At 63.3% G+C, this 461373-nt stretch carries 404 protein-coding genes, 6 tRNA genes, 3 rRNA genes and 5 pseudogenes (2 of these 418 running past the window's edge); 276 read left to right on the top strand and 142 right to left on the bottom strand.

Annotated elements, in window-relative coordinates:
• The 16 genes from BJY26_RS17010 to BJY26_RS16935 all read left to right on the top strand — a co-directional run.
• A 16S ribosomal RNA gene (locus tag BJY26_RS17010) occupies window positions 1–880 on the top strand; it begins 659 nt to the left of the window's first position.
• Between the two features lie 450 nt (window positions 881–1330).
• A 23S ribosomal RNA gene (locus BJY26_RS17005) occupies window positions 1331–4505 on the top strand.
• 120 nt (window positions 4506–4625) lie between these two features.
• A 5S ribosomal RNA gene (gene rrf, locus BJY26_RS17000) occupies window positions 4626–4742 on the top strand.
• The 16S, 23S and 5S rRNA genes sit together here, the layout of an rRNA operon.
• A 165-nt stretch (window positions 4743–4907) precedes the next feature.
• Window positions 4908–6020, top strand: a complete 1113-nt coding sequence (locus BJY26_RS16995; protein ID WP_179429371.1) for a hypothetical protein — start codon at window positions 4908–4910, stop codon at window positions 6018–6020.
• The gene (locus tag BJY26_RS16990) at window positions 6017–6859 is read left to right on the top strand and encodes an HAD-IIA family hydrolase (RefSeq protein WP_179429370.1); all 843 of its coding nucleotides are present in this window, start codon (window positions 6017–6019) and stop codon (window positions 6857–6859) included. Before BJY26_RS16995 ends, BJY26_RS16990 begins: the two co-directional genes overlap by 4 nt.
• Window positions 6856–7020: a hypothetical protein gene (locus BJY26_RS16985; RefSeq protein WP_179429369.1), complete on the top strand. Its 165-nt coding sequence runs from the start codon at window positions 6856–6858 to the stop codon at window positions 7018–7020. Before BJY26_RS16990 ends, BJY26_RS16985 begins: the two co-directional genes overlap by 4 nt.
• Window positions 7017–7808 carry a TlyA family RNA methyltransferase gene (locus tag BJY26_RS16980; RefSeq protein WP_179429368.1) on the top strand — a complete coding sequence of 264 codons (792 nt, stop codon included), beginning with the start codon at window positions 7017–7019 and terminating at the stop codon, window positions 7806–7808. Before BJY26_RS16985 ends, BJY26_RS16980 begins: the two co-directional genes overlap by 4 nt.
• Window positions 7805–8713, top strand: coding sequence for an NAD kinase (locus BJY26_RS16975; protein WP_179429367.1), 909 nt, complete (start codon window positions 7805–7807; stop codon window positions 8711–8713). Before BJY26_RS16980 ends, BJY26_RS16975 begins: the two co-directional genes overlap by 4 nt.
• A complete protein-coding gene (recN, locus tag BJY26_RS16970; protein WP_179429366.1) occupies window positions 8710–10443 on the top strand; it encodes a DNA repair protein RecN in 1734 nt (577 codons plus the stop codon). Before BJY26_RS16975 ends, recN begins: the two co-directional genes overlap by 4 nt.
• A 28-nt stretch (window positions 10444–10471) precedes the next feature.
• Window positions 10472–11668 carry a putative cytokinetic ring protein SteA gene (gene steA, locus BJY26_RS16965; protein ID WP_179429365.1) on the top strand — a complete coding sequence of 399 codons (1197 nt, stop codon included), beginning with the start codon at window positions 10472–10474 and terminating at the stop codon, window positions 11666–11668.
• Between the two features lie 50 nt (window positions 11669–11718).
• Complete coding sequence (locus BJY26_RS16960) at window positions 11719–12708, top strand: copper transporter (RefSeq protein ID WP_179429364.1); 990 nt, start codon at window positions 11719–11721, stop codon at window positions 12706–12708.
• Entirely contained in the window at window positions 12705–13601 is an 897-nt protein-coding gene (locus BJY26_RS16955; RefSeq protein ID WP_179429363.1) for a hypothetical protein, read from the top strand. Before BJY26_RS16960 ends, BJY26_RS16955 begins: the two co-directional genes overlap by 4 nt.
• Entirely contained in the window at window positions 13598–15250 is a 1653-nt protein-coding gene (gene murJ / locus BJY26_RS16950; RefSeq protein WP_179429362.1) for a murein biosynthesis integral membrane protein MurJ, read from the top strand. Before BJY26_RS16955 ends, murJ begins: the two co-directional genes overlap by 4 nt.
• A 46-nt stretch (window positions 15251–15296) precedes the next feature.
• Window positions 15297–16286, top strand: a complete 990-nt coding sequence (locus BJY26_RS16945; protein ID WP_179429361.1) for a nitrilase-related carbon-nitrogen hydrolase — start codon at window positions 15297–15299, stop codon at window positions 16284–16286.
• Window positions 16283–17314: an agmatine deiminase family protein gene (locus BJY26_RS16940; RefSeq protein ID WP_179429360.1), complete on the top strand. Its 1032-nt coding sequence runs from the start codon at window positions 16283–16285 to the stop codon at window positions 17312–17314. The genes BJY26_RS16945 and BJY26_RS16940 overlap by 4 nt, the downstream gene beginning before the upstream one ends.
• The gene (locus tag BJY26_RS16935) at window positions 17311–18540 is read left to right on the top strand and encodes a glycosyltransferase family 4 protein (protein ID WP_218852479.1); all 1230 of its coding nucleotides are present in this window, start codon (window positions 17311–17313) and stop codon (window positions 18538–18540) included. Before BJY26_RS16940 ends, BJY26_RS16935 begins: the two co-directional genes overlap by 4 nt.
• Before the next feature lie 70 nt (window positions 18541–18610).
• On the opposite strand, the gene BJY26_RS16930 is transcribed toward BJY26_RS16935, so the two are convergent.
• A complete protein-coding gene (locus BJY26_RS16930; protein ID WP_179429359.1) occupies window positions 18611–19600 on the bottom strand; it encodes a LysR family transcriptional regulator in 990 nt (329 codons plus the stop codon).
• Between the two features lie 81 nt (window positions 19601–19681).
• Here BJY26_RS16930 and BJY26_RS16925 point away from each other — a divergent pair, with 81 nt between their 5' ends.
• From BJY26_RS16925 to ddaH, 19 genes are all read left to right on the top strand, one after another.
• Window positions 19682–20785 carry an aminotransferase class V-fold PLP-dependent enzyme gene (locus tag BJY26_RS16925; RefSeq protein ID WP_179429358.1) on the top strand — a complete coding sequence of 368 codons (1104 nt, stop codon included), beginning with the start codon at window positions 19682–19684 and terminating at the stop codon, window positions 20783–20785.
• A 4-nt stretch (window positions 20786–20789) separates the two neighbouring features.
• Window positions 20790–21752, top strand: a complete 963-nt coding sequence (locus BJY26_RS16920) for an ABC transporter permease (RefSeq protein WP_179429357.1) — start codon at window positions 20790–20792, stop codon at window positions 21750–21752.
• Between the two features lie 11 nt (window positions 21753–21763).
• Complete coding sequence (locus BJY26_RS16915) at window positions 21764–22729, top strand: ABC transporter permease (protein ID WP_179429356.1); 966 nt, start codon at window positions 21764–21766, stop codon at window positions 22727–22729.
• Window positions 22726–24816: an ABC transporter ATP-binding protein gene (locus BJY26_RS16910; RefSeq protein WP_237249144.1), complete on the top strand. Its 2091-nt coding sequence runs from the start codon at window positions 22726–22728 to the stop codon at window positions 24814–24816. The genes BJY26_RS16915 and BJY26_RS16910 overlap by 4 nt, the downstream gene beginning before the upstream one ends.
• A 71-nt stretch (window positions 24817–24887) precedes the next feature.
• A complete protein-coding gene (locus BJY26_RS16905) occupies window positions 24888–26606 on the top strand; it encodes an ABC transporter family substrate-binding protein (protein WP_179429355.1) in 1719 nt (572 codons plus the stop codon).
• A 198-nt stretch (window positions 26607–26804) separates the two neighbouring features.
• Window positions 26805–28079 (top strand): glycosyltransferase, encoded by a 1275-nt coding sequence (locus BJY26_RS16900; protein ID WP_179429354.1) that lies wholly within the window; start codon window positions 26805–26807, stop codon window positions 28077–28079.
• A gap of 11 nt (window positions 28080–28090) precedes the next feature.
• Window positions 28091–29809: a CTP synthase gene (locus tag BJY26_RS16895; protein ID WP_179429353.1), complete on the top strand. Its 1719-nt coding sequence runs from the start codon at window positions 28091–28093 to the stop codon at window positions 29807–29809.
• A 29-nt stretch (window positions 29810–29838) separates the two neighbouring features.
• On the top strand, window positions 29839–30492 hold the full coding sequence (locus tag BJY26_RS16890; RefSeq protein ID WP_179429352.1) for an NUDIX domain-containing protein: 654 nt from the start codon (window positions 29839–29841) through the stop codon (window positions 30490–30492).
• On the top strand, window positions 30489–31451 hold the full coding sequence (gene xerD / locus BJY26_RS16885; RefSeq protein WP_179429351.1) for a site-specific tyrosine recombinase XerD: 963 nt from the start codon (window positions 30489–30491) through the stop codon (window positions 31449–31451). The genes BJY26_RS16890 and xerD overlap by 4 nt, the downstream gene beginning before the upstream one ends.
• Window positions 31452–31461: 10 nt before the next feature.
• Window positions 31462–32340 (top strand): ParA family protein, encoded by an 879-nt coding sequence (locus BJY26_RS16880; protein WP_179429350.1) that lies wholly within the window; start codon window positions 31462–31464, stop codon window positions 32338–32340.
• Between the two features lie 14 nt (window positions 32341–32354).
• Window positions 32355–33251: a segregation and condensation protein A gene (locus BJY26_RS16875; protein ID WP_244953912.1), complete on the top strand. Its 897-nt coding sequence runs from the start codon at window positions 32355–32357 to the stop codon at window positions 33249–33251.
• Window positions 33244–33906 carry an SMC-Scp complex subunit ScpB gene (gene scpB / locus BJY26_RS16870; protein WP_179429348.1) on the top strand — a complete coding sequence of 221 codons (663 nt, stop codon included), beginning with the start codon at window positions 33244–33246 and terminating at the stop codon, window positions 33904–33906. Before BJY26_RS16875 ends, scpB begins: the two co-directional genes overlap by 8 nt.
• Window positions 33906–34751, top strand: a complete 846-nt coding sequence (locus BJY26_RS16865; protein ID WP_179429347.1) for a pseudouridine synthase — start codon at window positions 33906–33908, stop codon at window positions 34749–34751. Before scpB ends, BJY26_RS16865 begins: the two co-directional genes overlap by 1 nt.
• Window positions 34752–35879, top strand: a complete 1128-nt coding sequence (locus BJY26_RS16860) for a prephenate dehydrogenase (RefSeq protein ID WP_179429346.1) — start codon at window positions 34752–34754, stop codon at window positions 35877–35879.
• Between the two features lie 19 nt (window positions 35880–35898).
• Window positions 35899–36564, top strand: coding sequence for a (d)CMP kinase (gene cmk, locus BJY26_RS16855; protein WP_179429345.1), 666 nt, complete (start codon window positions 35899–35901; stop codon window positions 36562–36564).
• Entirely contained in the window at window positions 36548–37225 is a 678-nt protein-coding gene (locus tag BJY26_RS16850) for a lysophospholipid acyltransferase family protein (protein ID WP_179429344.1), read from the top strand. The genes cmk and BJY26_RS16850 overlap by 17 nt, the downstream gene beginning before the upstream one ends.
• Window positions 37226–37274: 49 nt before the next feature.
• Window positions 37275–38795 (top strand): ribosome biogenesis GTPase Der, encoded by a 1521-nt coding sequence (der, locus tag BJY26_RS16845; RefSeq protein WP_179429343.1) that lies wholly within the window; start codon window positions 37275–37277, stop codon window positions 38793–38795.
• Window positions 38792–40252 (top strand): APC family permease, encoded by a 1461-nt coding sequence (locus BJY26_RS16840; RefSeq protein ID WP_218852478.1) that lies wholly within the window; start codon window positions 38792–38794, stop codon window positions 40250–40252. The genes der and BJY26_RS16840 overlap by 4 nt, the downstream gene beginning before the upstream one ends.
• A gap of 76 nt (window positions 40253–40328) precedes the next feature.
• Window positions 40329–41099, top strand: a complete 771-nt coding sequence (gene ddaH, locus BJY26_RS16835) for a dimethylargininase (protein WP_179429342.1) — start codon at window positions 40329–40331, stop codon at window positions 41097–41099.
• A 102-nt stretch (window positions 41100–41201) separates the two neighbouring features.
• Here the strand turns inward: ddaH and BJY26_RS16830 are convergent, their stop codons facing one another.
• Window positions 41202–41648 (bottom strand): MarR family winged helix-turn-helix transcriptional regulator, encoded by a 447-nt coding sequence (locus tag BJY26_RS16830; protein WP_179429341.1) that lies wholly within the window; start codon window positions 41646–41648, stop codon window positions 41202–41204.
• 58 nt (window positions 41649–41706) lie between these two features.
• Between BJY26_RS16830 and BJY26_RS16825 the strand changes: the two genes are divergently transcribed.
• The 6 genes from BJY26_RS16825 to BJY26_RS16800 all read left to right on the top strand — a co-directional run bounded on the left by BJY26_RS16825 (window position 41707) and on the right by BJY26_RS16800 (window position 48376).
• Window positions 41707–42813 carry an ABC transporter substrate-binding protein gene (locus tag BJY26_RS16825; protein ID WP_179429340.1) on the top strand — a complete coding sequence of 369 codons (1107 nt, stop codon included), beginning with the start codon at window positions 41707–41709 and terminating at the stop codon, window positions 42811–42813.
• A gap of 77 nt (window positions 42814–42890) precedes the next feature.
• Window positions 42891–44279, top strand: coding sequence for an APC family permease (locus tag BJY26_RS16820; RefSeq protein WP_179429339.1), 1389 nt, complete (start codon window positions 42891–42893; stop codon window positions 44277–44279).
• 51 nt (window positions 44280–44330) lie between these two features.
• A complete protein-coding gene (locus BJY26_RS16815) occupies window positions 44331–45335 on the top strand; it encodes an acetamidase/formamidase family protein (protein ID WP_179429338.1) in 1005 nt (334 codons plus the stop codon).
• A 180-nt stretch (window positions 45336–45515) separates the two neighbouring features.
• A complete protein-coding gene (hutH, locus tag BJY26_RS16810; protein ID WP_179429337.1) occupies window positions 45516–47069 on the top strand; it encodes a histidine ammonia-lyase in 1554 nt (517 codons plus the stop codon).
• Window positions 47070–47187: 118 nt separating this feature from the next.
• A complete protein-coding gene (locus BJY26_RS16805; protein WP_179429336.1) occupies window positions 47188–47460 on the top strand; it encodes a hypothetical protein in 273 nt (90 codons plus the stop codon).
• 73 nt (window positions 47461–47533) lie between these two features.
• Entirely contained in the window at window positions 47534–48376 is an 843-nt protein-coding gene (locus tag BJY26_RS16800; RefSeq protein ID WP_179429335.1) for an alpha/beta fold hydrolase, read from the top strand.
• Between the two features lie 15 nt (window positions 48377–48391).
• Here the strand turns inward: BJY26_RS16800 and BJY26_RS16795 are convergent, their stop codons facing one another.
• Together BJY26_RS16795 and BJY26_RS16790 are read right to left on the bottom strand one after the other, a co-directional pair.
• Window positions 48392–50563 carry a RecQ family ATP-dependent DNA helicase gene (locus tag BJY26_RS16795; protein ID WP_237249145.1) on the bottom strand — a complete coding sequence of 724 codons (2172 nt, stop codon included), beginning with the start codon at window positions 50561–50563 and terminating at the stop codon, window positions 48392–48394.
• Window positions 50564–50805: 242 nt separating this feature from the next.
• Window positions 50806–51561 carry an IclR family transcriptional regulator gene (locus BJY26_RS16790; RefSeq protein WP_237249146.1) on the bottom strand — a complete coding sequence of 252 codons (756 nt, stop codon included), beginning with the start codon at window positions 51559–51561 and terminating at the stop codon, window positions 50806–50808.
• A 237-nt stretch (window positions 51562–51798) separates the two neighbouring features.
• Between BJY26_RS16790 and hutU the strand changes: the two genes are divergently transcribed.
• From hutU to BJY26_RS16745, 9 genes are all read left to right on the top strand, one after another.
• Window positions 51799–53454, top strand: a complete 1656-nt coding sequence (gene hutU, locus BJY26_RS16785; RefSeq protein ID WP_179429333.1) for a urocanate hydratase — start codon at window positions 51799–51801, stop codon at window positions 53452–53454.
• On the top strand, window positions 53454–54674 hold the full coding sequence (locus tag BJY26_RS16780) for an allantoate amidohydrolase (protein ID WP_179429332.1): 1221 nt from the start codon (window positions 53454–53456) through the stop codon (window positions 54672–54674). The genes hutU and BJY26_RS16780 overlap by 1 nt, the downstream gene beginning before the upstream one ends.
• On the top strand, window positions 54671–56005 hold the full coding sequence (locus BJY26_RS16775; RefSeq protein WP_179429331.1) for a formimidoylglutamate deiminase: 1335 nt from the start codon (window positions 54671–54673) through the stop codon (window positions 56003–56005). Before BJY26_RS16780 ends, BJY26_RS16775 begins: the two co-directional genes overlap by 4 nt.
• A 71-nt stretch (window positions 56006–56076) precedes the next feature.
• On the top strand, window positions 56077–57255 hold the full coding sequence (gene hutI / locus BJY26_RS16770; RefSeq protein WP_179430040.1) for an imidazolonepropionase: 1179 nt from the start codon (window positions 56077–56079) through the stop codon (window positions 57253–57255).
• 111 nt (window positions 57256–57366) lie between these two features.
• A complete protein-coding gene (locus BJY26_RS16765) occupies window positions 57367–59040 on the top strand; it encodes a class I adenylate-forming enzyme family protein (protein ID WP_179429330.1) in 1674 nt (557 codons plus the stop codon).
• A 12-nt stretch (window positions 59041–59052) separates the two neighbouring features.
• A complete protein-coding gene (locus BJY26_RS16760; protein ID WP_179429329.1) occupies window positions 59053–60288 on the top strand; it encodes a beta-ketoacyl-[acyl-carrier-protein] synthase family protein in 1236 nt (411 codons plus the stop codon).
• Window positions 60289–60440: 152 nt separating this feature from the next.
• Window positions 60441–61433: a L,D-transpeptidase family protein gene (locus tag BJY26_RS19430; protein WP_237249147.1), complete on the top strand. Its 993-nt coding sequence runs from the start codon at window positions 60441–60443 to the stop codon at window positions 61431–61433.
• Between the two features lie 46 nt (window positions 61434–61479).
• Window positions 61480–62799: an MATE family efflux transporter gene (locus tag BJY26_RS16750; protein ID WP_218852783.1), complete on the top strand. Its 1320-nt coding sequence runs from the start codon at window positions 61480–61482 to the stop codon at window positions 62797–62799.
• Window positions 62796–63989: an MFS transporter gene (locus tag BJY26_RS16745; RefSeq protein ID WP_237249148.1), complete on the top strand. Its 1194-nt coding sequence runs from the start codon at window positions 62796–62798 to the stop codon at window positions 63987–63989. The genes BJY26_RS16750 and BJY26_RS16745 overlap by 4 nt, the downstream gene beginning before the upstream one ends.
• Here the strand turns inward: BJY26_RS16745 and BJY26_RS16740 are convergent.
• A complete protein-coding gene (locus BJY26_RS16740) occupies window positions 63979–65043 on the bottom strand; it encodes a DUF2330 domain-containing protein (RefSeq protein WP_179429327.1) in 1065 nt (354 codons plus the stop codon). The two genes, BJY26_RS16745 and BJY26_RS16740, sit on opposite strands and share 11 nt — an antisense overlap.
• Before the next feature lie 126 nt (window positions 65044–65169).
• Between BJY26_RS16740 and BJY26_RS16735 the strand changes: the two genes are divergently transcribed.
• Complete coding sequence (locus tag BJY26_RS16735; protein ID WP_237249149.1) at window positions 65170–65979, top strand: HpcH/HpaI aldolase/citrate lyase family protein; 810 nt, start codon at window positions 65170–65172, stop codon at window positions 65977–65979.
• A gap of 17 nt (window positions 65980–65996) precedes the next feature.
• Here the strand turns inward: BJY26_RS16735 and BJY26_RS16730 are convergent, their stop codons facing one another.
• Window positions 65997–66764, bottom strand: a complete 768-nt coding sequence (locus tag BJY26_RS16730; RefSeq protein WP_179429325.1) for an IclR family transcriptional regulator — start codon at window positions 66762–66764, stop codon at window positions 65997–65999.
• 179 nt (window positions 66765–66943) lie between these two features.
• On the opposite strand from BJY26_RS16730, the gene BJY26_RS16725 reads away from it, so the two are divergent.
• From BJY26_RS16725 to BJY26_RS16710, 4 genes are read left to right on the top strand one after another with little or no spacing between them, the layout of a single operon-like run.
• Window positions 66944–67771: a substrate-binding periplasmic protein gene (locus tag BJY26_RS16725; RefSeq protein ID WP_179429324.1), complete on the top strand. Its 828-nt coding sequence runs from the start codon at window positions 66944–66946 to the stop codon at window positions 67769–67771.
• A 6-nt stretch (window positions 67772–67777) separates the two neighbouring features.
• Entirely contained in the window at window positions 67778–68419 is a 642-nt protein-coding gene (locus BJY26_RS16720) for an amino acid ABC transporter permease (protein ID WP_179429323.1), read from the top strand.
• A gap of 9 nt (window positions 68420–68428) precedes the next feature.
• A complete protein-coding gene (locus BJY26_RS16715) occupies window positions 68429–69091 on the top strand; it encodes an amino acid ABC transporter permease (RefSeq protein ID WP_179429322.1) in 663 nt (220 codons plus the stop codon).
• Window positions 69088–69870: an amino acid ABC transporter ATP-binding protein gene (locus BJY26_RS16710; protein WP_218852476.1), complete on the top strand. Its 783-nt coding sequence runs from the start codon at window positions 69088–69090 to the stop codon at window positions 69868–69870. The genes BJY26_RS16715 and BJY26_RS16710 overlap by 4 nt, the downstream gene beginning before the upstream one ends.
• 7 nt (window positions 69871–69877) lie before the next feature.
• Here the strand turns inward: BJY26_RS16710 and BJY26_RS16705 are convergent, their stop codons facing one another.
• Genes BJY26_RS16705 through BJY26_RS16675 form a run of 7 tightly spaced genes read right to left on the bottom strand, consistent with a single transcriptional unit; the run spans window position 69878 to window position 76018 of the window.
• Complete coding sequence (locus BJY26_RS16705) at window positions 69878–70726, bottom strand: SDR family NAD(P)-dependent oxidoreductase (protein WP_179429321.1); 849 nt, start codon at window positions 70724–70726, stop codon at window positions 69878–69880.
• A 2-nt stretch (window positions 70727–70728) separates the two neighbouring features.
• The gene (locus BJY26_RS16700; RefSeq protein WP_179429320.1) at window positions 70729–71379 is read right to left on the bottom strand and encodes an FMN-dependent NADH-azoreductase; all 651 of its coding nucleotides are present in this window, start codon (window positions 71377–71379) and stop codon (window positions 70729–70731) included.
• Window positions 71380–71400: 21 nt separating this feature from the next.
• On the bottom strand, window positions 71401–72273 hold the full coding sequence (locus BJY26_RS16695; protein WP_179429319.1) for an ABC transporter permease: 873 nt from the start codon (window positions 72271–72273) through the stop codon (window positions 71401–71403).
• Window positions 72260–73240 (bottom strand): ABC transporter ATP-binding protein, encoded by a 981-nt coding sequence (locus BJY26_RS16690; RefSeq protein WP_237249150.1) that lies wholly within the window; start codon window positions 73238–73240, stop codon window positions 72260–72262. Before BJY26_RS16690 ends, BJY26_RS16695 begins: the two co-directional genes overlap by 14 nt.
• Window positions 73237–74298: a LolA family protein gene (locus BJY26_RS16685; RefSeq protein ID WP_179429317.1), complete on the bottom strand. Its 1062-nt coding sequence runs from the start codon at window positions 74296–74298 to the stop codon at window positions 73237–73239. The genes BJY26_RS16690 and BJY26_RS16685 overlap by 4 nt, the downstream gene beginning before the upstream one ends.
• A gap of 39 nt (window positions 74299–74337) precedes the next feature.
• The gene (locus BJY26_RS16680) at window positions 74338–74946 is read right to left on the bottom strand and encodes a gamma carbonic anhydrase family protein (protein ID WP_179429315.1); all 609 of its coding nucleotides are present in this window, start codon (window positions 74944–74946) and stop codon (window positions 74338–74340) included.
• A gap of 25 nt (window positions 74947–74971) precedes the next feature.
• A complete protein-coding gene (locus tag BJY26_RS16675) occupies window positions 74972–76018 on the bottom strand; it encodes an LLM class flavin-dependent oxidoreductase (protein ID WP_179429313.1) in 1047 nt (348 codons plus the stop codon).
• Between the two features lie 220 nt (window positions 76019–76238).
• On the opposite strand from BJY26_RS16675, the gene BJY26_RS16670 reads away from it, so the two are divergent.
• Window positions 76239–77183 (top strand): cytochrome b/b6 domain-containing protein, encoded by a 945-nt coding sequence (locus tag BJY26_RS16670; RefSeq protein ID WP_179429311.1) that lies wholly within the window; start codon window positions 76239–76241, stop codon window positions 77181–77183.
• On the opposite strand, the gene BJY26_RS16665 is transcribed toward BJY26_RS16670, so the two are convergent.
• The 3 genes from BJY26_RS16665 to BJY26_RS16655 form a co-directional block, all read right to left on the bottom strand.
• The gene (locus BJY26_RS16665; RefSeq protein WP_179429309.1) at window positions 77170–77703 is read right to left on the bottom strand and encodes a hypothetical protein; all 534 of its coding nucleotides are present in this window, start codon (window positions 77701–77703) and stop codon (window positions 77170–77172) included. The genes BJY26_RS16670 and BJY26_RS16665 overlap by 14 nt on opposite strands.
• A 115-nt stretch (window positions 77704–77818) precedes the next feature.
• Window positions 77819–78046: a DUF5652 family protein gene (locus tag BJY26_RS16660; protein ID WP_179429307.1), complete on the bottom strand. Its 228-nt coding sequence runs from the start codon at window positions 78044–78046 to the stop codon at window positions 77819–77821.
• Between the two features lie 105 nt (window positions 78047–78151).
• Entirely contained in the window at window positions 78152–79222 is a 1071-nt protein-coding gene (locus BJY26_RS16655; protein WP_179429306.1) for a saccharopine dehydrogenase NADP-binding domain-containing protein, read from the bottom strand.
• Window positions 79223–79343: 121 nt separating this feature from the next.
• Between BJY26_RS16655 and BJY26_RS16650 the strand changes: the two genes are divergently transcribed.
• The 5 genes from BJY26_RS16650 (at window position 79344) to BJY26_RS16630 (ending at window position 85327) form a co-directional block, all read left to right on the top strand.
• Window positions 79344–79910, top strand: a complete 567-nt coding sequence (locus BJY26_RS16650) for a TetR family transcriptional regulator (RefSeq protein WP_179429304.1) — start codon at window positions 79344–79346, stop codon at window positions 79908–79910.
• A 137-nt stretch (window positions 79911–80047) separates the two neighbouring features.
• The gene (locus tag BJY26_RS16645; RefSeq protein WP_179429302.1) at window positions 80048–81856 is read left to right on the top strand and encodes a PAS domain S-box protein; all 1809 of its coding nucleotides are present in this window, start codon (window positions 80048–80050) and stop codon (window positions 81854–81856) included.
• Entirely contained in the window at window positions 81853–83520 is a 1668-nt protein-coding gene (locus BJY26_RS16640; RefSeq protein WP_218852475.1) for an NAD(P)/FAD-dependent oxidoreductase, read from the top strand. The genes BJY26_RS16645 and BJY26_RS16640 overlap by 4 nt, the downstream gene beginning before the upstream one ends.
• A gap of 10 nt (window positions 83521–83530) precedes the next feature.
• Window positions 83531–84139, top strand: coding sequence for a TMEM175 family protein (locus BJY26_RS16635; RefSeq protein WP_179429300.1), 609 nt, complete (start codon window positions 83531–83533; stop codon window positions 84137–84139).
• Window positions 84140–84175: 36 nt separating this feature from the next.
• Entirely contained in the window at window positions 84176–85327 is a 1152-nt protein-coding gene (locus BJY26_RS16630; RefSeq protein ID WP_179429298.1) for a GDSL-type esterase/lipase family protein, read from the top strand.
• Here the strand turns inward: BJY26_RS16630 and BJY26_RS16625 are convergent.
• Window positions 85324–85479: a DUF2200 family protein gene (locus tag BJY26_RS16625; protein WP_218852474.1), complete on the bottom strand. Its 156-nt coding sequence runs from the start codon at window positions 85477–85479 to the stop codon at window positions 85324–85326. The two genes, BJY26_RS16630 and BJY26_RS16625, sit on opposite strands and share 4 nt — an antisense overlap.
• Window positions 85480–85608: 129 nt before the next feature.
• Complete coding sequence (locus BJY26_RS16620) at window positions 85609–86022, bottom strand: MarR family winged helix-turn-helix transcriptional regulator (RefSeq protein ID WP_179429296.1); 414 nt, start codon at window positions 86020–86022, stop codon at window positions 85609–85611.
• A 115-nt stretch (window positions 86023–86137) separates the two neighbouring features.
• Between BJY26_RS16620 and BJY26_RS16615 the strand changes: the two genes are divergently transcribed.
• The 5 genes from BJY26_RS16615 (at window position 86138) to BJY26_RS16595 (ending at window position 91770) form a co-directional block, all read left to right on the top strand.
• Entirely contained in the window at window positions 86138–87088 is a 951-nt protein-coding gene (locus BJY26_RS16615) for a PEP/pyruvate-binding domain-containing protein (RefSeq protein WP_179429294.1), read from the top strand.
• Between the two features lie 209 nt (window positions 87089–87297).
• Window positions 87298–88782 (top strand): PEP-utilizing enzyme, encoded by a 1485-nt coding sequence (locus tag BJY26_RS16610; RefSeq protein ID WP_218852473.1) that lies wholly within the window; start codon window positions 87298–87300, stop codon window positions 88780–88782.
• Window positions 88779–90164, top strand: a complete 1386-nt coding sequence (locus BJY26_RS16605; RefSeq protein ID WP_179429290.1) for an MFS transporter — start codon at window positions 88779–88781, stop codon at window positions 90162–90164. The genes BJY26_RS16610 and BJY26_RS16605 overlap by 4 nt, the downstream gene beginning before the upstream one ends.
• Window positions 90165–90190: 26 nt before the next feature.
• A complete protein-coding gene (locus tag BJY26_RS16600) occupies window positions 90191–90769 on the top strand; it encodes a DUF47 domain-containing protein (RefSeq protein ID WP_237249152.1) in 579 nt (192 codons plus the stop codon).
• Window positions 90769–91770 (top strand): inorganic phosphate transporter, encoded by a 1002-nt coding sequence (locus BJY26_RS16595; RefSeq protein ID WP_179429288.1) that lies wholly within the window; start codon window positions 90769–90771, stop codon window positions 91768–91770. Before BJY26_RS16600 ends, BJY26_RS16595 begins: the two co-directional genes overlap by 1 nt.
• Window positions 91771–91787: 17 nt before the next feature.
• Here the strand turns inward: BJY26_RS16595 and BJY26_RS16590 are convergent.
• A tRNA-Pro gene (locus tag BJY26_RS16590) sits at window positions 91788–91861 on the bottom strand.
• A gap of 165 nt (window positions 91862–92026) precedes the next feature.
• Here BJY26_RS16590 and BJY26_RS16585 point away from each other — a divergent pair.
• The 10 genes from BJY26_RS16585 (at window position 92027) to BJY26_RS16540 (ending at window position 100903) form a co-directional block, all read left to right on the top strand.
• On the top strand, window positions 92027–92899 hold the full coding sequence (locus tag BJY26_RS16585; protein ID WP_179429287.1) for a DUF881 domain-containing protein: 873 nt from the start codon (window positions 92027–92029) through the stop codon (window positions 92897–92899).
• Window positions 92900–93232, top strand: coding sequence for a small basic family protein (locus tag BJY26_RS16580; RefSeq protein WP_179429286.1), 333 nt, complete (start codon window positions 92900–92902; stop codon window positions 93230–93232). It begins immediately after the preceding gene.
• The gene (locus BJY26_RS16575) at window positions 93229–93975 is read left to right on the top strand and encodes a DUF881 domain-containing protein (RefSeq protein ID WP_179429285.1); all 747 of its coding nucleotides are present in this window, start codon (window positions 93229–93231) and stop codon (window positions 93973–93975) included. Before BJY26_RS16580 ends, BJY26_RS16575 begins: the two co-directional genes overlap by 4 nt.
• 129 nt (window positions 93976–94104) lie before the next feature.
• Window positions 94105–94497 (top strand): glycine cleavage system protein GcvH, encoded by a 393-nt coding sequence (gene gcvH, locus BJY26_RS16570; RefSeq protein ID WP_179429284.1) that lies wholly within the window; start codon window positions 94105–94107, stop codon window positions 94495–94497.
• Between the two features lie 38 nt (window positions 94498–94535).
• Window positions 94536–95024 (top strand): FHA domain-containing protein, encoded by a 489-nt coding sequence (locus BJY26_RS16565; RefSeq protein WP_179429283.1) that lies wholly within the window; start codon window positions 94536–94538, stop codon window positions 95022–95024.
• Window positions 95009–95746: a transcriptional regulator FtsR gene (gene ftsR / locus BJY26_RS16560; RefSeq protein WP_179429282.1), complete on the top strand. Its 738-nt coding sequence runs from the start codon at window positions 95009–95011 to the stop codon at window positions 95744–95746. The genes BJY26_RS16565 and ftsR overlap by 16 nt, the downstream gene beginning before the upstream one ends.
• A 53-nt stretch (window positions 95747–95799) precedes the next feature.
• Entirely contained in the window at window positions 95800–96273 is a 474-nt protein-coding gene (locus tag BJY26_RS16555) for a bifunctional nuclease family protein (protein WP_179429280.1), read from the top strand.
• A 14-nt stretch (window positions 96274–96287) separates the two neighbouring features.
• On the top strand, window positions 96288–97676 hold the full coding sequence (locus BJY26_RS16550) for a class II 3-deoxy-7-phosphoheptulonate synthase (RefSeq protein ID WP_179429278.1): 1389 nt from the start codon (window positions 96288–96290) through the stop codon (window positions 97674–97676).
• On the top strand, window positions 97673–98734 hold the full coding sequence (locus BJY26_RS16545) for a threonine aldolase family protein (protein ID WP_179429277.1): 1062 nt from the start codon (window positions 97673–97675) through the stop codon (window positions 98732–98734). Before BJY26_RS16550 ends, BJY26_RS16545 begins: the two co-directional genes overlap by 4 nt.
• A gap of 270 nt (window positions 98735–99004) precedes the next feature.
• On the top strand, window positions 99005–100903 hold the full coding sequence (locus BJY26_RS16540; protein WP_179429276.1) for an HNH endonuclease signature motif containing protein: 1899 nt from the start codon (window positions 99005–99007) through the stop codon (window positions 100901–100903).
• Between the two features lie 82 nt (window positions 100904–100985).
• On the opposite strand, the gene pknB is transcribed toward BJY26_RS16540, so the two are convergent.
• Window positions 100986–102884: a Stk1 family PASTA domain-containing Ser/Thr kinase gene (gene pknB / locus BJY26_RS16535; RefSeq protein ID WP_179429275.1), complete on the bottom strand. Its 1899-nt coding sequence runs from the start codon at window positions 102882–102884 to the stop codon at window positions 100986–100988.
• 77 nt (window positions 102885–102961) lie between these two features.
• Window positions 102962–104323 carry a lytic transglycosylase domain-containing protein gene (locus BJY26_RS16530; RefSeq protein ID WP_179429274.1) on the bottom strand — a complete coding sequence of 454 codons (1362 nt, stop codon included), beginning with the start codon at window positions 104321–104323 and terminating at the stop codon, window positions 102962–102964.
• A gap of 182 nt (window positions 104324–104505) precedes the next feature.
• Here BJY26_RS16530 and BJY26_RS16525 point away from each other — a divergent pair, with 182 nt between their 5' ends.
• Window positions 104506–104859 (top strand): Rv2175c family DNA-binding protein, encoded by a 354-nt coding sequence (locus BJY26_RS16525; protein WP_237249206.1) that lies wholly within the window; start codon window positions 104506–104508, stop codon window positions 104857–104859.
• A gap of 198 nt (window positions 104860–105057) precedes the next feature.
• On the opposite strand, the gene BJY26_RS16520 is transcribed toward BJY26_RS16525, so the two are convergent.
• Both BJY26_RS16520 and BJY26_RS16515 read right to left on the bottom strand, forming a co-directional pair.
• A complete protein-coding gene (locus tag BJY26_RS16520; RefSeq protein ID WP_179429272.1) occupies window positions 105058–106152 on the bottom strand; it encodes a polyprenyl synthetase family protein in 1095 nt (364 codons plus the stop codon).
• Window positions 106149–106658, bottom strand: coding sequence for a hypothetical protein (locus tag BJY26_RS16515; RefSeq protein WP_179429270.1), 510 nt, complete (start codon window positions 106656–106658; stop codon window positions 106149–106151). Before BJY26_RS16515 ends, BJY26_RS16520 begins: the two co-directional genes overlap by 4 nt.
• Before the next feature lie 75 nt (window positions 106659–106733).
• Between BJY26_RS16515 and dinB the strand changes: the two genes are divergently transcribed.
• Both dinB and BJY26_RS16505 read left to right on the top strand, forming a co-directional pair.
• Entirely contained in the window at window positions 106734–107981 is a 1248-nt protein-coding gene (gene dinB / locus BJY26_RS16510; protein ID WP_179429269.1) for a DNA polymerase IV, read from the top strand.
• A gap of 106 nt (window positions 107982–108087) precedes the next feature.
• Window positions 108088–108471 carry a DUF3040 domain-containing protein gene (locus BJY26_RS16505; RefSeq protein ID WP_179429268.1) on the top strand — a complete coding sequence of 128 codons (384 nt, stop codon included), beginning with the start codon at window positions 108088–108090 and terminating at the stop codon, window positions 108469–108471.
• Here the strand turns inward: BJY26_RS16505 and BJY26_RS16500 are convergent.
• The 3 genes from BJY26_RS16500 to BJY26_RS16490 are packed head-to-tail and all read right to left on the bottom strand — an operon-like array spanning window position 108419 to window position 112898.
• Complete coding sequence (locus tag BJY26_RS16500; RefSeq protein ID WP_179429267.1) at window positions 108419–110674, bottom strand: transglutaminase TgpA family protein; 2256 nt, start codon at window positions 110672–110674, stop codon at window positions 108419–108421. The two genes, BJY26_RS16505 and BJY26_RS16500, sit on opposite strands and share 53 nt — an antisense overlap.
• Entirely contained in the window at window positions 110671–111867 is a 1197-nt protein-coding gene (locus tag BJY26_RS16495; protein ID WP_179429266.1) for a DUF58 domain-containing protein, read from the bottom strand. The genes BJY26_RS16500 and BJY26_RS16495 overlap by 4 nt, the downstream gene beginning before the upstream one ends.
• Before the next feature lie 8 nt (window positions 111868–111875).
• Window positions 111876–112898, bottom strand: a complete 1023-nt coding sequence (locus tag BJY26_RS16490) for an AAA family ATPase (protein WP_218852471.1) — start codon at window positions 112896–112898, stop codon at window positions 111876–111878.
• 370 nt (window positions 112899–113268) lie between these two features.
• Between BJY26_RS16490 and mraZ the strand changes: the two genes are divergently transcribed.
• The 35 genes from mraZ to murA all read left to right on the top strand — a co-directional run bounded on the left by mraZ (window position 113269) and on the right by murA (window position 149372).
• Window positions 113269–113700 carry a division/cell wall cluster transcriptional repressor MraZ gene (gene mraZ, locus BJY26_RS16485; protein WP_179429265.1) on the top strand — a complete coding sequence of 144 codons (432 nt, stop codon included), beginning with the start codon at window positions 113269–113271 and terminating at the stop codon, window positions 113698–113700.
• A 272-nt stretch (window positions 113701–113972) separates the two neighbouring features.
• On the top strand, window positions 113973–114959 hold the full coding sequence (gene rsmH, locus BJY26_RS16480) for a 16S rRNA (cytosine(1402)-N(4))-methyltransferase RsmH (RefSeq protein WP_179429264.1): 987 nt from the start codon (window positions 113973–113975) through the stop codon (window positions 114957–114959).
• Entirely contained in the window at window positions 114956–115570 is a 615-nt protein-coding gene (ftsL, locus tag BJY26_RS16475; protein ID WP_179429263.1) for a cell division protein FtsL, read from the top strand. Before rsmH ends, ftsL begins: the two co-directional genes overlap by 4 nt.
• Complete coding sequence (locus tag BJY26_RS16470) at window positions 115567–117339, top strand: peptidoglycan D,D-transpeptidase FtsI family protein (protein WP_179429262.1); 1773 nt, start codon at window positions 115567–115569, stop codon at window positions 117337–117339. Before ftsL ends, BJY26_RS16470 begins: the two co-directional genes overlap by 4 nt.
• Window positions 117339–118895: a UDP-N-acetylmuramoyl-L-alanyl-D-glutamate--2,6-diaminopimelate ligase gene (locus BJY26_RS16465; protein ID WP_237249123.1), complete on the top strand. Its 1557-nt coding sequence runs from the start codon at window positions 117339–117341 to the stop codon at window positions 118893–118895. The genes BJY26_RS16470 and BJY26_RS16465 overlap by 1 nt, the downstream gene beginning before the upstream one ends.
• A 14-nt stretch (window positions 118896–118909) precedes the next feature.
• On the top strand, window positions 118910–120358 hold the full coding sequence (locus tag BJY26_RS16460) for a UDP-N-acetylmuramoyl-tripeptide--D-alanyl-D-alanine ligase (protein ID WP_179429261.1): 1449 nt from the start codon (window positions 118910–118912) through the stop codon (window positions 120356–120358).
• On the top strand, window positions 120355–121440 hold the full coding sequence (gene mraY / locus BJY26_RS16455) for a phospho-N-acetylmuramoyl-pentapeptide-transferase (RefSeq protein ID WP_179429260.1): 1086 nt from the start codon (window positions 120355–120357) through the stop codon (window positions 121438–121440). The genes BJY26_RS16460 and mraY overlap by 4 nt, the downstream gene beginning before the upstream one ends.
• Window positions 121422–122930 carry a UDP-N-acetylmuramoyl-L-alanine--D-glutamate ligase gene (gene murD / locus BJY26_RS16450; RefSeq protein ID WP_179429259.1) on the top strand — a complete coding sequence of 503 codons (1509 nt, stop codon included), beginning with the start codon at window positions 121422–121424 and terminating at the stop codon, window positions 122928–122930. Before mraY ends, murD begins: the two co-directional genes overlap by 19 nt.
• A 1-nt stretch (window position 122931) precedes the next feature.
• Window positions 122932–124203, top strand: coding sequence for a putative lipid II flippase FtsW (gene ftsW, locus BJY26_RS16445; RefSeq protein WP_179429258.1), 1272 nt, complete (start codon window positions 122932–122934; stop codon window positions 124201–124203).
• Entirely contained in the window at window positions 124203–125300 is a 1098-nt protein-coding gene (murG, locus tag BJY26_RS16440) for an undecaprenyldiphospho-muramoylpentapeptide beta-N-acetylglucosaminyltransferase (protein WP_179429257.1), read from the top strand. Before ftsW ends, murG begins: the two co-directional genes overlap by 1 nt.
• Window positions 125297–126724, top strand: coding sequence for a UDP-N-acetylmuramate--L-alanine ligase (gene murC / locus BJY26_RS16435; protein ID WP_179429256.1), 1428 nt, complete (start codon window positions 125297–125299; stop codon window positions 126722–126724). The genes murG and murC overlap by 4 nt, the downstream gene beginning before the upstream one ends.
• The gene (locus tag BJY26_RS19655; protein WP_179429255.1) at window positions 126721–127656 is read left to right on the top strand and encodes a cell division protein FtsQ/DivIB; all 936 of its coding nucleotides are present in this window, start codon (window positions 126721–126723) and stop codon (window positions 127654–127656) included. Before murC ends, BJY26_RS19655 begins: the two co-directional genes overlap by 4 nt.
• A gap of 132 nt (window positions 127657–127788) precedes the next feature.
• Complete coding sequence (ftsZ, locus tag BJY26_RS16425) at window positions 127789–128979, top strand: cell division protein FtsZ (protein WP_179429254.1); 1191 nt, start codon at window positions 127789–127791, stop codon at window positions 128977–128979.
• Between the two features lie 3 nt (window positions 128980–128982).
• Window positions 128983–129711 carry a peptidoglycan editing factor PgeF gene (gene pgeF, locus BJY26_RS16420; RefSeq protein ID WP_179429253.1) on the top strand — a complete coding sequence of 243 codons (729 nt, stop codon included), beginning with the start codon at window positions 128983–128985 and terminating at the stop codon, window positions 129709–129711.
• Between the two features lie 124 nt (window positions 129712–129835).
• Window positions 129836–130363, top strand: coding sequence for a cell division protein SepF (locus BJY26_RS16415; RefSeq protein ID WP_179429252.1), 528 nt, complete (start codon window positions 129836–129838; stop codon window positions 130361–130363).
• Window positions 130364–130501: 138 nt separating this feature from the next.
• Window positions 130502–130801, top strand: a complete 300-nt coding sequence (locus tag BJY26_RS16410; RefSeq protein ID WP_179429251.1) for a YggT family protein — start codon at window positions 130502–130504, stop codon at window positions 130799–130801.
• Between the two features lie 176 nt (window positions 130802–130977).
• The gene (locus BJY26_RS16405; protein ID WP_179429250.1) at window positions 130978–131847 is read left to right on the top strand and encodes a DivIVA domain-containing protein; all 870 of its coding nucleotides are present in this window, start codon (window positions 130978–130980) and stop codon (window positions 131845–131847) included.
• A gap of 94 nt (window positions 131848–131941) precedes the next feature.
• Window positions 131942–132517, top strand: a complete 576-nt coding sequence (lspA, locus tag BJY26_RS16400) for a signal peptidase II (RefSeq protein ID WP_179429249.1) — start codon at window positions 131942–131944, stop codon at window positions 132515–132517.
• Window positions 132510–133436 (top strand): RluA family pseudouridine synthase, encoded by a 927-nt coding sequence (locus BJY26_RS16395; RefSeq protein ID WP_179429248.1) that lies wholly within the window; start codon window positions 132510–132512, stop codon window positions 133434–133436. The genes lspA and BJY26_RS16395 overlap by 8 nt, the downstream gene beginning before the upstream one ends.
• A gap of 299 nt (window positions 133437–133735) precedes the next feature.
• On the top strand, window positions 133736–135832 hold the full coding sequence (gene rho / locus BJY26_RS16390) for a transcription termination factor Rho (RefSeq protein ID WP_179429247.1): 2097 nt from the start codon (window positions 133736–133738) through the stop codon (window positions 135830–135832).
• Window positions 135833–136022: 190 nt separating this feature from the next.
• Complete coding sequence (gene prfA / locus BJY26_RS16385) at window positions 136023–137120, top strand: peptide chain release factor 1 (RefSeq protein WP_218852470.1); 1098 nt, start codon at window positions 136023–136025, stop codon at window positions 137118–137120.
• 5 nt (window positions 137121–137125) lie between these two features.
• Complete coding sequence (gene prmC, locus BJY26_RS16380; RefSeq protein ID WP_179429246.1) at window positions 137126–138034, top strand: peptide chain release factor N(5)-glutamine methyltransferase; 909 nt, start codon at window positions 137126–137128, stop codon at window positions 138032–138034.
• Between the two features lie 32 nt (window positions 138035–138066).
• Entirely contained in the window at window positions 138067–138813 is a 747-nt protein-coding gene (locus BJY26_RS16375; RefSeq protein WP_179429245.1) for an L-threonylcarbamoyladenylate synthase, read from the top strand.
• Window positions 138814–139974, top strand: a complete 1161-nt coding sequence (locus BJY26_RS16370; RefSeq protein WP_179429244.1) for an MraY family glycosyltransferase — start codon at window positions 138814–138816, stop codon at window positions 139972–139974.
• Between the two features lie 2 nt (window positions 139975–139976).
• On the top strand, window positions 139977–140486 hold the full coding sequence (locus tag BJY26_RS16365) for a Cg1360 family ATP-synthase-associated protein (protein WP_179429243.1): 510 nt from the start codon (window positions 139977–139979) through the stop codon (window positions 140484–140486).
• Between the two features lie 198 nt (window positions 140487–140684).
• Window positions 140685–141530: a F0F1 ATP synthase subunit A gene (gene atpB, locus BJY26_RS16360; protein WP_237249125.1), complete on the top strand. Its 846-nt coding sequence runs from the start codon at window positions 140685–140687 to the stop codon at window positions 141528–141530.
• 80 nt (window positions 141531–141610) lie between these two features.
• Window positions 141611–141847, top strand: a complete 237-nt coding sequence (gene atpE, locus BJY26_RS16355; protein WP_308191272.1) for a F0F1 ATP synthase subunit C — start codon at window positions 141611–141613, stop codon at window positions 141845–141847.
• A gap of 11 nt (window positions 141848–141858) precedes the next feature.
• Entirely contained in the window at window positions 141859–142404 is a 546-nt protein-coding gene (locus tag BJY26_RS16350; RefSeq protein ID WP_179429242.1) for a F0F1 ATP synthase subunit B, read from the top strand.
• A complete protein-coding gene (locus BJY26_RS16345) occupies window positions 142404–143216 on the top strand; it encodes a F0F1 ATP synthase subunit delta (protein WP_269151227.1) in 813 nt (270 codons plus the stop codon). Before BJY26_RS16350 ends, BJY26_RS16345 begins: the two co-directional genes overlap by 1 nt.
• Before the next feature lie 59 nt (window positions 143217–143275).
• Window positions 143276–144907 (top strand): F0F1 ATP synthase subunit alpha, encoded by a 1632-nt coding sequence (atpA, locus tag BJY26_RS16340; protein ID WP_179429240.1) that lies wholly within the window; start codon window positions 143276–143278, stop codon window positions 144905–144907.
• Between the two features lie 40 nt (window positions 144908–144947).
• Window positions 144948–145859 carry a F0F1 ATP synthase subunit gamma gene (locus BJY26_RS16335; RefSeq protein ID WP_179429239.1) on the top strand — a complete coding sequence of 304 codons (912 nt, stop codon included), beginning with the start codon at window positions 144948–144950 and terminating at the stop codon, window positions 145857–145859.
• A 26-nt stretch (window positions 145860–145885) separates the two neighbouring features.
• Entirely contained in the window at window positions 145886–147340 is a 1455-nt protein-coding gene (atpD, locus tag BJY26_RS16330; protein ID WP_179429238.1) for a F0F1 ATP synthase subunit beta, read from the top strand.
• Window positions 147341–147607 carry a F0F1 ATP synthase subunit epsilon gene (locus BJY26_RS16325; RefSeq protein WP_179429237.1) on the top strand — a complete coding sequence of 89 codons (267 nt, stop codon included), beginning with the start codon at window positions 147341–147343 and terminating at the stop codon, window positions 147605–147607.
• A gap of 10 nt (window positions 147608–147617) precedes the next feature.
• Window positions 147618–148073, top strand: a complete 456-nt coding sequence (locus BJY26_RS16320; protein WP_179429236.1) for a DUF2550 domain-containing protein — start codon at window positions 147618–147620, stop codon at window positions 148071–148073.
• A 9-nt stretch (window positions 148074–148082) separates the two neighbouring features.
• Entirely contained in the window at window positions 148083–149372 is a 1290-nt protein-coding gene (gene murA / locus BJY26_RS16315) for a UDP-N-acetylglucosamine 1-carboxyvinyltransferase (RefSeq protein ID WP_179429235.1), read from the top strand.
• A 24-nt stretch (window positions 149373–149396) separates the two neighbouring features.
• Here the strand turns inward: murA and BJY26_RS16310 are convergent, their stop codons facing one another.
• The 3 genes from BJY26_RS16310 to nucS all read right to left on the bottom strand — a co-directional run bounded on the left by BJY26_RS16310 (window position 149397) and on the right by nucS (window position 151725).
• Complete coding sequence (locus BJY26_RS16310; RefSeq protein ID WP_179429234.1) at window positions 149397–149720, bottom strand: putative signal transducing protein; 324 nt, start codon at window positions 149718–149720, stop codon at window positions 149397–149399.
• Between the two features lie 76 nt (window positions 149721–149796).
• Window positions 149797–151011, bottom strand: coding sequence for an N-acetylglucosamine-6-phosphate deacetylase (locus BJY26_RS16305; RefSeq protein WP_179429233.1), 1215 nt, complete (start codon window positions 151009–151011; stop codon window positions 149797–149799).
• A gap of 18 nt (window positions 151012–151029) precedes the next feature.
• Window positions 151030–151725: an endonuclease NucS gene (gene nucS, locus BJY26_RS16300; protein ID WP_179429232.1), complete on the bottom strand. Its 696-nt coding sequence runs from the start codon at window positions 151723–151725 to the stop codon at window positions 151030–151032.
• 46 nt (window positions 151726–151771) lie between these two features.
• On the opposite strand from nucS, the gene BJY26_RS16295 reads away from it, so the two are divergent.
• Window positions 151772–152095, top strand: a complete 324-nt coding sequence (locus BJY26_RS16295) for a hypothetical protein (protein WP_179429231.1) — start codon at window positions 151772–151774, stop codon at window positions 152093–152095.
• A gap of 41 nt (window positions 152096–152136) precedes the next feature.
• Here BJY26_RS16295 and BJY26_RS16290 read toward each other — a convergent pair whose 3' ends face one another.
• From BJY26_RS16290 to BJY26_RS16280, 3 genes are all read right to left on the bottom strand, one after another.
• Window positions 152137–152520: a DUF952 domain-containing protein gene (locus tag BJY26_RS16290; RefSeq protein ID WP_179429230.1), complete on the bottom strand. Its 384-nt coding sequence runs from the start codon at window positions 152518–152520 to the stop codon at window positions 152137–152139.
• Between the two features lie 3 nt (window positions 152521–152523).
• Complete coding sequence (locus BJY26_RS16285; protein ID WP_179429229.1) at window positions 152524–153654, bottom strand: AI-2E family transporter; 1131 nt, start codon at window positions 153652–153654, stop codon at window positions 152524–152526.
• 206 nt (window positions 153655–153860) lie between these two features.
• Entirely contained in the window at window positions 153861–155342 is a 1482-nt protein-coding gene (locus tag BJY26_RS16280) for a coiled-coil domain-containing protein (protein WP_179429228.1), read from the bottom strand.
• Between the two features lie 187 nt (window positions 155343–155529).
• Here BJY26_RS16280 and BJY26_RS16275 point away from each other — a divergent pair, with 187 nt between their 5' ends.
• The 9 genes from BJY26_RS16275 to BJY26_RS16235 all read left to right on the top strand — a co-directional run bounded on the left by BJY26_RS16275 (window position 155530) and on the right by BJY26_RS16235 (window position 161941).
• On the top strand, window positions 155530–156720 hold the full coding sequence (locus tag BJY26_RS16275; protein ID WP_179429227.1) for an acetyl-CoA C-acetyltransferase: 1191 nt from the start codon (window positions 155530–155532) through the stop codon (window positions 156718–156720).
• A gap of 133 nt (window positions 156721–156853) precedes the next feature.
• The gene (locus BJY26_RS16270) at window positions 156854–157435 is read left to right on the top strand and encodes an alternate-type signal peptide domain-containing protein (protein WP_179429226.1); all 582 of its coding nucleotides are present in this window, start codon (window positions 156854–156856) and stop codon (window positions 157433–157435) included.
• A gap of 6 nt (window positions 157436–157441) precedes the next feature.
• The gene (locus tag BJY26_RS16265) at window positions 157442–158020 is read left to right on the top strand and encodes a hypothetical protein (RefSeq protein WP_179429225.1); all 579 of its coding nucleotides are present in this window, start codon (window positions 157442–157444) and stop codon (window positions 158018–158020) included.
• Complete coding sequence (locus BJY26_RS16260) at window positions 158017–158601, top strand: signal peptidase I (RefSeq protein WP_179429224.1); 585 nt, start codon at window positions 158017–158019, stop codon at window positions 158599–158601. The genes BJY26_RS16265 and BJY26_RS16260 overlap by 4 nt, the downstream gene beginning before the upstream one ends.
• Window positions 158598–159308 carry a hypothetical protein gene (locus BJY26_RS16255; RefSeq protein WP_179429223.1) on the top strand — a complete coding sequence of 237 codons (711 nt, stop codon included), beginning with the start codon at window positions 158598–158600 and terminating at the stop codon, window positions 159306–159308. The genes BJY26_RS16260 and BJY26_RS16255 overlap by 4 nt, the downstream gene beginning before the upstream one ends.
• Window positions 159305–159880 (top strand): TasA family protein, encoded by a 576-nt coding sequence (locus BJY26_RS16250; RefSeq protein WP_179429222.1) that lies wholly within the window; start codon window positions 159305–159307, stop codon window positions 159878–159880. Before BJY26_RS16255 ends, BJY26_RS16250 begins: the two co-directional genes overlap by 4 nt.
• A 14-nt stretch (window positions 159881–159894) precedes the next feature.
• Window positions 159895–160962 (top strand): S24/S26 family peptidase, encoded by a 1068-nt coding sequence (locus BJY26_RS16245; RefSeq protein ID WP_179429221.1) that lies wholly within the window; start codon window positions 159895–159897, stop codon window positions 160960–160962.
• A gap of 74 nt (window positions 160963–161036) precedes the next feature.
• Window positions 161037–161342 (top strand): thiamine-binding protein, encoded by a 306-nt coding sequence (locus BJY26_RS16240; protein WP_179429220.1) that lies wholly within the window; start codon window positions 161037–161039, stop codon window positions 161340–161342.
• Window positions 161339–161941: a CDP-alcohol phosphatidyltransferase family protein gene (locus tag BJY26_RS16235; protein ID WP_179429219.1), complete on the top strand. Its 603-nt coding sequence runs from the start codon at window positions 161339–161341 to the stop codon at window positions 161939–161941. Before BJY26_RS16240 ends, BJY26_RS16235 begins: the two co-directional genes overlap by 4 nt.
• A 70-nt stretch (window positions 161942–162011) precedes the next feature.
• Here BJY26_RS16235 and BJY26_RS16230 read toward each other — a convergent pair whose 3' ends face one another.
• Window positions 162012–163628 carry an MDR family MFS transporter gene (locus BJY26_RS16230; RefSeq protein WP_218852468.1) on the bottom strand — a complete coding sequence of 539 codons (1617 nt, stop codon included), beginning with the start codon at window positions 163626–163628 and terminating at the stop codon, window positions 162012–162014.
• Window positions 163629–163765: 137 nt separating this feature from the next.
• On the opposite strand from BJY26_RS16230, the gene BJY26_RS16225 reads away from it, so the two are divergent.
• Complete coding sequence (locus tag BJY26_RS16225; protein ID WP_179429218.1) at window positions 163766–164350, top strand: TetR/AcrR family transcriptional regulator; 585 nt, start codon at window positions 163766–163768, stop codon at window positions 164348–164350.
• A gap of 9 nt (window positions 164351–164359) precedes the next feature.
• Here the strand turns inward: BJY26_RS16225 and BJY26_RS16220 are convergent, their stop codons facing one another.
• The 3 genes from BJY26_RS16220 to BJY26_RS16210 form a co-directional block, all read right to left on the bottom strand.
• On the bottom strand, window positions 164360–165541 hold the full coding sequence (locus tag BJY26_RS16220; RefSeq protein WP_179429217.1) for an anhydro-N-acetylmuramic acid kinase: 1182 nt from the start codon (window positions 165539–165541) through the stop codon (window positions 164360–164362).
• A gap of 10 nt (window positions 165542–165551) precedes the next feature.
• Window positions 165552–167063, bottom strand: a complete 1512-nt coding sequence (locus tag BJY26_RS16215; protein ID WP_179429216.1) for a glycoside hydrolase family 3 protein — start codon at window positions 167061–167063, stop codon at window positions 165552–165554.
• Window positions 167064–167090: 27 nt separating this feature from the next.
• Window positions 167091–167163, bottom strand: a tRNA-Arg gene (locus tag BJY26_RS16210).
• A 42-nt stretch (window positions 167164–167205) separates the two neighbouring features.
• Between BJY26_RS16210 and BJY26_RS16205 the strand changes: the two genes are divergently transcribed.
• The 3 genes from BJY26_RS16205 to BJY26_RS16195 all read left to right on the top strand — a co-directional run bounded on the left by BJY26_RS16205 (window position 167206) and on the right by BJY26_RS16195 (window position 171358).
• On the top strand, window positions 167206–169008 hold the full coding sequence (locus BJY26_RS16205) for a dynamin family protein (RefSeq protein WP_179429215.1): 1803 nt from the start codon (window positions 167206–167208) through the stop codon (window positions 169006–169008).
• Window positions 169005–170615: a GTPase gene (locus tag BJY26_RS16200; protein WP_179429214.1), complete on the top strand. Its 1611-nt coding sequence runs from the start codon at window positions 169005–169007 to the stop codon at window positions 170613–170615. Before BJY26_RS16205 ends, BJY26_RS16200 begins: the two co-directional genes overlap by 4 nt.
• Window positions 170616–170806: 191 nt before the next feature.
• Window positions 170807–171358: a single-stranded DNA-binding protein gene (locus BJY26_RS16195; protein ID WP_179429213.1), complete on the top strand. Its 552-nt coding sequence runs from the start codon at window positions 170807–170809 to the stop codon at window positions 171356–171358.
• Window positions 171359–171502: 144 nt separating this feature from the next.
• Here BJY26_RS16195 and BJY26_RS16190 read toward each other — a convergent pair whose 3' ends face one another.
• Both BJY26_RS16190 and BJY26_RS16185 read right to left on the bottom strand, forming a co-directional pair.
• Window positions 171503–173431 (bottom strand): ABC transporter ATP-binding protein, encoded by a 1929-nt coding sequence (locus BJY26_RS16190; RefSeq protein ID WP_179429212.1) that lies wholly within the window; start codon window positions 173429–173431, stop codon window positions 171503–171505.
• A complete protein-coding gene (locus tag BJY26_RS16185) occupies window positions 173428–175158 on the bottom strand; it encodes an ABC transporter ATP-binding protein (protein WP_179429211.1) in 1731 nt (576 codons plus the stop codon). The genes BJY26_RS16190 and BJY26_RS16185 overlap by 4 nt, the downstream gene beginning before the upstream one ends.
• Before the next feature lie 154 nt (window positions 175159–175312).
• On the opposite strand from BJY26_RS16185, the gene BJY26_RS16180 reads away from it, so the two are divergent.
• Together BJY26_RS16180 and ettA are read left to right on the top strand one after the other, a co-directional pair.
• Window positions 175313–175852 carry a DUF6993 domain-containing protein gene (locus BJY26_RS16180; RefSeq protein WP_179429210.1) on the top strand — a complete coding sequence of 180 codons (540 nt, stop codon included), beginning with the start codon at window positions 175313–175315 and terminating at the stop codon, window positions 175850–175852.
• An 84-nt stretch (window positions 175853–175936) separates the two neighbouring features.
• Window positions 175937–177619 (top strand): energy-dependent translational throttle protein EttA, encoded by a 1683-nt coding sequence (gene ettA / locus BJY26_RS16175; protein ID WP_179429209.1) that lies wholly within the window; start codon window positions 175937–175939, stop codon window positions 177617–177619.
• Window positions 177620–177720: 101 nt separating this feature from the next.
• On the opposite strand, the gene BJY26_RS16170 is transcribed toward ettA, so the two are convergent.
• Window positions 177721–178623, bottom strand: a complete 903-nt coding sequence (locus tag BJY26_RS16170; RefSeq protein ID WP_179429208.1) for an acyl-CoA thioesterase — start codon at window positions 178621–178623, stop codon at window positions 177721–177723.
• A gap of 101 nt (window positions 178624–178724) precedes the next feature.
• On the opposite strand from BJY26_RS16170, the gene BJY26_RS16165 reads away from it, so the two are divergent.
• Window positions 178725–179276 (top strand): acyl-CoA thioesterase, encoded by a 552-nt coding sequence (locus BJY26_RS16165; protein WP_179429207.1) that lies wholly within the window; start codon window positions 178725–178727, stop codon window positions 179274–179276.
• A gap of 10 nt (window positions 179277–179286) precedes the next feature.
• Window positions 179287–179937 carry a DUF8185 domain-containing protein gene (locus BJY26_RS16160; protein ID WP_179429206.1) on the top strand — a complete coding sequence of 217 codons (651 nt, stop codon included), beginning with the start codon at window positions 179287–179289 and terminating at the stop codon, window positions 179935–179937.
• A 52-nt stretch (window positions 179938–179989) separates the two neighbouring features.
• On the opposite strand, the gene BJY26_RS16155 is transcribed toward BJY26_RS16160, so the two are convergent.
• Both BJY26_RS16155 and BJY26_RS16150 read right to left on the bottom strand, forming a co-directional pair.
• Window positions 179990–180424, bottom strand: a complete 435-nt coding sequence (locus BJY26_RS16155) for a globin (protein ID WP_179429205.1) — start codon at window positions 180422–180424, stop codon at window positions 179990–179992.
• A gap of 2 nt (window positions 180425–180426) precedes the next feature.
• Entirely contained in the window at window positions 180427–181440 is a 1014-nt protein-coding gene (locus tag BJY26_RS16150; protein WP_179429204.1) for a mechanosensitive ion channel family protein, read from the bottom strand.
• 101 nt (window positions 181441–181541) lie between these two features.
• Here BJY26_RS16150 and BJY26_RS16145 point away from each other — a divergent pair, with 101 nt between their 5' ends.
• Complete coding sequence (locus tag BJY26_RS16145; RefSeq protein ID WP_179429203.1) at window positions 181542–183587, top strand: 4-alpha-glucanotransferase; 2046 nt, start codon at window positions 181542–181544, stop codon at window positions 183585–183587.
• 52 nt (window positions 183588–183639) lie between these two features.
• Here BJY26_RS16145 and pepN read toward each other — a convergent pair whose 3' ends face one another.
• A complete protein-coding gene (gene pepN / locus BJY26_RS16140; RefSeq protein WP_218852466.1) occupies window positions 183640–186198 on the bottom strand; it encodes an aminopeptidase N in 2559 nt (852 codons plus the stop codon).
• Window positions 186199–186359: 161 nt separating this feature from the next.
• Here pepN and BJY26_RS16135 point away from each other — a divergent pair, with 161 nt between their 5' ends.
• The gene (locus BJY26_RS16135; protein WP_179429201.1) at window positions 186360–186998 is read left to right on the top strand and encodes a mycothiol-dependent nitroreductase Rv2466c family protein; all 639 of its coding nucleotides are present in this window, start codon (window positions 186360–186362) and stop codon (window positions 186996–186998) included.
• A 115-nt stretch (window positions 186999–187113) separates the two neighbouring features.
• Here the strand turns inward: BJY26_RS16135 and yczR are convergent, their stop codons facing one another.
• Window positions 187114–188547, bottom strand: a complete 1434-nt coding sequence (gene yczR, locus BJY26_RS16130; protein WP_179429200.1) for a MocR-like transcription factor YczR — start codon at window positions 188545–188547, stop codon at window positions 187114–187116.
• Between the two features lie 92 nt (window positions 188548–188639).
• Between yczR and yczE the strand changes: the two genes are divergently transcribed.
• Both yczE and BJY26_RS16120 read left to right on the top strand, forming a co-directional pair.
• Window positions 188640–189272 carry a membrane protein YczE gene (yczE, locus tag BJY26_RS16125; protein ID WP_179429199.1) on the top strand — a complete coding sequence of 211 codons (633 nt, stop codon included), beginning with the start codon at window positions 188640–188642 and terminating at the stop codon, window positions 189270–189272.
• A gap of 25 nt (window positions 189273–189297) precedes the next feature.
• A complete protein-coding gene (locus tag BJY26_RS16120) occupies window positions 189298–189780 on the top strand; it encodes a ribose-5-phosphate isomerase (protein ID WP_179429198.1) in 483 nt (160 codons plus the stop codon).
• Window positions 189781–189796: 16 nt separating this feature from the next.
• Here BJY26_RS16120 and BJY26_RS16115 read toward each other — a convergent pair whose 3' ends face one another.
• The 3 genes from BJY26_RS16115 to BJY26_RS16105 all read right to left on the bottom strand — a co-directional run bounded on the left by BJY26_RS16115 (window position 189797) and on the right by BJY26_RS16105 (window position 191318).
• Window positions 189797–190270, bottom strand: a complete 474-nt coding sequence (locus BJY26_RS16115; protein ID WP_179429197.1) for a Fur family transcriptional regulator — start codon at window positions 190268–190270, stop codon at window positions 189797–189799.
• A 91-nt stretch (window positions 190271–190361) separates the two neighbouring features.
• Window positions 190362–190829 carry a Dps family protein gene (locus BJY26_RS16110; RefSeq protein WP_179429196.1) on the bottom strand — a complete coding sequence of 156 codons (468 nt, stop codon included), beginning with the start codon at window positions 190827–190829 and terminating at the stop codon, window positions 190362–190364.
• A 415-nt stretch (window positions 190830–191244) separates the two neighbouring features.
• Window positions 191245–191318: transfer RNA gene (locus tag BJY26_RS16105), tRNA-Gly, on the bottom strand.
• A gap of 134 nt (window positions 191319–191452) precedes the next feature.
• Here BJY26_RS16105 and BJY26_RS16100 point away from each other — a divergent pair.
• The 5 genes from BJY26_RS16100 (at window position 191453) to clpX (ending at window position 195993) form a co-directional block, all read left to right on the top strand.
• A tRNA-Pro gene (locus BJY26_RS16100) sits at window positions 191453–191526 on the top strand.
• A 92-nt stretch (window positions 191527–191618) separates the two neighbouring features.
• Window positions 191619–193004: a trigger factor gene (tig, locus tag BJY26_RS16095; protein ID WP_179429195.1), complete on the top strand. Its 1386-nt coding sequence runs from the start codon at window positions 191619–191621 to the stop codon at window positions 193002–193004.
• Window positions 193005–193220: 216 nt separating this feature from the next.
• Complete coding sequence (locus BJY26_RS16090) at window positions 193221–193859, top strand: ATP-dependent Clp protease proteolytic subunit (protein ID WP_308191273.1); 639 nt, start codon at window positions 193221–193223, stop codon at window positions 193857–193859.
• Between the two features lie 36 nt (window positions 193860–193895).
• The gene (locus BJY26_RS16085) at window positions 193896–194567 is read left to right on the top strand and encodes an ATP-dependent Clp protease proteolytic subunit (protein ID WP_269151231.1); all 672 of its coding nucleotides are present in this window, start codon (window positions 193896–193898) and stop codon (window positions 194565–194567) included.
• A 142-nt stretch (window positions 194568–194709) separates the two neighbouring features.
• Window positions 194710–195993: an ATP-dependent Clp protease ATP-binding subunit ClpX gene (gene clpX, locus BJY26_RS16080; RefSeq protein WP_179429193.1), complete on the top strand. Its 1284-nt coding sequence runs from the start codon at window positions 194710–194712 to the stop codon at window positions 195991–195993.
• Between the two features lie 74 nt (window positions 195994–196067).
• Here clpX and valS read toward each other — a convergent pair whose 3' ends face one another.
• Window positions 196068–198767: a valine--tRNA ligase gene (valS, locus tag BJY26_RS16075; RefSeq protein ID WP_179429192.1), complete on the bottom strand. Its 2700-nt coding sequence runs from the start codon at window positions 198765–198767 to the stop codon at window positions 196068–196070.
• Window positions 198768–198895: 128 nt separating this feature from the next.
• Here valS and BJY26_RS16070 point away from each other — a divergent pair, with 128 nt between their 5' ends.
• From BJY26_RS16070 to ndk, 5 genes are all read left to right on the top strand, one after another.
• Window positions 198896–199672, top strand: coding sequence for an SDR family oxidoreductase (locus BJY26_RS16070; RefSeq protein ID WP_179429191.1), 777 nt, complete (start codon window positions 198896–198898; stop codon window positions 199670–199672).
• 443 nt (window positions 199673–200115) lie between these two features.
• Window positions 200116–203373: an isoleucine--tRNA ligase gene (ileS, locus tag BJY26_RS16065; RefSeq protein WP_179429190.1), complete on the top strand. Its 3258-nt coding sequence runs from the start codon at window positions 200116–200118 to the stop codon at window positions 203371–203373.
• 3 nt (window positions 203374–203376) lie between these two features.
• Window positions 203377–204813 carry a bifunctional folylpolyglutamate synthase/dihydrofolate synthase gene (locus tag BJY26_RS16060; RefSeq protein WP_179429189.1) on the top strand — a complete coding sequence of 479 codons (1437 nt, stop codon included), beginning with the start codon at window positions 203377–203379 and terminating at the stop codon, window positions 204811–204813.
• Window positions 204810–205280 (top strand): DUF4233 domain-containing protein, encoded by a 471-nt coding sequence (locus BJY26_RS16055; RefSeq protein ID WP_237249131.1) that lies wholly within the window; start codon window positions 204810–204812, stop codon window positions 205278–205280. Before BJY26_RS16060 ends, BJY26_RS16055 begins: the two co-directional genes overlap by 4 nt.
• 44 nt (window positions 205281–205324) lie before the next feature.
• A complete protein-coding gene (gene ndk, locus BJY26_RS16050) occupies window positions 205325–205747 on the top strand; it encodes a nucleoside-diphosphate kinase (protein WP_372465389.1) in 423 nt (140 codons plus the stop codon).
• A 34-nt stretch (window positions 205748–205781) separates the two neighbouring features.
• Here ndk and BJY26_RS16045 read toward each other — a convergent pair whose 3' ends face one another.
• Window positions 205782–206477 carry a vitamin K epoxide reductase family protein gene (locus tag BJY26_RS16045; RefSeq protein WP_237249132.1) on the bottom strand — a complete coding sequence of 232 codons (696 nt, stop codon included), beginning with the start codon at window positions 206475–206477 and terminating at the stop codon, window positions 205782–205784.
• Between the two features lie 312 nt (window positions 206478–206789).
• On the opposite strand from BJY26_RS16045, the gene BJY26_RS16040 reads away from it, so the two are divergent.
• The gene (locus tag BJY26_RS16040) at window positions 206790–210083 is read left to right on the top strand and encodes an Rne/Rng family ribonuclease (protein WP_179429188.1); all 3294 of its coding nucleotides are present in this window, start codon (window positions 206790–206792) and stop codon (window positions 210081–210083) included.
• Between the two features lie 457 nt (window positions 210084–210540).
• On the opposite strand, the pseudogene BJY26_RS16035 reads toward BJY26_RS16040, so the two are convergent.
• A pseudogene (locus BJY26_RS16035) lies at window positions 210541–211473 on the bottom strand (integrase core domain-containing protein); the annotation flags it as partial.
• Window positions 211474–211668: 195 nt separating this feature from the next.
• On the opposite strand from BJY26_RS16035, the gene BJY26_RS16030 reads away from it, so the two are divergent.
• The 12 genes from BJY26_RS16030 to BJY26_RS15975 all read left to right on the top strand — a co-directional run bounded on the left by BJY26_RS16030 (window position 211669) and on the right by BJY26_RS15975 (window position 221388).
• Window positions 211669–212256 (top strand): GNAT family N-acetyltransferase, encoded by a 588-nt coding sequence (locus BJY26_RS16030; RefSeq protein WP_179429187.1) that lies wholly within the window; start codon window positions 211669–211671, stop codon window positions 212254–212256.
• Between the two features lie 58 nt (window positions 212257–212314).
• Window positions 212315–212647, top strand: coding sequence for a chorismate mutase (locus BJY26_RS16025; protein ID WP_237248758.1), 333 nt, complete (start codon window positions 212315–212317; stop codon window positions 212645–212647).
• A gap of 253 nt (window positions 212648–212900) precedes the next feature.
• Window positions 212901–213209 (top strand): 50S ribosomal protein L21, encoded by a 309-nt coding sequence (rplU, locus tag BJY26_RS16020; protein WP_179430022.1) that lies wholly within the window; start codon window positions 212901–212903, stop codon window positions 213207–213209.
• Between the two features lie 34 nt (window positions 213210–213243).
• Entirely contained in the window at window positions 213244–213501 is a 258-nt protein-coding gene (gene rpmA / locus BJY26_RS16015) for a 50S ribosomal protein L27 (RefSeq protein WP_179429186.1), read from the top strand.
• Between the two features lie 119 nt (window positions 213502–213620).
• Complete coding sequence (gene obgE, locus BJY26_RS16010; RefSeq protein ID WP_179429185.1) at window positions 213621–215255, top strand: GTPase ObgE; 1635 nt, start codon at window positions 213621–213623, stop codon at window positions 215253–215255.
• Window positions 215252–216412 (top strand): glutamate 5-kinase, encoded by a 1161-nt coding sequence (gene proB / locus BJY26_RS16005; protein ID WP_179429184.1) that lies wholly within the window; start codon window positions 215252–215254, stop codon window positions 216410–216412. The genes obgE and proB overlap by 4 nt, the downstream gene beginning before the upstream one ends.
• 16 nt (window positions 216413–216428) lie before the next feature.
• Window positions 216429–217766, top strand: a complete 1338-nt coding sequence (locus BJY26_RS16000) for a glutamate-5-semialdehyde dehydrogenase (protein ID WP_179429183.1) — start codon at window positions 216429–216431, stop codon at window positions 217764–217766.
• 77 nt (window positions 217767–217843) lie between these two features.
• Window positions 217844–217993 carry a hypothetical protein gene (locus tag BJY26_RS15995; RefSeq protein WP_179429182.1) on the top strand — a complete coding sequence of 50 codons (150 nt, stop codon included), beginning with the start codon at window positions 217844–217846 and terminating at the stop codon, window positions 217991–217993.
• Window positions 217994–218596 carry a nicotinate-nucleotide adenylyltransferase gene (gene nadD, locus BJY26_RS15990; protein ID WP_179429181.1) on the top strand — a complete coding sequence of 201 codons (603 nt, stop codon included), beginning with the start codon at window positions 217994–217996 and terminating at the stop codon, window positions 218594–218596.
• Window positions 218589–220358 carry a hypothetical protein gene (locus tag BJY26_RS15985; RefSeq protein WP_179429180.1) on the top strand — a complete coding sequence of 590 codons (1770 nt, stop codon included), beginning with the start codon at window positions 218589–218591 and terminating at the stop codon, window positions 220356–220358. The genes nadD and BJY26_RS15985 overlap by 8 nt, the downstream gene beginning before the upstream one ends.
• Before the next feature lie 26 nt (window positions 220359–220384).
• On the top strand, window positions 220385–220774 hold the full coding sequence (gene rsfS / locus BJY26_RS15980; protein ID WP_179429179.1) for a ribosome silencing factor: 390 nt from the start codon (window positions 220385–220387) through the stop codon (window positions 220772–220774).
• Window positions 220771–221388: a histidine phosphatase family protein gene (locus BJY26_RS15975; RefSeq protein ID WP_179429178.1), complete on the top strand. Its 618-nt coding sequence runs from the start codon at window positions 220771–220773 to the stop codon at window positions 221386–221388. The genes rsfS and BJY26_RS15975 overlap by 4 nt, the downstream gene beginning before the upstream one ends.
• On the opposite strand, the gene BJY26_RS15970 is transcribed toward BJY26_RS15975, so the two are convergent.
• Together BJY26_RS15970 and BJY26_RS15965 are read right to left on the bottom strand one after the other, a co-directional pair.
• The gene (locus BJY26_RS15970) at window positions 221385–222479 is read right to left on the bottom strand and encodes a glycosyltransferase family 4 protein (RefSeq protein ID WP_179429177.1); all 1095 of its coding nucleotides are present in this window, start codon (window positions 222477–222479) and stop codon (window positions 221385–221387) included. The genes BJY26_RS15975 and BJY26_RS15970 overlap by 4 nt on opposite strands.
• Complete coding sequence (locus tag BJY26_RS15965) at window positions 222476–223339, bottom strand: alpha/beta fold hydrolase (protein WP_179429176.1); 864 nt, start codon at window positions 223337–223339, stop codon at window positions 222476–222478. The genes BJY26_RS15970 and BJY26_RS15965 overlap by 4 nt, the downstream gene beginning before the upstream one ends.
• Before the next feature lie 121 nt (window positions 223340–223460).
• On the opposite strand from BJY26_RS15965, the gene BJY26_RS15960 reads away from it, so the two are divergent.
• Window positions 223461–223536 (top strand) — tRNA-Ala (locus tag BJY26_RS15960).
• Window positions 223537–223817: 281 nt separating this feature from the next.
• On the opposite strand, the gene BJY26_RS15955 is transcribed toward BJY26_RS15960, so the two are convergent.
• From BJY26_RS15955 to BJY26_RS15945, 3 genes are all read right to left on the bottom strand, one after another.
• Window positions 223818–225278, bottom strand: a complete 1461-nt coding sequence (locus BJY26_RS15955) for a hypothetical protein (RefSeq protein ID WP_179429175.1) — start codon at window positions 225276–225278, stop codon at window positions 223818–223820.
• Complete coding sequence (locus BJY26_RS15950) at window positions 225271–226263, bottom strand: hypothetical protein (protein WP_179429174.1); 993 nt, start codon at window positions 226261–226263, stop codon at window positions 225271–225273. The genes BJY26_RS15955 and BJY26_RS15950 overlap by 8 nt, the downstream gene beginning before the upstream one ends.
• 91 nt (window positions 226264–226354) lie before the next feature.
• A complete protein-coding gene (locus tag BJY26_RS15945; RefSeq protein WP_179429173.1) occupies window positions 226355–227767 on the bottom strand; it encodes an MDR family MFS transporter in 1413 nt (470 codons plus the stop codon).
• Window positions 227768–227825: 58 nt separating this feature from the next.
• Between BJY26_RS15945 and BJY26_RS15940 the strand changes: the two genes are divergently transcribed.
• On the top strand, window positions 227826–228431 hold the full coding sequence (locus tag BJY26_RS15940) for a TetR/AcrR family transcriptional regulator (protein ID WP_179429172.1): 606 nt from the start codon (window positions 227826–227828) through the stop codon (window positions 228429–228431).
• A gap of 102 nt (window positions 228432–228533) precedes the next feature.
• Here BJY26_RS15940 and BJY26_RS15935 read toward each other — a convergent pair whose 3' ends face one another.
• Window positions 228534–228698, bottom strand: coding sequence for a hypothetical protein (locus BJY26_RS15935; RefSeq protein ID WP_179429171.1), 165 nt, complete (start codon window positions 228696–228698; stop codon window positions 228534–228536).
• Between the two features lie 185 nt (window positions 228699–228883).
• On the opposite strand from BJY26_RS15935, the gene BJY26_RS15930 reads away from it, so the two are divergent.
• Window positions 228884–229882 (top strand): tetratricopeptide repeat protein, encoded by a 999-nt coding sequence (locus BJY26_RS15930; protein WP_179429170.1) that lies wholly within the window; start codon window positions 228884–228886, stop codon window positions 229880–229882.
• A gap of 23 nt (window positions 229883–229905) precedes the next feature.
• Here BJY26_RS15930 and BJY26_RS15925 read toward each other — a convergent pair whose 3' ends face one another.
• The gene (locus BJY26_RS15925; RefSeq protein ID WP_237248756.1) at window positions 229906–231015 is read right to left on the bottom strand and encodes a YeiH family protein; all 1110 of its coding nucleotides are present in this window, start codon (window positions 231013–231015) and stop codon (window positions 229906–229908) included.
• 116 nt (window positions 231016–231131) lie between these two features.
• Here BJY26_RS15925 and BJY26_RS15920 point away from each other — a divergent pair, with 116 nt between their 5' ends.
• From BJY26_RS15920 to BJY26_RS15875, 10 genes are all read left to right on the top strand, one after another.
• The gene (locus BJY26_RS15920; protein WP_179429169.1) at window positions 231132–232049 is read left to right on the top strand and encodes a LysR family transcriptional regulator; all 918 of its coding nucleotides are present in this window, start codon (window positions 231132–231134) and stop codon (window positions 232047–232049) included.
• Between the two features lie 16 nt (window positions 232050–232065).
• A complete protein-coding gene (locus BJY26_RS15915) occupies window positions 232066–232893 on the top strand; it encodes a crotonase/enoyl-CoA hydratase family protein (RefSeq protein WP_179429168.1) in 828 nt (275 codons plus the stop codon).
• 74 nt (window positions 232894–232967) lie between these two features.
• Entirely contained in the window at window positions 232968–233633 is a 666-nt protein-coding gene (locus tag BJY26_RS15910; protein WP_179429167.1) for a hypothetical protein, read from the top strand.
• Window positions 233634–233694: 61 nt separating this feature from the next.
• The gene (locus tag BJY26_RS15905; protein ID WP_179429166.1) at window positions 233695–234504 is read left to right on the top strand and encodes a dienelactone hydrolase family protein; all 810 of its coding nucleotides are present in this window, start codon (window positions 233695–233697) and stop codon (window positions 234502–234504) included.
• Between the two features lie 25 nt (window positions 234505–234529).
• Window positions 234530–235084, top strand: a complete 555-nt coding sequence (locus BJY26_RS15900) for a type 1 glutamine amidotransferase domain-containing protein (protein WP_179429165.1) — start codon at window positions 234530–234532, stop codon at window positions 235082–235084.
• Between the two features lie 135 nt (window positions 235085–235219).
• Window positions 235220–236296, top strand: a complete 1077-nt coding sequence (locus tag BJY26_RS15895) for a cytochrome c oxidase assembly protein (RefSeq protein WP_218852464.1) — start codon at window positions 235220–235222, stop codon at window positions 236294–236296.
• A 92-nt stretch (window positions 236297–236388) separates the two neighbouring features.
• A complete protein-coding gene (locus BJY26_RS15890) occupies window positions 236389–237519 on the top strand; it encodes a type III polyketide synthase (RefSeq protein ID WP_179429164.1) in 1131 nt (376 codons plus the stop codon).
• Entirely contained in the window at window positions 237512–238231 is a 720-nt protein-coding gene (locus BJY26_RS15885; RefSeq protein WP_237248757.1) for a class I SAM-dependent methyltransferase, read from the top strand. The genes BJY26_RS15890 and BJY26_RS15885 overlap by 8 nt, the downstream gene beginning before the upstream one ends.
• Window positions 238224–239375 carry an FAD-dependent oxidoreductase gene (locus tag BJY26_RS15880; RefSeq protein ID WP_179429163.1) on the top strand — a complete coding sequence of 384 codons (1152 nt, stop codon included), beginning with the start codon at window positions 238224–238226 and terminating at the stop codon, window positions 239373–239375. The genes BJY26_RS15885 and BJY26_RS15880 overlap by 8 nt, the downstream gene beginning before the upstream one ends.
• Before the next feature lie 121 nt (window positions 239376–239496).
• The gene (locus tag BJY26_RS15875) at window positions 239497–240504 is read left to right on the top strand and encodes an SGNH/GDSL hydrolase family protein (protein ID WP_179429162.1); all 1008 of its coding nucleotides are present in this window, start codon (window positions 239497–239499) and stop codon (window positions 240502–240504) included.
• A 185-nt stretch (window positions 240505–240689) separates the two neighbouring features.
• Here BJY26_RS15875 and BJY26_RS15870 read toward each other — a convergent pair whose 3' ends face one another.
• Window positions 240690–241850, bottom strand: a complete 1161-nt coding sequence (locus tag BJY26_RS15870) for a Gfo/Idh/MocA family protein (protein WP_179429161.1) — start codon at window positions 241848–241850, stop codon at window positions 240690–240692.
• 207 nt (window positions 241851–242057) lie between these two features.
• Here BJY26_RS15870 and BJY26_RS15865 point away from each other — a divergent pair, with 207 nt between their 5' ends.
• From BJY26_RS15865 to BJY26_RS15840, 6 genes are read left to right on the top strand one after another with little or no spacing between them, the layout of a single operon-like run.
• Window positions 242058–243650, top strand: coding sequence for a peptide ABC transporter substrate-binding protein (locus BJY26_RS15865; protein WP_179429160.1), 1593 nt, complete (start codon window positions 242058–242060; stop codon window positions 243648–243650).
• An 18-nt stretch (window positions 243651–243668) separates the two neighbouring features.
• Window positions 243669–244898, top strand: coding sequence for an ROK family protein (locus BJY26_RS15860; protein WP_179429159.1), 1230 nt, complete (start codon window positions 243669–243671; stop codon window positions 244896–244898).
• A gap of 17 nt (window positions 244899–244915) precedes the next feature.
• The gene (locus BJY26_RS15855) at window positions 244916–245839 is read left to right on the top strand and encodes an ABC transporter permease (RefSeq protein WP_179429158.1); all 924 of its coding nucleotides are present in this window, start codon (window positions 244916–244918) and stop codon (window positions 245837–245839) included.
• Complete coding sequence (locus BJY26_RS15850; protein ID WP_179429157.1) at window positions 245836–246738, top strand: ABC transporter permease; 903 nt, start codon at window positions 245836–245838, stop codon at window positions 246736–246738. Before BJY26_RS15855 ends, BJY26_RS15850 begins: the two co-directional genes overlap by 4 nt.
• The gene (locus tag BJY26_RS15845) at window positions 246735–247742 is read left to right on the top strand and encodes an ABC transporter ATP-binding protein (protein WP_179429156.1); all 1008 of its coding nucleotides are present in this window, start codon (window positions 246735–246737) and stop codon (window positions 247740–247742) included. Before BJY26_RS15850 ends, BJY26_RS15845 begins: the two co-directional genes overlap by 4 nt.
• A gap of 11 nt (window positions 247743–247753) precedes the next feature.
• The gene (locus BJY26_RS15840) at window positions 247754–248779 is read left to right on the top strand and encodes an ABC transporter ATP-binding protein (protein WP_308191205.1); all 1026 of its coding nucleotides are present in this window, start codon (window positions 247754–247756) and stop codon (window positions 248777–248779) included.
• 152 nt (window positions 248780–248931) lie between these two features.
• On the opposite strand, the gene BJY26_RS15835 is transcribed toward BJY26_RS15840, so the two are convergent.
• Entirely contained in the window at window positions 248932–250032 is a 1101-nt protein-coding gene (locus BJY26_RS15835; protein ID WP_179429154.1) for a fatty acid desaturase family protein, read from the bottom strand.
• A gap of 69 nt (window positions 250033–250101) precedes the next feature.
• A complete protein-coding gene (locus tag BJY26_RS15830; RefSeq protein ID WP_179429153.1) occupies window positions 250102–250842 on the bottom strand; it encodes a GAF and ANTAR domain-containing protein in 741 nt (246 codons plus the stop codon).
• Window positions 250843–250876: 34 nt separating this feature from the next.
• On the opposite strand from BJY26_RS15830, the gene BJY26_RS15825 reads away from it, so the two are divergent.
• On the top strand, window positions 250877–251377 hold the full coding sequence (locus BJY26_RS15825) for a hypothetical protein (protein ID WP_179429152.1): 501 nt from the start codon (window positions 250877–250879) through the stop codon (window positions 251375–251377).
• The gene (locus BJY26_RS15820) at window positions 251361–251987 is read left to right on the top strand and encodes a DNA-3-methyladenine glycosylase I (RefSeq protein ID WP_244953910.1); all 627 of its coding nucleotides are present in this window, start codon (window positions 251361–251363) and stop codon (window positions 251985–251987) included. Before BJY26_RS15825 ends, BJY26_RS15820 begins: the two co-directional genes overlap by 17 nt.
• On the opposite strand, the gene BJY26_RS15815 is transcribed toward BJY26_RS15820, so the two are convergent.
• From BJY26_RS15815 to eno, 4 genes are all read right to left on the bottom strand, one after another.
• A complete protein-coding gene (locus BJY26_RS15815; protein WP_179429151.1) occupies window positions 251916–253478 on the bottom strand; it encodes a MutS-related protein in 1563 nt (520 codons plus the stop codon). The genes BJY26_RS15820 and BJY26_RS15815 overlap by 72 nt on opposite strands.
• On the bottom strand, window positions 253475–254998 hold the full coding sequence (locus tag BJY26_RS15810) for a MutS-related protein (protein WP_179429150.1): 1524 nt from the start codon (window positions 254996–254998) through the stop codon (window positions 253475–253477). The genes BJY26_RS15815 and BJY26_RS15810 overlap by 4 nt, the downstream gene beginning before the upstream one ends.
• Before the next feature lie 91 nt (window positions 254999–255089).
• On the bottom strand, window positions 255090–255689 hold the full coding sequence (locus BJY26_RS15805; RefSeq protein WP_179429149.1) for a histidine phosphatase family protein: 600 nt from the start codon (window positions 255687–255689) through the stop codon (window positions 255090–255092).
• 14 nt (window positions 255690–255703) lie between these two features.
• Window positions 255704–256990, bottom strand: a complete 1287-nt coding sequence (gene eno / locus BJY26_RS15800) for a phosphopyruvate hydratase (protein ID WP_179429148.1) — start codon at window positions 256988–256990, stop codon at window positions 255704–255706.
• Between the two features lie 298 nt (window positions 256991–257288).
• Here eno and BJY26_RS15795 point away from each other — a divergent pair, with 298 nt between their 5' ends.
• The 4 genes from BJY26_RS15795 (at window position 257289) to BJY26_RS15780 (ending at window position 262908) form a co-directional block, all read left to right on the top strand.
• Window positions 257289–258530 carry an MFS transporter gene (locus BJY26_RS15795; protein WP_179429147.1) on the top strand — a complete coding sequence of 414 codons (1242 nt, stop codon included), beginning with the start codon at window positions 257289–257291 and terminating at the stop codon, window positions 258528–258530.
• A gap of 86 nt (window positions 258531–258616) precedes the next feature.
• Entirely contained in the window at window positions 258617–259699 is a 1083-nt protein-coding gene (moaA, locus tag BJY26_RS15790) for a GTP 3',8-cyclase MoaA (RefSeq protein WP_179429146.1), read from the top strand.
• A gap of 27 nt (window positions 259700–259726) precedes the next feature.
• Window positions 259727–260605 (top strand): formate dehydrogenase accessory sulfurtransferase FdhD, encoded by an 879-nt coding sequence (gene fdhD / locus BJY26_RS15785; RefSeq protein ID WP_179429145.1) that lies wholly within the window; start codon window positions 259727–259729, stop codon window positions 260603–260605.
• Window positions 260602–262908 (top strand): FdhF/YdeP family oxidoreductase, encoded by a 2307-nt coding sequence (locus tag BJY26_RS15780; protein ID WP_179429144.1) that lies wholly within the window; start codon window positions 260602–260604, stop codon window positions 262906–262908. Before fdhD ends, BJY26_RS15780 begins: the two co-directional genes overlap by 4 nt.
• A gap of 110 nt (window positions 262909–263018) precedes the next feature.
• Here BJY26_RS15780 and BJY26_RS15775 read toward each other — a convergent pair whose 3' ends face one another.
• Together BJY26_RS15775 and BJY26_RS15770 are read right to left on the bottom strand one after the other, a co-directional pair.
• The gene (locus BJY26_RS15775; protein ID WP_179429143.1) at window positions 263019–263363 is read right to left on the bottom strand and encodes a DUF6457 domain-containing protein; all 345 of its coding nucleotides are present in this window, start codon (window positions 263361–263363) and stop codon (window positions 263019–263021) included.
• A 61-nt stretch (window positions 263364–263424) separates the two neighbouring features.
• On the bottom strand, window positions 263425–264873 hold the full coding sequence (locus BJY26_RS15770) for a glyceraldehyde-3-phosphate dehydrogenase (protein WP_179429142.1): 1449 nt from the start codon (window positions 264871–264873) through the stop codon (window positions 263425–263427).
• A 225-nt stretch (window positions 264874–265098) separates the two neighbouring features.
• Between BJY26_RS15770 and BJY26_RS15765 the strand changes: the two genes are divergently transcribed.
• From BJY26_RS15765 to BJY26_RS15745, 5 genes are all read left to right on the top strand, one after another.
• Window positions 265099–266121 carry a 3-oxoacyl-ACP synthase III gene (locus tag BJY26_RS15765; RefSeq protein WP_179429141.1) on the top strand — a complete coding sequence of 341 codons (1023 nt, stop codon included), beginning with the start codon at window positions 265099–265101 and terminating at the stop codon, window positions 266119–266121.
• Window positions 266115–268793, top strand: a complete 2679-nt coding sequence (locus BJY26_RS15760) for an alpha/beta fold hydrolase (protein WP_179429140.1) — start codon at window positions 266115–266117, stop codon at window positions 268791–268793. Before BJY26_RS15765 ends, BJY26_RS15760 begins: the two co-directional genes overlap by 7 nt.
• A complete protein-coding gene (locus BJY26_RS15755; protein ID WP_179429139.1) occupies window positions 268790–269758 on the top strand; it encodes an NAD-dependent epimerase/dehydratase family protein in 969 nt (322 codons plus the stop codon). Before BJY26_RS15760 ends, BJY26_RS15755 begins: the two co-directional genes overlap by 4 nt.
• A gap of 95 nt (window positions 269759–269853) precedes the next feature.
• Entirely contained in the window at window positions 269854–270687 is an 834-nt protein-coding gene (locus tag BJY26_RS15750) for a hypothetical protein (protein WP_179429138.1), read from the top strand.
• Window positions 270684–271943 (top strand): ROK family transcriptional regulator, encoded by a 1260-nt coding sequence (locus BJY26_RS15745; RefSeq protein WP_179429137.1) that lies wholly within the window; start codon window positions 270684–270686, stop codon window positions 271941–271943. The genes BJY26_RS15750 and BJY26_RS15745 overlap by 4 nt, the downstream gene beginning before the upstream one ends.
• An 8-nt stretch (window positions 271944–271951) precedes the next feature.
• On the opposite strand, the gene BJY26_RS15740 is transcribed toward BJY26_RS15745, so the two are convergent.
• On the bottom strand, window positions 271952–273910 hold the full coding sequence (locus BJY26_RS15740) for a hypothetical protein (protein WP_179429136.1): 1959 nt from the start codon (window positions 273908–273910) through the stop codon (window positions 271952–271954).
• On the bottom strand, window positions 273911–275335 hold the full coding sequence (locus BJY26_RS15735) for an aldehyde dehydrogenase family protein (RefSeq protein ID WP_179429135.1): 1425 nt from the start codon (window positions 275333–275335) through the stop codon (window positions 273911–273913).
• A gap of 223 nt (window positions 275336–275558) precedes the next feature.
• On the opposite strand from BJY26_RS15735, the gene BJY26_RS15730 reads away from it, so the two are divergent.
• Both BJY26_RS15730 and BJY26_RS15725 read left to right on the top strand, forming a co-directional pair.
• Window positions 275559–276920, top strand: a complete 1362-nt coding sequence (locus tag BJY26_RS15730; RefSeq protein ID WP_179429134.1) for an MFS transporter — start codon at window positions 275559–275561, stop codon at window positions 276918–276920.
• Window positions 276921–276942: 22 nt separating this feature from the next.
• Complete coding sequence (locus BJY26_RS15725; RefSeq protein WP_218852463.1) at window positions 276943–277665, top strand: PIG-L deacetylase family protein; 723 nt, start codon at window positions 276943–276945, stop codon at window positions 277663–277665.
• Window positions 277666–277884: 219 nt separating this feature from the next.
• Here the strand turns inward: BJY26_RS15725 and BJY26_RS15720 are convergent, their stop codons facing one another.
• On the bottom strand, window positions 277885–278940 hold the full coding sequence (locus BJY26_RS15720) for a glutathione S-transferase family protein (protein ID WP_179430016.1): 1056 nt from the start codon (window positions 278938–278940) through the stop codon (window positions 277885–277887).
• A gap of 106 nt (window positions 278941–279046) precedes the next feature.
• Between BJY26_RS15720 and BJY26_RS15715 the strand changes: the two genes are divergently transcribed.
• The 3 genes from BJY26_RS15715 (at window position 279047) to BJY26_RS15705 (ending at window position 281561) form a co-directional block, all read left to right on the top strand.
• Window positions 279047–279934 carry an Fpg/Nei family DNA glycosylase gene (locus tag BJY26_RS15715; protein WP_179429133.1) on the top strand — a complete coding sequence of 296 codons (888 nt, stop codon included), beginning with the start codon at window positions 279047–279049 and terminating at the stop codon, window positions 279932–279934.
• Window positions 279935–279981: 47 nt separating this feature from the next.
• Window positions 279982–281028 (top strand): FUSC family protein, encoded by a 1047-nt coding sequence (locus BJY26_RS19650; protein WP_179429132.1) that lies wholly within the window; start codon window positions 279982–279984, stop codon window positions 281026–281028.
• Between the two features lie 176 nt (window positions 281029–281204).
• Window positions 281205–281561, top strand: coding sequence for a Fe-S oxidoreductase (locus BJY26_RS15705; protein ID WP_179429131.1), 357 nt, complete (start codon window positions 281205–281207; stop codon window positions 281559–281561).
• Window positions 281562–281583: 22 nt separating this feature from the next.
• On the opposite strand, the gene BJY26_RS15700 is transcribed toward BJY26_RS15705, so the two are convergent.
• Window positions 281584–283341 carry an AMP-dependent synthetase/ligase gene (locus tag BJY26_RS15700; protein WP_179430015.1) on the bottom strand — a complete coding sequence of 586 codons (1758 nt, stop codon included), beginning with the start codon at window positions 283339–283341 and terminating at the stop codon, window positions 281584–281586.
• A 404-nt stretch (window positions 283342–283745) separates the two neighbouring features.
• On the opposite strand from BJY26_RS15700, the gene leuS reads away from it, so the two are divergent.
• The 3 genes from leuS (at window position 283746) to nadE (ending at window position 288777) form a co-directional block, all read left to right on the top strand.
• On the top strand, window positions 283746–286247 hold the full coding sequence (gene leuS / locus BJY26_RS15695; protein ID WP_179429130.1) for a leucine--tRNA ligase: 2502 nt from the start codon (window positions 283746–283748) through the stop codon (window positions 286245–286247).
• An 89-nt stretch (window positions 286248–286336) separates the two neighbouring features.
• Entirely contained in the window at window positions 286337–287803 is a 1467-nt protein-coding gene (locus BJY26_RS15690) for an NAD-dependent succinate-semialdehyde dehydrogenase (protein WP_179429129.1), read from the top strand.
• Window positions 287804–287955: 152 nt separating this feature from the next.
• Window positions 287956–288777 (top strand): ammonia-dependent NAD(+) synthetase, encoded by an 822-nt coding sequence (gene nadE, locus BJY26_RS15685; RefSeq protein WP_179429128.1) that lies wholly within the window; start codon window positions 287956–287958, stop codon window positions 288775–288777.
• A gap of 113 nt (window positions 288778–288890) precedes the next feature.
• Here nadE and BJY26_RS15680 read toward each other — a convergent pair whose 3' ends face one another.
• Window positions 288891–289901, bottom strand: a complete 1011-nt coding sequence (locus BJY26_RS15680; protein WP_179429127.1) for a type IV toxin-antitoxin system AbiEi family antitoxin domain-containing protein — start codon at window positions 289899–289901, stop codon at window positions 288891–288893.
• A 224-nt stretch (window positions 289902–290125) separates the two neighbouring features.
• Here BJY26_RS15680 and BJY26_RS15675 point away from each other — a divergent pair, with 224 nt between their 5' ends.
• From BJY26_RS15675 to BJY26_RS15640, 8 genes are read left to right on the top strand one after another with little or no spacing between them, the layout of a single operon-like run.
• Entirely contained in the window at window positions 290126–291415 is a 1290-nt protein-coding gene (locus tag BJY26_RS15675) for an MFS transporter (RefSeq protein WP_179429126.1), read from the top strand.
• A gap of 25 nt (window positions 291416–291440) precedes the next feature.
• The gene (locus BJY26_RS15670; protein WP_237248784.1) at window positions 291441–292154 is read left to right on the top strand and encodes a maleylpyruvate isomerase family mycothiol-dependent enzyme; all 714 of its coding nucleotides are present in this window, start codon (window positions 291441–291443) and stop codon (window positions 292152–292154) included.
• Between the two features lie 3 nt (window positions 292155–292157).
• Window positions 292158–292796, top strand: coding sequence for a hypothetical protein (locus tag BJY26_RS15665; protein ID WP_179429124.1), 639 nt, complete (start codon window positions 292158–292160; stop codon window positions 292794–292796).
• Between the two features lie 35 nt (window positions 292797–292831).
• Window positions 292832–294460, top strand: coding sequence for a bifunctional 3'-5' exonuclease/DNA polymerase (locus BJY26_RS15660; RefSeq protein ID WP_237248763.1), 1629 nt, complete (start codon window positions 292832–292834; stop codon window positions 294458–294460).
• 60 nt (window positions 294461–294520) lie between these two features.
• A complete protein-coding gene (locus BJY26_RS15655) occupies window positions 294521–296074 on the top strand; it encodes an FAD-binding oxidoreductase (protein WP_179429123.1) in 1554 nt (517 codons plus the stop codon).
• A gap of 41 nt (window positions 296075–296115) precedes the next feature.
• On the top strand, window positions 296116–297009 hold the full coding sequence (locus BJY26_RS15650) for a DegV family protein (protein ID WP_179429122.1): 894 nt from the start codon (window positions 296116–296118) through the stop codon (window positions 297007–297009).
• 57 nt (window positions 297010–297066) lie between these two features.
• Window positions 297067–298092 carry a ComEA family DNA-binding protein gene (locus tag BJY26_RS15645; RefSeq protein ID WP_179429121.1) on the top strand — a complete coding sequence of 342 codons (1026 nt, stop codon included), beginning with the start codon at window positions 297067–297069 and terminating at the stop codon, window positions 298090–298092.
• Complete coding sequence (locus tag BJY26_RS15640) at window positions 298092–300479, top strand: ComEC/Rec2 family competence protein (RefSeq protein ID WP_179429120.1); 2388 nt, start codon at window positions 298092–298094, stop codon at window positions 300477–300479. The genes BJY26_RS15645 and BJY26_RS15640 overlap by 1 nt, the downstream gene beginning before the upstream one ends.
• Before the next feature lie 561 nt (window positions 300480–301040).
• On the opposite strand, the gene BJY26_RS19640 is transcribed toward BJY26_RS15640, so the two are convergent.
• From BJY26_RS19640 to BJY26_RS15605, 8 genes are all read right to left on the bottom strand, one after another.
• Window positions 301041–301187, bottom strand: a complete 147-nt coding sequence (locus BJY26_RS19640) for a hypothetical protein (RefSeq protein ID WP_308191210.1) — start codon at window positions 301185–301187, stop codon at window positions 301041–301043.
• Window positions 301124–301342, bottom strand: coding sequence for an aldehyde dehydrogenase family protein (locus tag BJY26_RS19635; RefSeq protein WP_308191207.1), 219 nt, complete (start codon window positions 301340–301342; stop codon window positions 301124–301126). The genes BJY26_RS19640 and BJY26_RS19635 overlap by 64 nt, the downstream gene beginning before the upstream one ends.
• A gap of 106 nt (window positions 301343–301448) precedes the next feature.
• Window positions 301449–302594 carry an NAD(P)/FAD-dependent oxidoreductase gene (locus BJY26_RS15630; protein ID WP_179429119.1) on the bottom strand — a complete coding sequence of 382 codons (1146 nt, stop codon included), beginning with the start codon at window positions 302592–302594 and terminating at the stop codon, window positions 301449–301451.
• A gap of 30 nt (window positions 302595–302624) precedes the next feature.
• Window positions 302625–303389: an amino acid ABC transporter ATP-binding protein gene (locus tag BJY26_RS15625; RefSeq protein WP_179429118.1), complete on the bottom strand. Its 765-nt coding sequence runs from the start codon at window positions 303387–303389 to the stop codon at window positions 302625–302627.
• Between the two features lie 9 nt (window positions 303390–303398).
• The gene (locus tag BJY26_RS15620; RefSeq protein ID WP_179429117.1) at window positions 303399–304277 is read right to left on the bottom strand and encodes an amino acid ABC transporter permease; all 879 of its coding nucleotides are present in this window, start codon (window positions 304275–304277) and stop codon (window positions 303399–303401) included.
• Window positions 304278–304292: 15 nt separating this feature from the next.
• Window positions 304293–305243 carry an ABC transporter substrate-binding protein gene (locus BJY26_RS15615; RefSeq protein WP_179429116.1) on the bottom strand — a complete coding sequence of 317 codons (951 nt, stop codon included), beginning with the start codon at window positions 305241–305243 and terminating at the stop codon, window positions 304293–304295.
• A 34-nt stretch (window positions 305244–305277) separates the two neighbouring features.
• Window positions 305278–306384 (bottom strand): NAD(P)/FAD-dependent oxidoreductase, encoded by a 1107-nt coding sequence (locus tag BJY26_RS15610; protein WP_179429115.1) that lies wholly within the window; start codon window positions 306382–306384, stop codon window positions 305278–305280.
• Window positions 306385–306655: 271 nt separating this feature from the next.
• On the bottom strand, window positions 306656–307360 hold the full coding sequence (locus BJY26_RS15605) for a GntR family transcriptional regulator (protein ID WP_179429114.1): 705 nt from the start codon (window positions 307358–307360) through the stop codon (window positions 306656–306658).
• A 782-nt stretch (window positions 307361–308142) separates the two neighbouring features.
• Between BJY26_RS15605 and BJY26_RS19425 the strand changes: the two genes are divergently transcribed.
• Complete coding sequence (locus BJY26_RS19425; RefSeq protein WP_269151099.1) at window positions 308143–308709, top strand: NUDIX domain-containing protein; 567 nt, start codon at window positions 308143–308145, stop codon at window positions 308707–308709.
• 1281 nt (window positions 308710–309990) lie between these two features.
• Here the strand turns inward: BJY26_RS19425 and BJY26_RS15595 are convergent.
• Window positions 309991–310539 (bottom strand): hypothetical protein, encoded by a 549-nt coding sequence (locus tag BJY26_RS15595; protein WP_179429112.1) that lies wholly within the window; start codon window positions 310537–310539, stop codon window positions 309991–309993.
• Window positions 310540–310893: 354 nt separating this feature from the next.
• Between BJY26_RS15595 and BJY26_RS15590 the strand changes: the two genes are divergently transcribed.
• Window positions 310894–311043, top strand: a complete 150-nt coding sequence (locus tag BJY26_RS15590; RefSeq protein WP_179429111.1) for a hypothetical protein — start codon at window positions 310894–310896, stop codon at window positions 311041–311043.
• A gap of 857 nt (window positions 311044–311900) precedes the next feature.
• Here BJY26_RS15590 and BJY26_RS15585 read toward each other — a convergent pair.
• Both BJY26_RS15585 and BJY26_RS15580 read right to left on the bottom strand, forming a co-directional pair.
• Window positions 311901–313313 carry an MFS transporter gene (locus BJY26_RS15585; protein ID WP_218852461.1) on the bottom strand — a complete coding sequence of 471 codons (1413 nt, stop codon included), beginning with the start codon at window positions 313311–313313 and terminating at the stop codon, window positions 311901–311903.
• 21 nt (window positions 313314–313334) lie between these two features.
• A complete protein-coding gene (locus tag BJY26_RS15580; RefSeq protein WP_179429110.1) occupies window positions 313335–314180 on the bottom strand; it encodes an amidohydrolase family protein in 846 nt (281 codons plus the stop codon).
• 71 nt (window positions 314181–314251) lie between these two features.
• On the opposite strand from BJY26_RS15580, the pseudogene BJY26_RS19760 reads away from it, so the two are divergent.
• Both BJY26_RS19760 and BJY26_RS15575 read left to right on the top strand, forming a co-directional pair.
• Window positions 314252–314431 (top strand): annotated as a pseudogene (locus tag BJY26_RS19760) (helix-turn-helix domain-containing protein); the annotation flags it as partial.
• Between the two features lie 60 nt (window positions 314432–314491).
• A complete protein-coding gene (locus tag BJY26_RS15575) occupies window positions 314492–315157 on the top strand; it encodes a substrate-binding domain-containing protein (RefSeq protein WP_237248766.1) in 666 nt (221 codons plus the stop codon).
• Window positions 315158–315650: 493 nt separating this feature from the next.
• Here BJY26_RS15575 and BJY26_RS15570 read toward each other — a convergent pair whose 3' ends face one another.
• Window positions 315651–316418, bottom strand: coding sequence for a TrmB family transcriptional regulator (locus tag BJY26_RS15570; protein ID WP_179429108.1), 768 nt, complete (start codon window positions 316416–316418; stop codon window positions 315651–315653).
• 130 nt (window positions 316419–316548) lie between these two features.
• Between BJY26_RS15570 and BJY26_RS15565 the strand changes: the two genes are divergently transcribed.
• Both BJY26_RS15565 and BJY26_RS15560 read left to right on the top strand, forming a co-directional pair.
• Window positions 316549–317643 (top strand): carbon-nitrogen hydrolase family protein, encoded by a 1095-nt coding sequence (locus tag BJY26_RS15565; protein ID WP_218852459.1) that lies wholly within the window; start codon window positions 316549–316551, stop codon window positions 317641–317643.
• Window positions 317636–318973: an MFS transporter gene (locus BJY26_RS15560; protein ID WP_179429107.1), complete on the top strand. Its 1338-nt coding sequence runs from the start codon at window positions 317636–317638 to the stop codon at window positions 318971–318973. Before BJY26_RS15565 ends, BJY26_RS15560 begins: the two co-directional genes overlap by 8 nt.
• 339 nt (window positions 318974–319312) lie before the next feature.
• On the opposite strand, the gene BJY26_RS19225 is transcribed toward BJY26_RS15560, so the two are convergent.
• From BJY26_RS19225 to lysA, 5 genes are all read right to left on the bottom strand, one after another.
• The gene (locus BJY26_RS19225; RefSeq protein WP_237248767.1) at window positions 319313–319645 is read right to left on the bottom strand and encodes a type I restriction endonuclease subunit R, EcoR124 family; all 333 of its coding nucleotides are present in this window, start codon (window positions 319643–319645) and stop codon (window positions 319313–319315) included.
• A 932-nt stretch (window positions 319646–320577) separates the two neighbouring features.
• Complete coding sequence (gene panF, locus BJY26_RS15550) at window positions 320578–322080, bottom strand: sodium/pantothenate symporter (protein ID WP_179429106.1); 1503 nt, start codon at window positions 322078–322080, stop codon at window positions 320578–320580.
• A complete protein-coding gene (locus BJY26_RS15545) occupies window positions 322073–322402 on the bottom strand; it encodes a DUF997 family protein (RefSeq protein WP_179429105.1) in 330 nt (109 codons plus the stop codon). The genes panF and BJY26_RS15545 overlap by 8 nt, the downstream gene beginning before the upstream one ends.
• 5 nt (window positions 322403–322407) lie before the next feature.
• Entirely contained in the window at window positions 322408–324021 is a 1614-nt protein-coding gene (locus tag BJY26_RS15540; protein ID WP_179429104.1) for an N-acyl-D-amino-acid deacylase family protein, read from the bottom strand.
• Window positions 324018–325505 carry a diaminopimelate decarboxylase gene (gene lysA / locus BJY26_RS15535; RefSeq protein WP_237248768.1) on the bottom strand — a complete coding sequence of 496 codons (1488 nt, stop codon included), beginning with the start codon at window positions 325503–325505 and terminating at the stop codon, window positions 324018–324020. The genes BJY26_RS15540 and lysA overlap by 4 nt, the downstream gene beginning before the upstream one ends.
• 108 nt (window positions 325506–325613) lie before the next feature.
• On the opposite strand from lysA, the gene BJY26_RS19630 reads away from it, so the two are divergent.
• Window positions 325614–327176, top strand: a complete 1563-nt coding sequence (locus BJY26_RS19630; protein ID WP_179429103.1) for a PucR family transcriptional regulator — start codon at window positions 325614–325616, stop codon at window positions 327174–327176.
• Window positions 327177–328456: 1280 nt separating this feature from the next.
• Here BJY26_RS19630 and BJY26_RS15525 read toward each other — a convergent pair.
• Window positions 328457–329767: a type III PLP-dependent enzyme domain-containing protein gene (locus tag BJY26_RS15525; RefSeq protein WP_179429102.1), complete on the bottom strand. Its 1311-nt coding sequence runs from the start codon at window positions 329765–329767 to the stop codon at window positions 328457–328459.
• A gap of 283 nt (window positions 329768–330050) precedes the next feature.
• On the opposite strand from BJY26_RS15525, the gene BJY26_RS15520 reads away from it, so the two are divergent.
• The 3 genes from BJY26_RS15520 to BJY26_RS15510 are packed head-to-tail and all read left to right on the top strand — an operon-like array spanning window position 330051 to window position 332835.
• The gene (locus tag BJY26_RS15520) at window positions 330051–331295 is read left to right on the top strand and encodes an aromatic amino acid transport family protein (RefSeq protein ID WP_179429101.1); all 1245 of its coding nucleotides are present in this window, start codon (window positions 330051–330053) and stop codon (window positions 331293–331295) included.
• A complete protein-coding gene (locus BJY26_RS15515; protein WP_179429100.1) occupies window positions 331295–332209 on the top strand; it encodes an acetamidase/formamidase family protein in 915 nt (304 codons plus the stop codon). The genes BJY26_RS15520 and BJY26_RS15515 overlap by 1 nt, the downstream gene beginning before the upstream one ends.
• Complete coding sequence (locus BJY26_RS15510; protein WP_179429099.1) at window positions 332194–332835, top strand: response regulator; 642 nt, start codon at window positions 332194–332196, stop codon at window positions 332833–332835. The genes BJY26_RS15515 and BJY26_RS15510 overlap by 16 nt, the downstream gene beginning before the upstream one ends.
• Window positions 332836–333196: 361 nt before the next feature.
• Here the strand turns inward: BJY26_RS15510 and BJY26_RS15505 are convergent, their stop codons facing one another.
• Window positions 333197–334138: a LysR substrate-binding domain-containing protein gene (locus BJY26_RS15505; RefSeq protein ID WP_179429098.1), complete on the bottom strand. Its 942-nt coding sequence runs from the start codon at window positions 334136–334138 to the stop codon at window positions 333197–333199.
• Window positions 334139–334216: 78 nt separating this feature from the next.
• Between BJY26_RS15505 and BJY26_RS15500 the strand changes: the two genes are divergently transcribed.
• From BJY26_RS15500 to solA (BJY26_RS15490), 3 genes are read left to right on the top strand one after another with little or no spacing between them, the layout of a single operon-like run.
• Complete coding sequence (locus tag BJY26_RS15500) at window positions 334217–335569, top strand: MFS transporter (RefSeq protein WP_179429097.1); 1353 nt, start codon at window positions 334217–334219, stop codon at window positions 335567–335569.
• A gap of 27 nt (window positions 335570–335596) precedes the next feature.
• Window positions 335597–336790 carry an N-methyl-L-tryptophan oxidase gene (solA, locus tag BJY26_RS15495; protein ID WP_218852458.1) on the top strand — a complete coding sequence of 398 codons (1194 nt, stop codon included), beginning with the start codon at window positions 335597–335599 and terminating at the stop codon, window positions 336788–336790.
• 49 nt (window positions 336791–336839) lie between these two features.
• The gene (gene solA / locus BJY26_RS15490) at window positions 336840–337967 is read left to right on the top strand and encodes an N-methyl-L-tryptophan oxidase (protein WP_179429096.1); all 1128 of its coding nucleotides are present in this window, start codon (window positions 336840–336842) and stop codon (window positions 337965–337967) included.
• 1080 nt (window positions 337968–339047) lie between these two features.
• On the opposite strand, the gene BJY26_RS15485 is transcribed toward solA (BJY26_RS15490), so the two are convergent.
• The 3 genes from BJY26_RS15485 to BJY26_RS15475 are packed head-to-tail and all read right to left on the bottom strand — an operon-like array spanning window position 339048 to window position 341923.
• Window positions 339048–340088: a phosphotriesterase family protein gene (locus BJY26_RS15485; RefSeq protein WP_269151100.1), complete on the bottom strand. Its 1041-nt coding sequence runs from the start codon at window positions 340086–340088 to the stop codon at window positions 339048–339050.
• Window positions 340085–341137 carry a DMT family transporter gene (locus BJY26_RS15480; protein ID WP_179429095.1) on the bottom strand — a complete coding sequence of 351 codons (1053 nt, stop codon included), beginning with the start codon at window positions 341135–341137 and terminating at the stop codon, window positions 340085–340087. The genes BJY26_RS15485 and BJY26_RS15480 overlap by 4 nt, the downstream gene beginning before the upstream one ends.
• A gap of 27 nt (window positions 341138–341164) precedes the next feature.
• Window positions 341165–341923 (bottom strand): glutamine amidotransferase, encoded by a 759-nt coding sequence (locus tag BJY26_RS15475; RefSeq protein ID WP_179429094.1) that lies wholly within the window; start codon window positions 341921–341923, stop codon window positions 341165–341167.
• Here BJY26_RS15475 and BJY26_RS15470 point away from each other — a divergent pair, their 5' ends adjacent.
• Complete coding sequence (locus tag BJY26_RS15470) at window positions 341924–343051, top strand: LacI family DNA-binding transcriptional regulator (protein WP_244954207.1); 1128 nt, start codon at window positions 341924–341926, stop codon at window positions 343049–343051.
• 2 nt (window positions 343052–343053) lie between these two features.
• Window positions 343054–344139: a M20 family metallopeptidase gene (locus BJY26_RS15465; protein WP_179429092.1), complete on the top strand. Its 1086-nt coding sequence runs from the start codon at window positions 343054–343056 to the stop codon at window positions 344137–344139.
• A 479-nt stretch (window positions 344140–344618) separates the two neighbouring features.
• Here BJY26_RS15465 and BJY26_RS15460 read toward each other — a convergent pair whose 3' ends face one another.
• A complete protein-coding gene (locus BJY26_RS15460) occupies window positions 344619–345767 on the bottom strand; it encodes a C45 family autoproteolytic acyltransferase/hydrolase (protein ID WP_179429091.1) in 1149 nt (382 codons plus the stop codon).
• A 157-nt stretch (window positions 345768–345924) separates the two neighbouring features.
• Here BJY26_RS15460 and BJY26_RS15455 point away from each other — a divergent pair, with 157 nt between their 5' ends.
• The 6 genes from BJY26_RS15455 to BJY26_RS15430 all read left to right on the top strand — a co-directional run bounded on the left by BJY26_RS15455 (window position 345925) and on the right by BJY26_RS15430 (window position 353861).
• On the top strand, window positions 345925–347346 hold the full coding sequence (locus BJY26_RS15455) for an amino acid permease (protein ID WP_237248771.1): 1422 nt from the start codon (window positions 345925–345927) through the stop codon (window positions 347344–347346).
• A 71-nt stretch (window positions 347347–347417) separates the two neighbouring features.
• On the top strand, window positions 347418–348677 hold the full coding sequence (locus tag BJY26_RS15450) for a pyridoxal phosphate-dependent aminotransferase (protein ID WP_179429089.1): 1260 nt from the start codon (window positions 347418–347420) through the stop codon (window positions 348675–348677).
• Window positions 348678–348752: 75 nt separating this feature from the next.
• A complete protein-coding gene (locus BJY26_RS15445; protein ID WP_179429088.1) occupies window positions 348753–349646 on the top strand; it encodes a MurR/RpiR family transcriptional regulator in 894 nt (297 codons plus the stop codon).
• Between the two features lie 1158 nt (window positions 349647–350804).
• On the top strand, window positions 350805–351149 hold the full coding sequence (locus BJY26_RS15440; protein ID WP_179429087.1) for a hypothetical protein: 345 nt from the start codon (window positions 350805–350807) through the stop codon (window positions 351147–351149).
• Window positions 351150–352814: 1665 nt separating this feature from the next.
• The gene (locus BJY26_RS19625; RefSeq protein ID WP_342354678.1) at window positions 352815–353108 is read left to right on the top strand and encodes a helix-turn-helix transcriptional regulator; all 294 of its coding nucleotides are present in this window, start codon (window positions 352815–352817) and stop codon (window positions 353106–353108) included.
• Window positions 353109–353255: 147 nt separating this feature from the next.
• Window positions 353256–353861 carry a DUF5134 domain-containing protein gene (locus tag BJY26_RS15430; RefSeq protein ID WP_179429085.1) on the top strand — a complete coding sequence of 202 codons (606 nt, stop codon included), beginning with the start codon at window positions 353256–353258 and terminating at the stop codon, window positions 353859–353861.
• A 584-nt stretch (window positions 353862–354445) separates the two neighbouring features.
• Here BJY26_RS15430 and BJY26_RS15425 read toward each other — a convergent pair.
• Window positions 354446–355975, bottom strand: a complete 1530-nt coding sequence (locus BJY26_RS15425; RefSeq protein ID WP_179429084.1) for an FAD-dependent monooxygenase — start codon at window positions 355973–355975, stop codon at window positions 354446–354448.
• 88 nt (window positions 355976–356063) lie between these two features.
• Entirely contained in the window at window positions 356064–356504 is a 441-nt protein-coding gene (locus BJY26_RS15420; RefSeq protein WP_179429083.1) for a MarR family winged helix-turn-helix transcriptional regulator, read from the bottom strand.
• Window positions 356505–357144: 640 nt separating this feature from the next.
• On the opposite strand from BJY26_RS15420, the gene BJY26_RS15415 reads away from it, so the two are divergent.
• The 4 genes from BJY26_RS15415 to BJY26_RS19205 all read left to right on the top strand — a co-directional run bounded on the left by BJY26_RS15415 (window position 357145) and on the right by BJY26_RS19205 (window position 360793).
• On the top strand, window positions 357145–357726 hold the full coding sequence (locus BJY26_RS15415; RefSeq protein WP_179429082.1) for a hypothetical protein: 582 nt from the start codon (window positions 357145–357147) through the stop codon (window positions 357724–357726).
• Window positions 357727–357911: 185 nt separating this feature from the next.
• A complete protein-coding gene (locus BJY26_RS15410; RefSeq protein WP_218852456.1) occupies window positions 357912–358451 on the top strand; it encodes a nucleoside deaminase in 540 nt (179 codons plus the stop codon).
• A 513-nt stretch (window positions 358452–358964) separates the two neighbouring features.
• Complete coding sequence (locus BJY26_RS15405; protein WP_179429080.1) at window positions 358965–359858, top strand: class I SAM-dependent methyltransferase; 894 nt, start codon at window positions 358965–358967, stop codon at window positions 359856–359858.
• A gap of 578 nt (window positions 359859–360436) precedes the next feature.
• Entirely contained in the window at window positions 360437–360793 is a 357-nt protein-coding gene (locus tag BJY26_RS19205; RefSeq protein WP_237248773.1) for a phosphotransferase, read from the top strand.
• A gap of 400 nt (window positions 360794–361193) precedes the next feature.
• Here BJY26_RS19205 and BJY26_RS15395 read toward each other — a convergent pair whose 3' ends face one another.
• The 3 genes and pseudogenes from BJY26_RS15395 to BJY26_RS19755 all read right to left on the bottom strand — a co-directional run.
• Window positions 361194–361361, bottom strand: a complete 168-nt coding sequence (locus tag BJY26_RS15395) for a hypothetical protein (RefSeq protein ID WP_179429079.1) — start codon at window positions 361359–361361, stop codon at window positions 361194–361196.
• A 420-nt stretch (window positions 361362–361781) separates the two neighbouring features.
• Window positions 361782–362741 (bottom strand): aminotransferase class I/II-fold pyridoxal phosphate-dependent enzyme, encoded by a 960-nt coding sequence (locus tag BJY26_RS15390; RefSeq protein ID WP_237248774.1) that lies wholly within the window; start codon window positions 362739–362741, stop codon window positions 361782–361784.
• A 150-nt stretch (window positions 362742–362891) separates the two neighbouring features.
• Window positions 362892–363056 (bottom strand): annotated as a pseudogene (locus tag BJY26_RS19755) (winged helix-turn-helix domain-containing protein); the annotation flags it as partial.
• Between the two features lie 81 nt (window positions 363057–363137).
• Here BJY26_RS19755 and BJY26_RS15385 point away from each other — a divergent pair.
• The 4 genes from BJY26_RS15385 (at window position 363138) to BJY26_RS15370 (ending at window position 368511) form a co-directional block, all read left to right on the top strand.
• On the top strand, window positions 363138–363788 hold the full coding sequence (locus BJY26_RS15385; RefSeq protein WP_179429077.1) for an FMN-binding negative transcriptional regulator: 651 nt from the start codon (window positions 363138–363140) through the stop codon (window positions 363786–363788).
• A gap of 112 nt (window positions 363789–363900) precedes the next feature.
• A complete protein-coding gene (locus BJY26_RS15380) occupies window positions 363901–365223 on the top strand; it encodes an MFS transporter (RefSeq protein WP_179429076.1) in 1323 nt (440 codons plus the stop codon).
• Complete coding sequence (locus BJY26_RS15375; protein WP_218852454.1) at window positions 365213–366805, top strand: amidohydrolase; 1593 nt, start codon at window positions 365213–365215, stop codon at window positions 366803–366805. Before BJY26_RS15380 ends, BJY26_RS15375 begins: the two co-directional genes overlap by 11 nt.
• A complete protein-coding gene (locus BJY26_RS15370; protein ID WP_342354676.1) occupies window positions 366787–368511 on the top strand; it encodes a thiamine pyrophosphate-binding protein in 1725 nt (574 codons plus the stop codon). The genes BJY26_RS15375 and BJY26_RS15370 overlap by 19 nt, the downstream gene beginning before the upstream one ends.
• 830 nt (window positions 368512–369341) lie before the next feature.
• On the opposite strand, the gene BJY26_RS15365 is transcribed toward BJY26_RS15370, so the two are convergent.
• The 19 genes and pseudogenes from BJY26_RS15365 to BJY26_RS15275 all read right to left on the bottom strand — a co-directional run bounded on the left by BJY26_RS15365 (window position 369342) and on the right by BJY26_RS15275 (window position 391104).
• Window positions 369342–370085: a sulfite exporter TauE/SafE family protein gene (locus BJY26_RS15365; RefSeq protein ID WP_179429074.1), complete on the bottom strand. Its 744-nt coding sequence runs from the start codon at window positions 370083–370085 to the stop codon at window positions 369342–369344.
• Between the two features lie 146 nt (window positions 370086–370231).
• Window positions 370232–370981, bottom strand: a complete 750-nt coding sequence (locus tag BJY26_RS15360) for an HpcH/HpaI aldolase family protein (protein WP_179429073.1) — start codon at window positions 370979–370981, stop codon at window positions 370232–370234.
• A complete protein-coding gene (locus BJY26_RS15355) occupies window positions 370968–371789 on the bottom strand; it encodes a creatininase family protein (RefSeq protein ID WP_179429072.1) in 822 nt (273 codons plus the stop codon). The genes BJY26_RS15360 and BJY26_RS15355 overlap by 14 nt, the downstream gene beginning before the upstream one ends.
• Before the next feature lie 70 nt (window positions 371790–371859).
• Entirely contained in the window at window positions 371860–372666 is an 807-nt protein-coding gene (locus BJY26_RS15350) for a carbon-nitrogen hydrolase family protein (RefSeq protein WP_179429071.1), read from the bottom strand.
• 148 nt (window positions 372667–372814) lie between these two features.
• A complete protein-coding gene (locus BJY26_RS15345) occupies window positions 372815–373738 on the bottom strand; it encodes a LysR family transcriptional regulator (RefSeq protein WP_179429070.1) in 924 nt (307 codons plus the stop codon).
• Between the two features lie 41 nt (window positions 373739–373779).
• Window positions 373780–375429, bottom strand: a complete 1650-nt coding sequence (locus tag BJY26_RS15340) for a dipeptide ABC transporter ATP-binding protein (RefSeq protein WP_179429069.1) — start codon at window positions 375427–375429, stop codon at window positions 373780–373782.
• Entirely contained in the window at window positions 375430–376281 is an 852-nt protein-coding gene (locus tag BJY26_RS15335; RefSeq protein ID WP_179429068.1) for an ABC transporter permease, read from the bottom strand.
• A complete protein-coding gene (locus BJY26_RS15330; protein WP_179429067.1) occupies window positions 376278–377225 on the bottom strand; it encodes an ABC transporter permease in 948 nt (315 codons plus the stop codon). The genes BJY26_RS15335 and BJY26_RS15330 overlap by 4 nt, the downstream gene beginning before the upstream one ends.
• Window positions 377226–377246: 21 nt before the next feature.
• The gene (locus tag BJY26_RS15325) at window positions 377247–378578 is read right to left on the bottom strand and encodes an ABC transporter substrate-binding protein (protein WP_179429066.1); all 1332 of its coding nucleotides are present in this window, start codon (window positions 378576–378578) and stop codon (window positions 377247–377249) included.
• A 2059-nt stretch (window positions 378579–380637) separates the two neighbouring features.
• The gene (locus tag BJY26_RS15320; RefSeq protein ID WP_179429065.1) at window positions 380638–381435 is read right to left on the bottom strand and encodes a DUF6602 domain-containing protein; all 798 of its coding nucleotides are present in this window, start codon (window positions 381433–381435) and stop codon (window positions 380638–380640) included.
• Between the two features lies 1 nt (window position 381436).
• A complete protein-coding gene (locus BJY26_RS15315; protein WP_179429064.1) occupies window positions 381437–381925 on the bottom strand; it encodes a M67 family metallopeptidase in 489 nt (162 codons plus the stop codon).
• On the bottom strand, window positions 381922–383325 hold the full coding sequence (locus BJY26_RS19620) for a ThiF family adenylyltransferase (protein ID WP_179429063.1): 1404 nt from the start codon (window positions 383323–383325) through the stop codon (window positions 381922–381924). Before BJY26_RS19620 ends, BJY26_RS15315 begins: the two co-directional genes overlap by 4 nt.
• Window positions 383322–384299 carry a nucleotidyltransferase domain-containing protein gene (locus tag BJY26_RS15305; RefSeq protein ID WP_179429062.1) on the bottom strand — a complete coding sequence of 326 codons (978 nt, stop codon included), beginning with the start codon at window positions 384297–384299 and terminating at the stop codon, window positions 383322–383324. Before BJY26_RS15305 ends, BJY26_RS19620 begins: the two co-directional genes overlap by 4 nt.
• A gap of 215 nt (window positions 384300–384514) precedes the next feature.
• Window positions 384515–384736, bottom strand: a pseudogene (locus BJY26_RS19750) (transposase); the annotation flags it as partial.
• Window positions 384737–385745: 1009 nt separating this feature from the next.
• Window positions 385746–386414, bottom strand: a complete 669-nt coding sequence (locus BJY26_RS15295; protein WP_237248776.1) for a TVP38/TMEM64 family protein — start codon at window positions 386412–386414, stop codon at window positions 385746–385748.
• A gap of 164 nt (window positions 386415–386578) precedes the next feature.
• A complete protein-coding gene (locus BJY26_RS15290) occupies window positions 386579–387016 on the bottom strand; it encodes an NmrA family NAD(P)-binding protein (protein WP_179429060.1) in 438 nt (145 codons plus the stop codon).
• The gene (locus BJY26_RS15285; protein ID WP_179429059.1) at window positions 386971–388302 is read right to left on the bottom strand and encodes an enolase C-terminal domain-like protein; all 1332 of its coding nucleotides are present in this window, start codon (window positions 388300–388302) and stop codon (window positions 386971–386973) included. Before BJY26_RS15285 ends, BJY26_RS15290 begins: the two co-directional genes overlap by 46 nt.
• A gap of 58 nt (window positions 388303–388360) precedes the next feature.
• Window positions 388361–389593, bottom strand: coding sequence for a D-mannonate dehydratase ManD (manD, locus tag BJY26_RS15280; protein ID WP_179429058.1), 1233 nt, complete (start codon window positions 389591–389593; stop codon window positions 388361–388363).
• Between the two features lie 77 nt (window positions 389594–389670).
• Entirely contained in the window at window positions 389671–391104 is a 1434-nt protein-coding gene (locus BJY26_RS15275) for an MFS transporter (RefSeq protein ID WP_179429057.1), read from the bottom strand.
• A gap of 192 nt (window positions 391105–391296) precedes the next feature.
• On the opposite strand from BJY26_RS15275, the gene BJY26_RS15270 reads away from it, so the two are divergent.
• The 4 genes from BJY26_RS15270 to BJY26_RS15255 are packed head-to-tail and all read left to right on the top strand — an operon-like array spanning window position 391297 to window position 395560.
• A complete protein-coding gene (locus BJY26_RS15270) occupies window positions 391297–392004 on the top strand; it encodes a FadR/GntR family transcriptional regulator (protein ID WP_179429056.1) in 708 nt (235 codons plus the stop codon).
• The gene (locus tag BJY26_RS15265) at window positions 391994–393046 is read left to right on the top strand and encodes an Ldh family oxidoreductase (protein ID WP_179429055.1); all 1053 of its coding nucleotides are present in this window, start codon (window positions 391994–391996) and stop codon (window positions 393044–393046) included. The genes BJY26_RS15270 and BJY26_RS15265 overlap by 11 nt, the downstream gene beginning before the upstream one ends.
• Window positions 393033–394553 (top strand): mannitol dehydrogenase family protein, encoded by a 1521-nt coding sequence (locus tag BJY26_RS15260; RefSeq protein ID WP_179429054.1) that lies wholly within the window; start codon window positions 393033–393035, stop codon window positions 394551–394553. The genes BJY26_RS15265 and BJY26_RS15260 overlap by 14 nt, the downstream gene beginning before the upstream one ends.
• Before the next feature lie 2 nt (window positions 394554–394555).
• Window positions 394556–395560 carry a zinc-binding dehydrogenase gene (locus tag BJY26_RS15255; protein ID WP_179429053.1) on the top strand — a complete coding sequence of 335 codons (1005 nt, stop codon included), beginning with the start codon at window positions 394556–394558 and terminating at the stop codon, window positions 395558–395560.
• A gap of 128 nt (window positions 395561–395688) precedes the next feature.
• On the opposite strand, the gene BJY26_RS15250 is transcribed toward BJY26_RS15255, so the two are convergent.
• Window positions 395689–396372 (bottom strand): hypothetical protein, encoded by a 684-nt coding sequence (locus tag BJY26_RS15250; RefSeq protein WP_179429052.1) that lies wholly within the window; start codon window positions 396370–396372, stop codon window positions 395689–395691.
• A 600-nt stretch (window positions 396373–396972) separates the two neighbouring features.
• On the bottom strand, window positions 396973–397770 hold the full coding sequence (locus tag BJY26_RS15245) for an SDR family oxidoreductase (protein ID WP_179429051.1): 798 nt from the start codon (window positions 397768–397770) through the stop codon (window positions 396973–396975).
• A gap of 536 nt (window positions 397771–398306) precedes the next feature.
• Here BJY26_RS15245 and BJY26_RS15240 point away from each other — a divergent pair.
• Entirely contained in the window at window positions 398307–398462 is a 156-nt protein-coding gene (locus tag BJY26_RS15240; RefSeq protein WP_179429050.1) for a hypothetical protein, read from the top strand.
• Window positions 398463–398482: 20 nt separating this feature from the next.
• On the opposite strand, the gene BJY26_RS15235 is transcribed toward BJY26_RS15240, so the two are convergent.
• Window positions 398483–400147 (bottom strand): HAD family acid phosphatase, encoded by a 1665-nt coding sequence (locus BJY26_RS15235; RefSeq protein ID WP_218852453.1) that lies wholly within the window; start codon window positions 400145–400147, stop codon window positions 398483–398485.
• Between the two features lie 138 nt (window positions 400148–400285).
• On the opposite strand from BJY26_RS15235, the gene BJY26_RS15230 reads away from it, so the two are divergent.
• The 4 genes and pseudogenes from BJY26_RS15230 to BJY26_RS15215 form a co-directional block, all read left to right on the top strand.
• On the top strand, window positions 400286–401146 hold the full coding sequence (locus BJY26_RS15230; protein WP_179429049.1) for a formate/nitrite transporter family protein: 861 nt from the start codon (window positions 400286–400288) through the stop codon (window positions 401144–401146).
• 104 nt (window positions 401147–401250) lie between these two features.
• Entirely contained in the window at window positions 401251–401904 is a 654-nt protein-coding gene (locus BJY26_RS15225) for a PAS and ANTAR domain-containing protein (protein ID WP_179429048.1), read from the top strand.
• 5 nt (window positions 401905–401909) lie between these two features.
• Window positions 401910–402842, top strand: a complete 933-nt coding sequence (gene ku / locus BJY26_RS15220) for a non-homologous end joining protein Ku (protein WP_179430006.1) — start codon at window positions 401910–401912, stop codon at window positions 402840–402842.
• 24 nt (window positions 402843–402866) lie between these two features.
• Window positions 402867–404723 (top strand): annotated as a pseudogene (locus BJY26_RS15215) (transketolase); the annotation flags it as partial.
• Window positions 404724–404763: 40 nt separating this feature from the next.
• On the opposite strand, the gene BJY26_RS15210 reads toward BJY26_RS15215, so the two are convergent.
• Together BJY26_RS15210 and BJY26_RS15205 are read right to left on the bottom strand one after the other, a co-directional pair.
• A complete protein-coding gene (locus BJY26_RS15210) occupies window positions 404764–405738 on the bottom strand; it encodes an LLM class F420-dependent oxidoreductase (protein ID WP_179429046.1) in 975 nt (324 codons plus the stop codon).
• Window positions 405739–405813: 75 nt separating this feature from the next.
• Window positions 405814–408198 (bottom strand): ATP-dependent DNA ligase, encoded by a 2385-nt coding sequence (locus BJY26_RS15205; protein WP_237248778.1) that lies wholly within the window; start codon window positions 408196–408198, stop codon window positions 405814–405816.
• A 212-nt stretch (window positions 408199–408410) separates the two neighbouring features.
• Between BJY26_RS15205 and BJY26_RS15200 the strand changes: the two genes are divergently transcribed.
• Genes BJY26_RS15200 through BJY26_RS15190 form a run of 3 tightly spaced genes read left to right on the top strand, consistent with a single transcriptional unit; the run spans window position 408411 to window position 411198 of the window.
• Window positions 408411–409211, top strand: coding sequence for an SDR family NAD(P)-dependent oxidoreductase (locus tag BJY26_RS15200; RefSeq protein WP_179429045.1), 801 nt, complete (start codon window positions 408411–408413; stop codon window positions 409209–409211).
• Between the two features lie 42 nt (window positions 409212–409253).
• The gene (locus BJY26_RS15195) at window positions 409254–410429 is read left to right on the top strand and encodes an NAD(P)/FAD-dependent oxidoreductase (RefSeq protein WP_179429044.1); all 1176 of its coding nucleotides are present in this window, start codon (window positions 409254–409256) and stop codon (window positions 410427–410429) included.
• Between the two features lie 16 nt (window positions 410430–410445).
• A complete protein-coding gene (locus BJY26_RS15190; RefSeq protein WP_179429043.1) occupies window positions 410446–411198 on the top strand; it encodes an OBAP family protein in 753 nt (250 codons plus the stop codon).
• Here the strand turns inward: BJY26_RS15190 and BJY26_RS15185 are convergent.
• The gene (locus BJY26_RS15185) at window positions 411195–412301 is read right to left on the bottom strand and encodes an FUSC family protein (protein ID WP_237248779.1); all 1107 of its coding nucleotides are present in this window, start codon (window positions 412299–412301) and stop codon (window positions 411195–411197) included. The two genes, BJY26_RS15190 and BJY26_RS15185, sit on opposite strands and share 4 nt — an antisense overlap.
• 166 nt (window positions 412302–412467) lie before the next feature.
• Between BJY26_RS15185 and BJY26_RS15180 the strand changes: the two genes are divergently transcribed.
• Window positions 412468–412704: a DUF1660 family phage protein gene (locus BJY26_RS15180; RefSeq protein WP_179429042.1), complete on the top strand. Its 237-nt coding sequence runs from the start codon at window positions 412468–412470 to the stop codon at window positions 412702–412704.
• Between the two features lie 94 nt (window positions 412705–412798).
• Window positions 412799–414607, top strand: coding sequence for an MFS transporter (locus tag BJY26_RS15175; RefSeq protein WP_179429041.1), 1809 nt, complete (start codon window positions 412799–412801; stop codon window positions 414605–414607).
• A gap of 17 nt (window positions 414608–414624) precedes the next feature.
• Here the strand turns inward: BJY26_RS15175 and BJY26_RS15170 are convergent, their stop codons facing one another.
• The 5 genes from BJY26_RS15170 to BJY26_RS15150 all read right to left on the bottom strand — a co-directional run bounded on the left by BJY26_RS15170 (window position 414625) and on the right by BJY26_RS15150 (window position 419175).
• Complete coding sequence (locus BJY26_RS15170; protein ID WP_179429040.1) at window positions 414625–415005, bottom strand: ArsR/SmtB family transcription factor; 381 nt, start codon at window positions 415003–415005, stop codon at window positions 414625–414627.
• Window positions 415006–415126: 121 nt separating this feature from the next.
• A complete protein-coding gene (locus BJY26_RS15165) occupies window positions 415127–415396 on the bottom strand; it encodes a hypothetical protein (RefSeq protein WP_179429039.1) in 270 nt (89 codons plus the stop codon).
• Between the two features lie 122 nt (window positions 415397–415518).
• Window positions 415519–416622 carry an enolase C-terminal domain-like protein gene (locus BJY26_RS15160; protein WP_179429038.1) on the bottom strand — a complete coding sequence of 368 codons (1104 nt, stop codon included), beginning with the start codon at window positions 416620–416622 and terminating at the stop codon, window positions 415519–415521.
• 29 nt (window positions 416623–416651) lie between these two features.
• The gene (locus tag BJY26_RS15155) at window positions 416652–417224 is read right to left on the bottom strand and encodes an acetate uptake transporter family protein (RefSeq protein WP_179429037.1); all 573 of its coding nucleotides are present in this window, start codon (window positions 417222–417224) and stop codon (window positions 416652–416654) included.
• 208 nt (window positions 417225–417432) lie between these two features.
• Window positions 417433–419175 carry a glycoside hydrolase family 15 protein gene (locus BJY26_RS15150; RefSeq protein ID WP_179429036.1) on the bottom strand — a complete coding sequence of 581 codons (1743 nt, stop codon included), beginning with the start codon at window positions 419173–419175 and terminating at the stop codon, window positions 417433–417435.
• A gap of 143 nt (window positions 419176–419318) precedes the next feature.
• Between BJY26_RS15150 and BJY26_RS15145 the strand changes: the two genes are divergently transcribed.
• The 10 genes from BJY26_RS15145 to nrfD all read left to right on the top strand — a co-directional run bounded on the left by BJY26_RS15145 (window position 419319) and on the right by nrfD (window position 431388).
• Entirely contained in the window at window positions 419319–420362 is a 1044-nt protein-coding gene (locus BJY26_RS15145; RefSeq protein ID WP_179429035.1) for an SDR family oxidoreductase, read from the top strand.
• A 196-nt stretch (window positions 420363–420558) separates the two neighbouring features.
• Window positions 420559–420918, top strand: coding sequence for a hypothetical protein (locus BJY26_RS15140; protein ID WP_237248780.1), 360 nt, complete (start codon window positions 420559–420561; stop codon window positions 420916–420918).
• Window positions 420915–421532, top strand: a complete 618-nt coding sequence (locus tag BJY26_RS15135) for a gluconate 2-dehydrogenase subunit 3 family protein (protein WP_179429033.1) — start codon at window positions 420915–420917, stop codon at window positions 421530–421532. The genes BJY26_RS15140 and BJY26_RS15135 overlap by 4 nt, the downstream gene beginning before the upstream one ends.
• The gene (locus BJY26_RS15130) at window positions 421532–423157 is read left to right on the top strand and encodes a GMC family oxidoreductase (protein ID WP_179429032.1); all 1626 of its coding nucleotides are present in this window, start codon (window positions 421532–421534) and stop codon (window positions 423155–423157) included. The genes BJY26_RS15135 and BJY26_RS15130 overlap by 1 nt, the downstream gene beginning before the upstream one ends.
• Window positions 423158–423214: 57 nt before the next feature.
• The gene (locus tag BJY26_RS15125; RefSeq protein ID WP_179429031.1) at window positions 423215–425023 is read left to right on the top strand and encodes a thiamine pyrophosphate-requiring protein; all 1809 of its coding nucleotides are present in this window, start codon (window positions 423215–423217) and stop codon (window positions 425021–425023) included.
• Window positions 425024–425056: 33 nt separating this feature from the next.
• Window positions 425057–425326: a DUF7218 family protein gene (locus BJY26_RS15120; protein ID WP_179429030.1), complete on the top strand. Its 270-nt coding sequence runs from the start codon at window positions 425057–425059 to the stop codon at window positions 425324–425326.
• Between the two features lie 37 nt (window positions 425327–425363).
• Window positions 425364–425951 (top strand): cysteine hydrolase family protein, encoded by a 588-nt coding sequence (locus tag BJY26_RS15115; protein WP_342354675.1) that lies wholly within the window; start codon window positions 425364–425366, stop codon window positions 425949–425951.
• A gap of 9 nt (window positions 425952–425960) precedes the next feature.
• Complete coding sequence (fdh, locus tag BJY26_RS15110; protein WP_179429029.1) at window positions 425961–429254, top strand: formate dehydrogenase; 3294 nt, start codon at window positions 425961–425963, stop codon at window positions 429252–429254.
• Window positions 429251–430309 carry a 4Fe-4S dicluster domain-containing protein gene (locus BJY26_RS15105; RefSeq protein ID WP_179429028.1) on the top strand — a complete coding sequence of 353 codons (1059 nt, stop codon included), beginning with the start codon at window positions 429251–429253 and terminating at the stop codon, window positions 430307–430309. Before fdh ends, BJY26_RS15105 begins: the two co-directional genes overlap by 4 nt.
• The gene (gene nrfD / locus BJY26_RS15100; RefSeq protein WP_179429027.1) at window positions 430306–431388 is read left to right on the top strand and encodes an NrfD/PsrC family molybdoenzyme membrane anchor subunit; all 1083 of its coding nucleotides are present in this window, start codon (window positions 430306–430308) and stop codon (window positions 431386–431388) included. The genes BJY26_RS15105 and nrfD overlap by 4 nt, the downstream gene beginning before the upstream one ends.
• A gap of 13 nt (window positions 431389–431401) precedes the next feature.
• Here the strand turns inward: nrfD and selD are convergent, their stop codons facing one another.
• The gene (gene selD / locus BJY26_RS15095) at window positions 431402–432415 is read right to left on the bottom strand and encodes a selenide, water dikinase SelD (protein ID WP_179429026.1); all 1014 of its coding nucleotides are present in this window, start codon (window positions 432413–432415) and stop codon (window positions 431402–431404) included.
• Between the two features lie 74 nt (window positions 432416–432489).
• Between selD and BJY26_RS15090 the strand changes: the two genes are divergently transcribed.
• The 3 genes from BJY26_RS15090 to selB all read left to right on the top strand — a co-directional run bounded on the left by BJY26_RS15090 (window position 432490) and on the right by selB (window position 435747).
• Window positions 432490–432584 (top strand) — tRNA-Sec (locus BJY26_RS15090).
• A gap of 35 nt (window positions 432585–432619) precedes the next feature.
• Complete coding sequence (gene selA / locus BJY26_RS15085; RefSeq protein ID WP_179429025.1) at window positions 432620–433939, top strand: L-seryl-tRNA(Sec) selenium transferase; 1320 nt, start codon at window positions 432620–432622, stop codon at window positions 433937–433939.
• A 2-nt stretch (window positions 433940–433941) separates the two neighbouring features.
• The gene (gene selB / locus BJY26_RS15080; RefSeq protein WP_179429024.1) at window positions 433942–435747 is read left to right on the top strand and encodes a selenocysteine-specific translation elongation factor; all 1806 of its coding nucleotides are present in this window, start codon (window positions 433942–433944) and stop codon (window positions 435745–435747) included.
• Between the two features lie 23 nt (window positions 435748–435770).
• Here the strand turns inward: selB and BJY26_RS15075 are convergent, their stop codons facing one another.
• Together BJY26_RS15075 and BJY26_RS15070 are read right to left on the bottom strand one after the other, a co-directional pair.
• Complete coding sequence (locus BJY26_RS15075; protein WP_179429023.1) at window positions 435771–436388, bottom strand: PepSY domain-containing protein; 618 nt, start codon at window positions 436386–436388, stop codon at window positions 435771–435773.
• A 113-nt stretch (window positions 436389–436501) separates the two neighbouring features.
• Window positions 436502–437257, bottom strand: a complete 756-nt coding sequence (locus BJY26_RS15070; RefSeq protein ID WP_237248781.1) for a GAF and ANTAR domain-containing protein — start codon at window positions 437255–437257, stop codon at window positions 436502–436504.
• 232 nt (window positions 437258–437489) lie between these two features.
• On the opposite strand from BJY26_RS15070, the gene BJY26_RS15065 reads away from it, so the two are divergent.
• From BJY26_RS15065 to BJY26_RS15050, 4 genes are all read left to right on the top strand, one after another.
• Entirely contained in the window at window positions 437490–438338 is an 849-nt protein-coding gene (locus BJY26_RS15065; protein WP_179429021.1) for a DUF1206 domain-containing protein, read from the top strand.
• Window positions 438339–438608: 270 nt separating this feature from the next.
• Entirely contained in the window at window positions 438609–440747 is a 2139-nt protein-coding gene (locus BJY26_RS15060; RefSeq protein WP_179429020.1) for a catalase, read from the top strand.
• A gap of 39 nt (window positions 440748–440786) precedes the next feature.
• Window positions 440787–441626: an SDR family oxidoreductase gene (locus BJY26_RS15055; protein WP_179429019.1), complete on the top strand. Its 840-nt coding sequence runs from the start codon at window positions 440787–440789 to the stop codon at window positions 441624–441626.
• A 31-nt stretch (window positions 441627–441657) separates the two neighbouring features.
• Window positions 441658–441813 (top strand): hypothetical protein, encoded by a 156-nt coding sequence (locus tag BJY26_RS15050; RefSeq protein ID WP_179429018.1) that lies wholly within the window; start codon window positions 441658–441660, stop codon window positions 441811–441813.
• 30 nt (window positions 441814–441843) lie between these two features.
• On the opposite strand, the gene BJY26_RS15045 is transcribed toward BJY26_RS15050, so the two are convergent.
• Window positions 441844–442287: a Dps family protein gene (locus BJY26_RS15045; protein ID WP_179429017.1), complete on the bottom strand. Its 444-nt coding sequence runs from the start codon at window positions 442285–442287 to the stop codon at window positions 441844–441846.
• A 230-nt stretch (window positions 442288–442517) separates the two neighbouring features.
• On the opposite strand from BJY26_RS15045, the gene BJY26_RS15040 reads away from it, so the two are divergent.
• Window positions 442518–442931 (top strand): DUF4190 domain-containing protein, encoded by a 414-nt coding sequence (locus BJY26_RS15040; RefSeq protein WP_179429016.1) that lies wholly within the window; start codon window positions 442518–442520, stop codon window positions 442929–442931.
• A gap of 115 nt (window positions 442932–443046) precedes the next feature.
• Here BJY26_RS15040 and BJY26_RS15035 read toward each other — a convergent pair whose 3' ends face one another.
• The gene (locus tag BJY26_RS15035) at window positions 443047–444186 is read right to left on the bottom strand and encodes a glutathione-independent formaldehyde dehydrogenase (protein WP_179429015.1); all 1140 of its coding nucleotides are present in this window, start codon (window positions 444184–444186) and stop codon (window positions 443047–443049) included.
• Between the two features lie 18 nt (window positions 444187–444204).
• Window positions 444205–444879: an HhH-GDP family DNA glycosylase gene (locus BJY26_RS15030; protein ID WP_179429014.1), complete on the bottom strand. Its 675-nt coding sequence runs from the start codon at window positions 444877–444879 to the stop codon at window positions 444205–444207.
• A 183-nt stretch (window positions 444880–445062) separates the two neighbouring features.
• On the opposite strand from BJY26_RS15030, the gene ligM reads away from it, so the two are divergent.
• From ligM to BJY26_RS15010, 4 genes are all read left to right on the top strand, one after another.
• Window positions 445063–446469 (top strand): vanillate/3-O-methylgallate O-demethylase, encoded by a 1407-nt coding sequence (gene ligM, locus BJY26_RS15025; RefSeq protein WP_179429013.1) that lies wholly within the window; start codon window positions 445063–445065, stop codon window positions 446467–446469.
• Window positions 446470–446503: 34 nt separating this feature from the next.
• Window positions 446504–447367 (top strand): methylenetetrahydrofolate reductase, encoded by an 864-nt coding sequence (locus tag BJY26_RS15020; RefSeq protein ID WP_179429012.1) that lies wholly within the window; start codon window positions 446504–446506, stop codon window positions 447365–447367.
• Window positions 447364–447954: a PadR family transcriptional regulator gene (locus BJY26_RS15015; protein WP_179429011.1), complete on the top strand. Its 591-nt coding sequence runs from the start codon at window positions 447364–447366 to the stop codon at window positions 447952–447954. The genes BJY26_RS15020 and BJY26_RS15015 overlap by 4 nt, the downstream gene beginning before the upstream one ends.
• 97 nt (window positions 447955–448051) lie before the next feature.
• On the top strand, window positions 448052–448654 hold the full coding sequence (locus tag BJY26_RS15010; protein ID WP_179429010.1) for a DedA family protein: 603 nt from the start codon (window positions 448052–448054) through the stop codon (window positions 448652–448654).
• A gap of 63 nt (window positions 448655–448717) precedes the next feature.
• On the opposite strand, the gene BJY26_RS15005 is transcribed toward BJY26_RS15010, so the two are convergent.
• Complete coding sequence (locus BJY26_RS15005; RefSeq protein WP_179429009.1) at window positions 448718–449065, bottom strand: carboxymuconolactone decarboxylase family protein; 348 nt, start codon at window positions 449063–449065, stop codon at window positions 448718–448720.
• Window positions 449066–449109: 44 nt separating this feature from the next.
• Window positions 449110–449562, bottom strand: a complete 453-nt coding sequence (locus BJY26_RS15000; protein ID WP_179429008.1) for a carboxymuconolactone decarboxylase family protein — start codon at window positions 449560–449562, stop codon at window positions 449110–449112.
• Window positions 449563–449639: 77 nt separating this feature from the next.
• Between BJY26_RS15000 and BJY26_RS14995 the strand changes: the two genes are divergently transcribed.
• The 4 genes from BJY26_RS14995 to holA all read left to right on the top strand — a co-directional run bounded on the left by BJY26_RS14995 (window position 449640) and on the right by holA (window position 454029).
• Entirely contained in the window at window positions 449640–449996 is a 357-nt protein-coding gene (locus BJY26_RS14995; protein WP_179429007.1) for a cupin domain-containing protein, read from the top strand.
• Window positions 449997–450067: 71 nt separating this feature from the next.
• Window positions 450068–450910, top strand: coding sequence for an ATP-binding cassette domain-containing protein (locus tag BJY26_RS14990; RefSeq protein WP_179429006.1), 843 nt, complete (start codon window positions 450068–450070; stop codon window positions 450908–450910).
• A gap of 26 nt (window positions 450911–450936) precedes the next feature.
• A complete protein-coding gene (locus tag BJY26_RS14985; RefSeq protein WP_179429005.1) occupies window positions 450937–452985 on the top strand; it encodes a YhgE/Pip domain-containing protein in 2049 nt (682 codons plus the stop codon).
• A gap of 42 nt (window positions 452986–453027) precedes the next feature.
• Window positions 453028–454029, top strand: a complete 1002-nt coding sequence (holA, locus tag BJY26_RS14980; RefSeq protein WP_237248782.1) for a DNA polymerase III subunit delta — start codon at window positions 453028–453030, stop codon at window positions 454027–454029.
• Between the two features lie 11 nt (window positions 454030–454040).
• Here holA and BJY26_RS14975 read toward each other — a convergent pair whose 3' ends face one another.
• The 4 genes from BJY26_RS14975 to BJY26_RS14960 all read right to left on the bottom strand — a co-directional run bounded on the left by BJY26_RS14975 (window position 454041) and on the right by BJY26_RS14960 (window position 456350).
• Entirely contained in the window at window positions 454041–454475 is a 435-nt protein-coding gene (locus BJY26_RS14975) for a hypothetical protein (protein WP_179429004.1), read from the bottom strand.
• 88 nt (window positions 454476–454563) lie between these two features.
• Window positions 454564–454824 (bottom strand): 30S ribosomal protein S20, encoded by a 261-nt coding sequence (gene rpsT / locus BJY26_RS14970; RefSeq protein ID WP_179429003.1) that lies wholly within the window; start codon window positions 454822–454824, stop codon window positions 454564–454566.
• A gap of 68 nt (window positions 454825–454892) precedes the next feature.
• Window positions 454893–455525, bottom strand: coding sequence for a type II toxin-antitoxin system PemK/MazF family toxin (locus BJY26_RS14965; protein WP_237248783.1), 633 nt, complete (start codon window positions 455523–455525; stop codon window positions 454893–454895).
• Between the two features lie 6 nt (window positions 455526–455531).
• Window positions 455532–456350: an endonuclease/exonuclease/phosphatase family protein gene (locus tag BJY26_RS14960; RefSeq protein WP_179429002.1), complete on the bottom strand. Its 819-nt coding sequence runs from the start codon at window positions 456348–456350 to the stop codon at window positions 455532–455534.
• 173 nt (window positions 456351–456523) lie between these two features.
• Between BJY26_RS14960 and lepA the strand changes: the two genes are divergently transcribed.
• Window positions 456524–458356, top strand: coding sequence for a translation elongation factor 4 (lepA, locus tag BJY26_RS14955; protein WP_179430000.1), 1833 nt, complete (start codon window positions 456524–456526; stop codon window positions 458354–458356).
• Window positions 458357–458600: 244 nt separating this feature from the next.
• On the opposite strand, the gene BJY26_RS14950 is transcribed toward lepA, so the two are convergent.
• Complete coding sequence (locus tag BJY26_RS14950; RefSeq protein ID WP_179429001.1) at window positions 458601–460037, bottom strand: carboxylesterase/lipase family protein; 1437 nt, start codon at window positions 460035–460037, stop codon at window positions 458601–458603.
• Between the two features lie 67 nt (window positions 460038–460104).
• Here BJY26_RS14950 and hemW point away from each other — a divergent pair, with 67 nt between their 5' ends.
• The gene (hemW, locus tag BJY26_RS14945) at window positions 460105–461331 is read left to right on the top strand and encodes a radical SAM family heme chaperone HemW (protein WP_179429000.1); all 1227 of its coding nucleotides are present in this window, start codon (window positions 460105–460107) and stop codon (window positions 461329–461331) included.
• 3 nt (window positions 461332–461334) lie between these two features.
• On the opposite strand, the gene BJY26_RS14940 is transcribed toward hemW, so the two are convergent.
• A protein-coding gene (locus BJY26_RS14940; RefSeq protein ID WP_179428999.1) for a DUF4870 domain-containing protein crosses the window boundary here: on the bottom strand, window positions 461335–461373 show its 3' portion. Its footprint extends 444 nt past the window's final position; the window shows 39 of its 483 coding nt (coding positions 445–483); its start codon lies beyond the right edge, outside the window — the gene reads right to left on this strand; the stop codon is at window positions 461335–461337.

Raw genomic sequence — 461373 nt, 5'->3', positions numbered from 1 at the left:
CTGGAATTCCTGGTGTAGCGGTGAAATGCGCAGATATCAGGAGGAACACCGGTGGCGAAGGCGGGACTCTGGGCTGTTACTGACGCTGAGGAGCGAAAGCATGGGGAGCGAACAGGATTAGATACCCTGGTAGTCCATGCCGTAAACGTTGGGCACTAGGTGTGGGCCGCATTCCACGTGGTCTGTGCCGCAGCTAACGCATTAAGTGCCCCGCCTGGGGAGTACGGCCGCAAGGCTAAAACTCAAAGGAATTGACGGGGGCCCGCACAAGCGGCGGAGCATGCGGATTAATTCGACGCAACGCGAAGAACCTTACCAAGGCTTGACATACACCGGAAGACTGCAGAGATGTAGTTGCCCTTTGTGGCTGGTGTACAGGTGGTGCATGGTTGTCGTCAGCTCGTGTCGTGAGATGTTGGGTTAAGTCCCGCAACGAGCGCAACCCTCGTTCTATGTTGCCAGCACGTGATGGTGGGAACTCATAGGAGACTGCCGGGGTCAACTCGGAGGAAGGTGGGGATGACGTCAAATCATCATGCCCTTTATGTCTTGGGCTTCACGCATGCTACAATGGCCGGTACAAAGGGTGGCGATACCGTGAGGTGGAGCGAATCCCAGAAAGCCGGTCTCAGTTCGGATCGTAGTCTGCAACTCGACTACGTGAAGTCGGAGTCGCTAGTAATCGCAGATCAGCAATGCTGCGGTGAATACGTTCCCGGGCCTTGTACACACCGCCCGTCAAGTCACGAAAGTCGGTAACACCCGAAGCCGGTGGCCCAACCCCCTTGTGGGGAGGGAATCGTCGAAGGTGGGACTGGCGATTGGGACTAAGTCGTAACAAGGTAGCCGTACCGGAAGGTGCGGCTGGATCACCTCCTTTCTAAGGAGCATCACTATTGAAGTGGCCATGGCTCGTGCCGAGTGTGTGCGGGGGTGGTTTGCTCATGGGTGGAACAACACAATCGTCGGATTCCTCACGTTGGGGGCCGGCGCCTACGAACTCTAGTACGCCGATGATTAGTTTGCCGTGATGGTGGATTGGTTGTCTGGTTGGAACGGCATGGTGGGTGCGGGTCTGGTTGAGGGGTTATCGAATAAGACACACTATTGGGGTTCTGGGAGAACAGGCGACTGTTTTTTCCTGGTGACGGGCCACCTGTCGGATGTCCAGTGTTTTTCGCTGGTTGGTCGGGGTGGGGTTGTTTGTGGTTTGAGAACTGTATAGTGGACGCGAGCATCTTTTGAAGAAAAGTGTGCACGCAAATGGTGGGGGCTGCTTCGTGTAGTTTCCTGTTTTTGTGTGTGCGTTAATATTTTTCTTTGTTTTTGTGGTCAAGTTTTTAAGAGCATACGGTGGATGCCTTGGCATCAGGAGCCGAAGAAGGACGTAGGAACCTGCGATAATCCTCGGGGAGTTGGTAACCGAACGGTGATCCGAGGGTGTCCGAATGGGGAAACCCCGCCAGAGCGCGTGCGTGTCTGGTGACCATCGCCTGAATGTATAGGGCGTGTGGGGGGAACGTGGGGAAGTGAAACATCTCAGTACCCACAGGAAGAGAAAACAAGAGTGATTCCGGGAGTAGTGGCGAGCGAAACTGGATGAGTCTAAACCGTGTCCCGTGTAAGCCGGTAGGCGTTGCGGGTGCGGGGTTGTGGGACCGCGTGGCTAGTTCTACCGGGCTGGCGAAGTGATAGTGATGCGGATAGTCGAAGCGTTTGGAAAGGCGTACCGGAGCGGGTGATAGTCCCGTAGGCGAAATCTGTGTCCTGCTTTTGCGTGGTATCCCGAGTAGCACGGGACTCGTGTAATCCCGTGTGAATCTGCCAGGACCACCTGGTAAGACTGAATACTCCCTGATGACCGATAGCGGACAAGTACCGTGAGGGAAAGGTGAAAAGTACCCCGGGAGGGGAGTGAAATAGTACCTGAAACCGTGTGCTTACAATCCGTCAGAGCCTGGGCAGTCCTTGAGTGGGCTGGTGGGTGATGGCGTGCCTTTTGAAGAATGAGCCTGCGAGTTAGCGGTGCGTGGCGAGGTTAACCCGTGTGGGGTAGCCGTAGCGAAAGCGAGTCCGAAGAGGGCGCCCGAGTCGCGTGTCCTAGACCCGAAGCGGAGTGATCTAGCCATGGCCAGGGTGAAGCGACGGTAAGACGTCGTGGAGGCCCGAACCCACTTCAGTTGAAAATGGAGGGGATGAGCTGTGGTTAGGGGTGAAAGGCCAATCAAACTCCGTGATAGCTGGTTCTCCCCGAAATGCATTTAGGTGCAGCGTCATGTGTTTCTTTCCGGAGGTAGAGCTACTGGATGGCTAATGGGCCCAACAAGGTTACTGACGTCAGCCAAACTCCGAATGCCGGGAAGTGTAAGCATGGCAGTGAGACGGTGGGGGATAAGCTTCATCGTCGAGAGGGAAACAGCCCAGACCACCAACTAAGGCCCCTAAGCGTGTGCTAAGTGGAAAAGGATGTGGAGTTGCGAAGACAACCAGGAGGTTGGCTTAGAAGCAGCCATCCTTGAAAGAGTGCGTAATAGCTCACTGGTCAAGTGATTCCGCGCCGACAATGTAGCGGGGCTCAAGTACACCGCCGAAGTTGTGGCATTCACGCATGACCCTAGCGTTTTCCTGCGGGAGAGTGTTCAGGGGTGTGGATGGGTAGGGGAGCGTCGTGTGGGCAGTGAAGCTGCGGTGGAAACCAGTGGTGGAGCCTATACGAGTGAGAATGCAGGCATGAGTAGCGAAAGACGGGTGAGAAACCCGTCCGCCGAATGACCAAGGGTTCCAGGGCTAGGCTAATCCGCCCTGGGTAAGTCGGGACCTAAGGCGAGGCCGACAGGCGTAGTCGATGGGCAACGGGTTGATATTCCCGTACCGGCGAAGAACCGTCCATATCGAATCCGGTGATACTAACCATCTGAAGCATCCATCAACCCGTGCACTTGTGTACGGGAGTGGGTGTGGAGCGTGGGACCTGAACCGGTAGTAGGTAAACGTATTAACGGGTGTGACGCAGGAGGGTAGCTTCCGCGTGCCGATGGTTGTGCACGTCTAAGCGTGTAGGGAGACGTTCAGGTAAATCCGGGCGTCGGGTCTTTGGTGACCGGTCCTGAGACGTGATGGTGACCGCCTTTGTGGCGGGAAGTGAGTGATCCCATGCTGCCGAGAAAAGCATCGACGTGAGGTTCTAGCCGCTCGTACCCTAAACCGACACAGGTGGTCAGGTAGAGAATACTAAGGCGATCGAGAGAATCGTGGTTAAGGAACTCGGCAAAATGCCCCCGTAACTTCGGGATAAGGGGGGCCAAGCGCGTGATATCGGACTTGCTCCGTGAGCGCGTGTTGGCCGCAGAGACCAGGGAGAAGCGACTGTTTACTAAAAACACAGGTCCGTGCGAAGTCGTAAGACGAGGTATACGGACTGACGCCTGCCCGGTGCTGGAAGGTTAAGAGGACCTGTTAGCCGGCTTTTGGCCGGCGAAGCGGAGAATTTAAGCCCCAGTAAACGGCGGTGGTAACTATAACCATCCTAAGGTAGCGAAATTCCTTGTCGGGTAAGTTCCGACCTGCACGAATGGCGTAACGACTTCTCTACTGTCTCAACCACGAACTCGGCGAAATTGCAATACGAGTAAAGATGCTCGTTACGCGCAGCAGGACGGAAAGACCCCGTGACCTTTACTACAGCTTGGTATTGGTGTTCGGTGCGGCTTGTGTAGGATAGGTGGGAGACTATGAGGCCGGCACGCTAGTGTTGGTGGAGTCATCGTTGAAATACCACTCTGGTCGTTCTGGATACCTTAACTTCGGACCCTGATCGGGTCCAGGGACAGTGCCTGGTGGGTAGTTTAACTGGGGCGGTTGCCTCCTAAAGAGTAACGGAGGCGCCCAAAGGTTCCCTCAGCCTGGTTGGCAATCAGGTGTCGAGTGTAAGTGCACAAGGGAGCTTGACTGTGAGACGGACGTGTCGAGCAGGAGCGAAAGCTGGGACTAGTGACCCGGCCGTGGATTGTGGAATCGCGGTCGCTCAACGGATAAAAGGTACCACGGGGATAACAGGCTGATCTTGCCCAAGAGTCCATATCGACGGCATGGTTTGGCACCTCGATGTCGGCTCGTCGCATCCTGGGGCTGGAGTCGGTCCCAAGGGTTGGGCTGTTCGCCCATTAAAGCGGTACGCGAGCTGGGTTTAGAACGTCGTGAGACAGTTCGGTCCCTATCCGCTGCGCGCGGAGGAAATTTGAGAAGGTCTGTCCTTAGTACGAGAGGACCGGGACGGACGAACCTCTGGTGTGCCAGTTGTCCTGCCAAGGGCACGGCTGGTTGGCTACGTTCGGAAAGGATAACCGCTGAAAGCATCTAAGCGGGAAGCCTGCTTCAAGATGAGATTTCCAGACACCCTCGTGGTGTGAGAGGCTCCCTATAGACGATGGGGTTGATAGGCCAGGCGTGGAAGCACAGTAATGTGTGCAAGCTGACTGGTACTAATAAGCCGATAACTTACCCACAAAACACTATTTCTTCTGAAATACAAGAAATGACGCGTCCACTATACGGTTCCCGAAACACAACCAACTATCCACTACCACAACAAGTGAATACGTGAGAGTTGATCGTTTCGATACAGTTACGGCGGCCATAGCGGTAGGGAAACGCCCGGTCCCATTCCGAACCCGGAAGCTAAGCCTACCAGCGCCGATGGTACTGCATGGGGGACCATGTGGGAGAGTAGGACACCGCCGAACACCCATTAGTGAGGGCCCCCTGGACTACGTCCACGGGGCCCTCACTCACATCCACACACCAAACCGTCCACCACTCGGCGACTAGGCAAATACCGACACCGGTAAGGTGGGTGCAGCGCCCCGAACGGTGCGCGGAAGCTGAAATTTCATAGGGAGAGGGACAGTTTGTCTCCGAAGGACTCATACGACGACCGCTCAGGACACAGATCGGGGCCGCGCTCGGGGCCGCGTTCCGGGCCCCGGGACGGCGGACGGCCGTCCAAGTCCGGCAAACGGTTCGACGGGCGTCGCTTTGACGATAAGCCAGGATCGGGTGATGGTCGGCGCCGGGAGTCCGACCACTCCCGCCGTGACGACAAGCCCCGCCGCGATGACAGGCCCCGGCGTGACGACAGGCCCCGCCGCGACGACAGGCCCCGGCGAACTGACCGAGGCGGACGCCCCGGGGCACGCCGCGACGACAAGACCTTCGAACAAAAGAATTCCCGGCCTCCTCAATACGCCCGGGACGAATTCCGCGCGCCACCCATTCCCGACGACATCACCGGCCGCGAACTCGACAAAGCGGCACGCGCCGAACTGCGCGGCCTGTCGAAAGAGAACGCCGAGCGCGTCTCGCAGCACCTGGTTGCCGCCGGCCGCCTGCTCGACACCGAACCCGAACTTGCCTACCTGCACGCCAAGGCCGCAGTGCGCCGCGGCGGCCGGATACCCGCCGTCCGCGAAGCCCTCGGCATCGTCGCCTACACCCTGGAGAAGTACGACGAGGCCGTGCGCGAACTGCGCACCCACCGCCGGTTGAGCGGCTCGACCCACAACCTGGCACTGCTTGCCGATGCCGAACGCGGCCGCGGCAAACCCGACAAGGCCATCGAGATGCTCGGCGACCTGCCGGACGACCTGCCCGAACCCGGGCGTATCGAACTGGTACTGGTTGCCGCCGGCGCGTATGGCGATAAAGGCGATATCGCCAGCGCCCGCAAGCTGCTCGAACGCGAGAACTTGCTCGGCCGACCCAGCGGCCAGCTGGTCCGGCTGCAATCCGCCTACTCGGACGTGTTGCACATCGCCGGCGAACACGAGGAGGCCGAGAAATGGGAAAAGCTCGCCCGCCGCACCGCGTCGTCGGCCGACATCCTGTTCGGCGATGAGGAACCGGACCCCAACGAAGGTATCGAGATCCGCGACCTCGAAGCCGATAGTGACGAGGCCGATGCCGAAGGGGCCTCTCGCGACGAACGGCGCGACGAACGGCGCAGCGAACGGGGCCGAGAATGAGTCGCCTGGTCGACGGCTACGACTTGGTGCTTTGTGATCTCGACGGCGTACTCTACGCGGGGCCGGAGCCGATCCCCGGAGCGGCGGAAACGCTGTCCGCGCTGGCCGAGGCGCACATCCCGGTCCGGTATCTGACCAACAACGCCTCGCGGACGCCGTCCGCCGTGGCCGAACAGCTTGCCGGGTTCGGCATTGATGCGTCCGTCGACCAGATCGTCACCTCGGCCCAGGTGGCGGCCCGCAGCCTCGCGCAGGCGCACCCGGCCGGCAGCGCCGTCCTCGTGATCGGCGGACAGGGTCTCATCGACGCAGTCGCCGAGGTCGGGCTCGCGCCGGTATTCAGCGCAGACGACGGCCCCGTCGCAGTCGTGCAGGGCTTCGACAAAAAGCTGGGCTGGGAGCAGTTGGCCGAAGCCGCGTACGCCGTGCGTTCCGGTCTGCCCTGGACGGCCACCAACGTCGATGCCACGCTGCCCACCGAGCGCGGCATCGCCCCGGGCAACGGCACGCTGATCGACGTCGTGGCCACCGCAACGCGGCAGCGACCCACTGTCACGGGCAAACCCGAACCGCTGATGTTCCACGAAGCGGCTCGCGAGGCCGGTGCACGGCACCCCCTCATGGTGGGCGACCGGCTGAACACGGACATTGCCGGCGCGGTTCGCGCCGGCGTCGACTCGCTCCTGGTACTCACCGGCGTCGACCACCCCGACGGCCCGGACGCGTTCGATGACGGTGAACGTCCCACCTACATCGCCGAATCCGTGTCAGGCTTATTGCAGCCGGCGTTATCGCCGAGCGACTACTTTTCCGACGGCCAGAAAGGGGACGGGCAGTGACCGAACCGACCGGCGACGACACCATCGACCGAATAGTGGCAGACGCCCGCGAGGTTGCCGACCGCCCGCTTGCCGAACAGCCGGACGCATATCAGAACGTGTATGAAGAACTTGCCGCCAGGCTGTCCGATCAGCCGGGGGCCGGCCGGCCCGGGCAGTGACCGAGCGGCTCGACGTCGAACTGAACCGGCGCGGCCTGGCCCGGTCCCGCACGCACGCCGCGAAACTGATAGCGGACGGCGCCGTCACGGCCGCCGGCCGCGTGGCACGCAAACCGTCGACTCCCGTGGACGCCGACACCACCATTACCGTCGAGAGCTCCGACAACTACGTTTCTCGCGCCGCGCACAAACTGGCCGGAGCGCTTGACGACTTCGGCATCGACCACCTGGCCGGCCGCGTACTGGACGCCGGCGCGTCCACCGGCGGGTTCACCCAGGTCGCGTTGGAACGCGGTGCGGATGCGGTGATTGCCGTTGACGTCGGCCACGGACAACTTGCGCCGAGCCTCGAGGCCGACGGCCGGGTGACCTCGCTGGAGGGCAAGAACGTGCGCACCCTGGCTCCACGCGACATCGGCGGACCCGTCGACACGGTCGTCGGCGACTTGTCGTTCATCTCATTGACCCTCGCCCTTCCGGCGCTCATTGCCTGCAGTACGCCCGGCGCGTCCTTGTTTCTCATGGTCAAGCCCCAATTCGAACTCACCCGCGCCGATTTGGACGGGCACGGCGTCGTCCGAGATCCGTCCGCGCGCGCCCGGGCCGTGCGCTCGGTGGCCGCCGCCGCCAATGCCCGCGGCCTCGTCGTCCGCGCCGCCGCCCGGTCGAAGCTGCCCGGCCCGAGCGGCAATAACGAGTATTTTCTCTGGCTGACGTTTTCCTCCGAGCCGGCGGCAAGTATGTTCGACCTAGACGAGTTTCTCGAGAGTGTGGAGGGGGTCCGATGAGTCGACGCGTACTCGTTTTGGCGCACACCGGCCGGATGGACGCGGTGCACGCCGCCGGATCCGTGCGACGCGGACTCATCCAGGAAGGCCTCATCCCCGTCATGTTGGCCGACGAGCTCGCCGAACTGGACGCCGCCCAAGGCGCCGTTCCCACCGAAGTGCTCGGCGACTCGCCCGAAGACCTCGACGGCATCGAAGTCGGAATGGTCCTCGGAGGCGACGGCACCATTTTGCGCGCCGCCGAAATCGTCCGCGAAAGCTCGGTGCCGCTGCTGGGCGTGAACCTCGGCCACGTCGGCTTCCTGGCCGAAAGCGAACGCGAAGACCTCGACCTGGCCGTTCGCCGCGTTGCCGCGGGCCATTACACAGTTGAAGAACGCATGACTCTTGACGTGCAGGTCTACGTGGACGGATCGCGGACCGCCAGCACCTGGGCCGTCAACGAAGCCACCGTGGAAAAAGCCGGCAGTCAGCGCATGCTCGAAATCGTGCTCGAGGTCGACGGCCAGCCGTTGTCGACGTTCGGCTGCGACGGCGTCGTCCTGTCCACACCGACCGGTTCCACCGCCTACGGATTCTCGGCGGGCGGCCCTGTCGTGTGGCCGGCCGTGGAAGCCTTGCTGATGGTGCCGCTCAGCGCACACGCGCTGTTCTCCCGGCCACTGGTCGTGGCGCCCACCTCGGTGCTGGCCGTCGAACTGCTGCAGCGGACCGACGGTTCCGGCGTGTTGTGGTGCGACGGACGCCGTACCGTCCCGTTGCCGCCCGGCGCGCGCGTGGAAGTGCGCCGATCCGACGTGCCGGTCCGCCTGGCCCGGCTCAGCGAGGGAACCTTCACCGAACGTCTCGTGGCCAAATTCCAGCTGCCCGTCACGGGATGGCGCGGCCCGGAGAGCACGACATGATCGAAGAACTGACGCTGCACGATCTCGGGGTGATCAGCTCGGCCCGGATCGACCTCGGCGCCGGGCTGACGGTAGTCACGGGCGAGACCGGCGCCGGAAAGACAATGGTCGTCACGGCGCTGGGATTGCTCCTGGGCGCCCGGGCCGATGCCGGCGCCGTGCGCGCCGGAGCCGACCAAGCCGTCGTCGACGGCCGGATCCGCCTGACCGAAGGCACCGAGATCTTCGACGCCGTCGCCGGACGGATCGATGAAGCCGGCGGCAGTCTCGATGACGACACCCTCGTCATGTCCCGCTCCGTCCAGAGCACCGGCCGCTCGAAAGGGCACGCCGGCGGACGCTCGGTGCCAGCCGGCGTGCTTGCCGATCTGGGCGACAAACTCGTCACGGTGCACGGTCAATCGGATCAACTCCGACTCAAGTCCGCCGCCTCCCAGCGTGAGCTGCTCGACAGGTTTGCCGGCGACGAGTTCGCCGCAACGCTCGGGGACTACCGGGAGAAATACGACAGGCTCTCCGAAGTGCATGCCGAACTTCGGACGTTGCGAGACGAATCGGCATCCCGAGCCCGCGAAGCCGATATGCTCCGGTTCGGCATCGAGGAGATCGATACCGTCAACCCGGAGCCGGGCGAGGACAACGAACTCAAGGCACGGTCGATCCGGCTGTCGCATACCGAGGAGCTCCGCCAGGCCGCGCAGCTCGCCCACGACGGGCTGACCGGCAGCGAACTGGCCGAGGCCGAATCCGCCGCCTCGCTGGCCGGCGCCGCCGCCCGTGCGCTCGACTCGGCAGGAGCTCACGACGACCAACTCGCCGCGCTGGCGGAACGGTGCCGCGATCTGGAATTTCAAGCTTCCGACATCGCCGGCGAACTGTCCGGCTACATTGCCGACTTCACCCCCGAAGGGCCCGAAGAACTGGAACAGATGGAAGCGCGCCGGGCCGAACTGAGCAGGCTGACCCGCAAATACGGCGAGGACATCGACACGGTGCTTGACTGGCGCCGCTCCGCCGGGGAACGGCTCGAAGGCCTCGACGGCGACGACTATCGCATTGACGCGCTCGCCGCCGAACAAGACCGGCTCGAATCGGACTGCGCCGAGCTGGCCGGCATCCTGCACGAGTCGCGGACCAAGGCCGCGGCCCGGCTTGCCGCTGCCGTGGACGACGAACTTGCCGCGCTAGCCATGCCGGACGCGACATTGCACGTCGACGTTGCCGAACTCGCCGACCTGACGGCGTCCGGCAAGGACGCCGTGTCGATCCTGCTGGCCCCGCACGCCGGCACGACCCCGCGCGAACTGGCCAAAGGCGCGTCCGGCGGCGAGCTGTCCCGGGTCATGCTGGCCATCGAAGTCGTCATCGCCGGCAGCGACCCGGTCCCGACCCTGGTGTTCGACGAAGTGGACGCCGGCGTCGGCGGCAAGGCGGCGGTCGAGATCGGACGGCGTCTGGCCCGGCTGGCGCGCACGGCGCAGGTATTCGTCGTCACCCACCTGCCGCAGGTCGCGGCGTGGGCCGACACGCATATTGCCGTGCGGAAGAATTCGGACGCCGCGGCAGGCGTCACCACCAGCGACGTCACGCACCTCGACGAGTCGGGCCGACAGGTCGAGCTGGCGCGCATGCTCGCCGGACAGGAAGGCTCCCGGGCAGCCCGAGACCATGCGGCCGAGCTGCTGCGGACGGCCGCGGCAGGGCGCGCTCAGTCGGGTCAACGCGAATAATCCGCTTCTATGGGAAAATATCCGCACAATGCTATTTCGCAGAACCCGAATACGTGCGCTCACGCCCGGGGATGCCGTCGCGGCCATCGGGCGGGTCGATAAACGCACAAAAGATCTCACGAAGCGGCTTGAACCGGGCGACATCGCCATCATCGACCATCGTGACATCGACAGGGTCTCCGCGGAATCGCTCGTGGAATGTAAGCCGTCAGCGGTTGTCAACGCCTCGAAGTCCATTTCCGGGCGCTACCCGAACCTCGGCCCCGAAATCCTGGTGGCCGCCGGAATCCCGCTGATCGACGACGTCGGCCCGGAGATCATGACTGCAGTGACCGAAGGCCAACGAGTGAACATCGACGGTCCCGATATCTACGCGGACGGAAAGCTGGCCGGCACCGGCACGGTGGAAACGTCGGAGCTCGTCGCCGCGGACATGATCGAAGCCGAGGCCGGCATGTCCGAGGTGCTCGAATCGTTCGTCACGAACACCATTGAATACATCCGCCGCGAACGCGACTTGTTGCTTGACAGAGTCGGAGTGCCGGATGTCCGCACGCCGATCGAGGGCCGGCAGGTGCTGATCGTCGTCCGCGGCTACCACTACAAAGAAGACCTGGCCATGCTGCGGCCGTACATCCGCGAATACCGGCCCGTCCTGGTCGGCGTGGACGGCGGCGCCGACGCCATCATGGACACCGGACTGAAACCGGACATGATCGTCGGCGATATGGACTCGGTGTCCGATACCGCCCTGACCTCCGGGGCCGAACTCGTCGTCCACGCCTACCGCGACGGGCGCGCGCCCGGCCTGGAGCGTCTCGACAAGCTCGGCGTCGACTGCGTCGTGTTCCCGGCCACCGGCACCAGCGAGGACGTCGCAATGCTGCTGGCCGATGACAAAGGCGCCAGTCTCATCGTGGCCGTCGGCACGCACGACACCCTCATCGAGTTTCTGGACAAGGGCCGTAAAGGCATGGCGTCGACGTTTTTGACGCGGCTGAGGATCGGGTCGAAACTCATCGACGCCAAGGGCGTGTCACGGCTTTACCGGCAACGCATTTCGAACCTGCAAATGACGCTGTTGGCGTTGGCCGGCATCGCCGCGCTCGCCGTGGCCATCGCATCCACGGCAGGCGGGCAAACGTTCGTCGGAATCATCTTGGCCTACCTCGACGGCGTGTTCTCCTGGATCCACAATCTGTTCTGGAGTCCGAGTGCCGGCTGACGTGTTGCCCAACCCCTCTCACTCATCCCCGCTCGACCGTAAGGACCATCGTGGTTGATTTCCGGTTCCACCTCGTTTCGCTGATATCGGTGTTTCTGGCGCTGGCCGTCGGCATTGTGCTGGGCGCCGGCCCGTTGAAGGAGTCCATCGGCAACTCGCTGAACGAACAAGTCGAAGCTCTGCGCGCCAACCGCGACAATTTGCGCGCCAACGCGGACGAAGCACGGGCCGAAGCGGACAATCAGGCGAAATTCCTCGACCAGGTCGGCCCCGCGCTGGTTGCCGATCATCTGGGCGGACGTCGTGTGGTGGTCGTGGCCATGCCCGGCGCGGACAACACACAGGTGGCCGATACCTCGGCCATGGTGCAAAAGGCCGGGGCCACCGTCACCGGCGAAGTGGACGTGCAGGCAGCCTTCGGCAGCGGCGCCGACCGCAGGCAGGTGGCCGGATCGCTGCGGAAGGTCGACCCGAAGCTGCCGTCCCGCGGCGTCAACGCCACGCTGGCCGCAGCGCTGGCCAAGTCGCTCGTCGTCCCCGATCTTGCCGAGGCCGGCAAGAAGTCGGACAAGGCCGACCTGCTGACGACGCTCATCGACTCGAAACTCGTCGGGTCCGATCAGAAGAACCTTGAACTCGGCACTTTGGTCGTGGTCGTGACCGGGACTCCGTCCGGGCTGACCGACCGCACGTCGACGGCGTCCCCGAAACCCGAAAAAGACTCCGAGCGACACAAACTTGTCGCCCCGTACCTCTCGCTCGTGAAGGCGTTGAAGACCCGGTCGGCCGGTGAGGTCGTGGCAGGAACCGGCAGCAGTGCGTCGTCCGGCCTCATAGGCGAGCTGCGCAGCTCGACAAGCACGCGTGCGTCGACGGTGGACAGTCTGGGACTGGCCTCGGGCCCGATCGTCACGGTGATGGCGTTGCGCGAACAACTCGGCGGCGGCCACGGCAGTTACGGATTCGGCAAGGGAGCCAGGGACGTGGCGCCGAAGTCACAGATCGAACAGCCCGCCAAACCGAAGGGCCATGACTCGTGAGGACGGGCGCGGCGCAGCTCGTCGCCGGCATCGCGGCCGCCGCATCCCGCGCCGCGTTGAGCGGCCTGGCCCGCACCCCCGTCGCACGCCGGTTCGAGCGGACCAATCATCGCGGCGAGCCGGTCACGATGCTCGAGGGTCCGGCGTTCGCGGTCGGGGCGCTGGCCGGAACAGCTGCCGGTGCAGCACTGACCCGGGGCATGACGGCCACGGGCGGCCGGACCCATGCCGCCGCGATGATCGCCACCGCCGGGGCCGCGACATTCGGCGTCATTGACGACCTGGCCGAGAGTCGGACGTCCGGACCGGACGTGTCCAAGGGCTTGCGCGGTCACCTCGGCGCGCTGCGCCGCGGCAGCCTGACCACCGGCGGGGCAAAGGTCTTGGGCATTTCGGCGGCCGGCATCGCCGCAGCAGCGTTGGCCGTGCCTCGGCGGCCGGGACAATCGGCCGTCGTGCACTGGGCCGACGTCCTGTCGGCCGGCGGTGTCGTGGCCGGCGCGGCGAACCTCGTCAACTTGCTGGATCTGCGCCCCGGACGCGCGCTCAAAGCCGTCGCCGTCGCCTCGGCCGTCGGAGCAGCGCCGGGCTGCGGCACGGCGTCCGGAGCCGCCGGCCACCGGGATCTGCTGGCCGCATGCGTCGGGGCCGGCGCGGCGGTGCTGCCCGGTGACCTCGGTGAGCGATCCATGCTCGGGGACGCCGGAGCCAACGCGGCCGGCGCGCTGCTCGGCGTCCATGTGATCGCCACGGCTCCGCGCTCCGTCCGCCTGGCAGTGCTGGCCGCCATCGCCGGGGCGACGGTTGCCAGCGAAAAGGTGAGCTTCACGGCGGTGATCGCGCGGACGCCGGTGTTGCGCGAACTCGACGGGCTCGGGCGGCGTACCTCGTGAGCGCCGTCCAGGGCAGAAAAGCCGCCGGGTTCGCCTCGGCAGCGCTGCTGATTGCACTGGTGACCATTGCAGCGCGCGTTTTCGGGTTCGGCAGATGGCTGGTGTTCTCGCCGACGGTCGGATCCGGCGGGGTCGGCACCGCCTATCAAAGCGCGAACCAATTGCCGAACGTGCTCTTCGAAGTGGCCGCCGGCGGCGCGCTGGCCGGGGCAATAGTGCCGTTGCTCGCCGGGCCCATTGCACGCGGCGCCGCACACGAGGCCTCGAAGATCGCCTCGGCGCTGTTGACGTGGACAATTACGCTACTGCTGCCGTTGTCGGCCCTCCTGGCGCTTTTGGCGGGCCCCTTGACCAACGCGCTCGTGCCGGGCAACCAGGTGCCCGGCACCGTCGCATTGTCGACCCGGCTGCTGATCGTGTTCGCCCCGCAGGTGGTCCTGTACGGCATCGGCGTTGTCCTGACCGGCGTGCTGCAAGCGCACCGCCGGTTTCTGTGGCCGGCGTTCGTGCCGCTGCTTTCATCGGCGGTCGTGATGGCCGCGTACATCATCTACAACCAGGTGTCCGGGGGAACCAGCCCGCCGCCGTCCCATATCACGCCGGCCGCCGAAGCCTGGCTCGGCTGGGGGACGACTGCCGGAGTCGTCGCGATTTCACTACCGTTGTTCCTGCCGGCGCGCGCCACCGGCATCCGGTTCCGCCCGACGTGGAAGTTTCCTGCCGGCGTCGCTCGTCGTGCCGCGCATCTGGCCGGCGCCGGCATCGTGACCTTGCTGGCCCAGCAGATCGCCGTGCTGACGACGTTGAAACTCGCCAATGCGGCAGGCGGCACCGGCGCGTACGTCGTGTTCGCGTACAACCAGGCCGTCTACCTGCTTCCGTACGCCGTCCTGCTGGTGCCGCTGGCGACAAGCGCGTTTCCGCGGCTCAGCGAGCTTGCCGCGCGCCGCGACTCGGCCGGATTTTCTCACGCGGCCGCCCGGACGACGCGGGTCGTCACCTTGGCAGCCGGACTCGGCACCGCCGTCCTTGCCGCGGCCGCGCCCGGAATCGGCAGCCTGTTCGCCAACATCGATGCGACCCGCGGCGACACCGGCGCCGCCGCGCCGCCGTTCGAGGCCATGCCCGTCGCCTTGGTGATCATGGCGATCGGGCTGTGGGGCTGGGGGATGGTGGCGCACTTGTCCCGCGCGCTGTACTCCCTTGAGCGCGGCCGTGCATCGGCCGCGGCCACGGCGTCCGGCTGGGGCGTCGTCATCGTCGTGACGATAGCGGTGGTGCCGATCCTTGCCGCCGCAAACCCGTCGAACGCCGGGGACGTGACGTTGATCGGCCTGGCCATCGGCAACAGCGCCGGCATGCTTGTCGCCGGAGTGTTGCTCATGCTGGCCATCCGGCGCGCCGTCGGGCCGGCCGGGCTGGAAGGCAACGGGCGCGCCATTGCGGCGGCCGCGTGCGCGGCAGTCGTCGGCGGCGCCGTCGGATACGTCGTCGATGGGTGGCTGCTAGGCGAATTCGCGGGTATGTCCCCGGCAGTAGCCGCGGTAGCATCGGGGTGTCTGGGCGCCGTGTGCGCGGTCGTCTTAGGTCTGGCGGCCGTGGTCCTGCTCGACCGGGGATCGGTACGGGCGCTTCGCAGCATCCGGTAACATCCGGTACTGTACCGTCCAGACGGTTTTTAATTGGAGGTCGGCAATGAGGCTCATCACGAACTATTCGCATCCGGTGTCGCTGGCTGGCACGCCGGAATCGGATGCCGCGAGGCGCGATCCGCTGCGCGTAGCCGCCGTTCAGCATCACTGGGTGCCGGACGCGGAAGAGATGCGCGAACTGCTCGCCGGCGGCATTGCGCAAGCGGCCGCCGAAGGTGCCGCCATAGTGTTTTTGCCGGAACTGACGCTGTCGCGCTATCCGGCCGATCGACGGCCGACCGGCACGCCGTCCGACCTTGCCGAAGACCTCGAGACCGGACCGACCCGCGCGTTTGCGGCCGAACAGGCCCGCAAACACGGCATCTACGTGCACGCGTCGCTTTACCAGCGCGATGAAGCGGGGGAGGAGCACACCGACGGCCGCGGATTCAACACGGCAATAGTCGTCGGCCCGGATGGCCGGCTGGCCGGCAAGACGCACAAGCTGCACATCCCGATCACCGAGGGCTACTTCGAGGACAAGTACTTCCGCGAGGGCCCGGCGGCGGACGCGTATCCCGTGTACTCGCCCGACGGGCTGCACGATCTGCAGCTCGGCCTGCCGACTTGCTGGGACGAATGGTTCCCCGAACTGGCCCGCGTGTACTCGCTCGAAGGCGCCGAACTTCTCGCCTACCCGACTGCCATCGGCTCCGAGCCCGACCACCCGGACTTCGACACCCAGCCGCTCTGGCAGCAGGTGATCGTCGGCAACGGCATCGCCAACGGCCTGTTCATGGTGGTGCCGAACCGGTGGGGATCCGAGGGGCTCATCGAGTTCTACGGAATGTCCTTCATCTCCGATCCGTACGGGCGGCTCCTGGTGCAGGCGCCGCGCAGCGAGGACGCCGTGCTCGTCGCCGATCTCGACCTGGACCAGTGCGCCGACTGGCTCACGTTGTTCCCGTTCCTGACCACCAGGCGCCCGGATGCGTATGCGCCGCTCACGACGCTGACCAGCAAGCGGGCGGGACTGGGATCGGTCGAGGCATGACGTGGACGATGCCGAGCGAGACGGCCCCGCACGAGTGCACGTGGATGGCGTGGCCGTCGTCCGGCTACACCCTCGGCGACACCGCCGCGGACGCCGAACGCGCCCGCGACACGTGGGCGGCGGTCGCCAACGCGGTCGCCGGGTTCGAGCCCGTGCGGATGGTGGTGTCCCCGGGCGACGAGCAGATCGCGCGGGCGCGGCTGGACGGCGCCATCGAACTGATCACCCGGCCCCTGGACGATGCGTGGATGCGCGATATGGGTCCGACTTTCGTGCTCGGCGACGATGGGCGGCTCGGTGCCGTGTCGTGGATCTTCAACGGCTGGGGCGCGCAAAGTTGGGCCACCTGGGACAACGACGAGCTGATCGGCGATGCCGTGGCGGAGCTGGCGGGCGCCGAGCTGGTCTCTTCGCCGTTGGTCAACGAGGGCGGAGGCATCCACGTCGACGGCGAGGGCACGGCGCTGGTCACCGAGACGGTACAGCTCGACCCGGGGCGCAATCCCGGCTGGACCAAGCATGACGTCGAGGCCGAACTGGCGCGCACGATCGGCGCGACCCACGTCGTCTGGCTTCCGCGCGGCCTGACCCGCGACGGGCAGGAGTTCGGCACGCGCGGGCACGTGGACATCGTGGCCGCTGTTCCCGGCCCCGGCACGGTGCTGCTACACGATCAACGCGACCCGGCGCATCCCGATCATGAGGTCAGCGCGCAGATCCGGCGTTCGCTGGAGACGTCGACCGACGCGGCAGGGCGCGCGTGGACCATCGTCGACTTGCCGGCCCCGGCCGTGTTGACCGACGCAGACGGCCCCGTCGACTACAGCTACGTGAACCACCTGGTCGTGGGCGGCGGCGTGATCGCCTGCAGCTTCGACGACCCGAACGACGACCGCGCGGCGGAGATTCTGGCTGACGTCTATCCCGGCCGAACCGTCGTGCCGGTCGACGCGCGTGAACTCTTTGCCCGCGGCGGCGGTATCCACTGCATCACTCAGCAGCAGCCGGCCGCGGCGTCCCGGCGATGAGCGAGGACGACGCGGATGAGGCGAGCGGCGCGGAGGCAACGAGCGGCGCGGAGGACGGCGTGATGCGGATCCTCCTGGTGCTCGGTTCGTCGGCCGGCGGCGTCGGCACTCACGTGAAATCGATCGCCGGCGAATTCGCACGCGCCGGCCACAGCGTTGTCATCGCCGGGCCGGAAGCGGCAAACGAGCAGTTCGGCTTCGCGGAGGTGGCGGACTACCGGCGGTTGGAAGTCCCGGCGCAGTTGTCGCCGGCCGACAGGAGGAGCGTATCGGAACTGCGCGCCATCATTCGCGACGTGCGGCCCGACGTCGTCCACGCTCACGGATTCCGCGCCGCGCTAGTGGCCGTGCTGGCTCGCGGTACGCGGCGGCCGGCCGGGCCCGGGGTCGTCGCGACCTGGCATAACGCGGTGCTCGGCGGCGGACTGCGCGCCAAGGTGCTCGGCCTCGTCGAAAGGTTCATTGCCCGGAGGGCCGATCTGACGCTGGGGGCCAGCCGCGATCTGGTCGAACGTGCGCTGGCGCTCGGGGCGCCGGAAGCACGGCTGATGCCGGTCGCCGCGCCGCGCCGCGTCCTCGACGCCTCCGGGGGCGTGGGCGGAACTTCCGGTGGGGGTGGAGCCGTCGACGGCGCGGGCGATAGTGCGGATGTGCGTGGGCGACTGCGCGGCGAACTCGGCGTCGGCGACGACACCACGCTGGTGTTGACTGTCGGCAGGGTGGCGCCGCAAAAGAACTTTGGTCTTTTGATCGATGCGGCTGAAATGCTCCGCGGCACGCCGGCCCGGTTCGTCGTGGCCGGGGGAGCGGATGCCGCCGAGCTGGAAACCCTCGAACGCCGTATCGACAAGGCACGCCTGCCCATCGAGTTCCTCGGCCCCCGCACCGACGTCGGCGACCTCTACCGGGCTTCCGACATTTTCCTGCTGACCAGCCATTGGGAGGCGCGCGCCCTCGTGGTCCAGGAGGCCATGGCGGCCGGACTGCCGGTGGTGGCCACGGCCGTCGGCGGAGTACCCGAACTCATCGACGACGCGGGGATCCTCGTGCAGCCCGGTGACGGCGCGCCGTCCGGCCTCTCGGACGCGATTCGGCAGCTGCGGGCCGATCCGGCTCGGGCCCGCGAGCTCGGCGACCGCGCTCGTGAGCGGGCTGCCGGCTTCCCGGGCGAAGCCGAGGTGGCCGCTATGCTGTTGGCCGTATACGCCGAAGCCCTTATCCGGTGAGCGCTTAACTCGCTGAGCCGACCGCAAACCGCCCCGCGGCGTATAGCCCGCCCCGTTATGACCACGCGTTCTATACGCGCCGGGGCGTTTTCGGGGTGAGTCCGCGCATTGACCACGTCGCCGGATCGAGGTTCGACAGCAAATCGATCGAGAGCGCCGTGCTCGGAATCCGCGCCGCGTCCGGGGACGTCGTGATCGAGATGGTGCGTGCCGTCGGGTCCGTCAACGGCCGAATGGCGACCTGGCTCGGCAGTGACGTGCTGGCCAGGGCCAGGTTCGGCACCAGTGCGATGCCCAGCCCGGCGGCCACCATATTGATGGTGGCCAGCAGATTGTCGGTCTCGTGGATGATTGTCGGCATGAAGCCGGCGCCGCGGCATGCCGTCACGAGATGGCCGCGGCACAGAAAACAACCGGCAATCCAGTTCTCGCCGCTCAAATCCGCGAGCCGGACCGTCTTCCGCGCAGTCTTGGGATGCGCTTCGGCCATCACCAGCAGCATGTCGTCTTCCCATAACGGCGTTCGGCGCACGCCCGCCGTTTTCTCCGGCTGAAGTTCGATTCCGTCGCCCGGATAGCTGAACGTCACGGCCATGTCCACGGTCCCGGCCCGCACGGCGTCAATGGCTTCCGGCGGTTCGGCTTCGAGATAGTTGACCGTGAGGCCGCGATGACGGACTGCGAGCATGCCGAGCAGCTGCGGGATGAACGTCGACGACGCGGTCGGAAAGGCGGCAATGCGCATCGTGCCGCTCCGCAATCCCTTGATGGCATCAATTTCTTCGGAGGCGACCTTCAGGGTTTCGGCCACGGACACGGCATGACGGGCCAGAATCGCGCCGGCCTCCGTCAATCGGATCCCTCGGCCGGCCCGGGCGGTCACGGCGACGCCGGCACGACTTTCCAGCCGGCGAAGGTGCTGGCTGACGGCGGGCTGGGTCATGCCGAGCTGCCGGGCCGCCAGCGTGATGGACCCGCAGTGCGCCACGGCGCTGACGACGCGCAAGGACTGCAGGTCGACGGCGTTCAGATCCGGTTCGATGCGCGCAGATGCAGACATGAACGAAGTATAAGCAATTGTGATGTGTCGGCGTATTTCATTGGTCTTGTCCTAGGAGTCGGAATCTGAAAACGTAAAGTGATGTTCCCCACAGTCGCTCGATCCGAACCTGCCCGCGCGCCGCTGAGCCTCGATGAGGCGCGCCAGTCGTTTGCCACCACCGGAGGTTACCTGGCTGCTTGCTCGATCGGCCTTCCGACAATCGCCACGGTGCAGGCGATGGCCGACGATGCGGCCGCCTGGCAGCGCGGTGACGCAACGCCGACTGATTATTCCGAGATCGTCGAATCGACGCGCGCCGGCTACGCCGAATTGATGTCGGTGCCGGCGCGGAACGTGGCGATCGGCTCGCAAACGTCCGTCATGGCGAGCGTCATTGCGGACTCCGTTCCGGACGGCGCCGAGGTGCTGTGCCCGCTCGGCGACTTCAGTTCGATCGTGTACCCGTTCCTGGCGCACGCGGATCGCGGTGTTACGCTGCGACATGTCCCCGTAGCCGATATTGCGGCAGCCATCAACCGACACACGTATCTCGTTGCATTCTCAGCCGTGCAATCGGGTACCGGAGAGGTCGCGCGAGTTGATCAGATCATTGAATCGGCGCGCCGTCACGGTGCGCGGACGTTTTGCGACACGACGCAGGCGGCCGGCTGGCTGCCCATCGATGCCGGGCGGTTCGATGCGACGGCCTGCAACGCCTATAAATGGCTCTGCGCACCGCGTGGTGTTGCCTTCTTGACGCTCACCGACGAATTTGCCGACACGCTCCGTCCGATCCAAGCAGGTTGGTACGCGGGGGAGAACGTGTGGGAATCCCTCTACGGCCCCGAGATGACGCTTGCCGATTGTGCCCGAAAATTCGACGTCTCACCGGCCTGGCCGGCGTGGGTCGGCGCAGCGCCGGCGATCGAATTCTTCTCCCGCCTCGACCTCGACCAGGTCAAGGCGCACAATGTGTCGCTCGGCGACGAATTATGCCGGCGGCTGGGGATGGAACCGCAAGGACAAGCGATAGTGACCTGGCCGGAAACCACGCCCGGCACGGTCGACCGCGCCCGTGAAGCCGGCATCGTCATGACCTGCAACGCCGGCCGGCTGCGAGCGGCGTTCCACCTGTGGAACGATTCCGAGGACGTCGACCGGCTCGTGACCACATTGCGTCCGCACGGGGACCGGCGGGCGTGATCGCGTGCTGAAATTCATCGCGCGGCGGCTGATCAGCTACGCCGTCATGTTGTTCATCGCCATCAGCGGCGTGTACTTCCTGGCGTCGTCATTCCTCGACCCCCGATCGAACTATATGGCGATGCGCCCGAGGCCGCCGGAAGCATCGATCAACGCCTCGCTGAACTACGCGGGCATCAACGACCACGTGCCGCTCATCGAACGGTATTGGACCTGGCTGCAAAACGTCGTCCTGCATTGGAACTGGGGGTACAGTCCGCTGGGGGAGTCGGTCAACGGCGAGGTCTGGCACCGGGCGCTGGTCAGCGTGCAACTCGTTCTCACGGCAACGCTTTTGTCAATAGTGATAGGCGTCGCGCTCGGCGTGTTCACGGCCACCCGCAAGTACAGCATCTTCGACCGAACCATGAACCTCGTCAGCTCGTTCTTCCTGGTCATCCCCACTTTCGTGCTGGCGCTGCTCGTCGTCCTGATCTACCTGTGGCTGTCGAAAACGACGGGCGCGCGCTGGTTCGCCGTCACGGGAATCGGGGACGGCGGCCCGCTCAGCTACATCCAACACCTCACGCTGCCCACGCTCGTGCTGACGCTCGTCGGATATTACGGTTTCCACTTGACGCAGCGCACCTACCTGCTCGATAACGTCGGCGCCGACTACGTGCGCACGGCCCGGTCCAAGGGCATCCCGCAAACCGTCGCCATTCGCCGTCATGCGCTGCGCACCTCCATGATCCCGACTGCCTACGGCATTGCGTTCACCATTGCCGGAATGGTCACCGGCACGGTGTTCGTGGAGCAGATCTTCGCCATCCACGGCGCGGGCCTCTACTTCATCGAGACGTTGTCGAAGAACGACATCAACGGAGCGGTCGCCGTGGCGTTCCTCGGCGGCGTCGCGACCTGCGCCGGGCTGCTGCTGGCCGATATCTTTGTCGCTTTCCTCGATCCGCGGATCCGGGTGTCGTAAGGGGACATGTCATGACTGTGAACACGGCTGCGTCTATTCCGCAAGGCGATGAACGGCTCGCGATCAAACGCGTGTCGAAAGGACGGCTGCTGCTGCGCCGATTCTGCCGGAACAAGCTGGCAGTCGCCGGCGTCGTCATCATGGCCGTACTCATCCTGTACGCCGTGGTCGGCCCGTACATCTCGAAATACGGATACGAGGACGTCGACTTTCTGAGTCTGCAGAAGGCGCCGGATTCGAACCACTGGTTCGGTACCGACCAGGTCGGTGCCGACCTGTTCGTCAGAGCCGCGCACGGCGTCGGCCGGTCGTTGATGATCGGTTTCATCGCATCGGTGGGGATCACCGTGATCGCGGCGTTCGCCGGCAGCGCCGTCGCGTATTTTGAAGGCTGGGCGGAAAAGATCGGCACCTGGGTGCTCGACATGCTGCTGGTCGTGCCCACCTTCTTCCTGCTGGCCATCATGGTGCAGGCGGCGTCCGGCACGAACGGGTGGATCTGGCTGACCGTTGCCCTGATGATTTTTGGCTGGATCATGATGGCCCGCGTCATCCGCTCGATAGCGACGTCGCTACGCGAACGCGAATATGTGGCGGCCGCCCGGTTCATGGGCGTGCGGCCGCTGACGATCATCCGCAGGCACATCATCCCGAACCTCGGATCGATCCTCATCATCCACACCGTGCTGGGCGTCGTGACGGCCATCGAAGCCGAGACCGGCCTGTCGTTCATCGGCTTCGGCATCCAGCCGCCGGACACCTCGCTGGGCACGTTGATCAGCGACGGGTCCGGACTGTTGCAGACCGCGCCGTGGATGTTCCTGATCCCCAGCGTTCTGCTGCTGGCGCTGTGTTTTGCGATGACGTGGATCGGCGACGGGTTGCGCGATGCCCTCGACCCGTCGTCGGCGTCCAGCGGAAAAGCGGGCACGAAGGCCGGCAAACGACGGGACGACAAGGCGGGGAGACGACAGTGACAACGACAATCACCGACCGGCCCGGCGACGGTACGGCGGCAAGTCCGCCGGCAATCTCGGTGCGTGATCTCAGCGTCGACTACGCCAGCGAGCACGGGGAGGTGCACGCAGTGCGCGGCCTCTCGTTCGACGTCGAAGCGGGCCGGACGCTCGCCATTGCCGGCGAATCCGGATCGGGCAAATCGGCAACGTCGCTTGCGGCAATGGGCTTGCTGCCGGACAGCGCGAGCGTGGCCGGATCGGTGCGGATCGGCGGCCGCGAGATCGTCGGCATGACCGATGAGCAAATGACGCCGATCCGCGGGTCCGAAATGAGCATGATCTTCCAAGACCCACTGTCGGCTCTGACTCCGGTGTTCACGATCGGCCAGCAAATCGCCGAAGCGCTCGATGCCCACCAGACCTTGAGCCGCGCTGCCGTGCGCAGCCGGTCGATCGAACTGCTCGAACTCGTCGGCATCTCCGAGCCGGAGCGCAGGCTGACGGCATACCCGCACCAGTTCTCCGGCGGCATGCGCCAACGCGTCATGATCGCCATCGCGATCGCCAACGATCCTCAAGTCATCATCGCCGACGAGCCGACGACGGCGCTCGACGTGACAATCCAAGCGCAAGTCCTCGACGTGCTGGCGACCGCGCAGCGCGAAACCGGAGCCGCCGTCGTCCTGATCACCCACGATCTCGGCGTGGTCGCGGGCGTGGCGGACGACGTGCTGATCATGTACGCGGGTCGGCCCGTCGAGTACGGAACGGCCGATCAGATCTTCACCCGTCCGCAAATGCCGTACACCATGGGGCTGCTCGGTGCCGTGCCGCGGCCCGACCGGCGCTCGCCCGGGCCGCTCGTGCCGATCGACGGCTCCCCGCCGTCCCCGCTCGAATTGCCGCCGGGATGCCCGTTCGCCCCGCGGTGCCCCATGGCCACCCAGGCTTGCGAGGCCGCGGAACCGCCGCTTGTCCTGCAGGACGGCGGCCACATGTCGGCGTGCATTCGCTCGGCCGAAATCGTGCACGGCGGTCTGACGCACGCCGACGTCTACCCGCTGCCGACCATCGAGACCTCGGAGCTGGCCGCCCGGCCGCGCGCCGAGCGCGACAGCGTGCTGAGCGTCGACGGACTGCACCGGCACTTCAACTTGACGAACGGGCTGTTGCGGAAGAAGACCGGAACGGTGCGCGCGGTCGACGGCATCTCGTTCGACATCCGCACCGGCGAGACGCTGGCGCTGGTCGGCGAGTCCGGATGCGGCAAATCGACGACGTTGCTCGAGATCATGCGGTTGAAGAAGCCCGGCTCGGGCCGCGTCGTCGTGATGGGGCGGGACGTCGCAGCCATGGACGGAGCTGCCCGGCGAGCCACCCGCAAAGAATTGCAGATCGTGTTCCAAGACCCGATCTCGTCGTTGGATCCGCGCATGGTCGTCTACGACGTATTGGCCGAGCCGCTGCGCGCGCACGGCGTCGGCAAGGCCCGCATCAACGACAGGATCGGAGAGTTGATGCAACTGGTCGGGCTGAACCCGGACCATGTGGACAGGTTCCCCGAGCAGTTCTCCGGCGGGCAGCGCCAACGCATTGCGATTGCCCGCGCTCTCGCCGTCCAGCCGGCGCTGATAGTTCTCGACGAGCCGGTGTCGGCGCTGGACGTCTCGATCCAGGCCGGAATCGTCAACCTGTTGGAATCGTTGCAAGCAGAGCTCAAGCTGTCGTACTTGTTCGTCGCGCACGACCTGTCCGTCGTCCGGCATATCGCCGACCGGGTCGCAGTGATGTATTTGGGGCGCATCGTCGAGATCGGCGGGGTCGACGAGATCTTCGGACGTCCGCGCCACCCGTACACGCAGGCGCTGTTGTCGGCCGCGCCCATCCCCGATCCGGCAGTGGAACGGGCGCGCGAACGCACGGTGCTCACCGGTGACCTGCCCAGCCCGACCGAGTCGATCCCCGGCTGCCGATTCCGCACCCGCTGCCCGACCTACCGGCTGCTTCCGGACGCCGACCGGCACCGATGCGAGACGGACGAGCCCGAACTCGTGCGTGAGGAGGGGGTGGCGGATCAAGAGCGTGCATGTCACTTCCCTTCGTAGGAACAGTTCTCAAAGCACCATCCCGGAGCTCCGGCCGAGCGGCCGGTGAAACAACAGGAGTCGATCTGAGAATGAGATTCAAGAAAACACTGGCGACCCTTTGCGCGTTGTCGTTCGCCGCAATGGCGGGCTGCAGCAGCGAGGACGGCAGCGGCAACGGCGGAAACGCTGTCACGGCCGAGCCGCCGGCGGGCGTATCGCCGGACGTCGCGAAAATCCCCATGCCGGAAGAAGGCACCCGGCACGACAATCCCCAGGCACGCAAGAACGTCAAGTTCGGCGGCTCGTTGAAGTTGGCATTTCCCGAGATCCCGCCGAACTTGAACTCGTTCAGCGCCGACAACCCGTCCGGGTACGTCGGCAACCTCGACTCGTGGACGTCGCCGCAGCTGTGGGACTTCACGGTGGGCGGGCAACCGAAACCCGATAAGGACTATTTGCTGTCGGCCACGGTCGTCAGCAAGAGCCCCGAAGTGATCAAATACCGGCTCAACCCGAAGGCGCATTGGAACAACGGCGACCCGATCACGTGGAAGGCATTCGAGGCCACCTGGAAGACGCAAAGCGGCAAGTCGAAAAAGTACAACCCGTCATCGACGACCGGATATGAGCGGATCAAGAGCGTGAAGAAGGGCAAGAACGCCCACGAGGCGGTCGTGACGTTCGACAAGCCGTTCTATCCGTACCAGGAGATCTTCACCCAGCTGGAGAACCCGAAGAACCTCGATCCCGCGTTCTTCAAGAAGGGCTGGGTCGGACATCCGAACAACGGACTGCTGGCCGGACCGTTCAAGTACAAGAGCTACTCCAAGACCAAAGTGGTGCTTGAACGGAACAAGGACTGGTGGGGCGCCAAGCCCAAGCTCGACACGATCGTCATTCGCGCCATGGAGGATCAAGCGTCGATCAACGCGTTCCAAAACGGCGAACTCGACGAAACCCGGGTCGAAAGCCAAGACCGGATGAAGCAGATCAAGAACATGGACGACGTCCAGGTCCGTCGTGGATTCGGAACTCAAGTGAGCATGTACATGATGGGCCAGGGGAGTGAGGTGTTCAAGAACACGTACGCCCGCAAGGCGTTCGCCCTGGCCACCGACCGCCGCGAACTGACGAAGATCAAATTCCAGGGAATGAACTGGGATCCCGAAAAGCTGCCCGGATCGATGAACGTGCTGCCGTGGATGCCCACGTACAAGAACAACACGCCCTGGCTGAAGCACAGCGTCGACAAAGCCAAAAAGCTCATGACCGACCACGGGTGGAAACTCGGCGAGGGCGGCTACTTCCAAAAGAACGGAAAGACCGCGAAAATCACCTACGTGAACTTCGGCAACTCGTCGTCGGGGGCCGCGCTGGCCAGGGCGCAGCAGGCCATGGCGAAACAAGCGGGCCTGAAGATGGTCATCGACACGCGGTCGACGTCCGACTTCTCCAGCACCCTCAACGAGGGCTCGTACGACGTCGTGGCCGTGTCGACCGAGACGCGCGACCCGTTCGGGTATGTGCTGGCCTGCTCGATGTATTGCACGACGTCCGGCAACAACTCGACGGGCGTGGGCACCAAGAAGATCGACGCCATGGCCAAGAAGGTCACGACAATTGCCGACCCGAAGAAGGCGATGGCTCAGGCCAACAAGGCCGAGGCCGCCGCGTTGAACCTCGTCGGCTACATCCCCTTGTTCAACTCTCCGGTGACGTACGCCGTCACCAAGGGGCTGGCCAATTACGGCCCGTCCGGGTGGGCAAGTGCCGAGCCCGAGGACATCGGCTGGCAAAAGAGCAAGTAACCGGCTCGCGACCGGGTTTCCGGCCGGCCGCTCCGCGTGAGCGGCCGGCCGTTCCGCGCGGAGGGGTCGAGCGGAGGGTGCCGCCGGCGAAACGTTGCCGAGTTGTGAGCAGTATTCCGCGTGTGGGCGAGGCAAAGTTTTACCGGCTGCGATAGCGTAGTCATAGAGGATCGCGATACCCCCAGGAAGGCGGCTGGAATGGCTCAGTTCGATGAGCAGATCGGTGCTGAGCAGAAGGACAACGGACCGGCAACCGTCGAGGAGAATACGCTCGAGAGCCGGTCGACGGAACGAGACCCTGTCCTGGCGTCAGTGGGCGAGGACCCCACGCCCGAAGCCCCCGCGGAACCTGCCCGTGCGGGCGGCAAAATCTACAGTGTGCTACACGTCGTCGGGCAAAGAGACGGCGTTGATTCCGAGGACACGTACGAGCAGGTGATCGACCTGTCGAAGAACGCGTTGCCGAACCTGGGCTACCGGATCCTGGAAACCCGCGTGTCGGCGCACATCAACCCCTTCAAGGACCCCGGCACCGTCTGGCGGTTGCACCGCATGTTCCCGGAACAAGACATTGTGCACGCGCACGGCCTGCACGCGGCCGCCTTGTCGATCCTCGCCACAACGGGACTGCCCGCCCGGGTGCGCCCGAAGATCGTCGTCACGGTTCCCCGGCAGCGCACCGGCGCCGTCAACGACCGCGACATGACCGCCGGCATGCTGATCTCCAGCCGCGCCACCGCCGTCTTGGGCGCCACGGCATCGGTGGTCGAGCGATTCCGGTCCGTGCCGATCACCGAGCGCGCGCTGCTGCCGGTCGCGGACGCCGTCACCTCGCTCAGCCCGACGCGCAGCCGCAGCGAAGTGCACGAAAGCCTCGGCGTTTCCGACGGCACGTGGCTGCTGGCGTCAACTGCCGCGCTGACCGAGAACAACGGATTGAAGACCTTGCTGGCCGCCGCCCGCGAATTCTCGAACCGGCGTCCCGAATTTAACGTCGTGCTGGCCCTTGCCGGCGACGGCAGTTTCAAGCCGGCGCTCAAGGACGAAGTGCACGAACACGACGCGCCGGTCCTTGTCGTCGACGAGTCGGACGCCGTGGACGTGCTGAGCGCGGCGGACGTCGTGCTGGCCACCGACAAGCTCTCGGTGCTCGACGCCGATCAGATCATGCAGCTGACCCGGCCGATCGTGTCGATCGGGAGGCTCGGCCGGCACCGGTTCGGTTCCGCGGCCGCACAGGTCGCCGAAGGCGATGTCGACGGCGTCATCGATGCGGTGGGCGCGCTACTGGCCAACCCCCAGCGTCGCGGCGTGGCCGCAATCGAAGCCCGCTCCCGAGTGTTGGGGTCGGCTCCGTCGCACGACGTGGTGGGCCAATTGGTGCGCGTGTACCGCGAGGCAGTGGACGGCGGACGAAGTCGACGCGCCGCAAAGAGAAAACTGGCGCGGCAGTCGACCGGCGGGAACTGGTAGAGTTAAAGCCCGTGGTTACTAGGACGCTCCCTCGGCTCAGCGGGTCCCAAAAGACCCGGCATATTTTCGTCACCGGAGGCGTCGCTTCGTCTCTTGGTAAAGGCTTGACCGCCTCGAGTCTCGGGCATTTGCTTGCTGCGCGCGGCCTCGTCGTGACGATGCAGAAGCTGGATCCGTACCTCAACGTCGATCCCGGCACCATGAACCCGTTCCAGCACGGCGAAGTCTTCGTCACCGACGACGGCGCCGAGACCGATCTGGACATCGGCCACTATGAGCGGTTCCTCGGACGCAATCTGGACGCCGGCGCGAACGTCACGACCGGGCAGGTCTATTCGACGGTCATCGCCAAGGAACGCCGCGGCGAATACCTCGGCGACACAGTGCAGGTCATCCCGCACATCACCGACGAGATCAAAGCGCGCATGCGTGCCCAAACCAACCCGGTCGAGGGCCCGGTGCCCGATGTCATCATCACCGAGATCGGCGGCACCGTCGGGGACATCGAATCCCAGCCGTTCCTCGAGGCCGCCCGCCAGGTCCGCCAGGACATCGGCCGCGACAACGTGTTCTTCGTGCACGTCTCGCTGGTGCCGTATCTTGCCCCGTCCGGTGAACTGAAGACGAAACCGACCCAGCACTCGGTCGCCGCGCTGCGCTCGATCGGCATCCAACCGGACGCCATCGTGTGCCGATCCGACCGGGAGGTGCCCGACGGCATCCGCCGCAAGATCGGCTCGTCGTGCGACGTCGATTTCGAAGCGGTCATCTCGTGCATGGACGCCCCCAGCATCTACGACATTCCGAAGGTGCTGCATTCCGGCGGGCTCGACGCCTACCTGATCCGCAAGCTCGACCTGCCGTTCAAGGACGTCGAATGGGATGAATGGGACGACCTGTTGCGCCGCGTGCACCATCCGGCCTATGACGTGGACATTGCGCTGGTCGGCAAATACGTCGACCTGCCCGACGCATACCTGTCCGTCACCGAAGCGTTGCGCGCCGGCGGGTTCGCCAATAACGCCAAGGTCAAGATCCACTGGGTTGCCTCCGACTTGTGCGCCACCCCGGAAGGCGCCGCCAAGGAACTCGGAGAAATGGACGGCGTGTGCGTGCCCGGCGGATTCGGCATCCGCGGCATCGAAGGCAAACTCGGCGCGCTGCGGTACGCCCGCGAACACGGCGTGCCGACCCTCGGGTTGTGCCTCGGCCTGCAATGCATGGTGATCGAATACGCGCGAAACGTCGCAGGCATCGAGCGGGCGTCGTCCTCGGAGTTCGAGCCCGATACCGACGAGCCCGTCATCGCCACCATGGCCGAACAGGAGTCGATAGTCGACGGCAACGGCGATTTGGGCGGCACCATGCGCCTCGGCCTGTACGAGGCGGCGTTGACCGAAGGGTCCGTCGTCGCCGGTGCGTACGGCGTGACGACAATCTCGGAACGGCATCGCCATCGCTACGAGGTCAACAACGCCTACCGCGACCAGCTCGTCAAGGCAGGACTCGTCATCTCCGGCACGTCCCCGGACGGTCAACTTGTCGAATACGTCGAATTGCCCTCGGACGAGCACCCGTACTACGTGTCGACCCAAGCGCATCCCGAGTTGCGTTCGCGGCCCGGTCGTCCGCATCCGCTGTTCGCCGGGCTGATCGGCGCAGCGCTCGACCGTCAGCGCGAAGAACGTCTCCTCGAGGTCGAACCGCAACTCGTGGACACCGGCGAATGACCGGCGGGCCGGCCCGGTCGGACGCTCCGATGACCGACACGCACGAAGACGTCCGACTGCACTCCCGGCGCACGGCGTACAGCGGTGCGATCTCGGACATGGTCGTCGATTCCTTCACGCTGCCCGGCCACGACGCCGCGCTGCAACGCGAATACCTCCAACACCCCGGTGCCGTCGGCATCATCGCGCTCGACGCGGACGACCGCGTGCTCGTCATCAACCAGTACCGGCACCCCGTCGGCATGCGGCTGTGGGAGGTGCCCGCCGGCCTGCTGGACGTCGACGGCGAACCTCCGCACATCGCCGCCGCCCGCGAGCTGGCCGAAGAGGCCGACCTCGAGGTCGGCAGGCTCGACCTGCTCGTCGAATGGTTCAGCTCGCCGGGCATCTCGGACGAGGCCCTGCGCGTGTACGTGGCCCGCGACTGCACGCCGGTGCCGGACGCCGACAAACACGAGCGCACCGGCGAAGAGCGCGATATCGTCACCGGCTGGGTGCCGCTGGACGACGTCGTCGACGCCGTGCTGTCGGGCTCCGCGCACAATCCGACGCTCGTGGTCGCCTCCCTGGCGGCCGCCGCGGCCAAACGACGCGGCTGGACGACGCTGCGGCCCGCCGACTCGCCGTGGCCGGCTCGGCCGCTCCCGTCCCGAGACCCCGGCGCTTCCGACCGGGCGGAATGACCGACGACGCGGGCACCGTCGCCGGGCCGCTGCGCCGTGCTCTTGACGGCTACCTCCAACATGTGAGCATCGAGCGCGGCCTGTCGACGAACACCGTGTCGGCCTACCGCCGCGACCTGGGACGTTACGTGCGCGTGCTGGACTCCCGCGGCGTGGCCCGGCCGGCCGATGTGACCGAAAAGGACGTCACGGAATTCTTGAGCATCATCCGCTCCGGTGACGACGGGCGGCCCCGGTTGTCGGCGGCGTCCGCGGCGCGCGCCGTTGTCGCAGTCCGCGGCTTCCATGCGTTCCTCACGGACGAGGGCATCACCCCGGACAATCCGGCCGGCGACGTGCACCCGCCGTCCCAGCACGCCAAACTGCCCAAGGCCATCGGCATCGGCCAGGTCGAGGCGATCTTGGAAGCCTGCCGCACCGACACCCCGGCCGGGCTGCGCGACCGGGCGTTGCTCGAAGTGCTCTACGGCACCGGTGCGCGCATCAGCGAGGCCGTCGGGCTGCACATCGACGACGTCGACCTCGACCACGGGATGGTGCGACTGTTCGGCAAAGGGTCGAAGGAGCGGATCGTGCCGCTCGGGTCGTACGCGGCCCGCGCGGTCGACGACTATCTGGTGCGTGGCCGGCCGGTGCTGGCGCAAAAGATCAACCCGGCCAAGGCGACCCGCGTGCCCGGCCTCTTCCTCAACAAACGCGGCGGCACCCTCAGCCGGCAAAGCGCGTGGACGATCTTGAACGTTGCCGCCGAACGGGCCGGTTTGACCATCGACGTGTCGCCGCACACGCTGCGACACTCATTCGCCACGCACCTGCTCGAAGGCGGCGCCGACGTGCGCGTCGTGCAAGAGCTGCTCGGACACGCATCGGTCACCACCACGCAGATCTACACCAAAGTCAGCGCCGATACGCTCCGCGAGGTTTACGCTCTCGCACATCCCCGGGCCGGCAAAAGGTAGGGTTGGGTACGTGAACTCCCAAGCTGCTGATTTATCTCTCGACGTTGCCGCCGTCGGCCCGACGGGCCGGCCGCTGCGCGAGTTCGACGCACCCGCCCCCTTGGACAGCCACGGACCGGCTCGTGTCGTGGCGATGGTGAACCAGAAAGGGGGAGTCGGCAAGACGACGTCCACGATCAATCTCGGGGCCGCTCTTGCCGATTACGGCCGCAAGGTCCTCCTCGTCGACTTCGACCCGCAGGGCGCACTGTCCGTGGGCCTCGGCGTCAACCCGCACGACCTCGACACCACCATCTACAACCTGCTGATGAACTCGCGTCTCGACCCGAACGAGGTCATCGAGAACTCGAACGTGCCGGGGCTCGACGTGCTGCCGGCGAACATCGACCTCTCGGCCGCGGAAGTGCAGTTGGTCGGCGAAGTCGCCCGCGAACAGGTGCTCGATCGCGTGCTGCGCAAGGTCGAGGACAATTACGATGTCGTCCTGATCGACTGCCAGCCGTCCCTCGGCCTGCTCACCGTGAACGCGCTGACGGCATCGCACGGCGTGATCATCCCGCTCGAATGCGAGTTCTTCGCTTTGCGCGGCGTCGCCCTGCTCGTTGAAACAATTGAAAAAGTGCAAGACCGCCTGAACCCGCGTTTGAACATCGACGGCATCCTGGCCACCATGTACGACAGTCGCACGCTGCACTCCAAAGAGGTCGTGGCCCGTGTCGTCGAGGCCTTCGGCGACCGCGTGTTCGACACGGTGATCAACAGGACGGTCAAGTTCCCGGACGCATCGGTCGCCGCCGAGTCGATCCTCTCCTATGCGCCGTCGCACACCGGCGCCGAGGCGTATCGCTCGTTGGCGCGCGAACTCATCGCCCGGGGCGGCGCTCCCTAATGGCCGCTTCCGTCATGCCGCTGACGGAGACCGACGATTCCTCGGCGCTCGACGCATTCGAAGTCCACCTGGAGAACTTCTCCGGGCCCTTTGATCTGCTCCTCGGGCTCATCGGCAAACACCAGCTCGACATCACCGAGGTCGCGCTGGCCGCCGTCACCGACGAGTTCATCGAGTACATCAAGTCCGCCGGGGTCGCGGCGCTCGACGAGACAAGCCAGTTCCTGGTCGTTGCGGCCACATTGCTCGACTTGAAGGCGGCACGGCTGCTGCCGGCCGGCGAGGTCGAGGACGACGAGGACATCGCCCTGCTGGAAGCGCGCGACCTGCTCTTTGCCCGGCTCTTGCAATACCGGGCGTTCAAGGACGTCGCGTCCGATCTGGCCGCCGCGCTCGAAAACGGTTCGCGTCGCAGCCCCCGTGCCGTGCCGCTCGAGCCGCAGTTGGCCGAGCTCTTGCCGGACCTGGTCATGAACGTGACTCCGGACGCGCTCGCGGCCCTTGCCGCCCGGGCGTTGACGCCCAAGGGCCCGGCCGAGGTCGGACTCGAACACCTGCACGCTCCCGCCGTCAGCGTGCGCGACGAGGCGAAGACAATCGTGGCACGTCTCGACCGTCACGAAGGCAAGACGTTGTCGTTCCGGCGGCTGGTCGCCGACGCCGACAACTCCCTGGTCGTGGTCGTGCGGTTCTTGGCGCTGCTCGAGCTCTACCGTGACGCGGCCATCTCGTTCGACCAGGCCGCCGCGCTCGGCGAACTGACAATCCGGCTGCGCGGCCCGGCCGACACCGTCAACACGGATAAGTTCGACGAATTCGACGCATCGTCCGAAACGGCCGACAATGCGGAAACCGCTGAAAACGCCGACGAGAGCCCCACTGCCGACCCAGGACCGACGGACAATGACTGACACCGACCAGACCCGGCTCGACCGAACCCGGGCCGACGCGGCCGACAGTGCCGAAATGGCCGACGGCACCGCCCAAGAAGGTCTCGACCTCGACGTGCTGCCCGGGGGAGCGCTTGCCGCGCTGGAAGCCCTGCTGATCATTGCCGAAGAACCCATGACCGAGCTCCGGCTGGCCTCCGCGTTGGCCCTTCCGGTCGACAGGGTCGAAACTCTCGTGGCCGAACTCGTTGCCGACTACGACGGCGCCGATCCGACGTCCGGCTCCGGACGCCCGCGCGGATTCGAGCTGCGCCGACTGGCCGGCGGCTGGCGTATTTACTCGCGTGCCGAGTTCCACGACGTCCTCGCCGGTTATGTGCTGGACGGACAAAGTGCGAAACTGTCCCAGGCGGCACTGGAGACGTTGGCAGTCGTCGCATACCGTCAGCCCGTGTCCCGCGCACGGATCTCGGCGATCCGCGGCGTGAGCGTTGACGGCGTCGTCCGCACGCTCGTCAGCCGCGGTCTGATCGAGGAGGTCGGCACGGCCGAGGAGTCCGGCGCGAATCTCTACGGGACGACCGGCGAATTCCTTGAACGGATGGGCCTGGAAAGTCTCGACGAGCTGCCCAAGCTCGCCCCCTACCTACCCGACGACATGAACGAGGAATTCTGATGGCCACTCCAAACCGGCCCAACCCGCGCGGTGCCCGGCGCCCCGGAGGGCCGACACGCCGCCCGAGCCGGGCCCAGCGACGCGCCGCGCCGGCGACGCCGTCCGTCGACGTCCACGACCCGGACGGCGTCCGGCTGCAAAAACTGCTCGCGGCGGCCGGCTACGGCTCGCGGCGCTCGTGCGAACAACTGATTGCCGACGGGCGCGTGAGCGTGGACGACGCGCAGGTGCGCGAACTCGGCGTCCGCGTCGATCCGAACCGCGTGCGCATCGCCGTCGACGGGCTGCCCATCCAAACCGACGACAAACAGGTCTACTTCGTGTTCAACAAGCCGAAAGGCGTGCTGACCACCATGGAAGACCCCGACGGGCGCCCGTGCCTCGGCGACTTTCTCACCGACCGTCCCGAACGGCTGTTCCACGTGGGCCGGCTCGATGCCGAAACCGAGGGCCTGCTGCTCGTGACGAACGACGGCGAACTGTCGCACCGGCTGACGCACCCGTCGTACGAAGTGCCCAAGACCTACCTTGCCAAGGTGCGCGGGCCGGTGGCCAAGGACGTCGGTAAGCAGCTGCGCGACGGCGTCGACCTCGACGACGGCGTCGCACACGTCGATTCGTTCAAGCTCGTCGACTCGACGCCCGGCTACGCACTCGTCGAGGTGACCTTGCACTCGGGCAAGAACCGGGTGGTACGCCGCATGCTGGATGCCGTCGGGTACCCCGTGCTCAGCCTGGTGCGCACCACGATGGGCCCGATCCGGCTCGGCGATCAGCGGCCGGCCACCCTGCGGACCTTGAACCGCACCGAGGTCGGCACCTTGAAGCGAGAAGTGGGCATGTAGATGACGCTTCCCGCTGACTCCGCCGGGCTGCCGCATGCCGACAAGCACGTCAAGATCGTTGGCGCAGGCCTGCTGGGAGCTTCCGTCGGCCTGGCGCTGACGCGCCAGGGCATCGACGTTTGGCTGACCGACGCGTCGCCGACCGCCGAAGCGCTCGCGTGCGACCTCGGCGCCGGACGCCCTCTTGCGGACGCCGGCGACATGACGCCCGACCTCGTGGTCATCGCCGTTCCGCCCGACGTGACGGCGCATCTGGTCGCCCGCGAGCTCACTCTCCACCCGCATGCCACAGTCACGGACGTGGCCAGCGTGAAAGGCCACATCCGCACGGCGTTGCGCGGTTTCGTGGACGGCGGGCAGTTGAGCCGGACGGATCTGGCCCGATACGTGGGCTCCCACCCCATGGCGGGCCGGGAAAAGAGCGGACCGATTGCGGCCCGGGCCGACCTGTTCGCCGGCCGCCCGTGGGTCGTCTGCACCGGCCCGCATACCGCCGACGCCGACCACGAACGCATCGTCGAACTCGCCCGGCGAGTGGGCGCCGCAGTCGTCGAACTCGACGCGGACGAACACGACTCGGCCGTCGCGCGCGTGTCCCACGTGCCGCAAGTGATGGCGACTCTCACGGCGTCCCGCCTCAACGACGCACCGGTCGAATCGGTTGCACTGGCGGGCCAGGGTCTGCGCGACGTGACTCGGATCGCTGCCAGCGACCCGGCGCTGTGGACACAAATCCTCACCGCGAATTCCGAGCAGGTGCGCATCGTGCTGGAAGAAGTGCGCGGTGAGCTCGACACGGTGATCGACGCCCTCGGCAGCACGTCCGGATCGCTTGGCGTGCTGGCCGGCGCGTTCGTGGCCGGCAACGACGGGCATGCGCGGATCCCGGGCAAGCACGGTGCCGCGCCGACCAGCTACGCCACCGTGACGGTGCTGGTCGAGGACCGGCCCGGCATGTTGGGCCGGCTGTTCACCGAGATGGGCGAGGCGGGCATCAACATTGAAGACTTGCAGCTCGAGCACGCCAACGGGCAGCAGTACGGACTGGCCGAGGTGTCGGTCCTTCCGGCCGAGCGCGGGCCCATGATCGACGAGCTCCGCGCCCGCGGATGGAACGTACCCGAATAACCGAAAGAGAACAACGAGAATGAAAATTGCCATCGACGGCCCCAGCGGGTCCGGAAAATCCAGCGTCTCCCGCGCGGTCGCTTCCCGCCTCGGCTATGCGTACCTGGACACCGGCGCCATGTACCGGGCCGCCTGCTGGCTCATGCTCGATCGCGGCGTCACCGACGACGACGAAGTCACCGCCTTGATCCGGTCGGCCGAACTCGAGCCCGGCACCGACCCGGACCACGAATCCATAGCCGTGAACGGCCGCGACGTGACCACGGCGATCCGCGAAGACCGCGTGACGTCCGCCGTCAGCAAGGTGGCCACCAATCTGGACGTTCGCACGCTGCTGATCGCCGAGCAGCGGCGGCTGATCGCCGAGCATGCCGAACCGGGGATCGTCGCCGAAGGCCGCGACATCACCACCGTCGTGGCGCCGGACGCCGAGGTGCGCCTGCTGCTCACTGCCCGCGAGGAGGCGCGGCTGGCCCGTCGCGCCCGGGAATTGCACGGCACGGCGGACGCCGACTCGCTGGCCGCTACCCGCGAGTCGATCGTCGGGCGCGACGCCAAGGATTCCACGGTGGCCACGTTCGAAACGGCATCGGACGGCGTGCACACTCTCGACTCGTCGTCCTTGACGTTGGAAGAGACAATCCAAGCCGTGATGGATCTGGTGGCGGATGCGCACGAAGACTGACAAGAGCGCCGTGGAATACGTCGTCCCGTCGCTTCGCGCGGCCCGGCGCTGGCACCCGATCGGCACGGCCATGATGTCGCCGTGGCGGGCGCGCGTGCATCGCGCCGAGCTGCTGCCGCAGGACGGCGGCGTCCTCATCATCGCCAATCACTTGTCCTATCTCGACGGACCGATGGTGTACGCGCACTGTCCGCGGTACGTGCACATGATCGTGAAGAAGGAAGCCTTCAAATCGATTGCCGGATACGCGCTCAGGCGTTCCGGGCAAATTCCGATCGATCGTGCCGGGAGCGACCGCCGGGCGCTGAACGCCGGACTCGACGTGTTGCGCCGCGGCGACGTGCTCGGCCTTTTCCCCGAGGGCACGCGCGGCAACGGGGCCGGATCGGCCATCCGGAACGGCGCCGCGTGGCTCGCCTTGCAAGCGAAGGTGCCGATCGTTCCGGTGGCGGTGCTGGGAACCAAGCTGCCCGGCGACACCAAAGCGTTGCCGCCTTTCGGCCGCAAGGTTGATATCGTCTACGGTGAACCGTTACAAATCGACGCGGCGCCCGGACAGACCGGACGCGCCCTCCGTGAAGAGGTGAGTCGCCAGCTCGGCGCCGCGCTCTCCACGGGGCTGGCCGAAGCCGCCGAACTGACGGGCCAACGACTTCCATGACGCCCGCGCAGCAACCTCAGCGCAACAGTGACTCGATCAAAGGACATGTATGAGCGACCGTGAGCCCTCCGGCGAAAGCTGGGACACGCCGGACGACCTGGCCGAACGCGTCGCCGCGACGTCGCCCGAGGACGCCGACGCGCGAGCCGAGTCGCTGCGTGCCGGGCTTGCCGATTATCAGCTCGAAGACGACGATCTGGCGCTGCTCGATGCCGGCGAGACCGGCGCGGCGGAAGACACGCCGTCCGGCCCCGACCCGGTCGTGGCCATCGTGGGCCGGCCGAACGTCGGAAAGTCGACGCTCGTGAACCGCATCCTGGGGCGCCGCGAAGCCGTCGTCGAGGACAACCCGGGCGTCACGCGCGACAGGGTCAGCTACAAGGCCGAATGGAACGGCAGGCCGTTCACCGTCGTCGACACCGGCGGATGGGAATCGAGCGCCAAGGGGATGGCGCAGCGCGTGGCCGGTCAAGCCGAGATCGCTGCCGAGCTTGCGGACGCCGTCGTGCTGGTCGTGGACGCGCTGGTCGGCATCACGGCCTCCGACGAAGGCATCGTGCGGATGCTGCGGCGCACCAAGAAACCCGTCATCCTGGCCGCCAACAAGGTCGACGACGAGCGAGGCGAGCTGGACGCGGCCGCGCTCTGGTCGCTCGGCCTGGGCGAGCCGCATCCGGTGTCGGGCATGCACGGCCGGGGAGTCGCCGACTTGCTGGACATCACCCTCGAGACGCTGCCGGCCGTTTCGGCGGTGGCCGGCGACTACGAGATCGGCGGGCCGCGGCGCGTGGCGCTGCTCGGCCGCCCGAACGTCGGCAAGTCGAGCATGTTGAACAAGCTCGTGGGTTCGGCTCGCGTCATCGTCGACGACGTGGCCGGCACGACGCGCGATCCCGTCGACGAACTTGTCCAACTCGGCGGCCGGCAATGGCGGTTCGTGGACACGGCCGGGATCCGCCGGCGGGCCCACCAGGCGTCCGGTGCGGACTTCTATGCCGCATTGCGCACGCAGACCGCGCTCGAGAAGGCCGAAGTCGCCGTCGTCCTGATCGATGCGTCCGAAACGCTGTCCGAGCAGGACACCAGGATCCTGTCGACGGTGATCGAGGCCGGGCGCGCCCTCGTCATCGCCTACAACAAGTGGGATCTGATGGAGGACGAGCGGCGGCACTACCTGGAACGGGAGATCGAAAAGGACCTCGTGCAGATGACGTGGGCGCCGCGCGTGAACGTGTCGGCCAAGACCGGATGGCATGCCGACAAGCTCGTGCCCGCCATGGACACGGCGCTCGAAAGCTGGGATCGGCGTATTTCCACGGGCCGTTTCAACGCGTTCCTCGGCGAGCTGGTGGCCGCGCATCCGCATCCGTTGCGCGGCGGCAAGCAGCCGCGAATCCTCTTTGGCACGCAAGCGTCGAACCGGCCGCCCAAATTCGTGCTGTTCACGACGGGGTTCCTCGATCCGGGCTACCGGCGGTTCATCGTGCGCCGGCTCCGGGAGGCGTTCGGTTTTGCCGGAACCCCGGTGGAGCTGACGATGCGGATCCGCGAAAAGCGTTCCAAACGGTGAGCTCCGACGGCCCGCGGGCGCCGGCGGACCAGCCGCGCTCCGCGATCTCGACACTGCTGCGGCGCCGGTCGATCGAAGACGTCGCAGCTCAGCACACCGAGCTGAAACGTCGTCTGACCACGCTGCACCTGACGGCTCTGGGCGTGGGCGGCACCGTCGGCACCGGCATCTTCTTCGTGCTGGCCGAGGCCGCGCCGATGGCCGGGCCCGGCGTCGTCCTGTCGTTCATGCTTGCGGCCGTGACCGCTGGGTTGACGGCGCTCTGCTATGCGGAAATGGCGTCCATCGCGCCAGTGTCGGGGTCATCGTATTCGTACGCGTATTTGGCGTTGGGGGAGTTCGCGGCGCACCTCGTCGGATGGTTCTTGATCCTCGAATACGGCGTGTCGTCGGCTGCCGTGGCGGTCGGATGGAGCGAATATCTCAACAACCTGGTCATCGGAGTCACCGGGCACGCGATTCCCGCGGCGTTGCTGAGCGCGCCGGCCGGAGGCGGAATCGTGAATCTCCCGGCAGTCGTCCTTGTTGCCATGTGCGGCGTCCTGTTGATCCGCGGCGTGCGGGAGTCGGCGGTGGTGAACGCCGTCATGGTCGGTATCAAGGTCGCGGTGCTCATCTTCTTTGTGTGCGTCGCCGTCACCGGGTTCACCGTCGATCATTTTCACAATTTCTTCGCCCATGGATGGTCGGGCGTCGGAGCTGCCGCATCGATCATCTTCTTCAGCTACATCGGGCTGGACGCCGTGTCGACCGCCGGTGACGAAGCGAAAGACCCGAAGAAGTCGATGCCCCGGGCGCTCATTTACTCGCTGGTGATCGTGACGCTTGTGTACCTGCTCGTGTCGCTGAGCGCCATCGGGGCGCAAAAATATCAAATGTTCGCCGGGCAGAAGGCCGGGCTGTCGCAGATCTTGGCGAACCTGACGGGCGCGTCATGGCCGGCGATCATCTTGTCGGCCGGCGCCGTGATCTCGGTGTTCTCGGTGACGCTGGTATGCATGTTCGGACAGACTCGCATCTTCTTCACCATGGGCCAGGACGGGCTGATGCCCAAGGTGTTCACGGCTGTGTCGAAGCGCACCGGCACGCCCGTGAAGAGCACCGTCATCGTCAGCGCGTTCGTTGCGCTCCTGGCCGGGCTGCTGCCGATCGACGTCTTGTTCGAAGCCACCAGCATCGGCGCGCTGTCGGCGTTCACGTCGGTGGCGCTGGGCGTGATCGTGCTGCGCGTGCGCCGTCCGGATCTCGCCCGCGGATTCACGGTGCCCGGATATCCCGTGACGCCGGTACTGGCGATCGTCGCGTGCCTCTACCTGCTGAGCGGACTCTCGGCGGTCACCTGGATCGCTTTCGTGAGTTGGATGGCGCTGGCCGTCATCGTGTATTTTGCCTATGGGCGCCGCCACTCCACGTTGAATGCGGACGCCCCACCCACACCTTCGCCGAGAGTGGAGTAGTTGTCGCTTTTTGCAGGCCAAAAGCGACAACTACTCCACTCTCGGCGGGCCGGGTGAATTTGAAAGGGGAAGCATCATGAGCATTCGTGCCGCCTTGGTACGTAAACCGGTCGAGCGATTGGACGAGGGGGTCGCGGAAGACGCGGTCCCGGTCGACGTTGCCCGGGCGGAGGAGCAGTGGACGGAATACGTTGACGCGGTGAAAGGCGCCGGCTACGAAATCATCGAGGTGCCTGCCTCACCGGATCACCCCGATTCGGTGTTCGTGGAGGATACCGTCGTCGTCTACAAACATCACGCGGTCATCGCCAATGCCGGTCATCCGACCCGCCGCGGCGAACAGGACGGTACCAAATCGGTCTTGGCCGACCGCGGATACGAGATTTCGGAGATCTCGCACCCGGCCACTCTCGACGGCGGCGACGTGCTCAAGATCGGCGACACCATTTACGTCGGGCACTCCGGCAGGACGAATGCCGAGGGCGTTTCGCAGTTGCGTGCCGCTTTGACGCCGGCCGGCGCGACAGTTGTAGGAGTGCCGGTATCGAAGGTCTTGCATTTGAAGTCCGCCGTGACCGCGCTTCCGGACGGCACCGTGATCGGCTACGAGCCGAACGTTGACCAGCCGGGATTGTTCCCGCAGTTCCTCGCATTGCCTGAGCCGCATGGCAGCGCGGTCGTCGTCTTGAGCGATGACACGGTCCTCATGTCGACGTCGGGGCCGGAAAACGTCCAGACGGTGCGGTCGCTCGGCTGGAACGTCGTCACCGTCAATATCAGCGAGCTGGAAAAGCTCGACGGTTGCGTCACCTGCTTGTCGGTGCGGTTGCGCGACCTGCCGGCCTGACTGCCGCCCATTTTCCGGCCGGCAGGGATCGTGCTGCTTGACTGGGAACGCTGCGCGGGCCATTTGGGCCGCGCGGTGCCCGCCGACCGGCGACGGGCTCGACTAGTCGTTGGAGAGCGCGATGATCGTCTGATCGACGCATCGACGCAAACGACCTAGCAACGGATCGCCGATCTCGTCGGCAAGAGCTTTTTCGGACGCATCGGCGATGTCATTGAGGCGATTAAGCCGTTGCCGGCCGAAATCAGAAAGATAGACGTTAATGCGCCGGCGATCGCCTTTGTCCGCCAGGCGAAAGACGAGCGCATTGTTCACTAAGGAGTCGACCGTGCGAGTCAGCGTTGCATTGGCCAGACCACTTTCGAGTGCCAGGTCGCTCATAGTGGGTGACGCGAGTTTGGCGATTGCGGCAAGCACACACCATTGGTCGGTGTTCGAGTGCTCTTCGGAAAACGGAACGGCGAGGCGCTTGGCGAACGTGCGCTGAAGAGAGACGAGCCCGATCCCCAGCGGTACCGTCGAATTCAGCGCTTCGCTCGTGTGGTTCATTGTCGTCCCCTTGAAAGCATCTAATCGAAATAGTCACAGGACGGGCCATACTTGTGACATGAGCGCCAACCCGAGCCTGCTGTTTCCATCTGAAATAATCCTAGCCGGTCGTCAGTCGGGGCGGCTGGTCATCGGGTTGCTCGTGCCATTGTCCGGGATCATGGGAGCGATTGGTCCGTCGACCGTCAACTGCGCGCAGCTGGCTGCCGAAGAAGCATCAAGCCGCGGCAACGGCCGACTCGTGGACCTGTTGCTGATCGATGCCGGTCGAACACGTGCGGAGGTCGAACGGGAAATTTCGGCGCTTGTCTCGAGTGGATTGGTTGATGGAATCGTCGGCTGTCACACGTCGGATATCCGCGCGTCGGTGGTCCGAGCCGTCAACGCGCGGGTGCCGTATGTGTTTACGCCTCCACGCGAGTTCGAACGAATCGGATCGCGCAGTTCGTATCTGCTTGGTCCTGCCCCGGATTGCCAACTGGCTGCGTCGCTTCGGTGGTTCCATGAGTATCAGCACATTCGACGCTGGGCCTTGATCGGAAGCGATTACGTCTGGCCGCGGCACGTTCACCGCGCCGCCCGTGCCATTCTTGGTGATTTCGGACTCGAGGTGACATATGAGCGGACTGTGCGCTTTGGCGACGTGGATGCCGAATCGATCATCCATCAAATGCAGAACACTCGGTCTCAAGGCTTGATCGTGTCACTTGTCGGCCGCGACGCCGTCGAATTCCATCGACAATTTGCCGCTCATGGTCGGGCATCGTCGATACCGCGACTCTGCACGAGCTTTGACGAGGATAGCCTGCTCGCTGTCGGAGGCGATTCCACCGGAGCCTTGTTTGCCGCGATGCCGAGCTTCTTGACGGACGGCGACGAGCGGCACCAGAAATTGCTGGCAGCGTACGAGAATCGGTTCGGAGCTTTCGCGCCCTCCCTTGGAGCGTATTCGGAAAGCGTCTACGACGGAGTTCACTTAATGTCGTCATTACGGATGGCACGAAACGGCGATCAACCTTCGCTCATCCCGCTAGCGAACGGAATGGTGCGACGCCGTGATGACATGTGGCAGTCGTCGCCTTTGGGAGCGCCCGGCCGTGCTATGACCCTCGGGCAGGCGAACGGCACGGCCATGAACGTCGTGCAGCGTTTCGCTCTTGCATAATCCGACTTCTTGTTCGTAAGCTGATTCCTATTAGTTTCATTTGAAAATAATCTGGCAGTGACGCCGGAGGGGATCTCATGTCGTCGCAGGGTGTAGAAAAGTTCGGGTACAAACAAGAGCTTAGGCGGTCGCTGACGTTCGTCGATTTGGTCGTGTACGGCCTCATCTTCATGGTGCCGATCGCACCCTTCGCGATTTTTGGCAGCGTGTTCCAGTCCTCCGGCGGCATGGTGCCGCTGACGTATATCATCGCCCTTGTCGCGATGATCTTCACTGCGAACTCGTACGCCCAAATGGCGCAGGAGTACCCGATGGCCGGATCGGTGTACACCTACGTCGGCCGCGGGATCGCCCGGCCTGTCGGGTTCGTCGCCGGCTGGATGATTCTTCTTGATTACATTTTGGTGCCGTGTTTGCTTTATCTGGCGGCTTCGCTGGCCATGGTCGCGATCATCCCGGCGATTCCAATTTGGGCATGGCTGATTATCTTCGTCGTACTGAACACGCTCATCAATTACTTGGGTATTTCCCTGACCGCGAAGGTCAACAAGATCATGCTTGTGGCCGAGCTCATCGTGTTGGTGATCTATCTCGCTATTGGCATCACGGCCCTTGCGCAAGGAAAGGGAGGCCATGATTTCGGGCTTTCCGGCTTTTATAATCCAGAAACTTTTACCTTCTCCCTGATCTTCGGCGCCGCATCCATAGCCGTTCTGAGCTTCCTTGGATTCGATGCTGTCTCGACACTGGCCGAAGAAAATCAGGGCACGTCGAAACAGCTCGCTCGGTCGATGATCGTCGCACTCGGAGGCGTCGCAGTTCTGTTCGTTGCGCAGACCTGGGTTGCTGGTCTGCTCGTGGAGGACCCGGACAAGCTGATCAAGAATGGCGATGCCGCGGGAGTGGCTTTCTACGAGACGGCCGGCTTCGCAGGAGGACCGTGGCTGTACATTCTGACGGCTGTTTCTACCGCGATTGCCTGGGGGTTTGCAGACGCGTTGGTAGCGCAGGCAGCAACGTCTCGGTTGCTGTTCGCCATGGCGCGGGATCGTCAGCTTCCCAAGTTCTTACGCAAGGTCAGCGTCAAGCACAAGGTGCCCGTCAACGCGACGTTCCTTGTCGCGATCTTGTCGCTGATCCTTGGCATCGTCCTCACCATCTTGCCCGACGGACTTGCTCTGATCAGCACGATGGTCAACTTCGGAGCACTGACGGCGTTTTCCATCCTCAATGTGGCAGTGATGTGGCACTTCTACATCAAGAAGAAGACCGGCCGATGGTTCATCCACCTCGTGTGCCCGATTATTGGACTGTGCGTGCTGGGCGCAGTGTTGTACAACGCGCGGGAAACAGCCCAAACGGTCGGACTCATTTGGCTCGCCATTGGAATCGTCTTGTCAATTGTGCTGCTCCGCCGTGGAGTCATGAAGCGCGATATGACCATCGACGAATCCGGAGTCAAATGATTGCGGAGCTGCTAACAAAACATTGACGAACGCGACGAGGAGACGAAACGCATGCGGATACATCAGTTGGCCCCCGAACCTGACGAGTACTCGTACGTTTTCGGCGGACGAGACCCACAATTGTCTGTCGACCCTGGCGACATCGTCGAGGTCAGCACCGAAGACTGTTTTGGGGGGATGGTCAAAACTTCCCGCGACCTTCCGAGCGAAACAGTGGCCTTCGACAGGCTCAATCCCGTTAGCGGCCCTATTGAGATTCGCGGCGCCGAGCCCGGGGATCTGTTGGCCGTTCATTTCGCGAGCATTGTGCCGGCACGCGATTACGCAATTTCTGCGACGTTTCCACACTTCGGAGCATTGACGGGCAGCCACGAGACAGTGACGCTCCAGCCGCCGCTGGATGAAAGAGTCTGGATCTACGACATCGACGTCGATGCGTGGACAGCGACTTTCTCGGCAACGCGCTCCGATCATAGGCTCGTGATGCCTCTCGATCCGATGCACGGCACAGTCGGCGTGGCACCGGCAAGTGATGAGGTGCGTTTGGTGGTCACACCCTCGACGTACGGAGGGAACATGGACACACCCGAATTGCGCGCGGGCGTGACACTTTATTTGCCGGTGAACGTGCCCGGAGCAATGTTGTCGCTCGGCGATGGACACGCCCGGCAAGGGGAAGGCGAACTGTGCGGAACGGGGCTTGAGTGCGCGATGAACAGTGTAATCGCAGTGGATGTCGTAAAAGGAGCAGCTCCAGCGTGGCCGCGTTTGCAAAACGATGAATATTTGATGTCCACGGGGTCAATGCGGCCGCTCGAAGATGCTTTTCGCATTTCGCAGCGTGATCTTGTCAACTGGACAGCTGAATTGACCGGCATGGACACTCTTGACGCGTATCAACTTGTCAGCCAGACGGTGAGGACGCCGGCGGCCAATGTTTGTGATCCGAATTTCACCATGATGGCAAAGTTGCCGACATGGGCGCTGCACGACGCTTCCGTCTACGGTGGCATGCATCAGCATCTCAAGGCAGTGTCGGCGAAATATCGAAACTGAGCGTCGGTGCGGTTGCGCGACCTGCCGGCCTGACTGCCGCCCATTTTCCGGCCGGCAGGGATCGTGCTGCTTGACTGGGAATGCTGCGCGGGCCGTCGGCCGAGCTGAAGTCTGAAATCCTGGACTGCCCGGGGCTGGGCGCGGTTGTGCGGTCGATGTCGCAGGCTTGATGCTTAAGTCATGGCTAAGACGAAACCCGTATACATAGGCATTGGACCGGTGAGTGAAGGCGACTTGGTGAAGGTTGCCCGGCACGGACAACCCGTAGAGCTCGCCGACGATGCGAAAAAGGCAATCGCCGACGCGCGTGGAACCATTGACAAGCTCGCTGCCGGCGATACGCCGGTCTATGGAGTGTCCACCGGCTTCGGCGCGCTCGCAACCACTCATATTCCGACCGAAAAGCGCGCCGAACTGCAACGCCGGCTCATCCGGTCTCACGCTGCCGGTTCGGGAGCCGAAGTCGAAAGCGAAGTCGTCCGCGCGCTCATGCTGCTGCGCCTGTCCACGCTTGCGACAGGACACACCGGAATCAAATTGGCCACCGCGGAGGCGTACGCGAAGCTGTTGTCGTCGCAGGTCACGCCCGTCGTGTACGAATACGGATCGCTCGGGTGCTCGGGTGACCTCGCCCCGCTGGCCCATTGTGCCCTGGCGTTGATCGGAGAGGGCCAGGCCCGCAAGGTGGACGGCACACTCCTGGAAGGCAAAGCCGTTCTCGAGGCCGCCGGCATCGATCAGATCGAACTTGCCGAAAAGGAAGGCCTCGCGCTGATCAACGGCACCGACGGCATGCTTGGCACGCTCGTGTTGGCTATGGCCGATCTCGACGAATTGCTCAAGGAAGCCGATATCGCCGCGGCCATGACGACCGAAGCGCTGCTTGGCACCGACCGACCGTTCGACGAGAACATGATCAACTTGCGTCCGCAGCCCGGCCAGGCCCTGTCGGCGAAAAACCTCCGCGCCGTGCTCAAGGGGTCGTCGATCATCGAATCGGCCCGCGGCCCGCAGACCTACCGGGTGCAGGACGCGTATTCGATCCGTTGCCATCCCCAGGTGGCCGGCGCCGTCCGCAATACGCTGGCTCACGCCCGCGAGATTGCCGGCTACGAACTGGCCTCGGCCATCGACAATCCGGTCATCGCCGAGGGTGAGGTCGAGTCGAACGGCAATTTCCACGGCGCGCCCGTCGCGTACGTCCTCGACTTCCTGGCTATCGGTATCGCCGACCTGGCAAGCATTTGCGAACGCCGCACCGACCGGCTGCTGGACAAGTCCCGCTCGCACGGCCTGCCGCCGTTCCTCACGTACGACGCGGGCGTCGACTCCGGCGGAATGATCACCCAGTACACGTCGGCCGGTATCGTCAGCGAGCTGAAGCGACTGGCCGTCCCGTCGAGCGTGGACTCGATCCCGTCGTCCGCCATGCAGGAAGACCACGTATCGATGGGCTGGTCGGGTGCGCGCAAGCTGCGCCGCAGCATTGACGGCCTGCGCCGGGTAATTGCCATCGAAATCCTCAACGCGGCCAAAGCGCTCGACATCCGCACGGGCGATGAGCACCGGACGCCGGGACCGGTCACGGCCGCCGTCGTCGCCGAGCTGCGCAAAAAGGTCGATGGCCCCGGGCCCGATCGTTTCGCGCACCCCGAAATCGCCGAGACGGTCGCGGCGCTCGAAGAAGGCCGACTCGTCGCTGCAGCCAAGAAAGCCGGCGCAGCCCTGGTCTGATTTCGGCTTCGTGATGCGGAATGTTCCCCATGATGCGTGACATTCCCGCATCATGGGGAACATTCCGCATCAAACGGGGCGAACTGTCTGCCCCTGCGATGCGTGAAATGCTTGGGTCATGGGGAACAAACCACAATCGACTCCCAGCGGCAACTCGAAGGGGTCGTCGGCGAACGCCGCGTCGTCACCGACTCGGGCGCAGCAGATCACCGGTATCGTGCTGGGCATTTTCCTGTGCGTGGCCGGCGTGACCATCGCCGTCGTGTCGCTGACGGGTGTGATGCCGGCCGGTAAGTCGAATTCGCCGATCACGTGGGTCGTGAGCATCGTGCTGGTGCTGCTTGGCGTGATGTGGTTGATCGTCGGCCTCAGGGGACAGCGGAAACGCTAGCGGTATTGCCGGGTAAATCGCCCGGGCAGCACGATGTAAGCCGTCTGTTAGCGGGCATCGTCATGGTTGGACAATGACACATTACGCGACCGGACGGGTCATCTCGGCCGATGGCACGGTCATCGGCTTTCGGCGCCTGGGCAACGGACCGCCGGTGGTTCTGGTGCACGGCGGTATGCAGGCGGCGCAGGACTTGATGAAGCTGGCCGACGCCCTGTCCGCCGAATTCGACGTCGTCGTACCGGATCGTCGCGGCCGCGGGCTGAGCGGGCCGTATAACGGCGCGATTGACGACGAAGTCGCCGACGTGCAGGCGGTAGTTGAGCAGACAGCGGCGTCGCGTGTCTTTGGGTTGAGTTCCGGCGCGCTGTTGGCTTTGCGGACAGCTGCGCGGACGCCGACCGTGACACGGGTTGCCCTTTATGAACCGCCGTTGTCGACGAACGGTTCGGTGCCCACGTCATGGACTGCCGCGTTCGAACGCCAAATTGCGGCCGGAGACTCGACCGGTGCCCTCATTACGGTCCTCAAGGGCCTCAGGATCGACCCGGCGATGCAACGAATTCCGAGCTTCGCACTTCGACTCGTGTTCACGATGCTTGCCCGGAGATCGCGGCCGGACGACGTGCCGCTCGACGAGCTAGTGCCCACCATGCACTACGACATGCAGCTGGTGCGGCAACTTGAGGATTCGGCCGGCGACTACGCGAACCTGCACGCCGAAGTCCTGCTGCTCGGCGGAACGAAGTCGCCGGATTATTTGACCGCCGCGCTCGACGAACTCGAGACGCGACTGCCGAACCGCCGGCGTGTCACGTTCGACGGAATCGGGCATACCGCCCCGGCTGACGACGGGGCACCGGAGCGTGTCGCCGCTGAACTGGGTGAATTCTTCCGAGAATCTGCGGACGACTGAGTGCAGTCGGGCAGCCTAACCACGCATGGCAAGGGCCAACGGGAGAACGGGGCCGGACCCGGCCTGGAGAAGCGTCCGCCCGGCAATCGTCAACGTCCACCGGCTGTCGACCAGGTCGTCGACCAGCAATAGGGGAGCGCCGTCGAGCCGGTCAACCGCCGCTTGCAGTTCGTTGCCGACGGCAAACTGTCCCCACACGGCCGCCAGCCGGTACGCGCTATTTCCGCCGGTTTCGCCCGACGGCCCGTCGGCCGCGTAATCGAGCGCACCGAGGTACGGCAACCGGCCGATCTCGGCCAGCCCGCGAGCGAGCGAGTCGATAAGTTGCGGGTGCCCGCGTGAAGGCATCGCCACGACCCCTGCCGGCCGGGTCTGCCAGTCCCAGTCGGCGAGTACCGTGACCACGGCCCGCAGCATGCCGCCGTCGATCGGCGCATCCGGGGCGCCGCCGGCGAACACGTCGCGCAGCGGGTTTCCCCAGCCCAGGTCGGTCAGCCGGGCGAGCGCACGGCCCCGTTCAACCCGTTCCGCCGTGTCGATCTTTCCCTTGACCGGTACGCCCAAGGCCGCCATGCCGGTCGGCCACTGCGCCCGAGGGTCGACGGCAACCCCGACTTTGCTCAGCGTCTTTGTCGCACTTTCGCCGGCGCCGGCCGCGATGTCGGCGGAAAACCACTGCCCGGCGCAGTTGTCGCATCTGCCGCAGGGGTGGGCGTCCGGATCATCGAGTTCGCGGGCCAGATATTCCATTCGGCACTTGGACGTCGTCTCGTATTCGAGCATCGAATTCTGCTCGGCCACCCGCTCGTCCGCGATGCGCGCGTACCGTTCAGCGTCGTAGACCCACGGCCGTCCAGTCGATTGCCAGCCGCCGGAGACGCGCTGAACGGCGCCGTCGACGTCCAGAATTTTCAGCAGTAATTCGAGCGGTGTGCGCTTCAGATCGACATGCGTCTCGATGGCGGCGGTCGACATTACGCCGCCAGTGCCCAACACTTCGAGAACTGAGTTCGCCTTGGCCTCGTCCGGCATTGAACTGAACGCGAAATACGTCCAAATGTCCTTGTCCTCGCGGCCCGGCAACAAGAGAACGTCCGCATTGTCGGTCGCACGTCCGGCCCGACCGACCTGCTGATAGTAGGCGACCGGCGACGACGGCGCACCCAAATGCACGACGAAGCCGAGATCGGGCTTATCGAAGCCCATTCCGAGTGCGCTGGTGGCGACGAGCGCCTTCACCTCATTGGCCTTCAGTGCTGCTTCGGCTTCCATCCGCTCGGCTGGATCGGTGCGTCCCGTGTACGCGCGGACCGGATGCCCGGCGTCGGAAAGCATTGCGGCAGTGTCTTCTGCCGCCGACACGGTGAGCGTGTAAATGATGCCGCTTCCGGGCAGGTCGTCCAGATGGGTGAGCAGCCAGGCGAGGCGGTCCCTGGTGTCGGACAGGCGCAGGACGCCGAGCCTGAGCGAGCTGCGCGCCAGCGGCCCTCGGATTGTGAGGACTTCGCCTGCGCCGTCGGGTTCGCCTGAGCCGTCGGGTTCGCCTGCGTAGCCGCGCCCGGCGCCGGCCGCCGCATTCAGTTGCTCCTCGACGTCCGCGACGACGCGGGAGTTGGCCGTCGCCGTCGTGGCAAGAACCGGGACGGAGTCGTCGAGGCGGTTGATCAGCTCTCGCAGCCGCCGGTAATCGGGGCGAAAATCGTGACCCCAGTCGGAAATGCAGTGTGCTTCGTCCACCACGAGCAGGCCGGTGCGGGCAACGAGTTGCGGAAGTTGTTCTTCGCGGAAGCGCGGGTTGTTCAGCCGCTCGGGTGAAACCAGCAGTACGTCGACGTCGTCCGCGTCAAGCCGCCCGAGCACCTCCGACCATTCGTGTGCATTGGCGGAGTTGATAGCTGCAGCCCGCACCCCGGCACGTTCGGCCGCCGCAATTTGATCGCGCATGAGCGCAAGCAGGGGAGACACGATGAGCGTCGGGCCCGCCCCGCGCGCTCGCAGCAGCAGCGTGGCGACGAAGTACACCGCCGACTTGCCCCAACCGGTACGTTGGACGACGAGTGCGCGCCGACGCCGTGCGACGAGAGCCTCGACTGCCTCGAACTGGCCCGGATGGAACGCGGCGTCCGGCGTCCCGACGAGCGCTCTGAGCCTTTCGGTGGCCGCTGCCTGCAGATCTGTCTCCGTCATGTGTCCCAGCATGTCAGCCGGCGCCGACATCCGGTGTTCCCGCCCGCCGAGTGGCGGCGAACGGCTGATTCCTCCCACCCCGTCTCGCCGAGTGGTGGCGAACGGCGGCAAAATCCCCGATTTTGCAACCATTCGCCACCACTCGGCGCGGGGAGAGGGCGGCAGGCGGGAGAGGGTGGCAGACCAGGAAGCGGGCGCGGGGAGCGGGCGGGGAGAGAGGGCGGCAGGGGGACGCCGCGCAGTTATCGGAGCCGGGTGGAGAGCTCGGACGCTGCGCCGGCCACATACGCGGCGAGCTGCGGATAGTCTTCGGGCCGTACCGACTCTGCCCGAAACGAGATCCCGATGCTGGCGGCCGGTCTGCCGCTCAGCTCGTGGGCGGCAGCGGCGATACTTGTCACACCCTCGCTCACCGCCCCCTCCTCGACTGCCCAGCCGCGCTCGCGTTCGCCGGCGAGCACGGCACGCAATTCGCGCAGGTTCGTCGGCCCGACGCCGGTGCGGTCGACGAAGCTCTCGCGTCTCGGGAACAGCGCCAGCAACTGTTGCCGGGGCAGCAGCGCCAGCATGGACCGTCCGGACGCCGTCAAATGGGCCGGCATTCGCACGCCCACGCCGGTCACCAGAGTGGTCGGCGTCGGCGGCTGTTCCTTCAACAGGTACAAGACTTCGCGGCCGTGCAGAATGCCGAGCTGCGCAGCCTGCGCGGTCTGGGCGACAAGACGGGCCAGGATCGGCTGAGCCAGATGCTCCAGCGGGGACTTCCGCAGGTACGCGCTGCCGAGTTCGAAGGCGGCAACGCCCAAGGAATAGTTGTGGGTCTCGGGAATATGCGACACGAGTCCCTCATCGATGAGTACCTGCAGCAGCTGATATGTGCTGCTGCGCGGCATTCCGACGTGCCGGGCAACTGCGGACGCCGGGATGGGCCGCGAATTCGATGCCAAGAGTCGCAGGACCGCCGCGGCATTGCGTACGGCCGGCATATTGCTGCCCAATCGGCCTCCTCGTCGTAGCGGTCATAGCGCTGGCCGGTTACTGCAGGCTCCACGGGGTCATTGGTCTTTCGCGGGGTACAAACTATGGCCCCGCGGAAGACAAACCACCCCGAAAACAGCCAGTCTGCCATTTCAGATTGTATTCGCCGGCCGGCCTTGTGAATACCCCGGATTCGACGTGTGCTGGATATAGACCGAATTTTCCGGCACCGAATGCCACGACACCAAGGAGACATCATGGACGGAGCACGCGACGTCAGGAGCCCGCGCGGCAGTGAATTGTCGGCCAAAAGCTGGCAGACCGAAGCCCCCTTGCGGATGCTGATGAACAACCTCGACCCGGAGGTCGCCGAGCGCCCCGACGACCTGGTCGTTTACGGCGGCACCGGCAAAGCCGCCCGCAACTGGGCGTGCTTCGACGCCATCACCCACGCCTTGAAAGACATCGAGGACGACGAGACCCTCCTGGTGCAGTCCGGCAAACCGGTCGGCGTCTTCCGCACCCACACATGGGCCCCGCGCGTACTGATTGCCAATTCGAACCTGGTGGGGGACTGGGCGACGTGGCCCGAGTTCCGCCGCCTCGAGCACATGGGCCTGATGATGTACGGCCAGATGACAGCCGGTTCGTGGATCTACATCGGCACCCAGGGCATCCTCCAGGGCACCTTCGAAACTTTTGCGGCAGTGGCCAAGAAGCGCTTTGGCGGCAGCCTGGCCGGCACCCTCACCGTCACGGGCGGCTGCGGCGGCATGGGCGGGGCGCAACCGCTGGCCGTCACCATGAACGACGGCGTCGTGTTGATCGTGGACGTCGACAAGTCCCGTCTCGAACGCCGGCGCGACCACGGCTATCTGGACGAGGTCGCCGACACCCTGGACGACGCCGTCACTCGCGTGGTGGCGGCCAAGGAAGCGAAAGAGGCGGTGTCGGTCGGCGTGGCCGGCAACTGCGCCGACGTGCTGCCGGAACTTCTCCGCCGCGACGTCCCGGTCGACATCGTCACCGACCAGACCTCCGCCCACGATCCGCTGAGCTACCTGCCCGAAGGCATCAGCACCGACGACTGGCACGAATACGCCGACAAGAAGCCGGAGGAATTCACCGACCGGGCCCGCGAGTCCATGGCCAAGCACGTCGAAGGCATGGTGAAATTCATGGACCGCGGCGCCGAGGTGTTCGACTACGGCAATTCGCTGCGCCAAGAGGCCAAGCTGGGCGGCTACGACCGGGCGTTCGAATTCCCCGGTTTCGTCCCCGCCTACATCCGCCCGCTCTTCGCCGAAGGCAAGGGGCCGTTCCGCTGGGCGGCCCTCTCCGGCGATCCCAAGGACATCGAGCGCACCGACCGGGCGATCCTCGAGCTCTTCCCGGAGGACGAGCACCTGCACCGGTGGATCAAGGCCGCCGGCGAGAAAGTGCAGTTCGAGGGCCTGCCGGCACGCATTTGCTGGCTCGGCTACGGCGAACGCGCCAAGGCCGGCGCCAAGTTCAACGAACTCGTGGCAAACGGCGAGATCAGCGCCCCCATCGTGATCGGCCGCGACCACCTCGATTCCGGCTCGGTGGCCTCGCCCTACCGCGAAACCGAAGCCATGGCCGACGGGTCGGACGCCGTCGCCGACTGGCCGCTGCTCAACGCCATGCTCAACACGGCGTCCGGCGCCACCTGGGTGTCGCTGCACCACGGCGGGGGCGTCGGCATGGGCCGCTCGATCCACGCCGGCCAGGTCTGCGTGGCCGACGGCACCGACCTGGCCGCCGAGAAAATCTCCCGCGTTCTCACCAACGACCCCGGCATGGGAGTCATCCGGCATGTCGACGCCGGCTACGACCGTGCCGACGAGGTCGCCCGCGAACGCGGCGTGCGCATCCCGATGTGGGAGGTCTGATGAGCTCGCCCGATCTCGGCACGAACTCGCTGCTCGGCGCAATTGCGGACGTCGGCGCCGACCCGCGCGGCGGGTACGCCCGGCACATCTTCAACTCCAGCGAACGGACCCTGCGCGAATGGTTCGTCGCCGAGGCCGGCCGGCTCGGACTGGACGTCGAGACCGACCGCAACTCGAACATCTGGGCCTGGTGGGGCGCGCCCGGCCCGGACGCCGTCGTGACCGGTTCGCATCTCGATTCGGTTCCGGGCGGCGGCGCATTCGACGGCCCGCTCGGCGTGGCCGGCGCGCTCGCCGCGGTCGAGCAGCTGCAAAAGCGCGGGGTGACGCCGTCCCGCCCGTTCGCAGTCGTCGCGTTCGCCGAAGAAGAGGGTTCGCGCTTTGGCGTGGCGTGCCTGGGGTCCCGGCTGCTGTCCGGCGCGATAGCTCCCGAGCGGGCGCTCGCGTTGACGGATCCGGACGGCGTGAGCTTTGCCGAGGCGGCCCGTGGCGCCGGCTTCGCGCCGGAACGGTTCGGTCGCGACGACGAGGCGCTGGCCCGCATCGGCGTGTTCATCGAAATGCACATCGAACAAGGACGCGGCCTGATCGACCTGGGCCGCCCGGTCGCCGTCGGGTCGAGCATCCTGGCGCACGGACGCTGGCGTCTGAGCTTTACCGGCATGGGCAACCACGCCGGCACCACCGCCATCGGCGACCGCCACGACCCGATGGTGGCGGCCGCTTCGGCAATCACCTCGGCGCGGCGCATCGCTGCGGCCGGGGACGACGTCCGCGCCACTATCGGACGTCTCGTGCCCACGCCGGGCGGTACCAACGTGATCGCCTCGGCCGTCGATGCGTGGCTGGACGTGCGCGCCGGCGCCGACGCCGTCGCCAAGGCGGCCGTCGATGACATCATCGCCGCGGCCCGGAGCGCCGCCGCCGGCGAAGGGTGCACGCTCGACGTCCGGGAAGAATCCTACGGCGGCGAGGTGTTCTTCGACCCGCGGCTGGCCGACCGGCTCGCTGCAACGCTGTCGGGCGCGCCGAAACTTGCCACCGGCGCCGGTCACGACGCCGGGATCCTTGCCGCCAAGGTGCCCACGGCCATGCTGTACGTGCGCAATCCGACGGGAGTGTCGCATGCGCCCGGCGAACACGCCGAGCCCGCCGACATCGACGAAGGCACTGCCGCGCTCGTCACGGTATTGACGGACATGCTGGGGGATCGGGGATGACGGCAACGGTTTGGTGCGAGCACGCCTGGCTCCCCGCCGGCATCGCTGACGGCGTGCGCATCGGCGTGGACGCCGGACGTATCGCCTCGGTACGCCCCGGTACGGAGCCGCGCCCGGACGACGAACGGCGCCACGGCGTCACGTTCGCCGGGATCGCGAACGCCCATTCGCACTTGTTCCACCGGTTCCTCCGCGGACGCACGCACGGCGGGCGCGGCGACTTCTGGACGTGGCGCGAGCAGATGTACGCCCTGGCCGGCCAGCTCGACCCGGACAACTATTACCTGCTGGCCCGCGCCGTCTTTTCCGAGATGCTTGCCGCCGGGTACACGTCCGTCGGCGAATTCCACTATGTGCATCACCGTCCCGGCGGCCGGCCGTACCCGCACCACGACATGGAAATGGCAATTGCGGCGGCCGCCCGCGAAACGGGCATCCGGCTGACGCTGCTGGACACGTGTTATCTCAGCGGCGGCATCGACGCGCCGCTCTCGGCCGAGCAGACCCGGTTCGGGGACGGCGACGGCGCCGGGTGGCTTGCGCGGTGGGAGTCGTTGCGCGAGGCCCTGCGCGACGCCGGCGACGAGCCGAACATCCGTCTGGGCGCGGCCGTGCACTCGGTGCGCGCCGTACCGCGGCCCGACCTCGAGTTCGTCGCGGCGCATCTGCCGGCCGATGTGCCGTTGCATATTCACTTGTCCGAACAACCGGCCGAGAACGACGGCTGCCGGCGCGCATACGGCACGACGCCCACCGGCGTCCTCGAGGGTTCCGGGCTGTTGCAGCGGGCCGCGGACAGGCCGCTGACCGTCGTGCACGCCACGCATTTGACCGACGCGGACGTCGTGACGCTCGGCGCCGCCGGCGTTGTCGTGGCCATGTGCCCGTCGACCGAAGCGGACTTGGCCGACGGCGTCGGGCCGGCGCGCGCGCTCGCGGATGCCGGCGCCCGGATCGCCCTGGGTTCGGATCAAAACGCCGTGATCGACCCGCTGCTGGAGGCCCGCGGACTCGAAGCCGGCGAGCGGCTGGCGTCCGGTGAGCGCGGACGGTTCTCGGTGTCCGAGCTGACCGCAGCGCTCACGTCGTCCGGGCACGCGTCCCTGGGCTGGGACGGCGGCAGCCTCGAGCCCGGAAAGCTCGCCGATCTGGTCAGCGTGGACGCGGCAAGCGTGCGCACCTTGGGCAGCGACCCCGAGCAGCTCGCGTTGAGCGCGACGGCGGACGACGTGCACGCCGTGATGGTCGGCGGGCGCACCGTCCGCACGGACCCGGCCGCGGCGATCCGAGCGGCGCTGGACAGTATCCGCCCGAACGCGTACAACGCATAGACAGTGCACACAAGCAACGAAAGGCGACAGTGACCTCCACTCTGATCACGCACATCGGCGAGCTGACGACGATGGACGACGACGACCGGCAACTGACCGACGCGGCAGTGGTGCTCGACGGCGGCACGTTCGCCTGGGTCGGCCGGGCCGCCGACGCGCCCGCCGCCGACGAGCGGCACGACGCCGCCGGCCGGGCCGCGCTGCCGGGCTGGGTGGACTCGCACTCGCACTTGATCTTCGCGGGCGACCGCAGCGCCGAATTCGAAGCCCGCATGGCCGGCGCCGACTACGCGGCCGGCGGCATCGGGGTCACCGTCGACGCGACGCGGAAGGCCACGGACGACCAGTTGCGCGCCGGGGCGGCCCGGCTGATCGACGAAGCGCGCCGGCAGGGCACCACGGCCATGGAGATCAAGACCGGGTACGGACTGGACGTCGACACCGAGGTGCGGCTAGCGACGATTGCCGGCGAATTCGGCGACGAGGTCACGTTCCTGGGCGCGCATCTGGTGCCGGCCGGCTCGAATGCGGACGAGTACACGAATCTGGTGGCCGGCCCGATGCTGGACGCCGTGGCCCCGCACGCCGGGTGGATCGACGTGTTCTGCGAACGCGGCGCGTTCACGACCGAGCAGTCCCGGCGCGTGCTCGAAGCCGGCCGGGCCAAGGGCCTGGGCCTGCGCGTGCACGGCAATCAGCTCGGCCCCGGCGACGGTATCGCGCTTGCCGCAGAGCTCGGCGCGGCAAGCGTCGACCACTGCAATTATCTCTCGGACGCCGATATCGACGCGCTGGCCGGCACGTGGGACGACGCACGCGGCGGCCGCTCGGCGGGCCCCCACGGCACCGTCGCCACGCTGCTTCCGGCGTGCGACCTGTCCACCCGGCAGCCGTTCGGGCCGGCCCGCGAACTCGTGGACGCCGGCGTCGAAGTCGCACTTGCCGCCAATTGCAATCCCGGATCCTCGTTCACCACGTCGATGCCCTTCGTCGTGGCGACGGCCGTGCTGCAAATGAAGCTGACATTGCGCGAGGCGCTGCGGGCAGCGACCCGCGGGGGAGCCGTGGCGCTGCGCCGCGACACGTCGTCCGGGACGCCACGGCCGCTCGGCTCGGTGGCCGTCGGATGTCGCGCCGACCTGCAGCTCCTGGACGCGCCGTCCGCCGTCCACTTGGCGTACCGGCCCGGCGTCCCGCTGACGGCGGACGTGTGGCGGGCCGGTGTCCGCGTGGCCGGAAGCGTTAGATAGGCTAACGAAGTAAAATTTCGGCTGCCGGAATTCACGCTGCCGAAATCCCGTTGCTCATTTCGCACCGCTCGCCGCCGGTGCATCGTATGCTGGCGTTTGAGGAGGCTACCCGTGACTTACGATTCAAGCAATTTCCGTAATTACTTTGAGCACGAGTTCACTTACGCTGCCGGATTCGCCCGCAATGTCGCGCGCTACGGCAACGATTCGGCCATCGTCGATCCGGCCGGCGGCCGGTCGTGGACCTATCGAGAACTCGGCGCGGACGTCGACAAGCTGGCTGCCGCGCTGGCCGCGCGGGGAGTGGGGCGCGGCGATCGCGTCGTCTACCAGCTGTTCAACGGCCCCGAGTTCGCCATGTTCTATCTGGCCACTCAGCGCATTGCGGCCATCGGCGTGCCGGTGAACTATCGCCTGGCGCCCGGCGAGACCGCCCATATCCTCGCCGACAGCGCACCGGCCGTGTACGCGTACGACGTCGAAATGGCCGACACCGCGAAGGCCGCCTTGGCGTCGTCAGGCCCGGCCTCGTCCGGCCCGGCGCCGGCACTGATCGCCGTCGGAACGCCCGGCGGCGGCGTGCTGCCCGGCGCCGAGACGTTCGACGACGTGCTGGCCGGTGGCGACGGAGCGGAACTGCCCGGGCTGCCGGCGGACTTCTCGACGTACGAGGAGACGACGAGGCTCTACACGTCCGGCACCACCGGCATGCCCAAGGGCGTGGCCCTGCCGTCGATCGTCGAAGTGATGAGCGCGCACGACGTCATCATGCATTTCCCGATCGGGCCGCACGACCGCACGCTCAACATGACGCCGTGGTTCCATCGCGGCGGCTTGTACTCGGGCGGTCCGAACCCGCTGTTCTACGCCGGCGGATCGGTGGTGCCGATGCGTAACTTCGACCCGGCTACGACACTCGACTGGGTCAGCAAGTACAAGATCACTTTCTTGATCGGCGCGCCCACGACGCTCGCCATGATCGCCGATGAGCAAGAACGGCAGCCGCGCGATCTGACCACGCTGCACGGCGTCGTCACCATGGGCGCGCCGTTGGACAAGGCTGCGGCGCTGCGGTATCAAAACCTGCTCACGCCGCGAATCTTCAACGGGTACGGCACGACCGAGGCCTTTTGGAACACTTTCCTGCGACCCGAAGACCTGCCCGAGCGCGCCGGCACGGCCGGCCGGGCGTGCACCGATGACGACGTCGCGGTCGTCAAGGTGTTCGACGACCGCCGCGCCACACCGGACGAGGTGGTTGCCCGCGACGGCAGCGAGCCCGGCGAGATCATCATGCGCAGCCCCAAGTCCGGATTCGCGTACGTGAACCTGCCCGAGGCCCAAGAAGAGAAGTTCTTCCACGGCTGGCTCTACCCGGGCGATATCGCCACCTGGGACGAGGACGGGTTCGTCACGATCTTGGGCCGCAAGGACGACATGATCATTTCCGGCGGCGAGAACGTTCACCCGGTCCAGGTCGAATCAAGCCTTGCCGAACACCCCGGTGTCGCCGATGCCGCAGTCGTCGGTGTCGCCGACGCGCGGTGGGGGCAGCGGATCGTCGCGTACGTCATCCGCAAGGACCCGGCAGTCACTGCCACCGAGCTCGACAAGCACTGCAAGGACGACGATCAGCTGGCCAATTTCAAACGCCCCCGCGGGTACAAGTTCGTCGATGAACTGCCGATGACTGCCACCGGTAAGAAAATGCATTTCAAGGTCGCCGAGACGGCCGCGGCCGACGATTCGGCCGGGGCGTTCGACGTGCCGGCGTCCGGCGCCTGACTAAGGAGAGAAGTGGAAGACGACCCCATCGTCATTTCCGGTATCGGAGCCCGTACCCCGATCGGCAATTCGTGGAAGGACACCTGGACGTCGCTGACCGACGGGAAGAGCGGCGTGGCCCCTATCACGCAGTTCGACCCGACGGGCATGGTCACGTCGATCGCCGCCGAGGTGAAGGACTTCGATCCGGCCGAGCATTTCACCGTCAAGCAGATCCACCGCTCCTCTCGCGCCAGCCAGCTGGCCGTCGTGGCCGCTCGGGAGGCCATCGCGGACGCCGGCCTTCCCTCGGACCTGTCCGAAATGGAGGCCGGCATCGTCGTCAACTGCGCGGTGTCGGGATTCGCCGAAATCCAGCATGCCACCGAGGTGCTGCATTCCGAAGGGCCGCGGCGGGTCAGCCCGACGTTCGTCGCTTCGGCCATTTCCAATATGCCGGCATGCGAAGTCGCCATCGATCTGGGTGTGCACGGCCCCGTCAATGCCAGCGCGCTGGCCTGCGCGTCCGGTGCGTACGCGATCCTCGAAGCACGCAAACTGCTGTTGGCCGATGAGGCCGACGTCGTCATCGCCGGCGGCACCGATGCGGCAATCACGCCGGCCATGTTCGCCGGATTGAACACGATGCGGGCGCTGTCGCCGGGCCGCGGAAATCCCGAAGAGGTCAGCCGGCCGTTCGACGCCGGCCGTGACGGATTCGTCTTCGGCGAAGGCGCCGTGCTGTTCACCATGGAACGTCGTTCACACGCCCGGGCCCGCGGCGCCGACGTGTACGCGGAAGTGCAAGGCGGCGCCCTGACCTCCGACGGGTTCCACATCGTGGCGCCCGAGCCGACCGGAAAATACGCCGGCAGAGCCATTTCAAAGGCGTTGGACGCCGCACGGCTGGCCGCCGCCGACGTCGACTACATTTGCGCGCACGGCACCTCCACCAAGGCAAATGACCGCACCGAGACCATGGCCATTCGCCAAGGGCTCGGCCCGGCGGCCGACGACGTGGCGGTGTCCGCGCCGAAATCGATGACCGGCCACTTGATCGGCGCGGCGGGAGCGCTGGCCACGCTGGCATGCGTCATGGCCATCCACGACGGCGTGATCCCGCCCACCATCAATTACCGGGATCCGGATCCGGAATGCGACCTCGACTACGTGCCGAATACGGCGCGCGAGACGCCGGTCCGGCACGCGCTGACGAACGCTTTCGGATTCGGTGGACAGAACTGCGTGGTAGTTTTCGGCAAATCCTGAATTTCCGCCGCCACCCGCGATTGTCTCGGATTCATATCAATTGTTTGCCGGGGTGCGCGTCGGATTGCAACTGCTCGCCGTTGCTGGTGCGATAAAGGCTGCTCACATCCCCGGTAATTTCTTTATTCGCCAGTAATGAATTGAGGCTCAGCGTGAGGCGTCGGCTCGTGTATTCGGCTCCGGCACTGCTTGCCGCCGTTTTGATGGCCGGGTGCGCCGGCACCGGCACCATCGACACTCGGGCCGGCAATCCCCAGACGCCGTCCGAACACGCGGAAGGCCCGGCCGTCGGCGGAGGATCGACTGCCGAACCGAGCAAGAAGGGCGGCGACACGCCGTCCGGGAAGTCCGAGGACAAGAAATCCGACGACAAGTCGTCCGAGAAACCGTCCACGAAACCCTCGCCTACCGACAGCCCGGCCCCCACGAAGACGCCGTCGTCGTCGCCCACGCACGCGCCGAAAGACACGAGCGATTCGAACTCGAAATCCCGGTCGCACTCGGGCTCCGACTCAAAGGACGACGCCAAGGACGAGAACGTCGCCGACAAGCAATTGCGGTACGGCGACAGCGGGCCCGACGTGACGGCTATGCAAAAGCGACTGACGTCGTTGGGGTACTGGATCTCGGGCACCGACGGGCAATTCGGCCCGACAACTCAGCAAGCCGTGTTCGCCATCCAAAAGGTCGCGGGCCTGTCCCGGGACGGAGTCGTGGGCGCCAAGACGCGCCGGGCGATCGACGCCGGCCGGGTTCCCAGCGCACGAAGCACGTCGGGCCGGGTCGTCGAGGTCGACCTGAAACGGCAACTCGTCATGCTCGTCGACAACGGCCGGGTCATCACCATCCTGAACACGTCCACGGGATCCGGCAATTACTACACGAGCGAAGGTCAGCGGCGGTTGGCCGTCACGCCGCGCGGGCAGTTCACGGTCTCCCGCCAAATCGACGGGCCTCGGCAGAGCAAGCTCGGATATTTGTGGCGGCCGAAGTACTTCAACGGCGGGATTGCCCTGCACGGCGAGCACAACGACGTGCCGGCCTACGCGTCGTCCCACGGATGTGTGCGGGTGACCGATGCGGCGATGAACTGGATCTGGGACACTGACCAAGTGCCGATCGGCACAAAGGTCTGGGTCTACTGACGCCGCGCCGAGCGCGCCGGCGGGGCCGCCACCACGCCGGAAAGGACTGACGTTGCGCTCGCTCGACCGAGAGATCCTGCGCCTTGCCGTGCCGGCGCTCGGCGCTCTCGTGGCCGAGCCGCTCTTCCTGATGACCGACACGGCGCTCGTCGGCCATCTCGGGCAGGTTCCGCTCGCCGCGCTCGGCATCGCGGGCACGATCGTACAGACGGTCATCGGGCTCCTCGTCTTCCTCGCCTACGCGACGACGCCGATGGTGGCCCGGCTGCTCGGCGCCGGCGACCGGAAGGGCGCCGTCCACGCGGGTATCGACGGCATGTGGCTGGCCGTGGGAATCGGCTGCGTCCTGATAGTTCTCGGCGTGTTCCTGACGCCCACGGCAGTCTCGGTCTTCCCCTCCAGCGCCGCGGTCGCCACGGCGGCCGGACATTATGTCTTCGTCTCCCTGGCCGGGATGCCCGCCATGCTGTTGGTGATCGCGGCCAGCGGTCTGCTGCGCGGCCTGCAGGACACGAAGACGCCGCTGCTCGTCGCCGGATCCGGCTTCGCGGCCAACGCCGTGCTGAACGCCATCCTCATCTACCCGGTCGGCCTGGGAATCGTCGGCTCGGCTCTGGGCACCGTCGCGGCGCAGTGGGGGATGGCCCTGTGGTACATCGTGATAGCGGTGCGCGCGGCCCGTCGTGCGGGGGCGTCGCTGCGGCCGGGTCTGCGCGGCATCCGGGTCAGCGCCGGTGCGGGCGGATGGCTGTTGATGCGCACGGCCAGTCTGCGCGCCGGAATCCTGCTGACGGTGTCGGCGGCCGCAGGATTCGGCGTCGTCCAGCTCGCCGCGTACCAAGTGATCACCACAATTTTCTCAACGCTCTCGTTCGCCCTCGACGCGCTGGCCATCGCCGGCCAGGCCATGATCGGTCACGGGCTCGGCAGGGGCGACGTCGCGGGAGTGCGTGCGGCGACGTCCCGTCTGCTCGTGTGGGGTATCGGGTCGGGCATCGTCGGCGGAGTCGTCATCGCGGCGCTGGCGCCAGTGTTCGGGTTCGTGTTCAGCTCGGATCCGGATGTGCGGCACGCCATCTTCGTCACGGCGTTCGTACTGGCTATCGGGGTTCCGCTGGCCGGTTACGTGTTTGTGCTGGACGGCGTGCTGATCGGCGCCGGCGATGCGCGTTACCTGGCGTTGACCGGCGTCGTGAATCTGGCCTGCTACTTGCCGTTGCTCGGCATCGTCGTGTGGGCGGGGCCGACCGGGGACGCCGCGCTGGTGTGGCTGTGGGTGGCCTTTGGACTCGGATATATGGGAGCACGGGCAGTGACGTTGGGATTGCGGTCGCGCTCGGATCGATGGATTGTGACGGGGACGTGACGATTCGACGTACGCAGCCCACGACTCGGGCCTGGCTGGGCGCCGTGTTCATCGCGTTCATTTTGAGCGGCTTCGGCCTGTCGTCCTGGGTGGCGCGCATTCCGGCCGTGCGCGACGACCTGCAGCTGTCGACGGGTAGCGTCGGCCTCGTCATCCTCGGTCTGTCCATCGGCTCGATAGCCGGCCTGACTATGGCCAACCCGATTGTGACGTGGCTGGGCGCAGGACGCGCCATGGGTGCGGCGCTCGTCGTGGCGGGCGCGGGTCTGGCCATCGTCGGTGCCGGCAGCGTGTCGTCGCCGGCAGTCGTGGTCGTCGGTCTCTTCGTGTTCGGCTTCGGGCAAGGCAGCTGCGACGTGATCATGAACCTCGAAGGCGCGCTCGTCGAGCGGGAAATCGGACGCACGATGCTTCCGCTCATGCACGCGTCATTCAGCCTGGGCACCGTGACGGGCGCCGTCGCGGGAGCTGCCGCGTCGAAACTCGGGATCCCGGTCCTGTGGCACCTCGGCGCCGTCGCGGTGCTTCTTGTCGTCGTCATGCCGATTGCCGCACGATTCGTGGCGAGGCGCGCGGTCCCCGAAGCGCCGTCCATGACGTGGAAGGACAAGACCCGGAGTGCGATCCGAGCGTGGATCGAGGCCCGGGTACTGTTGATCGGCATCGTCATGCTCGGCATGTCCTTTGCGGAAGGGTCGGCGAGCGACTGGCTCGCGCTTGCCTCGGTCGACGGGCACGGCCTGACGAACACGGCGGGGGCGATAGTCTTCGGCGTCTTCGTGTCCGCCATGACCATCGGCCGCATTGCCGGTGGGCCGCTCATCGACAAGTTCGGCCGCGTGCCGGTCTTGCGGGTCTCGGCGGCGACGGCGATGGTCGGCCTTGCCGCGTTCATCTTCTCGCCGTGGCCAGCCGTGGCGGTCGCCGCAGTGGTGCCGTGGGGCCTCGGCACGGCGCTCGGATTCCCGGTGGGAATGTCCGCGGCAGCGGACGACCCGCAAAAGGCCGCGGCTCGCGTCAGCGCCGTCGCCACGATGGGCTACTTGGCGTTCTTGGCCGGGCCGCCCCTCATCGGGCTGATCGGAGCGCACATCGGACTGCTGAACGCATTGATCCTCGTGCTCGCATTGGTGGTGGCGGCCGGACTTGCCGCCCCGGCCGCCCGGCGGCCCGAGTCGCTCAAAGCGTAGAGGTCTTGCGGCGCCGCAGCACTCGGACGACGAGAGTAATGATGCCGGCCAGCACGAGCACGGCGACGGCAACAGCGATGAGCGGGCCGGCATAGATGCCGCCGACCTGCACGCTGTGATGTCGGGTCTGCACGGGCTGGTACGGATCGTCGTCGCCGGCGCGCACGAAACGATAGTCGCTCGAGATCTGCAGCCGCGGATCCGTGTAGACGGAAGAAAACACCGTGAGATAGTCGTTCGTGCCGAAAAACTCCTTGAGGCCCGCATTGTCGAGGTCCGCGGAAGCAATCCGGCCCGCCCACTCCACCGACGAACTGCCCGCGGCGCTGCCGCTGTTGTCGCTGTCGGCCCGCGTCATCTTGTGCTGGCCGACGACGTACATCCGCACGTGCTGCGGTTCGGTCGCCGCCCGGGACAACCGCATCGGATACACAAGTGTTTTCGAGGGGAACTTGATCAGCAGCGGAGGTGTGCCGCCGTTCAGATCCCGGTGCGATTTCAACCGCACCGCCACGAACGACCAGCCGCGACGGACATAGTCCGCCAAGCCGTCGCGCACTGCCGGCGACAGCACATAATGGTGCGCGCTCAGCCACTTCTTCAGGCTCTTGGTGGTTCCGCCCTTCAACGTGGTGGCTTCAAGCGGGCCGAGTTGCACCTGGCGGACGACGGTGGGCGCCGACCCCACGGCGGTCGCGCCGTCGCCGCCGATGGACGGCCACCAATCGTTCACCACGCGTACTTCGGGCTCGGTGAGCTCGTCCAATCGGGTGAACATGTCCGTGTCGCCGGCACTCACGCGGGCCGGCGCCGGCGTGGGGACGACGAGCGCCGCCTCTGTCGAACCGCCCAGCATGTTCAGCTGCAACGCAATTGTCTCGACGCCGCTGTCGAGTTTGACGAGTGCCCGTTCGGCATCGACGTCGACGGAGCTGCCCTTTGGCGGCACCATGGCGCCGCATGCGCAGGCCTCGGCCCCGACGGCGGTGAACCCGACAAGAGCCAAGGCGCCGGCCACTATGGCAGCGCCCAGTCGTAAGCGAATTGACATCATGGGTCACACTAGTCGACCGCAACACGGCACGTCGCTGTTCGGGCGGCGTGGCGCGAGCTTTAAGATGAGAGTCGAATTCCGATCCAGAAAGCGTGAAAGATGTCTGCTGCCGCCCAAAAAGTTGATGTGAGGCCCCACGACGCCCGGTCCTGGTTGCTGGTCCCGGGGGCCAAGCCGGAGACGTTCGAGGAAGCCGCCGCGTCGGCGGCTGACGCCATAGTGCTCGATATCGAGGACGCCGTGGCTCCCGAGCAGAAGCCGGAAGCCCGCGACAACGTCGTGAAATGGCTGAACAACGGCGGGCGCGCGTACGTGCGGATCAACGACGCCGAATCGGAGTTCTGGCGGGACGATCTGGAGGCGCTGCGCGGCCTTCCCGGGTTGACCGGCGTGATGCTTGCCAAAACGGAAGACGCCTCGCACGTTGCCGAGACGGCCGCGCTGCTCGGCGACGACAAGCTGATCGTGGCGCTCATCGAAAGCGCCGTCGGCATTGAGAACGTGTCATCGATCGCCAAGTCCGAATCCACGTTCCGGTTGGCGTTCGGCACCGGAGACTTCCGCCGCGACACCGATATCGGCGACGATCACACCGCGATGGCGTATTCGCGCTCGCGGATGGTCCTGGCCAGCCGCGCCGCACGCTTGCCGGGCCCGATCGACGGGCCCGTCGTGACAACCGAAACCCGCGTCCTGGTGGCCGAGACGGCACACAGCCTCACGATGGGATTGCTGGCGAAGATCTGCCTGCGTCCGGAACAGACCGGTATGGTCAACGAGATCCTCAGCCCGACGACTGCCGACCTGGAGTGGGCGCAGGACGTCACCGAGTCGTTCGATGCCCGCGGCGGAGTGATCCGTGACGGTTCGGACCTGCCGCGGCTGGCCCGCGCTCGCAAGATCATGACCCGCGCCAAGGCGTACGGCCTGCTGTAGCCCGTCGCCGGCCGAGATCAGCGCAAAGTCCACGGGTTGGTGAGCTTGGTCGCCGCCTCGATCAATTCTTTGCCGATGAGCTCGATTTGCGCTTTCGAGGCGGCCTCGCTCCGAAGTGCCGCTCCAATGGCCAACGGCGGGTCCCCGGGCTGCCAGGCATCGATCGGAACCGCTACTCCGGTGACTCCTTCGATCGATCCGTTCGGGTCGATCGCGTAAGCACGCTTGCGCGTTTGGCGAATACTGCTCAGCAGTTGATCCACCGTCGTGACGCTGCCGCGCGTCAGCTGGGGAAATGGAGCGATCGGCGCGACCAGCTCCCTGATCTCATCGTCGGTCAAGCGCGACAACAGGGCATTGCCCGTCGCGCACTGCGGAAGCGGCAACCGCGAACCGATCGGGATTCCGAGGCCGTATCGGCTGCCTTCGGACCGCGCCAGATACAGCGAATCCGTGCCGTCGCGCATGGTGATCTGCACGACTTCGGAGCGCAGCAAGTCGGACGAGTCGCAGATATCGAAGAATTCGCGAATCTGGTGGAACTGCCTGGCAAATGCGCCGCCGAGTTCGGCAGTGCGCCGTCCGAGGCGATAGCCCTTGGGAATCCGCTGAATCATATTGCTGTCTTCGAGCACGGAGAGCAAGTTGCTCGTTGACGATTTGGCTATTTGCAGCGCCGAGGCAATAGCGCTCAAGGTCAACGGCGCCCCCTGAGCTTCTTCAAGCAGATCGAGAATACGCATCGATCGAGTTGCCGCCGGAGCAGGATCGTGATCGGCCGCCATGAGAAACGCTCCTTCGTGTCGATGACCGCCGCAACCGTGCGGCGGATAAAAATTCACTACTCTGAACTGTGTTCATTCCAGTGACTCTACGCTACAGTGTGATCATGCTCACTTCGACGAAAACACGGCGAACCGGCAAATAGCTGCGAGCCGTACTTCTGGCTCGAGGGGAAGGACAGATGATGCATCGTCGGATCGTAACGAGACTTGCAATTGGACTACTGGCGATCGTTCCGGTCGCGCTCTCCGGCTGCTCGGCCGGCGGGTCGGGCGGCGAGTCGGGGCCGAACACGCTGCAGACCATTGAAAAGCGGGGGACGCTGCGGGTGGCCGTACTTCCGGATTTCCCGCCGACCAGCGTGAAGAAGCCGAGCGGGAAAATCGTCGGCTACGCCCCGGACATCGCCAAAGAGCTGGCGAAAGCACTTGGCGTCAAGCTCAAGATGGTGCCGGTCAACGGTGATGAGCGCTTGTCCGTGATGAAATCCAAGCGGGCAGACGTCAATATTTCCGCATACACCGCCACCAACGAACGTGCGAAAAAGGTCGCCTTCACCATTCCGTACAAATCTCAGGGCGCCGGAGTGCTGTTCCGGAAGGACGATCCCATCACGAGCGTGAAGGATCTGGCCGGCAAAAAGGTAGCAGTTGCCCGCGGCAGTACAAACGACACGATCATCACCGACGACTTTCCCAAGGCGAAGCCGGTACGGTTCGACAGCATTGCTCACGTGTTGCAGGCGCTGAAATCCAATAAAGTGGATGCGGCAATGGAGACGTACTATGTGACGCACCAAAACGCGAAGAAGAACAGCGCGCTGAAGGCGTTGGACGTCCCGCCGATCAAACCCGATCTTATTTCAATGGGCGTGTTGCCCGATCAACAGCAATGGCTGAATTATCTGGACAACTTCATCCGCAATTTGATCAGCCAGGGCGATGCCCAAAAACTGCATAAGAAATGGTTTGACGAAGACCTGTCGCCGCTTGTCAAAAACTACGGCTAGGAATCCATGGGTGAAGCGCTCACGTATCTTCCCGAGCTGATCGGCGCCCTGGGAAGCAGCGTCCTCGTCACCGCACTGGGCTTCGTCGTCGGGGGCCTTCTCGGCATACCGCTTGCCATTGCCAAGGCCGGGAACGTCCCCGTCGTCGGGTGGCTCAGCCGCGGATTCATCGAACTCTTCCGCAACACGCCGCTGTTGGTGCAGCTCTATCTGTTTTATTTCGGGCTGGGGCAGTTGGGTCTCAACGTCAACCCCTTCTTCTCGACGTTCATCGGATTGAGTTTGAACAATGCCGCCTATACGGCCGAGATCTTTCGTGCCGGATTCGAGTCCGTGCCGACCGGGCAACGCGAGGCAAGCGCCGCGCTGGGCATGACCTCGGTGCAAACCTTCATCTACGTGGTGTTCAAGCCTGCGCTGCGCAACGTGCTGCCGGCGTTGACCAATCAGTTGATCATCCTGTTCCTGTTCTCGTCGGTCGCCTCCATCATTTCGTATCAGGAACTGACCAACGCGTTGCGCAACATAGTCTCGACAACCGAGCTGACGCTGCCGCTCTTCGCGATCGGCGCGGCGCTGTATTACGTCGTGTCAGCCATCGCGGCCCTGGCATCCCGAGCGACGGAACGTTTTGCGTTCCGCTGGTAAGGACTCACTATGACCTGGATTTCCGATGTTCCGGCATGGACCGCCCAATATCTGCCGGCACTGCTGCGCGGACTGGGATACACGGTCATCGCCGTCGTGATCTCCGGTATCGTCGGCAGCCTCGTCGGCATGGTGCTGGGGCTGGCCGCCACCAGCCCGCTTCCGCCGGCACGCTGGATCAGCAATATTTACACCAGCATCATTCGCGGGATCCCGCCGTTGATCATCCTGTTCTTCATGTTCTTCGCGTTGCCGATCCTTTTCCCATTGCTGACGTTCTCACCGGCATTCACTGCAATACTCGGCCTGAGCATTTACGCCGCCGCATATGTGGGGGAGATATTTCGCGGCAGTATCAATGCAATACCGCAGGGCCAGAGCGAAGCCGCTGAAGCGCTCGGAATGGGATACTTCGTCAAATTTCGCTACGTCATAGTGCCGCAGGCAATGCGGATCGTCCTGCCGTCGGGAATGGGATTTCTCATTTCCTTGGTCAAAGCGTCCGCTCTCGCGTCCGCTATTCAATACGCAGAGCTCACCAAGGAGGCAAACATTATCAGCACGATCAATAATCAGCCGCTCGTAGTATTTCTCGTTGCCGCCGCGCTCTATTTCGTGATTTCCTACCCGATGGCGTTATTGGGTCGCTGGTGGGAGAGGAAGTTGGCATGAGCGAGGATAGCGCCCGCAGGCATGTGCCGGAATCACCGGCCGACGGCCCGGTGGTCATAGTTGAAAACCTGCACAAGAGTTTCGGCTCCAATGAAGTCTTGACGGACATCGACCTCGAAGTCGCCGCCAACGAGGTGCTGTGCATCATCGGCCCGTCCGGCTCGGGCAAGAGCACGCTGTTGCGGTGTTTGAACAGGTTGGAGACCGTGACGTCGGGGACGCTTACGGTACTGGGATACGACCTCGGGCACTCGAGGACGGACATGAACGCCGTCCGCAAACGCGTGGGAATGGTCTTTCAAGGGTTCAACGTGTTCCCGCACCTGAAAGTGCTGGAGAACTTGGCGCTCGCCCCGCGCAAGGTGAGCAAGATCAGTAAGCGCGCGGCCCGTGAACGCGCTGTTGAGCTGCTGCGGAAAGTGGGATTACCGGACAAGGCCGACTCCTATCCGCGCGAGCTGTCGGGCGGCCAGCAGCAGCGGGTCGCCATTGCCCGCGCACTTGCCATGCAGCCGCAGCTCATGCTCTTTGACGAGCCGACGTCCGCTCTCGATCCGGAAACGATCGGCGAGGTGTTGAACGTGATGAAGGATCTCGCCAATGAGGGCATGACCATGGTGATAGTGACCCACGAGATCGGGTTTGCCCGAGAAGTGGCCGACCGCGTCGTTTTCATGGACGAGGGCAAGATTGTCGAACAGGGAGATCCGAAAGACGTCCTGGAACACCCCAGCCACGACCGGACGAAAGCATTCTTGAGCAGAATCACGCAGCATTGACCGCCGGCTACCGGAGGAACTGCGGCCCGGCAAGGAGACCGCCTTCGACCGGCAGGTTGATGCCCGTGATCCATGACGCGTCGTCCGAGGCCAGGAAGGCAACGGCAGCGGCGATGTCGTCGGGCCTGCCGACCCTGCCCATCGGGTAGAGACGCCGCATGCGTTCAAGGTCCGCCGCGCCGTCCGCGCCCCGGCGATCCCACACCCCGGTATGGATGGTCCCGGGCGAGACGGCGTTGAACCGGATGCCCCGCGGCAGCTCCGCCGGCCCGTCCCGGGACGGATCTTCCGTCGCCGGTTCGGCGCGCGCAGCCAGCCGGACGGGGGAGTAGCGCACGGCAAGATTGGCCATCAAATTAATGATGCCGGCCTTGGCGGTCGAGTACGCCTCGCCGCTGATCGCCGACATCCCGTTGACCGACGCGATGGCCACGACCGCCGCATGATCGGACCGAAGCAGATGCGGGAGCGTCGCCTGCACGCATCGAACTGCTCCGTACAACGTCGGATCGGTCTGGGCGGCCCACGTGTCGTCGGTGATGTCCTCGAACGGACCGCCGTAATCGATGCCGACGTTGTTGACGAGGATGTCGATGCCACCGAATCGGGTGACGGCCGTGGCGACGGCCCGATCGACCGATGCTCTGTCGCACACGTCGGCCTCGACACCGATCACGCTGGCCGCGGCCGCGTCCGCGTCCGCGGCAAGCTCGCGGGCGGTCGCTTCGGCCGCCTGGGCATCGATGTCGGTAACGGCGACCGATCCGCCCTCATCGATCAGCCGGCGGGCGATCGCCTTGCCGATCCCGTCAGCTGCCCCCGTCACGAAGGCCGTTCGTCCGGTGAATCTCTGCATTGTCACTCCTTGTGGGCATAACGACGGGCCAGCTCCGTCACACGTTCCAGCGCCGCATCGAACTCCTGCTTGCCGCGTTCGGCCTCGGCGGCAAGCGCCGGCACTCGGCCGGCAAGTGTGCGGCTGATGGTGACGGCGTCGACGTCCATGCCCAGCGCTTCGCCCAGGATGATTTTCAGCGCGGGAGTGGCGTGATCCCAATCGGCGGTCGGCGTGCCGACGTCGTACACGGCCCCGCGACTCGTGATGATGAGAGCGGGTTTACCGGCCATGGGCTGCACTTCGACATCGAACGGCGCCGTCACGGCCGGTACGTGGATGTGGTCGATCCATGCCTTGAGCGTCGACGGCATCGAGTAGTTGTAGAGTCCCAGACCGATGACGAGCGCATCGGCCGCCGTCAGCTCGTCGATGAGCTCGTTCTGCAACGTGACGGCGTCGGCAGGAGGATTCGCATCGTCCGGGCGCAAACGCTCGGGCCAGTGCAGCGCGGCGTCGGCCAGGTGCGGCAGTTGGCGCCGGTGCAGGTCGCGGTACCGGACCGTGTGATCGGCCCCGGCGGCACGCCACTCTTCGGCAAATCGTGCGCTCAAGGTGCGCGAGCGGGAATTGGTCAGATCGGCGGAGGAATCCAGGTGCAGCAATGTGGGCATGCCGTCAGACTATAGTGCCGGTTACGACAGCACATCCTTCGTCGTGAATCGGGCATAGGCCAGTGCGCCGAACATGGCGATGTACCCCAGCTGCAACAGCGAATTCGCGCCAAACGCATCCCACGAGATCGGCGACCGCAACAGACCGGCGAACTCCAGCCAATAGTGCGAAAAGAGCCATGGATGCAGCCACGACAACTGCGGCAGCGAATCCAGCACCTGCGAGACGACTGCCAGTACTATCGTGGCCGCCATCGCGCCAACAGGCACGTCGGTCAAGGTCGAAATGAACAGCCCGATGGCGGTCATGCCGAGCAACGACACGCAGACGAAAGCCGCCACCAGCAGCAACCTGCCCAACGACTGCGCCACCGAAATCGTCTCGCCCGACAACAACGGCACCGGCCCGACCGGGAACAGGATGAGCCCGATGACGGTTCCGGCCACGACGACGGCCAACACCGCGCTGAGGCAGAATACCGCGGCACCGATGTATTTGACGCCGAGCAGGCGCACACGGCCGGCCGGGGCCACCAATAAGTAGCGGAGCGTGCCGGCCCCGGCTTCGCCGGCGATCGTGTCCCCGGCGACCACGCCGACCGTCAGCGGCAGGAAGAGCGGTATCGACACGACAAGGGCGGTCAACCCGACGAACAGCCCGTTGTCGGTGATCTGCGACAGGAACTGCGGGCCGCGCCCGGCCGGCGGCCCGGACGACGTCACGCGCACGACCACGCCGATCAGTACCGGAATCAACGCCAGCGCGGCAAGCATTGCCCACGTGCGGCGCCGCCGAAAAACGAACCCGATCTCGCTGGCCACGAGAGCCCGGCCGCCGTGCCGGGCCGCTGCCGGCCGGGCGTCGCCGGTCGTGAACGGATCATCCGGCGACATTGAATCCCTCACCGGTCAACTCGACGAACCTGTCCTCGAGGCTTTCGCTGCGGACCTCGAAACCACGCACCCGCACGCCGGCCTCCACCAATGACGCAACTATCGTTTCCGGCGCCACGTCGGCGGAGACGGCCGCCGTGACCGATCCGCCGAAATCCGCGAAATCGCCGGGCCCGCCGGATGCTCCGGACGGCGCGACCTCAAGCCCGAGCGATGCGAGCACCCGGCGTGCCGGCGCGTCGTCCGGCGTCTCGAGGCGTATCCGCGCGGTGCCGGCCTGCCGGAGTTCGTCGAGAGTGCCTTGCGCAACGAGACGGCCCGAACTCATGATTGCGGCGTGCGTGCACATCTGCTCGATTTCGGCCAGCAAATGGCTCGACACGAAAACAGTGGTTCCCTCACCGGCCAGCGAACGGATCAACGAGCGCACCTCGCGGGTTCCCTGCGGATCCAGGCCGTTCGTAGGCTCGTCGAGCACCAGCAGATTGTGCGCATCACCCAAGGCGTGAGCAATGCCGAGGCGCTGTTTCATCCCGAGCGAATACGCGTGCACCTTCTTCGATGCGGCGTGGGAGAGGCCGACGCGGTCGATCGCCGCACCAATGCGCGCATTGCGCGTGGACCGGACGGCAAAACTGTCGGCCGAGTCGAGCCGGCGCAAATTCGCCGTCCCGGAAAGGAACGGATAGAACGCCGGGCCTTCGACGAGAGCGCCAACGCGGGGGAGTACCCGGTGCAGGCCGCGCGGAACCTCGTGGCCGAGCACGTCGATCTCGCCGTCGGAGGCTTCGATCAGCCCGAGCAGCATGCGAATAGTTGTCGTCTTGCCGGAGCCGTTCGGCCCGAGAAAGCCGAATACACTGCCGCGCGGCACCGACAGGTCGATCCGGTCGACCGCCGCACGGCCTCCGAAGCGCTTGCTCAGCCCGCGGGTCCGGATGGCGAGGTCGGACGGCGCGGCGTTCACTGAGCGGCGGCCGCTTGCAATGCGCTTGCCGGCACGGCGCCGGCCAAGACCCGGCCATCGTTCGTCAGCAGCACATTCACGAGGGACGAACTGAACAGCCGGCCTCCGTCGACCTTCTTCGTCAGCGCGGACAGGGACGCGGCCTGCGACGCCTTTGCGTTCGTGGCGCCCGGGCTCTTGCCGGGCAGATTTCCGGCTGGAATCTCCACAATCGATGTCCAGCCGTGCCCGATCGTTGTCGCCTCGTCGTGCTTTGTCGCCCGTTCGTGCGAGTGGTTCTTGAGACGCTTGGTCCGGACCTTGGTGCCCTCCGGCGGGGTGAAATTGAAGCGGCCGGCAGCCGGTGCTTGGAGCTTCAACGACGTGAACGCCGTCTTAACGGCGGGCGTCTCGTTCCCGCGCGCCGTGACTGCCACGCTCAACGCCATCCCGGTCTTCGCATCGACTGCGATGGAGACCGAACCGATCAAGGTCTTCGATGTGCGCGGCGTCAACACGAGATCGTAAGCCGAGCGCCCGGCGACCGTGGTGTCGTTGCCCAGTTGCACCCTTGTCGTGGGGGACACGTTTGCCAGGAACTTCTTTGCCGACTTCTCCGGCGATGAAGGGCTCGCAGCGTGCTTGCCGGACGGCTGCTGCGCTGCCGGCAGGGTGACGCGCGTGGCGGCCTGCTTGGCGGAGTCGTACGCCCAGACCGTGCGGCCGTTGCGCACCACATCGCGTTCGGCCAGTTTGTCGAGCACTTGGACGCGTGACTTCCGGGGCCCGCCGACGTACACGCGCGCTTGGTGGGTGCCGGTGGCCAGATCCAACGCCTCGGAAAGCCGTGAGTGGGAGCCTTGGTCGCTTTGCGGCAGGGACGGGAGCCCAAGATTCGACGTTTGGGTGAATTGGCCGGAAAACGGCTGTGGCTGCGCCTTTTGGGCAAGCGTGAGCACTTGTTCGGGAGTCTTCGCCGGCAAGTTCTCATCGGGCGAGGCATGCGCCGCCAACGTGCCGCCGGCGATCACCATCGGAACCACGGCGACCGGCAGCCATTTCAAAATTTTCCTGTTCATGGACAATCCCCCGATACCCGGCGCTTCTTGCCGGCCAGTCTACGCGTCGTGTCTGGCAATCCGCTGGTCGTTTTTGTGCGCTCCGTACCAGCGCGATTGTTGATCCATCAGGTCGGCTGCCGTCGTCTCACGATCGACGCCGTACACAGTGCCGGGGAAGTCGAGACCCTGCTGGATCGACCAGATCTCGTCGTGTCTGTCGGGCGGAAGAATCCGCGCCGGACTGCCGACCGCTATCCAACCGATCGGGACGACAGAACCCTCGGCGACCGATGTATTGGCATGGACTACGCCATGAATGCGCACCTCGACGTTCGGGGCAAGAACGGAACCGGGGAACAGCGAGCTTCCGGTGGCCAGGAAGCACCCCTCGGCGACCGAGGCGCCGTTGATATGGGCGTGCGGGCCGACCAAGACGTTGTCGGCGATGTCGACCGGATGCTCCGAGCGGCCACGGACGAGCGCATTTTCCATGACGACGCAGTGACTGCCGATCCGTACGCGTCCGTCCTCGGCGCTGACGACGGCGCCGAAGAGGATCCGAGACTCGGCACCGATCTGCACGTCTCCGCACAGCACTGCCGTTGGGGCGACGTACGCGGTCGGGTGCACGACCGGCCGTCGTCCTCGGTGTTCGTAGGTCGGCATGATGGAAACCGATTATAGTCGTCGACTACGCGAGCAATTCGCGCACCAATGGGATGACGCGTGTGCCGTAGAGCTCGATGCTCGTCATCAGCTGATCGTGCGGCATTGGCCCGTTTGCGTATTTCAGGTCAAAACGGTCGAGGCCGAGAGTGGTGACAGTCGCCGCAATGCGCCGTGCCACGGTCTCGGGCGATCCGACGTATTGCGAGCCGTGCTCGGCTTCGGATTCGAATCCGGCGCGGGTCGCCGGCGGCCAGCCGCGCTCGGCGCCGATCCGATCCTGCATCGTCTTATAGTGCGGCCACAGTTCTTCGCGAGCCTGCTCATCAGTTTCGGCAATGTGTCCGGGCGAATGGGCGCCGAGCGGCATGGCCGGGACGCCGAGCTCGTTTTGAGCACGGTGATAGAGATCGACGTACGGAGCGAACCGCGTCGGGTCGCCGCCGATGATTGCCAACATCATCGGAATCCGATACTTGACGGACCGGATGACCGATTCCGGGCTGCCGCCCACCCCAATCCAGGCGCGCAGCCTGCCGGACTCCGTTTTCGGGTACAACTCCTGACCACTCAGCGGCGCTCGCATGGTGCCCGACCAGGTGACGGGTTTTTCTTCGAGCAACTGCGAGAACAAATCGAGTTTTTCGTTGAACAGTGTCTCGTAGTCCCCGAGGTCGTAGCCGAACAGCGGGAACGACTCAATGAACGAGCCGCGGCCGATGATGACCTCGGCACGGCCGGAAGACACGGCGTCCAGCGTCGAAAATCGTTCGAACACGCGCACCGGATCATCCGAGCTGAGCACGGTGACGGCGGAGCCGAGGCGGATCCGCGACGTCCGGCCCGCAATGGCGGCCAGCACGACGTCCGGCGCGCTCACAGTCAGATCGGGGCGGTGATGCTCGCCGACGCCGATGAAATCGACGCCGACCCGATCGGCCAGCGCAGCCTGCTCGACGACGTCCCGGATGACCGCGGCGCCGGGAAGCAGCTCGCCGTCCGGCCCCGTATACGCATCACCGAATGTGTCGAGGCCGAGCTCGATGGAAGTGGGACTCGATGTCTCGGACATGGGTTCCTTTCACGTGCCGAAGCTGCGGATGTTCATGCAAACGTATTTAAATCTGTAACGGCTGCGTTCTACGGCTAATTCCCGCCGCCACCGAGGGCGGCGAGAAGGCCCGCGGAACGATAGAGTGATCCCCGAACGGTAATGCCGATGCATCACCTTGCCAGCTACCGGGCGTTCGAGCGTCGACGTCCCGGCACACCGAAGGAGAACGCGAAGCACGATGGCTCAGACCGCAAAGTCGAAAAAATCGGGGTTCCGGGAGTCCCCGTGGTTCAAGCTGGTGTGGATAGTCCCTCTCGTGATCGTCGTATTGGCTGCGGCGTCAATTGCATCCCGGTGGTATCTCGGCTCGGACGCCGGCCACAGCTTCCTTGAAAACTATCCGGGCAAATCGGAATTACCCGCCGATTCGCCGGAGGGCTTCGCCGGGTTCATTCAATGGCAGCACGCGTTGAACATCTTCTTCATCGTGTTGCTCATCCGGTCCGGATGGCTGGTGCATTCACAGACGAAGCCCGAGGCTTTCTGGACCCGTAACAACAAGGGGCGGTTCAAAACCAAGGGTTCGCCGACCAAGATGAGCTTGTATTTGTGGTTGCATCTGTCGGTCGATTTCCTGTGGGTGCTCAACGGCGTCGTCTTTATCGTGTTGCTCTTCATCTCGGGATCCTGGCTCCGCGTCGTGCCGATCCATTGGGACATCATCCCGAACGCATGGTCCGCCGGACTTCAGTACTTGTCGTTCAACTGGCCGGTCGAGACGGCGTGGACCAACTACAACGCTCTGCAAGTGCTTGCGTACTTCGTCACGATCTTCATCGCCGCGCCGTTGGCCGCCGTCACCGGAATCCGGATGTCGCCCGTGTGGTCACCGACGTGGAAGATCAACCGGGTCTACCCGGCGGCCCTGGCCCGCGCCATCCACCTGCCGGTGATGTTCTACTACGTCGTGTTCATCGTCATCCACGTATTCCTGGTATTCACGACCGGCATGCGGCACAACCTCAACTACATGTTCAGCAATCAGCCGGAAGGCAGCTTGAGCTGGTGGGGATTCGCACTGTTCGTCGTGACCTTGATAGTCGTCATTGCCGGCTGGATCGCGGCAAGGCCGATCTTCATGCGTTCCCTGGCGGAGCTGACCGGCAAGGTCACTCGCCGATAGGCCCGGCGGACCCGCGCGGCGCTTGCGGTGCATGAGCAATGCGGTGCATGAGAACTATTGCCAAGACGAAGAACGCCACTGCTCCGAATGCGGCAGAGACGGCGTGCGCGAGTTCCCAGGCCGCTCGATAATCGGTCCAGTCCGGCGGAAGAGTGGCGGTGGTCCACGTGGCGATCTTGGCATTCGCCGGCCGATTGCCGATCCAGTACGCGGCGAGCGTTCCGAGAAAACACAGCGCGGCAACAAGCGGTGCAGCGGCACCGACGACGTGACGCGTTCTCTTGATGGATGCCGTCAGGGCCGTGGCGGTCAGGATGCCGCTTGTGATCAGGCCGACGACTTCCGCCGCAGCGCCGACTATGGCGAACCCGCCGTAAAACGTGTGCTGCACAGCCAGCCACTGCGACCCGGACAGCCCGAGGCTCCCCGGAGCAGCCAGCACGTGCGACAGCGTGAGGCCGAAGATCAGCGCCGCACACGTGAGGGCGATCAGGTACAGCAGTCGATTGAGTCGTGACATGGCAATGCCCCAATGAGTAGGTGCGGCAAATAGCTCCGACGAAATTGGCCGCTCGTTATCCGGTTTTGTACTTCGGCTGTCGGCTACTTTGATTGCCGGCTCGTTTGGTTGCCGGCTACGTGGTCCGTCGTCCACGGAGGAAGTAGACGATGGGCAGTATCCCGGCGGAATTGGCCAGAGTCAGTACCAGCGCCCATGCCGCTTTCGAGCCTCGAATGTCGGTTCGGGGCCGCTGTGCGAGATCGATTAAGGCGGCGACCTTCAGGCCTGCCTCGAAGGAGCCGGCCAGCGTGAGTGTTTGACGGACGCGAGGATCCAGGTCGCCCCAGCGCTTCGATTCCATCACTTCACTATGCGCGGCATTTTGAATTCGCACAATCGATTTCCGCCATCAACCGACGAGTCGAAGCCTGCGCGCCGCTTATCTGGTGTATTGGAAGCCCCGGCGTCACTGGAGAATGAACTCGCCGCCGGCGTCGACAGCGAGCTCGGCGCCAAACGCGCCCGCCGGCGTGTATGCACCGGTCGGTGCCTGTCCATCGGCCAAACGCGCGGCGACCAGAGCCGTGACAGTCGCGGTGAAGTCCATAGCCTCGCCGGCTTGCAGCCAGCATTCGCGTCGAACGCCGTCCGGCCATTCCGCAACGGCGTGGCCCCACGAATGCGGCCGCGGACGCGGTTTGGCGCTCAAGCGCACGCCCGCGAGCCGCTTTGCCAGAATGCGGCGGACGGCCCCGATCTTCAACAGGACGCCGGCGACCGGCAGTACGGCGCGAAAAGCCGGCGAAGTGGGTATGAGGGCTGAAGTCGCGACGACATCCGGCGCTCTGCTGACCAGGTGAGCGGCCACCAATTCGCCGGACGGCGATCCGGCACACGGAACTGTCGAGCCGTCCGGAGCCGTGACCCGCAGGGCGGGCGAGCCGAGCCGGGTCGCCACAACCCTGCCGTCCCGGTACTGCCTGCCGCCGGTGGTGAAAACGTCGATGATGGACGCCGCGAACGCCGGCCCCAGCAGCCCGGCTTCGGTGTCCACGGAACCCAGTGCGTCGACGCGCACGGATTTCGGCGTGGTGCGGCCCTCGCACAGCTTTGCCACGGCCGCTTCCGTGCCGAGGACGCCGAACCCCGCGCCCGTGACCAACGTGCTGTCCGCCGCTACGGCCTCGTCGTGGAGGTCGAGCAACGCCGGCAACGACGTCAGGTCGTTTGCGAGATCCACGTAGTGGCCTCCCGGCATGCATGCGCGGGCAATTGGCGCCCCCGAATCCGCATACGAGCCCAAAGTGTTCACCACCACCGCCGGTCGTTGTGCCCGAATCAGATCCGCAATGCTCGCGGGGGAGTCGGAAACCACCACGCGGGCCGGCCGCGCCAACGAGGTGCTGACGTCGTCCAGTCGCCCGCGATGACGGCCGACAAGCACGATCGGGACGTTGCTTTCGGCGTCCAGAATTCTCGCGACAGCGCGCCCGATCCGGCCGGTACCGCCGAGGATCCAAAGTTCGCGTGTGGTCATCAGTTCCCTTTCGACGGGTGGGTGTCCTCAGTGGCCCAACTCTCCAAGTGATGACACTCTGTGTTATCACTACGATACCACGACTGTGACACTGTGTGTCATCACCAAGTAGGGTGTAGGTATGGCACGGTGGGATCCGGGCGCGGAGGAGCGTCTGAAGGCAGCAGCAATTGCGCTATGCCTCGAGCACGGGTACGACGCCGTCACCGTCACGCAAATCGCGGAGCGCGCCGGCCTGACCCGGCGGTCGTTCTTCCGATATTTTCCCGATAAGCGAGAAGTGTTCTTCGGCGGCTCCGACCGTCTACCGCCGGCGTTGACGGAGGCCGTGGCGTCGGCCGACGGCTCGCTCGACCTCCTGCAAGCGGTCACGATCGCGCTTGTCGAGGTCGGCGAAGCATTGCTCCGCGAGGTGGAGGGCGCCAAGGATCGCAGCGTCGTGATTGCCGGCAGCCGGGAGCTCCAAGAACGAGAGCGCACCAAGATGGCCGATGTGGCACGCGCGGCCACTGAGGGGCTTCGGCAACGCGGTGCGGACGACGCGACGGCGCGGCTGCTCGGCCGGGTCGCCGTCGCCGTTTTCGAAACCGCTTTCGCGCAAAGCATCGAGGACGACGATCCGGCCGGCTCGATCGCGGCGCACGTGAACGCCGAGTTCAGCCGGTTGGCGAAGCTCATCGACGGCTAAAACACTCGACTGCCGCGATGGAATTACTCGAATTGCGGTCCATGAAATAGGAACCAATCGAATAGCTGACAAACGGGTGTATATTCCGTACAAGTGCTCGCCGCCAGCCGAGCCACGGTTGCGTGAAGGAGCGCCCCATGCCTCAGAGCGGGCTTGGTATCGAATCGTGGCCGCACGTTGTCGCAGCGCGCCTCTTGGATCAAAGCGTCGACCTCGCCTGCGTGGCCGGATTCGACGGCTGCTTCCGCGAGGCCACCGGTGATTGGGCGGCGCTGGTCGGCTGGAGCACCGATGATCTGCTCTCACGGCCGCTCATCGACTTCGTTCACGAAGACGATGCGGCAGAGACGCGGGCGCAATTCGGGGCCCTTCGCGGAAGCACCGCGGTCGCCCATTTTCACAATCGATTCCTCGCCGCCGACGGGTCGATCCGGTGGCTGCTCTGGACGGCCGTCGGGTTACCGGACGAGCAAGTCTTTCGCGCCGTCGTCCGCGATCTGACCGCTCGGCACGAAGCCGAGGCGCACGTGCTCGAAAGTGAGCGACGTTACCTCGACCTCATTGAATCGGCCCACGACATCGTGCAGAGCATCTTGCCCGATGGGCACTTCGAATTCGTCAATCGCGCCTGGCACGATCACCTCGGTTATACGCCCGAGGAGTTGCCGGGCCTGACCTTGTTCGACATCGTCGACGAGATCGATCATGACCACTGCACGCGAATCATCGGCCAGATCATGAGTGGCGAGTCTTTCGATCGGGTTGAGGTCACGTTCGTCGCCAAGGACGGCCGCAAGTTTCCCGTCGAGGGGAACGCGACAGGACGGTTCCACGACGGAGAATTCGTCGCCACTCATACGTTCTTCCGGGACGTGAGCGACCGCAAGCACGCGGAAGCATTGCAGGCGGCCTATCAACGGCAGCTGGAGGACGAGGTCGCCGAACGTTCGGCGGCCCTGATCCAAAGCGAGAAGCTGGCGACCCTCGGGCGGCTGAGCGCGGGCATGGCACACGAATTGAACAACCCGGCAGCCGCAGCCCGCCGCGGGGCCGCGCTCCTCGAAGACGCATTCTCGAATACCTGCTCGGCTCTTCTCACCCTGGCTCACGCGGCCCAAACCGTCGACGAGGCGGCGCGATTGGCCGAGCTGATCGACCGCGCCGCAGTCGAGTCGAACGATGTCGAACGGCTCGATCCGCTCACTCGCGGCGACCGCGAAGAGGAAATCGAGGACTGGCTGAACTCGCACGGACTCGGTGATTCGTGGGATGCGGCAGGCTCTCTCGTCGACCTGGGGATGGACGCCGGGGAGCTCGATGTGCTCGCCGACACCTTTGAGCCCGCTCATCTCGGCACCGCGATCACCGCGCTGTCCGAAGCGCGCAACGCGTATGGACTCATTGCCCAGATCGGCCACGGATCGGCACGAATCTCGCAGATCGTGTCCGCGCTCAAGGACTACAGCTACATGGACCGCGCCGCAGTGCAGGACGTCGACATCCACTCGGGATTGGACGGCACGCTCGTGATGCTCCAGTCCAAGCTGGGGCAAGGCATTGAGGTCACCCGCGACTACGGCAGCGATGTGCCGCGCATCGAAACTCTGGGCAGCGAATTGAATCAGGTGTGGACGAACCTCATCGATAACGCAGCCGACGCCATGGACGGCTCGGGCCGCCTGACCATCCGGACACGGGCCGCCGACGGCGGTGTCGCCGTCGAAATCGAGGACGACGGCCCCGGAATCCCCTCCGAAGCGCAGGGCAAGGTGTTCGACCCGTTCTTCACGACGAAGCCACCGGGGAAGGGCACCGGGCTGGGCCTGAACATCGTCTTCAACATGATCCGCGGCACCGGCGGCAGCGTCGACGTGCAATCGACGCCCGGGCACACGGTATTCCGGATCTGGCTTCCGCCGCGGCGTCCGGCCGGGAGCGACTCATGACTGACATGCCTCCGACCGCGCCGCGCCCCGTCATCCTTGCCGTCGACGACGACCCGGCCGTGCTCAGTGCCGTGCGGGGCGACTTGCGCGGTCGTTACGGACGCCGCTATCGGGTGCTGACGGCGTCCGGCGGTACGGAAGCGATCGACACGCTCGGCAAGTTGAAGCTGCGCGACGATCCTGTCGCAATAGTCGTCTCCGACCAGCGCATGCCCGAGGTCGCGGGGACGGAGGTCCTGGCCGCTGCGCTGGAGCTCTTCCCGGACGTGCGCACAGTACTCCTCACCGCCTACGCCGACACCGAGGTCGCCATCGGGTCGATCAACGATCTGCACTTGGACTACTACATCCTCAAGCCCTGGGAACCGCCGGAGGAGCGCCTTTTCCCCGTCATCGACGACTTGCTCGAGGATTGGCACGCGCACAACCAGCCGACCTATGCCGTGACCCGGGTCGTCGGTAGCCGCTGGTCGGCTCGCACGCACGAGATTCGCGACTTCTTGCAGCGCAATCAGATCCCCATGCAGTGGTTCGACATCGACGTCAGCCAGGAGGGCAGGAAGCTCTCGGAAGCCGCCGGCGACGACGGGCTTCCGCTCGTCATTACGCCGGACGGCGTCTCGTTGCGTTCGCCGGACGTCGCCGCCTTGGCTGCCGCGCTGGGTCTCAAGACCCGCGCGGACGCCGAATCGTTCGACCTGGCGATAGTCGGAGCCGGACCGGCAGGACTTGCCGCTGCGGTGTACGGAGCCAGCGAGGGACTGCGGACCGTTTGCCTCGAACAACTCGTTCCGGGCGGACAAGCCGGCCAGTCCTCGCGTATCGAGAACTATCTGGGCTTTCCGAACGGCATTTCCGGAAGCGATTTGGCCCGCCGGGCAGTGACGCAGGCGCGCCGCTTCCACGTCGACGTGCTGGCACCGACCACCGCCGTGGGGCTCGACCTGGCCGGCCCCTACCCGAGGCTCGAACTGGCGGACGGTTCCGCCATCAACTGCGGGTCCGTCATCTTGGCGTGCGGCGTCGCCTACCGCACCCTCGACGTGCCGGGCAGTGCCGAGTTCGAGGGGCGCGGCGTCTTCTACGGGGCCTCACTGAGCGAACGCGACACGGTGACCGGTGAGGACATTGTCGTGGTGGGCGGGGCGAACTCGGCCGGACAGGCGGCCGTGTACTTTTCCGACTACGCCCGCTCCGTGACCGTCCTGTGCCGAGCCGGCGAGCTCGGAGCAAAGATGTCCAGCTACTTGGTCGACCAGATCGCTGAGCGCTCGAACATCGCGGTGCGCTGCGGGACGTCGGTCGATTCGGTCGGGGGCACCGAACGGCTTGAAACCGTCACGATTCGAGATGCCGCGACGGGAGGCACCGAGGAACTGACCACCTCGGGGATCTTCGTGTTCGTCGGGGCATCCCCGCGCACCGACTGGCTGCCTCCGCAAATAGCGCGGGACAAGCGTGGATTCATTCTCACCGGACCCGCCCTCGGTGACCGGCGCCACCGCACCGCGGACGGCGACAGGGACCCGTTCCTGTACGAAACGAGCGCTCCCGGCGTGTTTGCCGTCGGCGACGTGCGGACCAGCTCGATCAAGCGGGTGGCATCGGCAGTCGGCGAGGGATCGGTCGCCGTGCAGCTGGTGCACCAGGTCTTGCGCAGCTAGGGGCGGCCAGTTGCGCGAAACCTACGGAATCGGACGAGTCGAAGCGTTTTCGGACGGCGTCATCGCCGTTGCCATCACACTGCTCGTCCTGGACTTGCGGGTTCCGCAGTCCGCCGACGGCGGCAGCCTTGCCGGCCGGCTCGCCGCGCTGTGGCCGAATTACCTGGCGTATGTCATCTCGTTCCTGGCTATCGGCATCATGTGGATCAACCACCATGCCGCGCTGCGGCGGTTGAAAGCGGTGGATCACGCAGTGCTCGTGGTCAACTTGCTGCTTTTGCTGTGCATCGTTGCTTTGCCGTTCACCACGTCCTTGTTCGCGTCGTATTTGACCGCCAAGAACGGCGGCCAGCTGGCGGCAGTCATCTATGCGGGGTCATTCTTCGTGACGTCGTTCGTCTTCGTCGCGATGCAGTGGCTCATCGTGGTGCGCCGGAGGTCGCTCTTGCACGACCCGCCAGGGCGTCGGCGGCAACGGGCGATCCTGCTCCGCGGTGCCATCGCCTGCCCCGTGTACGTCGTCGCGGCTCTTCTCGGTTTGGCGACGCCGTACCTGACGCTCGCGGTCTGCATTGCCTTGGGATTGTTCTACCTGCTTCCGATACGGTCAACGGAGTAACCGCACGACGAAAACCGGCCGGTAGGAGCACCCGTCATGATCAACGTCCCCATCACAGTCGAATTGATCCGCGGTGCTGCCGAGATCGAAGCGACCGAGCGAGGCTTGCGGCCGCACCGCCTGCCGGCGTGGGCGCGGCGGCAGTGTCCGGACCCGCAGCTGATGATGGTGGAAAGCCAGCCGTCCGGCGTCCGGCTGGCATTCACGACCGCGGCCCGGAATGTAGAAGTCGTCACGCATCCGTACCGCGTGGGGTTCCGAGGCGCCGTCCGGCCACGCGGCTGCGTCGACCTCGTCGTCGACGACGAGCTGATCGCCGGCGATCGGCTCAGCGGCGGCGACCTGGCCGAAACGGATCTGCAGTCGGGATCAACGGTGTTCCACGAAGGGCCGTCGCACACTTCCGTGTTCTCGGGGCTCCGCGACGGTGAGAAGAACGTTGAGATCTGGCTGCCGCATAACGAATCGGTCGAACTGGTCGAATTGCGCACGGATGCGCCGGTTGCTCCCACCCAGACCGGCCGCCCCGTGTGGCTGCACCACGGGAGCTCGATCAGTCAGGGGTCCAACGCGACGAGCCCCACGCGTATTTGGCCGGCCGTCGCGGCGCGGTCGGCCGGAGTCGAGCTGATGAATCTCGGCCTTGGCGGAAGCGCGCTGGTCGACCAATTTGCCGCCCGCGTCATGCGGGACACCCCCGCGGACTTCATCAGCGTGAAACTCGGTATCAACGTGGTGAACTTCGACGGGATGCGCCCACGAACCTTTGAATCCGCCGTACACGGATTTCTGGACACGATCCGCGACGGACACGAGGCCACGCCGCTCATGCTGATCTCGCCGATATTTTGCGGCATCCATGAAGACACCCCGGGTCCGTGCGCCGTCGACCCGTCAACATTCGCCACCGGTCAGGTCGCATACACGGCGACGGGGGAGCAGGACGACGTCGGGCGGCTCACGCTTCGGATCATCCGCGACGCCATGAAAGCGGTGGCCGGGAGCCGAGCCGACGACCCGAACCTTCACTATTTCGACGGGCTCGAGCTTTACGGTGAGGCCGATGCCGCCGAGCACCCGTTGCCGGACGCACTCCATCCCGATACGGACACCCACCACATGATCGGCCGGCGCTTTGTCGAGCGCGCGTTTAGGGAAGGCGGGCCGTTCGGCAGACCCACGGTCTAACTTGACCGCAGCACCTTGGCAAGCGGCTTGCCGCGGGCGAGCTTGTCGAGATACCGAATCTTGCGCATGAGCGGGTCTTCCACTCCCATGAGCCATCGGATCGCTTCATCCAGTTCATCGACGGTTCGACCCTTGTTGGGGCCGACTGACAAATTGTGGATTGGATATCAGTCCGTTTTGGCATGTGCCGAACGTGGCGGACTCCGGGTCGGATCGGTGGGGGCTCCTCTGGGCCACCGTCGTCACGGCGCTCCTCAGCGTGATCGAGTTCGCCGGCTTGTTCAGGCTTGCAGGTTGTCGATCACGGTGTCGATCAGTTCAACACTGTGCATGCGGTCGGTTTTATCGAATCCGGCAAGCATCCGGTCTTCAACGGCTTGGACGCGCTCTTGACAGCGACGTAATATCCCGCGTCCCTGCTCGGTGAGGTGTGTTTGCAGCACCCGCTCAAGGTCGGGGTGGGGATCGCGGGTCACAAGTTCGTCCTTCTCGAGGCCCGCGACGATCTGGTGCATTCGCTGAGGCGTCACATGGGTCCGGCGGGCGAGCTGCGGGACGGAGCTTCCACCGCGTTCAGCCACTTGGGAGAGTACGCCGTATTGGGTCGCTGTGATTCCGAGGTCACGTAGGTCTGAGTCAAGGGCGGCACGAAAGAGGTAATAGGCCGTGCGCAGCCGGAGGCCGATTGATTCCATACCATATGGTAACTCGATTGCGATGTATCAAGGAACTTGACACATAACAATGTGCTTGCGACACTTCCGGAGGTGAGCCGTGCACACGGCGTCACGAAAATGGGAGGTCTCAACTATGGAAGATCAAAGAATTGGACGTTCTGCCGCGCGAGAACGATCGGCGTACGACGATGAATCGAAATGTGAAGTCTATTGGCTCGGCGATGCCGGCAAGGGGCAGGACAGCTCCGTGGTCGGCGGCAAAGCCGCAAATCTCTCTCGCCTGGCGTCCGCCTTCAGCGTGCCACCGGGATTCTGCCTCACCGGCGAGACATCGCAGGTCGTCGCAGAGGCGAACCGGGATGCCTTGCTGAGCCAGGTCGAGGCACATTATCGAGATCTCTGTTCCCGCAGCGGCGATCCAAACGTCGCGGTCGCCGTCCGCTCATCGGCGATCGACGAGGACAGCGCGGATGCCTCGTTCGCCGGACAGAACGAGACCTTCTTGAACATCCGTGGCCCCGAGGCCGTCGTCGCCTCGGTGAGCGATTGCGTTGCCTCCTTCACCTCGGCACGTGCCCAGGCATATCGCGAACAGCATGGACTGGCAACGGACGCACCTCGGTTCGCCGTGCTGGTGCAGCAGCTCGTCAACGCCGATACCTCCGGGGTCGTGTTCAGCCTTGATCCGCTCGGGCAGCACGACGACGAAATCGTCATCAACGCAAGTTGGGGGCTGGGCGAGAGCATCGTCGGTGGCTCAGTCACTCCCGACAACTATTTTGCTGAGCCGGCCGGCCACCGGATGACCCGGTCGGACGTGTCGACCAAAGAGCGGATGACCGTGGCGATTGGCGCAGGGACTCGGGAAGTCGGAGTGCCGGAGCGGCTTCGCGGCGTCGCGTGTCTGTCGCCGGTGCAAGTGACGGCTACCGCCAGCCTGGCCTGCGACTTGGAGCAAGCAATGGGCTGGCCCGTCGATGCGGAGTTCGCGTGGACGGCCGACCAGTTGTACCTGCTGCAATGCCGGCCGGTCACCACAGCCGGCCGGACAACCAACGGACTCGATCAGGAGCGCACCGCATGACCCGCCACCACACGAAAGATTCACGAACCGAAGAATTTCCGGTCGCCTGGGCGAATCCGACTGACGCACATCGATACTGGCAGCAGCATAGCCAGCACTTTCCGCATCAGGTCACGCCGCTGGAGTTCGATGCGTTCGTCTGTCCGGTGATGGAAAGCATCGGGTATGCCGCCGATCGACTGGGACTGGCTCTTCGTGGTTGGCGCCCAATGCGAATCAATACCTACGTGTACCGAGCGGTGATCACCAACGAGAACGCCGAGGACGGCTCGGGCGTGTCGTCGACTGCGGACGACGCGAAGATGCAAGCAGCGTCGGACGACCTCACTCGGGCCTGGAAGCAGGAATACCTCCCTGAAGTTCAAGGATTCCTCGATGAGTTCGAAAAGCTGGATCTGACCGCGTATTCAAATTCCGACCTCGTCGACGTCGTGGATCACGCTCTTGGATGGATGGAACGACTGTGGCAGCTGCACATGCTGACGGTGTTGCCCGCCTATGCCGCGGTCAACGAATTCACCGATGCTTACCACGATCTGTTCGGCGACGGTGCAGCGTTGGATGCATACAGCTTGCTGGGTGGGCTTCCGAATAAGACAGTCGAGGCGGCCCAGGTGCTGTGGGATCTGTCGCGGGACGCGGCAGCTTGTCCGGAGGTGGCCCGACTACTGCGTACGGTTCCGCCGGAGGACTTCCGGGACTCGTTAGACCGCACCTCGGCCGGCCGCAAATTCGCCCGGGCGTTGGATGACTATCTGCACACCTACGGTCAACGAGGAGACTTGTGCAGCTTGACGGCGGTGAGCTGGATCGAAGACCCCACTCCGGTCATTCGAAATCTGGCATCTTATCTCGAGCAGCCCGAAGCGGCCGCCCCGGCGCAGGCCGTGGAGAGGGCGGCGCGTGAACGCGATCAAGCGGTCGGCGCAGCTCACGAGCGTTTGACCGGGTATCCTCGGCCGGTCGTCTCGCTGTTCGACAAGCTATTGAACGCCGCACAAACCGGCAGCGCACTCACTGAGGATCACACGTTCTACATCGACTATTGCGGCGTCTATCAGATACGCCGTGTCTTCCTCGAGGCCGGTCGCCGATTGTCCGACTTGGGCGTGGTACGTGAGCCAAGCGACGTGTTCTTGTTGGGGGCGAATGACCTGCGGCAGGCGTTGACCGCCTCCGGCCGGGACACTGCCGTTGAAACGGTGAAGTCCAACCGTGAAGAGATGGACCACTTTGCCGCCGTCACACCGCCCCCGGTCCTCGGTGACGGGGAGCCGCCGCAATTGCGTGGCGCCTTTGGACGGTTCCACAGCAAAATGTTCGGCGGAACCGCGGCCGGGGAGGACGTCGAGTCCCAAGCCGAGCCCGGGGTGTGGCGCGGGTCCAGCGGTTCATCCGGTACTGCCCGAGGAACCGCGCGGATCGTCAAGACCTTGGCTGAGGCCGGGCGGCTTGTCGCCGGAGAGGTACTAGTTGCTCCGACGACCGCTCCACCCTGGACACCGCTCTTTTCGGTCGCGGCGGCCGTGGTCACCGACACCGGTGGAGTGCTCTCGCATTGTGCGATCGTGGCACGTGAATACGGCCTACCCGCAGTAGTCGGGGTTGCCGGCGCAACGTCGACCATCTCCGACGGTCAACTGGTTGAGGTGGACGGTGACAGTGGGGTAGTGCGGCTGTTGGAGTCTCCATGACCGTCCGACTCCGTCCCGGCACCGGACGTGCCAACGTCGCACTGATCGTGGTCAGCGTGATGCTTGCCGTGCTGATCGGACCGCTGAACTCCACCATGATTGCGGTGGCATTACCAGCGATCACACACGATTTCGGTATGCGCTCGAGCGCCGGGACGTGGCTGGTCACGGTGTACTTGATCACGATGGCCGCGTTAATGCCGGTCGTGGGCAAGCTCGGCGACCGCTTCGGACGGCGGCCCGTGATGCTGGTCGGACTTGTCGCATTCTTCGTGGCCTCGGCGGGCGCGGCGATTGCTCCGAGTTTCGCGGTGCTGATGGCCAGTCGTATCGCCCAGGCAGCGGCAGCCTCAGTATTGATGCCGAATGGCATCGCAATCCTGCGCGAAACCGTTTCTCGGCAACGACTCGGCACCGCGATCGGAATGGTCGGGCTTGCGGCGCCTCTTGCCGCAGCTGCCGGCCCGCCGGTGGGAAGTCTACTGTTGGCGGCATCGGGCTGGCGCGCGTTGTTCGTACTCAACTTGGCCGTGCTCATCGTTCCGCTTGCAGTCGGCTGGCTCCTGCTGCCGCGCCACACACGCTCCGGCAGCGGGGGCAAGTTCGACGTGGTCGGGTCGATGTTGGTGTGTGTACTGTTGGTGGCGTTCGCTGGACTCCTCGATCTGCCGGCATCCGGCTGGGCGGTGGCCGGCTGGGCGTTATTGCTCGTGGTCTCGGGGGCCGTACTACTACGGCAGGAACGCAACCATCCGGACCCCGCCGTAGCGCTCGGCCTGTTCGTCAATCCGCCGTTTGCGGTGGCCTCGGCCGGGATCTTGCTGTCCAACTTCGCCATGTACGGGCCGCTGCTGTCGCTGCCGCTGTTGTTGGCTGATCGGCCGCACTGGCCGGATGGCGCAACCGGCGGCGTCATAGCCGCGATGATGGTTGCCGTCGCCGTGCTTGCCCCGTTCGGAGGGTGGCTGTCCGATCACGTCGGACAACGAATTCCGGCCGCAATTGGATTCGTAGTGACCGCTGCTGGCCTGGCGCCGCTGGCATTTGCCGGGCCCCAGCTTTCGGCCGTCGGCGTCGGCGTTGCCCTGGCGGTAGCCGGGGTCGGCATGGGCCTGTCCAACTCGGCACTTCAAACCATGTCGGTCGAAGCCGTCGATCCGAGCGAAACCGGCATGGCCAGCGGGGTGTATTCCACGTGCCGCTACCTCGGCAGTATCACCGTTTCCGCCCTGCTGGCCGGACCGCTTGCCTCCTCCGTGCAGAATGCCGCCGGGTTTGCCGCGCCGTTCCTCACCTACACCGCAGCCGCCGCCATCGGCGCGGTACTGATCGCTTTGCTACCTCTGTTTTCGCACTTCCGAAAGCCCGTGTCATGCGACTGACGCCCCGCGGGCCTCGCTTCTTCGGATTGTTCACCGACGCGGCCGGAAACCTTCTCGACGGTTCCGTGCTGCTGAAGGAACTCTTTGATGCCGAACCCGGACAGCGACCCGAAATCGCCACGCGTCTCAAGGCTGTTGAACATGCCGGCGACGATGCGACCCACGCCATCTTCCGGGCGCTGAATACGAGCTTTATTACGCCGTTCGACCGCGACGACATCGCTCAATTGGCCGGGCAACTCGACGATGTGCTGGACGCGATGGAAGCAGCGGCCGATCTGTCCGTCTTGTATCAAATCCAAGAACTACCCAGCGGAGTCGACGCCCAGATCGCCATATTGCACCAGGCATCCGAACTCACTGTCGACGCCATGCCCCGGCTGGCCACGCTGCAAAATTTGGATAGCTACTGGATCACCATCAACGACCTGGAAAACCAGGCCGACCAAGTCTACCGATCGCTGTTGGCCGATCTATTCAACAATGGCACGGAGCCCTTACGCCTGTTCAAGATTAAAGAAGTTGTCGACCAGCTCGAAGAAGCCGCCGACGCGTTCGAGCACGTTGCCAACGTGATCCAGTCGATCGCTGCCAAAGAGTCTTGATGGACACCGTCATCCTGGTCGTGGTTGTCGTCCTCGGCCTGGTTTTCAGCTACACCAACGGATTCCACGATGCCGCAAGTGCTGTGGCCAGTGCAATCTCCACCCGGGCGCTGCCTCCCCGCGCTGCACTGGCCCTGGCTGCGGCCGGGAACCTCGCCGGCGCGTTACTCTCCGCAGGAGTCGCGGTGACAGTGGCCAAGGGCATTATCGCGCCGCCGGGTGGCGACAAAGGCATGGCAGTGTTGTTCGCCGCGCTTACCGGGGCGATTCTCTGGAATTTGATGACTTGGTACTTCGCCGTACCCTCATCGTCGTCACAGTCGCTCATCGGAGGCATGGTCGGCGCCGGGCTGGCCTCCGGAATCACCGTGTACTGGCGAAGCGGTGTCGTCGACGCCGTGCTCTTGCCCATGGTCATCTCGCCACTCATCGGGTTCGGCGGCGGTTATCTACTCATGATCGCCGCGCTTTGGATTTTCCGTCGGGCGAATCCGCACCGCACCGAACGAGGCTTCCGAATCGCCCAGATCTTCTCTGCGGCCAGTCTCGCTGTTGGGCATGGACTACAAGACGCACAGAAGAGCATGGGCATAATTGTCCTCGCTCTTGTCACTGCCGACCGCCGCCATGGATTCGAAGTGCCCCTGTGGGTGGTGCTGGTCTGCGCTGCTGCGATGGCTGCGGGCACGTTTTCCGGCGGCTGGCGAATCATGCGTACTCTCGGTCGGCGAATCTTCCCACTGCGCCCGCAGCACGGATTCATCGCTGAAGCGACAAGCTCGATCGTGCTCTACTTGACTGCCTACTTCATCGCGGCGCCGATCTCCACCACCCAGGTGATCACGTCCTCGGTCATGGGCGTGGGATCCACTCGCCGATTTTCCGCGGTGCGCTGGAGCGTAGCCCGCGAAATCGTCATCGCCTGGGTACTAACCCTTCCCGCCGCAGCCGCTGTTGCCGCTGCCGTATACGCGCTAACCGCGTTGATATCGCCGGGGTAGAAAGTCACGCTAAACGGTCGGGCTGGCGGGATTCGAACCCACGACCCCTTGACCCCCAGTCAAGTGCGCTACCAAACTGCGCCACAGCCCGCTTCCGGCATAACCGGTGCCCCATAACTGTACTTGAGCGCCTCAGAGGCGACCAAACCAGGGGAGCGCGGGAAGGATCGACGCGAGAACAAGTAATCTAGGTCACAGATCGCTTCCCGACCGGGAGCGGCGACACGACGCCACGGCCGATGGAAGTGGACCGCTGATGACTGCACCGACTCGCGGCAGCGACACCGGTTATCCCAACACGATGAGTCTGCTGCAGTCCCTGTGGCAGAACGACCCTTCGCCGGAATACGCCGAAGCGGCGGCGCGAGGCCACCGCACCTCGAAGCCGAAGCACGCAGTCATCGTCGCGATTGCCGTCGTCCTCGGCATTTTGCTTGCCGCTGCCACCGTGCAGCTGCGCACCCCGAAGCCGGCCGCGCAAAAGACCCGTGATTACCTCATTGACCGCATTCACGCCAAAACAAAATCCGCCGACGAACTCGCCGAGAAGAACGCCAAGACCTCGGCGGCCATCGAGGCGGCCCAGACCAAGGCGTTGCACGGCGACAACAAGGCGCTGCTCACCCGCTACAAGAACCTCAAAGTCGCGGCCGGCGCCACGGCGATGTCCGGCGCCGGGATCCGCCTGGCCCTCAGCGACGGCGACTCCGATCAAAAGAGCGACACCGATCCTCGGGCCGGCGACGGCTCCGACAGCCGGGTACAAGACCGCGACATCCAAACGATCGTCAACGCACTCTGGGCGGCCGGCGCCAAAGCCGTCACGGTGAACGGCGCGCGTCTGACCTCGCTGTCGTCCATCCGGTCGGCCGGCGGCGCGATCCTCGTCGACTACAAACCCTTGTCGCAGCCGTACACGATCGACGCGCTCGGCGATTCGGACACGCTTCAAGCCCGACTTGCCGCGTCAAGCGGCGGCAGTTACCTGCAAAGCCTGAAATCCAATTACGGCATCGACGTGAGCATCCAGGCCGAATCCGATCTGACAATGCCGGCGTCGGATTCATTGCGCTTGCACGTAGCCCACACGCCGAAATCCGGAAAATCAGCTCCGACCGGAGGTTCATAAGTGATAGCGCTCCTGGGACTACTTGTCGGCGTCGGCGTCGGCATCTGGCTGGAACCCGCCGTACCGGCGCTCATCCAGCCGTACCTGCCGATCGCCATCGTGGCCGCGCTCGACGCGCTCGCCGGCGCCCTCCGCGCAGTCCTGGCCGGCACCTTCAACGACCGAGTCTTCATCGTCTCGTTCCTCTCGAACGTTGTCGTGGCCGCCTTGATCGTGTTCATCGGCGACAAACTCGGCGTCGGCAGCCAGCTCTCGACCGGCGTGGTCGTCGTCCTCGGCATCCGGATCTTCACCAACGTCGCGGCCATCCGCAGGCAGCTGTTCAAAGCATGACCGATCCACAAACCCCGACCGATCCACAGAACACGACGCCGGACGACGGGCTCACGCCTTGGCAGCGGCTGCGTCACGCATTCTCGCTGCGGCGCGCCCGCTCCCAGCTCCTGGCCGGCTTGCTGTGCGCCGTCCTCGGGTTCACCATCGTCGCGCAGATCCGCCACACCGACGAAAGCGGGCTCGACACGCTGTCGCAATCGGATCTCGTGCGAGTTCTCGACGACGCCGGCACCCGCAACGACCGACTTCAGTCGGACGCCGAAAATCTCCAGCGCACGCGCGACCGCCTCGAATCCGGGTCGGGCAACAAGAAGGCAGCCCTGAACCGGGCACGCAAGCAGGCCGACGACCTGGCCATCCTGGCCGGCACGGCAAAAGCCGTCGGCCCCGGCGTGACCCTGACGGTGACCGACCCGCAGTCGAAGGTCACGTCGGCCGACGTCCTGAACATGATCGAAGAACTGCGCGATGCCGGCGCCGAGGCCATCCAAATAGGACACGTGCGCGTCGTTGCGTCCACGGCGATCGTGAACGACGGCGATGCCGTGTCCGTCGGTGGCGCACGGGTCGCTTCGCCCTACCGGCTCCGCGTCATCGGCGACGCCGACACCATCGCGACGGCGTTGAAAATCCCCGGCGGCGTCAGCGACGTGGTGAACACGCGCGGGGGAAAGCTGACGATCTCCAAGCACAAAAAAGTGTCCGTGACCGCCGTCGTCCCGGAACAAAATTCAAAATAGGGTCGTCGCCCACATTTTCACTGCTGCGGCAGTATCCCCGACTGGTCGGTTCATGGCATTATGTGCCCGTACGGGTTTATCTGTTTTTGTCCACCGCCCGACCCGATGGGCCGTCCGAGGAGCACCACGATGTCTGAACTGAATTATCCGGAAAATCTGCGCTACACGGCGGAACACGAATGGGTCGACGTGACTGATTCCGCCACGACGGTGCGGGTCGGCATCACCTCGTTTGCACAGGACTCTCTCGGCGATGTCGTCTTCGTCGATCCGCCGCAGACCGGCGAAGAAGTCACGTCCGGTACGGCGTGCGGGGAAATCGAATCGACAAAGAGCGTCAGCGATATCTACGCCCCTCTCGACGGCACCGTGTCAGCGGTCAACGATAAGCTTGAAGACAACCCGGAATTAGTCAATTCGGACCCCTACGGCGACGGTTGGCTCTTCGAGTTGACGATAGCCGACGCGACGGTTGTGGAATCGCTTTTGAGCGCTTCGGATTATTCGTCGCAAATTAGCTAAATTTTTCCTATCGACTGTGATTGGGGGCGCTGAACGCCTTGTCTGAATCAGAATTTCTCGGCAATGTCCCGTCCGAATCCTCGGACGACGAGACGGGCGTCGGCAAGATCCCCGCGTTCGATTCGTCGAGCACCGGAATCGGGTCGAGCAGCACGGGGGAGATCCCCGATGCGCGTCTGCTGGAATTGTTCAGCGACGAAGACATCGCGGCCATCGAGTCGCTTCCGGTCGGCTCGGCGCTGCTGTTCGTCGTGCGCGGGCCCGACGCCGGGTCGAGGTTCTTGCTCAGCGCCGATACCGTCACGGTCGGCAGGTCGCCGAAAAACGACATCTTTTTCGACGATGTCACCGTGTCGCGCAAGCACGCGAAATTCGTCAAATCGGGGAGCGGTTACCTCATTCAGGACGTCGGGTCCCTCAACGGCACATACGTCGGCCGCGAACGCGTCGACTCGCATCAGCTCGCGCCCGGGGACAGTCTGCAGATCGGCAAGTTCCGGATGATCTATCAGTGCCGGCAGGGCTGACCATCGGCAAACTCGTCGCGGCCGTCGAGCGCCGCGGCTACCGGGTCACGGCGCCGACCTTGCGATTTTGGGAAGCGCGCGGACTTGTTGTTCCCGAGCGGACGGCGTCCGGCTACCGGCACTACGACGCGAGCGACGTCGACCGCGTCGAGACGATCTGCCGACTGCAATCCGACACCCATATGCCGCTCGCCGCGATTGCCGACTATCTCGATGCGCTCGACCGAGGCCTCGAACCGGCGTTGCCGGACGCCGCCCCTCCCGAGCCGCCGCGGGTGGGCGTCGGCGAGTCGGAGACCGAACCGGGCGACGATGGGGGCATGCTCGAGCTGACCGCCGACGAGCTGTGCCGGGCCGCCGGAATCGATGCGGAATTCCTCTCATCGCTGCAGTCGTACGGATTGCTGGCGGACGGCGAGCACTTCGACCGCACCGCGGCACGGATCGCCGCCGCTGCCCGGGTGCTCGCCGAACACGGCATCGAGCCGCGTCATCTACGGCCGTTCAGCGCGGCGGCCGAACGCGAACTCGCCCTCGTCGACGCGGTCATCGCCCCGGCAACGCGCACGCTCGACGGGTCGCCGCGGGGCACGTCGTCCGGCGCCGTCGGCGACGCCGAACAGGGCGGCGACGGCGTGCCGCCGGACGCCGAAGAACTTGCCGCTGCGTGCGGCCAACTGCACGCGGCTTTGCTGATGGCGAAACTGCCCGGCCGATACTGACCCCGGGCAGACGATCGTCCCCACGCAAGGGCGCGACGTTGTACCGTTGAGGTGTGCTTGAACTCGAAGTGATCGGTGTCCGGATCGAAATGCCGGCGAACCAGCCCGTGCTGCTTTTGCGGGCCAGCGGGACGCCGCGATATCTGCCCGTGTGGATCGGAGCGCCGGAAGCGAACGCGATCGCGTTGGCCCAGCAGGGGATGACCCCGCCGCGCCCGCTCACGCACGATCTGTTGCTCAACGTTGCCGAAGAATTGGGCGCCACGCTCACCGAGGTGCGGATCGTCGAACTGCGCGACAAGGTCTTCTTCGCCGACCTGGTGTTTGGCGAGTCGAAGACCGTGAGCGCACGCACGTCGGACGCCGTCGCGCTGGCTTTGCGGGCCGGCTGCCCGGTGATGTGCGCCGATGAAGTCTTTGACGAGGGCGGTATCGAAATGCCCGAAGAGGACGAAGATGAGGTCGAGAAATTCAAGGAATTCCTTGACCACGTGTCGGCCGAAGATTTTGAGTCAGGCGAAGAGTAGATACTCTTATAGACGTGACGCTCAGCACCGAACCCCATTTCTCGACCACCGGCCACCAAACGGCGGAACCATCGGTTGTCGCCGGCCTTGACGCATGGCGGGAGCTCAACCCGCTGCAACAGCCGACGTATCTCGATTCCGAAGCGCACAAACGTGCCATTTCCGAATTGTCGACGCTGCCGCCGCTGATCTTTGCCGGCGAGGCCGACGTCCTGAAGGCGAAACTTGCTGCGGCGGCCCGAGGTGAAGCGTTCGTGCTCCAGGGCGGCGACTGCGCAGAGAGCTTCAGCGGCGCGACTGCCGACAAGATCCGCAACCGCGTGCGCACCGTGCTGCAAATGTCGGCAGTGCTCACGTACGGCGGATCGCTGCCGGTCGTCAAGGTCGGGCGGATGGCCGGCCAGTTCGCCAAGCCGCGTTCATCGGACACCGAGACCCGCGACGGCGTCACGTTGCCGGCGTTCCGCGGCGACATCGTCAACGATCACGAATTCACGCCGGAATCCCGCGCTCACGACCCGCAGCGCTTGCTGCGCGCCTACCACACGGCCGCCTCGACGCTGAACCTGATTCGGGCGTTCACATCCGGCGGGTTCGCCGATCTGCGGCTCGTGCACGAATGGAACAGGGGTTTCCTGGCCAATAATGCCAACTACCACCGCTACGAGGCCTTGGCAGCGGAAATCGACCGCGCCATCAAGTTCATGGATGCGTGCGGCGCGGACTTCGACGCGCTGCGGACGGTGGAATTCTTCTCGAGCCACGAGGCGCTGCTGCTTGATTACGAACGCGCGCTGACCCGCATCGATTCGCGCACCGGTAATCCGTACGACGTGTCGGCGCACTTCCTCTGGATCGGGGAGCGCACCCGCGATCTGGACGGCGCGCACGTGGACTTCCTGGCCCGGGTGCGCAACCCGATCGGCGTGAAGCTGGGGCCGACGTCGACCGCCGACGATGCGCTGTCGCTGATCGACAAGCTCGACCCCGAGCATGAACCCGGACGGCTGACTTTCGTCACGAGGATGGGCGCCGACAAGATCCGCGACGTGCTGCCCGACGTGCTCCGACGCGTCGGCGAAGAAGCGCCGCAGGTGCTGTGGATGTGCGATCCGATGCACGGCAACACCATCACGTCGAAGTCCGGCTACAAGACGCGCCGGTTCGACGATGTGATGAGCGAGGTGGCCGGATTCTTCGAGGCACACAAGGAAGCCGGCACCATTCCGGGCGGCCTACACGTCGAACTGACCGGCGACGACGTCACCGAAGTACTCGGCGGAGCGGCGCATATTGAGGACGACGGACTCGGCGATCGCTACGAGTCACTCGTCGATCCGCGCCTGAACCACGAGCAATCGCTGGAAATGGCGTTCCAGGTCGCGGAGCTTTTGAAGAAATGACGGACGCCGCGCCGATCGACCTGCGTTCGGACACCGTCACGCGCCCCGGCGAGTCGATGCGCGAGGCCATGGCGCACGCCCCCGTCGGCGACGACGTGTACGGCGAAGACCCGACGACGAACGAGCTCGAAGAACGCGTTGCCGAGCTGCTCGGCCACGAAGCCGGACTGTTCACCCCCTCCGGCACGCTGGCGAACATGCTCGGCGTCCGGACCCTTGTCGAACCCGGCACCGAACTGATAGCCGATTCGCTGGCACACGTCGTCCGTGCCGAAATGGGCGGGCACGCGGTGCTCGGTGGCGTGACCACGCGGACGTGGACGTCGCCGGGCGGGGTTTTCCGCGCCGCGGAGCCGCTCGGCATGATGGTGCCGGACGGCGGCAGCTACAGCGTGTCGACGGCTGCCGTCGCCATCGAGAACACGCACAATTTCGCGGGCGGACTGGTCGCGGATATCGAAGAACTTCGTTCTCTTCGGGCCGGGACGTCGGACGCCGCCGTGGCGGTGCATTTGGACGGCGCCCGGCTCGCGAACGCTTCGGTGGCCAGCGGCGTCTCGCTGCGTGAGTACGGCGAACTCGCCGATTCCGTGTCGATCTGTTTGTCCAAGGGGCTCGGCGCGCCGGTCGGCTCGGTGCTGGTCGGGTCGGCGGAGCGCATCGCCCGGGCCCGGATCATGCGCAAGCGCTATGGAGGCGGAATGCGGCAATGCGGCATTTTGGCCGCTGCCGGACTCTACGCCCTCGACAACAACATCGACAGAATTGCCGACGATCACGAGAATGCGGCACTGATCGCCCGCACCGTTGCCGGCGTCGCGCCCGGGGTCGTCGATCCGGACTCCGTCGCGACGAACATCGTGATGCTGAAGGTCGGCACCGGGGGCCCGGACGGAATCACGGCCGCGCAGTTCGCCGCCGACGCCGCCGATCGCGGAGTACTCATGTCGGTGCTGTCACCAACGACCGTTCGCCTCGTGACACACCTGGACGTCAGCGCCGAGCAGGCGAAGGCGTCCGCCGCGATTCTCGCGGAGCTTGCGACCACGGCCGGTTGAGCGGGTTTTTGCCGCCTGTGCGGAGCAGCGGACCTTTCGGTCGACAGTAGCCCGGTCATGCGTCGGGTGGACTGATAAGCGGTCATTCATCATCTGAAGATGTTATCCATGATGTCTACGTGATTCATGGTGCTAATGTCCGATTTATTTCCGAAAAAACCACGAATAATAATAGAATACGACTGTGTCTAGAGTCTATAATGGTAATAGATACAACCGGAACGCAGCCAGCGATCCAGGGATACCGCGAGGGAGCGGGGTGCAAGGGCGATGGTCGACATCACGCCGGAGAATGCGCAGTCGATCTTGAATGCGCTGATTGCCAGGACTGGTCATGTCGATCCTCCGCCCGACACCGGCACCGGCTCCGGTACCGATTCGGGCATGGCCGTGACTGATAGTGCTTGCATGTGCGATGGCGGGCCGGGCGGGGCTACTCGCTTAGGCGATTCGGTGTCGGGGTTGTTGGCCGGGTGGGGTGCGTCGGTGCGGGGCCTGGTCGACGCCCCGTGTGCGACATTGTCGGATCGGCAATTGACGGATCACCTGGTTGAGGCTGATCGGTTGCGTCGGGCTTCGGATGCCGCGTATTTGCGGCTGGTTGCCGAAGTCGATGCGCGCGGGGCGGCGCCGGGTAGCCGGGTGGGGGCGGTGTCGACGGCGAATCTTCTTACTGCCGGGTGTGGGGCGTCGCCGGGTCGGGCGAAAGCCGATCTGGATGCCGCGCACGCTTTGTATACGTCCACTGTCGAAACGTCCGCGCTGGTGCCGACGTGCCGGCCGGGCCCGTTGGCCGGGATGGCCGGCATGCTTGAAGACGGCACGATTCGCCTGGCCCATGTGGATACCGCCGTGCGTGCTCTTGACCGGATTCCCGAACACTTCCTGCGTGCGCGTGAAAACGACCCCGACGCGGGCGGGAATGATGCCGCAGGCGATACTGCCGAAAGGGCGGACGACGAAGTTTCCAAGGTGTTGGTTGGTTTTTTCGCTACGCACGCGCCGACCATGAGTCCGCGGAAGATGGCCGAGCTCAGTGACGAGCTCCTCCGCCAAATCGCCCCGCCCACCGATGACCTTTTCGATCCGGACGCGTTCAACCGGCGCGATCTTGCGATCAGCACGGATTTGGCCGGCATGGTCCACGGCCGCTACCAGCTCGATGCGAATGCCGGAGGCTTGTTTGCCGCGATCATTGACGCATTATCGGGCCCGCTCCCGCAGACCAGTGACGACTCCGGCGAAGTCACGGTCCGCGATCCGCGCAAACCCGGTCAACGCCGCGCGGACGCATTGACCGAGATCATCCGCCTGGCCGCAGCACGCCTGCAAATCCACACAGCACCCACCACCGAGGACACCGCAGCGGCCAACACCGGTCCCAAAAGCACCGATGGCAATAATCCGGACGACGCGCCAAACCTTGGACTGTTCGATCTGCCCGAGCGGGCAGGGAAGGCCACCGGCACGTCGCGTGCCGGACGCCTGCGTCCCGGCAGGCGCGCGCCACGCATCGTGATCGTCACCACCGAAGACCAGGTCCGGGCCCGCCGCCGCGACCGCGACACCCGGACCCCTCGCCCGGGAACAAACCCGAGAACAAGCCCGGGAACAAGCCCAGGACAAGAACCGCCGGACGGACCGGAATGCCGGTACGGGCCGGACGATCCGTCCCGCTCCTTCAGCCCCGGCCTCGGGCTCGTTGACGCCGGGATGGTGGCCCGTACCGCCTGCGACGCGGTATTCGAACGCATCATCCTGGACGCCAACGGCGCGATCCTGGACCTCGGCACCGGTGTGCGCCTTGCCACCCCGGCCCAGCGACGCGCACTTGAAGCACGCGATAAAGGATGCACCTTCCCCGGATGCAACAGACCCGCATCCTGGTGCGACGCCCACCACGTCATCTGGTTCTCCCGCGGTGGGCCGACCAGCATCGACAACATGGCCCTTCTCTGTCCGGCGCACCATTCACTGATCCATACCGGACAATGGACCATGACCATGATCGATGGCATCCCCTATGCCCGGCCCGCGCCCGGCGGCCGCACGCCGGCGATCTACGGCACCGCCGTGTCCCCCGACGGATGGATCCGCAACACCTACTTCGACGCCCTGAACCACGCCAAACACACCGCCGCAACCATCCGACACCTCGCCACCGGATAACCCTGTACCACTAGGCCACGCCCATCACTTGAGGACGGCCTCCGATGCTCTGCGAGTAGGCGTCGTGACCTCGCGGGTCGGATCAAACGATAGTCAGCGTGATTGTCGAGCCGTTGTCGGCCTTCGTGCCGCCCGCCGGGTCTTGACCGCGCACCGTATTGAAGTACCCGCCCAGCACCTTTTCCGTCTTCACCGTGAAGCCCTTGGCCTCCAGCACCTTCTTTGCCTTGGCGGCCTGCATGCCGACGACGTTCGGCACCTTCACCTGCTTGGGCCCCAGCGACACGTTGAGCGTGACGGTATCGCCGTGGTGCACTGTCGTGCCGCTCTCCGGGCTCACCGAAATCACCGAGCCTTCGGCGACCGAGTCGCTGTACGAACGCGTCGTCGACACCTTGAGGTCTTGATCGTGCAGCGCTTTTTCGGCGTCGTCGGCGCTTTGGCCGTCGAGATCCGGAATCTGCACGGGAACCGGCCCGCGCGACACAGTCAGATCGACTGTGGTGTGCCAGGGGTGGCTGCTGCCCGATTTCACGCCCTGGCTGACGACTTCACCCCGGGACACGGAGTCGTTGTACTTCTTCGTGATGGAGCCGACAGACAGATTGGACGACTGGACGGCGTCCTTTGCCGCATCAAGTTTCTTGCCGACGACATTTGGCACGTCCGTCATGTGCGGGCCCTTGGAAACGACCATGGTGACGGTGCCGTCTTTCGAGACCCGGTCGCCGGCTGCCGGGTCGGTGCTGACGATCGTGCCCTTGTCGTAAGTCGCGCTGAACTTCTTCGTGTAATCGGCATGCAGCCCGGCGCCGTGCAGAGTCTTGTCGGCATCCGCCCGCGTGTGGCCGACCAATCCGCCGGGCGTCGGTATCGTCGACCCCGGGCCTGCCAGGAAATACCAGCCGCCGGCGCACAGCACCAGCACGACCGCGATCAGGCCGGCTAACAGCGCCCCGAATCCGCGCCGCCTCTTCCGGCCTCGCGGCTCGCGCACCGTCCGGTTCGACACCGTCTTCCGGGACTGCGTCTCGGCGCTTGGGGCGTCCCCGCCATCGGCGTCGGGGGAGGAGGCCAGAGCGTGCGTGCGTTGCGGCTCGACCTCGAGGCCGGTACGGTCCGCGTAGAAATCGAGTTCCTCGTCGCCGAGCGTTTCGGCCACGTGACGCACTTCACCGAGCAACGCGGCTGCATCGATGGGCCGGTGGTCCGGTTCCCGTGCGGTTGCCCACAGGACGAGTTCGTCGAGGCCCTTCGCAATGCCGGGCACCAGGTCGGACGGCGCCGGAACCGTATCGTGCACGTGCCGGTATGCCACGCGGATCGGCAGTTCGTCGCGATAGGGCTGCACGCCGGTGAGCATTTCGTACAGCATGATGCCGACGCTGTAGATGTCGCTGCGGACGTCGGCGACACCGCCCGAGACCAGCTCGGGCGATATATATCCGACGGTGCCGATCAACGTACTCGTGGTCGTCGACGCGCTGACGGCGCGCGCGAGGCCGAAATCGCCAAGTTTCACCTGACCGGTGTGCCCGAGGAGAATGTTTTCCGGCTTGATGTCGCGGTGCATCATCCCGGCTTCGTGCGCCACGGACAGCCCTTGCAGGACGCCGTCCAGAATCCTCAGCGCCTCGCGCGGAGTCAGCGGGCCGCCGGATTTGAGCCTGTCGCGCAGCGTAATGTTCGGCAGGTACTCCATCGCCAGGTACACGATGTCGCCGTCCTGCCCCTGGTCGAGCACGGCCGTCAAGTGCGGATGCGACAAGCGCGCGGCCTGCTTGGCCTCGCGGCGGAATCGGTGCACGAACGCGCCGTCCGCCGATAAATGCGAGTGCATGACCTTCAGCGCGATGTCCCGGTCGAGCCGCACGTCCTCGGCGCGATACACGACTGCCATTCCGCCGCGGGCGACAAGTCCTCGCACCAGATAGCGCTGATCGATCAGACGCCCGATGAGCGGGTCGACGGATGCGGTCATTCCCTCGATTCTACCGGCCCCGGGCATGCCCGAATCGCCCGCTGCCGGAGCATCGGGCTGCACACGCGGGGCCGACGTCACGTAAACCGCTTCTTCAACGTCTGCACGTTATTGACGTACCGGCGCGTGTCGTCGTACATGCCGTTGTGCGTGACCGAACTATAACCCTGGTAATAGCCGGCGATCGCCTTCGACTCTTTTTTGGCGTGCGTCGTCAGGTATTTCAAGATGACGACGCCCGCCGTGACATTGTCCTTGGGGGAGAGCAGGTTCAACTTTCGACCGGCAAGGCCCGATGCCCACCGACCGGATGACGGCACGACCTGCATGGTGCCGATTGCGTTGGCAGGGGAGACCACTGCCATGTGAAAGCCGGATTCCTGGTATGCCACGGCCTGCGCCAGCGCCGGATCGACGCCGTACGCGCGCGCTACCTCGGCGACCATCCGCTGCATCGCCTCGGAACTCGGCAGGTTTGCGCGCAGCAGTGCGTCCTTGTTGATCTGTGCGGCGTGATGCGTCTCATCCGGATAGTCGCGTCCCGAGAACGACTTGGCCACGTGCGGCAGCTTCTTGCTCGAGGTGCGCAGCGTCTGCCCCGTGCGGACCACCGTTGAATCACCCATTCCGTTGGCCTTTTGCAAGGCGTCAACAGTGGTGTGGAATTTCAACGCGATGCCGAACAACGTGTCGCCGGACTTCACCTCATAAGTGGTCGGCGCCTTGTTGGTGGAGTGAGGGCTGGTGGAATGATGGCTGGTGGAGTGATCCGACCCGGAATCGCTCGATTTCGATCCGGAACTCGAGCCGGCGCCGGAGAGCTTGAGCGTTTCGCCGATCCTGATCATCGTCGAGTCGCCCATGTCGTTGGCCTTTTGCAGCGCCGCCACGGTCGTGTGGTGCTCAAGGGCAATGGCGTACAGCGAATCCCCGGCCTCCACGGTGTAGGTGGTCGACGACGCGCCGGCCGTTTCGGCCCGGGGGCCGCTGCCCGAGAGCTTGAGTTTCTGGCCGGGAAAGATCAGCGTGTGCGTCGACAGCCCGTTGGCCCGGAGAATCTGCCGGACCGGCAGGTGCAGCTTTCTGGCCACCGACCAGACCGTGTCGCCCGATTTGACGGTGTAGTCGCTGCCGCCGCCGGCCACAGCTGCCGAGTCGTCCAATGCGAAAGGGCTGGACTCCGTTGCGGGCTGCGCCGCGGGAGTTTCGTCGTCCGCGGCGCCCACCGGGGACCAGGACGCGGTTTGGACGGTCTCGTCGTCGTCCGCAGGCACGGCCCGGGGGATCGCCGTCCACGCCGCAGGTTCGGGCGTGTCGGGAGCCTTGTCGGTATGCGGCGGTGCGTGTCCGGCGCCGGCGCTGAGCATCGCGGCAACCATTAACGGCGTGGTGGCGAGTGCGCCGCCGGACCTCCGACGAAGAGCCGAATTCCGGATCATTCGCGCGTCACGCTGTGTATTCATTACTGACCTAACTCCAGGGGAAGTATGGCAATAGGTGTTTTCAAGGTACCCGAGTCGCTGTGAATTCCCTGTCATTTCCGGGCAGTGCCGGCCCGGCGAGTCTCCGGGCCGGGTAGCGCGAGTCGCGGCCGGTAAGGCAACCTGAAGGGGTGGTTGATATCAAGTCCCTGGACGCCCTGGTTCCCGAATGGCTGACGGTTCCCGATCTGGCCGACGAACTCGGCACCGACGCCGCGCAGGTGCGCCGGATGGTCGAAGTCCGCGAAATCGTCGGCGTGAAGCGCACCGAACGCAACATCTTCAGCGTGCCCGCCGCATTCATTGCCGGCGGCGCCGTCGTCAAGAATCTGAAGGGCACGTTGACTGTGCTCTCGGACTCGGGACTCACCGATGCCGAAAGCATCGAGTGGCTGTTCACCGACGACGACTCGCTGCCCGGAACGCCGATCGACGCATTGCGCCGCGGGGTCAAAACGGAGATCCGCCGGCGCGCCCAAGCGCTCGCCCTTTAGCTCCGCCCCCGCCCCCTCGAGTGGTGGCGAATGGCTGGGCCGCCTCCCCGAGTGGTGGCGAATGGCTGCGAAATCAGCGATTTCGCAGCCATTCGCCACCACTCGGCGGCTGTAGTGGGCTGTGGCGGACTGCTGCGGGGGCTGCGGCTGTAGTGGACTGCGGCTGTGGCGGTTGCGGCGGGCTGAGCGAAAACGCTCCTAAGACTTCCGGCCGGTCAACTCGTGGCTGAAGGCCTCCAGCGTCGCCGTCACCTCGGCGGTCTCGGGCGGCAGTTCGGACAGCGCACTGCGTGCCGTTTGCGCCAAGTTCGTCATCAGCTGCTCCGTGCGGGCCAGTCCGCCGCTGCGCTCGATCACGCCGCGGAGGTACGACACGTCGTCCTCGTTCAGGTCCGGATCGCCCAACATCGCGTCAACCGTGCGCTTTTCGGCCGCAGAGGCTCCGGCGCGCGTATAAGCGATCATGACCGTCCGCTTGCCGGAGCGAAGATCGTCACCAGCCGGTTTGCCGGTCTGGTGCGGGTCGCCGAACACGCCGAGGACGTCGTCGCGCAACTGGAACGCTTCGCCGAGCGGCATTCCGAACGACGAGATCGTGTGCAACAGCTGCTCGTCGGCGCCGGCCAAGGCGGCACCCAGCAAGAGCGGATGCTCGACGGAGTATTTCGCCGACTTGTACTTCACGACGGTACGGGCCGCGCCAATGGACTTGTCGTCCGGCAGCGGACGCGTTTCGCCGAGCATGTCGAGATATTGCCCGATCATCACGTCCGAGCGCATCCGATCGACAATGTTCAGCACGGCGGGCGACGCAGCGCGCTCCATCCCGCACGACGAGAACATCGACATGCTCCAGCCCAGGCACAGGTCGCCGGCAATGAGTGCACCGGCCGAGCCGAACCCTTCCGCATTGCCGCTGAACTCGTGTTCGTCATGGAACGCTTCGAACCGGCGGTGGATGGTCGGTTGACCGCGCCGCGTGTCCGATCCGTCCATCATGTCGTCGTGGATCAACGCGGAGAGGTGCAACAGCTCCAACGAGGTGGCGGCACGGACCAACTCCGCCGGTAGCGGGGATTCACGGTGCGTGCCTGCCGCGGCCGCGGCCAACTGGTATCCCCACACGCACAACGCCGCGCGAATACGTTTGCCGCGAAAGAGCAACGGGTCGAGGACGTCGGTCAACGTTGCCGCATCGGCCGAGACAGCGGTTGCCTCTCGAGACCTCGCCTCGAGGAATTCGTGCAGCTGCGCATCGACCAGTTCGCGAATCTCGGTCAGCGACGCAGTCATTTCTTGGACTTGTCCTTGATCTGGCCGCCGACTGTGAAGTTCTGCTTCCCGTTCTTTCCCGGCGCGACTGTGACGGTGATCAACTCATCGCCGCCCGACCTGCTGAAAATCGTCGATTTCGATTTGTCGACCTTCTTGGTCTTCAGCTGCTTGAAGCCCGCCTTTTTCAACGGCGCCGCATAGAACTTGAGCACCTTATCCGCCGAATAATCGGTGATGCCCGTCATACTGACCTGGCGCATCTTGCCGTGCACGACGTCCACGGTGCCCGAGATCTTGCCATCGGGCAGCTTGGGGATCAGCTTCAGCGGGAAGCCCTCGACGACCCCGCCGCGCTTGCTGCCCTCGGGATTAGTTTGCGTTGCCTTGGCGGTGGCGACTTTGGACGTCGTCGGCGTCGGGGACTGCGACGACGGCGAATCCGAAGGGGTTGCCGAGCCGCCGCAGCCGCCGAGTACCAACCCGATTGAAACGACCGCGGGCACGGCCAAGCGTCCAAATTTCATGACGCCAGCCTACTAGAGCGCTCAGGGCCCTAAAGCCGCGCGACGATGACCTCCGGCACGGCTATCCTGGAGCAAATGAGTCGCAAACAACTCTTCAGGCCGGCGGCAGGACTGGCGGATCTGCAGAACGCGCTGGGCCGGGACGATGCCGGCTCGACGATCCTGCACGTCGACATGGATGCGTTCTTTGCCTCGGTCGAATTGTTGGAGCGCCCCGAATTGGTCGGCAAACCGGCAATAGTCGGCGGCAGTTCTCATCGCGGCGTCGTCGTGTCGGCCACCTATGAAGCACGCGAATACGGTGTGCACTCGGCCATGCCGATGGCCAGGGCCCGCGCTTTGTGCCCCGGCGCCGTGATCATTCCGCCAAGTCGCGGATCCTACAGCCGGTATTCGCACATTGTGATGAATCTCATGCGCGAGATCACCGATCACGTGCAGCCGCTGAGCATCGATGAAGCGTTCATCGACGTGGCGTCGGCCGTCCGTCGTCTCGGGTCGCCGGCGACAATTGCGCAGGCGCTGCGGGCCCGCGTGGCCGCCGAGACGTCGTTGACCTGTTCGATAGGCGTGGCACCCAATCAGGTGACCGCCAAACTGGCCTCGACCAGGTCGAAACCCGACGGCATGCTGGTGGTGCCGGCGTCGTCGATCCACGATTTTCTCCGGCCGCTGCCGGTCGGCTCGTTGCCGGGCGTCGGCAGCAAGACCAAAGCGGCCCTGGAACGGTACGGAATCGGCACCGTCGGGGAACTGGCCGACCTTTCCGAATCGACAATCGTCCGCGCGCTCGGCGAAAACGGCCGGTCGCTGCGTCGGCTCGCCCGGGGTGTGGATCCGCGCCGCGTCACGCCGCGCGGCAAGGAAAAGAGCGTTGGCGCCGAAGTGACATTTGAAACCGACCTGGTCGGTGCCGACGAACTACGCCGCGAATTGCTGACGCTTGCCGAAAAAACCGCTGCCAGGCTCCGCGCCGGCGGGGTCGCGGCTCGCACGGCGGTGCTCAAGCTCCGCTATTCGGATTTCCACACCGTCACCCGGTCGAAGACATTGGAACAACCCACGGACGTCAGCGATGAGCTGTACCGCAGCCTGTCCGGCATCCTGATCGAACTGGCATCGTCGCCCGGCCACGGCCACGTGCGCCTGATCGGCGTCCGCGGCGAGAACCTCGAATCCGAGCCGACCCTGCACCGGCAGCCGGCCCTGGGAGAGCGCGAATTTACGCGCCGGGACGCCGAAGTGGCGTCCGATCGTGCCCGCGCCAGATTCGGGCAATCGGCGGTTCGTCCGGCGAGCCTGCTGCGTCGCGATGATAAGTAGGGCCCAGGAGTTTCGAATCCGTGCCACGCGGCTTATGATTGAAGTAGCAGATTTGATCCATCGCGTCACACCGCACGGGACGAGATGACGGGCCAAGGAGGTTACGGTGCCACTCTCAGAGCATGAGCAGCGTCTACTTGAGCAGCTTGAAGAGCAGTTGCGTAGCGAGGACCCGAAATTCGCGTCCACCATGCACTCGGCCACCAGCGCGCACATGGGGCCGCGGCGGCTGACTTTGGGCATCCTGGCCGTCGTCGTCGGGCTGGTGATAGTGCTCGTCTTCGGTCTGTCGATGAAGATCATCGCGCTTGGCGTCGTCGGCTTCATCGTGATGCTGGGCGGAGCCGCGTGGGCGTTCATCCCGCGCAAATCGAAGTCGGTCGGAAACTCATCGGGCGGGGGCTCGCAGCCGCATTCGCCATCGCAGGGTTCGGACTTCATGACGAAGCTCGAGCAGCGTTGGGATCGCCGTCGCGATTCCCGCGGCTGACCGTCTCGGGCCACACTCCCCGGAACGCGCTACGCGGAAAGTTCCGGACGACGAGTCGTCGCCGCATGCCGGCGCCGGCACCGATGTCTCGCACGACACGGGCGCTCGCAGCCCGCGCCGACCCCGCCGACTCGCCGGCACCCGGCCCGTATCGTTCGTCCTCCACGGCCCGTTGCAGCACCGTGATGTCCTCGCTGCTCCGCGGCGCGATTTCGGATAGCCGTGCGGCGACCTGCCGCGGGGTCAGCGCCGTGTCCGACGCCGACGTCACGGCCACGTACGAATAGTCCATCATTTCCGTCAGTACGGTCCGCCATGCGGCGTCCGCCGGCGAACCGGCCCGTGCGCGCATCACCGTCAGCCGTCCGGCCTTGAGCAGTCGAGGAGCAATCAGCACGAGCACGAGAAGCAATGCCGTCAGTGCGCCGAGAACGTACGGGGTCATCGGGGCGGCTTGAGGCTGGGCATGGTGGTCGTCGTGCGGGGTAGCGGACGGCGTCGGCACCTGTCCGGGGATCCGGCGCGGCTGGGATTCGGCCGTCACTCGGGGGTCCGGCACCTCGTCGGTGTTGCGGATGCCCAGCGACGTGACGGGGGCGGCGGACGTCGTCCAATTCGGTGCCGACCCGGTGCGCGCGGCGGGAGTCGGCTCGAACCGGATCCAGCCGATCCCGTTGAAATAGAGCTCGGGCCACGCGTGCGCGTCCGAGAGCGTCACCGCCCAGCTGCCGTCCTTTTGCTTGGTGCCGGGCAGGAATCCGACTGCCACTCGGGACGGTATTCCCGCCACGCGCGCCATGATTGCCATGGCCGACGCGAACTGCACGCAATATCCCGACTTCTTTTTCAAAAATGCGGCAAGCGCGTCATTGCCGCCGTCCTTCGGCGCCTTCAGCGTGTACGTGAATCGATCGCTGCGCAGGTACCGTTGCAATGCTGCGGCGATCTCGTACTTGTTGGTACGGTTGCCGGCGACTTTGTGGGCGGTTTTGCGCACTATCGACGGCAACGACCGCGGCACGTTGAGTGCGGCCGACCGGGCGTCGGCGCTCTGACCGGCCGCGTTCAACTGGGCGGGCGTCGGCGTGAGCTTCAAATACGTGACCGAATACGTGCTGCCGGGCCTCGTTGGTTCGCGTCCCGCGATCGCCAAGGTGTCGGGGTCGTAGATCCAGTTGTCGCCGGCGACCGTTTTGACGGCCGGATACGGGGTCGGCAGGAAATCCTGATGCAGCGTGCGCACCGTGACGTGCATCGACCGGTACCGGGTTTGCACGTCGGAGCCGAGTCCCGGGGGATTCGGCAGCCCGTCGTCGGCACGGTGCCGGGCCTTCAGATCGACGGTGCCGGGCGACCAGACCTTGCCGTTGAACCGAGTATCGGCCATGATGCGCAGCGGCGGGGGAGTCTTGTCCTTGGTCCGATACGTGAGCACTGTCGGGTTGCCGTGTCGTACCAGATCGCGCCGCAGATCCAGGAACGGGTTGATCACCGTGCGGTTTCCCAGCCCGCGCTGGTAGATGTCCAGCGGTGCGCCGTCCGGCTGCGGCAACGGCACGAACGCAGCAAGGAGGACGGCGCATGCCCCGACGGCGGTCGTCCGCCAGAGAATCCGCGACGCCGCTCGAGTCCGTACTGCCAATCCGACTATCACGACGAGCAGATATCCGAGCGCCGCCGGAATGAATTGCGCCGCCGTGACGCCGTCGGGATAGAACGTGGCAACAACCGTGTACACGGCCAGCAACGGCAGCCCGGTTAACGACGGCATTCGCAGATCCTGACACGCGATATCGGCCGCGACCGCTACGACGGCGAGCCAGACCAGCACTATCAACTGCAGTCCGTCGGATGCCGTGGTGGGGGCCTGCGACTGGGCGATATCCGTCATCCCGGATTGCCATTGAACGGCCAAGTCCCGGGCGGCGCGGGGCGTCGGAAGAAAACCGAGGGCCGCATGCGTGCCGCCGGACACCGCGCAGATCGTGAGCGCTGCGGCCATGGCGGCGGCCGCGGCCGGTACGAACCTGGGAAGGTGCATCACCGGCATCCGGGCAAGTGTCGCAGTCGCCGTGATCACGATGATGAGCGTGAACGTGTCGGCCATCCAGGCGGGCCCGGTGAACAGTGCGCGAATACTGAGCGCAGCGAGAAATACCGCCAAACCCGTCAGCGCGCTCATCCAATACGGCAGCTGTTTCATCGGGCCTGCCGAACTGTCCCGGCCCCGCGCACCAGCCGCGACCATGCGTCGACCACGGACGTTGCCTGCGGGTCCACTGCGATCGCCGCAAACCGGTTCTCGGCAAGCGGTCCGAGCAGATCGGCCTGCTGGCACACGGCCAGGCGCGCGGCGTCAGTGGTTGCCGTCAGCGCGCACAACCTCTCGGTGCTGCGCGCATTCGAACCGGCCACGGCCACGACGATGCCGGCGCCGATCGGCTCCCCGGACGCCGGGGAGAGACTCCGGACGAGTTCGACCCCGGCAAAGGCGTCCAGACATCCGTCGAGCGCGGCGCCGGGCTGCAATACGGCCGGCAGATGCGCCGCCGGTCCGCCGTGCGTGAGCAGGTCGACATCGTAGCCGGCCCGCAGCAGGGACCACGCGGCCGCGGCTGCGGCGCAGACCGCCCATTCGAAGTATTTCCGCCGCGGGTAGCTCGCTTCGTAGTTGTCCAGCACGATGATTGCGGACGGCGCATCCGAACCGCTTTCGTGGCGCACCATCAACTCGCCGTGACGGGCGGTCGACCCCCAATGGACGAATCGGATGTCGTCGCCGCGCTCATAGGCGCGGGTGGTGAAATCGCGCACTTCGAATCCGTGCCGAATACTGCGGGAATCGACCCCCGTGCGCTCGCCGGCATCGCCGGTCAATCGAGGAATGTCGAAGATCCGCGGACCGACGCAGACGCGCGTGACGGGACGGCACGGAGTGGACCGGCGAGCCAGACCGAACACGCCCTGACGTTCCACGGCGAACGGCCCGACGTTGTGCCGTCCGCGTGCGGCCGGGCGGCACGGCAGCCCGAATTCGGCCGCTTCGCCCGGCGCCAACTGCGGGACCCGGACCGACCGGGCACCGCCCAGCGACTCCGCAGCGTCAACGCGCAGCGACGCCGGCGACGACGTGCCCGAGCCGTCGTTGACGACGGCGAACCGCAATGGCGACGGCCGACCTTCCTCGGGCGTCGCCGCACCCTGGGCACCGTCGAACCGCACATGCGCGATGCGTAGCCGCCGGCGCGTGCCGCCGACGGACAGCAGCGAGAACACCGGCAACGCGACAAGGAGAATGCCGACGGCGCGCAGCGGCGGGATATTCATGAAATACGCGCACCCCAGGGCCGCGGCTCCGGCGCCGAGAAAAATCATTCCATTGGTCGTCAGCCGCATGGCCGCTCCTAATGGACCGGAAGCGTGGACACGATGTCCTCCAACAGCGATGCCGGCGTTTCGCCGCCGAAAGTCAACGCCGGCTTGGCGATCAAGCGGTGGGTCAGCACGGACGTTGCCAGCGCCTTCACGTCGTCAGGCAGCACGTAACCACGACCCTGCATGGCGGCGCGCGCCATTGACGCCTTGAGCAGGTGCAGGCCCGATCGCGGCGACGCCCCCAGCGTGAACTTGCCCGGATCACGAGTCTCGGCAAGGAGCCGCACTATGTAGTCCTTCAACTCGTCGCTGGCCCGGACGTGCCGCACCGCTTCGACGGCCGCCAGCACGTCGTCGGCCGAGCAGGTCGGCTCGAGCCCGGCAAGCGGATCGGTCCGCGCATGCGTGGTGAGCATGGTGATTTCATCGCTCGGCGCGGGATAGCCGATCGAGATCCTGGCCATGAACCTGTCCCGTTGCGCTTCCGGCAGGGGATACGTGCCTTCCATGTCGACGGGGTTCTGCGTGGCGACCACCATGAACGGCGGGCTCAGCTCGTATGTTTCACCATCGACGCTGGCCTGCCGTTCGGCCATGGATTCCAAAAGCGCCGACTGCGTCTTGGGGGAGGCCCGATTGATTTCATCGCCGATCACGATGTTGGCGAAGATCGGGCCGCGCCGGAACCGGAACGTCTTGCTCTGCGTATCGAACACGTTGACGCCTATCACGTCCGAGGGCAGCAGATCGGGGGTGAACTGGATGCGGCGCGAGACCCCGCCCACCACGGCCGACAGGCATTTGGCCAGCAAGGTCTTGCCGACACCGGGCACGTCCTCGACCAACAGGTGCCCCTCGGCCAGCAACACCGTCCACGCCAGCTCGATCGCCTCGGGCTTGCCGTCGAGCACCTCGCTCATGGCCGTCATGGCACGGCCGGCCAGCTCGGCCACACCCTCCGCGCCGTCCCGTGCCTCTGCATCGGCCCGCGCGGCCTTGCCGTCTCGCGCGGCGGTGCGCGCTCGCGGAGCGGCGTCCCTGGCAAGCGTCATTAAAAGATCTCCATCGACTCTTTTCATGCCCTTGGCTGCCCGCCGGAAATCCCGCGGACATGTGTCCGACGACACATGTCCTAGCCTACCGCCGCCAAGAGACTCCACTTCCCTCCACGGCCGAACCCGTTCGGGCCGAAAAGCGGCGCCATGAGCGTCCGGACGGCGCGCGGGCGCCGTCGGTGCCGCCGGCCGGACCCCCGGACGGCGTCCGCTCGGCGAGCGGCCGGTCAATAGCCTCCCACTTTCCACCACGGCCCTGACCTTGGGTTTTGCTGCAATTTCGGTGCCGAAACACGTGGGAATTGCACGATGGTGGGGGAAAGTGGAGTATTGTGGGAGCAATCGGAGTTGAAAGGAGGGGAAGCCGATGTTCTTGGGCACGCATTACCAACGCCTGGACGACAAGGGTCGGCTGCTCCTCCCGGCCAAATTCCGCGACAAGCTTGCTGCCGGTCTCGTCGTCACGCGCGGCCAGGATCACTGCGTCTACATGTACGACATGGAAGAGTTCCTGCGGTTGCACGAGGCCGTGGCCAAGGCCCCGGCCGGCTCGGCCGACACGCGCGATTACACGCGCGCCTTCTTTTCCGCGGCGGACGACATCATCCCGGACAAACAGGGCCGGATCACGATGCCGCAGCTATTGCGCAAATACGCGAGCCTCGACCGCGACGTCGCAGTCGTCGGCGTCGGCAACCGCATCGAGATCTGGGACACGCCCACCTGGGAGCAGGTCTCGGCCGGAACCGAGGCGAAGTTCGCGGACCAGCAAAGCGAGGTGATCCCCGGGATCTTTTAACCGGCCGGCACCGGCTCCGACCGTGCGAGCCGCGCCCCGTGCGATGAGACCTCCCGCCGTCCCCACCACCCGTTCCTGACGTACTTCCCCGGCGCCAGGCACACCGATTCACCTGACACCACTTCCCCGGCGGCAGGCGAATGGCGGTGACGGAGGGGGATCTGATCTCACGGACCACCCGGACGGATCGCCGCAAACCACCAGCACAACCAACCAGCACCACCGACCAGCACCAGCCAATATCGCCACCGAACGGACGGGAAAGGAGCCAGATGTCGCCGCAGGCCGCCAGCAGCAAGCACGTCCCCGTACTGCTGGAACGCTGCATCGAGCTGCTCCGCCCGGCTTTCGACGCGGACGCGTCCACAGCAGCCGACTATCCGCGGTATCTCATCGATGCCACCCTCGGGATGGCCGGTCACGCGGAAGCCGTACTGACGAACTTTCCGTCGGCGCGGCTCGTGGGCATCGATCGCGACCCGGAAGCGCTCCAGCTGGCGGGGGAGCGGCTTGCGCAATTCGCGGACCGCTTCACGAGTGTCCACGGCGTCTACGACGAAATCCCGGAGATCGTTGCCGAGCTGGACGTGCCCCGCGTGCACGGCGTGCTGTTCGACCTGGGCGTCTCATCGCTGCAGCTGGATGAAACGGATCGAGGGTTTGCGTATTCGTTCGATGCGCCGCTGGACATGCGGATGGACTCCGGAGATACGCGCACTGCCGCCGATGTCGTGAACACCTATCCGGTGGCCGACTTGACGAGGATCTTCAAGGACTACGGCGAAGAACGGTTCGCCGTGCGCATTGCCAGGGCCATCGACGCCCGACGCGGATCCGAGCCGTTCACCCGGTCCGCCGACCTGGTCGACACGATTCGCGGCGCGCTGCCGGCCGCGGCCCGGCATGCTCCCGGCCATCCGGGCAAGCGCGTGTTCCAAGCGTTGCGCATCGAAGTCAACGGCGAACTCGACGTGCTCCGACGGGCCATCCCGGCCGCGCTCGACGCGCTGGCACCGTCCGGCCGGATCGTCGTGCTTTCGTACCACTCGCTCGAGGACCGGATCGTCAAACGAGCCCTTGCGGACGTGACGGCCGACAAGACGCCAATCGACTTGCCGGAGCTGCTGCCCGGCGACTCGCCAACCTTCCGATTGCTCGTTCGCGGCAGCGAACAAGCAACGGACGACGAAATTGCAGTCAATCCGCGCGCGAAATCGGTCCGGTTGCGTGCCGCGGAACGTATCAGGGAGGTCGCATGAGCGCGCCCGCACTAACCCGAGTCTCACGGTATGTCGCTCCCGTCTCACGGTATGTGTCGCCGGCGATTCCCAGGCTCCGGCTGGTCGTCGCTCCGACGCGCCGACGGCGAATGCCGTTCGCCTTACTCTGCATGGGCGTCCTGGCGCTCGGCCTGATCGCCGTGCTGCTGGTGAACATCAACTTGTCGCACGCGAGCTACACGATCTCGAGCCTGACGCAAAAGCAACAGCAACTCCAGGACCGCAAACAGGAGTTGTCCGAGGATCTCTCGTACCGCAAGAGCCCGCAAAATCTGGCCAGTGAGGCCGGACAACTCGGCATGGTGCCGCAGCGAGCTCCCGTCTTCCTGATGCTCGACGACGGTCGCGTCGTCAACGGCAAGACCAAGCAGGTGCTTCCCAAGAGCGCGACAACGCGCATCCCGGGCCCGCGAGCCGACAGCCGGGACGCCGTGCGGCCCAATTTGCGCCAAGGCACCACGCTGAAGCCCATTGGAGGCGTGAAAGCGCACCCCAAGAAAGATAAGATCGACTCGGCCGGTCAGCACGCCGCGAAAAAGCCGGCCATGAGAGCACCCGCACAAAGGACACCGACGGATCATAATCGATGAGTAAGCGCCGCACACGCATCCGAGTGGGACGGGCCAACCTCCGCATGAAGTGGGCGTTGGCGGTGGTGCTGGTGGTCATGCTGGTCCTTGCCGGCCGGATCGTGCAGATCCAAGGCCTCGACGCGCCGACGCTTGCCGCTGCGGCCCTCAAACAACGGTTGAGCACCCAAACGCTGCACGCCGGCCGCGGCGACATCTTGACCTCGGACGGCACGGCGCTGGCACAGAACGTGACTCGCTACACGCTGGTTGTCGACCAGACGCAGGTCGGCGAATATTACAAAGGCGACAAGAAGGTCGGGGCCGAGGGCGCGGCCGCCGATATCGCCAAGGCCCTGCACACGACGAAGGCGGCTATCCTGCCGAGCCTGCAGGGCGACCGCCGCTGGAACGTCATCGTCAAGGGATTGTCGACCGAAGCCTGGCGGCGCGTCCAAGACCTCGGCATCCCGGGGATCGCCGCCGAGCCGCATTACCGGCGGTCGTATCCGGACGGCGCCGTTGCCGGCAACCTCGTCGGCTTCGTCGGCAGCGACGGCACCCCGCTGGCCGGGATGGAACTCGAATACAACAAACTGCTGTCCGGGAAGAACGGCTTCAAACAGTACGAGCGCGGCCGCGACGGTTCCGTCATCCCGCTCGGCGAGCAGAACACCAAGCAGCCGGTCGACGGCACCTCGCTGAATCTCACCATCAACTCGGACATTCAATACTTCGCCCAGCAGCAGATCGCGGCGCAAGTGAAAAAGATGGACGCCGAATGGGGCACCGTCGTCGTCATGCGTCCGACCGGCGAGATCTTGGCATTGGCCGATTCGCCCGGCGTCGACCCGAACAATCCGGGCGCCTCGCCGGCCAATGCTCGCGGATCGCGGGCGCTGTCCGACGTCTTCGAACCCGGATCCGTGGCAAAGGTCATCACGGCGGCCGGTCTGCTGCAAGAACACAAGGTCACGCCGTACACGCACTTCACCATTCCCGGCCTGTACACGACGCCGAACGGCGAGAAGTTCAAGGACGCCGAACAGCACGGGACCGAACAGCTGACGTTTGCCGGAATCTTGGCGAAGTCGTCCAATATCGGCGTCGTCAAAGCCGGATCGAGGCTGACGAAGAAGCAGCGATACGACTACCTGAGGAAGTTCGGCATCGGACAATCGACGGGGATCCAATTCCCCGGAACCAGCAGCGGCATCTTGCACAAGGCAAATCAGTGGGACGGGCGTACCCAGTACGCAGTCCTGTTCGGGCAGGGCCTGGCCGCCACCAGCGTGCAGACGGCGTCCGCGTTCGCCACGCTTGCCAACGACGGCGTCCGCGCCCAGCCCCGGCTCCTGCAGTCCACCACGGCCCCGGACGGCACGACGACCGAGAACACGCCGGCGCCGGCCACGCGGGCCATCAGTTCGAGCAATGCCAAGAAGGTCATCCGCATGATGGCCGGCGTCGTCCAAGACGGCACCGGCACTGCCGCACAAGTACCCGGCTACCAGGTGGCGGGCAAGACCGGCACGGCCCAGGCGCCGGCCGAGAACGGCAACGGCTATGACGGCTACACTGCGTCGTTCATCGGCATGGCGCCGGCCAACAATCCACAACTCGTCGTTGCCGTGACCCTGCAACGACCCAAGAACAACATCTACGGCGGCCCGACTGCCGGCCCCGTGTTCGCCAAGACCATGTCGTTCGCCTTGGGCCAATGCAAGATTCCGCCGGCCAAGACGAAGGTGAAGCCGTACCCCGAGACCTGGGAGAGGGGGAACGACTAGTGCCCGGCATCACCGTGGCCGACCTCGTACGAGGCGTGACCCCCGCTGATCCGGGAATGAACCCGCAAGGGCGCGACGTGCGCGTGACCGGGCCGGACGACGTCGCGGTCACCGGCGCCACCCTCGACTCGCGCCGCGTTCGCCCCGGCGACCTGTATGCGGCGCTTCCGGGCTTCAACGTGCACGGAGCCGATTTCGCCGGCTCGGCTCTGGAAGCCGGAGCGGCGGCCATCCTGACCGATCCGGACGGAGTGGATCGGATCGGGCCGGCCTCAGTGCCGATAGTGATCTCGGACAACCCGCGGGCGATTTTGGGCGAGCTGAGCGCGTCAATCTACGGCACCGCCGGATCCGCTCCAATCCTGTTCGGCGTGACGGGCACCAACGGCAAGACGACGTCCACCTACATTCTTGACGCGCTGCTGCGCGACGTCGGATATCGCACCGGCCTGATCGGCACCATTGAAACCCGCATTGCCGGCAAAGCCGTGGCAAGCGCCCGGACGACGCCCGAATCACCGGATCTGCACCGGCTGCTCGCCGAAATGCGCGCGTCCGGGGTCAGCGCCTGCAGCATGGAGGTCTCCTCGCACGCGCTGGCGCTGCATCGAGTCGACGGTGCCCGGTTCGACGTCGTCGGATTCACCAACTTGAGTCAAGATCACCTGGACTTCCACGACACCATGGAGGACTACTTCCAGGCCAAGGCCCTTCTCTTCGATCCGGTTCGAGCCGGCCGCGGCGCCATTGTCGTGGACGACGCGTGGGGCGCCCGGTTGGCGCGCGAGACGACACTTCCGGTTGTCACGATTTCATCGACTCCGCGGCCCGGTGGTGACGTGGACTACTGGATCGAGGAGGTCGACGGGCCCCGATTCACGCTTGTGCACCGCGGAGGCGAGCGCATGCGCACGTCGTCGCCCATCGCCGGCGACTTCAACGTGACGAACACGGCGCTGGCCCTCGTCATGCTGCTCGAGGGCGGCGTGAGCCGGACCACGCTGGCCGAGCTGACTCCGCAAGTGGCGGTGCCGGGCAGGATGGAGATCGTCTCGGACGCCAATCCGCGCGTCGTCGTCGACTTTGCCCACACGCCCGAGTCGATTGCGCGGGCCCTCGGTGCCCTCCGCGCCGAACAAGAGTCGCTCGGGTCCGACGGCAGTCGGCTGATAGCCGTATTCGGCGCCGGGGGAGACCGGGATCGCGCCAAGCGCCGCGATATGGGCAAGTCGGCAGTGCTCGGCGCCGATGTGGCGATTATCACCGACGACAATCCGCGCAGCGAGGATCCGGCGGCCATTCGCGCTGAAATCCGCGCCGGCGCGGACGACGCGCTCGCGCAGCATCCGGGCACGCAGATCATCGAAGTGGCCGGCCGGAAGTCAGCAATCGCGCGGGCTGTCGGGCTTGCGGGAGCTCGGGACGTCGTGCTGGTCGCCGGCAAGGGCCACGAACCCGGACAGCAGATCGGAGACACTGTGCACCCGTTCGACGACCGCGAAGAAGTTCGCCGCGCCTTGGCCGCGTTGCCCGGCACCGACCGGCCCGACAGGTAGAGTTCCTTAACGAGATGAAGGAATTTTCAGTAGTCGAGATATCCACCGCACTGGACGGAACGATGGTCGCCGTCGAACCGGAAATGCGCGTAGGCGGACCCGTCGTGACCGATTCACGAGAAATCACCGAGGGGTCGATATTCGTGGCCCGCCGCGGCGAAAGCCTGGACGGTCACGATTTCGCAATCTCCGCAATCGATGCCGGTGCCGCGCTCGTGATCGGCGAGCACGAGGTGTCCGGCCCGGCCGGGCGCATCCCCATGATCGTCGTGGACGACGCAACAGTCGGCCTTGCCGCTTTGGCCCAGCTCAACCTCACGTCGCTGCGCTCCGAGGGCGATCTGCAGGTCGTGGCAATCACCGGTTCGGCCGGCAAGACGACCGTGAAGGATCTGACCGCAAGCCTGCTGGCCGGCAGCGGAGAGACGATCGCCCCCTACAACTCGTACAACGGCGAGGTCGGCGCACCGCTCACGGCGCTCCGAGCCGATACCGGCACCCGCTTCCTGGTGCTGGAAATGGGCGCCCGGCACCGCGGCAACCTCAAGTACCTCACCGACTACATGCGCCCGGACATCTCGGTGGTGCTGAACGTCGGCTCGGCCCACAGCGGCGTCTTCGGCGGCCCCGAGGCCATTGCCGCCACCAAGGGCGAGCTCGTCGATGCGCTCGAGCCGGGCGGCACGGCCATCTTGAACTACGACGACGACCGCGTGCGGGCCATGGCCTCGCGTGCCCGGGAAGGCGTGTCGATAGTCTGGTTCACCAGCGACGACAAAGCAGTGGCCACCGGTCCGACGGTGACCGGCTCGTCCATCGCCACCGACGCGAACGGCCGCAGCTCGTTCGACTTGACGTTGCCCGGCGAAGAATCGGTCCCCGTCACGCTGTCGTTGCTGGGCGAACACCACGTACCCAATGCGCTGGCCGCCGCTGCCATCGCCTGGAAATTCGGAATCGAGCCCAAATCGATCCCCGTGGTGCTGTCCACGGCGTCCGCGGCAAGCCGCTGGCGGATGGAACTCATCGACGCCCCGGGCGGATACTCGGTGCTCAATGACGCGTACAACGCCAACCCCGAATCGATGCGCGCCGCCTTGAAGACTCTTGCCGTCATGGGCCGCGGCGACGACGAGACGCCGGCGCGCCGCACCTGGGCCGTGCTGGGGGAGATGCTCGAACTGGGCGACGACTCGGTCGCGGCGCACGACTCCATCGGACGGCTCGTCGTCCGGCTCAACATCTCCAAGCTCATCGCCGTCGGCGAGGGCGCGCGCGCCATCTACCAGGCTGCCGCTCACGAAGGCTCGTGGGGCGACGAAGCAGCGTGGGTGCCCGATATCGAATCGGCCCACGCACTCTTGGAAGAAGGACTGCGCCCCGGCGACCTGGTGCTGTTCAAATCGTCGCGCGACGCCGGCCTTCGCTATCTGGGCGATGAGATCGCAGGCGTGGTTTCGTGATCGCCGTCCTGATCGCGGCGGCCCTCGGGCTGCTGTTCTCGCTGGTCGGCACGCCGTTTTATATTCGGTTCCTCGTGCGGCGCGGCTACGGACAGTTCATCCGCGACGACGGTCCGACTTCGCACCACACGAAACGGGGCACGCCGACCATGGGCGGCGTCGTCATCATCCTGGCCACCCTGGTGGCGTATTTCATCGCCCATCTCACCACCTGGTCGGCCCCGACGGCGTCCGGCTTCCTCGTGCTGTTCCTGATGGCCGGCCTCGGATTCGTCGGCTTCCTCGACGACTTCATCAAGATCTCCAAACAGCGTAGCCTCGGCCTGCGCTCGGTGCCCAAACTGATCGGCCAAGCGGTCGTGGGCATCACCTTTGCCGTGCTGGCGCTGCAGTTCCCGAACTCCGCGTTCCGCCGACCGGCCTCCGAAAAAATCTCCTTCATCCGCGACACTCCCATCGACCTCGGGTTCGCCGGCGCAATAGTCGGCCTGATCCTCTTCGTGATCTGGGCCAACTTGATAGTGACGGCCGTGAGCAACGGGGTGAATCTGACCGACGGTCTCGACGGCCTGGCCACCGGCGCCACCGTGATGGTGCTGGGGGCGTACGTGCTCATCGGCACCTGGCAGTCGAACCAGTCGTGCCAGCTGATCGCCCACGCCGGGCAGAAATGCTACGAAGTGCGCGATCCGCGGGATCTGGCTCTCGTCGCGGCAGCCGTCATGGGCGCGGCGTTCGGCTTCCTCTGGTGGAACACGTCGCCGGCCAAGATCTTCATGGGCGACACCGGTTCGCTGGCGCTCGGCGGCACGCTTGCCGGACTGGCGATCCTCAGCCGCACCGAGCTGCTGCTCATCGTGCTGGGCGGACTGTTCGTCGTGATCACACTCAGCGTGATCATCCAAGTCGGCTCGTTCAAGATGACGGGTAAACGGGTGTTCTTGATGGCACCGCTGCAACATCACTTCGAGCTCAAGGGCTGGGCCGAAGTGACTATCGTTGTGCGCTTTTGGATCATTTGCGGCCTCTTCGTGGCGCTCGGCCTCGGCATGTTCTACGCCGAATGGGTAGTCGGACTTTGACGCCGGCCGAGCGCATCACGGGTCCCGGCAGCGACCTGTCCGGCCTCACCGTCGTCGTGGCCGGCCTCGGCGTTCAAGGGCTCCCGGTCGCGCTGCACCTGGCCGAGCGGGGCGCGTCGGTCATCGCCTCCGACGCTCGCCCGGCCGATCGCCTGGACGAGCGCGTGCAGCTGCTCGAGGTGTGGGACGCGGACCTGCGTCTGGGCGCGGATCTCGGCCCGGACGACGTCGACCTGACCGGCGTGGACCTGGTGGTCCCGACCGCCGGCATGCGTCCTTCGCGTCCGCTGCTGCAGGCGGCCGCGGACGCCGGGGTGCCGGTGTGGGGCGAAGTCGAGATCGCCTGGCGCATCCGCGACGACTCCAGCGCGCCCTGGCTGGCGGTCACGGGCACCAACGGCAAGACCACCGTCAATACGCTGTGCACCGCCATCTTGAACGCCGGCGGCGTGCACGCCGTCGCGGCCGGCAACGTCGGCAGATCACTTGTCGAAGCGGTACTCGACGACGCGCCGGACGTGCTGGTTGTCGAACTGTCCAGTTTCCAGCTGCATCGCACCCTCACCATGGAGCCAATGGCCGCCGCGTGCCTCAACGTGGCACCGGACCACCTCGACTGGCACGGATCCATGGACGCTTACGTCGCCGACAAGGCGCGGATCTATGCCCGCACCGAACGGGCCTGCATCTACAACACGGCGGACGACGTCACCCGGCGCATGGTCGAAGAGGCGGACGTGGCCGAGGGCGCCCGCGCCATCGGGGTCGGCCTCGGCGTGCCGGGCCCGTCGGAATTCGGCGTCGTCGACGGCGTCCTGTGCGACAGGGCGTTCGTACCGAACCGGTATGCGGCCGCCGCCGGGCTGGCGGAGCTCGCCGACGTCTCGACGGCCTCCGGCCTTCCGGCCGATTCACCGCCGCCGGATCATCAAGTGTTCAACGTGTTGGCCGCCGCCGCGCTTGCCCGCGCCTATGGCGTCCGGCCCGACGCGGTCGCCGCAGCGCTGGCCGAGGCGACGCCGGGAGCCCATCGCATCCACACCGTGACGACCGTGGGCGGCGTGCGCTGGATCGACGATTCGAAAGCAACGAATCCGCACGCGGCCGCGGCCGCGCTGTCGGCATTTGACTCGATAGTGTGGATCGCCGGCGGGCTCGCCAAGGGCGCAGCGTACGACGATCTCGTCACCTCATGCGCCGGCCGGTTACGCGCGGTGGTGGTGATCGGCACCGACAGCTCGGAGCTGAAGGCGGCGTTGGCACGACACGCGCCGCAGGTACCGGTAATCGCCGTTGAAAACCGGGAGACTGGAAAGGATGGACTTGAGCGAGGGGAGTCGGTGATGCGTCAAGCAGTCGCGTCGGCATCGGAAGCCGCCGAACCCGGCGACGTCGTCCTCTTGGCGCCCGCTGCCGCATCGATGGACCAGTTCCCGTCGTACGCCGAGCGCGGCGATCTGTTTGCGCGATTCGCCCTCGGTGGTGCCTGACATGGTCGATATCGCGCCCCGGCAAAAGCCCGGACGGCAAGGCGACGGTCGCCGTCGATCCGGGCTGGCCGACTGGTTCCACGCGCCGACGACGAGCTATTACCTGATCATCGGCAGCACCGTTGCCCTGACGGTCTTCGGACTCGTGATGGTGTTGTCCTCGTCATCGGTGGATTCCTATGACGGCGGCCAGGGATCGTCGTATTCGGTCTTTGACCGGCAGGCGATCTTCGCGGCCGTCGGCGTCGTCCTGATGATCGTGGCCTCGCACGTGCCGCTTTCCGTCTGGAAGAAGATGTCCTGGGGGCTGATAGCCCTTGCCGTGGTCGCTCAGCTCCTGCCGTTCGTGCCGGGAGTCGGGATCAGCGAGAACGGCAACAACGCGTGGATCCACATCGGTTCGTTCACGGCACAGCCGTCGGAAGCCGGCAAAGTCGCCCTCGTGTTGTGGCTCGGCGTCGTGCTGGGCGCCAAGCACAAACTTCTCGGCCAATGGCGCCATGTCTTCATCCCCGTCGTCCCGGTCGTGGCGATCCTGCTGGGCTTGATTCTGCTCAGCGGCGACCTCGGGACGGGCATGATCTTCATGGTGCTGGTGCTCGGCGCCCTCTACGCGGCCGGCGTGCCGCTGCGAATGTTCGGCGTCGCCGGGATCGGCCTGGCCATCATCGCCGGCGCCATGCTCGTGTCCAGCCCGAACAGAATGGCGCGCGCCACGAACTGGCTGTCCGGCGGCGGCACCTCCGACCCGCTCGGCGGCAGCTATCAATCGACGCACGGTCTCTGGGCGCTCGCATCGGGCGGCTTCTGGGGCGAGGGGCTCGGAGCGAGCCGGCAGAAATGGGACTATCTGCCCGAAGCGCACAACGACTTCATCTATGCAATCATCGGCGAAGAACTCGGTCTGCCCGGCACCATCGGTCTTCTCATCGTCTTCGCCTTGCTGGCCATCGGGTTGTTGCGCGTGATCAAACGGACGCCGGACATGTGCGTGAAAATCGTGACGAGCGGCGTGTTCGCATGGATCCTCGGCCAAGCCATCTTGAACATTGCCGTCGTTCTCGGCCTGCTGCCGGTCGTCGGCGTCCCGCTGCCGCTCGTGTCGTCCGGCGGTTCGGCGTTGTTGACGACGCTGCTCGGGCTGGGCATCGTCTTGTCGTTTGCGCGCAACGAACCCGGCGCCGCCGCGGCGATGTCCAGACGCAATAAGCGCATTCGCGGCTCGCTTGCCGTGTTGGCGCGGCCTCGCACGAATGGACGGAACGGACGGTAATGGGTCTACGAGTAGTGCTGGCCGGCGGAGGCACGGCCGGGCACGTGTCACCGCTGTTGGCGTTGGCCGATGCCCTGATGCGCCGTGACGCCGACACCGAGATCGTCGTCCTCGGGACTGCCGCCGGCTTGGAGGCACGGCTCGTGCCCGCCGCCGGCTACCGGTTGCACACGATCCCGCGCGTCCCGCTGCCGCGCAAGCCGTCGCCGGACATGCTCAAACTGCCGGTCCGATTGCGGGCCGCCATCAAATCGGCCGGCAAGGCAATTGACGAATTGGAGGCGGACGTCGTCGTCGGCGTCGGCGGATACGTCGCCACCCCGGCCTATCTGGCCGCCCGGCGGCGCGGGGTGCCGATAGTTGTGCACGAGGCCAATTCGAAGCCCGGCATCGCCAACCGGATCGGCTCCCGGTTCGCGACCCGCGTAGCCACCGCCTTCCCCGGCACTGCGCTGCGCGGCGCGGCGGTCGTCGGGATGCCCATGCGCGAGGGCATCGCCGAGCTCGACAGGCGCGCCGCACGGCCGCAAGCCGCCGCCCGGCTCGGTCTCGCACCGGAAATGCCCACATTGCTCGTCACGGGCGGATCGCTGGGCGCCATGCGGCTCAATACGTCGTTTGCGGACGGCGCGCGCGGGCTCAGCGACGCCGGCATCCAAGTTCTTCACGTCGCCGGCAGCGGTAAGACCGACACCATCGCCGAACTCGTCGACCTGCCGAACTATCATCTGGTGGACTACGTCGACGGCATGGAGAACGCCTACGCCGTGGCAGACTTGATAGTGTGCCGGGCCGGAGCCGGAACCGTCAGCGAAGTCACGGCGGTGGGACTGCCGGCCGTGTACGTCCCCTTGCCCATCGGCAACGGCGAACAACTGTTGAACGCACAGCCGGCGGTCGACGCGGCCGCAGCGATCGTGTACGCGGATTCGGACTTCACCGCCGAGACCGTGACCGGACCGGTGCGGGAACTGACGCTCGATCCGGACAGGCTTGCCGCGATGTCGGCCGGCGCCGAGAGGCTGGGCGTGCGCGACGGCGCACAGCGGCTGGCGGACCTGGTAGTCGAAGCGGCGGAAGCCGGAGGAGTGGCATGAACGTTTCACCCGATGCAGCGAACGTCCCGGCCACCCGACCCGAAGAGCTCGGCACGGTGCACTTCATCGGCATCGGCGGCGTCGGCATGTCCGGCATCGCCCGAATCATGCTGATGCGCGGCCTGACGGTCACGGGGTCGGACGCCAGGGAATCGCGCGTGCTGACGATGCTGACGGCGCAAGGAGCGCAGATTCACGTCGGCCACGACGCCGCAAACGTCGAAGGCGCCGATACAGTCGTCGTCTCCTCGGCCGTACGCGAATCCAACCCCGAACTTGCAGCGGCCCGCGAGGCCGGCCTGCGCGTCCTGCACCGCTCACAGGCCCTTGCCTCGCTCATGATCGGACGGCGCACCGTCGCCGTCGCCGGCACGCACGGCAAGACGACCACCACGTCCATGAGCACGGTTGCCCTGCAACGCTGCGGCGCGGATCCGTCATTCGTGATCGGCGGCGTGCTGACGGCGTCCGGTGCCAACGCACACGACGGCAGCGGAGACATCTTCGTAGCCGAGGCGGACGAATCCGACGGATCATTCCTGTTGTACTCGCCGGCCGTCGGCGTGATCACCAATGTCGAACCGGATCACCTCGACCACTACCGGACCGCCGAAGCCGTGGAAGAGGCCTTCGACAAATTCTGCGACAGCGTGGGCCGGCAGGAAGGATCCGTCATCATCGCCTGCGGTGACGACCCGGGCGCAGCGCGCGTGGCGGCCCGTGCGGCGTCCCGCGGATTGCGGGTCTGGACCTACGGCACCGGCGACGCCGTCGACATTCGCGTGGCCGAGCCCGACTTCTCCGGCGCGGGCGCCTCGTTCGACCTCGTCATGCACGGGCGCCGGCTCGGCCGGGTCGACCTGCGCCAGCCCGGCGAATACAACGCGTTGAACGCTGCCGCGGCCTTCGCCGTCACCCAAGCACTCGGCCAGTCGGTCGGCCGGTCGCTGGCCGGGCTCATGTCGTTCGGCGGGACGCGCCGACGCTTTGAACTGCGCGGCGAATTGAACGGCGTCCGCGTGTACGACGACTACGCCCACCACCCGACGGAAGTCGATGCCGTGTTGAAGGCCGCCCGGTCGGTCGTCGGCGCCGGCGGACGCGTCATCGCCATTTTTCAACCCCACTTGTATTCGCGCACCGAGAACTTCGCGGCCGAGTTCGGACGCGCTCTCGGTCACGCCGACGAGGTGTACGTCATGGACGTGTACGCCGCCCGTGAAGACCCGGTTCCCGGCGTCACGGGCGCGCTGATCGCCGACCGGGTCCCGCTCTCGGAGGAGCACGTGCACTTCATCGAGTCGTGGTCGGATGTCGCGCCGGCAGTCGCCGGCGAGGTCCGTGCGGCGGATATCGTGCTGACCATCGGCGCCGGCGACATCACAATGGTCGGCCCCGAACTGCTGGCGGAGCTGCGCCGGTGAAGGCCCGCCCGTCCACTCCGTATCGCAAGCCCATCGGCGAGCGACGCGCCGTCTCGGTGACGAGCCTGGACGACGCCGCGTCCACCGACGACAAGCCGAAGACTCAAGGCAAAAAGGCCAAGACCCGCGGCACGAGCGCCAAGACCCGCGACACAAGCGCGAAGACGCAGGGGAAAAAGGCGAAAGCGAGCCGGACCTCCGCCCCCGCCGCGCAGCGCGAACCGGTCGTGTCCTTTGCCCAGTGGGCGTCTCGTCGCCGGCATCGACGGCGACTGATCGTCGGCTGGATTGCCGCGCTTGCCGTGGTCGTCGTGGCCGTGGCGGCAGTTGCCTACCTGACGCCGGTCTTGGCGGTCGACCGGGTGACGGTCACGGGCACGAGCATCATCAGCTCCGGATCGGTGCGGAAGACCGTTGACGAGCAGGTCAGCGGGATACCGCTGCCGCGCGTGTCCGACCACGACGTCGCTCAGGCGGTTCTGGACAAATATCCGGTGGCCAAGAGCGTCGACGTGGGCAAGTCGTTGCCGCGCACCGTGACCGTGACGGTGACGGAACGCCAGCCGGTGGCCGCCACCGGCTCGCCGGGAGACTACAAGCTGATCGACGGTGACGGCGTCACCGTCACCACGGCGTCGACGCCGCCGAAGGGGATACCCGTACTCGACATCGACGTGTCGACCGCCGGTGCCGGAGCGATCCGCGCGGCCCTGTCGGCCATGGACGCGCTGCCCGAGCACATAGCGAAAAAAGTGGAGTCGGTATCGGCGACAAGCAGCTCGGGTGTCGAGTTCACATTGCGGTCCGGATTGAAAATCCGGTGGGGTGACGGACACAATGGGAAGCTCAAGGCCAAAGTACTCGGGATGTTGATGAAGACTGACGCTCGTTATATCAACGTCAGCGTTCCGAAAGAGCCGACCACCAAGTAAATAGGCGGCAACTTTGGCGACACGCGGGCTCGGTTATTGCACAGACGCTCGCGTTGACCATAGCGTCGTTATAACAGGTTGACATAACACTAACCTTCAACTTGAAGGTTAACCTTTTGAGAGGGCATCGTCTTGGCAGCTCCGCAGAACTATCTGGCCGTCATCAAGGTCGTCGGTACCGGCGGCGGCGGCGTCAACGCCGTTCAGCGGATGATTGACGTCGGACTCAAGGGCGTCGAATTCGTCGCCATCAACACCGACGCGCAGGCATTGCTGATGTGCGATGCCGACGTGAAACTCGAAGTCGGACGGGACTTGACGCGCGGCCTTGGCGCCGGCGCGGATCCCGAGGTCGGCAAGAAGGCCGCCGAAGATCACGAGTCGGAGATCGAAGAGGTGCTCAAGGGCGCCGACATGGTCTTCGTCACGGCCGGTGAGGGCGGCGGAACCGGCACGGGCGGCGCGCCGGTCGTGGCCCGGATCGCCCGCGCGATGGGCGCGTTGACTATCGGCGTCGTCACCCGGCCGTTCACCTTCGAAGGACGCCGCCGCTCGCAGCAGGCCGAAAGCGGCATTACCGCGCTGCGCGAGGAAGTCGATACGCTGATCGTCATTCCGAACGACAGGCTGCTGTCGATCTCCGACCGCAACGTCAGCATGCTCGAAGCTTTCCAGTCTGCCGATCAGGTGTTGCTTTCCGGCGTGCAGGGCATCACCGACCTCATCACGACACCCGGTCTGATCAACCTCGACTTCGCGGACGTGAAGTCCGTGATGCAGGGCGCCGGCTCGGCCCTGATGGGAATCGGCTCGGCCCGTGGAGAGGACCGTGCGATTCAAGCGGCCGAAGCCGCGATCGCATCGCCGCTGCTGGAAGCCAGCATCGACGGCGCCCACGGAGTGCTGCTCAGCGTGCAGGGCGGGTCGGATCTCGGGCTGTTCGAAATCAACGAGGCTGCGCGTCTCGTCCAAGAGGCCGCGCATCCCGAAGCGAACATCATCTTCGGTGCCGTCATCGACGATTCGCTCGGCGACGAATGCCGCGTCACGGTCATTGCGGCCGGATTCGACATGGTCACCCCCGCAGACGCCGAGGCGGCTCCGGGCGCCTCGGCGGCGGGCACCATCCCGTCCGTGCCGGCAGCTTCTCCGCAGCCCGTGCCGGCCGACGTGCCCACCGGCTCGATACCCGCCGCGCCCGAACCGCGGGACGTGTCGGTAGCCGAGAACGGGTCGTCGGGCGACGACGTGCCGCAAGTACTCGACGAGGAAACCACTCGCCGGCGGGACGACGATCTGGATATCCCGGACTTCTTGAAGTAAGACATGCTGAGCGTCCGGCGCGTTCTCCGAGCGGATAACGGCGGCGAAGCGCACGCTGCATTCACCGATCGGCTGGGTGGCTTCAGTGCCGGCCGGTACGATTCGTTCAACCTCGGATCACACGTGGACGACACGCCGTCCGCCGTCAGCACCAACCGTGCGGAGCTTTCGCACGCGCTGGGGCTGCCGGCGTCCGGACTTGTGTTCATGGATCAAGTGCACGGCGCCGACGTCGCCGTGGTCACCGAACCGGGCGGCGAATCACCATCGGTGGACGCCATCGTCACCACCCGGCGCGGAATCGGTCTTGTGGTGCTCGTCGCCGACTGCACTCCCGTCCTGCTGGCCGACGCGGCAGCCGGAGTGATAGCCGCGGCACACGCCGGGCGGCCCGGTATGCTCGCCGGCGTCATCCCGAACGTGCTCGGCGCGATGCGCGCTGCCGGAGCCCGCAGCATCGATGCGATTATCGGGCCGTCCATCTGCCCGCGCCACTACGAGGTCCCACCGGAGATGCGCGAGCAGGCAGCGGCTGTCGAACCCGTCAGCGCTTCGGTCAGCGCCACCGGCACGCCGGCCATCGACGTGGCGGCCGGTGTCGCCGAACAGCTGGCCCGGGACGGCGTGCGGATCGACTGGCAAAACGGCTGCACATACGAGCGGGCCGATTTGTATTCGTACCGCCGCGACGGCGTGACGGGACGATTCGGGGGAGTGCTGTGGATCCCATAACCGGTTTTCACTCCGACACGCCGACATGGTGGCGAGAGAATGCCCTTGACTCCGGTAGTTTTTGAAAGGAACCGCGATAGCTGACTTCCTCAGTATCGCTGCCGCTGGATTATAAGGAGTTGTGATGGCTGGCGCCCTCCGCAAAACGATGCTGTACCTCGGTCTGTCGGATGACGAGCGCGATCAAGACGTGGAGGCCGAGGCCGACTCCGACAACTACTACCATGAGCCTGCGGCGAAGTCCGATCGCGCGCCGGCGGAGAATTCCGTGACACCTATCAATCGTTCATCGCATTCGAATTCCAGCAGTGCCCAGGTCGCTCCGCGCAACACCGGTTCGCCGGTTCACTCCGTCCCGGAGCAGGGCGAACTGCGCCGCATCACGACTATCCACCCGCGCAGCTACAACGACGCCATGGCCATCGGCACGGCGTTCCGCGAGGGCACCCCGGTCATCATGAACCTGTCGGATATGGACGACGCCGATGCCAAGCGCCTCGTCGACTTCTCGGCCGGCCTGATCATGGGCCTGCACGGCTCCATTGAGCGCGTGACGTCGAAAGTGTTTCTTCTCTCACCGGAACACGTCGAAGTTTCCGGCGAGCCGGCAGTTGCCCCTGATTCGAAGGCGAGCTTCTTCAACCAGAGTTGAGCGCGACATTTCAAGGCCGGGTTCATTTCGGCGCGCTCCGGCCGTTTCGGTAGAATGAGTGCATAGCGCGCCATTTGCGCGTAGTGTCCGCGCAGCCGCGCTGTGCGCAGCAACCGACAGGGAGATCAGCCGCCGATCATGACGCTAGCCTTTACGATCATTTACCTGGTCATCTTCATCTTCTTCCTGTTTATGCTGGTCAGGTTGGTTTTCGACTGGGTGCAGATGTTCGCCAGGGAATGGCGCCCCAAGGGATTCGTCCTGTTGGTGGCGGAGGCGGTATTCACCGTGACGGACCCGCCGTTGCGCGCGATTCGCCGAGTGATCCCCCCGCTCCGATTGGGGTCGATGTCCATTGACTTGGCGTTCTTCATCTTGATATTCGCCTGTGGGATCGCCATGAATCTGCTGCTGAGCTTTGCTCCCGTCATGGCGTAAAGTAAGACAGGTTATGACAAAAGACGGGACCTCGGCCGGCGCGGCCGGTGCGAAAATGCGCGACACCCATGGGGTGCAGTCGTCAAAACGGCCCGTTATCCGCTACCGTAACGATTGCGTTCCTTTTCACGAAGGACTGTAATTGTTACTTTGTTCCCCCAGTTTGAGGTGGCCAGATGGCGCTCACGCCCGAAGACGTTGTTAATAAGCGGTTTCAGCCGACGAAGTTTCGCGAAGGCTACGACCAGGACGAGGTCGATGACTTCCTTGACGAGGTGGTCGGCGAACTCCGTCGCCTGACAAGCGAGAATGACGACCTGCGTCAGAAGCTCTCCGCTTCAGAACAGCGCGTCAGCGAATTGAGCCGCGGTGGATCCGCAGGCCCGGCCGCTGCCGCCGGTACTACTGCCTCGGACAAGACGTCGTCGGACGCCGCCGACCAGGAAGCCGCGCCGGTCACGGGCGAGCACGCTGCGGCTCCGGCGGACGCTTCGGCCGAAGACGCGGCGTCCAGCGACAAATCGGCCGGTGCCGGCAACGCCGATGCCAAGAACGCCGACGCGACCAAGGCTGCCTCGGACCGGGATTCGGCCACGGCGACGTCATCGGTCGCCGCCAAGGACGACAAGCCGTCCGAGCCGACTGCCACGGCTGCGGCCGATCAGGGCGGCAACTCGAACGAACTCGCCGCTGCGGCGGCCGCCGGCGGAGCCGGCGCAGCTGACGCGACAGGTCTGATCACGCTGGCGCAGCGCCTGCACGACGAACACGTGCAGAAGGGCCAGGAAAAGCGCGACCAGCTGGTGGCCGAGGCGCAGACCAAGGCGTCCGGCATGGTCGAAGAAGCCGAAAAGACCCGCTCCGAAACGCTCAGTTCGCTTGAAGAAGAGAAGTCGATGCTCGAGCGCAAGATCGATCGTCTGCGGGACTTCGAGCGCCAGTACCGGACCCGGCTGAAGTCGTATCTGCAGGATCAGCTGCGCGATCTCGATTCGCGCGGGTCCCTGGTTCCGGAAAACCTGGGCGACGAGCCCGGCCAGCCGTAACCGCCACGACGAAAGATAGCGCTACGTCACGTGGGACTCTCCTTCATCGGGAGAGTCCCACGTGCATGTGGTACGGACGAGGAACGATAACTCAGTGACGAAGACGGAGCGACCGGCCGGCGAGGGCCCGACGGACAAGGGAGCTGCGCCGCCCAGGCGGCGCCGCGTGCTGATCGCGGTAGTCGCCTTCGTCTTTGCCGTGGTCATTGCCACCGACCAGCTCACCAAGAACTGGGCGACCGCCAATCTGGAGCACCAGCCGCCGATTCCGATCATCGACGGGTGGGTGTCGCTGTTGTTTTACCGCAACGGCGGCGCGGCGTTCGGCATGGGGGCCGGGGCGACCTGGCTCTTTGCGGTCGTCGCTGCCGCGGTCGTGGTCGTCATCGTCGTGACGGCCCGCAAGCTCGGGTCGACCGGCTGGGCCATCTCATTCGGCTTGCTCCTGGCAGGCGCCGGCGGCAATTTGACCGACAGACTGTTCCGGCAGCCGGGATTCGGCGAAGGCAAAGTCGTCGACTTCATCAACCTGCACTTCTTCATCTGCAACGTCGCCGACATCGCCATCACGGCCGGAGCCGTGCTGTTCATCCTGCTGAGCTTCATGGGCATCGGGCTGGACGGAACGCGCGCGTCCGCCCGCCGGCGCGAGGAGTCCGGCGATGCCTGAAGCGCGTTCGTATCTGGTGCCGGACGGACTGGACGGCGAACGTGTCGATGCCGGATTGTCGCGGCTTCTCGGCCTGTCCCGTACCGTCGTGGCCGACATGGCCGGGCAAGGGCACGTCGTCGTCGACGGAAAGCCGGCAGGGAAGTCCGACCGACTCATCGTCGGAACTCGGGTCGACGTCGAAATGCCGGGCCCGGCGCGACCTCTCGAAGTCACTGCCGAGCCCGTCGAGGGCATGGAAATCGTGTATGACGACGATGCGTTCGTCGTCGTCGACAAACCGGTCGGCGTGGCCGCTCATCCTGCGGCCAGTTGGAAGGGCCCCACCGTGATCGGCGGGCTTGCGGCGGCCGGCTATCGGATCGCGACGTCCGGAGCCTCCGAACGGCAGGGGATCGTGCACCGTCTTGACGTCGGCACCTCCGGCCTGATGGTGGTGGCCAAGAGCGAGCACGGCTACAGCGTGCTCAAGCGCGCATTCAAACAGCGCACCGTCGAAAAGGTCTACCACGCGCTGGTACAGGGCCATCCCGACCCGCTGCGCGGTACTATCGATGCTCCCATCGGCCGCAATGACAGACACGACGGGCTGTGGGCTGTGGCAAGCGGCGGCAAGCACGCCGTCACGCACTACGAAGTCATCGAGGCGTTTGCCGCCGCGTCGCTGTGCGAAGTGCATTTGGAGACCGGCCGCACCCATCAGATCCGAGTGCATTTCTCTGCCACCCGCCACCCGTGCGCGGGCGATTACAGCTACGGGGCCGATCCTGTTCTCGCGGAACGGCTGGGACTGACGCGGCAGTGGCTGCACGCGGTCGGTCTGGGGTTCACTCACCCCGACTCCGGCAAATGGGTGACTTTCCAGTCGAAATATCCGGCCGATCTGCAGCACGCGCTCGACGTTCTTGCCGGTACATAAGAACGCTCACGGCCGGTGGACGGCTGATTGGCCCTAGCCCCGGGGCGACATGGTATAGTGAGAGCGCACCGTAAGCCCGTGGTTTTCTCCGCGCTGATTGCACGGCGACGACAGTCGCCCCCAATGATTCACGGCCCGGAAAGCTCCCCGGCCTTTCTCAAGGTCACTGACCGCCAACGTTCCTCTGAGGCGGCGAGCCAGGTGCATTAGCCCTTGCGATACGTCGACATACCGGCGCGAGCGACGGCAATAATTTTACTACCAGGCTCGGAAGATACCGAGCTGTACATCCCGGTCTAATGACGACCGCATACGAGGGGGAAGGATCCTTCGTGACCGAAACCACCACAGAGGCCGGCACCAACGCTGCAGCACGCACCAACGGTTCAGGCAACGAATCGACGCGGACGGGCTCACTGACCGCGCTCCGGTTGCCTCAATTGCAGGCGATGGCCTCCGAAATGGGTATCAAGAGCACCGGCAAGATGCGTAAGAGCGATCTCATCGCCGCCATCAAGGAACGCGGTTCCTCCGGTTCCTCCGCCGGCCCCGGCGCGACAAATGATTCCGCTCGCCGTAAGTCGGGCGGCGCTTCCGAACGCCCGCAGCAGCCAACGCTGGGCGAATCGGCGTCCGACCAGCAGGGTGCAAAGCAGCCCACTGCCGAGAAGTCCGTTGGCGATCAGCCCAACTCGGAAAAGTCCGGCACAAATAAGTCCGGCACAGATAAGCCGGGCACAGATAAGCCGGGCACAGATAAGCCGGGCACAGAGAAGCCCAGCGCCGATAAGTCGGGCGATCACCGCCCCGAAGAACGCGAGTCGGGTTCCCCTCGTCGCGACCGCGGCAATGACGACCGCAACGATAACCGCGGCAATGACGGCCGGAACAACGACCGCAACGATAACCGTGGCAACGATAACCGCGGCAATGACGGCCGGAACAACGACCGCAATGACAACCGCGGCAACGATAACCGCGGCAATGACGGCCGGAACAACGACCGCAACGATAACCGTGGCAACGATAACCGCGGCAATGACGGCCGGAACAACGACCGCAACGATAACCGCGGCAACGACAACCGCGGCAACGACAACCGGAACGATAACCGCGGCGGTCGCGACAAGAACGACAACAACCGTGGCAATCGTCGCGGCAGGTCGCGCGTGCGTGATCGCAAGCGTCGCGGATCCGGCAGGGGCGACAACTACGAAGAGGTCGAGATCCGCGAGGACGACGTGCTGCTGCCGGTCGCCGGCATTTTGGACGTCCACGACAATTACGCGTTCGTGCGCACCTCCGGGTACCTTCCGGGCGCTAACGACGTCTACGTGTCGATGGGGCAGATCAAGAAGAACCGCCTGCGCAAGGGCGATGCCATCGTCGGCGCCGTCCGGCAGCCCCGCGAAGGCGAAAACAACAACAATCAGCGGCAGAAGTTCAACGCGCTGGTCCGGCTCGACTCGGTCAACGGCATGTCGGTGGACGATGCCAAGCGCCGCGTCGAGTTCGGCAAGCTGACGCCGCTGTACCCGCAGGAGCGGTTGCGCCTGGAGACCGAGCAAAAGGTCATGTCGACTCGAATCGTCGACCTCGTCGCTCCTGTCGGGAAGGGACAGCGCGGATTGATCGTCGCGCCGCCCAAGGCCGGCAAGACGTTGATTTTGCAGGCCATCGCCAACGCGATCTCCAAGAACAACCCGGAAGTACACCTGATGGTCGTGCTCGTGGACGAGCGTCCCGAGGAAGTGACCGATATGCAGCGCACGGTCAAGGGCGAGGTCATTGCCTCGACGTTCGACCGGCCTGCCGACGATCACACGACAGTTGCCGAACTCGCCATCGAGCGCGCCAAGCGACTCGTCGAAATGGGATCGGACGTCGTGGTGCTGCTCGACTCCATCACGCGACTGGGCCGTGCTTACAACATGGCGCAGCCGGCGTCCGGACGCATCTTGTCCGGCGGTGTCGATGCGAATGCCCTCTACCCGCCAAAGCGCTTCTTTGGCGCAGCCCGCAATATCGAAGGCGGCGGCTCATTGACGATTTTGGCCACGGCGCTTGTCGAGACCGGGTCGAAGGGCGACGAAGTGATCTTTGAGGAGTTCAAGGGCACCGGCAACTCGGAGCTGCGCTTGTCGCGGCAGTTGGCCGATAAGCGCATCTTCCCGGCGGTCGACGTGAACGCGTCCAGCACACGCCGCGAAGAGAACCTGATGAGCCCGGATGAGACAAAGGTGATGTGGAAGCTGCGCCGTGTGCTCTCGGGGCTGGAGCAGCAGCAGGCAGTCGAGCTCCTGCTCGGCAAGCTGAAGGAGACCGGCTCCAATATCGAGTTCCTCATGCAGGTGCAAAAGACGACGCCGCTGCCCAAGTCTGCGGCGGACGACTAGCGTCCCCTCGCCCCGCTGCCGAGAGCGAATCCGACCCGCTGCGCCTGACGGCGTCCGGGAAGCACGAACGGATACGCTTTTGGGCAGCGGGGTTTGTCATGTCGGGGGCGCGGCGGTGCCGGCCCGGGCATGAACGTCACCCGTCTTGAATCGGCCGCGCGGCGGCCACGTCGTCGCGGAGGGAAACATCTTGGCCCAGACAGAAATCAACAACTTCGACTCGGTGCGAGCGCTCATTGACGAGCATCGACAACTCGAGGCGCAGCTCGCCGACCCCGAGGTGCACGCGAACCAGGGGATGGCACGCAAACTCGGACGCCGGTATGCGGAGTTGGACGCCGTGGTGAAGTCGTACAACGAGTGGCACTCGCTCAGTGACGATTTGGCTGCGGCCCGGGAACTCGCCGAAGAGGACTCGTCGTTCCTGGCCGAGGTACCGCCCTTGGAAAAGGCAGTCGACGGCGCCGCTGCCGACTTGCGTGCGCTGCTGGTTCCCCGCGACCCGGACGACGGGCGCGACGCGATCCTGGAAATCAAAGCCGGCGAGGGCGGGGACGAATCGGCGTTGTTTGCCGGCGATCTGCTGCGGATGTACTTGAAGTATGCCGAATCGCGAGGATGGCGGGCCGAAGTCATTGACGCGGCGGAAAGCGGCCTGGGCGGCTACAAGGACGTCTCGGTCGCCGTCAAGGGCTCGTCGAACAATCCGGCCGACGGCGTGTGGGCACGGATGAAGTTCGAAGGCGGAGTGCATCGCGTTCAGCGCGTCCCGGTCACGGAGTCGCAAGGGCGCATTCACACGTCGGCTGCCGGCGTCATGGTGTTTCCCGAGGTCGACACCCCGGACGAGGTCGAAATTCACCCGAACGAACTTCGCATCGACGTGTACCGGTCGTCGGGGCCGGGGGGACAATCCGTCAACACCACCGATTCGGCTGTCCGTATCACGCACATCCCCACGGGCGTGGTGGCGAGCTGTCAGAACGAGAAATCGCAGCTACAGAACAAAGAGCAGGCCATGCGAATTCTCCGGGCGCGCCTGTTGGCCCGGCAGCAGGAAGAAGCGGACGCGGCCGCCTCGGAAACCCGGCGCTCGCAAGTCCGAACCGTCGACCGTTCCGAACGAATTCGCACGTACAACTTTCCGGAAAATCGGATCGTCGATCATCGGACCGGCTACAAAGCGTACAACCTGGACCACGTTTTGGACGGCGAGCTCGAACCCGTCATCCAGTCGTGCCTGGTCGCCGACCAGGAATCGCGGCTCGACGAGGCTCTGGAACAATAAACGCGATGAATCGGTCCTACGAGAGCCGGCGGGGTGATTCGCTGCGGAGCCTCATTGCGGGCGCTGAAACGGTGCTGGCCGACGCGGGGGTGCCGTCGCCGCGTCACGATGCCGAAATTTTGGCCTCGCACCTGCTGGGCGTTCGCCGCGGCGACCTGGTGTTGGCGCCGGAGCTTCCCGACGACTTTTCCTGTCGCTACGCCGAACTCGTCGAATGCCGGCGTCGTCGCAAACCGTTGCAACACATCGTGGGCGTGCAAGGATTCCGGTACCTGTCGTTGCATGTCACCCCCGGCGTTTTCGTACCGCGGCCCGAGACCGAGGTTCTTGCAGGTCTTGCCGTGGACGAGGCGAAGTCGTTGGCGCAAAGCGGCACGCCTCCGCTGGTCGTGGATCTGTGCTGCGGCGCCGGGGGAGTGGCATTGGCCATCGACACGGAGGTCCCGGACAGTACCGTTGCAGCTATCGACGTGTCCGAGGAAGCGGTGTGGTTGACGCGGCGCAACAATGCCGAACTCGGCACCGGCACGATGCGCATTGAATCGGGGGACGTCACGGATGAGGCGTTGCTGGCCGACCTGAACGGCAGCGTCGATATAGTCGTGTCCAATCCGCCGTATATACCGCCCGGCGCCGAACCGAACGACCCTGAAGTGCGCGACCACGATCCGTTCCTGGCCTTGTACGGAGGAGGAGCCGACGGATTGACGGTGCCGACCGCGACCATCCGGGCGGCCAAGCGGCTGCTCCGCCCGGGCGGCATGTTCGCGATGGAACATGCGGACACCCAAGGTGAAGCGGTGCGTGCACTCTTGACCGTGAACGGATTCGGCGGAGCAGTGACTCTCCCGGACCTTTCCGGCAGGGATCGCGTCAGCACGGGGCGGATCCCCGGCGCCGCGCGCCATCGGTGAACTATCGGCGGAAAGTGAGAGACTGGGGAATCGTGAGTAAGTTTTTTACCGTCGGCGACGAACAAATCACCGAACTGATCCTGGACGAGGCCGCGCGAGTCATCGAGCGCGGTGACTTGATAGTGCTGCCGACCGATACCGTGTACGGGATCGGCGCGGATGCGTTCTCGCCCCGGGCCGTGGAGGATCTGCTCGAGGCCAAGCGTCGCGGACGCGATATGCCCCCGCCCGTGCTCATTCCGCGCGTCGAGACGCTCCAGGGGATTGCCTCCGACGTGCCGGACGACGCGTTGAAGCTGGTGGGCGAGTACTGGCCGGGACCGCTGACGATCATTTGCAACGCACAGCCGTCCCTTGACTGGGACCTCGGGGACACCCACGGAACCGTGGGCGTCCGTGTTCCGGACAACGAGACGGCGCTTGCCCTCCTTCGGCAAACCGGACCGATGGCCGTCTCCAGTGCGAATCTCAGCGGAATGCCGCCGGCAAAGACCGCTGCCGAAGCTCGGGATCAACTCGACGACTCGATTGCGCTCTACCTTGAGGCCGGCGAGTCCGGCGGCCGGGAGCCGTCGACAATAGTCGATTGCACGGTGTCGCCCATGCGCGTGCTCCGCTCCGGCGGGCTTTCCATCGACGCTTTGCGTGAGGTGGTGCCAAGCATCCTCGACCTTGGCGAAGAGCCGCCCTCGGAGCCAACGGTCGAGGAAGAAGCCGGCGACGAGTCCGGTGACTCGAACCCCGACGAGCCGAAGCGCGCCGACCAGGAAGCCGGGTAAGTGCGGGCATACCTCTTTATCTTGTTGATCGCGGCAGCGGGGTCGTATCTGGCGACCCCGATGGTGCGGCGGGTCGCCGAGCGCGCACACGTGTTCACGCCGCTGCGCGCTCGCGATATTCACAAGGTGCCGATCCCGCGGCTCGGGGGAGTAGCGATGCTGCTCGGCGTTGCCGTGGCGTTCGCGATAGCGAGCCAGATGCGGTTCCTCGGCCAACTCTTCACCGACTCGTCGGCCCCGCTCGGCGTGTTGGGTGCTGCCACGATGGTGTGCCTGCTCGGCGTCCTGGATGACATCTGGGACCTGAACTGGATGACGAAACTCGCCGGCCAGGTCTTGGCCGCCGGTTTCATGGCGTGGCACGGCGTCCAGCTCGTGTCCCTGCCGATCGGCGGCGTGACCGTCGGCTCGTCGAGAATGTCCCTCATCCTGACGATCTTCGTGGTGGTCCTCACCATCAACGCCATCAACTTCGTCGATGGCTTGGACGGCCTCGCCGCGGGAATCGTCGCCATCGGCGGCGGAGCATTCTTCTTTTACACGTACTTCCTGACAAAGGATGCACGGCCCGACGACTTGTCGAACCTGGCATCCATGACGATCGCCGCACTTGTCGGTGCGTGCATCGGGTTCCTGCCCCACAATTTTCATCCGGCCAGAATCTTCATGGGCGATTCCGGCTCGATGCTGATCGGGCTGCTTCTCGCCGCATCGGCGACGGCCGTGACCGGACAGGTGGATCCCTCGATCATTTCGCAAGCACGCGCCATACCGACCTTCTTGCCGGTTCTGCTGCCGATCGCCGTCCTGCTGCTTCCGCTGACGGATATGGCGCTGGCAGTGGCGAGAAGACTCCTCAAGGGCCAATCACCGTTCAGCGCCGACAAACTGCACTTGCATCACCGCATGCTGGGTCTCGGGCATTCACATCTCCAAGCGGTGGTTCTGATGTACAGCTGGGTGGCGATCGTCGCCTTCGGATCCGTGTCATTCCTCGTGCTTCCGTGGCAGCTGGTTCTGAGTTTGTGCGTGGTGGCCGCCGCAATTACGGTGGTGTTGACTTTCGCGCCGTTGCGTCACCGCCTGCGCTTGCCCAGGCGGCGGGCTGCGGCGGAAGAGACCCCGGCTACGAGTCGGCGAAACGAAACGAGCGGAGTCTAAAAGTGACGCCTCCAGAACCGAGCAGCCACGGTGCGCCGAACGGCCGGGAAAACGCGATCCCGCAGAGCCCGCACAACGGCCCCGTCGGCGGCACTGCCGCAGCTCCGGGGTCGCGGCAATGGGCCAAGGCATGGCGGAACGTGCTCGTTTTCGGCACGGCCCTTGCCGCTGCAATCGCCGTCGTCGGCGCAACCATCGGCTGGTTGGCCGCGGGGATGCCCGGCGTCTGGGGTGCCTTGATCGGCGCTGCAATGGCGGCAGTCTTCCTCGGTATCACCGCGCTGACGATGACCATCGGACGAAATATGTCCACACTAGGGCTTGCCGGCGTCCTCATGGGCGGCTTCTTCGTCAAGCTGATCTTGTTCATGGCGGCAGGGAAGCTACTGGCCGGCAATCCGGATATCCATGGCTTGACGTTGTTCTTCACGCTGGTCGCCGCGGTGATCGGAACTGCCGTGACGGACGCCGTCATCATTCACAAAACGCGGATCCCGTACGTCGACGCATAACCGGCGACGTACGATGCTGTGCCACAGGGTGAGATTTGTTGCCGGTTACTACGGTTGGTAGAGTAATCCTGGTGGCTGTGAGCCGGCCCGGAAATAAGTGCGAACCCGCGCAAAGCGCGCAAGTTCACTGTTGTTTGCGGGAGTAATGGAGTTCTTATTTCAGCCCAACAATGATCGGCCCGGTCCAAGAACGTTCTTGTGACCCGACCCTTGGAGTGCATGCATATCGTGGACGTTCTTTCTGCCGCTGGAATCGCCCTGAATGCTGCCGGTTCGTCAACGTTCCACGCCCCGGACATCGAAGAGTTCTTCCCCAAGGCTTTTCTTTTTCAAGGATCGTGGTTCGAGTTCAACCGGATCATGTTGGTGCGCGTGATTGCGACGGTCGTCATTTGCGCAATTTTTTGGCTCGTCGCCACCCGTTTGAAAGTCGTGCCGAGCCGCAGCCAGTCGGTTTTCGAATATGTGATGAGATTCGTCCGAGTTTCCATCGCCGAGGAAACCATGGGAAAGAAACTGGCCGACCAGTTCCTGCCGCTGATCACCACCATCTTCTTCATGGTGTTTGCCATGAACATCACCGGTATCGTGCCGTTCTTGAACATTCAGGGCACCTCGGTGATCGGCGCACCGTTGTTGCTGGCGATCATCACTTATTTGACGTACCACGTCACGGGATTCAAACGGCACGGCTTCGCCGGGTACGTGAAGTCGTCGATGATTTTGCCCGGGGCGCCTCCGGCCATGCACATCCTGCTCGTCCCGATCGAATTCCTGACGAAATACGTGATTCAGCCGTTCACGCTCACCATCCGACTTCTTGCCAATATGCTCGTCGGCCACCTGTTGCTGGTGCTTGCCTTTGCCGCTTCGACCTTCTTGCTGCTCCACGGCCCGTGGACGCTCAAGGGTTTCGGCGTACTGACATTCGCCGGTGGCTTCTTCGCCTATGTCCTCGAAATTCTGATCGCTATTCTGCAGGCGTACATCTTTGCCTTGCTGGCGGCCCTGTACATCCAACAGGCCGCCGAGTCCGACCACTAGTACCCGACAACTTCATAAGACCCACACCAGACGCGTTCAGGTAAAACGCTTGAACCGCCCGAGGAAGGAAACCCACCACAGTGGATATCATCACAGCAGCCGCCGGAGTGACCGGTTCGGTTTCGACGATCGGATACGGCCTTGCCGCAATCGGCCCGGGCGTCGGCCTTGGCATCGTTATCGGCAAGACGATCGAAGGAACCGCGCGTCAGCCGGAACTCGCCGGCCAGCTCCGCGGCACCATGTTCATCGGTATTGCTCTCATTGAGGCGCTGGCGCTCATCGGCATCGCTACCCCGTTCTTCCTGACTCAGTGAGGTCGGTCGACGTGACATCGTTGATCCTTGCGGCGGAATCGTCGCCGAACCCGCTCCTGCCGGCGATCTATGACATCGTCTGGAGCGCCGTCTGCTTCTTGATCATCTTTTTGGTGTTCTGGAAGAAAGTCCTCCCCGCATTCAAGAAAACCCTCGATGCGCGTCACGACGCGATCGAAGGCGGCATTGAAAAGGCCGAGAAGGCACAGGAAGAAGCCGCTGCCGCGCTGGAGGAATACCAGCAGCAGCTGGCCGACGGACGTGCCGAAGCTGCCCGGATCCGCGAAGAGGCTCGAGCGGAGGGTGCTCAGATTCTCGCCGAGATGAAGGAGCAGGCCGCTGCCGAAGCGTCTCGCATCACTGCGTCGGCGCATGCACAGATCGAGGCCGAACGCCAGCAGGCGCTCACCTCGCTTCGCGGAGAGGTCGGCTCACTAGCGACGGATCTCGCCTCGCGGATCGTGGGGGAGTCGTTGACCGATGATCAGCGCAGCTCCGGAGTGATCGATCGTTTCATTGCGGAACTCGATTCCGTGCCGGCAGGGCAGGAGAACTAATGCGTGGCGCAAGCCGGGCATCGATGGCGGAAGCCAAAGAGCACATCGAAGCCTTTCTCACCGATGGCGAAGCCGACGAGCAGCTCGGCACCGAGTTGCTGCAGGTCGTCACGGCGTTGGGTACCTCGTCGTCACTTCGCCGCGCGTTGACGGATTCGGCCCGCAGCGCCGACGATCGCGCCGCGCTGGCGTCGTCGTTGTTCGGCTCGAAACTGGCCGGCCCGACGTCCGAGGTTGTGACCGGCTTGGTGATGTCCCGTTGGTCGAAACCGAGCGACCTGACCGAGGCCGTCGAGACACTTGGTGTGACGGCGCTCGCCGCTTCGGCCCAGTCGCGGCTGCGGCTGGACGGCGTCGAGGACGATGTATTTCGCTTTGGCCGCGTGCTGCACGGCAACCACGGGCTCCAGCGAGCGTTGTCGAACCCGGATGCACCCGCTGAATCGAAGAACCGTTTGGTGGCCACGTTGGTCGGCGACAAGGTCGCCCCGGAAGCGCTGACGCTCATCACTCAGGCGGCAGTGCATCCGCGCGCAACGAATACCGTCGGGGCTCTCGACGATTATGCCGAGATCCTTGCCGCCAGGCGCGACCGAGACGTGGCTTATGTGACGGCAGCAACGCCGATGTCCGAAAGCCAAGCCTCGCGACTCGGGGAAGCACTGTCCAAGGTGTACGGCCGCTCGCTCGTCCTCAACATCCAAATCGACCCCGATCTGGTCGGTGGCATCAAGATCCAGGTCGGCGATGAAATGCTCGACGGGTCGGTTGCGACGCGGATCGAAGACCTGCGTCGCCGGCTCGCCGGATAACGCTCAACACTTCAACACCAGCGGGTTCGCTGGTTGATATTAGGAAGCAGGGAAACCAGATGGCGGAACTGACAATTCGTCCGGATGAAATCCGCGACGCCCTCGCACAGTTCGTCGATTCATATAAGCCGGAGTCCGGCTCGCGGACCGAGGTCGGCACAGTGATCGACGCCGGTGACGGCATCGCGCACGTGTCGGGCCTGCCCGGCACCATGGCCAACGAGCTGCTTCGCTTCGAAGACGGAACGCTGGGCCTGGCGCTGAACCTCGACGAACGCGAAATCGGCGTCGTCGTGCTCGGTGAATTCGCCGGCATCGAAGAAGGCCAGGAAGTCCACCGCACCGGCGAAGTCCTCTCCGTTCCGGTCGGCGACGGCTACCTGGGCCGCGTCGTCGACCCGCTCGGCAATCCCGTCGACGGTTTGGGCGAAGTCGAGTCGGAAACTCGCCGCGAGCTCGAGCTGCAGGCACCCGGCGTGATGGATCGGCAAGAGGTCCGCGAACCGCTGCAGACCGGTATGAAGGCCATCGACTCGATGATCCCGATCGGCCGCGGCCAGCGTCAGCTCATCATCGGCGACCGCAAGACCGGCAAGACGGCGATCGCCGTCGACACGATCCTGAACCAGAAGGCCAACTGGGAGTCGGGCGACCCGAAGAAGCAGGTCCGCTGCATCTACGTCGCCGTCGGTCAAAAGGCCTCCACCATCGCTTCGGTGCGCGGCACCCTGGAAGAAGCCGGCGCGCTCGAATATACGACCATCGTGTCGTCGCCCGCCAGCGATCCGGCCGGCTTCAAGTACCTGGCACCGTATGCCGGCTCGGCAATCGGTCAGCACTGGATGTACCAGGGCAAGCACGTCCTGATCGTGTTCGACGACCTGTCCAAGCAGGCCGAAGCGTACCGCGCCGTGTCGCTGCTGCTGCGCCGTCCGCCGGGCCGCGAAGCTTACCCGGGCGACGTGTTCTACCTGCACTCCCGTCTGCTGGAGCGCTGTGCCAAGCTCTCCGACGAGCTCGGTGCCGGTTCGATGACGGGTCTGCCGATCATCGAAACGAAAGCCAACGACGTCGGCGCGTTCATCCCGACCAACGTCATCTCGATCACCGACGGGCAGATCTTCTTGCAGTCGGACTTGTTCAACGCCAACCAGCGTCCCGCCGTGGACGTCGGAATTTCGGTGTCCCGTGTTGGCGGCGCCGCGCAGACCAAGGCCATGAAGGGCGTGTCCGGCACCCTGAAGCTGAGCCTTGCGCAATACCGCGATCTCGAGGCATTCGCCATGTTCGCCTCCGATCTGGACGCCGCATCGAAGCGCCAACTGGCGCGCGGTGAGCGTTTGACCGAGCTGCTCAAGCAGGGCCAGTACACGCCGTACCCGGTCGAGCATCAGGTCGTGAGCGTCTGGGCCGGCACCAACGGGCACCTGGACGACGTCCCGGTCGCCGACGTGCTGCGGTTCGAGAGCGAGTTCATCGACCACTTGGGCCGCACCACCGAGGTGCTGACGACGATTCGCGAGACCGGCAAGCTCGACGATGACACGGCGGAAGCGCTGAAGACGTCCATCGAGGACTTCAAGGCCGGCTTCCAGCCGTCCGAGGGCCAGGGCACCCAGTCCGAGGAAACGCACGAGAGTGCGGATGCGTCCGACGTCGATCAGGAAAAGATCGTTCGCCAAAAGCGCTGACCGCAAGTTCTGACGCGTCAAAGGGTAGGGAGAAAGAAGTATGGGAGCACAGCAGAGGGTCTATCGCCAGAAGATCCGCGCAACCGCGTCGTTGCGTAAGATCTTCAAGGCGATGGAACTGATTGCTGCGTCTCGGATCCAGAAGGCGCAAGACCGCGTGCACGCGTCGAGTCCGTACAGCAAGGCGATCAACCGGGCAGTCTCGGCAGTCGCCACGCAGTCTCGCGTGACGCATACGCTGACGAACGAGCCCGAGCAGGTGCGCCGGGCCGGCGTGATCATCGTCGGATCCGATCGCGGTTTCGCCGGCGCCTATACGGCGAACGTGATTCGCGAAGCCGAAGGCCTCGTCGAATTGTTGAAGAGCGAGGACAAGGACGTCGCGTTGTACGCCGTCGGCGGCAAGGTCGAGACGTACTATCATTTCCGCGGCCGGGAACTGAAACGCTCGTGGGGTGGATTCTCCGAGCTGCCGCAGCCGCGGCATGCGCGGGAAATCGGCGAGGGAGTCCTCGAGGACTTCCTGACCGACTACGAAGACGGCGGTTTGGACGAGATTCATCTCGTCTACACCAAGTACGTCAATATGGTCACTCAGGAGCCGCAGATCGTTCGTCTGCTGCCGCTCGAAGTGGTCGATGCCGAGGAAAAGCCTGCCGACGACGAGGTCTTTCCGCTGTACGAATTCGAACCGGGCGCAGAGCACGTTTTGGATTCGCTGCTCCCGCGGTACATCGAATCGCGTATCTTCAACGCCCTCTTGCAGGCGGCGGCCTCGTATCAGGCGGCTCGCCAGCGGGCCATGAAGTCCGCGGCGGACAACGCCGACGATTTGATCAAGACGTACACCCGATTGGCGAACACGGCCCGCCAGGCCGAGATCACGCAGGAAATCACCGAGATCGTGGGCGGCGTGGAAGCGCTAGCCGCCAGCGGTGCCGAAGAAGCCTAAACCCAATGGATGAGTAGAGATAACCAATGACTGTTACAGCTGAGCAGACCCAATCGGCCAAAAGTGGGGGCACCGGCCGGATTGCCCGCGTGATCGGGCCGGTCGTCGACGTGGAATTCCCGCTCGACGCCATCCCGGAGATGTACAACGCCCTGCACACCGACGTGACCTTGTCGGAGGGCACCCGTACCCTCACCTTCGAGGTGGCCCTCTACCTCGGTGACGGCGTGGTGCGCGCCGTGTCGCTGCAGCCGACCGACGGCATCGTCCGCGGCCAGGAGGTCATCGACACGGGTGCCGCCATCTCGGTGCCGGTCGGCGACGTCACCAAGGGCCGCGTGTTCAACACCGTCGGCGACGTGTTGAACCTGAAGGAAGGCGAGCAGCTCGAGGTCACCGAGCGCTGGCCGATCCACCGCAAGGCTCCGGCGTTCGATCAGCTCGAGTCGAAGACGACGATGTTCGAGACCGGCATCAAGTCGATCGACCTCTTGACGCCGTACGTGCAGGGCGGCAAGATCGGCCTGTTCGGAGGCGCCGGCGTCGGTAAGACGGTGCTCATTCAGGAAATGATCTACCGCGTGGCGAACAACCACGACGGCGTGTCGGTGTTCGCCGGCGTCGGAGAGCGCACCCGCGAGGGCAACGACCTGATCGAGGAAATGACCGAGTCGGGCGTGATCGATTCCACGGCTCTGGTCTTCGGCCAGATGGACGAGCCGCCGGGCACGCGTTTGCGTGTGGCGTTGTCGGCGCTGACCATGGCCGAGTACTTCCGCGACGTGCAGAATCAGGACGTGTTGTTGTTCATCGACAATATCTTCCGATTCACGCAGGCCGGTTCCGAAGTGTCCACGTTGCTCGGGCGCATGCCCTCGGCCGTGGGCTACCAGCCGAACCTGGCCGACGAGATGGGTGTCCTGCAAGAACGCATCACCTCGACGCGCGGTCACTCGATTACCTCGTTGCAGGCCATTTACGTGCCTGCCGACGACTACACCGACCCGGCCCCGGCCACCACGTTCGCCCATTTGGACGCCACCACCGAGCTCTCTCGTGAAATCGCGTCGCGCGGCCTGTACCCGGCGATCGACCCGCTGGCGTCGACGTCGCGCATCCTCGATCCGCTGTACGTGGGCAAGGAGCATTACGACGTGGCAGTGCGGGTGAAGCAGATCCTGCAGAAGAACAAGGAACTGCAGGACATCATCGCCATCCTCGGTATCGACGAGCTTTCCGAAGAGGACAAGGTGGTTGTGCAGCGGGCACGCCGCCTGCAGCAGTTCCTGTCTCAGAACACCTATATGGCCGAGAAGTTCACGAACGTTCCGGGGTCGACGGTGTCGCTGAAGGACACCATCGAGGGCTTCAAGAAGATCTGCGACGGCGAGCTCGACCATGTGTCCGAGCAGGCGTTCTTCAACGTCGGCGGGCTCGAGGACGTCGAACGCGAATGGGCCCGCATTCAGAAGGAGTCCTAAGTGAGCGAACTCGAAGTCGACGTCGTCGCTGCGGATCACGAGGTCTGGTCGGGCAAGGCCAAGCTCGTTGTCGCGCGGACGGCGGACGGTGAGATCGGCGTGATGCCCCGGCACGAGCCGGTGCTTGCCACGCTGGCGCACGGCGACGTTCGGATCACCACGGTGACGGGCGAGCTCATCGTCGCCCGTGCCGACGGCGGCTTCCTGTCAGTGGAAAACGATCGAGTGGCAGTCGTCGCCGACGAAGCGTCGCTCGCTCAGGGTTAACATTTAACTCGTGTCACTCACGATTGTCGTCCCGGCTGTACTGCTGGCAATCGTGCTGCTCGTTATCATAGTGTTCAGCGTTCGACGGCGACATCTTTCGCGCGTGATCGGCGCTTTCGATTGTTCCGTGTTCGTCGGCGGGCCGGTGTACCCGGCTCGCCGACCGCATTGGCGCCTCGGCGTCTCGGTGTACGGCAAAGATCGTGTCGATTGGTATCCGGTCTTTGCGCTGGCCGGCAGGCCTCATTTGAGTTGGCTCCGCGGCGACGTCGAGATCGTCACGCGAGAAGTGCCCTCGGACGGCGAGCAGTTCGCCGTGTTGCCGGGGGCTCTTTTGGTGACATGCAGAAGCAAGAAATCCGGAGACTTCCGGATCGCCGTGAGTCCGGAGGCCTATGCCGGCCTCGCCTCATGGCTCGAGGCCGCTCCGCCCGGCCAAGTCGGGTGGATGGGCAGGTTTACGTAAAGAGGATCCGTGAAGTACATCAAAGTGGAGGGCCCGACGCCCCTCAAGGGACGTGTGCGGGTCGCCGGCGCCAAAAACAGCGTGCTGAAACTCATGGCAGCCACGCTGCTGGCGCAAGGCACGTCAACCCTGCGTAACGTCCCGGACATCATTGACGTGCGCATTATGGGTGAACTGCTGCGCCGGCTCGGGTGCACGGTCGACCACGATCGCGCGGCGGCCTCGCTACGGATCGACGTGCCGCAAAAGCCGGGAGTGCGCGCCGATTACGAACTGGTACGAGCAATGCGCGCGTCCATCTGTGTGCTCGGACCGCTCGTTGCCAGGTGCGGGGAAGCGCATGTCGCCCTCCCCGGCGGCGACGCGATCGGGTCGCGCGGGCTCGATATGCATCAACAAGGCCTCGAGGAACTCGGCGCCCGGGTTCACATCGAACACGGCTATTTCATTGCCGAGGCGCCCAACGGCTTGTCCCATGCCGACATCCGGCTCGACTTCCCGTCCGTCGGAGCCACCGAGAATTTGCTGATGGCGGCAACCCTGACCCAGGGCACGACAATTATCGACAATGTGGCGCGCGAACCGGAGATCATCGACATCTGCCGCCAGCTTGCCGAGATGGGCGCCGACATCTCCGGCATCGGGTCCTCTCGGTTGGAGATCACCGGAGTGTCCGAATTGCACCCGGCCGATCACTGCGTGGTCGGCGACCGCATCGTGGCGGGGTCCTGGGCGTTCGGCGCAGTGATGACGGGCGGCGACGTCGTCGTGGACGGTATCGATCCGGCCCATTTGCGCGCCGTCCTGGACAAACTCGAATGCGCCGGCGCCACTATCGAGAAGGAAGAGTCGAGCATTCGGGTGCACGGGCCGCAGCGTCCGGCCGGTATCCGGGTGTCAACGTTGCCGTATCCGGGGTTCCCGACCGATCTGCAACCGTTCGTGGTGGCGTTGAACGCGTTGGCCGAAGGCACCGGCATGATCACCGAGAACCTCTTCGAAGGACGGTGGCGGTTCGTACAAGAGCTCACCAGGCTCGGTGCGCGCGTACGGGTCGATGGCCACCACGCGCTCGTGATAGGCGTCGAACGACTGTCCGGTGCACCGGTGGAGGCCAGCGATATACGCGCCGGCGCCGCCCTGGTGATGGCGGGCCTTGCTGCCGACGGGGTTACCGAGGTGACGGGCGTGGAACACATCGACCGCGGATACGAGAACTTCGTGAACCATTTGACCGAGTTGGGGGCGATCGTCGAACGGGGCGAATCACCGGATCCGGTGGACGCCGTTCTCGGCTAGTTCCCGGCCTTGGGTCAAGTCGGCTCAGTGCGAGAAATGCAAGATGTCCTTGGCCCTGGCCTCGTCTTCGGCAAAGACCATCACGCGTACGCCGTCGACGGTGTCGGCAACCGTCGCGCGTATGCCGACCTCGGTCAGTCGGCGTTTGTCTGCAGCGGCTTCTGCCGCATCCGCCGGAGCGGCAACTTCGACGAGCAGCCCATAATCGCCGACGTGCCCCGGCTTGCCGGGTGCCGCGACGTGGGAGTGTCCGGTCGACCAGGTCCAGCGCAGTAAGAGCGCGAGCACGGCCACCAGCGCCAAGCCGGCAAACGGCTCGAGCACCATCGGAATTGATACGCCGTCCATACTTCCATCGTACCCGCGGCACCGTTTGCGCGGCAGTGGAACCAGCCGGGGCGGGGTGGAACCACCGGGGCGGGGCCTAGAGCAGCCACTCTCCGCGCTTCATCACTTGATGCAGTGCCAGTGCGCCGTCGCAGACCACGAGATCGGCTTGGTGGCCGGTGCGCAACGATCCGATGGTGTCGGCGCTGCCGAGCACTTCGGCCGGGGCCAGCGTGGCGCTGAGGACCGCCTCGGGTAGCGGCACACCGCCGGCCACCGTGGTGCGGACGACGTCCAGCAGGGTCGACGTGCCGCCGGCAATGGAGTCGCCGCCGGCCAGGCGGGCCACGCCGTCCGTGACGACGACGTCGACCGGGCCGAGCCGATAGCTTCCGTCCGCGCAGCCGGCCGCTGCCATCGCGTCCGTGACAAGGGCGATATTGGGGGCGCCGACCAGGCTGAATACCAATCGAACCATCTCGGGGGCCAGATGGACACCGTCCGCGATCAGCTCGATGACCGCATCGCCGTCTCCTGCAGCTTGCAGCGCGGCGGCCACGGTACCGGCGTCGCGATGATGCATTGGCCGCATCCCGTTGAACAAATGCGTGACCGTCGGACGCTGGTCGAGCATGCCGGAAGATCCGCCCAAATCGGCCGCTGCTTGCGCCAGCGCCGCGCCGGCGTCGTTGTAGCCGGCGTCCGTGTGGCCGACCGACGGCACGACGTCGCTCATTGTCAACTGAGAAATGAGGGCTTCGACTCCGGAAAGCTCCGGTGCGAAGGTCATGGTGGCGCCGAAACCGGCGGCGGCGTCGACAAGCCGGCCCACGAGGTCGAGATCCGGCGCCGTGATGTAGGTGGTGTCCTGGGCACCGGGCCGTTGAGGGGAAAGGAACGGGCCCTCCCAATGGATGCCGGCGATCTCGTCGGCCGCAGCCAACTCCACCAGCACCTTCGTCTTCTCGACCATCGAATCGCCGCCGTCGGTCACCAGACTGGCCAACTGCGTGGTGGTGCCGGATCGCCGGTGAAATGCTGCCGCCGCGCGGGCTTGATCGACGTCGCCTGATCCGAAATCGCCGCCGGCGCCGCCATGGCAGTGCAAGTCGACCAGACCGGGAAGGATCACTGCATCGTCCGGTACGACTGCGGCCCCGGGCCATCCGGCTGTGCGCGGCGCTTCGCGTGACGGACCGGCGTACGTGATGGTCCCGTCCGTGACGGCGACGACCGCGTCGTCGATCCGGGAGCCGTCGGTGATGAGCGTGCCGGCGACGACTGAGTCGGGCGGGATGGTCAGAGTGTCCATATCAACAAACTCTACTCACTAGAAAAGACGGGATTCCGGATCGTCCATGCCGCGAAGCGCGTCATAGTCGAGGGTGACGCAGCGGATGCCGCGGTCGGTGGCCAGTACTCGCGCTTGCGGCCGGATCTCTTGCGCGGCAAAGACGCCCTGCACCGGCGCCAACAACGGATCGCGGTTCATCAGTTCGAGATACCGGGTGAGTTGCTCGACGCCGTCGATCTCTCCGCGTCGTTTGATTTCGACGGCGACCGAGCCGCCATCGGAGTCCTTGGCCAGGATGTCGATAGGTCCAACGGCAGTCATGTATTCGCGCCGCACCAGGCTGTAGCCGGAACCGAGCGTCTCGATGTGCTCGGCCAGCAGTTTTTGCAGGTGGGCCTCGACGCCGTCCTTGATCAGTCCGGGATCGACGCCGAGTTCGAAACTCTCGTCGTGCCGGGTGGAGTAGACCGACACCACGAGTTTGTCGTCCGTCTTGGTGTTCGTCAGCGTCCACAACTCGGTCACGCCGGCGGCCGCCTCGGTGGCCGAGGGGTCGCTGATCGTGAAGGTACACGGCGGGCTCATCCAATTGAGCGGCTTGTACGAGCCGCCGTCGGAGTGCACGAGAAGGCTGCCGTCGGCCTTGAGCATCAACAGCCGGCTGGCTTTCGGTAGGTGGGCACTGAGGCGGCCCGCGTAATCGATCGAGCATTCGGCAATGACTAAGCGCACGGTCACCAACTCTAGTCGGTCGCGACCGGTAGGGGACAATGGACTCGTGCCACGATCGAACCGGCCGCGCCGCCGCGGCAAAAAGCAATCCGCCGGGCCGGAGGAGGGCCGCGATCTCGAGTCCGCGCTGACCGGCATGCCCCGACATGTTTCCGGTGCCGACGGCGACTGGACAATGCGCCGGGTTCGCGGCGGGGACAAGGCGTACCGGTGCCCGGGGTGCGACCAGCTGATCGCGCCGGGGACGGCGCATACGGTCGCCTGGCGCGCCGACGACGTCCTCGGATCAGATCATGCGCTCACGTCGCGCCGGCATTGGCATGACGCGTGCTGGGCAGCACGCGGACGTCGCGGTCCGACTCGTCGGTGACCGCTGCGAGGGAAGAATTGCGGACGTCGGCGATGCGGGTCTCAGGGGCGGACGTCGTAGTCGCTCAAGTCGGGCATGACGAATCGGCGTCCGGAGAACTCGACCGGCACTACCGCGACGACGGTGTCGTTATCGGTCGGCAACGGACCGTAGATGTGCGGGAAGAGCTGGTCGGAGCCGTGCGGAGTCTCCCACTTCACTTCGATGCCGGCGCCGGCGAGCTCATCTTCGTCGATGACAAGCACGACGAGCGGCGAATGCACGTCCGAGTACAGCATTGACGCGATCTTCGGTAGCTGCCCGGCAGTGGAGGCGTGAATGAATCCGGCGTCGTCGACGCTCGTGCCGCGGGTCGATACCGTGTATTCGCCCAGCGGGCGGGCCGCCTCGAAGTCATCGGCCAGGGCGAGGTGGAGCAGGCGCATGAGTCACAACCGATCTTGTCGCGGGATGAGTACTTCTCGAATGATCAATATGATCGCTGCGGCGACGGGAATCGCCACCAGGGCGCCCAGGACTCCGGCCAGCGCTCCGCCGCACAGCGCTGCGATGACTGCGACCGAACCAGATACCGACACGGCCCGCGCCATGACGCGCGGTTGGATCACGTAATTTTCGAACTGCTGGTACAACACGTAGTAGATCAGCACGACCAGCGCCGTCGACCAGCTTTGGAACAATGTGACCACGACGATGATAATTGCGCCGATAGTGGCGCCAATCAACGGAATGAGTCCGAACAAGGCAGCCACGACCGCGAGGATGGCGGGGAAGGGCACACCGACTATCAGCAGCATGAAATAGCAGCACACACCGTTGATCGACGCGATGATGACCTGGCCGGAGACGTAACGGCCGATATTGTTCGTGATCTGGTCGCCGATGAGCCGTGTGCGAGTGCGGCGCGACCGGGGCGCCAACCGGTAGATCCAGGCTTTTGTGACCGGCAGGGAAGCTTGAAAATACAGTGTGAGCACCAGGATCGTGACGACGCTGAATACCCCGGACACCACTGCCTTGCCGACGCCGAAGACCCCGCCGAGCACCGCGGAAATCGTCTTGGCGTCGCCGAGCTTCTCCTGCACTTCGCCGGTAATTTTATCGGCCAGGTGGAATTTGGCGTTCATGTCTTGGATGAACTGCGAATTGATGATCGTGTTCACATAGTCCGGAGTCGCATTGACCAGCGCAGTCGACTGTTGCACGATCGTGGGCACTATCGACGAGATGAACGCGGCGACGGCGCCGATCAAGATGAGATCGACCAGGACGATTGCCAAGGGCCGCGGAATCTTGTGCCGGGCCAGCCAGGCGATGATCGGCTCGAGGCCAAGCGCGATGAACAGGGCTCCGACGATGAGCGTGATGACGCCGCTGACTTGGCTGACCAGGTGCCACAACCCAATGGCCAAGAGCACCCCGATTGCCCCGACGAATCCGAAGTACAGCGGATTCGAGGCGTTGAACGGCACGCCGAGCTGGCCGAGCTGAGGCGGGGGGACGACGTCCGGGTCGGCAACCGACGGGTCGTTGCGGACGGCGGATTCCTCGCCCTGCACATCGTCGGAGCCGGGCGTCGTATCCGGTCTGCCGGTGGACGGCTCGACGTTGTGGATATCCGGCCGGGGCGACCCGGAGTCGCCGTCGGCGGTTATCTCATCCGGGTCTTCGGGCGGCCCGAAATCGTGTTGCTGAAGAACACTTTTGGCGCTTTTGGCGGCTTGAACAAGTGCTTGCCCGAACTGCCGCCCCGACGGCAGGTGAATTACCTGCCGCCTTCGCGTCCGGCCGTCCCGGCCCGTTCTGAGGTGGACTCGGCGGCGTTTCGGGGCGCCTCGGCGGGCTTCGCCCCGGTGTTGTTCGACGACCCGGCGTTGTTCGACGACCCGGCGTCGTTCGACGACCCGGCGTCGTTCGACGACGCCGAGGACTTGGGCCGGCCGGCGGACTTGGGCTGGTCGGCGTTCGAGGGCCCGCGGCCGTTTGCCGCGCCCGGCTGGGCCTGGCCGGCCTTCTTCGCTTGTGCCGCTTCCGCGGAATCGCCGGACTTGCCGGCGTCACCGGACTTGCCGGACCCGGAGGGCTTACCGGATTCGGCGGACTGATCGGACTCGGACGCTTCCGAATCGGCGATCGACTTGGCAAGCATTTCGCTGGGAGCGTTGAACATGGACTTGAGCTGCTCGAGCTGGGCCACAATCGATTTACGCTGATTGGTCAGCAGGGTGACTTGCGCCTGCGCGGCGGCAGTGCCCTTCTTGGCCTGCTCCTGTGCCTCGGCGATCGTGGCCTCCGCCTTTGAACGTGCTTCGGAGATCAGCGCCCCCGCTCGCTTACGTCCGTCTTCAATTATCGAATCGGCCTTGGCCACGGCGTCCTGCCTGGTTTGCTCGGCCTTGGCCAGAGCCTCCTTGGCGCGTTTTTCGGCGGCTGCCGCGCGCGCTTCGGCCTCGGCCACGAGGTCGGCGCTTTCCTTGGACGCTTTCTCGTGCGTTGCCTTGAGATCGGCATGCGTCTTTTCCCGCAAAGTGGCAAGTTCGACCTCGGCCTCGCTGGCCTTCGACTTGCTCGACGCCAGCAACGTCTGCGCTTCGGAACGCATGGCCTCGGCGTCTTTCTTTGCCGTTGCCCGAATCTCCGCGGCGTCGCGCTCTGCCGTCGACTTCAACTGGTCGAGCTCGCGAGCCAGGCGCGTTCGACCTTCCTTTGCCTCCGAATCGGCGGACTGCTTGCTCTTGGCGGCTTCGCGCTCGGCGCTTTCGCGCAGTTCCTTGGCCCTGCCGGTCGCCGAGTCGATGTGCTCTTGCGCCCGCAGTTCGGCAGCCGATTTGACGCTGTCGGCCTCGGCGCGCGCATTGCTCAGTTCGTCTTGAATCTCGCTTTGCGCCTTTGCGCGCAGCTGAGCCACCTCGCTGCGCGCGTTGTTGCGGATCGCTTCGGCGTCGGACGCCGCTTTCGACAAAGTCTCCCGCGACTGCTCCTCGGCGATCTTCAAAAGATGATCGATTCGCGAGCCGGGCTGTTCGGGCAGGTCGCTTGCATTCATTTCGCGCAGCTGACGCTTGACCTCGCTGAGCTCTCCGGCCAACTCCAACTTGCCGCGATCGGCGGCCTCGACCGAGGCCCTGGCCTCCGTCAGTGACTTTTGCAGGTGTGCTTGTTCGGCGAGAAGCTTCTTCGTGTACGCATCGACTTCGCTCTTCTCATAGCCGCGAAGTGATGTGCGGAATTCTTCTGGCTGCGTCACATCGTCTCCTTGAAGGAATTTGGTTGACCGAAAATTCGTGGGGCATGACTCATCGCTGCGGGTGCGTGCTCTAAGCCAGCTTAATGCCTACCGGTGCGGTGCCGGTGTCCAGCGTGACGATAGCTCCGTACAGTTAGTAGTAAGCAGTTAGTAGTAAGCAGTTTTCGTCCAGACGTGGAGGTTGGTCATGGTTCAAGCAGTCATTGCAGCGGGGGCGCGGACGCCGTTCGGGCGCCTTCAAGGGTCATTGAAGTCGCTTGCGGCCAGCGACCTCGGCGGTGTGGCGATCCGCGGGGCGCTCGACAAGGCAGGCGTGGACGCGGCCGACGTCGATTACGTCATCATGGGGCAGGTGCTGTCGGCAGGGTGCGGACAGGGCCCGGCGCGGCAGGCGGCGGTGGCTGCCGGGATTCCGATGTCGGTGCCGTCGATCACCATCAACAAGCTCTGCCTGTCGGGGCTGAACTCGATAGCGCTGGCCGCCACGTTGGTGCGGGCCGGCGAATGCGAAATAGTCGTCGCCGGGGGGCAGGAGTCGATGAGCCAGGCGCCGCACCTGTTGACCGGATCGCGCGATGGGTACAAGTACGGCGACGTCGCGCTCAAGGACAGCATGGCCTATGACGGGTTGTGGGACGTCTTCACCGATCAGCCGATGGGATTGTTGACGGAGCAGGCCAACACCGGCCGGCAGGAATTCGACCGCGGCGCCCAGGACGAATTCGCGGCGCGGTCGCACAATTTGGCGGCCGCGGCCTGGAAGAACGGCAATTTCACGGACGAGGTAGTGCCCGTGACGGTGCCGGCACGGCGAGGCGACGATGTGGTGGTGACAACAGACGAGGGCGTGCGCTCGGACACGAGCGTCGAGTCGCTGGCCAAGCTGCGTCCGGCGTTCAGCAAGGACGGGTCGATCACCGCCGGCAACGCTTCGCAGATTTCCGACGGTGCTGCCGCCGTCGTCGTGACGAGCCGGGAGAAGGCAGAGGAATTGGGTATGCCGATCCTTGCGGAGATCGGCGGCCACGGGTCGGTCGCGGGGCCGGACTCGAGTTTGCAGAGCCAGCCCGCCAATGCGATCGACGACGCATTGGCCAAGGAGGGCATCGCCGCCGGCGACCTCGACGTCATCGAGATCAACGAGGCGTTCGCCGCAGTCGGACTGGCCAGTACGAAGGCACTCGGCGTCGACCCCGAATCCGTGAACGTCAACGGCGGGGCGATCGCCATCGGGCATCCGATCGGCGCCTCGGGCGCACGGCTTGCGCTCACGTTGGCGCTCGAATTGGCCCGTCGCGGCGGGGGCGTCGGCGCCGCATCACTGTGCGGTGGCGGCGGTCAAGGCGATGCGCTGGTGCTGCGCTCGCCGCGCAGCTGACCGGTTGACAACGGAACCGTAACGAAGTCTTCGGAAATTCGGCGGGAACACTCAGGGAGCGTTAACCTTAAGTAGTCTCTACGGGGGTAGAGGCGACCCCTCAACGGGTTTCGACTGAACCTGGAGTTACCGCATGCAACGCACCCTGCCTAAAACCGGATTGAGCAAGACCGCCAAGGGAGCAATCGCCGCCGTTGCGGCAGTGCTGCTTTTGGCCGGCGGCTTCGGAAGCTACGCTCTGTGGAACGACAGTGCAACGCTTCCCGGCGGCACAGTGAATTCGGGCGAGCTGACGATCGCCACCGAGGGCGACGGGACCTGGACCGACCTGAACCCGGTCGACGGCCAGTCCGCCGACTGGAACCCGGCGACCGACACGATAGTCCCGGGCGACCGTATCGAGCTGGGCCAGGACGTCGTCATCACGGCCACCGGCAAGAATCTGGTAGCCGACCTCAACGTCGACACGTCCGGAATCACCGGCGACACCGAGTTGCAGGACGCCCTCGAAATCACCGTGACCTTGTCGAAGACCGGTTCGGACGACGTGGTGATCACTCCTGGGACGCCCGTCACCATCACGAGCGCGGACGCCGGCACGTATTCCGCGCACGTCGTCTTCGAGCTGCCCGACTCGGTCAAGGGGACGACGGCGCAGAACGAGTCGGTCGACTTGTCGCAGGTCGGTTACACGCTGTCGCAGCAACCCCGATAGGCCTCGATGCGCACCCGCCTGATCGTGGTGGCCTGCGCGGCAGTGGTGTTGCTCGGAGGAGCCGGCTTGTCCGGCGGACTCGGCACGGAAGCCGCGTGGAACAGCGCTGCCCCGATGAGTGACAAGCAGATCTCCTCCGGCACGCTGTCGATGACTGTCGGCGATGACTCGACGGCGTCGCACGACTACACGTTTTCGGGGCTGACCGTGTCGAACCTGTCGCCCGGAGATCGCCATCAAGCACCGCTGACGGTGCGCAATGCCGGCGACGTGCCGATGACGTTCAGCGTCATGTCGTCGTCGGCCGCCGGCGCATTGGCGGACGCATTGACGCTGCGCATCGACATGGCCGGCAGCGCATCGGACTGTCCGGCGGGCGGTGATTTCACCGGCACATCGGACAGCCTCGTGTACCAAGGAGCGCTGACCGGGGTGACCGCGACGACCGTGACGAGCCTGGCCCCGGCCGGTTCGACGGTGCTGTGCTTTGCCGTCACCCTCCCGTCGGGTGCGCCGCAATCACTGCACGGTGCGACAACCACTGCGGCCTTCACGCTCCGAGCGCAATCGCGGTCGGGCGCATGAGTACCGAGCCGGCAACCCGCACTGCGGTCGCGGCGACGTCGCGGCCGCGGCGCCGCGCCGCATGGGCAGGGCAATTCGTCAGCTGGTTCGTCCTGCTGGCCGCTCTTGGCATGCTGCTCGTCATGGTCGTCATCCCCTTGCTGGCCGGGGCGACGCCGTACACGGTGCTGACCGGTTCCATGCGCCCGGGGATGCCGCCCGGCTCGTTGGCCGTCGTCAAGCCCGTCGACCCGCACACTCTGGGCATCGGCGATGTCGTCACCTACCAGGTGCGGTCGGGCGACCCCGAAGTGATCACGCACCGGATCGTGGCGCAGGCAGTGGATTCGCACGGGGAACGCACGTGGACGACTCGCGGCGACGCCAACGGGGCAAACGATGTCAACCCGGTGACGGCACCTCAGATCCGCGGCAAGCTGTGGTATTCGGTGCCGGTGCTCGGATACGTCAACTCGCTGTGGAACCACGGCGAACGAAGCATCGTCATCATTGTGTGCGCGGCAGGACTGTTCGGGTACGCCGCATTCATGTTCGTATCCGCGGTGATCGATTTCGTACGGCGTCGGCGGGCCGGGTCATGAGTCGTACACGCATCATTCGGTTCGGGGGAGTCGTCGTTGCGGCAGTGCTGGCAACCGCCCTCAGCGCTGCTCCGGCACCGGCGGACGACGGAGACCTGCGCGTGTCGACGACGGGCACCGACTGGACCGCGACCCTTCACGACAGCTTGTTCGACACGGCCACCTATGTGCCGGGGGACAGCCACAGTGCCGAGCTCTTCGTGAAAAACGCATCGGATTCCCCGGCGGCGCTTCGAGTGGAACTTGTCGACGTGTCCGGAACCATGGCGTTGCGACGCGACCTGCGCCTGCAAACCGAACCGACGAACGATTCCGGAGCGCCGGGGCGGTCCGGAACCACAGTTGGGTTGTCGCGGTCCGGGCTTGGGCGACCGGCCGTCATGGCGGCCAAGGGCTCGGTGCCGGCGCACGGCGTCGTCCCGATGCACCTGACCATGACGCTGCCGGCGGCGTCCGGCAATGAATCGATGCACGGACACGTGAATTTTGCCGTCAAGGTCACGCTCGGCGATTCGCGCGTGGTCATTCCCGGCACGCCGCCCGACCACCAGCCGCCGGACGAGTCGGTTCCGCCGGGCGGAAGTACCGCCCCAATGCCCAGAACCGGAGCCGAACCGGCACTGCTCATAGCTCTTGCCGCCATCCTGCTGGGGATCGGCACGGCCGCGGCGATGGCCGCTCGACGTTCACGGAAGGACAGATCATGATGCGGCATCGAAGCAAAAATCCGAGGACGGGACGAATCCGCGCTCTGGTGGCGGTCTGCGGCGTCTTCGGGCTCGGCGCCGTCTCGACTCTTGCGGCGTGGACCGACGATGCCACGGCGACTGCGACCTTCTCGTCGGGCAGTATCGACCTGCGGCTGGATGGGGATCAGGGCAATCCGGACGCGTACCAGCTGACGTCGTTGAGCGTCGACGGGATGAAGCCGGGCGACACAACTGCCGCGCTGCTGCCCGTGCAAAACAAGGGCACGTTGCCGTTCGGCTACCGGATGACGGTGGGAGCGTCCACCTCGAACGCGTTCTCGCAGGCGCTGACCATCGCCGTGACATCGGGCACCGTCAGCGGATCCGGCACTGCGGCGGAGTGCGGGGGCACGGCGCTGATGGGGCCGACGTCCATTGCGACATCCCCCGTGATGAAACGGACGGCGGCAGTTGCGGCCGGCACATCCGACCGGCTGTGCATCGAGGTCGCCTTGCCGAGCGGTGCCGACAACGAGGCACAGGGGCAGTCCACGGACGTCGATCTGGCGTTTGAGGCGACGTCGCAATGAGGAACGTGAGCGGTGTGCGCCATTGGGTTCGCGAGACGGCACTGACAGTTGCCGCCGTCATCGGCGTGCTGTGCGTGCTCATGGCCGGCGCGGCGCTGGTTTTCGGCATCAAACCGCTGGTCTTCGAATCCGGATCGATGGGGCCGCGCATCGACACCGGAGCTCTCGGAGTGGCTATCTCGACTCCGGCGCACGATCTGCACGTCGGCGACGTCGTCAGCGTGCGAGACGCTGCCGGCGACCGAGTCACGCACCGCATCGTCGGCATGACCCGCGGTGGGAACGGACAAGCCGTGCTGACCTTGCGCGGCGATGCCAATACGGCGTCCGACGCAGAGGCGTACCGCGTCGTTGAGGCCGATAGGCTGCTGTTCTCGGTGAACAACCTCGGATACGTCGTGGCAGCATTGCAATCCCCGGCCGCGATCTTTCTGGGCGGACTGCTCGTCGGCGTACTCCTGATGGTCGCGTTCAGACGAAGCGACAGCGGAGGCCGGACGGCAAGGACGAGCGGAAGCCCGGCCGCGGGCCCCTCGCGCCGCCGGTCGCGGCACCGCGGGACGACGCGGGGCCCCGCCCGCCGGCGCGGAGTCGGGAGCGTGGCCGCCGTGGCGTTGCTCGGTGCAGTGGTCTCACTGGGCGCACCGGCCGTGCACGGGACGAAGGCGGCATATACGGACACGTCGGCAGCGACGGCCACCATCACGGCAACGACGATCGGTACGGTGAAGGGTCACTGTAGGTACAATCCCGGACTTGGGTCCGGAACGTTCGTCTTGACCTGGAGCTTCGTGAACGGCGGCGAAGACTACACCGGCGCCAATGCGAGCTTTGCCTATTCGAAACGAACTGGGCTCGGATTGATCACTCTTACAGGCACGAACGCACCGACGACCTCCAAACCCGAGAACGGCGTCTACACCACGAAAATCGGGACCGGTTTGCTCTCCGGATTATTGGGGGGAGACTTCGACTTTGCCGTGACGGTGAGCGACTCCGGATGGTCGTCGCCGCCGGTGAAATTCACGGCGAGCAATTCCCTCCTCGGAGGTAGCGGCGATTGTGATGCAAACTTCGGGTAGCTCGTTATTCGTTCGACCGTGTTGCCGTAACAGTCCCGATTTCGCCCGCGGAACAGTTGTGACAGTCTTAGAGCATGCTTATTGCCTTTTCTGTTGCTCCAAGCGGCGGGGGATCGGCGTCGGTGCACGATGCCGTTGCCGAAGCCGTCCAAATCGTCCGCGACTCCGGCCTGCCGAATCGGACGGATTCCATGTTTACCACCATCGAAGGCGACTGGGACGAGGTCTTCGCGGTGGTCAAGCAGGCCACCGATGCCGTGGCGAAATACGGCTCGCGCGTGTCGCTGGTCGTCAAGGCGGACATCCGGCCCGGATACCAGGGCGAATTGACCGGAAAGCTCGATCGACTGGAAGATGCCATCAATAAGCGTGAGGCATGATCCGATTCGTCGGTGCCGGCGCACGGGGCGGCGCCCCGGAGGTACGTGACACGGCATTCACGTGGCCGAACCTGATCACCCTCGTGCGCCTCTTGGCGCTCCCGGTCTTCGTGTGGATCATGTTCGGGCCCGAGGATTATCTCCTTGCCTTCATCGTGCTGGGGTTGATCGGCCTGACCGATTGGTTCGACGGATACGTCGCCCGCCGATTTAACCAAGTCTCTCGCTTGGGCGCCATGGTCGATCCGATTGCCGACCGGCTGCTGCTCGTGGTCGTCCTGGTGTCGTTCCTGGTTGCCGGCATCGTGCCCTGGTGGATCTTCGTCATCATCATCGTGCCCGACGTGATCTTGTCGTTTTGCGCCGTCGCGTTCTTCCATATGCACCCGGGGCTCGAGGTCACGTTCATCGGCAAGGTGCGCACGGCGTTGTTGATGATCGGGACGGCGATCATGCTGGCCGGGCGAGCACACGTCTTCACCCAAACCCCGATGTGGCTTGTCGGGTTCGTCATCTCATTAGCGGGCTGCGCCGGACACCTCGTGGCGTTCGTCCAGTACTCGACGGGAATGCTGCGGGCTGCCAAAACGCGCAGTTGACGACGTTCCGCGGAAGTCTCGTCGCGGAACGTCGTCAACTACGCGGCATGCGGCCCGACGGGTGCCGGCTTTACGCCTGAATCGCGGTGATTTCGGCCTCGCGAACATCGACGTCGTCGTCCCGGTCGGCGGGTTCTTGCCGTGGCGCCGGATCCGGCCCCTTCAGCTCGACGTCCCGCACCAGCAACGCCACAACGATGCCGGCGGCTGCAGCAATCGAACCGGCAAGGAAGATGCCGTCGATCCCCGACGTCACTGCGGCACGGATGGCCTGCTGGACGGCGTCCGGAAGCTTGTCCATCAGCGCGGGCGGCAATTGTGCGCCGCCGGATGTGAACTTCGCACCGGCCGATCCGAGCGAACTCGTGAGATGGTCGGTCAGCCGGCCGGTGTAGATCGTGCCGAAGATGGCCGTCCCCAGCGACATGCCGATCGTCCGGAGGAACGTGTTCGCTCCCATACCGGCACCCATATCGCGCAGGGACACGCTGTTCTGGGCAATGAGTGACGACGGCTGCATCAGGCCGCCGACGCCGAGGCCGATCACGATCATGAACAAGCTGACGTTGAGAGTCGTCGCATCGACCTGCAGCTGGCTCATCAAGAGCATGCCGATCGTCAGCGCAATGCCGCCGAGGATGGGGAAAATGCGGATCCTACCGGTGCGTGAGACCACCTGACCGATGAAGACACTGGTGAGCATCATCGGGATCATCATGGGCAGCAGGAGCAAGCCGCTGTTCGTGGCCGAATCGCCCTGCACCAGTTGCTGGAACTGCGGCAGGTACGCGGCAGTGCCCATCATGGCGGCGCCGACGATCATGCTGAGGCCGCCGGAGACGGAGAAGTTCAGGTTCTTGAAGATGTGCAGCGGCATCAGCGGCTCGGGTACGCGGGTCTCGATCGTGATGAAAGCGATGAATCCGGCCACGGCGACGAGCCCGAGCCCGAGAATCTGCCAGGAATCCCACGCGTACTGGTTGCCGCCCCAACTGCACACGAGCACCAGCGAGCTCGTCCAGACGGCCAGCGTGAGCGCGCCCCACCAGTCGATGAACACCTTGCCGACGGTGCGCTTGGGGGAGTGGAGCGTCAGCCATACGGTAATCAGGGCGATGATGCCCAGCGGCAAGTTGACGTAGAAGGCCCAGCGCCATGAGGCGTTGTCGGTGATCCAGCCGCCCAGAAGCGGGCCGCCCAGCATGGCCAGTGGCATGATCGCCATCATGTACCCCTGGTATTTGCCGCGTTCCCGTGGTGAGACGAGTTCGCCCAGGATTGCCATGACTCCGACGATGAGGCCGCCGGCTCCGAGCCCTTGGATGGCGCGGAAGCCGATCAATTCGCCCATCGACTGCGCCATCCCGGTCAACGCGGATCCGGTCAGGAAGAGCGCAATCGCCGAGAGGAACGCCGTCTTGCGGCCGAACAAGTCGCCGAGCTTGCCCCAGACGAGCGTCGACACGGCGGTGGCGAGCGTATAGGCCGTCAGCACCCACGACAGATGCGCAAGCCCGCCGAGGTCGCCCACGATGGTGGGCAGGGCCGGGCCGACGATCGTGTTGTCGAGCATGGCCAGCAGCATGGTGATCATCAATCCGACCATCACCAGGATGATCTCCCGCTTGCTGCGCGTTTGCCGGACGTCGCGCTCGTCCACCGCGGGAATATCCGCGATCTTTGCCATAAGAAGTCTCCTGAACGTATGCTAGTTACTTACCGACAGGTAAGATATTACTTGTCGGTCGGTAAGTACGCAAATCATATGCCGATCGCTACGATGGCAATTTGCTGGCAAATCGATGGGAACTGGAGAAAAACTGTATGGCGACGGAAGATACGCGGTCGCGGATTCAAGTCGTCGCCCTCGAACTCTTCACCGAGCACGGGTACGACGGCACTTCGCTGCGCGAGATCTCCGAACGGCTCGGCGTCACGAAGGCCGCGCTTTATTATCACTTCAAATCCAAGGAAGAGATTCTGCTCAGTCTCTTCACGGACGTGCAAGAGAAAATCGGCAGGCTCATCGAGTGGGCCCGCGAGCAAAACGATTTCAGCCTGGAATTCCGCAAGGACCTGCTGGCCAGGCTCGCGGACCTGGTGTACGGCGACAGCAGGAGGGTCATGCGCCTGCTGCAGGAAAACCAGCCGGTGCTGCGGTCGCTGAAGTCCGAAGAACACTCGCGCGAACATGCACACCAGCACGGGCCCGGGCAGTGGGTCGTCGACATGACGGAACTGCTCACCCCGCCCGACGCTTCGCTGCGCACGCGCATGCGCGCCCGGATGGCGTTCGTCTCCTTGGTGTTCGGATCGTTTGCGCCGGGGATGTTCGTCGAACAGGACGCGTCGGCCGACGAACTCAAGACTGTCGGTCTCGAACTGGCCGAGGAACTTCTCGAATCGTAAACGGGCGCTTCAGCTGCGCCGCGAGGGCGATGCTCGCAAGAGCAGACCGGATGGCGCATCGGCGGCCTCGAAGTCCGGAAACCCCTGCGGGCCCGGCGTGATGGAGCCGAGAACCGCTCGAGACGCAGCCCCCGTACATTCCGGGACGTTCGCCGGAAGCCCATGCGCCGTGAACCAACCGATGAGTGCGACGAGGATCGCTTCCTTGTCGCCGGCCGGTGCGCCGAAATCGTCCGAGCGGCTCATGCGCACGTGCGGCAGCGCCCGGTGCAAGCGACGCATGAGGACCGGGTTGAAGACGCCGCCGCCCGATACCACCAGCCGGTCGGCCCCCGCGGCCGACACCGCCTGTGCTGATACCCGCACCGTCAGCTCGGTGAGGGTTGCGACAAGATCCGCGATGCCCGGCGTCCGGCCGGCACTCTCCAGAGCCCTGTTGATGTAATCCCCGTTGAACAATTCCTTGCCGGTGCTCTTTGGCGGACGGCGGGCATAGAACGGCTCGTCGAGCAGCACCCGTAAGAGCTGCCTGTCGACGTGGCCGGATGCAGCGAGCGCGCCGTCCGCGTCGAACCCGCCCGCGGCGGAGTCGGACGCCGCGACCGCCGCATCGATGAGCGCATTGGCCGGACCGATGTCATAAGCTGCGACGGCGCTGCCGTGCGAGACAACCGTCATATTGGCGATGCCGCCGAGATTGAGCGCCGCCGAGACGCCCGGCAGGTGCCCGAGCAGCATGCCGTCGAGCAGGCAGACGAGTGGCGCGCCCTGCCCGCCGCGGACGATATCGGCGGCCCTGATGTCCGAGACGACCGGCGCTCCGGCGGCGTCCGCGATCCAGGCCGGCTGCCCCAACTGCAGGGTGCCGCGAGCCCGGCCGTCGTCGATCCAGTGGAAGACCGTCTGCCCGTGCGAGCACACGAGATCGACGCCGCCGACATCCAGCGAAGCGCTCGCGGCGACTTCGGCGAACGCCTGCCCGATCATGGTGTCGAGTGCGCACGCCTCGGCAAAGGTCGTCCGCGACGGCGGGAGCGCGGCGGCCAGCCGTTCCCGGAGGTCGGCGCGGTACGGCGTGGTCGAGGTGTGCAGGACGACGCCGCTCAACGTTGCCGACTCGTCGGTGAAGTCCACGACCGCCGCATCGATGCCGTCGTGCGATGTGCCGGACATCAGGCCCAAAATCTTCATGCGTCGATCATCACCGGGTCTCGGGCTCGTCGGCCAGCAGCAGGTCGGCGACCGCTTCGGCGCCGACCCTGGACGCTCCGTAGGTGCGCACCTCGCGGCCGGACATGGTGCCGGCGCCCGGCCACCCCGAATTGACGACCACGGCGTTCGGGCGTGCGTGCAGCACGGCATCTCGAACAGCTGCTTCGCGGCTGTCGCTGTGGAGGCCCGCGACGACGAGGACGACGTCTCCGGTCGACCGGGCGAGCGCCGAATCGATTGCCGCGCCGGCGTCGTCCGCGCTCATCCCGGACAGGCCGAGACGCTCGACGGTTCCGCGGCCGGACTTGGCCCGCAACGATTCCGTGAAGAAGTCGGCGGCCTCGCCGACCGCGATGGTCCGGCGGGGTCGTGCATCGATCACCAGCAGCGGCCCGGCCACGCGTACGTCTCCCGAGACCTCCAAGCCGCGCGCAGCGACCGCCGCACCGTCGAATTCCACCGCCGGGCCGCCGTCGGCGCGGCGAGTCCACTCGGACAGCTCGCGCACTCGCCGAGCCGCCTCCTGAACGCGCGCGACGTCGAGGTCGCCGCGGCGCAACGCCCGGTAGACGGCATCGCGCACCTCGGCGAATTCGCGTTCATCGGCGTGTTCATCGGTCGCGGCGGCGCCGTTGGCGTACGGATTGCCGGTGCACAGCAGGTCCGCGCCGGCGTTCAATGCGGCGACCGCTCCGGGGCCCGAGCCGATAGTTGCGCGGATCGCGGCCATGTCGAGCGCATCGGTCACGATGACGCCGTCAAAGCCCATGGTCCGTGCCAGATCCAGAGCCCGGCGATTGACGGTAGCGGGGGCGGGGCCGAGAAACGGTACCCGAATATGCGCGCACATGATCGCCTTCACGCCTGCATCGACGGCAGCGGCGAACGGCCGGAGATGGACCTCCCGCAACGTCCGTTCATCGATGTCGCTGAGTGCGGCTTCCACATGCGAATCGGAGGCCGTGTCGCCGTGACCGGGGAAATGCTTGGCACACGCCGCGACGCCCGCCGATTGCAGGCCGCGAACGGACGCCGCGGCATGGCGCGCTACGACGTCCGGGTCGGCGCTGAACGAGCGCACGCCGATGACGGGGTTGCGCGGATCGGCGTTCACATCGACGTCCGGCGCCAGGTCGATGTCGATTCCTCGGGAGCCGACGAGCCGGCCGAGCCATGCCGCGGCCCGCTCGGTGACTTCGGTGTCGTCGAGACGGCCCAATACGGCATTGCCGGGAACCGAGGACCCGCCGACGGATTCCAACCGGGTGACGGCGCCGCCCTCTTCGTCGACGCCAATGAGAGCCAACGGGTTCGCGTCGTGGATTTGTCTCGACAACGACGCGGTGGCGGCGGGGTCGGCCGGGTCGATATTGTGCGAGAAGTACACGGCGCCGGCCAGCCCGCCGTCCAATTCGCGAAGCAGCCAGTGCGGTGCCGTATGGCCGGTGAAGCCCGGCCAGACGACGGAGTTCGCCAGGCGGAGTAGTGCGGAATCCGGCATGGTGCAAGGCCTTTCGGACGTGGCGGGTGCCCCCGACGCGACTCGAACGCGTAACCGGCAGATTAGAAGGCTGCTGCTCTATCCATTGAGCTACGGGGGCGTACTTCTATCCTAGGTGCTCGATCGCGTAAGGTTTTGTAGGGTGTCCGAGGCGTGCCGGGCCGAAAGCCCGCAGACAGCCCGCGGCATTGCCCAAGACGAGGCCGAGGAGAGCCAGATCGAGACCCAACCAGACTCTGTGCCGGAGACCGGCGCCGGGCTGCTCCATGCCTGCGACGACCTGCTTGAGCAGTTGCGCGGGATCGAGCTGCCGCTGAGCCTTCCGGACGTCGAAACGCACCGCGAGCGGATAACCGGCCTTCGCGACCAACTCGCCGATTTCGTGCGTCCGCGGCTGACGGCCGGCGCGCCGTTGCTCGTGGTGGTCGGCGGCTCGACGGGCGCCGGCAAATCCACCCTCGTCAACTCGCTCGTCGGCGAGGAGGTCAGCCCGGCAGGGGTGATCCGCCCGACGACACGCCGTCCGGTGCTGATCCACCATCCCGATGATGGACACGTTTTCGCATCGTCGGCGTACGGCGACTGGGACGGGCTCGACCCCGTCGTGCGGGCGCATTCCGGTCTACCGGCCGGGCTCGCCCTGTTGGACGCTCCCGATCTGGACTCGATCGACGACTCCAACCGGGCTTTCGCGGCCCGGCTGACCGCGGCGGCCGATCTATGGCTGTTCACGACCACTGCGGCACGATACGCCGACGCGGTCCCGTGGAATCACGTCAAGCAGGCGACGTCGAACGGCACCACGCTGGCCGTCGTCCTCGATCGAGTGCCCGGCGATTCGGCACGGCCGGTGCGCCGACACTTGTCCGAAATGCTCGTCGCCGAAGGCCTGGAGTCCACGCCGCTGTTCTTGATCCCCGAAGTGCGCCGGACTGCCGGGCTGTTGCCGGACGACGCGATGTCCGGCGTGAAATCGTGGATCGAGGCTCTCGGAGCGAACCCGAGGGCGCGGCGTCTGGTGGCTCGTCGAACGCTGCGCAGCGCCGTGCAGTCGGTCGGCTCGCGCGTGGACGAGGTCGCCGCGTCCGAAGCCCGGCAGGCCCGCGCATTGCACGAACTGACCGCCGCCGTCGAGCGGGAACTGCGGACCGCCGGCGATGCCGTTGCCACCGCGCTCACCGATGGGCGGCTGATCCGCGGCGAAGTGTCGGCCCGCTGGCAGGACTTCATCGGCACCGGCCAGTTCTTCTTGGGAATCGAATCGAGCCTGTCCCGGATTCGATCGCGTATCGGTGCGGCACTAGGCGGCGACCGGGATGCGGCGGCACCGCTGGGCGATGCGATCCGCGGCGGTCAGACCGACGTCATCCGCGAAGGCCTGGCCGATATGCACGCGGCGCTCGGCCGACAATGGCGGCGGCTTCCGGGCGGGCCGGGACTGTTGGACGATGACGGCCTGCAGCAGCCGGTCACCGAGCGCCAGATCGGCGCCACGCTGCGTGAGTGGACGGGCCACGTGACGAACCTGGTCCGCGAAGAGGCCCGTGGCAAACGAGCCAAAGCACGTCTGCTGTCGTTCGGCATCGATGCGGTGGCCGTCGTGGTGATGCTTGCTGTGGCGGCCGGGAGCGCCGAGAAGGCCGGCAGCGCCGGAAATGTCGGCAGCGCCGGAAAGACCGGGAAGGGCGCGGCGACCGGCTCCGAGGGTGCCCCGACACCGACGGAAACTGCCGCCATTGCCGAGCGACTCCTCGACTCGCTCTTCGGCGACGCGGCCCGGCGTGAATTGACGGACGCGGCGCGCACCAATCTGTGGGCACGCACCCGCGACCTGTTCGATTCGGCACGCAAGCCGTTCGACGAGGCGGTAGCCGCCCTCGATGTCCACGCCGACAGGGCCGACCGGCTACGCGAAGCCGGCAGGCGCTTTCAGGAGAACGTATGACGACTACGCAAACGGGCGATCAATCCTCGGTCGCAGCGAAATCGGCGGAGCAATCCCCGGCAAGTGACCGGATCGACCAGCGGCTGGCAGGCATCGAGACGGCGCTTCGAATCAGCCGCTCCCGGTTTTCGCCGGGGCTTGCACGCGAAGCGGGCGCTGCCGTGCGGAAGACGCGCGAGCGGATGGAATTGGGGCTTGGCCATACGGTCGTGGCATTGGCGGGCGCCACCGGCTCGGGCAAATCGAGCATGTTCAACGCAGTGACCGGGCTCGACATCACCCGCGTCGGTGCCCGGCGTCCGACGACGTCGGTTCCGACCGCGTGCGTGTGGGGCCCGGGCGGCGACGAGGTGCTCGAGTGGCTGAAGGTGCCTGCCAATCGCCGTACCCGCCGGGAAAGTGCTTTGGACGCCGACGATCAAAAGCCGTTGCACGGGCTGATACTGCTCGACCTGCCCGACTACGACTCCGTCGCCACCGCGCACCGGGCCGAGTCGGACCGCTTGGTGGGGCTCGTCGACCTGCTCATCTGGGTCGTCGATCCGCAGAAGTACGCCGATGCCCGATTGCATGAGAATTACCTGCAGCCGATGGCGTCGAACGCGAAGAACATGCTTGTCGTGCTCAACCAAATCGACACGTTGACCCGGGATGAGCAAGATCAATGCCGTACCGAGCTCGCGCGCTTGCTTGCCGACGGCGGGCTGTCGGAAGTCCCGCTCGAACTGACCTCGGCCCGCACCGGCGCCGGTATCCGCGACGTCCGCGCCCGCTTGGCGGCGGCAGTGCAAGAGGGTGAAGTCTCGCGGCGCAGGGTCGCTGCCGATCTCGGCGACGTCGGTGACCGGATGCGCGCCGAACTCGGCGAACCCGGGCCGGCCGTCGACGAGCTGGTCCGCACCTCCGGGTTGTCGGACGCGCTCAGCGAAGCCGCCGGCGTCCCGGCCATTGAAGAAACCGTTCGCACCGACTATGTGCGGCGTTCCTACCGTGTGACGGGGTGGCCGCCGCTGACGTGGATGCAAAGTGCGCGGCCCGACCCGCTCGGCCGCGAACACGGTGAACAGGATCGGGCCGACCTGATCCGCGCTTCGACCCCTGCGCCCACGAAAGCCCAGCACGCACGCGTCAGCCGCGCCACGCGTGAACTCGGCGAGCAGGCCACGCGCACGCTGTCCGGTCCGTGGAAGGACGCCGTGTCGGACGCCGAGCGTGCCGGTAGCTACCAGCTGGGCGACACAATCGATCAGGCAGTGACGGGCGTGACAATCCCGACCGTGCGGCCCGGCTGGTGGCAGGGCGTGCGGCTGTTGCAATGGCTGGCGCTTCTTGTGACGGTTGCCGGAATCGTTTGGCTGATCGTCGGGGCATTCACCGGGGGAGTCGGACCGGCCGCGATCTTCTTGACCGGAGGCGGCATCGTCGGATCGATCATCCTCTGCCTGATCGCCGCAGCCGCACGGAGATCCGGTGCCCGCCGGCGAGCCGATGAAGTCGGCGCCGAACTGCGTGCCGCCGTCGAAAAAGCGGCCGGGAGCAATTTCCTGGCACCCGTCATCGAAGTGCTGTCCGAGCATGACGAGGCGTATCGCGCGCTACGCTCCTGACTCGCCCGGCCTTCCGCCGGGGCTGACTTGACGGCACAGCGACGTCCGGCCGCGACGTTATCCACAAATCGGGCGATCACCGTGGCGCCGTTGCGTCTTCGTCGGCTTGACTTGGCGCACCGAGACGGACGTTTCGGGATTACCGGTAGGTGGCCCGCAAGGGCCGCTCCCAAGCAGCCCAGGAGAACACCATGCGTGACACGATCACCCTGGTTGGCACTATCGGAACGGTGCCGGCCCTGCAGACGAGCGACGACGGTCGACCGTTCTTGAACTTCCGATTGGCGACGAACCACTCGTGGCAGAGCAAAGAGACGCATGAATTCGTCGAAGGCGATCCCAACTGGTTCACCGTCAAGGCGTTTCGCAGCTTGGCAGTCAACACGCACGCATCCGTGAGCAAGGGCCAGCGCATCATCGTCACGGGCCGACTGAGCGTGCGCAAATGGGAAAACGGCGAGAAATCCGGAACTCAGGTCGAGGTGATGGCCGATCACATCGGCCACGACCTTGCCCTGGGCACCGCCCGCTACTCCCGGATGAGCGTCCCGGACGCCTCCCGCGGAGCCTCGACCGGGGACGGCTTGGGCAGTACGACGAACGGCGGCACCGTGCAAGAGGGTGAGGCGGCGCCGGCCGACGCTGATGCTTCCGGTTCAGCGGCGGCAGGCGAGTCGGTGCCGGACCTGAGCGGCCACGAAGTGGTGAGCGACCCCGACGAACCGGCCAACGCGCCGTTCTAGGCGCCACTCCCTTGGCCCGCATCGCCCACTTCGCCGAGTGGTGGCGAATGGCTGCGAAATCAGCGATTTCGCAGCCATTCGCCACCACTCGGCGGGGCCGGTGAGCCATTCGCCACCACTCGGCGGGGACGGAAAGGCGAAGATCTACGCGCCGGCGGCCGGCTCGTCCTCGACTTCCGGCGCCGCGAACTGCGAGTTGTACAGCTCGGCGTAGAAACCGTCGGCTTCGAGGAGGTCGTTGTGCCGGCCGGTCTCGACGATGCTGCCGCCCTGCATCACCAAAATGGCCTCGGCGTCGCGGATCGTCGAGAGCCGGTGAGCAATGACGAAACTGGTCCGGGAATGCCGCAGCCGGTTCATGGCGTGCTGGATCAGCAGCTCCGTTCGGGTGTCGACCGAACTGGTCGCCTCATCCAGAATCAGTACGGCCGGATCGGCGAGGAAGGCACGCGCGATAGTGAGCAACTGGCGTTGACCGGTGCTCAGCGCGGCCCCGTTCTCGTCGAGCATCGTGTCGTACCCGTCCGGCAGAACGCGCACGAAGTGATCGACGTATGTCGCCTCTGCTGCGGCGATCATCTGTTCCTCGGTGGCGTCCTGGGCTCCGTACATCAGGTTCTCGCGGATGGTGCCCCCGAACAGCCACGCATCTTGGAGCACCATGCCGAAGTTGGCACGCAGGCCGTCGCGACTCATGGAGCGCGTGTCGACGCCGTCGAGCATGATCGAACCGGAATCGATCTCGTAAAACCGCATCAACAGGTTGACCAGCGTCGTCTTGCCCGCCCCCGTCGGTCCGACGATGGCGATTGTCTGCCCGGGACGGGCGTGCAGGCTCAGGTCTTCGATGAGCGGCGTGTCCTTGTCGTAGCGGAAGCTCACGTGCTCGAACTCGACGTCGCCGCGGACGACGTCCGGATAGGCGGCAGGCACCGGATCGGGGGACTGGTCCTCGGCATCCAGGATCTGGAAGACCCGCTCGGCCGACGCCACACCCGATTGGAGCAGATTGGCCATCGACCCGAGCTGGGCGAGCGGCTGAGTGAACTGGCGCGAATACTGGATGAATGCCTGAACGCCGCCGATGGTGATCTGCCCGTTGGCCACTCGGATGCCGCCGGCCACGGCGACCGCAACGTAGCTCAAGTTCGAGACGAACCGCATGGCCGGTTGCATCATGCCGGACAAGAACTGCGCCTTGGCGCTGGCGACGTACATTTGTGAGTTGTGGCCGTCGAACGTGGCAAGCGACCGGCTTTGCTGGCCGAACGCCTTGACGATCTCATGCCCCGTGAACATCTCCTCGATGTGCCCGTTCAAGGTGCCGGTAGCCTTCCATTGCTCCGCGAACTGACGTTGAGACCGTTTGGCGATCAGCACAGTGGCGAGGGCCGCCAACGGCACTGCCACAAGTGCGATGAGCGCCAGCAGCCATGAGATCGAGAACATCATCACGAGCACGCCGATGACCGTCAAGACCGACACGAGCAGCTGGGTGATCGCCTGGTTGAGAGTCTGACTCAAATTGTCGATGTCGTTGGTGACGCGGCTGAGCACGTCGCCGCGGGTGTTCTTATCGAAGTACTTCAACGGCAGCGTGTCGAGCTTGGCTTGCACCCGTTCGCGCAGCCGGTACATGCAGCGCTGCACCACGCCGGCAGTGATGAACCCCTGCGCCCAGTTGAAGAACGCAGCCCCGACATAGATGGCAAGGACGCCGACAAGGATCCACCCGAGCTGCGTGAAGTCGATGCCCTGGCCGGGCACGGCTCCGCTGGCGCCGAGCATATCGGCGATCTTCGGGTGACCGCCTTGCCGTAACGCAGTCACGGCCTGCGCTTTGGTGCCGTCCGGGCCGACGATCGATGCCGCCATTTTGCCGAGGAGCCCGTTGAAGATCGTGTCTGTCGCATTGCCGAGGATCTTCGGCGCTATCACCTGGAGCGCGACAGCCGCGATCGCCATGACCGCCACGATGGCGATGCGCAGCGAGTCCGGCTTCATCAGCCGGAAAATGCGCGCTACGCTCGCGAAGAAGTTGACCGGCTTGGCCGGGGGAGCGCCGTGACTCATGCCGCCTCCTCCGCCGTCAGCTGAGACGTGACGATCTCTTGGTACGTTTCGCAGCTCTCAAGCAGGTCGTGGTGGACGCCGCGGCCGACGACGCGTCCCTGGTCGAGCACGATTATCTCGTCGGCGCCCATGATCGTGTTGACGCGCTGCGCCACGATGACGACCGCGGCATCGCGGGTGTGTGGGCGCAACGCGGCGCGCAGACGCGCATCGGTGCGGAAGTCGAGCGCCGAGAAGCTCTCGTCGAACAAGTAGATGCTCGGCCGGTGCACGATTGCCCGCGCAATCGATAATCGTTGGCGTTGTCCGCCCGACACGTTGATCCCGCCTTGCGTGACGGGCGACTCGAGCCCGTCGGGAAACGCGCGGACGAAGTCGGCGGCCTGGGCGATCTCGAGCGCGCGCCAGAGATCGTCGTCGGTCGCGTCCGGATCGCCGTACCGCAGATTCGAGGCAATGGTGCCGGCAAAGAGGTACGGCTTTTGCGGCACGTATCCGATGGCGCGACGCAGCGACTCGGATCCCAGCGACGTGAGCGGCAGACCGTCGATTGTGACGGTGCCGGACGTCGCGTCCATCAACCGGGGGATGAGCCGCAGCAGCGTCGTCTTGCCCGACCCCGTCGAGCCGATGATTGCCGTCGTCCGGCCCGGCGCGGTGCTGAGCGACACGTCCGAGAGCACCGGTTCTTCGGCGCCCGGATAGCTGAAGTCGACGTCGTGGAATCGCACGTTCCCCTTCAATGCGACCGTCGGCACCTCGTCGTCCATGACGACCGACGTTTTCGTGTCGAGCACTTCGCAAATGCGCTCGGCGCAGATTGCCGCCCGCGGGATCATCATGAACATGAACATGGCCATCATGACGGCCATCATGATCTGGATGATGTACGTCAAGAACGCGGTGAGGGCTCCGATCTGCATATCGCCGTTGTCGATTCGCAGTGCCCCGAACCACATGACCGCCACCGACGCGAGGTTCACGATGATCATGATGGCCGGGAACATGAGCGTGAAGATACGTGCCGTACTGAGCTGGGTGCCGGTCAGATTCCGGTTGGTGATGGCAAAACGTCGCCGCTCGTGCTCGCGCTTGACGAACGCCCGCACCACGTTGATGCCCATGATCTGCTCGCGCAGCACGTCGTTGATCTTGTCGAGCTGCTTTTGAGCGCGCCGGAACAACGGAACCAAGTTGCGCACCAGCAGAAAGATGACCGCCGCAATGAGCGGCACGATGATGACGAGAAGCCACGACAGGACGGCGTCCTGCCGCAAGGCCATGATGATGCCGCCGATGCACATGATCGGCGCGCTGACCAGCAGCATGAACGTCATGAGCACGAGCATCTGCACCTGCTGGACGTCGTTCGTCGACCGGGTGATGAGCGTCGGCGCCCCGAACGAGCCGATCTCGCGCGACGAGTACGACTGGACGGATACAAAGATCTCGCGCCGCAGATTCCGGCCGACGGCCATCGCCGTATGGGCGCCGAAGTAGGCGGCGCCGATCGAGCAGACCACTTGGATACCGGTGGCGACAAGCATGATGCCGCCCTCGTTCCAGATGTAGGCGATATCGCCCTTGACCACGCCGTTGTCGATGATGTCGGCGTTGAGAGTCGGCAGATACAAGGTGGCGAGGGTCTGGATGAACTGGAGCACGCAGATCAGCACGATCTGCATGCGGTATTGCTTCAATTCGCCGAGCACGAGCCGCAGTAACACGGGTAAACCTTCGGTCAAGAGGTGGATAAATTGCCGGAGTCGATACTTCCGCATCGTGCTTACATGCCGCTGACATGCGGCGTTCGCGCGGATTCGGCACGCAGTTCGCGGGTCGATGAGCGGAATCGGGACTTCGTCACAGTACGCTGGAGCCTTGACTCACGCAAACGATTTTACCCGGCGGGTCGCATCAGCGGCAGTGCTCGTCACTGTGCTGGCCGCGGCGTCGTCGTGCTCGTCCGGACACGCGGACGATCCGACTATGAAGTCCTCCCGGCCGGCGCCCGGCGCGTCGTCGGCGCCTGCGTCGCCCGGACCCGAGTCGTCCCGGGAATCAGCCGGATCCGGCCGGACGGCGTCGGCCAAGGTCGAGCGGCAGGCCGCCCGCGCTCGCAAGGCATTGAACGCGCTGGCCGCGGACACGCCGTCCCCGTCCACGAAGCAGCTGCTGGCCGCCTTGACGGACGCGGGCTTCGCCAAGCGGCGGCTCGAAGCGACCCGCAGTACGACGCCGCTGAAGAACGACGTGCCGGCCGTGATGTACGGAATCAAGGTGGGCCCGTCGTCCTGCATCGTCGGCGAAGTCCGGGCGGGGGTTGCCACCGTGACGGTGACTAATCCGGTGGAAAACGGCAAGAGATGCTTGATCGGCGTCGTCGACAGTCCGAACGGCGGAGGGGCGACGGGCCGGTAAAGCGGGCTCGCTGCGTCCGGAAGGGCCGGTGCCCGGGCCGCCGAATCGTCGTGACGGCGGGCGACCAAGTAGCCTGGAGACACTATGGCGGAATTCGTATATCAGATGCATAAGGCGCGTAAGGCGCACGGCGACAAGGTCATTCTCGACGACGTCTCGATGTCGTTCTATCCGGGCGCCAAGATCGGCGTCGTCGGTCCGAACGGAGCCGGTAAATCGAGCATCCTGAAGATCATGGCAGGGCTCGATCAGCCGTCGAACGGCGAAGCGCGATTGTCTCCGGGATACTCGGTGGGGATCCTGTTGCAGGAACCGCCGCTCAACGAGGACAAGACGGTGCTCGGAAACGTCGAAGAAGGCGTGGGCGAGATCAAGACCAAGATCGACAGGTTCAACGAGATCTCCGGCCTGATGGCCGACCCGGACGCCGATTTCGACGCGCTGATGGAAGAAATGGGCTCGTTGCAGGAAGCGATCGACGCCGCAAACGCGTGGGATCTCGACTCGCAGCTCGAACAGGCGATGGACGCGCTGAGGTGTCCTCCCGGGGATGCGCCGGTCACGCAACTGTCCGGTGGCGAGCGCCGCCGAGTGGCGCTGTGCAAGCTCTTGCTGGAAAAGCCCGACCTGCTGCTGCTCGACGAGCCGACCAACCATTTGGACGCCGAAAGTGTGCTATGGCTCGAGCAGCACCTGGCGAGCTATTCGGGCGCTGTGTTGGCAGTGACTCACGACAGGTACTTCCTCGACCACGTGGCCGAGTGGATCGCCGAGGTCGACCGCGGCCACCTGTACCCGTACGAGGGCAATTATTCGACCTACTTGGAAAAGAAGGCGGCCAGGCTCGCCGTCCAGGGGCGCAAGGACCAGAAGCTGCAAAAGCGGCTGAAGGACGAGCTCGAATGGGTCCGCTCCTCCGCCAAGGGGCGGCAGACGAAGTCGAAGGCCCGCTTGGCGAAGTACGAAGAGATGGCCGCCGAGGCGGAGCGCACCCGTAAGCTGGACTTCGAAGAGATCCAGATCCCGCCGGGCCCGCGCTTGGGCGACATAGTGATCGAAGCGTCGGACTTGAAGAAGGGCTTCGGCGACCGCGTGCTGATCGACGGGCTGTCGTTCACGCTGCCGCGTAACGGCATCGTCGGCGTGGTCGGCCCCAACGGGGTCGGCAAGACGACGTTGTTCAAGACGATCGTCGGCCTGGAACCGCTGGACGGCGGCGATCTCAAAGTCGGCGAGACGGTCAAGATCTCGTACGTCGACCAAGAACGCGGCGGAATCGATCCGGACAAGACGCTCTGGCAGGTCGTCTCCGACGGGCTCGACTTCATTCAAGTCGGCCAGGTCGAAATGCCCTCGCGTGCTTATGTGTCCGCATTCGGTTTCAAGGGCCCGGATCAGCAGAAGCCGGCCGGGGTCCTCTCGGGCGGCGAGCGCAACCGGCTGAATCTTGCCTTGACGCTCAAACAGGGCGGCAACTTGCTGCTGCTCGACGAGCCGACCAACGACCTGGACGTCGAAACTCTCGGCTCGCTGGAAAACGCGCTGCTCGATTTCCCCGGCTGCGCCGTCGTCACGTCCCACGACCGGTGGTTCCTCGACCGGGTGGCCACGCACATCCTGGCGTACGAGGGCACCGAGGAAGAGCCGGGCAACTGGTACTGGTTCGAAGGCAACTTCGACGGTTACGAGCAGAACAAGGTCGAGCGCCTTGGTGCGGACGCTGCTCGTCCGCACCGGGTCACGCATCGCCGCCTGCATCGCGACTAAAGAAGCAGGCCCCGTTCGTCGTCCGCGGGGTCGTCTGTCCCGATTGGGGTGGCAATTAGCGCCCCGTGGAGGGCAAACGACCCCACGGGCGGCTGCGGCCGTCACCTACGGATGCGGACCATGCCTTCTTGCGCCATCGTCGCGACCAGGCGGCCGTTGGTGTTGAAGAACTTGCCGACTCCGAGTCCGCGGCCGCCGCCGGCAAACGGCGAATCGGACACGTACGCCAGCCACTCGTCCACCTTGACGGGATGATGCCACCACATGGCATGGTCCAGACTGGCGATCCGCAGGCCGTCGGTCATCCAACTCAAACCTTCGCTGCGTAATACCGGCTCGAGCGGGCTGAAGTCCGACGCATAGGCCAGGACGGCCGACTGAGCGTTCCGGGCCAGGTCGACCGGTGACTTGGTGCGCATCCACACGACTTGGTGCGCCGACTTCCGCTCGGCCGCGCCCAAGAAGATCGGCTCGTCGACGTGCCGGATGTCGAACGGCCGCTGAGTGAGCCAATCCTGTACTTGCGGATGGTCCACGTGACCGATCAGGTCGTCGTCGCTGGCCAGCGTTTCGGGACGGGGGAGCGAGGCGACGTCGAGAGTTTCACCGTGCTCGATGCCCCCGCTCGGAATCTGGAACGATGCAATCATCGACAGGATCGTCTTGCCGTGCTGATAAGCGTGGACGCGCCGGGCGCTGAACGACCCTCCGTCGCGAAGCCGCTCGACCCCGAAACGAATTGCTTGAGTCACGTCCCCGGGCCGGAGGAAGTATCCGTGCAGGGAATGGATGAATCTGTCGTCCGGGATCGTCTTGTCCGCCGCGATGATCGACTGTGCCAGGACCTGACCGCCGAATACCCGGCCGTCCGGCTTGAACTGGCTCGACCCGATGAACACGTCGTCGTCGGACCCGCCCGGCTCCTCATCGGACCGTTGCAAATCGAGCAGTCCCAGCAGGGTGGCAACAGTGTGGTCCTGTCGGCTGGAAGAGTTGTCGGCCATCGGTCCTCGAATCGTCGGCGTTGGGATGATCGTACGTCCAGAGGCGAGCCTATCGGAGCCGGGTTGCCGGCGGCCGCGGACCGGGTGACATGATGAAAACCATGCCGGAGAACACATTGTCTCAACAGTCCCAGCCCGCAAGCAGCCGGACCGCCGGTGCACGGCCGGACGAGGCGCCGGCCGGGCGCGAGCTCGTCGTCCGCCTCGATCTGCGCTGGGGCGATATGGACGCCTACGGACACGTCAACAACGTGCAGTTCGTCCGATTGCTCGAAGAAGCCCGCGTGCGCCTGCTCGGCTCTCCGACGAAGTCCATGACGGCCGGGCCCGACGACGACGTGGCGGTGCAGCTGTTCTCACGGGCCGGCTCCGACACCAGCTCGGTCGTGGCCAAACAAACAGTCGAATACTTGGCGCAGCTGGAATATCGCACCGCGCCGATCGCCGTGTTCCTCGCCGTGTCGCGGATCGGCGGCGCCAGCTTCGACATTGCCTACAGCATTGCCGAACCGGACAAATCGACGACATACGTGCGTGCCGAGACGACCGTGGTCTTTGTGCGCCGCGATAGCGGACGGCCGCGTCGGATCACCGCCGACGAACGCGAAATCTTGAACGGGCTGCTAGTCGATCCCGTTCAATTCAGGCGCTGAGCGGTTTCAAATGTCGACCATTGACGCCTTGCCGCTGCCGGACGCCGAGACCTGGCAAGATCTGCGCACTTTCGCCCTCCGGGCCAAACGGCTCGACGAGTCCGGCGCGATCCGGTTGTCCGTGACCGGAAACGTGCTCGCCGTGATAGTGGCGCCGCTTTACGGCAGCTTTTTAGGCGATCCGATGCCGACCGTGCTGGGCATGCGGACGCTCCGGGTCGTGGACGGCACCGTCGACGGGCTTGATGCCGTGGTGAGCCTGGCGTCCATGACTGACCGATTTGCACGCGGGCTTCCCGGCGATCTTCTCCTGCCGGTGCCGCCCACGCAGGTGCATGCGCCGTGGGCCGGCATCACGCCTCCGCGCGGCGGATGGGAACACGGCGGCGGGGTCGCGGCCGACATCCTGATCGCCGAAGCGAAACAGGGGATCGATTCGGTTGCGGGCGCTCTTCCGGATCGCCCCGGAGCGCCGGTGCTCTCGGAGGTGCGCCGGCACGTTTGGGGTGAGCCGGTGGCCGGCATGGATATTCCGCGCGGTGCTGCATTCGCGGCCGACGGCCTGGGGTTCCTGACACCGGGCGAGATTGTTGCCACGTTCGCGGCAGGCCCATGGCAGCGGATCTCGACCGACCGCGGCCATGTCCTTGCACGCGGCTGACGGCGATTCGAAACCACCGTCTTCCGCTCGCACAGCCCGCGAGCTGCCTGGGTCAGGCCGGCCGGATCGGCAGCGATGTGCCGCCTTGAGGGTCCGGCGCATTGACCATGGCGTGCGCGGCGCGCTCCAAATAGTCCCAGAACGCCTGGTCATACATCGGCGGTAGCGCGACCGCGTCCAGAGCCGTGCGCATATGGCGGAGCCACAGATCGCGGGCCCGCGGCGTGACGGCGTACGGCACATGGCGCATGCGCAGTCGCGGATGGCCGCGTTCTTGACCGTACGTCGTCGGGCCTCCCCAGTACTGCTCCAAAAACGTCATCAGCCGATGCTTGGCGCCGTCCAACTCCGGTTCCGGATACATCGGCCTGAGCTCCGGGTCGTGAGCGATGCCGTCGTAGAACACGTCGATGAGCTTGACGAAAGTCTCGTGGCCTCCGACCGATTCGTAAAAACTGGCGCCGCTTTGAGGCACGCTTTCGGACATTCCTAGCCTTCCGGGATTTGATACATGGGATCGGACGGCCCTCCGTGGGTCCACGGTCCGGTCGAAACCTGTCCGGTCGACGGTCCGGCAGTCGTCCTGGTCGGAATGTCGCTTGCCGGCTTCGGATTCGTCCGCACGATCATCTGCTGCATCAATGGTATCTGCATGCCTGCATCGTCGAACGCCGTCTTCAGCCGCAAGCGCAGCGCACGCCCGATCGCCCATTGCGTGAGCGGCTTGGTGCGCAAGACCAGTCGAATCGTGATCGATTCACCGGTGAGTTGTTGTACGCCCCAGACCTCGGGGGCATCCAGGATGTTCGGGCCCTGCTCCGGATCGGCACGCAAATCGTTTGCCGTGTTCAAAATCAACTTGCTGGAGCGGTCGATATCCGCGTTGTAGGGCACGGGGATGTCCATGACCGTCCGCGCCCAGCCTTGCGACATGTTGCCGCATTTGAGAATTTCGCCGTTGCCGATATGCCAGAGGGTACCGTCGGTGCCGCGCAGCCGGGTGGCCCGCAGCCCGACGTTTTCGACCATGCCGCCGACGTCGACCCCGCCGGCGTCGGTCAGCTCGACGTAGTCCCCGATCCCGTATTGGTCCTCGAGCACGATGAAGAGGCCGGCCAGAAAGTCCTTGACGAGCGTTTGCGCGCCAAAGCCGAGCGCGACGCCGACGATGCCGGCGCTGGCCAGCACCGGTGCCAGGTTGAAGCCGAGCTCGGCAAGCACCATGAGGGCGACGATCACGGCCACGACGATGGTGGTGACCGATCGCAAGACCGACCCGACGGTTTGGGCGCGCTGGACTCGGCGAGCCCGGGATTGCTCGGTCTCTTCCGATACCTTGCGCCGCTGACTGCCGGACGATTCGGTCTTGCTGATCGATACGCCGCTGGCGATCTTGTCCATGATCCGCCGGATGACGGACCGCAGGACGAGATTGATGATGAATCCGACGATCAGGATGACGACGATATGGAGTGGTTTGTCCAGCCAGAATTCCCAGGTCATTCCTCAAGGCTATTCCGTGACGATCCGGCAAGGTCAAATTCCGCCGGCTTCGCCCGGCGAGCTATCCGGACTCGACCGGCCGAATATGCGACGATCGAGGCGTGTCTGACGTGAATCTGACCGAATCAGCAGCCCGGTACGGGGTCTCGACGCTCGCAGAGGGCCGGGCGGTTCCCCAGTCCACGCTGCGCGCCGTCATCGACGCATGCCAAACCGGCACCGAGGCGCGGTCGGCCCCCGCCGCCGTGGTCACGCGCCAGGGCCGCGACAGCGTTATCCGCGTCGGCCCGGCGCCGTCCGGAACAACGGTGACCGCGGCCGTGACGTTGGAGGGCGGCGACGTGCGCACGTTGACGACGGCCCTGGACGGCGAGGACGTCGCCATCCGTGTCCCGGCGGGCTTGCCGGCCGGCTACCACGACGTCGACGTCGTCGCGGGCGAGATGTCGAGCCGCGTGCTGCTGATTGTCGCCCCCGACGTGCTCGAGACGCCCGAACGGATCGGCTCGCGGCGCCTGTGGGGGTACGACTTCGTTCCCGGCTCGGTACGGTCGGATCTGTCCTGGGGCGTCGGCGACTTTGCGGACATGGCGGAATTCGCCGGGATTGCGGCGTCCCAGGGGGCGTCCTTCCTTGCGGCGACACCCCTGCACGCCCCGGCGCCCGCCACGCCGACCGAAGCCTCGCCGTACGTGCCGTCGACTCGTGAGTTCCTCAATCCACTGCTCATCCGCGTCGAGGACATCCGCGAGGTTGCCTATATGCCGGCGGCCACGCGCGCGCTGATCGACTGGGAGGCCGCCGACCAGCGGGCCGCCGACACATCGGCGTCGCCAGTGGATTTGGAGGAAGCGTGGGAGGCTAAAAAGAACGCGTTGTCGTTGGTGTTCGCCCATCCTCGGTCGCCGGCCCGGCAGGCGTCGCTGGAGAAGTTCGTCCGCCGCGGCGGCCCCGCGCTCGATTCCTTTTGCCGGTGGTGCGCGGCTTGCGAATACTTCGGCCCGGACGACGCCAAATGGCCGGCCGTCGTTCGCTCCGGTTCGACGGACGACGGAGCGTGGGACGACGCTTTCGCCGACAACGAAACGCTCGACGATTTTCGGCGGCACGCCGGACGTCGCCGCGAGTTCTACGCGTGGCTGCAATGGATCGCCGACGGACAATTGACTGCCGCGGCGGATGCGGCGCGCATGCCGGCCGATGCGGCGGACGGCGAGCCGGTCGGTCTTGTCGCCTCCACCGTCGTGTCGGCCTCCCTCGGCGCGGCAGACGCTTGGCGCTACCGCAGTCACCTTGCGAACGGCGTGCGCGCCGAAATCGGTCCGGACGGCGGCAACGAAGGTTCGGACGGCGGCTCCGGCGGCGACTTGCCGACGTTGACGCCCGCCGGCCTGCGGGACGTCGCGTTCGCGCCGGTGATCGACGCCGTCCGTGCTTCTCTCCGCCATGCGGGAGGACTCCGGCTCGACCGGCCGACCGAACTCTTCCGGGCCTGGTGGGTGCCCGACGGCTCGGACAGGTCGGACGGCGCATTCATCGCCATGGACGCTGACGAGCTGATTGGAATCGTCGTCCTCGAGGCTCAGCGTGCCGGGGCGGTCGTGATGACCGGCGACAGCGCCGGATTGACCGATCAGGAGCGCAAGCAGCTGACGTCTCGCGGCATTGCCGTCGGACGCACGGTGTGGGATGGCGCGACGAACGGCACGCTGGCCCCCGCCGACACCTGGCCCGCCGATGCCGTGGCGACGGTGCGGCCGCACGGCCTCGTGCCGACGTCCGCCTTCCTGTCCGGGGAACACCTCGAGTCCGGGGCTGCGGACGCCGAAGAACGCCGGATGGCACACGAGAAACTCCGCAGCGCCGCAGTGGCGACGCTGCGGCAAAGCAAACTCATCGACCCCGGGAGCACCGAGCGCGAGATACTCGAAGGGCTGTACGCCTTTGCGGCAGCTACTCCGGCGCGGTTCGTGAGCGTCGACATTGCCGATGCTGTCGGCGATCGGAGGCTGGAGGCCGGGGGCGCGCCCAATCGCGATTGGCGGCTGCCGCTTGCCGACGGAGCGGGCAGGGCGGTCACGCTCGGCCGATTCGTCGTCAACCCGCGCGCCGCCGATCTGGCCGGCAAGCTCGGCGCGGCCCGCTAAACCCCTCCACCTGCTCAACCCCTCCAGCGGGCCGGGGCGCGGTGCCTCGGATTTACGCCTGGTCGAATTGGCGGGCCCGCAGCGCCCGGCCAACACGGTCCCGGTTCTCGGCGACCAGACGGCGCAGTCCGGACGGCGCATCCGCATTGGCGTCCAGCCAGTCGGTGGTCTCGTCAATGGTGGTCTGGTCCACGAGCCGCGACGGGTAGAGACCCGCCACTATCGTTTGCGCGATCTCATTGGTGCGAGTCGACCAGACGGTGCGCAGCGCCGCGAAATACTTCTCCCGGAACTTCTCCAGCAGCGCGGGATCGTGTGCACGGCCGAACCCGGCAACGACCGAACTCAGGACGGCGTTCGGCAGGTCCGCCGACTCGACGACCTGCTGCCAGGCGTCGGACTTCGAGGCCTCGTCCGGCCGGGCGGCCCTCGCCCGCGCCGCCGCGCGGTGGCCTGTCGCGGTGTTGTCCGATGCCAACTGCGCATCGATCTCGGCGTCCGCCGCGCGTCCGCCGGCCACCAGCGAAGTCAGGAGATCCCATTGCAGATCCGTGTCCAGCTCCAGGCCGTCCAGGATTTCTCCGCCCGACAGCAGCGCCGCGACCGTGTCGAGCTGTTCGCCGGTGGTGGCCTGGCGCGCGAATGCCTTGACGAACTGCAACTGTGCATCCGAGCCGGGCTTGGCGTTGCGGGCCAACTCGCGCAGGCCGGAAGCGATTGTCGCGGCCGCGGTCTCCGGAGCAGCGGAATACAAATCACCGGCGGTCTCAAGCTGGCGCAGCAGGACCATGACGACCGAGGAATCCGTTTCGGCCGCGATATTGGCAAGGACCAGATCGATATAGGTACTGGCCCGAGTCTCGGCGTCCCGCGTCATCTCCCAGGCGGCCGACCATACGAGCGTGCGCGGCAACGAGTCGGTGAACTTGCCGAGGTGCTCCGTTGCCGCTTGGGCGCTAGCCGGATCGAGGCGCACCTTGGCATACGTCAGATCGTCGTCATTGACGAGAACCAGTGCCGGGCGTTTCCGGCCGATCGCGTCATCGACGCGCGTGGACGAGCCGTTGACGTCCAACTCGAACCGGTCGGTACGCACGAGCCGCTCACCGTCTAGATCGTAGAACCCGACGGCGAGCCGGTGCGGCCGGAGCGAGGGCGTGCCGCCGAGCGGGAGCTCGGGTGTTTCCTGCGCAATACGGAAATCGGTGATGACGCCGTCGGAACCGGTGTCGATCTCGGGCCGCAGCACGGTGATTCCCGCTTCCTGTAGCCACACCGTCGACCAGCTGTCGAGATTGCGCCCGCTCGTCGCTTCCAGCTCGGCCAACAGGTCGGCCAAGCGAGTATTGGACCAAGCGTGCCTGGTGAAGTACGCGCGGACGCCGTCGAAGAACTGGCGTTGCCCCACCCAAGCCACGAGCTGCTTGAGCACCGAAGCGCCCTTGGCGTAGGTGATGCCGTCGAAGTTGACCTCGACGTCTTCGAGATCGTTGATGTCGGCAACGATCGGATGTGTTGACGGCAGCTGATCCTGGCTGTAGGCCCACGATTTTTCCATGGCGGCGAACGTCGTCCAGGCAGTTGTCCATTCGGTCGCTTCGGACGTCGCCAGCGTGGAGATGTACTCGGCAAACGATTCGTTCAACCACAGATCGTTCCACCACTTCATCGTGACCAGATCGCCGAACCACATATGCGCCAGTTCGTGCAGGATCGTCACGGCCCGCCGTTCGACAGTCGCGTCGGCCACCTTCGACCGGAAGACGTAATTCTCGACGAACGTCACGGCGCCGGCATTCTCCATGGCGCCGGCATTGAATTCGGGTACGAAAAGCTGATCGTATTTCTCGAACGGGTAGGCCACGCCGAAGTTGCGTTCATAGAATTCAAAGCCGCGGCGCGTGACGTCGAAGACGTTCTCGGCGTCCAAATACTCGGCAAGTGATCGGCGTGCAAAGACGCCCAGCGGGATCGTCCGGCCGTCCGAACTCGTCAGCTCGCTGTGCACGGCTTCGTACGGGCCGGCAACGAGAGCGGTGATATAGCACGAGATGCGGGGAGTCGGGGCAAACCGCCACACGCTCATCGAGGGCGACTTGCGGGCGGACGGGGCCGACTCGGGCGAGGGCGTCGGCGAATTCGACACGACCTGCCACGCGGACGGCGCAGTGACGGTGAACGAGAAAGTCGCCTTCAGATCCGGTTGCTCGAAGACGGCGAACATGCGGCGTGCATCGGCCACCTCGAATTGGCTGTAGAGATAAACCTCGCCGTCGGCCGGGTCGACGAACTTGTGCAGCCCCTCGCCGGTATTCATGAAATGGAAGTCGGCGTCGACGACGAGTTCGTTTTCGGCGGCGAGCCCGTCCAATGCGATGCGATAATCGTCGGCCACGACCGTCGGGTCAAGCTCGGTGCCATTGAGCACGACGCTGTGCACGCGCGACGTCACGGCGTCGATGAATGTGTTCGAGCCCGGAACTGCCGTGAACTTCACCTGCGTGATGGTCCGAAAGGTGTCCGCGCCGGGGTCAAGCGTCAGCGCGATATCGTAGGTCGATACCTCGACCGTTTCAGCGCGCTGGGCGGCTTCTGCTCTTGTCAGGTTCATATCCGGCACTGCGGGGACTCCAAGGAATTGACTGGCGGTTGCGCGTATCGAGGATTAATCCGATGCGTTTCTACGTTAGACGACAGTGAACGTGAGCGGTCTCACCGGTCACCGGATCGGTGAGCAAAGGCCGCACCCAACCGTACCGACAGGAGATGTCAATGAACGCCGCCGCGAACGACCGGGCCACTGCGCAAGCCGTTGCAACAACAGGAGGATCGGCCGCACAAACAGTGGATTTCTGGTTCGATCCGGTATGCCCGTGGGCGTGGATGACCAGCCGATGGATCCACGAAGTGGCAACGGTGCGCGACATCGACGTCCGGTGGCACGTGATGAGCCTGGCAATTCTGAATGACAAGGACACGACCGATCCCGCTTGGCTGCCCGTCCGTGTGGTGACCGCCGCTGCGGAGCAGCATGGCAACGAAGTCGTGGGGGACTTGTACACGGCCATCGGCTCGCGCATTCACCCCGGCGGCGAGCAGGACTTCCGGGTCGCCGTCGCATCGGCGCTCGCCGAGCTCGAGTTGCCGGCCGAATTGATCAAATACGGAGACACCACCGATTACGACGACGCGGTGCGCGCGTCGCACAACGATGGAATCGACAGGGTGGGGCAGGACGTCGGCACACCGGTCATCTCGGTCGACGGCGTCGCGTTCTTCGGCCCCGTGGTCACGCCGGCTCCGAAAGGCGAAGCGGCGGCGAAGCTGTTCGACGGCGTCGTCTCGGTCGCCGAGACCCCGGGATTCTTCGAACTCAAGCGCTCGCGGACGAAAGAACCGCAGTTCGACTGAGCGGTCGTCTCTGAGCCTGTCGGGCCTGCCTGCACGACGTACCCTGACCGGTGTGACCCGGCCGGTTCGACTGGCCGGTTCGACTGGCCGGTTGGGCCGGTTCGATTGGCCGGTGTCAGATGACGAGAGATTCGTCGTCCGGAACCTTCCGGCACGGCGCCGCTGACGATCCGAGCACCTGGTGCCAGCTCGTCTCCAACAGGTCGAGCGCTCGAAGCGTGGTGTCCGTGTCGAAAGTGATGGGGACGCGCACGAAGCGTTCGAACGCGCCGTCCAGCCCGAACCTGGGGCCCGGCGGGATACGCAGGCCGTTCTCGAGCGCGCGGATCGCCAGTTGTGAACTGACGGGGCGGTCCAACCGGGCCCACACGGTATGGCCGCCCCGGACTCGCGGCACCGTCCACGAGGGAAAACGACGGCCGAGCTCGGCCACCACGAGGTCACGAGACGCGCGTAGCCGCAAGCGCATATCGTCAAGCACGGGCCGGTAGTCCCGCAGGAGCACCGTGCAGATCAATTGTTCGAGAATCGGCGTGCCCAGATCGGCGGCTGGTCGAGCTTGCAGGATTTGCGACACCCTCGCGGAATCGGCTCGGATCCAGCCGACTCGGAGGCCGCCCCACATGGTCTTGCCGACCGAGCCGAGGAGAATCGCCGGTCCATATGCGGCAAGCGGCAGGAACTGTTGCCGCTCATCGATAGCGAGCTCGGCGGTCGTCTCATCAGCGATGACGATGGTGCCGGCGTCCGCCGCGGCGCGGGTGAACGCCGTCCGCAAGTCCGCCGGCATGCAGGCGCCGGTCGGATTGTGGAAGTCCGGCATCACGTACGCGAGAGCAGGCTTGGCGGTGCGAATCGTTCGCAACAGGTCCTCGGCGTCCCAGCCATCCGCCGACACCGGAGTGGTGACAAGCCGCGCGCCGCTCATGCGGGCCGCATCGAAGGATTGCGGGAATCCCGGCGATTCCACCAGGATGTGCCGTCCCGGCCCACCGAACATCCGCATGAGCAGCCCGGACGCATGCTGGGCGCCGACGGTGACGACGATGTTCCCGGCAGCAGTGGGCAGGCCTCGATCCGTGTAGCGCGCGGCGACGGCTTCTCGCAGTTCGGGGATGCCCCTCAAGTCGTAGCCGGTCCCGGCCAGATATTCGGGGAACATGTCGAGAGCTTGCTGAGTCGCCGCGTGCAGTCCGGGGCTGGCGGGCGTCGCCGCCGACGTGAAATCGATCTGGCTCGGCCGATCGGGCAGCTCGGCATCACCGCCGTGCGGAAGCCGCGTGAACGACCCCGACCCCTGCCGGCGCTGGACGTAGCCCAGATCTCTCAAGTGGTTATAGGCGCCGGTGACGGTGGTCCGCGATGTTTCCAAGCGCGCGGCGAGTTCGCGTTCGGCAGGCAGCGGCGCGCCCACTGAAAGCCGTCCGTCCAGGACGAGCAGCTTGATCCGGTCGGCAAGGCGCCGGTAGGCGGGCGAATGCTGTGTGTCGGGAGCGCGCCAGCCGTCGAGCAATGTGACAAGTTGGCGGGCTCCAATTCGCTGTGCCATGTTTGTCTCCGCGATGCGTGGACTGCGTCGGTAATCCAATTCTGTGAAATTGGATATTGATTATAAGGCCAATTATACGGTGTGCTGAAAGGGTGACATTTTTCCCGCGCTTTTGCCGCCTGCTGATCGGCCTTTTCCTCTACGGAATCGCCGACTCGTTTTTGGTGCGTGGTGCGATCGGTTTGCCGGGATGGGACGTTCTGGCGCAAGGGCTGTCGTTTCACACCGGAATCGCGTACGGCTGGATGGCGAATATCATTGGCGCCGTCGTCCTGCTCCTCTGGATCCCCGTGCGGGTCAAGCCCGGCATCGGAACGGTACTCAACGTGCTGCTTGTCGGCACTTCCGCGCAACTCGGACTCACCGTAATCCCGGAATTGGAATCATTGTGGATTCGTGTGCCGCTCTTTCTCGCCGGACTGGTACTGATGGGCTTCGCGACGGGACTTTATATCGGCCCCCGATTCGGGCCGGGCCCGCGGGACGGGTTGATGACCGGCCTCGTGGCCAGGACCGGCTGGAAGATTTGGATCATCCGCACGCTGATCGAAGCGTCGGTGCTCGTCGTCGGGTGGCTGCTGGGCGGCAATGTCGGCATCGGCACTGTCGTGTTCTTTGTCGGTATCGGCCCCGTTTGCCAGGTGTTCATGCCCATGCTGGCGGTCCCGGCACCGGGGGAGCCCCGCGCGAAGGAAGCGGCAGCCGGTGGTCGTCCGGCCGCGTGAACGGCGGCGTGGAAGAATAGTCGGCATGCGCGTACATGTGGGAACCGATCATGCCGGATTCGAGTTGAAAGAGGCGCTGAAGTCGCATTTGCAGGCGTCGGGGCACGAGGTGGTCGACCACGGTGCCCACGTGCTCGACAAAGAAGACGACTATCCGGCGTTCTGCATTGCTGCCGGGCTGGGCGTGGTGGAGGATCAGCGTGCCGGCACTCGGGCCTTGGGCGTTGTCATCGGCGGATCGGGCAACGGCGAGCAGATCGCGGCGAATAAGGTGCCCGGTGTGCGTGCTGCGCTGGTCTGGAATCAGCGGACTGCGACCCTTGCCCGAGAACACAATGATGCGAACGTAGCCTCGGTGGGCGCCCGCGAGCACGACGAGGAAACCGCGCTGGCGCTTATTGACGCGTTCTTGGCCGAGCCGTTCAGCGGAGAAGCCCGCCATAGTCGCCGGATCGACATCGTCAGCGAGTACGAAACCAGCCACAGCGCACCGGCGGCGCAGTCCTGACGGTCCGCGCGTGTCGTTAAAGCGTGTGCGACTTGGCGTTGCATTCGGGGCAGAGCCCCCGGTAGACGATCTGCGCCGATTCGATCAGGGCTCCGGGTAGTCGTTCGAACAACGCTTCACCGGGTGGATCGGTGACGCCCGCTGCGGCGTCCGACCGGTGCGCCGGCACGTCGACGATTCGGCCGCAGCCGCGGCACAGCAAATGATGGTGGTAGTCCGACGCGACTTCGTAGAGCGCGACTCCGGATCCGGCTTCGGCTTGAATGACCAGACCGATGGAGACCAACGTGCCCAATGCGTTGTACACGCTGGCGCGCGGAAGCGCCGGCCCGCTGCGGGCCGTGTACTCCAGTACCTCATCGGCGGATCGGTGGCCGCCGAGTTCGGCCAGCGCCGAATAAACGGCGCGGCGAGGACCCGTCGAACGCAGGCCGGCGCTTCGCAGCCGCTCGGCAAGTTCGGCGGTGGACAACGTTTGCGGTGTCGACATCAGGGGTGCACTGCCTTGAACAAGAAGAGAACGGATGACCTGCGGGCGGCGCTCACGCAGAGACAGCCGCCCGCAGGATTGTCATGATGAATCAGCCGCGCTGGGCGTCGAAGAACCAGCGGTGCTTGTCGAGGCCGCGGAGAATTTCGATCATGACGTCTTCGCTCATCGGGTCGGCCTCGCCCAGTGCCGGCTGAGCTTCGCGTCCGAGCGCGATGATCTTGTCGAGAGCGTCGATGATCAAGTCGAGCGTCTTTTCGACTGTTTGGTACCCCTCGGGGTAGGAACTGGCCGCCGCGGTCGACGCAATCGCCGGTCGTCCGTCGGTCGGGGCTCCCAAGGCGATGACGCGCTCGGCGACCGTATCGGCCCATTCGCGGACGTCGTCCACGAGCGTGTCGAGGTATTCGTGGACCGGCAGGAAAGCGGCGCCGCGAACGTGCCAATGTGCCTGCTTGCCGACGAGCGACAGTGCGCTGAGTTCAGCGACCATCGGGTTCATCAGCTGGGCGACCGTGGCAACAGTTTCCTTTTGTGCTGCAAGTGTGGCGGAAGTCATGGTGTGCGCTCCTTTATCGATAATCGCGGGCAGGTTTCGGGTTCCGGAATCCAATGTCCGTAGGCCGTCCTCAGTAAGGTAAGCCTTAGCTTTATTTAGACATCTTCTTAATTTGGAACATATTTAAATAATACGACTTCGACGCTGTTGTGCAAGCAAGGTAGGCCTTGCTTGGTGCTGGGATCGCGCTGATCGCCCCCGAGCGGCGGCGAATGGCTGCCGGCCTGTCCCGAGTGGCGGCGAATGGCTGGAAATTTTGAAAATTTCCAGCCATTCGCCGCCACTCGGCGCCGGGGCAAAGCTGGGGCGGGTGAAATGGGGCCGGGCGGAAACGGGCGCCGGGGCAAAGCCGGGGCCGGTGGAATGGAGCGGTGCGTACGACAAAGCCCCCGAACGCCGAGGCGCCGGGGGCCGGTGGAGGGGATGACGGGAATCGAACCCGCACCATCAGTTTGGAAGACTGAGGCTCTACCATTGAGCTACATCCCCGAGCCGAGTTGCTCGACAACAAGAGTACACGAGGACGGACGCCGGGCCACATCCCGGCCGTCGGCGGCGCGCCCTCGGCGCCGGGTCGATGTGCGTTACACCCGTTCTTGCCCGTAAGATGCCAGATGTATGAACGGGGTGTAGCGCAGCTTGGTAGCGCATCTGGTTTGGGACCAGAGGGTCGCAGGTTCAAATCCTGTCACCCCGACACTTACGCGGCCGGGCCCGGTTAAGGGCTGATCCGCGTCGGTGCAATCGTGACCGGTCATTATCGACAATTATTACAGGAGAACAATCGCCGTGAAGAGCGCCGTCGAGACTTTGAACCCGACCCGGGTGAAGCTGTCCGTCGAGGTTCCGTTTGACGAGCTCAAGCCGAACATCGACAAGGCATACAAGTCCATTTCCGAGCAGGTCCAGGTTCCCGGATTCCGCAAAGGTAAGGTTCCTGCCCGCATCATCGACCAGCGGGTCGGCCGTCCGGCCGTTCTGCAGGAAGCAGTGAACGACGGACTGGACGGATTCTTCCGCGAGGCCGTGGACGAGCACGAGCTTCGCCCGCTGGGTACCCCCGAGGTCGAGGTCAGCGAGATCCCCGGTTTGGACGGGTCCGATGAAGGCGAACTTTCATTCACCGTCGAGGTCGATGTGCGCCCGACCGTCGAGTTGCCCGATTACGCAACCCTGAAGGTCGAGGTGGCACCGCTCGCCGTCACCGATGACGACGTCGCGAAGGCTCTCGATGGTCTGCGTGAGCGCTTCGGCACGCTGTCCACCGTCGACCGGCCGGCGGCCGCCGATGATTTCGTCACGCTCGATCTGACGGCATCGATCGACGGCGTGGAAGTCGACTCGGCGTCCGGCGTGTCATATCAGATCGGCTCGGAAACGATGCTTGACGGTATGGACGAGGCATTGACCGGCCTGAGCGCGGATGAAGAGACGACATTCGAAACGACTCTCGCCGGCGGCGAACACGAAGGCGAGACCGCCCAGGTCAAGGTTTCCGTGTCGAACGTCAAGGAACGTGAACTGCCCGAGGCCGACGACGAGTTCGCTCAGCTCGCCAGCGAATTCGACACGATCGATGAGCTGAAGGAAGACCTGAAGTCGCAGGCCGGCAAGGACAAGGAATTCGAGCAGGGCATCGAGGCGCGCGACAAGTTGCTCGACACGCTGCTCGACGCGATCGAGATCCCCGTTCCGGAAAAGATCGTCGAAGAACAGGTGCACGAACATCTCGAGCGCGAAGACCGCCTGAACGATGACGAACACCGCACCGAGGTCACCGAAGAGACGCAAAAGGGCCTGCGCACGCAGTTCCTGCTGGACGCCGTCGCGGAGGCCGAGGAGGTCGAGGTGTCCCAGCAGGAGCTGATCGAATACCTGATCTCGACGGCGCAGCAGTACAACATGAACCCGAACGAGTTCGCCAAGATGATCGATGAGAGCGGCCAGGTTCCCGCAATGGTCTCGGAAGTCGGACGCCGCAAGGCTCTGGCCGCCGTCCTGGCCCAGGTGTCCGTCGTCGACACGGCCGGCAACGCCGTCGACCTGACGAATTTCGTCACGCCGGCGGAGGAAGCCGGCGGGGCCGATGACGAGGCCGACGACTCTGAAGCGGACGACGCCGGCGAGCCGGACGACGGGCCCGCTGCAGATGATCCGGGTGCCGTTCGGATCTGATCCGTCTACCACCACTCCACCTTGAGCGGCCCGAGAAATCGGGCCGCTTTTGGTTTCGGTACGTCGTTGTTGCAGCAAAGCGCCCGGCCGGCACGAAAATCGAGCTCGTGCGCTGTTGGCGAACAGGGCTCTTTTGGGGAGTAATCGAGGCGCCAGTCGGGTTATTGTCCGATGACAGGCATAGTAAAGATCCACCACGAACGCGGGAGTTGTCACGTGAGTCAGAATTCAACCGAGACCGCTACCCCTACCGCCCAGACCGGCGGGCAGGGATTAGGCCTGGACGATCACATCTACAATCGTCTGCTGAAAGAACGCATCATTTGGCTGGGCGCCGAAGTGCGTGACGAGAACGCCAACGCCATCTGCGCACAGATGATGCTGTTGGCCGCCGAAGATCCGGAAAAGGACATCTGGCTCTATATCAATTCGCCGGGCGGATCGGTCACGGCCGGCATGGCGATCTACGACACCATGCAATACGTGCAGCCGGACGTCGCGACCGTCGGCATGGGCATGGCGGCTTCGATGGGACAGTTCCTGCTGTCGTCCGGGGCCCAGGGCAAGCGCTTCGCCACGCCCCACACGCGCATCCTGATGCATCAGCCGCTTGGCGGAATCGGCGGCACTGCGACCGATATCAAGATCCAGGCCCAGCTGATCTTGCACATGAAACGACAGATGGCCGAGCTGACTGCCGAACAGACCGGCAAGTCCGTTGAGCAGATCCTGAAGGACAACGACCGCGATCACTGGTTCACGGCACCGGAAGCACTCGAATACGGATTCATCGATCAGGTGGTCTCGTCCGCCGGGGACGTCCGCGGAGGCGGCGGCACCGGAAACTCCAACTGACCCGATCATCAACTGTTCTACATCGTTAGAGGAATCATGAATTCAAACTTTTCCCAGTCAATGGCCGTGAACCCCGCGTATATGCCCAACGACCGGTACGTGATGCCGCAGTTCGAAGAGCGCACGCCGTACGGGTTCAAACGACAGGATCCGTACACCAAACTGTTCGAAGATCGCGTGATCTTCCTGGGCGTGCAGGTCGATGACGTATCGGCCGACGACATCATGGCGCAGCTGCTCGTGCTCGAGAGCCAGGATCCCGACCGCGACATCACGCTGTACATCAACTCCCCGGGCGGATCGTTCACGGCGCTGACCGCCATTTACGACACGATGCAGTATGTGAAGCCCGATATCCAGACGGTCTGCCTGGGGCAGGCAGCGTCCGCCGCCGCCGTCCTGCTTGCCGCGGGAGCGCCGGGGAAGCGCTTGGCGTTGCCGAACGCGCGGATCCTCATCCATCAGCCCGCCATGCAGGGCCAGGGCCAAGGACAGGCGTCGGATATCGAAATCCAGGCCGCCGAGGTGCTGCGCATGCGCACCTGGCTCGAGGAGACGCTGTCGGCGCACTCGAACAAGTCGCCGGAGGAAGTCAACAACGACATCGAACGCGATCTGTTCCTCACCGCCGATCAGGCCAAGGAATACGGACTGGTCGACCAGGTGCTCGGCTCGCGCAAGGCCGCCGGACAGATCAGCCGGGGCTGATCGGCCGCCGGTACGGCTGGGCCCATCCGGCCGGGTTCGACACACCTGACATTCAGGGGCGCCGGACCCGGCCGCTTCCTTTAGGGTGGGAGGTAAGCGATATCGTTGATGCAAGTCGGCGGTGAGGATTGGAAGGGACTCGATGCCTCGTTTGGGAGAGAGCGCTGATCTGCTGAAGTGCTCGTTCTGCGGAAAGAGCCAAAAGCAGGTCATCAAGTTGATCGCCGGACCCGGCGTGTACATCTGCAATGAGTGCATCGATCTGTGCAACGAGATCATTGAAGAAGAGCTGGGCGAAACGACCGAACTCGGCCTGGGCGAATTGCCCAAGCCGCGTGAGATCTACGACTTCCTGCAGGAATACGTCGTCGGTCAGGAGCCTGCGAAGAAGGCTCTCTCGGTGGCTGTGTACAACCATTACAAGCGGGTCAAGGCCGGCCAGGAATCCGAGACCGGCGCGCATAACGACGAGGTCGAGCTCGCCAAATCCAACATTCTGCTGATCGGCCCGACCGGCTGCGGCAAGACGTACTTGGCGCAAACTCTGGCCCGCCGGCTTAATGTCCCGTTCGCCGTGGCGGACGCGACGGCGCTGACCGAAGCCGGATACGTCGGCGAAGACGTCGAGAACATCTTGTTGAAGCTGATCCAGGCTGCCGACTACGACGTCGCCAAAGCCCAGACCGGCATCATCTACATCGACGAGATCGACAAGATCGCCCGCAAGTCCGAGAATCCATCGATCACCCGCGATGTTTCCGGTGAGGGCGTGCAACAAGCCCTGCTGAAGATTCTTGAAGGTACTCAGGCCTCGGTTCCGCCGCAGGGCGGGCGTAAACATCCGCATCAAGACTTCATTCAGATCGATACGACGAACGTGCTGTTCATCGTGGCCGGCGCTTTCGCCGGACTCGACGACATTATCGCCGGTCGCAAGGGCAAGCACGGTATCGGGTTCGGCTCGCCGTTGCACACCAAGTCCGACGAGGTCGACATCTTCAGCGAAGTGATGCCCGAGGACTTGCTGAAGTTCGGGCTGATCCCGGAATTCATCGGACGCCTGCCGGTGCTCACCACCGTGTCGAACCTCGACCGGCCCGCGTTGATGGAGATCCTGTGCACGCCAAAGAACGCGCTGGTCAAGCAGTACGAGCGGATGTTCGACCTGGACAATGTGGAACTTGTCTTCGAACAAGACGCACTTGAAGCGATAGCGGACCAGGCACTGTTGCGGGGAACGGGCGCCCGCGGCCTGCGCTCGATCATGGAAGAGGTTCTGCAGCCGGTCATGTTCGACGTGCCGAGCCGTGAGGACATCGCCCGGGTCGTCATCACGCGGGACGTCGTGCTGGAAAACGTGGCGCCGACACTGGTGCCGCAGGGCAAAGCGAATTCGTCGCGGCAGCGAGACGAGAAGTCCGCTTAGCGAGTCCGTTTATCGGCTTTGCCGCGTTCCGTTCCGCTCAGCGGTGCTCGAACCGGCGCTGACGGCGAGCTCGCTCAGCCGTCGGCCGGAACCAGTTCCACGTCCGAGACCGTGATGTCGGCGTCGGACGCGTCCGCGGCGGCCGTCAGCTCCAAATCTGCGACCCGCCCTGCTGCCCGCAAATCGCCGGCTCCCGACTCGATGCGGTCGATGTCGCCCTGCGTCGCCGAGATGACCGCACGCTTGACCTCGGTACGCTGGGACACCTTGGCTTCCGATTTGGCGCGGCGCACTTCGCCAAGAGCCGCGCCGAGCGCCGTGAGAACCTCGGAATCGCCGTCGACGTCGGCAGCCACCGGCCACGCGGCTCGGTGCACCGAGCCGCGACGCCACCACGACCACACCTCTTCCGTTGCAAACGGCAAGAACGGGGCGAACAACCGCAAGAGCGTATCCAAGGAGGTCGCCAACGTGGTGAGCGCCGACTGCTTTTGCTCGTCGCCGGCGGCGCCGTATGCGCGATCTTTGATGAGTTCGACGTAATCGTCGGTGAACGTCCAAAAGAACGATTCGGTCAGGTTCAACGCCTTGGCGTAGTCGTAGGCCTCCATCGCCGCGGTGGCGTCCTTGGTCACTGTAGCCAGCCGGGTCAGGACCGACCTGTCGAGCGAATTCGGCACCGTCGTCATGCCCTCGGTGCCGAGAATCGCCGACGAATCTGCTCCCAGGTTGAGAGCGAACTTCGAGGCGTTCAACAGCTTCATGGCCAGTCGTCGGCCGATCTTCATCTGGTCGGTGTTGTAGGCCGTGTCGGCTCCGAGGCGCGCCGAGGCCGCCCAATAGCGGACGGCGTCCGGTCCGAAGCCCGGCTTTTCCTCGACAAGGATGTCACTCGGGACGACGACGTTGCCCTTGGACTTCGACATCTTCTTCCGGTCGGGGTCCAGGATCCATCCGGAAATTGCCGTGTTCGTCCACGGCACGCTCGACTGCAAGGCGTTGGCCCGCACCACCGTCGAGAACAGCCAGGTACGGATGATGTCGTGTGCTTGCGGACGCAGGTCGAACGGGAAGACCTTGGCGAACAACTCTTCGTCGCGGCTCCACCCACCGAGGATTTGCGGGGTCAGCGACGAGGTGGCCCACGTGTCCAGCACGTCCGGGTCGGCGATGAACCCTCCCGGCTGGTCGCGTTGGTCACCGGTGAACCCGGGGGCCGGGTCGGCGGCCGGGTCGACCGGCAGTGCAGCGTCGTCCGGCACAATCGGATCGGCATAATCGGGTCGGCCCTCGGCGTCCAGCCGGTACCACAACGGCATCGGAACGCCGAAGAAACGCTGCCGGGACACCAGCCAATCGCCGTTCAGACCGTCCACCCAGTTCTCGTACCGGGACCGCATGAATTCCGGATGCCAGTTCATTTCGCGGCCGCGCCCCACAAGCGTTTCTCGCCGGTCGGCATCGCGTCCGCCGTTGCGGATGTACCACTGTCGCGAGGTGACGACTTCGAGCGGCTTGTCGCCCTTTTCATAGAACGGCACGGGGTGGGTGACGGGCTTGGGGTCGCCGTCCAGGTCGCCGCTTTCGCGCAACAGGTCGACCATGATCTCGCGGGCCGTGAACGTCGTCTTCCCGGCCAACTGCGAGTAAGCGTCCGCGCCGCCGTCCGCGCCGTCGGAGATCCACGCGGGCACGTCGGCAATGATCCGCCCATCGCGACCGACCACGGGCCGGGTGGGCAGGTTCAATTCGCGCCACCAGGTCACGTCGGTCATATCGCCGAACGTGCAGATCATCGCGATACCGGATCCCTTGTCGGCCTTGGCGAGTTCATGCGCCACCACCGGCACTTCGACGCCGAAGATCGGCGATTTCACCGTCGTACCGAATAGCGGCTGATAGCGCTCGTCGTCCGGGTGAGCCACCAGCGCGACGACTGCCGGGATGAGTTCGGGGCGGGTCGTTTCGATGTGGACCGGCTTGCCGCCGTCCGGCGAGGCGAATGCCACGCGATGGTAGGCGCCGGGGCGTTCGCGGTCTTCGAGCTCGGCCTGCGCCACCGCCGTGCGGAAGCTCACGTCCCACATGGTCGGCGCATCGGCCGAATACGCGTCGCCCGAAGCCAGATTCGCCAAGAACGCCCGCTGGCTGACCGCTCGCGACACGTCGTCGATGGTGCGGTACGTCAGCGACCAATCGACGGAGACGCCGACCTTCCGGAACAGGTCCTCGAACACCTTCTCGTCCGTCACTGCCAGTCGCTCGCACAATTCGATGAAGTTGCGACGCGAGACGGCGACAAAATCGCGAGAGTTCTTTGCCGGCTTCTCGGGCGGCTCGAAAGACTCGTCGTAGGCAAGCGTCGGATCGCACCGGACGCCGAAATAGTTTTGCACGCGCCGCTCGGTCGGCAGACCGTTGTCGTCCCAGCCCAGCGGGTAAAAGACCTCTTTGCCGCGCATTCGCTGGAAGCGGGCGATCACGTCGGTCTGCGTGTACGAGAAAATGTGCCCGACGTGCAGCGAGCCGGACGCCGTCGGCGGGGGAGTGTCGATCGAATAGATCTTCTCGCGAGGAGCTGTGCGGTCGAATGCGTACGTGTGCTGCTGATGCCAAACCGCGTCCCATTTCGCGGCAAGTCCCTCGACGCTGGGCTTGTCCGGAACCGTCACCGTCGGCGCAGCCTGGTCGACTGCCCGGCCGGCGGCGGGGACGACGGCCGGGTCGGTGGTCGGACTCGGAGCGGCAGCGGAATTCGGATCGGGAATTGTCATGGCTAAATCTTCCCATGACGTCGTGGAAGGCGAAAACCAGCCCGCAATGACCGCTACCGTCGACGCGCACGGCGTGGCAGACTCGAAGGGCCAGGGCCGACAAAGAGCCGATGAGAAGGGACTTATCCATGACCGAGAACGAGTCGACGACGGGAACCCGGCGCGCAGTCGTCACGGGCGCGAGCTCGGGAATGGGCGCGTCGAGCGTCCGCAAACTGCGCGCTGCGGGTTGGGAGGTCGTGGCTGTCGCTCGCCGTGCCGACAAACTCGAGTCGCTTGCGGCCGAGACCGGCGCGCAGGCGATCGTGGCGGACGTGACCAAGGACGGCGACGTCGAGCGGTTGATTGCCGATGTCACTGCGGGCGGCCCGGTGCATGCCGTGCTGAATATCGCCGGCGGCGCCATCGGTTCGGACCCCGTGGAAACCGGCAGCATCGATGACTGGCAGGCGATGTACGACGTGAACGTGCTCGGCGTGCTTCGCGTGACGCAGGGATTGCTGCCGGCGTTGCGCGAATCCGGGCAAGGCGATGTGCTCATCCTGTCCTCGACGGCCGGTCGCGTGTCCTACGAGGGCGGCGGCGGGTACGTGGCAGCCAAACACGGTGCCACGGTGATTGCCGAGACCCTGCGTCTCGAGCTGGCCGGCGAGCCGATCCGCGTCATCGAGATCGCGCCGGGCATGGTGGCCACCGATGAGTTTTCCCTCAACCGGTTCGGCGGCGACACGGCCAAGGCGGCCAAGGTGTACGAGGGCGTCGAGAAGCCGTTGACCGCCGACGACATCGCCGACGCCATCGTGTGGACCCTCACCCGTCCGCACCACGTGAACATCGACCTCATGGTGATGCGGCCCATCGCCCAGGCCGCTCAGCACAAAGTGGCACGCGGGGTCGGGCTCTAGCTCGAACCTACCCGCGCCGAGTGGTGGTGAATGGCTGGCCGCCCGCGCCGAGTGGTGGTGAATGGCTGGCCGCCCGCGCCGAGTGGTGGTGAATGGCTGCGAAATCGTTGATTTCGCAGCCATTCACCACCACTCGGCGGAGGGGGAAGCCGCCCGCGATACCGATTGGACATGCCGGGATAGAATTGTGCCTACAGGCATCGATCCGGCCATCACCGGGGAGCCTCCGGAAGAACGGCACGGCCGGCCCCGCCGACCATGCCCGGTAGAACCGGACGGGAGCGCCCGTCAACGCGCACTGATGAGCGGCCCGAAACCGTCCAAGCGGCGAACCGGGCAAGCGGGGTGGTACCGCGGCGCACTGCCGAGAGGCCGGCGCGTCGTCCTTGCACCGATCGTCGCACGCGCGGCGGACAGTTTACTGCGGACAATAGCGAGGACGAATGAACTACCCGATGGCCACCACCGGTGAAACCGGCGCAGTAGCGGCGAGCCCGCGCTTTCCGGAGATCGAGGCGCGCATCCTGAAGTACTGGGATGCCGACGGCACGTTCCGGGCAAGCGTCGAAGCGCGCGATGCCGGGAACGACGGCAGCAACGAATTCGTCTTTTACGACGGCCCTCCCTTTGCCAACGGACTGCCGCACTATGGCCACCTGCTCACCGGATACGCCAAGGACGTCGTCCCGCGCTACCAAACGATGCGCGGACGGCGGGTGGAACGTCGCTTTGGCTGGGACACCCACGGGCTCCCGGCCGAACTGGAGGCCGAACGGCAGCTCGGCATCACCGACAAATCGCAGATCGACACCATGGGTATCGCTGCGTTCAATGCGGCCTGCCGCGAATCGGTGTTGCGCTATACCGACGAATGGCAGGAGTACGTCACCCGGCAAGGGCGCTGGGTCGACTTCGAGAACGACTACAAGACTCTCAACATCGAGTACATGGAGTCGGTCATCTGGGGCTTCAAACAGCTCTGGGACAAAGGGCTGGTTTACGAAGGCTATCGAGTACTTCCGTATTGCTGGCGCGATCAAACGCCGCTGTCCAACCACGAATTGCGCATGGACGACGACGTGTACCAATCGCGCCAGGATCCCGCCGTGACGATCGGCTATCGCCTGAGCACCGGTGAACTCGCCCTCATCTGGACGACGACGCCCTGGACGGTGCCGAGCAACCAGGCCATGGCGGTGAATCCGGACGTCGATTACGTCCTGATCGAGCCGGGTACCGATTCGCCGCTGTCCGGCGAAAAGGTCATCCTGGCCGAAGCGCGCATGCACGCCTATGAAAAGGAACTCGGGCCGAACGCGATAGTCACCGAATCATTCAAGGGCACCGAGTTGGTCGGCCGTCGCTACGCCCCGCCGTTCGGCTATTTCGAAGACCGGCAAGCCGAGTTCGGCGAGAAGATGCACACCATCTTGGCCGCTGATTTCGTCACTGTGGACGACGGCACCGGAATCGTGCACCAGTCGCCGGCCTTTGGTGAAGAAGACAAGGCCCTGACCGACCGATACGGCATCACTGCGGTACGACCGGTCGACGAACGCGGCGAGTTCGATTCCCGCGTGCCCGATTACGCCGGGCAACTGGTGTTCGACGCCAACGCGGCGATCATTCGCGATTTAAAGAACCACACGGGCCCGGTCGAGGGCCGCGGCACCGTCCTGGTGCGGCATGAGACGTACGAGCACTCGTATCCGCACTGCTGGCGTTGCCGCAACCCGCTCATCTACCGGGCCGTCGAGAGCTGGTTCGTCTCGGTGACGAAGTTCCGTGACCGGATGGTCGAATTGAACCAGGACATCACCTGGGTGCCGGAAAACGTGAAGGACGGACAGTTCGGCAACTGGCTGGCGAACGCCCGGGACTGGTCGATCTCGCGGAACCGTTTTTGGGGCACGCCGATCCCGATCTGGGTTTCGGACGATCCCGAATATCCGCGGACCGACGTATACGGGTCGCTCGACGAGATCGAAGCCGATTTCGGCGTGCGGCCGACCGACTTGCACAGGCCGTTCATCGACGAGCTGACCCGGCCGAACCCGGACGATCCTACGGGTAAGTCCACAATGCGGCGCGTCACCGACGTGTTCGACGTATGGTTCGATTCCGGATCCATGCCGTACGCCCAAGTGCACTATCCGTTCGAATCGGCCGACTGGTTCGAACACCACTATCCGGGCGACTTCATCGTCGAATACATCGGCCAGACACGCGGCTGGTTCTACATGCTGCACGTGCTGGCCACCGCGATCTTCGACAAGCCGGCGTTCCGGTCGGTCATTTGCCACGGCACGGTGCTGGGCAGCGACGGGCTGAAGATGTCGAAGTCGTTGCGCAACTACCCGGACGTGAACGAAGTGTTCGATCGTGACGGCTCCGATGCCATGCGATGGTTCTTGATGTCTTCGCCCATCTTGCGCGGCGGCAACCTGATCGTGACCGAACAGGGCATCCGGGACGGCGTCCGGCAGGTGCTGTTGCCGCTGTGGAACACGTGGCACTTCTTCGCCACCTATGCCAATGCTGCGGACGCGGCGGACGGCGCGACGTCCGGGTATCTGGCGAAGCTCGGTGCCGAGTCGACCGAAGTGCTCGACAGGTACCTGCTGACGAAGACGCAGACGCTCGTCGAGACAGTGCAAAGCCAGCAGGACAAGTACGACATCTCGGGCGCGTGCGAATCGGTGCGTGACTACCTCGACATGCTCACCAATTGGTACGTGCGTCGCTCCCGACGCAGGTTTTGGGACGGCGGCGCGGACACCCGGCCGTCGTTCGACACCCTGTTCACCTGCCTCGAGGCGTTTTGCCGAGTCGCGGCACCGCTGCTGCCGATGACTACGGAAGAGATCTACCGCGGGCTGACCGGCGCCCGAAGCGTGCACTTGACCGATTATCCGACGGGCGAGCAATTCGGCACGGACTTCGAACTCGTCGACCGGATGGACGCCACTCGCGAGATCTGCTCGGTCGCGTCCAGCTTGCGCAAGGCCGAGAATTTGCGCGTCCGGCTGCCGCTGGCGAAGCTGACGGTCGTCGTGCCCGAGCCCGAAGGTCTGACCGGCGAGTTCACTTCGGTCATCGCGGACGAGCTCAACGTGCGTCAGGTCGAGGTTCTCGGGCTGGCGGATAGAGAGGCTGCCGGATTCACCTTGACCGACAAGCTCACGGTCAACGCCCGGGCAGCCGGACCGCGGTTGGGCAAGAGCGTGCAACAAGCCATCAAAGGATCGAAAACCGGTGACTGGACGTCGTCCGGCGGATCGGTCACGTCCGGCGGGATCGAGTTGCACGAGGGCGAATACACGCTCGAAACAGTTGTCGACCAGGCTGCCGGCGACGATGACCGGGCCGTTGCGCTGTTGTCGTCGGGCGGGTTCGTCGCGCTCGACACCTCCGTGAACGACGACTTGGCCGCCGAGGGCATCGCACGCGATGTCGTCCGCGCCATCCAGCAAGCTCGTCGCGACGCGGGACTCGACGTGAGCGACAGAATTGATTTGACTCTCACGGCAGATGACGCCGTGACGACGGCAGTGACCCGACACACGGATTTGGTCACTGCCGAGACGCTCACCGCCGACCTGGCCGTCGAGACCGGGTCGGGCGACGGCAAGGGCGTCGAAGTGGGCGACGGCAGCCGGGTATGGATCGCAGTGACAAAAACCGAACGGACGGGAGTCTGACTGATGGCCCGAGAGACCGGGCACGGGTACGTGCCCCCGGGAAAGCGTGAGGACGCAGCGCGGCAGGCCGCCGCCGATAAGAAGAAAGTCGACGAGGTCTACCGGGAACTGCTGGCCCGCGCGCCGGAAAACAAGGTGGAGCCGCGTATCGAGCCGATGGCGCGGCTGCTCGACATGCTCGGCAATCCGGAGCGGGCCTATCCGGTCATCCACGTCACCGGTACGAACGGCAAGACGTCGACGGCGCGGATGATCGATGCGCTGCTCGGTGCGCACGAATTGCGCGTCGGCCGGTTCACGAGTCCGCATTTGAGCTCGGTGACCGAACGCATCAGTATCGATGGCGAGCCGATCGGCGCCGACGACTTCGTGCGCGTCTACAGCGAGGTCAAACCGTTCCTGGAACTCACGGACGCCGATCTGAGCGCGGCCGGCGAGAACAAGCTCACGTATTTCGAGGTTCTTGCCGCATTGGCATTTGCGGCATTCGCCGATGCCCCTGTCGAAGTCGCAGTGCTCGAAGTCGGGATGGGCGGCCTGTGGGACGCGACGAACGTCGCCGACGGCCAAGTCGACGTCGTGATGCCGATCTCGTACGATCACCAGCAGTATTTGGGCGACACGTTGACGCTCATCGCCGGCGAGAAGGCCGGCATCATCAAGGACGCCGGCTCGTCGCCCGTCCTTGCGGCGCCGCCGACCGTCGTGGTCGCGGCGCAACCGGAGGAGGCCGCGGCCGTGTTGAACGCCCGCATCGGAGCCGTCGGAGCCCGCGGCGTGCACGAGGGCGCCGACTACGGGCTCGTCCGCCGGGACCCGGCCGTCGGAGGACAGTTGCTGACGCTCAAGGGCCTGTCGCGCGAGTTCGAGGACGTGTTCTTACCGCTGCACGGCGCGCATCAATCGGTCAACGCCGCCTCGGCGCTGGCCGCCGTGGACGCGTTTCTCACCGGTGGTGACCGCGATCTGGACCCGGACGTCGTGGCCGAGGGTTTCGCGGCAGTCACCTCGCCCGGACGGCTCGAACTGGTGCGCAGTTCGCCCGCCGTACTCGTCGACGCCGCGCACAATCCGGCCGGCGCGGCGGTGCTAGCCGACGCTCTCGAGGAAGCGTTCGCGTTCTCTCGCGTCGTCGGCGTGGTCGGTATGCTCGCCGACAAGAACGCCGAGGAGTTCTTGGCGGCCATCGAACCGGTCCTCGACACCGTCGTGGTGACGCGTTCGTCGTCCCCGCGATCGCTCGACCCCGCAGATTTGGCCGAGATCGCCATCGAGATCTTCGGCGAGTCGCGAGTGATCGAGGTGTCAACGCTGGACGATGCGCTGTTGCGGGCGGTCGAGGAGGTCGACCGCGGCGAGGACCTCGGCGCCGGCGTCGTCGTGACCGGGTCGATCACGACTGTCGCGGATGCGCGCATCCTGTTCGGGAGAGGCGCATGATGACCGACGAGCAGAGCCGGCCGGACGGTGCAGGCGCGGACGGCACAGGCACTGACGGCACAGGCGCGGACGGCGCAGGCGCGCGGGGTGCCGAACCGCAGGTACGTACGAAATCGACGAAGCGGATGTTCGCCGCTGCGACATTGACGTTCGAGATCTTCGTCGTCTTCTTCGGCGCTCTTGTGGCGTTCGGTCTCAAGCTGGCGTCGGTGGCCGATATCGCGATCGGCGGCGGTGCGGTCGTGCTGCTGGCGATCATCGCCGCGGCGCTGTTGCGGAGCCGGGTCGGCTACGTCCTCGGCCACCTCGTGCAATTATGCTTGATCGCGGCCGGCTTCGTCGTCCCGATGATGTTCCTGGTCGGCGCTCTTTTTGCTGCGGCGTGGGTGTTCGGCATCGTGTCCGGGGCCCGTGTTGATCGCGAGAAGGCTGCGTATGCGCGCGCCTTGAACGACCGGATAAGGTGAACCGGCGGCGCGCCGATGCCCACCACTGAACCCAAAGGAGAATTGTGAACCCCGAGCGTAGTTTGATCCTGGTAAAGCCGGACGGCGTCCGGCGCGGTCTGGCCGGTGCGATCCTGGCCCGCATCGAAGCCAAGGGCTACGAGTTGGTGGCCGTGGAGTTGCGAACGGCGACCGACGCCGAGCTGGCCGCTCACTATGCCGAGCATGAGGGCAAGCCGTTTTACGCGCCGCTTGTCGACTTCATGAAGTCCGGGCCGGTGCTGGCCATCGTGGCCGAGGGCCAGGGCGTCATTCCGGGATTCCGGTCACTGGCCGGAGCCACCGATCCGACTCAGGCCGCTCCCGGTACGATCCGCGGGGACATGGGCCGAGACTGGGGCGTGAAAGTGCAGCAAAACCTCGTGCACGGATCGGACTCGCCCGAATCGGCGACCCGTGAGATCGGCATCTGGTTCCCCAACCTCTGATCGGCCGGTTGCCTTCGCAAACCGCCGAGGCGGTTTACAGGTAGCGCGACCAGTAGCCCCAGAACTTGAACAGGATGCTCAGTACGATCACCGCATACCATAGGGCAACTATCGTCCACGGGGCCGAGGTGACCGCCCGGACCGCCGCGTTGGTCGAAGCCCGGCCAAACCGCCCGTAGGCGGAATTGTGCAACGTCACGGTGACGAACAGCGGTATTTGCATCGACCACACGAGCATGCACCACGGGCACAGGACGGCGATGGCGAACACGCTTTGCGTGAAAAGCCAGGTGATGAAGGCCGCCCCGAGCAACACGCCGATGTTCAGCCCGAGCCAGATCCAGCGCGGAAACTCGACGCCGGCCAGCACCGCCGTGCCGATGATGATCGGCACTATGTACGCGCCCAGGCCGATGATCGGGTTGGGGAATCCGAACAGCGACGCCTGCCACTGCCCGAGAACGTCGCCGCACGAGATGAACGGATTCAAATCGCACCCCAGCGCCGCTTTGGGGTTTTCCAACAAAGTGATCTTGTCCATCACCAGCGCGAACGACGAATACCAGCCGACGACACCCGTGACGATCATCAAGATCGCGAGCACACGCGGCCGCAACGTGCGGGGAATGTGCAGATCGCTGCGGTCGGACTCGTCTATCGCTCGTGCTGCCACCCTGGTGATCCGTCCCGGCAGCATCCGCCGCCATTCAAGTGAAAATTCATCACTCACTGTAACGAATGCGGCTGCGAGAAGCGTGAATGTCGGGGACGGCGTCCGGGCTATGCCATAATGGCAGTGGTCGCACGGCGCACCACACTCGCCGCGACGACCCGGTGACGAACGCTTCGACTGACAGCCGACCACGGCGCAGGACCGAGCGCTCACCGGCAGGAACGCGCCACCGCTGCGAAAATTTGAGCGCGAGCGCACCTGTACTCATCGACTTCTTGTCGGTGTCTGCGGGCACCGGCACCACAAGGCCCAGCGGGCCGCCGGGAGAAGTGTGGACGGCGACCCCGGGCGACGGGAGTGCACCCGAACATGTCTGACAGGGATGTTTCAGCAGCCGGAGCGAAATCCGGCGATAATACCGACAACAGCGAACAGACCACCTCGACCGAGCAGCAAAACAACACCGAGACCGCCGGTACGCCGGCCGCCACCGGCCAGTCCGCACCAAAACGACGGACGTCGCGTAAGCCCAAAACCACCGAAACTACGCCGAACTCGTCGGACCGAGCACCGGCAGCCGCGTCGGCCGACTCCGGCGCAAGCGACGTCGCAAACCCGGAGATCAAAGACTCGAACGTCCAAGCGGACATTCTCGCCGACCTGCAGAGCTTTGCAGCCGAGCACGCAGCCCCGAGCGCGGCATCCGCGAAGGCAACCGAGTCGGCCGATTCGGGTGCCTCGCAGCCGGCAACGACATCCCGGCGCAAGAGCACTGCCAAGAAGCCGTCGTCATCCGCCAAGAAGCCGGCGTCGGCCGATTCCGAGAGCGCCGAGAGCGCGGGGAATGTCGCAGGCGAAGGCGCCGCCGAGTCCCACGCCGCGGACACGCCGTCCGGCGCCCGGGCCCATGCGAAGGGCAAGCACACCGAATCGGACGATACCGAGCCGTCCGCTCGACGCGCCCGCAGGGCCGCGATCGATCCGTTCGCCATTCCCGAGGAATTCGCTGCCTCACACCGGTCGTCGAACGATGCCGGTACGGCCGCGCAGCACGACGACGCGCACGTCGATCCGGCCGAGGACGACACCGACCAGCCGGCCACGCGATTGAACACGGCAAATGCGCCGGCCGGCCTGCTCTTTCAGGCACCCGCCGTCGAATTCGCCCAGCCGGTGCGAGAGCGGCGCCGGGATGACACCGACGCCGACGACGATCACGGCACGGACGAGAACAGCGACGAGCAGGCCCCGCAGGAGCAATCTCAGGACGACTCGACTGACGAATCGGACGACGAGTCGGGCGAGAAGCGTCCGCGCCGTCGTCGCGGCGGACGCGGACGGCGCGGCAAGTCGAAAGACGACGAGAACGAGTCGAATGAGCAGTCCGGCGACGAGTCGGAATCGTCAAAGGAATCCTCGAAGAAATCCGACAAGGACAAGGATTCCGACGACCAGAACTCGTCGAAGGACTCCTCGAAAGACTCCTCCAAGGACTCGGGCAAGAGTTCGCCCGACGAATCGAGCGACTCCGACGACGATTCGGACGGCGGATCGCGTAAGCGTCGACGTCGGCGTCGTCGTTCCGGCGATGGCGAAGACGGCGGGCGGCGCTCCGGCAAGAGCGACGAGGTGTCGGGCGTCAAGGGGTCGACCCGGCTCGAGGCCAAACGTCAGCGCAGGCGCGAGGGTCGCGAAGCCGGACGGCGTCGTCCAGTCATCACCGAAGCCGAGTTCCTGGCGCGCCGCGAGTCGGTGGACCGTCACATGGTGGTGCGCCAGCACGGCGACCTGACCCAGATCGCCGTGCTCGAAGACAAACTCGTCGTCGAACATTACGTGTCGCAGCACCAGCAGGCGTCGCTCATCGGCAACGTGTACCTGGGCAAGGTGCAGAACGTGCTGCCGAGCATGGAAGCCGCGTTCGTCGACATCGGCCGCGGCCGCAACGCCGTCCTCTACGCCGGCGAGGTCAATTGGGACGCGGTATCGATGCAGGGCAAGACGCGTCGCATCGAACAAGCGCTGAAACCGGGAGATCCGGTTCTGGTACAGGTGACCAAGGACCCGATCGGGCACAAGGGGGCCCGGCTGACGTCGCAGATCTCGATGCCCGGACGCTTCCTGGTCTACGTCCCCGGTAACTCGATGACCGGAATCTCGCGTAAGCTGCCGGACACCGAGCGCTCGAGGTTGAAGAAGATCCTCCGCTCGGCCTTGCCCAGCGAGGCCGGCGTCATTGTGCGCACTGCCGCAGAGGGCGCCAGCGAGGACGAGTTGACCCGCGACGTCGAACGTTTGTCCTCGCGGTGGGAAAAGATCCAGAAGAAGTCGACGGCGAATTCGACGCTGGCTCCGGAACTGCTGTACAGCGAACCGGATCTGACCGTGCGCGTGATCCGCGACGTGTTCAACGAAGACTTCAAGAAACTGTCGATCTCCGGCGACGAAGCGTGGACGACGATCTCCGAATACGTCGAGTCCGTCGCGCCCGATCTGGCCGAGCGCTTGGAGCGTTGGGAGAGCGACGAGGACATCTTTGCCAGCTATCGCATCGATGAACAAATCACGAAGGCGCTGGACCGAAAGGTCAACCTGCCGTCCGGCGGATCGCTGGTCATCGATCGGACCGAGGCCATGACAGTTGTCGACGTCAATACCGGTAAGTTCACCGGCTCGGGGGGCAACCTCGAGGAGACCGTCACCAAGAACAACCTTGAAGCGGCCGAAGAAGTCATCCGTCAGCTGCGACTGCGCGACATCGGCGGCATCATCGTGATCGACTTCATCGACATGGTGCTCGAGTCGAACCGCGACCTCGTGCTGCGCCGGCTCATCGAGTGCCTCGGCAGGGATCGCACTAAGCACCAGGTTGCCGAGGTGACGTCGCTCGGCCTCGTGCAAATGACGCGCAAGCGCATCGGCACCGGGCTGGTCGAAGCCTACAGCGAGCCATGCGAGCATTGCGGCGGCCGCGGAATCATCTTGACCGGTGAGGCCAGCGAAAAGCGCCCCGGCGCGAACGTCAGCCCGATCTTCGCGAACAACTCGAAGTCGAACCGCCGTCGCGGCCGCAAGGACCAGCAGCCCGATACATCCAAGAAGGACGAGAAGGCCGACAAGGCTGAGAAGGAACGCGACGAAGAAGCCGAAAAGGCGGCGGCAGCGAACCGCGAAGCGTTGGCAAAGGTCGCGGCCGCCGCCAAGAAGTCGCATTCCGAACACCATGGGGAATCGGCGGAGGCGACAGCTGACGACACGCCGGCCACCGAAACGAATGCGAGCACGCCCGGATCGTCGTCCCGCCGGCGCAGTGGCAAGAACCGCTCCGGCAAGGCCAGCGAGCCGCAGGCCGATAAGCCCGCCGAGCCCGCTGCGCCGGCCGGAGCGCCGGAGCCGCCCAGCGAGCCGCAGGCCGATAAGCCCGCCGAGCCCGCTGCGGTGGCCGGAGCGCCGGAGCCGCCCAGCGAGCCGCAGGCCGACGACCCCAATGCGCCAATGATGCTCGGCGTCGGTGCGAAGCCGGTTGTGATGACCAAGTCCGAGCCGAAACGTCGTCCGCGGCGTGCGCCGAAAGCGGATACGCCGAAGAAGCAGGCGGAGCCGGTCGAGCCGGCCGGGCCCGTCATCATGCTGGGGATGGAATCAACCGAGAAGTCCGACTAACGCGTCGCCAAGTGGTGGCGAATGGCTGACCACCGTCCTCGAGTGGTGGCGAATGGCTGCGAAATCGCTGATTTCGCAGCTGTCTTGTCTCAGGACATCGGTGACAGTTTTGTATCAGGACATCGGTGACAGTTGATGTCTCAGGACATCGGTGACAGTCGGCGTGTCAGGGGTAGGGTCACGGTTTTTCGTTGTTCTTGTTGAGGAAGCCGCGGGGCTTGCCGTTGCCGACGTAATTCGTTCCTGGGTCGGGTCTGGGGTGGCTGATGATTTCGGTTCCGTGCCGGTCGAAGAACGTGATCGTGTTGAGGTCCCAGATCGCGTGGGCTTGTTGTCCGATGTATTGCTTGCCGAGCTGATAGCGGACGCCATCGATGTGGACTTGGCCTTTGCCGTAGACAGTGCGGGTGGCTTCACCGCTGCTGGTGTTTTCGCGTGGTCGTGGCCGTGGTGCGACGGCTTTGTCGGTCGCGTCCCAGGCTTGTTGCGGGGTGATCCGGCCCGGTAGGCCTTGATGGGAGCGTTCGGTGTTGTAGATGATGTCGAACTGATCGACGAGTTCTTGCAATTGTTCGATCGAGTCGGCCAGTGGCTGCTTGTCCAGCCATCGGAAAAGGGTCTGGTGGAAGCGTTCATTCTTCCCTTGCGTGGTCGGCTTGTACGGTTTGCCGGTAATCGCCTCGATACCTAGCCGGCTCACGTGCGTGATGAGTTGCCCGGTGATGCCCCGGCGGGCCGGGTTCAAGGCGAGCCCGTTATCGGTTAGGAGTCGTTGCGGGACCCCGTGCGCGGTGATGCCCTTTGTCACCACGGCGATAGCCGCGGCGGACGTTTCCCCGTCGGCGACATGTGTGGCGACTGCGAGTCGGGAGTGATCATCTTGCAGTTGGAAGATCACGCAGGTGCGTCCGCCGGTAAGGACGTACGCGGTCGCGTCGAGTTGCCAGCACGCGTTCGGTGCGGGGTAGACAAATCTGCGGTAGGCCGCGCGTGGCTTTTTCTTCGGTTCGGATCGTGCGATGTTCTTTTCCCGGAAGAGCCGGGCCAGGGACGCTACCGACGGGGGTTTCAGGCCCATCATTTTCATTTTCTCGAACACGCTGATCGGTCCGTGGTCCAGGCCCGAGCGTTCGAGCGCGCCACGCACGTCCACGGCTTGCTGTTTCGTCTGTTCGTCGAGTTGGGAAGGACTTGTCTTTGGCCGACGGGACTTCGGTTCCAGCACGGCCGCGGGGCCTTCCCGGCGTGCCCGAGCGCGTAGTTGGTAGAACGTTTTGCGTGAGATCTGGTGTTCAGTACAGAACGTCGTGACCGCACCGCGTGGGGCATCGCGAGGCCACTGAGAAATTGCAAGACGGACAGCAGGATCAACAGGCTCATTTTTCGTCACCCGTCAATCCGACCCGAGAAGTGTCACCACCAAACCCGCAGGGACTGTCACCGATGTCCTGATACACAACTGTCACCGGTGTCCTGCGACATAACACGCTGATTTCGCAGCCATTCGCCACCACTCGGCAAAGGCAAAGCGCCATTCGCCACCACTCGGCTCGGGGACGGGCGGTAAAAGGGAGGCGGGACGGCAATGGCGGTTCGGGCCGGCGACGATCGCGTGATCCTTCGCGACATGGAGGACGGTGACATCGATCCGTGGTGCAACTGGCTGCTGCCGCACCAGGAATGGCACCGGTGGGATGCCCCGTACTATCCAAAACCAAGCGTCGCGGAGGTCGAAGCGATGCGCACGCAGATGCACCGCGCGGCGCCGGCCCCGCAACCTGCCGGACTTCCCGATCGCCTTGTCATTGCGGGCGCCGATAATCCGGACGAGCTGCTGGGCGTCGTCACCTGGTATTGGGAGTCCGAAGAGACGAACTGGCCGCGCATGGGGATTGCCGTGTACGACCCGGACGTCCGGGGGCACGGGATCGGCACGTCGGCGTTGAGACTCTGGACCACGTTTTTGTTCGGCCATCCGAACGCGTCGATGCGCGGCGCCGTCCGGCTGGACTATGCCACCTGGTCGGGTAATGAACCGATGGTCGCGGTCGGGCGCAAACTCGGATTCACCGAGGAGGCACGGTTCCGGCAGGCGCGCATAGTCGACGGCGCGTTCTACGACTCCGTGGTCATGGGCGTTTTGCGGTCGGAATGGCAGCACCGATTAGACTAGGGCCGTGACTGATTCAGCTGCCGAAAACGATAACGACGTTCCGGTCGCCGGCGACGCCGTGGCGTCCGTCGACGGCGAAGTCCGCGAAAAACTCATTCGGATGCGCTCGAGCATCGACAACATCGATGCGGCTCTCGTTCACATGCTTGCCGAACGGTTCAAGTGCACGCAAGCAGTGGGCCGGCTCAAAGCCGAAAACCACGTTCCGCCGGCCGATCCGGGGCGCGAAGTGAAGCAGGTGGCCCGGTTGCGCGAATTGGCCGAAGAGTCGCACCTGGATCCCGAGTTCGCCGAGAAGTTCCTGAACTTCATCGTGGCCGAAGTCATCCATCACCATGAGCGCATCGGTCGCGGGGGAGAGCCGTGGCCGTCTGCGCCGGGCGGCGACTGACCGCGGCGACTGATCCGCGGCGATGCGCGAGCCGTGAGCGCGCGGTGCGGGCGCGTCGCCTGCGCCAGTTCGGTTTGACCCGGACGGTAATAATTACGTAATCTTGTATGTCGGTGCGCATCATTCATGTGCACGCGGCATTCGCGACCGTAGACGGCATGGGCCGGCCGGTCGCAGCCTTGAGAAAGTTTGAAGACTCGCGTTCGGTGTCTGAGCGCCTGTTCCAAGATCGATGTAGAGAGTGAGTACAGACGTGGTGTACGCGATTGTTCGTGCCGGCGGCCGGCAGGAAAAGGTGGCCGTTGGTGACGTGCTGACCGTTGACCGTGTTCAGGCCGGGGCCGGTGAAACCGTCAACCTCGCTCCCGTTCTATTGGTGGATGGCGAGACGGTGACGTCGACCGCTGCCGATCTGGCCAAGGTCACAGTGACCGCCGAGGTCATCGAGGACCTGCGCGGCGAGAAGATCGTCATTCAGAAGTTCAAGAATAAGACCGGTTATAAAAAGCGCCAGGGTCATCGCCAAGAGCTGACGAAGCTCAAGGTCACCGGCATCAAGTAAGCTGCAATTTCTTAAGAAGGCGGGAACACTCCTCATGGCACACAAAAAGGGTGCGAGTTCAACACGTAACGGCCGCGACTCGAACGCGCAGCGTCTCGGCGTGAAGCGCTTCGGCGGCCAGGTTGTCAACGCCGGGGAAATCATCGTGCGCCAGCGCGGCACGCATTTCCATCCCGGCCAGGGCGTCGGCCGCGGCGGCGACGACACGCTGTTCGCGTTGTCGGCCGGAGCCGTCGAGTTCGGCACCAAAGGCGGACGCAAGGTCGTTAACATTGTCGAAGCGGCCCTGTAACCAGAGCATTCACAACTCACGATTGAGGGCGGGTCCGGTACGGACTCGCCCTCTTCGCGTATCGGGCGCCCCCGGGTGCCCGGCAACCACGACCGGCCCGGCCGGCCGGAAGGAGCCTCATGGCCACCCAGTTCGTCGACAGCGTCAAGCTGTTCGTCTCCGGCGGTGACGGCGGGCACGGATGTGCCTCGGTGCACCGGGAGAAGTTCAAGCCGCTGGGCGGGCCGGACGGCGCGAACGGCGGCCGCGGCGGAAGCGTCATCTTCGAGGTCGACCCGCAGACCACGACGCTGCTGCCGTATCATCATTCGCCGCACCGGCACGCTCAAAACGGCGGTCCGGGCAAGGGCGATATGCGCCACGGAGCCGACGGCGACGACCTCGTGCTGCAGGTACCCGACGGCACGGTGGTGAAGAGTCCGGACGGCGAGATCCTCATGGACATGATCGGCGCCGGCACCCGCTTCGTCGCGGCCGCGGGAGGCCGCGGCGGCCTGGGGAACGCTGCACTGGCATCGCCGCGGCGCAAGGCTCCCGGTTTCGCATTGCTGGGCGAGCCGGGATTCGAGGGCGAAGTGCTTCTCGAGATCAAGACCGTCGCGGATATCGCGCTCGTCGGGTTCCCGTCGGCCGGCAAGTCGAGCCTGATCGCCGCCATGTCGGCGGCGCGGCCGAAGATCGCCGAATACCCTTTCACCACCCTGGTGCCGAACCTCGGCGTCGTGCAGGCCGGCGACGTCCGGTACACGATCGCCGATGTGCCGGGCCTGATTCCCGGAGCCAGCCAGGGCAAGGGTCTCGGACTGGAATTCCTCCGTCACGTTGAACGCTGCGCAGCGTTGGTGCACGTTCTCGACTGCGCTGCGCTGGAAACCGACAGGGATCCGGCCAGCGATCTGCAGCAGATCGAAGACGAACTTGCCGCTTATTCGGTCGACGAGGCGCTCGGCGGCGAGGAAGGCCTGCCGCCGCTCAATGAACGACCCAAACTCGTCGTGCTCAACAAGATCGACGTGCCGGACGGCCGCGACCTGGCCGACATAGTGCGCCCCGACCTCGAGGCCGCCGGATACCGAGTATTCGACGTGTCGGCAGCCAGCCACGAAGGCTTGCGGCAGTTGTCCTTCGCCATGGCCGACATCGTCAAGGCGGACCGGGAGAGGGCGGCTCGGGCGCGGGCGGACGCGCCGCGAGTCGTCGTCCGGCCGAAGCCTCGCGGCGACGCCGGATTCACGGTCCGCCGCGAGAACACGTCCGACGGGCCGATTTTCCGCGTTCTGGGGGACAAGCCGGAACGGTGGGTGCATCAGACCGACTTCGCCAACGACGAGGCGGTGGGATATTTGGGCGACAGGCTCGCGCGTGCCGGCGTCGAGGACGAGCTGTTCCGCACCGGAGCCGTCCCCGGGTCGACGGTGGTGATCGGTCCCGGCGACGGCGTGATTTTCGACTGGGAGCCCACACTGGTCGGCGGCGCCGAGATGTTGAGCGGCCCGCGCGGAACGGATCTGCGGCTCGGTGACCACCATCGGCCCACCCGTGAAGAAAAGCGTCGCGAATTCCACGAACGGATGGACGCCAAGGCCGAGGCCCGTGCCGAACACGAAGAACAACGGCGATCGGGCATCTGGACCGGCTCTCCCGGCCCGGCGGAAAGCCGGACGGGGACGTCGTCCGACGCGCACGAGTCGGACGACGAACACGCCGGCCGGGACGACGCGGGCGGAACCGACTCCGGCGGTGCCGGCTCGTGAACACGTCCGCGTCAGAGCTTCCGGGCGCCCTGGTGCGGCATGCCCGCGCCGGGATCGCCGACGCCAAACGGATAGTCGTGAAGATCGGATCGTCGTCGTTGACGTCCATGTCCGGCGGCCTGGACCTGGGACGACTTTTCGCACTGACGAACGCCCTGTCGCGCGAACACCGGGCCGGTCGCGAGGTGATCCTGGTGTCCTCGGGTGCCATCGCATCCGGTCTGTCACCGCTCAGCATGGCCAAACGGCCGAAGAATCTGGCGGCGCAGCAGGCCGCGGCAAGCGTGGGCCAGGGCCTGCTGATGGCCCGCTACAACGAAGCCTTGATGAGTCACGACGTCCTGGCCGGCCAGGTGTTGCTCAGCGCGGACGACCTGATCCGCCGCACGCATTACCGCAATGCTCAGCGCGCGCTGGAAAAGCTGCTGGGCATGCACGTGCTTCCGATCGTGAACGAGAACGACACGGTTGCCACGCACGAGATCCGCTTTGGCGACAACGATCGGCTGGCCGCGCTGGTGGCGCACCTGGTGCATGCCGACGCGCTCGTGCTGCTCTCGGACGTCGACGCCATTTACACCGAGCCTCCGGGTCGACCCGGGTCGGAACGGGTCGAACTGGTCCGGGGACCGGCCGATCTGGCGGAGGTCGCCGTCGGCGGCGTGGGGGAGTCCGGCGTCGGTACCGGCGGTATGGCCACCAAAGTGCGGGCCGCGCAGATCGCCGCCGAGTCGGGCATCCCCAGCGTCGTCGGGTCGGCAGCGCACGTCGGCGACATCATGTCGGGCGGCGACGTCGGCACGTGCTTCACCATCACGCACCGAAGGCGCAGCACCCGGCTGTTGTGGCTTGCCCATCTTGCCGACGTGCACGGCAGCGTGCATGTCGACGCCGGCGCCGTCCGTGCGCTGCGGGACGGCCACAAGTCGTTGCTGGCCGCCGGCATCGTCGGGGTGTCGGGCGAGTTCGATGCCGGGGATCCGATCGAAATCGTCGGGCCCGACGCGGTCGTGGCACGCGGGCTGGTCAATTATTCGTCCGAGGAGCTGCCCGGCATGTACGGCAAGTCGACGAAAGAGCTCGTGGAGCTGTTCGGCCCCGACCACGACCGCGAGGTCGTGCATCGTGACGACCTGATCATGACCGAACCCCGGTAGCAATTAGGCTAGAGCCATGACGACCTCCCACGCTGCCGCCGCCCCCGGCGATGAACTGGACAAGCGCGCCGTCCGCGGCGTCGAGCGCGCTGCCCGGCGATCGGTCAAGGCCGCAAAGGCACTAGCCGTCACCGACACCGCCACCAAGAACAAGGCACTGCTGTCCATGGCGGAGGCGGTCATTGCCGAGAGCCCCCGCATCCTCGGCGCCAACGCGCGCGACGTGGCAGCTGCACGCGAGTCGGGGATGAGTACGACAATGCTCGACCGGCTCACGCTGACGGACGAACGGCTGGGCGACATCGCAGGGGCCTTGCGGGACGTCGCGGCCTTGCCCGACCCGGTCGGCGACGTCGTCCGCGGCTCGACGTTGCCCAACGGCATCCAACTCACGCAGATCCGCGTGCCCATGGGCGTCATCGGCGTCATTTACGAGGCCAGGCCCAATGTCACGGTCGACATTGCGGCTCTTGGGTTGAAGAGCGGCAACGCCGTCATGTTGCGCGGCGGCAGTGCCGCGATCCACAGCAACGAAGTGCTGATCGACGTGCTGCGGTGGGCGGTCGAATCGGTAGGGCTGCCGGCAGACGTCTTCACGGGGATCGACGATTACGGTCGCGACGGGGCCCGGGCACTGATGCGGGCCCGCGATTTCGTCGACCTGCTGATTCCCCGCGGCGGCGCCGACCTGATCCGAACAGTTGTGCAGGAGTCACTCGTCCCCGTGATCGAAACGGGCGTCGGCAATGTGCACGTGTTCTTGGATTCGAGCGCCGATTTGAAGTCGTCCACCGAGATCGTGCTCAATTCGAAAACCCAACGTCCCAGCGTGTGCAATGCCGCCGAGACGCTGCTGGTGCACGAAAAGGCCGCCAAACGGCTGCTCCCGAAGCTGCTGTCCGCGCTCGATGCGGCGGGCGTGGTGATTCACGGTGATGCGGCGACCGGCGAACTTGCGCCGGACGGCGTGAAGGTGCGGCGCGCCACGCGCCGCGACTGGGTGCGCGAGTACTTGGGGCTGGAGATGGCCGTCGCCGTCGTCCCGGGCCTCGACGAGGCCATCGCGCATATCGACGCGTACTCGTCCGGTCACACCGAGGTCATTGTGACGAACGACCTTCGATCGGCGAACAAATTCACTGCAGCCGTGGACGCGGCAGCGGTCGGGGTCAACGTGTCGACGCGGTTCACGGACGGCGGGCAGTTCGGTTTGGGTGCCGAAGTGGGCATTTCAACGCAAAAGTTGCATGCGCGCGGCCCGATGGGATTGTCGGAGCTGACGACGACGAAGTGGATAGTGCTTGGCAACGGGCAGATCCGCGGCGATGCGGGCGGCGGGGCCGCATGCTCGTGACGGGCCGGTCATGACACAATAAGGTCACACATATCTTAAGAATAATCCCGTGCCGAGGTGCGGATGAAAGGTTGGACATGAAGAGCTCACTGCTTTTGCAGGCCGCAGAAGAGGCTGAGCGGCAGTTGCCGATGCCGAGTTGGGCGTTCGGCGTCATCGCGTTTATTGTTTTCCTGGTCTTGTTGGGGATCACCCTGAGCTGGCGCGGTATTTCGCACCGCCACTGAATGGTGATCAAAAACCGCCGGGTCGGTGTCATGGGCGGCACTTTCGATCCCATCCATAACGGCCACCTCGTTGCTGCCAGTGAAGTCGCCGCCAAGTACGCACTTGACGAGGTCGTGTTCGTGCCGACCGGGAAACCGTGGCAAAAAGCATCCCGCACCGTCACCGGCGCGGAACACCGGTACCTCATGACGGTTATCGCGACGGCGTCCAACCCGCAATTCACGGTCAGCCGCGTCGACGTCGACAGGCCCGGCCCGACTTACACGATCGACACGCTGCGCGATCTGCGCGGGTATTACCGGGACGCGGAGCTGTTCTTCATTACGGGTGCGGACGCCGTGGAGCAAATCATTTCGTGGAAGGACTCGAACGAACTATTCGACCTCGCCCATTTCGTCGGGGTGACGCGGCCGGGACACGACTTGGAAAGTTCGGGAATCGACGACCACCATTTGAGCCTATTGGAGATCCCGGCGTTGGCGATCTCGTCGACCGACTGCCGTTCCCGGGTGGCCGACGGGCAACCGGTCTGGTACCTGGTGCCGGACGGCGTCGTCCAGTACATTTCCAAGTACGCGCTGTATCGGAGTGATAATGCCTGATAGTACGAATGCTGACGGCCAGTTCTTATCGCGCCGTGCCCGCCGCGAAGCCGAGAGGGCAGCGAGGGAGGCCGCGCAATCCAGCGGGCCGACCGAGGCGAAGCCGTCCGAAGCCGCGAAGTCCGACGCGCCCGCCGAACCGGACGCAGCCTCGGACGGGGCCACCGCCGAGCCCGACGTTGCCGAACATCACCACGGCGCGCATACGGCGCCGGTGCCGACTTTCACTCGCGGCACGCCGGTTCCGGACGGCGATGACGATTTGGACGAGGACGACGAGAACGCGAACCAAGTCGGTCCGGTCCCGCCTCGGCGCGCTGCCGCTTCGAGCCGTCACGGCGATGGGAACGGTCGGGATGACTCCGAGCCGTCCGTCGCTGCGTCGCCGTCCGGCGGTCGCAAGGATCCGTGGAAGCGCCCGCGCCGACAGCGCGCCGCCCCGGCAGTTGCCGACGGTCCCGATGACACCGCGAAACCGGATGCCCGGGCCGATTCGGCCGCCGAACTCGGCAACGACGGGGCTGCGGCGAAGTCCGCCACCGAACTTGCCGGCGAACCGACGTTCTCGTCGCGAGCGGCCTTGAAACGCTACCTGCGCGAGCACGGTCTGGACCAGCCGGCCGACGACGGCCCGGCGGACGGAACTTCCGAGGCATCCGCCGGTGCGCCGGCGGCCGCGGCAAGCGAGCAGTCGACCGGTGCAGCATCGATCCGCGAGACGCCGGCGGATTCACCGACGCTCGACGAGCCCGGCAAAGCCGACAAGCCCGACGAGGCGCTTGTCGATCAAGAGGCTGCTCCCGACGCCGTCGATGCGGATTCATCGCAGACGAAAGAATCAGGGCTTTCCGAGACCGCGGTCGATGCTCCGGGCGACGGCAAATCCGGCGCTGCGGCTTCGCCAGGCAAAACCTCCATCGGCAACAAGCAGGCCGGCAACAAGCAGGCCGGGAACAAGCAAGGCGGAAACAAGCAGGCCGGAAACAAGCAAGGCGGAAACAAGCAGGCCGGAAACAAGCAAGGCGGAAACAAGCAAGCCAAGGCCGGCGGTAAGAAATCCGGTGCCAAGAAGCTCGGCGGCAAAACTCCGGGCGGGAATGAGCCGGCCAGCCAAAAGCCGGCCAGCCAAAAGCAGGCCGATCAAAAGCCGGCCAATCAAAATCTCGACGCCGGGTCCGAGACGCCTCCTGTCGCTCAGCCGCCGGCCGCCGGATCGGAAACCCGGCAGACGTCAACCGGGAAGGGGACGTTCGGCGAGCCGACCGGCCCGGAACCCGAATCGACGGGCGACCGGCAGGTTCCGTTGCCTCCGGGCGCAACGCGCTTCCCGGCGTCCGCCTGGGCGACAGCGACCGAGACCGAGATAGGGCACGGATCGCACAAGCATTCCACCGACAAGCATTCGGCCGCGGGCGGATCCGCGCAGGACAAGCCGAGAAAGATGCCGGTCATCAAGCCGCCGGCAACGGCTCAGGTGTCGGTCGTGACAGGTGCCATGCCGTTGTCCGAGGCCGGAACCACCGGCTCTCTTCGGCCGGTGACGGCGCCGGTCTCGAAATCCGGGTCGCCGAGCGGGTCCGATTTCGACGACGGCTCCGAAGTGGACGATCCACCGGCGCCGCCGTTGCGCGCCAGCCGAGCCGTCAACACCGACGAGCCGGTTCTCGGCCGCCGCGGCCCGTCGACGACTTTGTTGATAGTGCTGGGCGCAATCGTCGTGGTCGGTATTGCGCTGGCGATCATCGGCGTGGTGATGTTGTGAGGTTGACCCGACGTGAGGACTGATTTGTGAGCGCAACCACCGAGGCCCGTGAGCTGACGGAAATCGCCGCTCGCGCGGCGGCCGAGAAACTTGCGGACAATATCGTGGCCATCGACGTCAGCGATCGGTTGGCGCTCAGTGACGTGTTCGTGATTGCGTCGGCTGCCAACGAACGGCAGGTACTGGCCGTCGTCGACGAAGTCGAGGACAAGCTGCGCGACAATGGTTTCAAAGCGCTACGGCGCGAAGGCTATCGCGACGCTCGCTGGGTGCTGATTGATTACGGCGACATCGTCGTGCACGTCATGCACCAGGAAGACCGTGAATTCTACGGCCTGGAACGCTTGTGGAAAGACTGCCCGGTGCTCGACGTGAGCGTGTCGGCGTCGTCCGGCCGCGGAGACGGCACAGTATGACCGCGCAAACCGTCATTCTGTGGCGTCACGGTCAAACCACGTTCAATAACACGGGCAAATTCCAAGGACATATCGATACCGAACTCGACGATAGCGGGCGTGCTCAGGTGCGCAGGTCCGCGCCGGTGATCGCGTCGGCCAGGCCGGTGCGCATAGTCACCTCCGACCTTCGCCGGGCCACGCAAACGGCTGCTGCGCTCGCCGAGCTGGTGCATATCGAGCCCGAAAGCGACAGCAGACTCCGTGAGACCGCGTACGGCAAATGGGAAGGGCTCACCCGGGCGGAGGTCCAGCAGAGATGGCCGGACGAGTTGACCAGCTGGACCGGAGGCAATGACGACCCCACCCACGGCGGCGAGTCCAGGCGCTCGTCCGCGACACGGGTGGCGGATGCCATCAAGGAATACATCGCTTCGACAGCCGGCGGGACTCTCGTCGTCGTGGGCCACGGCGGCTCGCTGCGCGGCGCCGTCGGCCAGCTCTTGGAGCTTCCGCTCAGCTCATGGGATCGTTTCGCCGTGCCGCAGAATTCGTATTGGGCGGTCTTGGAACAACGCCGTCAAGGGTTGACCTTGACGCAATTCAACCTCGGCCCGGGCGTCGTCGCTGATTAGAGTCGAGGAGATCCGGCCGATTCGCCGCACAGGTCTTCCATCACGGTGAGCAAGGTGCGAGCGGAACGGGACCAGCTGAAAGTGGCTGCGCGCGACGGACCGGCCGTGGCACGGGCCTCCCAGTCACCGGGATCTTCCAGAGAACGGACCTGCCGGGCCAGTGCCGCGGCGTCCGTCGGCGGAAAATACAGCGCCTTCTCGTCGCCGATCTCGTGAAAAATGGGCAAGTCGCTGACCACTATCGGCGTGCGCCGGCTCATGGCTTCGACGAGCGGTAGCCCGAAGCCCTCGTCGAGCGATGCGGACACGAGCGCCGTCGCATGATCGAGCAGGTCGTGGTATTCGTCGTCGGTGACACCGTGATGGAACTGTACGGTGGCGCCGTTCGGCACGAGCTCGCGTAATTGCGCCTCGCGATACGGCTCGATCCGGCTGGAGAGATGCAGCGTGTATCCGGGTAAGAACTCGAGGGAACGGATAAGCGTTTCCACGTTCTTGTAGGGCAGATACGCACCCATGTAGACAAGGCTTTTCGCATCGTGACGGTTGGTCAGGGGAGGCAGGTCGGTGGGCGGGTCCGCGGCATTGCCGATCACGTGCACCGGTCGTTTGGTGAGCTTATGGTCGGCGATCATGCCCGCCGTGGTTTCACTGACTGCCGCGATGGCATCCGCGCGATTGAGGAGACGGCGCTGTGGCCAGTACGCCTTGTGATACAGCCGCCAGGCGGCGCGCACCGCGACCGGAAGGTCGTGCGGCGGCTCGGGGTGGCGATAATAGATCAGGTCATGCAGGGTCAGAATCAGCTTGTATTTGCGCCCGAAAGAGCTCATCACCTGCATGGGTGAGAACACGACGTCCGCCCCCAACCTGTTGAGCGCAGCCGGCAGCGCCGGCTCGCCCGGCGACATCGGGGAGATGAGTTTGACGTACGGGACGCCGGTGGGCAGCAAGGCACGCTGCGCGTCGTCGTGGATGATTCCGGTCACCGGGGCCAGCTCCGACAAAGCGGCCAACAAGTTGGAGCCGTAACGGCTGATCCCGTCGTGATGGCGAGTGCGGGTGAATCGGGCGTCGAAAAAGATCTTCACGCGAGAAACTCCTCGATGATTGTGGCGGCCAGGGCCGGTGCTTCGTAATGGATGAGGTGACCGACGCCCGCCACGACGACGAACTCGGAGCCGTGGATGCGGTCGTGCAGTCGTTGCTGGTCGGTCAACGGCGAGATGTCGTCGCGATCGGCGGCAAGGACGAGAGTCGGCGTGCGGATTTCGTCCGCACGGTCGGCGGCGGTGTGGGAAACCGACGTCCGGAACGCATCGAGTAGCGCGGTGCGGTCGGCAAACGACGAAAAGTGGGCGTCGTGTTGGGCGTGAATGTATTGGCGGAGTTCGGGATTGCGAGTCTTCGCCATGGCGACGCTCATGAGCCGGACGACGGCGCGGTTTCGTAAGAGACGCAACCCGAGTGGCTCGGGAAGGGCGGCGGAGGCGCGGTAATACCCGATAGTGAGTTTGGTGGCGGCGGCCCGCGGCCCTTGGAGCGCGGGGGAGGAGATCGGGTTGATCAGGACGAGATGACTGGTGGCGTCGTGAAAAGTGGCGGCGAATTCGGCGCAGATGATCGAGCCGAAAGAATGCCCGAGAAGGACCGGCGGCTCCGGCAGCTTCAGGTGATCGATGAATGCCGAAAGGAAGTCGGTGAACCCATCGAGGCCGTGGCCGGCCGGCCAGAGGCCGCTGAGGCCGAAGCCCGGCAGATCGGGAACTATCACGCGGTGGCCCGGCAGCGCCTCGGCGATGAGTTGCATGCCGTGATGGTCGCCGCGGAATCCGTGGATCATGACGATCGTCGACGCAGGAGCGTCGCCCGCTTCGACCCCGTATGTCCAGTAATGGATTGACACATCGCCGGCGCCCGAGGTCAGCTGCATCTGGTCATGGCGTGGCACGCTGTCAGCCTAGCCGATTCGACTGTGAACTCAGGGAAGGACAGCGCCCGGGTGCCCCTCGATTTGGCCTCAAGGTCGCAGCATATTAGTATTGATCGAGTTGCCCCGTACGGGCGATTTTGGGGCTGTGGCGCAGCTGGTAGCGCACCTGCATGGCATGCAGGGGGTCAGGGGTTCGAGTCCCCTCAGCTCCACCAAATTGTGTGACTATTCGTATACTCTCCATCGTCCGTTGCGCGGGCGCTGTCCATTTTTCGCCGAGTGGTGGCGAGTGGCTGAAAAATCAGAGATTTTTCAGCCACTCGCTACCACTCGATGCGGGCCGGGAGCCGCTCGTCACCACTCAATGCGGACTGCCTCGAACTTCTGGTCATTCCTCGCATTGCGCTTGTCGAACGCGATATCAACCTGAATGGCATATCGACGGTACTTACACGTCCCCGAAGTATCCGTGCATCGTCATATGAGGGCGATGTCGCTACTCGAGAAAGTACGCGAAGACCTTCTCGTCGGAATCCAGGACGTCTTCCGAGGCCACGCCGAGGGCCAGTGCGAGGTCAACCGATCCGAGGAGGGTAGCCTCCACGTCGGGCGAGAAGGCCCGTTCGAGCACCGCGAGGTAGTCAGACATGCTTACATCGAGCTTCTCGATGAGCTCCTGGTGCTCGGTGGCGAGATGTTCGTCGAGCGCGCGCTGCTCGCTACGGTAGCGCTCGATCAGCCTCGCCTCCCGCTCGGAGAGGGAAGATGAGACGGTCTTGTACATGATGGTGCCGACGGTGTTGCCGATCACGGCTCCGAGTAGGGGCACTGGGAAGAGTGCCTGTCCGACGAAGGAGGACAGCGCACTTACGGCGGCTTCCAGGGAGACAAGCTCTGCGGTTTCGATGAACTCTAGCTCGTCGATCTCGCCGCGGCGAAGCTTGTTTGCCTGCTCCGCGACGCCGACGGCAGCGGTGACGATCGAGCTGGCGACGGCTGCGGACGTAGCGGTGAAGTTCGTGAGCGAGTAAACGCTGAGGCTTCGGACACCGCCTTCGAAAAATCCGAAGCCGGTGTCGTCCGCTATGTCGATCCAGTCTTCGCTCGTGAACATCGTGAGCTTCTTGCCCTCACGGCGCTTTTTTGCCACGGCCAGAACGAAAGCGGCTCCGCCTTCGACCGCGGTGGACGCCAGCGTGGCCTTTGCGCCCTCCTGAAGCGATGGCTGGCTCTTCTTATAGGCGTTGTCTCGTAGGGCTTGGTCGGTGGAATGAAGGGACTTCTTTTCTGCCTTTAATGTTGAGCTGTACGCGCCTCTTTGCACTTCGTGGTAATCCAATTTCGAAGGTTCGAGCGATTCAATGCTGACAGAGCCATCGTGGAAGAAGGAATGGATTCGCTCCCAGTCTTTGAGCGACGGTCCGTCGCCACTACGCGTCAGGGATTTACTCGCCTCCTCCGGTGGCATGGCGTGCAAATGCTGGATTACCGCGAAGTGGTTGCCGGGGATCTGGTATTTTCCGCCGTTCTTAACGAACTCGGGGTATTTCGATAAGTGCTCTGCGATCGCGCCGAGACCGAAGCGACCGCCAGCCGCGACAAACTTCTGCTGAATCTCCATACCGCTGCGCATCAGATCCACGGGGCCGTTATCGTTCACCCACTGGTAGACGGTGCCCTCCGCTAAAATTTGGCTCCGAGCATTGCCGACGCCCACCTCGGCGACCTCGGCGATAAAGCCGTGCATGCCCTTCACACCGCCGCGATTGGCAGCGACTACTTCGAGATCGATCTTCCTGATCGCCTCGTCGATGCTGGTAAGCGCATCCTGGAGGTTTACGTCCAGTCGGCTGAGAGAACTCAGCAGATTGTCCAGCCGGAGCTGGTTAAGATAGCCCACCCAAGAAGCAACAGCCTGCTCCTGGTTGCTCTTCATGAGTTTTGCTGCATCACTCATTATCGGTGTCCTGCTTGATCCGCTTGCTCAACAGTACGGCGCAGGCCTTCGTGTTGTTTACCAATGCGGCGAGCCGGGACTGTTGCGGCGTAGTCAGCGCGGCGAAGTCGGCGCCAAATAATTCCAGTGCTTCGCCATAGCTCTTTATGAGCAGCTCGCGTAGGAAGGCGCTGCGCTGGAGGAGATCGGCGATCTGGGCGTCCATGCCTTCGACGAGCGCGGCGTTCTGCCTCACTGCGGTCAGTGCCTTCTGCTTCGCCTCGCGGTTCTCGAACTTCTTCTTGGCGAACAGTGCAATCGACGCGAGGAGCGTAGCTCCAGCAACCGTCCAACCAATGGGGCCGGCGAGGGCGAGCAGTGCGGTGCCCGCAGCAGTCCCCCCGCCTCCAGCTGCGATAGCCCCTCCTCCGAGCCAGGCCAGAGCGGCATTGGTTGCCGCAGCCCCGGAGAGGGTGGAGATCGCGGCGCCGGTCGATGCACTACCGAATGTGGTGGCGGCCCACATCGCCGCTGTCGGAGCCATGCTCGCGATCGCTGCGCCCGCGGTGAACCCGGTTCCGGCTCCAGCAGCCGACTTTCGCGCAGCCTCAAGGTCCTTCCGGGCGAACTCCTCCGCCTCCAGGAATTGGGCTTTGTGGACGTCAATCTCGTCGAAGACGGTCTCGAACGACTTCGGGGTGTTAGCAATGCTATTCACCAGCAGCTCAACGAGCTCGATCAAGTCCGCCGATCGCTCGCGCTGACCCAGGAGTGAGAGGCCCCTGTCATTCATCGCGGTGAACGCGCCGTTGTACTTGGTTATAGCCGCATCGTAGGGGTCAGGCTTCTTCGCGGTGAGTTTCTCAACGGTGTCCGTGGCAGCGTCCTTGAGACCGCCGGCCTGCCCGAGCAACTGCGCTGAGGTGCTCCGCGCGAACATGCCGATACCGTCGACTGCCTTGCCGAGGCTCGCTTTCGTCCTGTCCATCTTGAACGATTCAACCATTGCGATCTCCGACCTCGATTCCTGTTCTCCTATCGATGAAAGGATATCGGCCAGGGGTGACAAGAAGTGGAAATCTCCCGCGGCGTCATCATCACTCATCCTGTTCCGGAAGCCGTCCAGGTAGGACCAACGAGATCAACACCCCGGCGCCGGCGAACCCGGTGGCCCACCAAAACGCCTGCTGGAACGCGTCCGTCAGGGAAGCTGTCGAGGATGCGCCGACGGCCGCGCCGGCAAGGATCACCACGAGGACGGCGGCGCCGAACGAACCACCTACCTGCGTGGCGATTCGGGTGATGATGCTCGCGTCGGGTACGTCGGCGCGTTCCATTCCGCGGAAACCAAGCGCCATCAGCGGAATCGTCACGACACCGAGGCCTATGCCGCGTATGAACAGCGCCGCCATGAGCCACCACTCATTGGTGTGCGCGTTAGCATAGGCGAACGGCAGCGTGCCCAGCAGCGCGATGAGAAATCCGGCCACGACCAACCAGCGTGCGCCCATGGCGTCGGATAACTTGCCCGCAATTGACCGACTTGCCAGCGTGCCAAGGCCCTGCGGGATGAGTAGCAGGCCGGCTATCAGCACCGTCGTCCCGCGCAACTCCTGAAAGTACAAGGGCAACAAGAGCATCGCGCCGTACAAGGTAATACCGGACAGGAACAGCAGGATCGACGACGATGCGAGCGGCCAGTGCTTCAGCAGCCGCACGTCCACTAGCGCGCTTGCTTTCCGTCGTAGCGCCCACGCCGCGAAGGCGATGAGTAGTACAAGGCCGGCAATGAGTGGCGTGGCGACATCGGTCCTGCTGAAACCACCGGTCCTGCTGGAGTTTGAAATGCCCCACAACACTCCGACCAACCCGGCAGACATGAGCACGAAGCCGAGGACGTCGAGCGGCATCCGGCGGATCGGACCATCCTTCGGTAGCATGAGCGCGGCGAGCACGATCCCCGCTACGCAGAACGGCACGTTCACCCAGAACATCCACGACCAATGCAGATGCTGCAGGATGAGTCCGCCGACGACGGGGCCGAGGATCGGCCCGAGCACCGCGGGCAGGCTTACGACGGACATGATCTTGCCGAGGTTCTTTCCGCCTGCGGCTTGGACGACGAGGGCAGCCGTGAGCGGCAGCATCACGCCGCCGCCGACTCCTTGGACGACGCGAAATGCAATCAGGCTGCCGGCGCTCCACGCTAGGCTGGAGAGTACCGAACCGATCAGGAACAGGGTGAGTGCCGTGATCCATAGCCGCTTGCTGCCCAATACTCGTTGTGCCCAGCCGGTAATCGGAATGGTGATGCCGAGAGCTAGGAGATAGGCGGTCGTGACCCACTGGATTGTGGCGACGGACGTGTGCAAGTCGCCGGCAAGCGTGTGCAGCCCAACGGCGACGATTGTCGTGTCGAATAGCACCGCCAACCCGCCGACGAGCACTGTCCATACCGCACGCCATACCGCGGGGTCGACTTTGGCTGATTCGGTCTTCGTATTGGACATCTGCCGCTCCTTAAGACACATTATGTATCTAAAATAGAACTTGAGGAGAAGAAACACAATGTCTCTTATTGATGATTCTCGGGATCACACACCGAAACGTCGCCGCGGCGCCGCGCTGGAGGCTGCGCTGCTGGACGCCGCATGGGAAGAACTCATCGAAAAGGGGTACGACCACTTCACTATTGAGTCGGTGGCCGACCGTGCCAGAACGAGCCGCGCCGTCGTCTATCGTCGGTGGCCCGGCAAAGCTGAATTACTCCTCGCGGCCGCTGCGCGGGCGGGGGCCCAGCAGAAGACTGCCGTGCCGGACACGGGAACGTTGCGAGGCGACATGATCGAGCTGCTTCGCCAAGCGAACCGCTCACGGTCACGGATCGGGCTCCAGCTGATGCAACAGTTGGGGGGCCATTACGCCGAGACGGGTACGGGGATCGCCGAGCTGCGCAGCGCTTTTCTCTCGGAGCGCACCAGTGCCATGGAGGGAGTTCTTGACCGCGCCATCCAGCGCGGAGAGGCGGACCCCGCGAAGCTCACCCCGCGAGTGATCGCGGTACCGTTCGACCTTTATCGGCAGGAGCTGATGATGACGCTCAAAGAGGTACCCGACGAGGTGGCGGTGTCCATTATCGATGAAGTGTTCTTACCACTGGTGACTAAAAAGTGATTACTTCACAGTCCGACAAAACACGTATGCCCGCCGGATCCGCGGCAGAAAATCTGAGAAATCCTGCCGCAAGCCCGGCGGGCACGCGTCGCTGTTGCTGGTTTAGAGGCCGATTCCTTGTCCGACGGCGCTGGTGGTTGGCCACCATCCGATTGCGATGCTGCCTTGAGTCGAGTCAGGGCTGGTCGCGCTGACCGCGGACCCCACACCGACAGCAGCAAGCGAGAGTGCGCCGGCCAGTAAGAGCGAAGCGGCGAATTTTTTCATGATGGACCTCTATTCAATGTGTGCGCGGGCAAAAGCTCGTGGAGCAGACTGAGTATATCGCGAAAACTTGAGAGTTAGCGCTACTTCGTTTTTCAATCTTTTCGAGTATCGCTAATTGATGCATTTATCAGTTAATAAGGGATAATAGAGGGATGCCGCCGTCTACGACGTCAAGTACGTACCTCTTGGCCGAGCTCAGGGCTCGGCAATCCCAGTGGGATCACGATTACGCCGCAGCCGCGAGGGAAGCTGTCACTGCTGCTGATTACGCGGCGAAGAGCAACGATAGCGAATCTTGGTGGGAAATGAGGTTCCTTCAGGCTGACTGCCTCTGTGCCGACGGAGAATTGCCTGAGGCCCTTGAAATTATTCAAGAACTCGTTACTGGAAAGCTGGCGCGGCAAGACCCTGGCCGCGAGGGACGGGCCTTGAACCTCGAGGCAATCGTTTTGCAAGGACTTGGCCGGCTCCGCGAGGCCAATAATGCGGTTAAGCGTGCGGTGCAACTTGCGTGCGGGTCGGAGGAGGATCCGGTTCTTTGGGTCAAGTGCCAATGCACGGCAATTGCCGTCAACGCCGAGCGCGGCGATCTCGACGCGGCATGGTTCGCCTGCGAGTCTCTGATTCGCGATATGGACCCCGAGTTGCCGGACGATCAATTGGCGGCCAAAGCCTATTGGGCTATCGGCAACGTGGCGTTTTTGCGCGACGACATCGAGAACGGGCTCGAATATCATGAACGGGCATTCCTGCTTTTTTCTCCGAGCAAGGACCTCGAGTTGTGGGGCAAGTTCAACAAGGGCTCGGCGGCGATGCGCCTCGCGGCCGGTATCGCCGACGCGGCAACTCTGCGCTGCATTGAACGTGCTGAAATGTCTGCCGAAATCGTCGGCGGCAGCACTGAGGACCATCTTTTGCTCGCCGTGACTCGAGCGCATTGGAATTATCTTGCCGGCGAATACGAAGAGGCGATCGGCGTGCTTGAGCCCGTTTGCGAGCTCTCGGCCAGCATCGCCTCGCAAAATGCCGCCGAGGCGTTCTATCTCTACGGCCGTGCGTTATTCAGAGCCGGACGCCGTGCCGAGTCACTCGACAACCTGGATAAGGCCGTCGAAGCTTTCGGCCGAGCGGACGCGCACGATCGAAAAGGGACAGTGGAGGAATTCATTCGGGAGAATTTCTAGCTCGAATTCGATCTCCCGGCCCGCTACAGCGTGCCGGTCGCGGCCTGCAACAACAGGCTGCTGGCGCCGACGAGCACGAACAGGATCCCGCCGAGCAGCAAGGGACGATGCCCGGCCGATTTCAACGTGGCCAGCCGCGTCGACAATCCGATACCGCTGAGGGCCATCGTGATCATGAATACGCCGGCAAAGCTCAGCGGCGCATGCCACGAGTCCGGGATGGCGCCCACTGAATCCAGCGCGCTGGCGACGAGGAATCCGACGATGAACAGCGGAACGATCTTCTTCCATGGCACGCGCCGGCGAGTCGTGCCGCCGTCCGCCGCAGCCGCGCCGCCGTCCGGAGCAAGTTCCAACGCGCGAGACCGCCGCCGGGCAACGAACAACGCCAGCACGACGGAAATCGGAATGATCATGAGGGTGCGGGTCAGCTTGACCACGACACCGTACGCGCCGGCCGACGATCCGTACGTGTACGCAGCTGCAACGACTGACGACGTGTCGTTGATGGCCGTGCCCGCCCACAAGCCGAAAGCGTGCTGAGACAGGCCGAGCAGATGTCCAAGCGTCGGATACACCAGCACGGCGGCCACATTGAACGTGAAAATGGTGCCGATGGCGTACGCAACCTTCGACTCTGCGGCGTCGATGACGGCAGTCACCGCGGCAATTGCCGACGCGCCGCAAATTCCGGTGCCCACGCTGATCAACGTGCCGATTTCGCCGTCGACTCGAAGCGCCTTCCCCAGGAGCCAGCCGCCGAGTAACGCGACAGCGAGCGTGCCGAGCATGACGGGCAGCGATGCGGCGCCGACCGAGACGACCTGCGTCAGTGACAGGCCGCTGCCCAGGACGACGATGCTGGCCTGCAGAATCCGCTTGCTCGAGAATTTCGTTCCCGAATCGAGAACGGTGCCGGGGCGAAGGAACGCGGCCAGGAGCACCCCGATCACGATGCCGAATACCGGTCCGCCGACGACCGGGACGAACGTACCCAAAATCGTGGCGACCACGGCGATGGCAAAGGTCAACGCGAGTCCCGGAAGGAGACGCAGCAGCGTACGTGGTCGCGACGGCGCGGGCGGCGCCGCGGGCGAAGAGTCGGTCATGGCGGTGGTGCGGTCGTTTGTCACTCGGGTCCTTAGAATTGCTTCGGAAAATTGCCGAAATCGCATGGTCAATTCCACTGTGCCGCGCGAGAGTGCGAGCCGGTAGACGCAGATTTTCGAGGAGGTCATAAGCTGTGCCTATGGCTAAAACGTCGATGTCACCGCCAACTAGCCGACTGCCGGACCTCGAAGCGCTCGCGTTGTTCATTGCCGTCGACGAGACCGGAAGCGTGGGCGCAGCCGCCAGGCGGTTCGCCATCAGCCAGCCGGCAGCCAGTCAGCGCTTGAGCGCACTGGAGCGCCACATGGGCATCGTGTTGCTGGATCGCCGGACGTCGGGCTCGACGCTGACCGACGCCGGCCGAGTCGTCGTCGGGTGGGCCGGGGATCTTGTCCGCTCCGGTGCGGAGTTCAGCAAAAACGTGCTCACGTTGTCGCAGGCCGGACAATCCCGTTTGCAGGTCGCTGCGTCGCTCACGGTTGCCGACTATCTGATGCCGATGTGGCTGATGAAGCTGAACGCCGTCCTGCCCGATGTGAGTGTCTCGCTGCAACCGGCGAACAGCGAACGCGTTGTCGCTCTCGTGTCCGCGGGCGACGCGGAACTCGGCTTCGTCGAGGGCCCGGCCGCCCCGCGGGAGGTCCACTCCATCATCGTCAGCCACGACGACCTCGTGCTGGTTGTCGCGCCGACGCACCCGTGGGCGAAGTCCGGAGCACCGGTCACGGCAGCCAAGCTGGCCAAAGCGCCGGTCGTTCTGCGTGAGCCGGGATCCGGTACCAGGCAAGTGCTCGACCGGGCACTCGACGTGCACGGCCTGACCATCAAACCGTCAATGGAGCTTGGGTCCACCACGTCCATCAAGGAAGCCATCTCGGCCGGCCACGCCGCGACGGTGCTCGGTCGGTTGAGCGTCGAAGCGGAATTGGCTGCCGGCACGCTGGTCGAGGTGGCATTGGCGGATCTCGAACTCTCGCGCGACGTCCGCGCCATTTGGGCCAACGGCCGGACGCCGTCGGGGCCGGCCGGTACGCTGCTAGCCGTGTGCACGCGATGACGAAGGAGCCGCAGCAATGACATCGACCCTGCCAAGCGATCTGACGACCCTGGCGGTGGACGTCGCCGGGCATATCGCCACAGTCACGCTCACCGGGACCGGGCACGGCAACGCCATGGGCTCGGCGTTCTGGCACGAATTGCCGCTCGTGTTCAATGCTCTCGACGCCGACGAGGACGTGCGGGCCGTCGTTCTGACCGGCGCGGGGCGCAATTTCAGCGTCGGTCTCGATTTGAACGATCTGTTGGCTTCATGGGGCGAGCATGTGAGGCCGGACGCCGGCGCGACCGCACGTGCCGAATTACTTGCCGATATCCGGGGCAAGCAGGCGGCCATCACCTCGGTGGCCACATGCCGCAAACCGGTCATCGCGGCCGTGTCGGGATGGTGCGTCGGCGGGGGAGTCGACTTGATTGCAGCAGCGGACGTCCGTTTGGCCGGCCGCGATGCCAAATTCAGCGTGCGCGAGGTCAAGGTCGCCATCGTCGCCGATCTGGGCAGTCTGCAGCGGCTGGAGGGAATCATCGAGCAAGGACGACTGCGCGAATTGGCATTGACCGGCAAGGACATTGCCGCCGACGAGGCCGAGCGGATCGGCCTGGTCAACTCCGCGCACGACGCCGTCCTGGATGCGGCGCGGGCGATGGCGGAAGAGATCGCGGCCAACCCGCCCGCCGCCGTCTATGGGACAAAGCGGACCCTCACCGCCGAACGCGAGGCGAGAATCGCCTCCGAACTGCGCGAGGTCGCCACCTGGAATGCTGCATTCCTGCCCAGCGACGACCTGCTCGAGGCCATCACGGCGTTCAGCGAGAAGCGCAAACCGCACTACCGAGGTCACTGACCGACGTGACTCGTCGGGCCCGCCGGCGCGGCATGGATTAGCCAACCGGCCGGAGTTTTGTCACCCTGGACCTGATGAATTCGAAACAGTGTCATACAGGCTCCCGTTCGACGGTGCTCTCACTGACGAACCGTCTCGGGGTCGTTGTCGCAGTCGTCCTGGCGGCAGCCGCGGCGAGCTTTGGAGTCGGCGTGCCCGCGCATGCAGCGCAGGCCCCGACGTCCGAGACCACGAAATCGGTCGACGTCCGGCAGGTCACGGGCGGTACGACGGTGACTGTGCACATCGAATTCGACAAACCGGTACCGCGCAAAAAGGCGCTGAAGGAAGCCGGCCGCCGCGCCGGGGCGCCGGCGCGGCTGTCGCGCATGAGCGGCTCGACGACGGTCCTGCATTGCGGGCAACCCGAAGTCCGCTCCACCGACAAGGGCTCGCTCCACCTGCTGCACCCGTGCGACGGCTCAACAGTGAAGTGGGGGTACCGCATCAACACGAGTCTGCAAAAACTTGTTGTCGGCAAAGTCCACGAGACCGGCATGAAGTACACGCACGCGGGATCGTCGAAATCCGGGACTGCTCATACCGCGTCGAAGAGCCACTATTTCGACGGCAAATTCTCGCCGGCCGGCCCGGGCAGCACGGGGAAATACCGTGACTCGCTCAAATTCCTCACGGATTACGGATTCGGTGGAGTCAGCCGTACGACAATCACTGTCCGCGGCAGCTTTACCGTCGCCTGATGGGCACGTGTCCGAGGCGTCACCTAAACTGGAGTCCTCTCGAAGAATCGCGGGTGGTCGCATGGCCGATACGGCACCGACGTCCGACTTATCCGGCTGGACGGCGACGGTGTTCGACGCCGCCGGCATGTCCTATGACATCTTTGAAAAGGGCGCCGGCCCCGGCGTTCTGCTGATTCCCGAGTTCCCGGGCATCACCCCGGAGGTACTCGGTCTCGCACAGCATCTGGTGGACGAGGGCTTCACCGTCACAATTCCGTCGCCGTTCGGCACCCCGGGACGCCCAGTATCCGCCGGCTACGCGGCCGGCGTCGCAGCACGACTGTGCATCTCGCGCGAAATACGCGCATTCGCGGTCAACGCCGCCCGCCCGCTGACCGAGTTCCTGCGGGCTGTGGCGCGGGACTTGGCGGGGCGGACGCCGGGAAGAGGAGTCGCGGTCATCGGCATGTGCTTCACCGGCAACTTCGCATTGGCGTTGGCGGTCGACGACGCAGTTCTCGCGCCGGTGATGAGCCAGCCCGCCATACCCGGACCGATCGGCCGCGAACACCGCCGATCACCGGGCGTGTCAGCGGGCGAGCTCGACCGGGTGGCCGAGCGCACCGATGACGGCCTGTGCGTTCTGGGGCTACGATTCAGCCGGGACTCGTCGGTTCCGGCCGAGCGTTTCGCCACCTTGACGGCACGGCTCGGAGACGCGTTCGAAGTGATCGAACTCGACTCGTCTCCCGGTAACGCGGCTGGTTTCTCGCGCTCGGCGCACTCTGTGCTGACCGGAGAGGTACGCGAATACGACGGGCACCCGGCTTACGAAGCGAGACGGCGCGTCGTGCGCTTCATCCGCGAACGACTGTCCACGAATCCCTGATACCGCACAACATAGGAGGCTCACAATGGCACACGCATTGAATGGCAAACGAATTGCATTTCTGATGGCGCCGTCCGGTGTCGAACAGGTCGAATTGACGACGCCGTGGCAAGCTGTGAAGGACGCCGGCGGCACGCCCGAGCTGCTGTCGACCGAAGCCGGCACCGTGCAGGCGTTCACCGGTGACGTGAATCCGGCCGATACGTTCGCGGTCGACACGCTCGTCCAGTCGGCGTCCGTATCGGACTACGACGGCCTCGTACTGCCGGGCGGCACGACCAATCCGGACCAACTGCGGCTGAACGCCGACGCCGTCGACTTCGTGAAGGGTTTCACGACTGCCGGCAAGCCGATTGCCGCGATCTGCCACGGACCGTGGACTCTCGTCGAGGCCGATGTCCTGCGCGGCAAGACGTTGACGAGCTGGGCAAGCCTGCAAACGGACATCCGCAACGCCGGCGGCAACTGGATCGATGCCGAGGTGAAGACGTGCACGGCAAACGGTTGGACGCTCGTGACAAGTCGCAATCCCGGCGATCTGGATGCTTTCGTCGACGGGGCGCTGACCGCATTCGCGTGAGCGGCGCGGGCCGGCCGCCAAATTTCTCGAGTGTCCGGTGACACATCAACCGCCCGTGCGCCGCGCGATATCCTGGATGGGCCGACTCGTTTGCACACGGGCCGGTCTCCAGGATCTGCTGAAAGGTGAATCGACGTGAGCGTTGGGGGAGTCGTGCTGCTGGCCGCCGCCGGGAGCAACTCCGGCGGGCATACCGGCGGCATGCAGATGCCGCCCATGACCGGCGACATGTGGATGCCGATGGATCCGCCGACGTTTGCGCGCGTCATCGGGATCCATTTGCAGCCCATTCCCGTCGTGCCGACTTTGACGGTGGCCGCCTTGCTTGCCTATGCGGTAGGCGTCGGCATTCTGCACCGTCGTGGGGACAAATGGCCGGTTTCCCGTACGATTTGGTGGGCACTCGGCATTGTCACGGTGCTTGGCGTCACGGCCAACGGGGTCGACGGCTACGGCATGGAGCTGTTCAGCATCCACATGATCCAGCACATGATGCTCAGCATGCTCTCGCCGGTGTTCCTCGTTCTCGGCGCGCCCATCACCCTGATGCTTCGCGTGCTGCCGGCCGGACGCGGACGATGGAACGCCCGACGGCTTCTGTTGCGCCTTGTCCACAGCGGTGTCGCGCGATTCTTCACTCATCCGGCAGTGACGGTCGTGTTGTTCCTGATGAGCTTGTACGGCCTGTACTTCACGCCGGCGTTCGACTTCCTGATGGGCCGCATGTGGGGTCACAACCTCATGCTGATCCACTTCGTGCTGATCGGCATGCTGTACTTCTGGAACGTCATGGGCGTCGACCCGTCGCCGCGTGAAAAGTCGAAATCGCTGGCCAAGATCGACCCGACGATGCTGCGCTTGATCGAAATCTTCGTCACAGTGCCGTTCCACGCGTTCTTCGGCGTCGTCGTCATGATGTCGACCAAGCTGATCGTGAACTACTACCACGTCAGCATGTTCGGCATCGACCCGATGCACGACCAATCGGTCGGCGGCGGCATTGCCTGGGCGTTCACCGAACTACCCACACTCATCGTGATCGGTGCGCTCATTTGGGAATGGCAGAAATCCGACGCCCGCCGCGCCACGCGACAGGACAGGCAAGCCGCCCGGGACGGCGACGCCGACCGCATGGCGTACAACGAGTACCTGGCGTCTCTCGCGCGCAGCGATGAGCGGCATGACGCGCGTTCGGACTCGATGAGCCGCTGACCGTCGTGCGCGCCGCGCCGTCCGGCGTCCGGCAAGTCCGACCGATGCCCATTCACCCGTCCACGGCACGCCCGGCGGCGTTAGGGTGAAGTATGTCAGCGTATGTGAGTGCAATCGAGACGGCCACGCCCTCCACCGTGCTCGACCAGGAGGTCACGCGGGATCGATTCGCCGCTCAGCCCGACATCTCGCGTCTCGGCGAACGGCTGATCGGTGCGTGCTTCAATGCATCGGGCATCGACACCCGCCACACGGTCATCGCGGAGCTCTCCGCCGAGGACACGAAGGAGCCCCCGGTCTTCTACGACCGCGAATCCGGTGAATTGCTGAACCCGGGTACGCAGGTTCGCAACGATCTGTACATCCGGGCCGCGCCCGGCCTGTACTGCGAAGCCGCCGAACTGGCCCTGAAAGCGAGTGGCGGATTCGCGGCGTCCGACGTCACGCACGTCATTACCGTGTCGTGCACCGGATTCTTTGCGCCGGGGCCGGATTATTTGCTCGTCCGCCGGCTGGGCCTCACACCCTCCGTGCAGCGCTACCACATCGGCTTCATGGGATGCTATGCGTCGTTCCCCGCCCTGCGGGCCGCCGCCACGATTTGCGCGGCCGAGCCCGAAGCGGTCGTCCTGGTCGTCAGCGCCGAATTGTGCACATTGCACGTGCGCACGTCGAACGACCCGGACCAGATAGTGGCGTCGTCGGTCTTTTCGGACGGCGCGGCCGCCGCGGTCGTCAGCGGACGGCGGCCATCGACCCGGCAGCCGGCATTGAGCCTGGACCACTTCGAAACCGTTTTGACGCCGACCGGTGAGGACGACATGGCGTGGACGATCGGCGACCACGGCTTCGACATGGTGCTCAGCACGTACGTGCCCCATATCATCGACGAGAACATTGCGGCCGCCATGGCGCCGCTCTTCGCCTCCGATTCCGTGCTGGCATCGCGTCCGTACAGCGACGTCGACCGCTGGGCGATCCATCCGGGCGGGCGCAGCATCCTGGACAAGGTCGAATCGACGTTGAACCTCAGCGCCGACCAGCTTGCGCCGTCGCGGCAGGTATTGCGTGACTACGGGAACATGAGCAGCGCGACGGTGCTGTACATCCTGGCGCACATCCTCCGGCAACCCGCGTCCGCACCGGAACGCGTGTGCGCAATGGCATTCGGTCCCGGGCTGACCGTCGAAAGCGCTCTGCTGACCAAAGAGCCGGGTGCTTGAGGCCGTCGCCGTGAACCTCGCCGAACGGGACACCCAGGCAGTCGAATTCATGGATTCGCCCAACTGCGATCCGGTTCGCCTCGACCGCACGTATGCCGGATTCCGGGCGGTCAACGCGGTAGTGGCCGGCTGGCACCAGCTGTACCGCACGCTCCTGCGGCCCGCGGTCGTACGGGGGCTGAATCCGACGGTTCTCGATATCGGCTTCGGCGGCGGGGATCTGCCCCGGGCATTGGCGCGCTGGTCGGCCCGTGACGGGAGCCGGCTTCGCATCACCGCCATCGACCCGGACGAGCGGGCTCACCGATTCGTCAGCCGGTTGCCGCCGACGTCCGGCGTTGAATTCCGGTGTGCGGTCACGGCGGACCTGGTCGCCGAAGGCCTGTCGTTCGACTTCGTGGTTTCGAACCATCTGCTCCACCATCTCTCCGGCGACGAGTTCGACGGGCTGATCGCCGATTCCCGCGCGCTGACCCGGATTCGCGCCGTCCACAGCGACATCGCGCGCTCGCTGCCGGCGTATCTGGCCTTTGGCGCCGCCACGTTGCCGTTCTTTCGCGGGTCGTATATCCGCGCGGACGGCCTGATCTCGATCCGGCGCAGCTACACGACAGCAGAGCTCCGCGCCGTCGTCCCGCCGGGCTGGCGGCTGATGACACAGTTTCCGGCACGCAATCTGCTCGTCTTCGATCAAGGCGGCGCGCATGTATGACGTGGCAGTCATCGGTGCCGGCCCCGTCGGAATGCTGCTCGGCTGTCAGCTCGCCTCTCTGGGACTCGACATCACGGTCCTGGAGGCCCGCACGAGTCGGACCGTGCACTCGCGGGCCATCGGTATCCACCCGCCGTCGCTTGCGGCGCTGTCGCGTCTCGGGATCGCCGGCGAGTTGATTCGCGGGGGAGTGCGGGTGCGCCGCGGCATCCTGCGCAGCCGCGGGCGCGACGTCGGAGCCGTGACCTTCGAAAAGGCCTCGGCCGTCTTCCCGTATGTGCTCACGGTTCCGCAGTACGTGACCGAGGACGTGCTCGGCCGGACGCTGAGGACTGCAGCGCCTGGCGCGTTGACGCGCGGGTTCCCGGTGCGCACGGTGGCCGCGGCCGACGATCACGTGGAAATCGGCGGGCCCGGGGGTGTCGTTGTCCGTGCGCAGTTCGCCGTCGCCGCCGACGGGGCCAAGAGCACCGTACGTGCGGCGTCCGGCCTCGGCCTGCGGACCGTCGACCTCACCGACACCTATCTGATGGGGGACTTTGCCGATACCACGCGGGACGGACCGCGGGCGGTCATCCACGTGGAGCCCGATGGCGTCGTCGAATCGTTCCCGCTGCCGGGCCGGCAACGCCGGTGGGTGGTGCGGACGCCCGGATTGTTCGACCGCGCCGAGCCGGGGGAATTGAGCGAACTGATCCGTGCCCGGACCGGAACAAGCGTTGATCCGGCAACCGTCGCCGTATTGAGCGCGTTCCGCGCCCGCAGCCGACTGGCGACCGGAATGGTGTTCGGCCGCATCATCGCGATCGGGGATGCCGCCCACGAGATCAGCCCGATCGGCGGACAAGGCATGAATTTGGGCTGGTTGGACGCTTGCGACCTCGCGCCGGTTCTTGCGTCGATCATCCGGCGCGGGCGAGCCCGCGACGACGACCCGGACCGCACGCGGCGACTCTTGGCACGGTTTTCGCGGCGCCGGATGCACTCGGCACGGGTGGCCGATCGCCAAGCTCGCCTGAACATGGCGTTAGGCCGGCAACTGTCCGGCGGCCAGTTGGCAATGCGGGATTTCGCGCTCCGGGCCGCGCTGGCCACACCGGTGCGGACGGCGATGGCACGCGCGTTCACGATGCGCGGGCTTTGACGTCGCGCCCGTTCGACTTGCCGGGAATTCTCGTCCTTCCGCAGGTAGATAGATACGCTATGAGTCGGTGGCGTTACACTGCGATGAGAAGGCGGAAGCTTTCCGTGGGGATCGTGCGGAAATGAGGTCGGAAGTGGGGGCTGCGAACAAGCTGCTGAAAGCCGGCGGTGCACTCGGCGGCGCCGTCGTCGGAGCCGTGACGGCTGTGGGGATCGTGACGGTGCTGGAAGGATTCTGGGCACGCGAACGCTTGCATCCGGCGGCTCCCATCACGACCAAAGCGCCGTCCGGCACATTCGGCGACGACTTGCCCGGCGACCCCGTCAAACTTGCCATGTTCGGCGACTCGCTGGCGGTCGGCGTCGGTGCGGACGGCCCGGACGGCTCCGTCGCCGTGATGTTGGCGCGCGGGCTGTCGAAGGAGTCGGGGCGGCCCGTACACCTCTACAATCAAGCGGTCATCGGGTGTGAATCGCGAGGACTCCCCGCGCAAGTCTCGGCGTTGGGCGCGCTCGGAGTGAAGCCCGACGTCGCGGTGATAGTCGTCGGCGGCAATGACTTGATGCATTTGCAACGCACCGGCCCGGCCGTGCAATTTCTATCCGAGGCGGTGCGCACCCTTCGCATGCTCGGCTGCGAGGTCGTCGTGGCGACCTGCCCGGACATGGGCACTATTCGACCGTTTATTCAGCCGCTTCGCATCTTTGCGCACTGGCTGAGCCGGCTGCTCGCAGCGGCTCAGACTATCGTCGTCCTGCGCGCCGGCGGCCGTACCGTGTCGCTGGCCGATACTCTCGGGCCGATCTTCCGACGAGATCCGTCCGCCATGTTCTCGGCCGACGGGCTGCATCCGTCGTCGCAAGGATATGCGCGGGCTGCGGAAGTCATCTTGCCGAGCCTCTGTGCGGCGTCCGGAGTCTGGACCCACAAGCGGGCGTTCGTCCCGCACCGCGTCTACAACGAAGAGCGCGGACAATTCCTGGCGTGGCTGGCCTTCCGCGCATCGCGACACGCCGGCACCGAGGTCAGCGCCGAGGAGCACAAGCACGGCGTCCGGATCGTTTCCATGGGTCGGCGCACGCTTGGCCGGCTGCGGCATCGGCCCTCGCACGGTCGGCGGGCACGCTAAGGCCGCGTTGCCGGTTCGCAGCTCGCCGACCCCAGCCGACCCCAGCCGGACCCAGCCCAGCCCCGCCCCGCCGAGTGGTGGCGAATGGTCGTGATTTTTCCAAAATCACGACCATTCGCCACCACTCGCGGAGGGGAGACGACCATTCGCCACCACTCGCGGAGGGCAGGAGGGAAGCGGCAGCGTTACTGACCGGCTTCGAAGTACGCCACCAGGTCGTCGTCGAGCCGTGGAATTTGCATTGCGGATCCGTCTCCTCGAATCGATTCGGTGGCCAGACATCCGACGGCCACTGAATTGCGGGCGGCCAGGGGAGAGGTCGTGGTCTTCGTGCCGGTGCGCACGAAGTCCAAGAACTCGGCGATGAGCCGCGGATCGGCGCCTCCGTGGCCGCCTTCGGCGTCCTGAATTTCCTCGACGGCGTCGGGCTTTGCGACCCCGTCGTGTCGCCGGTTCCACACGCGGATCTCGTCCCCGGGGCCGTCGCCGAAGTTCTCCAACCGGCCGGCCGTACCGATGACCGTGTAATTGCGCCAGTAGTCAGGCGTGAAGTGGCATTGTTCGTAGGACGCCATGACGCCATTGTCCAGTGTCATATTCACCATCGAGACGTCTTCGACGTCGACGACCGGGTTCAGTCCCTTTTGTTCCGTTGGCGGCCAATTGTCCGCGGAATACCAATCCCACATGCGTTCGTCGGAATGGTCGCGTCGGTCGGTGATATCGCCGTATACGCTGAGCGCGCCCATGGCCGACACCCGGTCGGTGTAGCCGCCGGCCAACAAATGGATGACGTCAATATCGTGCGCGCCCTTTTGCAAGAGCAAGCCGGTGGAGTGCTTTCGGTCGGCATGCCAGTCCTTGAAGTAGAAGTCGCCGCCGGTACCAACGAAGTGCCGGCACCATACCGCTTTGACCTCGCCAATGGCGCCGGCATCGATCAGCTTGCGCATTTGCACGACCACCGGCATATGGCGCATATTGTGGCCCACGTAGAGCTTGGTGCCGGTCTTGTACGCCCGCTCGAGCAGAGCATCGCAATCCTCGACGGTGGTTGCCAGCGGCTTCTCACAAAAGGTGGGGATGCCGGCGTCCAGCGTGGCCATGACGACCGGAGCGTGCTGGTCATCGGGGGTGAGAACGAGGACGGCGTCCAGCCCGGCAGTGAGCACGTCGTCCAGCTCGGCGGTGACGACGGCGCCGGGCAGGTTCGTGGCGGCGTCGGCCCGGCCGCGCTCACTCACGTCGCACACCATCGTGACCTGCGACCCGGCGCCGGGCCGGTGGACATGCTTCCAAAGTCCGGCGCGCATGCCGAATCCGATGATGCCGATGTTGAGATCCACGTGAATTCTCCTCGCTGTCAGGGCCGGGCTCCGGCTCGGGCGTATGGGGTGACGGAGGCACTGTTCAAAACAGCCCGTGCTACACGCATGGTTGCACCGCACCGTGTTTCTACTTATTATATGTGATGAATTAAATAAGTGAAACGCGCCACTCGCATCCTCATCGGCGCGGCGCAGATCAATGGAGACCTTTGCGAAAGGAACGCAATGTTCAAGAATCGAGCAGTCCTCGCCGCTGCGGCGGCCGCATCACTGCTGTTGGGAGCAGCTGCCTGCAGCGACGGAGGAGGCCAAGCAGGATCCGATGGCGGCGACGGCACCTTGACGTTCGAAACAACTGAACCGAAGTCGCTATTGCCGCAAAAGGATCCGGGAAGCCAGATTGCCATGGCGACCTGCGCGAACTTGATGGAGATGAATACCAAGACCCAAAAGTACGAGCCCTTGGCCGCGAAATCGGTGAAGAGCACCGACGCCAAGTCGTGGACGATCAAACTCCGCCATGGATGGACCTTCCAAGACGGATCCCCGGTCACGGCATCGTCGTTTGTACAAGCGTGGAACAAAGCCGCATACGGCCCGAACGCCTGGCAGGGCAACGGCATGTTCGCGAGCTTCAAGGGGTACGACGCCATGAACCCTCCCGACGGCTCCAAGCCGAAGGTCAAGAAGCTCTCGGGAGTGCAGACCTCCGGTAAATACACGATCACAGTCACCTTGTCCGAGCCGAATTCGGACTTCCCGAAGATCTTGTCGACGAATCCCACGTGCCCGCTCCCGAAGGTCGCGTTCACCGACCCGAAATCGTACGAGTCGAAGCCGATCAGCAATGGCCCGTACAAGGTCGTCTCGTGGGATCACAACCAGTCGGTCACGATGAAGAAGTGGGACGGCTTCAAGGGAAGCGCCGGCTTCTCGGGCGGCGCCACGACCTTGGTGGCGAAGATCTACACCTCGCCGGATGCGGCCTACACGGACATGACGGCGAACAATCTGGACATGATGCGCAACATCCAACCTGCGATGGTGGCAAAGGCCAAATCACAGCTGGGTTCCGACGCGCTGTACAAGGTGAAGACCGAAAGTAAGCAGAACACACTTCAGTTCCCCGAGTATCTGAAGAAACTTCGCAGTCCGGAGCTCCGGCACGCCATAGCAATGTCGATCGATCGAAAGAGCATTGCGAAGTCACTCCTCCAGGGCAATTCGGCGCCGTCGGACTCGCTTGTGCCCCCGTCGCTGGGGTCCTACCGAAAAGGTTCGTGCGAAGCCTGCACCTACAACCCGACCAAAGCCAAAAAGCTCCTGAAGAAGTCCGGGGGATTCTCCGGCACGCTCAATATCGATTACAACAGCGACTCGGACAAGGAACTCGTTCAAGCCGTGTCCAAGCAAATAAAATCCAATCTGGGCATCAAGGTCCAGCTCAAGCCGATGCTGGGCACCGAGCTGCAGTCGAAGCGCAACAACGGCAAGCTCGACGGCGCATTGTTTGGACTGTGGGGCTGGTCGTTCAAGAGCCCGGACCAGTATTTGAGCCAGTACGAAACCAATGGAGACGGCAATGCGGCGACGGGATACAGCAATCCGGCCGTCGACAAACTGATCCGTTCGGCACGCGGCGAGCTGAACGTGAAGAAGCGCAATGCGAAGTTCGCCAAAGCCGAACACCTGATTCTGCAGGACATGCCGGCCATTCCGTTGTTCGTGCCGAAAGACTACGGTCTGCACTCCAAGTGTGCCGTGATGAACGACGTGCAAGGTGACCTGCAGTTTTATCGTGCAGGCTACGGCTGCTGACGGTAACGGATTCTCTCGATGACAACCTATTCCGATTCCGGTTTGCGAAAGCCCGCCCGAGGGCAGCGCAGCAATGATATGCGCCGCACCAACATGTCAATGGTTCTTCGGCGAATCATGCTGAGCCCGGGCGAGACACGTTCGGAAACAGCCAGGGCGCTGGGGCTGTCCGCCGCCACCGGCACGAACTTGGTCAACGAGTTGATCGAGTTCGGTCTCGTCCGGGAATTGGAGCCCAAGACCGGCGTCCTCGGCAGGCCCGGGGTGCCGCTGGCCATTGACGGGCGCCGTCGCGCCGTCCTCGGCATCCATCTGGGTCCGCGGACGACCGGCGTGGCAATTGTCGGCTTCGACGGCACCGAGCACGTGTCCGTGTTGGTGCCGCATGCCGGGGTGCCGGCCCCGGAGGCGCTGGAAATGGTTGCCGGGGCGGCCCGTGACCTCGTGGCGGACTGCCCCGCCGGCGTCTCGATAGTCGGTACGGGCATAGCCAGCGGCGGCATTGTCGATCGCCGAGCCGGAACTATCGTGGAGAATCCGGTCGCCGGCTGGCGCGACGTCGACGTACGAGGACAACTCAGCGGCCGAGTCCCGGAGCCGATCATTGTCGAACAGAACGCTCGCGCGGCGGCTCAATCGGAACTCCTCTACGGATACGGAAAGACCGCCAGCAGCTTCGTCCTGATGGTGGTGACGGCGGACGTCGGCTCCGTCAGCGTTCACGACGGCATCATTCGGGCGGGCTATCGACAAAGCGCCGGGAACATCGCGCACTTGAAAGTCACCGAACGGGCAATCCCTTGCGATTGCGGCAGATCCGGCTGCCTGAAAGCAGTGGCGACGGACGACGCTGTTGAACGGATGGCAGCCGAAGCCGGCCTGGCCGAAGTCCCGGAATTCGCCGACATCGTGACTAGGGCGGCGGACGGCGACCCGGTGGCGGCCGATGTGCTTGGTCGTCGCAGTCGATATGTCGGACGTGCTGCGGCCATCTTGATGGACATCATCGATCCGGAGTATCTGGTCATTGCCGGCACCGTGGCCGAAACGCCGCAATATCTCGACATGGTGCGAGCCGAGGCGGATCTGTATGCAGACTCCGCAAGCAATGCGTCCGCTCGAATCGTCACCTCGCTGTCGAACGAGATGTCGCTGACGCTATTCGCCGCCACCACCATCGTCGCTGCAGCGCTCGACGATCCGGTCGGCCACCTCAGCACCGTCGATGACGCACCGGGTGCTCGGTAGGAAGGGGGACACAAACGATGCTTGGGTATACGCTCCGGCGAGTACTGCAAATGGTGCCCGTGGTTATTGGCGCGACATTCATCATTTACGCTCTGACCTTCGCCATGCCCGGTGATCCCGTGGCAGCGTTGACCGGCTCACGTCCGCTTCCTGCCTCAACGGTGACGCAAATCCGCGAGGCCTACCACCTCAATGACCCGTTTCTGGCGCAGTACGGGCACTATATGTGGAACCTCGTCCACGGCAATCTCGGTATCGATTTCTTTGGTCGGCCGGTCAGCGGTCTGATTGCCGAGCGATGGCCCAATACTTTCAAGCTCGCGTTGACGGCGTGGGTGCTCAAACTGATCATCGGCCTGGCGATCGGCGTGTACGGCGGATTGAAACACAACCGTGCCGGAGACCATTTCGCGTTGATCTTCACCGTCGTGTTTTTGGGCGTTCCCGGATTCGTCATCGCGCTGGGAGCCCAAACACTCTTCGGCGTCCAGCTCAACTGGGTCGACCCCGCGGGCATCGGCGCCGGATGGCCGATGGCATATATCCTCCCGGCGCTGGTGATGGCCTTTGAAGCCTCAGCAAGTCTGGCGCGACTCACTCGCACAAGCCTGGTGGACGTCTTGCGGACGGATTACATGCGCACGGCTCGGGCCAAAGGCTTGTCGCCGTCGCGAAGCATCTGGAAACACGCCTTGCGCAACGCCATGATCCCGGTCGTGACGTATCTGGGCTTGAGCCTGGCCGGAATGCTCGGGGGCGCCGTCATCATCGAAGCCATTTTCAACATTCCCGGCATCGGCCAGCTCATGGTGCAGGCAATTCACAACAAGGAGGGCACAGTGGTCGTCGGCATCGCTACGCTGCTGGTCATCGTCTACCTGGTCTTCAATTTGCTCGTTGACCTCACATACGGCTTGATCGATCCGAGGGTGCGGGTATGAGCGTCGATCGGCAGGTGCTGTCCGGCCCCGTCGAGGACATAGCGGACGAGCCCAACACGTGGCATCGAATTCGAAGTCTCGCGCAGCGACCCCGGTTCGTGATCTCCGGCGCACTCGTCCTCATCATGATCGTCATGGCGGCATTTCCGCAGCTCTTTGCGGGATTCGGCAGCGACCCCAACGCGGGCTGCAACATCTTGAACACCAACAAACCGCCGAGCGCTTCGCATTGGTTCGGCTACGACCCGCAAGGCTGCGACTACTATACGAACGTCATCTACGGTGCTCGCGCCTCGATCGTCGTCGGCATCGTCGTCACGTCGGCCTCGTTTGTCGTCTCTGCGATCCTGGGCGCCTTGGCAGGATTCTACGGTCGCTGGGTTGATGCGCTGATATCGCGCGTGTGCGATATCGCATTCGGGCTGCCGTTCATTCTCGCCGCAATCGTGGTGCTTCAACTCTTTGACCATCGCACGATCTGGACGGTGTCCTTCGCGCTCGCGCTCTTCCACTGGCCCGGCGGCGTGCGATATATGCGATCGTCGGTCATGACGGTCAGGAACCGCGAATACGTGCAAGCATCGCGTGTGCTGGGCGGCAGCGACTTCCGGTTGATTTTCAGCCACCTGGTGCCAAACTCGCTGACGCCGCTGCTCGTGTTGCAAACGCTCGGCGTCGGCGGTGTCATCGCTGCGGAAGCCGGGCTGACATTCATCGGCGTCGGATTGTCTCCGCCGTCGGTCTCCTGGGGTCTCCAACTCGCAGCGGCGCGACAATACGTGTCCGAATCACCACATCTGCTGATATTCCCCGCCATCTTCTTGAGCGTGACGGTGCTTGCCTTCGTACTGTTCGGCGAAGCGTTGCGCGATGAATTCGACCCCAAGGGAGCATCATGACGGCCGAACCGATTCCGCAACCGGCCGAGCCGATCCTGTCCGTGCGCGACCTCGTGGTCGAATTCGAGACACCGGCCGGACGAGTACGAGCCGTCAACGACGTCGAGTTGGACGTCCGGCAGGGCCAAGCCTTGGGCATTCTCGGTGAAAGCGGATCGGGTAAGTCGGTGACGGCCTCGGCAATCATGGGACTGCTCGACACGCCGCCGGCACACGTCACATCCGGCGAGATCCTGCTGGATGAGATGAATCTCGTCGGGCTACCGGAAAAGCAGCGCCAACGCGTCATCGGCAGCGAAATCAGCATGGTGTTCCAAGACGCGTTGACCGCGCTCAATCCGGTGCACACGGTCGGCAATCAAATTGGCGAGCTGTACCGCGTCCACCGTGGAATGTCTCGTCGGGCATCCCGACTGGCCGCCATCGAGATGATGGACCGAGTGCGCATCCCCGGCGCCGCCGGCCGAGTGCACGACTACCCCCACCAGTTTTCCGGGGGAATGCGGCAACGCATCGTCATAGCGATGGCATTGGCATTGGACCCGAAAGTGCTGATTGCCGACGAACCGACGACGGCGCTCGATGTCACGGTACAGGCTCAGATTCTCGAACTGCTCAAAGAACAGCAGGACGAACGCGACATGGGCTTGGTTCTCATTACGCATGACATCAGCGTGGTCAGTGAAGTCACCGATGAGACAGCCGTCATGTACGCCGGCAGGATCGTTGAACGCGGGCCGACGCGCGACCTGTTGACGAACCCGGCCCATCCGTACAGCCGAGGGCTTGCCTCATCGGTTTCCAGCGAGGATCTCAAAGGCAAGCGATTGCCGGCGATCCCCGGGCAACCGCCCGAACTCAATCGGCTTCCGGCGGGCTGCTCGTTCGCCCCGCGCTGCGAATTTGCGCAGCCCGAATGTCGAATCAGTGCCCCTCCGCTCGAAGAAGTGGCACCCGGTCGGCGAAGTGCGTGCTTCTTCAGCGATCGGATATTGCGGCAATGACAGAGGAATTCGTGACGAACTCAGAACAGCCGGCCGGACCGGGCGGACCGTTGCTCGAGCTGGACGGCGTCAAGCAGCATTATCCCTTGCCGCGTCGGATGCCGTTCGCCCCGCGAAAGTCGGTGCGGGCGCTGGACGGCGTCGATCTCACCGTCCGAGGCGGCGAGACCTTGGGAGTGATCGGCGAGTCGGGGTGCGGCAAGTCGACGTTGGCCCGGGTGATTGCCGGCCTCGACCGGCCGACGGAAGGCCGGGTGTTGTTTCGCGGGCAGGACATCAATGCCCTTCGCGGTGCCGAACGCAAAGAGATGCGGCGAAACATCCAGTTGATCTTCCAAGACCCATTCAGTGCGCTGAACCCACGCAAGAAGGTGGGGGAACTCGTCGCCGAACCGTTCCGGATCCACCGGAATCTGCTTCCGTCCGGACGGCGGCGCGCCAAAGTAGCAGAACTGATGGAACTGGTCGGGCTCAAGCCGGAGCACATGAATCGCTATCCGCATCAGTTCTCCGGCGGACAGCAGCAGCGTATCGGCATTGCTCGCGGCATCGCGTTGAACCCGGATCTGCTCGTGTGCGACGAGGCGGTGTCGGCGCTGGACGTTTCGGTGCGGGCTCAGATTGTGAATCTGCTCCAGGACCTGCAGCGAGAACTCGATCTCAGTTTTGTGTTCATAGCTCACGATCTCCAAATCGTGCGGCACATGGCCGATCGGGTAGCAACGATGTATCTGGGGCGCGTGGTCGAGCTCGGCGATTATTCCGACGTTTACGACACGACGGGTCACCCGTATACGAAAGCTCTGCTCGCCGCGGCCCCGGAACTTCGCGGGGGCCCCGCGGACCGGGAAAGGATCATCCTCACCGGCGACCCTCCGTCGCCGATCGACCCGCCGTCCGGTTGCCGCTTTCGGTCACGATGCTGGATGGCCGAGGACATTTGCCGCGAACGAGAACCCGAGCTCGTCGAACTTGCCGGGGCGCATGTCTCCCGCTGTCACTTTGCGGACACCCTTATCGATCGCCCGTCGCTCTAGCCCGCCCGCCGAGTGGTGGCGAATGGTCGTGATTTTGGAAAAATCACGACCATTCGCCACCACTCGCGGAGGGGAGGCGACCATTCGCCACCACTCGGCGGGGCGGACGCCACGAGGGGGCTGCGGCCTTTTCTCCGGAAGAGGCGCGGGCCTCAGGCGCGGTAGAGCTGCACCAGCGGGCACGCAAACGGATCGCGCTCTTTCAACCCGACCTGGTTGAGGTACTTCACGACTATTGCGTAGGACTGCGCAAGAGTCTTTTCGGTGTACGTGACGTTCTTTTCGGCGCAGAACGCCTTGACCAGCTTTTGCGTGGCGCGCAGATTGGGCCGCGGCATGCTGGGGAAAAGGTGGTGCTCGATCTGGTAGTTGAGCCCGCCCATGAAGAAGTCAACGAACCGGCCGCCCGTGATATTGCGGGACATGAGAGTTTGACGGCGGAAGAAGTCCACCTTCATGCCGGTCGGAACAATGGGCATGCCCTTGTGATTGGGTGCGAACGCGGCGCCGAGTAGGAAGCCGAACACCCCGAGCTGCACGCCCAGGAAGGCCGCAGCCATGCCGGGAGGCAGCAAGATGAACAACATCGCCACGTACCCGATCAGCCGGACGCCGACGAACGTTGCCTCCGACCAGCGGTGCTTGAGCTTTTGCTTGCCGGCGATGGTCTTGATGCTGGCGAAGTGCAGATTCACGCCCTCGAGGAGCAGGAGCGGGAAGAACAAGTACCCCTGGCGTTTGGCCATTTCCGCCCGGAACCCGGTTCGCGTGGCCGCGGCGGCCGGCGTGAACGCCAGCACGTTCGACTTGATGTCGGGATCCTTTTGCTCTTGGTTGGGGAACCCGTGATGGAGGTTGTGCTTGTTCATCCACCAGCCGTAGCTCAGCCCAGTGAACAGCCCCGAAACGATCCGGCCGATCCACTCGTTCCAGCGCCGTGATTTGAACATTTGCTGATGGGCCGCTTCATGGCCCAGGAAGCCGAATTGCGCCATCAGAGCGCCGAGGGCGCCGGCGGCGATGAGCTGTAACCACGAATCGCCCAGCCACACCACGAGAAAACCGATGGCAGCCAGTACGAGGGTCGAGCCGATGAGCATCGTCCAGTAAAAGCCGTAACGGCGGCGAAGCAGATCATGATCCTTGATCCGGGTCTGCAATTCCGTATAAATGTTGGTGTATCGGGCCGCTGCGCCCGCGCCGCGCGCGGTCCGTCCCGAAGCAGGGGCGCTGTAGGTTGCTTGTTGATCCATGATGGCCCTTCGAATAGCGGTCTCTTCAGCTACCGGGGTCTCGAGCAACTACTATCCAGTGTACGGGGTTTAGGCGCCCGTAGCATCCTGGGTCTGCCAAATGTCGATAGTCCGGTCGGCGACGCTCTCGGCCACGCGGCGCAATGGGAGGTTGTTGCTGCGCGCGTATTGGCGCATGGCGATGAAGGCCTTTTCGGCGTCGACATTGCCGCTTTGGGCGACGATGCCCTTGGCTTGCTCGATGATGACGCGGCTATTGAGCGCGTGCTGCAACTGGCTGTTGACGACGTCCCGTTCCCGGACGGTGCGCTCTTGCAGAATGCCGATTGTTGCCATGTCCGCAAGGGCTTGCGCGACCGACCTGTCCCGCTCGTCCAAGCACCCGACCTGCGGGCGGTAGACCGTCATGGCCCCGATCGTCATATCGCGCAACGTCAGCGGAAACGCGTCAACGGAGAGGTACCCGTGCGCCAGAGCCTCGTCGCGGAACTCCGGCCACCGCGACCCGTCGGCGTCGATATCGGTCACCGCGACGGGCGCTCGGGAGCTGAAGGCGTCCAGGCACGGCCCGCCGCGGTGGCGGACCTGCGCATGCTCGGTGGCCAGGCACTCGGCATTACTTGCCGCAATCACCTCGAGATCTCCCTCGGGGTCGGCCAGCAGCAGTCCCGTCGCCGAGGCGTCCAGCAACTCGTCGCTCTGCTCGACGAGCGTGTGCATGAGATCCACGACGTCGTAGTCCGCGACAAGCGTGTCGGCCAGCGTAGTGAGCGCGGCGATGAGCCGCTTCTCGCGAGTCGCGTCTGTCATGCGGCCATCTTATCCGCCGTGAGAAACTAGCAGCATGGCAGAGATTCCTCGCCCGGCCGGCACCGGGATCACGGTGCAGGTCCGGACGCCGTCCGGCCTCGCATTCGTCATCGTCGGCGGCGTGAGCATCATCCTCGGAGGACTTGCGGCCGCCGCGACGTCACCCCTTGGATGGGAGCACGGCTCGTGGGCGGCCGCGTATCTGGTGCTGGTGACCGGGGCGGCGCAATTGCTGCTCGGGGTCGGCCAAGACCACTTCACCGGCGGGAACGTGTCCGGCCGACTGTCGGTGGCCGAGCTCGTCGGCCTGAACGTCGGCAGCGTCGGCGTCATTGCCGGAACTCTCGCCGCCCAGCCGTGGATCGTCGATGTCGGCGGCCTCCTGGTGCTTTTGGCGCTGGTGCTGATGCTCGTCGCAGTCCGCGGCGCGCCGTCCGGTGCCGCGGTCGTCGTCTACCGGCTGGTGATCGTATTGCTGGTGGTCAGCATCCCCATCGGGCTGGTGCTGGCCTACTTCGATGCGGGGGCGCCCTGATATGGGCGCGGACGAGACGCCCGACGGCGTGATCATCGGGGACGACGGGCTCGCCAGGCCCGCGTGGGCGGCGTCCGACCCGTTGATGCGCGACTATTACGACACCGAATGGGGGATGCCGGTCACCGATGAGCGCGGCATGTTCGAACGGCTCACCCTCGAGGCGTTCCAGTCCGGACTGTCCTGGGCGACCATCCTGCGCAAACGGCCGGCGTTCCGACATGCGTTCGCCGATTTCGAACCGGACGCCGTCGCACGCTTCGACGACGCCGATTTCGACAGGTTGATGGCCGACGCCGCAATCGTGCGGAACAAGCTGAAGATCCGCGCAGCGATTCGCAACGCGCAGGCGACTATCGATTTGCGGCCGGACGGCGGGCTTGCCGACTTCGTATGGTCCTATCGCCCCGAGACGACCCCGGCGCCGCGCACGATGGACGAGCTGCCGACGACGTCCCCGGAATCCGTCGCCTTGTCAAAGGATTTGAAGAAACGCGGATTCGTGTTCGTCGGCCCGACCACCATGTACGCGCTCATGTCAGCCATCGGCATGGTCGACCTGCACCTTGTCGATAGTCACCGCCGCGGAACGTCCGGAATTTGGCGTTGAGCCGGCCCCGAATATCGAATTGAACAAATCTTCGCCGAAACTCGTCGGTAGCGGCTTGCCGGGCCGCACTCGGAACGTCCGCCCGCCGTCGTCGAGACGCTCGGCACGCAAAAAGAGCCCGTCGTCGGAGTTGTCGAACTCGAGACTGCGTGCCAGGTCGAACATGTGCGTGACGTACAGCACTCGCACGCCGGCCTCCAACAACGCCGTTACGATCTGCCGGGCGATTTCCGAGCCCTCGCGCTCGTTGGTCGCGGAAAACGACTCGTTGCACAGCAGCATGCCGGACGGCGTGAGACGATCGACGATGTCGCTCATGCGCGCCATCTCCTCGTCGAGCTTCCCGCTGACCATCCCGGCGTCCTCTTCGCGTTTGAAGTGGGTGAAGACTCCGTCGCACAGGCTTGCGCGGAATTTTCGAGCCGGCACATAGAGACCGGCTTGGAACATGAGCTGAGCGACACCGACGCTGCGCAAGAGGGTGGACTTGCCGCCCCGGTTCGCTCCGGTGATGACGATGAGGCGCTTCGCATTTGCCTCGATGTCGTTGCCCACGACGTGGTCGGAGCTGGTGAGCCGCAGGCTCGGATCGTATAGTCCCGACGCGTCCAGATCCGTGTCGCCGGCGGCGACTTCGGGAAAACAGACGTCGGCGCCCGCATTCGCCAACGCATCGTGCAGGTTCAGTCCGCCGACGTAAAATGCGAGCTCGGTCTTGAGCATGGTGAAGAAGCTCAGAATGTGGTCTGTTGATTGGGCAAGCGAATTTGCTGCGAGGTTGACGCCCCGGCCGCGAAGCTCGGCCAGAGCCTGCGCGCCGCTTTCGTCGCGGTCGGCGATGCGAAAGGAAAACCCGGTGCGATCACGCTCGAACATGCGCTTCCACCACGGCAGGTGAGCGTCGTTCGGCAGCCTGAGCACGTAGCCGGCCGCCTTGTTGCCGCGGCCGAGCTCCGCACTCATTTGGATGCCGTGGTCGAACTTCAGCTGACTCAGATGCTCGCGTATGCTGTCCAGATATTCATCGTCCAGTTCGGTGCGCAGCGACTGGCACAGCGTCGTCATTCCCGTGGATGTGAACGAGCCGGCGTGTTCGGCCGCGACGTCGCGTACTCGCGTGAGCATTTCGTCGAAAAGACGCATGACTTCGATGGCGTGCCGGAGCACGGCGTCGGGAAACCCGCGAGTCAGACCGCCGTAGATGCGCCGCTCGCGGTGGATCGCCTCGCCGGCGAGTGCGTAGAGCTCCCGGATCGCCTCGGGATCGCGCAAGCAGTCTTGCAGCACCTCTTGTCGGAATTGCACCTGATCGGCTCGGTGCAAGCCGAGCATCAGCGCGCGATGCGAAATGTCGTAGACATAGTCGTCGCCGCCGGCCATTGCCGTCAGGAGCGTGCCGAGTTCCAGATCACGATCGAGATCGTCGTAGTGCCCGGGCAAGTTAGTCGACACGTCGAAATCGGCGTCGGCATACATCAAATGTGCTTTCATGGCGAGATCCGTTCCCTCAGTCGTTTGTACGAAAGACCGTATTTCTCGGCGATGGCGGCCGCATACGCCAGACCGTCGGCGCGGCGACGCTCGACCTTGTACGTCCTGCGGGCCGGATCGGTCGGATCGACCTGGCTGACCATGCTGACAGTGGCCGGGCCGATCCGGGACAACTCGTCGACGAACGTGACGTAGACGCACAGCGCGCCCGCGTCGATCAGCCGGGACAGGATCTTGGAGCCGAGCGACTGTGCGTCGGCAAGCGTCGTCGACGTGAAGATCTCGTTCAAGATGACTATCGAGTCCGGGCCCGTTTCGGCCAGGACGTCGTGGATGCGCACCAATTCGTCCTCGAGGTTGCCGTGCAGGTTCGCGAGTTCTTCTTCGCGCTCGAAATGGGTGAAGACATGATCGAAGAGCGCGAGTTCCGCATCGGTGCCGGGCACGGGGAGGCCGAGACAAGCGAGGTGATGCAGCTGACCGAACGTCCGCGCGAACGTCGTCTTGCCGCCTTGGTTCGGTCCCGACACCACGATGATGCGTTCGGGTGGCGTGAGAGTGAACGAGTTCGTGACGATTGGCCCGTTCCCGGCCTGCTGGTGGGCCAGCGCCACGTCGAACGTGTCGGTTGCATGGATCGTTGTGGCGTGCGCCGAGACGGTGGGCAAGCAAAAACGCAGTCCGCCTGCTTCGATCGGGCGGATGTAATCGAGATATCCCACGTAGAAGTGGACTTCTCGGTCGAATCGCCCGACCACGGGATCGGTGAATTCGCGATGCTCGCGACAGTAGCTTTCGAGCGTAGTGAACGTCTCCGGGTTGAGTTTGGCGACGAGGCCGAGGATCTGGGCCTCGACATGGTTCATATCGGCATAGTCGGAGAACTTCGCGAGGTGCGACGGGGCATCGCCTTGCCGGAACTTATTGAAAGTCTCTTGAACGTCCGCGCCGTAATCGCGTTCGCCCTCGTACGGACCGACTCGCACGCGGTTGCCGTCGATCAGCACGGAGTACTTGACGTCAGCCAGTTGTTCGAGCAAATTGCGTGCCCCGATGTCCAACGCCTCGAATTCCTCCGATGCGCGGTAGTGCGTCAGGTAGGCGTGCAGCGAGCTCAGACCGTCCGAGCCCGTGTCGAGGTCGCCCAGCGACCGGCAGAGCCGGTGGACGGCGTTGCAGTATCGCCGGATGCCGGCAAGCTGCCAGGCTTGCCGCTGCAAGACGTAGTGCCGTGCTTTCGCCTCATCGATGTCCGCACGGCATTTCCGCATGGCCGCCGTGAAGTCGCGCACTACCGCCAGCACGTCCGGCCTCGCCAAGTCGCGCAGCACGGCATGCCGGTATTTGATCGCGTCCACGGTCTTCAGCGGCGTATAGAAAAACGGCGCCAACTCGTAGTGATCGAGTTCGGAAGTGATCGATTCGACGACCTGGTCGAAGCCCAGATCGGAAAAGCTCTCCGGCTCGCGAGGCTTGGGGTCGTCCGGAACTCCGGGACCGAATAGCACGCTCACGCTCATGACGCCTCCCACCGTCCTGAGGAGCCATCAGCCGCGTGGGCGCCGTCCCGGAGCTCCATCCGGTGTCCGTAGAACACGCAAATGCCCGCCATTATGCCCCTGCACCGGGCTTGCGGTCGACGGCGGCGATCTCCCAGCAGCCGGCGCGGCCCCGCAGATGGTTCCAACTGGCGGTCGGCGATTCGAGGGCCGGACGGCGTGGGTCGAGATCGCGGATCAGCGCGCGGATCACGGCATCGTGGGTGACGATCACGATCGGGCCGTCCGCGATTTCCCGTGGAGCGGCGTCCAGTGCCGGCCGGACACGGGCGACGACCGCCGACAGCGGTTCGACACCGGGGGCGTCGTCCACGCTGCCCCACCGTTCGATGACCTCGGATTTGATCTTGCCGGTTTGCGGGCCGTAATCGCGGTCGTTCCACCGTTCGTCGACGGCATTGGTCGCACCCAGGGCGCTCGCAATGATGCGAGCCGTGTGAACCGCTCTGTCGAGCGGGCTCGACAAGACGTGCGGCGCGGCGCTGTTCGGCTCGCTGGTCAGACGGCGTGCCAGCGCGTCGGCCAGTCGCTCGGCTTCGGCGACGCCTGTGTCGTTGAGCGGTGGGTCGGCCAGTCCGCGCAGCCTGCCGTCGGCATTGAACGCGGTTTCGCCGTGCCTGGCCAGGTAGATGTCCCGCGTGTCGATGGTCATGGAGAGTCCTTTCGCTATTTCAGTTCGTTGCGCGGAGTTGCCGGCCCGTAGGGCATCTCGGGGTCGCTTGCCGCGATATCGAGCAGCCTGTTGTATTTCGCGACGCGCTCGCCGCGTGCCGGAGCTCCGGATTTCAGCTGGCCGCAGCCGCACCCCACGGCAAGATCGGCCACGAAACTGTCAGTCGTCTCGCCCGAGCGGTGTGACACCATCGCCGCAAAGCCGCACGAATCGGCGACCCGGAGCGTCTCGAACGTCTCACTCACCGTGCCGATCTGGTTCGGTTTGATCAGGACGGCGTTGGCGGTGTGTTCGCGTGCGCCCTTGAGTACGCGGTCGGGGTCGGTGACGAACACGTCGTCGCCAACGATCTGCACGGCGTTGCCAAGAGTGTTCGTGATGATCGGCCATGCTTCGAAGTCGCCCTCGGCCAGCGGATCTTCGAGGCTGCGGATCGGGTAATCCGTCACCAATTGCGCGTAATAGTCGATCAACTCGCGGCTCGAATAGTATTTTCCAGCGACCTTATAGCCGTCGTCGTGGAAGAAGCCGTTTGCGGCGGGATCGAGCGCAATGGCCACACCGCCCGGGCCGGCTTCGAGCCCGGCGTGTTTGATCGCGTCCACAACCAAGTCGAGCGCTTGTTCCGGCGAACTGATGTCCGGCGCGAATCCGCCCTCGTCCCCGAGACCGGTCGACAGTCCGAGCTGGCGGAGCAAGCCACCGAGGCTGTGGTACACGGCGGCGCCCCATTCGATGGCTTCGGGCAGATCGGCCGCGCCGACCGGGGCAATCATGAATTCCTGGAAGTCCAGCGGATTCCGTGCATGTTCGCCGCCGTTGAGCACGTTGAAATGCGGTACCGGCAGGATGTCGGCCCGATCCAGAGAGCGGCGAATCCAGCTGTGCAGCGACAGATCGTCCACCAGCGCGAAAGCCCGTGCCGCCGCCATCGAGACCGCAACCATCGAATTCGCTCCCAGCCGGAGCTTCTGCGGGGTGCCGTCGAGCGCCCGCATGGCATCGTCGAGATCCTGCAGACTGTCCCACGTCCGGCCGGCCAGCAGGTCATTGATTTCGCTGTCGACCGCTTCGACCGCCAATCGCACGCCGCGGCCTGCGTAATGGCTGTCACGGTCGCGAAGTTCCGCCGCTTCGTGATTGCCGGTGGACGCGCCGGCGGGCGCCGCGGCGACGGCGTACCGGCCGTCGTCCAAATCCAGGCGAACTTTGATGGTGGGATACCCCCGGGAGTCGAGCACTTGGCGTGCGCGCACGGACCGGATGTCGATACTTGTCATGATTCGGCTCTCCTACCTCGAGGCGGTGAATGTCACCGCAGGGTAGGGACCGTTGTCGGTCGAAGCCGAAATTGATGACGGCGAGCCCCTCCGCCGTTCGTGATCGGACAACCCTGACTATACAACGCTTGCACCCGCCGGTCGTGGATAAGCAATTCTGCGCGCTCGCCGGCGGCCTGCGTGCAGCTTTCCCGAACGGTTATCCTGAACGAACCGGCGAAGGAACCCGCCGTCCCAGGCCAACGGTCCGGGAGAACCGTCATCCGACCGATGGTCCCTGTCGACACGAAGCAGGACCATGGCAATGAAGAGTCGTTGGATGCACGGGATGCGCGGCTGGGCTTCACCGTTCGCGCTGGTATGCTCCGTCGGTCTGCTGGGCCGGCTCAGCTACGAGATGATGCGCAGCCCCGTCACACCGCTGTACGCCAAACACATCGGCGCCCCGGTGCAATTGATCGGGCTGATTGTGGGAGCCGTGACCATCACGGGCATCGCCGTGAAGATGCCTGCCGGCGCCCTGTCGGATGTGTTCGGAGTCCGCCGCATGATGCTGGCCGGAGCAGTCGTGAAAGCCGGCGGCCCGTTTCTGTATTTGCTGGCGTTCGTGTGGCCGGTGCTTCTCGTCGTCCGGTTCGTCCACGGCCTGGCCACGGCCTTGTACTCGCCGCCCGCGTCGGCGTTCGTAGCGAAGACCTACCCGGAGTCGCGGGGCAGGAAGCTGGGGATTTACAACGCGGCCGAGAACGTCGGAATCGTGCTCGGCCCCGTCGCCGGCGGGGTGGTCCTGGCGCTGACGGTTTCAAACTTCCCGGCGACGTTCCTCATCGCGGGCGGTATCGGTGTGGCGGCGCTTCTCGTCATGACCCGTGTGCCGCGCAGCATCGGGACGGCGACCGCCGACCCGGCGAAAACGTTGCGCGCGGTCGTCGCCGAAGCGGCGTCCGGCGTCCGGCAGATCGTGGCCGACCCGCGTGTGCGAGTCGTGAGCCTGGTCGAGGCCGGGATGTGGGTCGGCATCGGATCGGTGCAGGCGTATCTACCGATCTTTGCGTTGACTATCGGACTGCGTGTCTGGCAGATCGGGGTCGTCGCCGGAGCGCAGGGGGTCGTGTCGATTGTCGGTCGGCCGCTCATTGGACGGTTCTCCGACAGCCTCGGCAGCCGGACGCCGTTCATCGTTGCCGGCAGCCTGATCTGTATCGGGGCGCTCATTGGAATCCCGTACGCCTCCGGTTTCGTCGAACTCATCATCATCGCGGCCGTGTTCGGCGCCGGCACCGGGATCGTGACGCCGGCGACCACCGCGTTGATCGGCGATTTGGCGGCTGGCAAGAGCTTCGGCGCCGCCATGGGAGTCTTTGGCAGTCTCTGGGACGCCGGGCACGCGGCGGGCCCGATCATTTTCGGATATCTCCTCGTTGCTGTCGGATACCGGACGGCGTGGCTCATCTTGGCGATCGTCATGGCGGCGGCACTTTCCTGGTATTCCGTTGACCGTGCCCGCAGCCGTCGGCAGCCGGCTCGCGGTGGGCAATGACGAGTTGACTGCGAATAGCCGGGCGCGCCACCCAAAATCGCCGCGTTCCGCGATAGAGTCGAAAGAGAAGTCGAAAGGTGGTGAGCATGTCCGATCCGCTGTATTTCCGAAAGGTTTCGGACGTGCCGGAGACGGTCGAGAGCCCGACGGGACACGTCGAGGACACGCGCGGGCGCGCATTGCGCGATTTACGCATCTCGGTGACCGACCGGTGCAATTTCCGATGTGTCTACTGCATGCCGAAAGAGATCTTCGGCAGGGACTACGCGTTCTTGCCCAAGGCGTCCCTCCTTTCGTTCGAAGAGATCACGCGGCTGACGACCATCGCGGCTGCGCACGGCATCCGCAAGGTACGTCTCACTGGCGGTGAACCGCTGTTGCGTAAAGACATCGACAAACTCGTCTCGATGATCAAGGACGTTCCCACCACCGACGGCACGCCGCTGGACGTGGCATTGACCACCAACGGTTCCGTTCTGGCCCGAAAAGCGCAGCAACTCGCGGACGCCGGGCTCGACCGGGTCACCGTCTCGCTGGACTCGGTCGACGAGGACACGTTCCGCGCCATGAACGACGTCGACTATTCGGTACGCTCGGTCCTCGACGGCATCGACGCCGCTCACGAGGCCGGCCTGTCGCCCGTCAAGATCAACATGGTCGTGAAGAAGGGCATGAACGATCAGGACATCGTGCCCATGGCGCGGCACTTCAAGGACACCCCGTATATCGTCAGGTTCATCGAATTCATGGACGTCGGCACGTCCAACGGGTGGAAGCTCGACGAAGTCGTGCCGTCGGCCGAAGTCATCGCCCGCATCAACGACGAGATGCCGCTCGAACCGGCGTCTCCGAACTACTCCGGAGAGGTCGCCGGCCGCTGGCGTTATACCGACGGCGGGGGAGAGATCGGCGTGATCTCCAGCGTGACCCAGGCGTTCTGCAGTACGTGTACGCGAGCACGGATCTCCGCCGACGGCAAGCTGTTCACGTGTTTGTTCCAGGCGGCCGGCCACGATCTGCGTGCTTTGCTGCGCGGTGGCTGCACCGACGACGAGATCGCCACGGTGATGGCCCATCTCTGGCGGGCGCGTACCGACAACTACTCGGAGCGCCGCGGACAGGAGACGGCCAAGCGACAAAAGATCGAAATGTCGTACATCGGTGGATGACACGGCGTCGTCAGTCGGGAGCGAGAGATGGGCAGGATAACCGCAAGGCGGCGCGTCGCACGGGTGCACGTCGATGGCGAGATCGGCGACCGGATCACCCGCGCACCCGATTCGCTGGCCGTCGAAGAACCGTTGGAGATCCGCGTCGGCGGCCGCCCGCTGTCGGTCACGATGCGCACGCCCGGCCACGATATCGAGTTGGCCGCCGGCTTCCTGGTGTCCGAAGGGGTCGCATCGGCTGCGTCCGATGTGATGACGGCACGCTATTGTGCCGGCACGGACGACGACGGGCGCAATACGTACAACGTGCTTGACGTGACGCTTGGCCCGGGCGTGGCTCCGCTCGATCCGAGCCTGGAGCGGAATTTCTATACGACAAGCTCGTGCGGCCTGTGCGGCAAAGCCAGCATTGACGCCGTCCGCACCCGTTCGAAGTTCGAACCGGCACGTAGCGACTTCGTGATGGAACCGGAAATTCTGGCCGAGCTGCCGGATCGGCTGCGCGACCGGCAGGACGTCTTCGACAAGACCGGCGGGCTGCATGCTGCCGGCTTGTTCGACGCGGACGGGGAGCTCGTCGTCGTCCGCGAAGACGTGGGCCGGCACAACGCCGTCGACAAGGTTATCGGATGGGCACTGACCCAGGAACGACTTCCGCTCCGGCGGACGGTACTGATGGTGTCCGGGCGCGCGAGCTTCGAACTCGTGCAAAAGGCGACAATGGCCGGCATCCCGATGCTGACGGCTGTGTCGGCGCCGTCGTCGCTGGCAGTCGAATTGGCAGTCGAATCCGGGATGACGCTTGTCGGGTTCCTGCGCGGCAAATCCATGGTCGTCTACACCGGCGAGGAACGCATCGCCGGCATGGCCGGTTCGCAGCCGGCAACGAGCGAAGGTGTGGCATGAGCAAGAAAAAGTCAGTGGTCGGCAAGGTCGCGGAAAAGGACTTGGAAGTCGGCAAGCGTAAGGATTGGGCCGCCGGCGTCCCGGGAGTGACGCATTCAATGGGCCCGGCGTTCAAGGACGTCGGCGTGGCCCGCAGCATGACGGGCCTGCTGGCCATGAACCAGAAAGACGGCTTCGACTGCATGAGCTGCGCCTGGCAGGACCCGCCCGAGCGCAAGACCTTCGAATTCTGCGAGAACGGTGCCAAGGCGCTGACCTGGGAAGCGACGCCGTTGACCGTGCCGGAAACGTTCTGGGGCAAGCATTCGGTGCGCGAACTGGCCGGCAAGAGCGAATACTGGCTCGGCCAGCAGGGCCGGCTGAAGCAGCCCGTCTACAAACCGGCCGGAGTCGACTACTACCGGCCGATCGGATGGGACCAGGCGTTTTCCATACTTGCCGATGAATTGAATGGCCTGGACTCGCCCGACGAAGCGGCCTTTTACACGAGCGGTCGCACCAGCAATGAGGCGGCGTTCGCCTATCAGCTGTTTGCACGCGCGTTCGGCACGAACAACCTGCCCGATTGCTCGAACATGTGCCACGAATCAACGGGCACCGCCATGGGAGAGGTGATCGGCGTCGGCAAATCGACTATCGCGTACACCGATTTCGAACTGTCCGATTTGATCATCATCATGGGACAGAACCCCGGCACCAATCATCCGCGCATGCTCACGGCGCTGGAAGACGCCAAGAATGCCGGCGCCGACATTGTGGCCGTCAATCCGCTGCCCGAGGCCGGGTTGATGCGCTACAAGAATCCGCAAACGCCGAAAGGCATCCTCGGACACGGCACCGGGCTTGCCGATCAGTTCATGAAGATCCGCCTGGGCGGCGACATGGCCCTGATGCAGGCCGTGTCCAAGCGTGTGCTGGACGCGGAGGACAAGGCCCCGGGCACTGTGCTCGACCACGACTTCTTAAACGATCATTGCCAGGGGTTGGACGAATTGCGGGCCCACCTGGCGCACCTCGACGATACTGCCGTCGAACAAGCGACGGGCTTGAAGGCGCGGGAGATCGACGAGCTCGCCGACAGGTACATGCGCGCCGACCGCGTCATCATCACCTGGGCGATGGGGCTGACCCAGCACAAGAAGGCAGTCCCGACCATCAAAGAGATCATGAATCTGTTGCTGTTGCGCGGCAACATCGGGCGGCCCGGCGCCGGTGCGTCACCCATCCGCGGGCACAGTAATGTGCAAGGCGACCGCACCATGGGGATCTGGGAGCAGATGCCGGATTCGTTCCTCGACGCCGTTCAACGCGAGTTCGGCTTCGACCCCCCGCGGAAGCACGGGGTGGACGCCGTCAAAGCGATCCGTGCCATGCGGGACGGCGATGTCAAAGTTTTCGTGGGGCTCGGCGGCAACATCGTCGGCGCCGTCTCGGACACCGGGACGGCCGAGGAGGCATTGCGCCGGACGAAATTGTCGGTGCAGATCTCGACCAAACTCAACCATTCGCACGGAGTGGTGGGGGAGAAAGCGCTCATCCTGCCAACCAAAGGCCGCAGCGAGATCGACAATCAGGATTCCGGCCCGCAGTTCGTCACCGTCGAGGACACGGTGTGCGCCGTGCACTCGTCGACCGGCAAACTGAAGCCCGTCGCCGACAACCTGCTCTCGGAAGTGGCGATCATCTCCCGGATGGCCCGTGCCGTCGGCGTGCGCGGCACCGCCGATTGGGCCGCGTTCGAGCGAAATTACGACACGATCCGCGACCACATCGCGAACGTCGTCCCCGGATGCGTCGGCTATAACCAGCTGGTGCGCCAGCGCGGCGGATTCGTGTTGCCGCACGGTCCGCGCGATTCCCGCACTTTCCCGACCGCGACCGGAAAAGCCATGTTGACGGTGAACGAGCTGGAGACCCTCGTCGTGCCGGACGGGCGGTTGCTGTTGCAGACGATGCGGTCCCACGACCAGTTCAACACGACCATGTACAGCTTGAACGACAGGTATCGCGGCGTGAAGAAGGGGCGGCGTGTCGTGTTCGTCAACCCCGACGATCTTGCCGACCTGGGCCTGCACGACGGCGAATTCGTGGACGTGCACAGCGAATGGACCGATGACGTCGATCGCGTCCTCGAAGGCTGCCGGATCATCGAATACGATACGGCGCGCGGCTGCGCTGCTGCGTATTTTCCCGAAGCCAACGTGCTGATCCCGCTCGACTATACGGCCGAAGGCAGCAATACCCCCGTGTCGAAGTCGATAATCGTCCGGTTGGATCGGGTGCCGGCCCCCGTGCCCGTCTAGCTTTCCGCCATCCACCCCCGCGCCATCCCTTCCGCAAAACGCGTCGCGGCGTCAGGAACGCGCCGTCATGACGGCGCGGGCTATACGTCGCGGCGCGTTTTGCGGAAGAATTAGGCGGGGTGTTCGGCCCGGTACTCGCGGGTCAACTGCAAAGCCGTGGCAGTCGCCTGCTGCACGGCCTCGGACGACGGCGTCTGGCCCGCCGCGGCACGCCCGGCGGCGTATCCCACGACGAACGTGGTCAGCGGTGCGGCCGGGCGCAACACCGCGTGGGCGGCATGTCCGGCCAATCCGAGCACGGCGTCCAGCTCGACGTGCAGATCGCCGGTATCAAGTCCGGCATCGGTCAGCGCGGACGTCAAGGACGCGACCCACCGTTCCATGACCGCATCGTCCTCGGCACGTTGCTTGGCCTTGGCATCGGGGTCGTCTGCGGCAGCGGACTTGTCGGTCATGTCATCTCCTTGCGGTGGCGTCCGTGGCGGACGCACCTTCCGGGTGGGGGCTTCTTCGTTGCTATGACAGTTTCGGGAACGACAGCGGGTGGACGCCGGCCATTTCCTCGAGAACTCGGATCACCTGGCTGCTGTAGCCGAACTCGTTGTCGTACCAGACGTACAAGACGATGTTCGTTCCGCTGCAAATCGTGGCAAGGCCGTCGACGATGCCGGCTCGGCGGGACCCGACGAAGTCGGTTGACACGACCTCGGGCGAATCGACGTAGTCGATCTGCTTGCGCAGCGACGACCCCAGCGACATATGTCGCAGATAGGCGTTCACGCGCTCTTTCGTCTCGCCGTTCTCGACCGTGAGATTCAAGATGGCCATCGACACGTCCGGCGTGGGCACCCGGATGGCGTTGCCCGTGAGTTTGCCGGCGAGCTCCGGCAGTGCCTTCGCCACGGCCTTGGCGGCGCCGGTCTCGGTGAGCACCATGTTCAGCGCTGCCGAGCGGCCCCGCCGGTTGCCGGAGTGGAAATTGTCAGTCAGGTTCTGGTCGTTCGTGAACGAATGCACGGTTTCGACGTGCCCGTGCACGATTCCGTATTCGTCGTTCACGGCCTTCAACACCGGCACGATGGCGTTCGTCGTACACGAGGCGGCCGTGACGATGGCGTCGTCATCGGTGATATCGGAATCGTTGATGCCGTGCACCACGTTCTTCAGATCGCCCCGGCCCGGCGCCGTCAGCAAGACGCGGGACGTGCCCTTGCTGAGCAAGTGCTGCGACAGTCCTTCTTCATCGCGCCACCGGCCGGTGTTGTCGACGACTATTGCGTCCTCGATGCCGTACTGCGTGTAATCGATGGCCGCCGGATCCGAGGAATGGATCACATGGATCAGCGTGCCGTTGGCCGTGATGGTGTTCGCTTCCGGGTCGACCGTGATGGTGCCGTTGAACGGACCGTGTACCGAATCGCGGCGTAGGAGGCTGGCCCGCTTCACCAAATCGCGTTCGGAGCCCTTGCGGACGACGATGGCCCGCAGTCGCAGGCCGTGGCCGCCGCCGGCGTGCTCGACGAGGATCCGTGCCAACAGCCGGCCAATGCGGCCGAACCCGTACAGGACGACGTCCCGACTTCCCGACGAGTCCTTGCCGGACTGTCCGATGATGTCGGAAAGCTCGTCACGGAGGAACTCCTCGAGCGTTCTACCGGCCCCGTCGTCGTGGAAGCGCCCGTTCAGCCGGGCGATGTCAATGGACGCCTGCCCGAGTTCCAGCCCCGCAAGGGTTTGGAGGATCGGCAGCGTTTCGGCAAGCGGCAGTTCGACTTCGTCGATCTGACGGGCAAAGCGGTGTGCCTTCAAAATGCTGATCACCGACTGGTTGATCAGCGACCGGCCGTGGATCGACACGACCACGTTGTTGTCGCGGTACAGGCGGCCGATCAAGGGGATCATGGCCTCGGCCATGGCCTCGCGATCTGCCCAGGATCTCCGGCAGATGTCAGACGTCGTCGTCAAGGGGTGCCTTTCATATTCAGGTGCACGGCGTACCGCGAGCGGTCCGGCGGAACCGGCAATTATCCGCCGCTTCGCAGCTATAGTAATGGGTCGAATGTGTACCAAAGCAAAAAAAGTGGAAGAATCAGGTGAGACTCGAGGTGTCCGGCGTGCCTTTCATCGGCTGCGGCGCAGGCATTTCTGCGGTCGAAACCGAATGCGAAACGCCGAAACCGAAGGTACCCGTTGACAGGTAATAGGACATTTCGTCACCACAACACCTCCTTGCTGTCGATCACCGGCATGGAGGCGCCAAGGGTCATCCAGTCCCAGCACATCCAGGAACAGCTCGAGCCGGTCCTGAACCGGCTGCACCTTCCGGCCACGTTGCTGGAACGGGTCGCCGGCGTGCATGAGCGGCGCTGGTGGGATCACACGATGGCATTCGACGACGCCGCGGTGCACGTGGGTGCCAAGGCCATCGCCGAGGCGGGTATCGAGCCGTCCGAAGTCGGGATGCTCATCAATTCGTCCGTGACGCGCAAGCACCTGGAGCCGTCGGTCGCCGTCAAGGTCCACCACGGGCTCGGGCTGCCCTCGTCCGCCATGAACTTCGACATCGCCAATGCATGCTTGGGCTTCGTCAACGCCATCACCCTGGCCGCCACCATGATCGATGCCGGACAGATCCGCTATGCCGTCGTAGTCGACGGCGAGGACTCGGAGGATGCGCAACGCGCCACCATCGACCGATTGCTGCGGCCCGGCGTCACGCGCGCCGACTTCAACAATGAATTCGCCACGCTCACGCTCGGATCGGGTGCCGCGGCCGCCGTGTTGGGACCGACGTCGGAGCACCCGGGCGCCCACTCGGTCAAAGGGGGCATCACCCGTGCGGCATCGCAGCATTACGATGTGTGCGTCGGCGACGTCTCCGGCATGCGGACCGACACCAAGCTGCTGCTCGAAGGCGGCATGGAGCTCGTCGTGGACGCGTGGAATGAAGCAAAGGACGAATGGAACTGGTCGGACATGGATCGTTACGTCATGCATCAGGTCAGTAACGTCCACACGTCGGCCATCCTCAATGCCGTGTCGATCGATCGGGCCAAGGTGCCGTTGACGTACCCGCACTTCGGGAATGTCGGTCCGGCTTCGCTGCCGCTGACGCTTGCCGGTGAAGCCGATTCGCTCGGATCGGGCGACCGTGTGCTGTGTATGGGAGTCGGGTCGGGCCTCAACACGGCGATGACCGAGATCGAATGGTAGCAAGCGAGTTCGACGGCGGACTGCCGGCGGAACTCCCTCCGGCGGGGCTGCCTGGTTATTCCGCCCGCTTGTCGCGACTTGTCGACGTTGATGGGCCGGACGGTCGGCACACCTGGCACATCCAGGACAACCTCGATGAGCTGACCAAAATGGGTAGAACGGTCACAGGTACCGTGCTGTGTGTTCACGGCAACCCGACATGGTCATATCTCTGGCGTACGGTCATGAATGCCATGACGCAGGACGACGCCGGCTCGCCTGCGTGGCGCGTCATCGCCGTCGATCAGCTCGACATGGGCTATTCCGAACGCACCGGGCGGGCGCGCACTCTTCCCGAACGGGTCGCCGACTTGTCCGCGTTGACCGCTGCGCTGGACGTCGAGGGCCCGGTCGTCACGCTGGGCCACGATTGGGGCGGGGTCGTCTCGCTCGGCTGGGCCATCGACCACCCGGCGTTGTTGGCAGGCGTCATCCTCACCAACACGGCAGTGCACCAACCGGCAGGCCGAAGCGTTCCCTCGCCGCTGCGCCTTGCTCTCACCCCGGCCGTTCACACGGCCGGCACGGTGACCACAACCGCCTTTTTGGACACAACGCTGTCGCTTGCGCACCCGCGACTTTCCGGTGAGGTGCGACGCGCCTATCGAGCCCCTTACCGGACGGCGGGCCGTCGCCGCGGCATTGGAGCATTCGTCGCCGATATCCCGGTTGAGACGTCGCATCCGAGCTTTCCCGAATTGACTCGGATCGCCGACGGCACCGCATCGCTGACGGTCCCGGCGCTGATGCTGTGGGGGCCGCGCGATCCGATCTTCTCCGACGGGTACTTGCGCGATCTTGCCGAACGCCTGCCGCAAGCGGCAATCCATCGATTCGAAGGCGCCGGGCACCTGTTGGCCGAGGACGTCGACATCGCCGGTCCGATCCGGAACTGGCTGACGGACCTGGCCGGCGACGGCGCGGCCGCCGAAACACCGAACGTCCTTGCACAGGCTGAACCGGCTACGCGGCCCGATCCGGGCGCTGGGGTCGAGCCGGTCGGCCGGGCCCGCGTGCCCATTTGGCGCTACCTCGACGAACTGGCCGGCGACGACGACACGGCGCTCGTCGAAATGGCGCCGACCGGCTTCACCGGGCCGAGGGTGGTCAGCTGGCGGCGCCTTGCCGAACAAGTCACGGCGCTGGCGGCCGGGCTCGCGGCTCACGGCGTCCGCGCCGGCGACCGCGTGTCGCTGTTGGTCAAGCCGGGCGCCGACCTCACCGCCGTCATGTACGCGTGCCTGCGAATCGGAGCCGTCGTCGTGGTGGCCGACGCCGGGCTCGGCATTGCGGGACTCAGCCGCGCCGTGAAGGGTTCCGGCCCGGACCATATCGTCGCCATTCGCAGCGGTCTGACGGCCGCGCGTGCCTTGAATTGGCCCGGACAACGCATTGCCGTCGACCCGTTGAACGCGCCCGAACGGCGGTTGCTCGGTGTCGATCTCACGCTTGCCGACGTCATCCGCGACGGCGCCGGCCACGCCGTACCGCCGGCTCCGCCGGCCTCGGCCGACGCCGCCATCCTGTTCACTTCCGGGTCGACCGGACCGGCCAAGGGCGTCGTCTACACGCATGCCCGCCTCGAAGCCATGCGCGACGCGCTGGCCGACAGGTACGGCATCGGCCACGGATCGTCACTTGTCGCCGGATTTGCGCCGTTTGCGCTGCTCGGCCCGGCTCTCGGCGCCACCTCGGTCAGCCCCGATATGGATGTGACGAAACCGAAGACCCTGTCGGCGGCGGCGCTTGCCGACGCGGCAGCCGCCGTCGACGCGACAGCGGTCTTCGCCTCGCCGGCTGCTTTGGCCAACGTGCTCGACACCGCCCCGGAGCTGACCGCTGACGGGCTCGAGACCTTGCGCGCCGTCCGCCTCTTCCTTTCCGCCGGCGCGCCGCTGTCGCAGCCGCTGCTCACGGCGGCCGCCGGGCTGATGCCGGCTGCGAGCATCCACACCCCGTATGGAATGACGGAGGCCTTATTGGTCACCGACGTCGATCTGCCGCAGATCGAGGACGCCGGCGTCGGCAACGGGGTGTGCGTCGGCGTGCCGATCGGACCGGCCGACGTGCGCATCAGCCCGCTGGACGGCGCCGGCGTCCCGGCCGCGCGGCTGACCGCCGAGCCGAATGTGACCGGCGAGATAGTTGTCGCCGCCCCGCACATCAAGGACAGGTATGACAGGCTCTGGGCCACGCAGCGCCGCAGCGCCAGATTCCCCGGCCGGCACGCAACGGGCGATGTCGGTCATTTGGACGGCCGCGGCAGGCTCTGGGTTGAAGGTCGGCTCGGGCATGTCATCACGTCGCCGGACGGCGTCATCACCCCGGTGCGTCCGGAACAGCTGATCGAAACCGTGGACGGCGTTCGTCGAGCCGGCGTGGCCGGCGTGGGGCCGGCCGGCACTCAGCAGGTTGTCGCAGTGGTCGAAACCACGACGCCGACCCGGCGGCCGCGGATGGCCCCGCCCGAACTCGCCGCGGCAGTACGCCACGCCGTGGCTATCCCGGTGGCGGCCATCATCACGGTGCCGGAACTGCCCACGGACGTGCGTCACAATTCCAAGGTCGACAGGGCACGACTCTCGGCGTGGGCATCGGGTGTGCTTGCCGGCGGACGAATGGGGCGGCCGTGACGGTACTGGTGACCGGCGCACGCGGCTTTCTGGGCGGAGCCGTCGTCCGGGCCCTGCTTGAGCGCGGGTACGCCGTGCGCACGTTCCAACGCGGCAGGTCCGAGTTGGACGGCGTGGACGAGCGGCGCGGCAGCGTCGCCGATCGCGGCGCTGTCGATGCCGCAATGGACGGCGTCGATGCCGTCGTGCATCTGGCCGCCAAGGTGTCGTTCCACGGCCGACCCAGCGAATTCGACGACGTCAACATCACCGGCTCGGCCAATGTCGTGTCGGCCGCCCGCGCCGCCGGAGTCGAACGATTCGTGTTCGTCTCGACGCCGTCCGTGGCCCATGCCGGCGATTCGCTGGTCGGAGTGGGCGCCGGCCGCGCCGACCCCGACCGGGCCCGCGGCGACTACGCCCGCACGAAAGCCGTCGCCGAGCTCGCCGCACTGGCGGCCGACTCCGCAGCGATGCCGATCGTTGCCGTGAGGCCTCATATTGTGTGGGGCCCGGGAGACACTCAGCTCGTCGCGCGCGTCGTCGACCGCGCCAAGGCCGGGCGTCTGCCGTTGCTCGGCCACGGCGCGGCGCTGATTGACACGACGTACGTGGACAACGCGGCGGACGCGATTGTCGCCGCCTTGCGCAGGGTTCCCGACGTACACGGCGAAGCCTTCGTCGTTTCCAACGGCGAGCCGAGACCGGTCGGCGACCTGTTGGCGGATATCTGCACTGCTGCCGGCGCTCCCGCGCCGACGTTGCGCGTACCCGCCGCGCTGGCCCGGGCCGCCGGGGGAGTCGTCGAGCGGGTGTGGCGGGTCCGTCCCGGAACCGACGAGCCGCCCATGACCCGCTTTCTGGCCGAGCAGTTGTCGACGGCGCACTGGTTCGATCAGCGGCGTACCAGGGAAGCCTTGGCCTGGCGCCCGCGCGTCAGTCTCGACCAGGGCATCGAACGGCTCGCCGCCTACTACGCCCGCTAACAGCCGCCGCGACGCGGACGCCGCCCGTGCCGGGATCGCCGGAATCGCGATCGGCTCGATTAGCGCCGGGCCGCTGCTGCGGTCAAAATGAAAGCATGTCCCGCACAGCGTCCCGATTGAACTTGCTGGACACGTTCGTCGTGACGGGCGTGATCACCATCGGCATGGTCCGCGGAGGTTTGGCGTTGACCGGATATCCCCAAGTCGGCGGCGGCTCACTGCACATCGCCCACTCGATTTGGGGCGGACTGGCGCTGGCCGCCGCGTTGATGATCGCGCTCCTCGGCTCCGTCAAACGGCACGTGATTGCTGCGGTGCTCGGCGGCGTCGGCTTTGGTCTGTTCATGGACGAGGTCGGGAAATTCGTCACCAAATCCAATGACTACTTCTTCCGGCCGTCCGCGGCCCTCATGTACGTGGCGTTCCTCGCCATTTGGACTGTGACACGGTTCCTCGTCACCCGGCGGGAAGGCCGGGGGTTCTTTTCGCCCGCCGAATGGCCGACGCCCGGGTGGCTGCGCTGGGTCATCCTTGCCTGGTTCTGCGTGCAGCTCGCCGGCAGCGTGTCCATGGCTTTGTTGTTTTTCGCCGGCGGCGCGCAGCGTGCGTTTGGCGCCGGCGACACGTCGACGACCCTCGGCGTGCTGATCAGCTTGCCGTACGCGGTGTTGCTGGCATATGCGATAGTGCGGTTCTTCATCGCGGGCAAACGGATCCCGGTGGCGGGCGCCATGCGAGCCATCACCTATGTCGGCCTGCTGATCGTCTATCCGTTCTTCAGCGTCCACTCGCCCGTGCTGGTCGGCGCCGCCCTGGTCGTCAGCGTCCTGGTGATCCTCGGCCTGTCCGAATCCACGGTGGCCGGCATCGTCAGGGGCATGTTCGCCAAGGCCCACGCGGACGGGCAGACAATAGGAGGTCGGTCATGACGGACTCCGAGCCACGCCCTTCCGCGCCGAGGCATCCCGGCACGAACTTAGCGCACCTGGGCGACTTCAATCAGGCAGTGGTGCTGGACGCCGTACGGCGGGCTCCGGACGGCGTGAGCCGCACCGTGCTGCGCGACCAGACCGGCCTGGCCGCGCAGACGGTCTCGAACATCGTCCGGCGCCTGCTGGACGCCGGGATGGTCGTCGAGTCCGGTAAGCAGACCCGCGGACCCGGCAAGCCTCGCACGATCGTGAAGCTGGACCCGGACGGCGGGTACGCGGCCGGCGTCCACCTCGACCCGGCCGTCATCACGTGCGTGCTGCTCGACCTGGCCGGCGCGACGCGTGCGCGGGCGGCAATTCCGACCCCGCTGGACACCGATCCACATCGGATCATCGCGCTCGTGGCCGACCAAGTGCGCCGGCTTGTCGACGAATCGGAGATCGATCGCGGTCGCATCGCCGGCATCGGGATCGCCACGCCCGGCCCCATTGACGAAGATGCCTCCGAAGTGGTCGACCCGCCGCTGTTGTTCGGCTGGCACCGGGTGCCGTTCCGTCGCATCCTTGCCGAAGAGACGTCGCTTGCCGTGGAATCCGGCAAGGACACGGCTGCCGTGGCCATCGGCGAGATGTGGGCCGGAAGCGATACGGCAGACGATTTCGTCTTCTTTTACGTCGGAACCGGGTTCGGCGTCGGCGTCGTACACGCCGGTGAGGTGGTGCGCGGCACGTCCGGCAACGCCGGCGAGATCGGACATATCATCGTCGATCCGGACGGCCCACCGTGCGAATGCGGCTTACGCGGTTGCTTGTCGGCCTGCTGCATGCCCTCGAACCTGGTCCGTGAGGCCGAATCGCTCGGGGTGATCCCCGACGACCGGGTGTCGCGCAGCGGCCCGGCCATCAGCGCGAGCTTCACCCGGTTGTGCGACGCGGCCGGCGCCGGCGACGAGCGTGCCGGCGCGATCCTGGACACGGCGGCGGACCGGGTCGCTCGCGGCATCTCGGTGATCACGAATCTGCTCGACGTCGACCGGGTCGTCTTTGGCGGCCCCTTTTGGCCGCGGATCGCGGACCGGTTCTTGGCCAGGGTGCCGGGAATCGTCGATGAACTGGCAATTGGGCGCGAGTTCCATTCGCCCCGGGTCGACGGTACGGAGCTTGGCGAAGACGTCGGCGCCATCGGCGCGGCGTGTCTCGTACTCAGCCGCCGGCTCGGCGTCCGCTCGGCGAAGCTGCGGATCGGGCCCTGACGACGTCCTCAATCCGCCGAGCGTCGGGCCGCCACCGCGTACGCGCTACCGGCCGCGCAGATGCCCACGGCGATCCAGCCGGCCGGTCCGTGCACGAGCCATAGTGCCGAATAGGCCAGCAGGGAGGTGATCCCCGCGATCCGGGCCAGCAGAGTTCCCGCGAGAGATCCGATAGCGGACGCCAAGAGCGCGGCTCCCAGGACGAACAAGGCGAGATCCAGAGCCGGCGGCTGCAGCGCGTAATGCGAACCGGCCGGCGTATCCGGCGTCTCGACGGCTCCGCCCAGCGACAGCGCCGACGCCGCGAACAACAACACCGTGAAGACCAACGAACGCCGGACTCGGCGCCGCCGCACCCGACGCGCGACGACGTGCGGCCCGGTGCGCGCAGCGACGTCCATCCGCTCCATCCACGTCCACAGCAGGGCGAGCCGCGCCGACACGGCTCCTCCCGAGACCGCGGCCAGGAGCACCCAGACCAACGCGGACGATCCGGTCGGCGGCCCGAGTACCGCAGCTCCGGCGATCGCCGCGACCCAGCCCAGGAATATGGCGATACGTCGTGCCCGCAGGCCGGTGCGATAGCGCGCCGTCAACAGCCCGGCGTCGGAGCCGGCCGTGGCGTCGTCCGGGCTTGCGGACCCGGCCTCGTCCCCGACGGCGCGTTGCCACACGTCGTCGAACAGCGTCGGCAAGGAGGTGGCCGCATTGCGAAAATACGCCTCGTGATCGAGCAGTATCGATGCGGTCTGCGGAATCTGTCTGAGGCGCTGCGGGTCGCCGATGGCCCGCACGAGCGGCGCCATCGGATCGTCGCGCGCCAGCACGTCGTGCCCCGGAATCGTCGGCCGGTGGTCCGGGCCGGCCAGGATCCGGCGCGCTAAACCGGTGCGCTGCAAGATGGCCGTGATGATCAGGACGGACGCGGCAGCGGGAACGAGGCTGATGGCCAGGGCCGGCGCAATGCGTGCGAACATGTCGGCAAACGACGGGAACGCATGTGCGGCGACGGCCGGCGCGGCGTCCGGGGCCAAACGCCACAGCGCACCGGCGGCGGCCAAGACGGCGGCAATTGCCTTGCCGGTGAGCAAGATCAGTGCGATCAACGCCGCCGCCGGCGCGGCCGCCACAATCACCGAGAGCACCCAAAGCGCTGCCAGCAAAGCCCAGTAGCGGCCGAGACCTTCTTGAATGCCGAGCCGACGAACCGTCTGCAACAGCGGATCGGCACTGCCGAATGTCGTCACCCGGTCGGCGGCCGAGAGGTGGCCGTCCGCCAGAAGCCGCTTGCGCGCGCCCAGCACGACCGAGCCGCCTTGTGAATGTCCGGCCAACACGACGCGCTCGGCGCGGGCGCGGATGACGGCGTCCGTGACGGTGTGCACGATCTCGGCGCGCTCCCGATCGTCGGTCAACCAGACGTACGCATCGTCGACCATCAACCGGAACCGTCCGATGCCGGCCATGACGAAGATCGCGGCCACGATGAGCGGTGCGGCCAGCAGCCTGACCAAAAGCGTCAGCAGCCGGCCGAGAGCCAATATCGGGCCGGGCGCGGGCGCATTGCGATACGCGTGACGGCCGAAGATCGACGACCACACCGCCGCGAAGTCGGCAAGCAGCACGGCACCGCCGATGTGGAAAGCCCGGCCCAGCGTCGTCCACCACGAGCCGGCCCGCACCAGCGAGCCCCAGTAGACAGCTTCGAGATCCACGTTTTCGGTGCGGCCGTCCCGGGTGAGGCGCAAGTGCCTGTGGCGCCCGGGGTGCAACCGGCACTCGGCGGGGCACTCGGTGATCTCGACCGTGTATTCCTCGCGTTCCGACCAGCGCCGGACCACCCGGGCAAGCAATGTGGCGGCCCAGACAGCCGGGTCGTCGGTTGCGGCGCCGTGCACGAGGGCCACATACGTCACCGCGCGCCGAGTGCCGGATAGGTGCCCGGTTACCGGCCGGTAACCGGGCACCTATCCACCTTTCGCGCGGCGCATGGGGGCGATGACGCGGCGAATCAACACGTCCTTGACCCGTGAGAACGGCGGGTAGACGGCGGCAAGCGTGTCCGGGAGCAGCGGCTTGGAGAAAATTGCCTTCTGGTGGCTGAATGTGTCGACCGAATATTCGCCGTGATACCTGCCCATCCCGGATCCGCCGACGCCGCCGAACGGCAAATCCGGCACCATCAGATGCGCGACCGGCACGTTGAATCCAAGACCGCCGGACGACGTGCCGTACGTGAACGTCTTCCGCACCGACCTGTCGTTGCTGAACACGTACAGCGACAGCGGCTTGTCGCCGGCGTTGATCATGGCGATTGCCTGGTGCGGCCCGTCGACCTCGACGAGCGGCAGGACGGGGCCGAAGATCTCTTCGCGCATGACCGCCGCGTCGGGGGCCGTTCGCGGAAGCACCGTCGGCGGCAGATACCGCGTCCGCTGATCCGGCTCGCCGAACCCGGCCGGCCCTCCCGGTGTGCCGACCGGGACGAATGCCGACAGCCGGTGGAAATGCTTGTCGCTGACGATCCGCCCGTAATCGGCGCTGGTCGAGGGGTCGCGGCCGAACATGCGCTGAATAGAGACCGCCAGGAGCGGTGCGAGCTTTTCCAAAGTGCGTGCGGTGCCGAGTACGTAATCGGGTGCCACGCACGTTTGGCCGGCGTTGAGAAACTTGCCCCAGGCAATGCGGTCGGCCGCAGCAGGCAAGTCCACCGATTCGTCGATGAACACCGGCGATTTTCCGCCGAGCTCGAGCGTCACGGGCGTGAGGTGCTTGGCTGCGGCTTCCATGACAAGGCGACCGACCCGTCCGTTACCGGTGTAGAAAATGTGGTCGAAGCGGTGGGTAAGCAGCTCGGAGGTCTCCTCGGGCCCGCCCTGCACGACGCGGACGGCGTCCTCGTCCAGATACGCGGGCAGGTATTTGGCGATGGCTGCTGCGGTGGCAGGCGCCAGCTCGCTCGGCTTGACCACTGCCGTGTTGCCGGCTGCCAGCGCTCCGACGAGGGGGCCGAGGGCCAGCTGTATCGGATAGTTCCACGGTGCGATGACCAGGACGACGCCGAGCGGCTCGCGCAAGACCGTTGCCGTGCCGGGTTGCAGGCTGGCCGGTACGCGCGTGCGGCGCGGGGCCAGCCACGATCGGAGGTGCTTTTTCGTGTGCGCGATCTCGCCGACGACGAACCCGATCTCGGTCAGCCAGGATTCGGTAGGGTTTTTGGCGAGGTCGTGCTGCAACGCAGCTTCGAAGTCGGCGGTCTGGTGCGTCAGCATGGTCTCCAGCGCGTCGAGCTGGGCCAGACGCCAACGGACGGGCTTGCTGCGGGACTCGGCGAATGCCCGGCGCGCGTCGTCCACTGCGTCGGCGATCGATGACTGCGCGCTGGTGTCCATGCTTCATCTCTAGCACACGTACACAGAGCCCGGCGCGTCGAAACTCCGCGGAACACGGGCCGGAATACCCCACGCTCCGGGGCAGGTTCTAAGCTGTGAGAATTGGCTTCCCCCGGCCGGACAGGCTGTTGATGCAGAACGAGGACGGATTGTTCGACAGCGCTCGACCGGCGGGACGGCGGTAACGAGCCGACGACAACCGGATCCGAATGACTGGACGCGAATGACTGAGCAATCGACGCATGGTGCGCCGACGTCGCTTGCCGACCCCCGGGTCCGAACGACTGTCGTGGTGATGTTCGCCCTGGATTTTCTCACGGCTTTTGAATTGTTCGCAGTCACGACCGCGATGCCGACAATGGCGCGTGAGCTGCATGGGATCGAGCTCTATGGGCTCGCATTCGCCGCGCCGCTGACCATGAGCATTTTCGCGCTCACGGTCGGGGGCGTGTGGAACGACAGGTCGGGGCCGGGAGTGCCGCTGCAAGTGGGCATCGTCGTCTTTTCGGCCGGACTGCTCTCCGTCGGGTTCAGCCCGAACATGTGGGTGGTCGTCGCCGGTAGATCATTGCAGGGCCTTGGCACGGGACTTGTGGCAGTCAGCCTTTACGTGGTCGTTGGCCGCCTGTTCCCTGGAGAACTGCAGCCGAAGCTCTTTGCCGTGTTGAGCGCTGCCTGGGTGTTGCCGGGACTTGTCGGACCGGCACTGGCCGGGTTCGTCACGGCGACGGTGGGGTGGCGGTGGATATTCCTGGCCGTTCCGGTGCTCGCGCTTGCCGGGCTTTTCGCGCTCCGGCCCTCGGTCGGACGGCTGCGGGCTGCCGTCGATGGACCGCGGTCGGCTGTCGGGCGCAAGCCGCTGTGGGCGGTGGGAGCCGCGGCGGGCGTGTTCTTGTTCAGCCGTGGGGGTGAGCGTGCCGACGCGTGGTGGCCGGTCGAATTGGCAGTCGCCGCCTGCATAGTGATTGTGACGGTGCCCCGGCTGATGCCGGCCGGAGTGTGGCGGGCCGTCCGCGGTATCCCGAGCGTGGTGGCCATGCGCGGGCTGATTGCCGCGGCGTTCGGAATCGCCGAAGTGTTCATACCGTTGCTGCTCACCGATGCGCGCGGATTCGGGCCGGCCATGGCCGGCTTGGCCCTGAGCATCGGCTCGGTGGCATGGTTTTGCGGCGCGTGGTTGGCCGGCCGCGGCAAGATACGCGTTCCGGTGCGGATGCCGGTAGCCGCCGCATTTTTGACTGTCGGTATTGCCGGCGCGCTGTTGCCGGTGTTCCAACCGGTGCCCGTCGCGGTCGGATTGGTCTTTTGGGCAATGGCCGGAACCGGAATGGGCCTTGCATATCCGACGCTGGCGGTGCTCATCTTGCGGTATTCGCCCCAATCGGAGCACGGTGTCAACAGCTCCGCGCTGCAGCTGTCCGAAGCTATTGGACAATCGATCGCCTTTGCCGGCACGGGGGCGCTTTTCGCGGCGATTTTGGCGATGTCGCCGAGGCTGGGATTTATTGCGGCGTTTGCGGTTGCCGTCGTCATCGGCATTGCGGCACTAGCTGTCTCGCGGCGCACCGTGGTAGGAGATGTGTAGAGACGAACCTCAGGAGGCGTTCATGACCGAGCAGCTGAAGCCGTTACCGGATGACTGGCAGCGCGCGCTTGTCGTGATGGCCCATCCGGACGATCCCGAATACGGCGTTGCGGCCGCTGTCGCGGTTTGGACGGCGGCCGGTAAGGACGTGCGGTACGTGTTGGCCACGAAGGGCGAGGCAGGAATCGCCGGTATGCCGCCGGATGAATCGGGGCCGCTACGCGCCGACGAACAACGTCGCGCCTGCTCACACGTGGGCGTGTCGGCGTTGGAATTCCTCGACTATCCGGACGGGCGCATCGAAGAAGGTCTTCAACTGCGCCGTGATATCGCTGCGCAGATCCGCCGGCATCGTCCCGAACTCGTCGTCACGCTGAACCATCGGGACGCCGGCTGGCGGCCCGGGGGCTGGAATACCGCCGATCATCGTGCCGTCGGCAGGTCCGTGCTGGACGCCGTCGCCGACGCCGCCAACGAATGGATCTTTCCCGAGCTCACCGAGGAGCCGTGGGCCGGCGTCCGCTGGATCGCGGTAGCCGGGCCGGAAGTCACGCACGCCGTCGAGGTCGCCGCGGGCATTGAGTCGGCCGTGGCGTCGCTGGCCGAGCACCGTCGGTATCTCGAAGCACTCTCGGCCGATCCGGTGCCGGATCAGGCCCGGCGGCAGGTCGAAATGGTCACGGCGCCGCGTGAGGACTTCGGCGGCCGGCGCGCCGTCGCCGTCGAATTGTTCGGCGACATCTGAGCGGCGTCCCGGGCGGTGCGTGACCGGGCCGCCGAGTGGTGGCGAATGGCGGCAAAATCGCTGATTTTGCCGCCATTCGCCACCACTCGGCGCGGGGCGGCCGCCATTCGCCACCACTCGGCGCGGGGCGGCCGCCATTCGCCACCACTCGGCGCGGGGCGGCCGCCATTCGCCACCACTCGGCGCGGTGAGTAAGCGGGTCTGGGCAACGGCCGCCGGTTAGGCGTCCGCCGTGACCTCGCCGGCAGACGCCCGATGCGCGGCCGGAACCTCTTCGCCGGCGGCGACCGGGCCGGGCGGAGTACCGTCGCCGAACGGACGGCCGCCGAGCTCCTCGCGGTGATGCGGCGCGAGCCAGCCGGACAGATCGGGGCCCTTCGGCACGATGCCCGTCGGATTCACATCGGAGTGCACGATGTAGTAATGCCGTTTGATGTGGTTGAAATCGGTCGTGTCGCCGAAGCCCGGAGTCTGGAACAGGTCGCGGGCATAGGCCCACAGGACCGGCATCTCGGAGAGCTTCGACCTGTTGCATTTGAAATGCCCGTGGTAGACGGCGTCGAAGCGGGCCAGCGTGGTGAACAGCCGGACATCGGCCTCCGTGATGGTCTCGCCGACCAGATAACGCTGGTTCGTCAGCCGTTCCTCGAGCCAATCGAGCCGGGCGAACAGTCTGTCGTAGGCGGTTTCGTACGCTCCCTGCGATCCGGCGAATCCGGCCCGGTACACGCCGTTGTTGACGTCCTTGTAGACCAGCTGGGCGACCTCGTCGATTTCGTCGCGGAGCTTGTCGGGGTACAGGTTCGGCGCGCCGTCCCGATGGTACGCCGTCCATTCGGTCGACAAATCGAGAGTGATTTGCGGAAAGTCGTTCGTCACGACGGCGCCGGTCGGGATGTCGACAATGGCCGGAACCGTGATGCCGCGCGGATAATCCGGGAACCGGGTGAAATACGCCTGCTGGAGCCGTTCGATGCCCAACACCGAGTCGACGCCGCCCGGATCGAGATCGAATGTCCAGCTGCGCTGGTCGTGTGTGGGCCCGCAGATCCCCATCGACAAGGCATCTTCCAGGCCGAGCAGCCGACGCACGATGATTGCCCGGTTGGCCCAGGGGCATGCGCGGGCGACGATCAGCCGGTACCTGCCCGCTTCCACCGGATAGTCGCCGTCGGCCGCGATCCGGTCGGAAATGTACCGTGTGTCGCGGTCGTAGGTCTCACCGGGCGTCACATAGGTGCCTGCGTTGTCGGGGGGAGTGGTGTCGTCAGCCATAGTTGCCTCCAGTACCGTGACGATCGCCTCCGCATCGACGGAGGTCATTCAACAGTCAATCATCCGCCGCACCGTAACGGAACACTGGAGCATAGGATCGTTGATTATGCCCGAAGGACATTCCATCCACCGCTTGAGCCGAGCATTCGACGAACTGTTCGGCGGAACGCCGCTCGCGGCGTCCAGCCCGCAAGGCAGGTTTGCCGCCGGTGCTGCGCTGCTCGACGGGTTGCCCTTGACTGCCGCCGAGGCGTACGGCAAACAGCTCTTCTTAGGGTTCGGCGGGACGCCGACCGGCCCGGAGCGGTGGCTGCGAGTCCACTTGGGCCTATACGGAGCCTGGACCTTCACGGGTACCGATTCGTTTGCCGGACCGCACGCGATCGGCGCCCCGCGGCGACGGATTGGTGAGGCGGACACCGCAGTTGCCGGAGACACCGGGAGCGTTGACGACGACGGCCGATTCGTACCGCCGGCTCCGCGCGGAGCGGTCCGGCTTCGACTTGTCGGACGCGACGGATGCGCCGATCTGACCGGGCCGTCGGCGTGCGAGGTCGTCACCGGCCCCGAGAAGCGGGAGGTCATCGCCAAGCTCGGGCCGGATCCGCTCCGGAAGGACACGGGCGCCGCCGCGGAATTCGCCGCTCGGATCCGCGCGCGCCGCGTCGCCGCCGGGGCGCTGTTGATGGACCAAACGGTCGCCGCCGGCGTCGGCAACATTTTTCGCGCCGAATCGCTGTTTTTGTGCGGTGTGAACCCGTATCGCCCCGGAAGGGACGTCACGGACGGCGAGGCGCGCGAGCTCTGGACGACGCTGGCGCGGCTGATGCGACGCGGCGTCCGGACCGGAACCATCAACTCGACCGGCCGGAAAACGGTACCGTTCTTCGTTTACCACCGCGCGGGTGAGCCGTGTCTTCGGTGCGGTACGCCCGTGCGTGAGGCACTCATGCAGGCCCGCCGGCTCTTCTGGTGCCCCGGCTGCCAGCCGTAAAAGGGGTGGGACGGCGCCGTGCGGTAGGGCGCGCACATAATGGAGCAGTGGTCTACTTCTCCGGTTTGCGGCTCGGCCGTGTCGATTTTGAGGCCGCATTCCGCGCGAGCATCTCCATGCTGGCGCCATTGCTCGTGCTGTATGCCTTTGGGGACCTGCAACTGAGCGCGTATGCCACGTTTGGTGCGTTCACGAGCCTGTACGGACGCTATGAGGCCTATCGGCAGCGCATCACCACCGTGGCGGTTGCCGGGCTGGCGCTCTTGACCGTGATCTCGACCGCTACTGTCGCGGCCGCATTCGACTGGCCGGCGCCGGTGCGTCTTGCCGCACTATTCATCATTACGGCCGGCGGCGTCGTCCTGAGCAGCGTCATGCGGTGGATCCCGTTCGGACCGATCTTTTACGTCTTCGGCTTCAGCGTGTGCGTCATCATTCCGACGAGTCCGTCGCAGGTGCTGCCGCGGATCGGACTGGCCGCAGCGGCCGCAGCGTTCTCGTGGCTCGTGTGCATGTCCGGATGGATGGTGCGGCGCCGGGCACCGGACACCGTGCGACGGCGACTGCGCACTTTGACGTCGTCGCCGCGCGCACCGGGGGCCGCCTCCGACCCGGTGGTGTACGGCGTTGCTCTGGAAACGACAGTGGCATTGGCTGTGGCGTTGTGGCTGGCGTCGTTGACGACTTTGGGGCACGGGTACTGGGCGGCCGTCACGGTAGCCGCCACGCTGCCGAGACCGTACGCGCCGCACGCATTTACCCGGATCTTTCACCGCGTGCTCGGCACGGCGGCGGGCGTTGTCGTGGCGGGAATGTACTTGTACCTGCAGCCTCCGTTGCTCGTGGTGATCTTGGTGATCGGCGTCTGCCAGTTCGGCGCCGAAATCTTCGTCGGGAAGATTTATGGGGTGGCGCTGCTGTTCATTACTCCGCTGGCGTTGTCGGTCGGAAAACTCAGCACGGCCATGTCGACCGAGAGCTTGTTGACGGACCGACTCTTCGAGACGCTGATCGGCGGGGTCGTAGCGGCGATAGTCGTTTGGATCGTCAAATTTGTTGGCCGGTATCGAACGCCCGTCGCCGGCACCGACTGACCCGCCCGGCGAGTGGTGGCGAACGGTTGGACCCGCCCGCCGAGTGGTGGCGAATGGCTGGACCCGCCCGCCGAGTGGTGGCAAACGGTTGGACCCGCCCGCCGAGTGGTGGCGAATGGCTGCGAAATCGCCGATTTCGCAGCCATTCGCCACCACTCGGCGGAGGGAGAGTTACCGTGAAACGTATGAAACGGGTCAACTACGCAGCGTCGCAGGCAATCGGACACGCGGCGAGCCTCTATTCCGCTTGCCTGGGCGGCAGGAGCCGGTGGATCGACGGCATCCGCGTGTGCACCGGCGTCCCGACGTGGGCATATCCGCGCGGCGGCGTGTGCTGGGGCGACACCGTCGTCACCGGGAGCGACCCGCGACTGCTCACACATGAGCGCCTCCGGCACGAAAAAGTCCATCGCGACCAATGGCGCCGCTACGGACTTGCCTTTCCGATCCGCTACTTCGCCGCCGGCAATAACCCGCTGACGAACAAATACGAGCGCGAAGCCGGGCTGGGCGACGGCGGTTACACGCCGTAACGTACCCGACGCACGGGCGCCGTCAGCGGTAGAGGTCGTCGATCTGTTCGGCGAAATCGCGATTCACTACATGGCGCTTGACGCTTTGCTTTGCAGAGAGATGTCCGCTCTCTTCGGTCAACTCGATCGGAAGGATTGCGAATTTGCGGATCGATTCGGCGCGCGATACCGACTGATTGGCGTCATCGACGGCGCGCTGGATCTCGTCGAGGACCGCCGGATTGTCGGCGGCCTCCGGCAGCGACATCTCGCCAAGCCCGTTGTTCTTCAACCACGTCGGCAGCATTTCGGAATCTAGCGTGATGAGCGCGGCGATGAACTTGCGCTGGTCGCCTACGACGACGGCCTGGCCGACAAGAATATTGCGGCGGAGGCGGTCCTCGAGCGGGGCCGGGGCCACGTTCTTACCGCCGGCCGTGACCAGGATCTCCTTCTTCCGGCCCACGATCGTGAGGTACCCGTCCTCATCGATCGAGCCGAGGTCGCCGGTATGGAACCAGCCGCCCGAGAACGCTTCGTTCGTTGCCGCCTTGTTGTGCCAATATCCGCGGAATACGCAGATGCCCTTGGCCAGCACCTCGCCGTCCGGTGCAATGCGCACGGCACAACCGGGCAGCGGAGGGCCCACCGTGCCGATCTTGCTGTTCGACGGCAGATTCACCGTCAATGGGGCAGTCGTCTCGGTCAGTCCGTACCCTTCCATCACGATCAGGCCGATACCCCGGTAGAAGTGCCCAAGATATTCGCCAAGCGGCCCGCCGCCCGACACGGCGTGGGTGACTTGTCCGCCAAGTGCCTTGCGCAACTTGGAGTACACGAGTTTGTCGAACACCGTGTGCTGAAGCTTCAGGCCGAGGCTTGGCTTGCCGGTGTCGAGCGATTCCGAGTACTTGACCGCCACGTCGGCAGCCCTCGCGAAGATGCCGCCCTTCTTATCGGCCGTCGCGCTCTGCTCCGCCGAGTTGAACACCTTTTCAAATACCCGGGGAACGGCCAGCACGAAGGTCGGCTGGAAACTGCCGAGATCCCGAGTGACGTCCTTCAGATCACTGGTGTGGCCCATCGTCGTGCCGGCAGCTACGCACAGGACCTGGATATACCGGGCGAACACGTGCGCCAACGGCAAGAACATCAGGGTCCGGGCATCTTCGGCGAACACCTCGGGAATCTTGTCGATCGCCGATTCACTGAGCAGCACGAAATTGCCGTGCGTGAGTTCGCATCCCTTCGGCCGGCCCGTCGTGCCCGATGTGTAGATGATCGTGGCCAGCGATTCGAGGCCGGCTGCTCGGCGCCGTTCCTCCAACGTATCGTCATCGACCGAACGTCCGGCTTCGCGGACGACATCCAGCCCGCCGTCTTCGAAACACCAGACCCGGGCGGGGCCGTCGTCGTCCGGGTACGCGGCGGCCAGCACATCCATATTGGCCCGGCTTTCCGTGAACAGGGACGTCGTACCGGAATCGCCGACGATCCACGACAGTTGTTCGGCGGACGACGTCTCGTACACCGGGACCGTGACGGCGCCGGCATACCAAATTGCGAAATCGACGAGCGTCCACTCATAGCTCGTGTGCGCCATCAGCCCGACCCTGTCGCCGCCGGCGACACCGCTGCCGATCAACCCCTTGGCGACGGCCGTGACGTCGCGGTGGAACTCCCGTGCCGACACGTCCGTCCAGATGCCGTTCGTGCGGCGTGAATACAGTGGCCGTTCGGGATGGCTGTTCACCTGACGTTGCAGCAGGTCGGTGATGTTGCTGCCGGTGTCGACGGTCATGGTCAGCGGCGCGCTGCTTTCCGCCAAGGTCGACGGATTGGTACGCGACTCTGCGGCCGGTTCGGGCACGGAAGCTCCTTTGTAGCGGTGAACGTTGTAGCAGTGGACGCCGGGCAATGGCGCGTGCAGGGTCCTTAGCCCTCATCCTACGAACTTTTGACCGGTAAGCGTGCCCGGGCATCGCGGATTCGCGCGGTCCGTGAGCCAATCGAGACAAAACCAGATACCCGTGGGTGGGATACCATGGGCGTGTGAAAGAAAAGCGACTTACCGACTGACCGCGCGCACGCCTTGTCGCGCGGTACGCCCCTTGCACCGGTAAGGGGCTTTTTAACGTCCGGACGGCGCGCCGGCCGAAACGATGCGTCATTAACCCGACAGCCAACCAGACAGAAGGACAGCCGATGACCGAAACCACCAGCAGCTCGCAGCAGGATGCGGAATACGACTTCCGCACCCTTGAAGCTCGGTGGCGCCCGGTGTGGGACGAACTCGACCTGTTCGACAGCGGCCGTTCGGGCGATAATCGGCCGAAGAAGTACGTGCTCGACATGTTCCCGTACCCGTCCGGCGACCTGCACATGGGGCACGCGGAAGCATTTGCCTTCGGCGACGTCGTGGCGCGGTACTGGATGCACCGCGGCTACAACGTGATGCACCCGATCGGCTGGGATTCCTTTGGCCTGCCCGCTGAGAACGCGGCCATCAAGCGCAACTCCCATCCGGGCGAATGGACGTACAAGAACATCGACACCCAGGCCGAATCGTTCCGCCGGTACGCCATCGCCGTGGACTGGAAGCGGCGCCTGCACACTTCCGATCCGGAATACTACCGGTGGACGCAATGGCTGTTTTTGAAGTTTTACGCGCGCGGTTTGGCCTACAAGAAGGATTCGCCGGTCAACTGGTGCCCGAAGGATCAGACGGTCCTGGCCAATGAACAAGTGGTCAACGGCGCCTGCGAGCGGTGCGGCACGCCGGTGACCAAGAAGAACCTCAACCAGTGGTATTTCAAGGTCACCGACTATGCGCAACGCCTGCTTGACGATATCGACGACTTGGAGGGCCGCTGGCCGTCGCGAGTCCTGGCCATGCAGCGCAACTGGATCGGACGGTCGTCCGGCGCGCAGTTGCGCTTCGTCGTCGAAGCGGAGGACGGCGCAGCAGAGCGGCAGATCGAGGTCTTCACGACCCGGCCCGACACGGTGTTCGGCGCCACGTTCATGGTGGTGGCCGCCGACGCGGACCTGACGGAAGACCTCGTCACCGATGCGCGCCGCGCCGAGCTCGACGAGTATCGCGAGCAGGTCAAGACGCTCAGCGAGATCGAGCGGCAGAGCACCGAACGCCCGAAGACCGGCGTGTTCCTGGGCCGCTATGCGATAAATCCGCTCACGGGCGAGAAGCTGCCGGTCTGGGCCGCCGACTACGTGCTCGCCGATTACGGCACCGGCGCCATCATGGCGGTTCCGGGGCACGACCAGCGCGACCTCGACTTCGCGCGTGCCTTCGACTTGCCGGTCCGAGCCGTCGTCGACACCGGCGAAGGCGATCCCGCCGAGACCGGCGTCGCCACCAGCGGGGACGGCAAATTGATCAATTCCGGTGAGCTGAACGGCCTGACCAAGGACGACGCGATCGCGCGCGCCATCGACATGGTCACCGAACGCGGCACCGGTGAAAAAACCATCACCTTTCGGCTGCGCGACTGGCTGCTGTCGCGTCAGCGGTTCTGGGGCGCACCGATCCCGATCATCCACTGCAGCGAATGCGGCGAGGTTCCCGTCCCGGACGATCAACTGCCCGTCCGGCTGCCGGACAACCTCAAAGGCGAGCAGCTCGCGCCCAAGGGCACGTCGCCGCTGGCAGCTGCCGAAGACTGGGTGAACGTGCCGTGCCCGAGCTGCGGTGGCGCCGCCACGCGCGACACCGACACGATGGACACGTTCGTCGACTCGTCCTGGTATTACCTGCGGTACACGTCGCCGGGGGACACCGAGCGTGCGTTCGATACCGAGAAAGTGGCCGAATGGCTGCCTGTCGACCAGTATGTCGGCGGCGTCGAGCACGCCATCTTGCATCTGCTCTACAGCCGGTTCTTCACCAAAGCGCTCTACGACATGGGCATGCTGAACTTCCAAGAGCCCTTCACCCGGCTGCTCAACCAGGGCCAAGTCATCAACGAGGGCAAGGCCATGAGCAAGTCGCTGGGCAACGGCGTCGACCTCGGCGCCGAAATGGACGAATTTGGTGTGGACGCCGTCCGCTTGACCATGGCGTTCGCCGGCCCGCCCGAGGACGACGTCGATTGGGCCGATGTGTCGCCGGCCGGCTCGGCGAAGTTTTTGGCCCGCGCCTGGCGTTTGGCCGGGGACGTCGCGTCCGCGCCGGGAACCGACCCGGCCGGCGGGGATACGGCGCTACGCAAGCAGACGCACAAGACCGTCTCGGAAGCCGCCGCGCTGATCGAGAACAACAAGTTCAACGTCGTCGTGGCCCGTGCCATGGAATTGGTCAACGCCGTCCGCAAGACCATCGACTCCGGGGCGGGCGCGTCCGATCCGGCAGTGCGCGAGGCCGCCGAAGCCGTCACCATCCTGCTCAGCCTGTACTCGCCGTACACTGCCGAGGACATGTGGGCCCGGTTGGGCCATGAGCCGGGCGTTGCACTGGCCGCGTGGCCGGACGTCGACGAGTCGCTGCTGGTCGATGAGACGGTCACGTGCGTCGTCCAAGTACAAGGCAAGGTGCGCGACCGGCTCGAGGTTGCCCCGGGCATCGCCGCGGACGAGCTGGAAAAGCTCGCGACGTCGTCCGACGCGATCGTGAGGTTTATCGGCGGGCGCGGTGTGCGTAAGGTGATCGTACGGGCGCCGAAGCTCGTGAACATCGTGATAGGAGAGTGATCGCTTCAGTCCAGTGCCTCGCGCCGACCGTCTCCCGGATACCTCCACAGCGCAAGTAACACCTTCTTTACGATGAGGGAGAATTTTTCATGACAGTTACATCCTCCGAATCCGCAGTCATCTCGTCAGTGCCCAAGCAGCTGTTCATCGGCGGAAAATGGATCGACGGGGGTGCCGGCGGCACTATCGACGTGGTCGATCCGTCGACCGGCACGTCGCTGTGCAGCATCGCGGATGCGACCGAAGCGGACGGCCGCGCGGCTCTGGACGCCGCCGTCGCCGCACAAAAGGAATTCGCTGCAACGAGCCCGCGGTTCCGTGCCGATATTCTGCGCCGCGCTTTCGAACTGCTTCATGAGCGGATCGACGAGCTCGCGCTGATCATGACCCTGGAAATGGGCAAGCCGCTGGCCGAGTCGAAGGGCGAAATCGTGTACGCGGCCGAGTTCTTCCGGCACTTCTCCGAAGAAGCGGTCCGCATCACCGGCAATTATCAGACGTCACCCAAGGGCGATGCGCGGTTCATCGTGACCAAGCAGCCGGTCGGTCCGTGCATCCTGATCACGCCGTGGAACTTCCCGATGGCCATGGGCACCCGCAAGATCGGTCCGGCCATCGCCGCAGGCTGCACGTCGGTGATCAAGCCGGCCACTCTCACGCCGTTGTCGATGTTGGCGCTTGCCGATATCTTGCGCGAGGCCGGACTTCCGGACGGCGTGGTCAACGTCATCACGACGTCGCACACGGGTGCCGTGATGGAGCCGCTCATTCGGTCGGGCAAAGCGCGCAAGCTTTCGTTCACCGGGTCGACCGAGGTCGGCGTCAAGCTGCTCGAGCAGTCGGCCGAGAAGGTACTGCGCACGTCGATGGAGCTCGGCGGCAACGCCCCGTTGCTGGTCTTCGAGGACGCCGATCTGGATAAGGCCATCGACGGCGTCATGGCGGCGAAAATGCGCAACGGCGGCGAGGCGTGCACGGCCGCCAACCGCATCTACGTCCAGCGCGGCATCATGGAGCAGTTCTCGGCGAGGCTCTCGGAACGAATGGGCGCGCTGACCGTCGGCCGCGGCACGGTGGAGGGCACCGACGTCGGCCCGATGGTGGACGGCACCCAGCAGAACAAGGTCGCCGACCTGGTCGACGACGCCGTGTCGAAGGGCGCGACGGTGCTCACCGGCGGGTCGAAGCCGGACGGCGACGGGTTCTTCTATTCGCCGACCGTACTGTCGAACGTGCCGGCGGACGCGCGGCTGGCCAACGAAGAGATCTTCGGACCCGTTGCACCGCTCATCCCGTTCGACGACGAGGACGAAGCGATCGAGAAGGCCAACGACAGCGAATTCGGTCTGATCGCATACGTGTTCACGACCGAGTTGAACAGGGCGTTGCGCGTGTCCGAAGCACTCGAGGCGGGCATGATCGGCTTGAACCAAGGCGTCGTGTCGAATCCGTCGGCGCCGTTCGGCGGCGTCAAGGCCTCGGGACTCGGCCGCGAGGGCGGGCCCGAGGGCATCGACGAGTTCCTCGAAACGAAATACATCGGCATGTCGATGTAAAAAGCGACTATGTCAAACAGTTCTGCGCAAGCAGAGCCGTCGTGGGGAGGGTCGGGGCCGTTCGGGCCCCGGCCTTCCGCGCGCTCGGGCCATCCGCGCGTTCAGGCCCTCCGCACGTTCAGGCGTTCGAGGGCCCGTCATAGGGTAGAGCCATGCGGGACAAGCAGCGAGAGATCATCGGCGCCCTAGGCGTCCAACCGTCCATTGACCCGGCAGCCGAGATCAAGGCGCGCATCGGCTTTCTGAAGAGTTATCTGGCCGGCAGCGGCGCGCACGGCGCGGTGCTGGGGATCAGCGGCGGACAGGATTCGTCGCTGGCCGGCCGACTGACGCAGCTGGCCACGGAAGAGTTGACGGCGTCCGGGCACCCGTGCGAGTTCCTCGGGGTCCGGCTGCCGTACGGCAGGCAACTCGACGAGGACGACGCGTCGTTGGCCTGCGAATTCATCGCGCCGACCACGCTGATGACGTTCAATATCGTCTCCACCGTCGATGCGCTGGCCGGCGAGTTCGCTGCGGAGTGCGGCACGGCCCTCACGGACTTCAACAAGGGCAACGTCAAGGCGCGTGCCCGGATGATCACGCAGTACGCGATCGCCGGGCAATTCAATTACCGGGTCATCGGCACCGATCACGCCGCCGAGGCCGTCACCGGCTTCTACACCAAATACGGGGACGGCGCCGCCGACCTCACGCCGCTGGCCGGGCTGACCAAGCGCCAAGGCCGAGCCTTGCTGGCCGAGCTCGGCGCACCGGACAGGCTCTACCTGAAAACGCCGACGGCCGATCTGCTTGACGACGAGCCCGGCCAGACCGATGAGGCCAATCTCGGCCTTTCCTACGACGATATCGACACGTATCTCGAAGGCGGCGATGTCGACCCGGATGTGGCTCGCACAATCGAGAGCAAGTACGCGGCGTCCGAGCATAAGCGCCGGATGCCGGCCGCGCCGTACGACACCTGGTGGCGCTAAGGCCCGGCACCCCTCTCGCCAGGATCGCGATGCGGTTTGTATCTGTAGATGCAGGTTGGTCCGGCATCGTCGGGAACATTCCGCATCGTCGGCACGAAAAGGCATCACGGCGATCACCGGGAACGGGACTTTCGTGCCTGAGCCCGGCGAGCGGCGTCCGCGATTCGACGATAGACCTCGCCCGGATGGTGCAGGTCTTTCCACGTCAGCCTGACGATCTCCCAGCCGAGTTCTTGGATGTCGTTATGCCGTTGCCGTTCGGCAGACAGCGTGGCCGCGACGTCCTTCGAGTACGGTTCGCGGTATTTCATCTCACCGTCTACTTCGACTATCACTCCGAGGCTCGGGAATCCGAAGTCCGAGAAGTACACCCGGTTCCGGGTGCGAGTTTCGATTTGCTGGACCGGGTCCGGAAGGCCGAGGTCTTTGAACACGACGCGGGCCAGCGACTCGGCTGCCGATTCCGACGCCGCGCCGGCGAACTCGATGGACGTGCGAGCCACGGCGGCACCGCGCGGCCGGAGCCGATTCAGCCGTTCGAGCCAGACGGCGCGGCACCGCGCGGCCGCCGCGGCTGCGGACTCGGGTGATCTGTCACGTTTCGGAACGAACTTATGCATCGCAGATTCGACCATTGCCACGCCGTCCGTGAATGACAGGGCGGCGGCACAATCGACGACTGTCCGGTCCAACGAAGTGACTGCCCTGTTGCGAAGCGCCATCACTTCGCCGGAGACATCCGCCCGGTGTAAACGGATACCATCGGCGCGCCGCTCCGTCCGACAGCTGACCTTGGTGATGTCGATGTCGTGCGGGCGCGTCAAGAGCGCCAGCGAGTGCAAGAACGCCGCCGAGCGGTGACTGAACGCCGAATACGGCATGCGTGCCATTCCTCGAAGCGCCGCACCGTACAACCGGGCGTCGTATCGGGCGTCGGCATCCCGCTCGTCCCACTCCGACCGGATGGCCAACACGCCATGAACTACCCGGACCAAGTCGCCGCGCTGCACCCGATCACTTTGCATCTTCCGCGTCATCCCATGCATCTCGGCTTGCCGCGACGTGATGAGCCCGTACTGACGTGACGCAATCTGTGCAACATCGGCGGGCAAATGGAAAGTCATGGAGGAAATACTTCGCCTTCAACGCGCCGACCGCCATGCCGGTTCGATCGATTGTGGATAACTCGACTGAACGTCCCGGCTGTGGACGCAAGGGGGCTGGCCTTGTTCGCGATGCGGAATGTGTCCGGTGATGCACCCCGTCCTCGCATCAGCGCACACAAACCGCATCGTCCGCATAACGGGAAGCGCTGCGCCGCCCCGGCGTCGATCAGTACCCTGGCCGAATGACCTCGCAATCCCCGCCGGCAGTCGTCAATCAGGCCGCCCAAAAGCACAAAACCCGCCAGATCATGGCCTCATCCATCGGCAATGTGATCGAGTGGTACGACTGGTACACCTATTCGTTCCTGGCCGGAATCTTCGCGGGGCAGATCTTCGCCGCGGACAACCACCTGGTCTCGGTGCTCGAGGCCTTCGCCGTTTTCGCAGTCGGATTCTTCCTGCGCCCCATCGGCGGCCTGCTCATCGGGTTCCTTGCCGACCGGTGGGGACGGAAGAACACCCTCACCCTCACCATCATGCTGATGGGCGCCGGCAGCTTGATCGTCGGCCTGTGCCCCACGTACGAGACGGTCGGCGCGTTGTCGCCGGTCATCCTGGTATTCGGCCGGTGTGTGTCCGGCCTCTCGATCGGCGGCGAGTTCGCGGCCAATACGACGTGGCTCGTCGAGTCGGCGCCTCCTGGGCGGCGCGGCTTCTTCTCGTCGTTCCAGTACGTGTCCACGACCATCGGCCAGCTCATCGCGTCCGGGTTCGCCGCGCTGCTCACCGGACTGCTCACCGAATCCAGCATGTCGTCGTGGGGATGGCGCCTTCCGTTCATCGTCGGTGCGTTGATCTGCATGGTCGGCCTGTGGATCCGGGCCGGAGCCGCGGAGACGCGGCAGACGGACAAGGCGGTCCGGCGACCCAAGATGTTCGACGCGATCATCCATTACCCGAAGGCGTCGCTGATGATCTGCGGTATCACGATTGCCGGCACCATCGCCTATTACACGTGGACGACGTACCTGCCAAGCTATGCGCAGGAAAACAGCGGGATCACCGCCAGCAAATCGCTGATGATTTCGACAATCGGACTGGCGTTTTTCTGCGTCATCCAGCCGTTCATGGGAATGCTGTCCGACCGGATCGGACGCAAGCCGATGCTGCTGGCGTCGTCCGGCATTTTCGCGGTCGGCATCGTCCCGGCTCTCGCACTGGTCCGCAGCGTCACCGGATTCGTGCCGCTCCTCGTCGTCGTGCTGGTCGGCATGGTGATCCTTGCGGCCTTCACGTCCATCAGCGCAGCCGTCAACGCCGAGCAATTCCCGTGGCATGTGCGCGCAGCCGGCGTCGGATTCCCGTATTCGCTGACCGTCGCGATTTTCGGCGGCACAGCTCCGTACGTCGGCACGTGGATGACGAAAATCAGCCATCCGGAGTATTTCGGTTGGTATATCGCGGCCTTGTGCGCGATCTCATTTGTCGTTTACCTGTTCCTGCACGAGACTCATAACAAGGAACTCGATTAACGCACGGGGCGAAGGAGCGTGAGTGATGGCACCACCGGCCGAGGAATTCGCGTGGCTGGCCGATGCGCGGCGTGCATGGGCGGATGAGTTGGCGAAGCTGGACGACGAATCGCTGACCAAGCCGGGGCTGTTACCGGGCTGGACCCGGCAGCACATCGTCGTCCACGTGGCGCACAATGCCGTCGCCATCGGCAATCTGTTGCACTGGGCGCAAACCGGCGTCGAAACTCCGATGTACGTCTCGCCCGAACGGCGCGACGCCGACATCGATGCCGGTGCGGCGCTGCCGGCACGGGAGGCGATCGCCTTGTACGAGAAGACCGATGCCGATCTGCAGCACGCCATCGACACCACCACCGATCTGCAGTGGCGGGCCCTCGTGCGTACCCGGCAAGGACTCGAAGTCGAAGCCGCCACAGTCATTTGGATGCGTGCCCGCGAACTCTGGGTGCACCTGGCGGACTTGGCGACCGGTCGCGGGTTCGACTCGGTGCCGGACGGCGTCCTGCGCCGGACGCTGCGAAACGTGCTGTCGTCGTGGCGTAGCCGCGACGAGGGCCTTGACCTGGTGGTGCGGCCCGACAACGGCGTGTCATTCGCGGTCGACACCGGCAACCCGGGCCACACCAAGGTGACGGGATCGCTTGCCGCCGTCACGGCCTGGGCCACCGGCCGCGGGTCGGACGGCGTGAGCGTGGCCGGAACCGGCACCATCCCCGACGCCCCCGTTTGGCTGTGAGCGATGACCGACCCCAGTAATGAGCCCGACGACGAGCCGATCACCGGTGAAGTGATCGACGACGGCTCGGCGGCCGGCGAATCGACGCGCGGCCTGGCCGCTCAGATCGTGCAAATGCTGTACGTGACGGTGCAGGTGGCGCGGATCCCGCTGATGCTCGTGATCCTGCTGCCCGTCGTGCCGGCCCTCGTGGCGCTGGCCTTCGGATTCGTCCTGGGCGGCGGGTGGCTGCTGGCCGCCGCGATCATCTTCGTGGTGGGCTTGGCGTCGCCGGCGCTGCTGTGGGTGCAGCGCCGATCGGCCATCAAATCGGTGGAGGATCCCGACGACCTGACTACCGAGGTCGCCCGTGCACTCGATCTCCCCGGAGCGTTCGGTGACGCCGGCCGGGCCGTGCGCGGCGTCCGCAGCCTGCATTTGGGCTCGGGCAACATCTTCGGCCGAATGCGCCGGCTGCACAACTGGTTCGCAGGCGCGACCGACGTCGTCACCCGGTTCACGGAATTTCCGAAGCTCCGCCCGTTCCTGCCGCCGCGGCTGATGTTCACCTGGTACTTCACACTTGCCTCGGCCATCGGCGCGGCGGTGTTCGTCGTTTTCGCGATCATCGAGATCATCGCGTTGATCGCCCGGCTGTTCTGACGGCGCTTGTCGGTGGCGGCCGCGATAATGGAAAAGTGCAGCCCACATCCGCGTATTTGCTCGTAGCCGGGGTGCCGCGGGAGCGGTACGTCCTTGCCGAGGCCGATGCGGCAGGCAGCGTCATCGGCCGTCCGGAGACCGTGACGCCGGACGGTCTTGCCGAGGCGTTCGCCGGACGTGACGCCGACCATCGCCGGTGGGTGTTCGATGACGTGCGGCGCTGGTATCCGGCCATCGTCGCGGCCGGGGTGCGCTTGACCCGATGCCACGATCTCCGGCTGTGCCGGGCGATTCTGGCGGGGTCGGAGCTGTCGCCCGGTCTCGCCGGCACGGAATTCTCGGTTCCCGATGTCACCCCGTCCGGCCCGCCCGCGCTGTTCGGCAACGACGGCGGCACCGCGCTGGACGACGTCGAATCCGAGCTGCGCAGGCAGGTCACGGCCTTGGCCGATGCCGACGAGCCGTGGCGGTTGCGCTTGTTGTGCGCGGCCGAATCGGCCGGCGGCCTGCTCGGCGTCGAAATGACTGCGGACGGCGTGCCCTGGCGCGCCGACGTCCACGACGCCCTGCTGAAAGACGCCCTCGGCCCGCGCCCGGCGCCCGGATACCGTCCGGCCGGACTGGAAGCACTGGCCGCGAACGTGCGCAGCGCGCTCGACGCGCCCGAACTCAACCCCGACTCGCCCGCTGAAGTGCTCAAGGCGCTGCAGTATGCCGGGCTTCGCGTCGAGACGACCCGCTCGTGGGAGCTGAAACGGCTGACGCACCCGGCCATTGCACCGCTGCTGGAGTACAAGAAGCTCTCCCGGCTCATGACGGCGAACGGTTGGGCGTGGCTGGACGAATGGGTCAGCGACGGCCGGTTCCGTCCCGAATATGTGCCGGGCGGCGCGTCGAGCGGACGCTGGGCGGCAAACGGGGGCGGCGCGTTGCAGATCCCGGCACAAGTGCGGCCGGCCGTGCGCGCGGACGACGGGTGGAAGCTCGTCGTCGCGGACGCCGCGCAGCTCGAACCGCGCGTGCTTGCGGCGCTGTCCGGCGACAGCGCCATGATGGAAGCCGGCCGGGAACGGGACTTGTACGCCGGAATCGCGGCGCAGGGGTTCGGCGGAGACCGCGCGCACGCAAAGGTCGCCATGCTCGGCGCCATCTACGGCTCGACCACTGGTGAAAGCGGCAGGCTGATGCCTCAGCTGCGCCGAACGTTCCCTCGCGCCGTCGGTTACGTCGAGGATGCTGCACGGACCGGTGAACGCGGCGGCATCGTGACCACCCGGCTCGGCCGCAGCTGTCCGCCGGCCGGCGACGACTGGGCGGCAATGCTGCGAACCGTCTCGGCCGAAGAAGAACGGCGCGCCGTGGGCATCGCCCGGTCGCGCGGCCGATTCACTCGCAACTTCGTGATCCAAGGCAGCGCCGCCGACTGGGCATTGTGCTGGCTGGCCGAGTTGCGCTCTGCGCTGCGCCGGATTTCCGACGAACCGCGGCTCGTGTTTTTTCTGCACGATGAAGTCATGGTGCACTGCCCGGCGGGGATGGCCGGGCAGGTCGCCGAGGCGATCGACGATGCCGCGGCTGCCGCCACGCACCTGATGTTCGGCGATATTCCCGTGACGTTCCCACTCACGACGTCGGCGGTCGACGCGTATTCCGACGCGAAATAGGCACGCGAGCGATGCCGTACCGTTGACCGCCGATCCGCGAGCGGCTGGCATAGTGGCACCATGAATATCCCTCGCCGTGCGGCTCTGGCTCTGGCGCCCGCCGCACTACTTGCCGGGTGCGGCGTCAGCGGCAGCGACGAAAAATCGCCGAGCGGCAGCGCGTCGCCGAGCGGCAGCAGTCCGGGAACCCCCACTCACGCGGGCAAACCGCAGTGGTCGACGTTGGCCGACAACCTGCGCGGTGAGCTCGTACGCCCGTCCGATTCGTCTTACGACAGCCTGAAAAAGGTCGAAAATCCCCGCTACGACGATGCCCGCCCGCTGGCGTTGCTCCGAGCCAAGAATGCCAAGGACGTCGCGGCAGGCCTGAAATTCGCGGCGCACTACGACGTGCCGATCGCGGTGCGGTCGGGCGGACACAATTACGCCGGCTGGTCGGCCGGAGGCGCTCCCGGCACGCACGTACCGCGGTCCCTGGTGATCGACCTGCGCGACCTCGCTGACGTGAGCGTCGGCGGCAACGGCACCGCGACGGTCGGCGCCGGCGCGCAGCTGATCGACGTCTACGCCGCAGTTGCCGACAAGGGACGCGCCATTGCGGCCGGCTCGTGTCCGACCGTCGGCGTGACGGGACTGACGCTCGGCGGGGGAGTCGGAGTGCTCACCCGCTCGTACGGGCTGACCTGCGACCAGGTCGAGTCCGTCGACATCGTCACGGCCGACGGCACGGTCCGCACCGTCGACTCCAAGCATGACGCCGACCTCTTCTGGGCCTGCCGCGGCGGTGGCGGCGGACAGTTCGGTGTCGTCACCGGATGGAAATTCCGCACCCGTTCCGCCCCGACGGTCAGCGTATTCTTTCTGGAGTTCCCGGCGTCCCGGGCCACCGACGTGATCGACGCATGGCAACGATGGGCGCCGACCGCGGACAAACGGCTGTGGTCGACGTGCAAATACCTGTCCGGCGCCAAACACCCGACCCCGGTGCTCAAGGTCGCCGGCACGTGGATCGGCTCGTCGGGACTGGACGAGCAAATCGACGAGTTCATCGATGCGGCCGGTGCGCCGTCGTCCCGTTTTACCGGCACCCACTCGTACCTGGACGCCATGCTGCTCGAAGCGGGATGTTCCAAACTCGGCGTCAGCGAGTGCCACATCGGCCACGGCGGCGCGCTCGAGCGCGAAACGTTGAGCGCGACGTCCCACATCGCCGGCAGTCGCCTGTCGCGCACGGCGATCGGCGAATTGACGGACGCCGTCCAGCGGGCCCGGGCCGTGGACGGACTGGTCGAAGGCGGCGTGTCGTTGGACGCTCTCGGCGGGGCGGTCGAGCAGGGATCGGGGACGGCGTTCGCGTACCGGGACGCGCTGGCGTCGGTGCAATACACGGCGACGTGGCACTCCGGCGGCGGATCCGACGGGCGTGCCTACGACGGTTACGTGCACGATTTGCGCTCGACCATGGTTCCGCATTGGGGAACCGGCGCATACGTCAACTACGCCGATCCGACGCTTGATGCGAAAGACTACTTCGGCGCAAACGCGGCACGGTTGCGGTCGGTGAAGCGTGCCTACGATCCGCACGGCCTTTTCGACCAGCCGACATCGGTGTGAGCGTGCGGAGATTCCGGACCCCGGTGCAATAAGGTGGCGGCATGACCATCACGATCGTCACCGATTCGACGGCGGGCATCACCGACGCCGACGCGTGGGCGTCGGATGTTGCCGTGGTGCCGTTGCACGTGATAGTCGGCGACTCGAGCCGTCTCGAGGGCAGCGAGATCACTGCGGACGAGCTCGCCGCGGATTTGCGCGCCGGACGGCGTGCCGGCACCTCGATGCCGGCGGGCACGGATTTCGAGAGCGTCTTCCGCGCCGCTCGGGACTCGGGCGCGGACGGCGTCGTTGCCATCACCCTCTCCGGCGAGATCTCCGGGACGGCGCGCGCGGCATCATCGGCCGCGGAAATCGTCAACGCTGAATGGGGCGACGGGCACATCAACGTTCTCGACTCGCGGACGACCGCAGCCGAATTGCGGTTCGCCGTCGAGACTGCCGTGCTCGCGGCCGAATCCGGTGCCGACGTCGACGCGGTGGCCGCTGCGGCGTCGGCGGTGTTGGAAGAGTCGAACAGCTATTTTTACGTCGACACCCTCGAGTACCTGCGCCGCGGCGGACGCATCGGAGCCGCGTCGGCGTGGTTCGGCGGCGCTCTGGCCATCAAGCCGATCCTGCAAATGCGCGCCGGCGAGGTAGCGGCAGTGGAAAAGGTACGGACGTCGGGGCGCGCGTTGCGCCGGCTGGTGGCCATCGCCGAAGAGTCCGCACACGGGCACCCGGTCGAGTACGTCGTGCAGCATTTGGATTCCTATGACCGGGCGGCCAAAATCGCGGAGCGGCTCAAACAGTCGGACATGTGCGTATCATCGACGGTCCGGGAGGTCTCGGCGGTGATCGGAGCACACGTGGGGCCCGGAGTGCTGGGCATCACGGTTGTGCCGGCACGTACCGGCGACTTGACGGCACAGCCGCCGTCCGGCGCCGAATAATCCACAATCGGGCCGATCCGCCTATGTGACGGGTCCGCCCGGCGCTAGCGTGCCGGCATGCGGAACTCCGGCCGAATGTCACCGGCGGACCGGATGGCAGCGCTGATTGCGGCCGCCCGGTCCGACGAGGGTGCGCGCGCCGGGGACGCTGACCCGGTGCATCGTCGCCGCGCGAGCGGAGCCGGCCGGACCGGCCGCACCGGGGCGGACTCCGAACCCGATGACAGCGTCGAAGCCGAGGAAATTCCGACCAAGACTGGCGGTTGGATCCCCGAGACGAGGGCCGACGACGAGTCGAATCAGTCGCGGTTGCCGCGATGGCTCGCATCCCGATTGCCGCAGTCCCCGCGGATGGGAATCGCGTTGGGCGCCGGCGTCCTCGTACTTGTCGTCATGCTGATTGCCGGCGGGATCTTCGCGGTCCGATTTGCGACCGCCGCTCCGGCCGCGCATCCGGTCGCCGGTGATGCCGCTACGGCAACTCCCGGTGCGTCTGCCGCACCGCTCTCGTCTGTTGGGCCCTCCGATGAACCGTCGGAATCCACGGCGCCGGCTGCGCCCGCCCCGCTGCCCGGCACCGGGGCGTCCGGTACGTCGTCGTCCGGAACCGGCGTTTCCGAACGGGTCACCGTGCAAGTGGTCGGCGCGGTCCGAAAGCCCGGAGTGGTGACTTTGCCGGCAGGGTCGCGCGTCGTGGACGCGATCAAAGCGGCAGGGGGCGCGGGCGGCAAAGCGGATACTGCCGCGGTCAATATGGCACGCAAGGTCGTCGACGGCGAACAAATCCGGTTGCCGCGGGTCGGCGAGGAGCCGACCCCGGCGGCGCCGTCCGTGCAGCAGCCGGGGGATCCGGCCGCCGGATCGGCAGCATCGCCGCCCGGAACGACGCCGGCGTCAGTCAATCTGAACACCGCCGACTTGACCGAGCTTGAGACCTTGCCGAACATCGGCCCGGTGACCGCGCAAAAGATCATCGACTGGCGCACGCAGAACAACGGTTTCTCGTCGGTCGAGGACCTGCTGGATGTCTCGGGGATCGGCCCGAAGACGTTTGCGCAGCTGAAAGACCTGGTGACCGTGTAGTGCCCAGCAACGGCGCGCGATGGGGTGCCGACCTGCGCCTCATGGCACCGGCGTTGGCGGTCTGGGCGTCGGCCGGGCTGCTCACCGGCCAACGCTCCGGCCAGATGGCCGTGGTGGCAGGGTTCGCCGGTGCCGCAGGGGCGGCGTTCGCGGCGGCCGTCGTGACCGGCGCGGCAGTACGACGGGCTTTCGTCGCAGTAGGCATATGCCTGGCCGGCATCGCGTTGATCGGCGTGTCCATCGCTGTGCAGACCGCCGTGTGGGCGCCGAGCAACTTCCATGAGCTGGCCGCGCACCACCGCAGCGTGAACGCGCGGGCGACCATCACGCGCCCCGCGACACCCCTTCAAACGCCGGACAGGTTCTCGGGCGAAAACCGGTTTGTCGTTCATGCACGCCTCACCCGCGCGACCGGCGGGGGAGAGACTCTCACGCTGCGAGCGCCGGTCACGATCTTTGCCGGACCGTCGTGGGGTGAACTGGCGCCGGGCACGAGCGTGAGCGGCAGACTGCATCTCTCCTTGCCCGAGGCCGGACGACGGTCGGCGGCAGTTTGCCGGCCGTTCGGCGACCCGGCAGTACAAGCGCCGGCGCATGGAATAGCAAAGATGACCGGCGATCTCCGAACCGGGCTCAGGCAGGCATCGTCCGGCTTGGCACCCGACTCGGCCGGCTTGCTGCCCGGACTTGTGGACGGCGACACGTCGCGCGTGCCGGATTCGCTCGGCGCGTCAATGAAAGACACGGGCCTCACACACCTCGTTGCGGTGTCGGGTTCGAATTTGGCGATTCTTTCCGGGGCGGTGTTGGTGGTGGGTGTGTTGGTGGGGGTGGTGCGGTGGTTGCAGTTGGTGGGTGCGGGGGTGGTGTTGGTGGGGTATGTGCTGGTGGTGGGGCCGGATCCGAGTGTGCTCAGGTCGGCGGTGATGGCGTGGGTGGCGTTGTTGGGGTTGTTGTCGGGGCGGGGTGGGCGTGGGTTGCCGGCGTTGAGTTTGGCGGTGGTTGTGCTGCTGGTGGCGGATCCGTGGTTTGGGCGGGATTTCGGGTTTGCGTTGTCGGTGTTGGCGTGTGCGGGATTGTTGATTTGCGTGCGGCCGTGGGCTGCGGCGTTATCGGCGGTGATGCCGCGGTTTTTGGCGTTGGCGGTTGCGGTGCCGGCGGCGGCGCAGGCGTTTTGTGCTCCGGTGATTGTGTTGTTGCGTCCGCGTTTGTCGTTGTATGCGGTGCCGGCGAATTTGTTGGCGGCGCCGGCTGTGCCTGCGGCGACGATTCTCGGGGTGGTGGCGATGGTCGCGGCGGCGGTGTGGATGCCGGCGGCGAGGTTCGTCGCGTGGTGGGCGGGTTGGGGGACGGATTGGATTGCCGGGGTGGCGAGGTTTTTCGATGGTATGCCGGCGGCGACGGTGCCGTGGCCGGCGGGTTTGCCGGGGGCCGTGGTGCTGGTGGCTGTGACGGTGGTGGGGTGCGTGTTGTGTGCGGTGGCGTTGCGTTCGCGGCGGGCGTTCGTGGTCACGGCGGGGTTGACGGTCGCCTGTGTCGGGTTGTTGTGGCGCCCGGTGATGCGGTTGCCGGATCGGTGGCTTCCGGTCGCGGCGCCGGTGGTGATTTGTGATGTCGGGCAGGGCAGTGGGGCAGTGGTGCGGACGGGTGAGCATGCCGGGATGGTGTTCGATGTGGGGGAGGAGGCGGCGGATATCGACAGGTGTTTGTCGTCGATGGGGATTACTGAGGTGCCGTTGATCGTGTTGAGTCATTTCGATTTGGATCACGTCGGCGGTTTGTCCGGGGTATTGCAGGGCCGGAAGGTGGATCGTGTGTTGGTGTCGCCGTTGCGACAGCCGCCGGCGAACGCGGCGAGGGCGTACGCCGAGTTGGCCGGGGCGCAGCTGAAGCCGGATGTCGGGGAGGCTGGTATGAGCGGAGAGGTCGGGGGTGTCGGGTGGCGGCTGGTGTGGCCGTCTGCCGGTGGGAGCAGTGTGAGTGGGTCGGGGACGGTGAGTAATGAGTCGGCGCTGGTCGCGTTGGTGACGATTGACGGGAAGCGGGTGGTGTTTCCGGCTGATTTGGATGCGGCGACGCAGGCGGCGTTGCGGCGTGAGTTGGTGCGTGGGGAAGGTTCGGTGCCGCGGGTGGATGTGTTGGTGGTGGCTCATCACGGGTCGGCCGATCAGGATCCGGCGTTCAATCGGGCGTTGGCGCCGCGGGTGGCGGTGGTGTCGGTGGGGGCGGATAACGATTATGGGCATCCGGCGCCGGAAACGCTATCGATGCTGGCCGGGATGGGCGTGCCAACGTACCGGACCGATCGGTGCGGGTCGATCGCGCTTACGTTCGATCCGCAGCTGGCAGTAAGCACTCAACACGACTGCCACGGCGCCGGTTCCTAACAAAGGCGCCGGCCCGGCTCGTAGCCAAGCACAGAGACGCACGTTCGGGCACCTTCAACCCGGTTCGTATTCTGCTTGACTCTAGCGAGCTTCACCGAATGCTTTTAGGATGATCCGGTATCAATGTGCCTTGCGCGAATATTAGCCGCTAAGCGCTCGTGAATCTTCTAGTCACGCATGCCTTCCTCTTTGAGTGTCGACGTCCAATTGCGCTGGTCGGCCCGCGTGGCGCGTGGAATCTGGCATACATCCAACTTTGCGCAGTTCATGCATGTAGATAGCTACAACTGAATTTTAACGGGGCGATCTTCATTCGCATTCGGAGCATCGCAAGCGACCGGCCATTGTCGTGAAACGCCGCTGGCGATGGTTACCCTAGCTGAACTCTCATCCCAATTGTTGAACACGCGTGGCTTTTGAAGAGCACCATGTCGTGGCTGGCCACTTCCGATGACTTCCATCATCGCAACCAATAATCAGCCCCCTTGAAGCGACCATAAAGTAAGAGGACTCGGACTGAGTGTGCGGAAATTGGTGGATGCCGTCAGCACTCTGACCCATTCACGGATGGTGTTCGACGACGAGTCCTTGATTCCGCCGACCGGCACGTGCAGGTCGAGGCCGGGAACTCGCGCGATTGACCTTCACGACCCCTGCTTGGACGCGTGTCGCGAAGTCAATTGAGTGTGCGAGGCTTTCGGTGCAGATTCCTGCGGTGAGTCCATAGCGGGAGTTGTTGAGTGCATCGAGAACGGCATCGTATTCGGGACGTCAAGCACCGCGACGATGGGACCGAAGATTTCGTCAGTCGCAATCGGCGTATCGTGTTCAACATCGGTCGCGACCACCGGGCTGAACTTCATCCCGTCGAAGGCTCCGTTTGGGCGAATCGAGACGTATCGCCGGCCAGGATGGCGGGCCGGCGACGTGTCCCAAAAAGCGATCAAGGCGAACGTGATTCGTGCCAAATTACTGGGATGAAAATCTGGCAATCGAAAACGGGGAAAGCATATTCGGCTTATCACCGGTTTTGAGCCATGAGGCGATTAATTCCGTGAACCCGAGTGAGATAGCGAACCCGTGCCCGCTCCAACCGACGCCGAAGTAAGTGTTCACGATACCGGTAGGCTGATCAATAATCGGGATCCCATCTACGCAGACAGTATCCCTACGCTCGTGGTTGACCTTGTCAAAGACCGCATCAGAGAGGAACGGGAAAGTTGCGACGGCGTCTTGAACATTGTATGTCATCGCCTTTAAACTGCCGTGCGCGCCCAATGAATCGTTGTCGATGCCCAGACCGCCGGACAACATGAACGTACCGTCGGGCAGCTGTTTCATTGACAACTTTCGTCCGAGGTGCGAAATAAGTTGATTGATCACCTTGTCTCGATTGTCACGAACATAAACCATCTGCGGGTAAATGGACCAGAGCGGCAAATCTTGTCCTTGACCGGGGGGCAATAGCTCGGGGACGGAAGTATTGCACAGAAGCACCAAGGATTGATTAACTCCAACGCTTTCACCCGAGTCCAAATCGATAGATTTAGCACGACCTTCTGAGTAATTTACTGTGGCAACGGAAGTACCTGTGACGACATCGACTCCGGCTTCACTCGCTCGGCTCCCGAACTGCTGGGTCGCGTACGTATGATTTGCCGTGCCGTCTTCGGGGCAGTAAAGCGCTCCAACGACGGACGGTGACAATTCCGGCTCTAGTTCAAAAAGTCGATCGCCTTCCAGATATGTTGTGTTGACGCCCAATCGCGTCTGGGCTGTCGCACGTTGACGTGCGAGTCCTTTCAATTCATCGAGCGAACCAGCGGGAGGCGTGTCGAACACCGCGAGTCCACCGGTTCGACGATACCCAACGCCCGCGGTAAAGGTTTCCTCGTAAGCCTTCCAAAGCTCGCGTGCTCTGGCTGCGATAGGGAGCTCGCGCAAATCGCGCCCCGATGCCCGCACGCCGCGCTCACCTGGCCCACCGGATGCTCCTGCCGCAAAATTATCAGACTCGAAGAGGCCGATTGAGCAATCTTCTTTGGATAATGCATAGGCGAGAGATGTCCCGTATATGCCGCCACCAACGATCACGATGTCATAACTAGACTGCATGTTCATTCCTAACTCGGGGGTGTGATTGTGCTACAGAACTTTTGATAAAAAATCCTTTGTTCTTGGATTAGAAGGAGTATCTAAAACGCGCGCGGGCGAACCTTCTTCGATGACACGCCCCTCGGCCATAAACACGACGTTGTCGGCAACTTCACGCGCAAATCCCATTTCATGGGTGACGACGACCATGGTCATGCCAGTTCGCGCGAGTTCCTTCATCGCGTACAGGACTTCGCCTACCAATTCAGGGTCGAGCGCCGACGTCGGTTCATCGAAGAGCATCAGATCTGGCTGCATATTGAGGGCACGGGCGATAGCGACACGCTGCTGTTGTCCGCCCGACAACTCGGACGGGTAAGAGTCAGCTTTGTCGCCTAGGCCAACCTGCCCGAGTAGACTGGCGGCGCGCGACTGTGCTTCGGCACGGCCTTCGTGAAGGACGCGAATCGGGCCCTCGCAGAGGTTTTGCATAACCGTCATATGTGGAAATAGGTTGAATTGTTGAAATACCATTCCCATTTTCCGACGCTGGAAACATATGGAACGCTCCGTCATTTCGTAAGGAGTGCCATTACGATATTCAATACCGATTAGTTCACCGTCCACCGAGATGGAACCGGAATCTGGTCTCACTAAACAATTTATACAATTAAGTAAGGTACTTTTACCGGAACCCGATGGCCCGATAATGCATAAGACCTCGCCACTGTCAACGTGCAAACTTACATCGCGAACGGCGTATTCATCAGCGAACAGTTTTGTAACGTGCTTTACGTCAACTAACCTTGAAGTCATACCGTCATCCTACCTTTCGCGATATTTTCGTTCGACAAATGACTGGCCTAATGTGAATAAAGATACAACAACCAAATACCAGATACATGCGACTATAAGCAGTGGAATCGTCTGGTAGGTGCGCGAATATATCAACTGCGCTGAATACAGCAATTCAGCGAATGAAATAACGCTCACAAGAGACGTGTTCTTGATCATAGAAATGACCTCATTGCCAATCGGTGGAATGATAACTTTCATCGATTGAGGCAAAATAATTCTTCGCATAATTAAGGCACCCGGCATACCGACCGCGCGCGCTGCCAAAAACTGGCCGCGTGGGACGGAGAGAATGCCGCCGCGGATCACTTCAGCGGTATACGCAGCCTGTGCGAGGCCCAGCCCTAATATGGCCGCGGTAAAAGGGCTGATGATGCTGTTCGTGTTAGCCTCGAGTAAAGACGGTCCGAACGGTATGCCAATTTTTAGAGTTTGATATAGAGCGGCGAAGTTGTACCAGAAGATGAGTTGCACGAGAGGCGGGATACTTCGAAAAAACCATATGTATAACCAGCTTAAGACATTAAGCAACCTGTTGTTGCTTAATCTCATTAGTGCGAGTAGGGTGCCCAGGACTAGTCCAATGGCCATGGCAATGACCGTAAGTTCCAGAGTTTTCAGCAATCCCTCGAGGATACGAACGTCAAAGAGGTATTGCCCAACCACCGGCCATTCAAATCCCGGATTAGTGGATACGCTTATCGCGATCAGTATTATTAGAACTGTAGCGACTAGCGTTGCTGCCCACTGCCCTGGATGCTTTCGTTTGACCGGGACCAGGCCGGGGGTCAATTGACCTCCCTCGTCTGAAGTTGCCGCTGCTGTCACATTGTCGGCGCGGTCATTCATATTAATAGCGCCTTACTACTTCGGTGTACCGGTCGGATTCAATTGCGCGTTCGCTATAGCGGAGTCTTTCAACCCCCAGTTCTTCAGAAGGAGCGCATATGATCCGCCGTCGATGAGTTTTTGAATCGCTTGCTTGACCAGTGGTGATAGCTTGCTGTTTTTGCTGAACCCTGGGCCGATGTATGCCTTGTCTGTGTAGTGACCAACTATTTTCGCTTTACCGTTCGATTGTTTGACAAAGTAACTGACGGCGGTCGACCCTAACCAAAACACATCGGTTCTGCCGTTCGTCACGCTATGGGCGGCCTGGTCCGCTCCGTTGAAGACGTGCAGATTGATCGGTTCCTTATTCAGTTTTTCACACTTCTTCTTATCCTTGACATCTTTTGCGAACTCTTGTTCGCGTGAGCCGCGGGTCGTGGCTACGTTTATGCCACAAAGCTGGGTGAGTTTGGTGATGTTCTTCAGCGAAGAATCGGTGCGGGCTGCGAAGAGTTCATTTCCGGCGAGCCAGGCGACCTGGTCAATTATTGTTTCACGCTGCTCCGTAACACCCATTTGTCCGATTGCCATATTGATGCGTTTCGATTGCAACGACGGGATCAGGGAGTCGAATTGCAATGGTGTGAACTTGATTTTGACACCCATCGTTTTGCCGACAGCCTTGGCCAAATCGACTTCCCATCCAGCGAAATTTCCGTTTTCGTCTTTGTACTCGTCGGGCGGCGATCCTGGGTCCGCACCAACGTTGATGACTCCGGAGCTAGCTATTTTGCTGGGGAGCTTGTTATGTAGCGACTTGTCGGTCTTGATTTTCGAAATTATGGAGTTGCTTGACCCTCCTGATTCTGTGGTCGACGACGGTTTTTGGTTGGATGGGCCCTCTGAATCCTGGTTCGAACATGCGGCCACCGACAATGCGAGTACCGCGACGACGCTAGTGATTAAAGTGCGCTTGTTATTCATCTCGTGCTCCTTTGAACAAGTGACTAGTTGTGGGCTAGGACAATTCGTTGAAGCGATTCGGGTCGAAGCGGCTCGTGAGGAGGTCGTTTCGCGTGCCGTCGACGACGTACTCGGTGATGAGCCGACCGATGAGTGGCCCCATCGTCACGCCGCTGTGCGTAACGGCTTCGAAATAGTTGTCGATGCCGTCGACGGCGCCGACGCACGAGAACTGGTCTTCGGGGATCGGGCGCACTCCCATGTAAACGCCGGCTATTGGCGCGGACTCGAGGGCTGGGAGGAAGTTGGCAGCTTTAGTGCGCATGACCTCAACGATCTCTGTCCGATCAGTGGCGGCCCCCTGAGCCATCATGCCGTCCACGGCATCGGAATGAGTACGTACGCAACCGTTGACGTCCGGACGGATTTCCACCTGGTCGGACAAGACGATCTTGTCGATATCGAGATCCGGAGCAAAGAACTTGATAGTCATACCCTTGGTCGGGGCCAGAGGAAGGTGCCGGCCCACGAGCGCCGCGATTCGGTCGGCCTTTGGGCCGGCTGCATTGACGACGACGTCGGTGAGGAAGGTAGTTCCGTCTGCCAGTGTGAGTCGATAGGCGGATCCTTCGGCATCGATCCGCGTGACGGCGCAGCCTTGTTGGTATTCGGCCCCGCATGCGGCTGCGGCGCCGATGAGTTCTTGAGTGGCGCCATTGGTGTCGATCCATCCCTCATCCGGATAATGGGCGACGAACTCGTCCGGATCGACAATTGTGGCCTGGGGGAGATGCTGACCGAACGCGGTTGCCGCGTTCGTTCGTTCCACCCCGTAGCCCCACGCTTCAAGCTCTGCCGCACGGTCTTCAAGGTTCGGGGTGCACGCGGCCTGTGCAAGTGTTCCGGTGAGGTGGAGCCAATCGGCAGCAAGCTCGGACTTGAGTCGATAATACTCACGGACACCGGCAAAATTGAGGTCGAAATAATCCTTCGGGCGCTTACTACTGGCATTCAGCCAAGCCATACTCGCAGCACTGGTTCCTCCACCTGGCGTTGACGTATCGATCACCTGAAGTTCGACACTTGACGTTTGCGCGAGCCGATAGGCGATCGACGCCCCTACAACGCCGGCTCCGATGACCGTGACTCTTCTGCTCGCCATTGACTGTGTCCCTCTCCGTCGAGCTCGAAGGCGCCGATACTTCTGCGTGACAATCGGCGTTGAGTCCTATGTGATATATGCCACCCAGGCTTGTGGCCAGTTTCTGCGACTGAGAATCGATTGTCAATAGTTAGTCGATTAACAATTCGATCTAGTGTGGTCACGGGATGGGTGTACGATCCAGTGAAAGGCAGTAGGGTATTCGCGCCGCGAGGCGTTCGTTCCTCGGGTGGCGGGGTAGGGCGTCCGACGTGGGATGCCAGTAGCCGAGCTATTTCGAAATGGTCGTGTCGATGTCGCCGATCTTCTCGGTTCGACTGAGAAGAATGTCAATTGTGCGTTGTAGATGGGAAGTATGGAGCGCGACTGTCTTGTCGGCGTCGCGCGCCAGTACGGCATCCAAGAGCTGTTTGTGGTTGGCGGCAACCTCAGTCTCTGAGTCCGGGGCGTCTTGAGTAGTCCAGCCTCGATATAGTTCTGCCGCTTCAGAGAGGTTGCGGCAAATGTCAATGAGCGTGTCGTTGCCGCAGCCTTCAAAGAGCTTTTGATGGTAGATGGTGTGTGCGCGTGCCCACTCGTCGTTGCGGTGGGCTGGGTCGTCTGGGGAGTACATTGATAGACCGGCCATCACGTGGTGAGCTGCGAGAACTGTCGATTCCCATGCGAGGTCATGACGCTCGACGGCAAGCCGCAATGCGGCGCATTCATTGATCTTTCGGACATACATAAGGTCGACGAGGTCTCGAATCGACAATTGCTTGACGTGAAACCCGCGGTTGTGCTCAATCTGGACGAGACCCTGCGCGACGAGTTGCGTGAGTGCTTCGCGAATGACGCTGACACTGACGCCAAGGCCGGCTTTCAACCCTTCCGGACTGAGTCGTTCGCCCGAAGTCAGGCGTCCAGACGTGATATCCGAATGCAGGCGGTCGAAGACTGCCTGTGTCTTCGTTGCGGAACTTCCACGCTTTGACATGTTCGATAGTTTAACATTGTGCAATAGAATCGATTAATAGTATATAAAGTGAATAAGAATGGCTGGGTCAGATGAGTCGGGTCTTTAATGTACTGCCCAAGGAAGCCTGTGCAGAAAGTCCAGATAGTACCCATATCTGAGTGTGAGGGGCGCTCAGGGCGACAGTGAGAGCATCCGCGATCGGACCGGAATCGATTTTCTGTGCGCACCATGATGCCTTGGATGTGAGCTATTTTCTTCCTTGACGATCCTCGAAACGTCGGTGACACGGAATTCGAGCTCGTCGATCTCGTTTGTAGCTTCGTTGAGTTCCTGTACGGACTTCGGAAGGCCGGAAGGTTCAAGCGCTGGGCATCTGCGATGAGTCGACGCTCTTTGTTTACCCGCACTTGGTGAGCTGTCGGGAATGGCAGCGGAGAGTCTTTAACGATCTTGTTATTTGCTTCTGCCGACAAGCCGCCCGGTTCGATCAACCCGCCGTTGGCGTAGGCCCGGCGCACTTCGTCCAGACGATCGTATTGCAAGTCGATTTCTCAACAACGCGCTGGACGGAGCCGAGAATCACATTCACCAGCGCACTATCGACGCGTCTGCTGACTTGTTCACGACGATGAAACGGTGGAAGCCGACTGCCGATAAGGCGGCTGCGTAAACTACGCGTCGCAAGAAGCCAGCCCGGCTCCGGCCGAGCCCCGTGTTTTTCTCTTTTTCGCGGAGGCGTTCGTCTTGTGAGGACACTTCACAGCGAGGATCATCGCACGGCGCCGTGCGATGATCGGATTATGGGATCAAACGGGGACGCTTACCTTAAGGATTATCCTGCGGCCCTCCCGCGCCTGTTCGAACCGGCCTACGTCGACTACGCAGACGCGGACATACGGGGCACGTTGCAGGAACCACCACCACAGCTGGTACACCGCGTACACGCAGTGGCGTGTCCGACACCCGGGAGAGTCACCGTCTGCGAGTCCGAGGATGGGTGGCGGTTTCTGCCCGGTGGGCGATTGGAACTCGGCGAGAGTATCAATCAGGCGTTGACCAGAGAACTGCTGGAAGAAGCAGGATGCCGACCCGAGCCGGGTGCCATGTGCCGGTTGTTCTTCAGTCATATTGCGACGAGCCGACGATTGGAGCCCTACATGCCGCATGTGCCGCACCCTGTGGCATGGTGGACATTCGCGGTGCTGCCGACCGAAGTTGTTGGTCAGCCGACGTGCCCGGTCGACGGCGAACAAATTACCAAGGTCTCGCACGTCTCCGTCGAAAAAGCCATCGAAGTACTCTCGGCGGGTAGTGATCCAATGCACGCTGACATCGTTCGCCTTGCCGTCCACCTGCAGCTAATCTGAAGTGACGCTCTCGTACCCATATCTTGAGCATCATGGCTTTGGTCACGCCCCTTCCGGCCCGCACGGCCACCGCAGGCCGCGCTGCGAGGCAACCTCTCCACCTATCGTCCTTTAGCGGATTGGTTACTGAGACGAGCTAATCCGCAACTGCAGCAATGGCTTCAACCTCTACCAGTCGGTGGGCATATCCGAGGACCGTCACTTCGACCAGAGTGCTAGGCAAGCCATGGGCGCCGAAGGCATCTCGCACTACTTCCCAATCGGCGACAAGGTCGCTCTGCTGCGTAGAAACGACCGGGACTTGCGTCTTGATGACGTCTTCGCTGGTTGCCCCGGCCTCGTGCAAAGCCGCGTTCACACTGAGCGAGGAATGCGGTGGCGGGGCAATGTCTGCGGGACACTGGTGGTTGCAGTTCCGAGTCGCCCGCATTGTCGACCTTCTTAAATATGAGGTCGTAGTTGAGCACGAGCCAACACAATCGGACGTGTGTGTCGGTGGCGCCGAGTACTCCCTCGAGGTTCAGAGGTGGAGCACAAGGTTCGCCAAACGGACCCAAGATCGGATGGCGAACGGGCCCAATGTGGCATGGCTGCTTCCCTGCGATGCGTCGGGTAGGTGAGTCTCGCAAGCGCTTTTCACATTGCCGGCGGTCCGTCTGGCTGTCGTGTCGCGCCACGACAAACGAAAACCGCTCAGACCGTGGGCTGGTGTGGGAATGTCGGACGAAGCGCGACTTCGCGCTTCCGCGACGGCGGGGTACCTGAACGAGCAAGGTAGTGAATTTTCGACAGGTTCGCGGGATGCCATGGCGTTCTTTCGTGAGACACTCACCGGCGAGCGGCGTTGGTGTCGGCCAGGGACGTTACCAGTGGTCAGAAATTGAAAATGCGGCATTTGGGCTCTTTCCGTGGACGTCGAACGTTGCCGAGTGCACCAAGTCGAAGAAACTGAAATGCGACGACATGCTCGCGAGGTGGCCGATGGGAGGCGTGCATTTTGTGTGGCACTGACGGCGCAAAAATCTCCATTGGTATTTGAGCGATGACGTGGCCGTTATGGTGACAACCGCAGCGGACTGACGTCCGTGGAAGTGCGCGAGCCAATGACGACGGTCGCCAACAATTTCGACTACACCTGCTGTAAGCCGCATGCTGTAGCGACCCGAGGGGCGCCGGGCCCGCGCGATCGTAAGAAACAGACGAGGAATATCTAGGACGAGTGCGACGTGAGAGGAGATCAGCGCGTTTGTCGATCACCAGTGGCCTCGACGACACCGTCGCTCATGCGCGAGAGACATATAGTACGGCAAGCATCATCGCGATGAGGAGGACGCCGACGATGGCGCACCAGATGAGTCTTTTGAAGGCTTTACGATTAGAGTCGTCGGGATGGCGCATGACGTGTGCGACAACGACGAACAGCAATGCCAGTATTGCTCCCGCGACCAGATCTGCTGGGGCATTGTGCTCAGAGTCTGTCCCGTAGCCAATCATGAGACTGGCGAAGCCCAGGGCGAGAATTCCGAAAAATTCTGCCCACCATCGCCAGAAAGTCTTTGCAATCCGCGCTGTCCATCGACCTCGCGTGCCGGTGTCCGCTGTGCATTCGACAAGTGTCGTGACTGCGATCAAAGCGACGGGTATGAAACGAAAATTTGATTGTTGATTTGAGTTGATGTCGACGACCAACGCGGCTCCGAATGCGGCCGTCGCGAGTGACGTTGTGTCGCTCGCGATTTCCGCGACGATTGGCAGCGGCGTGCGCTTTCGGTGGCCGGGTAAGCCCTGGAGCGGTGCGCTTCCACCTGCGGGTTGCTTGGATCGTGCCATGATTTCCTCGGTCGAGTAGAGCTTGAAAGATCGAGCTGTCAATGCAGGCGATGTTATCGCGGCGGAAGCGATAGTTGTCACCTTGCCGACTTAATCTGCCGCCTCTTGATCCTGACGAACGAGTATTGGGCGGTACACCCCAGCTTGTCGACAATGGACTACACAGCGATGCCTAACAAGGCGAAAATGTTGAACGGCGAGACAGCGATGAACGAGAACCCGCGACCTGGCCGGGCCCGGGCTCTCGTGACAGGGTCGCGGCATTGGTCAGTTCGGGAAGCCGTCGCCGTCGCGTGGCCTGGGCTCGACAGCAGACCCGACAAGGTACTTGTTCACGGCGGTTGCCCGACAGGGGTGGACGAAGTCGCCGACCAGTATTGGCTGTGCCTGGGACTGTCGGTCGAAGTGTTCCCGGGCGACTGGTCGAAGTACGGCAAGAAGGCTGGCCCGATCAGAAATCAGCAGATGGCCGATCTAGGCGCCGAGCTGGCACCGGCCTTTTAGCTTCCGGACTCTCGCGGCACAGTCGATTGTGTGCGCTGCGCCCGGTTAGCCGGCATCGAGGTTCGCACGATTGAGGCCAGTTGACGAAAGGCCGGACAGATCAGGCGGAAATGCGTCCAAGTCCTCATCAGACAAGCTAGCATCACCTCGGGAAGGCGGAACCACGGAAATCAACGCAATCGAATTCAGCGAGGACGAATATCCCGAACGTGTCAAAGTGACGATGACGCATCGCGAAGCCGAACTAGTCGCAAAATTGGTTGGATGTCTGTCTGCCGATGACGTCAACGAGACAACGGCTGGAGATTCGCATGAACAATGCGAGTATGATCTGTGGGTGGCCTAGTCTGAACACAAAGCGATGGTTAAGGTGCTGGAGAAGTGTTGAACGCAGCTCCTGCAGCTGGCCAAGGCCCTTCCGCGCCTGATGCAGAAGGAACACCCCAGGCGTTGTTGAGGGCTCGTGCCGTGCTGGTCCTCGACGTATGATGATTGGCGACATCTCGCCGAGTCGGACGCATGACGGCACGCATGTTTCGCCCGGCGCGCCCACGTACGATCTTCGCTATGCCGAATTTCTCGTTACTCTGTACGCGCAATATCTGCCGATAGCGCATTGAAGACGCTCGCCGATTCGGAGCCTGGCGCCGTCATACGATGCATCGATTCGGTGGCAAGGATGCCAAGTGTGTGGGAGCTCATCGTCTCCGACGAAACTCACCGTCGCCTATGGTTCTCGCCACTCGGACTTCAAGAACAAACGGGTACGGATTTAGCAGTCTCGACCGATGGCGGGTTCATCGTTCTGGTCCGGCCCGACGTGGTGGCCTGAGCTGACCGATTCTTCGACCGGTGCGCTAACCAGGGTGGCGTGAGGTTTTTAGACGTGATTCGAGTTGTTCCAGGCTGATTGACTTTGTTTGGATGCCGAGGACTGCAGCGGTAGCTGCACAAAGGAGCCAGCTCCCCGCGGCCGTCATGATCAGATAGGTCGCACCTTCGTTCCCGGCAACCGCGAGGATGCCCCCAGCGGCGAGCGGCGCGAGGAAACCACCGAGTCGGCTAAGGGCAAAGCTCGTTCCCGCTCCTCGTCCTCTTAGATGCGTTGGGTAGATTTCCACTTCGTATGTGTGCAGCATCGGGCCGTCGATAAAAATCAGCATTTCGGTGAGGAAACCGAATATGAGGATCAGCGGAACCGAGTCGGAGAAGTAGAAGGCTATGCCGCAGAGCATGTTCAGCGTATAGAAGAGACACATTCCCCATTTACGGTTGATTCGATCCGTCACCTGCGAGGCGATCAGACATCCGACTGGATACGAGATCTGGATGAGCGCGGTGTATCCAAGAGCGTCCAGTATCGAATACCCTTTGGCGGTGAGTATGACCGGAACGAAAGTGGTGAATCCATAAGCCCCGAAGCCTTGGAATAGCTCGATAATCCAAACGCTTAGCGTGCGGCGGAGATACGTCGGGCGAAGCAAGTCGGACGTTTTCACGGACTTGCGCAATGCTGAATCCATCGACGGCGCGGGGATCGCTGGTGGAAGTTTTGAAATGCGATGTTCCGCCATGACCCGTTGTTCGATGTTGTCCATGATGGCGGAGGCTTTTTGGTGGTGCCCTTGACGATCGAGCCAACGGGGAGATTCCGGTACGCGCCTCCGGATGAATACAGTGACGATGGCTCCCGCTGCTCCGATGAGCAGCGCAATTTTAAATCCGGAGATGGGCAAGTTGGTGATGGGGGCTATGAATCGGGCAACGAACCCGCCAGCGGTTCCGCCGAGAAATCCAAATGCCAACATCAGTGCAGTTGCCTTGCCACGATTGTTGGCCTTCATGAATTCTTGGGTATAGGTCGACGAAAGTGGAATCTCTGCGCCGGTTCCGAGTCCAGCGACCACGAGGGCAGCTATAAGTATTCCACCGTTTGGAGCAACGACAGCACACAAGTTGCCGAAGGCCAAGATGCTGAGGTTCAGCGTGAACGCGTTCCTTCGACCAATTTTGTCAGCGAGGCGTCCGAGAATTAAGGCCCCAAGAAAGGTGCCGAAGAACAAGGCTGTTGGCGCCCTTGTTGCTAGGTGGGACTCGCCCAATGAGGACAAGAATGTTGACGAGATGGGGCCGATCGAGTACAGCATGTACGCGTCCCAGAACGTACCGAGCGAGATCAGGAATATCGTTATCGACAAATACCGAGAATGAGGTAGTCGATCGAGCCTTTCGGCTGCGCCGTGCTTCGAAACGTTGACGTCCATTGTCATGACCAAACTCCTTCGTGTGGCTTATGCGGGCAAGTAGGTTGATAGCAGTGCGGCTGGGTTGGAAATTAGGACAGCTTCGCGTTGGGCAGGATCGGGGAACCAATCGTCGATCTGAGCTAGGGTCTCGCTGTAGTCGAAGTTTTCGTGCTCGTGGCTCACCCAGGGCCAGTCGCTGCCCCACAAGACGCGGTCGCCCCGATGGTCGTACAACTGCCGTGCGAGCGAAGAACCGCAACGGGGTTCGACAAGACGGTAAGGCGCAGAGAGTTTCACCCAAGCCTGTCCCGAATTCAGGATCGACAACAAGGCCCGACCGTCCGGGCTGCGGAGGTCGCCGACTAGCCCAAAATGGTCGACCACCAAGGTTGCACCTGCAGCAAGAATCGGTGATGCCATGAGCGGGAGCATGGAGGGTTCGACGAGCACTTCAACGTGGAGTCCGAGAGCCGCAGCGTTTTTGAAAAGCTGAGTGTAATTTTCGTCCGACGGATCTGGTCGATCTGACATTTGCCACCAGTTGAGGCGTATGCCGCAAATTCCCGCACTCGCCAGTTGCGATAGTTGGTCATTGGTGGTCGATGCGGAGACTTGAGCGGTTCCAATAAATCGCCCGCGGCCTATCTTCAGTGCGGTGAGCAGTAGCGAATTATCGTCTCCGTAGAAACTGGGTGCAGTTAACATGGCGTGCGACAAACCGGCTTCGTCGAGCCGACGCAAAAGGTCGTGAGCCGTTGCGTCCACCGCCGGGGTCGAATGTCGCGACGGAGCTAGCGGCGCATCGCGGCGTACAACGTGCGCGTGACAGTCGATTCCCGTAACTGTCGACTTTGGCGGTGTGCCCGGGCGTGTGTGGGGTGGGGCATCCATGTGAATTACGATATGAACTTTTGATCTGTATGCCTATAAGTGAGAATGTCTGATTTGTATAAGCTGCATTTATGCATAGTCTGTCGATTCCGCTGCTCCGAACTTTCTCCGCGATATGTCACTTAAACAGCTTCAGCAGAGCGGCCGCGTCATTAGAGATCTCACAACCAGCTGTGTCGCTACGCGTACGTCAGCTCGAAAGGATGGCTGGAGCGACACTGTTTGACAGACGTGGCGGGGCAGTCACTCTTAGCTCGGCCGGTGTCACGCTGCTCGCGTACGCTGAACGGGTACTACAGGCTGTTGACTCGATGAATAGCTACCTTGAAGAGGCCGACCCGTGGAGTGGGGTGCTCAGGATCGGGAGTTCTGAGCTCTTCGCAATGACCGCATTGCCACGGGTACTTAGCGCGTTCGAATCTTCACACCCGTCTCTCGAGGTCAACCTGACCATTCGGGCGAGCACTTTCTTGATGGACGCGCTTGACCAAGGTCACCTGGATGCGGCGTATGTCAGCGATCCCGATCCGACAACTGACTGTGAATTAATCGAATTAACCCGAACAGACATCGCTGTCTTGAGTAACGGCGAGTTCAATCTGCCTAGCGTGCTGACTCCCGATGATTTGGCGCGGCAGCGCGTATTCATGAACCCGCGACCATCGGCAATCAATTCCATCGTGACTCAATGGCTACGCGACGAGAGCAAATCTACCCTTATCAACACTTGCGACAGTCTGCCGGTGACAATCCAACTCGTTCGTCAAGGGCTAGGCATTGGGGTGGTCCCTCTCTGCATGGTCACGACGGAATCGGATTCGCAAGGTGTCGTCATACACGCCACATCGCCGGAACTTGATCGACTCACCATCTTCTTGGCTCACCGGCGTCGTCTCGCAAGTCAGCGCGTAGATTTTTTGGTTGATACCGCCCGCGCGGCCCTCAAGCACGTGCCGGGATTTAATACCGTTGACTGAGCGCGCGACCGAATGAAGCTACTTCCGGTATTCGATGCTCATAAATATCGGATGGTCACTGGATGTTCGACAACTGACGCACTGTTTAGTGATAGCTCAATAAAGTGGGCGGACGTATTCAGTTCGGGTCCACTCGATGCAAGTTACTCACGCAATCAATCGGTGGGCCTGCCACAGGCCTTCGCGTATATTCCCAACCGGATAGCGCTTCATCCACTCATTGAGGTTGAACTAGGGGAGCGAGTCGACGTTTTGGCTTACCGTATAGCGGACGGTGACGACTTGGCAGAGCAGGCTGGGATATACATATGCCTTCTGGCTTCGCAGGACGTGGTAGTTCGGACTCCCATGGCCGGTAATATTAGGTCGAGCGGGAGCTTGCCCTGGGGCGGAAACGAACAGCGAAAATCCTCCGCTTCGAGCAATACGATGGTGCCAGTGGTTCCAGAAGTCTGTGACGACGTCGACCAGGTCTCCCCAGAGAAATGGTTGGCTAGTTTGCCTCGGGTGACGCTGTGCTGCTTGACGCCCAGAGTATTTCCCAGAGGTTGAGTTGCATTTGAGCGTATTCGGCGCTGTCGATCATCATTGCGAAATTTTCGTCCGGCGGGGATACGACGGCTACGGTGTTGTACCCAATAAACATCGACATGCTGAAAACGTATTTTGGCGGCGCATAGCGCGTTTCGCGAAGTTCCTCCGTGCTTGTAGGCCAACCATGTGAGTAGTCTTTTCCAGGTGAACGGACGACCTGAAGGGTTAAGTTGTTCTCTTTTCGCCCTTCGATATATTCAGTCATCGCCTCTTGTCCGGGTTCAGTGAGCAGATCGCGCATTGACAGGATGCCTTTGAGCGGCGATTGCCAGCTAAGAGTCTCGAAGAGCGCGGTTCGAATTCCGACTGATCCTTCTAAATATCGAACTCGCGGTCTCGCCCCGGACTTGCGCCGCATCGCCTTGAGCTGCGGCACAAGGTCATCGAGAACTTTGCGATGTTGGATCGACTCGTCAATGAGTCTCTGTGGATCGGCCGCGCTGAGGGTGCTTCGTGCGCGGCGCCCTTGACCTTGCTCGCGCGAGGTTTCGGTAACGTCGATCAATCCACGCTGGACAAGGCGTTTCGTGATGTCATATGCGTTCGTTCGACTGACGTCACTGAGCTCGGCAGCGTCGGCAACTGTCAGACCGTCGTGGCTCAATACTGTGAGGTAGAAACGTGCTTCTTTCCCATCGAGTCCAAGTTGGGTTACTGATTCCCACATGCTTCTCCTGTTGTCAAAATCAGTCGACACTTGTTGTTGCTATGCCGGATAGTGCTCGTCTATTGACGGTGTGATCTACACGACATACGGTACTCGCGTCCACGCAGATTCTGCGAATTGTTGTCGAGAAATGTCGACACAGTATGAGTCGCGCGAGCACGACGACAAGACAGGAATGACAATGACGTTGGCACGATTACCACGAATCAAAGTTGCAGCTGTCCAAGCCGCACCCGTATTTCTTCAAGCGCAACAGTCTATAGACAAGCTAGAGGGTTTAGTTGCAGAAGCGGCGAGTAGCGGCGCAGAACTGGTCGCATTCGGTGAGAGCTTCATCGCAGGGTTCCCAATCTGGAATGGCGTCCTAGCTCCGGTCGACCAGCATGAATTCCACGAACGTCTCGTCCGATCGGCGATCACCGTGGGTTGCGAAGAAACTGAACGTCTCGGAAGGATCGCAGCGAACAATAACGTGGTCCTGTCAGTTGGTGTGAATGAACTTGCTCCGCACAGCCTCGGCCAGGTCTTCAACGCCAACCTCGTCTTTGACAAGAGCGGCGCGCTTGTCAACCATCGGCGAAAGCTTGTCGCCACATGGTACGAGCGGCTGACGTGGTCTCATGGAGACGCCAACGGCCTTGCCCCAGTTGACCTAGAAAATTGGAAATTGGGTGCTTTGATTTGCGGCGAAAACACAAACACGCTTGCCAGATACACCCTCCTGGCTCAGGGTGAACGGCTACACGTTGCCAGCTATCCGCCGACCTGGCCATTCGACCCTCGTCCAGGTGAAGCCGAATACGACTTGGAAGACAGCATCCGCCTGCGGAGCGTGGCGCACAGCTTCGAAGGAAAAGTGTTCACAGTAGTGGCGGCAACTGCACTTGACGACGACGCCGTCAACCAAGTCTCGCAAGGAGACGCACGTGTCGAGCGCTTATTACGAGCGACGACTACCGCATCTCTGGTGGTGGGACCTCGTGGACAGACCGTCGCCGGCCCCCTGACCAAGGACGAGGGAATCGTCTACGGCGACATTGATCTGAATGACGAAATCGTACTCAAACAAGCCCACGATATTTCCGGCACGTACAACCGGCTCGACATCTTCCAACTAAGTGTCGATACGAGCCGACCATCGCCGGTGAATCTTTGCACGAATAGGACCGATGCCGGCGAGCACGTGCAGCATCTCACTGGGCAAGGAGAGATTCTCGATGACTGAAGCAAGAACGCCGAAAAGCGACGAATCAGAGCAGCTTTCTCCGGAGTACCGGGCCAACGGACGGAAGGCCCTGGGAGCTGCCATGTGGGGATTTTTCGTCGACATGTACGACGTATATCTGCCAGTCGTCGTTCTCGCCCCAGCGATCGGCTACTTCACCGACGCCAATTGGACACCGGTTCAAACGGCAACACTGACAGCGTTAATCTTCGCGTCGTCACTAATTGGTAGACCCCTTGGATCGATCATTTTTGGTGCGATGGGTGACAAGTTGGGTAGGCGCCGCACGACCATCATTGTTGCCGGCGGGTTTTCCGTATCGACCGGTCTCATTGCTCTGATGCCGGGACATGCGACTTTAGGCGTGTGGGCACCAATCATCCTTGTGGTGCTTCGACTGCTAGACGGAGTGTTCCTTGGCGGCGAATATACAGCGGCGAATCCACTCGCGATGGAATATGCTCCCCAAAAACGTCGTGGGCTTTACGGCTCGTTGTTGAATATCGGGTATCCAGCTGCACTGGCCGTCATCACGCTCATCACTATCGGCCTGTTAGCCGTTATCCCGTCCGGCGCGGCCGACTCGGCGTATTCCAGGTGGGGCTGGCGCATACCGTTTGCTGTTGGATTCGTGATCTCTGCGGCCATGTTCTGGTATTACCTTCGCTCCGTTCCCGAATCAGAGCTATGGACCAAGATGACTAAGGTGAAGAATCCGTTGCGCACACTGTTTACGGGGCAGAACCTCCGACGGCTCGGGGTTGCCTTTGTGGTCGGAAGCGGCGCGTGGCTCACGCTTGACGGGACGGTCGGCGCTTTTTCAAGCCATATGAAGGGACTCGAAACCCCTGTAGGCGTCATCAACGTGGCTGTACTCATCGCCGCGATCGTCGGGGTCATTGCTTTTCCGCTCATCGGAGCTGCTGGACAGCAATGGGGCCGCAGAAGGATCGTCACGTGGCTTGGCATCTTAAACGTGATAATCACCCCAATCGCGTTGGTAGTAGCATTCTCCGACCCGCACAGCTCGACCGCCGTCATTGCCGGTGGATCAGTCGCCATTTTTGTTGCGCTACTCGTCTGGGCCATGATCACCGCGTACATCATGGAAATGTTCCCGACCGAGATCAGATCCTCCGGGTACGGTATCGCCTACAGTCTGCCAAGCGTTATTCCGGCATTTTATGGGTACTACATGGTCGCATTAGGCGGCATCATGCCATACCGATTTACGCCCCTCGTGATCGTTGTGATCGGAGGAGCACTACTTATTATCGGCGCCGCGCTGAGTAAAGATCGACGTCATGTACACCTGGCGGACGTACGGTAATCGTTGCGTAAATCGAGTTATGAGCGCTCACCCGATCACGGACGATCGAATCAACTTATAAACGATTCTTTTGCTTAGCGGTTTGGGGGAGCCGCTGGCGGTTGGTGAGTCCAAAGTAGCGAGAGAAGAACGTTTTGAGCTTGTCGAGGACGCGCCGCTTGTTCTCGCCAACCCACCGGTGGGAGAAAAGCGGGCGACTGGCGGGAGTATTTTCGTGATCGCCGTGCCAGTGACGGGGATTTCATCCCGAAACGCGATGTCTACGAAGGAGCGCCTCTCGGCAGGACGCAGCGCTTCATCAGTCATGATCGTCTCCAGTTCGGCTCGGTCTCCACGTTCTCAGCGGTATTTTTCGGCCAGCACGAGGATGTAGTCGATGTTGATTTCGACCTGTTTGACGAGTTCGAATTCGAAGACCACGTCGTCATTCATCGGCTCTTTGTCGGCGTTCCGGTCTTTGCGGAACTCGGCGTACAGGTCGAGGTAGAAACCGCAATAATCCTGGCTTTGTCGGTCGCTGATGATCTCGTTAATAGCGAACTCGTCGAACAAAGTCAAGATGTTCTGAAGGCGCAAGTTCGCGCCGAAGAGGGCAATAAGCTCCCTTTGCGTGGTACGCGGCTTCCGGAGCTTGGTACGGCAGCGCTCGCGCAGGAAATCTGCCCCTTCCACAGTTCGTTGGCAATCGGCTGGAGCCCTTCCGTTGCGTCAGCGTAGTTCGACGCGGCGAGCAAAGTGGCGACATCGCTCAAAACATCGGCGTATCGCTCAGCCTCGTCGCGGTCGAACCCATCTACGAGCGTTATGGCGGGCAGAGTACACCGTTCGCCAAGAGGAGGAATGCAGATGAGCGTATCGGCCGACGAAGCAACCAACGTTTTCGATAACCAACCGCGGTGCAGCGTAGAGCCTTGTAGCTCGAAAGAGCACTTGACTAGTCCGCGGCCGGCTTCATCGGCCGTGGAATGGGAAAGTGGGCGGCCAGCGCCGCTTGCCGTTCGGTCGACCCCGTATTTACCCCGAATTTTCACTGAAAACTGGGCACAAATCGGTGCAAAACGATGACAGCAGCTCAAGCGGCTTCTGTGGCGTCATAGCGGGGGAGCAAGCGGTTTTCGCAATGGCGCGCAGTGGTAAAAATGCGCGAAACAAATCTGTTCAGTGAGGGTTCGAGACTCACCTGAGTTACCATACAAGGCTATAACCGTGCTATAGGCGCGAAAGCGGTCATCGTGTGAAGCGTGATGATTGAATCTGCGTTAACCGAGTGGACGTTCTTTCAACGGCTGTTTGCCCGTGACGTGCCTGAGTATATACGCGAGCAGTTGTCAAGGTACGTCTGTCTGTACCCGCGAGCAGTCACGTCCGAATCTGGTGCGGCTCCTGCCACCACCGGTGCTCGGGACGGCCGAGGCAGCACGCGCTCGCGGAGCGAACCGCATTCTTACCTCGTACGGCGACGGCAATACGGCAGTGTCGAGGAGGAGAGCATTCACGCATTCGGCAGGTGCGAGCAAGGTTTCATACTCGGCTATTATCGGACCTCTCAACGTAGCGGGTGATGTTTTGCTGAGTGTGCCGGTCGCGGATTTCATGATGCCGGATCATTGACCGACCTTCGGCTCGAGCTTGTCGATTTCGGCTTGTGTTCCCCAGAATTTCACGATCACGTGTCGTGGTGGACGCTTGGTGAGGAGGCTGACGGCGACGAAAAGGACTGCCGAGACGATCAGGGCGGTCACAACGGGATCCATGCCCGCGCCGAGACTCGGTAGCCACTGTTGGCCGACGATGTACCAGATGAGTCCGCTGAGCATCGATACGAATGCTCCGGCGGCCGTCGCGCGACGCCAGTACAACGCGCCGAAGAACGGGATCGTGAAAAATGCTCCGAGCCCGGACAATGCGAAAATTACGATGAGTTCGAGCGCCTCCGGTGGCTTGAGGGCAACGACCATCGTTGCTAGGCCAATGACGAGACTGACACCGACGCTGGTCCGAGAAGATGTTTGGTCGGTCATTTTGGGGACGAACAGATTCCGGACGATGTCGCGGACGACTGCTCCGCTGACTACGAGGAGCATGGACGACACCGTAGACATGATCGCGGCCAGTGGTGCCGAAAGTAGAATCCCTGCCAGCGGCCCGTTCACGGTTTGGGTAATGATCGTTGGGATCGCTAAATCTGGGTTCTTCAACGCTGGGGCGAAGTAGCGTGCCATAAGACCCATCAAGCTGAATCCGATAGTCATGACGTACATGATTATCGGACTCCAGGCGATCGCCGAGTGGGCCGTCTTCGAATCACGGTATGACATCGCTCGGATCGCGACGTGCGGCGACGACACGACAAGAAGACCGAATATGAGCGCGAATGAGATGAACGTGCCTATGTTCGCGCCGGTCCCGCCCGGCAGCGTGAGCAGCTGCGGAAATTTCTCGGCGAAATGACTGTTCATTGGGGTGGCGGTACCGAGCGACGCGAATACGGCAACCCAAAGGATAAGCCCACCGACGAACATGATGATTCCCTGCACCGTGTCGTTGACCGACGCGCCCATGAACCCGCCGAAGCTAGTGTAGACGGCGACAAGGGCTGCAAATACCACGACGAGTGTCGAATACGGGACGCCGGTTACGGCGTGGAGGATATGTGCGCCGCCCGCGTATTGCGCCACCATGTAGGCACCGAGGAATATGACGATTCCGATTCCCGCCATCGTCGTGACAGTCCGGCTTTCGAATCGTTGCTTGAAAATATCGATGAACGTGTAGAAGTTGAGTTTACGGGCGAGTATTGCGTATTTCTTGCCGAGCAATCCTACGGTCAAAAACACGGTTGGCACCTGGAAAAGCGCCATCAGCAAGAACGCGATTCCGTCGTGGTATACGAGACCAGGGCCGCCGATGAAGGTTCCAGCGCTGGCTGCTGAGGCGAGAATGGTGAAGATGAGAACCAGTGGTCCTAGTCTGCGGCCTCCCACGTAGTAGTTCTCAGTCTTTTGTCCCGTACGTGCGCGCTTTTGGTCGATGGCCGCCCAAACGCCGACAGCTGCAATAACGAGGAGGTAAATTCCAATGGTGATGAGTGCGCCAGTATTAATCATTGTCGACTGCCTTGTCGGTCTGGTGTGAGTCGGTGGCTTCGAGGGATATGTCTTTGAAGAATAATTTGACGAGAATGTACGGAATTATGCAGAAGACGAGTGTCGTAATTCCGCCAGTCCAGAAAAACCAACTCGGAATCCCCAGGATAAACGACAGTTCGCCGGGGCTCTTGCCGTATCCGATAGCGATAGCGATGATCGTGATTGCGGCCGTCTGGCCGACCCAAAAGGCCAGGGCGATCAGGGCCTCCTTATTCGCGACTTTGTATCGTGGGTCGACTTCGAAATCGTCGTTCGTGCGATCCGTGCGGTGTGATGACATGAATCTCACCCCTCATGGTGCGGTGGGTAGGTTTTTTTCAGGAGCTGGCCGGCCAGGCCAATGACCTCACGGTCGGCGTATGCGATGGTGCCGTTGACCATCACCCAATGCATGCCGTCGGCCTTCGATTCCGGAGCGTCGTAGGTGGCGGTGTCGTTGATCGACTCGTAGTCGAACGCGCAGAGGTCCGCTTTCATGCCAGTCCGGATCGCACCTCGATTGGTTATGCCGAACCATTCTGCGGGCAGACTGGTCATTCGTCGCACGGCCTCGGTCATTGGCAGGATTTGCTTTTCGCGTGAGTACCGGCCGATGATCCGGGGGAACGTGCCCCACTGCCGAGGGTGGGGTTTGCCGCCGAGTCCCGGCGGCAAGCCGTCGCTTCCGATCATCGTGTGATCGTTGCGAAGTGCCGACACGATATCCGCTTCGTCCATCGACTCTTGGATCATCGTGATCCGAAGACCGTTTTCAACCAATAAGTCACGCAAGGTGGTGACGGGATCGGTCTCGCGGTCGCGGGCAATTGAGTCGAGCCTGTGCCCTTCAACATGACCGGATGCTGCGGAGGCGATCGTGATACTGGACCATCCCGACTCGTGGATCGGACTTTCCCAGTTGGGATTTGCGCTTTCGAGGTCGCCTTTGAGTCGCTCCAGTTCTTCTGGGGTACCGAGGCGATCGAGTAGTTCCTCTGGGCTGCCTTCACGGAAAGCGGGCGGGAGAAGTGCTGTCAGCATGGTACTCGACGCCGTGTAGGGATAGATGTCTTGTTTGATGGCTAGGCCGTCTGTGCGGGCCCGATCAAGTAGGGCCAGCGCATCGCCGACCTTTCCCCAGTTGCTGTAGCCTGACGCCTTCAGATGGGAGACGTGGCACCGCGCGCCGGATTGCCTCGCCAGCGCAATGATCTCCTCAATGGATTCGAGCAGACCGTAGCTTTCATTGCGCATGTGCGAGGCGTACATTGCGGTCGCCGGTAAATGTCCGAGGAGGTCGGCCAATTCGTCGAAACTCGAATAGGCCCCGGGCGCGTAAATGAGCCCGGTGGACAGCCCCGTTGCGCCGTCATTGAGCGCTTCTGTGAGGCGAGCTCGCATCGCTTCCTGTTGTTGCGGCCTCAAGGTTGCGCCGTTCGCGCCGACAGATGTACGAAGCGTGTTGTGTCCGAGGAGCTGCGCCTGGTTGGTCACCACGCCACGGTCGGTCACGCGTGACGAGAATTCGGCATACGTCCGCCAGTCCCAGGCGAGTCGCGGAAAGGTTTGCTCCAAGAGCGCCACCGTGTCGGGCGAGTGGTCGGGGTCGATCGGGAAGAGGCTCATTCCACAGTTGCCCACTACCTCGGTAGTCACGCCTTGCGAAATTTTCGAGGCGTCAGCGTAATCCAATAAGGCAGCGTTGTCCGCGTGGGAATGTACGTCGATAAATCCTGGGGATACGATCATTTCACCTGCGTCGATGAGCCGTCGACCACACCGCTGAAATCGGCCATTCGGCCCAAGACCGGCGATGGTGTCGGCGCGTACCAAGATCTCGCCAGGATGTGGCGGCGCGCCGGAACCGTCGACGATCGTGGCATTGCAGATCAGTGTTTCGGGCATCGTCGTTCCAGTCATTCTCGGACCCAATCGGTGGCTGATGTTGTCTGCTTTTGTGTGAACTCGGTTTTAGGGCTGGCTGGCGGCTCAATTTCAGAGGTTGCCCACGGGCGTGTGCCGTCCTTCGAACTGTGGTCCATAGCCGGCTGATGAGTGGCGAGGACGTCGTCGAAGGTCTCTCTCCGTACGGCAAGCCGACTGGAGCCCTGGTTGCAAACGATGAGAGGCGGCGTCAGTGCCCCGTTGTAGTGATTGGCCATCGTGTAGGCGTATGCGCCGGTGACAGGCATAACGACGAGGTCGCCGACTTCCGGATTGGCGAGGGCCGCGTCGGCGACCATCAAATCACCGGACTCGCATTGTCGCCCGACGACGTCGCAAAGAGTGTTGGGCGCCTTGTCGAACTTGGTGGCTACGTACGCCTCGTAACGCTGGTCAGTCAGCGCAATATCTAAGTTGTCGGCCATGCCGCCGTCGATCGCGACAAAAGTTTTGCCGGTACGTTTGACGGTATTGACACGGTAGAGAGTGACGCCGGCGCGCGCGACGATGGAGCGGCCGGGCTCGATGAGCAGCCGCGCGGTGGCAGGGAGTTGTTCCGCCGCCCGGACGATTGTATGAAGGTATTCGTCAACGCTGGGCGCTGCATCGGCACTGTTGTACCGGACTCCGAGACCACCACCGACGTCATAGGCGTCGAATGTTCCGAGCTCGGCGACCGAGCGTACGGCCCGGTCGAATGGCATCGTGTCGAGGACCTGCGAGCCGATGTGGACGTGAACTCCATCGAGGACGAGGTGCCGGTGGGAGCGGATGCGGTGTACTGCTTGCTCAAGTTGGTCGGGGCGAAGGCCGAATTTGGAGTCGTTGCCGCCGGTGGACTGCGACGCGTGGGTTTGCGGCGCGATACCGGGAATCATTCGCAGCATCACATGCTGTGGGCCGGTGACGAGGCGCTCGAGCCGCGATAGGTCGTCGAAGTTGTCGATGACAATTGCTCGAATCCCCGCGTCGATGGCCATCTGAAGTTCCGAGTCGGATTTCGCGTTCCCATGCAGATAGATACGGTCGGGCGGCACCCCGGCCGAGAACGCCATCACGAGTTCGCCGGCGCCTGCGACATCGATGCTAAGACCCTCGGACGCGGCAATGGAATACATCGCGACGGCGGGTAACGACTTCGACGCAAACAGTACTTCGCTGTTCGGTCGCATCGCGGCCAGCCCGTCGACGAATCGGCGAATCTGTCGCCGAAGTCCGACTTCGTCGAGGATATAAGCGGGGGTACCGTATTCAGCGGCGAGGTCGCTCACGCGACACCCACCAATAGCGAGTTCGCCGGTGCTGGAAATGACGGATTCCTCCGGCAGTATCGTCAGCGCGTCGGCGGCTGTAGCCGTGATCGTCGAGTGGGCAGCCATCGCGTTCCTTTCAGTTTTGCCTTTAAAATGTGAGCTCGAAAGATGCCGGGTATCAGCGCATTCCGAGGCTGCGCTTAGCATTCCGGGACTGCTCTTAAAAGCTTGGCGAAGAACAACTTTGAATATGTTGTCGGATCGGCTAAGACTTATTGGCTATGATTAGCGAATCCAACAATCGAGAGGTGAATCGTGCCGACGACGTTCGACATCGGAAGCCTAGCCAGCACGCTCGGCTCCGCAGTTGCTGAGTTGATGTTCAGCACCGAACGGTCCGTGGCGTCCGAGGTATCTGTCCCGGTTGTCTACGACGCGTTTGACCGATTGCCCGACGTGCCCGGAGGAATCTTGCTTTTGGCCGGGATCGTGCCCGATGATCCATCGCTTTCTGACGTCCTCGACGCGGCTCACGCACGCGGATTCGTCGCGTGCGCACTAAAACAACACGGAGTCGACCTCGCGCACGTGACGGCGTACGCAGAACGTAACGATATGGCCTTGCTCGTCATCAACGACGAGGTGCCGTGGCGACACATCGATCGCCTCATTAGTACGGTCACCGTGAGCTACGATTCCGAAAGCGGCGGCGACGGCAACGATTTGTTCGCCCTCGCCAATACCGCTGCGGCCGCGGTGGGCGGCGCGGTCGCGATCGAAGACCTCGATCGCAATGTTTTGGCGTATTCAACGATTGAAGCCCACGAGGTCGACGAACTTCGACGAAGCGGCATCCTCGCCCGGCACGTGCCGAATTCTCCTAATAACGACCGACAATACCGTCGCCTCATGGAATCGAACGGTGTAGTCCGATTTCCGTACGACGCCGACAACGAAGAACTTCCCCGGTGTGCAGTCGCAATTCGTGCTGGCCAGCAAGCAGTCGGCTCGCTGTGGGCAATCGAGTCGCAGCAATCGTCACGGGTTTCGCCGGAGCAGGCTCTTATCGAAACCTCCCGGCTCGCTGCGCTGCGGATACTCAGATTGGAAAGCGCGAGCGATCTCGAACGGCAAGTGCGAGCAGGAGCACTTCGCGCATTGATGGAAGGCAGCCGGCCTCTTTCGACGCTCGACTACCGCTTCGGCATGATCGAAGGTCTCGACGTTATTTTGGTAGGGTTCACGTTTCGGACGCTCGGAGACTCGGTACCCCCGCCCCTGCATCAGCTGGAAACCGCTGTCGAACAGCACTGCGCGACGTTCCGAATGAACGTGCTGTGCACTGCGGTCGGACCAATCGTGTACGCCCTCTTTCCGGCCGTTCGAGATCCGGCAGCGCCACGCAATATCGTCGCCAGCGCCGCCGAAGCAATTGAAACCCGGTTCGAGCGTCGAATTTCGATAGCGATCAGTTCCGGCGGGCAGGGGGCAGAAGTCGTGACGCGGTTGAGGGAGGAAGTCAACGAAATCCTCGCGCTCCTCGCCCGCGAGCCCGGCGCTCCCGCCATCGCATCGCTCGACGATGTGCACGCCAAACTGCTTTTGCGCCGTTTGACGACCGCTTACCATGAAATGCCGAAGGAGCGCAGCCTCCAGGCGCTGATCGAACACGATCACCGAAGAGGCACGGATTACCGAAATACTCTGATCGCCTACTTCGTCTCACCCAACGACGTCGACGCCGCCGCAGCAAGGCTACACATACACCCGAATACGTTGCGCTACCGCGTCAAGCGGGCCCGTCAGCTGTTCGATCTACGCATCGACGAACCCGACGAGCGCCTTGCGACGTGGCTCGGGTTACGCCTTGCTGACTGATGCGAGCTGCCCCGGTTCGGATTATGCGTTGCTGGTGAGATCGACTTGCGGCATAGCCGACGCGGAAGCGTGCCTAAGTATCGAATTGGTCGCGGAGCGCCCGACCGCTACGGGGTTGCCGTTGGCGCGGGGCAGGTCGCTGTATTCCTGCCGGGTTGGACAAAGTCCAGGAATGCTCCAATCCATTAGTGAATGGTCAGGAATAGACGCGGGTTGGTTGGCCCTGCTCCGGATCACGACAAAGCACGGATGCTCAGCGGCTTCTCGGGACACGGTCTCAAAATGTCCGCGGCTCTAGAACAAAACTGGCGTGCCCGCTATCCAGAGGGATTGAATTCTCGGCACGCGCAACTCGCCACTTACCTAGCCGACACGCATGCGCGCTATATCGTGGACACGCTTTCCGACCACAGGGTGCCGTAGGCGAGCCCATTCATCCAGGTTGACTGGCGACCTGGCGGGGTGTGGCGATCGCCAGTGAGGGATCGTCGGCAGAACTGTGAAGATTTTGGAAGGTGCTTCTGGGGATATGGGGCCAGGTCGCCTTAGTCGTTGTTGTTATCGTTGATTGTGTCGTTTCATGCTCCGATCGGTGTGCGGTAGACGTATAAGTGCAGAATCGGAGCTCGTCGATAGCTTTCTGCCCAGCTTGGCGTTATCAGCACGGTAACCTCTGCTTGGCGGCCTGACGCACGCCGTGTTCACATCCCGGTGACCAGGGCGGACGCCGAAACTAAACACATCCATTTTGAATATCTGTGTGCGGCGAGACGCTTAAGTTTAACGGGGTGTGTCCTGTGTTAGGTGTTCCTGCTGGTCGGGCCGCGTTCGCTGACTCGGCTACTGCTTTTGTCGCACGCATATAGTGGCCGTGTCGGTATATTCGGGAAGATGTTCATCGGCTCCTGCACTCGTCACGGCGGCCGTATTAGGGATCCGGGACAGGGCCATCAGCCTCGAACAACTCGGGTCTTTCGTTAAATCGTAGGTGCCGTGTTGAGCCAGGGGAGGGGCGAAGACCTCGGACGGTGTAGAACTCTTGGCTCTGAATTCCGCGTTTAGTCCGCGTTTTCGTTGAAAACCATGGCCATTCAGTGCAAAACGGTGATCAACGATGGAGCGCACGGGTCGGCGCCATTACAGGGAAGTAGTCTGAGCAACAGCGCGCAGAGCCGTGAAAAATCCGCAAACCAAAGCTGTTCAATGTGGAGTCGGGTGTCTCCTGGAGTACGGTTGCAATGGCGTGACGAGCAACCCACAGCACAAACATGGGAGACACGCTAACCTGCGAGATCCTGGATTTTGGACATGTGTGGGTCAGCAATCGGATTCCACTGCGGCTCCCTGAGTACAGTAGAGCGCAAGTTTGACGAGAGATTTTCGACCCCGTAAACGCCAGAAAGCGGAAGTGAGTTGTAGTCGAATGGCGTACTTGCGTAGTACGCGCCCGTGTCGAGGAGAACAACCAGGTCCCCTGGCTCTAGCAGGGGGAGGTGCCTCCCTTGTGCGACTAAGTCCCCGGCAAAACAACAGGGCCCGGCAACATCCTGAACTTCGTGACAGTCGTTAGGTTTCGGCTCTCCAGATGGATCATACGCCCGAATTCGAAGTGGCCAAGCTTCGGGCATAAATACGGTGCGGGTGGCCACCTGCGCACCAGCATGCGTGATCGCGATCTTTCGACCGCCGACGGTCTTCGTGTACTCGACGTACGCAACGATCATGCCGTGTTTCGCAAGAATACTTCGCCCGAACTCAGTGACTATCGAATAGTCTCCGCTAAAGAGCCGTGGTACGCGATCTTTAAGCAGGTCCGTGTACTCGGCAAATGAAGCATTCGGGAGGTCGCTGTCGAAATCGACGGGCAGACCACCGCCAATGTCAATAGTCGACACTTGCCCACGGCCGGCCCGCGAATTCACCTCATCTGCGAACTCAACCAATGCTGCAATTCCGTCCGCGATGAGCTTGAGGGAACAGCCTTGTGATCCGACATGTGCATGGGCACGTCGAAGCCAGGGACGACTTGTATATGCGTCGAGGAGCTTTTGACGCATTCCCGGGTCGCGTAGCGGCACTCCGAATTTCGAATGAGCACTTGCAGTACTCATTGCTGGGATCGATCCCGCTCCAACTTGAGGATTGATGCGAACGCCAATCTGAGACTGGCTCGCCTGGATTTCACGAAGGTGCGAAACTCTGGCGAGTTCCTGGAAGTTGTCGACGTTGATGGCGATCCCTAGCCTCATTGCGCGACGGAGCTCGTCCCAAGACTTAGCTGGCGAGTCGAAAACGATCCGCGCAGGGTCGATCTGCCCGGCGAGAGCCGCTGATAGCTCGCCGCTGCTCGCCACTTCCGCTCCCATACCGAAGGTACCCAGCTTAAGAAGTACGGGAACAAGTGAATTTGCCTTCGCTGCGAAGGCGTGGAGCACTGGAATATCTGATGGAAAGGCTGCCATTAACTGCTGTACGTTCTGCTCGACTCCGTCCCAGTCGAGAAACGACGCGATTGGCGCATTCTCTGGGTGGAGTAATTCCGCGCCAATGGCATGTCGCAGAATCTGTTCCTGTCGTTTCGGTTGCTTCATAAGTCTCGAAAAACGCTCCATCCATAGTCTTGTGCCGCGCACTAGCCGAACAACTTGCTCCGCCCGTTAAAGAGCCTATGAATGGATTTGGCCGACCGTAACCACCCTGAAGGATGAGATCCGGGTAGGAATTCATCCGCTGAGGATGACAAACACTGTGCAGTAACGTTCTATCGTGTGGTGTGGCGAACCGCATCGCCGCTTATTTGAACGTTCCCCCGGGAGTTGCTTCCTCCGTGCTCCTTGTGGGCCGAAGTTACGCGCGACTGAACGGAACATCTTTATGACAGCAAGCTCAGAGCCACTTGAGGAATCCGACGTACCAACTGCAACTCGCCACGGCACAGCCATTACGTTTGGGCAAGGCGTCGCCATCATCTTCGGCGCCAATATCGGTGCTGGGGTTCTAAGCCTTCCCTACGGGGCTCGGAATGGTGGTTTTCCGGCATTGCTCGTCGCGCTCGCAATTGCTGGCGTACTCACGACTGCCTCAATGCTTTACGTTGCTGAGGTCGCACTCCGTACCAAAGAACCACTCCAGCTTTCCGGCCTCGCGCAGAAGTACCTGGGTAATACGGGCTCATGGCTGGTGTTCGCGGGCGTCGCTATCAACGGTCTGGGCGCGCTGATTGCGTATTCGTCGGGCAGTGGCAGCATCCTGGCCGACATTTTCGGCATACCTGCCACTCTTGGAAGCTTATTATTTTTCATCCCCGGAGTCGTCGTCGTGTGGTTCGGTCTACGGGCCACTGGGCGATCCGAGCAAGTGATCACAATTGCAATGTTGGGGCTTATCCTGCTCCTTTGCGGCTGGACTTTCATCGGCCCGGGCATCCATGCCGAGTATCTCAACTACGTACACCCGTACTTCATTATTCCCATCGTTAACCTGGCGGTCTTCTCTTTCATCGCCCAATACACCGTGCCGGAACTCGCCCGCGGGCTCGCTAACCACAACCCTCGAGGTTTACCGCGCGCGATCGTTGTTGGAATGTGTGCCACGGGTTTCCTACTTGCGCTCGTGCCGCTCGCAGCGCTGGGGATGATGGGCCCGGCGAACATTACGAAGGTGGTCACTATCGCGTGGGGCCAGGAACTCGGCGCCGCGGGATATTATGTGGCTAACATCTTCGCGGTACTTGCGATGATGACGTCGTTTTGGGCGATCGCTCTCACGCTTATGACTAACGTCTTTGATCGCTTTCGGTGGCCGGCATACGGACGGCTAGAGTATCGACTCGCGGCGATTGCGCTGGTTGCGATTCCGCCATTCATCATTGGGGTGATGAATTGGGCGGGTTTCGTGTCCGCACTCGGCTACGCTGGCGGGTTTGCCGGTGCCATCATGTCAGTTGTGCCGGTAATGATGTTGCATCAAGCCCGCAAGTCTGGCGATCGTGAACCCGAATGGAAAGCAGGATGGATCTCTCACCCCGTCGTTCAGGCGCTCCTGGTGCTCGTATTCTGCCTAGCTTTCATCTATTCGTTGCTGACCGCCTTCGGGCTTGTCCCTGATGGGTGGGCATAATGATCCGCGTCCCCTCCCGACAGTCCATCACAAGTTTTTCTAATGCCCACCAAGCGATAGCCGAAGTTGACCTCGGCGAACCATTTCTGCTCGAGACCTATGATTGTTACGCGGGCCAAATCGACGCTGAGTCGGTGCTCAGACCCGACATTGACATGGCCGACTTCAATCGTGCGACAGGGCCTGTGAAGGTCGCCGGAGTCCAAGCTGGCGACTGGGTTCGGATACAAATTGAGGCAATCGACGTGACGTCGCCCGGCGTGATGGCAGTCGCACCCGGCCTCGGCATATTGGGGGACAACGTAGAGCAAGCGAGCACTAGGCTCGTCTCCATCGAAAATGGGCGGGCATGGATCTCCGGCGACATCGGCGTTCCTGTCGAGCCGATGGTCGGAGTCATTGGCGTGGCCCCGGCTGGAGCACCGGTTTCAACCGAATGTCCCGGCACTCACGGAGGAAATCTCGATACGAGTCTCTTAACCGCCGGAAGTGCATTTCTAGCGCAAGCCAAACACGACGGCTGCCTAGTCGCGGCTGGGGATCTTCACGCAGCTCAGGGGGACGGTGAACTGGGCGGAACCGGGATCGAAATTGGCGGCCAAATCCAACTTCGAGTCGACCGGGCACGATATCAAGGGAAGCTGCCGGCGGTGTGCCACCGAGACGGCATGAGTTTGCTTGCAAGTGCACTCGATCTGAAGGATGCTATCGCTGAAGCGTTCGCAGAGGCAGTCAACCTCATGAAAATCTGGCACGAGCTTGACTGGTCGAATGCGTATCGACTCACGAGCATCGTTGGACGGGCGCAGGTCAGCCAAATAGTCAATCCATTGGCGACTGCACGTTTGACTATTCCCAAGGAGTGGTGCCCAGGGTCACTATTTGAAAGGCTGGATGAATGGGCGATGCGCTGATTCGAATCATGATCGTCGAAGATCATCCGATTGTTCGGCTTGGTCTCGCGACCGTCGTTGACGCTCAGGTTGATCTTGGGGTCGTTGCGGAAGCAGAACGATCCGAAGAGGCACTACTCGCAGTTGCGCGGGCAGAACCGTCGCTTGTGATCCTGCCTCTTCGACTTGGTGGCGAGCCCGAGGGACTGGAACTATGCAGGGAGATCAAGTCTCTTGATCGGGTGCCCCATGTACTTATGTACACCTCGTTCACCGCACCCGATGATGCAGGTCTCGCCTTCCTTTCGGGGGCGGATAGCTTCATCACAAAGGATCAGCCGACCGCGAGCCTGCTGGAGACGATACGGTCCACTGCGACCGGCCGCCGAGTATGGAGTACGAAGGAAGACACCGTGCGGGATGCGCGCTCTCTCAGCAAACGAATGAACGAATCGCTCCTTACATCGCGGGAGCGTGAAGTGCTCGGTTTCATGCTGCAGCGATACACGAACGCAGAGATCGCTAGGGAACTATTCATCGGACTACCGACAGTGAAGACGCACGTCTCGAACGTACTGCAAAAGCTCGGGATCGACAGTCGGATGGAACTCTTCGGACAGCGCCTCACCGTAAGGCAGAACAGGTGATGTAGCGAACGTCAGATCACCCTTGTGAATCATACTGTCTGTCGCTCGACGGTTGTGATGGACGTGGTCATCAGTCAAAACGAGTTTCACTGGCGTGTAAAGTTTGGTGGTTGGGCCATTCCATGCGGATGGCGTGTGACCTCCGCGCAGCGGAGTAGGCGGTTCGTGTAGACGGCCGAGAGTCGTCGACAAATGCCTAAACCACATCAGTTCATTGTGGGGTCCGAGCTTCATTGCTGCGTATAAGGATGAACTTGGAACGTGACGGCTAAAAGACACCTTCTCAGGGCAAAGCGTCGGTAGGCCAACGAAACGAAGGTCGTCTGCCGTCAGACTTGGTGAGCGGTACTTTTTAACGACATCAGAGTCTTTCGGATCGATCCTTGAGGATGGCGAGCATTTGCTTAGCCTGTGGTGAAACTCCTGTCTCGGGTAGTCCTACGGACATTGGCGTTTGCGCTGTGGGCGTCGTGAGTGGTCGATACGTGACGCCGGGAAGTGATAATAGTGACGTGCTTCGGGGCACGATGGATACGCCGAACCCGGTGGCTACGAGACTGATGAGCGAATGATCGTTGGAGGCTTCGAAAGTAATTTTTGGGGTAAATCCGGCTGCTGTGCACGCGGCGATGATTGTGTCGAATGCCTCGGGCGCATTGTTTCGAGCGAAGAGTACGAACGGCTCGTGGGCGAGTTTTTCCGGCTGAACCGACTCGTCTGAGGCGGCTCGGTGTGTCGTTGGCAATGCGGCGACGAGAGCTTCTTTCTCGACGGTGCGCGTGACGACTCCGTTTGGCGACTGGGTTGAACGGAAGAACCCAATATCGATGGTGTGGTTGATGAGAGCTTCGATTTGGGGCGTTGCTTCCATGTCGTGTGGCACGATGAAAACGCCAGGGTGTCGTCGGCGATATTCGGGGATTGCGTCGAGAAGGATTCCAGAGAATGCTGACGCGACCGCTCCGATCCTAAGTACTCCTCGGTTCCCGGCGCCGACTTGTTGCACGAATTCGACGGACCTTTCCGCGCGCTCCAGCAGCGCTTGAGCTTCGTGAGCGAGCGCGGACCCGGCCGGGGTGAGCCGTACTGTACGAGAGGTGCGATCAAACAGCGCGGTACCGAGTTCGCGCTCAAGCTTGACGATCTGTTGGCTAAGGGGCGGTTGAGCCATCTGGAGCTTTGCCGCAGCGCGCGTGAAGTTGAGATCCTCGGCAACGGCGAGAAAGTAGCGAAGATGGCGAAGTTCCATGAACCGAACGATACGTTCAAAGTCTTGATTCGGAAACAAAAAGATATTAGACATATCGCGCTGCTCGAATTTGACTAAGGCTAAGCCGTTCGCAAGCGGCGTTTGGGTTCGACCAAGCTATTGGAGAGCTAGATGAGCACGACGCCCGTGGCCATCGACGACCTGCCACTATCGAAGTTTCACGTCCGCATGACCGTGTATACCACCGGTGGATTCTTCATCGACGGCTACATCCTCGGAATCATTAGCATCGCGCTAGCGGTCTGGGGTCCGCAAGTTGGGTTGTCCTCACTATGGGAAGGACTCATCGGAGCATCTGCACTAATCGGAATTTTTCTCGGCAGTCTGATTTTCGGACCGATCATCGACCGCGTTGGTCGTCAGATGATGTACGTGACTGACCTGATGCTGTTCATCATCGCGTCGGTCATCCAGCTGTTCGTCGTCGAGCCATGGCAGCTTTTCGTCCTGCGATTGGTCATGGGAATTGCCATCGGCATCGATTACGCGATCGGGCCATCGTTACTTTCTGAAATGCTTCCTCGGCGCTATCGAGGAACGCTGCTTGCGTGTCTGAATGCGACGTACACACTCGGATTTGTGGTGGCGTTCGTTGTGGGGTTCGCTTTACGCAGTGCGCTCGGGAGCGGCTCGTGGCGTTGGATGCTAGTTAGCAGCGTAGTTCCTGCCGTCGTGATACTCCTGTTGCGGCTCGGCTCGCCCGAATCGCCACGCTGGCTCGCCGCTCATGGGCAGCATGCGAAAGCACAAGAAGTACTTCGTAAGCATTTCGGTGACAATGTCATCCTCGGCGAGGAACCCGCTGGACGCCAGCGGACGAGGATCGCGGAACTGTTTAACCGACGGTGGCGACGACGCACCATCTTCGCATCAGTATTCTGGCTGTGCCAGGTGATGCCGTACTTTGCGTTGTTCACTCTATTGCCGACGGTACTGAAATCACTGGGGCTCTCCAACGAGTTTACCGGGGGTCTCGCACTCAACGGCTTCCAACTGGCTGGCGGGATAGTTGGTGTGGTTGTCATGAATATGCTGTCACGACGCACATTCGTGATTTGGTCGTTCGTCATCTTGGCGATCTCGCTCGGTCTGCTCGGCTTCATACCGCATCCGACGTCGATCCTGGTGATCATCGCATTCGCCGTATTCGCATTCGTGGTATCAGCCGCCGGTAATTTGGAGAGCGTCTATCCAGCGGAGATGTTTCCGACGGAAATGCGCGCAACCGGCGTTGGTTTCGCAGCGGCGATGAGCCGTGTTGGAGCAGCGATCGGCACCTTCTTGTTGCCGCTCGGCCTGTCATCGTTGGGTACTCAGCCAACAATGCTGATCGGCTCCGCCGTACTCGTCGTAGGTTTGATCGTTTCGATCGCACTGGCACCAGACACTCGTGACCTCACGCTTACTGAGGCCAGCACGATCGGCCCACGGATCCATCGGTCCGCTCGAACGCGTTCGAAATAGCAATCGCTTCTTTACAAGGAGGACACTTTGGCGCAGGACGGTTACGACGCAGATGTTGCCGTTATTGGTGTCGGTACGATGGGGAGCATGGCTTGTTGGCAGCTGGCCAAACGCGGGGTGTCGGTCGTGGGGTTCGAACAATTCGCGCCCGGTCACGACCGCAGCGGCGCCGGCGGCGAAAGCCGACTGTTTCGAACCGCCTATTTGGAAGGCCCGCAGTACGTTCCGTTGCTTTTAGCGGCTCAAGAACAGTGGCGCAATCTCGAGTCCGATGTCGGAAGGGAATTGCTGACGTTGAACGGCGGGCTGATGATCGGCCAACCGGATAGCGAGTTTCTCACAAGCGTAATGGCAAGTATTCAGTCGGCGGACTTGCCGCACGAGATTCTCAACTATAACGAGGCTACAAAGCGATACCCACAGCACCGACTGCACCGGGACGAGATCATGATTTTCGACCGCCAGGCCGGATTCATTCGCCCCGAGCTGTCAGTGGCCTTGGCAGCGGATGCGAGCGAGTCTATGGGCGCGCGAATATTGCGCCGCGAGCGTGTTAATTCTGTCGAGCCGGACGAGCAGGGTGTCACAGTCGTCACATCAAACGGCGTATGGCGGACTCGCAAGGTAGTCATTGCGGCAGGGGCATGGAGCCAGCGTCTCTGTCCCAAGCTGACACCGACGATTAGGCTGCAGCGATTAGTGATGACTTGGTTCCCATTGCGCGACCCAGCTTCGTACACGCCTGACAGGTTCCCCATATTTATTCGCCAGACCGAAGCCTACGACATTTCCGGCTGGCCAACCTTGGACAGCACGAGCTTAAAAGTTGCCGTCAACTTCGGCTACGACATGGTGGATGATCCTGACGGCCTCGACCGGACCGTCAATGACCACCTGCTGGACACGATTCGCAAAGGCGTCAGAGAGTTGCTGCCCGATGCAATTAACGAACCAATGAGGATCGGTGCCTACATGGACGGGTATACCGACGACCGGGACGCCATCGTCGGATACACGGACGATTTACCAAATACGATCGCCATGTACGGCTTCTCGGGCCATGGGTTCAAAATGGCGCCTGCGATCGGCCAAGCTGTCGCCGATCTCGTTGCGGACGGACAAACACAGCTACCGATCGATCACCTCGATCCAAACAGACTCACCCAGAACCGACAACCACCAAAACGCCTTCGCACAATTGCCGGAGAATCGGGCCGGTAGACGACTAAACCAAATTTCTTGGACCACGTAAAAGGAGCGAGTAACACTCATGGATGCTGAAGTAGCCGTAATCGGAGTAGGCAGCGTCGGCTCAATGACGCTTTGGAACCTAGCGAAACTCGGTATCGACGCAATCGGTTTCGAACAGTACGGGATCGGTCACGACCAAGCCGCCGCCGGGGGAGAATCGCGAATATTTCGTACCGCGTACTTGGAAGGCCCGGAGTATGTTCCGATTCTCATGCGAGCGTACGAGCTTTGGCGTGAGCTTGAAGCTGAATCGGGCCACGACTTGCTCAATCTTAACGGAGGGTTGATGATCGGGCAGCAAGACAGCCAGGCTATGCGAAATGTGCTGGCATCAATTCGCCAATTCGAGCTACCGCACGAAGTTCTTGACCAGCCGGCCATGGCTGACCGTTATCCGCAACACTCTATGCTGCCGGGCGAAACCGCAATTCTCGACAAGAGGGCCGGCGTCCTCCGTCCCGAATTTGCCGTATCGGCGGCTGCATATGCCGCAGAAGCACACGGCGCGAAGCTCATTTCGCACGCAACTGTTACCGACATTCGATCGGAAGGCGACCGCGTCACTATTCGTACGCCGGACCGCGAATACACCGCACGTCAGGCGATCATCACGGCGGGCCCGTGGAGCAGCCGCTTCGTCCCCAAGCTGAAGAGTCATGTCACTCCATACCGGCTCGTCATGACGTGGTACTTGGCACGTGAGCCGGCGAACTACACGGCCGAGAAATTCCCGATTTTTATCCGGGACACAGACGACGCGCATGTATTCGGAATCCCGACGCTCGATAGTGGATCAGTCAAGGTCGCCCCGCACGCAGCTTACGGTGCAGTTCACGACCCCGACAATCTCAATAGAACAGTGGAAATTGAGGATCTCGAAAACATCAACGCGGTGGTCGCAAAGTATTTGCCTGGACTGATTCCAAACCCAGTACGCGTGTCGGCATACATGGACGGCTACACGACAGACGGCCAGGGCCTCGTCGGTCGAGCACCGGGCGAGGATAACGTTTGGATCCTCAGCGGGTTCTCCGGACACGGGTTCAAAATGTCGACTGCGCTTGGACAAATCGGCGCGGAACTCGCGACAGACGGCCGAACAGCACTCCCCATCGGACACCTCGACCCTGCAAGGTTTGCCGATTAGAAGACCGGCACCTTTCTGTAGTGTGTAGCCGCGAATTGCTTTATCCCTAGCTAATTCGAGTGGGCGAGGTATTGAGAGATTCGCAATGCGTGACTGGCGCTACGCGCCAGTCAATCACCGACCGTGCTGGTTTCACAGTGCCTACTGTTTTTGGTACAGGGCCCGACGGTAGGTCAACGGGCTATTCAGGATTGGGGCTGTACTTGGGTGAGGAATCCATCTGACGCGAGGAGAGTGCGGGCGATATCGTTCGTGAAATTTCGGAGGCCCAGGGTGCTGCTGCGCAAGTTTTCCAAGCGTCCGTTGACGTCCTTGGAAGCCCGTTCGACGCGCAGGCCGAAGCCACGCTACCACGTCGGCGGTATCGCGGCGTGTGGTGCGGATCCGAACGTTGAGGGGTTAGTCTGGGCGGTTGGGGAGTAGGCGTTAAGACAACTGGACAGGCTCTCCTGGCAGCCGGAGACTTCAGCGCCTTGACGGCCGCAGACTCTTGATCGCATATGCCGTGGTTGCGATGTTGACGCGGCCGTCGGGTCGCCGATGCGATGTGCGTTCGTACGCGGGCCTGGAACAAAACGTTGAAATTTACGTTGTTCCATTCGGCCTGGGTCGCATCGAGTGATGACCAATTGTCGAAGGCCTACTGCGATCTTAAGTAAGCCAAACACAATGGCTATAACGCCGTGGTGTTGCGTCGTGTCGCTGGTAAAACTTCGAGATGAAATGACGCGCAAGTCGGTTGCGCCATGTTGGACGTAGGGGAGCCGCACTGGTGCTCTCGGACCCTTTCGTGAAGACCGTTTTATCGGCGTGCTGGGGCTAGCACGGTCTCGCAGCCCATGTTCTTCGCCGAACTGCGCAGTGCCGGTCGCGCCCGATCCCGCGCGGCCTTGGCCGCGTGGAGTGTCCGCCATCGCCGCGCGGACTTTCCGGTCGATGTGCCCGGCGGTCGCGAGGAGAGGCACGTGGCGGCGGACCGCGTCAGTCTACATTTAGGTAGTGGCGGGCCGCTCGCAGAGCCACTGGAGATCGAACTTTGGTAAGGCGTGAGCGTACGACTTCAACTGCGGGCGGTGTTCGTCAATGGCCGGTGAGCATCCTGGCCGGGTTTTCGGTCACCAACTTCTTTACGATTGCATCGTTGACCCCTGCTGCTGCCAAAAGCTCGAGGAACACCGTGGGGACGAAGCTGAAGCCATTGCCGCCATTGACTGACCACATCTGCTTCAAAAACAAGTCATGCGAGAGAAGTAGCTGACCGTCGAACCCCGCTTCGATGAGCCCCGCAACAGCGTGGGCAGTTTGATTGACCGTCGGCGACACTCCCTCGTGGGGGAATGTGACGTCGAGACCAATCATGTCGAACTCAAGCCACACCCCGCGGTTCAGCAGCCGGCGCTGATAGTCGACGTCGTGACCGGACGGGTCAGAATGAGCCAGCGATACTTTCGCGGGGTCGACTCCGGCTTCGTCGATGACGATTTTGAGAACCTGGTCGCCACGACGCTGCCAGCCAGGCATGTGAATATTGAGCGCGGCGTGTGGGTTGTTGGTTTGCGCTAGTGCAGCGCCACGTAACGCCCGGCGTTCTTGATCGGTGAATTCGGGAGATACACCGACTTCCCCGATGAGGCCGGCCTTGATTCCCGTATCGTCCACGCCAATATTGAGATCGTCGTCGATACGTTGGGCTATTTCGTCGGCGCTCAAGTCGGCACCGGCGGCTTCGAATACCTCCAAGTATGGCGCCGTGGACATGATGACGTTGAGTCCCGTCTTCTGAGCTGCTTCGAGGAGCCGCCAAGGGTTCCGACCGATGCCGGCGCTTCCTGTGGCGTCGACAATTGTTCCGCCGCCAATTTTGGCAAACGCGTTGAGCTCGCGGACCACATCCGTCACCGGCTTGTCCCTGAGGTTATCGGCGCAGCAGTAGGGGTCTTGACGAAGCGCCCAAACGTTCTCCGGGGACACGGTCGCTTGTGTCAGAGACTGGGAGAAGCCATAGGCGGGATCGTCAATTCGTGCCGTGAGGTCGTTGAATAGGTGCTCGTGTGGAAGGATGACGCCCAGCTGGTCGAACGCAGCTGGTCCAGTCACTGTTTGTACGGTTTCCATGTTCATTGTGCTCGCCCTACCGGCGTCTTTGGAATTTTTCGTGACGGCGTCATGGCGATCCCAGCCGCGATGAGAGCCACGATTGTGCCGACGATGGTGACCATGTGAATTGTTGCGCCGAATGCTGGAATGAGTCCGTCGATGCCAATCGAGCCGACGAGCTGCCCGGCAGTTGACGCCAGTCCCAAGAGGAGCAGTCCGAGTCCACGAACTAGGAGTGCCATCAAGGCGATGGAAAGCAGCCCGAGCGGGCCGCCGAGGTATAGCCACCAGACATCTGGGAGGCGGAACTCGACGTTGGATGTGGCGGCACGTAAGAGAAATGCGACGACGAGGAAGACGAAGCCGATAAGGAAGTTCCAAGTAATCGATACCAGCATCGAATCGGAGATTCGGCCGACTTCCGAATTGCCAGCTGGCTGCCATCCCGCAAGAAGTCCAGCGATGAACGGAAGAATGGCTAGGGCCAATACGTGCGGAGTCTCGTATCCGGGTGCCACGACGAGGATCGTAGCGATGATGGCCAGCGCTGCGCCGACAATTCGCGGTGTCGAGAGTAGTTGTTTGAACGCGACGCCGATTCCGAGCCGGTCGCAGAGCACGCCCGAAACGACCATTCCGGAGATTAGCGCGGTTTGAAAGGTTGCGACGCCTAATGCGCCGACAGTGATTCCTTCCGATAAAACGATCACGGCTCCGCAGAGTCCGGCGAAGAAGTTCCACCACGGGATCGTGCCGTTGGCGAGGTGTCGAGGAAGGGCGAGGAATGCTCGGCGGGTTTTCGTCCGCGGCGCGATGATAATGAACATGAGCACGAGGCCGGCCCCGAACGAGACGATTGCTGCGGCGTGGCCGTCGCCGAGGTAGCTGCCCAATTGCCCGTTAACGGCTGACTGCATCGGTCCGAGCATTCCGGCGAAGATCGTCGCCACGGTGAGGAGAACGGTCGCTGTGATTTTTCCGCGGCTGGCATTTCGAGTTAGTTCGCCGACTTCCGGCTGCACTTCGGCAGCGATGTCCTCGTTCGGGACTTTCTCAATTGGCTTGTGCGTCATTGCATGGTCCTTCAGTCGAGAGTGTGTTCAGCTGTCGGTAGATCGGTTCGCGAGCCAGTCCACGGTTCGTGAGAAAATCTGTTTATAACCGGTCCAGGTGGTGAATTCGGACGGCGCCCAGTGCGGTGAAATATCGGATGTGAACGCCAGCGTGCGCCCAGAATCGACCTGTCGAGTAGCGAGAAGAACGTTGCCGTCGATCGTGGCGAGTACTTCGGCGTCGTCACGTGGCTCGACTCGTTGGTAGCCCAGCAGGATCGGCCAGGTGGAGTCGAGACCTTCGGTGATGGGATGCTCGGTCGACGTCACTTGTCCGTGCATTCCTTCGGGAGTTTCCTCGCGGTCATCGAATGGCGAGATTTTCACAGGAAGCACGTCTTCAACGGCGGTGTGATGATAGTTTGCTTTGCCTTGGAACCCCTGGAAACTCAGGTACCCGCCGGCCATCATCAGTCCACCGCCGCTAGTTACCCAGTCGCGCAGGAGTTTCAACCTGTTTGGGAACGGACGCCCGTTGTCGAACGTGTTCGGATGGAGGAGGAGCGAGTTCGCTCCGATATCGGATAAAACGACGACGTCGTAAACGTTGAGCTCATAGGGCGAAGCAGGGAAATGTTCTGCGACATCGTGCGACTTCAGGTGATGCACGGTGTGGCCGCCGTATTCGATCGCAGCGACGAAGTCCCGGCAGCCTATTTGTAGCTGTGTGTGTGGAAAGGCGTCATAGCCCTTGTGATCGACGGTTGCCCCGATCCAAGATTCGCCGGCTAAAAGTACGTGGCTCACATGGAATCCGTTCTACGCAAAATTTGCGTGATTATTGCGTTGAGATTGCGCAAGACTATACTGATCGTGCTGATGCCGGTCAAGACCGGCTGGCGGTACTTAAATTTTTGGCAATGGTGCAGGAGGTTCGGCATGACATTGGCCGACGTCGCGGCAGCGGCGGGTGTATCAACATCAACGGTGTCTCGTTATGTGCGCGGGCAACTTTCCGTCCAAGCCGTCACAGCCAGCCGGATCGACGCGGCATTGAACCACACTGGCTATAAGGCGCCGCTGATTGCGTCGGACACGACGACCGTTGGCCTGATAGTCCCCGAATTGCGTAACCCGTACTACTCGGACCTGGCCGACGAGCTGAGTACTCAAGCTGCAGCGTCGGGGCTGACACTTATCATGTCAGTTTCCGGGTCGACGCCGGTTCGTGAGAGTCTCGCGGCGAGGCATATGGGGGCGATCTCGGGCCTCGCGGGAATCGTATATCTGGGTATGAACCGGCACAACGACGAATTAGCTCAGCTCGTTCGACGCCGCGTCCCAATTGTCGTGGTCGACGAAGACGTGGACACGGCTGCCGACACAATCAGTACCGTCACTGTGGACAACTTCGGCGGAGCCTATCAAGCGACGAACTACCTGATCGCCCAGGGCCACAGCAGGATCGCTCACATCGGCGGGCCACGCGGCGTGCCCACGGCCGAAGCCCGTTTAGGAGGTTTTCGAGCAGCTTTGGCAGACCACGGAATCGACGCATTGGACGACTACATCATCCGTGGTGCCTACAGCGACCAATTTGGCGCAAATGTGTTTCGCCACCTCGCCGGGACAGGCAGTATGCCAACCGCGGTGTTCGCGGCAAGCGACGTCGTCGCATTCGGAATGATCGGAGCCGCGGAACGACACGGCATACGCATTCCGGACGATATGTCGATCATCGGGTGCGACGGCGTACCGATGGGTCAATGGCTGACACCGCAATTGACGACGGTAGCCCAGCCCATCAGCGAAATAGCCCGTACCGCCATTCGCGCATTCAGCGACCTGCGCGAACGCGAAATCAGCCGGCGCGAAGTACTGCCGATGCAATTACGTGTCGGCGCGTCGGTCCGACAGCTTGCGCAGGAGCACTAACAATGGACTTCAAGACGTCAGTCGAATTAGCGCAAGACCTGATCCGGCAAGAGACCACATCGTTGAACGCCGCCGCGCAACGCCGAATACAAGAACAAATCATCGACTACGCCACAACAGGCGACAAGATCGACGTTCGAAGATCATCGGCGGGTGCCGCACATCCATGGGCAGTGCTGCGAACACCGGCACCACGCAGCAACGTGAACTCACTGGCATTTGTCTGCCATGTTGACTGCGTCCCGACCGGCGATATCGAGTCCTGGTCGTTTTCACCATTTGAAACCGGTGCGAATAGCGAATTCGTTCGAGGTCGCGGAAGCGTCGATATGAAGGCGGGCCTCGCCATCGCTGTATCGGCATTCATGCGCGGCAGCCGTACTGGGCGTACCGTCGATTTGATTCTGACAAGCGATGAGGAAGTCGGCAGCCTCGGTGCTCGCGCATGTCTGACAGAACTGGGTGGATTCGACGCGTCGGCAATTATCATCCCGGAAGCGACGAACAACCGAATCGCGTTAGGGCATCGGGGTGCTTTGTGGGCCCGTCTGACTAGCTTTGGCAAAGCTGCTCACGGAAGCATGCCGGACAAAGGTACGAACGCAATTACTCGGCTAATGGCGGCGATTGAGTCCGGAATCGCATCGCAGCCCCTGCCATCCGACGACTACCTCGGCCAGGAAACGATTAACGTCGGCACAATCCACGGCGGCACAGCGACGAATATCGTGCCCGATCGTGCCTTCGCGACGATCGATGCGCGAACTACCGGAGACCACGACCGCTTGCTCCGGGCGTTCGACAGCTGGCCGGGAATCGATGCCGTAGAAACGATCGTCGACCTACCACCCGTAACCAGTGATCCGAACGATACCTGGATCCAATCAATCCCGGCCGCCACGAATTCATTTCCTGTCGCCTACTTCACGGATGGCGCAGTATTTCGCCAAGCGCTTCCTCACTGCCCGATAATCGTGTGTGGCCCCGGAAGTGCCGACCAGATGCATGCCGTCGACGAAACCATGCCACTATCGGAATTACGGGACTGCTACGAGTTATACAACGCTGTCGTCGACTGCTGGACTTAGACGCCGCACGCTGCCATCGGTTCGCGCAGTATTGGAATCACTCTCGACGTCTACACGGCGCAGCATGCCCGGGATGTTTGCGCGTCGGCGTCCCGAAGGCGATCGTCAGTCATTAAGATGATTATCCAGGATCTCGATGTCTAGCTGGAGTTCCGCAATTTCCCGGCCGCACTTTGGTTCCCGCACCGCCCGACGAATCCGAACAAATCGACGTTCGCCACCAGCCGGCCCCGGTCAAAAATCACCAACGGGCCCGGGTGACTAGCGAGTAGCTTGACTGGCCACGTCGTTCGAATTCATCGGAGCCGCCCACCGCCGCTGGCGCACGATCAACGCCCAACACCTCGCCGCTATTGTCCGTACCGGGAACACTAGCCGTCTACACATCCCCGGCCGAGTGCTTGAACTTGAGGCAGCGGTTTACATTGACCGCGATGGCAAAACCTGGCAACGCGGCGGCGTGTGCGACGAGCGCTTTCTCATGTTGGCGAGACGAGTCGTGTCGAGGGATCGCGCTCATAGTAGGGAACGTCAGTGGTGAGGTCGTTAAAGTCTATGCTCTCTCGAGGTCTGTTGTTGCCTTTTATTGCGACTTGTTTATTGGCCAGGTCAATCGCAATTGTGCAAAGAGTCATGAGTGGGTCGTCGCCGGCCGCGGTGCGAAGCACTCCGCCGCTTTCTGGTTTGGTGGTGAGGTGGTCGACGAACCAGTCGAGGTCTGGTTCGTGGCGCGGCGCAGTAATGCGTTGTAGCGTCGCGCCTCGTCTCGTGCTTTCATCGTAGCTGCCAAGCTGTCTGGTGGGCGATGTTGAATCGGCTTCGCATGTATCGCGGTCGATTTCGTGGGGGAGCCGTCGTAGATGGTTTGTGTGCCAGGCGAGAGATCGTGGTGGCACGTCGTGCACGTCTATCTGTTGACCGGCCGCTTCGACGACGACGATTCGGCCTGTGGCTTGTTCCGCGATGGTGTATGTGAATCCGCCCGCGCTTGGGGTTTGACGCAAGTAGTCGACGACAGCGTCAATCGTGGTGCACTGCTGAAGTGCACGCGCGACGAAGTGTCGTCCGGCCGCTACTGCCGGTTTTCGTACTTGGATATGGTTGATTCCCCACGCCAGACCGTGTCCGTTGGCTGCGAATGCGTTAGAGGGGAGGAAGCCCGGATACCACTGGGCGGTAACCGGAGCGTCTCCGTCGATATGCAACGTCACCAACGTCAGATGATCCCGTAAGGCCGGGGCGCCGTCCTCATTATGCGCGATGAACGCTCCTGTCCCGCGCCAGGCCAGGTCGGAGCAGCCAGTGCCATCGGGAACCCCGATGTCTCCTCGAAGGTTCGCCAGCAGGAGGTCTTGATAGCTCACGCCGGAGCCTGTCGCTAGGGCTTCAAGTTCAGCCAGTTCGGAGACGTGGTGCTGCGAAGTTGCTGACACTAGCTGCTCGAGACGTTGTTGACCATCTTGAGTCTCGGCCCATCGGCGGAGACCATCGGTCTCTGGCATGGCTGCCTGAACGCTTCGAATCTCATTTGACATGTGACTTCCGAGTTCGCGAAATACCGTGCGGCGCTCGCCCGTGACATGAATCCAGCGGATGCCTGCAATCTCGTTTTCGTGGACGGTGCGCATCAAGAATCCTCCAGAGCTAACCAGATGTTTGTTCGCTCGCGGAACCATCCTACATAACTAGAAGCAACTCAAGCATTCACACAGACATAAAATGCAAGTACAGTTGCATCGGTACTCGAATACGGACCGATGGTTCCACACTGTCAATGATGAGGTGGTGAACGTAGTGGCTCATACAAGTGCAGGCCGCGGCAAAGGTTTGCGTGGCGCACTCAGTAATCGTCAGATGGGCATGATTGCCCTTGGCGGCGTTATCGGAGCTGGACTATTCGTCGGTAGCGGAAGCGCTATCGCACAAGCAGGCCCCGCAGTTCTCATTGCCTACGGCGCGGTGGGTGTCGTAGTCATTTGCGTGATGCAAATGCTGGCTGAGATGTCCGTCGCAGAGCCGAACACCGGTTCATTTTCCGCCTATGCTCACCGTCATCTCGGACCGTGGGCCGGTTTGAGCGTCGGGTGGCTGTATGCATACCAGTGGTGTGTGACGATTGGATTCGAAGCGGTCGCAGGATCAGCTATCGTCCACGCGTTGCTGCCGCCAATTCCCACGTGGCTAGCCGCGCTCGTGCTGATGTTCGCGCTGATCGGCGTCAACTTCGCTCGGGTGGAGTCGTTTGGAACGTTTGAGTACTGGTTCGCGATGATCAAGGTCGGCGCGATTTTCGCTTTTCTGTTCATCGGACTGGCAGCAATCATTGGTATCTTCCCCGGGTCCGCGGCCCCCGGTCTGGATAATCTCACTCACCAGGGAGGTTTCGTGCCGAACGGATGGGGCTCAGTGCTGGCAGCCGCGCTTGTCGTATTCTTCTCGTTTTTCGGTACGGAAGTCGTGACAATCGCAGCTGGCGAGGCCAAAGACCCCGCACGCTCGATTCGCCGCGGGATGCGAACTGTCTTGTGGCGCATCCTTCTGTTCTATGTCGGCTCCATGATCGTGGTCGTCACACTCATGCCGTGGGACTCGACCGAAATCACCGAAAGCCCTTACGTGGCGGTCCTGCACAGCCTCCACATACCGTTCGGCGGCCTGGTCATGAACTTGATCGTCCTAACGGCTGTGTTTTCCTGCCTGAACTCGGGCATCTACACGTCCTCAAGGATGCTGTTTTCGCTAGCCGAACGTGGCGAAGCCCCCCAGGTGCTTGCCAGAACCGCGAAAAACGGAGTCCCGCTCGCTGCTGTCGTAACAGCATCCAGTATCGGGCTATTTACGATTGTCGCTAACTACTTCTTCCCGACGACCTCTGTTTTTCAATTCCTTCTCGCGTCTTCCGGCGCTGTGGCGGTCCTAGTCTACCTATGCATAATCGTCACGCATTTCCGGTTTCGGCGGACGCTAAGCCGGGAACGACGCAATTCACTCACCGTCAAAATGTGGCTGTTTCCCTACCTTGACGTCGCCGTCTTGGCAGCGACCCTAGCCGTGATCGTAGGAATGGCTTTCACCGACTCGTCCCGTAACGAACTGATTCTGACGCTATGCGTTGCTGCCGTCATCATCGCGGCCGGCGTCGTCCGACAGCGGCGGCTGTCAAAAGCGAAGAATAAGGACAAAGCTAACGCCGAAGAAGTTGTGTAACCTCACGATCATTTACGGATGATCAGCCGATTTCGTACTCAAGTATTTTCTACAATTCATAGGAGCCCAATATGACGATGCACTCTGCAACACTGGCAATGAACGAGGCAATGGAAGCGCGTCGGGCCGCGGGCGAAAACGTGTTACATCTCGGGTTTGGCGAAGCGGGGCTTCCTGTCCCGGAATCGGTCGCTAAAGTTCTCGCCACCGCGGCGCCGCTTAACTCGTACGGTTCCGTTGCAGGGTCTAACGAGGCTCGCAGCGCGGCTGCCGGGTGGTTCAGCCGCCGCGGCCACGAGACGGAAGCGTCGCAGATCATATTTGCACCAGGATCGAAAGCATTATTGTTTGGATTGCTCAGTGTGCTGGACGGGGACCTCGTGCTGCCCTGCCCATCGTGGGTGAGTTACGCCGCTCAAGCGGATCTCGTCGGAAAGGCCGTAATCAATGTACCAATCCCTCAAGAGTCCGGCGGCATACCAGACCCCGCCTTGCTCGAGGCGGCTTTGGAATCGGCAATCCGGGATGGACGCAAGCCGGGAGCTATCCTGTTGACTATTCCGGACAATCCGACTGGCACCGTCGCTGACGCCGGGCATGTCGAGGCAATTTGTCGAACCGCAGCCAAATACGACCTGGCGATCATTTCCGACGAGATCTACGCGGAGCTGAGTTACGATTCCGCAGCCCCAACTCCCTTATCCGTCGCGCCCGATCGCACCATTGTGACGAGTGGATTAAGCAAATCAATGGCACTGGGCGGATGGCGTATCGGCTTTGCGCGCGTTCCGAAAACCGACTGGGGATCGGAACTGATGCAACAACTCATCGGAGTTGGAAGCGAAATCTGGTCGAGTCTTGCCGCCCCGATGCAGGCTGTTGCAGCGCACGTATTGTCCGAACCACTCGACGTTACCGAGCACATCCGCAGGGCGAGGTTCCTCCACTCAACAGTGGGAAATGCCGTATATGCGGAATTTATTGGCGCCGGTGCGCTGTGCAGGCGCCCGACGGCAGGTTTCTATCTGTACCCGGACTTCGAACCAGTGCGACCACGGCTGGCAGTAAAAGGCATACAGACCGGACCGCAACTAGTTCAAAGGCTACTCGATTGCTATGGCGTCGGGGTCCTTGACGGCACAGCCTTCGGCGATGACGAATCTAACTTGAGAGCACGAGTCGCGACGAGCCTGCTCTACGGTTCGACCATCGATGAACGGTGGCGTAGCCTTCATAGCGACGATCCGATTGAATTGCCGTGGATTGCCAAAGAACTTGCATATCTTCACGGCTCCTTGCGAGACCTCGTCAGGGGTACTAACGAGGCCTGACCTTGGCGTCTATCCAAACGGATGTTGGAGAGGGCCGGCACGTGTTTCGCGTTGTCAGCTGGAATAGTTGACAGTATGGAAACACAGTCGGCCCCCACTAGCTACGGAGAATTGCGATCAACGCTCCAGCAGCAACTCCCGCAAATGGCTGCCGGGCAAAAACGTATCGCAACGCTTCTACTGACTGATCCCGAGGGCACAGCTTTTCGCACAATCGCTGAAACAGCAACGCTGGCCGAAGTTCATCAATCTTCCGTCGTTCGATTTGCAACGAGCATCGGGCTTAAGGGCTATCCATCTATAGTCCAGTTGTGTCGCGACTACTTTAACGATCAAGCGCATCTAATTCGCCGGTTCGACCAGAATCAGGGCGAAACCTCGACGTCAGGGCTACTGTCGTCCGTGGTCGATCACGAACAACAAAACCTCTCGCGCACATTCGCTCGACTGGACCGACAGACGTGGGAAGGTGCTGTCGCGCTACTCGCTGAAGGCCCTAATATTCATGTAATGGGGTTGCGAAAATGCCTACCGGTATCGCAGATCCTGACATATTTGCTTCACCTCGTTCGTCCAAACGTGTACCAAGTCGCTCCGATAGTCGGATCGCTCGTCGACCAAATTCGCGATTTCAACACGGACGACATCTTTGTCGGAATCTCAACGCGGCGCTACACGTCAGACACGATCAGCGCATTCCACGAAGCGACAAGCCGTGGCCTTAAGACGATCGCCCTGACCGACAACGCGGCATCGCCGATGGCGGCTACCGCCGATTTTGCTTTTTTCATCGATAGCCAAGGCGTGCACGTACTGCCATCCATCACGGCACTCGTGTCGACAGCCCAGACCCTCGCCACAGCGGTCGCCAGCAGACTCGGCGCAGAAAGCCGATCCGAGCTTGTCCATGACGAGGAACTATTAGAATCGCTAAACGTCTACACCGACAAACAGCCACTCGACCCGTAACCCTTCTGGATGGATCATGCCGGCCAAAACGTCGACTCTGTCTTGCACATTTGACATCGGCACCGGACCCCGAATCTAGCCCCACACCCGAAAGCGATAAATCAACAAAACCAAGCTGCGGCCGCAAGATGACATTCTCAGAGGCGTGGCTGCCTCCTTGGCTACCGCATCGATTCGATTGCGTATATTCCGCGTTTTCATTGAAATACGGTCTGCTTTTGCTCTCAGTAGGAAAAAGGTTCAAGGCGGCGATCCCGCGCCATTGCAGGCAAATAACGGGTTTGCGCACACCGCATAGATTTATGAAAAGCGCCCAAACCAAATTTGTTCAATGTGGGTTCGAGGCTCACCTGAGGCACCTGAGAGCAGTACGCGAGTCTGCTAGTCGGTACGCAGGAGCTTGTGCCGCTCTTGAAACTGAACGAAAGGCACTACGAAAAGCGATTGCGGCAGCTGACGTCAAGCGAAGCAGGCGACGACGGAACGAGCTGGCCCGAGCCGCCGAGCCATACAGTCGGCCAAAAGTATTCGAGGTGCTCGGGATCTCCCAAGTGATGGAAAGCGCCCGCCAGGCGTTAGCGGAGGCACTGGATGGCACTGCGCATGAAGACGAGTACACGCTTCAGCACGAGACTGGGGGTCGCGTGCTGTTCCACCTGCAACGTCAAACGATGCGCGATCCATTCGCTGGCGTGGTGTTGGGTGATGCGATCGTGACGGCAATCGGCAACCGGGGACTACGACTCATATTGGACCCGCCTCCGAAATCGGGGGAAACGCGGGCCGATGCAATTGGCTCGCGAAGCGTGATCGACGCCGAAAATAGTCCGGGTTCCCGGAAAACCCGAATAACGACGCAGAAACACAATGGGTCACCGGAAGGCTGTTCCGTCTGGGCCAGCCTTTGGAGAAAGAGACGTGTGGAGAACTTCGGAGACGGCTGCCGTAAGCCGATCCTTGACGTTCGGTTCCGAAATTGCAGCGTGTGGGTGGCGGCGTTCGAATCCGACCGGGGGAGCCGTACTGGAGGTTCTTATCGGGCGTCTCGTCGTCAGGCCGAGCATGATCGGTTTCCTGATTTACCATGCGGTTCGTGGCCTGAATAGGGGCCAGACCGATTACAATTGCCGTCAACGGCGACTGACTAGGTGACCCTTGATGGAGGATGCGACGAGGCCGCGAGCTTGGCTTGCAAAAAGCGTGCTCATCTTTGTGGCGCTGACGACGATGTTGACGGCGTGCGGCGGCCAAGGCGACGTGACCTTTAGCAACGAAAGCGCGAAAGACGTGACCGTCTCGACCGAGAACGACGAATTCACGGTCTCAGGATACGGCGCGACCGTTATCCTCGATTCCGGGTGTATCCAGGGAGATGTCACCGTCGAGTTCGCATCTGGCCGGAGGGTTGTGGTTCCCGGACCGATATGCCCGGAGAAGCAAGTCCTGATTCAGCATGGCAAGGCCGAGTTGCAACCTGCCGAGACAGACCCCAGCGATCCCTAGTCGCAGCTCTCTGCGGATCCTGCAGCAACCGCGATTGCTAGTCGATCCGGCCGCACTCGAGGTACCGCTCACGGCGACTCGCCGAGAGAGATTTACCAGGCGAGCCGATTGCCGTAAGCGGATCTACGATCGTACGTCTGGAACGGCCCCCTGATTGAAGGGGCGTGTTTTGGCCGAATAGCTGTCAGGCTGCTTCGTCGTTGTCGGTTGGTCAGCCTCGGCCGCCGGGCGGGCCTCCGGTGACGATGCCGAATCCGATAAATGGTGCTGCCAAGACGACGATGGACGCGTTTGGCGCGTAGCGTTGGTGCCGATCCACGAGAAAGTGGCCCCGATGACAAGGACTGTGAGAAGCGGCAATGCTCCGCCAGCGGCACGTAAGATCGATGCCGGTCTCCGTATGCGCACCCTGCTCCGGGGTTTGCTTTTCATCGTGCATTTGTTGAAGCCGAACCGCCGGCCTGCGGGTAGCATCGTCGGTACCGGAGGAAGATGCGATCGATGCAACGGACAGCCGGCGCGATCTTGAATCAGCCACGCTGGGCCAATAGCCGCCAAGCGGAGGATTCGCCGGCCAAGACCCGAACGACGGACTGGTCAAGATCTAGTAGAACCCGGCGAATACCCAACTTGGCCACAGTCGGTAAGAGGGGTCGTCTTAATCTGGACCAACGCCGAGCCGATGACGGGGATGGGGAGGTTCGTCAGTGCTCGCCGGCAGCGGGTAATCGGCATGGTTTGTCGTAGTTTCTCTGATAGGAAGACGGGCGGTGGAACTATTATGCAGAACTCGTTCTGCTCGGGGTCGGCCATCACTGTGCTGAGCCATCCGGTTCGTACTCGGGACCGCGAAGCACGGCCGCACCGAGATTTTGTCATTGGGGCACAATCGCCCCATAGAGGTGACTCACAAGTCAAGGTGCATTCTGCTCTTTCCGGACTTAGGTTCAGGTACGTGCTAGAGGAGCAGCGCGGGGCCGCCTAATGGGGCCTCAATGTGACATACGGAGGGTGAAACTCGCTGCGACTTCGTTGTCCATGTGGTCGTACGGTTCGAAGAGCGATGCCCGACACCAACCTAGCAATGCCACGTGTGAGCACTCGTTTAGACAACGCGTATGTGTCCATCTGTCGCCGCCTCGAATGTGTGGGCGTCATCAGTTCGACAACCATCGCCCATCGCCCTCTTGCGCACCATCGGTCTTCTGGGCCGCCTCGGCTACGAGATGGCGCGTAGCGCGCTGATGTAGTTCCGCGCATACTCTGAATCTGATCGGCGAGGCGCGGACTAAACCTGAAAATCGCCATGTTAACGGCGCAGCGGCCACGAACCACTGATGATGGTCGGCCACATGGTCGCAATATTTCGTCTTCAGGCTTTCACGCTGCTTTTTGCGGTAGAACAGCTAGCCTTGCGTCGTCCCGGCACGCGGAAGTCGATTCTTTCCTCATCAGATTTCACCTGCTATGTTGCACATGTGCATGATTGCATTATTTGCATATCTGCAAGGAAAGAAGGTTGACGTCTAAGGGGTTCGAGCCCACTCGACCGCATCGGTAACGCGTGTCGAATAGCCGACCCGCGGAGCATATCCGGACAACGGCAATAGGGACGGAGAAATCTAGTTCTCCCTCGGGGTCGGCATTGCGGCATTTTGGCGACGATTGGGCGCTCGCGCGGATTGTCGACCGCAAATATGTAAGACCTACGAGGAAGCGAGTCACGCGTTGGCTGACCCGAATTCGACGGACGACTGTGCGCATCACGAGTCGCATGCTGGGCGTATCCGGTTGTACCGGATACGCAGCGGTCTCACGCAGCGACAATTGGCTACACGCGCCGGCGTGAACGAATCGAAGATCCGTCAACTCGAAGACCATAACTACACCGACAACCCGAAGCTATTGGCTCGCGTCGCGAAGATCTTCGACACGTCAGTTCACGACCTCGTCGAGTAGACACGACTGCTCCGGCTGACGACACGCGTCTGTGACGGTCGATAGCCAAGTTCAGCGCGCGACATGAACCATGGCCAGAATGGCGATCACGTACTGGTATTCTACGAATCGTAGAATACCTTAGTCGACGTGAGGAAAACTTCGATAATGACACCGAACCCTTGGATGCCCACGTGGGTCCAGGTGTCTTGGATCGCGATATACGTGCTCGTGGTTCTCGTTCACGTTCACCATGCGTGGAGCTTGACCGGGCTGAGTCGTGTTTGGCATCTCAGCCACATTCTGATGGCCCTCGGCATGATCGACATGTTCTGGCCCACAACGATGCCATTCGGCCAGGCGGCCGGTGTGACGGCTTTTGTTGTACTCACCACCGCTGTCGTCGCTATCGGTGTCGGCGCCGTCGTCAGCCAGCGAGGATGGCGTGCGTGGACATTCTCGGCGATCGATCTGGGCGGGATGATTTACATGTTCGCGATGATGTCGTATCGCTTGGCCCCGTTGACGCTCGCCTATGCTCTATGGTCGGTCGTCGAAGCGGCCCTATGGGCAACGGGGCTGGCCCACCGTCTGCTTCGGTTACATGGTGCGGGAACGGGTACAAACGACCAGACTGACGCGGTCACATCCCACAAGCGATGGGGCTTGCAGCTGAGCCTCGCCGCGATGATTATCGGAATGGCGTACATGTTTGTGGCAATGCAATATGGAATACCGACTTCAGGCATGCACGGAATGGCGCTCGAAAATTAGACAATCGAATGTGTCGAACCACCTGAGTGGATTGCAGGGTTGTGGAATCGTAATTGCTTAGCGCGAGGGACGACCGACCCGGTACGAGATCGCCGATGCGCATGTGGCGCGGGCGTTGACCGTGTTGGTGGACGATACCTCGCAGCCGTTGAATGCGCACGTGGTATGTCCCGTTCCCGGATGCCGAAAGGGGGAGGGTGCGCATTGACCCGCCGGCTGGCCGCTGAGCGTCGTTCGGTTCTGCACCGCTGAGTTCGGCTTATCGTCGGGTTCACGATTACGTACCCCAGAACGGTGGGAGAAAGCGACCGCCAGAGCGATCGGGGCTGCTTTTTTCGCTCTCGCTGTCTACGTGACAGTAGACGCGATCTTGACATTAACCGGGGTCGCGGACGTCGGCCACAGCGCACTCGGTATCGGAATCGCGGCGCTGAGTTTGATCGTAATGCCGGTGTTGGCCCAGTTCGAGTTCCGCACTGGACGCGAACTCGGGTCAAAGAGTGTCCAGGCCGACGCGGAGCAACTACTGCTGTGGCTGTGCTGCCTGACGTCGAAGGACGCTTCGTTTGCGATCAGCGCCGGGTTCAGGCTGCACCGAACCAATTCTCCAAGGCTGCGGTCAGTCCTGCGGGGTCGGTGCCGGTCCAGGCGATGTAGCCGTCGGGGCGAACGAGTAACCCCATCGCGGGGGGATCGGACAGCTTCGCCGCCACGTAATGGATCCGGCTGCTCCATGGCTCGACTATGGTCGACATGGCTGCGGTATCCGTGCCGTCAATCAGCAGCGGCCGGCCATCGCGCTGGAGTTCGGCGAGCCGTACGAGCATCCCGTCACCGGTAGTCATCTCCAATGGAGGTGCGAACCAGCCGGCGGGTGATTCGGGATCTTCGTCGTCGACGTGGTAGCGGACGTCCGCGCCGGCGATCAGGGCGGCGAGTGCCTGCAGATTGTCGGGGTCTTGGAGGAACTCGGTGGCCATCTTGCGCAGGGCTGTGACGTCGTCTCCCGGTGCGAGCAGGGCGGACTCTGCTCGCGTGTGCATCAGCACGCGAGCTCCGACCGAGTGGCGCTCACTCTCGTAAGTATCGAGCAATCCCTCCGGCGCCCATCCGTGGACCGAGGCGGCGAGCTTCCACCCCAGGTTCGCGGCGTCGCCGAGGGCGGCATTCAAGGTTGGCCCGTGACTGACGTGCGCGGCGTCGCCGGCGACGAAGACCCGGCCAGCGCGATACCGATCAGCTTGCCGGGAATTGCGGTGGGTCAAGCGCCGCAGCAGCGTGGGCGCTCCCACGGGAGGCGGAGTGAGAGGCACCCGTACTCCGAGCACCCGCTCGACGCTGTCCTCCATCTCATTTAGCGTCATAGGATCACCGTGGCCGGGAAAATTGCCTCCGGGCTCATCCTCCCACTCAGCGGTGTTGACCAGCGGCCTCTGAGGGTCGTGCGGAAGAATGCTGAACACCCCGTGCTCCGTGCGATGGAAGGCGGCGGAGATCTCGCCCAGGCCTTCAACCACTACGCGTCCTCCGGGCAGGAATGCGATGTGGTCACTGGGGCCGATGAGAGCGGAACGGTCCACGGTGTGCTCATCGGTCGTGCCGGGGAAGCCGATGCCGGCCTGTCGACGGATGAGACTGCTTCCGCCGTCGCAGGCGACCAGGTACTGGCCGCACAGGGTTGTCTCGCCGTCCGGAGCAAGAGCTTGGACCTGAACGTGGTCGGTGGTCTGACTGAGCGAGGTCACTTTCCAGCCGCGACGGATCTCGACGTTGAGTTCGGCCGCTCGTTCAGTGAGCACCCGCTCCAGATCGCGCTGGTTGACCGGCAGGAGATACAGGGGGTTTTCCCCGCCCAGGGTGCTCAGCGCCAGGGGGATACCAGCGTAGAAGAAGCCGGGCGCCGGCCTCGGCACATCAGGGCCACCGAGATGCTGAACCAACCCGCGGTGATCCAGTAGGCGGACGGTCTGGCCGGCGAGTCCATGCGCTTTGTCGCTCGTATCGGGCTCGGTGCGCTGCTCCAGAACGAGCGGGGTGGCGCCGGCGAGACGCATCTCGCAGGCGAGGAAGAGGCCGGCAGGACCGCCGCCGACGATGATCGCGTCGTAAGTCACGGGGTGGGCTCCTTAAGATTGTGCGTGCGCGGTCGGGTCATGGTGGGATCGAGGCCTAGAGTCCGGCTGGTCTGGTTCAAGACGTTTTTCAAAGATCGACGCAGCGGTCAGCCGCGTCCGCGACGAGCATTCGCAAGGTGAAGTCCCTCCACAGGGCCTGCTGGCGTTCGGTCAGCGATTCGAAGAGCTCGCCGATCTCAACCTCGAACTGGCGGGTCGCCGCGCCGACCAGGTTTCGGCCTGCCGGCTCGAGCCGCACGCGGACCGCACGCCTATCCCGCTCGTCCGGCGCACGGCTGACCAGCCCACGCCGCTCGGCCCGCATGACCGCCCCGCTCATGCTCGACTTGTCTGTCCCCATCTGCGCGGCCAGTTCCTTGATGGTGGGCTCACTGTCGCGCAGGATACCCAGCAGTCTCACCTGCTGTGTCGACAGATCTGTCGCCGCAGCGTGTGCTTGCAGGCGCGCAAGGATGACGAAGGCGAGCCGGACCAGCACATCGACCGTCTGGTGATCTTCTGTGTCCATACCGCTCATCGTAGCAACTAGATGGTGCCACGTGCTATTTTAGTTGGGGCCGCCACATATAGTCGCTGCCGGGTGCGCGAGTCCGATTGCCGGCTGTCTGCATTGTTTGGATCGCCTGCCTGGTGGACGGACGGAAATTCATCTGACTCCCGGGCGGGCTATTGGAGGCATAGTCCGGGGGTCAGGCGAAGGGCCCCGGTCACGGTCGCTCTCGGCCGAGTTCACGGTGACCGGGGCGGTCGTTATGCGTCGGACGGCATCTGCTGTTCGCGCTGCGCCCAGGCGCTGGTCTTGTCGGGGCGGCAATGCCGGCTCCAACGGCGTATCGAGGGCCCTTGGGTGCACGGAGAACGGTGTTGACTGGGCAACTCGCCGTGGCGAAGCGGGCCTGCTGCAACGTTGGAGACTGGCTCGTGACGAGCGGCTTCCGCATCGCACGACCGACATCCGGTTGCAGGGAGTGGACGACTGCGCGACAGCGCTCGGGATAGCATAAATGTTCGCTGAAGGATTTTGCTCCGGGGTTTGCTTTTCATCGTGCATTTTGTTGAAGCCGAATCGCCGGCCTGCGGGTGTCCTGACAGGGGCCGGCCTTGCGGGGTGCTCGTCGGACTATAGCGAGCACAGCGACTGTATGCTCATGGTGCGCTATGACGACGCCGTCTACCGGTGGGTCGCCGTAAATTCGATACCGCGGCCCGGGCAGGCGTTGGGCAAGGCGCGCTTCGCCGGCTGCGACGGGAGTCCGTTACGGACGTCGTCCTACCACGGCAAGTTATTCGCCGTCCCGGGCACCGATACCGGCGAGACGGTGTTGTTGCGTATAAGCGGACACGACTCGGTCTATGTGAAAAGGAGCCTGAAACGGGCCAAGTGGCCGGCTTTGGTCAAGGCCGCTCATCGGCCCTTTGCGTGCGAACAGGCGGTCACGTTCACCGGGGACTGGAAGTACGCCGACGACGACGGCACGCCGGACGAGAAGGGTCATGAACTCACGCCTCCATATACCGGGACGTTCACCACCACCCACGGCACGGGGCTCGGCCTCGACACGTGGTCCCGCGTGACGTTGGACGCGCGCATTACCAGCCACACTCATCCGGTACCGACCCCGCGATTTCTTAAGCGGGCGCTAGCCGAGAAGAATCCGCGACACGTGAGCGTAACGGCGACGTGCCGAGGCAGGAAATTCGACGTTACAACCATAAAATTTGCCAATTGACGATTCTCACGACTCGACGCCGGCAGTTGGGAGTCAAGATAGGCGGGCTGGCCATCACTGTTTACTTCGTCGAACTCGATGTCTGGCCGTCATCGACTACGGATTCGATTACGAGCAGCTAGCGAACGGCGGATCACCGGAGTTGATTTCGTATTGAGGTCCCTAATGCACGGGCCCCGTGATGCATGAGGCATCATGACGGCATGATGACTCCGGCTCGTGCAGTAGCTCTCGCCATTGACACTGCCGAGGCCGGCTTAGCTGCTGGAGAGATGCCAATTGGGGCTGTCGTCGTCAGTGGGGATCGAGTCGTGGGCAGGGCGTTCACTCAGGAGAAAGCTCTTGGGCGACGGATTGTGCATGCGGACCTGCTCGCAATGCAGCAAGCTGATGCCGTGCTTGGGTTTTCCGGCTCCAGCGAGCCCTTGGTATTGGCGGTGAATCTTGAACCATGCCTTATGTGCCTCGGCGCTGCCATCACGCTCGGAGTGGGGCGGGTGTACTACGCGCTGGAGTCGCCAAACGATGGGGCCGTCGAACTTTTAGCACGGTGGGATCCTCCGATAGAGCAGGAGTTCTTCTGCAGGCCCACCGAAATCCGGGCGGGGTTTCATCGTGATCGCTCACAAGAGCTGTTCCGGCGTTATGCAAACGGTGATGGGCCCGTAGGTATGCGTGCGTGGGCTGCGCGTCTAGCCGCTGGAGACAGCCAACGACGCCAGTAAATGGCCCAGGTAGGGCAGCTTGAGTTCCTGTACCTTATCCGAAGCGGTCATCAGCGCGGCTTCAACCACCTCTTGTGAACTCCAACGCCCCTCCCGATCTTCGCAAAAGCCATCGTCGCGCAGATACGCCGTCCGTGTGCATCTCTTCAAACTGAGAGGTGACATGTTCTACGAGGCAGCTCGCCCGGTTACGTTGACGGGTGCTCAATTCGCGCGAGAGGACGTCGTGCGCGGTGGAAGTAGTGATGGGTGCTAAAAAACCGATCGGAGCGTCCAATGCGCAGCTCGCCCGGTTACGTTGACGGGTGCTCAATTCGCGCGAGAGGACGTCGTGCGCGGTGGAAGTAGTGATGGGTGCTAAAAAACCGATCGGAGCGTCCAATGCGCTATCCACCCCGATCACCGCAGCCGAAATGTCGACTGCTAGGCCGGTGTATGCGGCCAATTTGCTTCGATCCGTGCGCGATTTACGAGCCATTCAACCGTGAAGCACCACGGGCTAGATTACGAGCTGTGATCGATCGACTGTCGGAGCCGAATCTCACTTATGTCGCCAGTGCTGTGGTTTATCTGATTCAGGGACCCGCTCAGTCGTGGCATAATCGCATCGTGGCTGGCGATGCGACGCTCAGGCGAGCGAAGTCATTCGAGGAGGGCGCGGTTGCCTACGAAAGGTTCCGTCCCACGTTTCCCGACGCACTGTTCGACGACCTGGTGGCGATGGCAGGTTCTCGTTTTGACAGTGGAGTGTTGGAGGTAGGCGCTGGCACCGGACGTGCGACTCTTCCGCTGGCCCGCCGCGGTGCCCAGCTCCAGGTCGTCGAGCCCTCGGGTGACATGCTCCGCGTCCTGAGGGATCGTCTGCACTCCGAGAAGCTGCAGGACGCGGTCTCCGTGCGACAAGCAACGTTCGAGGACGTCGTACCAGACGAGGGCCCCTACGGGGTCGTTATTGCGGCACAATCGTTTCACTGGGCTGACTCGAGGACCAGATGGACCCGGCTGGCGAGACTTCTTGGTCAAAACGGCATCGCGTTCTTGTTCTGGAACGGCTGGCATCTCGACCCGACGCAGCACGATCTTGACGCTGTGCGGAAGGTCTATCGTCGCGACGGCAGGGGCCTGGTCCCTGACATCGATGACCACTGTGCTGCAGCCAACTGGGCGCACGATGAGATCGCAGCCGAACCTGCGCTGACGAACGCTGAGTCGACCACCTACGTCTGGGAATGGGAACTACTTATTGACAACTACTTGAATCTTCTCGCAACCACTTCCCAGTACGCCGTCGCAGCCGCTCACCATCGCAAGCAACTATTGAACGCTCTGAAAGCGGTGCTCGGTGATGCGGTGCGACTCAACGCGAAGACGCATCTGCTGTCCACCCGCCCGCAGACTAGCGAGTGAGCAACTGCATCGCGAAGGCAACCGTTTGCGATTACCGATAAGGGCGCAGTGCACTCCTAACGACGCGCGCGCCGCTAGTAGATCCGCGATCGATTGTTTGCTCGGCGGAGTCTCGGTTTGGCGAGAAGTGTTCAAGCGCGCAGGTGCCGACGATAAATGGGACGACGTCGGCCGTGCTTCTCCGTTATCGTGGCCGACGTGGACATGGTCGAGGTTGTCGTCGCCCACGGTGATCGTGCGACCGTGCGCGTCGGTGACGTGTTCTTGAAGATCGATGCCGATCAGACCCGCACTGACTTCGAGGTCGAAGCAATGGCGATGGCACCCATTCCGACCCCGCACGTCCTCTGGCGGGATCCACCTGTGCTCGTACTCGTTGCTGTCCCGGGGACTGCACTGGGCCACCTCGGTGAGCCGTCTACCGCATCATCGGCGGCGTGGGCCGCGGCGGGTGCCGCCGTCCGGGCGCTACACGACGCGCCGCTGCCGCCCTGGCCTGGGCGGGACCATGATGAGATCGCGTCGCGCTGGCCCGTGAGTGCGAATGGCTCGTCGAAAGCCAAGTCCTTCCCGCCGGGGTGGTCGCGCGCAACCGGCGGCTCGCCGAGACCGCCCTGCGACCGTGGACACCGGTCTTTATTCATGGAGACCTGCAGGTCGACCACGTCTTCGTCGTCGGTGACGAGGTCAGCGGCGTCGTCGACTGGTCTGAAGGAGCCCCGGGGGACGCGCTGTACGATCTCGCCACCCTCACGCTCGGACATCCGGAACGCCTCGACGAGGTCATCGCCGGCTACGGCACCGAGGTCAACCGCGACCTCATCCGCGCGTGGCGGTCTCTCCGGTGCATAACGAACGTCCGCTGGCTGATCGAGCACGGTTACGGCCCACCCGAAGAGTATCCCGAGGTCGCGGTGCTGCGATCGAGTCCGTGACGCTGCATCAGCCTGACATCGTCAAGTGCGGACCATGGGTGTAGTTGTGACGATCGGTGGCGGGTCGACGATGGCGGAGAATCGTTTGCGACGATCGGCGCGGGGCAAGCCTTCTCAAGCCGAATCGGCGTCCGTTGAACGATATATGCCTCTGACCAGTGACAACGCCAAAATTGGACACACCTCTTTTAGATTGCGGTGTTGGGCGAGACGCTCAAAACTAACAAGGTGTGTCAAGATTCGAGTGTTTTTCCTGGTCAAGTCCCGCTTCTGGCTTGAATCACCTGCTTTGTTTTACACACCTAGTAGCCGTTTCGTTCTTTTGGTTCTGTCCGAGGCGGTTCATCGAGTCATCCACATCGGAGAGCGTATTGGCGGTAGATTGAGGCCGGTCGGCTCCTTAGCCGGTGTCGGGCAGCGTGCAGTATTGCGCGTGCTGCCGGGAGTTCAATGCTTTGGACTCGAGAAAGGCTTGTAGTGTTGCGGGAAAGTATTCGTGGACGAGCGCTCGGAGGTTGTTCGGTTCATCGAGCCGCTGCCGGACCGCGCCCTGTTTGGCCCTGGCCATGACTGCGATGCTTTCAGTCAGATTGGCTTACGTCGGATGGTTAGAGGACTGCTTCGTATGGCACTTATCGGTCAGCGTTGAGTTCAAGGCCGTCTTTGGACTTGTGATGCTCAAGCGGGCACGAAGCTTATAGCACTCTACATTTCCGTTGATGAGTTTGTTCGTTTGCGCCTACCCGAACTATGCGGTGTCACGCGAGTAGGAGTGCGAAGTGTGAGACCGTGCCCAGTGCTCGTGACCCGACCTGTTCAGCGCCCGGTGCAGCATTGCTGCTGGAAATCGCCGCGCACCGCTCGACACAGGCCCTTAAGCAACGTTTCAGTATGCCAGCGAGTGTCCAGAGGTGTATCAGGCGGCTCACACGCGGGCAACGTTAATTCGTCCAGCAAAGGGTCAGATGGTCGGCTGCAACCGCAGGCCTTACCGCAAAAGAATCCGCGATGATGGGTCTAGCGCTATTATGAGATCGTTGGCAAATTTAAGAACGTCTTCGGGGTTAAGCGCCGAGACACAGACGCGGATAAACGGGTCACTGTCGATTCGGTATGGTCCGCCAGCCTGCACTCCCCACCCTCGTTCGGCGAGGGTTATTACTGTATCGGACTCTTGGGGCACCGGCACGTAGACGGTGAAACCGGAAACACCTTTGGCCTTGAGGCCGGCAACCGCGAGGGTATTGATGAGTAAGTCGCGTCTCTGCTTATAAATCTCGGCCGCCTTTCCAATTTCGCCCATCGTCACTTCATCCGTGAGCATGCGTGCTGTCAAGCGCTGGATGATATGGCTGACCCAGCCGGGACCAAGTAATTGACGCATATGGACTTGATCTGCGGTGTTCTGGTCCATACACACAGCCGCGAGGCGTAGATCCGGGCCGAAAATTTTGCTATAAGACCGAATGACTGCGAACAGATTTCTTCCGTAGGTAAGACTTGGGTACGGTTCTTGCGAAAGTTCTGAGAAATGATCGTCTTCAATAACAAGAAGGTCAGGGAAGTCCTCTATTACGGCGCGTATCGCGTCGCGTCGCTGGATGGACATTGTGGCTCCGGTCGGATTCTGAGCACGCGGCGTAATCATTAAAGCGGCGCACTTGCGCTTGGAAAGCACATTGGCTAACGAACGCGGGTCTATCCCCTCATCGTCAATGGTCACACCGACCGCTTCCAGACCAAGCATCTGCAGAAGGGTACGTTGGGTGGTCCAGCACGGATCCTCAACTATCACTCGGTCACCGGGATGGAGCCAGACTTGGCTAATGCGCTCTATCGCATCTAGGGCCCCATTGGTGACTCCTAGCGCTCCCACTACACCGTCTCTTTGAAACCGCGCCTCAAGCGGAGTTGCCAATTCCGGGATCACGTTGGTGGCGTCATACATGCTGGGCACGTAGAGGTTAGGCGTGAAGAAGCTAGCAACGTCGGGAAGAAGCCTCGGGTCAGGCTCGATTTTGCTTAGATCGATGAGTCCAGGGTGGCGGGACCGGCTATAGACAGCCGGCAGGCGTGTGAGGTCGGCGACGAAGCTGCGCTTGCCCTGTCTAGAAACTATGAGCCCTCGGCTCGCCAACGTTTTAAGCGCTGTCGCTACTGTCCCCGGGCTTAATCCCGTCGTCCGCGACAACTCCCGAATGGAGGGAAGCAAGCTGCCGGGGGGCAAATCGCCAGTTCGAATCAAGCGAGTGATTGCGCTCACAAGATCGTGCGTATATCGTAGGCCTGAAAGTTCATTGTTTAGCACAGTATATAACTGTACTAATACAGTTAGGATATGTCAATGTGGGTTAACGCGCTCTATGTACCCGAGGACCCCGTCAGCTGCTCGCGCGAGATCATTCGACGACATCCTCTAGCGACGCTGATAGCGACCGACCCGCTGCGTATCGCTCACATGCCGATGTTGTGGCGCGAAGATGCACAGGGAGCCGCACAGCTAGTTGGCCACATTCCTCACGTCGATCCGATCGCCAAAGCCCTCACGTCCAATGGCATTGCCACTGCCGTCTTCCCAGGGCCGCAAACTTACGTCTCTCCCAATTGGTATAAAAGCGTTGGATTGCCGACCTATAACTACACGCCCGTACACATCAGCGGGCACGTAACACAGTTGAGCGAATCGGACCTACGCACTCATTTGCTTGAACTCACTTATGAGCACGAGCAGATGTACAGTGCTTCCGGCTGCCCGGCGTGGGCGTTCAATGATCAAGCTAAGACCCGTATGGAGCTTTTGCTCCCGCGCATCGCCGGTTTCACGATTGCTGTCGAGAATCTGGACGTGAAAATGAAACTCGGCCAAAACCGCGACGTGGATGATAACCGCTCCGTCGCCGCAGTACTTGCATCGCAGGCTGGAGAACAGAGCGAAATCGCTGTGTTGATGAATGAAATGACGACAATAGCCTCACCAGCAGACAATAAACGATAACTATCGTCACGACAGCGGCTATGGCTGCCGGCAAGTCCGATTCCGACTCGTCCCGCAGCGGGACACATTCACATCGGTTCGACGACGAACCGTTCCACGAAAGGAAATCCTCGTGAAGTCCAAATTGACCAAAGCGAGTATTGGTGCATTTCTAGGTAGCACTATTGAATGGTATGACTTTTTTATCTACGGGACTGCCTCGGCGCTGATCTTTAACCGGGTCTTTTTCGACGAGCTCGACTCCGCCATCGGCACGCTACTCAGTATGCTCACATTCGCGGTCGGCTTTCTTTCCCGGCCAGTGGGGGCTTTAATTTTTGGGCACATCGGGGACCGTTACGGGCGTAAGCGAGCGTTTAGTCTTTCTCTTCTGGTGATGGGCTCCGCGACAGTCGCAATCGGACTATTGCCCACCTCTCACCAGATTGGCGGTTTTGCCGCGATAGTGCTTGTGTCAGTTCGCGTCATACAAGGCATCGGAGTCGGCGGCGAGTGGGGCGGCGCTGCCCTTGTTATGACAGAGACGGCCCCTCCTAAATGGCGTGCCTTCTTCGGGGTGGTACCGCAAATGGGAAGCCCGATGGGAACGATCCTATCCAATGTTGCCTTCGTCTTGGTAGCCATGCTCCCCGAGAGTGAAATGTACTCATGGGGGTGGCGAGTGCCATTTCTTGCCAGCGCCGTCTTGATTGTCATCGGCTTCGTAATTCGACGATCCCTCGACGAGACCGAAGCGTACAAGGAGCAGGTGAAAGAGTTCGGTGTTGCAAAGAATCCCATCAAAGAAGCGGTTATCGCTGCTTGGGGCCGCATCTTATTGGTTGCCGGATCTCGCATATTTGAACTCTCAGGATTCACAGTGGCGACAGTCTTCGTCGTCCGCTACGTCGTTGGGGAATTGGACGGCAGCGAAGGCAACGTGCTGACGGGAGTGATCTGGGGAGGCGTTGCAGAGCTGGTCACTTTGCCCGTGTTTGCCCTCGTCATGCTCAAATTCCGACCCAAGAGCCTCATATACTGGTCGGTTGTCCTAGGACTGATCTATGCCATTCCGTTCTTCTTGCTAATCAATATAAACCAGGCATGGTCGCTGATCTTGGCCATGGTGATCTGGTTTCCGATCATTTCGATGCCGTTTGCCGCCTACCCGACCCTCTTCGCCGACCTTTTCGATAGCCGCATTCGCTATACCGGTGTCTCCCTCGGTTTCCAACTCGTGGGCATCTTCAGCGGCTTTGCACCAGCGATGGTGACAGGGCTATTTATCGCCACAGGCAATTGGCTCTCTGTGGCATTTTTCATCGTGGGTACCGCCTTGACCACTTTGGTCTGTGTTCTCGCTATGCAGACTCCGTTCGTGCGATCTGGGCCGGGGCGCGACAAGGCGCGAATCGCCACTATGCCACTGAGCAAGGAGAAAATCGTTGAAGGCTGATCTGATTATAGAGAACGCCCGTATTCGCACCGTCGACGACATCCGCCCTGTAGCCGCTCGGATGGCCATTTGGCAAGGCATGGTGCTCGGGTTCGATGAAGAGATTGACGACCTTAAGGCTAAAGAGGTCGTCGATCTCAACCAGAGAACCGTTCTTCCTGGACTCATCGATGGGCACACTCATTTAGGGACGACCGGCTTATTATCCATCGCCCTCGACGTTTCAGCAGAGCGAAGCCGCGAAGCGGTACTCAGCCGGATATCGCGGGCCGCCGCTGGGTTGCGGCCGCATGAATGGCTTGACGTCGTCGGCTACGACCAACGCGCCATTGGCGACGCCCATCTCACAGCGAAGGAATTGGATCTCGCTGGTGAAGGCCGACCTGTCTGGGTAAAACACATCTCTAACCATGCGTCCGTAGTAAGTACTGCCGTAGTCAAAGCGGCCAAGGAGCACACGATCGCCGGGTACTCCACCGAACAACAGGGGCTACTCATCGACGAGGAACAAACCCTCGTCACGGAGCAACGACTTCCGTATCCACTGAGTACTGTCGAAGATGCGATCTCTTCGGCTGGGCATCAGTGCCTCAGCGAAGGAATTACCGCATGTGTGGATGCCGGGGTCGGATCCGGAATTGAGTCGTTGTCACATCTCGAACTCGCCGCCTATGCACGCTTACGTCGCCGCGGCGCGTTACCTGTGCGTGCACAGTTGATGCCGCATTATGGTGTGCTTCACGCAATACCTGGCCACGTCGACGACCACGTCACGATCGGACTCGACTTAGGTCTACAACAGGGATTCGGCGATGACTGGCTATCTCTTGGAGCCGTGAAGATTTGGATTGACGGCGGCATGATGGCCCGATCGGCGGCATTAACTGCACCCTATGAAGGCACGAATAATCTGGGAATTTTGAACGAAGATCCATCTACCGTAGTCGACCAAATCGGCCGTGCCCATAGTTCTGGCTGGCAGATCGCTGCTCACGCTATAGGTGATCGAGCCATCGATCTAGCTATCGAGGCATTCGAGTCGGCGCAAAGCGACATCCCACGTTCGGACCTTAAACATCGTATCGAGCACGGCGGCTATATTCGGGACGATCAAGTTTCCCGGCTTAGTCGGCTGAATGTGTCCATTTCTACGCAGCCGTGCTTCCTCTGGGGCTCAGGCGACGACTTTACCCGTGTAGTTGGAGCGGAACGCGCCCAGCGGCTGTATCGCGGTCGGTCCCTCATCAATGCTGGAATTCGGCTAATCGGCTCAACAGACAGGCCGCTTCCAGGAACACCACTGCAGGCTATGCAAGTTTTAGTGGAGCGGCGATCGTCAACCGGCTTACCAATGGGCCCGGAAGAAGCGATTAGCATTGATGAAGCGATTCAGGCGTTCACGATCAACCCGGCACAGGCGGCCGGTTGGGGAGACCGTCTCGGAAGTCTATCTCCCGGCAAACGAGCGGATTTCACTGTACTCGGCAATGACCCGAGGGCCGTGGAAGCAAGTCAAATTGGTCAGATTCCTGTGCTTGGCACCTATATCGACGGGCTCAAACGATGGGAAGCAACAGGATGAGAAACGTTTCGGAGCTCGCTGCAATTGCTGTTGCTGACCACTGCAGTTGCGCATTCGGAGTTGTTGGAAACGGAAATGCGCACTTTGTCGACGCGCTGCTACGTACTAAATGCCAATATGTCGCCACCCGGCATGAGGCTGGCGCAATTGGCGCCGCCGACGCCTATGCCCGTGTGGCTGGGACACTGGCGGTGGCAACCACAACTTATGGAGCAGGGTTCACAAATGCGATAACTGCGCTCGCTGAGGCAACCTTTGCAAGATCTCCATTATTGTTGCTCGTCGGTGCTCAGCCAACTACTGGTCCTCGTCCGTGGGACATTAAGCAGGACGCCATTGCCACGCATATCGGAGTGTCCACCATCACTTTAGGGGCAGGCAGCATAAAATCTGCGATCGACGGCGCCGTGGAAAAAGCCCGGGGTGAGCAACGCCCCGTAATTGTCGAAATCCCGTATGACTTAGCAACAAGCCCCGGGCGCGAACAGGCTTCATCAGCCACAACCAGGTCAACTGTCGCTAAATCATCCGACAAACCTAAAAGAGTAAGCCAATTATCTCGAAGCGTGCGTGTCCCGGACGAGGCCGAATTCTTTTCCGCGCTCAATTCCGCGGTGGCTCTAATGAGATCGGCGGTACGACCGTTGGTTCTAGGTGGGCGCGGCGCACTGCTCGCCAACGCGGGCCGTCAGCTTGCTGAGATCGCTGCCAGGCTCGGAGCGCCAACTGCCACAACTGCTTTGGCGAGGTCGTTGTTCGTTGGATCGCCGTGGGATCTCGGCATTGCAGGCGGTTTCTCGACCGTGTCCTCTGCTGAACTTATTGCCACGGCCGACGTGGTGTTCGTCGTTGGCGCCGGATTGAATCAATTCACAACCAGGTTTGACACGTTATTTGCGCAGGACGCTCGCGTCATTCAGATAAACACCGAAGCTAGGCCGACAGCTAGCTGTGTCACGGATGTGCTTTGCGGCGACGCATCAGTTGTCTGTGAAGCTGTCCTTGCGCAACTTCCCGGAGCGACTGCGTCGGGTTGGCGCGATTCAGTGATGCGTGGCGACGGTAGCGAAGCGAGGAGAAGCGACGCGGGAGAGGAATTCGCTTCTGACGGTCGTCTCGACCCACGTTACTTGCTGAGGTATCTCAACGAGATCCTCCCCAGTGACTGCATTTTGGTCCAGGATATCGGGCACAGTATTGGCTGGGCTCCTATGTATCTAGACCTACCGGCCGGGGCGCCGACGGTTCTTATGGGCACGGCTTACCAGTCCATTGGCTTGGCGATGTTAGGGGCAATAGGAGCGAATCAAGCCACTGAGTCTACAGTCGTGGTTGGCATGGGAGATGGCAGTGCCCTTATGTCGCTTGCCGACTTAGATACCCTGGTTAGAGTCGCATCAAGTTGCGTCGTCATTGTCTACAATGACAAAGCTTATGGAGCAGAGATTCACCAATATGCGTCGCAAGGCCTAGAACCCGGTCCCATGCAGATCGAGGAGGTGGACTTCGCCGCGGTTACACGTGGACTCGGAGGGGACGGGGAGGTGATTCGCTCCGTGGCCGACTTGGATCACTTAACGAGATGGGTTTCTAGCGGCGCGAAGGGCTTGTTCCTTCTTGACTGTAGAGTCTCTGCAACTATCGTTGCCCCTTTTATGACGGAGATCGCCGCACATGTGAGGGCCCATGACGAAGGCCGTATCTGAGACCCGAGCGCCGATTGGTTCGTGTAACAGCAATATCGCTAATGTCGCATGGAAATAACGAGTTCGCGACTACAGAGTGAGACCCCAGGGGTGTTCTGAATCGACGTCGACGTCTAGTCTGCTTTTTCGTTGAAGACCGGCGCTCTCCTGTCCCCATTTGTGAGCCAAAGCCTCTCACACACATTCCATCGGGCGCGGCGGATGAGAATAGTGGTGTCCGCCAGACGGGAGTGCCCTACGCGTCACGGGCAACCCTCTCTCGTGTCCACCAAACCGGGTACGTTCCAGTGCGTGCTCGACTGATAACCCTCGTGACGATTCTAAGTATGGTTCCAAGCCGGACCAAACATTGCTGGAGCGTCTGGAGCGGTTCATGTAATGACCAAGGGAGAGGCGGAAGATGTTCGTGTACTGGTAGGGCAGAGCATCTCTTGTACGCATGAACTGGACCACGTATTTACCCCGTAGTTTCGTTGAAAAACAGGCTGTAATCAGTGTAAGAGCCTGAATGGTGGTTGGGCCCGTCATTCCGCGTCATTGCAGAAAAATAGAGGGTTGGCGCAACTGCCCGCAAAGGCGCGAAAATTTGCTGAACAACAACTGTTCAGTATGGGTTCAGGATCTACTTTCGCCGGTGCTGAGTTCAGCGTCTTATCTAGTTTCATGCCGGGAGCGAAATTTCATCCCGGCTTCGAGCTTCCTTAAAAGCCTCACTCTACAAGGCTGCAGTGCCTACAATTCATCGGTGGGCGAGACGCCGTTAACGATGCAGCGTATGAAGCGTGTGAGGTCATCAAATTGGGTTGCTTAAAGCGGCGGTATCGCTGAAGTCACGTTGTGAGCGCAACAAGAGCTCTGCCCGTTGTCACTAGCGAGCCCAGCACAGCAATTGCGACGACGACACGCCTCGACGTTCTTGAGCTGAGACACATGGCCACTTGTCTGCCGACAATGAGTCCTGCTACGCAGCCGATTAGAGCTGGTATAGCGACGACGGCGCCTGGTGAGTGGTGCCCGCTTGCATTGAACATCGAGTATTTTGCTGCGACCGCGCCGGCATCGACGAGAAGGAAATATGGCTGAAGGGTGGCGACGAACATGCGATGCGGCCATCCGGCTGAGAACGCGTATGCGCTGACTGCTGGTCCCGCGACTCCTGCGGTCGTGTTCATAAAGCCGCTGATAAAGCCGGAAACGCTTTCGACGGCAACGGAGCGATGTAACCTAATTCGCAGATTAAAGCTCATTGCACAGCAGCATGCGAGCAACAGTATCCCAACCAGCAGCTCAATCCATGGACTCGATGCGATCGTCAATATGTAAGCACTTGGCACTGTGATCACCAACGCTGGTATTGCTAGACGCAGGACATGTTGCCATGAAATATCCCGAAAAGTCGTGCCGATGATCACCAGACTCGTCATTCCACTCGCGATATTCACGAGCGTTACGGAATTCACCGGACCGAGGATCCACAAGAGCAGCGGCACGGCCACAAGGGAGAACCCCATCCCGGCTACGCGCTGGACGCACGCCGCGATAAGCATGATTAGCGATACGCCAACTGCAGTCATCACCTGGGTTGTTCTCCTTTCAATCCGGGTGATGGCTGCCGCCAGCGTGGCGCCGACATATCTGGCAGGGCCGCGGCGCGTGCCACTGCGTCAGACGTCAGCAGTATCACTTACTTGCAGTGTTGGCGTGGAGTTACAGCGACTCTCTACACTCCTTCGATAGACCGCATCTCGTCGATAGAGTTTGTAAACCCAGATCGTAAGGCTTCATGTTCCATGGTGAGGATGATGGTTCCCGCGTCGAGCCGATATGCGAGCTGTTTTTCTGCGTGTGTCCACGCCGGCATGATCCAAGGCTTGCTTGCAGATGCACAGGCTTTCGCGATGGCTTCAATGTCGGTGAAGTCGTCGGCGTCAGCTGAGTATGCGCCACGATTACGCCGTAACGACAGGTCGGATGGCCCGACGAAGACCCCGTCGACCGTGTCGAGCGCGGCGATGGCTGATACGTCGTTGAACGCGCCGGCATCTTCAATCATGGGGTAGACCGCCGTCCGACGATTTTGGCGTTCGTACCATGATTGGTCGGTGGGCCCGTATCCACAGGTTCGTCCACCTGCGAAACTCCGGTCACCAAGGGTTGGAAATTTTCCCATTTGGGTGATGTAACGGGCGTGTTTTTCGTTCTCTACGTGTGGTATCGCGACCGCATCGGCTCCAAAGTCGAGTGCTTGTTGGATAGGGCCACGCTCAGGTGCCAGCACTTTGGCGATGACTGTCAAACCGAGCAAGCGAAGGAAAGGTATATATCTTTCGAGAGCTGCTAGGTCGAAGGATCCGTGTTCTATGTCGAGTACAACTGCGTCGTACCCCGCTTGCTGCACAATTTCAGCTTCGGCGAAGTTGGGCGTTGAAAACCAGGCTGCGAGTGATGGGTGTTGATTACGGCCGGACATCGCACGCTCCATTCTGTGTGTTCTTGTTATATTCGCGGACGTAGTCACAGCAAAAACCCATGACTCTTTCGATCCAGAGTTCACCCATGGCTTGGGTGCCTACTGTTGGATCACCAGACACGCCCGTGTCGCTAATTTCCGAAAAGTCCCAGAACACTGTTCCAGGAACCGAGTTGTTGCCGATCTTTGCCTCGGTATAGCTTGTAGGGTTCCATCCAGCGAGTTGCGTAAAGGGACGCTTCACGGCGCTGTCGCTGTGGACTTGTTCGGGGAACATCGCCAACATGGCGGAATGCTCGGGTTCTGCTCCGTGCCCGTATACGGCACTTGCGTCATCGTAGGCGTCGCGCATGAGACCGTACCCGAGTTGCCACGGGTATAGGTGACCGACCAGGATGCCGTGCCCTTGCCGGGCATCCAGGGATGCCGAGGTGATGGGCGCTACATTGCCACCGTTATTGTCGATGAGGACGATGCGTCGAAAACCGGATGCGACGAGCCCATCCAGAATTTCGCCGACGACAAGGCGAAGCGTATTTTGAGCTAGGGAGAGGTTGCCTGCATAACCGCGAAATGTGGGGGAGTGGCCGTAATTCAAGGCGGGAGCCACCAGAATGTCAATCTCGTTTTTTAGCTGGGTCGCGATGTAGTTCGCTGACCAATCGGCAACGATAGAGTCCTCGTGAATCGGGAGGTGCGGTCCATGTTGCTCGATTGCGCCGATCGGTACGAGGATGATCGGGTCTTCGGTCGCGATTGATTTGACTTCGGTCCAGCTCATTTCGCCGAGTGATTGTGTGCGGTACATTGATTTTTGCTCCGTTCGTTGGTTTTTGCTGAATCGTCTGTCAGGTCAGGGGTGCTTCTCTTGGGTAGTGCTATGCCGCCGGAGTTACGGTGAACCGTCGGTTTGACAAGCTGGGGTTCGCTTTTCGCACTTGCGCGACGCGGGCCGCATCAATGGTGGCCACACCGAGTCCGATAGCTTCTGCGCCGTTCGAGATGACGACGCCCATCGGGTCGACAGTCATGCTCAGGCCGGTGCATGTCGGGCCGGTCTGCCCCACGCCTACGACATAGGCCGTGTTTTCAATTGCGCGCGCGCGAAGAAGTATCTCCCAATGGGTCTCCTTCATCGGACCTGCAACCCACGCTGCGGGAAGGATGATCGCATCGGCGCCAGCGTCAATGAGACACCGAGCAATTTCGGGAAATCTCAGATCGTAACAAGTGATCGCTCCGAAACGTACCCCGTCGAGGTCGAAGATGAGTGGCGCGGCATGGTCTGCTGCAATGACGGTGTCTGACTCTCGGTAGCCGAATGCATCGTAGAGATGAATCTTGCGGTATACGCCGTTGAGCTGGCCGTCCGACGTGACATGAACAAGCGTGTTGAAAGATCGAGTGTCTGTGTCGCAAATTTCGGTCATGCCCGCGACAACGTCGACTCCAAATTCGTGTGCAAACTCTGTCAGTTCGCTAACAAAATGCCCGGTGAGTGTTTCTGCTGCCTTACTCTTTTCAACGTCCGATGCATTCGCCGAACTGTACATGGAGTTCTCAGGCAATATTACTAATCGTGCGTCAGCTGTTGCCGCGTCTGCGATTAGAGTGCGTATCTGAGTAAGGTTTTCTTCTTTATCTGTGCCGGCTGCGAATTGGGCCGTCGCAACAGTTATGCTCATGATGGTTCTCCTTCATTTGGGTAGAGAGTGGTAGGGAAACGGCCGGTACTGGGATTGAATGCACCATTTGGCGAGGGCCCCTCAGGGATTTCCCGGGCGCTAGACCCAATACTCGCCGAGGAGTGGTAGCGTCTGGAGGCGCCCACACTTAGATTGGTGCTTCATGCACCTCGCTGTGTATCGCGCGCGTGTGGTCAATTGATTGTGTGGTAATTTTTGCCACGCAATGGTTGACGAATGCTTCAATCATTGCGCTACTTCTCTTGCTGTGCCAGCAAACATGCGATTCGAGCCTCACTTCGGGATCGACAAGTCGTTTATAGGAGATATTGCTTATTGCGAGTCGAGCGATTGATGCTGGGATGAAACTTATTCCTAACCCGGCGGAGACGAGGCCTACGTGGGACAGATAAGACCCTGGAGCGGTGAGCCCATTCGGTGAGAATCCGTGCTGCAGACACGCGACAACGAGCGCGTCGTGGTTCTCTGGAGCGGCTTCGCGTGGAATTGTGATAAGACGTTCATCTTTCAAATCGCCAAAGCTGATTTCGTCAGTTGAAGCGAGCCGGTGATCGCTATTGATGACGGTAAGGAACGGTTCGTCACACAAGGTAGTGTGCGCGAATCCGCCGACTTTCGGCGCCGAGTAAAGCAGCGCGACGTCAAGGCGCGCATCTGCGAGCTGCTCGCGGAGCACGGTTGTTGACTCATACGAGAGATCGAGATCGAGATCAGGTCTGCTATCTGCGAACGTCTTGATTATCGCTGGTACCGGGCCGTGCATGAGGGATGGGACAAGACCGACTCGAAGCGATCCCGCTCGTCCGCTCCTAGTCTCCGATATGAGACCGTCAATCCCTTGGATGGCATCGATAATGTTCCGTGACTTCGCGTAGAAATCCTTTCCCACGTGAGTCATTCGTAAGGGTCGTGTACTTCGGTCGAGAAGTCGCTCTCCGACTTCCTTTTCGAGCCGGCTGATCTGCTGGCTAAGAGCGGGTTGCGAGATTCCAAGATCGTCAGCCGCTTGGGCGAATGAATTGCATTCGACGACTTTGACGAATATTTCCATCCATCGCGTATCGATGATTTTCTCCTTCCGCTCGATCGTTTCTAGTGAACGTCTGCCGTCAGACGTTTGCGACGTCGCTGTCGTTGTTCCTCCGGGTCGGGAACTGGAGCAGCAGCAATGAGCCGACGCGTGTAATCCGAGTTCGGTGTGGCAAGGATCGTCCGGGCATTGTCCAACTCGACAATTTCTCCACGCTGGAGTACCGCGACTCGGTCGGCAAGAAGTTCGACCACAGCGAGATCGTGACTGATAAAGAGACAAGCGAATCCGAGCTTGATTTGTAGCTCTTGCAGCAAGTCCAAAACGGTCGCCTGGACTGACACATCGAGCGCGGATGTTGGCTCATCGGCGATCATCAGCAGTGGGTCAACGGCCAAAGCCCGGGCGATGCCTATGCGTTGGCGTTGTCCGCCGGAGAGTTCGTGCGGATATCTTCGCGCAGTGTCGCTGGGCATATCGACCAGGTTTAAGAGCGATTCCGCTCGGTCTCGCAAAGAAGTCGTTCGCGTCTGCAATTGCTTCCACCTCAGCGGGTCGGTGATGCTCCGCCAGACTGGCTGTCGAGGATTGAGAGAGGACGCAGGGTCCTGAAATACCATCGATACGCGACGGAGCGTCGCTCGGCGCTGTTTGCGGTTGGCGTAATCGACACGTTTACCATCAATGACAACGTCGCCATCGATGTCTTTGACGAGTCCCATTATCGATTTCCCAATAGAGGTCTTCCCCGATCCGGACTCTCCGACGAGACCGAGTATTTCACCGGGTCGAATGTCGAATGACACATCCATGACAGCGTGATTGTCGAGCTTTCGAGAACGTCCCCCGTACGTGATGCTTAATTTTTTGACGTCAAGAACGCGAGATTCAGCTTCGTTTGGGGCCGAAGCAGGCGCGAGCGTCTTTCCAAGGTAAGGAACCGACGCGAGCAAATGCTTGGTGTAGGGCTTCGCGGGATTCACAAAGAGTGTTTCGACATCGGCTTGCTCGACAATGGAGCCCTTTTCCATGACCACCACTCGCTTAGCCACATCCGCAACGACCCCCATATCGTGAGTGATGAGCAGCATAGACATATCTGATGTGGTTTGGAGCTCCAATAAGAGGTCCAGGATCTCCGCCTGGACAGTCACGTCCAATGCTGTGGTCGGTTCATCCGCAATAAGCAGGCGAGGACTGCCAGAAATGGCCATTGCGATCATTGCGCGTTGACGCTGTCCGCCTGAGAGCTGATGCGGGTATGCGTTGAGCTTCGTCTCTGGGTCCGGCATATGCACGGCTTTCATGAGGCGGAGTGACTCGCGTTTGGTCGATGCTTTGGGCACAGATTCAGTCCGGCGGAGCACGTCGGATAATTGAGCACCAATGGTGTACACAGGGTTGAGCGCGGTCATCGGTTCTTGAAAGATCATTGCGATGTCGCGTCCGCGCACAGACCTAAGCTGGGAAGCGCTTGCCGATACGAGATCCATTCCGTTGTACTCAATAGTCCCGTTCGTACGAGCATTGGGCGCGAGGAGGCCGAGAACTGACATCGCCGTCACGCTCTTTCCTGACCCGGATTCACCGACTAGGGCCAGCGTTTCCCCTTTGCGCACATCGAACGAGATGCCGTCGGTGACATTGACCCAATCATTGGCGATCTTGAAATCGATGGATAGGCCTTTGAACTGTAAAAGTGAATCCTTCAATTAATTCACCCTCCGGGGGTCGAGACGGTCGCGAAGCATGTCGCCAAGGACCGAGAAAGCCAAAATTGTCACGATTAAAACGATGCTTGGTATCAAGAGAGAATACGGATTCAGACTGATGTATCGCTGGCCGTCGGCGACCATCCCTCCCCACGACGCGGCTGGTGGAACGACGCCGAGTCCGAGATAGCTCAAGCCGGATTCAAGAAGGATGGCATCCGCCATAGTAAGCGACAGCTGCGCAATTATAGGTGCGGCCGCGTTCGGGAAAATTACTCGGAGTAATACTGTCCATATGGGGGCACTGAAAGCTTCCGCAGCTTCTACATACTCCTCGTGCTTGATCGAGATTACCTGGCCGTACGCGATTCGTGCGAATATCGGACTGAAAAGCACTCCCATGACAATGGTCAATGTCACCGGCCCAGGTCCATATATTGTCACTGCGAGCAGCGCAAGAACGATAGGCGGAAACGCCAATAACACGTCTACGATCACACGCATCGTCAGACCTTCGACAATCCGTCCGAAATAGCCGCCGAGGAGACCGAGGAATGAGCCGAGTACAGCCGCCAGCAGGGTCGTGCAAACTGCGACAATAACTTCAGTCTGGGCGCCAGCTATCAGGCGGGACAGGACGTCGCGTCCGAACGAATCAGTTCCAAGTAAGTGCCCCGCCGTTGCCGGCGGCTTCAGCCGGTTGACGATGTCTTGTTTGAGTGGGTCGTGGGGCATGATCCACTGTGCCAGACAGACAACCATGACGAGTATAGCGATGTATGTCAGAGCGAGGGTCCGAAAGACGGACACTCCGTGGCGGAGTCGGATCCGTGGCATAGTTGCAGTTGTCATCGAGCCACCCTTGGGTCGAGTAAGCCGTATAATAAATCGACTATCACATTGATGGTTATGAAAATGACCGCGATTACGATGACTATGCCCTGTACGACGGGATAGTCTCGGTGCGTCACACCATCAACAAGAAGTGAGCTAAGGCCCGGATAGTTGAAGACTTGCTCGACGAGCACCGTTGAGCCGAGTAGTTTGCCGAACTGTAGGCCGACTACTGTCACAACTGGATTCAGGGCGTTGCGCAGAATGTGCTTCCGGAAGACTTGAAACGGGTGGAGGCCAAATGCAGCCGCAGTTCGGACCCAATCACGCTGCTGTACCTCTAAGACGGATGATCGTGTCATCCTCGCAACGTTGGCGATGAATGGCAGGGCTAGCGTCACCGACGGCAGGATAAGTAACTTCAGATGTGCAATCGGGTCCGACCAGCCAACGTATCCGCCTGCAGGGAGCCAGTTCAGCTGTATCCCGAAAAACAAGATGAGCAGCACACCGGCGACGAATACTGGTAAGGCAATGCCGATGCTACTCAACATTGTGATGACGCTATCGATCACGCCTCCAGCTCGTGCCGCGAGAGTCCCGAGGGTTACCCCGACGAATACCGCGATAACCGTGGCGAAAACAATGAGTTCCAAGCTACGTGGCAGTCTCTCCGCGACGGCCTGCGAAACGGACTGTCCGTCGACGTAAGACGTGCCCAAGTTTCCAGTCACGGTATGTCTGAGGAAATCCCAGAACTGGACACCGAGTGGTTCGTTCAGACCGAGAAGGACTCGCATCTTATGTATCGCTTGAGGGCTCGGTGCGCTACTACCCGAGGAAGAGAGCAATATCGCCGCTGGGTCACCAGGGACCATGTGAATTGCGAGGAAGATCAGAGTCAGCACCAGGAAAGTTAGCCCGATGCCGACGCCGATCCTCTTCGAAATGAACTGGGTCATTCTAGTTCGCTCCGCTGTTCGTTACTTAGTCATGTGGACGTCGGGGAACGAATATCCGCCGTAGAATGTAAGGAATCCAGGCAGGTTCTTAAAGCCCTTGACCTTCGAGCTGTAGGCAAATGCTTGCGACCGTGTGTTCAACGATGCAAACGGAACATCGGTCTTTATAATTTGCTGAGCTTTGCCATATGCGGCCTTCTTCTCTGTCGGTGTCGACGCGCGAAGTCCTGCGAGCAAGGCAGCGTTGAGCTTCGGGTTGTCGTAACCGTAGCTGTTGTTGTAATTTGCTGGGCCGGATACGTGACCCATCAAATAAGAGGGGTCGGTGATTCGTCCTGCTCCGCCGGATACTGCCAGGTCGTAGTCGCCCGAATTGCCCTTTTTGGTCCGCGTGGCCCAGTCTGGAGAATCCATCTTGACGTCAATTCCAATGGCCTTCAGGTCCGATTGGACGGATAAGCCGAGATCCTCGAGGAACTGGTATTGCGATGTGGTCAACAACGTAGCTTTGAATCCGTTTGGGTATCCAGCTTGGGCAAGGAGCTTCTTTGCCTTAGCAGGATCGTGGCTCCACAGATTGGCGTATTGCGGGTCGTACGCTGGGTCGCTCTTTGGAATGACTACTCCGTCGAGAGGCTTGCCATGTCCTTGGAATGCTGCGGCAACGCTATTCTTACGGTTAACGGCGTATGCGACAGCCTGACGGACTTTCGGGTTGCTGAACGGCTTCTTCGTGACGTTAAACTGCACGTATTGGAACGGGCCCTGCTGGCCGGCTACCGTAACGCCTGGCGTCTTCGCCAACTTGTTCCAGTTTGGCCAGGGCACGTAGTCGATTAGGTCGACGTCGCCGCTGGTCAGAGCGTTGACTCGGGATTGGGCGTCAGCATAGAATTTCATTTCGATTTTGTGAAGTTTGACTGACTTTGCTCCGTAGTACTTCTTGAATTTGACGAAAGTCATTCCAATGCCCGGCTGATATTTAGTCAGCTTGAACGGTCCTGCGCCAATTTTGTTCGATGTCGTTTTGTTGAGCGAACTCTTGGGAACGATCGCCGCTGTCGGGACGGCGAGCCATTGAAGGAAAGCTGTGTCTGGTCCATCCAGATGAACAGTGACAGAGTGCGCACCGGTATCGATCGATTCAATGTATTTCAGGCCCGTATAGAGTCCGGAGCCCGTCTTTTTGTCTCCGTAGTATTCAAGATTCGTCTTCACTATTGCGGGTGTGACGCGCTTGCCGTTCTGGAATTCAAGATGCTTGCGTAATGTGAATACGTACGTCTTCGGGTTCGGGTTCTTGACGGATTTAGCGAGACCCGGAATGAGCTTGCCATTCGCGTCGTATGCCATCAAACCCCGGTGGATCAGAGATAGCACGGTATCGACGGCGGCTCCTTGATCTGTCCCGGTGATGAGTTTTGGGATCTTGTTCGAGATGCCGAAGCGGATTACCTGGGCTCCCGATTGTCCGCTGGCACTGGAAGTCGAGCTGTTTGACGAACAACCAGTAAGTGCTAGCGCCGTGACGGACAGTGCCGCGATAGTAAGCGAGATTGACCGTCGTGGCCTTGTTCGAGACGTTTGCCGTGACCTTGGATCGTGCGAAATGTTGCGTTGCATCTGAACCTCCGAACTGCCTTGTACGAAGTAGCTGAGTAATGCGGGCAAAGGTTCGAGGCCAGCGTGGTTTACTTCCCCGAATCGGGGGCGTTCATTCCGCGGTCGGCGGGTGGCGAACGCCGCTTACACAACGAGCATTACTTATAGATTATTGTGTTGTCAATAGGTTCACAACAAAGTTATGTTGATTCGGCTGGCGAGGCTTTGGGTCGAGTCCTCGCTGAAGAAAAGGGCCGAGTATCGCTCATAACCATGGTTCAAACCCTGTACTTAGCCCGTACTTTCGCGGTAAAACAGTCCACATCTAGTGCAAGGCGATGCCGAACGCTGACTCCGTTCCAGCTGCGGCACTACAGGGGAGTAGCGGTCTCGTTCAAGGTGCGAGCAAACTATGCAATATGCCTGATCCAGAACAGAAGGCTCTGGGTCTATGTCGGCCAGTTCTTCGTCAGTGATCGCTAACGGACTCGGCATTTCCGCCTCTGCGCGCGCCGAGCCCACATACCGATCAATTTCAGCCTCTCCCGAACCTTCTCCGTAATTGAATTGTTGAAACCATCCCGATATGAGCACGGCGCTGAGTGATCGCTCACGAGAACATCCCACGTACATGTTTGTGGTGAACTTCGAATCTGGCGTCCTTCTATATCCTCAAAAGTGACGGGGCCACTGCGGGTAATTTGGAGCACGGTGATCCGCCGTATAAATGCTGATTTGCTCGATTGGGCCGGGCGAAGAGAACTGCGGCCATGGTTGGTTTGAACGCACAAATGATCGTGGCACTGCTTCGCGACCCAGGCATGGCCGGACCGTTACACGATCGACCAAATTAAGCCGCTGACCAGCAAAATTGGCGAATCGACAACGCAACCCCTTAGTCGATCAGTGTCTGGCAAGACGCTAAAGCTCGAGGGGATGTGTCCCGATCCAGGGGTTCGTGCTGGTCAGAGTGTGTTTTATGTCGTGAATGCAGTCTGCCTAGTACGCATCTGGTGGTTGTGTCGGTCTAATAGCGACTGTGCTGTTTCTTACCTCGGCTTCTCTTCTAGCGATGGGATCTGGATCCCATACTTACAGACTTCTGTTGTTGAAAAATAGGGCATGCCTGGCGCCAGACGATACAAAGCATCGAATCTGTTCCATCCGCGCCATTGCAGAGGAGTAGCGGTCTCGAGCAAGCTGCGGGCTAATAGTACTTAACGCTTGATCCAACAACAGAAGGATAGGATTTCGCGCTCTATCTGATACTTGGCGAAACGATACTTTTCATTTGCCGACTGTAGAAGCGTACGGGTGGGGAACCAGCCGTGTTGAACGGGAGAGCGAATAAGTTGATGGTCGCGGCGCTCCCAATCTGGGATGTGTGAAGCCGAATGGATACGTGATTGAACGTCGGCAATTAGAACGGTCGTGTTGTCCCGGCTGACCTGAGCGGATCAGAGCGGACCACGGCGCGCCAGCCCGAGCCGTGGGCTGCTGAGAGCCGGTGGCGCGGGTCAGCGGACGACGCAGATGCTGAAAGGTGTGTCTTGGAACTTCGGGTCGCCGACTCGACGCGCCCTGGCCACGAAAAACTCTGACGTCACCAGCTATGCAGGGACTCGAGCGCATCAGGTTCTCCGCGTCGCTGAGACCCTCATTCCATTCGTCGACCGTGCAGCAGACGACTGCATCAGCCGCTTTGGCGCAGAAGAACTAGCCGCGTATCGATGTGTCAATCTGCGGGACGGGCTCGCTACCGACTCAAGATCCTCGTTGCAAAAGATGAACTATACCGACTTTGATGACCTCAGTTCTGGTCTATGTCCGCGTAGTTGGAAACCGTGATTGATTTGAGCGACTCCTCGTACACGTTCAGGTCTACTGCGAGCGCCGTGCCGGTGGCTTGCAGGCGCCGGAACAGCCGCATTGCGAACGAGATCAGTTGTACACCAGGCTCGCTGAAGGTCAGACCAGGTGTGAGTAGCTCGCTTCTGGTCGATGTAGGGACATTGTCGAATGCGACGTCGTTAAGTGCTAACCCGAGATCCAGGTGCCGGGCATCGGTATGCTTCCTAATGTTCTGACGACCGGAGGCCGAGGCCACTCCCTTCTTCCATTTCACGCGAAGAGCGACGATGCCCCCGACGATCGGTCGGTCCGCGGGCTCGGGCCCCTTCTGGATGCCATATATATCGACGATTGGAGCTGATGTGCGATGGAGCTTTCGGACGCTTTCGATCTTCTTGGCTGCGTACTCGAGGTTTTTGGCGTTGATTTCTTGCTTCACTTCGAGTGCCGCGTACACGCTCTCGACAGGGACGTAACGGTTGCCTCCTGCTTCGAACCAGAGGGGTGAGTACTGGCGGTCATAGATGGCGAGGTCGATTTGCTCGCTCCGGGCGCCCTTGGCGTCGAGGGCAAAGATTGGGCCGGCCTCGTATCGGCCTGGCAAGAAGGACTTGAGCATCCTGACCCAGTTTGCTTCGGAGGCGTCACCGATCGCTGTCGGATGGGTGGTGAACTCCAACGGTATCTCTAGCTCAGCGGACATGGCCTTCTGCCGCTGAAGAAAGGCTCTCTTCAGATCGAACTGTGTATCGGTCATCTTACGCACTGCGGGCCCTTTCGACGGTGATCGTTCTTTCTCTCCTGATAGCCACGTGGGCGCCTTGGTGGCCAGCCCAGGCGATATGGGCTGTGCTCGAGCCGCCGTTTGTCGCGAGGACGATAAATGCCAGCGGCCCCTGCGTTGCTGCTGCGCTGGCGGTAAATGTCTCGAAGTCTGTTTCGCTCGGTGGCGCGAGTGCCGGGTGTGTGTGCCAAGCTCCGACGTAGCCTTCTAGAGGTTCGGGCGTTGTCCGCAAATAGTGTTTCAACACCATGGTGGCCTCCTTGGTATCTATCTCGAACCGATTGGTCCTCGGGTGCGATGTGCCCAGGCGGAGCCATCTGCGCACGACAACGCGATCTCCGTCTCGCCACCCGATCAAGAGGCCGCCCGTTTCATATGGAAGTGCGGTTTTCGCGGCATCGTTGAGTTCGGCAATGATGTTCACCGCAATTTCCACCTTCGCATCGAGGTCGGCCCTGGTCATGTTTGTTCGCGTAGTTCTGACATAGCAGTCTCGCCAACGAGCATGGCTGTCGCGATCCGACACGTCATCCCGGCGATTTCCATCACGGCGAAAGGGGGCGTTGTGGAGATAGGGTCTCCACACCCTGACTCGACACCGTCAGCGGCGGCCGGCGGCAGCTCTTGCGGTACCAAACGGTCATCTGCCGCTGAGGGCAGGATCTCAACGACCTTCGATCGACCCTGGTTCGCCAGGTAGGTGGAAAGCACCGTCCTGCCGGCGAGACGCCCGGCTTCGGTGAGAAGCTGGGTGACCACCTCGTTAGCAGTCGCGTCAATGACCAGATCAGCCGTGTTGACGATGCGGATTGCGCATGTGAGTGAATCAACCCTGAAGGGAAACGCCAAGACGGTGGCTCCCAGGGTCCGTGCCATCGCCTCTGCCTTGGGCTTACCGATAAAGGCGCAGCTGGCGGCATGGCGGGCGAGATTGCCAGGACGAAGCCGTTCGACGTCCACCAGAACGAGATCTCTCAGGCCTGCCCGGAAGAGTCCCTGGGCGACGAACGAGCCGACGGCGCCGACACCCACGACCGTCACGACTTTCTTGCGGAGATCCGAACTCTGGAATCCGGCGCGAAGGGCCATCGTTCGGGGGCTTCGTGACGCGCAACTCACTGACCTGAGTTTTAGCTCGGTAGGCTGTCCTCCGGGCACGGGGACCAGACCCAACAATCCTTGATGGTCGGCGCGGGCGTAGCGGACGAGCAGGACATCCGCTCGGTGTTCGCGTAGTTCAGTCTCGATGTTGACAGAGTCCTCAAGCAGGGCGGAGAGTTGTGCCCACGTTCGAGGTGGTGCCTCGATCTCTCCGATGTCAGCCACCAGTCCGTAAAGGTGCTTGTGGCTTCGAGGCCGTTTTCGCGGCGGCGCCTCGTATCCCGATTGAACGAGAGTTTCCGGTCCCGAGCGATCGAATCGTGCCCAGTAGGTCTTGCCGCCAGGTAGTTCGTCGTGAACAAGGAGTGCGAAGCGGGTGTTCGGTTCCCAGTACCTCTCAAGGTCGAGGTCGGGAGTGTCGCCAATCCAACCCGTCTCGTCGTTCTCTAGCCACTCGCGCACTTTCGCGAGGAAAGCGCCGTGGGCGAACCACGGAAACGCTCCCGGGCTTGACTGCGAGTACAGGCAGAGCGAGCCATCCGCGTTCTGGTGCCACGAGAGCGGCTTGTCGCCGACGAGTAGGACTCGTGGTGGAAAAGTAGGGTAGGGCGAGCTGAAGTCGACCTTCACCTGCCAAGCGGCATTTGGGGTACGGATCTCGCCTGTCCACGAGTCCTCGTCGACTGGTAAAAACCCATGCATCTCAAGCTCGTAGATGAGATCGTTGTGTGCGGAACGGAAGAACTCATCGACTTCAGTCACGCGAACTTCTGGTTCCCTCCCGGCACGGTACGGTCTCCCGCCACCAGCCGCGACTTAGTGCTGCCGTCTACATTGCAGTCGACGGGTAGCGGGTAGACGACTTCTCCGTCGGAGTTCTTACCGAGCAGTCGGTGGAAGGTCGCCTCGGCTGCACATCGCGGGGCGTTGCGTGCGCGATCCGCTTGCGCTGCGGCTGCCTTGAACGCGTCCGCGGCGGTCAACCATTCGTCGTCAGTCGCTCTGAACTTAAGGAGTTCGCCCGGCCGTGTCGGGTCGGGGATCTCCTGTCCGTGGCGCACCTTCGCATCAACTACCTGTGCTACCCCGTTAAGCGCGCTGACGTAGAAGTCGCGCATAGTGTCACCAAAAACCTGTCCGCCGGTGCAAGCGGTGTACAGGGCCAGTTCGACGAACAGTCCGCCCGGATGATCGTCGATCAACGTCCGCCGCGTCTGTCGAATCAGTTTCACGCCCGGGACGTAAAGTTCTCCCAGTGCAGTGTTCATCTCGGATGACAGTTGCGTCAACTTGTCGGGATTAGTCTCCTGCCAGCCGGAGTCAGGATCTTCATGGTTGGGGATCTCCCAGAACCGGCCGGCGGGGCGCGCAGGAACCGCGTCGACATGGAGGCCATTCCACGTGGGGTTCTCTACGCTCAGTGATCGAGCCTGTCGAGTAATATTGTCTTCACCATACTCATCGGACAGGACACGGAAGAACTCGTTCAGAGCCGTGGAACCCGAGACGTCATGGGGAACGCTCTCGAGCCGACAGAAGACATCGACGTCCTTGATCCGCCGAATGGAAACCTGTCGTTTGTACGAACCGATAAGAATTGAATTGATACCCCAATCGCTGAGTAGTGAGTCTCTCTCGAGAACCTCACGTACCTCCAGGTGGGCACGGCTCGCCGCTTCCTTGTCGACCCGTTGAGGTTCAACCGCGCCCTGTGCAGCATCGAATCCGGTGGTCATTCACCCTCCATCGTTAGATGCTCCGAACTTTACGGCAAAGCACCGACATTACGACAGCAAACTGCTAGGCTTTGTCGGTTCTCGTACCACCGCGGTTCCGCCGGGTCTCACACCTGTCCCGCATGCTTGCCCGAAAATCAAAGAATTGTGCGAGATGTGGTTTCTCGGAACGACGCCTCCTAACTGGAGACCCAGACGACAGTAACCGAAATTGGTTACGAGACATCAGGATAACGCCACGAGCTCAGTAAAGAGAGCGCCATTATCCCGTGGCGACTCATAGTCATTACCGTCTGACCGGATTTGCGCAGCGAAATGATCATGTCATCCAGGCCACCGAGCCACCGGGAGCCCTTGGGCACCAGGCGCGAGATGAATAGGCGGTTGCGGCCGCGTGGGATCGTCAGATCAACGGCACCAGTGCTCGTGTCCAGGGCCTTCGAGAAGCTGACGTTTCATGGGTTCGCGGGTGCATAAGTCCCCGCAGGCGCTCGTGGTCCCCTTGGCGATGAATTGGAATACTTATTCGGTCAGGTTGGCGATGTGTTGTAGCGATCGTTTGGACACTTTCTCTCCGCTCCTGGGGCCCGTAGGGTTAGCGAATCGTTGGAATGCTGCTTGTCGACTCAGCCCGAGGGATTTTCGGATTTCTGCCCATATCTGTCTTTGCTGGCGTGATGTCGTTACGACGTTGTGAAGGTGCTGGCGGGCGAGTTCCAGTCCGATCTGTGCCTGATGGAATTCATTCATTAGACGCGCCAACTACCGGTTGACCTATGTGTCAACTATTGGTGGACTACTTCGAGAGAAAGAGCCAGACTACACACCGTTTCCCTTCGGGGGCTGGCGCCGCAGGCCGAACGATGTGTGGTGCGGTTCTCCGCGTCGGTAATTGACGCGCGTGGCCAGGTATCGCCGTAACGGGAACACCTTATGGTGATCGTTTCGTACGGGGCGGTGCTGCGATCGAGTCCGTGACGCTGCATCAGCCTGACATCGTCAAGAGCGGACCATGGGTGTAGTTGTAACGATCCGTGGCGGGTCGACGATAGCGGAGAATCGTTTGCGACGATCGGCGCGGAGCAAGCCTTCCCAAGCCGAATCGGCGTCCGTTGAACGATATAAGCCTCTGACCAGTGACAACGCCAAAATTGGACACACCTCCTTTAGATTGCGGTGTTGGGGAGCAATTTGGCGATTTTGGCGGTGATGTCGGTGGGGGCAGATAACGATTATGGGCATCCGGCGCCGGAAACGCTATCGATGTTGGCCGGGATAGGAGCGCCGACGTACCGGACCAATCGGTGCGGGTCGATCGCGCTTACGTTCGATCCGCAGCCGGCAGTGAGTACTCAACACGACTGCCACGGCGCCGAAGCCTGCCACCGCGCCGGTCCGGCTCGTAGCCAAGCGCATAGAAGCACGTAGAGGAAGGCGACAACCAATTTACTCATTCACGGGTTCGGACGGCCCTGTGTTGCGGGTCGAGCGCCAACGACGAAATGCGATCATAGTCAGCACGATCACCAAAGTCCAGAAAATGGCCACGGCGACGCCGTTCACGATGCCTGGGTTAGCGATGAACGCGCCCACGGCAACGAGGGACAGCTGACCCGGTAGTGCAGAGATGGTGGTGGCGCTGAGGTACTCGCGGCTACGTACGCCGAGGGCGCCACTTCCATAATTCACCGGCCAGTAGGGGAATCCCGGCATCAGGCGCATTGTGCAGACTGCGTAAAAGCCACCGTTGGCGAGCCGGTCCTCAACCACTTCAGCGTGTCCGCCCAGCAGCCGCATCACCGTCGTGCGTCCCAGCGCACGGGCGACCCAGTAGCCGGCATAGCACCCGATCACGACGCCGACCATGGAGAGAACGGTTCCGAGCGGCAGGCCAAATGCCATCCCTCCGGCGACTGCCACGATCGTCACCGGAATCGGAGTTGCCGCAACGACCGCATACAACAGGACGAACGCGCCCAGGCCCCAGCCGCCCAGATCGGAAATGTCCGCTTGGAGCGAGTCAAGTGAAGGCAGCCGAACGTTGAACGCTAGCCACACCGCTCCCAGGGCCACAAGGACGAGCACCACGTTACGCAGGATTGATGCCCACGGCACCCGTGCAGTTTTACGAGAGCCCGAAGGGACGGGCGAATCAGCGTTCTTCGGCATCCCTCCACTTTACGGTTCGGTGACGCATCAGTCGGGCGGCAGATATTCGATCGCGTAGCGCGGGCCAAGCTTGATGGCCACAGCGAGTTTGTCTTCCGTCTCTTCGACACTCAGGTCGGGCAGGGAATTGCGGCTTGGAAGCGGTTGTCTCCATGCGGCAGGGCATCGTCGCTGTTGGGGCGACGAATGGCGATGTTGCGTCGTAGATCGTCCGCGTCAACGCTTGCCGTTACCGGCGTATCAGCCTGTCGTTCGGCGCTGCCGCTCAGCTGTCGTGCCGGGTGCGAGGTCGGATCACCGACGAGCGCCCGTACCTGCGCGTTCTTTTCCAGTAGCGCTAAAACAACGGCGTATCCCGGCCGGCCAGTGGAGCCGAGAGTCGCCAGGGGCGGTGTGTCGTTGCGACGTTGTTGGTTGTCTTTGAAAAACTCGTCTCCAATCGTGAGGATTCGCGGTCGGAGCCCCGCAGCTATTAGCGAGCAGAAGAGATAATAGGTTTGTGTCAATTCTCGTTCGTCGCGCGAAGTGAACCTTGCTGACGCTGCCATCCCGCACCGACCGGATACGTCCACTTAGTGACCGAGTCTGGCTTGATTTCCGCGCCGGTTCCCGGCTGTGACGGAGCTTCATATCGGCCCTGATTGAGCCTGACGGGCGTGGCCATGTGTTCGTGCAGGTGGTCGACGAACTCGATCATGCGGTTTTCCCGAGTTTGCGAGACTACCGCGTAATCGAAAAACGAAAAGTGTTGCACGAGTTCACAGAGGCCGATTCCTCCTGCATGCGGGCAGACGGGAACGCCGAAACGGGCTGCAAGTAGAAGATTTGCCAGATTCTCACTTGTCCCGGCTACCCGCGTAGCGTCAATTTGCAAGTAATCGATGGCCTCCGCTTGCAGGAGCTGCTTGACCATTATCCGGTTATGCGCCGCTTCACCCGTCGCCACTGGGATCGGGGCAATTTCCTGGCGGATACGCGCGTGCCCGAGTACGTCGTCTGGGCTTGTCGGCTCCTCAACCCAGTGAATATCGAATTCGGCTAGTTCATTGATCCAAGCTGCGGCCCCATCCGCTTCCCAGCGTTGGTTTGCATCGATGGCGAGCGCGACGTTTTCGCCGATTGTTTTGCGGGCCAACTCCAGTCGATGCCTATCGTCGATGAGCTCTCCGCCAACCTTGAGCTTGACCATCGAAAAGCCATCTGCGACTGCCTGCGCGGCAAGCCTTTGCATCTTGTCATCGGAGTAACCCAGCCAGCCTGGGCCGGTCGTGTACGCAGGATAGCCGGTTGCTTTGAGCTCCGCGATGCGTTCGGCTTTGCCGTGTTGTCCGGCCTCCAGAATTTCGAGGGCTTGCGATTCCGTCAGAGCGTCTCGAATATGGCTGAAGTCGATGACGCTGACGAGTTCTCGCGGAGTCATCTCGGCAAGGAGCTGCCACAACGGTAGTCCCGCCCTGCGTGCCCGGATATCCCACAATGCGTTGATTACGGCGCCCGCTGCCATGTGTGTCACTCCTTTTTCGGGGCCGAGCCAACGCAATTGGGAGTCGTGAATGAGATTTTGGGATACTTCCCCCAGTCGCTCGAGCATCCATTCAACGGGCTTGGCGGGCAGCAGTTCAGCGACAGTTTCAATGGCACGACACATGAGGTCGTTTCCCCGGCCTCCCGTGAACACAAACGCGTGGCCGACCGGCCATTCAGGATCGTCCGTCAGAAGGGTCAGATATGCTGCCGAATGGTCTGGATTCGTGTTGACGGCATCGGAACCATCCAGGTCGATGGAGGTGGGAAACCGTACATCGCTGGTTTTAATAGCGGAGATAAACGTCATGATTAACCCTTAGAGAGACTGCCGGTTTTCACACTACGTCGCAACGAAAGCGGGTGCTTCACCAATCGTGCATCGCGCCGTCGGTCTGCAACCGGTTCACGGGCAAATAGGCGGGTGAGTACGGGAATGCTTCAGCGAGTTCGTCATCGTAGTCGACTCCCAGCCCCGGCCGTACTCCGGGATGCAAAAGTCCGTCTTCGAACGTGTAGCAGGTTCGGAAAACTTTCAGCGTGTCGTCGGAATGCCTCATGTATTCCTGGATACCGAAGTTGTGGATCGCAATGTCGAGATGGAGGGCCGCTGCCTGACCGATTGGCGAGACGTCAGTCGGTCCGTGGAATCCCGATTTGATCTGATAAAGCGCAGCGAAGTCCATGAGCTTCTTCATCGCCGTGATCCCACCGCCGTGCGTAATCGATGAGCGCAAATAGTCGATCAATTGCTCCGTGATCAGAGTCTGATAGTCAAAGGCGGAGTTGAATATCTCGCCGATTGCTATGGGCGTCGTCGTCTGTGAACGTACTCGCCGTAACGACTCTTGGTTTTCGCCGGGCGTGCAGTCTTCGAGCCAGAAGAGATCGTACGGCTCCAGCGACTTGCCAAGAATGGCGGCCTGGTTTGGCGTCATTCGATGATGGCCATCGTGCAAAAGCGGAAGAGAGTAGCCGAACTCGTCGCGCAGTGCGGCGAAAACTGTTGGTATGTGGTGCAAATATTTTCGCGTATCCCACGCCTCTTCTTTGGGAGCGGAGCCGCGTCCGGCCGGCTCGTAATCGTAGCGCTTTCCGGGTTTCTGGTCGGCCGCGACGCCATACACTTGTCCGAGTCCCGGCACTGCGGATTGGACTCGGATCGCTTTGAATCCTTCGTCTAAGTGATTGCGCACAGACTGGAACAACGCGGGAATATCCGATCCTGATGCGTGGCCGTATGCGAGAGCACCTCGCCGCGATTCCCCGCCGAGTAATTGATAGACGGGCAGTCCCGCGACTTTGCCCTTAATATCCCAGAGAGCGACGTCGATGGCCGCGATGGCAGTCATTGTGACCGGGCCCCGGCGCCAATAGCCGCCACGGTAGAGATATTGCCACGTGTCCTCGATATTCTGAGGGTCACGTCCGGTCAGGATTGGTGCGATGTGCTCACGAATATACGCGGCCACCGCTAGCTCGCGTCCATTGAGTGTGGCGTCTCCGAGGCCGGTCACACCGTCCGACGTGGTGATGCGCACAGTGACGAAGTTGCGCCCCGGGCTCGTCACAAGCACTTCTACGCGTTTGATCGTGGCCATGGGAGTTGCTGCCTTTCAACAGTTTTGGAATGTACGAGTTCGCGCACAGCTGTCACGGGTGACAGATCAGCGAGCAATTAGGATTGAACAGCGCCTGACTGGGCCTTCTCGCGTTCGATGTACCCATAGACTTCCGGAAGAATGAACTGAGCTGCGAGAAAGCCGACCAGAGACAGGATTGACACGGCCAATGTTGCGCCTATATGTCCAAACGCGGCAGTCATGGCCGGAAACACGAAGGCACCGAAGAACGACGCGCCCTTGACGAATATGTACCCAAATCCCGAAGCCGTGCCCTTGAAGCGCGACGGCGCAACCAAGGACGCGATTGTCATGCCGTTCGACGCGTCCCAGTAGTGGCCCCACATGAGTACCGCGGCACCGAGGATGATGATCCACGACATGTTGGTGGCGAATCCCAAAGCGCCCAGGAGCAGTCCAATGAACGCAAGCCCGAATCCCCACCGTGCTACACCGCGGTGTCCCGTTCTGTGAATCATGACCGGGGCCAGGAATCCGGATATCGTGGCCAGGCTGAAGATGCCGGCGGTCACGAGGTTCGTCCCGATCATGTTGCCGCCTTCACCAACCCCTACGCCGGCTGTCACAAGAATGACGGGGATGTAGAAACCGAAGGCAGTAAATTCTGCTCCCTGGCATGCATTGGAAATCCAGGCGAAGATCGATGCTCGACGCTTTGTCTTGTCGGCCCAAATCACTTTGAGAAAGTCGCCGACCTTCGGTTTCGTGACAGTCACGTCGTGGTTGGGAAGCATGTCGAGAGTTTCATCAAAGAGCTTCTTTGCAACCTGCTTGGCCTGGACAAAATTACCGGAGTGCACAAGTGAGGTCGGCGTCTCCGGCATCTTCAGACGCATGAGCAGTAAAACGATGGCCGGAATTGCTCCGAGGCCCAGAGCGACACGCCACAGCGTCTCGTGGTCGATGCCGGCGACATACATGATCGTGACGGCGACGATTGAGAGAACTTCACCGAGGCCGAACATGCCTTGCCAGCGGCTGCCCATTCGGTCGCGGGCGCCCCTGGACATCGATTCCATGATGTAGGTGTAACCGACGGCGATATCGGCTCCGAGCGGGACACCGATGAGAATTCGCATGATGATGAGATCCCACGCATTAGCCGAAAATGCCTGTGCGACTGCGAGGACGACAAACAGAACCATGGTGATCAGGAACATGCGTCGACGGCCGAGTCGATCCGCAGCCCATCCTCCGAGAATTGCCCCGACCAGCGCGCCCGCTTGCACGCCTCCGGCGAGCCATCCGAGTTGGAAGGCGTCCGGCGAATACTCGGATTTGATGAAGACGAGCACGAAAGACATGGCATAGAGATCCCACGCTTCGATGAGGATCGTAGCGATCATCATCCAACCGCCGTAAGTACTTGAGCGCGATCCCGACTTTTGCAGTAGCACGTCGTTCGCAGCATCGGCGAGCCGATCGACCTCTACTTGTTCCATCGCTACTCGGCCGTTTGAACTGCTCATCAAGTACCTCCATTGGTAGGGGCCATGTCACGATGCCCGACGACGCGGAACGATCCAGTGAAGCCCTGCATGTTTCTAGCCCTGCGGTGGTTACAAAGTAGTATCCGGGTATATGGCTGTCAACCTGTCAGATAGGTATAGTGGAAACTACTTCATAATTCGATGTGGAAGAGAAGGAGCGTGGAGCGGTCTATGTTCGCACGGGAGACTTTAACTCGTCAGACGTTCGACGCGTTGATCGAAAAAATCATTGACGAAAAGTTGGAACCGGGGGACGCGCTTCCGGCAACGGCGACCTTGGCTGAGCAATTCGATATCAGTCGTCCGGTCGTACGGGAAGCTCTCAGCGCGCTGCAGGCGTGTGGGTTCGTTAAGCTGCGCAGCGGCTATACGCCAGTGGTCGCCGAACTCGATGACCGGCTGATACGAATGTTCATTTCACGGGTCTCGCATGTTCAAAAGAACTCGATGTCGAGACTGATGGAAGTCCGGATGCCGTTGGAAATCGAGGCGGCACGGCTCGCTGCGCTGCGAGCCGACGCCGTGGAACGGCAAAAAATTCTGACCGCCAACGACCGGATGCAAGCGGCTTTGAGGGATTCGTCGGCGTATCCGAGCCTCGACACGTCCTTCCATGCGGAAGTCGCCGAGGCAACAGACAACCAAATCCTGCTATGGACTATCCGTTCCATCCGTTCGGAGTTGATGGCGACGATGCTCGCGGTTCGTCAGTATCGAGATGAGAACGGCCTGGTAGGTAACGAACAAGCTCAACATGACGAGATCTGTGCGGCGATCGCTGACGGCGATGCCGATGCCGCGGCCGCGGCGATGAAAAATCATTTGGAATCCTCGTCTGCATTGATCAAGAAGGTCGAGGGGAACAACAATGATCACTGACCATTATGAATTCGACGTGGGCATTCTGGTTAACACTGCCCAATCGGCGCTTGAACGCGCAGGCGTCAACGCGCACGATGCCGCACTCGTCGCGGATGCACTCGTTACTGCCGATCGTCGCGGGATCTATTCACACGGATTGATGCGCCTTCCACTCTACGTGTCGGCCCTGGAATCCGGCGGAATGAATCCGCGTCCCGAAATGAAGTGGCGCCGCGAACAGGGCGCGGTCGCCATTCTCGAGGCCGACAGCGCATTGGGCCAGGTCGCAATGCAGGAGGCCGTCGGACACGTCAAAACCTTGGCTGAAAAATACGGTATCGGGTGCGTAGCCGTCGAACATTCGACGCACTACGGCGCGGGAAACTATTGGACGGATCAATTGGCTCAAGCCGGGTTAGCATCTTTGCTGACGTCGACGACCGGGCCTCGGGTGACACCTTTCGGCGGTCGTGATCCAATCCTAGGAACTAACCCGCTTACGATGGCGTTTCCGAGCCTCACGAACCATGCACTCACCGCAGACATGGCCACAAGTGCGGGAGCCTACGGAAAAGTCATGGCAGCCCGTAACGCGGGTTACGCGATTCCGAAAGGCTGGGCCGTCGATCCGGATGGCGACGAAACCACTGACCCTGATTCCGCAATTTCAGGCGCGTTTCTTCCAATGGGCGGACACAAAGGATCGGCCCTATCGGTCATGTTGGAAGCCTTCGCCGCCAGTTTGACGCATGCCAATTTTGCCTACGAAACGACTGATATCTGGTCAAACCCCGCGCATAAAATGAACACAGGTCATCTCGTCATTGCATTGAATCCGGAGCTGTTTACCGGCGTAACCGATACCAAGAAGCGCATATCCGGCCTTCAAGAACGAGTTCGCGCCGCCGGTCACGGGGTCCAAGCTCCCGGCGACATCGAAGCCGGACTCTTCGAAGCAAGCCGCGATCGAGTCGCGTTATCGCGGGACACCTACGCACAGATCGAGCAGATGTGCGGCCACCTGGGCGTCGTACCGCCGGTACCGCATGAAAAAAGCTAAGGAACCGATTTTGCCATTTCTCTCGGCATCAACAACGCCCCATGGCGCCATCATTGGCGCTTCTGCTCCGCCAACGCCTGGCATCGTACATCTCGGGCTGGGGAACTTTCACCGTGCACACTGTGCGGTCTACACGGCGAAGGCCCTTGCCATTGAAGCAGGCGAGTGGGGTATTGACGGCTTCGCCAACACGTCCCAGCGTGTCGTGATGCCGATGCGCGCGCAAAACTACCGCTACTCCGTTCTTGAACTTTCCGACGACGCGACGCGTACCGGAATCGTCGACGTCCACCGGGGCGCCGCAATCGTTTCGGACACGCCCGAAGCATTCATCGCATCCGTCGCCGACCCGACACGTCGGATCCTCACGTTGACGATCAGTGAACTCGGATACTGCCGTTCATCGCGCACTGGCCGGTTGGACACGGATATCCCTGCAGTCCGTTCCGATATTGCCGATCCGGAAAATCCGCACAGCACGATCGGATTAATTGCAAGGGCGCTGACAATTCGTTCGCTCAGCGGAGAGCCGATGACCATTCTTTCCTGTGACAACTTGCAATCAAACGGTCGCACGACCCGCCAACTTATCCTTCAATTCCTTGATGCCAGCCGGGCAGATGAAGATGTCGTCAACTTCGTCATGAGACGCGTCGCGTTTCCGAATTCGATGGTCGACCGGATCACCCCCGCCACAACTGCTACGACAATTGCGCACGTGGAAAACTCTCTCGGGGTGCGTGACCGATGCCCGGTACCCGCCGAAGAATTCTCCATGTGGGTACTTGAAGACAAATTCGCCGCGGGACGGCCAGCATGGCACGCGGCAGGCGCGATCATGAGTGACGAGGTCGAAGCGTACGAACTCGTCAAGCTTCGCCTCCTTAACGGATCGCATTCACTCATCGCCTATCTCGGGGCGCTCGACGGCCGAGAGACGATAGCTCAGGCCTGGGCACAGCCGTTCATCAGACAAGCGGTCAATGAGTGCATCGAGCGCGATTACCTTCCTTCTATTACTCTGCCTCGTGGTTTCGATCCCAAGGAATATATCGAGTCATTGTCCGAGCGCTGGGCCAACAAACGCCTGGAACATCGCACGGCGCAGGTGGGATCCGATGGTTCCGCCAAGCTGCTGCAACGTATCCCTGTCGCTGCTGAACACGCCCTCGCGAGTGGCCGAGTACCGCACATGCTCGCCCTGACCGTGGCCGCCTGGATCTGCGCCATCGCGCCGCAGGACGGCTACGATCCGGGACCGGTTGCTGCCGAAATACGCGAACCAGCACGCGGGCAACTTACGGAAGCGACACGTCACGAACACTCGCCACGTCGGGCTGCGCGCGCGATTATGCGCAACGGGTTCATGCCGCCCGAACTCGTCGCGTTTGCGGAGTTCACGCACCGCGTCGAAGAACTCGTCGAAACAATCGTCCGCCATGGGGCTCGGGCCGCCAGCCGCGATGCCGTCGACGCCGTCGAAACTGACCCCTGCGAAGAGGAGTAGAAATGCAAAGACTCGCCATTTATGGGAAAGAAGACATCCGCTGGGAAATCGGAAGGAAGCCGGAGCCGGACATCGGCGAGGTACGTCTACGGGTAAAATATGTCGGAATTTGTGGATCCGATCTCCACTACTACTTTGACGGTACGAATGGCGAAAATGTCGTACGTGAAGCGCTGACCCCGGGCCATGAGCTATCCGCCGTCGTCGATTTCGATCCTTCGGATGAGCTTACGCCCGGCACGCCGGTTACGGTCCACCCTGCTCGGTTCGGACCCGAGGTTCCCGGACTCGAGCACAAGCCGTACCTGCGTCCGGGAGGCGATTACCTCGGCAGTGCTTCAACCATGCCGCACCGGCAAGGCGGCGCATCTGAATACTTGGTCGTCCGTCAGGACATGATTCGGGTCTTGCCTGCCGAGCTGCCGCTGGAACGAGCCGCATTAGCCGAGCCTTTCGCGGTCGCGCTCCATGCGGTGCAAATTGCCGGAAACATCTCCGGCATGAGCGTACTGGTGACCGGCGCCGGCCCAATCGGGTTGCTGACCGTCGCGGCTGCGGCAAATGCCGGCGCGAGCCGCATTGCGGTCAGCGATGTCAATAGCGCGCCGCTGGCACGAGCAAAGGAACTTGGAGCGTCCGAGGGCTTTATAGCCGGGCGCGACACTATTGCCGATGAGGCTTACGACGTGGTTTTTGAATGCTCGGGAGCCGCCGTTGCTCTTTCTCAAGCGGTTCGTGCTGTACGCCGCACCGGCAGAGTTGTCCAAGTCGGGATACTGCCGAACACGGAAATCGGAGTCAACCTCGCCCCGATACTGGCCAAAGAAGTGACAATACACGGCACATTCCGATTCTCTTCCGAGATCGACGAGGCCATTTCGATTCTGGCCAAATCGAACCGGCTCGACGTGGTCATTACACACGTGATTCCTGCTCGGGACGCCGTGAGCGCATTCGACATCGCCAAGGACGCATCCGCCTCTGCGAAGGTCTTATTGGATATTTGACGCTCGGCGAAACACGCGAACGGGAGAAGAGTCACGAGCCGGGGCACGACTTTTCGTGTTGACAGTGCTTGGACCGTCTTGGTGATTTGCCGACAGCCATGGATGAAATTCAAGTCGGCGTCGAATTGTCATCGGGTGTGAAAATACCTTGCCGGACTCGCCCCTGGCTCCGGCTCCGAATCGAGCCATTTGCGGATTTCGCGCGGATGTCTCCGTTCGAGCTCGTCGAGACATGCCTGCCGATACATCACCACTTGGTTGACTTTCGCACCATGCATCTCCAGCAGCTCAAGGCTCTCGAACCAGGCCTCACAGAGCTGGGCATCGTTCACGCCCTGGAGTAATTCGCCGAACCCGGTTGAGGAGACATAGGCCGATTGTTGATCGGACGACGTCGATCGAGAATTCGTGCGCCCCGTGCGCGCAGAGCGCCGCTCGAAATCGTTGCCCGGGCCCGACGCCACGGCGCCCGTCAGCCTCCGGTAACCGGAAAGCGCCCACGGGCTACTGACCAATACCAACAGCACAAACAACCACACGAGCACGCCGGCGAGCCTCGTGCAGCCGACAATGCCAATCGTCGCGACTCCGCTTTGGAACCCGACAAAAGGTAACGAACGATCACGGTTTCCGCGCGGCGACGTCGCTCGGCGGGCTGATTTGTCGCGATGAACGGCTAAAAGGACCCCCATGCCTGCCGAAATCCCAAAGATGATCCCGGTCGAGACCGGCCACATGACGAAAGCGACAGTGCCGGTGACGCACGCCACGGCGATCCATGCCGACCGCCAGAATACTGCATATCCGTTCATGATGAACGCCTTACTCAGAGTCCCCGCACATACACGGAATGTTGAACAGGCAACGATGGCGCCGCAACTGGATACGGCAGGGGCAACTGCTCAACCTCTTACGGAAATCATTGCGCGGCCGCCTTGGAAGGTCAAGCAAACCGCACGTTGACGCTGATTCAGTACGGTCATAGTCTTTGATTGCTGAGTTCAGCAGTGGGCTCGATTGAATGCTTCGATAAGGAGCTCGGTCGTGAAGAGTGCCCTGAATATCCTGATTCGCGCGGACATTCACCCTGGTCCTGTGACCCTTGATGTCCAAGGAAATTTATCAGCCGAAAGCTACCCCCAACTGGTACGCGTCGTTGAGCGCGCGGCCGCATTGGACGGTTGTGTCGCAATAACCGTCGACGTCGTGGGCTGCGACCACGTGGACGCGGACGCCCGGCATTCCTTGGAGCGGTATATAGCTGACCGGAATTCCGATGCCCGCGATGGTGTCGTCGTCAATTTGGCGGGGACCGGCGAGCCTGGGGGTGGAAAATCTTCACTGCACGCTGTCGCAACCACCGACTCAGCACTATGACCTTCCGCGCTCGAACCAATCACGCCGCAATACCGCTAGCTTTGACGCCATTCGTCACTGGTGATGTGCGATCCAGCTTGCGGCCCCATCTGAAGCATGCCGCCGTCGACCGGCCAGCACGCGCCCGTCACATAGCTGGACGAAGGCGATGCGAGGAACGCCACCACTGCCGCGATTTCGCGCGCATCACCGGGGCGTCCAAGCGGCACTCCAGGACGATGCCTGCTGAACGCGCTTGCATCCTCTTGATCGTTCATCGGCGTTGCGATCTCGCCTGGCGCGACGGTGTTCGCAGTGATGCCGTAGTCGCCGAGTTCGAGAGCGACGGTTTTGAGCAGTCCGCCTAAGCCGTGCTTGGAAGTGTCGTAGGCACACGCCCCGAAACGCGGCTGCTTCTCGTGAACGCTGGTGACAGCGATGATCCGCCCACCGTTGCCGGCAGAGACCATGCGCTGAGCAGCGCGTTGGATGCAGACGAAGGCGCCGTTCAGGTTCGTGTCCAGAACGGTTTTCCACTCGTCGAGCGACAAGGTCAGAAAATCGTGGCGCGTATCCAACGCCGCGTTGTTGACGAACACGTCCACGCTTCCAAGCCGATCGGCGAGGTCGTCGATGACGCCGGCACACGATTCGACGTCCGTGGTGTCGAGTTGAGCTATCACGGCATTGCGGCCGTGGGAGCGGACCTCCTCGGCGGTGGCCAGCGCGCCGTCGCGATCCGAGTGCCACGTCACGCCGATGTCGAGGCCGGCAGCGGCGAGCGCGACGGCCGTCGCTTTCCCGATACCTGAATCCGATCCGGTGACGATGGCGGTTTTTGGCTGAAAGTCCATGTCGTACAGCCTCCTCGAATGGGGCGGTAAGCATAAGCCGGCGGGATTCTTCACCGTAAAATCGGCCGGCGCGATTCATACAGCCGGCGCAGCTTCCAAATCTACAATCGACGTGGGCGATGTCAAGCAGACGGACATCAGCGGAACAGAAGCGGGTCGTCGCCCGCGGTGCAGTAGGCTGTCCGCATGGTGTCCACTTGCAATTACTTCGTCGGTGCGCCGCGTCGCCATGCCCGCTGAACGCAGCGCCGAAAATGCCGTCGAGGCGTTCGGACGCGGGGTGCGCACCGCGTTGCGGAACAATGCCACCGCGTACGGCTTTTCGATCACCATCACCGCGTCGTACGGCCTAGTCGGCGGAAAGACCCCCACGACGAGCCCCGCCGAAACACTATCGTTCGGTTTTGGAGCGGCCCTGGCCTTCGTGGCATTTGGCGTGGCATCGGTACTCCTTTTTCGCGGCGGACGAATGAAGGAGACCGGGCAAGTGGCGACAATCAGCGGAGCCGTCGAACTTTTTGGCGGTGGTGGTCGCCGTGCTTGTGGGGTTTGCTCTCTCGCGAATCGACGGTTACTGGGCCTGGCCGCTCACCGGTGCCGGTGCGGCCGGCTCCTACCTGCTCGTCGGCGGCCTTGACGTGGTGTTGGCGAAATTTCTGGCCGACCGCACGAATTTCGGCAGCTCACAGTAAGGCGGCGCGCGAGCCTCGCATCACGGCAGATAATAGGTCGGGTTCGGAAGTTTGATGAACCGACGTGCGTGACCGCCCTTCAGATCGGAGAACTGGTCGCCGATGTTGGCGACGATGCTGAAGCCGCCGCCGGCCGGCGACTCGATATGCTTGCGCGTTTGCGACTTGTATTCGATCGTCGTGCATTTCTGCGTGGCGCAGTGAATATAGCCGGGCTGCTGCGAATCACCGTCGCCCGTCCACTTCGTGTAGTAGTTGGCGGCAGTAAAGCCGCGGTATCCGACTTTGCGGAGGTTGCTGATCGTCGCATCCTTTTGATCGTCATTGCGCCCCGTGAGCCCGATGATCGTGCAGCCGGCCGTACGCACGCGATCGACCAGATGAACCATGCCGGGCGTCGCCGGGAAACGTTCCTTTTGGACCCACTCGGTGTCCTGCACCTTCGGGTCGAAATGGAAGTGCATAGCGCCGTCTTCCATGTCATAGGTCCACAGCGTGGTGTCGTCGGCGTCCAGGACGACGGCCGGATTGTCGCCGTTTCGTTGGCCCCTTCGGCAATCACGCACGAGCCGCGGCAGCTGCCTGCGCACTATCGAACGCATTTCACGGATATACGGCGATGAATGCTTTGAAGCGATGCCGTCGTGGGCGCCGTAGTGCTGGCGGATCGTCGACTTCACCGAGTCCAGATTGGGGATGCCCTCACCGTCCGGACGCTTGCCGCTCGACCCGTCCGGCTCCATCTGGAAGTTGCGCCGCGGCGACAACCACGGCTGATGCACACCGGGCAGATTCGGAGACGACAGGAAATACATCGGGTTCGGCAGTTTGACGGTGTGACCGGCATGCCGGCCTTTGAGGTCCGACCATTGGTCGCCCCAGGTTTCCACGATCCGGTACCCGTGCCGTTCAATGTGTTCGCGGGTCTGCGCCTTGTATTCGACTGTCGTGCAGTCCTGAGCGGCGCAGTGGATGTAGCCGGGCTTCGTCGAGTCGCCCTTGCCCGTCCACTTGGTGTAAAAGCGATCGGCGCTGAACGCGTGATAGCCCACTCGGCGCAGGTTCTCCAACGTCGCTGCCTTTTGGGAGGAGTTCCGCCCGGTGATGCCGAATATCCGATAACCCATGCGCGCCGCACTGTTCACCAATCGAACCATGCCCGGGGTGGCCTCGAAGCGTCCTTCCTGCGTGAATTGATTATTGATCTTCGGGTCGAAGTGGAAGTGCATGGTGCCGGCTTCCATGTCATACGTCGACAACGTGGTGTCGTCGGTATCGAAGACCAACGCCGGCTTTTGGTGATGGCGCGCTGCGTGCCGGTATCGCTGTTTGAGCGTACGTAGCTGCCTGTCCACTATGCTGCGCATTTGCGTGATGTACGGCGACGACTCCCGGTCAGCCTTTCCATCGCCCGTGTCCCCGTAGTACGTCTCGATAGTCGATTTCACCGAATCGATGTTCGGGATCGCCGCACCACTGACGTAACGGCCGCTCGAGCCGTCCGGATTCATCCGGAAATGCGTTCGCGGCGACAGCCGTCCGCCGTGTCCCCGATGCGAACCGGACAGGGAAGCGGGGGAGCCGTGCGGCTGCGCCTCGGCCACCGTGGGGGCGAGCATCAGCGCCGACGTCAGAATTGCCGTCGCCGAAATCAAATGGACATGACGCTTCCTACGAACTCGCATGGTTCCTCCGCACGGTAGGCGTATGGGTCGGGGATACTAGTGGGGCTTTGCTCGGAAGAAAGCGTATTACGTGACGAAGGTCACGTAAACCGTCAAAATGAAACGACGATCGAAGGCCTATCTGGAAAAGTATCTGCTATGAGTGAAGATCGACGACGCGAGCTCGGTGCCGGGGACGAACCGGTCGAAGAGGGCCTGGCCGTGTCGTTCAATCGAATCGCGCACGAGGGCGCCGAGCGGCTGCACCGGACGGTCGGCGTCATGTTCGCCACCGGTTTCGCCGGCGGCCTGGAGATCAGCTTGGGCGTGATTGGCTACCTGGCAGTGGATGTTGCCACCGGCAATCAATTGCTTGCCGGCCTGGCTTTCAGCATCGGTCTTATCGCGTTGATGCTGGCCAAGAGCGAACTCTTCACCGAGAACTTCCTGGTCCCGATCATCGCTGTCGCGGCACGGGAGGCCCGCCTCCGTCGATTGTTCAAGCTGTGGGGCTCTACCCTCCTTGCCAATCTGGTCAGCGGGTGGATCATCATGTGGCTCGTGGTCAAGGGGTTTCCCGAATGGACATCCGCGATCGTGCACTCCGCACACACTTTCATCGACGGCCCCTACGATTTGCAGTCGATGGCACTGGCGGTGCTCGGCGGCAGCGTGATCACTTTGATGACGCGGATGCAGCACGGGACCGAGTCGGACGTCGCAAAAATCGTTGCGGCGGTCGCCGCCGGGTTCCTGCTTGCCGGGCTGCCGCTCTTCCATTCGATCCTGGATTCGCTGTTCATCTTCGGGGCCATCCACGCCGGCGGCGACATCAACTATCTGCAATGGCTCGTCTGGTTCGCCTGGACGGTGGGGTTCAACGCCGTGGGCGGAATCATTCTGGTGACCGCGGTTCGGATCTTCCGCACCAAGGACCTTGTCCGTGATCGTCGGCGGAACTCGCCACGCAACCCCGATTCGCCTCGTGGCCCGGGCGAACAGACCGAAAGCGGTGATTGACGGAGGAATTCGGGTTGAGGCTTGAGTGTCCGAGGGCTAAAGTCAAGTTACGGCACTTGGTCAAGACGCGGCCTGTCTCGCCGTATGGTTTCGCGAGGTGACTCATGTCTTCTCGATTGGCACTAACAAACGCATACTCGTACGTCCTCGAAGGCGCAACCGGATTTCAGGCGGGCGCCTTTCAGTACGACGCCGTCGCAGACCGGTGGGACTGGTCCGACGACGTCTATGAAATCCACGGATTTACGCGTGGTGAGATAGTCCCGACTACAAAGCTGGTCCTTGCACACAAACACCCCGACGACCGTGCGCCCTTCGAGGCGGTTCTGCGGAACGCCTTGACCGGCGGTTCCCCGGTCGTATCCCATCATCGGATCGTGGACGCCCATGGCGCGACGCGGTACATCATGATGGTTGCGGAAGGCACCTACTCGACGTCGGGCGACGTGATCGGGCTTTCCGGCTATTTCATCGATTTGACCGCGGTACGCGAGCACGAAACACGTGCCGTGGCCGACGAAGCCGTTGCCAGGTCGGCCGAACACCGCGGCATCATCGAACAGGCCAAAGGCTGGCTGATGGCAACCCGCGGGGTCGATGCGGAGGCGGCGTTCACCATCCTGTCCGAGATCTCGCAGAGCTCCAACACAAAACTGTTCGCAGTCGCCGAGGCACTGATCCACCATGTAGAGGCCGAATCCGTGCCTGCCGCAGGGCGCAACTCACGGCCAGTGGCGTCGACCACCGGTTCCCGGTGACGCCGGTGCGCCCGATCTGGAAAGGGTCCGTCGTCTTCGGTCTCGTGAATGTGCCCATCCGAGTTTTCAGCGCGACCGAAGACCACGACATCCACCTGCACCAAGTACACGACAAGGACGGCGGACGTATCCATTACCAGCGCCGGTGCGATGCGTGCGGTAAAGCAGTAAATTACAAGCACATTCAAAAGGCGTACGACGACGGCGAAGAAACCGTCGTCCTTCCCCAAGACGACCTTGACGGGTTGCCCTCGAACAAAAGCAACGAGATCGAGGTGCTCGAATTCGTACCCACCGATCAACTGGACATGCTGGCGATCGACCGGAGCTATTACCTGGGCCCGGACTCGAAAACCCCCAAGGCCTACGTGTTGCTCCAGCATGTTTTGACCGACTCGAAACGCACCGCGATAGTCAAGGTCACGCTCCGGCAAAAGACGAGACTCGGAGCACTGCGGGTCCGCGATAAAACACTCATCCTGCAAACCCTCTTATGGGCGGACGAAGTTCGCGGACCGGACTTCCCCGAGCTTGACGGTAACATTCGACTGTCGGCGAAGGAACGCGATATGGCTCAGGACCTCGTCGAGAGCTATGCGAGCGATTTCAAGCCGGAAAACTACACTGACGATTATCAAAAAGAACTTCGCAAACTCATCGACGCAAAGCTTGAAGAAGGCGAGTCCGTCGACACCGAGGATACGTTCGGAGAAACGGAATCCGGCGGCGAAGTCATCGACCTGATGGATGCTCTGCAAAAGAGCGTGAAGAAGAACAGAGCCGGCGGCTCGAAGTCCCGAACCTCGGCGTCGAAGGCCTCGAAGAAGTCGTCCTCGAAGAAGTCCTCGTCAAAGGGCTCCTCGTCGACAAAGTCCTCGTCGAAGGCCTCTTCCTCGAAGAAGACGCCCTCGAAGAAGACCGGCAAGAAAGCATCCTGACACCGCAAGCACCACAAGGAGGCGCACATGTCAGAATTCGACACCACGGCAACTGCGAAATTGGCGAGCCAACTGCGGGTGGACTCGATCCGGTGCAGCAGCAAGGCCGGGTCCGGGCACGCCACCTCGTCACTCTCGGCGGCCGACCTCATGGCTGTACTCATGTCATCCGAGCTGACCTACGACTGGAACAAGCCCGATTTGGCGACGAACGACCACTTGATATTTTCCAAAGGGCACGCTTCGCCGCTCCTGTACTCGATGTTCCGCGCGGCCGGTGTGATCGATGAAGACGAACTCATCAACACCTATCGCCAGTTCGGCGGCCGACTACAGGGACACCCGACGCCGGTGCTCCCATGGGTCGACGTCGCCACGGGTTCGCTCGGACAGGGCCTGCCGGATGCGGTGGGAGTAGCCATGGCCGGCCGGCACCTGGACAAACTTCCGTATCACGTCTGGGTCCTCTGCGGTGACAGCGAGCTCGCCGAAGGGTCGGTGTGGGAGGCCCTGGACAAAGCGAGCCTGTACAAGCTGGGCAACCTGACCGCGATCGTCGACGTCAATCGCCTTGGACAGCAAGGGCCGACCGAATTCCAATGGGACCTTGACGAGTACTCGCGTCGCGTCGAAGCTTTCGGCGCCAAGGCCGTGGAAATCGACGGTCACGATCTGACTGCGATCCACCGGGCACTGGAGGAATCACGCCAAGACTCGGACCGGCCCACCGTCATTTTGGCCAAGACCATCAAGGGGAAGGGCGTCCCGGACGTCGAGAACAAGGACGGCTGGCACGGCAAGGCTCTTCCCGATGAGATGGCGGACGTCGCCATCAAGGCTTTGGGCGGCGTGACGTCGATTCACATCGACGGCAATGCGCCCGAACCGGGCACTCCGGCCATCTCGGCGGACCCGAGCGTGCCGATCACCTTGCCGTCATGGGACCGCGGAGAAGAAGTACCCACGCGTTCGGCGTTCGGAAAGACATTGGCGGCCCTGTCGTCCCGGCCCAAGGTCGTTGCGCTTGACGGCGAGGTCGGCAACTCGACGCATGCCGGCGAGTTCGAAGACGTCTGCCCGGAACGCTACTTCCAGATGTATATCGCAGAGCAGCAGATGGTCGCATCCGCCGTCGGCATGTCCGTGCGCGGCTACGTGCCGTTTGCCTCGAGCTTTGCCGCATTCTTGACCAGCAGAGCATTCGACTTCATCAGGATGGCCGCGATCTCCGGTGTCGACATCCGGCTGGTCGGCAGCCACGCCGGCGCCGAAATCGGCGCGGACGGTCCGTCGCAGATGGCGCTGGAAGATATCGCGATGATGCGCGCAGTCCACGGATCGACGGTGTTGTACCCGTGCGATGCCAATTCGACCGCGCACCTGGTTGAAGCGATGGCCGATTTGGACGGCGTCTCATACCTGCGAGCCACGCGCGGCGGCTATCCGGTTCTTTACGATGCCGACGAGGAGTTCCCGGTCGGCGGATCAAAGACCCACCGCGCCGGCCCCGACGACCAAGTGACACTTGTCGGCGCCGGAGTGACAGTGCACGAGTGCCTGCAAGCGGCCGAGCAACTCGCCGAGGTGCCCGTGCGCGCACGCGTCGTCGACATGTATTCGCTGAAGCCGCTCGACAGGACCGGGCTCATAGAATCCGCACGCCAGACGGGCGGCAGGGTCGTCGTGGTGGAAGACCACTATCCGGAAGGCGGAATCGGCGCAGCCATCCTCGAATCACTTGCCGACGTGCCGGATATCCGGGTAGAGACGTTGGCGGTGCAAGGACTTCCCACGTCGGGGGCCACTGCCGACCTGCTCGATGCCGCCGGAATATCGGCGCGGCACATCGTGACGGCCGCACGTAGGCTCGTCGGCGCATGATGATGAACGCTCACTGACGCGCCGTTCGAGTCCGATCGCGTCAGCGCGGGGCCGCGTGCCGGAGCTTTTCGAGCAGCGGCCCCGCGGCGCTGTCCAGGAAATCCTGCTGGGAGCCGTCGCCGACCTGCACCAGTGCGATGTCGGTGAACCCGGCGTCCCAGTATGCGCTCACGGTATCCACTATCGCGTCGAGATCGGGGCCGCAAGGGATCGTTGCCGCTACGTCCTCGTCGCGTACGAATTTGGTCGCACCGGCAAAGCCGGCCGGGGTCGGGATGTCCGCGTTGACTGCCCAGCCTCCGGCAAACCAACGAAATTGGTCGCGCGCTCGCCGGATCGCCGCATTCTCGTCTCGATCCCAGGCGATCGGAATTTGTCCGATGCAGCGGCTGGAATCCGGGCGGGTGCGCCTCCATTTCCGGACGAGATCGACACGCGGCTCGGTGGCGATCAAATGATCGGCAAGCGGCGCGAATCGTTCGATGGATCTCGCGCCGGAAACGGCGATTCCGATTTCGACCGGAGTGTCCGGAACATCCCACAAACGGGCCGAATCGGCCCGAAAATAGCGACCCGAATAGTCGATGAGTTCGCCGGAGAACAAGCGCCGGATGATTTGCACGGCTTCTTCCAGCTTGTCGTGCCGAACTGCCACGGTCGGCCAACCGTCGCCGACGACGTGCTCGTTGAGGTTCTCGCCCGAGCCGAGGCCGAGGGTGAAGCGTCCGGCTGACAACAACTGCATGGTCGCCGCCTTTTGCGCGATGACGGCCGGGTGGTATCGACTCGTCGGGCAAGTCACATACGTCATCAACTCGGCTCGTGTCGTGGCCTGTGCGACGGCGCCGAGAACCGACCAGGCGTACGGTGCGTGCCCCTGACTGGCCAGCCACGGTGAGAAGTGGTCGCTGCACACTTCGAAGTCGAAGCCTGCCTGTTCGGCCTTGACGGCGTAGTCGACCAGACTGCGAGGTCCGCTTTGCTCGGTCATCAACGTGTAACCGAATCGAGTCATCGGTCAGTCCTTTCGGTCAGTCTTGCGGTCGGTACTGCGGTCGATAGTGCGCATAGTCGGCGGGCGTTCCGCCCGTCACGATTCCTTGACGACGTCCTGTGCTGATTTATCCGGCCGGTAGCCACGCCAGGACGGCTGGCGCAATCGGCCGGCGGTCGTCCATTCCGCGAATTCGACTTCGCCGACCCGTTTGGGCGAGACCCACTGTGCATCGCGCGCGTCGGATCGCGGTACGTCGGAAACCGGCGGCGTCTTCCGCGCAATGCGATCGAGGTCTTGTCGGAGCTCCCGAAGCGTTCTTTCGTCGAACCCGGTTCCGACCCGGCCGGCGTAGCGCAGTTCGCCGTCGCAGTGCACACCGACCAGCAGCGAACCGAGGGTGTCCTGTCGAGAACCCTTTCCCGGACGCCAGCCGATGATCACGACTTCCTGCGTCTTGTGGTGCTTGATCTTGATCCATTCGCCCGATCTCGCTCCGGGGTCGTATTCGCCGTCGCGGGTTTTCGCCATGACGCCTTCGAGCTGAAGCCGTCGGCTCTCGGCAAGCGCCGCCCGCAGGTCGCCGCCGAATTCCGGCGGCACCTGAATCACGCCGTTCCGTCGGCTTTTCACCAGGGCGTTCAAGCGCTTCCGCCGCTGGGTGTACGGGCTGTCGACGAGTTCCTCGCCATCGGCCACGAGTACGTCGAATGCCATGAATTTCACCGGCACGCGACGACGTGCCCGTTCCACGTCGGCCTTCTTCGTCAAGTTCATGCGTTGCTGGAGTGTGCGGAAATCCGGGTGCCCGTCGGTCAGCGCAACGATTTCGCCGTCGATCACGGCGTGTGAAGACTTGCACTGATCAACGGCTTCGATAAGTTCCGGGTACGTCGTCGACATGTCGTGTCCGCGGCGGCTCATCAGCGCAGTTCCGTCGTCCGAGACGACGAAAAGGGCGCGTATCCCGTCCCATTTCATTTCAAACGCCCAATCGCGTTCCTTGTCGAGCGAGTCTTCCGACCCGAGGGTCGCGAGCATGGGGGAGTAGCTGCGCGGGTTCGGCGATCTGTCCGACTTGTCGCCTTTTTTATCGTCCTTCATCGCGTGGATGAGCCAGTTCTTCTCGGAATCCTTGCCACCGTGCTCGGTATGGATGAGCGAGAATTTCAGCTCGCCGCCCAGACCGCCGCGCCGACGGCCGTGCAGGGTGACGACGATTTCTTCCCCGTCCTTCCACTTTTCCGCCTTGTAATGGCCGTCGTCCCAAATGCGGACCTCGCCGGCGCCGTATTCGCCCTTCGGTATCGAACCTTCGAACGAGCCGTATTCCAGCGGATGGTCTTCGGTCTGAACCGCCAGATGGTTTGCCGACGGATCGGTCGGCACGCCCTTGGGCAACGCCCAGGAGGCGAGAACGCCGTCGCGCTCGAGCCGGAAGTCCCAGTGCAGCTGCCGCGCATGGTGTTCGTGGATGACGAAGGAGTTTCCGGTGGACGAGTTCGGCTTGCCGGTGGGCACGGGTTCGGAAGTCTTCGCCGCGTCGCGCATGCTGCGGTACGTCGCCAGGCGGTCGGGCTCCTCGGACGAACTTGCGAACAGGTCGCCGTCGGTTTCGAGCCGGCTGAGGACCTGCCGGTATTCGAGCTGCTCCAGCCCGGCAGTTTCGATTTCTTCCCACCGCCGCGGCGCGGCGACGAACGGCTTCGCCTTGCCTCTGAGCGAGTACGGGCAGACCGTGGTCTTCGCAAAGTTGTTTTGGCTCCAATCGACGAAGACTTTGCCTTTACGCGCAGCCTTCTTCATTTCACTCACGACGAGATCCGGATGATCGGCCTCAAGTGCGCGGGCTAGTTCGTGGGCGACTTTTTCGACTTGGTCGCACGTCTGCCGGCCATTCAGTGCGGCATAGATGTGCATGCCCTTGCTGCCGCTCGTCACCGGGACCGGCGCAAGGCCCATGTCCGCGAGGATGGATCGAGCCTGCAAGGCGACTTCCGCGCATTCGGCCAGTCCCGCGCCTTCTCCGGGATCTAAATCGAGTACGAGTCGATCGGGATGTTTCGGCCTGCCGTTCTTGCCGAACTGCCATTGCGGCACGTGCAATTCCAACGCCGCGATTTGCGCCAGCCAGACGAGTGTCGCCTCGTCCCCGGCCAACGGGTACTCGTTCGTGTGATCCTTGTGCTTGATTCGGCGGCGGACGACCCACGAGGGCGTCGAGTCGTCGAGGTTTTTTTGAAAGAACACATTGCCCGGATCGGATTTCGTCCCGACACCGTTGACCCAGCGTTTACGGGTCACCGGTCGCCCGGTCGCATGCTTGATGAGACTGTCGGCGGCCGCGCGATAATAGTCCAGCACGTCTCGCTTCGTCGTGCCGGACGCCGGGTACATTACCTTGTCGAGGTTCGTCAGCTTGATCCGATGGCCGTCGACAGTCACGGTCTGCGACTTTTTGGGCGTCGTCGATCTGCTCACGGTACCTCCTCGGCGCCGGCTGAATGCGGCGGGAGTATTCGATTCGGCAGGTCTGCTTCGCCTGAAGCCAGCACATCATTAACTTCCCCCGTAATCAAGGCCTGGGGCAGGTGGCGTGACGGGATGCGCTTTGCTTTGCTGCCTTGGCGGCGTTACCTTGTGAGTAGTCGAGCGACCGGCTGATTGTAGGCTACTGAACAGGTTTGGGTCTCATGAAGCTGAACATTTCCGGCCGTACCGCTTTGGTCACGGGAGCCGCGTCCGGCATCGGATTCGAAGCCGCACACCAACTGATCGGTGAAGGCGTCACGGTCGTGATGACCGATCACAACGCCGACGACGTGACCGCGGCGCGTGAGCGCTTGGACAGCGAGCACGACAAGACGGGCGTCGTCGCCGCCGACGTGACGAGCCTGGCCGACTTGTCCCGGATGCACCGGTACGTCAGCGAAAACTTCGGGCCAATCGACATCTTGGTGAATTCGGCCGGCATCACGGGTGCGACGGGCAGCTTCCATGAAATCGACGACGCGGATTGGGTCCACGCAGTCGAGGTGAATTTGCACGGTCCGGTTCGGCTCACCCGGGAGTTCCTCCCCGACCTGCGAAGCGGCGGATGGGGGAGAATCGTCTACCTGGCCTCGGAAGACGCCACGCAGCCGTACGAGGACGAACTGCCGTACTGCGCGGCGAAGGCCGGTGTGCTTGCGTTCGCCAAGGGCCTGTCCCGGACCTACGCTCGCGAGGGCTTACTCGTCAATTGCGTCTCTCCGGCGTTCATCGAAACGCCCATGACCGACGCAATGATGCGCGGGCGCGCCGAGGATCTCGGCGTCGGATTCGATGAGGCGATCGAATCGTTTTTGGCCGAAGAGCGGCCATTCATGTCGTTGGGACGCCGCGGCCAGCCTGCCGAAGTCGCCTCGGTCATCGTGTTTCTTTGCTCGGACGCCGCGGGCTTCGTCAACGGTTCGAATTATCGAGTCGATTCCGGGTCCGTCGGCTCGATCTGACTCGCCCAGGCCCCGGACCCCATCGACGAATTGGAGACAGAGATGAACGACGCATACGACTACGTGATAGTCGGCGGCGGCATGACGGCCGATGCCGCCGCCAAAGGCATTCGAGAAAATGACGGCACGGGGAGCATCGGCATTTTCGGCGAGGACGTCGATCAGCCTTACACGCGGCCGGCACTGTCCAAGAAGCTCTGGACGGATCCGCAGTTCACGCCGGACGACAACTGGCTGAACACAGCAGACGAAACCGGAGCCGACATCGCGCTGAAAACCCACGTGGCGCAGCTCGACCCGACCGGCCGCACCATCACGACCGACGCCGGGAAACGCATCAATTACGGCCGCCTGCTGCTCGCGCAAGGGTGCACCCCCAACACGCTTGAGCATGCTCCCAGCGACAAGGTCATCTATTTCCGGTCGTTCGCCGACTACCGGAGACTGCGTGAGTTCTCGGGCCGGTCGCTGCACATCGCCGTCGTGGGCGGGGGATATATCGGCATCGAACTCGCCGCGGCGCTCGTGCAGAACGACACCCAAGTCACGATGATCTTTCCGGATCAGATCTTGGGAGGGTCGCAGTTCCCCGACGCAGTGGCATGCCGGCTGCACCGAACTTATGACGAGCACGAGGTGACGCTTGCGGCCGGCCGTTCGGTCGAAGACATCGCAGAACGCGGTAGCCATGTCGAGCTCACCTTGGACAGCGGCGAAACCATCGACGCGGATGCCGCAGTCGTCGGTCTCGGCGTGACGCCGAACACCGATCTGGCCGAACACGCCGGAATCGTCGTCGAGGACGGAATCACCGTCGACGCTCGGCTCATGACGTCGGCACCGGACATTTACGCCGCGGGCGACATCGCCTCGTATCCCGACCGGATCTTGGGCCGGCGCCGGGTCGAACACGTCGACAACGCCACGCAGATGGGGGCGGCCGCCGGCCGAATCATGAGCGGCAGTTCCGAACGCTACGACCACACGCCGTACTTCTACTCGAACGTCTTCGACATCGGTTACGAAGCGGTCGGCACCCTTGACGCGCACATGCCGATCGTCGACGACTGGCTCGGAGACGATCGGTGCGTTGCCTATTACCTCGGCGACGATGCCGTGGAGGGCGTGCTGTTGTGGAATGTCGACGAACGACGCGACGCAGCCCGCGCGGCACTCGGCCGGCCGCGGCAGGCCGAACTCCGCGGTCTGATCTCGTGAGCGCGGGAGACTGACGATGAATAGGAAAATCGGCAAGCGACCGAGCCCGGTGACCGCCGCCGGCTCACCCACCGGCGGCTGGCTCTCCGTGCTCGAGAACGGCGCGAAGCTGCTGCAGAACTCGTCCCCGTTACGCGGCTTCGACGCGTACGTCGTCGGCTTCCACTGCCCGAAGAATGAGCCGGACATGCAGATGGAGGCGCACCACTATTGCCGCGCCGTGAACGATGACCTTTTGCAGTGCGTACTTTTCGACGGCAACACCCCGGAGGCCAACCTCATCGGCATCGAATACATCATTTCCGGCAGTCTCTTTGCGGGGTTACCCGCTGATGAGCAGGCCTATTGGCACCCGCACAATTTCGAAGTTCTCTCTGGACAACTCGCCGCTCCGGGACTTCCGGAAATCGTCGAAACGTCGCTGATGAAGCTATTGATGAATTCGTACGGCAAGACATGGCACACGTGGCACACCGGCCGGCACGACGGCGAAGCAGGCGATCAAATTCCACTTGGCGATCCGAAACTCATGTGGTCGTTCAACCGCGACGGAGAATGCGATGAATCGCTCAAGAAGGACCGCGATCGGGCCATGGGCATCGACACCGCCGCAAACCGCGACCGGCGGCAACGGCTCGTTGCAGGGGCCCGCCCGCAACGCGGCGTGAACGCCATGAAGGATCAGTTCGACGGCACCACGGCCATCCCCGGCGTCGTCGATATGTCGGACGACGGGCACCCGCCGGCTGGCCCGCGACCAACGAGCTAACGCACCGGCCTCGTCGAGGCAACGTCGTCGACGATGTCGACGATTTGCAACGTCGCCGTCAAGAGTGCGCCGTACGTGGGCCAGTGCAACGACGGCAGCTCCTTTTCCGACAGCTGCGCCGCCAGCTCGTGCACCTCGGCACGCAATGATGCCACGTCCGCATCCGGGTCCGCGATTTTCATCCCGGTCTCGCGGACGATTTCGAGCCACGACGTGCGGAATTCCTCATCCCATTCGCTTTCGGCATACGTGGATTCACGGATAATACGCGCCAACTGGCGTAGCTGAGCCACGCCCTCTTCAAGCCGCGGCAACACGTCGGAATACGCCGGCGGCAACGCTTTCCGTCGAATGAGCCATCGACGCGGATTGAACCGGCTGCTTTCATGGGCAAATCCGACGGCCTGCCACGCGGCTTGGACCTCCCGGTCCATCGACCTGGTCCGGTCTATCCATTCATCGGAGCGCTGCGCATCCCAGGTCGATGACAATTCATCGACCATGTCGCGCATCAGCACTCCCATGTTTCGATTGATCGCGTCGACTTGATTGCTTGCGCTGCGCTCGCGCAGCGGCGGCAAGACAACCGTATTGACGACGAGGCCGACGACTATGCCTATCGCCACCTCGACCAGCCGATCGCCGAAAAGCGCGGTTTGGTGATCGTATCCGGAAGCGAGAATGAACAATGCCGTCGTGGCGACCGCGACGCCTTCGTCTTTCAGCACGCCGACACGGGAGAGGGCGAGTCCGACGACGAGCGCGACGGCGAGCGCCGTGATGGTCACGCCGAACAATTGGACGGCGACGAACGAGATCACCACGCCAAGGCCGGAAGCGACAATTGACTGTAGTCCGCGGGTGAGGGTTCGATAGACCGTCGCGTGAACCGTCAGCAGGGCAGTCCACGGCGCGAGAAAGGCTTGCGGCAGGTCGAGGACTTCGGCCGCGAGCCACCAGGCCAGGATTGCGGCAGCAACGGATTTCGCGATTTGCAGGGCGTCGGTGAGGAATTCGGGTGTCCGGACCGTCGAAAGGGCCGAGGAAACCCGAATTCTCAGACGCGGTGCTACTGTGCGTCCAAAGGAAGTCGTGGCAGGCATCGCGCGTGCATCTCCGTCGTATTGTCGCTTGTGTTCATTGCCGGCGATTGGGGCCGCAAGGACGTATCGGCCGAGACTTGACCGCAGGGAAAACGCTACGCACCGTTGTCGGGCGACACAAGTATGCGTATCGGGTTTCACCCGGACCGCGTGTTAGCGTGCTGGCATGATCGCTTGTCGCGTATTCGGCCACCGTGTGGGCTTTCGGGCCGCCGGCGCGACTGTGCAATGGTCATGCCGGCGGTGCGGTCAAGCGGCCGGATCGAAAACCTACGGCACCGAAGCCGAGGCGCAGCGATATGCTCGCGCATTCGATCGGAGCGACTCCGATGATAGTGGCCGTCGGGCCCCGCTACTGGGAATGTTCCCGTTGCGGATCTGGCGTCTCTTCCGACGCCGATAGCCGGCTGCTGGCCAATCTGGGCCGCTGCGTCTAGGGTGTGAAATGAGGTCGAGTCCAGGCTGATTCCACGCGCCCGCCATGATGAGGTGACGCAATGAGCCGCGACGTTGAACTCGGCACTATCACCACTAAAGTCCCTGCACGGCTCGACCGGCTTCCGTGGTCGCATTTCCACTGGCTGGTTGTCGTCGGCCTCGGTAGCGTGTGGATCCTCGACGGCCTGGAAGTCACGATGGTCGGCAGCGTTGCCGCCCGCCTGACCGAAAACGGCAGCGGCATCTCGATGTCGCCCGGACAAATCGGAACGGCAGCCGGCATTTACGTGCTCGGCGCTTGTCTCGGTGCCTTGTTCTTCGGCCAGCTGACAGACCGGTTCGGCCGGAAGAAACTGTTCATGATCACGTTGACCGTTTACCTGGTGGCGACGGTGGCCACCGGGTTTTCGTTCTCTCCCTGGTATTTCTTCATAGCCCGGTTCGTCACCGGTGCGGGGATCGGCGGAGAATACGCCGCGGTGAATTCGGCGATTGATGAACTGATCCCGGCACGTCTTCGCGGGCGGATCGACTTGATCATCAACGGCACATACTGGCTCGGTGCGGCGGGCGGAGCGGCGAGCGCTCTGTTCTTTCTCAATACCGACATTTTCTCCAAAGATCTCGGCTGGCGTTTGGCCTTTGCGCTGGGCGCCGTGCTGGCGATTTTCGTGTTTGTGGTGCGTAAGAACGTGCCGGAGAGCCCGAGGTGGCTATTCATCCACGGAAGGGAAGAAGAAGCCGAGAAAATTGTCGATGACATCGAGTCGGGAGTTCACGACGAGACCGGGCAGCAGTTGTCCGAGCCCGACAAATCGTTGACGGTTCGTCAACGCACGTCCATCTCGTTCGTTGAAATCGCCAAGGTGGCCTTCAAGACGTATCCGAAGCGCGCGATACTGTGCTTTGCGCTTTTCGTCGGGCAAGCGTTTCTCTACAACGGCATCACCTTCAACCTGGGCACGTTGTTTCACGGGTACTTCGGTATCGCGTCGGCAATAGTCCCGATCTTCATCATCGTCTGGTCGCTGAGCAATTTCGTCGGACCAGTGGTTCTTGGCCGCCTATTCGACACAATTGGGCGCAAGCCGATGATCGCGATCAGCTATATCGGTTCGGCCGTGATCGCGGCGGTCCTTGCTCTAGTGTTCGTTTCCCATGCCGGAAACGAATGGGTATTTCTGGTGATCCTTGCCGCGTGCTTCTTCCTTGCGTCGTCCGGTGCGAGTGCGGCGTACCTGACGGTCAGCGAAATCTTTCCCATGGAGACGCGAGCTTTGGCGATCGCGTTCTTTTATGCAATCGGCACGGCAGCAGGCGGAATCACCGGGCCGTTACTGTTCGGCCAGATGATTGGTTCCGGTGACCGCGGTCTCGTTGCAGTAGCGTTCTATATCGGTGCGGCCGTGATGGCAGCCGGCGGTATTTGCGAACTCTTCTTCGGCGTCAAGGCCGAAGGAGCCGACCTCGAAGACATTGCGCAACCGCTGACGGCCGGTGACGCCGGCGGTCGGTCTCATGACGAGACGCCGACCGATGAAAGCGCCGGCTCGGAAACGCCGCGGCGCCGCGAAGGATCGATGACCGGCGTCCGGCGTTACCGCCCGGGCCCCGGAGAGTCCGGTCTCTATGCGCCGTGGGCCTCGGTGTCCTCGCGGAGCGGCGACGGTGACACGCTCGAGCAAGAAGTTCTCGCTCTGTCACGTGTCCTCGGCGAGTCCGGGCCAATGGGAAGCCGTGAACTCTATCGACAAGTCGGAGCCCGGTACTGGGGCCCGGGCCGTTACCGCAATGCGTTACGGCGTGGACTCGACGACGGGGTGATTCGCCGTGGCCGCCGCGGCCGATACGAATCAGGCTCGAAGTAGTGCTTCGTGCAAGCGATCTAACGTGATGCGCTTGCCGTATCGCGCATCGCGTTCAAATGCTCGGCAATTTCCGTAAGCGTATCGAGGTTGACGGTATAGACGATTTCGTCGCCGACCGTTGATGCTGCAACGGTGCCGGCATCGACGAGCACCTTGATGTGTTCAGACAAGCTGACACCGGGTGACGGCAATTCCGCCGCCAACTCCTCCAGCGTGGAGTCTCGTTGCTTGCACAACAATGTCAGGATTGCGCGGCGGCACGGGTTCACCAAGGCGTTGTACAAAGGATCCGTCAATGATTCGTGGCTCAAACCGAAGAATTCGATCGGCTCGACGTCGGATTCGACCTCGTCGGATTCAAACGGAGAGTTGGAAACCGGATCGGATAGCATCGACATTTCTGCTCGATTCTCGTTGTCATCGACCGGCCGATACTTAACCGCGTTTCCAGGCTACATTCCGGCGTGCCGTCGAACAATATGGGCGGTTAAACGGCGGCGCCGGCTAAGGCGAAGAGGCTTATCCGACATCCGGCGATCGGTTGGTGCGATAGGCTTCGGTTGCTCCGCTGGCACCCGCGGACGGGTCCTCCCCGGGACCTACGCCAAAAGTTTCGGTCTTGTCGCCCGCAGTGTCCGCGCCCGACGGCGTGTCGTCCGTCTCGTTGTCGTCTTCCTCGTCGGCGGCCAGAAGCGTTGTCTCGTCGTCGTCCGCGTTGTCGAATGCATCGTCACGCAGGTCGTGCGTCCCGCTGGGAATTTCATTGTCGTTGCCGTCGAAATCCGTCATGAGGGCCTCCCTGTTTCAACCCAGTGCTCACTAGTGAGGGGCCGTTGCGCTATCTCGGCCCTAAATCGCCGGCTGCTTGACTCATTCGAGCTTATGCCCGGCGGGGGCGGGCCTTCAAGGGCTCAAAGGACTCGCCACCGCTCGATGTCGTTGGTCTTGACGCGGATTCCGTTTCCGGGGGCGACCGGATCGGGACGAACGGCGCCGCCGGTAGGGTCCAATGTGCCGTCGAAGAACTTTTCTTCGATGCGGACGTGGTCGTGAAACCACTCCAGATGACGAAAATTCGACGTGGCCGCGGCCGCGTGGACGTGCAAGTGCGGACTGCAATGCCCGGATACTTCCAGGCCGAAAGCTTCCGCCACGGCGGCCGATTTCAACCAGTTCGTGATACCGCCACAGCGTGACGCGTCGATTTGAAGACAATCGACGGCGCCGGCGGCGCACATCCGGCGAAAGTAGAAAACGTCGAAGCCGTACTCTCCGGCGGCGACGTCGGCCGCTGTCATCATGCGGATCTGCCGCAATCCTTCGAGGTCGTCCGACGACACCGGCTCCTCGATCCAATGCACGTCGACGTCTTCGGCTGCCTTCAGCACCCGAACCGCTTGTTTGCGCGAATAGGCGCCGTTGGCGTCGACGAACAGTTCGACGTCATCGCCAACGAGCCGGCGAGCGTCTCGCATGCGAGACAAATCGCGTCCGGGCTCATTCCCCCAATCTTCGCCGATCTTGATCTTCACGCGGGGCAAATGCTGGTCGTGTACCCATCGATTGAGTTGCTGTTCTTGTTGCGCGTCCGTGTAGGTGGTGAATCCGCCGCTGCCGTAAACGGGCACGTCGTCGCGCACTGCGCCGAGCAAGCGATGGAGCGGCAAATCGAGTAGGCGCGCTTTCAAATCCCAGAGCGCGACGTCGACCGCTGAGATGGCGTACCCGACTGCGCCCTGTCGCCCGGCGTTACGTACTTGTTTCACCATCGCATCGAAACAACCGCCGACGTCGAACGCGTTCGACTCGCGTACGACGTCGCTCAAGAGGCCCGAGACGATGGACGCGCACGCGGGCGGGCCATAAGTCCATCCGGTCCCCACGGTGTCGCCCGAATACGCCTGCACCAAGACGAGAGTTGTCGAGTTCCATGACAACGTGCCGTCGGCCTCCGGCACGTCGGTCGGCACGGTGTACGCCCGTGCCGTGAGATTGTCGATCGTCGGGGTTTCCATAGTGTTGCTCGATTCCGGTGGCGGAAGGTTTACGATTGCCGACGGGCTCTGGCGACCCCTTCGCGTTCGACGACGAAGGCGGCGCAGATCGCCGTCAGTCCCAACACCAAGCCGACCCAGCCGGATATTGTCAGCCAGACGTGCGACGCAGACGCCTCGGCAATTCCGGTTGCGACGAATCGTGCCGCGGCGAGCGTCATCACCGTCATCGCCGCCGGTTTTTTGAACGCCGAAGCCACTGGCACCAAAAGCGCCGCTCCGGCCACGATCAATCCGACTCCGAGCCCCGGGCTGCTCGCGCCCGGCGGCGATGTCAGGGTACTGATTCCCACGAACGCCCACGTGCCGGCTAAAACGCCCATTCCCGTCGAAGCGACCGGATCGCGGCGGACGAACCCGAAGATGCACGCCACGACCTGCAAGGGCACAGCCAACACGAGTGCTGCCAGGGCGGCCGTCGATCCTTCGGTGAGAGGGACCCACCCGAGCTCGACAGCGCTGAACGTCACCGTCACTATCAGCAGGGCAAGGAATCCCAACGGCAACGGCGTGGCCACCGCGCGTCCGACGATTCGGTTTTCGGTTTCTACTTCGTGGCCCATGGAACGGCCTCCGCTTCCGAAAGAGCGGCGCGGAGGACGGCGGCCTGAGCCGACTCGGGCGCGTAGACCCGCTCAATCAATGAGATGAACCGCCGACTGCTTGGCAGATTTTCACACTACCGCCGATTCCGTCGCACGCGAAAGCCGCCGATCCGTGCTGTTGTCACTGTGCTGTCGTCACGGGCAGCGTGCGGGCGGCGTGCGGAAACTACGCGAGCCGCTTCGCCGCCTCGAGAAGCGCGCCGTGTACGAAAGCCTGGGGGAGGTTGCCGCGGAGCTGACGTTGGCCGATGTCGTACTCCTCGGTGAAAAGACCCGGAGATCCGCACGCGTCGCGGTTGCGATCGAAGTGGCGCAGCGCCTCGTCGCCCTTCCCGATTTGGTTCAACACCATCGCCATGTCGAATCCGCACATGAGAAATGCTCCCTCGGCGTCGGCGAGGTCGCGGGCGTCCTGGCTGAAACGATAAATGTACCCATCGCGGCCGAGGTCGCGGCGTATCGCCTCGACGGTGGCAACCGAACGCGGGTCGTCGGCGTTGAGCGCACCGCGGAGAATCGGCAGCAGCAATGAGGCGTCAACGCGTGGGTCGTCGGGGGAGCGTTGCCATCTTCCCTCGGGGTGCAGGCAGTCGGCCCCGACGTTTGCCACGATTTCATCGGCGCGAGCGTGCAAGCCGGCGCCCTTCCCGGCATCGGCGTACGCAGCGATGGCCCTGAGTCCTGCCGCGCAGTTGAGCCGAGAGTGCGCCCACCGCGCGCTCCCGAGTTCCCAGATCCCGGAGTCGGGCTCGGTCCAGTGCCGATTGACGGCCTCGATGCACACGTCCACGGCGCGCCAGCCGTCCGCATCAAGCATGTCGCGGCCCGCGGCCGCGGCAAACAGCAATAGTGCTTCGCCGAACACGCCCAGCTGAAATTGGTCGCTGGCACCATTGCCAACTTTGTCCGACCCGCCGGGATATCCGGGCAATCCGATATGCCGTTCATCGGGCACCGGGCCGCCGGTGACTGTATAAGCGGGCGCCAGGCGGTCGCCGTCGCTCAGCAACCGCGCGGACACGAACCGCACCGCATCGCCCAGCAACGGGTACGCGCCGCATGCGGCAATCGCTTGACCGACAATGCACTGGTCACGAATCCACACGTAGCGGTAATCGTAATTGCCGCTGCCCTTTGCCCGCTCCGGCAGGGAAGTGGTGGCGGCCGCCACCATTCCGCCCGTGGCGCTTGTCATCCCGTGCAAGACGGCGTACGCCTGCCGGGCATCGGCGGGAGTGAGCGTGTCGGTCAGGTCCGGGACGGCGTCCGCCCAGGCATGTTCCGTCGCATCCCACATGAACTGCGGGTCCACCGGCGCCTCGACCGGCGCGTAGTCGCCGATTTCAAGGGTCAGATCGCGATGATCGCCTTCCTCGATAGCGACAACCGCCTCGAGAAACCCGTCGTCGGTGAGGACTGCATCGTCCAGACCGGTGATGCGTAGGTGAAGCGGCCCCGAGGTCGCTGTCCAGACCCCCGAGTCATACTTCACGTCGGTCATGTCGTTGCGGCCAAAGCATGCGTGGACATCCAGGTGGATGCGCACGCGTGCCTCGCCGAGCGCTGCGTAGACCCGGCGCAACAAGATCGCGCACCGGGGATCGGCGGGCATGGCAAGAGCATTGCGGCACTCGATGATGCTGTCGGTGGTGATCCACCTGCCGCGCCATATCAGGCTGCCGGGCTCGTACTGGCCGCCCCAAACCGTGCGAGGATCCTCGGGGGAGACCGAATATACGCCTCCGCCGCCCAATAACGTCGAGAAGACGGCATCGTCGTGCCACCGCGGCACGCACATCCACGCGATGTCTCCACGTGGCCCGAGCAAAGCGCCGCGCTCGCCGTCGGCAATGAGCGCGTATTCACGCAGGACGTGCGGCGGGAATTGTTCGCTGAGAGAAGTGCCCATGAAGTTGATGGTGTCACAATTCGAACGGGCTCTTCCGAAATGGTAGGCCGCAGGGCAAGCGCGTTGACTGCCCGTGCGGTGACGAGTAGACATGGTTGGTGTCGAGCAAGCGGCGTCTTCGGTAGAGAATCTGTGAGGCTCGAATGCGCAAATCGATTGCGGGATCAGTAGTTGTCGTCACGGGCGCCAGCGGCGGAATCGGCCGCGCGACCGCTATAGAGTTCGGACGCCGCGGAGCGACTGTCGCGCTCATCGCCCGAGGTCGCGCCGGCCTCGACGGGGCGGTTCGGGACGTCGAAGCCACCGGCGCCGAGGCGTTGGGAGTTAGTGCCGACGTCTCGGACCCGGACCAGCTGGAGTCGGCCGCCGACCAGATCGAGGATCGGCTGGGCGGGATCGACGTGTGGGTGAACGTTGCATTTACCTCCGTTTTCTCACCGGTCCGCGAGATCACTCCTGCCGAGTTCGAACGCGTGACTGCGGTCAGCTATCTCGGGTACGTTTACGGAACCCTGCAAGCGTTGAAGCGCCTGCGTGGGGCCGGAGCGATAGTTCAAGTGGGCTCGGCGCTCGGGTACCGCGGCATTCCTCTGCAAGCCGCCTATTGCGCGTCCAAACATGCGATTCAGGGGTTCAACGAATCTCTGCGGTGTGAACTTCTGCACGAGCGGAGCCGACTCCGCACGACGATGGTGGTCATGCCCGCCGTGAACACTCCGCAATTCTCATGGCTGCTGTCTCGGCTGCCCAAACACGCGCAGCCCGTTCCGCCGATCTATCAGCCGGAAGTGGCTGCGCGCGCAGTCGTCTACGCTGCCGAACATCCCGGACGTCGCGAATACTGGGTCGGTTTCTCGACCGTGAAGACACTGCTCGGCAACATGATCGCGGCCGGACTGTTGGACAGGTATCTGGCCCGGACCGGGTACTCGGCTCAGCAAACCGCCGAGGATCGCGACCCCTCCCAGCCGGCGAACCTCTGGCATCCGGCGGACGCCGACAAGGACTACGGGGTCCATGGCGTGTTCGATGACGACTCTCGGCAGTCGAGCGTCCAAGCGTGGGCGTCCAGGCGACACGCACTGTTGGCTGCCCTTGGGGCAGTGGCCGGGACGGCGGCGGCCGCGGCGGCCGTCGTGGTGAAGCGTCGGATCGGCGGCGGCGAGGACGCACGGGTCGGCGGCTAGACATGCCCGGGTACGCGGAATACGCTGAGTGCAACGCCCTAGTCCGTGGCGCAGACTTCCGATTCGGGAAGGATGCTCCATGGCTCAACGCGCGCGAAATGCGCTACGGCGACGCACTCGCAAAACTGCTTACGGAATCGATCGCTTGATCCGGGACGTGGAAACGGGGCGATTCGAGCGGAGCTTGTCGGCCTTCATGGCAGCAGGCAGTATGATCACTGCCGCGGAAATCTACTTTGAACATGACAGCGCCAGCTTCGGCAACAAGAACATGTGGTTGCCCGTTGTCGCCGGCCCGGTCGGCACGGCTGCCGGTATCGCCGGTTTCGCCAGTCACCGAATGGCCAAGACGGTATTGCCTGTCACGTCGGCGCTGATCGTGGCCAACGGCCTGCAAGGTCTGTACCTCCATGCGCGCGGAATACGGCAAAAGCCCGGCGGCTGGTCAAACTTTCGGTACAACATGGAGATGGGCCCGCCGCTCCTTGCCCCGCTGCTGGTCACGATGGTCGGCGGGATGGGGTTGCTCGCATCGATTTTGAGGCGAGAAAAGTGAGCGGCGCATTGCCGTACCGGCGGTTCGGTGACTTCGACGTGATGAGCCAGGCCGAGCATTGGGACCCGGTCACGCGTGAACTCGTCGAATCCAGACTCGGCCGGGGGGACGGCCGGATATTCTTCACCGATGCGGAACGCGAAACGGCTGCCGCGCTCTTCGATCAGTTGATGGGCCAGCACAGCGAACCTCGGATTCCGGTTCTCGAGCCGGTGGAATCTCGCTTGGCGGCCAACCGGACCGACGGCTGGCACCATCAGGATCTTCCGCCGGACCGAGTGACGTGGCGGAAATCGTTGGCCAACCTCGATGCCGACGCCGATTCAGCTTTCGGCGGCCGATTTTCCGAGTGCACGTTGGACGAGCAGGTGGAAATCCTGCGCGGCGTCCAGGGCCTGAGTTCGCAGCTGTGGCACGGTCTGCGAGCGACTGAAGTCTGGAATTTGTGGATGCGTTACGTGTGCGCGGCCTTCTACTCCCACCCGTGGGCGTGGAACGAGATCGGGTTCCCCGGTCCGGCGTACCCCCGCGGTTACAAGAATGCGGGAATCGGCAAGAAAGAGCCGTTCGAAGCTGAGGAAACTCATCCCGAGCAAGGGCCGGTGCCGTACTGATGCCGGGCGTACGTAGCCGCAATGAGTCCGCCTGGCTGTTGCCGACCGACGGCACGCGGACCAACCACGCGCTGCGAGCAGACATGCGGCGCTTTTCGCACGATAGCGAGGTCGACGCCGTAGTGATCGGCTGCGGCGCCGGCGGATCGACGATGATTCAACGTTTGGCGCGTTCCGGCTGGTCGGTCATCGGATTCGACGCCGGCCCGTTTTGGGACCCCGACACCGACTGGGTCAGCGACGAGGCAGGCTCCCATGACCTGTTTTGGACGGATTCCAGGATAATCTCGGGCAACGATCCGGTCCCGCTGGGAGCGAATAATTCAGGTCGAGGAGTCGGCGGTTCAATGGTCCACTTCGCCGGTTACGCACCCCGGTTCCATCCCAGCGATTTCCGGACGCAGTCACTGGACGGCGTCGGCGTCGATTGGCCGTTGTCGTACGACGAATTGGAAGGATACTACCGCGCCATCGAAGAAGAGCTTCCCGTTGCCGGCGAGCGCTGGCCGTGGGGAAAGCCGCATTCGTACCCGCATCGGCCGCACCCGGTCGGCGGTAACGGCGAAGTGTTCCAACGCGGTGCTCGCGAGTTGGGTCTGACCACGAAAGTCGGCCCGGTCGCCATCAGCAACGGGAGATTCGGCAACCGACCGCACTGCATTTACCGCGGGTTTTGCCTGCAAGGCTGCAAAGTGAACGCCAAAGCGTCGCCGTTGATCACCCATATCCCCGACGCGCTTGCCCATGGCGCCGAGATCCGGCCCGACAGCATGGTGACGAAAATCGACATCGACGAGCGGACCGGCCGGGCAACCGGCGTCCGGTACGTGCACGAAGGCGTCGAACATTTCCAGCGAGCACGACTCGTCGTCGTGGCCGGCTATTCGATTGAGACGCCGCGTCTTTTGCTGAACTCGACGTCGAAACGATTCCCGGACGGCCTGTGCAACGACCACGATCTGGTTGGGCGTTACCTCATGGTGCAAGGCGCCCCGCAGACAAGTGCGCGGTTCGAAAGCGAAATCAGGAAGTACAAGGCGCCCCCGCCGGAAGTGACGTGCGAAGACTTCTATGAAACCCAGCCGGACAAGCCGTACAAGCGCGGTTTCTCGTTGCAGAACGTGGCTCCGCTTCCGGTCACCTGGTCCGAGCACTTCACGGCGCAGGGATATTGGGGTGAAGAATTGCGCCTCCGGATGACCGACTACGTGCATTGGGCCTCAATGGGCTCGCTGTGCGAATTGCTGCCGCAAGCCGACAACCGGGTGACCTTGGACGAGCAGACGGACCACAACGGCATGCCGATCGCCAATTTCGCCTATTCGACCTGTGAAAACGACAGGCAACTCGTCACGGCAGCTCAGACGAAGATGGAGGAGATACTGCGCGCCGCGGGCGGTTCGGACCTGATCACGATCCGGCGGTTCGCCCACCTGGTCGGCGGGGCCCGGATGGGGACGGACGAACGTAGCGGAGTCGTCGACGCGTCATGCCGCTCTTTTGCCGTGGACAATCTGTACATCACGGACGGAAGCGTCTTACCGACGCAAGGCAGCGCCAATCCCGCGCTGACGATCATGGCGGTTGCGGCCCGAGCGGCCGACATACTCAGCCGGCGAGGTTGAGCGACCCGCATCACATCACAGCATGTCGACAGTGACAACTAGGAGGATGAGAACCGGATGGCTAAAGAATCGGTAGCAACGTATCTGCTGGGGCGGCTTCGCGAATGGGACGTCGAAAAGGTGTTTGCATTCCCGGGCGACGGTATCAACGGCATCGTGGCTGCATGGTCGCAAGCCGACGAGAACGACGTTCCGCGCTTCATCCAATCCCGGCATGAAGAAATGAGTGCGTTCGAAGCCGTCGGCTATGCGAAGTTCACCGGAAAAGTCGGAGTCTGTATGGCCACCTCCGGGCCCGGAGCCGTGCATTTGTTGAACGGTCTCTACGATGCCAAACTCGACCACCAGCCCGTGGTGGCAATCGTGGGCCAGACCAACAGGACGGCGATGGGCGGATCGTACCAGCAAGAGATCGACCTGATGAGCCTGTACAAGGACGTCGCCAGCGAGTACGTGCACATGGTTACTGCTCCGGAACAGTTGCCGAACGTGTTGGACCGCGCCTTTCGCACGGCGTTGGCCGAGCGAGCGCCGACGGCGATCATCATCCCGCTTGACGTGCAGGAAATGGAATACTCGCCGCCGACGCACGCCTTCAAGATGGTGCCCTCGAGCACCGGGATCAGCATGCCGACGGTTGTCGCCGACGATGAGGCAGTTCGGCGGGCCGCTGCGGTTCTCAACGACGGCAAGAAGGTGGCGATCCTGGCCGGCGCCGGCGCGAAGAATGCGCGCAGCGAATTGGAGCAGGTGGCCGATCTTCTCGGTGCCGGCGTTGCTAAGGCCTTATTGGGCAAAGACGTATTGCCCGATGATTTGCCGTTCGTGACGGGGGCGATCGGCCTGCTGGGCACTCGCCCGAGTTACGAAATGATGATGGAGTGCGACACGTTGTTGACTGTCGGCTCGAGCTTTCCGTACTCGCAATTCCTCCCCGAATTCGATCAGGCCCGCGGCGTCGAGATTGATATCGACGGAAAATTCATCGGTATGCGCTATCCGTACGAGGAAAATCTCGTCGGCGACGCCAAAGCAACTTTGCAGGCGCTCATTCCGCACTTGCAGCGTAAAGAGGACCGCGCCTGGAAGGAGAAGATCGAGTCCAACGTCGCACGCTGGTGGGAGGTGATGGAGGCCGAGGCCATGGTCGAGTCGAACCCGGTCAATCCGCTTCGCGTGTTCTCCGAGCTGTCGAAACGACTTCCCGACGATGTGATAGTGACGGCTGATTCCGGCTCGAGCGCGAATTGGTATGCGCGGCAGCTGAAATTCACCGGCAACATGCGAGGCTCGCTGTCGGGCACGCTTGCCACAATGGGCCCGGCCGTGCCGTATGTGATTGGCGCGAAGTTCGGTTTCCCCGACCGTCCCATTATCGCCTTTGCCGGCGATGGGGCCATGCAAATGAACGGGATGGCGGAACTCATCACCATCAAGCGTTATTGGGAGGAATGGAGCGACCCGCGGTTGATCGTGTGCGTGTTGCACAATAACGACTTGAATCAGGTGACGTGGGAGATCCGGGCGACCGAGGGCGCGCCGAACTTCCTCGAATCGCAGCGGATGCCGGAAGTGTCGTATGCGAACTTCGCCGAAAGTATTGGCCTGAAAGCGATAGTGGTCGATACTCCGGACGGCGTGGGCCCGGCCTGGGATGCGGCATTGTCGGCGGACCGTCCCACGCTTCTTGACATGTACGTCGATCCGGATATGCCGCCGATACCGCCGCACGCGACGTTTGAGCAGGCAAAAGACTCCGCGCTGGCGCTCTTGAAGGGAGACCCGAACCGGTTGGGGATCCTCAAACAAGGAATCAAGACGAAGGCGCAAGAATTCTTGCCGCACAACAATTCCGAATCGCAATAGTGAAGTCCGTACCAACAGATTGGGGCGTCGACGATGGCACCGGCAAACAAGAAGTCACGACTGAAGAAACCGCAAATGTACGAGGACCTGCGTGAGGAGGGCCAGTCCAAGGAAAAGGCCGCTCGAATCTCCAATGCGTCGGCAAGTGAAGGAAAATCGAAGGTCGGCAAGCGTGGCGGTAAGGCCGGCAGCTACGAGGATTGGACCGTTGATGAACTGCGCGGACGGGCCAAGGAACTCGGGTTGAGCGGCTATTCGAAACTGAACAAGAGCGACTTGATGAAGAAACTCCGCAAACATTGAGTAGCGCACGCCCGTAGCGGCGACCACATAAGCCGAGGTGAATTGGCTCATCAGTACGGCGATCGTGATAGTTGACATGCAAAACGCATATTTTGAAAACCCGCGGCTCGCGGCTTGCCGGTCGCGCGTGACCGAGCAGTGCAACGAGTTGATACGGCTCGCACGACAAATCGGTGCGCTCGTGGTGAACGTGCGCACCGAGCACTTGCGAGACAAGTCAACGTGGACCTTGAACATGCTCGACGACGACCAGGGGTATCTGTTTCGCGGCAGTAAACAGGCCGCCTGCGTCGACGGTCTCGACATCGCGGATTCGCAGCCGATAGTCAAACGCCGGGACAACGCGTTCCTCGGGACGGATTTGCTCCGGCTGCTGCAAAGCGCGAAGATCACCGAACTCGTCGTGGCCGGCGTCTCGACGCATACGTGCATCGCGCAAACCGCGAGCGAAGCGTATGCGCGGAACTTCCGTGTTGTTCTGGCGAAGGATGCGGTGGCCTCGCACGACCCGGAATACGAGGCGGGAATGCTTTCAATGCTTCTTGCCGAATATCGGCAAGAAGCATTGTCCACGTCCGTGATCTCCGAGCGTCTTCTCGGCTGTGAACCATGCCACATGGAGTAGCCTGAGACCATGTCGCGGTTCAGCTTTCTGGAATGGCCGGTCTTCCGGCAGCTGCGTTCCGATGACTCGTTCGGACGCGGGTCGGCGGTCACCTCGCCAAAAACGCGGTCGATTACGCCGCGGACGACGACGGCGGATCGGGTCGTGCAGAGCGTGTGCCCGTATTGCGCGGTCGGCTGCGGCCAGCGCGTGTTCGTCAAGGACGAGAAGGTCGTGCACATCGAAGGCGATCCGGACTCGCCGATCTCCCGAGGACGACTGTGCCCCAAGGGAGCTGCCAGCGAGCAGCTCGTCAACGCATCCGGTAGACAAACGCGGGTACTGTACCGTGCCCCGCGCTCGGACACGTGGGAATACCTCGATCTCGACACCGCCACGGAAATGATCGCCGACCGTTTCATCGCTTCGCGGCGCAATACCTGGCAGGACGCGGACGACACGGGCCGGCCGTTGAAGCGGACGATGGGAATCGCGGCTCTCGGCGGCGCCACCTTGGACAACGAAGAGAATTACCTCATCAAGAAGCTCTTCACCGCCGCCGGGGCGATCCAGCTGGAGAACCAGGCACGTATTTGACACTCCGCCACGGTTCCCAGTTTGGGAACCTCGTTCGGGCGCGGCGGCGCCACCCAGTATCTGCAGGACATGGCGAATGCGGATTGCATCATCATCCAAGGTTCCAACATGGCCGAATGCCATCCAGTGGGGTTCCAATGGGTGACGGAAGCACAAGCCCGCGGCGCGACGGTCATTCATATCGATCCTCGGTATACGCGGACGAGCGCGGTCGCCGACCAGCACGTGCCGATCCGGGCGGGCTCGGACATCGTGCTCCTGGGGGCTCTGATCAACTATGTCATCGGCAACGATCTGTGGTTCAAGGAATACGTGACGGCGTATACGAATGCCGCAACAATCGTGAACGAGGACTTCCGCGACACCGAAGACCTCGACGGACTGTTCTCGGGATACGACCCGGAGACCGGCGCGTACGATACGTCGTCCTGGCACTATGAGACAGCACCCGAGGAAGGCGACCTGGGGGAGCCGCCGGGCACTTCGGAACATTCCACGGGCGACCATTACGGGAGCGGAGGGCCCCCGTTGGGCACGGCTCGAACTGTGCGGGACGAGACGCTTCGCCATCCGCGCACGGTATTCCAGATTCTCAAACGCCATTATTCGCGCTACACCCCGGAGATGGTTCGCGACGCGTGCGGCATCGCCGTCGAGGACTTCGAACGCCTCGCCCGGACCATCACGCGGAATTCGGGCCGCGAGAGGACGACATGTTTCGCCTATGCGGTCGGCTGGACTCAGCACTCGATGGGCGCCCAATTCATTCGTACGGCGGCTATCTTGCAACTGTTGCTGGGAAACGTCGGCCGACCGGGCGGCGGGATCATGGCTCTGCGCGGCCATGCCAGCATCCAAGGCTCGACCGATATTCCGACGTTGTTCAATCTCCTGCCCGGATACCTGCCGATGCCCAGCGTGGACAAACCGTCGCTGGAGAAGTATCTCGACGGGATCGCGTCGAAAAACCAGAAGGGCTTCTGGGCCGACGCGGATGCGTACACAATCAGCCTGCTCAAAGCATGGTGGGGGAAGGCCGCCGGAGAGGACAACGATTGGGCCTACGACTACCTGCCGCGCATCAATGGGCCGCACGGGACCTATCAAACGACGATGAGCATGCTGGACGACGATGTCGAAGGGTATTTCGTCTTCGGTCAGAACCCCGCGATCGGCTCGGCCAACGGACGGATGCAGCGCTTGGCCATGTCGCATTTGAAGTGGATGGTGGTCCGCGACTTCAACCTCATCGAATCGGCCACCTGGTGGAAGGACGGCCCCGAGATCGAGTCCGGAGAGCTGCGGACCGATGAGATCGAGACGGAAGTATTCTTCCTTCCCGCGGCCAACCACGTGGAAAAGGCCGGGACCTTCACTCAAACGCAGCGCCTGCTCCAGTGGAGACATCAAGCAACCGACCCGCCGGGGGACTGCCAAAGCGAATTGCAGTTCTTTTACGAACTCGGCAAACGGATCAAGCGCAAGCTCGCGAATTCGAGCGATCAACGCGACCGGCCCATCCTCGACCTGACGTGGGATTATCCGACCGACGATGCGGGCGACCCCGATGCCGAGTCCGTTCTGGCAGAGATCAACGGCTATCACTTGTCCGGGGCCGACGCGGGGCGCCCGCTGAGTTCTTATACGCAGATGCGCCCGGACGGCTCGACATCCGGCGGTTGCTGGATTTACACGGGCGTTTACGCGGACGGCGTCAACCATGCGGCGGACCGTGTACCGGGCGGGCAACAGAGCCCCCCGGCCCCGGAGTGGGGCTGGGCGTGGCCGGCCAATCGGCGAATTCTCTACAACCGAGCGTCGGCCGATCCGGAAGGAAAGCCGTGGAGCGACCGCAAGAAGTACGTCTGGTGGGACGAGACCGAGGGCCGATGGGTCGGTGACGACGTTCCGGATTTCCCCGTCGATCGCTCACCCGACAGTCGGCCCGGGCACGACGTGGGCGGCGCGGCCGCATTGGCCGGCGACGACCCGTTTGTCATGCAAGCCGACGGCAAGGGCTGGCTGTTCGCTCCTCAAGGCATGGTCGATGGCCCGTTGCCCACCCACTACGAGCCGCAAGAGTCGCCGGTGGCGAATCCGCTCTACCGCGTGCAGCGGAGCCCGGCCCGGGTGACGTTCCCCCGCGAGGACAACTTGAGCGCCCCGAGCGGCGACGCCCCGGGAGCCGACGTTTACCCGTACATGTTCACGACGTACCGATTGACCGAGCACCATACGGCCGGTGGAATGAGCCGTTGGCTGTCGTACCTGTCGGAATTGCAGCCGGAGATGTTTTGCGAGATATCCGCCGAGCTGGCGGCGGAGCGCGGGCTCGACCCCTACGGATGGGCAACGATCATTTCCCCGCGTGGCGCGATCGAGGCCAAAGTCCTCGTGACCGCGCGAATGACGCCGTTGGTGGTGAACGGGCACACGGTTCATCAGATCGGCCTTCCCTACCACTGGGGCGTCGGGGACGACGCGGTGGTCTCCGGGGACGCGGCAAATGATCTGCTGGGAGTGACTCTCGATCCGAACGTGCAAATCCAAGAGTCCAAGACCGGATCGTGCGACATCCGGGCGGGTCGAAGGCCGCGGGGCGCGAAACTGCTTGAGCTGATAGGCGAGTACCGGGAGCGTGCCGGCCTGACGGTAGCGACCGGCAACGACAAGCCCACGTCGTCCGGCTTGGGACAAAGTGGTGATCAACCGCGGAGGAACACATGACCGACCAGCTTGCCGAGCCGACCGAGCTCGCCGACGACGCCGGCCGGCCGGCGCAACACGCGCGTCAAGGCTTTTTCACCGACACGTCGATTTGTATCGGTTGTAAAGCCTGCGAGGTGGCGTGCAAGGAGTGGAACCACAACCCTACCGACAGCGAATTCGAACTGCTCGGCTCGTCCTATGACAATACGGGGGGTCTTGGCGCCAATACCTGGCGTCATGTCGCATTCGTCGAACAAGATCAGGACCGTATTGAAAAAGCACGCGAATCGGGCCGTGCTCTCGTCGATCTGGGCATGCCCGGCATCGGCCCGCCCGAGACAAAATCGGCAGCGCCGTCAGCGGGTCGGCCGCAGGCGGATCCGGTCGAGTTCTCCGTGTTCGACATCGCCGCCGGAGATACCGCGCCGCCGGACACTCCGGAATTCCGGTGGTTGATGTCGTCGGATGTCTGCAAACACTGCACTAACGCGGGCTGTCTTGACGTCTGCCCGACCGGGGCGCTGTTCCGCTCCGAGTTCGGAACGGTTGTGGTGCAGGACGACATCTGCAACGGGTGCGGTACCTGCGTGGCGGGCTGCCCGTTTGGCGTGATCGAAAGGCGCAGCGACGGCACGGTATCCCCGAAAGCCGAACGCGATGAGCAGGTGGCGGACGAGCCCGGCACTCCCAACGCCGGGATCGCCCAAAAATGCACCCTGTGCTATGACCGGATGGTTGACGGGCAGACGCCGGCGTGTGCCCAAGCCTGCCCGACGACGTCGATCAAGTTCGGCGATCACGACGAGATGGTCAGCACCGCGCGGGAGCGGGTGTCCGACCTTCAAGCGCGCGGCCTGACCGAAGCACGGCTTTACGGCGCGAACGAGAACGACGGAGTCGGCGGGACCGGTTCGATATTCCTGCTGCTCGACGAGCCCGAGGTTTACGGGCTGCCGCCCGACCCCCGGGTGCCCACCGCCGATCTGCCGCAAATGTACAAGCGCGCCGGCCTGGCGGCGGTCGGCATGATGGCCGCCGCGGCTGCCGCTTTCCTGTCCGGAGCCATGAAATGACGGTGTCCGACTTCGATAGTCACCGGCCGCCGGAATTACCGCGTCGGCGACGTCGAAAACCGGGAAAGAGATCCCGCGGGTCCGGCGACGGCTCCCGCGAGACGCCGATGGTCCCGCAGGCCGAATTCAGTTCGTACTACGGACGGCCGGTGGTCAAACCGCCGCCATGGGAGAACCCGATCGCGGCCTATCTCTTTCTCGGCGGAGTCGCGGGAGGCTCGGCGCTACTGGCGTTCGGCGGGCAGGCGGCGGGATTGACGACGCTGCGACGCAATTGCCGGCTTGCCGCAATTTCCGCAGCGGGGGCCGGAACCGTTTGCCTTGTCGCCGATCTCGGCCGCCCCGAACGATTTCTGCACATGTTGCGCACGTTCAAGGTGACGTCTCCGATGAGCATCGGATCCTGGATCCTCAGTGCCTTCAGCGCGGCAGCATCGATACCCGCCCTCTGCGAACTTGATCGCGTGAGCGGTCACCGAGTACCGATCGGTCCCTTGCGAAAGGCGCTTCGAGCGCTGGAGGCCCCGGCCGGCGTCGGAGCGGCAATTCTCGGAGCCCCGCTTTCCGCCTACACTGCGGCGTTGCTGGCCGACACGGCCGTACCGTCGTGGAACGCCGCGCGTGAAGACCTGCCGTTCGTGTTCGTCAGTTCGGCCGGGCTCGCGTCGGGCGGACTGGCGATGATCACCACCCCCGCGAGCGAGGCAGGGCCGGCGCGCAAACTAGCCGTACTCGGCGTCGCCGGTGATCTGCTCGCCTCACAAATAATGGAAAAGCGCATGGACCCCGTTTCGGCCGAGCCGCTGAACGAGGGACGGCCCGGCGCAATGCTGAAATGGAGCCGACGTCTTGCTGCGGCGGCCGGTATCGGCACGATTGTGGCCGGGCGGCACCGCGCCGTTGCCGTGGCCTCGGGGCTGGCCCTGCTGGGTGCTTCGGTCTTGACGCGTTTCGGAATCCATCAAGCCGGCATCCGCTCGGCCGAGGACCCCCGTTTTACGATCGAGCCGCAAAAAGCCAGGCTTGCCGCCCGGCGAGCGGCGGGAATCGTCGACGATTCGATCACGACAGCCGGCTGATTGACACCGGCTCTCAGCAAACCTCGATGCCCGTTCCGGCCACCGTATGCCCGATCACCGGATAGCCCGGCACCTCGCCGACGACGAGAAGCCCGCCGGAGGTCTGGGCATCGGACAACAGCAGCAGGTCGTCCTCGCGAATCACGCTACCGGCCCTCAGATGCGGACTGACCCAGTCTAAATTGCGACGGGTCCCGCCGGGTACGAAGCCGTCCCGTAATGCCTCCTCCGCCCCGGCGATGAGAGGGACTGACGCACGATCGACGACCGCGCCCACGCCGGACGCGCGGCACATCTTGTACAGATGGCCGAGCAAGCCGAAGCCGGTGACGTCCGTCGCGGCCCTCGCCCCGGCAGCCAAGGCCGCCCCGGCGGCATCCCGGTTGAGACGGACCATCGTGGCCACGGCCTCGTCGAACACGTCACCGGTCGACTTGTGCCGATTGTTGAGCAAACCCAAGCCGATAGGTTTCGTCAAGGTCAGCGGTAAGCCGGGCTCCGCGCAGTCATTGCGCAGCAGCCGGTCGGGGCGGGCCACGCCGGTCACTGCCATCCCGTACTTCGGTTCGGGATCGTCCACGGAATGTCCGCCAATGACGGGGCAGCCCGCTTCGGTGCCAATCGCCAAACCGCCGCGGAGAACTTCGGTCAACAGCTCCATCGGCAGTACATCGCGCGGCCAGCCGACCAAGTTGATGGCGACCACCGGATCGCCGCCCATGGCATAGATGTCCGACAGCGCATTTGCTGCGGCAATCCTGCCCCAGTCGTAGGCATCGTTGACGACCGGCGTGAAAAAGTCGGCGGTCGAGAGAACAGCGAGATCCGCACGGACCCGTACCGCAGCCGCGTCGTCACCGTCGTCGAGCCCGACGACCACTGTGTCGTCCGGCTGCCCGCTCAGTCCGCGAACCGCGTCCTCGAGCTCGCCCGGCGGTATCTTGCACGCACAGCCGCCGCCGTGCGCGTAGTCGGTAAGCCTGACGGCGGAGTGCAGATCGCCGGGTCGCTGAGTAGTCTCGCCCATGCCCCAACCCTAGCCCGATATCGCCCTGCGACAGCGAGGTCCGGGCATTGCGGCAGGCGTTGTACAGTGAGCGTGGAGGCGTCCGAGTCCTGGTGGGCTCCCCGGTCTTCAAAACCGGTGAGGCCGAGTATCTCGGCCTGGCGGGTTCGATTCCCGTCCGTCTCCGCCACACAGCGTCTGATAGATCGACGGCGAGGAGGACCCGTGGTCACCGACGATTCTCGGCGCCTCATCCCGCGTACCGATCGGCTCATGGAACTTCCGGCCGTCCGGCACGCACGACAGAGATTGAACGACCGCGTCGTGCGCTCGCTGATCCACACCGTCCAGTCCGAAGCGCGATCCGGCAGCTTGTCGCCCGGAGACGTCGAATCGGCAGTTGTGGCAGCTGTCGAATCCACCGGATCGCTGCAGCCGGTCCTCAACGCCACCGGAATCGTCGTGCACACCAATCTGGGCCGCGCCCCGTTGTCCAGCGGGGCCGTGAACGCTTTGATCGCGGCGAGCGGATATGTCGATGTGGAACTCGATTTGACGACCGGCCGCCGCTCGGGCCGGGGAGCGGCGGCACGCGCGGCGCTGCTGAACGCATGTCCGGCGGCCGAAGATGCGCTCGTCGTCAACAACGGCGCCGCAGCGCTCGTCTTGGCCACCACGGCTCTCGCCGGTGGCGCCGGCGTGGTGATCAGTCGCGGAGAACTGATCGAGATCGGAGCGGGCTTCCGGCTACCGGAACTGATCGAGTCCACCGGTGCGCGCTTGCACGAAGTGGGCACGACGAATCGTACCCACGTGGACGATTATGCCGAGGCGCTCGGCTCGAACGCCGGCTGTCTTTTGAAAGTACATCCGAGCAATTTCCGGATCACCGGATTCGCCGCGAGCGTCTCCGTGAGACAACTGCGACCCCTGGCGGATGCACACGGGGTGCCGCTGGTAGTGGACATCGGCAGCGGCCTCCTGGCGCCCGACCCCCGGTTGCCGGACGAGCCCGACTTCGCAAGTGTTCTCGATGCCGGAGCGGATATTGCAATAGCCAGCGGTGACAAGCTGCTCGGCGGCCCGCAGGCGGGCCTCATCCTCGGTACCCGGAAGGCGGTGTCCCGGCTGGCCCGCCACCCTCTGGCACGCGCACTGCGCGCCGACAAGCTCACACTTGCGGCGTTGGAGGCGACTGTCGTCGGACAATCGACTCCGACCGAACTGTCGCTCGCCGGTGACGCCGGCCGCCTACGGGTGCGCGCCGAACGCTTGGCCGCACCGGTGGGAGCCGAGGTGGTCGAGCACGACGGCCGCGTCGGGGGCGGTGGGGCGCCGGGGGTTCCGCTGGCGGGCCACGCGATCGCGTTACCGGAGTCGGTGGCGCCGTTCCTGCGAACGGGAAACCCCGCGGTGCTTCCACGGGTGCACGACGGGGTGTGTCTCGTCGATTTGCGCTGCATCCCCGAAAACGACGATGAACGTCTGGGAAACGCGATTGCGGCTGCTTTACACGAGCAAGCCGTCGGTTCCCGGGAAAGCTGACCATGTACGTCGTTGCCACGGCGGGGCACGTCGATCACGGCAAAAGCACGCTCGTGCGTGCCCTGACCGGGATAGAGCCCGATCGTTGGGCGGAGGAACACCGCCGGGGACTGACGATCGACGTGGGTTTCGCATGGATGCAGCTCCCCTCCGGACGCGAAGTGGCGTTCGTCGACGTCCCCGGACACGAGCGGTACCTCAGCAATGCGCTGGTCGGCCTGGGACCGGTTTCCGCCGTCTGCTTCGTCGTGGCGGCCGATGAAGGGTGGCAAGCCCAGTCGAGCGACCACCGTGACGTGATCGCCGCTTTGGGCATCGAACACGGGCTCATAGTGATCACGCGTACGGACCGGGCCCGCGAACGGGTCGATGATGTCCTCGCCCAGGCACGCGAGGAGCTTGCGGCGACGGGGCTGAACGGCGCACCCGCCGTGGCCGTTTCGGCGCTCGACGGTGCGGGCCTTGACGATTTACGCGCGACTTTTGACGGGGTGCTGGCCGGCATGCCGACGCCTGCCGCTTCGGGCCGAATTCGCCTGTGGATCGATAGATCGTTCAGCGTCCCCGGTTCGGGAACCGTCGTGACGGGTACTCTCGCGGCCGGAACGCTCAACCTGGGCGACAAGCTCCAGGTCGCCGGCGCGGACCCGCTGCGCCCGGTCGACGTTCGCGGATTGCAGAGCCGCAAGACGGCGCGGAGACGGGTCGGCCCCACCGAACGGGTGGCGATCAACCTCCGTGGCGTCTCCGCGAGCGAGATCCATCGTGGCGAGGTCCTCGTGACGCCCGGCGCATGGCCGGTAGTCGACAGCGTCGACATTCGACGAAGCAGCGGCCCGGCGCTGACGGCGGCACCCGCGCAGCTACTGGTCCACATTGGCACGGCGTCGGTGGCTTGCCGGTTACGTCCGTTCGACGACGACCACGGCCGGCTCACCCTCGACCGGAATCTTCCGCTGGAGTTTGGCGACCGTCTCGTATTGCGCCCGTCGTCGAGTCGGTCGGTGTTCGGTGGAGCCCGCATCGTCGATGTGGATCCGCCGCCGTTACTCCGGCGCGGCGCCGGTCGGCGCCGTGCGCTGACCCTGGCAACAATGCGGCCCGAAGGCGACGTTGCGACCGAAGTCGCCCGCCGCGGAATTGTGCAGCCTCGATACCTGCGCCGTCTCGGCGTCCTGTCCGACGAGGCCGGGCCGCCGGACGGCGTGACGGTCATCGGGGAGTGGTGGGTCGATTCACGCGCCCTCGACGGTTGGGTCGGCCGCCTGCGTACCGAAGTGGCAAACCTTGTCCAGCGGGACAAGCTCGCGGACGGGCTGTCCCACGGGGCCGCCCGACGGCTGCTGTCCGTGAGCGACGATTCCGTTCTGGACGCAGTCATCCGGGAAGCCGGCCTAGTCATGCACGACGGAAACATTCGGCCGCCCGGACAGCCGGGCGACCTCGGGCCGGCCGAAGCAGCGGTAGTCGAACTCGAGGACAGACTCGCGGCCGATCCGTTCACCGCCCCCGAAATGGGGGAGTTGGCGGAACTGGGCCTGGGACGACGCGAACTCGCGGCAGCCGAACGCCGGGGCCGTCTACTGCGTCTGTCGGAACACATTGTATTACTTCCGAACGCGCCGGCACTGGCGATGCGAACCCTTGCCGGTCTTGACCAGCCGTTCACGCTCAGCGAGGGCCGGCAAGCCCTGCACACGACCCGGCGGGTAGCCGTTCCGTTGTTCGAACACCTTGACGCGCGGGGGTGGACGCGGCGGATTGATGCAACACGACGCACCGTGGTGCGCGGCGGTGGGAGGCCGTGACGGAGACCGTCGAAGCGATCCGGTTAGCCGGCGTCCGGCCCCACTGTCACGACCGTGCCGTTTTTCGCGTTCACGACTGCCGTCATGCCGGTATCGCCGCCGAACCGAATTTCCCAGACGAGCGTCTGACCGCCATCCGTCGTGTCGATCTCCAGCGACGTCAGTTTGCCGACCTTCTTCGCCTGACTGACGGCTGTTCCGATCGCGCGCTTGAGCGGGATCTTGGCTGCATGCAGCTTCTTCACGTCGTCGTCGGGCGATTTGTCTTCGCGGCGGTGAATGACTTTGCTGCCGTCGGCCGTGATGGTGAAGTCGAACTGTTTGCCGCTCGGATCGGCGACCTCCGCCTCCCATACCTTCTTGCCGTGATCCTTGTCGCTTTCGAGGTTGAACACCTGTCCGCCGGCGACCGCGTGTTGAGCGGTGGCGATGGCGTCAAGGGCGGTACGCGTTTCGGGGGTGCGCGCACGGGACGCGGCGCCGGGGGCCGCGTGCGTTGCCAGGCCCTTTCCCTGCATGGCGCTCGTGGGCGTGGTCGTCGCACTGGAATTCGCTGAGCCGCCGCCACAAGCAGACATGGCCAACGCGGCCGCCACAAGCGTCGCGACGGTGAATTGACGGGCTGGGTTCGATGTGCGCAAATGCGACACCTCAATTAGTCAGATCAAGCTGAGTTGCCGTCGCCGCATATCTGGAACCAGGCTCGTTGTCGAGCTTAGCAGCGTCACCCGGGCGCGGCAATGCAAGCGATCGCTCAGATGCCTCCGCTCGCGCCGGCGTCGGTGACCCCGGCTATTTGGCCGGTCGTGGCCAGTTCTTCCGCCAGCACGTGCAGCTTCTTGTTGCTCGTGCTGCTGGAACGGACCAGCACGCGGAACGCTTGTCCGGCGCTCATCTTGTAGCGCTCCATCAAAATCCCCTTGGCTTGGCCGATCAGGTCCCGCGTCTCGATCGCTTGGCTGAGTTGCGCCGTCTTCTGAGTCTCTGCATACGCCACTGCAGCCTGTGCGGCGTACAGCAGTCCGATGCGCTCGGTTTCTTCGTCGAACGCGCCGGGGTCGCGTGCGAACAAGTTCAACGCGCCCAGGTTCTCGTCCTCGACCCAAAGCTGAAACGCGATCATGCTGCCGACGCCGAGCTCGTATGCTCGGCGGGCGAAGGTCGGCCACCGGGTTTCGCTGCGCATATCCGAAACGCGGACGATCGGATGATCGTAGACGGCTCGCAGGCACGGACCTTCATTCAGTTCGTTTTGTACCGCATCGATTTGGGAGGGCAATTCTCCCGAAGCCGCCCTCGACCCGCTTTTTTTCCGATTCAAAACAAAGCTGATCGATCCCGCATCGACGCCGGGGACCAGCTGGATGGCGCCGTCGACAATATCGACGAGAATCTGCTCGGGGTCGTCCTCTTGCTGCAGTGCCCTGGCGATTTCACTCAGTGCGTCCCACGTATCCTCGGTAGCCCCTACTCGCTGCAAATCGCCATCTGCTTCTCGTTCGTTGTCCAAGCTGCCCGCCTTATCGTCCCGATTGGTTCTCAGCATTCTAACGGTGAATTCTGGGTGCCGATCGGGAGCTTTGCCCTGACGATACTCCGGGCGGTGCCGTCGGCCGAACGGCAATCGCCGGTTGAGAGGCGCGCTAGTGCGGGCTAGAGTCAAGTAACCGTACGGCGTCGGGCGCCGGTGACGGCGAACGGCCGGCTCGAGGACTGGGAATTCGACTGATGAGCGATATGCTGTGACCTCATCACGGCACAGCGCCGATTCGATGGACGCCGCCGACCTTGCCGATGCGGCGAGCAATTCAAGGACGTTCGAAACGGTGGCGCGTGCCGCATTTGCGGTCAACGGTGTGCTGCACTTGCTCATCGGTTATGCAGCCATTCGGTTGGCGAGTGGCCATGGCGCGAAACCGAGCCAAGCCGGCGTCCTCACGGCCGTAGCCAATGAGCCGGGTGGGGCTTTTGCCCTGTGGGTCGCGGCGATCACGTTTGCTGCCCTCACAATTTGGCATGCGCTGGAACTGTGCTTTGGTCGCGGTTATCGCTCGACTTACCGGCGTGTCATGCAAAAAGGTAGCTCGGTCGGTCTCATCCTCATTTACGGCGCGCTGGCAATTGTGACGGTGCGATACGCTCTCGGCGGGACGAACAGCCACAAGAGCAATGCTCGAAAATCGGATTTGAGCGTCGAGTTGATGCAAACGCTCGCCGGTCGGCTTTTTCTTGCGGCCGTCGGAGCGACGATCTTCGGAATCGGCGTGTTTTTCGTCGTCAAGGGTCTGCGTCGAGCCCACCGCAAGAATTTGAAACGCACGTCCGGATTTTTTGGGCGGACGGCAGTCGTGCTCGGCATGATCGGCTATATCGCCAAAGGATTGGTGATCTGCTCGGCGGGCATGCTCGTCGGCTATTCGACAATCACTTTCGAACCGGCGAAGGCCGAAGGGATCAGTACCGTGTTCCGGACCATCCAGGGCCAGCCAACCGGTCCGGCCGGACTCGTCGCCGCCGGACTCGGCCTGGCGAGCTACGGTTTGTACCTGGGGTGTCGAGCGAGGTTCGGCACCATGCCGAACGACTACTGACGCCGTAGCCGGCGGGGGACTGCTGCACTTGGCTGTACGGCGACGGGGGCTGCGGAAATTGGGATCTGCACACCGGGCCGCCGACGTATTGTGAGGCGGGAACCGTTGCGGCTATAGTGTGGAGCACCATAGCCTGCCGACCGCCCGCTCGGGATTTTTCGACACGCAATGGTTGCGGCTCTCAAAGCCGCGCGTCGAGCAGTGGCGCTGAGAAATCGACACAGCACGTGTCCGTTCGCAGCGCGTTCTTGCTGCTCGAGGAGGACCACCATGTCCACTGACAAACCCGTTCCCGGCGCTCCGTCATCGGTGACTCCGCAGATTGCCGAACCGACGAAGCCGCACCCGGCACCGTCGCCGAAAGCCGACCAGCAGGGGCCGAAAAGGGTTTCACCGACCGGCCGGCCGTCGGCGGCAGCGGACGCAGATTCCCAAACCGGCGAGTATCTGACAACGGCGCAAGGCCTACGTTTGCACGACACCGACCATTCGCTGAAGGCCGGAGACCGCGGCCCGACGCTACTGCAGGACCACCATCTTCGTGAGAAGATCACGCACTTCGATCACGAGCGCATTCCCGAACGCGTCGTGCACGCGCGTGGTGCCGGAGCTCATGGAACGTTTCGGTCCTACGGCACGGCCGCGGGCCTGACCAGCGCGTCATTCTTGTCGAGTGAGGTCGAGACTCCCGTGTTCGTCAGGTTCTCGACGGTGGTGGGTTCACGCGGATCTGCCGACGCGGTTCGCGACACGCGCGGATTTGCGACGAAGTTTTATACCGACGAGGGCACCTTCGACCTGGTCGGAAACAACATTCCCGTCTTCTTCATACAGGACGGGATCAAATTCCCGGACGTCGTGCACGCCGCCAAACCGCACCCGGACCGGGAGATTCCGCAAGCACAGAGCGCGCACGACACGTTCTGGGATTTCGTCTCACTGCACACGGAAGCCCAAGCGCACACGATGTGGTTCATGGCCGATCGGGGGATTCCACGCTCGTTCCGGATGATGGAGGGATTTGGAATTCACACCTTCCGGATGATCAATGCGGACGGCGAAACGTCATTGGTGAAATTTCACTGGAAACCGCGGCTCGGCGTCCACTCCTTGGTGTGGGAGGAAGCTCAAATCATCAACGGCGTCGATCCCGACTTCCACCGTCGAGATCTAGCGGACTCGATCGAAGCGGGCGCTTATCCTCAGTGGGAACTCGGCGTGCAAGTCTTTCCCGATACCGGCGACTCGACATTCGAAGGGATCGATTTGCTGGATCCCACGAAATTCGTCCCCGAGGAATTGGCTCCGGTACGCCCGTGCGGGCTGATGACGCTGCATGCCAATCCGCGCAACTATTTCGAGGAGACCGAACAAGTCGCCTTCCACCCGGGGCACCTGGTGCCCGGCATCGACGTGTCGGACGACCCATTGCTGCAGGCTCGGCTCTTTTCGTATCTGGACACTCAGATCACCCGTCTCGGCGGCCCGAACTTTGCGCAAATCCCGATCAACAGGCCGCACGCCCCCGTCAACGACATGCTCCGAGACGGAATGCATCAGGTTGCCGATCACACAGGTGTCGCGCCCTACCGGCCGAACAGTCTGGACGCGGGGTGCCCGTTCCAAGCGGGCGCCGAGTCAGCGGCATTCATCGACATCCCGCAGCCGGTACCCGAGAGTGCAAAGGTACGGAAGGCCCCGGAGTCGTTTGCCGATCATTTCAGCCAAGCAGCGCTCTTCTACCGGAGCCTTTCCGCAATTGAACAACGGCACGTCATCGAGGCGTACACGTTCGAACTCGGTAAATGCTATGAAGAACCGGTGCGGATTCGTCAATTGGAATCATTGGCGAACATCGACCGTGACCTGTGCGAAGCCGTTGCCGGCGGCCTGGGGCTTTCGGCTCCCGAGGCCGAACAGCCGGTCGGCGCAACTGACCGGTACCCATCGGTGTCGCAAGTCGGACAAACGTGGCCGGTCGACGGACGCATCATCGGCCTCGTCATCGACGAGAACAGCGATATCGAATCCGTCATAAGCGCTCGAGACGAAATAGTTCGATTGGGGATGCAGGCCCTCATCGTCGCGCCCACCGCAGGAAAGGCCGCGGGGTCGGACATTCCGGTGCAGCGCTCGTATCTGACGGCTCGGTCCACCGAGTTCGATGCGGTCATCCTTGCCGCCGAGACCGTCGGCGTGGCGAGCGACAAGCGGCTCAGCGTCCTGGTGGACGAAGCGTATCGGCACCTGAAACCCATCGGAGGGTGGGGATCGGTGGCGGCAATCCTCGAGAGCGTCGGCATCGATGACGGTGCCGCCGGCGTCATACTCGACGAGCCTCGGACGACGATCGCGCAAATCGTCGACCTGTTGTCCGGTCATCGCGTGTGGTCTCGGGCCGGCGCGTGAACAAGAACTGAAGCCAACCGCACAGGAAGGAGCGCGACGATGGGCAAGCCGGCTCAACAGCAAGATGTACCGGGTATCCAATCAGCGATGACGCCCGTGCCGGACTGCGGCGAGGAGAGCTACACAGGCTCCGGCAGGCTGCAAGGGAAAAAGGCAGTCATCACCGGAGCGGACAGCGGTATCGGACGCGCCGTCGCGATTGCCTACGCTCGAGAAGGCGCCGACGTGGTGATCAGCTATTTGAACGAGCATTCGGACGCCCGGGAAACCGCGCGCTACGTCGAAGAAGCCGGACGACGAGCCGTCCTGATACCGGGGGACTTATCGGAGTCGCAGCATTGCCGCGACGTCATCGATCGCGCGGTGGACGAATTCGGCACCGTTGACATCCTCGTCAACAATGCGGCATTCCAAATGAACCATGAAACCATCGAAGAAATCTCCGATGAGGAATGGGATTACACGTTCGGGCTCAATATTTCGGCGATGTTCCGCCTGACGAAAGCGGTGCTGCCGCACATGGGGCCGGGGTCGACGATCATCGCGAGTTCCTCGGTCAATTCCGATATGCCCCGTCCGAACCTGGCGCCGTACGCCGCGACGAAAGCGGCGATAGCCAACTTCGCGGCAAGTTTGGCCCAACTACTCGGGGACAGGGGGATACGAGTCAACAGCGTCGCGCCCGGGCCGATTTGGACGCCGCTGATTCCCTCGACGTTTCCGCCGGAGGCTATCGAAAAATTTGGCGACAACTCGCCGCTCGGCCGGGCCGGGCAGCCCGCCGAGCTTGCGCCCGTCTACGTCATGCTCGCAACCGACGAGGCGAGCTACGTCTCGGGCGCCCGAGTTGCCGTCACGGGCGGAAAGCCAATGCTGTGATATCTCACCGTCAGTCGACCATGGAGATGCGATGACAGGCGAAAAAGAAACGTCGATTTCCGGCATTGAACCGGACGAAGTCATCGACGAACTCGATCTCGATGAAGAAGAGGCGTCGCAAATTTACAGCGAGCTGGATCCACAATTCCCATCGACGGAAGTCAATGACGAGTATGGCGAATCCTAGGCCGGCGAAACGCCCCGCCTTCAGGCGACGCTAGCGATTTTCGACTCTGACCATCCACGAATGCTGCTCCAGAATATGGATCACCTCGTGCAATAGATCGGCGGTCGTCGGATCTTCCTCGTCTACTTGATCATGCACCTGCCGAATGGTGTCGACTGTCGCATCCAGCCTCTCCGTGATCAGATCGACGGTCTCGGCAGTTTGTACCTCGCCCTTGGGGTATTGCGGCAAGGTCGTGGCAGACGAGACGGTTTGGCTCGTGCCATCCGGAATGCTGTGCAAAGCACGCATCCGTTCGGCGATCGTGTCGGCGAAACCCCGGGCTGAGGCGATGATCTCGTCCAGCTGCAGATGCAGATCTCGGAAATTCTTACCGATCACGTTCCAGTGCGCCTGTTTGCCTTGAATATGGAGTTCGATCAAGTCCACGAGAACTTTCTGCAAGTTCTCGGCTAATGTATCGCTCGCCTTCATAAGACTGTCCTTACGTCGTTCGTGTATTCATCCACGAAGTTGTGATTGGCAGCCGATTGCTTGACTGATCTTCACAATAGTTCCGCCGCGGACGACAGACAACCGGACGAAGAGGTGCATTGCGGGTCGGCTCGGTTCGATTTACGGTGGAAAGAGGTAAAGCAGTTGCCTGCAGAAGCCGCCGGAGCACTGAAACGCACATGCGCCGGTTGTATCGAAAGGTGACGACGATGACGAACGAGTCAAACCACTTTGCCGAACATCGAGCACAGCCATCGAGGAACAACGCAGTGTCCGACGATGCGGCACGGCCCCACTATTCTCGCGGCGGCGCGACCGTGGGCGACGTCAAGACAAGTGTCGCTGCCGCATTCTCATTGGTACTCGGCGTCGTGGCTCTGTGCGCTGTGTTAGCCGTCGTGCTGTCGCCGGTGGCCGTCGTCCTGGGAATCGTCGGCATCATCATGGCGGTGATCGGCATGCGCAAGGCGAGACATTTCGGCCTGGCCGGTCACGGCATCGCCGTGACCGGTCTCGTCCTGTCCATCATCGCGTTGGTGCTGGCAATCCTCGAAATCATCGGGGTCGCCACATTCATCAACATGCCGGGATGGACAAATTGGATCCCTCAGATGAATTCCTGACGCCGAATCCCGGAGACGGGGCCCTCTAGCTGCCTGGCGTCGCGATCCAGGCCCGAACGCCCGTCGTCGAGTGACGTTAAGCAGCCAGCGGCTCGGCGGCGGGTCCGCCCCGCGCTCACTGTTCGTGTGGCTTGAGCACGACTTTCGAATATCCGTCTTCGCGGTTGTCGAAGCGTCGGTACGCGTCAGAGGCATCGGCGAGCGGTAGCGTTTGACTGACGACGAATGACGGCTTTGCGCGTTCGGCGACGATCAGGTCGCGAAGCTGTCGGTTATAGGCTTTGACATCGGCCTGGCCCGTGCCGATTTTTTGACCTTTTTCAAAGAAGCGGCCGATCTTGAAGAGCAGTTCGCCGTGTGCGGAATGCTCGTCCGGCGCGCCGGGGTCTTCCGGTAGGTATAGCCCGACAACGCCAATGCGTCCCGTCGGGCGAACCACGTCGACAAGGGTGTTCAGAACGGTGGCCGGCTGCTCTTCACCACTCGCGGCCGTTGCCTGGTACCCGACGGCATCTATTCCCGTATCCGTCCCGCTGCCGTCCGTCGCATGCGTAATCTGTTCGACGGGGTCGTCATTGCTGAAGTCCACGGCAATCGCTCCGATGGATTCGGCCAGCTGCAATCTCGATTTGATCTTGTCGACAACGAAGACCCGGGAGGCGCCCTTGATGACGGCGGAGTATGCGGCCATCAGTCCGACGGGTCCGGCGCCCATCACTGTGACGGTTTCACCCGGTGCGACTTGCGCAAGAGTCGTGGCGTGATATCCGGTTGGGAATATGTCGGCAAGCATCGCAAAATCGTCTTCAAAATCGTCACCGGCGGGTAGTTGCAGACAATTGAAGTCGGCAAACGGAACTCTGAGAAATTCTGCCTGTCCGCCCGAATACGGACCCATCGCTGCATAGCCGTAGGCACCGCCGGCAAATCCTGGATTGACGGTGAGGCAAAAAGCGGTCTTGCCGGCGAGACAGTTGCGGCAAAAGCCGCACGCGACATTGAAAGGGACCGATACGCGGTCGCCCTTTTTCAAGCGAGCTACGCCGGACCCCACATCGACGACAGTGCCCATATTCTCGTGGCCGAAAACGGTACCGGTGTCGACCCCGGTGCGTCCTTCGTACATGTGCAGATCGGAGCCACAGATTGCAGACGAGGAGACCTTGATGATGACATCCGTCGGATCCTCGATGTTCGGATCGTCGACGTCTTCGACGCTCACCTCATAGGGTTCGTGATAAACGACAGCTTTCATTGTTATTCGCCCTTCCTATTAATCGGTCTTGTCAGACTGGTTCGCGCCGCGACTGCGGGATTTCACGGCCGAGGCAATGTCCGGATCCAGGGCGACTCGGACGCACCCGGCGGCGAGTCGCGGGAGGTCTGAAGCTTCGACCAGACGCGCAAGATCTTCAGCGCTCGTCGGCAGCTGGAGCCTGTTCGCGCCCTCGTGTACTTTCTTGTCGATAAACGGCTGGACGTCGGGCCATACTCCTTGCACTTCTCGACAGAAGATGTGGGCACCCGTCGGGCCGATACCTGGAAAAATCCGGAGACGTTTGGCCAAGTCGGTCGCCGAGGCCGATGCCGAACGGAGTTTGCGCAGGTCTCCCGAATATTCGTCGAGCAACTTCTCGGCGCCGTCGCCCAGCTGAGTGCTGGTGCGCTCGTCGTAGCGACGATAGTGTCCTTCGCCCAGCGCATCCACCCGCTGCTGCCATGTTGCCGCCGCCATTTTCGCCGGGGTGCGGAATCCCGCTTTGAACAGCGCACGCGCCGCCGAGACTGCAATATCGGAACTGATCCGTGCCGACAACAAATGCGAGAGGACGAGCAGTTGGTACAACGGAGCCGGCGTGTTCTTCAAGCGAATTCCGGCATCGTGCGCGTACGTCGAACCGTATTCCGCGAGCAACGTCGCGGCCGTGGCGGACTGCGTTTTAGTCATGCGTACTTTCCTTCAGAGAACGAAAGCCGCTGCTTGACTCGTGCCATGACGCTACGCTGCCGGGAAGGTGGTCGTCAAAGGTCGACGATGACTCGAATCCCGTCGACATTCACTATGGAGATAGTTATTGTGACAGTGATGAGGATCACAATGGACGTGAAGCGACCGCGGAAGGGACAGCCAATGCCGGCACGAAGCCTCGAAGAGCTCCTCCAGCAGACCGATAGCACCGTCGCGATGCTGCGCAACTCTCAACTCGGAGCCTATGTCTATCCGGTCGTGGCGCCGGAATTTTCCAACTGGCGCACGGAACAGCTCGCCTGGCAGCAAACTGCGGTACTTTACGACCAGACCCACCACATGGACAGTCTTGTGGTGACGGGGCCGGATGCTCGCAAGCTGTTTTCCGACACGGCCATCAACAGTCTCGAGAACTTTCCGGTCAACAAGGCCAAACAGTACGTGCCGACCACCCCGGCCGGTCACGTGATCGGTGACGGCATCCTCTTTCACCACGGCGATGACGAATACGTCTACGTGGGACGTTCCCCGGCCGTCAACTGGCTGCTTTTCCATGCTGAAACCGGTGGCTACAACGTGCACGTCGAACTCGACCGCCGCTCACCCTCCCGCCCGATGGGACGGCCGGTCACCCGAAAATTCTGGCGTTTCCAGATCCAGGGGCCGAACGCATGGGCAATCATCGAAAAGCTGAACGGCAAACCGCTGGAGAAGCTGAAGTTCTTTACCATGGGCACGATGAACGTCGGCGCTCGTGAAGTTCGCACGTTGCGGCACGGGATGGCCGGCGCTCCGGGCGTTGAAATTTGGGGGCCGTACGAGTCCTACGACGACGTCCGAGATGAAATTATCGAGCAGGGCGCTGAATTCGGTCTCCTGCCGGTCGGTGCGCGGGCGTATCCGTCCAATACCCTCGAATCCGGCTGGATCCCCTCGCCGTTGCCGGCCATCTACACCGGTGACGAGCTGCTGTCATACCGGCAGTGGCTCGGCGCGGACAGCTATGAGGCAACGAATGCCGTTGCGGGCAGTTTCGTCTCGGACAACATCGCCGATTACTACCTGAATCCATGGGAACTCGGATATGGGGCGTTCGTGAAATTCGACCACGATTTCATCGGCCGCGACGCCTTGGAACAAATCGACCCCGCCGCGCAGCGCCGCAAGGTCACTCTGGCCTGGAATGCCGACGATCTCGGCCGGATCCTGACGTCGGTACTCGATACGGGCCGGCTTCCGTACAAATATTTCGACTTGCCGCTGGCAAATTACGGGTCATCGAATTACGACACGGTCCTTGACGGCGACGGCAATGTCGTCGGCCTTTCCATGTTCACGGGATACAGTGCCAACGAACGTCGCGGACTCTCCTTGGCCACCATCGACCCGTCCATCCCCGACGGGGCGGAGCTGACGGTCGTGTGGGGCGAGCCGGACGGCGGCACCGGAAAGCCGACAGTGGAAAAGCACCGCCAGACCACCGTGCGAGCCGTCGTGAGTCCTGCGCCGTACTCCGCCGTGGCCCGCGAGCACTACCGGTCGGGGTGGCGCACCGGCTACAAGGACTAGGACGACTGGCTCGAGAACGACGGGATGTGCGGTCATGACAAATGCGGACGACGCGATCAGTGTTGCGGAATTGCTTGAGGACTATTCGCTCGAGATGACCGGCAAGGACGTGCCGGGGCTGATAGAGGCGCACGAGTCGATTCCGCCGGGCACGCGCGTCAACGTGACATTTCTGGGCAATGAGGACATGCCGATGCGCGTGTCCGCGGCCGCGGCCGTCCGTTCGTTCCGCTTGACGCCCGTTCCGCACATCTCGGCACGCCGACTCGAATCCGAAGCCGAATTGCGGAAGTTCCTCGACTCCCTCGTCGAGCGTGCGGCGGTGGACAGCGTGCTGGTCGTCGGTGGCGACCCTGCAACGCCGGCGGGGCCGTACGCCGATTCGCTGGCGGTCATCCGGTCGGGCGTCCTGGCCGAGTACGGCATCACCAAGGTCGGAATCGGCGGGTACCCGGAAGGGCACCCCGATATTCGCGACGAGGCGCTGTGGCAGGCCTTGACCGATAAAGCCAGGGCAGTGGCGGACGTCGGGCACGAAGTCTCGGTGATTACCCAGTTCGGATTCGACACGGGGCGCGTCATCGAATGGGTCGCCGGTGTGCGGGCGAGGGGGATTGACGCCACTCTCCGGATCGGTGTTCCCGGTCCCGCCGGAATCAGGCGGCTACTGTCGTACGCCAAACGGTTCGGAGTGGCTTCCAGCGCCGGCATCGCGCGCAAATACGGCTTTTCGCTGACGAACCTGTTGGGCACGGCCGGTCCCGATCACTTCGTCCGCGACCTTGCCGCGGAGCTCCCTCCGGCTGAACGGGAAAAGGTCCGCCTGCATTTTTACACGTTTGGCGGGCTTGCCCGCACCGCCGATTGGATTGCCGAATTCGGGGCATCCGAACCGTGAGTCTGCGTTATGCCATATTGGCGCTCCTCAGCGTTGAACCGATGACCGGGTACGACTTGCGTGGCCGTTTCGAATCCTCGGTCGGCCACGTCTGGCATGCCCCCGATTCGCAGATTTACCCCGAGCTTCGCAAGATGGAATCGGCCGGACTTCTGATCAGTTCTTCGGTGGCGCGCGGTGAACGCGGGCAAAAGCGTTGGTACCGGATCACGGACGACGGGGCTGCAGAGTTCCGGCGCTGGATGAACGAGCCGCCGGACTACCGGCGCGTGCGCGATCCGGCGCATTTGAAGGCCAGCTATCTCGAATGGGCCGAGCCGGACTCCGCGCGGGAGTTCTTCCGGGCACATATCGACCATTTCACCGGTGAGCTGCAGCAGTGGCGCGAGCAGGCCCGGCAGATCGAGAATAACGAATCGGACATGCTGAACAGCCGTCTCGCGGTCACTCCGGTTTCTCGGCGCCGTCGTACTATCGCGTTCAAACAGCACACGTACGCCGGTCTCATCGCCAGAGCCGAGCAAGAGATCGGATGGGCTCGTCGGGGACTCGAGTTGATCGACGATTTGGACGGCGCCGAAGGGTAGGTCGCCGCTGCGCCGGGATCGACTATCGGGTTGTCCCCACCGATGGCGGAGGTTGTCCGGGCAGACGCCGTCGCGCACGAACAATAACGTCGAGAGTATGAACGAATTGGTGGCGGCGGCCGCGTCGTCAATCTGGCTCTATCCGTTGATCACGGTGCTGTGTCTGATCGACGGCGTCTTCCCACCGGTACCCAGTGAGATCCTCGTTGTCGCGGCCGCGTCATTGGCGGCGACGGTCGGCCACCCGAACCTCCCCGTCGTGATGATCTGCGCGGCGGTCGGTGCGGCTGCCGGCGATCTGGCCGCCTATGCGATCGGCCGATTCAGCGGGCTGCAGCGACTTCGACGCTGGTCGAAGATCGAGGCGCTGCTGGACCGGACCGCCGACGGTCTCGAACACCGCACCGTATCGGCCCTGCTCACGGCGCGGTTCATCCCGGTCGGGCGTATCGTGGCGAACTTCGGGGCCGGCGCGCTCGGGCTGACGCTGCGCCGATTCGTGCCGATCGTCGCCTTTTCGGCGGCGTGCTGGGCCGTGTACACGACAGTCATCGGAATTTCCGTCGGCCCGTGGCTTTCGGACAAACCACTTCTCGGCATAGCCGTTGCCGTCGGGCTCGCGCTCGTGGTCGGTGCCGTCATCGATAAACTCACCCGATATCTCGGCAATCGCCGTCGACGAGCGGTGTCCCTGCGGTAGTTCCGCGTCGGTGTCCGCACGCGGAACGGCGGGCCGGGTCGGAGCGGCGGGCGGGGAAGCCGGTCAGTGCGAGTGGTTGCTGCTCTCATGGCCGAGCGCGCCCAGCGCCAGCGCTGCGTGGGCGTAGGCTCCGCCGGCTCGCATTTCGGCGGCGACCCAGATGGCCTCCATCACTTCGTTGTCGGTAGCGCCCTTGCGCGAGGCCAACTTGGTGTGCCCGTCAATGCAATACGGGCACTGGGTCACATGCGCAACCGCAACGGCGATGAGCTGTTTGGTCTTTTCGTCAAGTGCGCCGTCGGCAAAGACCTGCTTGCTGAATTCGGTGAATGCGTCGTGCGTCTTCGGCGCCAATTCCTTGCGGCGAGCGGACATCTCGGCGGTGGCTTTGGGATACAGATTGTCTGACACGGATAGTTCTCCTGACGATTCGATGGTGAGCCCGGACGCCGGGTTCAGGCGTCCGGCAGGCTCTGTCGGGTTGCGATGGCCAACCGGTTCCACACGTTGATTGCCGAAATCGCCATCAAAGCAGTGACGAGCTCTTGATCGTCGAATGTGCTCGACGCCGTCCGCCATACGTCGTCCGGCACGCCGTCCTGACCGATCAGCGTGACCGATTCGGTCAGCGCCAGGGCAGCCCGTTCGCGTTCGGTGTAAAGGTCCGGTGCTTCCCGCCACCCGGCGAGTACGTCGAGCTTGCGCTGATCGATGCCGGCCGAGCGCGCTTCCCGCGCGTGCATGTCAAGGCAGAACGCGCATCCATTGATCTGCGATGCGCGGATCTTGACGATTCCGAGGAGCCCCTCATCAAGCACGCCGGAATGGATATACTTCTCCATCTGGTACATCGGCTTGTAGGCGGCTTCGTCCACCTGTTGAACGGACAGTCGTTCGTCGTGGCTCATCTTTGACCTTCTTCCTGGAAGAGATTATAAATGAACAATATCAGTTTTATTCTCTGCTGCAGCCGAAAGGTCCTCCGATGAGCGCGGAAGCCGCCCCCGAACCGTCCACGATCACTATCCTCGGACGGTCGGCCACCTCGTTCGACGAGCAGTATCCGATTCGGCCGGGCCGGGTGGCGCCCACCAATGTGTTCAAGGCCGAGGGAGTGCGCGTTATCCATCTGACCTTTGCCGTCGGCCAATCGCTGAAGGAGCATCGCACTCCGATGCCCGCGATGCTGCACGTGATCTCCGGCCGCGTCCTCTTCGACGCCGACGGGCATCGGGATGAATTGCTTCCCGGTGCCGTCGTCTACATGTCCGGCGGCGCACCGCACGCCGTGACTGCCCTTGCCGAGTCGCGGCTGCTCGTCGTCTTGCAAACCGCCGAGTGACGTAATGGCCCGGAGCCGGGCGGCTGCCCGATTTCCGCCATGCGCGCCGCCGGTTGTGCCACAGTGTACGCATGGCAGAGGAACATGCGAGCGCATCCGCCGGCCCCGAGGCGCCGAAGGCCCCCGAGGAGCCCGTCGAGGAGAGCGCATCCGATAAGGAATCCGCACCCGAGCCGGCCATCGATGCGTACCGGCTCAGCGTTTCATCGGGCGGCTCGAGCGTGTTCCACGACATCTCCGTGCAAGTTCCGGCCGGGGGAATTCTCGTGATCAAGGGCCCGGCAGGCTCCGGCAAAACGTCTCTGGCGCTGACCCTGTCGGGGCGGATGAAACCCACCGCCGGAACCGCCCGCGTTCTCGGTGTGCCGATCACCGACAAGCCGTCGAAGGTGCGGGCTCTCACCTCGCTTGGCGAATCGCCCGGCGTCAACGACCTCGACAGCGACTTGACGGTCGAGCAGCACGTGGCCGAACGTCTCATCCTGCTGCGACCCTGGTACAAGCCGTTTGCGTCTCGCACGGCAGTGCGAGACGTCCTGATCCGCGCGCGCAACATCGTCACCGACGCCATCGCCGACGCATGGCCGACGACCGATGACGATCCCGACCCCGGGACGGCGTTCGTCCGTCGTCTCGGCCAAAAGAGCTTCATCGGAGACCTGACACAGTTGCAGAAATTCGCCGTGAGCACCGCGCTGGCGGTCATGGGGTCTGCCCCCGTCGTCGTCATCGACAACATTGACAGTCTCGGCGAATCGGCCGACCGTTACCTCGCCTGGTCGGCGTTGGCAACGTTCGTGCGCCGGGCCGACAGGGAAATCACCCTGATCGTCACGTGCCAGGACGACCGCGAACTCACCGCCTATCTGGACAGTGCCCCGGACGCGGGGACCGTCGTCCGCGTCAATCTGTAGTCCCCGACACAACGAAAGAGTCGTCGATGTTCTCCCTTTCATGGCTCGAGCTCTCCCGGTTCAAGCGCACGTCGCTGACGAAAGCCGCAGTGGCGGCAATCCTGATCGTGCCGACGATCTACGGCGGCCTGTACCTGTCGGCCAACTGGAAGCCGACGGAGCATCTGGGCCGGCTGCACGCCGCGGTCGTCAACGAGGATCGCGGTGCGGTGCAGCCGCAATCGTCCGAGCGGCTCACCGCCGGCGACGACCTTGTCGATTCGGTGACCGCAAAGGGCGCGGCCGGCTTCGACTGGACTGCGACCTCGGCCGAGAAGGCAAAAGCGGGGCTCAAGGATGGATCCTATTACGCAGTGCTCACGATACCGCCGGGTTTTTCGTCATCGCTCGTGAGCACCGGCGGGAAAGATCCGCACCGCGCAAAACTGTCCTTCACGACCAACGACTCGAACAATTTCGTCGTCGGGCAGCTCTCGTCCACGGTGCTATCGGGCATCCGAACGAGTCTGGACCATACGACCACCGCCAACTATCTGAGCAAAATGTACGTCGGTTTCAACGACATCCACGCACAGACGTCGAAGGCAGCATCCGGCGCGCACCGGCTGAATTCGGGATCGTCCGACTTGCGCGACGCCACTGGCAGTCTCGTCACGGGCCTGACGAAGCTCGACACGGCGTCCGGAAAACTCGCGGACGGCGCCGACGACGTCAATGACGGCGCGCGCAGTGCGGCTTCGAACAGTGCGACATTGGCCGATGGCGCCGGCCAAGTGGCCGAAGGAACCTCCCGGCTGGCCGCCGGCGCCGATTCGGCAACCTCGCGCGTGGAGCAAGTGCGCGCCAAGGCCGCGACGCTTGCCGATTCCGCCCGGACCACTGCACGTCAGGCAAAAAGCGACTTTGACAAGACCGGCACGACGATCCGTCAATCCAGCCGATCGGAAATTTCCGCCCTGCAAAAGAAATATCCGCACGATCCGGATATCGTCCGGCTCGCCAAGACGTTGAATACCGCCGAGTCGCGGCTCGACGACGCCTCCGCGCGTGCTGCGCAGCACGAAAGCCGCGCGGCACGCATCGATCAGCAGCTTCGCGAGAGGGCGAACTCGGCTGTCGCCACCGCCAGGACTGTCGATCGGAAGGTCAATTCCCTCAATGACGGCGCGCGGAAGGTGTCGTCCGGCGCCGCGCGCCTGCACACCGGATTGACGACGCTGTCAACGGGCGCGGCGCGGCTGGCAGGCGGAGCGAACCAACTGCACGCCGGCGTCGGGAAATCCGTACGAGGGGCCCGAAAGATCGATAACGGTTCCGACAAACTGTACTCCGGGATCGTCGACCTGTCGGCCGGTCTGGACAAAGGCGTCAAGCAGATCCCGACCTATTCCAAATCCGACAGGGCAACCCGCAGCGACGTGGCGGCATCGCCGGTGAACGCGACGCAAACGACGCTGAACGCCGTCGACCACTACGGGGAGGGGCTTGCGCCGTTCTTCGTGCCGCTTGCGCTCTGGATCGGCGGCATGGTCACGTTCATGCTCTTGAAAGCCGTGCCGGTGCGGGCGCTGGCGTCGACTGTCCGATCGTGGCGGATTATGCTGGCCGGTTGGCTTCCGGGTGCGGCACTGGGGGTAGTGCAGGCGTTGGTGCTCTTTGGGGTGTTGTTCCTTTTCGTCGGCTTGTCGGCGCCCAGCATTCCGGCGGTTCTCGGGTTCGGAGTATTGGTGGCGGTGTGCTTTGCGGCAGTCCATCAGGCCCTCGTTGCCCTCTTCGGGGCCATCGGCCGGCTACTCGGCCTCATCCTGCTCGTCTTGCAATTGACGTCGGCGGGCGGCACCTATCCGGTCGCGACGTCGCCGGGATTCTTCCAGGCCATTTCGCCGTTCATGCCGATGACCTACGCGGTGCGCGGCTTGCGTATTCTCACGGCGGGTGGAGACGGCGCGATCGTGGGCGGCTGCGTGCTCGTGCTCGTCGTCACCACCTGCCTCGCCCTGCTCGCTACCATCGCGGCAAGCCATCGAGGACGGATGTGGACCGTCGGCAAACTGCACCCGAGCCTGTCACTGTGAGGCGGCGGTGCGGATGTCGGCCCGGCATGGCACAGTATAAGGGTGAGCCCCAACAAGAAGGCCGCCAAGGCCAACCTCGTCCCGTGGCACCGGGCCGCCCCGGCGCCGGTCGTGCTGGTGACCGGCAGCGAATCGGTACTTGCCGACAGGGCGGTGAGTTCGATCCAGGATCAGGCCAGGGAAGCCGACCCCGCGATCGAACTGACGAATCTGGAGGCCTCCAGCTACGAGTCGGGACAGCTTGCCACTCTCACCTCGCCGTCCTTGTTCGGCGAGACCAAACTGTTGATCGTGGACGGCGTCGAGGCCACCAACGATGCATTCCTCACCGATGCCGTGAACTATCTGGAAGATATTCAAAGCGACGTCACGCTTGTCCTGCGGCACGGCGGGGGAGTGCGCGGCAAAAAACTTCTGGACGCCGTCAAGGCCAGTGGGGCGCCCGTCATCGAAGCCCAGCCGCTGAAGAAGGAATCCGAGCGCAGCGACTTCGCTGCCGGCGAGTTCCGGCGCGCGGGCCGCACGATCCGTCCCGCGGCTCTCCGTGCGCTCCTCGACGCGGTCGGCGCCGATCTGGGCGAGTTGGCCGCCGGATGCCGTCAATTGATCGAAGACACCAGCGGGACCATCGATGCCCGTCAGGTCGAGCTGTATTACGGCGGCAGAGTCGAGGCGACCGGATTCAAAGTAGCCGACGCGGCAGTCGCCGGCCGGACGGCTCAGGCGCTCAGCCTTGTCCGCCATGCCGTGGCGACGGGCGTCGATCCCGTTCCGCTGGTAGCCGCCATGGCCATGAAACTCCGCGGAATGGCCAAGGTGTCGGCGCTGGGCAGGGGCACCTCGCCCGGCCAGCTGGGCATGGCACCGTGGCAAGTGGACCGCGCCCGACGTGAAGTAGCCCGGTGGACGCCGGACGGCCTGGCGGATGCAATCGGCGCGGTGGCCGAAGCCGACCGAGCCGTCAAAGGGGCCGGCCGCGACCCCGTGTACGCATTGGAGAAGATGCTCACCACCGTGGCGGCGGCCGCACGCCGTCCGCGGTGACTATCCCGTCGTCAGTCGAACGTTTCCGGATGCGGGGTCACCTGAAATTCCAGGCTGTTCCAGGAATCGAGCGCCCACGATTTGTCCGCGGCCACGTCGGAGACGAAAGTGATCCGCACCAGTTGTCCGCGCCGGGCCGTCGAGCAATAAAGGGAATACTGGGTCGCTGAACCGTCCATGGCCTCCTCGGCGCACCAATGCCCGAGTCGCGCCTCATCGTCGTCGCCGCCGCCGATGCGCTCGAGCACTTCGACGCCGTCCGGCGCGGCGCCTGCCTGCGAGAGCACCTCGAAGGGGGCCAGCGATGCCGGCGGCACCAGGACGGAGACCAGCACGGTACGCATCGGGGGCCCGGCCGACACCATTTTCAAGTCGCCGTCGACGACGCGAGATTCGAAGGACTCGTCGAGGTCGATGCTCCAATGCGGAGTGAGGACGCGGCGCATGCGATTCCTTCCGGTCGTGCGCGAAATCTATGCCGGCAAACGCAAACGGCGCCGCCGAAGCGACGCCGTTTGGAAAGTCGGAAAGTCTTTAGAGCGCGTTGGCGCGCTTGGCGATCGACGACTTGCGGTTGGCGGCGTTGTTCTTGTGCAGGACGCCCTTGCTGACGGCCTTGTCGAGCTTGCGCCCGGCAACGCGCTGAGCTTCCGCAGCAGCATCCTTATCGCCGGCGACAGCTGCCTCACGGAATGCACGAATCGCGGTCTTCACTTCGGTCTTGACGGCGCGGTTGCGCTGACGGGCCTTTTCGTTTGTGCCGATTCGCTTGATCTGTGACTTGATGTTTGCCAACTTGAACTCTTTCGTAAAATTTTTGATTCAAAGGTCATGAGGGTGCCGACGGATCATACTATCAGCAACTACAGCGGATCCGAGAATCGAGCGTGCTGCATGGCCCGCACCACCGCATCGAACCTCCGCCGCGGCATGACCGCTCCTTCGCGCCGCACCGCGGACTCCTGCATGCGTATGACGCGGTCTAAACGGATCTCCGAGTTGCGCCCGCGTGAATCCCACGGGCCCGAGCCGATATCGAACCAATAGTCGCCATGATCGGCGCGCAGTCCGTTGTGCGAGGGGTCGATGTGGTCGCGACTCGTCAGCATCAGCACGAGCAACCACCGTCCATCGTGTCCGACGACGAGCACCGGCCGGTCCTTGCCGCGAGAGTAATCGTCTTCGAACGGGACCCAGCCCCACACGATTTCACCCGGATCCGGCTTGCCGTCCGGGTCGGGCGCGTAACGCGGGCTGACCCGTGCCGTGAAATCGCCCGGATAATCGCTGATGACTTCGCCCGTGACGATCGGCCCTTTCGATCGGCTCCGATCGGCCCGAGGCTTGCGTCGCAGATCCTCCGGGATCGGGATCGACGGTCCGCCGCGCTGCTGTGAGGCCCGGTCCAACCGGTCCAAGGCCACTCGGGCGACGCTCCGCACGCCGCTGCGTACAGCGCGCCCGGCCATCCGACGGGCGTAATCACCGATTCCCATGGTCTCCTAGTCTAACGGGCCGTCTCGCCCCCGGCCGGGCAACCCGACGACGGCCTGGAGCGGGAAATGGTCGGAGGGATAGTCGCCGTCGACCTGGAAAGTGTTGACCCCGGCCGCTGCGACCGAAACGTCCGTCGTCGTGAGCAGCCAATCGATGTGCGGGCCGCCCGGAACCGGGCCGCGGTAGCCGTGAAATGTGCCGACGTCGCTGCCGACGATGCGGCGCGCGCGCGGCCAGGCATCGACAAGCGGCGACGGGTGTCCGGTGAGAAGCGCGTATTCGTCGGACCCGGCATCCGCGTTGAAGTCGCCGGTCATGATCACGGGACAATCCTCGGCATCCGCACGGCGTCGCAACAGCATGGCGGATTGTCGCCGGGCCTCTGCCGAGCGATGGTCGAAATGCGTGTTCACGAACGTGAACCGGCCGGCGTCCGGCGTCTCGAACGTCACCCGCGTGGCCATTCGCGGCAGGCTGCTGTGCCAGTCCTTCGACCCCGGTACGTCAGGGGTGCGCGACAACCAGAAGTTGTCCGCGCCCGAAGCCGTCAGCCGGGTCGAGTCGAAGATGACCGCCGCGAACTCGCCGTCGTTTCCGCCCAGCCGGCCGTCACCCGTCCATTGGTAGCGGGCCGGCAAGCGCGCAAGCAACGACCCCAATTGATCGAAAAGGCCCTCCTGCGTGCCGATCACTGTCGGCGATTCGCGCGCAATGAGTTCGGCCATCACGGGCAACCGCCGATTCCACGGGTGGCCGTCGCGCGCTGCCGCATAACGCAGATTGAATGACATCACGGACAGCTCGCCGGCGGCCGGCGCGGGCATGAACGAATTGTCGGTCCGTTCCGTCGAAGACCCGATGGCCCTCACCTCCATATTGACGTCGTGTTTTCGCGGGGCGACCGCCGTCATGGGATGATGGAGTCTCCCGACCAACGAACGAGGTACTTCTCACTGTGTCTTCACAGCGTGCCGACGCGCACCAGTCCGCGTCGCCCATCCGTCCGTCGGCGACTTCGGCCGATTTGATCCGCAACTTCTCCATCATCGCGCATATCGACCACGGCAAGTCGACGCTGGCCGATCGGATGCTGCAGCGGACCGGAGTCGTCGAATCCCGCGGCATGCGCGCACAGTACCTGGACCGGATGGATATCGAACGCGAACGCGGTATCACCATCAAATCGCAGGCGGTCCGGATGCCGTGGCAGGTCGACGGCCAGCCGTACGCGCTCAACATGATCGACACGCCCGGGCACGTCGACTTCACCTACGAGGTCTCCCGCTCCCTTGCCGCGTGCGAGGGCACGTTGCTGCTCGTCGATGCGGCACAGGGCATCGAAGCGCAGACGCTGGCGAACCTGTATTTGGCGATGGAACACGATCTGACGATCATCCCGGTGCTCAACAAGATCGATCTGCCCGCGGCTCAACCGGAGAAGTATGCCGATGAGCTTGCCCACTTGATCGGGTGCGAACCCGAGGAATGTCTGCTGGTGTCCGGCAAGACCGGTGAAGGCGTCGAGGCGGTGCTCGACCGCATCGTCAGCGACATTCCGGCGCCTCACGGCGACCCGGACGCGCCGGCACGCGCCATGATCTTCGACTCCGTGTACGACACGTACCGCGGCGTCGTCACGTACGTCCGCGTCGTCGACGGCAAGCTGACTCCACGCGAAAAGATCGTCATGATGTCGACGCGCGCCACGCACGAGTTATTGGAAATCGGCGTCAGCTCGCCCGAACCCGAACCCTCGAAAGGGCTTGGCGTCGGCGAAGTCGGCTACCTGATCACCGGTGTGAAGGATGTGCGTCAGTCAAAGGTCGGCGACACCGTGACGTCCGCTGCGGCGCCGGCGTCCGATGCACTGAGCGGGTACCAAGATCCGAAGCCGATGGTGTTCTCGGGAATCTACCCCGTCGACGGCTCGGAGTACCCGGCGTTGCGTGATGCCTTCGACAAGCTCAAACTCAACGACGCCGCACTGGTATACGAGCCGGAGACCTCCGCCGCGCTGGGGTTCGGCTTCCGCGTCGGGTTCCTGGGCCTGCTGCACCTCGAGATCATCCGGGAACGACTCGAGCGCGAATTCAATTTGAATCTGATTGCCACGGCGCCCAACGTGATCTACGACGTCACCATGGAAGACGGCTCCGAACTCGTGGTGACGAACCCGAGTGAATACCCGATCGGCAAGATCGCCGACGTGCGCGAGCCGATAGTCCGGGCCACGGTGCTGACTCCGAGCGAATTCGTCGGCGCCGTCATGGAACTGTGCCAAACGCGGCGCGGCACGATGATCGGCATGGACTACCTGTCCGAGGACCGGGTCGAACTGCGGTACACGCTGCCCTTGGCCGAGATCGTGTTCGACTTCTTCGACATTCTCAAGTCGAAGACCCGCGGCTACGCATCGCTCGAATACGAACCGTCCGGTGATCAAAGCGCCGACCTCGTCAAGGTCGATATTTTGTTGCAGGGCGAGCAAGTGGACGCATTCTCCGCGATCGTGCACAAGGACAAGTCGTATGCGTACGGCGTGATGATGGCGGGCAAATTGCGGGAGCTGATCCCGCGTCAGCAATTCGAAGTGCCGATCCAAGCCGCCATCGGTTCGCGTATCATCGCCCGCGAGACGATCCGCGCCATCCGCAAGGACGTGCTGAGCAAATGTTACGGCGGCGACATCAGCCGCAAGCGCAAACTGCTCGAAAAGCAAAAGGAAGGCAAGAAGCGGATGAAGATGGTCGGACGGGTCGAAGTGCCCCAAGAGGCCTTCATCGCCGCCTTGTCCTCCGACGACGGCGGCGGCAAGGGCGACAAGAAGTAGGACGCCGGGCGACTATCGCGGCAATGCCGGCAGGGGTGAGCCCTCGCTCCGGCGTGCCGCAGTCCGATTGCCGCATTCCGAGTGCCGCATTCCGAGTGCCGCATTCCGAGTCCCGAGTGGTGGCGAATGGCTGCAAAATCGCCGATTTTGCAGCCATTCGCCACCACTCGGCGGGCCGGGGGAGCCATTCGCCACCACTCGGCGGGCCGGGGGAGCCAAAACGGCGTGAATCCGGGACGTCGGGTCAGCGCCAGTCGCCGTAGGCCTCGAAGTCTGCGGCACGCGGGCCGTCGGTCACGTCGGAGACCGGTGAATCGAAGACCATCGTGGGCTGATCGGCACTCCACGGCGCCCAGCCCGGATCGGCGGAATTGATGAAGTCCACCCATGCACCGTGCATGGCCCGATGCAAATCGTCCGGCGCATCGGCGCCGACCAGCGAGGACGCCGCCCGGTGGGTGCCGAACACGAACGGCAACTCGAGCGCGTGGCAGGCACCCAGCTCGCCGGCCGGCCAATTGAACTGGTACATGAACGTGGCGGCCGATCTGTTCTTCCGCCGTGCCCGGGCAAGTCGCATGGTCGGTAGCCACAGCAGCCGGTCCGATGCGATCCGGCCCAAAATCTCACCCGGCGAATTGTCGGGCCGGTCCCGGTAGCGATGCAGGACGGCATCCGGCACGCCCAGCTGCTCGGCGGAGCGGGCCAACGCGGCCTCCGAGACGGTGCCGGTCCGGCCGCCGGGCACCGTCCACAGCCGGTATTCGTCCCGATTCGTCCCGAGCAGCAACGGCACGGCGCCGCCGGCGCCCTTGGCCAGCAGCCGGTCGGGGCCCTCCGGCAGCGAGTGGCCGTCGACGACGAAGGTGAACGCCGGTCCGCCGGTCAACGGCGAGCCGTCGGCCAAGAGTTCTTCCTGTGCGTCGTCCAGAGTCGGCAGGTCGATCTCGGACAGCGCGGCGGCCGTGCGCGGCACTCCAAGGATCCCGGCAAGTCGCTCGGTGACGGCTGCGGCGTGATCGGACGATGCTGCGGCAGTCGGCCCGCTCTGCATCACCGCGCGATGGAACAACCCCGCACCGAGCGGCGTGGCCATCAATGCGGCGACGCTATAGGCTCCCGCCGACTCGCCGGCAATCGTGACCCGGTCGTGGTCGCCGCCGAACGCACCGATATTGACCTGCACCCATTGCAAAGCAGCGAGCTGGTCGAGAAGACCGCGGTTGGCCGGCGCATCGGGCAGCTGGCCGAAACCGTCGACGCCGAGTCGGTAATTGACGGACACGAACACGATTCCGGACGCTGCAAAGGCGGTTCCGTCGTAAATCGGCACGGCGTTCGACCCGTGCACGAGCGAGCCGCCGTGAAACCACACCAGCACCGGAAGCGACCCCGGCTCGGCGTCGGCAGGGGCCCAGACGTTGACGTTGAGCGTATCGTCGCCGGCAATCACGGGGTCCGGCAAGATGGCGCCGAGGGCCCCCGAATACGGACGTCTCGTGCAGGTCGCGCCAAACCGCGTTGCATCGCGGACTCCCACCCAGCCGGCATGCCCGACCGGGGCGGCGAACCTGCGCCGTCCAGTGGGTGCCGCGGCGTACGGGATTCCCCGGAACGACACGATTCCGTTGTCGCGCAGGCCCGCCACCCGGCCGCGATGAGTTGATACTTCGGTCTTCATACGCGGACCGTTATCGATGCCGTTACCGACGTGTCACGCATAGTTCCAGCATGACACGATTGAACACATGTCACCCAGCCTGCCCGACGGTTTGCCGGTTCCGGACGACGGCGCTCTGCCGCCGGGTGCGGCGGAGGGCGCGTCGTCCCGGCCGCTGAGCTTGTACGTGCACATTCCGTTTTGCTCAGTTCGGTGCGGATACTGCGATTTCAACACCTACACGGCCGCCGAGCTCGGCGGCGGCGCCAGTCAAAATGAATACGCCGACACGGCTGCCGGCGAAATCGTCTTCGCCGACGGCGTCCTGACCGCCGCCGGAATCCCGCGTCGCAGTCTCGATACCGTGTTCTTCGGCGGCGGCACCCCGACGCTGCTGCCGACTGCGGATCTGGCCCGGCTGCTCGGCGTCGCGCGCCGGCGATTCGGGCTTGCTCCGGAGGCCGAGATCACTACCGAGGCGAACCCCGATTCGGTGACTGCCGAGTCGCTGCGCGAACTGGCGGACGCCGGGTTCACCCGAGTCTCGTTCGGCATGCAATCGGCGGTCCGGCACGTGCTGAAGACGCTCGACCGCACGCACGACCCGGATCGGATCCCGCACGTCGTACGGTGGGCGCGCGAGGCCGGCCTCAACGTCAGCCTCGACTTGATCTATGGCACTCCGGGGGAGTCGGTCGACGATTGGCAGCGGAGCATTGATGCGGCGTTGGCTTGCGGGCCCGACCATATTTCGGCCTATTCGCTGATCGTCGAAGAAGGCACGAAACTCGGCCGCGACGTCCGTCGGGGCGTCGTACCGGCGCCGGACGAGGACGATCTGGCGGTCAAATATGAGCTGGCCGACGCCGCGTTCCGGTTGGACGGCCTGCAGTGGTACGAGGTGAGCAATTGGGCTCGCGAACCCGGCCAAGAGTGTCGGCACAATCTCAATTATTGGCTGGGAGCCGACTGGTGGGGGATCGGCCCGGGCGCTCACAGCCACGTCGGCGGCGTGCGCTGGTGGAACGTCAAACACCCCCGGCCGTATGCGGCCCGGCTGGCTGCCGGGACCAGTCCGGCAGCCGGGCGTGAGATCCTCGATGCATCGACTCGGCGGATGGAAAAGATCATGCTCGAGATACGGCTGAATTCGGGGCTGGACGTCGAGGCCGTGTCGGAAGGGCGGCGGGCCGCAGTACCGTCGCTCGTCGAGGACGGCTTGATCGACGCCGGCGCCGCCGCGACCGGCCGGATCGTCCTGACCGACCGCGGCAGACTATTGGCCGATGCCGTCGTGCGTACGCTCGTCGATTAATGGCTAGCTGATCATCCGGATAGTGATCGGATACCGGTATGC

Source organism: Spelaeicoccus albus, from assembly GCF_013409065.1.
In the GTDB taxonomy this organism is placed as follows: Bacteria; Actinomycetota; Actinomycetes; order Actinomycetales; family Brevibacteriaceae; genus Spelaeicoccus; species Spelaeicoccus albus.
The sequence above is the reverse complement of the archived record's forward strand: the minus strand, read 5'-3'. Positions and strand labels throughout refer to the sequence as shown.

What these genes read in the sequence shown, in the direction of transcription:
- BJY26_RS15120 (WP_179429030.1), top strand. Translation starts at nt 425,057, where the DNA reads ATGGCACCGGCAAACAAGAAGTCACGACTGAAGAAACCGCAAATGTAC.
- BJY26_RS16990 (WP_179429370.1), top strand. Translation starts at nt 6,017, where the DNA reads ATGAGTCGCCTGGTCGACGGCTACGACTTGGTGCTTTGTGATCTCGAC.
- BJY26_RS16155 (WP_179429205.1), bottom strand. Translation starts at nt 180,424, where the DNA reads ATGTCCGAAAGCGTGCCTCAAAGCGGCGCCAGTTTTTACGAATCGGTC.
- BJY26_RS14995 (WP_179429007.1), top strand. Translation starts at nt 449,640, where the DNA reads ATGAGCGCGGAAGCCGCCCCCGAACCGTCCACGATCACTATCCTCGGA.
- BJY26_RS15515 (WP_179429100.1), top strand. Translation starts at nt 331,295, where the DNA reads ATGATCCGCGTCCCCTCCCGACAGTCCATCACAAGTTTTTCTAATGCC.
- BJY26_RS16305 (WP_179429233.1), bottom strand. Translation starts at nt 151,011, where the DNA reads ATGGACACTCTGACCATCCCGCCCGACTCAGTCGTCGCCGGCACGCTC.
- BJY26_RS15275 (WP_179429057.1), bottom strand. Translation starts at nt 391,104, where the DNA reads ATGAGCAGTTCAAACGGCCGAGTAGCGATGGAACAAGTAGAGGTCGAT.
- BJY26_RS15190 (WP_179429043.1), top strand. Translation starts at nt 410,446, where the DNA reads ATGAATAGGAAAATCGGCAAGCGACCGAGCCCGGTGACCGCCGCCGGC.
- BJY26_RS16275 (WP_179429227.1), top strand. Translation starts at nt 155,530, where the DNA reads ATGGTTCAAGCAGTCATTGCAGCGGGGGCGCGGACGCCGTTCGGGCGC.
- BJY26_RS15575 (WP_237248766.1), top strand. Translation starts at nt 314,492, where the DNA reads ATGAATAGCTACCTTGAAGAGGCCGACCCGTGGAGTGGGGTGCTCAGG.
- BJY26_RS16255 (WP_179429223.1), top strand. Translation starts at nt 158,598, where the DNA reads ATGAGTCGTACACGCATCATTCGGTTCGGGGGAGTCGTCGTTGCGGCA.
- BJY26_RS15890 (WP_179429164.1), top strand. Translation starts at nt 236,389, where the DNA reads ATGTCAGCGTATGTGAGTGCAATCGAGACGGCCACGCCCTCCACCGTG.
- BJY26_RS15430 (WP_179429085.1), top strand. Translation starts at nt 353,256, where the DNA reads ATGACACCGAACCCTTGGATGCCCACGTGGGTCCAGGTGTCTTGGATC.
- BJY26_RS15315 (WP_179429064.1), bottom strand. Translation starts at nt 381,925, where the DNA reads ATGACCAGGGCCGACCTCGATGCGAAGGTGGAAATTGCGGTGAACATC.
- BJY26_RS15855 (WP_179429158.1), top strand. Translation starts at nt 244,916, where the DNA reads ATGCTTGGGTATACGCTCCGGCGAGTACTGCAAATGGTGCCCGTGGTT.
- BJY26_RS15170 (WP_179429040.1), bottom strand. Translation starts at nt 415,005, where the DNA reads ATGTCGATGCTATCCGATCCGGTTTCCAACTCTCCGTTTGAATCCGAC.
- BJY26_RS16540 (WP_179429276.1), top strand. Translation starts at nt 99,005, where the DNA reads ATGGTCGACATCACGCCGGAGAATGCGCAGTCGATCTTGAATGCGCTG.
- BJY26_RS15395 (WP_179429079.1), bottom strand. Translation starts at nt 361,361, where the DNA reads ATGGCCAGGGCCAAACAGGGCGCGGTCCGGCAGCGGCTCGATGAACCG.
- BJY26_RS16310 (WP_179429234.1), bottom strand. Translation starts at nt 149,720, where the DNA reads ATGGACGGCGTATCAATTCCGATGGTGCTCGAGCCGTTTGCCGGCTTG.
- BJY26_RS15950 (WP_179429174.1), bottom strand. Translation starts at nt 226,263, where the DNA reads ATGGTTGAATCGTTCAAGATGGACAGGACGAAAGCGAGCCTCGGCAAG.
- BJY26_RS15780 (WP_179429144.1), top strand. Translation starts at nt 260,602, where the DNA reads ATGAGCAAGAAAAAGTCAGTGGTCGGCAAGGTCGCGGAAAAGGACTTG.
- BJY26_RS16890 (WP_179429352.1), top strand. Translation starts at nt 29,839, where the DNA reads ATGACCGACACGCACGAAGACGTCCGACTGCACTCCCGGCGCACGGCG.
- BJY26_RS16680 (WP_179429315.1), bottom strand. Translation starts at nt 74,946, where the DNA reads ATGCCGACCTACGAACACCGAGGACGACGGCCGGTCGTGCACCCGACC.
- BJY26_RS15440 (WP_179429087.1), top strand. Translation starts at nt 350,805, where the DNA reads ATGGAGGATGCGACGAGGCCGCGAGCTTGGCTTGCAAAAAGCGTGCTC.
- BJY26_RS15680 (WP_179429127.1), bottom strand. Translation starts at nt 289,901, where the DNA reads ATGACTTTCCATTTGCCCGCCGATGTTGCACAGATTGCGTCACGTCAG.
- BJY26_RS16830 (WP_179429341.1), bottom strand. Translation starts at nt 41,648, where the DNA reads ATGAACCACACGAGCGAAGCGCTGAATTCGACGGTACCGCTGGGGATC.
- BJY26_RS16500 (WP_179429267.1), bottom strand. Translation starts at nt 110,674, where the DNA reads ATGAAACAGCTGCCGTATTGGATGAGCGCGCTGACGGGTTTGGCGGTA.
- BJY26_RS15250 (WP_179429052.1), bottom strand. Translation starts at nt 396,372, where the DNA reads ATGAACGGATATGCAGTATTCTGGCGGTCGGCATGGATCGCCGTGGCG.
- BJY26_RS14985 (WP_179429005.1), top strand. Translation starts at nt 450,937, where the DNA reads ATGTTCTCCCTTTCATGGCTCGAGCTCTCCCGGTTCAAGCGCACGTCG.
- BJY26_RS15350 (WP_179429071.1), bottom strand. Translation starts at nt 372,666, where the DNA reads ATGAGCATAACTGTTGCGACGGCCCAATTCGCAGCCGGCACAGATAAA.
- hutI (WP_179430040.1), top strand. Translation starts at nt 56,077, where the DNA reads ATGGACGACGACGACCGGCAACTGACCGACGCGGCAGTGGTGCTCGAC.
- BJY26_RS16085 (WP_269151231.1), top strand. Translation starts at nt 193,896, where the DNA reads ATGAATTCAAACTTTTCCCAGTCAATGGCCGTGAACCCCGCGTATATG.
- BJY26_RS15390 (WP_237248774.1), bottom strand. Translation starts at nt 362,741, where the DNA reads ATGTATGACGCCACCAACGTGATCCCGGAATTGGCAACTCCGCTTGAG.
- BJY26_RS15210 (WP_179429046.1), bottom strand. Translation starts at nt 405,738, where the DNA reads ATGACTCGATTCGGTTACACGTTGATGACCGAGCAAAGCGGACCTCGC.
- BJY26_RS15810 (WP_179429150.1), bottom strand. Translation starts at nt 254,998, where the DNA reads ATGAGCGTGAGCGTGCTATTCGGTCCCGGAGTTCCGGACGACCCCAAG.
- BJY26_RS16945 (WP_179429361.1), top strand. Translation starts at nt 15,297, where the DNA reads ATGAGGCTCATCACGAACTATTCGCATCCGGTGTCGCTGGCTGGCACG.
- BJY26_RS15200 (WP_179429045.1), top strand. Translation starts at nt 408,411, where the DNA reads ATGAAGCTGAACATTTCCGGCCGTACCGCTTTGGTCACGGGAGCCGCG.
- BJY26_RS15750 (WP_179429138.1), top strand. Translation starts at nt 269,854, where the DNA reads ATGTCCCGCACAGCGTCCCGATTGAACTTGCTGGACACGTTCGTCGTG.
- mraZ (WP_179429265.1), top strand. Translation starts at nt 113,269, where the DNA reads ATGTTCTTGGGCACGCATTACCAACGCCTGGACGACAAGGGTCGGCTG.
- BJY26_RS16620 (WP_179429296.1), bottom strand. Translation starts at nt 86,022, where the DNA reads ATGGAATCAATCGGCCTCCGGCTGCGCACGGCCTATTACCTCTTTCGT.
- BJY26_RS15920 (WP_179429169.1), top strand. Translation starts at nt 231,132, where the DNA reads ATGGCTAAAACGTCGATGTCACCGCCAACTAGCCGACTGCCGGACCTC.
- BJY26_RS15465 (WP_179429092.1), top strand. Translation starts at nt 343,054, where the DNA reads ATGGACTTCAAGACGTCAGTCGAATTAGCGCAAGACCTGATCCGGCAA.
- BJY26_RS15225 (WP_179429048.1), top strand. Translation starts at nt 401,251, where the DNA reads ATGTCTTCTCGATTGGCACTAACAAACGCATACTCGTACGTCCTCGAA.
- BJY26_RS16725 (WP_179429324.1), top strand. Translation starts at nt 66,944, where the DNA reads ATGATGCATCGTCGGATCGTAACGAGACTTGCAATTGGACTACTGGCG.
- BJY26_RS16055 (WP_237249131.1), top strand. Translation starts at nt 204,810, where the DNA reads ATGATGACCGACGAGCAGAGCCGGCCGGACGGTGCAGGCGCGGACGGC.
- BJY26_RS15795 (WP_179429147.1), top strand. Translation starts at nt 257,289, where the DNA reads ATGGCAATGAAGAGTCGTTGGATGCACGGGATGCGCGGCTGGGCTTCA.
- BJY26_RS15055 (WP_179429019.1), top strand. Translation starts at nt 440,787, where the DNA reads ATGGGCAAGCCGGCTCAACAGCAAGATGTACCGGGTATCCAATCAGCG.
- BJY26_RS15345 (WP_179429070.1), bottom strand. Translation starts at nt 373,738, where the DNA reads ATGGAAATATTCGTCAAAGTCGTCGAATGCAATTCATTCGCCCAAGCG.
- BJY26_RS15845 (WP_179429156.1), top strand. Translation starts at nt 246,735, where the DNA reads ATGACGGCCGAACCGATTCCGCAACCGGCCGAGCCGATCCTGTCCGTG.
- pepN (WP_218852466.1), bottom strand. Translation starts at nt 186,198, where the DNA reads ATGAACCTGACAAGAGCAGAAGCCGCCCAGCGCGCTGAAACGGTCGAG.
- BJY26_RS16000 (WP_179429183.1), top strand. Translation starts at nt 216,429, where the DNA reads ATGACGACCTCCCACGCTGCCGCCGCCCCCGGCGATGAACTGGACAAG.
- murC (WP_179429256.1), top strand. Translation starts at nt 125,297, where the DNA reads ATGAACGTTTCACCCGATGCAGCGAACGTCCCGGCCACCCGACCCGAA.
- BJY26_RS16610 (WP_218852473.1), top strand. Translation starts at nt 87,298, where the DNA reads ATGCGAATCAATACCTACGTGTACCGAGCGGTGATCACCAACGAGAAC.
- BJY26_RS15125 (WP_179429031.1), top strand. Translation starts at nt 423,215, where the DNA reads ATGGCTAAAGAATCGGTAGCAACGTATCTGCTGGGGCGGCTTCGCGAA.
- BJY26_RS15830 (WP_179429153.1), bottom strand. Translation starts at nt 250,842, where the DNA reads ATGACAGACGCGACTCGCGAGAAGCGGCTCATCGCCGCGCTCACTACG.
- BJY26_RS15330 (WP_179429067.1), bottom strand. Translation starts at nt 377,225, where the DNA reads ATGACCCAGTTCATTTCGAAGAGGATCGGCGTCGGCATCGGGCTAACT.
- BJY26_RS15975 (WP_179429178.1), top strand. Translation starts at nt 220,771, where the DNA reads ATGACCGCGCAAACCGTCATTCTGTGGCGTCACGGTCAAACCACGTTC.
- BJY26_RS15650 (WP_179429122.1), top strand. Translation starts at nt 296,116, where the DNA reads ATGACCATCACGATCGTCACCGATTCGACGGCGGGCATCACCGACGCC.
- BJY26_RS15995 (WP_179429182.1), top strand. Translation starts at nt 217,844, where the DNA reads ATGAAGAGCTCACTGCTTTTGCAGGCCGCAGAAGAGGCTGAGCGGCAG.
- nadD (WP_179429181.1), top strand. Translation starts at nt 217,994, where the DNA reads ATGGTGATCAAAAACCGCCGGGTCGGTGTCATGGGCGGCACTTTCGAT.
- pknB (WP_179429275.1), bottom strand. Translation starts at nt 102,884, where the DNA reads ATGACCGCATCCGTCGACCCGCTCATCGGGCGTCTGATCGATCAGCGC.
- BJY26_RS16290 (WP_179429230.1), bottom strand. Translation starts at nt 152,520, where the DNA reads ATGCGCCTGCTCCACCTCGCCCTGGCCGATGACTTCGAGGCGGCCCGC.
- yczR (WP_179429200.1), bottom strand. Translation starts at nt 188,547, where the DNA reads ATGGCACAGCGAATTGGAGCCCGCCAACTTGTCACATTGCTCGACGGC.
- BJY26_RS15410 (WP_218852456.1), top strand. Translation starts at nt 357,912, where the DNA reads ATGAGGCATCATGACGGCATGATGACTCCGGCTCGTGCAGTAGCTCTC.
- BJY26_RS15040 (WP_179429016.1), top strand. Translation starts at nt 442,518, where the DNA reads ATGACGAACGAGTCAAACCACTTTGCCGAACATCGAGCACAGCCATCG.
- obgE (WP_179429185.1), top strand. Translation starts at nt 213,621, where the DNA reads ATGGCCACCCAGTTCGTCGACAGCGTCAAGCTGTTCGTCTCCGGCGGT.
- BJY26_RS16695 (WP_179429319.1), bottom strand. Translation starts at nt 72,273, where the DNA reads ATGTCGCCGGATGATCCGTTCACGACCGGCGACGCCCGGCCGGCAGCG.
- BJY26_RS14950 (WP_179429001.1), bottom strand. Translation starts at nt 460,037, where the DNA reads ATGAAGACCGAAGTATCAACTCATCGCGGCCGGGTGGCGGGCCTGCGC.
- murD (WP_179429259.1), top strand. Translation starts at nt 121,422, where the DNA reads ATGGGTAGTCGGACTTTGACGCCGGCCGAGCGCATCACGGGTCCCGGC.
- hemW (WP_179429000.1), top strand. Translation starts at nt 460,105, where the DNA reads ATGTCACCCAGCCTGCCCGACGGTTTGCCGGTTCCGGACGACGGCGCT.
- BJY26_RS16685 (WP_179429317.1), bottom strand. Translation starts at nt 74,298, where the DNA reads ATGAACAGGAAAATTTTGAAATGGCTGCCGGTCGCCGTGGTTCCGATG.
- BJY26_RS16720 (WP_179429323.1), top strand. Translation starts at nt 67,778, where the DNA reads ATGGGTGAAGCGCTCACGTATCTTCCCGAGCTGATCGGCGCCCTGGGA.
- BJY26_RS16975 (WP_179429367.1), top strand. Translation starts at nt 7,805, where the DNA reads ATGAGTCGACGCGTACTCGTTTTGGCGCACACCGGCCGGATGGACGCG.
- BJY26_RS16825 (WP_179429340.1), top strand. Translation starts at nt 41,707, where the DNA reads ATGAGCGCCAACCCGAGCCTGCTGTTTCCATCTGAAATAATCCTAGCC.
- BJY26_RS15955 (WP_179429175.1), bottom strand. Translation starts at nt 225,278, where the DNA reads ATGAGTGATGCAGCAAAACTCATGAAGAGCAACCAGGAGCAGGCTGTT.
- BJY26_RS16905 (WP_179429355.1), top strand. Translation starts at nt 24,888, where the DNA reads ATGAGATTCAAGAAAACACTGGCGACCCTTTGCGCGTTGTCGTTCGCC.
- BJY26_RS14965 (WP_237248783.1), bottom strand. Translation starts at nt 455,525, where the DNA reads ATGGGAATCGGTGATTACGCCCGTCGGATGGCCGGGCGCGCTGTACGC.
- BJY26_RS15365 (WP_179429074.1), bottom strand. Translation starts at nt 370,085, where the DNA reads ATGACTGCAGTTGGCGTATCGCTAATCATGCTTATCGCGGCGTGCGTC.
- BJY26_RS16215 (WP_179429216.1), bottom strand. Translation starts at nt 167,063, where the DNA reads ATGCCGGATTCCGCACTACTCCGCCTGGCGAACTCCGTCGTCTGGCCG.
- BJY26_RS15910 (WP_179429167.1), top strand. Translation starts at nt 232,968, where the DNA reads ATGAATTCGAAACAGTGTCATACAGGCTCCCGTTCGACGGTGCTCTCA.
- BJY26_RS15035 (WP_179429015.1), bottom strand. Translation starts at nt 444,186, where the DNA reads ATGAAAGCTGTCGTTTATCACGAACCCTATGAGGTGAGCGTCGAAGAC.
- BJY26_RS15285 (WP_179429059.1), bottom strand. Translation starts at nt 388,302, where the DNA reads ATGACGTTTATCTCCGCTATTAAAACCAGCGATGTACGGTTTCCCACC.
- BJY26_RS15880 (WP_179429163.1), top strand. Translation starts at nt 238,224, where the DNA reads ATGTATGACGTGGCAGTCATCGGTGCCGGCCCCGTCGGAATGCTGCTC.
- BJY26_RS16930 (WP_179429359.1), bottom strand. Translation starts at nt 19,600, where the DNA reads ATGTCTGCATCTGCGCGCATCGAACCGGATCTGAACGCCGTCGACCTG.
- BJY26_RS16670 (WP_179429311.1), top strand. Translation starts at nt 76,239, where the DNA reads ATGGCTCAGACCGCAAAGTCGAAAAAATCGGGGTTCCGGGAGTCCCCG.
- rsmH (WP_179429264.1), top strand. Translation starts at nt 113,973, where the DNA reads ATGTCGCCGCAGGCCGCCAGCAGCAAGCACGTCCCCGTACTGCTGGAA.
- BJY26_RS16160 (WP_179429206.1), top strand. Translation starts at nt 179,287, where the DNA reads ATGTCGACCATTGACGCCTTGCCGCTGCCGGACGCCGAGACCTGGCAA.
- BJY26_RS16110 (WP_179429196.1), bottom strand. Translation starts at nt 190,829, where the DNA reads ATGACTTCCGCCACACTTGCAGCACAAAAGGAAACTGTTGCCACGGTC.
- BJY26_RS16225 (WP_179429218.1), top strand. Translation starts at nt 163,766, where the DNA reads ATGGCGACGGAAGATACGCGGTCGCGGATTCAAGTCGTCGCCCTCGAA.
- rho (WP_179429247.1), top strand. Translation starts at nt 133,736, where the DNA reads ATGACGACCGCATACGAGGGGGAAGGATCCTTCGTGACCGAAACCACC.
- BJY26_RS16345 (WP_269151227.1), top strand. Translation starts at nt 142,404, where the DNA reads ATGCGTGGCGCAAGCCGGGCATCGATGGCGGAAGCCAAAGAGCACATC.
- scpB (WP_179429348.1), top strand. Translation starts at nt 33,244, where the DNA reads ATGACTGACACCGACCAGACCCGGCTCGACCGAACCCGGGCCGACGCG.
- BJY26_RS15715 (WP_179429133.1), top strand. Translation starts at nt 279,047, where the DNA reads ATGCCCGAAGGACATTCCATCCACCGCTTGAGCCGAGCATTCGACGAA.
- BJY26_RS15175 (WP_179429041.1), top strand. Translation starts at nt 412,799, where the DNA reads ATGAGCCGCGACGTTGAACTCGGCACTATCACCACTAAAGTCCCTGCA.
- BJY26_RS16650 (WP_179429304.1), top strand. Translation starts at nt 79,344, where the DNA reads ATGGCACGGTGGGATCCGGGCGCGGAGGAGCGTCTGAAGGCAGCAGCA.
- BJY26_RS15155 (WP_179429037.1), bottom strand. Translation starts at nt 417,224, where the DNA reads ATGGGCCACGAAGTAGAAACCGAAAACCGAATCGTCGGACGCGCGGTG.
- BJY26_RS16150 (WP_179429204.1), bottom strand. Translation starts at nt 181,440, where the DNA reads ATGACCTGGGAATTCTGGCTGGACAAACCACTCCATATCGTCGTCATC.
- BJY26_RS14960 (WP_179429002.1), bottom strand. Translation starts at nt 456,350, where the DNA reads ATGCCCGCGCCGGCCGCCGGCGAGCTGTCCGTGATGTCATTCAATCTG.
- BJY26_RS16730 (WP_179429325.1), bottom strand. Translation starts at nt 66,764, where the DNA reads ATGGCGGCCGATCACGATCCTGCTCCGGCGGCAACTCGATCGATGCGT.
- BJY26_RS16800 (WP_179429335.1), top strand. Translation starts at nt 47,534, where the DNA reads ATGACACATTACGCGACCGGACGGGTCATCTCGGCCGATGGCACGGTC.
- ftsW (WP_179429258.1), top strand. Translation starts at nt 122,932, where the DNA reads ATGGTCGATATCGCGCCCCGGCAAAAGCCCGGACGGCAAGGCGACGGT.
- BJY26_RS16490 (WP_218852471.1), bottom strand. Translation starts at nt 112,898, where the DNA reads ATGACGCTTGCCAGGGACGCCGCTCCGCGAGCGCGCACCGCCGCGCGA.
- gcvH (WP_179429284.1), top strand. Translation starts at nt 94,105, where the DNA reads ATGTCTGAACTGAATTATCCGGAAAATCTGCGCTACACGGCGGAACAC.
- BJY26_RS16040 (WP_179429188.1), top strand. Translation starts at nt 206,790, where the DNA reads ATGTCTGACAGGGATGTTTCAGCAGCCGGAGCGAAATCCGGCGATAAT.
- BJY26_RS16265 (WP_179429225.1), top strand. Translation starts at nt 157,442, where the DNA reads ATGCGCACCCGCCTGATCGTGGTGGCCTGCGCGGCAGTGGTGTTGCTC.
- xerD (WP_179429351.1), top strand. Translation starts at nt 30,489, where the DNA reads ATGACCGACGACGCGGGCACCGTCGCCGGGCCGCTGCGCCGTGCTCTT.
- ftsL (WP_179429263.1), top strand. Translation starts at nt 114,956, where the DNA reads ATGAGCGCGCCCGCACTAACCCGAGTCTCACGGTATGTCGCTCCCGTC.
- BJY26_RS15060 (WP_179429020.1), top strand. Translation starts at nt 438,609, where the DNA reads ATGTCCACTGACAAACCCGTTCCCGGCGCTCCGTCATCGGTGACTCCG.
- BJY26_RS15000 (WP_179429008.1), bottom strand. Translation starts at nt 449,562, where the DNA reads ATGAGCCACGACGAACGACTGTCCGTTCAACAGGTGGACGAAGCCGCC.
- BJY26_RS16935 (WP_218852479.1), top strand. Translation starts at nt 17,311, where the DNA reads ATGAGCGAGGACGACGCGGATGAGGCGAGCGGCGCGGAGGCAACGAGC.
- BJY26_RS15320 (WP_179429065.1), bottom strand. Translation starts at nt 381,435, where the DNA reads ATGACCGATACACAGTTCGATCTGAAGAGAGCCTTTCTTCAGCGGCAG.
- BJY26_RS15940 (WP_179429172.1), top strand. Translation starts at nt 227,826, where the DNA reads ATGTCTCTTATTGATGATTCTCGGGATCACACACCGAAACGTCGCCGC.
- BJY26_RS16250 (WP_179429222.1), top strand. Translation starts at nt 159,305, where the DNA reads ATGATGCGGCATCGAAGCAAAAATCCGAGGACGGGACGAATCCGCGCT.
- BJY26_RS16775 (WP_179429331.1), top strand. Translation starts at nt 54,671, where the DNA reads ATGACGGCAACGGTTTGGTGCGAGCACGCCTGGCTCCCCGCCGGCATC.
- BJY26_RS16190 (WP_179429212.1), bottom strand. Translation starts at nt 173,431, where the DNA reads ATGAGTCACGGCGCTCCCCCGGCCAAGCCGGTCAACTTCTTCGCGAGC.
- BJY26_RS16165 (WP_179429207.1), top strand. Translation starts at nt 178,725, where the DNA reads ATGCCGGAGAACACATTGTCTCAACAGTCCCAGCCCGCAAGCAGCCGG.
- BJY26_RS15150 (WP_179429036.1), bottom strand. Translation starts at nt 419,175, where the DNA reads ATGGGCACTTCTCTCAGCGAACAATTCCCGCCGCACGTCCTGCGTGAA.
- BJY26_RS15850 (WP_179429157.1), top strand. Translation starts at nt 245,836, where the DNA reads ATGAGCGTCGATCGGCAGGTGCTGTCCGGCCCCGTCGAGGACATAGCG.
- BJY26_RS15255 (WP_179429053.1), top strand. Translation starts at nt 394,556, where the DNA reads ATGCAAAGACTCGCCATTTATGGGAAAGAAGACATCCGCTGGGAAATC.
- BJY26_RS15720 (WP_179430016.1), bottom strand. Translation starts at nt 278,940, where the DNA reads ATGGCTGACGACACCACTCCCCCCGACAACGCAGGCACCTATGTGACG.
- BJY26_RS19635 (WP_308191207.1), bottom strand. Translation starts at nt 301,342, where the DNA reads ATGAAGTTCAGCCCGGTGGTCGCGACCGATGTTGAACACGATACGCCG.
- BJY26_RS16335 (WP_179429239.1), top strand. Translation starts at nt 144,948, where the DNA reads ATGGGAGCACAGCAGAGGGTCTATCGCCAGAAGATCCGCGCAACCGCG.
- BJY26_RS16595 (WP_179429288.1), top strand. Translation starts at nt 90,769, where the DNA reads ATGGACACCGTCATCCTGGTCGTGGTTGTCGTCCTCGGCCTGGTTTTC.
- BJY26_RS16520 (WP_179429272.1), bottom strand. Translation starts at nt 106,152, where the DNA reads ATGACTGCGTCGCTGACCGAGATTCGCGAACTGGTCGATGCGCAGCTG.
- BJY26_RS16640 (WP_218852475.1), top strand. Translation starts at nt 81,853, where the DNA reads ATGACTGACATGCCTCCGACCGCGCCGCGCCCCGTCATCCTTGCCGTC.
- BJY26_RS16410 (WP_179429251.1), top strand. Translation starts at nt 130,502, where the DNA reads ATGACGCTAGCCTTTACGATCATTTACCTGGTCATCTTCATCTTCTTC.
- BJY26_RS15480 (WP_179429095.1), bottom strand. Translation starts at nt 341,137, where the DNA reads ATGACGCACAAGCCAATTGAGAAAGTCCCGAACGAGGACATCGCTGCC.
- BJY26_RS16645 (WP_179429302.1), top strand. Translation starts at nt 80,048, where the DNA reads ATGCCTCAGAGCGGGCTTGGTATCGAATCGTGGCCGCACGTTGTCGCA.
- BJY26_RS15675 (WP_179429126.1), top strand. Translation starts at nt 290,126, where the DNA reads ATGACCTCGCAATCCCCGCCGGCAGTCGTCAATCAGGCCGCCCAAAAG.
- BJY26_RS14975 (WP_179429004.1), bottom strand. Translation starts at nt 454,475, where the DNA reads ATGCGCCGCGTCCTCACTCCGCATTGGAGCATCGACCTCGACGAGTCC.
- valS (WP_179429192.1), bottom strand. Translation starts at nt 198,767, where the DNA reads ATGACAATTCCCGATCCGAATTCCGCTGCCGCTCCGAGTCCGACCACC.
- BJY26_RS16940 (WP_179429360.1), top strand. Translation starts at nt 16,283, where the DNA reads ATGACGTGGACGATGCCGAGCGAGACGGCCCCGCACGAGTGCACGTGG.
- BJY26_RS16630 (WP_179429298.1), top strand. Translation starts at nt 84,176, where the DNA reads ATGATCAACGTCCCCATCACAGTCGAATTGATCCGCGGTGCTGCCGAG.
- BJY26_RS15985 (WP_179429180.1), top strand. Translation starts at nt 218,589, where the DNA reads ATGCCTGATAGTACGAATGCTGACGGCCAGTTCTTATCGCGCCGTGCC.
- BJY26_RS16530 (WP_179429274.1), bottom strand. Translation starts at nt 104,323, where the DNA reads ATGATCCGGAATTCGGCTCTTCGTCGGAGGTCCGGCGGCGCACTCGCC.
- BJY26_RS15485 (WP_269151100.1), bottom strand. Translation starts at nt 340,088, where the DNA reads ATGAACATGGAAACCGTACAAACAGTGACTGGACCAGCTGCGTTCGAC.
- BJY26_RS15305 (WP_179429062.1), bottom strand. Translation starts at nt 384,299, where the DNA reads ATGACCACCGGATTCGATGCTGCACAGGGCGCGGTTGAACCTCAACGG.
- BJY26_RS15445 (WP_179429088.1), top strand. Translation starts at nt 348,753, where the DNA reads ATGGAAACACAGTCGGCCCCCACTAGCTACGGAGAATTGCGATCAACG.
- BJY26_RS16170 (WP_179429208.1), bottom strand. Translation starts at nt 178,623, where the DNA reads ATGGCCGACAACTCTTCCAGCCGACAGGACCACACTGTTGCCACCCTG.
- BJY26_RS15540 (WP_179429104.1), bottom strand. Translation starts at nt 324,021, where the DNA reads ATGACTGGAACGACGATGCCCGAAACACTGATCTGCAATGCCACGATC.
- BJY26_RS16460 (WP_179429261.1), top strand. Translation starts at nt 118,910, where the DNA reads ATGAAGGAATTTTCAGTAGTCGAGATATCCACCGCACTGGACGGAACG.
- selD (WP_179429026.1), bottom strand. Translation starts at nt 432,415, where the DNA reads ATGGGCGAGACTACTCAGCGACCCGGCGATCTGCACTCCGCCGTCAGG.
- BJY26_RS15520 (WP_179429101.1), top strand. Translation starts at nt 330,051, where the DNA reads ATGACAGCAAGCTCAGAGCCACTTGAGGAATCCGACGTACCAACTGCA.
- BJY26_RS15915 (WP_179429168.1), top strand. Translation starts at nt 232,066, where the DNA reads ATGACATCGACCCTGCCAAGCGATCTGACGACCCTGGCGGTGGACGTC.
- BJY26_RS16240 (WP_179429220.1), top strand. Translation starts at nt 161,037, where the DNA reads ATGCTTATTGCCTTTTCTGTTGCTCCAAGCGGCGGGGGATCGGCGTCG.
- BJY26_RS16230 (WP_218852468.1), bottom strand. Translation starts at nt 163,628, where the DNA reads ATGGCAAAGATCGCGGATATTCCCGCGGTGGACGAGCGCGACGTCCGG.
- BJY26_RS16705 (WP_179429321.1), bottom strand. Translation starts at nt 70,726, where the DNA reads ATGCAGAGATTCACCGGACGAACGGCCTTCGTGACGGGGGCAGCTGAC.
- BJY26_RS15900 (WP_179429165.1), top strand. Translation starts at nt 234,530, where the DNA reads ATGGCACACGCATTGAATGGCAAACGAATTGCATTTCTGATGGCGCCG.
- BJY26_RS16415 (WP_179429252.1), top strand. Translation starts at nt 129,836, where the DNA reads ATGGCTGGCGCCCTCCGCAAAACGATGCTGTACCTCGGTCTGTCGGAT.
- BJY26_RS16665 (WP_179429309.1), bottom strand. Translation starts at nt 77,703, where the DNA reads ATGTCACGACTCAATCGACTGCTGTACCTGATCGCCCTCACGTGTGCG.
- BJY26_RS16575 (WP_179429285.1), top strand. Translation starts at nt 93,229, where the DNA reads ATGACCGATCCACAAACCCCGACCGATCCACAGAACACGACGCCGGAC.
- BJY26_RS15670 (WP_237248784.1), top strand. Translation starts at nt 291,441, where the DNA reads ATGGCACCACCGGCCGAGGAATTCGCGTGGCTGGCCGATGCGCGGCGT.
- BJY26_RS15045 (WP_179429017.1), bottom strand. Translation starts at nt 442,287, where the DNA reads ATGAAGGCGAGCGATACATTAGCCGAGAACTTGCAGAAAGTTCTCGTG.
- BJY26_RS14990 (WP_179429006.1), top strand. Translation starts at nt 450,068, where the DNA reads ATGGCAGAGGAACATGCGAGCGCATCCGCCGGCCCCGAGGCGCCGAAG.
- solA (WP_179429096.1), top strand. Translation starts at nt 336,840, where the DNA reads ATGGATGCTGAAGTAGCCGTAATCGGAGTAGGCAGCGTCGGCTCAATG.
- BJY26_RS16710 (WP_218852476.1), top strand. Translation starts at nt 69,088, where the DNA reads ATGAGCGAGGATAGCGCCCGCAGGCATGTGCCGGAATCACCGGCCGAC.
- manD (WP_179429058.1), bottom strand. Translation starts at nt 389,593, where the DNA reads ATGGCCACGATCAAACGCGTAGAAGTGCTTGTGACGAGCCCGGGGCGC.
- BJY26_RS15335 (WP_179429068.1), bottom strand. Translation starts at nt 376,281, where the DNA reads ATGACAACTGCAACTATGCCACGGATCCGACTCCGCCACGGAGTGTCC.
- BJY26_RS15105 (WP_179429028.1), top strand. Translation starts at nt 429,251, where the DNA reads ATGACCGACCAGCTTGCCGAGCCGACCGAGCTCGCCGACGACGCCGGC.
- BJY26_RS16925 (WP_179429358.1), top strand. Translation starts at nt 19,682, where the DNA reads ATGTTCCCCACAGTCGCTCGATCCGAACCTGCCCGCGCGCCGCTGAGC.
- BJY26_RS15690 (WP_179429129.1), top strand. Translation starts at nt 286,337, where the DNA reads ATGACAGTTACATCCTCCGAATCCGCAGTCATCTCGTCAGTGCCCAAG.
- BJY26_RS16405 (WP_179429250.1), top strand. Translation starts at nt 130,978, where the DNA reads ATGGCGCTCACGCCCGAAGACGTTGTTAATAAGCGGTTTCAGCCGACG.
- BJY26_RS15905 (WP_179429166.1), top strand. Translation starts at nt 233,695, where the DNA reads ATGGCCGATACGGCACCGACGTCCGACTTATCCGGCTGGACGGCGACG.
- BJY26_RS15945 (WP_179429173.1), bottom strand. Translation starts at nt 227,767, where the DNA reads ATGTCCAATACGAAGACCGAATCAGCCAAAGTCGACCCCGCGGTATGG.
- BJY26_RS15270 (WP_179429056.1), top strand. Translation starts at nt 391,297, where the DNA reads ATGTTCGCACGGGAGACTTTAACTCGTCAGACGTTCGACGCGTTGATC.
- BJY26_RS16700 (WP_179429320.1), bottom strand. Translation starts at nt 71,379, where the DNA reads ATGCCCACATTGCTGCACCTGGATTCCTCCGCCGATCTGACCAATTCC.
- BJY26_RS16515 (WP_179429270.1), bottom strand. Translation starts at nt 106,658, where the DNA reads ATGAAATTTGGACGCTTGGCCGTGCCCGCGGTCGTTTCAATCGGGTTG.
- BJY26_RS16815 (WP_179429338.1), top strand. Translation starts at nt 44,331, where the DNA reads ATGCGGATACATCAGTTGGCCCCCGAACCTGACGAGTACTCGTACGTT.
- BJY26_RS15560 (WP_179429107.1), top strand. Translation starts at nt 317,636, where the DNA reads ATGACTGAAGCAAGAACGCCGAAAAGCGACGAATCAGAGCAGCTTTCT.
- clpX (WP_179429193.1), top strand. Translation starts at nt 194,710, where the DNA reads ATGCCTCGTTTGGGAGAGAGCGCTGATCTGCTGAAGTGCTCGTTCTGC.
- BJY26_RS15030 (WP_179429014.1), bottom strand. Translation starts at nt 444,879, where the DNA reads ATGACTAAAACGCAGTCCGCCACGGCCGCGACGTTGCTCGCGGAATAC.
- BJY26_RS16195 (WP_179429213.1), top strand. Translation starts at nt 170,807, where the DNA reads ATGCGTGACACGATCACCCTGGTTGGCACTATCGGAACGGTGCCGGCC.
- eno (WP_179429148.1), bottom strand. Translation starts at nt 256,990, where the DNA reads ATGACAAGTATCGACATCCGGTCCGTGCGCGCACGCCAAGTGCTCGAC.
- BJY26_RS19425 (WP_269151099.1), top strand. Translation starts at nt 308,143, where the DNA reads ATGGGATCAAACGGGGACGCTTACCTTAAGGATTATCCTGCGGCCCTC.
- BJY26_RS16850 (WP_179429344.1), top strand. Translation starts at nt 36,548, where the DNA reads ATGCGCACGAAGACTGACAAGAGCGCCGTGGAATACGTCGTCCCGTCG.
- hutH (WP_179429337.1), top strand. Translation starts at nt 45,516, where the DNA reads ATGGCTAAGACGAAACCCGTATACATAGGCATTGGACCGGTGAGTGAA.
- BJY26_RS16915 (WP_179429356.1), top strand. Translation starts at nt 21,764, where the DNA reads ATGACTGTGAACACGGCTGCGTCTATTCCGCAAGGCGATGAACGGCTC.
- BJY26_RS15385 (WP_179429077.1), top strand. Translation starts at nt 363,138, where the DNA reads ATGTGGGTTAACGCGCTCTATGTACCCGAGGACCCCGTCAGCTGCTCG.
- BJY26_RS15815 (WP_179429151.1), bottom strand. Translation starts at nt 253,478, where the DNA reads ATGAAAGCACATTTGATGTATGCCGACGCCGATTTCGACGTGTCGACT.
- BJY26_RS16805 (WP_179429336.1), top strand. Translation starts at nt 47,188, where the DNA reads ATGGGGAACAAACCACAATCGACTCCCAGCGGCAACTCGAAGGGGTCG.
- BJY26_RS16395 (WP_179429248.1), top strand. Translation starts at nt 132,510, where the DNA reads ATGCCTGAAGCGCGTTCGTATCTGGTGCCGGACGGACTGGACGGCGAA.
- BJY26_RS15625 (WP_179429118.1), bottom strand. Translation starts at nt 303,389, where the DNA reads ATGACTTCAAGGTTAGTTGACGTAAAGCACGTTACAAAACTGTTCGCT.
- ligM (WP_179429013.1), top strand. Translation starts at nt 445,063, where the DNA reads ATGCCGGCACGAAGCCTCGAAGAGCTCCTCCAGCAGACCGATAGCACC.
- BJY26_RS16795 (WP_237249145.1), bottom strand. Translation starts at nt 50,563, where the DNA reads ATGACGGAGACAGATCTGCAGGCAGCGGCCACCGAAAGGCTCAGAGCG.
- BJY26_RS15935 (WP_179429171.1), bottom strand. Translation starts at nt 228,698, where the DNA reads ATGAAAAAATTCGCCGCTTCGCTCTTACTGGCCGGCGCACTCTCGCTT.
- BJY26_RS16115 (WP_179429197.1), bottom strand. Translation starts at nt 190,270, where the DNA reads ATGTCGACACCGCAAACGTTGTCCACCGCCGAACTTGCCGAGCGGCTG.
- BJY26_RS15160 (WP_179429038.1), bottom strand. Translation starts at nt 416,622, where the DNA reads ATGGAAACCCCGACGATCGACAATCTCACGGCACGGGCGTACACCGTG.
- BJY26_RS15290 (WP_179429060.1), bottom strand. Translation starts at nt 387,016, where the DNA reads ATGGCAGCGTCAGCAAGGTTCACTTCGCGCGACGAACGAGAATTGACA.
- BJY26_RS15595 (WP_179429112.1), bottom strand. Translation starts at nt 310,539, where the DNA reads ATGGCACGATCCAAGCAACCCGCAGGTGGAAGCGCACCGCTCCAGGGC.
- BJY26_RS15865 (WP_179429160.1), top strand. Translation starts at nt 242,058, where the DNA reads ATGTTCAAGAATCGAGCAGTCCTCGCCGCTGCGGCGGCCGCATCACTG.
- BJY26_RS15460 (WP_179429091.1), bottom strand. Translation starts at nt 345,767, where the DNA reads ATGCGCACCGTCCACGAAAACGAGATTGCAGGCATCCGCTGGATTCAT.
- moaA (WP_179429146.1), top strand. Translation starts at nt 258,617, where the DNA reads ATGTCCGATCCGCTGTATTTCCGAAAGGTTTCGGACGTGCCGGAGACG.
- nadE (WP_179429128.1), top strand. Translation starts at nt 287,956, where the DNA reads ATGCGGGACAAGCAGCGAGAGATCATCGGCGCCCTAGGCGTCCAACCG.
- BJY26_RS15415 (WP_179429082.1), top strand. Translation starts at nt 357,145, where the DNA reads ATGGTGCGCTATGACGACGCCGTCTACCGGTGGGTCGCCGTAAATTCG.
- BJY26_RS16060 (WP_179429189.1), top strand. Translation starts at nt 203,377, where the DNA reads ATGGCCCGAGAGACCGGGCACGGGTACGTGCCCCCGGGAAAGCGTGAG.
- BJY26_RS15500 (WP_179429097.1), top strand. Translation starts at nt 334,217, where the DNA reads ATGAGCACGACGCCCGTGGCCATCGACGACCTGCCACTATCGAAGTTT.
- BJY26_RS15645 (WP_179429121.1), top strand. Translation starts at nt 297,067, where the DNA reads ATGCGGAACTCCGGCCGAATGTCACCGGCGGACCGGATGGCAGCGCTG.
- BJY26_RS15510 (WP_179429099.1), top strand. Translation starts at nt 332,194, where the DNA reads ATGGGCGATGCGCTGATTCGAATCATGATCGTCGAAGATCATCCGATT.
- BJY26_RS15245 (WP_179429051.1), bottom strand. Translation starts at nt 397,770, where the DNA reads ATGGACTTTCAGCCAAAAACCGCCATCGTCACCGGATCGGATTCAGGT.
- hutU (WP_179429333.1), top strand. Translation starts at nt 51,799, where the DNA reads ATGGACGGAGCACGCGACGTCAGGAGCCCGCGCGGCAGTGAATTGTCG.
- BJY26_RS15355 (WP_179429072.1), bottom strand. Translation starts at nt 371,789, where the DNA reads ATGTACCGCACACAATCACTCGGCGAAATGAGCTGGACCGAAGTCAAA.
- BJY26_RS15620 (WP_179429117.1), bottom strand. Translation starts at nt 304,277, where the DNA reads ATGAATGACCGCGCCGACAATGTGACAGCAGCGGCAACTTCAGACGAG.
- BJY26_RS16070 (WP_179429191.1), top strand. Translation starts at nt 198,896, where the DNA reads ATGACCGAGAACGAGTCGACGACGGGAACCCGGCGCGCAGTCGTCACG.
- BJY26_RS15010 (WP_179429010.1), top strand. Translation starts at nt 448,052, where the DNA reads ATGAACGAATTGGTGGCGGCGGCCGCGTCGTCAATCTGGCTCTATCCG.
- BJY26_RS15580 (WP_179429110.1), bottom strand. Translation starts at nt 314,180, where the DNA reads ATGGATGCCCCACCCCACACACGCCCGGGCACACCGCCAAAGTCGACA.
- BJY26_RS15370 (WP_342354676.1), top strand. Translation starts at nt 366,787, where the DNA reads ATGGGAAGCAACAGGATGAGAAACGTTTCGGAGCTCGCTGCAATTGCT.
- BJY26_RS15735 (WP_179429135.1), bottom strand. Translation starts at nt 275,335, where the DNA reads ATGGACACCAGCGCGCAGTCATCGATCGCCGACGCAGTGGACGACGCG.
- leuS (WP_179429130.1), top strand. Translation starts at nt 283,746, where the DNA reads ATGACCGAAACCACCAGCAGCTCGCAGCAGGATGCGGAATACGACTTC.
- BJY26_RS15835 (WP_179429154.1), bottom strand. Translation starts at nt 250,032, where the DNA reads ATGGATCAACAAGCAACCTACAGCGCCCCTGCTTCGGGACGGACCGCG.
- BJY26_RS15325 (WP_179429066.1), bottom strand. Translation starts at nt 378,578, where the DNA reads ATGGCATACGACGCGAATGGCAAGCTCATTCCGGGTCTCGCTAAATCC.
- BJY26_RS16495 (WP_179429266.1), bottom strand. Translation starts at nt 111,867, where the DNA reads ATGCGGCTGACGACCAATGGAATGATTTTTCTCGGCGCCGGAGCCGCG.
- BJY26_RS15605 (WP_179429114.1), bottom strand. Translation starts at nt 307,360, where the DNA reads ATGTCAAAGCGTGGAAGTTCCGCAACGAAGACACAGGCAGTCTTCGAC.
- lysA (WP_237248768.1), bottom strand. Translation starts at nt 325,505, where the DNA reads ATGCTAAGCGCAGCCTCGGAATGCGCTGATACCCGGCATCTTTCGAGC.
- BJY26_RS15665 (WP_179429124.1), top strand. Translation starts at nt 292,158, where the DNA reads ATGACCGACCCCAGTAATGAGCCCGACGACGAGCCGATCACCGGTGAA.
- BJY26_RS16740 (WP_179429327.1), bottom strand. Translation starts at nt 65,043, where the DNA reads ATGATGTCAATTCGCTTACGACTGGGCGCTGCCATAGTGGCCGGCGCC.
- recN (WP_179429366.1), top strand. Translation starts at nt 8,710, where the DNA reads ATGATCGAAGAACTGACGCTGCACGATCTCGGGGTGATCAGCTCGGCC.
- BJY26_RS16715 (WP_179429322.1), top strand. Translation starts at nt 68,429, where the DNA reads ATGACCTGGATTTCCGATGTTCCGGCATGGACCGCCCAATATCTGCCG.
- BJY26_RS16615 (WP_179429294.1), top strand. Translation starts at nt 86,138, where the DNA reads ATGGAAGATCAAAGAATTGGACGTTCTGCCGCGCGAGAACGATCGGCG.
- BJY26_RS15700 (WP_179430015.1), bottom strand. Translation starts at nt 283,341, where the DNA reads ATGACCGTCGACACCGGCAGCAACATCACCGACCTGCTGCAACGTCAG.
- murG (WP_179429257.1), top strand. Translation starts at nt 124,203, where the DNA reads ATGGGTCTACGAGTAGTGCTGGCCGGCGGAGGCACGGCCGGGCACGTG.
- BJY26_RS15020 (WP_179429012.1), top strand. Translation starts at nt 446,504, where the DNA reads ATGACAAATGCGGACGACGCGATCAGTGTTGCGGAATTGCTTGAGGAC.
- BJY26_RS16875 (WP_244953912.1), top strand. Translation starts at nt 32,355, where the DNA reads ATGCCGCTGACGGAGACCGACGATTCCTCGGCGCTCGACGCATTCGAA.
- BJY26_RS15140 (WP_237248780.1), top strand. Translation starts at nt 420,559, where the DNA reads ATGGCAGCAGGCAGTATGATCACTGCCGCGGAAATCTACTTTGAACAT.
- BJY26_RS15130 (WP_179429032.1), top strand. Translation starts at nt 421,532, where the DNA reads ATGCCGGGCGTACGTAGCCGCAATGAGTCCGCCTGGCTGTTGCCGACC.
- BJY26_RS15195 (WP_179429044.1), top strand. Translation starts at nt 409,254, where the DNA reads ATGAACGACGCATACGACTACGTGATAGTCGGCGGCGGCATGACGGCC.
- BJY26_RS15875 (WP_179429162.1), top strand. Translation starts at nt 239,497, where the DNA reads ATGAGGTCGGAAGTGGGGGCTGCGAACAAGCTGCTGAAAGCCGGCGGT.
- BJY26_RS15145 (WP_179429035.1), top strand. Translation starts at nt 419,319, where the DNA reads ATGCGCAAATCGATTGCGGGATCAGTAGTTGTCGTCACGGGCGCCAGC.
- BJY26_RS15585 (WP_218852461.1), bottom strand. Translation starts at nt 313,313, where the DNA reads ATGACAATGGACGTCAACGTTTCGAAGCACGGCGCAGCCGAAAGGCTC.
- BJY26_RS16660 (WP_179429307.1), bottom strand. Translation starts at nt 78,046, where the DNA reads ATGGAATCGAAGCGCTGGGGCGACCTGGATCCTCGCGTCCGTCAAACA.
- BJY26_RS15825 (WP_179429152.1), top strand. Translation starts at nt 250,877, where the DNA reads ATGGCAGAGATTCCTCGCCCGGCCGGCACCGGGATCACGGTGCAGGTC.
- BJY26_RS16545 (WP_179429277.1), top strand. Translation starts at nt 97,673, where the DNA reads ATGACGGACGCCGCGCCGATCGACCTGCGTTCGGACACCGTCACGCGC.
- pgeF (WP_179429253.1), top strand. Translation starts at nt 128,983, where the DNA reads ATGCTGAGCGTCCGGCGCGTTCTCCGAGCGGATAACGGCGGCGAAGCG.
- BJY26_RS16135 (WP_179429201.1), top strand. Translation starts at nt 186,360, where the DNA reads ATGAACGCCGCCGCGAACGACCGGGCCACTGCGCAAGCCGTTGCAACA.
- BJY26_RS15165 (WP_179429039.1), bottom strand. Translation starts at nt 415,396, where the DNA reads ATGACGGATTTCGACGGCAACGACAATGAAATTCCCAGCGGGACGCAC.
- rpmA (WP_179429186.1), top strand. Translation starts at nt 213,244, where the DNA reads ATGGCACACAAAAAGGGTGCGAGTTCAACACGTAACGGCCGCGACTCG.
- BJY26_RS16200 (WP_179429214.1), top strand. Translation starts at nt 169,005, where the DNA reads ATGACGACTACGCAAACGGGCGATCAATCCTCGGTCGCAGCGAAATCG.
- ileS (WP_179429190.1), top strand. Translation starts at nt 200,116, where the DNA reads ATGAACTACCCGATGGCCACCACCGGTGAAACCGGCGCAGTAGCGGCG.
- BJY26_RS15745 (WP_179429137.1), top strand. Translation starts at nt 270,684, where the DNA reads ATGACGGACTCCGAGCCACGCCCTTCCGCGCCGAGGCATCCCGGCACG.
- BJY26_RS15725 (WP_218852463.1), top strand. Translation starts at nt 276,943, where the DNA reads ATGACCGAGCAGCTGAAGCCGTTACCGGATGACTGGCAGCGCGCGCTT.
- BJY26_RS16865 (WP_179429347.1), top strand. Translation starts at nt 33,906, where the DNA reads ATGGCCACTCCAAACCGGCCCAACCCGCGCGGTGCCCGGCGCCCCGGA.
- BJY26_RS15265 (WP_179429055.1), top strand. Translation starts at nt 391,994, where the DNA reads ATGATCACTGACCATTATGAATTCGACGTGGGCATTCTGGTTAACACT.
- BJY26_RS15420 (WP_179429083.1), bottom strand. Translation starts at nt 356,504, where the DNA reads ATGGACACAGAAGATCACCAGACGGTCGATGTGCTGGTCCGGCTCGCC.
- BJY26_RS15860 (WP_179429159.1), top strand. Translation starts at nt 243,669, where the DNA reads ATGACAACCTATTCCGATTCCGGTTTGCGAAAGCCCGCCCGAGGGCAG.
- atpA (WP_179429240.1), top strand. Translation starts at nt 143,276, where the DNA reads ATGGCGGAACTGACAATTCGTCCGGATGAAATCCGCGACGCCCTCGCA.
- BJY26_RS15050 (WP_179429018.1), top strand. Translation starts at nt 441,658, where the DNA reads ATGACAGGCGAAAAAGAAACGTCGATTTCCGGCATTGAACCGGACGAA.
- BJY26_RS15565 (WP_218852459.1), top strand. Translation starts at nt 316,549, where the DNA reads ATGTCGACACAGTATGAGTCGCGCGAGCACGACGACAAGACAGGAATG.
- panF (WP_179429106.1), bottom strand. Translation starts at nt 322,080, where the DNA reads ATGATTAATACTGGCGCACTCATCACCATTGGAATTTACCTCCTCGTT.
- BJY26_RS16605 (WP_179429290.1), top strand. Translation starts at nt 88,779, where the DNA reads ATGACCGTCCGACTCCGTCCCGGCACCGGACGTGCCAACGTCGCACTG.
- BJY26_RS15630 (WP_179429119.1), bottom strand. Translation starts at nt 302,594, where the DNA reads ATGCAGTCTAGTTATGACATCGTGATCGTTGGTGGCGGCATATACGGG.
- steA (WP_179429365.1), top strand. Translation starts at nt 10,472, where the DNA reads ATGCTATTTCGCAGAACCCGAATACGTGCGCTCACGCCCGGGGATGCC.
- selB (WP_179429024.1), top strand. Translation starts at nt 433,942, where the DNA reads ATGTACGTCGTTGCCACGGCGGGGCACGTCGATCACGGCAAAAGCACG.
- BJY26_RS16820 (WP_179429339.1), top strand. Translation starts at nt 42,891, where the DNA reads ATGTCGTCGCAGGGTGTAGAAAAGTTCGGGTACAAACAAGAGCTTAGG.
- ddaH (WP_179429342.1), top strand. Translation starts at nt 40,329, where the DNA reads ATGAGCATTCGTGCCGCCTTGGTACGTAAACCGGTCGAGCGATTGGAC.
- BJY26_RS16470 (WP_179429262.1), top strand. Translation starts at nt 115,567, where the DNA reads ATGAGTAAGCGCCGCACACGCATCCGAGTGGGACGGGCCAACCTCCGC.
- BJY26_RS15545 (WP_179429105.1), bottom strand. Translation starts at nt 322,402, where the DNA reads ATGTCATCACACCGCACGGATCGCACGAACGACGATTTCGAAGTCGAC.
- cmk (WP_179429345.1), top strand. Translation starts at nt 35,899, where the DNA reads ATGAAAATTGCCATCGACGGCCCCAGCGGGTCCGGAAAATCCAGCGTC.
- BJY26_RS16860 (WP_179429346.1), top strand. Translation starts at nt 34,752, where the DNA reads ATGACGCTTCCCGCTGACTCCGCCGGGCTGCCGCATGCCGACAAGCAC.
- BJY26_RS15180 (WP_179429042.1), top strand. Translation starts at nt 412,468, where the DNA reads ATGATCGCTTGTCGCGTATTCGGCCACCGTGTGGGCTTTCGGGCCGCC.
- BJY26_RS16030 (WP_179429187.1), top strand. Translation starts at nt 211,669, where the DNA reads ATGGCGGTTCGGGCCGGCGACGATCGCGTGATCCTTCGCGACATGGAG.
- BJY26_RS15260 (WP_179429054.1), top strand. Translation starts at nt 393,033, where the DNA reads ATGAAAAAAGCTAAGGAACCGATTTTGCCATTTCTCTCGGCATCAACA.
- BJY26_RS15570 (WP_179429108.1), bottom strand. Translation starts at nt 316,418, where the DNA reads ATGTGGGAATCAGTAACCCAACTTGGACTCGATGGGAAAGAAGCACGT.
- BJY26_RS16260 (WP_179429224.1), top strand. Translation starts at nt 158,017, where the DNA reads ATGAGTACCGAGCCGGCAACCCGCACTGCGGTCGCGGCGACGTCGCGG.
- nrfD (WP_179429027.1), top strand. Translation starts at nt 430,306, where the DNA reads ATGACGGTGTCCGACTTCGATAGTCACCGGCCGCCGGAATTACCGCGT.
- BJY26_RS15615 (WP_179429116.1), bottom strand. Translation starts at nt 305,243, where the DNA reads ATGAATAACAAGCGCACTTTAATCACTAGCGTCGTCGCGGTACTCGCA.
- BJY26_RS15360 (WP_179429073.1), bottom strand. Translation starts at nt 370,981, where the DNA reads ATGTCCGGCCGTAATCAACACCCATCACTCGCAGCCTGGTTTTCAACG.
- BJY26_RS16220 (WP_179429217.1), bottom strand. Translation starts at nt 165,541, where the DNA reads ATGAAGATTTTGGGCCTGATGTCCGGCACATCGCACGACGGCATCGAT.
- BJY26_RS15450 (WP_179429089.1), top strand. Translation starts at nt 347,418, where the DNA reads ATGACGATGCACTCTGCAACACTGGCAATGAACGAGGCAATGGAAGCG.
- BJY26_RS16585 (WP_179429287.1), top strand. Translation starts at nt 92,027, where the DNA reads ATGACTGCACCGACTCGCGGCAGCGACACCGGTTATCCCAACACGATG.
- BJY26_RS15775 (WP_179429143.1), bottom strand. Translation starts at nt 263,363, where the DNA reads ATGACCGACAAGTCCGCTGCCGCAGACGACCCCGATGCCAAGGCCAAG.
- BJY26_RS16675 (WP_179429313.1), bottom strand. Translation starts at nt 76,018, where the DNA reads ATGTCCGAGACATCGAGTCCCACTTCCATCGAGCTCGGCCTCGACACA.
- dinB (WP_179429269.1), top strand. Translation starts at nt 106,734, where the DNA reads ATGAGTCGCAAACAACTCTTCAGGCCGGCGGCAGGACTGGCGGATCTG.
- BJY26_RS16655 (WP_179429306.1), bottom strand. Translation starts at nt 79,222, where the DNA reads ATGACCACACGCGAACTTTGGATCCTCGGCGGTACCGGCCGGATCGGG.
- BJY26_RS16235 (WP_179429219.1), top strand. Translation starts at nt 161,339, where the DNA reads ATGATCCGATTCGTCGGTGCCGGCGCACGGGGCGGCGCCCCGGAGGTA.
- BJY26_RS15525 (WP_179429102.1), bottom strand. Translation starts at nt 329,767, where the DNA reads ATGAAGCAACCGAAACGACAGGAACAGATTCTGCGACATGCCATTGGC.
- BJY26_RS15805 (WP_179429149.1), bottom strand. Translation starts at nt 255,689, where the DNA reads ATGACCATCGACACGCGGGACATCTACCTGGCCAGGCACGGCGAAACC.
- BJY26_RS15820 (WP_244953910.1), top strand. Translation starts at nt 251,361, where the DNA reads ATGCGGGGGCGCCCTGATATGGGCGCGGACGAGACGCCCGACGGCGTG.
- BJY26_RS15760 (WP_179429140.1), top strand. Translation starts at nt 266,115, where the DNA reads ATGGTAGCAAGCGAGTTCGACGGCGGACTGCCGGCGGAACTCCCTCCG.
- fdhD (WP_179429145.1), top strand. Translation starts at nt 259,727, where the DNA reads ATGGGCAGGATAACCGCAAGGCGGCGCGTCGCACGGGTGCACGTCGAT.
- atpD (WP_179429238.1), top strand. Translation starts at nt 145,886, where the DNA reads ATGACTGTTACAGCTGAGCAGACCCAATCGGCCAAAAGTGGGGGCACC.
- BJY26_RS16120 (WP_179429198.1), top strand. Translation starts at nt 189,298, where the DNA reads ATGCGCGTACATGTGGGAACCGATCATGCCGGATTCGAGTTGAAAGAG.
- BJY26_RS16780 (WP_179429332.1), top strand. Translation starts at nt 53,454, where the DNA reads ATGAGCTCGCCCGATCTCGGCACGAACTCGCTGCTCGGCGCAATTGCG.
- BJY26_RS15235 (WP_218852453.1), bottom strand. Translation starts at nt 400,147, where the DNA reads ATGCGAGTTCGTAGGAAGCGTCATGTCCATTTGATTTCGGCGACGGCA.
- BJY26_RS15730 (WP_179429134.1), top strand. Translation starts at nt 275,559, where the DNA reads ATGACTGAGCAATCGACGCATGGTGCGCCGACGTCGCTTGCCGACCCC.
- BJY26_RS15610 (WP_179429115.1), bottom strand. Translation starts at nt 306,384, where the DNA reads ATGGCGAGCAGAAGAGTCACGGTCATCGGAGCCGGCGTTGTAGGGGCG.
- der (WP_179429343.1), top strand. Translation starts at nt 37,275, where the DNA reads ATGAGCGACCGTGAGCCCTCCGGCGAAAGCTGGGACACGCCGGACGAC.
- prmC (WP_179429246.1), top strand. Translation starts at nt 137,126, where the DNA reads ATGAATCGGTCCTACGAGAGCCGGCGGGGTGATTCGCTGCGGAGCCTC.
- BJY26_RS15230 (WP_179429049.1), top strand. Translation starts at nt 400,286, where the DNA reads ATGAGTGAAGATCGACGACGCGAGCTCGGTGCCGGGGACGAACCGGTC.
- BJY26_RS16270 (WP_179429226.1), top strand. Translation starts at nt 156,854, where the DNA reads ATGCAACGCACCCTGCCTAAAACCGGATTGAGCAAGACCGCCAAGGGA.
- ettA (WP_179429209.1), top strand. Translation starts at nt 175,937, where the DNA reads ATGGCGGAATTCGTATATCAGATGCATAAGGCGCGTAAGGCGCACGGC.
- BJY26_RS15185 (WP_237248779.1), bottom strand. Translation starts at nt 412,301, where the DNA reads ATGCCTGCCACGACTTCCTTTGGACGCACAGTAGCACCGCGTCTGAGA.
- BJY26_RS15505 (WP_179429098.1), bottom strand. Translation starts at nt 334,138, where the DNA reads ATGTCTAATATCTTTTTGTTTCCGAATCAAGACTTTGAACGTATCGTT.
- BJY26_RS15655 (WP_179429123.1), top strand. Translation starts at nt 294,521, where the DNA reads ATGAATATCCCTCGCCGTGCGGCTCTGGCTCTGGCGCCCGCCGCACTA.
- BJY26_RS15470 (WP_244954207.1), top strand. Translation starts at nt 341,924, where the DNA reads ATGGAATCCGTTCTACGCAAAATTTGCGTGATTATTGCGTTGAGATTG.
- BJY26_RS16900 (WP_179429354.1), top strand. Translation starts at nt 26,805, where the DNA reads ATGGCTCAGTTCGATGAGCAGATCGGTGCTGAGCAGAAGGACAACGGA.